Here is a 461,373-nt window from a genome sequence, read left to right on the forward strand (position 1 = left end):
TGATCACGTCGCGTGCCGCGGCGTCCACGGCGGCGAGGTCGACGCCGGGGCGCAGAGCGTGCCGACCCGCCCGCTGCGCCGTGCGCACCACGTCGTGGAGCTCCTGCTGCCAGGTCTGCGGCTCGGCACCCACGACGACCGTTCTGGTGCAGTCAGCGTGATATCCGGCGATCCGGGCACCGAAGTCGATCTTCAGGAAGTCACCGGGCGCGAGTGGCCGCTCGGTCGGCCGGTGGTGCGGGATCGCCGAGTGCTCACCACCGGCGACGATCGTGTCGAACGCCACCGCCTCCGCGCCCTCGTCGAACATCCGCGCCTCCAGGTCGCGGGCGATCCCGCGCTCCGTCCGCCCGACCAGCCGGGTCCCGAACAGACCCTCCAGCGCCCGGGTCGACACGGCGCAGGCCTCGCGCAGGTGGTCGAGCTCGGTGTCGTCCTTGTCGACGCGAAGGCCCTCCACGACCCGACCCACCGAGACAGGTGCGAGCGCGGCCTGGGCGGTCCGGACGGATTCGAGAGCATCGACGGTGAGTGAGTGGGTTTCGACCCCGAGGCGGGTGTTGCCCGTCTCGACCGCGCGCCGCGCGAGCACCGTCAGCAGCTGGCGGTCGATGACGCACTCCAGGTCGGGTGCCTGTGCGGCGGCCTGGTCGCCGTAGCGCCCGTCAGTGGCCAGGACCGCACTGCCGTGGGCACCCACCAGGAGGGCGCCGTTCGAACCGGTGAAACCGGACAGGTAGCGAACGTTGACGAGCCGGCTGATCAGGACGGCCGGGATGTCCCTCGCGGCGAGGACGGCGCGCAGGCGGTCTCTGCGGGCGGCGTGAATGTCGGGCACACCCGCAAGCCTTCCGTTCCGGAGTGCTCTCGGCAAGTCCGGCTGCCCGGGCCTGGTCAGGCGGGGTCGCCGGTGACTTCCCGGACGGCCTCGCTCGACCGGGGCGAGGGCGAAGAAAACGGGTGGTGCCGGTGCTGTGGACCTCAGCCGGTGGCGAGCGCCGCCACGGCCGACAACGCCAGCCGGTAGGAGTCCAGGCCGAAGCCCGCGACCGTCCCGGTCGCCACCCCTGCCACGACGCTGGTGTGCCGGAACGTCTCCCGACGGGCCGGATTGGTGAGGTGCACCTCGATCAGCGGGGCACCCACCTGCGCGCACGCGTCGCGAACGGCATAGGAGTAGTGGGTGAAGGCCGCGGGATTGAGCACCACCGGCGTCGCGCTGTCGGCCGCCTCGTGCAGCCAGCCGACGAGTTCGGCCTCCTGGTCGGTCTGCCGAACCTCCACCTCCAGGCCGAGCTCGGCGCCGTACTTGGCGCAGGCGGCAACCAGGTCGGCGAAGGACGTGGAGCCGTAGACGTCCGGCTCACGCGTACCCAGGCGAGCCAGGTTGGGGCCGTTCAGCACGAGAACACGCACAGGGTAAGCCTAGGGTCTGCCCTGCCGATCAGGGTCGAGGGGTGAGCGGGTCGCGAACCGGTACTCCATCGCTGGGGCGGTCCAGCAGGTCCGCCCCACTGATCGAGCGGCGACCATGGCCGACGCGGCTGCTGACGCGGTGACCACTCGCCATTACCATCGTGGCGTGGCCGACGTTATGTGGGTGGTTGTCGTGGGGATCGCCATCCTCGCCCTGCTCATGCTCTTCCGGCGCCGGGACCCCGACCAGCCGGTCGCGGCCGGCGTTCGCAAGCCGATCAAGACCGCCGCCGAACACCTGATGAACCACCCGGTCGACCCGATGGTGATGGCCGCGATCGTGACTCTGCTCGGGCAGAACAAGAAGATCCAGGCCATCAAGCAGCTCCGCGATGCCACCAACCTCGGGCTCGCCGACGCCAAGGCCCTCGTCGAGGCGATCCAGACGGGTCACCGTCCGCCGTCGGTGGTCCTGCGTGGCGAGGCCGTCGACGTCACCCGTCCCACCGCGCCGGCCGTCGCCCCCGGCGGGACCGACCTTGCCGACCGGGCCCGCTCCCTTCGCGCCCAGGGGCGCGAGGTCGACGCGATCCGCCTGGTCTGCGACGAGACGGGCATGGGGATCCTCGACGCCCAGAAGTTCGTCCGCGCTCTGGGCTGACGGGCCACCGGGCGCTGGCCGCGCCGTGACCTGCGCGGCAGTCCCGTGACGAGCACCGCGCCGACCACCAGGTGCATCAGGCCCAGCGTGAGGCGGGTGGCGATCGCCATCGGGCCGGTCAACAACCCGAACGACAGGGCGAGGACGGCCAGGGCGACGACCGTCCAGATCATTCGCGCCCGCCGCGTGATCCGCTCCAGCGCCGCGAGCAGGAGCCAGCCGCCCAGGCTGGGGATCAGTGCCACCACGACGACCACGGCCAGGCCGATCTCCAACGTCGGCTGACCCGGGCGGCCGGGCACGAGCAGTCGAACCCCGAGCAGCGGTACGGCGGCCAACCAGACGATCGCCGGTGCGGCCACGGCAATCAGGGTCACGAGGGCCCGGACGCGGATACGTGCGGCCGGTCCGGCCGCCGGAACAGGCGCCGCCGCCGCTCCCGCCCTCATCAGCGGCCCCCGGGCGCCTGGTCGCCGCCCGTGGCCGTGGTCGTGGTCGTCGCGGCACCCGTCCCATCGGCGAGCGCGCCGTACAGGAACACCTCGACGATGGCCTCCGTGCTCGGCTGCGGCGACGCACCGGAGCGCGGCCGCATGAAGAGCAGGCCGAGGAAGATCGCCGCTGCCTCCTCCGCCGGCAGCCTCAGCGTCTCCCGGTCGGGTTCGAAGAGGTCGGTGACGGCTTCCCGGATCGCGGTGATCGACGCCTCCCGACTCGCTCCCGGTGCTGACTCATCCGCACCTACCACGGGGCGTTCGCGACGGCGCTCCCCTGACCGATGCCCGGACGTGTGCAGGGCGCCGATGGTCGCACCCATCCGGTCCAGGTGCGCGCTGAGCGCCTGCGCCGCCTCCACCAGCCGGTCGGTGAGGGGCTGATCGAGGGGGATCGACGCGATCTCGGTGACGGCGTGATCCGGACGTACGGCTTCGGCCAGGCAGGCGTCCATGAGTTCTTCCTTGTCGCGGAAAGCGCGGAAGATCGTCGCTTCGCCGATCCCCGCGGCACGGGCGATCTGGCTGGTGGTCACGGCGGCACCGAACTCCGCGACCAGTGGCAGGGCCGCGGCGATGATCATCTCCCGGCGCCGCTCCGGGCTCATCCCGGGCGCTCGGCGCCGGGTAGGGGTGTCAGTCATGCCACGAGACTACGGAGTGAGTACTCACTCCGTCAATAAGAAGTGAGTGCTCACTCCGATGTTTCCGGGGCTACACAGCACCGCGGGAATTATGTGAGACCTGGCGCGCGTGTGTGCGTCCTCATCACCGGGAAGCCTTCGTGGCATGAGAGCCTGCGAGGTCTGCGGCAACGACTACTGGATGGCGTTCGAGGTGCACACCGCGACAGGTGCGGTGCACACGTTCGACTCGTTCGAGTGCGCCGTACAGCGGCTGGCACCGGTGTGCGAGCAGTGCAGGTGCCGGATCATCGGCCACGGTGTGGAGGTCGACGGCCGGTTCTTCTGCTGCGCCCACTGCGCGCGGGGCTCCGGCGCCGCGGCCGGCCGCGACATCAAGGACACGGCCGGCGTCCGTCCCGGCTGAGCTTCCGCCGGCCCGGGGAGACGGGGACCCGCCGTACTACGGCGTGACCGAGTCGTAGGCCGCCAGCAACAGGTCGGCATCGGGTCCTTCCAGCAACCCCGGCTTGGCCAGACCGTCGAGCACCACGAAACGCAGCAGGTCGCCACGCGCCTTCTTGTCCAGGCGCATCCCGGCCAGGAGAGTCGGCCAGTCGGCACCGGAGTAGGACGTCGGCAGCCCGAGCGACTCGAGCACGTCGCGATGACGACGGGCCGTGTGCTCGTCCAACCGGCCGGCTCGACGCGCCAGCTCCGCGACGTAGACGAGGCCCACCGACACGGCGGCCCCGTGCCGCCAGCGATAGTGCTCCGCCCGTTCCAGGGCGTGTGCGAAGGTGTGCCCGTAGTTGAGCACCTCGCGGCCGATGCCTCCCCCGCCGGTGGCCGAGGTCTCGGTGAGGTCGTCCGCGACGACGGCCGCCTTGATCCGGATCGACCGCTCGACGAGTTCGAGGGTACGGCCGCCCTCCGGCGTCCGGGCGGCGCCCGGATCGGACTCGATCAGGTCGAGAATCACCCGGTCGGCGATGAAACCGCACTTCACGACCTCGGCGAGACCGCTCACGTAGTCGGCGGCGGGAAGCGTGTGGAGCGTGGCCAGATCACACACGACGCCCGCCGGCTCGTGGAAGGCACCGACGAGGTTCTTGCCCTCCGCGGTGTTGATCCCGGTCTTGCCGCCCACGGCCGCGTCGACCATCCCCAACAGGGTGGTCGGCACCTGGACGACCCGGACACCGCGCAGCCAGGTCGCCGCCACGAAGCCGGCCAGGTCGGTGGTCGCTCCCCCACCGACGCCCACGACAGCGTCGGAACGGGTGAAGCCCCATCCGCCGAGCGCGGACCAACACCGGGCCGCGACCTCGGCCGTCTTGGACTGTTCGGCGTCGGGGACCTCGAGCAGGTGAGCCTCGTAGCCGTGCCCGGCGAGTTCCTTTCGGATGGCCTCGCCGGCGGCCGCCAGTGCGCTCTGGTGGACGATCGCGACGCGCTGGACCCCGGTGCCGAGCATCGGCGCGATCTCGTGCGCGAGGCCCGTGCCGATGACGACGTCGTAGGGTCGGCCGCTCGCGACGTGGATCCGGACCGGTGCCGTCACCGTAGGGCTCCCAGAACCTCGTCGGCGATGTCGGAGGGATCCCGGCCGTCGGTGGAGACGACCGTCGAGGCCACCTCGCCGTAGAGCGGGCGCCTCGCGTCCATGAGCTGCTTCAGCTGGCCCCGCACGTTGCCGAGCAGCAACGGCCTGGAGGTGTCCAGACCAACCCGGTGCGCGGCGTCGGCCAAGGAGACGTCGAGGAAGACGACCCGCTGGCTGCACAGGTCCTTGCGGGTCTCTGCGTCGAGGATCGCGCCGCCGCCGAGGGCGAGGACGCCGTCGTGCTCGGCGATCGCGCGGACCACCGCGGCTCGCTCCAGCTGCCGGAACGCGGCCTCGCCGCGTTCGACGAAGATGTCGGCGATCACGCTGCCGGCCTCGGTCTCGACGTCGGTGTCGGTGTCGCGGAACGTCACGCCGAGGCGCTGGGCCACGAGCTCGCCCACGGTGGTCTTACCCGCGCCCGGCGGGCCGATCAGGATCACCTTGGGTGCTGTCATCGGATCCTCAACTGGTCGAGGTAGGACTGCGCGTTGCGCCGCGTCTCGGCCACCGAGTCGCCGCCGAACTTCTCCAGCGCCACCTCCGCGAGGACCAGCGCGACCATCGCCTCGGCGACCACGCCGGCGGCGGGTACGGCGCAGACGTCGGAGCGTTGGTGGTGGGCACGCGCCTCCTCGCCGGTGGCGACGTCGACGGTGCGAAGCGCTCGCGGAACTGTCGAGATCGGCTTCATCGCCGCGCGGACCCGGAGCACCTCGCCGGTGCTCATGCCGCCTTCGGTGCCACCCGAACGGCCGGACGTACGGCGGATGCCTTCCGGTCCGCGCTCGATCTCGTCCTGCGCGGCGGAGCCGCGGGTACGGGCCAGCTCGAACCCGTCGCCCACCTCGACGCCCTTGATCGCCTGGATTCCCATCAGGGCCGCGGCGAGCTTCGCGTCGAGCCGGCGGTCCCAGTGGACGTGACTGCCAAGTCCGGGCGGGAGTCCCCAGACCACGACCTCGACGACGCCGCCGAGGGTGTCGCCCTCCTTGTGCGCGGTGTCGACCTCCGCGACCATCGCCTGGCTGGTCGCCGGGTCGAGGCAGCGCACCGGGTCGGCGTCGATGCGTTCGAGGTCAGCGGCCGTCGGCAGCGTGCCGGCGGGTGCCTGGACTGTGCCGAGCTCGACCACGTGGCTCAGCACGGCCACGCCCAGCGCCTGCCGGAGGAACGCGGACGCGATGGAACCCAGGGCGACCCGTGCCGCGGTCTCGCGAGCGCTGGCGCGTTCGAGCACCGGACGGGCCTCGTCGAAGTCGTACTTCTGCATGCCGACCAGGTCGGCGTGGCCGGGCCGCGGTCGGGTGAGTGGGGCGTTGCGGGCCAGGGACGCCAGCTCGTCCGGGTCGACCGGATCGGCCGCCATGACCTTCTCCCACTTCGGCCACTCGCTGTTGCCGACCCGAACCGCGATCGGGCTGCCGAGGGTGCGGCCGTGCCGGACACCGCCCGCGAACTCGAGCTCGTCCCGTTCGAACGACATGCGGGCACCACGGCCGTAGCCGAGTCGGCGCCGGGCCAACTGCTGGGCGACGTCCGCCGAGGTGATCTGGACGCCGGCGGGCAGTCCTTCGAGAATTGCGACGAGGGCGGGGCCATGCGACTCCCCCGCGGTGAGCCAGCGGAGCATGACCGAGAGTCTTTCACGGACGCCGGATCCTCAGCGCGCGAGGTACCAGCCCACCACCTGGTCGCCGTACATCACGGTGATCAGGAAACCGAGCAGCAGGAACGGCCCGAACGGGATCGCCGACTTGCGGTGCGCCCGACCGGCCAGCACCAGGATGAGGCTGACAAGTCCCCCTAGGACGAACGCGACAAAAGTGCCGAGGAGGACGTAGGGCAACCCGAACCAGCCCAGGCCGATACCGAGGACCCCCGCGAGCTTCACGTCTCCGAAGCCCATGCCGGACGGCGCGAGCAGGCCCAGGAAGGCGAGGAAGGCCCACAGAGCGGCCCCGCCGACCAGCGCCCAGGCCAACTGGGTCCAGGCACCCGCCACCAATGCGGCCGCGCCGAGCAGGACCACCACCACGGCGTAGGACGGGAGCACCACGGCGTTGGGCAGCAGCCGGACCCGCAGGTCGACGTAGCCCAGCAGGGTCCCGGCCAGGAGCAGATAGAGAACGGCGGGCAGCGCCACGTCGGCGCCGAGCCGCCAGGTCACAAGGCCCCAGCAGACCGCCGTCGTGACCGCCGCCACGGCCGGAAGCGCGGGCCAGCGGGCCAGCTCGGCGTAGGAGATCTCCTCCTCGCCCTCCTCGGCGACGGGGGGCGGCAGGCGTGCCACCCAGGCGGGAACCAGCAGGCCGGCCAGCCCTCCCAGCGCGACGCCGCCAAGCATCAGCGCGATCTCCGACCCCGTCACGAGCGGTGAGCCTAGCGGCCGGATCGCCTCCTCGCCTCCGCCTGTCATCGCCGTCCCACCCGTGGTCACGGTGGGAGGGAGACGCACCCTAGGCCCCTCTGGCCCGCAACGCCGTCTCGCCCGCCGTACGCATCGCGACCACCGGGGCGGGGGACTCCCCCGTCATCAGCTCCACCTGGACCGCGGCCTGGTGGACGAGGAGGTCGAGCCCGCCCACGACCGTCCTGCCCTGTGCCCGCGCGGCGGCGGCGAGTCGGGTCGGCCACGGGTGGTAGAGGACGTCGAACACCACCGCGGTCCGTTCGACCACGAGGTCCGCCACGGCTGCCGCCGCCTCCTCGGGAACCGTCGACACCAGCACGTCGACCGGCGGAACCGACTCCACCTGGTCCCACGAAACGACGGTGAGAGTGACTCCCACCTGGCCTGCCAGCGCTCGTAGCTCATCCGCCCGGGCGGGATTGCGAGCGATCGCGTACACCTCGACGATCCCCGTTTGGGCGAGAGCGGCCAGCGCCGAACGTGCCGTCGCCCCGACGCCGAGCAGCAGGCCGCTTCGTGCCCGCGTGACCCCGCGTTCGGCGAGCGCCGCCACCAGTCCGGGCACGTCGGTGTTGGTACCGAGACGCCGTCCGTCGGTGAAGAGCACGGTGTTGACCGCGCCGACCAGGCGGGCGACCTCCGACACCTCGTCGCACATCGGGATCACCACGCTCTTGAGCGGCATGGTGAGCGACAGGCCTCGCCAGGACGGGTCCAGGTCGGCGAGGAAGCCGGCCAGGGTGGCCTCGCCGACCTCGAAGGCGTCGTAGCTCCAGTCCAGGCCCAACTCGGCGTAGGCGGTCCGGTGGAGTACCGGTGAGAGCGAATGCGCGATCGGGGATCCGAGGACGGCGCAGCGGCGGGATCGGGTTCGGGCCGACCCGACCGCCTCCACCGCGCTCAGCATCGGTCCGAGTGAGCGCGACACCACTGCTGGAACTCGCCCACGTAGGCCTCGTGCTCGGCGTAGGTGCGGGCGAACTTCGTCGCGCCGGTGTCGGGGTTGACGGTCACGAAGTACATCCACTGCCCCGGCGCCGGGTGCAGTGCCGCCTGCAGAGCCCGCTCGCCGGGCGCGTTGATCGGCCCCGGCGGCAGCCCGGCGTGGACGTAGGTGTTGTACGGCGACTTGTTGGCCCGCTCGGCGGCCGTGGTCGACACCCGGGTGTAGCGGTTGATGGCGTAGTGGACCGTGGAGTCGAGCTGGAGCTGTTGCCCCTCCGCGAGCCGGTTGTAGATCACCCGCGCGACCTTCGGGAAGTCCTCCGGACGCCGCGCCTCCGCCTCCACCAGGCTGGCGACCGTCACGACCTCCAGTGGGCTCTGCCCGAGGTCGGCGGCGCCGTTCTCCAGGCCGATGTCGTCGGCCACGTCGCGGTAGCGCGCGGTCATGTCCTGGAGCAGGGTGGCCGCGGTGGTTCCGGGGTCGACGTCGTACGTCGCGGGGAAGAGCATGCCCTCCGGCTTGCCCTTGGCGTAGGACGGTAGCCCCAGCGACGCCGGGTCCTTCAACACCGCCATGAACTCCGACTCGGGGATGTTCGTCTTCTCCGACATGATCTTCACGGCCTGCGTCATCCGGCGGCCCTCAGGCACTGTGACCCGCTCGAGGATCCTGCTGTTCGGGTCGAGGATCAGGCTGAGGGCGCTCGAGGCCGCCATCTGCGCCCGCAGCCGGTAGTAGCCCGGCTGGATGGACAGCGCACGGGAGTCCTTGCGCGCGGCGCGGGTGAACGCCTCGGCGCTCTTCACCACGTCCTTCTCCTCCAGGGTCGCGGCGATGTCCCGGCTGGAGGCACCCTTCTCCACCTGGACGACGATCTCTCCCTCGCCGGTGCCGGAGTAGTCGGGCACCGTGAAGGCCTCGGTCAGGAACGTCCGGCCCTTGATGGCCACGAAGCCGAGGGCGCCACCGAGGACGACGAACGCCAGGAGGACCGCGATGCATCCTCGCCCTCTGCGGTGGCGCACGCGCCCGGAGGTGCGGAACCCTAGCTCACTCACTGGAGGCCCTTCCCCTTCGCTGTCGCTTGCGCTCGCGCCGCGCGGAGTCGCCGGTGGCGGCTGACCCCGGCGGGCTACCGGTCGAGCGTTCGGTGTCGAGTGCGCTCTGGAGGATGATGGCAGCAGCGGCCTGGTCGATCCGCGCACGCGTGCTCTTGGTGCGCAGCCCCTGGGCATGAAAGCCCTGCTGGGCACTGACCGTCGAGAGTCGCTCGTCGAAGAGCCGGACCGAGATGGTCCCGCCCAGGCGCTCCGCGAGCGCCCGGGCGAACTCCCGTGCCTTCTGGGCCGCCGGGCCCTCGCCTCCGGACAGCGAGACGGGCAGCCCTACGACGACCTCGACGGCCTCGGACTCAGCGACGAGCGCGGCGATCCGGTCGAGGTCACCTTCGCCTCGAGCGACGGTCTCCACAGGCACCGCCAGCAGACCGGAAGGGTCCGACCGAGCCACTCCGATCCGGACGTCGCCGACGTCGATACCCAGCCGAACCCCGCCGCGCATCGTCCGCCCGCCGTCAGCTACTCGTGACCCGGGTGCCGACGGCGTACTCGACTTGACGCAGAGCGTCTTCCGCCTTGGACGGGTCGGTGCCACCGCCCTGCGCGACGTCGTCCTTGCCGCCGCCACCGCCGCCGAGGACACCCGCGGCGATCCTGACCAGCTCACCGGCCGAGAGCCGCCAGGTGCGTGCCTCCTCGTTGATCGCGACCACCACCGACGGGCGACCGCCCGCGGTGCCGACCACCGCCACGACAGCGGGGCGTTCGCGAGGCATCCGGCCGCGTACGTCGAGGGCGAGCTTGCGCAGGTCGCCCGCCGACGCGCCGTCGGGCACCTGGTGCGCCACGAGTGCCACGCCGTAGACGTCCTTCGGGCTCGCCGCCAGCTGACCCGCCGCCGCGAGCACCTGCTCGACACGGACCCGCTCGAGTTCCTTCTCGGCCACCCGCAGCCGATCGAGGATCCCGGCCACGCGGTCGGGAAGCTCCTCCGGCCTGGCCTTGATCGCCTCGGCGAGCTGGCCGAGGATCACGTGCTCACGGGCGAGGAAGCGGTAAGCGTCGGCGCCCACCAGCGCCTCGACGCGCCGGACGCCGGCACCGATCGAGGACTCCGAGAGCAGCTTGACGACTCCGAGCTGCCCGGACCGGCTGGCGTGGGTACCGCCACACAGCTCCCGGGCCCAGTCACCGACCGAGATGACCCGGACCTCATCGCCGTACTTCTCACCGAACAGCGCCATCGCGCCCGAGGACCGCGCCTCGGCGATCGGCATCACCATCGCGCTGACCGGAAGGTCGGCGAGGAGGAGCTCGTTGACCCGCTCCTCCGACTCGGCGAGCACGCTCTCCGGCACGGGACCGGTCGCGGTGAAGTCGAACCGGAACCGGCCCGGCGCGTTCTCCGAGCCCGCCTGCGCGGCGGTCTCGCCGAGCGCCTCACGGAACGCCTTGTGCACCATGTGGGTGGCCGTGTGGGCGCGGGAGATGGCCCGCCGGCGTTCGATGTCGACGAGCGCCTGGGCGACGACGCCGGGAACGACCTCGCCCTCGAGCACCTTCGCCTGGTGGACGATCAGGCCGCTGAGCGGCGACTGCACGTCGTGGACGACCACGCGGGCACCGTTGGCGAGTTCGATCACGCCCTCGTCGGCGAGCTGGCCACCGCCCTCGGCGTAGAACGGCGTCCGGTCGAGGACCAGTTCGATGGTGTCGCCCTCGCGGGCCGAGCCGGCCGGCTCACCGCCGATCAGGAGGCCGGCGACCCGTGCCTCGGAGACCACCTCGTCGTAGCCGGTGAACTCGACCGAGCGACCCAGCTGGTCGGCGACCCCACGGTAGGCCGACAGGTCGGCGTGGGCCGACTTGCGGGCGGCCGCGTCCTCCTTGGCCCGTGTCCGCTGCTCCGCCATCAGCCGGCGGAAGCCCTCCTCATCGACGGACAGGCCACGCTCGGCCGCCATCTCCAGGGTGAGGTCGATCGGGAAGCCGTAGGTGTCGTGCAGCTGGAAGGCCTTGGCCCCGGCCAGCGTCGCGGCGCCGGACCGCTTCGTCTCCTCCGCGGCCAGGTCGAAGATCTGCGCGCCGGTCTTCAGGGTGCCGAGGAAGGTCTCCTCCTCGGCGTAGATCACCGAGCTGATCCGCTGCCAGTCCTGCTCCAGCTCGGGGTAAGACAGCTTCATCCGGGCCTGGCTCACCGGCAGCAGCGTCGGCATGGTGCTCTCGTCGACGCCGAGGAGCCGCATCTGGTTGACGGCGCGCCGGATGATCCGGCGGAGCACGTAGCCGCGGCCCTCGTTGCTCGGCGTGACGCCGTCGCTGACGATCATCATCGCCGAGCGCACGTGGTCGGCGACGACCCGCAGCCGTACGTCGCTGGCGTGGTCCGCGCCGTAGCGGCGGCCGCTGAGCTCGGTCGCCCGGTCCAGCACCGGCCGGATCTCGTCGTTCTCGTAGATGTTGTCGACGCCCTGCAACAGCGCCGCCATGCGCTCCAGGCCCATGCCGGTGTCGATGTTCTTCGCGGGCAGCTCGCCGAGGATCGGGTAGCCCTCCTTGGCGGGGCCCTCACCACGCTCGTACTGCATGAAGACGAGGTTCCAGAACTCGAGGTAGCGGTCCTCGTCGACCTCCGGACCACCTTCGGGGCCGTAGGCCGGGCCGCGGTCGATGTAGAGCTCGCTGCACGGTCCACAGGGTCCGGGCACGCCCATGGACCACAGGTTGTCGGCCATGCCGCGGCGCACGATGCGCTCGGCCGGCAGCCCGATCCGGTTCTGCCAGATCCCCGCCGCCTCGTCGTCCTCGTGGTAGACGGTCACCCAGATCCGGGACTCCGGCAGGCCGAAGCCACCCTCGGAGACCGGGCGGGTGATCAACTCCCACCCCAGCTCGATCGCGCGTTCCTTGAAATAGTCGCCGAAGGAGAAGTTGCCGTTCATCTGGAAGAACGTGCCGTGCCGGGTGGTCTTGCCGACCTCTTCGATGTCGCCGGTGCGTACGCACTTCTGCACGCTCGTGGCGCGCGGGTAGGGCGGCGTCTGCTGGCCCAGGAGGTAGGGCTTGAACGGCACCATCCCGGCGTTGACGAACAACAGGTTGGGGTCGTCGAGCAACAGCGACGCCGACGGCACGACCGTGTGGCCGCGCTCGCCGAAGAAACGTAGATACCGCCGACGAACTTCCGCCGTATCCATCAGCGACCGTCCCTCCAGGTCGAGTTGGGGTCCCGGGCCAGACGCGCGGCGGCGTCTGCGTCGAGGCCCGAGTGTCCGTTGGTCTGCGGTGAGTCGAGCGCAAGGGCGTCGCGCAACTCCTCCTCGCGTGCCTCCATGCCGGCGCGCACCTCCTCACCGAAGGCGCGAACGGCGTCACCGAGGCCGCTCAGCTGCTTGGCGATCCCCTGTGGGGTGAACTGGTCCGCCTTCTGTGAGAGCTTGCGGACCACGAGAACCCCGACGGTGGCACCCACGACCACCCAGAACACTCGCTTCATCAGGCGTCCGCACCCTTCCGGCGGCGGCCCGCCTTCATCTCGCTTCGGACCCTGCGCTCCACGTCACGCCGGTTGTGCGCGACCAGCGCACGGCGGACGCCGTAGGAGAACGCGGCCACCTTGACCAGCGGACCACCGAGGGTGGCCGCGAACAGCGAGGTCAGGCCGGCGACGTTGTCCGAGACGGTCTGGGCACGGGCAGTGATCGTGTCGACCCGCGCCAACTGGGCGTTGGTCGTCGTCACGGTCGTGGTCACCTCACCCAGCAACGGTACGCTCTCGTCGGACACTCCCCGCACCAGCAGGCGCGTCTCGTCGAGCACCTTGCCGAGCTTGAGGATCGGGTACGCGAGGAGCCCCACCAGCAGCAGCAGTGCCGCGGCCGCGATCAGCCCCGCGATTTCACCGGCAGTCATGGCGACCAAACCTATAACGGTCAGGCACAAGTCGTGCGCCGCCCCTACGGGCCGTGTCGTGGCGATGACCTGCGTCTGGTCGCCCAGGCGTGAACCATCCCTTTTGGCCGGGAAGGTGGGAGACGTGCCGCGGGCTCACTCCTCGCCGGCGAGGATGCGGCGGATGCGTTCCAGTCGCTGCGCCGCCGCCTGCTCGGCGCCACGGCTGGTGGGCGTGTAGTAGGTCCGGCCGGCCACCTCGTCAGGTGCGTACTGCTGGGCGACGATCCCGCGCGGGTCGTCGTGGGCGTAGCGGTAGGAAGCGCCGTGGCCGAGCTTCTTCGCCCCGCTGTAGTGGGCGTCGCGCAGGTGCGCCGGAACGGGGCCGATCTTCCCGGCCCGTACGTCTGACAGTGCCGCGCCTATCGCGGTGACCACGGCGTTGGACTTCGGCGCCAGGGTCAGGTGGATGGTCGCGTGGGCGAGGTTGATCGCCGCCTCGGGCAGGCCGACGAACTGCGCGGCCTGGTGGGCGGCGACGGCGACGCCGAGGGCCGTCGGGTCGGCCATGCCGATGTCCTCACTGGCCGAGATCACCAGCCGGCGGGCGATGAACCGGGGATCCTCGCCCGCCTCGATCATCCGGGCGAGGTAGTGCAGGGCGGCGTCGACGTCACTGCCGCGGATCGACTTGATCAACGCGCTGGCGACGTCGTAATGCTGGTCGCCGTCACGGTCGTAACGCACCGCGGCCCGGTCGACCGCCGTCTCCAGCGTCTCCAGGTCGATCTCGGCGGCGCCGTTGGCCATCGCGGCACCCGCGCCGGCCTCGAGGTAGGTGAGAGCACGCCGCGCGTCGCCGCCGGCCATCCGGACAAGGTGCTCCCGGGCCGGTCCGGCGAGTGTGACCGCACCGGCCAGGCCGCGCTCGTCGGCGAGTGCCCGGTCGATCAGCCCGGCGATGTCCTCGTCGGAGAGGGGCTCCAGACGCAGCAGCAGCGACCGGGACAGCAGCGGCGAGATGACCGAGAAGAAGGGGTTTTCGGTGGTTGCCGCGACGAGGGTGATCCAACGGTTTTCCACGCCCGGCAGGAGCGCGTCCTGCTGGGCCTTGCTGAACCGGTGCACCTCGTCGACGAAGAGCACCGTCTCCCGACCCCGGCCGAGGTCACGACGCGCGGAGTCGATCACCGCGCGGACCTCCTTGACCCCGGCCGCGACGGCGGAGACCTCGACGAACGTCCGGTTGGTCTGCCTGCTGACGATCGCGGCGATCGTGGTCTTGCCCGACCCGGGCGGTCCCCACAGCAGGAGCGACATCGGCTGATCGCCCTCGATCAACCGACGCAGCGGCGCGCCGGGGGCGAGGAGCTGGCGCTGCCCGACGAGATCGTCGAGGCTCTGCGGCCGCATCCGCACCGCGAGGGGCGCTGCCCGGTGGTCGGTGTCGGCCAGGCTGCCCGAACCCCGGGCTCCGGCCGGGGCACTCGGCTGCCCCGCCACCTCGAACAACGCCTCGTCGGTCACGGATCGAGACTATCCGGCTGCTCCCCCACCTCCGGCGCGGCCAGCGCCTGTGCCGGCCGCGCGGGTACGGGCCAGGTCAGCGGCCCAGCGGGACCTCGCCGTCACCGTCGACGGCGGCGGCCACGGCCGCCTGGCTCGCCTGCGCGTCCGCGGCCGAGGGCGGGGCCGCGAAGTGGCACGCCACCTGGTGGCCGCCCACCAGCGTCCGCAACGGCGGCTCCTGGGACGCGCAGATGTCCTGCGCCTTCCAGCAGCGGGTACGGAAGCGGCAGCCCGACGGCGGGTCGATCGGGCTCGGCACGTCGCCGAACAGCCGGATCCGCTCCCGGCGGCCGCCCACCGCCGCCTGCCCCACGTCGGGAACAGCCGACAGCAGCGCCTGGGTGTAGGGGTGGTGCGGCTGGGTGTAGAGCCGCTCCCGGTCGGCCACCTCCACGATCTTGCCGAGGTACATCACGGCGATCTTCGGGCAGAAGTGCCGGACGATGGCCAGGTCGTGGGCGATGAAGACGAAGGAGATGCCGAACTCCTTCTGCAGGTCCGCCAGCAGGTTGACGACCTGGGCCTGGATCGAGACGTCCAGGGCGCTGACCGGCTCGTCGGCCACGATCAGCTTGGGTCGCACCGCCAACGCCCGGGCGATACCGATCCGCTGCCGCTGGCCGCCGGAGAACTCCCCCGGATAGCGGTTGTAGTGCTCGGGGTTGAGCCCGACCACCTCGAGCAGCTCCTGGACGCGGGACAGAACGTCCTTCTTCGGCACGATGTTGTGCACCCGCAGCGGCGTACCGATGATCGAGCCGACCGTGTGCCGCGGGTTCAGCGAGGAGTACGGGTCCTGGAAGATGATCTGGATCTCGCGCCGGAAAGGCAACATCTTGCGCGGGGAGAGCGAGCCGATGTCGGTGCCCTCGAACCGCACCTCGCCACTGGTGGGGTCCAGCAGCCGGGTGATGAGCCGGCCGGTCGTCGACTTCCCGCACCCGGACTCCCCCACCAGCCCGAGCGACTCGCCCCGGCCCACGGAGAAGGACACCCCATCGACTGCCTGTACCTGGCCGACGACTCGGCGGATCACGCCGGTCGAACGGACCGGAAAGTGCTTGACGAGGTCCTTGACCTCCAGCAGCGGGGTCCCGGTGCCGCCACCCCACGTCCGCTCCGCGGTCGGTGTGGTCCCTGTCGTGGTCTCTGTCATGGCCTGTCTCCCTCAGCCGATCCGCGGCTGGACTTCTTCGACGAAGATCTCGTCCGGATTCGGCAGGTGGCACCGCACGAGATGGTCGCTACCGCGCCCGCCCGGACGCAGCTCCGGAAGGGTCTCGACGCAGCGGTCGTCCGGCAGCCGCGAGGCGTAGGGGCAACGCGGGTGGAACGAACATCCGCTCGGGAGGTTGATGAGGCTCGGTGGCATGCCCTTGATCGGGTTGAGGCGCTGCTCGGGGTCGCCGGTCAGGTGCGGGGCGCTGGAGAGCAGGCCCCAGGTGTAGGGGTGCTCAGGGTGGGTGAGGATCTGCTTGCAGGCGCCGTACTCGACGCACCGACCGCCGTACATCACCAGGACGTCGTCGGCGACCTCGGCGACGACGCCGAGGTCGTGGGTGATCAGGATGATCGCCGAACCGAACTCCCGCTGCAGATCCTGCAGCAGGTCGAGGATCTGGGCCTGGACGGTCACGTCCAGCGCCGTGGTCGGCTCGTCGGCGATCAGCAGCTGCGGGTCGTTGACCAACGCCATCGCGATCATCGCTCGCTGCCGCATACCGCCGGAGAACTGGTGGGGATAGTCGTCGATACGACGGCTCGCCTGCGGAATCCCAACCCGGTCGAGCATCTCGATGGCCCGCTTGCGGACCTGCGCCTTCGGCGCCTTGTGGTGGGCGAGATACGCCTCGGAGATCTGGTCGCCGATGCTGAAGAACGGGTGCAGCGCGGAGAGCGGGTCCTGGAAGATCATCGAGACCGCGTTGCCGCGGATCTTCCGCATGCGCTCGTCGTCGACGCCGACCAGGTCGGTGCCCTGCAGGCGGATGCTTCCGGAGATCTTCGTACGCCGCCGGTCGTGCAGGCCCATGATCGCCATGCTGGACACGCTCTTGCCGGAGCCGGACTCACCGACAATCCCGAGCGTGCGACCGAGTTGGACGTCGTAGGAAAGGCCGGTGACGGCGTTCACCACACCGTCGGGCGTGGGGAACTGGACCGTGAGGTCCTCCACGGACAGGAACGGCTGCTGGGGCCTGGAGGTTTCGTTCGTGCTCATCCGAGTCGCACCCGTGGGTCGAGGAAGCTGTAGACGATGTCGACGACGATGTTCAACGCCACCAGCAGGAACGACGCGTACATCACCGATCCCATGATGACGGGCAGGTCGCCGGTCCCGACGGCGTTGAGCGCGAGGAGGCCGAGCCCCTGAACGTTGAAGATCTGCTCGGTGAAGACCGTGCCGGTGAGGAGGCCCGCGAGGTCCAGGCCGAGGATCGTGACCACCGAGGTCAGTCCCGCGCGTAACGCGTGCCGGAAGTGGACTCGCCGGACGCTGAGTCCCTTGGCCCGCGCGGTGCGTACGAAGTCCTCGCCCAACGCCTCGACCATAGCCGCCCTGGTGTAGCGGGCGTAGGCCGTCGCGTAGACCGCGCCGAGGACCACCCAGGGAAGTAACAGCCCCTTGAACCACTCGAACGGATTCTCGGTCAGGGGCGTATAGCTACTGCGAGGAAATATCGAGTACTGGATGGTCAGATAGATGGCGGCGAGCAGGGCCACGAGGTAATAGGGGAACGACGTCAGCATCAGTGAACCACTGACGAGCGTCTTGTCCCAGATGGTTCCGCGATGAATGGCCGCGAAGGCACCTGTCGTCACACCCACGATGGAGAAGATGACCATCGCCCCGAGGGCCACCGAGATCGTGACGGGTATTCGCGTGATGATCATCTGGGTGACGGGTTCGTCGGCGACGAAGGAATAGCCAAGACACGGTGCCGGGCACGGCTTGACGAAGCCACCCGAATGGATCTCCCGCCCCGTCGCGATTCCCGTGAAGTACTCGATGAACTGTTCGGGTACGGGCTTGTCCAGCGAGAGGCTCGTACGAATGTCCGCGAGCCGGTCGGGAGTGCAGTTGCGGTCGCCACAGATGGCGTACTCGGGCCTGGACGGACCGAGGAAGAACAAGAAGAACGACAACACCATGACGACGAGCACCACCGCGAGACCCGCGACAATGCGCCGAACCACATATCCGAACATCGTTGACCAACCTCGGCAGCCAGAGTGGGTGACCGGACGCGGTGGGTGGGAAGAGCCAACGGCCCTTCCCACCCGCCGGGTGGCCTACTGCTTCACGAACAACTTGGTGAAGTCGGGACCGCCGGCGAAGGCGTCCAGAACGACACCGCCGACCTTGGAGCCGAACAGGAAGTTGGCCGTGCTGTAGCTGACCGGGATGACCGGGAGGTACTTCTCGGTCATCGTCTTGTCGAGCTTGGCCCACTCAGCCGGCTGCTGGTCCAGGGGCAGGGCCGAGATCCGGTCGATCTCAGTGTTGACGTCCTCCTCGTTGAGGAAGGACTTGTTCGGCGCGGCGTTCGGGTTCAGGGCGATCAGCCGGCCGTCGAAGATGGCCGGGAAGACCGTGGTCGCCGACGGCCAGTCCAGGCACCAACCGTTGGCCCGGATGTTGATCTGCGACTTGGGGTTGCCGAGTTCGGCGCGCACCTGGTCGCGCGGCATCGGGATGGCCTTGGTCTTGAAGCCCGCGGCCTTCAGCTTCTGCTCGCGCACCGCCGAGACCTGCGCGGCGATGTCGTCGTCGTTGGCGTAGACCCAGACGACCTCGAAGCCCAGCTTGCCCGCCGCTTCGAGCATCTTCTTCGCCTCGGCCGGGTCGCCGTCACCCTTCGCGCCGTTGCCGAACACGTCGTAGTTGACGAAGCCCGGGGTCACCTTCGGCAGGATCGTGGTCGCTGCCTTGTAGGTGAACGGGTTGTCGCCGGCCGCCTTGTGCAGCGAGTCGTACGGCCACGCCACCGCGAGCGCCTTGCGCACCTCGAGCGGCATCTTGCGGGTGTCGAGGTAGATGAAGTTGGTGCAGGTGCCGTCACCGGTCAGCATCCGCTCCTCGGGCTCCTTGCCCTGGATCTTGGGCAGCAGGGAGGAGTCGACGCTGTCGTAGGTGATCGCGGTCTGGTCCGGACCGTTGTCGTTGATCAGCTGCTCCTGCAGCTTGATCGGGTTCTGGCTGAACTTGAAGTCGTACTTGTCGACGTACTGGTGCCGACCGGCGTCGGTCGCGGGGTCCCACTGCTCGTTCTTGGTCAGGACGAGCCGCTTGCCCTTCTGGTACGTCTCGAACTTGTACGGCCCGGTCGCGAGCGGGTGGTTGCCGTAGTTGCCCTGGGTGTCCTTGGCCTGCGGGATCGGTGTGAACACCGGGAACGTCGTGTAGTAGGGCAGGTCCGGGAACGGCTTGGCCATCTTCAGGACCAGCGTCTTGTCGTCCGGCGTCTCCACACCGGCGTAGTCGAGACCGCCGTTCTGGGCCGCCGGCTTGAACGGGCCCTTGTAGGTGGTGCCGTCGACGAAGTAGCTCTGCTGGTAGGTCGGACCACCGGTGAGCTCTTCGGTCGCGAAGGACCGCTTCACCGAGTAGGCGAGGTCCTGCGCCGTGACCGGCGAGCCGTCCTCGTACTTGATCCCGTCCTTCAGCTTGAAGGTCCACTCGGTGAAGTCGTCGTTCGGCGTACCGAGGTCCGTCGCCAGGTCGGGGATCAGGTAGTACTTCCCGTCCTCACGCAGTTCGAGCGCCGTGAGCGTGCGGGCCGTCAACCGCAGCACCGCGAGGGTGTCGATGTAGTAGGCCCGGGTGGGGTCGAAGGTCTCCGGCGCGTTCACCGTCAAAACGGTGACCGTGCCGCCCTTCTGGGAACCCGCGATGTCCTTGGCCGGGCCGACCGCCGCCGCGTCCTGCACGACCTGGAAGCCGCCGCCCGTCGGCGCCGCCGACGGGGACTCCTTCTTCTGCTCCTGTGCCCGCTCGGAGGGCGATGCACCCCCACCGCAGGCGGCAGCGCCGAGGGCCAGCACGCCGGCCGCCGCTACCAACCTTCTCCAATGCATACGTTCTTACCTTGCCTTCCTTGAGGACTGGTCCCCGGCGGTTGCTACCGACGGGTTTTCGGGTCGAATGCGTCGCGAATCGCGTCCCCGAGAAGGTTGAGAGCCAGGACGAGCACGAGGATCGCCAGTGCCGGCTGCCAGAAATAGATCGGGTATGTCTCGTAGTAGGACAGCGCGGAGTTGATCGTGCGGCCCCACGAGGGTGTTGGTTCGGTCAGACCGATGCCGAGATAGGAGAGACCAGCTTCCGAAGCGATGTAGCTGGGCACCGCCAGGGAGAGAAAGACGATGATCTGGCCGGTCAGGTTGGGTAGCAGCTCGCGGAAGAGAATCTGCCGGGTCGGTACGCCGATCGCACGAGCGGCCTGCACGAACTCCCGTTCACGCAAGGACAGCACCTGGGCCCGGATCAGCCGGCCAAGACCGGTCCATCCGAACAGCGCGAAGATAGCCACCAGCGACCAGAGGCGAACTTGGGAGACCGTATTCCCATCCGTAGGAAACCAGCTCTGGACGACCGGGACGATGGCGAAGACGAAGAGAATGAGCGGCATCGACAACATCAGGTCGATCAGCCAGGAGATTGCCCGGTCGACACGTCCACCGAGGAAGCCCGAGAGCAGACCCATCGCGGTTCCGATCACCGTCGAGATGGCGGCGGCGCTGACCGCGACGATCAGCGAGGGACGGCTGCCCTGAATCCACCGGGCGAAGAGGTCCCGGCCGAGCCGCGGCTCCAACCCGAAGGGGTGGGCGGCGCTGGGATTGACGGTGGGAAAGCCGTATTCGTCGACGAGATCCTGGTGGAGCGTGTTGGGATCGGTGTTGGTTACCGCGGTGATGACGTCGGCGAATATCGCAATCAGGATGAAGAAGAGAACGACGACCGCGCAGATGATCGCGACCTTGTCTTTGCGCAGCCGCTCCAGCGCGATCTGGGTCGGAGACTTGCTCCTCACCGGAGCTGCGGGGGGCGCGACCGGCGTGCTGCTACCGGTCTCGAGCAGGGTCGGATCCGCCATAGATCGTCGTAAGCCTTCCAGAAGTAGGAACGCCACACAGAGCTTGTCCGCAACGCGCTGTGTTCGAAGATTGCAACGCCTGACGATAGACGACCGGATCGCCCGATCACACTGCCGTTGAGATCACGATTTGTAAACTCTTGACATTACACTGCGTATACATCAAGCCACTGTTCGCATAACACTCGGTGAAAACACAAAGTGCGGCCGGCCCTAGTGGGCCGGCCGCACGTGGTCGATTCAGGTGACGGAGGTGTCTACCGGGCCTCGCTCGGCCCGCCGGTGCTCGCGTTCGCGTCCGCTACCGGCCGCTCCTGCTTGGTCTGCTTGGTGTCGATCCCGGCCTCTCGGCGCTGCGCGGGCGTGATGGGGGTGGGCGCGCCGGTCAACGGATCGGATCCCGAAGCGGTCTTCGGGAAGGCGATGACGTCGCGGATCGACTCCACACCGGTCAGCAGCGCGACCAGCCGGTCCATGCCGAGAGCGATGCCGCCGTGCGGCGGAGGTCCGTAGCGGAATGCCTCCAGCAGGAAGCCGAACTGGCTCTCGGCCTCCGGCCTGCTGAGTCCGATCACGTCGAACACCCGCTGCTGCATTTCGGCGCGGTGAATACGGATGGAGCCGCCACCGATCTCGGTGCCGTTCAGCACGATGTCGTAGGCCTGGGAGAGCGCCTGACCGGGGTCCTCCTGGAACCGGTCTGCCCACTCCGGGGTCGGCGCGGTGAAGGGGTGGTGGATGGCGGTCCAGCCGCGACTTCCGTCGAAGTTCTCGACCGGCTCGAACATCGGCGCGTCGACCACCCAGCAGAACTCCCAACGGGAGTGGTCGATCAGGCCACAGCGCTCCCCCACCTCGAGGCGGACCGCGGCCAGGAGGCCGAGCGCCTCCGAACGCGGTCCGGCCGCGAAGAACACACAGTCGCCCGGTTTGGCGCCGGCGTGTGCCGCGAGGCCGGCCCGCTCCTCCTCGGAGAGGTTCTTCGCCACGGGGCCGGCGAGTTCGCCGTTCTCCCCCACCAGGACGTAGGCGAGACCCTTCGCGCCGCGCGAGCGCGCCCACTCCTGCCAGGCGTCGAGCTCCTTGCGGGCCTGCCCGGCCCCGCCGGGCATCACGACCGCGCCGACGTGGAAGTCGTCGCCCTTCGCCTGGAACACCCGGAACGGCGTGTGAGCGAAGTAGTCGGTGAAGTCGACGAGCTCGTTGCCGAACCGCAGGTCCGGTCGGTCGATCCCGAACCGGCGCATGGCCTCCGCGTAGGTCATCCGCGGGATCGGCTGGGGGATCTCGTAGCCGAGGACGTCCTTCCAGACCCGGGCGAGCACCTGCTCGGTGAGGGCGATGACGTCGTCGACGGAGCAGAACGACATCTCGACGTCGAGCTGGGTGAACTCCGGCTGCCGGTCGGCACGGAAGTCCTCGTCCCGGAAGCAGCGCGCGATCTGGTAGTAGCGCTCGAGGCCCGCCACCATCAGCAGCTGCTTGAACAGCTGCGGCGACTGCGGCAGGGCGTACCAGCTACCCGGCTGGAGCCGGACCGGCACGACGAAGTCGCGGGCGCCCTCCGGAGTCGAGCGGGTGAGGTAGGGCGTCTCGACGTCGACGAAGCCGCTCTGGTCCATCACGTCGCGGATCAGGTGGGTCACCCGGGAACGGGTGCGCAGCTTCTCCGCCATCTCCGGACGGCGCAGGTCGAGGTAGCGGTGACGCAACCGCACCTCCTCGTTGACCGGCGTCTGGTGGTGCTCCTCCACCGGGAACGGCAACGCCTCGGCGGTGCTCAGCACCTCCACCTCGGAGGTGACGACCTCGACCTCACCCGTCGGGAGGTTGGGGTTGGCGTTGCCCTCCGGCCGCGGGCGTACGTCGCCCACGATCCGGATGCAGTGCTCCTGGCGCAGGTCACGCGCCGCGGCCTCGTCACGGATCACCACCTGCACGGTGCCCGAGGCGTCCCGCAGGTCGATGAATGCCACGCCACCGTGGTCTCGTCGCCTGGCCACCCACCCGGCCAGGGTCACGGTCTGGTCGACGTGGTCGGCGCGTAGCGTGCCGGCCTCGTGCGTGCGGATCACCCGAACGTCTCCTTCGTCGTGTCGTGCGTGATGTCTCGCGTCATATCCTCGGCGCTGCCGGCCGTCACTGTCCGGTGCTCGCGACGATGGCGGCGACGAGGTCGTCGAGCGGAACCGACGTCTGCTCGCCGCTGCGCAGGTCCTTCAGCTGGACGACGTGCTGCTCGAGGTCCCGATCACCGAGAACGAGCGCGAACGCCGCCCCGGACCGGTCGGCGGCCTTCATCGCGCCCTTGAGGCCCTGCCCGCCGTAGGTCGTGTCGGAGCGGAGACCGGCACGCCGGAGGTCGCGCAGCAACGTGACCGTACGGCGCCGCGCCGCCGCCCCGAGCGGGACGACGAAGACGTCGCAGCGGCTCCGGTCGCCGACCTCGAGCCCTTCGGCGTCGACGGCCAGGATCGTGCGGTCGACGCCGAGCCCGAAGCCCACGCCGCCGAGGTCGGGGCCACCGATGGTCGCGAGGAGGCCGTCGTAGCGACCACCTCCGCCGAGCGCGGACTGCGCGCCGAGACCGCCGTGCACGATCTCGAACGTGGTCCGGACGTAGTAGTCCAGCCCACGGACGAGGCGGGGCGTGTCCTCGTACTCCACCCCGAGATCGGTGAGATAGGAGCGCACCTGCTCGTGGTGCTCCTTGCAGGCTCCGCAGAGGTGATCGGTGATCAGCGGCGCGTCGGTGAGCTGGGCCTGGACCTCCGCGCGCTTGTCGTCCAGCACCCGCATCGGGTTGATCTCCGCGCGCCGGCGGGTGTCGTCGTCGAGGTCGAGCCCGCGCAGGAAGTCCTGGAGCAGCTCGCGGTAGGCCGGCCGGCACTCTCGACACCCGAGGCTGTTGAGCAGCAGGCGGGTCCCGGTGAGCCCGAGCGAGCGCATGGCCTCCGCGGCCAGCCAGACGACCTCGGCGTCGAGCGCGGGGTCGTCACCGCCGATCGTCTCCACGCCCACCTGGGTGTGCTGGCGGTAGCGGCCGGACTGCGGCTGCTCGTAACGGAAGTTGGGTCCGACGTACCACACCTTCACCGGCAGTTGGCCGCGGTGCAGGCCGTGCTCGGCGATGGCACGCAGGACGCCGGCCGTCCCCTCCGGTCGCAACGTCAGCGAACGCCCGCCGCGGTCCTCGAAGGTGTACATCTCCTTGGTCACGACGTCGGTCGACTCACCGACCCCCCGGACGAAGAGCCCGGTGTCCTCGAACATCGGGGTCTCGACGTAGTCGTACCCGGCCAGCCTGGGTTGCCGGCTCAGTGCCTCCCGGACGGCGAGCCACGTCGCCGACCGCGGAGGAACGATGTCGTAGGTGCCCTTGGGCGCCTGGAAACTCATGAGGAATCTTCACCCGCTCCGTGCCGGGCCGGGCACGAGCCCCTTCAGGAAGGGATTGTTCTGGCGTTCCCGGCCGATGGTCGTCTGGTCACCGTGGCCGGGCAGAACGACGATCCGGTCGTCGAGCGGCAGCACCTTGTCGGCAAGGCTGCGCAGCATCGTCGGATGATCTCCGCCCGGCAGGTCGGTGCGTCCGATGGATCCGGCGAAGAGCAGGTCGCCCCCGAACATCAGCTCCGGTGCGTCTGCCGCCGGCTCCGTCCACGCCGTGCTGCCACGGCGCCCGGCCCCCGGACTGTACGGGGTCCGAAACGTCACCGACCCGCTGGTATGGCCTGGTGTGTGGTCGACTGTGAGGTTCAGCCCGGCGACCTCGACGGTGGCGCCGTCGGCGAGTTCCCGCACCTCGTCGGGCTCGGCGAAGGTCTCGCCCCCGCCGAGCAGGGCGCCGGCCCACTCCGGCGGAAGCCCGTTCAGCGGGTCGGCGAGCAGGCGCCGATCGGCTGGGTGGACCCAGCACACCGCGTCGTAGCTGCCGCAGACGGGCAGCACCGACCACATGTGGTCAAGGTGACCGTGGGTCAGGAGGACGGCGATCGGCCTGAGCCCGTGCTCGCGGACCACCTCGGCCACCGCCGGGGCGGCGTCCTGCCCGGGGTCGACGACCACGCACTCCGCGCCCGCCTCGGCTGCCACGACGTAGCAGTTCGCGGCGAACACTCCGGTGGGGAAGCCGGCGACGAACACTGCGTAGTCCTCTTGGGGTCGTACGGCGGGGAAAAGCTTCTCGACCTTCGAAGACTACCGGCGGCCCGGTCGGCCCCGCGAACCGCATGACCGGCGTTCCCGCGACGGGCGACCCCCGGCCGGATGCACCACCCGGCCAGCCGAAGCGCCCCGTTCGGTGGTGAAAGCTGGGGATTACCCGGGCGCGCGCGAGGGGTGTGCCATCTAGACTGACTCACCGGTCGTCGGACACCAGAGCGGAGAGACGGTCCTCGGTGGTCACGAAGAAGCAGCGTCAACGCCAGCTCGCCCGGCAGAAGTGGGAACGCCAGCGGACCCGCCAGGTCGAGCACCGCCATCGCGCGCGCCGCAACGGCATCATCATCGGCACGGTCGTCGCGGTGATCGCCGTGATCGCGGGCGGCGTCGGTCTCTTCCTCCTCCTGCGCGACGACCGGCCGGCCCATGCCGCCGCCGTCCTCACGCCGGCGGACCACGATCCGGGCGCGACGCCGGGCAGGATGGTCATGGCGGGTGCGCCGGGCAGGATGGTCGCGGCCGATGGTGAAAACCGTAATGACAGCGGATTTGTCATCACGTACGGTGACCCCTTCACGATCGATCACCCCGCGACGGCGTTCGGGAAGGTCAGCTACAGGCTCGACGGCGTATCAAGGGCGGCCAAGGCCGGCCTCGCTCCCGACTCCGGGACACAGGGGCTCGGCCGACCGGCAACATCGGTCATCATCGAAGATGTCAAGGTCACGACGACGTGATCACCGACCGGGAGCGTGCAGTGAACGGAACGGCAGAAGATCCCTGGGGCAGGGTGGCGGACGACGGCACGGTCTATGTCCGCACCGACACCGGCGAGCGCGCCATCGGGTCCTGGCAGGTGGGCGACCCCGAGGGAGCGCTCACGTTCTTCCGCCGCAAGTACGACGCGATCGCGCTGGAGGTCGACCTGCTCGCCTCGCGGGTCGAGAGCGGCATCCTCGCTCCCGACGAGGCGCAGAGCGCCCTCCGTCGTGAGCGGCGCAACCTCGAGAACGCGCAGGCGATCGGAGACCTGGCGGCCCTGGCCGCCCGCCTCGACGCCCTCGAGGCGGTGATCGCCGACCGGCGCGCGGAGCGTCGAGTCGAGCGCAAGCGCCAGGTGGAGGAGGCCCGCGAGGCCAAGGCCGCCATCGCGGCGGAGGCCGAGACCCTCTCGGCGGGCTCTGACTGGCGGCACGGCGTCGGCCGGTTCCGCGAGCTGCTCGACCAGTGGAAGGCGCTGCCCCGGCTCGACAAGGCGACCGACGACGAGCTGTGGCGCCGCTTCTCCAGCGCCCGGACCGCCTACACCCGCCGCCGCAAGCAGCACTTCTCCGAGCTCAACGTTCGCCGCGAGGACGCCCGGCAGGCGAAGGAGGAGATCGCCGCGGAGGCGGAGTCCCTCGCCGACTCGACCGACTGGGGCCGGGGGACCACGCAGTACCGCGAGCTCATGCAGCGCTGGAAGGCGGCCGGACCCGCGGCCCGTGACGTCGAGGACCAGCTCTGGAAGCGGTTCCGGGCCGCCCAGGACCGGTTCTTCAACGCCCGCAACGCGACCTACGCCGAGCAGGAGGCCGAGTTCCAGGTCAACCTGGAGCAGAAGGAAGCCTTGCTCGTCGAGGCGGAGGCACTGCTGCCCGTACGCGATCACCGGGTGGCGCGCGAGGCTTACCGCGGTCTGTTGCAGCGGTGGGACGAGATCGGCCGCGTGCCCCGCGCCTCCGTGCGCGCGGTGGAGGGCCGACTTCGCAAGGTCGAGGACGCCATCCGCTCCGCTGAGAGCAACGAGTGGCGGCGGACCAACCCCGAGACCCGGGCCCGCGCCAACGACACCTTGACGCAGCTGCGCAACTCGATCGCCGACCTCGAACGCGAGCTTGCCAAGCAGCAGGAGACGGGCAACGCGGCCGGAGTACGCCAGGCGGAGGAGGCCCTCAACGCCCGCCGTGCCTGGCTGGCCGAGGTCGAGAAGACGCTCGACGAGTTCTCCAGCTGAATCTGAGGGTCCCTGGAGTCCGGGTGAGGCGTACGCCCACCCGGACTCGTTCTGTCGCGATCAGTTGGTGACGCGGTAGGCGTCGAAGACGCCGTCGACGCTGCGTACGGCGCGAAGGACGTGCCCAAGATGCTTGGGGTCGCCCATCTCGAAGGTGAAGCGACTCTTCGCCACCCGGTCGCGGGTGGTCGTCACCGACGCCGACAGGATGTTGACGTGCTGGTCGGACAGGATCCGGGTGATGTCGCTGAGCAGCCGGGCCCGGTCGAGGGCCTCGACCTGGATCTGCACGAGGAAGAGGCTCTGCGCCGTCGGCGCCCACTCGACCTCGACCATCCGCTCGGGCTGGGTGGTCAGGTGGTGGATGTTGATGCAGTCTCCCCGGTGGACCGACACCCCCGCGCCGCGGGTGACGAAGCCGACGATCGCGTCTCCCGGCACGGGCGTACAGCACTTCGCCAGCTTCACCCAGACGTCGGTGACACCCTTGACGACGACACCGGAGTCGCCGCGGGGTAGCCGCTCCCGCCGCCCTGTGTCGGGCGAGATGACGATGGCCTCCGACGCGTCCTCGGCCTCCTCCTCGCCCGCGCCGACGGTCTGCATGAGACGCCGGACGACGGACTGTGCGGTGACGGTGCCCTCCCCCACCGCGGCGTAGAGCGAGGAGACGTCGGGGTAGCGGAGGTCCTGAGCGATCGCGGCGAGTGACTCGTGGGTGAGCATGCGCTGCAGCGACATGCCCTCCTTGCGGACCATGCGGGCCAGTTGGTCCTTGCCCTGGTCGATGGCCTCCTCGCGCCGCTCCTTGGTGAACCAGTGCCGGATCTTGTTGCGGGCACGCGGGCTGCGGACGAACGTCAGCCAGTCACGACTCGGTGCGGCGCCGTCGGCCTTGGAGGTGAAGACCTCCACCAGGTCGCCGTTCTCGAGTTGGCTCTCGAGCGGCACGAGCCGGCCGTTGACCCGGGCGCCGATACAGCGGTGCCCCACCTCGGTGTGGATCGCGTAGGCGAAGTCGACCGGTGTGGATCCGGCCGGCAGCGCGATGACGTCGCCGCGCGGGGTGAAGACGTAGACCTGGGTGGAGTTGATCTCGAACCGCAGCGACTCGAGGAACTCCCCCGGGTCCTCGGTCTCGCGCTGCCAGTCGAGAAGCTGGCGCAGCCACGCCATGTCGTTGGGGCCGCCGCCGCGGTCGGTCTCCCGACCGGCGTTGGGGTCCTCCTTGTACTTCCAGTGCGCGGCGACACCGTATTCGGCCCGCCGGTGCATGGAGAACGTGCGCAGCTGCAGCTCCACCGGCTTGCCCTCGGGCCCCATCACCGAGGTGTGCAGCGACTGGTACATGTTGAACTTCGGCATCGCGATGTAGTCCTTGAACCGCCCGGGTACGGGGTTCCATCGCGCGTGGATGACGCCGAGTGCGGCGTAACAGTCGCGTACGGAGTCGGTCAGGACCCGGATGCCGACCAGGTCGTAGATGTCGCCGAACTCCCGGCCGCGGACGATCATCTTCTGGTAGATCGAGTAGTAGTGCTTCGGGCGTCCGGTGACGGTGGCCTTGACCTTCGCGTCGCGCAGGTCGGACTGCACCCGGTCGATGACCTTCGCGAGGTATTCGTCGCGGGACGGCGCACGCTCGGCGACCAGCCGCACGATCTCGTCGTAGAGCTTCGGATGCAGGGTCGCGAAGGCGAGGTCCTCGATCTCCCACTTGAGGGTGTTCATCCCTAGCCGGTGGGCGAGCGAGGCGTAGATCTCGAGGGTCTCGCGTGCGGTGCGCTCCTGCGTCGCCTGCTTGACGTAACGCAGCGTGCGCATGTTGTGCAGCCGGTCCGCGAGCTTGATGACCAGGACCCGGATGTCCTTGGCCATCGCGATGACCATCTTGCGGATGGTCTCGGCCTGCGCGCTCTCGCCGTACTTGACCTTGTCGAGCTTGGTCACGCCGTCGACGAGGAGGGCGATCTCGTCGCCGAAGTCGTTGCGCAGCTCGGTCAGCGTGTAGGGCGTGTCCTCGACCGTGTCGTGCAGGAGCGCCGCGCAGAGGGTGGGCGGTGTCATGCCCAGCTCGGCGAGGATCGTCGCGACGGCGACGGGGTGGGTGATGAACGGGTCACCGCTCTTGCGGGACTGGCCCCGGTGGTAGCGCTCGGCGGTGTGGTAGGCCCGCTCGATGAGGGTCAGGTCGGCTTTGGGGTGAGTCGTCCGGACGATCCGGAAAAGCGGCTCCAGGACCGGGTTGCCCTGCGGCGAACGCCCCAGTCGGGCCAACCGCTGGCGCATCCGCCGGGAGGACCCGGAGAACGGCCCGCCGGGCCCCTGGCCGGCGCCTCGGCGACCCGACGCGCCACGCTCGGCGGGTGCGGGGGCCTTGACCGGCTCGGTGCTGGTCGGCGCCGCCAACGCGGCGGCGGCTGCCGCACGGACCGCGGACACGCTTACCGAACGTTGCGGCGCACGGGGCACATCACCGCGCGCCGGCGCAGTCGAAGCGATCTCCTCGGCCACAGCGGTCTCCTCTGGGGCGGCAAGGCACCAGTTTACGGGCAACGAGACGGGTTACCGTCGGCACTGTCCACCAGATGGTGCTTGGGTGTCCAGCTGGGTCCTTGCCGCCGACGGTCACCGTCCGCCGCGGATGCCCCTGACTGTCCTGCGACGTGGACTTCGCCAGACTGGTCGACTTTCACCGCGCTGGCGGCGGTCCGTCCGGATCGGTTCGGCACCATTCGTCCGAGATCGGAGCCGAGTCGTCTCAGGACCGCAGGCGAGGGTCGGATCAACTGGACCAATCTTCAGATCTGGGCGAGGGACCGCAGCGCGGCGAGTTCGGCCACCCGTTCGCGTCCCCTGAGGAAGCCGAGCTCGAGCAGAACGGACACGCCCACGATCTCCGCGCCACCGGCCCGGATGAGGCCGACGGTCGCCTCGACCGTCCCACCGGTCGCGAGAACGTCGTCGATGACCAGCACCCGCTCCCCCGCCGCGATCGCGTCCTGATGGATCTCGAGGGTCTCCTGGCCGTACTCGAGCGCGTAGGTCTGGGAGTGGGTCAGCCCGGGCAGCTTCCCCTGCTTGCGGACCGGTACGAAACCGGCACCCAGAGCCAGCGCCACCGGCGCGGCCAGGATGAAACCGCGCGCCTCGATGCCGACCACTTTGTCGACCCGCGGATCGGCGTCGATCCACGGTGCGCACAGCGCGTCGATCGTGCGGGCGAAGGCGCTCGCGTCGGCGAGAAGCGGGGTGATGTCCTTGAAGACGATGCCGGGCTTGGGGTAGTCGGGAACGTCTCGGACCAGGCCGTTGATCAGCTCGTCGATGCCGCGGACCTCGCTCATCGGCGCGGGCTCCTCATCGGCCCTGGCCCTTGGAGCGGCGGGACCTGGGCTTGCGTTGGGGTTGGGCACGCCCGGCGGCCTGGGTGCGTTCGACCGGACGGGCCTGCGTGCTGCCACGGGCCGATGTCGAGACGGACTCGCGTTGGGACGCCCCGGCGCCGGCATCGGCCTGATCCCCGGCCGTACCCTTCTCCGCGGCGGCACGCCGCTGCGCCACCCTTCGGGCCAGGGCCCGCATCGCGGGCTCGCGCTCCTTCAGGTCACACAGCAACGGGGTGGCGATGAAGATCGAGGAGTACGTACCGACCGCGATACCGATGAACAGCGCCAGCGACAGGTCCTTCAGCGTGCCGGCTCCGAGGAGTCCGGCGCCGACGAACAGGATGCCCGCGACCGGGAGCAGCGCGATGAGCGAGGTGTTGATCGAGCGCACCAGCGTCTGGTTGACGGCGAGGTTGGCGGCCTCGCTGTAGGTCCAGCGACTCGAGGCGGAGATGTTCCGGGTGTTTTCACGCACCTTGTCGAAGACGACCACGGTGTCGTACAGGGAGTATCCGAGGATCGTCAGCAGGCCGATGATCGTCGCCGGCGTGACGTCGAAGCCCACCAGTGCGTAGATGCCGACGGTGATGAACACGTCGTGCAACAGCGCGACGAGCCCGGACACCGACATTCGCCACTCGCGGAAGTAGAGCCAGATCACCACCATCACGAGGACGAGGAACACCCCGAGACTCAGGATGGCCTTGCTGGTGATCTGCTGGCCCCAGGTCGGCCCGATGCTGGAGTAGTCGATCTGGCTCTCGCTGATCCGGAGCTCGTTGGCGATCGCCTTGCGCGCGGTGGCGATCTGCTCGGGAGTCAGCGGCGGCGTCTCCGCGCGGATCTGGTCGGTTCCGATCGAGGTGACGGTGGGCTCCGCGCCCTTCAGCACCCCGGTGTCGACGACGGCGGACCGCACGTCCGGAATGGCCGCCTGCGCGGAGCCGGCCGAGACCGGTGCCTGGAAGTCCACACCGCCACGGAACTCGATGGAGAAGTTGAGTCCGCGCAGCAGGATGGCGCCGAGCGCGATCAGCACCACGATGGCCGACGCGGCGTACCAGACCCGTCGCCGACCGATGAAGTTGAGCGACAACTCACCGGTGTAGAGCCTGTGCCCGACGGAACCGAGGCGGGACATGTCAGGCTCCCTTCGTCGCGGAGCGCTTGACCGTGCGCGGCGCCAGCCGCTCTCGGGGCACGCCGAGCCGGGACGGATCGAGTCCGGAGAAACGATGCCCCTCACCGAAGAAGCGGGTGCGGGAGAGCAGCGTGAGCAATGGCTTGGTGAAGACGAACACGATGATGATGTCGACGACCGTCGTCAGTCCGAGCGCGTAGGCGAAGCCTCGGACGTTGCCCACGGACAACGTGTAGAGGACCACCGCGGCCAGGAGCGACACCGAGTCGGCGGCGAGGATCGTACGTCGGGCACGTACCCAGCCCGTCTCCACGGCGGTTCGCAGACTTCGCCCTTCGCGCACTTCGTCGCGGAGGCGTTCGAAGTAGACGACGAAGGAGTCGGCGGTGATACCGATCGCGACGATCAGGCCCGCGATGCCGGCGAGGGTGAGGGTGAAGCCCTGCGGGCCGAGCAGCGACACCGCCGCGTAGACGACCGCCGCGGCGGCGGCCAGGGACAGGACCACCACCAGGCCGAGGCCGCGGTAGTAGAAGAACGAGTACAGGACGACGAGGGCGAGACCGATGGCGCCGGCGATGAGGCCACCGCGGAGCTGGTCACTGCCGAGCGTCGGCGACACGGTGGAGACCTGGCTGGTCTCGAAGGTCAGCGGCAGCGCGCCGTACTTCAGCGTGTTGGCCAGGTCGGTGGCCTGCTGCTGGGAGAACTGACCAGTGATGCTCGCCTGGCCGTCAGTGATCGGCCCCTCGATCACGGGGAAGGAGACGACCTTCCCGTCGAGGACGATCGCGAACTGACTGAGCGGCTGCTGCAGCTGGTACATCTGCGTGCTCGCCTGCGCGAACTTGCTCTTGCCGGCACCCTTCAGCTGGAGGCCGACCTGCCAGGACAGCTGGTTCTGCGGCAGCTGGGCGCTCGCGTCGGAGATCTCCGAGCCGAGGATGAGGGCGGGGCCGAGGACGAACTTCGTGGCGCTCTCCCGGTCACAGGTGAGCAGGGGGTTGCGGGAGTTGTCCTTGGCCGGCGTGAACTGCTCGCACTTGAACTTGTCCAGTGCCGCGAGCTGCGCGGCGCTGGCGCCCGTGGTCGACACCTGGACCTTGCCGTTGTCGGGCGCGGGCGGGTTCGGCTGGTTCGTCGGCGAGGGCGTGCTCGTCGCCGACGGTGTGGGAGTCGGCGCGGCAGCCTTGAGGGACTGCGGAACGGCGCGACCACGGTCGTGCGGCGTGACGCTCGCGGACGGCGAACCCGTCGGCGTGGGTGTGGGAGTGGTGGACGGGCTGGGACTTCCCGACGGCGTGGGTGTCGGAGCCGGCGCCGCAGCGGCCGCGGGGGCCACCGCGAGGACCTGCCGGAACCTCAGCTCGGCGGTCGAACCCACCAACCGGACGATCTCGTCCTGCCCCACACCGGGGACCTCGACGACGATGTGGTCGTTGCCCTGAGTGGTCACCTCCGCCTCGGCGACGGAGCCGACGCGGTTACGGATGATGTCGACAGCCTCGGCAAGCTTCTCCGGGGTCACCGGTCCCTGGCCGGCCGACGGGCGGGCGGTCAGGGTGATGGAGGTGCCGCCACGCAGGTCGAGACCGAGCCGCGGCGTCAGCGTACCGATCGCGATCATCGTGCCGAAGCCCACGACCAGAACCAGGAGAAGCGCTCCCAGAGAGCGCCACGGGTGCGGCCTCTTCGTCGCCACGTCGTCTCACTCTCCCCGTGAACGGACCGTCATGCCACCGGTCCGTCTGGACCGTCGGTCGACTTCGTGGTGCTCTCGTCCTGCGGGAGCGCCGGCTGGTCGATGATCCGGACGATGGCCTGCCGGACGTGGCGGGCGTAGACGCCGGGGGCGATCTCGAGCAGAACGCTGTCGTCCTCCACCGCGTGGACGGTCGCCATCATGCCGGCGCCGGTCATGACCTGCTGTCCGGGATGAAGCTTGTTCTGCATCTCCGACGTCTCCCGCTGCCGGCGGCGCTGGGGTCGAATCGCGACGACCCAGAACAACACCAACAAAAGGATCGGAAGCAGCAGCGTCCAGAGATTGGCCCCGGTCGCAGCCTGGCTGAGGAGCATGGGGAGTCGTTTCCCTTCCCTGGGCGTCGTCGAGACAACGGCCGATCGTCGGCCACGGCCATGTCACGCACGGCCACCGGCGGATTCTAGCGGCGCCAGCCTGGGCAGACGCGTGCGGACCTTGTCCGTGGCGTGTCAGCCCGCGTTGCCCTCGCCCGCGCCGCAGTCGTCGTCGAACAGGCTCGGTGCTTGGCCGAACGCCACGTCGGTCGGCGGCGCCAACCCTAGTTGGCGCCACGCGGCCGGTGTAGCCACCCTCCCCCTGGGAGTCCGGGCGAGATACCCGCGGCGGACCAGGAAGGGCTCGGCCACCTCCTCAACGGTCTCGCGTTCCTCTCCGACCGCGACAGCCAGGGTCGACACACCGACCGGTCCGCCACCGAACCGGCGGCACAGCGCGTCCAGGACGGCCCGGTCGAGACGGTCCAGCCCCTCTTCGTCCACTTCGTACAGGTTGAGTGCCGCCTGGGCGATGTCCTGCCGTACGACACCATCGGCACGGACCTGTGCGTAGTCGCGGACCCGACGCAACAGCCGGTTGGCGATGCGAGGTGTCCCCCTCGACCGGCTCGCCACCTCCCGGGCGCCGGTGTCGGTGATCTGGACCTCGAGCAGCCGCGCCGACCGCCGAACGATCTCGTCGAGTTCGTCGACCTCGTAGTACTCCAGGTGCCCGGTGAACCCGAACCGGTCGCGCAACGGTCCCGGCAGCAGACCCGACCGCGTCGTCGCACCGACCAACGTGAACGGCGGAATCTCGAGCGGAATGGCGGTCGCGCCCGGCCCCTTGCCCACCACGACGTCGACCCGGAAGTCCTCCATCGCCATGTAGAGCATCTCTTCGGCGGGCCGGCTCATCCGGTGGATCTCGTCCAGGAACAGCACCTCACCCTCGGCGAGGGAGGAGAGGATCGCCGCCAGATCTCCGGCGTGCTGGATGGCGGGACCGCTCGTCACCCGGAGAGGGGCACTGAGCTCCGCCGCGATGATCATCGCCAAGGTGGTCTTGCCCAGCCCGGGTGGACCGGCGAGCAGCACGTGGTCGGGCGGCCGTCCACGACTGCGCGCGGCCTCGAGGACGAGACCCAGTTGGTCGCGCACCCGCGACTGCCCGATCAGCTCGTCGAGGGTGCGCGGTCGCAGGGCCCCCTCGACCGTCATCTCGTCGCCGGCTGCCTCCGCGGCCACCAGAGCACGGCCGGCGGGGTACGTGCCGCCGCTGTCGTCGTGGGACGTCATGCGGGCAACTCCTCGACGAGTGGGTCGTTGGGCAGATCAGGCATCAGGGCTCGCCACCTGGAAGTACGCGTACCCGACCACCGGCGCGAACCGGCACCGAACACGCGGAACCAGCCGAGATCAGGCCTTGGACAGCGTACGGAGGGCCGCGCGCAGCAGCGCCGCCACGTCGGGCACGGAGTCCTTCGCCTGCTCCTCCGCGACCGGGGCCACGGTGTCCAGCGCGGACTCGGCCTCCCTGGTGGACCAGCCCAGCCCGAGGAGCGCGCCCCGCACCTGCTCCCGCCACTCCGCTCCCGCGGCGACGCCCACCACCGGTGCCGCTCCCCCGACCGGCCGTCCGCCGGTCGGCGCGCCGAGCCGGTCCTTGAGCTCCAGCACGATCCGCTGGGCGCCCTTCTTGCCGATGCCCGGCACCTTCGTGAGGGCCACCAGGTCGTCGGTTGCGACGGCGCGCCGAAGGTCGTCGGGGCGGTGGACGGCGAGCATGGCCTGCGCGAGCCTGGGGCCGACGCCACTCGCGGTCTGCAGGAGTTCGAAGACAGTGCGTTCGTCGTCGTCGGCGAAGCCGTAGAGCGTCAGTGAGTCCTCCCGGACCACGAGACTGGTCGGCAGCGTCGCGGGCTCACCCACCCGCAGGTCGGCCAGCGTCCCGGGGGTCGCCCGGACCTCGAAACCGACGCCAGCGACCTCGACGACCGCGGTGTCGAGACCGACGGAGGCGACGTTGCCACGAACGAATGCGATCACTTCGAACTCCTCGGTGGGTCGGTAGCGCGCCGCGGGGGCTGCCAGCGGGTGGGTGCCGCCCGGCCGGCGACGGCGGCGGCCACCTTGAGCTTCGCCGCCTCGATCCTGGCCGCCGCTGGGCCCCGCCACAGATGGCAGATGGCGAGGGCGAGCGCGTCGGCGGCGTCGGCCGGCCTCGGCTTGCTGCTCAACGACAGGATCCGGGTGACCATGTTGGTCACCTGCTCCTTGTCGGCCCGGCCGCTGCCGGTGACAGCCGCCTTCACCTCACTCGGCGTGTGGAGGGCGACGGGGATGCCACGGCGGGCCGCGGCGGCGAGGATCACCCCGCTCACCTGGGCGGTGCCCATCACGGTGCGGACGTTGTGCTGGCTGAACACCCGCTCGAGCGCGACGGCATCAGGTGTGTGCTCGTCGAGCCAGCGGCTGACGGCCACGTCGACCGCGAGCAGCCGTTCACCCAGGTCGGTGTCGGGTCCGGTGCGGACGACGTCGACGGCGAGGAGCTCGAGCTGGCGTGGATGCCGGCCCTGCACCAGGCCGAGTCCGCACCGCGTGAGGCCGGGGTCGACTCCGAGCACGCGCACCCTGCCGACCCTCCGCTCCAGACCTCGGACCCACCCCTCGGGGCAGGGTCCTGGACTCGCCGTCCCGAACACCTGTTCGGAGCCTAGCGGTGAGGTGATCGTCGGACCGGTACGACGCGCCGACGGACGATCAGTCGCGGGTGAGTCAGCTGGCCCAGTCGAACCGGGGCAGCGGCTGCCCCTGGGAGGGCCACCAGTACACCGGCTCACCGGTCGCGATCGTCACCAGGAGCAGGAGGAAGACGGCGAGGGCGGCACCGGCGCCGACCGCGACCCAACGGCGCCGGCCGACCACGCGGTGCAGAACGCGCTCCGTCCCCTGCTGGACGGCCTGGCCCCGGACTCCCCACCAGGCCAGCAGGGCCATCGCGAGTCCTGCGGCGCCGCACATGATGTCCCAGCGAGGGCTGATCCCGCCGACGTAGAAGAACAGGGCGACGATCGCGACCAGGAGCCCGGCCCCGACAGCCGCGATCGGCAGGGTGAGCGCGGTGACGACGGTCGATCGCAGCAGGTGCCAGGGCAGCGCCAGGGTAGCGACCACGCCGTCCGTGCGGCGTCGTCCACGCTGGGCTCGGCGGCCCTCGACGAACTCCGCCGAACGGTCGACCGTACGGGCCAGGAGCAGCCACCCGACGAGCCCGATGGCGGCGCCTGCCGGCAGGACCGCTGCCAGCGTGCCGAGCACGCCGAACGCGAGCGCGGTCACCAGCCGATGGGAGGTACGGGGCGCGACGGCCGGCTGGGCCGGGACGGTCGCCTGCTCCTCCGGCGACTCCTCGACCCTCGTCGGCGCCGGGTCGACCGGGCCAGCGCGGTGATCCGCGTCGTACCTGCCGTCCGCGACGGTCTCGTCGTAGGCGTGCGCCGCGTGTTCGTAGGGGTAGGTCTCGGCGGCACGCCCGTAGGTCTCGGTCGGGTACGCGTCCTCGGCGGAACGCCCGTAGGTCTCGGTCGGGTACCCGTCCTCGGCGTCGTCGCGGACCTCCGTCGGATATGGGTCCGCGGCCGGCGGCCGGGACGCCGGCCGCGGTGCACCCGCCCCGAACCATCCGGTGGCCTCCTCCTCGGCTGGTTCGGCCGAGGCACCGCTCGGGCGCGTGCCGCCAGCGACCGGCGGCGGCTCCTCGCCGGTCTCCAGCCAGCGCAGCAGGTGGGGCGCGGTCGGGCGCGCGCCGGGATCCTTGGCGAAGCATCGGGCGAGCACCGGTGCGAGCCACGGCGGGCAGCCGGACAGGTCCGGCTCGTCGTGCAGGACGCGGTAGGCCACCGCCTCCAGCGGACCCTTGCCGAACGGCGCCCGACCGGTCGCCGCGTAGGTGACCGTCGCGGCCCACGCGTGGACGTCGGCGGCCGGGGTGATCTCCGCCCCGCTGAGGATCTCCGGCGCGACGTAGCCCGGGGTGCCGTAGACCATGCCCGGCATGGTCATCCGGGTGTCGTCGGCGATCTGGGCGATGCCGAAGTCGATCACGACGGCGATACCGTCCTCGATCAGCACGTTTCCGGGCTTGAGGTCGCGATGGACGACGCCCGCACCGTGGATCGAGCAGAGCGCGTCGGCGAGGTCGCCGGCCAGGTCGGCGAGGTCGGGGCCCTCCAGCGGTCCCTCGTCCTCGACGACCTCGTAGAGCGGTGGACCGTCGACGAACTCGGTGACGAGGTAGGGCATGGCCGCCGCCACGTCGGTGTCGAGCACCTGGGCGATGTGTCGCCCGCGGACCCGAGCGAGGACCCGGGCCTCCCGGGCGAAGCGCGCCCTGGACTCGGCGTCCCCGGCGACGTGCGGGCGAAGCACCTTCACCGCGACAACTCGACCGCGTACGTCGGTGGCGCGATGGACCACGCCCATGCCGCCTTCGCCGATCCGCTCCCGAAGCACATAACCGCCGAGTCTGGTCAACTCGACGGTCGCGGCGTTCTCGGCCAGGTCCCCCTGCACGTCAACACCGTAACCGGCGTACGCGAGGAATGTCGGTCACAAGCGTGCCACCGCCCGTGTCGGTGGCCCGGATGGACCGGGCGAAGGGGCGGATTCTGGTACAGCCGACCCGCGGGATCATGCGGTCGTGACCATGCCCGGACCGCTGCCCACACCAGGACGAACACGCCCTGAGAGCGCGACTGGTCGCCGGCTCTCCGGGCGCGTCGGGTGGGTCTCAGCCGACCTTCTCCATGATCTCGTCGGAGACGTCGAAGTTGGCGTAGACGTTCTGAACGTCGTCGCAGTCCTCGAGGGCCTCGACCAGGCGGAAGACCTTCGGAGCGGTCACCTCGTCGAGCGGGACGGTGACGCTCGGCACGAAGCTGGCGTCGGCCGACTCGTAGTCGATCCCTGCGTCCTGCAGCGCGGTCCGGACGGCGACCAGGTCGGTGGGCTCGGAGATCACCTCGAACGCCTCGCCGAGGTCGTTGACCTCCTCGGCTCCCGCGTCCAGAACCGCGCCGAGCACGTCGTCCTCGCCCAGCTCCCGGCCCTCCTGCTCGCGCGGGACCACGACCACTCCCCGACGGCTGAACAGGTAGGAGACGCTGCCCGCGTCGGCCATCGTGCCGCCGTTGCGGGTCGCCGCGGTGCGAACGTCGCCAGCCGCGCGGTTGCGGTTGTCGGTGAGGCACTCGATCAGGATCGCGACGCCGGCCGGGCCGTAGCCTTCATACATGATCGTCTGGTAATCGGCGCCGCCGGCTTCCAGGCCCGCACCGCGCTTCATGGCACGGTCGATGTTCTCGTTGGGAACCGAGGACTTCTTCGCCTTCTGGATGGCGTCGTAGAGCGTCGGGTTGCCCGCGGGGTCACCGCCGCCCACCCGGGCCGCGACCTCGACGTTCTTGATCAGCTTCGCGAAGAGCTTGCCGCGCTTGGCGTCGATGACGGCTTTCTTGTGCTTCGTGGTCGCCCACTTGGAGTGGCCGGACATGTCGGCTACGCCCCCTTCACGAGTTCGACGAAGTAGCGGTGGATACGGGTGTCGCCGGCGATCTCGGGATGGAAGGCCGTCGCGAGCAGGTCCCCCTGGCGAACGGCGACGATCCTACCGGCGGCGGGGCCCGAGGCGATCCGGGCGATGACCTCGGCGCTCTCCCCCACGCCCTCCACCCAGGGTGCCCGGATGAACACGGCATGGAAGGGAGGCGCGTCGGCCCTGGCGTCGATCCGGTCAAGCGACACGTCGGCCTCGAAGGAGTCCACCTGACGCCCGAACGCGTTACGGCGGACCGTCATGTCGATGCCGCCGATCGTCTGTTGCCCCTCGACACCGTCGCGGAGATGGTCGGCCAACATGATCATCCCGGCGCAGGTGCCGAACGTCGGCATCCCGGCGGCGACCTGCTTGCGAAGCGGCTCCAGCAGGTCGAACGCCGCGGCCAGCTTGAACATCGTGGTCGACTCACCGCCTGGGACGACGAGCGCGTCGACGGCCAGGAGCTCCTCGGGACGACGCACACTCACCGGCGTCGCGTCGCACTCGGCGAGCATCCGGTGGTGTTCGCGGACGTCGCCCTGCAGGGCGAGGATCCCGATCCTGGGGTTGGTCACAGAGTTTCCTTGCGGGTTCGGGGCAAAGCCCCAGTTTACGAGGGACAGACCACTGTCCTCGAAAGGCGAGCCTGTCCCTTCGGGACGGGCTGGTGACATTGTGTCCGGTGCGCCGGCATTCGGGCATCGTGGCGATGTGCCGGCGCTCCGGATCCGTCCGGAAGCTCAGGGGTGCTGGTGCCCGGAAGTCACCAGCCGCGGGTGGCGAGCCGCTGGCTCTCGGGGAGGTCGGTGACGTTGAGACCGACCATCGCCTCACCGAGGCCGCGGGACACCTTGGCGATCACGTCGGGGTCGTCGTAGAAGGTCGTCGCCTTGACGATCGCCTCGGCCCGCTTGGCGGGGTCGCCGGACTTGAAGATGCCGGACCCGACGAACACACCCTCGGCGCCGAGCTGCATCATCATGGCCGCGTCAGCGGGGGTCGCGAGGCCGCCCGCCGTGAAGAGGACGACGGGGAGCTTGCCGGCCTGGGCGACCTCCTTGACCAGGTCGTGGGGCGCGCGCAGCTCCTTGGCCGCGGCGTACAGCTCCTCCTCGCCCAGCGTGGACAGCCGCCGGATGTCGGCGCGGATCTGACGCATGTGGCGGGTGGCCTCCACGACGTTGCCGGTGCCGGCCTCGCCCTTGGAGCGGATCATCGCCGCGCCCTCGGAGATCCGTCGCAGCGCCTCGCCGAGGTTGGTGGCACCGCACACGAACGGCACCGTGAACGCCCACTTGTCGATGTGGTGCGCCTCGTCGGCCGGGGTGAGGACCTCGGACTCGTCGACGTAGTCGACACCGATCGCCTGGAGCACCTGGGCCTCGACGAAGTGCCCGATCCGGGCCTTGGCCATGACGGGGATCGAGACCGCCTCGATGATCCCGTCGATCATGTCGGGGTCACTCATCCGGGCCACGCCGCCCTGCACGCGGATGTCGGCCGGCACGCGTTCGAGGGCCATCACGGCGACCGCGCCGGCGTCCTCGGCGATCTTGGCCTGCTCGGGCGTGACCACGTCCATGATCACGCCGCCCTTGAGCATCTCCGCCATGCCGCGCTTCACCCGACCGGTGCCGGTGACGGGAGCGGCGGAGCCGCCGATGGGCGTGGCGTCGGGCGTGGGGGGCGTGGACTGCGGTGCGGTCACGGTCTACCTCGCGAGAAGGGGGGCTTGGGAAGGCACCTCCATGGTAGGCGTGAGGCCGGGCGTCGTGCTGGCGAGGTCCACCCATATCGGTCACCGCGTCGTCAACGGTCTGTCAACTCCGCGGGTCACGCACCTCGCTCACGCCCTCGCCCACACCCCTGGGGACCCGGAGGATCCTCGGTCAGGGGACGAGCCCCGCCGGAGGCACGACGTCCATCTCCACCGTCGTCGGCATCCTGGCCCGCCCGGCCAGCCGGAACCACCGCACCAGACGCCGCGTCCGCAGCGCACGCGTACTGGCCACAGTGTCGTTGTAGAACCGCCTGGCCATCTCCACCCGCCGGCAGGCGCCGCCGAGTTCGGCCAGCAGCTCCGCGGCGCCGGGTTGGCGGGCGAGCTCCTGACTCGTCTCCACGTCCGGGAAGACCACGGCGAGCGCCTTCGACAGGTCCGAACCAGCGATCTCGCGCTCCTCGTCCTCGGCCGACCGGGAACGCTGTGCCGCGTCCACCACGAGGAGCGAGGTGGCCGGGTCGAGAATCCCCGACGTCGCGAGTTCGAGCGCCACCGCCGCCCGGCGGAACAGTTGCGCCTCCAGCGCTGCCCGAGCGGCGTCGAGCCGGGTGTGCAGCCGGTCGATCCGGCCCGCGGTCCAGGACAGGTACACCCCCGCGACGGCGAGGACGACGAACGCGAGGATCAGCCAGCTCATGTGAGCCCGCCCGGGTGCGACAGACGCCCCTCCTCGGCGGCCTCGCCGACCCCCGGGACGCCCTCGGTGACCATCTCGTAGACCGACACGATCTCCTTCGCCACGCTCCCCCAGTCGTAGCGGCGGACCGCGATCCGCGCCGAGTCGCGCAGCCGGTCCCGAAGCTGCGGATCGGCCAGCAGTTCCAGCGCGCCCGCGGCGAGGTCGGCGCTGTCGCCCACCTCGAACAGTCGGCCGAGCTTTCCTCCGTCCACCACGAGGCGGAAGGCGTCCAGACCGCTCGCGAGGACCGGCGCTCCCGCCGCCATCGCCTCGACGAGCACGATGCCGAACGACTCACCGCCGGTCTGTGGGGCGACGTAGACGTCGGAGGTCGCGAACATGTCCGCCTTGCCCACGTCGTCGACCATGCCGAGGAAGGTCACGGCGGCACGGCACTCCTGCGGGAGCATGGCGCGGGCCTCCTCGACGTCACCCGGGCCGGCGACGAGCAGGCGAACGCCGGGATGTGCCGCCCAGATCGTGGGGAACGCCCGCAGGAGTACGGCGAGCCCCTTGCGAGGCTCGTCCAGCCGGCCCAGGAAGCAGAGCGTTCCGCCCTCGCCACGCCACTCCGGGCGCGGGACCGCCCGGGCTAGCCGGTCCACGAACAGGCCGTTCGGGATCACCACGGGCTCACCGCCCAGGTGCTGCACGAGGGTCGCGCGGGCGGGCTCACTCACCGCGATCCGGGCGCTGATCTTCTCCAGGGCGGGGCGCAGGATCGCCGACATCGCGCTCATCGCCCGGGAGCGCGGCATCGCGGAGTGGAACGTGCCGACGATCGGCCCGACGGCCGCCCACAGCGCCAGGAGCGAGAGGGAGGGGGTGGCCGGCTCGTGGATGTGCAGGACGTCGAACTGGCCGTCCCGGATCCAGCGGCGTACCCGTGTCGCCGACACCGGGCCGAACGCCAGCCGGGCGATGGAGCCGTTGTAGGGCACCGGGACGGCGCGGCCGGCGGAGACGACGTAGGGCGGGACCGGGGTGTCGTCGTCGGCTGGCGCGAGGACCGACACCGAGTGGCCCGCGGCCAGGAGCACCTCGGCCAGGTCGCGGACGTGGTTCTGTACCCCGCCGGGCGCGTCCATCGAGTAGGGGCAGACGATTCCGACCCTCATCAGATTCCGACCCCCATCAGACCGCGACCCCCATCAGGCGCCGACCCTCACCGCACCGGACCGGTGCGTTCGAGCGCGGCCCGGTGGCCGGCGTCGAGGTCGGCCACCCACAGCCGCTGCAGCATGTGCCAGTCCTGGGGATGCTCGGCGATGCCCTCCGCGAAGACGTCGGCGATCTGCTGGGTCAGGGCGCGAATGCCCTGCCGGGTCCCCTCGGGCCGCTCGACTGGATGGAACTGGATGTGCATCTGCGGACCGTCGTACCACAGCGTGACCGGCAGGAGGGTCGCGCCGGTGCGCAGAGCGAGCGCGGCCGGACCGGCCGGCATTCGGGTCGGCTCGCCGAAGAAGCTCACCTCGACGCCACGCGCGGACAGGTCGCGGTCGGAGACGAGGCAGACCAGGCCGCCGGCGTACAACCGGTCGGAGAGGATGCGCATGGGGTCCGGCCCTCCGGTCGCGGGCAGGATCTCGATCCCGAGGTCGGCGCGGTAGGTGACGAACCGGTCGTAGAGCCGCTCCGGCCGCAGGCGTTCGGCCACGCTCGTCACCGGCGCGCCGACGGCGGCCGCCCAGGCGCCCGCGAAGTCCCAGTTGCCCATGTGCGGCAGCGGGACGACGACTCCGTGCCCGGCCTTGAGCGCCTTCCAGAAGACGTCCTCGCCGTGGGTGACGACCCGGGACCTGATGTCGTCGGCGCGCAGGTCGGGCAGCCGGAACGCCTCGCACCAGTAGCGGAAGTACGACCGCATACCGGCCCGGCTGAGCACGCGGATCTCACCGGCACCCAGGTCGGGGCGGACCCGGGCCAGGTTGCGCTCCAGTTGGCGCACGCCCCGGGCCTCCCGCCGCCAGACCACGTCGGCGATGCGCTCGAGGGCCCCCAACGCCGCGTGTTCGGGCAGTTTGCGCAGGATCGCCCAAGCCGCGGAGTAGGCCGCGTAGATGGCGGCGTACTTCATCCGCTGGGTGATCGGTGGCCGTGTCGGCCGCGGCGCTCCGGCACCGCTCCGCGGGTCGGACGACCGTCCGTCCGGAGTCACCGCGACTCCTTCTCCGAGTTCCCCGCGACACGCGCGGATCCGCCGGGGCCGCCCGCGGCCGCATCGATCACCAGAGCCTGCTTACGGACGGCGAGGATCCGCTGGATCACCGTCACCGTGCTCGCCACGGCGAGCAGCCACAGCACCGCCGGCAGCAGGAACGGCACGCCAAGCCCGGCCAGGCCGGTCGCCACGAGCACCGCGACCAGCCGGTCGGCCCGCTCGGCGACCCCGACGTTGGCGGTCATGCCGAGGCTCTCCGCACGCGCCTTCGCGTAGGACGTCACACTGCCCATGACAAGGTCGTACAACGCGACGCAGGCCAGAAGGAAGCTGTTTCCGCCGCCGGCGAACCACAGGGCGAGGCCGCCGAAGACCGCCGCGTCACCGACCCGGTCGAGTGTGGAGTCCAGGAACGCGCCCCACTTCGAGGAGCGGTTGGACATCCGCGCCATCAGGCCGTCGACCATGTCGGAGAACACGAACGCGGTGATGACGATCGTGCCCCAGAAGAGCACTCCGCGCGGGTAGAACGCCAGCGCGCCGACGCAGACTCCGAGCGTCCCGACCAGCGTCACGATGTCGGGACCGATGCCGACACGCAGGAAGAAGCGCGCAACTGGGGTCAGCAGCCGTATCCAGAATTGGTGGAACCTTCGCAACATGTGGTCGTAGCCGCTCGCTCGGAGGCCGGGGTCGGGGCGTCACTTCAAAGACGCGCCGATGCTACTCAGCGCGTAGGGCTTGTGTGCCGGGCGGGCCGGGTGAAAGGTGGAAAACCACATGTCAGGGCGCCGCCACGGTCGGCGGCCACCGGCGACTTGGGCGCGTCCGGCTGGTCTGCACCGCGCGCGCAAGGAGGCGACGCCCATGACGGACAAACAGAGCAACCTCGGTGGAGCTGCGGTCAAGGCACCCACGGCCGACCGGCCCGCTGCCGTTCGCAACATCGCCCTGGTCGGCCCATCCGGATCCGGAAAGACGACGCTCGTCGAGGCACTCCTCGTCGCCACCGGCACGATCCCGCGCTCCGGCCGGGTGGAGGACGGGTCCACGGTGAGTGACTTCGACGAGGTGGAACACCGACAAGGGCGCTCGATCGGCCTGTCGCTCGCTCCGGTGGTCCACAACGGTGTCAAGGTCAACCTGCTCGACACACCCGGTTACGCCGATTTCGTGGGTGAGCTCCGCGCCGGCCTGCGAGCCGCCGACTGCGCGCTGTTCGTGATCGCCGCGAACGAGGGCGTCGACGGGCCCACCCAGGCCCTGTGGCAGGAGTGCGCCTCGGTCGGGATGCCCAGGGCGGTGGTGATCACCAAGCTGGACCACCACCGGGCCGACTACCCGAACGTGTTGGAGGAGGCGCGGGCGGTGTTCGGGGAGAAGACCCTGCCCGTCTACCTCCCGGTCGACGGGCAGCAGCAGGTGACGGGCCTGGTCGGCCTGCTGTCGGAGAAGCTGTTCGACTACTCCTCCGGGGCGCGGGCGGAGGGCACGCCGCCGCAGGCGTACGCCGACCAGGTGGCCGAGGCCCGCGGTGGACTCATCGAGGGCGTCATCGAGGAGTCCGAGGACGAGACCCTCATGGACCGCTACCTGAGCGGCGAGCGGATCGACGCGAAGGTGCTCATCGACGACCTCGAGAAGTCGGTCGCCCAGGCGTCCTTCTTCCCGGTCCTCCCGGTGTGCTCGGCGACCGGGATCGGGATGGTCGAACTCCTCGAACTGATGACCAGCGCGTTCCCCTCGCCACTCGAGCACCCGCAGCCCGAGGTCTACACCCCGATCGGCAAGTCGGTCGGTCGGATCAGCTGCGACCCGAACGGCCCGCTCCTCGCCGAGGTGGTGAAGACGTCCTCCGACCCCTACGTCGGCCGGATCAGCCTCGTACGGGTGTTCTCCGGGACGGTGCGTCCCGACTCGGCCCTGCACGTCTCGGGGCACCTGTCGGCGTTCTTCGGAGAGGCCCGCGGGCATGAGGACCACGACGAGGACGAGAAGGTCGGGTCCCTGTCCTCGCCGCTCGGCAAGCACCAGCGGACGCTGAACCACTGCGTGGCCGGGGACATCTGCGCCATCGGCAAGCTGACCCGGGCCGAGACCGGCGACACGCTGTCGGCGAAGGAAGAGCCCCTGCTGATGCGGCCCTGGTCGATGCCGGAGCCACTGCTGCCGATCGCGATCACGGCGCACGCCAAGGCCGACGAGGACAAGCTCTCCGTCGGACTCACCCGCCTCGGTGCCGAGGACCCGACCCTGCGGATCGAGCACAACGCCGAGACGCACCAGCTGGTCCTGTGGTGCATGGGCGAAGCGCACGCCGACGTCGTACTCGATCGGCTCGCCAACCGCTACGGCGTCCAGGTCGACCAGGTTCCGCTGCGCGTCCCGCTCCGGGAGACCTTCGCCGGCCGGGCGAGTGGCAGGGGCCGGCACGTGAAGCAGAGTGGCGGCCATGGCCAGTACGCCGTCTGCGAGATCGAGGTCGAGCCGCTCGCGCAGGGCGCGGGGTTCGAGTTCGTCGACAAGGTCGTCGGCGGGTCGGTCCCGCGGCAGTTCATCCCGAGCGTGGAGAAGGGGCTCCGCGCCCAGATGGAACGCGGGATCTCCGCGGGGTACCCCCTCGTCGACATCCGGGTGACGCTGCACGACGGGAAGTCACACAGCGTCGACTCCTCCGACATGGCGTTCCAGACGGCGGGGGCGCTCGCCCTGCGCGAGGCGGCCAAGGCGACGGCGGTGAACCTGCTCGAACCCGTCGACCTTCTGTCCGTGCTCGTCGACGACGACTATGTCGGCACCGTGATGGGAGACCTGTCCAGCCGGCGGGGCCGGGTCCTCGGCACCGAACCGGTCGGCCAGGGCCGCACCCTGGTCAAGGCGGAGGTGCCGCAGACCGAGGTGACGCGCTACGCCACCGACCTGCGCTCGATGTCGCACGGGTCGGGGACGTTCGCGCGGGAGTTCGTGAGGTACGAACCCATGCCCGCCCAGATCGCCTCGAAGCTGGTACAGGAACAGGCGGAGGAGTTCTGAGACCGGCTGAGCCCGTGCGTCCGATCCGAATCCAACCGGAACCCGAACCCGAACACGCCGCGGCCGTGCCCCCACCGGGCACGGCCGCGGCGTCGTCCCGCCTGAGTCAGGAGGCTCCGGCGTCCAGCGAGATCACCCGACACATCCCGCTACCGCGAGCACCTGGCTCGCGCGCCGGAGAATGTCTCTGGCCGGGTGAGGAATCCACCCGATGACCGCCGAGCCACGCTGGCTACGCTGCGGGGGTGCCGACGAGCGAGTGCGTCTTCTGCCGGATCCTGGCGGGTGAGCTGCCCAGCACCATGATCGCCGAGAACGACCGGGCCGTGGCGTTCATGGACGTCAACCCGGCCACCGACGGCCATCTGCTCGTCGTCCCCCGAAACCACACCCCTGACCTGCTCAGTGCCGAGCCGGCCGATCTCAGTGCCTGTGTCCTGCTCGCTCAGGCGATGGCGCGGCTCGTCCGCGAACGCCTGGGGGCGACCGGCGTCAACCTCGTCCAGAGTTCGGGCGCGGTCGCGTGGCAGACCGTGTTCCATCTGCACCTGCATGTGATCCCGCGTTACGACGGCGACCCGCTGCGGCTGCCCTGGGTTCCGGCCCAGGGTGACCCCGCGGCCATCGCCGCCGCCGCCGCCAAGCTCACCGCCGACTGAGCCGGGCCAACCGGACCGAGGTCGCCCCCAGGAAGGATCGTTCATGCCCCTGACGTTCGACATGTCGCGGGAGAAGCTCGACAGCTACGTGGGCACCAACCCCCGACCCGCGGACTTCGACGACTACTGGACCGCCGGACTCGCCGAACTCGACACCCTCGACCCTAAGGTCGAGATCGAGCCGGCCGACTTCCAGACCGCCTTCGCGGAGTGCTCCCACCTGTGGTTCACGGGCACCGGAGGCGCCCGGGTCCACGCCAAGCTGCTCCGCCCCAGGAACGCCACTGAGCCCCACCCCGGCGTCGTCCACTTCCACGGCTACTCCGGCCGCTCGGCCGACTGGTCGGACCTGCTCGGCCACGTCGCCCTCGGCTTCACCGTCGCGGCCCTGGACTGCCGTGGCCAGGGCGGGCTCTCCGAGGACGTCGGCGGGGTGACCGGATGGACCCTGCGGGGCCACATCGTCCGCGGACTCGGCGGTGACCCGGAGAAGCTCTACTACCGCCACGTCTTCCTGGACACCGCCCTGCTCGCCCGCATCGTCATGGGCATGGACGACGTCGACGAGTCGCGGGTCGGCGCGACCGGCGGAAGCCAGGGCGGTGGACTCACCCTCGCCTGCGCGGCGCTCGAGCCGCGGATCAAGCGGGCCGCCCCGGTCTACCCGTTCCTGACCGACTACCGCCGGGTGTGGGACCTCGACCTCGCCAAGGACGCCTACGCCGAACTGCAGGAGTGGTTCCGCCGCTTCGACCCGCTGCACGAGCGGGAGGACGAGATCTTCACCACCCTGGGCTACATCGACGTCCAGCACCTCGCGCCCCGGATCCAGGCAGACGTGCTGATGGGCGTCGGCCTGGGCGACACCGTGTGCCCGCCGTCCACGCAGTTCGCGGCGTACAACAAGATCACCAGCGCGAAGGCGCTGCGGATCTACCCGGACTACAAGCACGAGGGCCTGCCGGGCCACGGCGACACGATCTTCACGTACCTGTCCGAACTCTGACCGACGGTCCGAACCCCAGCCCCTGGACCGGAGGCGTCGACTCCCACGGTTGTCGGCGTCTCCGGTTCGATCCGGGGTCCGCGACTCCCAGGCCGGCCCGGCCCGGGTCGGCTCAGTCCTCCGGCCAGGCCTGCGCGAGCAGCCCTCGGGTGTCGCGCAACAGCGCGGGCAGCACCTTCGTCCGCCCGACGACCGGCATGAAGTTGGTGTCGCCACCCCACCGCGGCACCACGTGCTGGTGGAGGTGGGCGGCGATGCCGGCGCCGGCGACCGGACCCTGGTTCATCCCGATGTTGAAGCCCTGCGCTCCCGACGCCGCCCGCAGCGCCCGCATCGCCTGCTTCGTCAGGTCCGCGAGCTCCACCGTCTCCTCCGCCGTGAGGTCGGTGTAGTCGGCGACGTGGCGGAAGGGGCAGACCATCAGGTGGCCCGGGTTGTACGGATAGAGGTTGAGGAGGGCGTACGCGTACTTTCCCCGGGTCACGACCAGGCCTTCCTCGTCGGAACGCCGCGGTATGTCGCAGAACGGACAGCCGTCACCCGGACCGTCCCCGCTCGGCCTGCTCTCCCCGAGGATGTAGGCCATCCGGTGCGGGGTCCACAGGCGTTCGAACGCGTCGGGGGTTCCGACGCCTTCCTGGCGTACCGGCTCGTCCACCCGCCTGATCTTACGGACGGCGCGCGCGACACGGCGACGTGACCGGCGCCACCCTTCCTCGGCTGGCCAGGTGATCAGCCGAGGAACCGCTTGACCGCCCGCATCTTGTTGACCGCGTCGAGGGCCGCGACCTTGTACGACTCCGCGAGCGTGGGGTAGTTGAAGACGGCGTCCACGAGGTAGTCGACGGTGGCGCCGCAGCCCATGACGGTCTGCCCGATGTGGATCAGCTCGGTCGCCCCGGTGCCGAAGACGTGGACGCCGAGCAGGGTGCCGTTCTCGGCGTGCACCAGGAGCTTGAGCATGCCGTAGGAGTCGCCGAGGATCGCGCCGCGGGCGAGTTCGCGGTAGCGGGAGATGCCTACCTCGAACGGCACGTTGGCCTCGGTGAGCTCGTCCTCGGTACGCCCGACGTAGCTGACCTCGGGGATGGTGTAGATGCCGATCGGCTGGAGGGCGCCCAGTGACCCGCGCACCGGTTCACCGAACGCGTGGTAGGCGGCCCGACGACCCTGCTCCATCGACGTCGCCGCCAGCGCGGGGAAGCCGATGACGTCGCCGACCGCGTAGATGTGCGGCACCGTGGTCTGGTAGTCGTCGTTCACCTCGATCCGGCCTCGGGCGTCGGCGGTCAGGCCGGCGTTGGCGAGGTCGAGGTCGTCGGTCAGGCCCTGCCTGCCGGCGGAGTACATCACCGTGTCGGCGGGGATCCGCTTGCCGCTCGCCAGCACGGTGAGGGTGCCGCCGTCGTGGCGTTCGACCCGGGAAACGGACTCGCGGAAGCGGAAGGTGACGGCCAGGTCGCGCAGCTGGTACTTCAGCGCCTCGACGATCTCCACGTCGCAGAAGTCGAGCATCCGCTCGCGGCGTTCGACGACGGTCACCTTGGTGCCGAGCGCAGCGAACATCGAGGCGTACTCGATGCCGATCACGCCCGCTCCCACCACGACCATGGACGACGGGAGTTCCTCCAGCGCGAGAATCTGGTCGGAGTCGACGATGTTCCGCCCGTCGAAGGCCACCGACTCCGGTCGCGCCGGACGGGTACCGACCGCGATCACGATGTGCTCGGCCGTCACCGTCCGAACGCCGCCGTCCGGCTCGCTGACGCCGATCGTGTGGTCGTCGACGAAACGAGCCACCCCGACCAGCGTCTCGACCCGGTTGCGGGACAGTTGACTGCGGATCACGTCGATCTCGCGGCCGATCACGTGCTGGGTGCGGGCCGAGAGGTCGCCGACCGTGATGGTGTTCTTGAGCCGGTACGACGCGCCGTACATCTCCCGCTGGTTGATACCGGTGAGGTAGAGGATCGCCTCACGCAGCGTCTTGGACGGGATGGTTCCGGTGTTGATGCTGACCCCGCCGAGCATGTGCCGCTTCTCGACCACGGCCGTGCGCCGGCCGAGCTTCGCGCCGGCGATCGCTGCCTTCTGCCCGCCGGGCCCCGAGCCGATGACGAGTAGGTCGTAGTCGTACATGCGTGCTCCTGACACGAGCGGGCGCCGGCGTCCCCGTCCTGCTCCGTCAGTAGACCACGGTGTGGATCAACCCGGCCCGCCCGCATCCGGTGATCCCGGCCACGTCCCGGCCACAGCCGCCAGCCCCGCCCGGTCGAGCAGGCCGGCCGCTCCCCCGGACGCCCCGATCTTCCAGGACGCGAAGAAAGTCGCTCGTCGGAGCGCGTCGAGTGGCGCCATGCCGGCGACCCAGCCGTCGACGAACGCGCTGAAGAGCGCGTCACCGGCGCCGACGGTGCTGACGACAGGGCGGGTGCGGACCGCCGGGACGCAGGTGACGTCCTCGCCGCGAACGCCGAGCAGTGCCCCGTCGGCGCCCATCCCCACCACGACCACGGCGGCCCGATGCTCACGCAGAACCGTCCGGGCGAACATCGACGGTGCCACGTCGAGGCGTTCGTGGGAGGCGAAGAGTACGTCGGCGCAGGCGATCCAGTCGTGGTTGTAGGCGTCGTCCAGCCCGGTCACGGCATGGACGTCGCTCGCGATCGGGATGTGGCGCTCCCGGGCTCGGCGCAGCATCGGGCGTGCGTAGGCGATGTTGCACACGACCGCGACCGCGACGTCGTCGAGCAGGCACGGGGCCAGGTCGTCGGGGTAGGTGGCCCCCTGCACGTCCTTGAGATCGACGAGGTTGCGGCGCGACCCGTCGCTCGCGTGCCGGCTGAGGGACTGCGCGGTCGCCGGTGTGCCACGGACGAGGTAGGCCGGATCCAGTCCCCGTTCGGTGAGTTCCTGGACGCATACCCCGCCCAGGACGTCCCGCCCCACGACGGTGGCGAGACGTACGTCGGCGCCGAGACCCTTCAGCGCCAAGGCGACGTTGACACCGACGCCGGACACGCTCGTCGACAGTGCATACGCGGCGAACTCGTCGGAGTCGGTGCCCTCGAGGTGGTCGGCGTGGACCGCCGTCTCGATGTTGGTGTGACCGATCACGGCGATCCGCGCCATGGCATCCTCCGCCGCGTGACGCGTCGCCGGGCTAGACCTGCACCCGGCGGCGTACGGCGTCGACGATCTCGGCCACCGCGTCGTCGACCGGAACGCCGTTGTTCTGCTCACCGGAGCGGTAGCGGAACGACACCGCGCCCTCCTCGACGTCACGGTCGCCGGCCAGCAACATGTAGGGGATCTTGTGGGTCTGCGCGTTGCGGATCTTCTTCTGCATCCGGTCGTCGGAACGGTCGACCTCGACCCGGATGCCGTGCTCGCGCAGCTTGGCCGCCACCTGCTGGAGGTACTCCTCGTGCCGCTCCGCGATCGGGATGGCGACCACCTGCACCGGCGCCAGCCAGGGAGGGAACGCGCCGGCGTAGTGCTCGAGCAGGATGCCGAAGAAGCGTTCCTCCGAACCGAACAGCGCCCGGTGGATCATGTAGGGCCGCTGCCGGCTACCGTCGGCCGCCTGGTACTCGATGTCGAACCGCTGCGGCAGCTGGAAGTCGACCTGCAGCGTCGACAACTGCCACTTGCGGCCGATGGCGTCGCGTACGTGGACGTCGATCTTCGGCGCGTAGAACGCGCCCTCCCCCTCGGCGATCGTGTAGGGGATCTCGGCCCGCTTGAGCGCCTCCTCGAGGGCGGCCTCGGCGGTGTTCCACTCCTCGATCTCGCCGACGAACTTGTCCGGCCGGGTCGACAGGTCGGCGGTGAAGTCGCTGAGCCCGTAGTCACGCAGCAGCCCGACCACGAACGCCAGCAGCGAGGCGAGCTCGTCCTGGAGCTGGTCGGGGGTGACGAAGATGTGGGCGTCGTCCTGGGTGAAGCCGCGCGCCCGGGTGAGGCCGTGCACGACGCCGGACTTCTCGTACCGGTAGACGTTGCCGAACTCGAACATCCGCAACGGCAGCTCGCGGTAGGACCGACCGCGGGACTTGAAGATGGTGAGGTGCATGGGGCAGTTCATCGGCTTGAGGTAGTAGTTCTGCCCCTGGTCGAGCTCCATCGGGGGGTACATGCCGTCGGCGTACCAGTCGAGGTGCCCGGAGGTCTTGAAGAGGTTCTCCTTGGTGATGTGCGGGGTGTAGACGAACTCGTACCCCGCCTCCTCGTGCCGGCGGCGCGAGTAGTCCTCCATCACCCGGCGGATGGTTCCGCCCTTCGGATGCCAGACGGCGAGTCCGGGGCCGATCTCCTCCGGAAAGCTGAACAGGTCGAGCTCGACGCCGAGCCGGCGGTGGTCGCGGCGTTCGGCCTCGGCGAGCATGTCCAGGTGCGCCTTCAGCGCGTCCTTGGTCTCCCACGCGGTGCCGTAGATGCGCTGGAGCTGCGGGTTGTTCTCGCTGCCGCGCCAGTAGGCGGCCGCGACGCGCATCAGCTTGAACGCCGGGATGTGCCGGGTGGTGGGCAGATGCGGGCCGCGACAGAGGTCCTTCCAGGCCAGCTCCTCGCCGCGCAGGTTGTCATAGATCGTCAGCTCGCCGCCGCCGACCTCGACGTTGGCGCCCTCGGCGCCACCTCCGGCCGACCCCTTCAGCCCGATGAGTTCCAGTTTGTAGGGTTCGTCGGCGAGCTCGGCGCGGGCCTGCTCGTCGGTGACCGCCCGGCGGGAGAACCGCTGGCGTTCCTTCACGATCTGCCGCATCCGGGTCTCGATCCGCGACAGGTCGTCAGGAGTGAACGGCTGGGGGACGTCGAAGTCGTAGTAGAAGCCGTTCTCGATCGGCGGGCCGATGCCGAGCTTCGCCTCGGGGAACAGCTCCTGCACCGCCTGGGCCATGACGTGCGCGGTCGAGTGCCGCAGGATGGCCCGGCCGTCCTCGGTGTCGATCGCGATGGGCTCCACCCCGTCGCCCGCGGACAGGGGCCAGGCGAGGTCGCGGAGCTCACCGTTGACCCGCGCGGCGATCACCGCCCGGTCCTCCCCGAGCGCCTCGCCTGCCGTCGTGCCCGTCGTCACCTCGGCCTCGGCACGCTCGCCGGTGCGGACGACGGTGACGTTGATCTCGGACACTTCGGGCTCCTCAACGCGGATGTCGGGTCGGACTACCCGCCGATCCTATGCGGTCACCCGTGGCGCACCCGAGCGCCTCAGCACTCCGCTCCGTCGACCCACCCGAATGTCGCGCGGTGCTCCTCCTCCGAGGTCGCCGGAGCTGTGTCCACGGTGTAGTGGAACTGGACGGCCCGACGCCGGGTATCGGTGAAATTTGCCGGCGTGCCGTGCTGGAGTAGCCCGTCGAAGAACATCAGTCCACCGGCCGGCAGCGGCACGGCGACGCCGCGGTCGACCGGGACGTCACCGTCGCAGATCTGCAGGTCGCGCAGGAACGCGTGCCGGGTCGGCCCCTCCCGGTGGGAGCCCGGAACGACCCGCATGCAGCCGTTGTCGAGGGTCGCGTCGTCCAGTGCGAGCCAGACCCCGACGATCGGCGTGCCGGGTACGAGGTGGAAGTAGGCGTTGTCCTGGTGCCAGGGCTTCTCCCTGCCGCCGCCTGGCGGCTTGAGCAGCGCCATGTCCTGGAACATCCGCGGCGTGCCGCCGAGCAGTTCGGCCACCACCGCGAGGATGCCGGCGTCGTGGGCGAGGGCCGCGAGCCGGTCGTCGTGGCGCGCGAACGCCATGAACTTCCGGGTGGCGTCCATGCGCTCCTCCGGCGAGAGCCGGTCGATCCTGTCCTGCGCCCAGCTCTCGTACTGGATGTCGGCCGGCGAGTCCGGCCTGGCCAGCGAGGCCAGACCGGCGAGGGCGGCGTCCACCTGCGCCTTCGCCACCGCGCCGGCGACCGGGAGGAAGCCGTCGGCGCGATAGCGACGGACCTCCTCGGCACCGATCGTGGCCAGGCCGTCGAGGGCCTCCGCGATCCGGGCGGTGCGGTAGAGATCATCGGGGTACGCCGCACCACCGTGGTCGAACGTCGTCCGCGCCGCTGCCGGCATGGGGTCCTCCCGTTCGGCTCGTGTCCTGCTTTTCACCATAGGCCCGACTGGAGAGCGCTATCCAGAGCGCGACGAGCCGGCTGGGCAAGCCTGGCCAGCCGGGACCTACCGGACCGAGCCGTCGGCGGGCTCCTCCGCCCGGCTCTCGGCCAGGTAGCCGACACCCACCTGGGCGGGGCGCAGCAAGCGATCCTCCAGGGCGTAGCCGGGGCGGCGTACCTCCACGACCCGGCCCGCCTGATCGGCCCGCTCCACCGGCACCCGCGCGACCGCCTCGTGCACCCGCGGGTCGAACTCTCCGTCGGCCCCGACCTCGCGCAGGCCGCGCCGGTTGAGGACCTCCAGCAGCTCCTCGCGTACCGAGACCAGCGGTTCGGCGCTCTCCCCCGCCAGCTGGCCGGCGATCGCGTCGATCCGGTCCACCACGAGCAGGATCTCCCGTGCCATCGGCGCCACGAACTGCTCGGCGAGTCCCTGCTGGGCGAACCGGAGTTGACGGTAGAGCTCGTCGTACATCCGCTGTCGCGACTGGTCCTCGAGCAGCCGGCGCTGGAACAGGTCCCGCAGCGCGGCCACCTCCTGCGCCAACCTCGCGACCTCGACCGCGTCCTCCGCCATCCCTAGATCCCCTTCCGGAAGGTTTCGCCGAAGCTCGACGGCCTTCGGCCCCGCCCGAGCTCCCGGCGATGGTGTTTCCAGGCCGGTTGGCGATGCCGGAACACGTAGGTCGCGACGATCACCACGATCCAGAACGCGCCGACCACGCGCAGGCTCTCGACGTTGGGCAACGCGGTCACCAGAACGGCGCCGACGAGCGGAATGAAGTAGAAGCGCAGGTTGTGGCCGCGGCTCCAGATCGGCGCGCGCGCTTCGGCGACCAGGTCCTTGAGCTCCTCCACGTGCATCGAGACGTTCCAGTCGGAGAGCTCGAGGCGCTGGATCCGGCGGAGGTTCCTTTTGGCCAGCCCGAGCTGGCGGCGGGAGATGATCATCGGGCGTTCCCGGCCGGGCCCGTCACCGACGTCGGCCATGCCCGCGATCGCCACCTCGTAGAGCGCCGTCGCCAAGGCGATCTTGACGTGCTCGTCGTCGGGGTGCTCGACGGCGGCGCGTTCGAGGATCGCCAAGCCGTCCTTGACGCGGCCCGCGCCGACGTGCACGGCGCCGAGCCCGGTCAGGGCGCGAAGGTCCTCCGGCGCGCGTTCGCGGACGTACTCGAACTCCGCCTGGGCGAGCCGCCACCGGCCCTGCTGGAGGTAGCGGTCGCCTCGGGCCAGGTGACTGTCGAGGTCGGCGTCCTGACGTGGACCGGTGCGAGGCGCGGGGCTTCCGGTACTCGGGGGCGTTGGCACCTCCCGTCGACCCGGCCCGCCCCGGCCGCCCGCGCCGTTGGCGTTCGCGGAGCCGCCTCCGTTGGTGGCGCCGCCCGTGCCGCCACCACGGGTACGCAGGAGGCGTTCGCGTTCCTTGTTGTAGGCGAGGCGCGCCGCCGGGTCGAGCAGCGCCTTCTCCGCCGCGTCGATGTCGCGCACCCGCTGCTCGGCATGGGCTCGACGGTCCGGGTCGGGGCTGGACTGGCGGCGCACCCAGATCCGGCGCTGCGCGGTGATCGCCGCCCGGATCTGCTCCTCCTGCGCACCGGGCGAGACCTCGAGGATCTCGTAGTAGTCGACGCTCATGGCCGCGGCTCAGCTGATGTCGAGCAGACGCATCCGGTCGGTCGCCGTGGCGACCTCGCCTTCGTCCATGGTCGCGACGTTGTCGACCTGGAAGGTGCCGATCTGCGCACCCGAGGTCTTGTCGTGCACCTCGATGAAGACGGTCTGGTCGATGTCGTAGGCGTAGACGATCTCGAACGGTGCGCCCACGGGGTAGGCCGGGATGTCGAAGGTCTGCTCCCCGATCGCACGGACGTAGGCGGGATCGTCGTCGTCCCCCTGGGTCACCTCGACCTTGAGCTTCGTCTGGTCGGCGGCGATGGTCTGGAACACCTGACCGCGCTTGGCGGGGATCTTGGTGTTGGCGGGGATGATCACGACGTTCTCCACGTCGTCGGGCGAGGCGGCGCCGCGCCGGACCGCGAGCGCCCCGAGTCCCTGCGAGGTGACGTCGCGGACCCGCGGCATCGTGACCGCGGACGCGAGCACCGGCAGGTGGGCCGAGCCACCGTCGGTGGCGGACTCGACGTCGACCAGGTGCGCCTGGATGGCCGCGCCCAGGGCGACCACCTCGTCGGGATTGACCGAGCGGCTGGGCTCGGTGCCGGAGACCTTCGTGATCATGGCGCGCACCATCGGCATCCGGGTCGAGCCACCGGCGAGCAGGAGGTGGTCGATGCGGCCCCAGTCCAGCCCAGCGTCGCCGACCACGATCTCGGCGATGTCGCGGGTCCGGCTGAGCAGGCTCGACGTCACGTCCTCGAACTCCGCCCGGGTGAGCGGCAGCACCTTGGAGACCCCGCCGGCGGAGAGCACCACCCTGGTCTGTTCGACGGTGGTGAGGCTGCGCTTGGCGATCTCGGCCTTCTCCCGCAGGTCGGCCTCGGCCTCCGCGCCGTCGAGCAGGGACGGCCCGCCCGCGGCCTGGAAACGCTCGTCGAGCAGCCGCATCAGCAGGTTGTCGAAATCGAAGCCGCCGAGGTTGCGGTCACCATGGGTCGCGAGGACGTCGAAGTCGCCACCCTCGACCCGCATCACGGTCACGTCGAACGTCCCGCCGCCGAGGTCGTAGACGAGCACCGTCCCGTCGACCGCGGTCTCCACGCCATAGGCGAGCGCGGCCGCGGTCGGCTCGTTGAGGACGCGCGCGACGTTGAGACCTGCGATCCGGCCCGCGTCGATGGTGGCGCGCCTCGGTGCGTCGTCGAAGTAGGCCGGGACCGTGACGACCGCGTCGGTCACCGGCTCGCCGAGTGCGAGTTCGACGTCGTCCTTGATCCGGCGGAGGATGATCGCGGAGATCTCCTCCGGCCGGTACGACGTGCCGCCGGTGGTCTCGAACTTCCAGCTCGCGTCACCCATCGAGCGCTTCACGAACTGCACGACGTCGAGCGGTGCCGTCACCGCCGAGCGCTTCGCCATCGTCCCGACGATCGGGAGCTCGTCCTGGAAGAGCACGACGGAGGGCGTGAGGCGCTCGCCGTCCCGGTTGACGATGATCTCGGGCTTGCCGAGTTCGTTGACCCGCGCGGCGGCGGAGTAGGTCGTGCCGAGGTCGATCCCGATGGTGTGGCCCACGTGTCCGTCCTTCCGCGCACCTGCACCGACCCACACAACGTAGCCGAAGCCTCACCTTCGCGGCGTTTCGCCATCCCGACGGCTGGCTCGCCCGCCTCGACGACTGGCCGCCGGACGACGGTCGCCGTCCGGGCGAAGTCGGATCGGGCCGCACATGAACCCCACTCACCCCTCGCGTCCGACCGTCGAGGGAGGCCCTAGCCTGGGCCGAATGCTCGTCCTGTTGCCGCCGTCGGAGGGCAAGGCCGTCCCGAAGTCGGGTCGCCCGGTCGACCTCGACCGGCTCTCACTTCCGGAGCTGAATCCCACCCGCGCACGGGTTCTCGACGCACTCGTCGACCTGTGTGCGGGGGCCGACAGCGCGAACGCCCGGGCGGTGCTCGGCCTGAGCGAGGGTCAGGCCGCCGAGGTGGAACACAACGCCCGGCTGTGGGACGCGCCGACGTTGCCGGCCGGCCGGCTCTACACCGGCGTGCTGTACGACGCGCTGGACCTCGCGTCCCTGGATCCGGCCGCGCGCCGACGCGCCGACCGGGCGCTCCTCGTGTTCTCCGGACTGTGGGGAGCGGTGCGGCTCCGCGACCGGATCCCGGCGTACCGCTGCTCGATGGCGGTGCGGCTCCCGGGGATCGGCGGGCTCGGCGCCCACTGGCGCAGCGCACGACCATGCAGGACACGGTCACCACCGCCGCCGGAGCCGGTCTGGTGCTCGACCTGCGCTCCACGACGTACGCCGCCGCGTGGGTGCCGCAGGGTGACCTCGCCGCCCGGACCGCGACGGTCCGGGTCCTGCACGAGCGGGAGGTCGGCGGGGTCGTGTCCCGCACGGTCGTCAGCCACTTCAACAAGGCCACCAAGGGACGGCTGGTGCGCGACCTGCTGCGCGACGGGGCGCGGCCGCGCCGACCCGCCGACCTGGTGGACGTCCTGCGCGGCCTCGGCTACTCCGTCGAGACCGAGCCCCCCGCGGCTGCACGGCCGTGGCGCCTCGACGTCGTCGTCACCGAGACCTGAGTCGGCGGTCAGTCGCGGGTCAGTCGCGGCACCGCCGTGGCCGGGTGACCGGCCGACTCCGAAGCGCCGGCGCGCAGCGCAGGCCGCGCTCGACACCGCGGGGCTGGGCCGGGCAGCGCCGGGAGGGTGCGACGCTGCCCAGCTTCCCGGAGCACCGAAGGGCTCCGCCGACGGCGCCGGACTGGGCGACCCGCCGGCGCGGGCTGTGTGGACGGAGGTTCACAGGCCGACGTCCCGGCAACGCATGTCGACGTCGGTCTCGCGCCGGACGAGGAGCCGGGAGGTCTCGTCGCGGACCGCGACGACGGGCGGGCGCGGCACGAGGTTGTACGACGACGCCATGGAGTGGTGGTAGGCACCGGTGCAGGCGACGGCGAGCAGGTCGCCGGGGTGGATGTCCGCCGGCAGCAGGATGTCCTCCGCGAGCACGTCGCCGGCCTCGCAGTAGCGGCCGACGATGGTCACGATCTCGTGCCGCGAGGAGGCCGGACGGCCGACGGAGCGCACGGTGTAGCGCGCGCCGTACATCTCGGCGCGGGGGTTGTCGCCGAAGCCGCCGTCGACCGCCACGAAGGTGCGGCCACCGGCGCTCCGCTTCACGCTGACGACCCGGTAGAGCGTCACCCCGGCCCGCGCGGCGATGGCCCGGCCGGGCTCGATGGTGAGACGCGGGACGGGCAGCCGCAACCGCGCGCAGGTGTCCTGCACGGTACGTCGCAGCTGGTCGGCGAAGGGGGCGACGTCGAAGGCGATGTCGCCGACGACGTACGGGACGGGGTATCCCCCGCCCAGGTCGAGGTCGGTCGTCTCGACCCCGAGTTCGTCGCGTAGGGCCCGGGCGAGTTCCAGCACCCGCCGCGCCGCGAGAAGGAAGTCGCTGGGGTCACCGACCTGTGAGCCGATGTGGCAGTGCAGCCCGGCGTAGACGAGCTGGGGCTGTTCGAGCACGCGGCGTACGGCCTCGCGGACCCCGCCGGGGCGCAGGCCGAACTTCTGGTCCTCGGATCCGGTGGCGATGGCGGGGTGGGTGTGGGCGTCGACGCCCGGGATCACCCGGATGAGAACCCGCTGGGGTCGCTGGGCGAGCACCGACACCCGGGCCACCTCGCTGGCGGAGTCGAGCACGATCCGCCCGACGCCGTACGACAGGGCGACCTCCAGGTCGGCGACGGTCTTGGCGTTGCCGTGCAGGATCGTGCGTTCGGCCGGGAACCCGACCGACTCCGCCACGCCGACCTCGCCCGCCGAGCACAGGTCGAGTGACATGCCCTCCTCGGCCATCCAGGTCGCCATCGCCCGGGACAGGAACGCCTTCCCGGCGTAGGCGACCTCGACGTCGGGGAAGGCGCCGCGGAAGGTTCGGCATCGGGTGCGGACGTCGACCTCGTCCACGACGTAGGTGGGGGTGCCGTACCGGCCGGCCAGCTCGACCAGGCTCACCCCGCCGACGACGAGGTCGCCGCCGACGCCCTGCCGGGCCGTGAGGGGCCACGGGGAACCCAGCCGCCGAGGTGAGGGGCCGGTGATCCTGGCTTCGGGTGGAACGGTCGTCGTCATGCCGAGCTCCTTGGTCGCTGCCGGGACACAGAACGACGGTAGGAGCCGACCTGGTGGGCGCTGGTGACGCTTTGACGGACTCCCTACGTCCGCCGCGATCATCTTGACGGCCGCCTGACACCCATGCGGCGCCGTCCTCGACGCGGGTGTCTCGTCGTGTGGCTGTCCGCCAGGTATCGCGCGTGAGAGTGTCGGTGCCCGAATCCGCACGGATCGCCAGCACGCGGTGTACCCGTGCCGTGTCGTCGCTGTGAGGACTGTCAGCGGAACGTCAAGGTGGCCGGCCTCCCCGTCAAGGGGGCGACAACGGGAGCGGCACCGGTGGGTGACCGACTTAGCGTCGCCGTCATGAAGTCATCACAACGGCTGCTGGTGCCGGTTCGGACCAGCGCGTACGGAACCGTCACGCCCCTCGTCGCGAAGCTCCCGACCGGCGAGCGGGTCGGCCTGGCCTTCACCTGCGAGGAGACCATGGCGGAGCTCCTTGGCCCCGACCACGGCCGGATCATCGTGCACGAGAACTTCCTGCGGTGCCAGCTCGCCGAGATCGGCGTCACCGGGATCCAGGTCGACGCGACCATGCTCCTCGCGCCGGTCAGCGACGGCCAGCCACAGCACCACGACGTGGTTCCGGCACCCGCCGCCACGACGGTCACGACGGGTACGACGGTCACGACGGGTACGGCAGCCAGGACGGGGACGGCAGCCAGGACGGGGACGGCAGGGAGCCACGAACGGCAGCCGACCCGCACGCTGACAGCTTCCTGAGACTTCAGCACCGGGCACGCTGGTCCACCGCGACCAGGCCGCCCTTGTCGCAGCCTCGCCCTGTCCACGAGGATCGTCCGCATCTGTGGTGCGGCCGCGTTGTCGGCTCGTCGCGGACGTGCCACCCGGCGTACAGGCGTACGACGAAACGGGACCGGGAAGGAATCCACCCGTGATCACGGACTCAACGCTCCTGCGGATCGGCGAGGCGGTGCAGCGCAACCATCAGGGCGAGCGGGAAGCCGCTCGCCTCCTGTTCACAGATATCTGGGACGAGATCGGCGGCGAGCAAGGCGACCCCCTGCACCGTTGCACACTCGCGCACGCGATGGCCGATGCGCAGGACGACGTGCGCCAGGAGTTGGTCTGGGACCAGCGAGCGCTGGCGGCTGCCGACCTTCTCACCGACGCGCGGGTGGCTCAGGCCGGGGTGACGCTTCCGGTGGCGGGGTTGTACCCGTCGTTGCACCTGAACCTGAGCGAGTGCTACCGCAAACTGGGCGATCTCGACCGTGCTCGTGAACACCTTCAGCAGGCGCAGGTCAGGATCGGGGCGCTCGGCGATGACGAGTACGGGCAGCTGATCAGAGCGGGCCTGGAGCGCCTGGTCGAACTCCTGCGCTGACCCGGCAGCGGCGAGAGCAGGGACCTGGTTGGAGTTCGTCTGGAAGGGTCCTACGGCCCGGTCCTGCTCCGCGGCGCCAACGCCGAACGCGCCAGCATCGGCCTCGTCGGGCTCCCCGGTTTTGCTCCCCGGACGCACTGTCCTCGTCCGGGGATGGACCTGCTGTCTGGTGGGCGATACTGGGATCGAACCAGTGACCTCTTCGGTGTGAACGAAGCGCTCTCCCGCTGAGCTAATCGCCCCACTCAGCTCGCCCGAACCGGGCGACAGAAACCCTAGCGCATCCCGGATCAGCGCAAGGACCGCACCCACTCCCAGAACGACGCGACCGGCCCGGGCAGCCCGTACGCCGCTACCCACCACCAGCACACGGCGACCACGACGACGAGCACCGCGGCGCCGATCAGCAGGTTGCGCTTGCGGACCGCCGGGTCGAGTGCCTTGGCGCTCGCGGCCTGGGCCTTCTCCTTCGTCCAGTGGAGCAGCCGGTGCGCCCACTCGAACTCGGTGGACAGGATCGCGAGCCCGAGGATCACCGTCAGCCAGCCGGGTCCCGGTGCGACGAACATGACCAGGCCGGCGATGACGAAGAACGCGCCGACGACGAAGACGCCGACCCGCCAGGTCGCGTCGAGTGTGCGGTTTCGTCGGATGCGTCGGCGTACGCGACGTACCCGATGACGTAGACGGGGCTTGGAGTTCTCCGCGGCGCCGGGTCGCGCCTGTTGGCCCGGATCGTCAGGTCTGGGCATCGTGTCGGCGACCTCGCTGACGTCAGTGGCGCCGACCTCACGATCGGAACGTCGGTCGTCGGGCACAAATCCTCCTGAGACTTTCCCAACGCGACTTCGGATAACGTTTGTGCGCCGGGTCGGAGACAAGTCCCCGCTGCCGTTCGTTTCGCCGCAGAGCCTACTCCGACAGGTGGACCGTCCAGCGCATTCGAAAGCCGCGATCTTGTCTCGCATAGTGAGAAGTTTGGTGGGGCGAATCGACCAGACCGGGACGCACCAGCCGGTCGGGTTTGATGGTTGGGACTTTCGAGTAGCAGACTTCCGCGCTATGGCCCTACCGCCGGTCCCGCACCACCCACGGAAAGGCCCCCGCCCCCCGATGGATGCACTTCCCGCTTCGGTGACTCACGCCCTCCCGCTCCGCCTCATCGACGGAACGGGCGCCGCGCTGAGACTGACAGCCGAACTGAGATATGACGCCGCCGACCCCTACGCGGTCGACGCGGTGTTCCATACCGGTGAACCCCGCGGAGTCCGCTGGGTGTTCGCCCGAGAACTCCTGTCCGAGGGTCTGTTCAGGCCCACCGGTGAAGGTGACGTGCACGTCTCGCCCCTCGTGGACGAGAACGGCCGTGCCATCGTCCTCATCGAGCTGCGCTCCCCCGACGGGGAAGCGGTGCTCCATGCTCCGGCAGAGGGCCTGGCCACCTTCCTCCAGAGCACATATTCGATCATCTCCCCGGGTGAGGAGAGCGGTCACGTGGACCTCGACCTGCTGGTCGAGGAACTCCGCCGCAGCTCCGGCCCCGCCCTGTAGCCCAGTACCTCGCCAACAGGGACCGACCGCCCCGACAGGGACGATCAGGGATCGATCAGTTCAGCGGCCGACCGCGCGAACGCCGCCATCGTTCGCGCGGTCACCGGCCCTGGAGTCCTCCATGCCCGGCCATCGGCCGTGTGCACGGCCTGGACGTCACGCGTGGTCGAGGTGAGGAAGACCTCCTCGGCCTCGTCGAGCACGCTCATCGGCAGGTCCTTCTCCTGACCCCCGCACCACTCGAGGACAAGTGCGCGTGTCACCCCGGCCAGACAGCCGGCCGACAGCGGGGGCGTGTAGAGGTCGCCGCCGAGGACGACGAAGACGTTCGAGCCGGTGCCCTCGCACAGGTTGCCGACCGTGTTGGCGAACAGCGCCTCGGTCGAACCGCGTTCCTGCGCGTAGGCGAGCGCGAGGACGTTCTCGGCGTACGACGTCGTCTTCAGGCCGGCCAGCGCCCCGCGCTCGTTGCGCGGCCACGGGACCGTCGTGACAGCCGTCGACTCCAGTCGGCCGGCGAGCTCGGCGAGCGCGACCACCACCGTCAGTCCCTTGTCGCCCCGTTCCGAACCGAGCGGTGCCGGTCCACCGGTCACGGTGATCCGGAGCCGTCCGGTGGGCTGGTCCCACGCGCCGAGGACCGCGGTCACGCCGCGGCGCACGTCGTCGAGATCGGGCTCGGGGAGCCCGAGACCTCGAGCGGACCGAAGCAGCCGCTCCAGGTGCCGCGTGATTGCGAACGGACGGCCGTCGACGACCTTCACCGTCTCGAAGACACCGTCTCCGACCGTCACGCCGTGGTCGAGGGGCGCCAGGGCCGGCGCGTACGGATCCTCGACGATGTGGCCATTGACCCAGAGCCTCATGCTGGCGGCGTTCCTTCCCGTGACTGCGCGGAGGCGATTGCGGCCGTCCCGCACCGGTCTGGCCAGCCTATGGCGGCCGGTCACTCTCCCGAACGCACCCCGGCCGCACGCTCCCCCGGTCCGCCGCTCCACTCTTCACGTGGTGGCCGCGAGCCGGTCGCGGCGTCTTCGCCCAGTCTTCGCAGCGACGTCGGCACCGCGTCGCCGCGACGTCCCCTGGACGTCGGCCGCGCTTCGCCCGCGCGTCGGACGACCATCCGGCCAAGCGGGGCAAGCCGGGACAGACGCGTCGATGTAGTCCCGCCGACCCCAGAAGGGACCCCCAGTTTGAGGTGGCCGACGGATCGGATAATGTTCTCCACGCGTCGAGGAAACAGCTCGGGGCACATGCGGACGTAGCGCAGCTGGTAGCGCATCACCTTGCCAAGGTGAGGGTCGCGGGTTCGAATCCCGTCGTCCGCTCGGAGCGGGCCTGGGGCTTGGGTGTACACCCAGGTCAGCACGGCGGCGCGGGCCTGTCGTTGGTGGAGTGGCCGAGAGGCGAGGCAACGGCCTGCAAAGCCGTGTACACGGGTTCAAATCCCGTCTCCACCTCTCACCCTTTGTTGGTGCGGGCGATTAGCTCAGTGGGAGAGCGCTACCTTGACACGGTAGAGGTCACTGGTTCAATCCCAGTATCGCCCACCAGGTTTGTGCAGGTCAGGGACACCTTCCCTGGCCGGACGACCCGGTGACCCGGCCCCCGATCCTCGTGGGCCGGGTTTTTGTTTGCCCCGCCCCTGCCCACTGGTCCCAGCGCCGGCGTCGCTGCCGCGGCGCCCCCTCGGCCGGCGGGGTCTTCGCCGCCGCGGGCCGTTTCGCGGGCCAGCCGAGCCCGCCAGTTCGTCGGTCCCGTTGATTCGCCTGGACGACACGGCCGCGCCGTTGGATATCGCCGGAGCTCTGCTTGCGACGTGTCGCCCGGCAGCGGCGTCCACCGCCTCCTTCGCTGTCGTCCACCGCCTCCTTCGCTGTCGTCCACCGCCTCCTTCGCTGTCGTCCACCGCCTCCTTCGCTGTCGTCCACCGCCTCCTTCGCTGGGGCCGCCAGCGACACGCGACGTCTGGTGGCGGCCCAGCGGGCGCGCACCGATGCCGCGCCCAACCTGGGGCCGACTCCTCAGCGGTCACCCCCGGAATCCTCGGACACCCGTTCGCATTCGCGGGTTCGAAAAGGGATCGTGAAACGTTCATCCGAATCCCCTCGCGGCCGGTTCATCGCACAAATGGCGGAGCGACGGATGAGGATATCGTCACACCGGTGCGACGGATCGGCGATTCGCGACGTGCCCCAAAGTCCCGTGATAGCTTCACGGCAAACAATGCACCCAGGTTTCACAGACTCGATCTGCGCCTGCCGGTTTCCCACCCCGGGCGCATTTATTGTGCCGGCCGGCCCATCCGGACAGAGTCACAACCGACGGACTCGCAGGAAGCGGGATCCGCCATCGCACAGAAGGATCCAGGTATGGCAACCGGCACCGTGAAGTGGTTCAACTCAGACAAGGGCTTCGGCTTCATCGAGCAGGATGGCGGAGGGCCCGACGTCTTCGCCCACTTCTCCAACATCGTCGCTCAGGGATTCCGTGAGCTGCAGGAGGGCCAGAAGGTCCAGTTCGACATCACCCAGGGCCAGAAGGGCCCGCAGGCGGAAAACATCGTTCCTGCCTGAGCAAGGAAGAGGTGTGGCGCCTTATCTGACCGCACGGCCACACCCGGCAGGAACGTCTCGCGGTTTTCCACGCTGACGGCGGCCGCAGTTCGGGGCGCGGCCAGCGACGGTTTCCCGTCGCTCGGCCCCCTGGACGCGGCCGTCGTCGCACGTTCAGGGTGAGGCACGACACCAGGGCCGCCCAGAAGGGCCGCCCCGTACAGGAGATAGCGGCGGAAGGCCTCGTCGGGATCCGCCTCGGCGCTACCGGACCTCGGAGTCCGGTTGCAAGGTGCGAGCCCGTCCGCTAGACGACCGTGCGGCGCTGCGGCTTGCGTACGCCCGATAAGGTTAAGAAAAGGGTAAAGCGACCCGCGAGGAGGTGCGCACTCCGATGCGACCCTCCCCCGCCCCGCGGCACTGTGTCCCCGTTGTCACGGCGGTCCCCTGCTGGTCCTGCTCGCCGCGCTGTTCGCACGCGGGTCGGCGCTCTCCCATCCGTCGCCGCTCGGATCTGTCGACCCTGGTCGAAGTGCCGCCGCCTCCGCTCACACGGACACGGACGACGCCAGCGCTGTGCCGCGGGCCCGTCCCACGGCTCCGTCCGCGCCGTCCGGAGACGCGCCAGCCGTCGTCCCCGGCTCACCCGTCGGCACCACTCCGCTCGGACTGGCCGCGACGCCACCCGAACCCGCACCGCTGGTCCAGGCGAACCCGCCGACTCCACCCGAACCCAGCTTTTCCGCGGGCATCCACGCCGCCACCTCCGGCACCTGTGCGAGCCGCGCGCCACCGTCGCCCTCGCGTGCCTGAGTCGACAGCGCACACCTGAGCCGAGCGTTCAGGGCCAGTCGACCGACCCGTCCGCCTGCGTTCTCCGCGTGCCCAGCGCGCGAAACCTTCCGGAGGTCTGACCGTGAACCGCGTCCGCGCGGTCCACGGCACGGTGGCGCACCATCCCTGGTCCCATGTCGGGCCGCCCACGACCGCGTTCCGTACGGTCCACTCGAACGACGCCACCCTCGCCGTGACCGCCCCTCAGCGTCCCCCGAACCCCACGACGTCCCGCCCGCCGGTCCCGAGGAGGAACCCGCCCAACTCTGACCCCAACTGCCAGACGACGACACCGCCCTCCCGCCGCGCCCCGGCCCGCGCGCCGCGCGCCGCCCGCCCACGACCAAGGACGGAGCCGCGATGACCGCCGCCCTTGCCATCTCGATCTTCGTACTCGCCTACGTCCTCATCGCCACCGAGCGGATCCACCGGGTGGCGGCCGCGCTTGGTGGTGCCGCCCTGATGGCGGTCGCCGGGATCGTCGACGCCCACTCGGCGTTATTCGCCGAGGAGACCGGTGTCGAGTGGAACGTCATCTTCCTGCTGCTCGGCATGATGATCATCGTCAGCATCCTGAAACAGACCGGGCTGTTCCAGTACCTCGCCATCTGGGCGGCCAAGCGCGCCCGCGGCCGGCCCTACCGGCTGATGGTGCTGCTGATCCTGCTCACCGCGCTCCTGTCCCCGGTGCTGGACAACGTCACCACCGTGTTGTTGGTCGCCCCGGTGACGGTGCTGGTGTGTCGCCGGCTCGGCCTACCGGTCGCGCCGTACCTCATCGCGGAGGCACTGGCCTCCAACATCGGTGGCACCGCCACGCTCATCGGCGACCCGCCTAACATCATCATCGGGGCCCGGGCGAACCTGTCGTTCAACGACTTCCTGCTGAACCTCGCCCCCATCGTCGTCGTCCTGATGGCGGTGTTCATCCTGTTGTGCAGGTACCTCTTCCGCGACACCCTGCGGCTGCGGCCCGAGCATCCGGCCGACCTCATGGACCTCGACGAACGGGAGGCGATCACCGATCCGAAGCGGCTGGTCCGCTGTCTCGTCGTGCTCGGCATGGTCGTGGTGGCGTTCGGTCTGCACTCCGTCCTGCACCTCGAACCCTCGATCATCGCGCTGCTCGGCGCCGGGGCGATGGTGGTCGTCTCCGACGCGAGGCCGCAGGAGTTCCTGGAGGAGGTCGAGTGGCCGACGCTGGTGTTCTTCATGGGCCTGTTCATCCTGGTCGGCGGCCTGGTGCGGGCGGGGGTCATCGAGCGGTTGGGTGAGGCGGCGATCTCCGCCGTCGGCGGCGACTACGTCCTCGCGGCGGCCGGCCTGCTGTTCGGCTCGGCCGTCCTCGGCGCGTTCGTCGACAACATCCCGTACGTCGCGACGATGGCGCCGATCGTGCAAGACCTCGTCGAGGCGGCACCCGATGCCGAGCAGGGCGGCGCGCTGTGGTGGGCGTTCGCGCTCGGCGCCGACCTCGGAGGGAACGCCACGGCGGTCGCCGCGAGCGCCAACGTCGTCGTCATCGGCATCGCGGCCCGCAACGGCGAGCCGATCAGCTTCTGGAAGTTCACGAAGTACGGCGCCGTCGTCACCGCCGTGACGGTGTCGCTCGCCTGGCCATACGTCTGGCTGCGCTACTTCGCCTTCGGGTGACCACTGTGTCCTCTGGCTGGTCCGGGCGGTTCCGGCCGGCCCGGCCGGGGCAGGTGCGCGCGTACGCCGGATCCGCGCGGGGTCGTGACTGCCGGGTGTTCCGGCGTCGCCTCCCGTTCCTCCGGACGCGACCCGGATCCCGGTGACGGGGTGGTCCCCTCCGACGTCGGAGCCTGATCGGGTGGCGGACCCGGCCGGTCCGGCTCGGGTTCGGTGGCTCCCTCCGCCGTCCGCTCCGCGTCGTGGCTCTCGTCGGTGCCGGTCCCCTCGTCCGCGTCGTGGCTCTCGTCGGTGCCGGTTCGCTCGTCCGCCGCGGGTTCGGAGGCGGACTCGGAGGCTGGCCCGGAGACGGGCCCGGGGACGGGCTCGGAGGCAGGCTCGGAGTCCGTCCGCGCGGTGGCCTGGTCGCCGACGGCGGGTCCCTCCACCGGGTGCTTCGCCGCGGGTCCCTGCTCGCGCTCCGCTTCCGCACGCCGCTCGGCGCGCTGTTCGAGGTGACCGTGCAGGGTCGCGTTGAACGCCGCGCCGACGAGGAGCGAGATCACGATCACGTACAACCAGAGCAGCACCGCGATCGGCGCGGCGAGCGGGCCGTAGATCGAGGTGCTGCCGACCGTGTTGCTCAGGACCGTGCGCAACAGGAAACTGCCGAGCAACCACAGCAGCATCGCGAGCACCGCACCGCCGAGATCGTGCAGCCACGGCGTCCGCTCGGGAAGTGCCAGGTGGTAGAGCGTGGTGAGGAACGCCGTCGACACCACCATGACGATCGGCCAGTAGAGCGTGGCCAGGAAGTCCAGTCGGCTCGGCAGGAGGGCGTCGACCAGCGTCGGACCCGCGAGCACCAACGGGATGACCACGATGCCGATCGCGAGGGCGATGACGTACATCGTGAACGACAGGATCCGGGTCCGGACGATCCCGCGCCTGCCGCCCATGCCGTACATGATCGTGATGGTGTCGATGAAGACGTTGAGTGCGCGCGAACCCGACCACAGCGCGAGCACGAAGCCGATGGAGATGACCTCCGCCCGGCCGCGTTCGAGGACGGCGTCCACGGTCGGGACGATCACGCTCTGGACGCTCTGCTCGGTCAGTGCCCGCCGGGCGAGCTCGACGAGCTCCCGCTTGACGGTCTCGATCGCCTGGGGGCCGAAACCCCCGACGACGTACCCCACCGAACCGGCCAGACCGAACACCAGCGGTGGTAGGGAGAGGATGGCGAAGAATGCACCTTCGGCGGCGAGGCCGGTCACGCGGTAGCGCAGACAGACCCTGATCGTTCCGCGAGCCAGGCGCCAGGCCACGGAAGCGCGGATCTTCTGGTGTGTCCCGATTCCCGGTCGCGCCCCGGATGGCCCCGCTTCCATGAGGCATACGGTAACGACATGGAGTCCTCGCGCCCCGCGACCTACCTCCACAACGGCCAGCGCGCGTCGTCCGCGACCCATGTCGTGGTCAACCAACCACCGCCGCTGCAGCCGTACGACGCCTATGCCGCGGACGCGCCACTGCGAGAGGCGCTCGCGCGCTGGGCGCAACCCGCACTTGACGCCACGGCCGGCTCCCGGCTCGCCGAGATCGGGATCGCGGCCGGTTCGGCGGCCGTGCGCGACTGGGCCTTCGACGCGCACCGGCATCCGCCGCGGCTGCTCACCCACGACCGGTACGGCGCGCGGGTCGACGAGGTGGAGTTCCATCCGTCCTGGCACCGGTTGGTCGACCGGGCCGTCGGTTGGGGCCTGCACGCCACGCCGTGGTCCTCGCCGGAGCCCGCGCCCCACCTCACCCGGGCGGCGGGCTTCTACCTGTGGAGTCAGGCGGAGGCGGGGAACGGGTGCCCGATCTCGATGACGTACGCCGCGGTGCCGGCCCTGCGCGCCGACGGCGACCTGGCCGCCGCCTGGACGCCCGCGCTTTCGAGTACGTCGTACGACCCCGGGCTTCGTCCGGTCGGAGCCAAGCGCGGCGCGCTCGCCGGAATGGCGATGACGGAGAAGCAGGGCGGCTCCGACGTCCGTGCCAACACGACCCGGGCCGAGCCGGCCGGCCCGCCGGGCGAGTACGCCCTGACCGGCCACAAGTGGTTCTGCTCCGCTCCGATGTGTGACGTCTTCCTCGTCCTCGCGCAGGCACCGGGCGGCCTCACCTGCTTCGTCGTCCCGCGGGTCCTGCCCGACGGCACCCGCAACACCTTCCGGCTGATGCGGCTCAAGGACAAGCTCGGGAACCGGTCCAACGCCTCCGCGGAGGTGGAGTTCGACTCGACGTGGGGCCAGCGGCTCGGTGAGGAGGGACGCGGCGTACCGGCCATCATCGCGATGGTGGCCGCCACCCGGCTCGACTGCGTACTGACCTCGGCCGCCCTGATGCGGCGGGCGGTCACCGAGGCGGTCTGGCACGCCACCCATCGGGAGGCCTTCGGCCGGCTCCTCGCCGACCAGCCGGCGATGGTGAACGTCCTGGCCGACCTCGCGCTGGAGCAGGAGGCGGCCACGACGCTCGCGATGCGTCTCGCGGCGGCCGTGGACGCCTCCGCCGACCCGGCCGAACGCGCGTTGCTGCGGATCGCCCTGCCCGCCGCGAAGTACTTCGTCTGCAAGCGGGCGTCCGCGGTCGCCGCCGAGGCCCTCGAATGTCTCGGCGGGAACGGCTACGTCGAGGAGTCCGGCCTGCCGATGCTCTACCGCGAGGCGCCGCTCAACTCGATCTGGGAGGGGTCGGGTTCGGTTCAGGCGCTCGACGTCCTGCGCGCCCTCCAGCGCGAACCCGGCGCACTCGAGGCCTGGCTCGGTGAGGTCGCGCCGGCCCAGGGCGCCGATCCCCGCTTCGACCGCGCCGTCGAAGGACTGCTGAACTCCCTGGCCGACCTGACCGAACCCGAGTACGGCGCCCGGCGGCTGGCCGAACGCCTGACGCTGGTCCTGCAGGGCGCGCTCCTCCTTCGGTACGCGCCCGCCGAGGTCGCCGACGCCTTCTGCGCGTCCCGCCTCGGCCCGGACGGTTCCTCGACCCTCGGCACCCTGCCCGGCGGCCTCGACGCCGCGGCGATCCTCGCCCGCTCCGACCCCGGTCGCCGCGATCGGCCCTAGCTTCGCCCCAGGAGGAGATCATGACCGAACCCACCGGCCCGTTGGACCTGACCGCCCACCTCGCGCAGGCCGATCCGCGCGTCGCCGAACTCGTCGAGGCGGAGGGCCGCCGCCAGTTCGAGAAGATCCGGCTCATCCCGAGCGAGAACTACGTCTCCCGCGCGGTGCTGGAGGCCACGGCCACGGTGCTGACCAACAAGTACTCCGAGGGCTACGCGCACCGGCGCTACTACGAGGGTCAGCAACTCATCGACGAGGTGGAGGACCTCGCCGTCGCCCGGGCGCGGTCACTCTTCGGCGTCGACCACGCCAACGTCCAGCCGTACTCCGGCTCACCGGCCAATCTCGCCATCTACCTGGCGTTCCTGCGGCCCGGCGACACCTTCCTCTCCCTCGAACTGTCCCACGGAGGCCACCTCACCCACGGTTCACCGGTCTCCGCCACCGGCATCTGGTTCCGGCCGGTCCACTACGGCGTCGACCGGGAGACCGGCCGGGTCGACATGGACCAGGTGCGCGACATCGCCCTCCGCGAACGTCCGAAGCTGATCTTCTGTGGTGGGACCGCGATCCCCCGGCTGATCGACTTCGAGGCGTTCGCGCGGGTGGCGAACGAGGTGGGCGCGCTCCTCGTGGCCGACATCGCGCACATCGCGGGGCTCGTCGCGGGCGGCGTCCACCCCTCGCCGGTCGGGCACGCCGAGGTGATCTCGACGACCACCCACAAGACGCTCCGGGGCCCGCGCGGCGCGATGCTGATGAGCACCGAGGAGCACGCGAAGGCCATCGACAAGGCCGTCTTCCCCGGCCTGCAGGGCGGACCGCACAACCACACCACGGCCGCCATCGCGGTCGCGCTGCGTGAGGCCGCGACGGAGGAGTTCCGGCGCTACGCCGCCCAGATCGTCGCGAACGCGAAGGCGCTCGCCGAGGCGCTCACCGAGCGCGGCTTCTCACTCGTGTCCGGTGGTACGGACAACCACCTGATCCTGATCGACCTGGCGACCCGGGAGATCGCCGGCAAGCCGGCGGCGAAGGCGCTTGACCGGGCCGGGATCGAACTCAACTTCAACACGGTGCCCTTCGACCCGCGCAAGCCCTGGTCACCGTCGGGAATCCGGATCGGAACCCCCGCCGTCACGACCCGCGGGATGCGGCCCGAGCACATGGCCCAGATCGCGGCCTGGATGGACGACGCGATCGAGGCGGCGAAGAAGGACGACGGTGAGGCCCTGGACGCCATCGCCGGTCAGGTCCGCGACTTCACCCGAGCCTTCCCGATCCCCGGCTGGCCGAACTGACCCCGGCGCGCCGGCCCGCCGGCGTGGACACCGGGGAGGCGGTTCACTGGATGGTGACGGCGAATGGCACCGTCGCCTCGAACTTCTCACCCCGCTTCACCTCCGCGACGATGCCGTACCGCTCGGGTGCCACGAGCGCCTCCACGAAGAGGGTCCCTCCGACATCGACCCGCCAGTAGGCGGGAACTCCGGCCCGGGCGTACTTGATCGCCTTGCTCCCCCGGTCGAGGTCTCGGCTCTGGTCGGTCTCGACCTCCACCACCAGGCCGACGCCGGAGGTGGTCCATCCTGCGTCCGTCACCGCGCCGGGGGCGAACGCGGCGAGGTCGGGACGCAGACTCCCGCCAGGGACCCGCACACCCTCGCCCGCGCCGATTCGCCACCCGGTCGGCGTCGCGGCACGCAACGTCACCAGCAGTGCCTCGACGACACGTTGGTGCTCGCCGTGAGCCGGCGCGGTGGCGAGCAGGTTTCCGTCGAGGATCTCGTAGCGGTGGCCGTCGTCGGGGAGTTCCGCCAGGTCGGTCTCGGACCACTGCCGCGGCCGGATCGACGCGAACTCCTGCCTCGACGCGATCCCGTCCCCTGCCGGAGCCAAGGCCGACTCCGGCCGCGCGTGGGTCACGAGCAGTCGTAGGGCGTCGGCGAGATCCCGACCCGTCGGCGCGCGCTCGGGGTCGGCCAACCACTGCAGGAGCATCCCGCTCAGCAGCGCCTGGTGGAACCCGCCGGCCGCCTTCGCGGCGTGCCGGTCGGCGTCCGGGTCGAGGCCCTGCAGCATGGCCGCCAGCCCGAACCGGGCCCGCTCCAGCGCGTCGGCGAAGAACTGGCGCACCTCGGGATCGTGCTCCAGCTGGGCGAAGAGCTCGAACTGCGTGGCCCACAGCTGCCGGCGGGCGGTGAACGACTCGACGAGACGCGTCCAGGTCAGCTCGAAGCGCTCGATCGGATCGCGCGCCCCGGGATCGGCGTCCGCTTCGGAGTCGGCATCCGCTTCGGCGGCACCGGCCAGCGCGTGCTCCAGCTCGTCGCCCCACTCGTTGGTCGCCTCCAGGAGGGCAGCGCGCAGGAGCGCCTGGGTGGAGCCGAAGTGGTAGCCGATCGCGGCGAGGCTGACGCCGGACGCCGTGGCGATGTCACGCGCCGTCGTCCGCGCGTACCCCTTCGCGAACAGGCAGCGCTGAGCTCCGGCCAGCAGGGCCTCGCGATTTCCCATGGCAATGACCTTAGCTTCGCTTCCGCGTCAGCGCACGTTCGTCTTGGACAAATGTTGTAGACAAACGTATGAGACGCTCGTACAGTCAGCGTCAAACGCGAAGCAACTGCTGACCCGGACAGGGGGATCACCATGACCATCGCGACCGACACGGCGGGCCGCGGACCTGAGGAGACGAGCCGCGAACGACGCCCTGAGCGCCCCGGAGGGCGACCTGGCACCCGGCGGCAGTTGTTCTGGGTGGTCCCGCTGCTGATCGTCATGGTCGGGTTCCTGGCCTACTCGTTGCCGCCCTATCTGGGTCTGGACCCGACCCAGTCCCGACTGCCGGTCCACGAGAGCTTTCCGCCCTACTACGTCCTGTTGGTGACACACATCTTCTGCGGTTCGGTCGCACTTCTGACCGGCTGCCTGCAGATGTGGCCCTGGCTGCGGCAACGACACCCGCGGGTGCACCGCTGGAGCGGGCGGCTCTACTTCTTCGCCGGGTGCCTCCCGGCCGGCCTGGCGGTTCTCGTCGTCGCCCCGATGAGCAGCACCGGCCTGGTCGGCGCGGTGGGCAACACGATGCTCGCGGTGCTGTGGCTGCCGATCACGATCGCGGGTTACCGGGCCGCCCGGCAGCGCCGGTACGGCGAGCACCGTAAGTGGATGATCCGTAGCTTCGCGTTGACCACCTCGATCGTGCTGAACCGCGTGTGGATGGTGCTCTGGATCGTGATCCTCACGCCCAGCCTGGACACCACCTACGTCGGCGACATGGACGCCCTGATCCACGACGCGACCCTGGTCAGCATCTGGTTGAGCTGGGTCGTCAACCTGCTCGTGGCAGAGTGGTGGCTGCAGCGCGGCAACCGGGCGCGGCGGCGGGCCAGGGCGGTCGCGGCGCGCGCCTGATTCCCTACTCAGACGATCGGGATTCGAGACGCTCGTCTCGAATCCCGGTCATTCTGGTTGCCACACCACGTCCGAATACCGCAGGCTGATCCCATGAGTGCGCCTGTCTGCCCCTTACTCGTCGGGCGGCGCCATCTCGATTTTGGTCGCATGCGCAGCATGCTCTGTCTTCAGGCGCGCTGACGCGCCCTTCTCCGCCCGCAGGAAGATCCTGCCAGCGGGTCCAGGGCGCCCGGTCGCGCCGGCCCCGCTGAAGCTCGTTCACGCCCATGGTCGCAGCCGCGATCATGCTCTCTCAGCGAGGAATGCACTCCATGGCCATTGCGTCCCAGTCCTCCGACCGCGCGCAGCGTCCCGCCGCTCCCCGGAAGCCGCGACCCAAGCGCGGTGAGGGACAGTGGGCGCTCGGCTACCGCGAGCCGCTCAACAAGAACGAGCAGTTCAAGAAGGACGACGATGCCCTGAACGTCCGGGCCAGGATCGAGAACATCTACGCGCACCGCGGGTTCGACTCCATCGACCCGAGCGACCTGCGCGGACGCTTCCGCTGGTGGGGCCTCTACACCCAGCGCAAGCCGGGCATCGACGGCGGCCGCACCGCCACCTTGGAGCCGGAGGAGCTCGACGACACCCACTTCATGCTCCGGGTGCGCATCGACGGTGGCCAGCTCACGGTCGCCCAGCTCCGCGCCATCGCCGAGGTGTCCACGACCTACGCGCGCGACAGCGCCGACGTGACCGACCGACAGAACATCCAGCTGCACTGGATCCGGATCGAGGACGTTCCCGCCATCTGGGAGCGCCTCGAGGCGGTCGGGCTGCAGACCCAGGAGGCGTGCGGTGACTGCCCCCGGGTGATCATCGCCAGCCCGGTCGCCGGGATCGCCGCCGAGGAGATCATCGACCCGACACCGGCCCTGGAGGAGATCGCCCGGCGCTACATCGGCAGCCCGGACTTCTCCAACCTGCCGCGCAAGTACAAGACGGCGCTCACCGGTCACCCCAACCACGACGTCGCGCCGGAGGTCAACGACATCGCCTTCGTCGGTGTCGTGCACCCCGAACACGGGCCGGGCTTCGACGTCTGGGTCGGCGGCGGACTCTCCACCAACCCGATGCTCGCCAAGCGGCTCGGCGTGTGGGTGTCGCTCGAGGAGGCGCCGGACGTCTGGTGGGGCGTCACCAGCATCTTCCGCGACTACGGCTACCGGCGACTGCGGCACCGCGCCCGGATCAAGTTCTTGATGGCCGACTGGGGTCCGGAGAAGTTCCGCGACGTACTCGAGAACGAATACCTCAAGCGAAAGCTGGCCGACGGCCCCGCCCCGGAGATCCCGGCTGTTCCAGGTGACCACGTGGGCATCCACCAGCAGAAGGACGGTCGCTACTTCGTCGGCGTCGCGCCCGTGGTCGGCCGGGTGTCGGGCACCCTGCTCGGCAAGCTCGCCGACGCGGTCGAGGCGCACGGATCGGACCGGATCCGGACCACGGCGCACCAGAAGCTGCTCGTGCTCGACGTCGAACAGGACCAGGTCGAGCCGCTGGTGGCCACCCTGGCCGACCTCGGTCTGCACGCCCGGCCCTCGGGCTGGCGCCGGAACACGATGGCGTGCACCGGCCTGGAGTACTGCAAGCTCGCGATCGTCGAGACCAAGGCCAGGGCCCACTGGCTGATCGAGGAGATGGAGCGTCGCATCCCCGAACTCGACGTCCCGATCACCGTCAACCTCAACGGCTGCCCCAACTCCTGCGCCCGCATCCAGGTGGCCGACATCGGCCTGAAGGGCCAGATCGTCCTCGACACCGAGGGCCGACAGGTCGAGGGATACCAGGTCCACCTCGGCGGCGGCCTCGGCCTGGATGCCGGGTTCGGCCGCAAGCTTCGCGGCCTGAAGGTCACCGCGGAGGAGCTGCCCGACTACGTCGAACGCGTCGTACGCCACTATCTCGACCAGCGCGAGGCTGAGGAACGCTTCGCGCAGTGGGTCACCCGAGCCCCGGAGGAGGCCCTCTCATGACCGAGCGCGCCACACCCTTCTACTGCCCTTACTGCGCGGACGAGGACCTCCGTCCCGCGGCGGACCAGCACGGAGCCTGGGAGTGCCGCGGCTGCACCCGCGTGTTCTCGGTGAAGTTCATCGGCATGGTGGTGCACTCATGAGTCTCGCGATGGAGGCACCCGACCGCTGCCGCGACGAGCTCGAGGCGCTCGCCACGAAGGCCGGACATGAGCTGGCGGACGCGTCCGCGGCCGAGATCCTCGCCTGGGCGGCGGACACGTTCGGTGCGCGCTTCTGCGTGACGTCCTCCATGCAGGACACGGTGCTCTCCCACCTCGCCTCGAGCGTCGCACCGGGCGTCGACGTGGTGTTCCTCGACACCGGCTACCACTTCGCCGAGACCCTCGGGACGGCGGACGCGGCGTCGGTCGTCATCCCGATCAACCTCGTCACCGTGCGCCCACGCCAGACCGTGGCGGAGCAGGACGCGACCCTCGGGCCGGAGCTGTACCGGCGTAACCCCGAGCTGTGCTGCCAGCTCCGCAAGGTGGCACCGCTCGAGCGCGCGCTGACGTCCTACGACGCCTGGGCGACCGGCGTCCGCCGGGACGAGAGCCAGACCCGGGCCGACACCCCCGTCGTCAGCTGGAACGAGCGTCGGGGAAAGGTCAGGATCGCCCCACTCGCCTCCTGGAGACAGGAGGACGTCGACCGCTACATCACCGACAACGGGCTCCTCACCAACCCGCTGCTCGACGACGGCTACCCCTCGATCGGCTGCTGGCCGTGCACCCGACGGGTCGCCGAGGGCGAGGACCCGCGGGCGGGGCGTTGGGCCGGTCGCACGAAGACCGAGTGCGGCATCAATACATGAGCCCGACGTATCCGCTGGTCCTCGACCTGGACGGCCGGCGTGCGGTGGTCGTGGGCGGCGGCCCGGTCGGGGCTCGCCGCACGACCGGCCTGTTGGAGGCCGGCGCCATCGTCACGGTGGTCGCCCCCGCCCTGTGCGAGGACCTCGCCGTCCTGGTCGACGACGGCCGCCTCACCTGGCTCCCCCGCGAGTACGCGGAGGGCGATCTCGCCGGCGCCTGGCTTGTCCAGGCCGCCACCGCGGACGCGGAGGTCAACGCCACGGTGGCCGCCGACGCCGAGCGGGCCGGCATCTGGTGCGTACGCGCCGACGACGCCCGCACCTCGGCGGCCTGGACGCCGGCCACGGCGCGGGTCGACGACATCACGGTCGCCGTCTCGGCGAGCCGTGACCCGCGTCGCGCCCGAGCGGTGAAGGACCGGATCGCCGTCAAGCTGCAGACCGGGGAGTTGCCCCTGCGGCGGGTACGCCGCAAGCGCACCGGCCACGTCGCGCTGGTCGGCGGGGGCCCGGGCGACCCCGGGCTCATCACCACGCGAGGTCGCCGGCTGCTGGCCGACGCCGACGTCGTGGTCGTGGACCGGCTCGCTCCCCGCGCCCTGCTCGACGAACTCGACCCCGAGGTCGAGGTCATCGAGGCGGGCAAGGGACCACAGGCTCACACGCTGTCCCAGCTGGAGATCAACGACCTGCTCGTCGAGCGTGCCCGCGCCGGTCAACGGGTCGTCCGGCTCAAGGGTGGCGACCCCTTCGTGTTCGGCCGAGGCGCGGAGGAGGCCCTCGCGTGCGCTGAGGCCGGCATCCCCTGCGAGGTCGTTCCGGGCGTGACCAGCGCGGTGGCCGTACCCGCGGCCGCCGGCATCCCGGTGACCCATCGGGGCGTCACCCGGCAGTTCACCGTCATCTCGGCCCACTCCGCCCACCCCGGCGAGGGACCCGACTGGGCGTCCCTCGCGGCGGTCGAGGGCACACTGGTCTTCCTGATGGGAGTGAGCCAGCTTCCCCTCGTAGTCGAGGGACTCCGCGCTCATGGACGGTCTCCGGCGACGCCGGTGGCCGTCATCGAGCGGGGCACCCTCGCCGACCAGCGCACCACGACCGGAACGCTGGAGACGATCGTGGCCACCGCCACCGAGCGGGGGGTCCGCTCCCCCGCCGTGATCATCGTGGGCGAGGTGGTCACGGTGGCCGAGGAACTCGCCACCGTCGTACGGAGGCCATGACGTGAGCACCGGAGTGCTGGTGGTCGCACACGGGAGCCGGGACCCGCGTGCGGCACCGGTGGCTCGGCGCGTCGCGGCCGACGTGGCCGCCCAACTCCCAGGAGTGGCGACGGCGGCCGCGTTCCTCGAACTCTGCGCTCCCTCCCCGACGGAGGCACTCGACCAACTGGCGGACAGCGGGGTCGAGGACGTCGCCGTCGTGCCCTATCTGCTGAGCGACGCCTACCACTCCAGGGTGGACCTGCCGGCCGTCGCCGATCTCGCCCGCGCCCGCGGCTGGACCGCCCGGTTGGGTCAGGTGCTCGGGCCGGACCCAAGACTCCTCGACGCACTGGGTACGCGGCTGGAGGAGGCTCTGGGCGGAGCCGAGGTCGACGCGGTGGTGCTCGCCGCGGCCGGGTCGAGCGACGTCTCGGCCAACCGCACGGTCGGACGGGTCGCCACCGATCTGGGCGCCCGTCTTGGTTTACCCGCTCTGTGTGCTTTCGCGTCGGCGGCGACGCCCACGGTCGCCACGGCCGTCGAGCAGTTCCGCAGCTGCGGTTCGGCGCGTGTCGCGGTCGCGACCTACCTGCTCGCTCCCGGCTTCTTCGCCGACCAGATCCGGGACGCCGCCTTGGCCGCGGGAGCCGTCGCCGTCAGCGAGCCGCTGGGCGCCTGCCCCGAGGTCGCGCACATCGTCGTCGACCGCGCGCGACTGGCCTGTCCCGACCAGATCTGATCCGACCAGATCTGATCCGACCGGATCTGATCCGACCAGGTCCGCCCGGACCGGGACAGATCCGGCCCAACTGGTCCGGCCTGACCTGACCGGCCCGAAGGCGCGCCAGGCGTCGGATCTCGGTCGGAGTCGACGGCGCCGCTCCAGCGCGCCGGAGCGGCGTGGCGGGTTCCGCGAGACGCCGATATTTCCGGCCGTCCGGCCCGGTCGGGGGCCTCGAGGCGGGCAGCCGCCCTCGACGATCCGGATCCCGCCGACGCCCTCCCTCCGTTGGTGACCGCGTCGTTTCGCACCGGCACGCGGACGTTGCCGACGCCATCTGGGCGTCGCCCGAGCCAGACCGTAGGGTGTTTTCCTGGGCTCCTGGCACGATCGCCACGCGCCGGCGGGAGCGCTCGGGCGCGACGATCCCAGTCTCCCGGTCAGCGAGGTCCCAGCACGGCGGTGCACCCGCACCAAGAATGTCGGAAAACCCTGCCCTGATTGGACATTGCGTGCTCTGCTCTCCTATGGGTCCAGGGCCTTCCAGGACGGTGGAGCCACCGGCTGGAAGGGATCCCTCCAAACTGGACAGAGGCGACGTATCGCCCGCCAGCGGACCTGGCAGTATTCGCGCAAGAGGACGAGGAAAGGAACGCTGATGGTCGAGGTCTGGCCGGGAACGCCGTACCCCCTGGGCGCGACGTTCGACGGTGCGGGGACCAACTTCGCCCTGTTCAGCGAGGTGGCCGAGGCCGTCGAACTCTGTCTCTTCGACGCCGACGGCACAGAGACCCGGCTCTCGCTCAGCGAGCGAGAGGCCTCGGTCTGGCACGGCTACGTGGCCCGGGTCGGTCCGGGGCAGCGATACGGCTACCGCGTCCACGGTCCCTACGCACCCAGCAAGGGCCAACGCTGCAACCCGGCGAAACTGCTGCTCGACCCCTACGCGAAGGCCGTAGAGGGCGAGATCGACTGGGACGAGGCGCTCTTCTCCTACCGCTTCGAAAACCCCGAGACGCTCAACACCCTCGACTCCGGCCCGCACATGATGAAGTCGGTCGTGGTCAACCCGTACTTCGACTGGCAGGACGACCGGCCGCCCCGGCGGCCCTACCACGAGACGGTCATCTACGAGGCGCACGTACGCGGCCTCACCATCGACCACCCGGAGATCCCGGAGGAGATCCGCGGTACCTACGCGGGGCTCGCCTCACCCGCGATGATCGAGCACCTGCGCTCCCTCGGTGTCACCGCCGTCGAACTCATGCCCGTCCACCAGTTCGTGCATGACGACCTGTTGCTCCAGAAGGGCCTGCGCAACTACTGGGGCTACAACACGATCGGATACTTCGCGCCGCACAACGCCTACTCCTCGACCGGCCAGCTCGGCCAGCAGGTGCTGGAGTTCAAGGCGATGGTGCGGGCCCTGCACCGGGCGGAGATCGAGGTCATCCTCGACGTCGTCTACAACCACACGGCCGAGGGCAACCAGCAGGGACCGACGCTCGCGTTCCGGGGCATCGACAACGCCGCCTACTACCGCCTGGTCGACCACGACAAGCGCTACTACACCGACACGACGGGCACCGGCAACAGCCTGCTCATGCGCCACCCGCACGTCCTGCAGCTGATCATGGACTCGCTGCGCCACTGGGTGACCGAGATGCACGTCGACGGCTTCCGGTTCGACCTCGCGGCCACGCTCGCCCGGCAGTTCCACGAGGTCGACCGCCTCTCGGCGTTCTTCGACCTGGTCCAACAGGACCCGGTCGTCTCGCAGGTGAAGCTCATCGCCGAGCCCTGGGACGTGGGTCCCGGTGGTTACCAGGTCGGCAACTTCCCGCCGGTGTGGACCGAGTGGAACGGCAAGTACCGCGACTGCGTGCGCGACTTCTGGCGGGGCCAGCCCGCGACGCTGGGCGAGTTCGCCATGCGGCTCACCGGCTCCTCCGACCTCTACGAGGACGACGGCCGCAAGCCGTACGCCTCGATCAACTTCATCACCGCCCACGACGGCTTCACCCTGCGCGACCTCGTGTCGTACAACAACAAGCACAACGAGGCCAACGGCGAGAACAACGCCGACGGCACGAGCGACAACCGGTCCTGGAACTCCGGCGCGGAGGGCGAGACGGACGACCCGGGCGTCCTCGCTCTGCGGCGGCGCCAGCAGCGCAACTTCCTCGCCACGCTCTTCCTCTCCCAGGGCGTGCCGATGATCCTGCACGGCGACGAGTTCGGACGCACCCAGGGCGGCAACAACAACGCCTACTCCCAGGACAACGAGGTCTCCTGGGTCGACTGGGCCAACACCGACTCCGACCTGCTCGCCTTCACCCGTGCGGTGAGCGAGCTCCGCGCCGCGCACCCGGTGTTCCGGCGTCGCCGGTTCTTCGACGGCCTCGGCAGTGGCGAGCAACTCGGCGACGTCGCCTGGCTCAAGCCGGACGGCACCGACATGACCGGCCGGGACTGGACGGCGGGCTTCGCCAAGTCGCTGATGGTGTTCCTCAACGGCGAGGCGATCCAGGAGCCCGGCAGCCAGGGCGAGCGGATCGTCGACGACTGCTTCCTGCTCCTGTTCAACGCCTCCGAGGAGGACCTGGAGTTCTCGATCCCGTCGGAGAAGTACGGCTCGGCGTGGGAGCCGGTGCTCGACACCGCCGACGACGACCTACGGGAGCGCAGTGTCGCGATGGCCGGTGAGCAGCTCAAGCTGGTCTCCCGCTCCCTGCTGGTGCTGCGCAGAGCCTGACCGGAGGCTCGACCGGACCGGTACGGGCAATACGGCTCATACATACGGTCGTAGTCACGTCCCGCCCGACACGATGCGGGATCTCGCGGACGTTCCGCCATCGCAAGGGGGCACGGGAACACACCCAGCCGCGCGTTGGTTAAGGTTAGTTAGCTGAAGCAACTATCCATATGCCATCGCGGAGGTCTGATCCGTTGCCGGTGAGTGCGAACTCCCACGAGGCCGACCAACCCACGTCTTCCACCACGACTCGTCGATTCCGGTACGAGAAGGACCATCCTCGCTACCGCTGGGTGGCCTTGTCGAACACCACGCTCGGTGTTCTGATGGCCACGATCAACTCCTCGATCGTGATCATTTCGTTGCCGGCGATCTTCCGTGGGATCCACCTCAACCCACTGGCACCGGGCAACGTGAGCTACCTGCTCTGGATGATCATGGGGTTCCTGCTGGTCTCCGCGGTCCTCGTGGTCTCCCTCGGGCGACTCGGCGACATGTACGGCCGAGTGCGCATCTACAGCTTCGGCTTCGTCGTCTTCACCATCGCCTCGATCCTGCTCGCCATCGATCCGTTCCGACAAAGTTCCGGTGCTCTATGGCTGATCGGCTGGCGTCTCGTCCAAGGCGTGGGCGGCGCCATGCTCTTCGCGAACTCCACGGCGATCCTCACCGACGCCTTCCCCTCCAACCGAAGAGGCATGGCGCTCGGGATCAACCAGGTCGCGGCGATCGCCGGGTCCTTCCTCGGACTGCTCATCGGTGGCGTCCTCGCCGAGGTGGACTGGCGTGCGGTGTTCTGGGTGAGCGTGCCGATCGGCATCCTCGGAACCATCTGGTCCTATCGCTCCCTGCACGAACTCGGCCAGCGTCACCGCGGCAAGGTCGACATCGCCGGGAACGTGACGTTCGCGCTCGGCCTCACCGCCATCCTGGCGGCCATCACCTACGGCATCCAGCCCTACGGCGGACACACCATGGGCTGGACGAACCCGGCCGTTCTCGGCGGCCTGATCGGCGGCGCCGTCCTGCTCGTCGTGTTCTGCGTGGTCGAGTCGCGGGTGGCGGACCCGATGTTCCACCTCAGCCTGTTCCGCAACCGCGCGTTCGGTGCCGGCAACCTGGCCGGTCTGCTCGCCTCGATCGGTCGCGGCGGGATGCAGTTCATGCTGATCATCTGGCTGCAGGGGATCTGGCTACCGCTGCACGGATTCGACTACGCCCGAACACCGCTGTGGGCCGGCATCTACCTGGTCCCGTTGACCATCGGGTTCCTGCTGGCCGGACCGATCTCCGGTTACCTCTCCGACCGCCACGGCGCCCGGGCCTTCGCGACCGGCGGGCTTCTCGTGGTCGCCGCGACGTTCGTCGGCCTGCTGCTCCTGCCGGTGGACTTCCCCTACTGGGCCTTCGCCGCGCTGATCGCGGTGAACGGCATCGGCTCCGGGCTGTTCTCCTCGCCGAACACCTCCGCGATCATGAACAGCGTGCCGGCTCGCCAGCGCGGTTCGGCGTCCGGTATGCGAGCGACGTTCTTCAATTCCGGAACGTCCCTTTCGATTGGAATCTTCTTCTCGCTGATGATCATCGGCCTCGCGAACTCCCTGCCGGCCTCGCTCACCCGTGGTCTGGAGCAGCAGGGGGTCTCCCCCGGGGTCGCCAGCCAGGTTGGTCACCTGCCGCCGGTCGGGAGCCTGTTCGCGGCGTTCCTCGGCTACAACCCGATCGCCCAACTGCTCGGGCCGACCGGGGCGCTCAACCACCTGCCGGCGGCGAACGTCGCTACTCTCACCGGCAAGGAGTTCTTTCCCCAACTGATCTCCGCACCTTTCCACCATGGGTTGGTGATTGTCTTCCTGGCTGCTGCCATCATGACTGTCATCGGAGCGTTCGCCTCGCTGTTGCGTGGTCAGCGCTACGTTCATGGTGAAAGTCCGACCAGTGAGGAAGAGGGAGCCGCCACATGAACACACCGGCGACGACCCAAACCGGCGGCCCCATCCAGCGAGAGGACGCGACCCGGCTCTATCTCGCGATCGCCCGGTTATCCCGCTGGTTACGGCGCCAGGGCGCGTCGCAGCGCGGCGACCTCGGGCACGGCGGCATGTCGGCCTTGGCCACGCTGACGAACGCCGGACCGATGCGACTCGGTGACCTCGCCGTCCGCGAGCAGGTCGCGCCACCCACGCTGTCGCGGGTGGTGGCCTCACTGGAGCAGGCGGGCTATGCCGTGCGCAAGGCCGATCCGCAGGATCGGCGCGCGAGCATCGTCGCGGCGACCGAGGAGGGCCGGCAGGTCGCGCAGGGACTGCGTTCGGTGCGGTCCCAGGCACTGCAGACCCGACTCGAACGCCTCACACCCGAGCACTACGCCGCGCTGCTTGCTGCCCTGCCGGCGCTGGAGATCCTGGTCGAGGACGACACCTGAGCGGTTCGCGGCGGCGGTTTCTCAGGCGTACGCGGGACCGTCCCAGCTTCGGCGCGGCGGGTCCCAGGACCCGACCTAGCCCTGGCGCAACCGTGCCTTCTGCGCCTGTACGTCGAAGTCGCCCGCCGGCCAGCGCGGATCGAGATCCTCCAGCCACTCGACGAGCAACCGGGTGATCGCGAGGTTGCGATACCACTTGTGGTCACCCGGGACGACGTACCACGGTGCCTCGTCGGTGTTGGTCTTCTCCAGGGCGGCTTCGTAGGCGGCCTGGTAGTCGTCCCAGAGCGCGCGCTCGTCGATGTCGGCGGTGTTGAACTTCCAGTGCTTGGTCGGATCCTCCAACCTCGCGTTCAGCCGCTTGCGCTGCTCGTCCTTGGAGATGTGCAAGAAGCACTTGACGATGACGGTGCCGCGCTCGACGAGCTGCTGCTCGAACCGGTTGATCGTCGCGTACCGACGCATCCAGGTCGATCGCGGTACGAGGTTGTGCACCCGGGCGACGAGAACGTCCTCGTAGTGAGACCGGTCGAAGATGCCGATGTAGCCCGGCTCGGGAAGGCCGCGTCGGATCCGCCAGAGAAAGTCGTGCTTGCGCTCCTCCACGGTCGGCGCCTTGAACGACGTGATGCGAACGCCCTGCGGGTCCATGAGGCCCACCGAGTGGCGGAGCGTGCCGCCCTTGCCCGAGGTGTCCATTCCCTGCAGGACAAGCAGGAGGCTGCGGTTCCCGCCGGTGCGTCCCTCCGCGAAGAGGCGTTCCTGCAGATCGGACAGAGCGGGTGCGAGTTCGGTGAGCAGCTCCCTGCCCGCGGCCTTGTTGCTCTTGAAACCGGGTGTGCTGGCGGTCTCCAGGTCGGCCAGGCTTACCGGGCCCTGCCGAAGACGCAGCCTGTCCCCAAACCGCTTCGCCATCTCCGCTCCCATCGCGCGCTGTGGTGTGGTCCAGTCTCCCCCGGCCCGTCCGCGGGCGGGCGGTTGGTACCCAACGTGTCCGGCGCCGTACTGGTCTGATGGGATCACCACGTGCGCATCCTGACCTCGCAGCGGACCATGCCCTCCACGTCGGACTCCGTTGCCCACCTCGCCGAGGTCCCCCTGGGCGGCGACCTCGACGACGAAGCGCTGGCCGAGGTCTACGCCTACCCCGCGGAGGGTCGCTGGCTGCGGGTGAACTTCATCTCCTCCCTCGACGGCGCGGCCCAGGGACCCGACGGCCGATCCGGTTCCATTTCGGGTAGTCCCGACCGGCGGGTCCTCGCGCTGCTGCGAGCACTGGCCGACGTCGTCCTCGTCGGTGCCGGCACGGCGCGCGCGGAAAGCTATGGCCCCGCCGGAGTCCGGTCGGCGTTCGCGGGCATCCGGGAGCGCCTCGGCCTGCCACCCACCCCGCCGATCGCGGTGGTGACGGAGTCCCTCGACGTGCCCGAGAAGCTGCTCGGCGATCCCCGCACGATCGTGCTGACCTCAGGACGGGCGCCCGCGGACCGGCGGGAGCGCCTTGGCGGGCTCGTCGACGTCGCCGTCGTCGGGGAGGACGGAGTCGACATGGACGAGGTGGTGGCGGCTCTGGTCGCCCGCGGCCACCGGCGCATCCTGAGCGAGGGCGGGCCGACGCTGTTCGCGGGCCTGCTCGCCCGCGGCCTGGTCGACGAGCTGTGCCTCACGGTGTCGCCGACGCTGCTCGCCGGACCGGCGCTGCGGATCACGCACGGCCCCGAACTCGCCGAGCCCACCCGGCTCTCCCTCGCCTCTGTCCTGGAGGAGGACGGCTTCCTCTTCGAGCGCTGGCTCACCGGTCCCGCCACCGGTCCAGCCACCGGTCCCGCCACCGGTTCCTGAACTCTCCGAGGCGGCTCTCACAGATCCGGCGTGGGTCGGGGGGAGCATCTTGGCGCCGGGTCGGCCAGACTGGTCAGATGCAGCTCCCCGTCATGCCACCCGTCTCGCCGATGCTCGCCAAGCCGGTGAAGCACATCCCGCACGGCGAGCACAGCTACGAGCCCAAGTGGGACGGCTTCCGGTCGATCATCTTCCGTGACGGCGACGAGGTCGAGATCGGCAGCCGCAACGAGCGGCCGATGACCCGCTACTTCCCCGAGGTCGTCGAGGCCGTCAAGGCGCACCTGCCGCGGCGCTGTGTGGTCGACGGGGAGATCGTGATCCCGGACCCCGAGCAGGGCCGGCTGGACTTCGAGGCCCTCCAGCAGCGGATCCACCCGGCGGCGAGCCGCGTACGTCTGCTGTCGGAGCAGACGCCTGCCCATTTCGTGGCATTCGACCTGCTCGCCCTCGACGACCGGGATCTCACCGCTGAGCCGTTCTCCGTGCGCCGGGCCGCTCTCGTCGACGCCCTGGCCAAGGCCGCCGCTCCGATCCACCTGACCCCGGCGACCACCGACAAGAACCTCGCCGAGCGGTGGTTCCACCAGTTCGAGGGCGCCGGTCTCGACGGTGTGATCGCGAAGCCACTGGCCGAGGCGTACGTGCCGGACAAACGGGTGATGTTCAAGGTCAAGCACGAACGCACCGCCGACTGTGTGGTCGCGGGCTACCGCCTGCACAAGAGCGGACCGGACCGGATCGGCTCGCTGCTGCTCGGGCTCTACAACGACGACGGCGACCTCGCGAGCGTCGGCGTGATCGGCGCGTTCCCACTGGCCCGACGGCAAGAGCTGTTCGACGAACTCCAGCCGTTGGTCACGACGTTCGACGACCACCCCTGGGCCTGGGCCAGGCAGGAGGCCGGCAGCCGTACGCCGCGCAACGCCGAGCAGAGCAGATGGAGCGCCGGGAAGGACCTGTCCTTCGTCCCGCTGCGCCCCGAACGCGTGGTGGAGGTCCGCTACGACCACATGGAGGGCGTGCGGTTCCGCCACACGGCGCAGTTCGTGCGCTGGCGCCCCGACCGGGATCCGAGTTCGTGTGGCTATGCCCAGCTCGAGGAACCGGTACGCTTCGACCTCGCGGACATCCTGGGACTGAAGTGACCGCCAGTCATGCCATGCCGTTCCTCGGCGTCGACCACGCCGAAGGGCCGCCAGTTTTGCTCCATACCGTCCACGCGGGACGATGAACCTGAGCGAGGAGGAGGTGTCCGATGTATGAGGTCGTGCTACTGATCGAGCAGCCCCTGTCCAACACAGACGCAGGCCAGATCGCGGAACTCTACGCCGTGAAAGCGCACCCCGCGCACACCCACATCCATGTGCTTCTCCCTGTGGAGGACGCGTCCGCGCGGGTCGAGTCCGCGCTCGGATCGATCGCGGCGAGCGAGGTGCTCGCCACCTCCGCGCTGAACTTCCCCGACGTCGATCTCGCGAAGATCCAGGAGGAGATCGTCCAGCGCAGCCAGGCCGCTCTCGACCAGAGCCTGGCCGCCCTCGCCGCTCAGGGTTGCACGGCCGACGGCGAGATCACCTCCGCCGAGCCGGTCGAGGCACTCGCGGGCGCCGTCCGGCAGCGCCAGGCAGCCGAGGTGGTGATCCTCACCCGTCCACACCTGGTCGCGGAGTTCTTCCACGTCGACTGGACGTCCAAGGCCCGCCGCCGGCTCGGCGTACCCTGCCTGCACCTCATCGAGCACAAGGATCCGGCGGAGGTCGACCCGACCACCGTCGACCACCCGGTCGTCGACGGCGGGAAACACCAGGACGCCCCGTAGGGTCAGTCGGCGTCGAGCTCAGCGAGCCGCCGGGAGAGGAACGCCCGTTCGGCGTCGTTGCCGGCGAGGTCGCGAGCCCGGGCATACTCCAGCCGCGCCGCGGCGCGCTCCCCCATCCGGCGCAGGAAGTCCGCTCGGGCGAGCCGCAACGGCTGATAGTCGCCCAGGACTTCGTCGAGGCCGGCGAGGAGGGCGAAGCCGCGATCCGGGCCCTCCCTCTCGGCCACCGCGACAGCTCTGTTGAGTCGCACCACCGGTGAGCCGGTCAGCCGTTCGAGTCGCTCGTACAGCGCGACGATGGCGGCCCAGTCGGTCTCGGCGGCGCTCCGCGCGGAGGCGTGCTCGGCCGCGATCGCCGCCTGGAGCAGGTAGGCCGACACTCGCCGGAACGACGCGGCGTGCTCGACGAAGGCCACCCCCTCCTCGATCTCGGCGCGGTTCCACCGGGAGCGGTCCTGGTCGGCGAGGAGCACGAGCTGACCCTCGTCGTCGGTCCGCGCGTCGCGCCGGGAGTGGTGGAGCAGCATCAGGGCGAGCAGCGCGGCCGGCTCCGGCTCGGTCGGCAACAGGTCGCTGACCACGCGGGTGAGCCGGATCGCCTCCTCACACAAGGCCGCGCGCACCGGGCTCGCCCCCGACGTCGCCGAGTGGCCTTCGGTGAAGACGAGATACAGGACGGCGAGCACGCCGCCGAGCCGGTCGGGGAGGTCGGCGTCAGTGGGAACACGGTAGGGGATGCCGGCCGTCGCGACCTTCTTCTTGGCCCGGGTGATCCGGGCGGCCATGGTCGGCTCGGAGACGAGGAAGGCCCGGGCGATCTCCGCCGTCGTGAGTCCACCGACCATCCGAAGCGTCAACGCGACGCGGGCTTCCGACGCGAGCGCCGGGTGGCAGCAGGTGAAGAGCAACCGGAGCCGCTCGTCGGGAATCGCGGCCGCGTCGGCCTCCTCCCCGACCAGGGCGGCGTCCGCGCCCCGCTCCGGCTCGGTGTCGACGACGAGGAGCGGAAGCTTGCGCGCGAGGGTCGCCTCACGCCGGAGCCGATCCAGCCCGCGCCGCCTGGCCGTGGTGAGCAGCCACGCCTTCGGACGGTCGGGAACGCCGTCCCGCTCCCAGTGGCGGACAGCCTGCTCGAACGCGTCGGCCAGCGACTCCTCGGCGATCTCCAGGCTGCGCAGCTGACCCGTGAGCAGGGCGAGCAGGCGGCCCCAGTGTTCGGAGAACACCCGCTCGACCGCCTGCTTCGCGGCATCCGCCGCCACGTCGTTCACGCCACTGCCGCCACGTCGTTCACGCCACTGCCGCCACGTCGTTCACGCCACTGCCGCCAGGTCGTTCACGCTGTGTCGACGGGACGGATCTCGATCCGCAGGCCGGGACTGTCCGGAATCTCTCGCGCCAACGCGAGGGCGTCGTCCATGTCCGCGCAGTCCAGGACGTAGAAGCCGCCGAGTTGCTCCTTGGTCTCGGCGTACGGCCCGTCGGTGACGCAGCCGGACGTCCGGTCGAGGGTCGTCGCCGTCGTGCTTGCCTGGAGCACCTCACCGGACTGCACGCGGCCCTCCTGCGCGAGCCGCTCGGACAGGACCATGTGGTGTTCGACGATCATCCGGCGTTCGGCGGGGCTCAGGGCCGCCTCCGCCTGCTCGTCGCCGTAGAGCAGAAACAGGAATCGCACGTGGGACCTCCTCGGTTGGTTCGCGGACGCGGGTCATCCCGATGACGAACGGCGGACCCCCGGATCGACAGCTCCGGCCGTGAACGTTCGCTCAGACCTTCTTCGCCCGGCTGGGCTGGACCCGCATCGGCTCACCCGGCATCTTCGGATAGTCGGGCGGATACGGCATGTCGCCCAGCCCGTGGTCCCGATCGTCGCGTTCGGCCCATTCCAGCAGCGGCTCGATTCCGAAAGCTTGCTCGCTGACCGGGGCGTGCAGGTCGCCGACCTGGGCGAAGCGCTCCGGCATCGTCGCGACGTCGAAGTCCTGTGGCCGCACGCTCTCGAGCTCCTCCCAGCGCAGCGGCGCGGAGACCGTGGCCTGTGGGTTGGGCCGGACGGAGTAGGCCGAGGCGATGGTCCGGTCCCGGGCCACCTGGTTGAAGTCGATGAACACCCGCTGGCCACGCTCCTCCTTCCACCAGGACATCGTGACCTGGTCGGGCAGGCGGCGCTCCATCTCCCGCCCGAGCGCGATTACCGCGCGACGCGCCTCGACGAAGGTCCAGCGGGGCTCGATAGGGACGTAGATGTGCAGGCCACGGCCGCCGGAGGTCTTCGGCCAGCCCTCCATCCCGATCTCGTGCAGGAGGGCCCGCACCTCCGGCGCCACCCGGACGGCGTCGGTGAAGTCGGTGCCGGGCTGCGGGTCGAGGTCGATGCGGATCTGGTCGGGGTGGTCGACGTCCTTGCGGCGTACGGGCCACGGGTGGAAGGTCAGCGTGCCGAGGTTGGCGGCCCAGGCGACGACGGCCGGCTCGGTCGGGCACACCTCGTCGGCGTTCCGGCCACTCGGGAAGGTGATCTGGGCGGTCTCCACCCATTCCGGGGCGCCCTTGGGGACCCGCTTCTGGTAGAACGCGTCGCCACGGTTGTCGCCCCGCGTCGAGAGCTTGGCGCCCTCGAACACCCCACTGGGCCAGCGTTCGAGCGTGGTGGGGCGCTCGTGGAGCGCGCCCAGGATCCCGTCGCCGACGGAGAGGAAGTAGTGCACGACGTCTCGCTTGGTGAACCCCCGCTCAGGGAAGTACACCTTGTCGGGGTTGCTGAGGCGCACGGTGCGCTCACCGACCTGGATCTCTTCGTACGGCGTCGCCATGGGGGCACGGTAGCGCCTCACTCCCCCGCCGCGCTCCCAGGCGCCCGGGAAACGTTCACTCTGAGTAAAACTCCCGCGCCGCGGTGAGAGGGTCGGCGAAACGCCAGGCCCCGCCCCCGCTCAGTAGTCCACGGCCTTGACGGAGAACTCGTACGCCGCCACCCGCGGCGAACGTGCCGTTCCCTCGAACTCCGGGGTGCAGGTGAGCGTGCTGGCACCGGCCACGGTCCGCACCGTCGTCCTCGCGAAGCAGTTGCCCGCCCAGGCCCGCACCGGCATGTCACCCCCGAAGGTGCCGACCACGACTCCGGTGACGGCCTTCGCGGCGTCGACAAGCCCCTGCTCCGCCCTCCCGTCCGGGGCCTCTCCGCGCACGGTCACGCTGGTGATCGTGTGATCGGTGCCCTTCATGGTCGGGCGAGGGTAGGACGCCTGGAGCCGGACGGTGCCCTTCGTGCAGGTCATCGAGTCGGCCGCGCGATCGCAGCTGAGACCGGCCGCCTCGACCGCCGACTCGATCTGCGCCGGTGTGACCAGGCTGAGACCAGGCGAGTAGTCGAGCCTGGTCGCGTTGTCCTCGTCCCGCTCCAGGGCGAACGTCGAACTACCCGCCCTGCGGATCGCCACGGTCACCGTCCCGACGGAGGTCTCGACGTTCTCCGTGCTCTGTTCGATGCCGGAGGTTCGCATCGCCTTGTCGAGCGGCGGCCGCTCACCGTCGGGAATCGTCGCCAGTGCAACGATGCCGAACGCACGTGTCGCGGCCGCGCTGACGTCAGGCGCGTAACGGTCGAAGTTGTTGCCGGTGCCGGCGTCGAGCCTGGTCCAGGCCGGGTCCACGGCGACCTCCGCCTTGACGTCGACAACCTGGTCACCGCCGATCAGGGCGGTCACCGACGCGAGGGTGGGCACTGGTTTCTCGGTGGTCTGGAAGCAGGTGAGCACCGCCGACCTCTCACCGACCGTGCGGGTGCAGGAGTACCCCGAGGCCGTGAGGCTGGTGGCCAGGCCCACGCCCATGCTTCCGCCGGTTCCACCAGGCTCCTGGTAGGTCGGACTCGGCCGTGGCTTGTCGACCGACCTGCCGTAGTAGTCGCCCGACACCTCCGACGTCGAACTCCGGTTCCAGTTCGAGCCGAGCCACGCGGCTCCACCACCGACCGCGAGCACCAGGACGACGACGCCGACGATCGCGAGCACCAGGCGGGTTCGGGCGCCTCGTCGCTTGCCAGTCGGATCAGGCTGTTGCGAGCGGCTGTCGGGGCTTGGCCCACCAGGACCGTACGGGCCACCGGGACCGTACGGGCCACCAGGACCGTAGGACCGCCCCTCGCGTGGTGGGGGTCCCGATGGAACCCGACCCCGCGACTCTCCTGGTGGTGCTCCGTGGGGAGGCGGTGCGGCCCCGGGGGCCGGTGAACCTTGTCCCGCTGGAGTGCCCGGTCCCACCGGAGTGCCCGGTCGCGCCGGTCCTTCTCCCCGGTGCCCCTGTGCTGCGGACGGCGGGCGGACGGGACCTGCTGCCGCCGGTCTGCGCGACGGACGCGACTCATCGCGAGACCGTCCTGGTGGTTGCGACACTGGGTCCTGCCTTCCCCCGTGGTTCGTCGGACACGCGCCCGCGTGGGCTCGTCAGCTGCCCTGCGGCGGTCCACTCCACCCCTGCGGCGGGCCGCCCTGTCCCTGCGACGGACCACTCCACCCCTGCGGCGGTCCACCCTGCCCCTGCGGCGGTCCACCCTGTCCTTGCGGCGGGCTGTTCCAACCCTGGGGTTGATCACCCTGCCCCTGCGGCGGTCCACCCTGTCCTTGCGGCGGGCTGTTCCAACCCTGGGGTTGATCACCCTGCCCCTGCGGCGGGCCGTTCCAACCCTGCGGTGGACCAGCCTGCCCCTGCGACGGACGACCCCGGACCTGTGACGGGCCGCCCCAGCCCTGCTGCGGACCACGCGGGCCCGACTTGGAGCGGGTCACGAGGACGACTAAGGCGACGAGCCCCAGCACGACGAGCAGTACCAACACGCCGGCGAGGAGAAGCACGATTCCGGACATACCGATACCTTCTCCGGGCCGTCGTGCGGTTGTCAAAGACACGACCGCGGCAGCGGACCCGCGCTCGGTCCGGCGGGCATACTGATCGACCATGAGCCAACTGCCGCCCGGACCTCCGCCGCGACCTCCGCGAGGGCAGTCGAGCGGCGGACCGCCGAGGCCGTACGGGCCGCCCGTTCCCACTGGCGCTTCGACTCCGCCGCACCCGGCCACCGGACGACTCGGGCCGCACCCGCAGGGGCCACCGCCCGGTTGGGGATCCCCACCGGCACCGCCACCCACCCGCCCTCCGTCCCCCGGGAACCGGCGCGGAAAGGTCGTCCTCATCGTCGTGGGCGTCGTCGCCCTGGTCGCGGTCGTCGGCGTCGGAAGCTACCTGCTCAGCCTGGCTCGTAGTGACGGGGGCGTCGGCGGATCGGCACCTCATGAACCGCTGGTGGGTCCCACGGCCGCTCCGGTCCCCGCGGACACTCTGGTCACCGCGCTCAAGGACGAGCGGTTCAGTTGCTACGACACGCAGCCGGGGCCTCCTCGAGTGCGCTCCTGCTACCGGACCGAGTCCGACGGCACCCAGCTGACCGTACGCGTCGCCGCGGACGACCAGGACGCAGCCGCACTGGTCGAGTTGAACGCCGAGCCGCCCGCTGGCCTTCGCAGTACCGCCCTTCCGCCGGGCGACGCGATGACGCCGATGAAGGAACTCATCCCGGTCATCGGCCAGGCGCTCCTCGGCTCCGCCGCGGGTCAGATACCAAGTCTCGACAGCGGCCCCAACCAGTCCGTGCGGCTGAGCTGGGGAATCGTCTCGTTCACCGTGCACCCTGAGGCCGGGAACGCCGTGTTCACCAGGTCGGACGCGCCGACCATGCCGCGTGGCACCGACCTCCCGAAGGCACCCTCGGCCGTCTCGGCCGCGTTGGCCGGAGCCGGCTACGTCTGCGACGCCTCCAGCTGTGTGGGTGAGGGCTCGACCTACGACGTCAAGGCGAGACTGTCCACCGACGAGGTCAGCGTGAGCGCGGTCCGCTATGACGGCAAGCCGAAGGTGACGGACGCGAAGCTCAGGAAGCATTACTCCGCACTGCTCCGGTCGGTGGTGGACGCGAAGAACCTTCCGGCCGCGACACAGTGGATGCAAGCCCACCTTGCCCCGCCGAACGGCTTCGACCAGGCAGACGTCGGTGGTCTGCACCTTGCCGTGTTTCGTACGCCCGCGGGCGACGGTCAACTTGTGGTGAGGCCAGTCCTCGCTCGCTGAGTCATGGCACCGATGGGTTCCTGACCGCTGAGTCCCTCGACACCACCGAGTCGCTCGACAAAGCCGATTCAGTCGAACGCAGAGGGGCGAGGCCACCTGGCCTCGCCCCTCTCACAGTCTCGGGCGCGGTCGAACCTCAGACCACACCGTCAAGAACGATCAGAAGCCGCCACCGAGGACGGGCGGGGGTGCATCGTCGTCGTTGCCGCCCCAGACATCTTCGTCCTCGTCGAGCCAGGTGGTCCGCCCCTGCTCCTCGCCGTCCTGGGCAGCCATACCGCCACCGCCGCCCATGGGCGGCATCATGCCGCCCATGCCACCGCGCATGGCACCTGGACCGGCAGCCGCACCACCGATGCCGTTGACGCCACCTGTTCCGACCCCACCGGCGTTGATGGAGCCGGGCGGAAGGCCGAGTGGAACCGCGCCGCCGGCGAGTCCACCACCGCCTGGAATGCCACCACCGGCAGGAGGTCCTCCCCCCATTCCGCCCGGAAGGCTTCCGATACCTCCGCCACCGCCACCCGCGCGTGCGGTGCTGGTGCCGGTGTCGATGTCGCCGGGGAGCCCGCCGCTACCGCCTCCGCCGCGCGTCGGGTCGTCGGGGAAGGGGTCGCTGGTGTCCGGGATCCCGTCACCGTCAGAGTCACGAGTGGGCAGATCGGGGAAGCTGTTGCCGCCGTTGTCGGGGTCCTCGGGGTACTTGTCCTGGCTGTCAGGGATACCGTCGCCGTCGCGGTCGTTCGGCACCTTGGGAAGGTCGTTCGGGTCGTTCGGGTTCTCCGGCAGCTTGGGGTCGCCGCCGCCGCGCGTCGGGTCGTCGGGGTACTTGTCCTGGCTGTCAGGGATACCGTCGCCGTCGCGGTCGGGCAGGCCGCCGTCCGGCAGTTCGGGCTTCTTGGCGCCGTCACCGGTCGGCATGTCCGGCATCCCGGCGCCGCCACCGCCACCACCAAACGCCCCTTGGTCACCGCTCTGGAAGGTCAGCTTCAACCCGGTGGGAGGGGTCGGCATGTTCTGGTTGGCGTCGCCGTACTTCTCCAGCAGGGTCTTGGCCGACTCCCGACAGGTCGCCTCCTCGTCCTTGTTGAACTTCAAGAACGTCATCAGCTTGTTGTTCTCGGCGTCGTTCTTCGGCAGGAAGCCAAAGAATATGCCGTCCCAGTCCTTCTCGACCTGGACTTGCGCCTCGCCGTAGACGCCGCCCGTTCCACTGTCGCCGCCGGCGAACTCGTCGTAGTCCATCTCGGCACTTCGGCCGGGTGGGGTGATGACCGACCCATCGCCAGTCCCCTTGCGGATCTCGTAGCTGATGTTGTCGAAATCCCACCACCACTTCGGCCAGTACGGCGTCTCGTAGAAGGGCGGGGCGGGAAGCGCCTCTTCCTTCAGGGTGGCCGTCAACTGGTCGTCGACGTCGGTGAAGACCTGCGCGAAGCTCTTCGTCGACGTCCCCGACTGGAAGTTGCTGTCGCTCTCCTCGGCGCCACCCGTGGGCTTCGGGTACTTGCTGTCGGCCGTGTGGGCGATCTCGCGGGTGAAGCGGACGATCTGCTCGACCGTCTTGCGGAACTCCTCCGACGCGTCGCCCTCCCAGCTCCCGTCGCCGCCATCGAGAAGGGTCTTCAACCCGCTGGACAGGTCCTGGGCGAGTGTGTCGGCCTGGGTCCCGACGTTCTGCCAGAGAGTCTTGGTGGAGTAGGTGCTGCTCTGGCTGGGGGTGGTCTCGGTGTCGGTCTCGGTCTCGGGGACGTTGGACCACCAGTTCACGAGCTTCCCAAGGATCTTGGCGTGCTCGGTCTTCTCGAACTCATCGGTCGGAAAGTCGTTCATCGTGAACTCTCCCTAGTAGTCGACCTGGTGGATGTCTGTCACTGGCAGAGCTCACGCCGGCGGATTGGTCGGCGGGTTCGTGGGCGGGTTGGTCGGGTTGTTCGGATCACCCGGGGCGCCGGTCGGCTGGACGTTCTCGCTGAGGATCTTGTCGACCTCGGCGACGCTCGCGTGGTTGAGCGCTTCGTTCGACCGATACTTCTTCGCGATCTGCCGGGTCGCCTCCGCCAGGCCACGCAGCGCGTCGTACAGCTCGCCACACGAGGTGGCCGTGGCGCCGCGCTTCTGCTCGTACGTCGCCGTCAATGTCTTCGCGCCGCCGAAGTCGCCCAGGCGGGGGTAGTGGGCGTCGCCTTCCTTGGACTGGGACATCCTCACCGCATAGGAGGTCGACTTGTCGTTCCATCCGTCGGCGAGCTCGTCGACGTACTTCGCGAAGGAATCCAGCGCCCCCGGCTCGACGTTCGTCCCCATTACCGGCCACCGTCCTCGTGTGTGAGCCATCCGAAACCAACCTCGCCGCCGCCCGTCACCACGGCGAGAACACCGCGCAACACATGCGCCTGGACGACGTTACGCGAACCAGGTATCCGCGCGCACGCGCGTCCGCACCGGCTGTGGATAACCGACGAAGTCGAAGGTGTTCACCGTACGGACTCCCGCGATCCTTGTCGCGATGGTAGGAACTCACGAGAAGGTCCCTACGTCTCCAGGAGCCCTCCCGATGGCGCGTCATCGCCTCCGCACGATGCTGGCAGCGGGCTCCACGCTCGCACTCGGTCTCGGCGGCCTCACCTTCCTGACCGTCCCGGCGTCCGCGGCCTCCGTCGACCTCGTACTCAACGAGGTCTACGGCGGCGGAGGAAACACCGGAGCCACCTTCACCCACGACTTCGTCGAGCTCGCCAACCGCGGTGACGCCCCGGTCGAGCTGGCCGGGTTGTCCCTGCAGTACGGCTCCTCCACCGGCAACCTCGGCGGTGGCTCGACGCCTGGATCCGGCAACCTGAAGGTCGACCTGCACGGCACCGTCGCTCCTGGCGGCACCTTCCTGGTGCAGCTCGCGCCTGGTTCGGGCAATGGCGAGGCACTCCCCACGCCCGACCTCGCGAGCACCACGCTCAACCTGTCCGGCAGCACCGGAAAGGTCGCGCTGGTACGTGGCACCAACGTCCTGGCCTGTGGGTCGACCTGCGCGGCCGACCCGGCCATCGTCGACTTCCTCGGCTACGGCGCCGCCAACGACTTCGAGGGCCACCCCGCCCCCGCCACGGCCAACGCCACGTCCTCCACGCGCGGCACCGGCGCGGACACCGACGACAACGCGGCCGACTTCACGACCGGCGCCCCGACTCCGCGCAACGCTGCCGGCGAGACCGGCGGCGGCGGTCCCGAGCCCGAGCCGGAGAAGGCCCGGATCCCCGCCATCCAGGGCGGTGGCCACCGCTCACCCTTCGCCGGCAAGCGCGTCGAGACCACAGGTGTGGTCACCGCGTCGAAGTTCGACGGCTACTGGGTGCAGGACGCCACCGGCGATGGCGACGACGACACCTCCGACGGCATCTACGTGTTCGCGACCGCGACCGGCGCGAAGCCGACCGTCGGCCAGGCCGTGACGGTCACCGGCACGGTCACCGAATATCGCCCGAGCTCGGCGAGCGGTCCCAACCTCGCGCTCACCGAGATCGAGAACGCCAAGTTCGCCGTCCTGCCGGAGGCGCTGCCGATGCCGGCGCCCGTCCTGATCGGGCCTGGCGGCCGGGTGGCTCCCGCTCAGAACCCTGACAGCGGTGGCGCCGGCCGGGTCGACGTCGAGACTGCGGGCGAGTTCCGGCCCGACCGGGACGCCGTCGACTTCTACGAGGCGCTGGAGAGCATGCGCGTCGAGGTGCGCGACGCGGAAGTGGTCGGACCGACGAACAGCTACGGCGAGATGGTGGTGGTGCCGGGCGGCACCGACCTCCCCCGCACCCGCGCCGGCGGCGTGCGTTACGCGGCGTACGACACCCCCAACACCCAGCGCATCACCGTGGACGACGAGATCATCTACCAGCGGATGCCGAGCGCGAACGTCGGTGACACGCTGCCGGGCTTGGTGAGCGGGCCGCTGTCCTACGACTTCGGCATGTTCCGCATCTATCCCGCGCAGGTGCCGCAGGTGCGCTCGGGTGGCCTGGCCAAGGAGGTCACGGCCGCGCCGAACCACAACGAGCTGGCGATCGCGTCGTTCAACGTCGAGAACCTCGACCCGACCGACCCGGCGGAGAAGGTCGACCAGCTGGCCTCGACGATCGTGCACAACCTCGCCGCTCCCGACGTGCTCGCGCTGGAGGAGGTCCAGGACGACACCGGCGCCGAGTGCCCGGACGGACCGAGCCCGACCTGTACGCCGGACGGCGTGGTCACGGCCGACCAGACGCTGCGGATGCTGACCGAGGCGATCACCGCGGCCGGTGGCCCGGCGTACCAGTGGCGCGAGATCTCCCCGCAGAACCTCACCGACGGCGGCGAGCCGACCGGCAACATCCGGGTGGCCTTCCTCTTCCGCCCCGACCGTGGCGTCCAATTCGTCGACCGACCCGGTGGCGACGCGACGACGCCGACAGGCGTCCAGAACATCGACGGCAAGGCGGCCCTGACGCTCTCCCCCGGCCGGATCGCCCCGACCGACGATGCCTGGGCCAACTCCCGCAAGCCGCTCGCCGGTGAGTTCAGCTATCACGGCCGGACGGTCTTCGTGATCGCCAACCACTTCAACTCCAAGGGCGGCGACGAGCCCATCATGGGTCGCTGGCAGCCGCCGACCCGCTCCTCCGAGCAGCAGCGACACCAGCAGGCCGTGCTCGTCCACGACTTCGTGGCCGACATCCTCGCGGTGCAGAAGGACGCCAGGGTGATCGTCGCCGGCGACCTCAACGACTTCGAGTTCTCACAGACCAGCTCGCTGCTGCGCGAGGACGGGACGTTGGTGAGCCTGCCGACGCTGCTGCCGGAGCAGGAGCGCTACTCCTACGTGTTCGACGGCAACTCCCAGGTTCTCGACCAGATCCTGGTGAGCCCGGCGCTCGTGGGCAAGAGGTCGGCCGGGCTGTCCGGACGGGTGCGCGGCTACGACATCGTGCACGTCAACGCGGAGTTCGCCGACCAGGTGAGCGACCACGACCCCCAGGTGGTGCGGATCACCCCGTAGCCTCGCCGGTGGCGCGGAGGAACCTGGTGCCCCACTCCCGGATGTGCTCGACCAGCTCCGGCGGCTGGAGCACCTCGAACTCCGCGCCCACCCCGCCCAGAGCGAAGGCGGGCCAGTCGAGCTGGTCCGTCGTCATCAGGAACCGACAGCGTCCCTCGTCGATCTCCTCCACGGTCGCCCACTGACCGATCAGGGCGCGCACCTTCTCCGCGGGGGCATGGACGATCGCCTCGACGGTGTGCGACGCCGCGGAGGTGCCGTCCATGCCCGCCCGCACGTACGCCGCGGCGTCCTCGGCGGGTAACTTCCGCGGACGGAACCGAACGCCCGTGTTGTGCGGGTCGCTGAGCCGGTCGAGGCGGAAACTGCGCCAGTCGTGTCGGAGCAGGTCGTAGGCGACGAGGTACCAGCGGCGGCCGAGCGAGACCAGGCGGTGAGGCTCGACGTGTCGGTCCGTCTGCTCACCACGTGCCGCGGTGTAGGAGAAGCGCAACTGCTCCTCGTCGCGGCAGGCCTGCGCGAGCGTGGTCAGCACCTCGGCGTCGACCGTCGGCCCGTTGCCCCAGACGGCGGGAACGGTGGCGGTGCGCAGCGCGTCGACCCGGCGGCGCAGCCGAGGTGGCATGACCTGGACGACCTTGGCGAGTGCCCGCACCGAGGACTCCTCGATGCCCGCGATCGCCCCCTGGGCGGCCGTTCGCAGCCCGATGGCGAGGGCCACCGCCTCCTCGTCGTCGACCACGAGCGGTGGAAGTGCCGCGCCGGCGGCGAGCTGGTAACCGCCGTCGACACCGCGGTGGGCGTCGACCGGGTATCCCAGCTCACGCAGCCGGTCGACGTCGCGGCGCAGTGTGCGCACCGAGACCCCCAGGCGTTCGGCCAGCTCGCCGCCGGGCCAGAACCGGTGCGTCTGGAGCAGCGAAAGAAGCCGCAGCGTCCGGGAGCTCGTGTTGGCCATGCGCTCAGGATGCCGCGAATTCAGGTCAGAATGTGGCCGTTGTGAGCAGCATCGCGGGATCTTCCCCCGAACGTCCGGCCGCCCGGCGGGCGTAAGGTCGAGTCATGCCGCAGAAAGTGCAGAAGACCGACGAAGAATGGCGCGCCGAACTCTCGCCGCAGGAGTTCGCCGTGCTCCGGCAGGCCGGCACGGAGCGTCCCTGGAGCGGGGAGTACGTCGAGACCAAGACCACCGGCGTCTACCGCTGCCGGGCCTGTGGAGCCGAGCTGTTCCGCAGCGACACGAAGTTCGACAGCCACTGCGGCTGGCCCTCGTTCTGGTCGCCGTTGGCCGAGGACCGGATCCGTCTCCTCGAGGACAGGTCGTTCGGCACGGTCCGCACCGAGGTGCGCTGCGGGAGCTGCGATTCCCACCTCGGCCACGTCTTCGAGGGCGAGGGCTACGGTACGCCCACCGACCAGCGCTACTGCATCAACTCGATCTCGCTGACGCTCGAACCCGACGAGAGCTGATCGTCGGGTCGACGTCGCGACCGGCTCAGCCCCCGGGACGTTCGCCCGGCAGCACTCCCTGGATCTCGGCCGCCGCCTCGAGCAGCTGGGTCTGGAGGGGTTCGACGACGCGAACGTCCTCGGGCAGCTCACCACCGAACACCGGACGGATCTCGAACGCCAGGTCGAGCAGCTGCTCGCGGGTGAAGCCGCCCGCCCGCAGCCGGTAGGACTCCCCCGAGAGCCGGCGGTACTCCGCCATGCGCTCCTTCCAGGCGGGGTTGGCCATCCGCGTCTGGTTGTCCTTCATCACCTCGACGAGTCGGTCGAGCACACCCTCGAGCCGCAGCAGCTGCTCCTTGCGCTGCTCGACGTCGAGGTCCAGCGGCGCCGACGGTGCCAGATCGTCCTTCCCGCCGAAGACCTTCCGCAGCCAGCTCACACCCGGTCCTCCCTCACGTTCACCCTCATGTCGACAGGGTCGTCGAAGTTACGGCAGCAGCGCCACGATGTCGGCGATCGACCTGCGTCGCCCGGCGAAGAAGGGCACCTCCTCGCGGGTGTGCAGGCGGGCCTTGGCGCCACGCAGGTGGCGCATCAGGTCGGTGATGCGGTGCAGCTCGTCCGCCTCGAACGCCAGGATCCATTCGTAGTCGCCGAGCGCGAACGACGCCACCGTGTTGGCGCGTACGTCCGGATAGTCGCGGGCCATCTTTCCATGCTCCGCGAGCAAGGCCCGGCGTTCTTCGTCTGGCAGGAGATACCACTCGTAGGAACGCACAAAGGGATAGACGCTGACGTACCGCTTCGGCTCCTCCTCGGCGAGGAAGGCCGGAATGTGGCTCTTGTTGAACTCTGCCGGGCGGTGCAGCGCGAGCTGGGACCAGACCGGCTCGAGATGACGACCGAGGTCCGTACGCCGGAAGCGGTTGTAGGCGTCCTGCAGGTCGTCCGAACTCGGCGCGTGCCACCAGACGAGCAGGTCGGCGTCGGCCCGCAGCCCGGACACGTCGTAGGTGCCCCGCACCACGACGTCCTTCTCCGCGAGCTGGCCGAACAACTCCTCGACCTCGGTCGCGAGCCCGCGCCCACCCGAGCCGAGCGGGTCACGCAGCCGGAACACCGACCACATGGTGTAGCGGATCGTCTGGTTGAGGTCTCGCGCCTTCGGGCGGGCCGGGCGATCGTCCGACTGGTGTGGAGCGGTCATGCCGTCATTGTCCCCGGGGTCGGTAGCGCGGCGAGCACCTGGGTCGCAGCCTGCCGGGCGCTGGCGACGCAGGCGGGAATGCCGAGCCCGTCGTAGGCGGCGCCGGCGAGGGCCAGCCCGGGATGGGCGGCGACGCCCGCGCGGATCCGGGCCACGCGCTCACGGTGGCCGACGGCGTACTGCGGGAGCGCGCCGCCCCAGCGCTGTACGTGCGCGGCGATCGGCGGGCCGCTGACACCGACCGCGGCCGCGAGGTCGGCGCGGGCGGCCTGGACCAGTTCGTCGTCGTCGCGCTGCAGATCGGCCTCCTCGCGGTGACGGCCGACGGAGCAGCGCACGATCACGGTTCCGGCCCCGCGTTCGCCGAGCCAGCCCCACTTCTGGGAGGAGTACGTCGCCGCCTTGATCACCCGGCCCTCGACCGGCGGGACGAGGAAGCCCGACCCGGCCAGCCGCCCCGGGAACGCATCGGCGGGGAACGCCAGCGCGATCGTCGCCATGCTGGCGTACTCGATCCCGGCCAGGTCGGCCGCCACGGAGGGTGCGATCGACCCGAGGAGGCGTCCGGTGGGTCGCGCCGGGCAGGCGAGCACCACCGCGTCGGCCCGCACGAGTTCGGGGGCCCGCGTCGGGCCGGTGACCAGCTCCCACCCGGTGGTCGTCCGACGGAGTTCGCGGACGGTCGTGTCGGTGCGGATCCGGGCTCCGGAGGCTCGTGCCACCGCCGGGACGAGCTGGCCGACGCCACCGTCCAGGCCGGCGAACACCGGAACGTCGGAGCTGGGTGCCGCCGCCCGGGCCCTGACCGCGGCGTGCACCAGGGACGGGTCCTCGCGCAGGTAGGGCATCAGCTGCGGGACGGTCGCCTGCAGGGACAGGTCGTCGGCGTGGCCCGCGTACACCCCGCCGAGCAGGGGTTCGATCAGCCGGTCCACGATCTCCCGGCCGAGCCGCTGCGTCGCGTAGCGTCCGATCGACACGTCGTCGTCGAGTCCGCTGCCGGGCACCTCGGGTTCGGTGGCGATCCGGGCGAGCGCCTCGTCGCTCAGCACACCGCTCGGCTCGACCAGGGCGCGCTCGGCAGGGATGCCCATCACGGTGCCGCCGGGAAGTGGACGGATCGCTGCCCGCGACCAGACGGCGGCGGAGGTGGTGGCGGGATACCTGACCGCCTCGGCGAGACCCACCTCGCGGGCGAGCTCGACCGCTTCGGGCCGCCGGTTGAGCATCGCCTCCGCGCCGGTGTCGACGGGTATGCCGGCCAGCTCGACCGTTCGCAGCTTGCCGCCCAGGCTCGGCGCGCCCTCCAGGACCGTGACCTCGATGTCGGTCCGCCCGGCCCGAGTGAGGAACCACGCGGCCGACGCTCCCGCGATCCCACCGCCTACCACCACCACCTGACGCATGCGTCCACCTTCGCAGACGGACCTGCGGGCAACGTCCCCCACCCGTCGGGCGTCGTGACAGCACACGCCGGGTGATCATCGAACTCGTCGGGCGACACCCGGGTCATCCTTCGCGGAGGTCCGCCATGAACGGCCCAGTCCTACGCCGGTCCCTCTCCTGCCTCTCCCTGTTCCCCCTCGCCGGTCTGATGGTCGGCGCCCTCACCCTCGCCGGCTGCTCCGAATCGCCCACTGACGCGGCCGCTCGCTCGGCGGCGGGGGGCGGCGCCGTCAGCGCCCAGGACACCGGATCGAAGGGAGCCGCGGGCCAGGCACCACAGGAAGCCAAGCAAGGTGAGCAGAGGGCGGGTGGGCAGAAGGTACCCGCGCAGACAGATCGGCCCCGCGTCGAAGTCCGGACGCGGTCCATCGTGCGCACCGCGGACCTGAACGTCCGCACGAAGGACGTCCGCGGTGCCGCCGGACGGGCCACCTCGCTGGCGGAGGGCGCCGAGGGCTATGTCGCCAACCAGCAGTCGACGACGGACGGGAGTGTCCGCGCCGAGGAGGTGAGCGGTGTCAGCCTCGTGCTGCGGGTTCCGGTCGAGGAGTTCGACCGGGTGGTCCGGGAGCTCCGCCGGCTCGGCACCGTCTACGCCGACAAGCAGGAGGCGGTCGACGTCACCGACGAGGTGGTCGACGTGGAGAGCAGGCTCTCAAGCCAGCGCAAGAGCATCGAACGGCTGCGTTCCCTGCTGTCGCAGGCCGACACGGTCGGCGAGGTGATGCAGGTCGAGTCCGAGCTCGCCACGCGCGAGGCCGACCTCGAGGCGCTCCAGGCCCGGTCGGCGACGCTCGGCGCGCAGGCCGCCCTGTCCACCATCCGGGTGAGTTTCGAGGTACCGACCGCCGCCGTGGTCGAGGCGGCGGGCGAGCGCGGATTCCTGGCCGGTCTGAGCGCCGGATGGAACGCGTTCACGGCGGTCGGGATGGGACTGCTCACGGCCCTCGGTGCGATGGCGCCGTTCCTCGTCCTGCTCGCGCTCCTCGGCGTACCGGCCTGGCGGATCTACCGGGCCCGGACCCGCCGACGCCACGCACCGGCCGCGGGGCCTGCTCCCGAGGCGTGATCCCGACCGCTGCCGCCGAGGCGGGCGTTCGCGGTCAGCGGGCGGCGGTCAGCGGGCGGCGGTCAGCGGGTGGCGGTCAGCGGGCGGACTCGGCGTGCACGAAGTCGACCAGGCGGGTGAGCACGTCCGGATCGGTCGTCGGGAGAACGCCGTGCCCGAGGTTGAAGATGTGCCCGGGCGCCGACCGTCCGGCGGCCAGGATCGACCGGGACTTGTCCGCGATGATCTCCCAGGGCGCGAAGACCAGGGCCGGGTCGAGGTTTCCCTGGACCGCGCGACCGGCGACCCGTTCGATCCCGTCGCGCAGCGGCACCCGCCAGTCGACACCGACGACGTCCGCGCCGGCCGCGGCCATCGAACCGAGCAGCTCACCGGTGCCCACACCGAAGTGGATCCGGGGGACGCCGAGCGTGCCCACCTCCGCGAGCACGGCCTCGGAGTGGGGCCGGACGTACGCGTCGTAGTCGGCGGGGGCGAGGCTGCCCGCCCAGGAGTCGAACAGCTGGACGGCACTCGCGCCGGCCTCCACCTGGACGCGGAGGAAGTTCGCCGAGATCCTGGCGAGCCGGGCGAGTAGTTCGTGCCACACGTCCGGCGCGCCGTACATCAGCGCCTTCGTCGCCGTGTGGTCACGACTGGGACCGCCCTCGACGAGGTAGGAGGCCAGGGTGAACGGTGCGCCGGTGAAGCCGATCAGCGGGGTGCTGCCGAGCGTGCGCACCACCTCACCGACCGCGGCCGAGACGTAAGGGACGTCCGCGGCTTCGAGTGGTCGCAGTTGGTCGAGGTCGGAGAGCTCACGCACCCGGTGGGCGACGACCGGTCCGGTGCCCGGGACGATGTCGAGATCGACCCCGATCGCCTTGAGCGGGACCATGATGTCGGAGTAGAGGATGGCGGCGTCCACGCCATATCTCCGGACCGGCTGCATGGTGATCTCCACCACCTGCTCCGGACGGGTGCACGTCTCGAGCATCGGAGTGCCCTCGCGAAGCGCGCGGTACTCGGGGAGCGCACGTCCCGCCTGTCGCATGAACCACACCGGGGTGTACGGCACCGGCTCGCCTCGGCAGGCCCGTAGGAAGGCCGAGTCGTGCGCTGCCGCCGCGGCACCGCCGGGATGGTTCGCGTCGTTGGTCTGGATCGTCGTCTCCACAGCTTCGAGAGCCTAGGCTCCTGGTCCCGAGGTGAACGTCGCGGGGTTCGGGGCCGTCTGGTGTCCGCGACCGGCCACCGGTTGGACGGGTTTATGACATTTTTCCCAGGTTTAAACGTCAGACAAGCCGTTCTCGGCGCGTCGCAGCCCCGCACCTGGGGGTCGGCAGACGTATTCTCTCCCGCGTGGCCGCGCGCACGGATCCAAATGCCCCGCCCGAGATCTTCCAGCGGGCGCTGAGCGACATACGTGCCGCCCCCTTCCGGTCGGAGGTCATCGCCGAGGAGGTGCCGGCGCCTCAGCGGGTCGCGCCCTACTCCGCCGCGATCAGCGCTGACGTCGTGGTCGACGACGTCGAACTCGCCACCGGTCGGCTCGTCCTCCTCCACAACCCCGATGGCCACGAGGCGTGGAACGGCACGTTCCGCTGCGTCGCCTACGTCCGGGCCGAGATCGAGGCGGAGATGGTCACCGACGCTCTCCTCGGCGCCGTCGGCTGGTCCTGGCTGATCGAGGCACTCGACACCGAGGACGCCGCCTACACGGCACCGAGCGGTACGGTCACCCGGGTCGCTTCGGAGAGCTTCGGGGGCATGGACGAGGAACCCGCCCGCGCGGAGATCGAGATCCGTGCTTCCTGGACACCCACCGACGACGCGCTCGGTCGACATGCCCTGGCCTGGGGTCGGCTGCTGTGCACCTCGGCCGGCCTTCCCTCAGTGCCGGCCGGCGTCGTTCCTATCCCGGGCCGGCGAGTGAGGAGCCGGTGACCAAATCCGCCCCGTCGTCTGGACCCACGAAGGGTGCGTCTGTACCGCTGCTGGCCCCGAATGACGGCCTACCACCCGTCATCGAGACCCCTGAGGCGCTGGCGGCCGCGGTCGAGGCCTTCGCCGCCGGCACCGGCCCGGTCGCCGTCGACGCCGAACGAGCCTCCGGCTACCGCTACTCCCATCGGGCCTACCTCGTGCAGCTGCGGCGCGCGGGCTCCGGCACCGCGTTGATCGACCCCATCCGCTGCCCCGACCTGAGCGAGCTCGACGCCGCGCTGGCCGACACCGAGTGGGTGCTGCACGCGGCCACCCAGGATCTGCCCTGCCTCGCCGAACTCGGCTTCCGACCGCGCGCGCTGTTCGACACCGAGCTCGCCGGGCGACTGATGTCCTTCCCCAAGGTCGGGCTCGGCGCCCTGGTCGAGGAGCTGCTCGGCTTCACCCTGGAAAAGGGTCACTCGGCCGTCGACTGGTCGACTCGGCCACTGCCCGAACCCTGGCTCATCTACGCCGCACTCGACGTCGAGCTGCTCGTCGAGCTGCGCGACTCCCTGGCCGAGGGGCTCGACCAGGCCGGCAAGCGGGACTGGGCAGCCGAGGAGTTCGCCGCGCTGGTCCAACACCAGCCGCGAGAGTCCCGGCCCGACCCGTGGCGACGTACCTCCGGCATCCACCGGATCCGCAACCGGCGTGAGCTCGCCTACGTACGAGCCCTCTGGTCGGCGCGCGACAACACCGCCCGGCGTCGCGACCTGTCTCCCGGCCGGGTCCTCAGCGACCAGGCGATCATCGCGGCGGCGAGCGCCAAGCCCGCCGACCGTAGCCAGCTCGCCGCGCTCGGTCCCTACGACAACCGCACCGCGCGCCGCGACCTCGACCTGTGGTGGTCGGCGGTCCAGCACGCCCGGAGCCTGCCGGACAGCGAGCTACCCGACAACACCACGCCCTACGACGGGCCGCCGCCGGCCCGCGCCTGGGCCGATCGCGATCCGTCCGCGGCCGCCCGGCTCTCCAGTTGCCGGACCGCCCTGCACGAACTCGCCGAGGCCCACAACCTCCCGGTCGAGAACCTCCTCGCGCCCGACTCCGTACGCCGCCTCACCTGGGATCCGCCCGCGGAGCCGACACCCGAGGCGGTGGCCGAGGCCCTGCGGGCCCGAGGCGCCCGCGAGTGGCAGATCGGGCTGACCGCCACCGCGTTGGCCGAGGTACTCGTCACGCACCAGCCCGGCCGGTCCGGCGACGACTCCTCCCCGGAGGAGTCCTAGGGCGCACAGGGCCCGGCGTCACGCGGCGGTACGTTCGGCAGGTGTCCGAGGGCAAGCCGAACCACGAACTCCTCGTCGCCGTCCGCGTGGGGCTGGCGACGGTCGCGGATCCTGCTCGCGCCGAGCCGATGCGGGCCTACATGAAGTCGGCGATGCCCTTCCGCGGCGTACCGTCCCCGGAGCTCAAGAGTGTGTGCCGGCACCTGCTGCCCGCGCACCCGATCGCCCGGCGAGGTGACTGGGAGGCCACCGTCCTCGCGCTCTGGGACGACGCGGCCTACCGGGAGGAGCGCTACGCCGCACTCGCCCTCACCGGCCATCGCCTCTACCGAGCCTGGCAGGACGTGGCGGCCCTGTCGCTGTACGACCACCTGACGGTGACCGGGGCGTGGTGGGACTTCGTCGACGAGATCGCCGCGAACCGGGTCGGCCCGATCCTCGCGGCCGACCCGGGCGGGGTCGGTCCGCTGCTGCTGCGCTGGGCGTCCGACGACGACATCTGGCGGCGCCGGGTGGCGATCCTGGCCCAGCTCAAGGCCAAGAGCAGGACCGACACCGAACTCCTCCGGCTGTGCGTCGAACCAAGCCTTGGTCGCCCGGAGTTCTTCCTCCGCAAGGGCATCGGCTGGGCTTTGCGGGAGTACGCCAAGACCGACCCGGACTGGGTACGCACGTACGTCGCGACCCACTTCGACCGGCTTGCCCCGCTCTCTCGCAGGGAGGCCGTGAAGAATCTCCGGGGTGAAGCAGATGGTCCGGCCGGGGCAGGCGAAGCCTCCCACTGACTTGCCCCGGATCCGGCACGTTCTTGTTACCAGTGAGTAGCATTCGGAGTGTCAGCTCCGACGGATGAGGACGAGGAGGGCGACGTGCCCCGTGAGCTCCGCGACGTGGTCTTCGTAGACGGCGTTCGCACACCCTTCGGCAAGGCAGGCGGGATGTACACCGAGACCCGCGCCGACGACCTGGTGATCAAGTGCATCCGCGAGCTGCTCCGCCGCAACGCGAGCCTCCCCGCGGACCGGGTCGACGACGTCGCCATCGCCGCCACCACCCAGACCGGCGACCAGGGGCTGACCATCGGTCGCACCGCCGCGTTGCTCGCCGGCCTCCCCCGCACTGTTCCCGGCTTCGCCATCGACCGGATGTGTGCCGGCGCGATGACGGCCGTGACCACCACAGCTTCCGGGATCGCCTTCGGCGCCTACGACGTCGCGATCGCCGGCGGGGTCGAGCACATGGGTCACCACCCGATGGGCGAGGGCGTCGATCCCAACCCCAGGATCCTCTCCGAGAAGCTCGTCGACCCATCCGCCCTCGTGATGGGTCAGACGGCGGAGAACCTTCACGACCGCTTCCCCAACGTCACCAGGGAGCGTGCCGACGCCTACGCCGCCGCGAGCCAACGCAAGCTCGCCAAGGCCTACGCGGACAACGTCATCCAGCCCGACCTCGTCCCGGTCGCGACGCGCAGCGCCGAGGAGGGCTGGGGGCTCGCCACCTTCGACGAACCACCTCGCCCGGACACCACGGTCGAGGCCCTGGCCGGGCTGCGGACTCCGTTCCGACCGCACGGTCGGGTGACCGCAGGCAACTCCGCCGGGCTGAACGACGGCGCCACCGCGTGCCTGCTCGCCGCGGAGGACGTCGCGAAGGAGCTCGGACTCGCGCCCAAGATGCGACTGGTGGCCTACTCCTTCGTCGGGGTCGAGCCGGAGGTCATGGGCGTCGGGCCGATTCCGGCCACCGAGAAGGTCCTCGGCAAGGCGGGCCTGACGATGGACGACATCGGAGCGATCGAGATCAACGAGGCCTTCGCCGTTCAGGTTCTCGCGTTCTGCGACCACTTCGGTCTGCGCGACGACGACCCGCGGATCAACCCCTACGGCGGGGCCATCGCTCTTGGCCACCCGCTCGCCTCCAGCGGCGTGCGGCTGATGCTGCAGCTCGCCCGGGAGTTCGAAGACCGGCCCGAGGTGCGCTACGGCCTGACCACCTTGTGCGTCGGCATCGGCATGGGCGGCAGCGTGATCTGGGAGAACCCCCACTGGGAGGGCGCAAAGTGAGCCAGAACCTGACACACGACTTCGCCGAGATCTTCCCCGACGAGGTGGTGACGCACGCCCACGTGCGCGACGTCCCGCTGCCCTACAGCGCCGGCACCATGGCGCTGATCACGCTCGACAACGGGCTCGACCACACCCGGCCCAGCTCGTTCGGCCCGAAGGGGCTGGCCGAGCTCGACGCCGTTCTCGACACGGTGCTCGCCCGGGACGACATCGCCGCGGTCGGCATCACCGGCAAGCCGTTCATCCTCGCCGCCGGGGCTGACATCACCGGCATGCCGCGCATCACGATGCGCGAGCAGGCCAAGGAGATCGCCCGCTACGGCCACGAGGTCTTCGCCAAGCTGGACGACGGGCGGAAGCCGTCCTTCGGCTTCATCAACGGGCTCGCGATCGGTGGCGGCCTGGAGATCGCGCTCAACTGCACCTACCGCACCGTGATCGCGTCCGCGCCGGCGGTGGCGTTCAGTGAGTGTTTCCTCGGCATCCTGCCGGGGTGGGGCGGCACCTGGCTGCTGCCGAACCTGATCGGTGCCGACGGCGCCGTCAGGGTGATCGTGGAGAACGCCCTCAACAACAACCGCATGCTGCGCGGACCCGAGGTCCAGCCGCTCGGCATCGCCGACGCGACGTTCGAGGGCGCCGACTTCCTCGAGCGCTCCCTCGACTGGGCCGGGCAGGTGCTCAGCGGACGCGTGCGGGTCGATCGGCCCGAGATCGACCGCGGGGAGGCCTGGGACGCCGCGGTGGCGCGCGGGCGCGCCTTCGTCGAGGCGAAACTGCACGGCGCTGCACCCGCACCGAACCGCGCTCTCGACATCATCGCGGCGGCGCGGACGTGCTCGAAGGCGGAAGGCTTCGCCCTGGAGGACGACGCCCTGGCCGACCTGCTGATGACCGAGGAGTTCCGCGCCGGCCTCTACGCCTTCGATCTGGTGCAGCGCCGGGCCAAGCGGCCGGTCGGCGTCCCCGACAAGTCCCTCGCGCGTCCGGTCACCAAGGTCGGAATCGTCGGCGCCGGACTGATGGCGAGCCAACTGGCGTTGCTCTTCGCCCGGCGGCTCATGGTGCCGGTCGTGCTCACCGACATCGACGACGAACGGGTGGAGAAGGGACTTTCCTACGTCCGCTCCGAGGTCGACAAGCTCGCCGGCAAGGGCCGGATCAGTGCCGACCAGGCCAACCGGCTGAAGGCGTCGGTCACCGGTTCGACGGACAAGCAGATCTACGCCGACTGCGAGTTCGTCCTCGAGGCGGTCTTTGAGGAGATGAAGGTCAAGCAGCAGGTGTTCTCCGAACTGGAGCGCATCGTCTCACCCGAGTGTGTCCTCGCCACCAACACGTCCTCGCTGTCGGTGACCACGATGGCGTCCAAGCTCGCCCACCCCGAACGCGTGGTCGGGTTCCACTTCTTCAACCCGGTCGCGATCCTGCCGCTGCTGGAGGTCATCCGCGCCGAGCGTACGGACGACGCGAGCCTCGCCACGGCCTTCGCCATCGCCAAGGGCCTGCGCAAGAACGCGATCCTGGTGAAGGACGCACCTGCGTTCGTCGTCAACCGCATCCTGACGAGGTTCCTGAGCGAGGTCACCAAGTGCGTCGACGAAGGCACCCCTGTCGACGTCGCGGACCGGGCCGTGTTGCCACTCGGCCTGCCGATGTCGCCGTTCGTGCTGCTGCAACTCGTCGGCCCGGCCGTCGGACTGCACGTCACCGAGACACTGCACGAGGCCTTCCCGGACAGGTTCTACGTCTCCCCCAGCTTGCAGCGTCTCGTCGCCGCCAACAAGCCGGGCCTGTGGTCGTGGGACGCGCAGGGGCAGCCCTACCTTGACGAGGACACCAAAGCCCTGCTGGAGCAGGGCGACCGCCCCTCCACCGAGGAGGAGGTGCGGGAGCGGGCGATGGCCGCGGTCGCCGACGAGGCGCGGCGGGTGATCGACGAGGGTGTCGTCGCCGAGGCCCCGGACATCGACCTCGCCATGCTGCTCGGGACGGGCTGGCCCTTCCACCTCGGCGGGATCACGCCCTACCTCGACCGCAGCGGCGTCGCCGAGCGGGTCTGCGGCCGCCGTTTCCTACCGCGCGGAGTCGCCAGCCTGCCGGTCTGAGCCCCTGAGCCCCTGGGCACAGCGGGGGCTCGGCTGGGGGCTCTCAGCGTCGAGCCCGATCCCCCGCGCCGGGCAGGCCTCGTCGCCGCAGGACGCACCGTAGCTAGCCCTGGTCGCTCCGCGTGATGGCGGGTCGGGCGAGACGAGAGTGGCTGCGGCCGTAGAGGAGATAGATCACGAGGCCGATCGCCATCCAGACGACGAACCGGATCCAGGTCTCGATGGCCAGGTTGAGCATCAAGTAGAAGCAGACGACGGCGGACACGATCGGCAGCACCGGGACGAACGGCGTCCGGAAGCCGCGCTCGAGATCAGGTCGCGTCCGGCGCAGCACCAGCACACCGATGCTCACCAGGATGAAGGCCGCGAGGGTGCCGACGTTGACGAGTTCGGCCAGCACGTCGATGGAGGTGAACGCCGCGAGGAGGGCGGCGAGGACGCCGACCAGGATGGTCACGACGTAGGGCGTCCGATACCGCGGGTGGACCTTGGCGAACACCGGCGGCAACAACCCGTCGCGGGCCATCGCGAAGGCGACCCGGCTCTGCCCCAGCAGCAGGATCATCACCACGACGATGATGCCGACGGCCGCGCCGATGGCGATGATCCGGGCCAGCGCGGGGTGGCCCGCGTGCGCCATCGCGGTGGCGAGCGGCGCCGCGTCGGAAGGGTCGATCCGCCGGTAGTTCTGGATTCCGGTGACGACCAGGCTGACCGTGACGTAGAGCAGGGTGCAGACCGCCAACGAGCCCATGATCCCGATGGGCATGTCGCGTTGCGGCCGGCGGGTCTCCTCGGCCGTGGTCGCCACCACGTCGAATCCGATGAAGGCGAAGAAGACCACGGCGGCACCGCCGACCACGCCGCCCCACCCGAACATCGACGGCTCCAACCCGCCGACCGCCTGGATCAACGGCTGGGTCAGGCCGGTCGCCGCCTCGGTCGGCCGGCTTGGCGGTACGAACGGGACGAGGTTGGTCGCCTTGACGAAGAAGGACCCGGCGATGACGAACAGCAACGCCACGCCGACCTTGATCGCGACGGCGACCTGGTTGATCCGGCTGGAGAGCCGGATGCCGAGCACGAGGATGGCGGTCAACGCCAGGATGAGCAGGCCGGCGGGAAGGTTCATGAAGCCGTCGGTGGTGTTGGCGACCGCTGCGGGGATGGCGAGCGGCGTGCCCTCCAGCGCGGTGGCGAGATAGCCGGACCATCCGCTCGCGACCGCGGCCGCCCCGACGAAGAACTCCAGGATGAGGTCCCAGCCGATGATCCAGGCGATCAGCTCACCCAGCGTGGCGTAGGAGAAGGTGTACGCGGATCCCGCGACCGGCACGGTCGAGGCGAACTCCGCGTAGCAGAGCGCGGCGAGACCGCATGCGATCGCGGCGAAGGCGAACGACACGGCGACCGCCGGACCGGCGTAACTGGCCGCGGCGGTACCGGTGAGGACGAACAGCCCGCCACCGATGGTGACGCCGACCCCGAAGACCGTGAGGTCGAGCGGACCGAGGTTCTTCTTCAGCCGATGCTCTGGTTCGTCCGTCGCGGAGACGGCCGCTTCCACGTCCTTTGTCCGGAGCACACTCATGGCGCCCTTTCCCCAGCCCGGCCGGGGCACCGGGCTGGCAGGTCGGGACCCGCCGGACCGGGTCCGGCGGCGTCAGCTACGCGGCAGCGGGTCGTGGTCGCCGGTCACCAAGGGAGCATCGTCGATTCGGGCGACCCGCTCGACGATGTCGCGCGCGAGGTCCTGTGCACCGAGTCCCAACTCGGCGAGCAGTGCGGCTCGACTGTCGTGGTCGAGGAAACGCTGCTCGATTCCCTTGACCTGCAGAGGGACGGTGATGCCGGCATCGGCGAGCGCGACGCCCAGGGCCGCACCACAGCCGCCGACGCGGCCGCTGTCCTCGACGGAGACGACCAGCCGGTGGGTACGGGCGAGATCGAGCAGGACCGGGTTGACGGGCTTGACCCAGCGCGGGTCGACCACCGTCACGCCGATCCCCTGCTCGGTCAGCCGGGCCGCGACGTCGACGCCGGTCTGCGCCATCGCGCCGACGCAGACGAGGAGGACGTCATGCTCACCCTCACGGACGAGCACGTCAACGCCGTCCTGCCGCTCCACCGCCGGAAGGTCGGCCGGCACCGCGCCCTTCGGGAACCGGAGAACGGTCGGTCCGTCCTGAACCGCCACCGCCTCCCGCAGGAGCTCCCGCAGCCGCGCGCCGTCGCGTGGGGCCGCGATGCGCAGGCCGGGGACGACCTGGAGGATCGAAAGGTCCCACATGCCGTTGTGGCTGGGCCCGTCCTCGCCGGTGACACCTGCCCGGTCGAGCACGTACGTCCCCGCGCAGCGGTGCAGAGCGACGTCCATCAACATCTGGTCGAAGGCGCGGTTGAGGAACGTCGAGTAGATCGCGACCACCGGATGGAGCCCGCCCAACGCGAGCCCGGCGGCGGAGGTCACCGCGTGCTGTTCGGCGATCCCGACGTCGAAGAACCGGTCGGGGAACTCGTCGGCGAAGGCGTCGAGTCCGGTCGGATGCCGCATGGCGGCGGTGATCGCCACGACGTCCGAACGTTCCCGGCCGATCTCGACGAGCTCGTCCCGGAAGACGTTGGTCCACTTGAGGGCCGGCGCCGCGACGGGCGTTCCGGTGAGCGGGTCGAAGGCTCCGGAGGGGCTGTGGAAGCAGTCGGCCTCGTCCTGCTCGGCGATCTCGTAGCCGTTTCCCTTACGGGTGACGCAGTGCACGATGACCGGCCCGCCGAACCCCTTGGCCTGGTCGAGGGCCTGCTCGATCTGGGGGCGGTCGTGTCCGTCGATCGGGCCGACGTACTTGAGTCCGAGGTCCTCGAACAGGCCCTGGGGCGCCATCACGTCCTTCAGGCCGCGCTTGATGCCGTGCAGGACGTCGTACAGCGGGGAGCCGACCAGCGGCGCGCGGCTGAGCGAGCGCTTGACGAGATCGAGGACACGCTCGTAGCGGGGGTCGGTGCGCAGCGCGTTGAGGTGGTCGGCGATGCCGCCGACGGTGGGTGTGTAGGAGCGGCCGTTGTCGTTGACGACGATGATGAGCGGCCGATCCTTGACCGAGGCGATGTTGTTGAGGGCCTCCCAGGCCATCCCGCCGGTCAGGGCACCGTCACCGATGACGGCCACCACGTGGCGGTCCTCCCCCCGCAGCCGGTAGGCCTTCGCCAGCCCGTCGGCGTAGGACAGCGAGGTCGAGGCGTGGGAGTTCTCGATCAGGTCGTGCTCGGACTCCGCGCGGCTCGGGTAGCCCGACAGGCCGCCGCGCTGCCGCAGGACGTCGAAGCCGCCCTGCCGGCCGGTGAGGATCTTGTGGACGTAGGCCTGGTGCCCGACGTCGAAGAGGATCCGGTCGTGCGGCGAGTCGAACACCCGGTGCAGGGCGAGGGTGAGCTCCACGATCCCGAGGTTGGGACCCAGGTGGCCACCGGTGCGGGAGACCTTCGCCACGAGGAAGTCGCGGATCTCGCGGGCGAGGTCGGTGAGTTCCTGCTCCGACAGTGCGCGGAGGTGGGAAGGCTCCGTGACCTTCTCGAGCACACCCATACGTGATCCCTCCTCAGCTGCCGCCGCCTGTCGCCGGCTCGTCGAGTCTAGAGTGCACCGCAATCATCACCTCGGACGTCGATTCGCGCCGTAAGGTTCGCCACGTCACACCCGGCCGTTACTTGCGACACAACGGATACGGATCGCACCATAACGCGACCCTAACGCTACGAATCGGGTGATTGCGGCCGCGCCCTACGCCGGGGCGGCGCCGGCCAGCGTGTCGTGGACGGGCGTCTCGTTACGCCTGCGGAACTCCTCGACCGCGAGGACGAGGGCACCGAGAACCTCCGCGCGTTCCCCGGTCAGCGCCGCCACCACGGGCGTCGAGGCGACTGAGCACACAGCGTAACGGGGCATGGCCGCTCGCAACGGCTCCAGCAACAGGTCGCCGGCCGCCGCGAGATCGCCTCCGACCACCACGCGTTCCGGATTGACCACATTGCACAGGTTGGCCGCGACGAACCCGATGTGCCGGCCGGCGTCGGCGATCACCCGGCGGCACCCGCCGTCGCCCTCCAGCGCCCGGCTGACGAGCTCGTCCACCGTACGGAGCTCCGGGTGACTGTGGCGGATCAGTTCCAGCAGGTACGGCGCGCCCACCATGGTCTCCAGGCACCCCCGGTTGCCGCAGGAACACACCGGGCCCATCTCGTCGATGGTGAGGTGACCGATCTCCCCCGCGGAGCCGGCGAAGCCGCGGTAGACACAACCGTCGACCACCAGGCCGGCACCCAGGCCGGTCGCGGCCTTGATGTAGGCGAGGTCGGCCACCCCGCGCCCAGCCCCGAAGTACAGCTCGCCCCGCGCACCGAGGTTGGCGTCGTTGTCGGCGAAGACGGGGGTCTCGAGTCGCTCGGCGAGGTCGCGGGCCGGGTCGATCGTCTCCCAGCCGGGCAGGATCGGCCACGCCGCCACGGTGCCGCCGTTCGGCCCCATCGGCGCTGGCAGGCCCATCCCGACCGCCCGGACCGAGCAGCGGCGCTCACCGATCTGGTCGAGGAGCTCGTCGACGAGCTTCTCGGCACTGGCCAGGGCCGAGACGGCGGACGCGCCGACGTCGCACTCGTGCCGGCGTTCGGCCCGCACCGCGAAGCGCAGGTCGGCCACCGCCACCCGGATGTGCCGGTGCCCGAAGTCGAGGCCGACCACCAGGCCGTCGTCGGAGCGGACCCGGACCTCCTGCGCCCGCCGCCCACCCCGGATGCCCGGCGAGAGCTCGACCGCGTTGGAGTCGGCCAGCTGGTGCACGATGTTGGAGACCGACGCCGGAGAGAGTCCGGTGAGTCGGGCAATTTCGGCTTGACTGAGGACGCCGTGTGCTCGGACCGCTGCCAGCACTCGACGTACGTTGGCCGCACGTAGCGACGCCTGCGAACCAGGCCGGAGCGTCACGCGCCAAAGGAAACTCGCACGTCATCTGATCGTCAAGAGCTTGCCACCTCTGAAGGGTTGCCGTAACCGGCAACCGGCCGGGAGCGGCCTACGCTTCGACCATGCAGTCCTGCGGCTTCTGCGCGATCGTCGCCGGCGCGCCGGCGTTCGTCGTCCTGGACGAGCCGGACCTTCTGGCCTTCCTCGACGTACGGCCGGTCTTCAAGGGGCACACGCTGCTCGTCCCCCGCGAGCACGTCGAGACCCTCCCCGACCTACCGGCGGAGCTGCGGGACCCGTTCCTGGAGGCCCTCCAGCGCCTCGCCCAGGCAATGGAGGGGGCGCTGGGTGCGCAGGGCTCCTTCGTCGCCGTCAACAACCGAGTCAGCCAGAGCGTGCCGCACCTGCACGCCCACGTGATCCCACGGACGAAGGGGGACGGGCTGCGGGGGTTCCTCTGGCCGCGGCACCGCTACGCCGACGACGAGGAGGCCGAGGCGTACGCCGCCCGGCTGCGCGACGGCCTGGAGGCTCCCCCGACCAGCTGAGCGGCGGCACGGTAGACCTCCAAGACCTGGTCGCAGGTGCACACCGGCGACGCGCCCGGACAATCGGACCGGCGCGCGGAGGGAGCCGTTCGGGTAGGTTGCACGTCTGAGCGAGATCCAACGGGAGAAGCCCAGCGGGGGAAGTCACCGTCGGGAGGTCCGGTCATGACAGACATCCGTCCGCGGGCAGCCGTCCTCGCCACCATTGGCGCGCTCGGGGTCGCCAGCAGCGCCTACTTCGACTGGTTCGGAGACAACTCACCGCGCCAGATTCGCCTCGAACAACTCCTGATGCAACCAGACACCAACGGCCAGGCGACGTCCTACTGGCTGTCGATGGCAGCCCCGCTAGCGGTCGCGGGAGCGATCGGGGTTCTCGGGACCCTCCTGCTCGTCCGACTCCTCGTCTGGCTGTCGTTCCTGGTCGGCCTCGTGACGGTCGCCCTCTGGGCGACGGAGACGGCGTTCGACGTCGCCGAGATCCAGGTCAACGACATCCAACCCGGTGCCTGGGTCAGTCTCGGCGGCCTGCTGCTCCTCGTGATCGGCGCCTCCGCGCTGCGCCGTCGCAGGCCGGCCGACGCGGAGGAGTCGGCGGAGGAGGACGAGAGCGACGACTACCTCGCCCAGCTCAAGGGCAGCCAGTAGCCGCGCCGCCCAGACGCCGTCGCGGCCCGTCCCGTGGTGAGACCACCACGGGACGGGCCGCGACCAGCTGAAGCGGTGCTACTCCTGGACTCAGCGCGACAGCAGCGAACGCAGGACGTACTGCATGATCCCGCCGTGCCGGAAGTAGTCGGCCTCACCCGGGGTGTCGATCCGGACGACGGCCCGGAACTCCTTGCCGTCGGCCCGAACGGTCAGCTCCCGCGGCGTCGTGCCGTTGTTGAGCTCCTCGATCCCGACGATCTCGAAGGTCTCCTCGCCGCTGAGGCCGAGCGACTCCGCCGACTCGCCCTGGGCGTACTGCAGGGGCAGGACCCCCATGCCGATCAGGTTCGAGCGGTGGATCCGCTCGTAGGACTCCGCGACGACAGCCTTGACGCCGAGTAGCGCGGTTCCCTTGGCGGCCCAGTCGCGGGAGGATCCGGAGCCGTACTCCTTGCCGGCGAGGATCACCAGCGGCACACCCGCGGCCTGGTAGTTGACCGAGGCGTCGTAGATCGTGGTCACGTCGCCGCCGGCGGTGAAGTCGCGGGTGAAGCCGCCCTCGGTGCCCGGGGCGAGCTGGTTGCGCAGCCGGATGTTGGCGAACGTGCCCCGGATCATCACCTCGTGGTTGCCGCGCCGCGAGCCGTAGGAGTTGAAGTCGCGCTGGGCGACGCCGTGCTCCAGCAGGTACGCGCCGGCGGGGCTGTCCTTCTTGATCGAGCCGGCCGGGGAGATGTGGTCGGTCGTGACCGAGTCGCCGAGCTTGGCGAGGACGCGCGCGCCGGAGATGTCGGAGACCGGTGCGGGCTGCGCCGGCATCCCCTCGAAGTACGGCGGCTTACGGACGTAGGTCGAGGAGCTGTCCCACGCGAAGAGGTCGCCCTCGGGTGTGGGCAGCGCCCGCCACTGCTCGTCGCCCGCGAAGACGTCGGCGTAGTCGCGGGTGAACATCTCGCTGGCGATCGCGCTCGCGACGATCGTCTCGATCTCCTGCTCGGTCGGCCAGATGTCGGCGAGGAACACGTCGTTGCCCTCGCTGTCCTTGCCGAGCGGCTCGGTCGACAGGTCGAGATCCATGGTGCCCGCGAGCGCGTAGGCCACCACGAGGGGCGGCGAGGCGAGGTAGTTCATCTTCACGTCGGGGTTGATCCGGCCCTCGAAGTTTCGGTTGCCGGACAGGACCGAGACGACCGCGAGGTCGGCGTCGTTGACCGCCTGGCTCACCTCGGGGATGAGCGGGCCGGAGTTGCCGATGCAGGTGGTGCAGCCGTAACCGACCAGGTTGAAGCCGAGCTTGTCGAGGTAGGGCGTGAGGCCGGCACGCTCGTAGTAGTCCATGACGACCTTCGAGCCGGGTGCCAGCGTCGTCTTGACCCAGGGCTTGCGGGTGAGGCCACGCTCCACGGCCTTCTTGGCCACCAGGGCGGCGCCCACCATGACCGAGGGGTTGGAGGTGTTGGTGCAGGACGTGATCGCCGCGATCGCGACGGCACCGTGGTCGAGCTCGCAGGTGATGCCGTCCGACAGCGTGACGCGGGTGGGCGAACTCGGCCGTCCGTCGGCGCCGTGCGCCGCACTCGCGTAGCCGTGGGGCGCGTCGGCGTGGTTGTCACCGTGGAACGCCGGAGCGTCGCTCGCCGGGAAGGACTCGGCCGCCGCCTCGTCGTACCCCTTCTCCTCCTCGGGCGCGATCTCCTGCACGTAGTCGGAGAGGACGCCGCGGAAGACCTGCTTGGCGTCGCTCAGGCTCACCCGGTCCTGCGGCCGCTTCGGGCCGGCGATGGAGGGGACGACGGTCGCCAGGTCGAGCTCGAGGTACTCGGAGTAGTCGGACTCGCGGTTGGGGTCGTGCCAGAGGCCCTGCTCCTTGGCGTAGGCCTCGACCAGCGCGACCTGCTCGGCCGGACGGCCCGTCAGCTGGAGGTAGCGGACGGTCTCCTCGTCGATCGGGAAGACCGCGATGGTGGAGCCGTACTCCGGGGACATGTTGCCGATCGTCGCCCGGTTGGCCAGCGGCACCGCGCTCACGCCGGGGCCGTAGAACTCCACGAACTTCCCGACCACGCCGTGCTGGCGCAGCTTCTCGGTGATGGTGAGTACGAGGTCGGTCGCCGTCGCGCCCTCGGGGAGCTCGCCGGCGAGCTTGAAGCCCACGACCCGCGGGATGAGCATGCTGACCGGCTGACCGAGCATCGCCGCCTCGGCCTCGATGCCGCCCACGCCCCAGCCGACGACGCCGAGGCCGTTGACCATCGTGGTGTGGGAGTCGGTGCCGACACAGGTGTCCGGATAGGCCTGCGGCGCCCCGTCGACCTCGCGCTGGAAGACGACCCGCGCCAGGTGCTCGATGTTGACCTGGTGGACGATGCCGGTGCCCGGCGGCACCACGCGGAAGTCGTCGAACGCGCCCTGTCCCCAGCGCAGGAACTGGTAGCGCTCCTTGTTGCGGTCGTACTCGATCTCCACGTTGCGGGAGAAGGAGTCCGGCGTGCCGAAGACGTCGGCGATCACGGAGTGGTCGATGACCAGCTCGGCCGGCGAGAGCGGGTTGATGCTGGCCGGGTCGCCGCCGAGCGCACGCACGGCCTCGCGCATCGTGGCCAGGTCGACCACGGCCGGTACACCGGTGAAGTCCTGCATGATGACCCGCGCGGGGGTGAACTGTATTTCCTTGCTCGGCTCGGCCTTCGCGTCCCAGCCGGCGAGCGCGCGGATGTCGTCGGCCGTGATGTTGGCACCGTCCTCGGTGCGCAGAAGGTTCTCGAGCAGGATCTTCAGGCTGTACGGAAGGCGGTCGGCGCCCTCGACGGCGGCGAGCCGGAAGATCTCGTACGACGCCTCACCGACCTCGAGCTGCCCCTTGGCTCCGAAGCTGTCGACGCTCGCCATCGCCCTCTCCCCTTGTCCGTGGTCTGGGTGTCGGTCCGCCGCCATCCTGCCCGCGAGGCGCCCGGCCGCACCGGCCAGGGTGACCTAAGTGTGCGGGCAGCGCACCAGTCGTCGGTTTTGACGGTGCGGTCTCGTTTCCGGAGCGGCGCACCGGATTATCTCGATATCAAGATACACGCGGACGAGGGTGGGAGCCAAGCGACCCCGAGGGTGAAGATCGGCCAGCCCAGATGGGGCCTGGCCGCGTCAGCTCTTGCTCTCGTCGTGGGCGGCGAGCCGGGCGAGCATCGCGTTGTAGCTCGCGAGCTGGTCGTCCTTGCCCGCGTCGGCGCGTCGGTCGATCCGGCGGGCCTCACGGTGGTCCGCGCGTACCCACTGAGCGAAGACCACCCCCAACACGATGAGGACGGGGATCTCCGCGGTGGCCCAGGCGATGCCACCACCGACGTTCTGGTCGGCGAGCGGATCGATCCAGGGCAGCCTCAAAGCGGAGAACCAGTCGCCGCCGATCACGGTCGTGCTGGTCATGACGATGACGCCGAAGAACGCGTGGAACGGCATGGACGCGAACAGCATGAGCATCCGGCCGAGGGGCGGGAGCAGCCGTGGTATCGGGTCCAGTCCGATGATCGGCCAGAAGTACAGCGACCCGACCAGCAGGAAGTGGACGGACATCAGCAGATGGCCGGTGTGGTTGCGCATCGCGGCGCTGAGCAGCGGCGAGAAGTAGAACGCGTACAGGCTCACGACGTAGATCGCGAGCGCGACCACGGGGTGGGTCAGCACGCGGACGATCCGGCTGTGCAGGAGCACGAGGATCCACTCCCGCGCGCCACGGTCACCGGAGCGCTCCCCCGGACCGTCGGAGCCCTCCCGCCGGACGGCCGGCAGGGCCCGTAGGGCGAGCGTCACCGGCGCGCCCATGGCCAACAGGATCGGCGCAAGCATGCTCAGCGACATGTGCTGGACCATGTGGACGCTGAACATCGCCGGGGCGTACGTCGCGACGCCGGAGCAGAGGACGAACACCACGACGGCCACACCGCCGAGCCAGGCGAACGTACGGCCGACCGGCCAGTGCACGCCCTTCGAGCGCAACCGGAACACGCCGCGCAGGTAGAGGTAGACACCGGTCGCGGCGAACAGGACGACCAGCGTGTCCAGCCGCCAGCTCGACAACAGCGCGGAACCGGAGAACGGCGGAACCGGGTAGCCGATCAGGGCCTCCGCGGTCGAGGTCGTCTTCACCTCGTCGGGCACCGGGGTGGGCGTCCTGGACAGGGCGACGGCCAGCCCGACCGTGGCCAGCATGACGGCCGCCTCGACCGCCGCGAAGCGCCGGAAGACGCCCGGCGTTCCCTTGTCCAGCGCGGGCAGGGTGCGCTTCCGGTGCCACCAGCCGAGCCAACCGAGAACCACGATGGCGGCCAACTTCCCGAGCACCAGCCAGCCGTAGGAGGAGCTGACCAGCGGGGCGATGCCGCCGAGCCGGATCCAGGCGTTGACCAGCCCGGAGAACGCGGCGGCGACGTAGCACCACAATGCCAGCGTGCTGAAGCGCCGGGCGCTTCCGGCGAGCACCTTCGTCGTCGCCCGCCGTCCGTAGACCGCGAGCGCGAGCAGGCCGCCGATCCACAGCGTCACCACGACGACGTGCACCAGCAGGCTCGAGGTGGCCACGTCGTGGTCGGCGGCGCTCGCCGAGTGTCCGGTCAGCGCGGGGGGCAGCGTGGCGGTGACGCCGAGGACGAGGAGCAGGGCGGCGCCGTTGAGCGTACGGACCCCGCGGGCGGCCGCGGCGAGGATGACGGTGAGGAGGAGGACGAGGGCGAGCGAGCGGCCCTGGGACACCTCGGCGATGAAGCCGGCGAGGTTCTCCTGGTAGTCGAGCCTCATCGCCGGAACTCCGAGGAAGTCCGACAGGGTGAACACCAGCGTCAGGGCGGCGGCGACGGCCCACACCCAGGCGAAGGCGGCGGCACCGCGGACTGCGCGTTCGGCGGCCGGCTGCAACGCACCGCCCTTCGCGGGCGAGAGCACGCTGAAGAGCAACGAGCCGACGACGCCGACACCCGCGACGTCCATCGCCAGTTTGGCGACCGGGAGGCCCCAGCCGGTCAGCATGCCGGGATCGGGCAGGCCCGGCGGCGCCGGCTTCGGCCGGCCACCGCCCACGAGCAGGGCGATGACCAGCACCGCCACCGCGGCGAGAAGGCACCCGCCGACCGCGATCCACCACGAGGGGAGACCGCGCGAACGCATGCCGCTCTGCTGGCTCTCGGTCACCATCGCTTGTTCCTCACCTCGAGGTCTTTCGTCCGCGCCGCGCCATCACGCCGATCCCGGCGGCGAGCAGACCCACCAGGACGACGACCAGGACGATCGGTGTCCAGGGCAGGCCCGACCCGCCCGAGCCCGTATCGCCGCCCGCGGCCGGCGACGTGGCCGAAGCCGTCACCGACGGTGTCGAGTCGGAGGTCGTGCCGGGTGTCGTCGTGGGTGTCGCGCCCGCTCCGGCGCCGGCCGAGGCCAGCCGGAACGCCAGCGTGTCGGACACCGGGTGCCCGTCGGCGGACACCACCCGCCAGGCGATCCGGTAGGTGCCCGCCGGCCCGAGGGCCCGCAGGGCCTGCCGAACCGTGGAGCCGGACACCTGCACCTGGCCGTCCTGGTAGGTCGACCCGTCGGGTCCGCTCACCACGACCTGCCCGAACCTCCGGCCGACCGGTTGGTCGAACCGCAGGACGATGGCGGACGGTGCACGGTCGAGCACGGCACCGTCCTTGGGATCGCTGGCGACCAGGCTGTCGTGGGCCCACGCCGGAGCCGACGAGACGACCTGGGCACCGAGACATCCCATCAGGATGACGGCAGCGACGAGGAGAGGCGCGACCGGCCCCCGGCCGGCCCGCACCCGCGAGGGGGTCGAGCCGGCCGGCGCGGTGACGTACCGACGCCTCACCGGGACTCCCGGCGGCGCAGGACGAGAGCGGCATATCCGGCGCTGGCGAGCCCGAGGACACCGACGGCGAGCCCGGCGGCACCGAGCGCGCGGGCGGTCGAGTCGGACGCCGACGCGGCCGGCGTCACGCGGGCACCGGAACCGCCCTCGGCACTCGCCTGCTCCGCACCGACCGACGGGCTGGTCGGAGTCGGCGCCGCCGAGGTGGCCGGGTCGGTGCCGTGGTGTCCGCCCGCGGCGGCGGCCGCCAGCGTGAGCGTCGGGGCCGGGGACTCCGGCTCGGCGGCACCGGCCGTCGGGATCTGGTTCCAACGGACGACCTTGTTGTCGTCGTAGGTCTGGTCGGTGGGGAAGGACAGGGACGGCTTGTCCGGGAGCGGGCCGACGGACACGTCGAACTCGTCGAACTCTCCTGGTGCGATTCCCCCGCCCTCGGCCACGGTCCAGGTGATCGAGGTCACCGCCTCCTCGAGCGTGAAGTCGCCCACGTCGACGGGCTTGGGGAGTTTCGACTTCTGGACCGACACGGTCCACCCCGGGTGCGGCTTGACCCGCACCGAGGGGATCGGCGGGAACATCACCCGCACCCGGATGGTCGAGGCGGTGTCGGACTCGTCCGGAACGCGGAACGTGAGCTTGGCGTAGTCGCCCCGGTTGGCCTGCGACGGATCAACCGTGACGTGAGCGGAGGCGGCCCCGGCGAACAGGACCAGCGCCCCGGCGGTCGCGCCGACGACCAGGGTGGAACGGCGAAGGGATCGGCGAAGCATGGAACGACCTCTCGAGCCTGACGCGCCACACCGCCGCGACTGCGCCACACACGGGGCGCCCGACGCGGCGAGCGCGTGGGGATGACGGGCGAGCGGGTAGGACCACGACGTTCCTCGCCACGTCGTCCGGCGGCGGCCCGCACGGGCACGGCTCGCCGGGGAGAGACCGGTGGGAGAAAGGTCAGGCGTGGACCAGCCGCGGCGGTCCTCGCCGTGGGTGGGCTCGCCCGCCCAGCCACTCGGCGGCGGCCGGAAGGGCGGCGACGTCGTTCGGCGGCGGGCTCGACGGACCGGAGGGCAGGGGCTTCGCGAGGTCGGGCAGTCGGACCAGCCCGAGCAGGTGGTAGAGCGCCCAGACCAGCGCTTCGCCGGAGGCGGCGAGGACGGCGACCAGGACAGCGGCCACGAGGTGGCCCAGCAGCATCGGTATGCCGCTCTTCAGCCCGAAGAACAGCTCGGTCGATCCATGGGACACCGCGACACCCGAGACGTGATGGTGACCGGGCATGGACAGGGTGAACGCGGTGTGGAACGCCACCTGGGCCACGAGCGCGCCCACCAGGATCTGGCCGAAGGCGCGGCGCCGGTCGGCGAGGACCGCGAACGCGGAGCCGACAACCACGGTGACGGCGAGGAGCGCGGGCACCGGTGGCCGTCCACCGCCACTGGAGACGTGCCCGAGGAGCGCCAAGGCGGTGCAGCAGACGGCGAGCAGACCGCCGCGGCTGATCCGCAGCAGGCCACTACCGGGATTGCTCACAGCCGGTCCTCTTCGCTCAACGCCAGGTGGACAGATCGCAGTCTAGGCCATGTCCTACGGCCGGTCGTAGGACAGGCGTCCGCCTGCCGGGGCGAGGCTGGGATCGGCGCCCCAGCGCGGCCCCGCTCCCCCGACCACCGTGCCGGCCAGCAGGACGAGGAGATGGCCGCAGACACACCTGCGGTACTCCACGGTCCCTTCGGCGCTGTGATGCGTGGACAGGGTCTCACCGTGCGTGGTCGATGTCGGGACGTCGGGACGCCCATGCTCCCGGTCGCCGGGCGGGTCGACCGGCCAGCCGCAGGAGGGGCAGCCCGGGCGGCCCGGCTTGTTGTCAGGCATTCCGACAGTGTGGTGTCATGCGTTTGTGCATTTCAACCATTACGGCGGGTCCGCCGCGCAGCTCGCGACGGCGCTGGTCAACCTCTGCCGCGAGCCGAGCGGGCGGCAGGATCTCGCCCGACTGCGTGCCGTCCTCCACGAGCACGGCATCGTGTCCGGACCGCTGAGCGCGGAGCAGGGAGCCGACCTCGCCGGATGGGCGGACCAGCTCCGACCGGTCTACGGCGAGACCGACCCGGAACGCCAGATTCACACCGTCAACGTGCTCCTCGAGCGGGGGGCGAGCCGGCCGTTCGTGAGCCGGCACGGTGGACGCGCGCCGCACCTGCACTACTTCCCCGAGGACCCCGACGCGGTGACCCGGGTCCGGGCGCAGACGGCAGCGGGCCTCGCGCACGTCGTCTGTGAGGCGGGCGGAGGGCGGCTGGGCCGCTGCGATCGAGACGACTGCGAGACGGTGTTCCTCGACACCTCACGCAACGGCCGGCGGAGGTTCTGCTCCCTGCGCTGCGCGAACCGCGTTCGGGTCGCCGACCACCGCGCGCGCGGCGCCTGAGTACGGCGCTCAGCGCACCCGCGGCGGCGCCGGGAAGGGTGCCCAACCGGCGATCGTGAATCCGTCCGGCAGCGCCGCGGCCACGATCGACGCGGCTCCGGCGCCACCGAAGTGCCCGGGAAACACGGTGGCCCGCATCGACGCCGCCCGGTCGAGCACCCTGCGGCGCGAGACCCGGGCCTGGTCGGCGTCGAGGTCGAAGGTGCACGCGACCTCCGGGTGCAGGATCTGCACGGGGCTGTGCAGCAGGTCGCCGACGAACACCCCGCAGGAGTGAGCGGACTCCACCCACAGGACGGAAGAACCCGGAGTGTGACCCGGCGCGGCCTCCAGCCGGATCGTCTCGTCGACGCGGTGCTCGTTCTCCCACAACCTGAGCTGGCCGGACCGCTCGACCGGCTCGATGCTGTCCGCGAACACCAGCCGGATCCCCTCGAACCGGGCCCGCTCGTCGTCGGTTCGCGGAGGTCGCATCCGGTGCGCGTTCGCCGGGTGGAAGTAGTCGTAGTCGGCGCGGGGCACGAGGTAGGTGGCGTTCGGGAACGTCGGCGTCCAGGTCCCGCCGTCCAGGTGGGTGTTCCAGCCGACGTGGTCGTAGTGGATGTGGGTGTTGACCACGACGTCCACGTCGGACGGCCGGACCCCGGCGGCCGCGAGCCGGTCGAGGAAGTCCGTCGCCAGGTGGTCGAGCGCGGGGGCCTGCGGTCGGTCCCGGTCGTTGCCGACGCCGGTGTCGACCAGGATGGTGCGGCCCCCGCCGCGGAGCACCCAGGTCTGCACGGCCCCGTTGTAGCGGCCGGTGACGGGGTTCCAGAAGTCCGGGCTGAGCCAGTCCGCGTTGTCCCGCCACACGTCCTCGGGCGAGCCGGGGAACATGTCCCCGACCGTGCGAAGCGGGCCGTACCACTCCACCGCCCGATCCACCTCGACAGCGCCGATCCGCATCTGGCCCATGGCCTCCCCCGTACCCACGCTTCCCCGCTCGTGATCTAGGTGCGTCTCCCACATCCCGCCTGACTCGCGATACCCCGCATCCACGCTGGCCACGTTGTCCTCGCCACCGCGGCGCGGACCCACCGCTCGCTGCACCGGCTCGATTCGGGAGACGACCCCCTAGCCGAGCTGCGGCGCGACCTCCGCCGCGACGAGCTCCACCTGGTCGAAGTCGGCGATGTCCAGCAGCTGGAGGTAGATCCGGGAGACACCCAGGGCGGCGAACTCTCCGATCCGCGCCACGACCTCCGCGGGCGTACCCGCGAGCCCGCTCGACCGCAGATCCGCGGGGTCCCGACCGATCAGCTCCGCGCGGCGGGCGACCTCCGCGTCGTCCCGGCCGCAGCACACCGTCAGCGCGGCCGAGAGCCGCAGTGTGGTCGGATCGCGGCCGACCTCGGCGCACACCTCCCGGACCCGCTCGAACCTCGGCGCCAGCTCCGCCGGCCCGGCGAAGCCGGCGTTGAACTCCGCGGCGTACGTCGCGGCGAGGACCGGTGTCCGGCGCGGCCCTCCGCCGCCCACGATGATCGGCGGGTACGGCGACTGCACCGGCTTCGGCAGCGCCGGGGAGTCCTCGAGCTGGTAGTGCTCGCCGGTGAAACTGAACCGCTTCCCGACCGGGGTCGACCACAGGCCGGTGATGATCGCGAGCTGCTCCTCCAGCAGGTCGAACCGCCGCGGCGGGAACGGGATGCCGTAGGCACGGTGTTCGGCCTCGTACCAGCCGGCGCCGAGCCCCAGCTCCACCCGGCCACCCGACATCTGGTCGGCCTGCGCGACCTGGATGGCGAGCAGGCCCGGCGCACGGAACGTCACCGGGGACACCAGCGTGCCGAGCCGCACCCGGCTGGTCTCCCGTGCCAGCGCCGTCAGCTGGCTCCAGGCGTCCGTCGGACCGGGCACGCCCCCGGCCTGGTGCGTGTACATGCCCTCGGCGGCCATCAGGTGGTCGGACCGGAAGAACGCGTCGTACCCGCACTCCTCCGTCAGCTGCGCGAGGCGGAGCAGTTCGTCGTGGGAGGCACCCTGCTGGGGTTCGGTGAAAATGCGCAGATCCATACCCGCATCCTCCCGAATCCGGCTGGATCCAATCCTGGGGGCCTCCGCCGCTCGTGCGCTGCCGTGTACGGCGGGGTCGGCGCGACGCGGCCGGGCCGGACTCAGCGCCGGGTACCGGTGCGTTGTTCCTCGGTACGCCGGGGACCACCGCGCCGGATGGACCCGGGCGCCCGCCAGGGCCGCTCCGCGCGCCGGGCGGCGATCCGGGAGGAGCGGAGCTGGTAGGGAACGCTCGTGACCAGGACGCCCGGGGTGAACAGCAGGCGCCCCTTCAGCCGCAGCGCGCTGTGGTTGTGCAGCAACTGCTCCCACCAGCGCCCGACGACGTACTCCGGGATGTAGACCATGACGATGTCGCGCGGGCTCGCCCGGCGGATGCTGCGGACGTAGTCGAGGATCGGCCGGGTGATCTCGCGGTAGGGAGAGGCGAGCACCTTCAGCGGCACCGGGATGCCGTGCTGGTCCCACTCCTCGACGAGCCTCTTCGTCTCCTCCGAATCGACGTCGACGGTCACCGCTTCGAGCACGTTCGGGCGGGAGGCCCGGGCGAAGGAGAGGGCGCGCAGCGCGGGCCGGTGCAGCTTGGACACAAGGACCACGGCGTGCACCTTGGATGGCAACATGAAGTCGTCCTCGGAGTCCACCGCGATCTCGGCCGCCACCCGGTCGTAGTGCCCCCGGATCGCACGCATGAGGATGAAGAGCACCGCCATCGCCGCGATCGCGATCCACGCACCGTGGGTGAACTTCGTGATGAGCACGACGATCAGCACCAGCCCGGTCACGCACAGGCCGAACGCGTTGACCAGCCGGCTGCGGTGCATCCGGGCGCGGGCCGCCGGATCCTGCTCGGTGCGCAGCAGGCGGGTCCAGTGTCGGAGCATGCCGGTCTGGCTGACGGTGAAGGACACGAACACACCGACGATGTAGAGCTGGACCAGCCGGGTGACGTCGGCCTGGAACGCCACGATCAACACGATCGCGAAGCCGGCCAGCAAGATGATGCCGTTGGAGTAGGCGAGCCGGTCGCCGCGTGTGTGCAGCTGGCGAGGCAGGAACCCGTCCCGGCCGAGGATCGAGCCGAGAACGGGAAAACCGTTGAACGCGGTGTTGGCAGCGAGGACCAGGATGATGCCGGTGACCGCGGCGACGAGGTAGAAGCCGGCCGGGAAGTGGTCGAAGATCCCCGCGGCGAGCTGGCTGATCACCGGCGCCTGGTGGTAGGAGGGCCCCACCGGGGTGCCGTCCGGCCGGAGCAGCTGGGTGGCGGGAGACTCCGCCATCCGCACGTGCATCAGGTTGGCGAGAACGTTGACGGCGAGCCCCATGACGAGCGCGACGGCTCCGAGCAGGAGGAGCGTCGTCGCCGCGTTGCGCCCCTTCGGCTTGCGAAACGCCGGCACGCCGTTGCTGATCGCCTCGACACCGGTGAGGGCGGCACTACCGGAGGCGAAGGCACGCAGGATCAGGAACACCGCGGCGACGCCGGCGAGGCCACCACTGAAGGTGGGCTCGGAGGCGAGGTGCAGGTTGGCGGTCTCCGCCTGCGGTAGGTCGCCGAGGAAGTACCGCAGGAACCCCCAGGCGGCCATGCCCAGGATCGCGGCCATGAAGAGGTACGTCGGGATGGCGAAAGCCGTGCCGGACTCCCGGATGCCCCGGAGGTTCATGGTCATCACGAACAACGTCGCGAGCACAGCGACGATCGTCTGGTGTCCCTGCAGCGGAGCGATGGCGGTGGCGGCGTACTGGGTCGCGGAGGAGATCGACACAGCTACCGTGAGTACGTAGTCGACGAGCAGCGCGCTCGCGACCGTGAGTCCGGCGGGGCGGCCCAGGTTGACCGTCGCGACCTCGTAGTCGCCCCCACCCGACTGGTAGGCCTGGACCGTCTGGCGGTAGGACGCCACCACCGCGAGCATGACGATCGCGACCGCGATGCCGATCTTCCAGGAGAAGGCGTAGGCGGCGAGCCCGGCCGCCGAGAGGGTGATGAAGATTTCGTCCGGCGCGTAGCCGACCGACGAGAGCGCGTCGCTCGCGAAGACCGGTAGGGCGATGCGTTTCGGCAGGAGGGTCTCGTGCAGCTGGGTGCTGCGGAGCTTGCGTCCGACCAGCAGGCGTTTGCCCAGATCTCCGAATCCCACGGCAAGGATGCTAGAGGCACACGATCGAGCCGGCGCGGCGGGCGCACGGTCACCGGTCTCACACGTCCACCCAGGAGACCTGGATCCGCCCCTCGATCTGGTTGAGAATATGACCAAACGTATTGTCCAAGGTGCGGTCAGAACCCGAAGGCCGCCCGCGGGCCATCACCTGGCCACCCGGTGTAGCGTTCGGGATTGCCCTGACAAGGACCGTGCGGAGAAGACTGTGCACATCGTGATCATGGGCTGCGGCCGGGTCGGTTCCACCCTCGCACACAGCCTCGAGGACCGTGGCCACAGCATCGCCATCGTCGACCGGGCGGCCGAGGCCTTCCGTCGGCTCGGCCCCAACTTCGCCGGCCGTACCATCACCGGAGTCGGCTTTGACCGGGACGTCCTGATCGAGGCCGGTATCGAGGAGGCCGGCGCGTTCGCCGCGGTCTCGAGCGGTGACAACTCCAACGTCCTCGCGGCGCGGATCGCCCGGGAGATCTTCCGGATCGACAACGTCGTCGCACGCATCTACGACCCCGGCCGGGCCGAGGTCTACCAGCGGCTCGGCATCCCGACCGTCGCGACGATCCCGTGGACCACGCACCAGATCATCCGCCGGCTGCTCCCGGAGGGCTCCGAGCCCGAGTGGCGCGACGCGACCGGCACTGTCCGCCTGGCCGAGGTGCACATCAGCACCGACTGGGTGGGCCACCGGGTGCGCGATCTCGAGGCCGCCTCGGGCGCCCGGGTCGCCTTCCTCACCCGACTGGGTGAGGGAATCCTTCCAGAGCGAGAGACTGTGATCCAGGACGGTGACCTCGTCCACGTGATCATGCGCGAGGGCACGACCGAGAAGGTCGAGGCCGCCTTCGCCGCTGGACCGGAGGAAGTCTGATGCGTGTCGTGATCGCCGGCGCCGGCAACGTCGGCCGCTCCATCGCCGCCGAGCTTCTCGAGAACAACCACGAGGTGCTCCTCATCGACCGGGACCCTCGCGCCACCAAGGCCGAGTCGGTCCCCAACGCCGAATGGCTGCTTGCCGACGCCTGCGAACTCTCCACCCTCGACGAGGCCGCGCTGCACCGCTGCCAGGTCGCGATCGCCGCGACCGGTGACGACAAGGTCAACCTGGTCGTCTCGCTGCTTGCGAAGACGGAGTTCGGGGTTCCTCGGGTGGTCGCCCGGGTCAACCACCCGAAGAACGAGTGGATGTTCAACGAGTCGTGGGGTGTCGACGTCGCGGTGTCCACGCCACGGATCATGGCCGCCCTGGTCGAGGAGGCGGTGACCGTCGGCGATCTCGTCCGGCTGTTCACCTTCCGCCAGGGCGAGGCAAACCTCGTCGAGCTGACGCTCCCCGGCGAGTCGGCCTGCATCGGACACCGGGTCCAGGACGTTTCCTGGCCGCCCGACACGACCCTCGTGACGATCGTCCGGGAGGGGCGGGTCCTGGTGCCGACCGGCGACACGCCGCTCGAGGCGCACGACGAGCTGCTCTTCGTCGCGATCACCGAGCGCGAGAAGGAGCTTCAGGAACTGCTCTGCCCGCACGCCAAGAAGTGAGCGGGGTCCGCTCGAACCCCCTGAAGTGAACCCCAGCAAGTGAACCCCAGGAAGAGAACCCGGCATGTGAGCCGGTCCCCCGAATCTGGGGGGACCGGCTATTCGCGTTCGCTCTTGCCGTTCTGACGCGCGGCGAGCTGTTCGGCTGCCTGCTTGACCGCCGACCAGCGGTCGGCCGGAACGGATGCCTTCACCACCAGGTAGGTCAACCACATCAGCACCAGCCACAGCGGCCAACCCATGACGACCCGCGCCACACCGAGCGCGACCACCTGGTCGGCGAGGTAGAGCGGCAGCTGGACGAGGAGCTTGAGAACGAAGAAGCCCACCCAGAGCCAACCGGCTCGCTGGAAGGCACGCAGCAGCACGGGATCCTGACGCCATGCCGTGCCCCAGCCCGCGGCCAGTCCGACGACCAGGCCGATCAGGGGCCAGCGAAGGACGTTGGCGATGAGGTAGCCGAGCGCGTAGGCACCGTTGATGAAGAGGCCGGGCAGGTAGAAGTCGGCGGCGTTGCCGGTCGCGTTGGCGATGACGGCGGCGATCGCGATCCCGATGAAGCCACCGACGACGTTCTGCAGCGGGTCGCGGCGGACCAACCGGATGACCGCGAAGACCACGCCGAGTCCGATGGCGACCATCAGCGCGGGGCGCAACTGCTGGTCGAAGAGTGTGAAGACGAGGACGAACGCGAGGCCGGGAAGGCCCGCGTCCAGGAGCCCGCCCCAGCCGCCGAACGCCGAGAGCAGGGAGAAGCCCTCCTCCTTGGTGGCCTTCGACGGCGGCTCCGGTTGTGTCCCGGCCACGGTCGGGACGTCCTCCGGGCTTCGCGGTCCGTCAGTCACCACTACTCTCCTAGGGGGAGGAGCTCGTAACGCGGGTTGTACATGACCCGGCGATCGTCGTGGACGGCGATGCGCCCCCTGACGACGATGCCCCTACCTGGCTCGATTCCGGCGATCCGGCGCCGACCCAACCACACCAGTGCGACGGTTCCGGATCCGTCGTAGAGCTCCGCCTCCAGCGCGGGCGTGCCCGCCCGCGGCCGCAGCGTGACGGTCCGGATGGTGCCGCGGAGCTGGACCAGCTCGCGGTCGGCGCAGCCGTGGATCGGGTCGAAACCAGACTCGAGGACGTCTTCCTGTAGCTCCGCCGCCTCGATGTCGTGCTGGCTGCTGGTGAGCATGGAGAGCGCACGCCGCCACATACCGGGGCGTGTCGACCGGGTGGTGTCGCTGCTCATGCGTCGCAGCGTACTCGTCTGGCAGCAGCGCGGCGACGGCTCGGCGTAGGGGTGCCTTCGAGGCGGTGGATCACCGCAGGTCCGCGCCGTCGGAGCCGAGCTGGCGAGCCGCGTCGGGCAGTCGCAACGGGATCATGTCACGGGGCGCCATCGGGTTGCGGCCGCGGACGACGACCACCTGCGCCATCGCCGCGAGGAGCGGGCCGGCGGCCTCGGGCTCGTTCGCCGCGCGCCCGATCAGGGTGCCTCGCAGCAGCCACCGGGGGCCGTCCACGCCGACGATGCGGGAGGCCTGCGTCGCCTGCTGACCGTCGGGCAGCCTGGTCGGGACCATCACCTTGATCTCGTCGCCGAACGGCCCGGTCGCCTCTGTCACGATCCCGCCCCGGCGGGTGGTCTCGGAGGCGATCTCGCGCCGGATGTCGTCCCACAGGCCGCCGCTACGCGGTGCCGCGAAGGCCCGCAGCTCCAGCGCGGAGTCCTCCTGGACCAGCAGGGCCGCCACGACCGTCTGGGACGCCTCGTCGACCTGGAGCCGCAGTTCGATCCCTTCGACCGGGTGGACCTGCAGGCCGCCGAGGTCGATGCGACCCACCTCGAAGGGCTCGTCGACCGACTCCACCTCGCTGGCGTCGTAGGGGCCGTGCCCGCGCTCCGCGTCGGCGGATCCGGACGAGGGTGCTCTCGGCGCCTCCTCCGCGACGTCCTCCTGCGGCCAGGTGGGCACGTCGTCGTCCCGCCTGCGACCACGACGCCTACGGTCCCTCGAGTCGAGGTCTGAGTCGGTGTGCGACGGGTTCGCCTTTCGGAAGATCACGTCAGTTCCCTTCGCCGCGGGCCTCGCCCGCCTGGGTAAAGCCTCCGGTCGAGCCGTGCCCACCATCGCCTCGGATCGAACCCGGAAGGGTGTCGACCTCGACGAAACGAGCACGCTCCACCTTCTGGACCACCAACTGCGCGATCCGGTCGCCGCGCCGGAACCTGACCTGCTGGAACGGGTCGAGATTGACCAGTACGACGAGGATCTCCCCCCGGTAGCCCGCGTCCACTGTGCCCGGTGTGTTCACGATCGACACCCCGAGTCGGGCGGCGAGGCCGGAGCGGGGATGCACGAACGCCGCGTAGCCCGCTGGAAGTGCGATGGCCACACCGGTCGGAACCACCGCGCGCTCACCCGGCTCGAGGGTGACATCGACGGTGGTGGCGAGATCGGCGCCGGCGTCACCTGGATGAGCATAGGCCGGAATCCTGACGTCGGGGTCGAGACGTCGGATGAGTACCGGTATGTCGTCCGCGCTGGTCACGGTGCCCGACCCTACCGGCATCAAGACGCCGTCTCGGTGGGAGGCTTGCCCGCGTGAACGCGCAATCCGAACGCGAAGCCGGATCGGTGAGCGGGAACCGCCCCGCGCGCTACTCCGAGCGCTGGTGGGCCCCGGTGGGATGGTGGGCCTTCGTCCTCGTGATGGCCGGATCGTTCTGGATCGCGGTCGCCGCCGCGATCCGCGGCCCCGCCGGTCACCTCATCGGCCTGGCCGTGTCCGTCCTCTGCGTGATCGGCCTGCTCGTCTACAGCAGGCTCCGGGTGAGCGTCACCGAAGGCGGCCTCGACGTCGGCACCGCCCGGCTTCCGGTGGCCGCGATCGGTTCGGTACTCCCCCTGTCCGCCGGTCAGGCCGCCGCCCTTCGTGGCCCGGCCGCCGACGCGACCGCGCGGATGTTCCTGCGCCCCTACATCTCCCGTGGCGTGCGAGTCGAGGTCACCGACCCCCAGGACCCCACGCCGTACTGGTACGTCGCCAGCCGGCGCCCGGAAGTGCTCGCCGCCGCTCTCGACGCGGCCCGCGACCCCCGGCGTTCCTAGTCCGCCTCGATGGGTCCGCGTTCGTAGTCCGCGCGAGAAACCCACCGGACGTGCGAGACTCGGGAGAAAGAGGGAGGTTGTCCATGAACGGGTCGAAGCTTGGCTGGACTCTTGTCCGCGGAGCCACCACCTTCGCCGCCGTCGCGGTGACCCGAAAGGCTGTCGACACCGGCTGGCGATTCGTGACCGGCAACGAGCCGCCCACCGATCCTGAGGATCCGGATCTCACCTGGAAAGAAGCCGTCACGTGGGCGCTCGCGAGCGGGGTCGGCATCGCCATCGCCCGACTCTTCGCCACGCGACAGGCCGCCCAGCTGTGGCGCAAGTGGACCGGTGAACTACCCCCGAGTCGTGGCTGACTGACCTGTCCGCCCCGTCACCGTCGGCGACGAGGCACGGAGAGAATCGTCCCGGACACAGCAACGCGTCCGGAGGTTCATCACCGCACGTGGCGGTGACGCACCCCCGGACGCGTGTCTTGGCGACCATCCAAGCCCAGGCATCACGCGGGCCGAGGCCTCGCGCTCCGCACCGGCGGCCACCTTCAGACTGTCACCCGGTCGGATCTCCTCGATCCGTCAGGCGGCGCAGTCTCGGCAGACCGGCTGTCCGCTCTTCTCGAACGCGAGCTGGCTCCGGTGGTGGACCAGGAAGCAGTTCGAGCAGGTGAACTCGTCCGCCTGGCGGGGCAACACCCGCACGGAGAGTTCCTCGTTGGAAAGGTCTGCGCCGGGCAGCTCGAACGTCTCGGCCACTTCGGCCTCGTCGACGTCGACCTTCCCGGAGTTCTTGTCCATGCGCCGCGCCTTGAGCTCCTCGATACTGTCTTCAGAGAGCTCCTCGTCCGTCTTGCGTGGCGCGTCGTAGTCGGTGGCCATCGTCCCTCTTCCCCCTGGCTCAGCGGGTCATGCGGTACGCACGTCGTTGTGCGCGTTGTGTAGCTGGACCCCTTGGGTAACGCCGCCCCCAGCAGCAGGCCCATTCTGCTTTGTCGAGCACGTAACGCTCGACGGGCTGAACTTGTGCCCGATCCGGGGCGCAGATTCTGCCCTATCCGCTCCCGGAGTGGTTGTACCGGAAACGGGGTGTCGCGATGCGATCTCGGAGCTCGTCTCACCGGACTCCGACATGCGCGGCGCCCGGATCCTACCCCGGGTCGAGGTAAAACCGTTCCCGAGGATGACCTGGTTTACCACGAACGCCTGGAAGTCTGGGTTTCGTGCTGGAACTACGAGGCGTCACAAAGCGGTACGGCGATCGCGTCGCCGTCGACAATCTCTCCTTGTCGGTCGAACCGGGTCAGATGTTCGGATTTGTCGGGACCAACGGCGCCGGCAAGACCACCACGATGCGCATCCTCATGGGAGTACTCGAGCAGGACGCCGGGGTCGTCATGTGGAACGGCAGACCCGCCGACGCCGACGCGCGCCGAAGCTTCGGGTATATGCCCGAAGAGCGCGGGCTCTACCCCAAGATGCGGATCCGCGAACAACTCGTCTACCTGGCCCGCCTCCGCGGGACGCCGGCCGACGTCGCCGCGAACGCCGTTCGGGACCTGCTCGCCGAGTTCGGGCTGTCCGACCGGTCCGAGGACCGCGTCGAGGCGCTCTCACTCGGTAACCAGCAGCGGGTGCAGCTCGCCGCCGCGCTGGTGCACGATCCGGCTTTCCTGGTCCTGGACGAGCCCTTCTCCGGCTTGGACCCGGTGGGAGTCGACTCCCTGGCGGAGATCCTCGCCCAGCGCGTACGCCGCGGCGTGGGTGTCCTCTTCTCCAGCCACCAGCTGGACCTGGTCGAACGACTCTGTGACGCGATCGGCATCATCCGGGCCGGCCACATCGTCGCCGCCGGCACGGTCCAGGAGCTGCGCTCCCAGGACCGTCCACGCCGCTACGTGGTGGCGGTGACCGCTCCGACCGGATGGTCCGAGCAGGTCCCCGGTGTCCACGTGATCACCGAGGACACCGTCCAGGGCGTCACCCGGACCACGCTCGAGCTCGCCACCGACGCGGACGAGCAGCGACTCCTCGACTCGGCCCGCGCCGTCGGCGCGGTCCACGAGTTCCGGCCCCTCACCCCCACCTTGGTCGACCTGTTCCGCGAGGTCGTCTCCGAGACCGTGCCGGCATCCACCGGCGCCCACCAGCTGTCCCCCGAGGAGATCCCGGCATGAGTGCCGCCCTGTCCTTTCCCGAGGCGACCCGGACCGTCGCACGCCGCGAGCTGACCGAGCGGTTGCGCGACAAGTCGTTCTGGGTCTCGACCGTCATCACCCTCGTCATCCTCGGTGTCGTGCTGTTCCTGCCCAAGATCATCGGCGGTGACAGCACCTTCAAGGTCGCCTATGCCGGTACCAACGCCGACGCGGTGGCGACCGCCGTCCAGACGCGCGCGGACGAGCTTAACGTCAAGCTCGAGCGCACCAACTACTCCGACGAGGCCGCGGCCAGGGCCGCCGTCAGCGACGGCGACCTCGACGCCTACGTCACCGCCGACTCGGTCGTGGTCAAGGAGAAGCTCGACGACCAGCTCGCCGTGGCGGTGCAGGGGGCTCACCGCGACCTCACCGCCACCGAGCGACTGCAACAGGCGGGACTGGACCCGACGGCGGTGCAGGCCGCCCAGACCGTCGCACCGCTGCAGGTCGACGCACTCGACCCGGCCGACCCCCGAGCCGAGCAGCGCGGCCAGATCGCGTTCGTCGGCAGCATCGTCCTCTACGGGCAGCTCATCGGCTACTGCATGTGGGTCGCCTTCGGCGTCGTGGAGGAGAAGGCGAGCCGGGTGGTGGAGCTCATCCTGTCGGCCATCCCGACCAGAGCCCTGCTGGCCGGGAAGATCATCGGGATCGGCCTGCTGGGCTTCCTGCAGCTGTTGCTGATCGCGGCGTTCGGCCTCGCGGTGGGCAACACGACCGGGATGCTCGACGTGAACGCCGACCTGCTCGTGCCCGTGGCGTTCGTGTTCTTGTGGTTCATCCTCGGCTACGGGTTCTACAGCTCGGTCTTCGCCGCCAGCGCCGCCCGGGTCTCCCGCCAGGAGGAGCTGCAGAACGTCATCGGCCCGGCCAACATGCTGATCATGGTGTCCTTCTTCGCGACGTTCTACGTCAACAGCAACCCCGACACGCTCATCGCCCGGCTGCTCTCGATCATCCCGCCGTTCTCGGCGCTGTGCGCCCCCATCCGGATGGCGAGCGGCGACGCCCCGGCCTGGGAGATCGGCCTGGCGCTGGTCCTGATGCTCGCGGCCATCGGCGTGCTGATCATCATGGGGGCGCGGATCTACGAAGGCGCCATCCTCCGCATGGGCGCCAAGATCTCGCTGCTGGACGCCTGGCGCGGAACCCGGCGTCGGCCCGCGGTACCGGCCGAGGTGACCTCCTCCTGAGGGCGTTTCCCGGGCAGTCTCCTGGCTTCCCGCGGACTCCCCGAACCACGAAGGGCCCCGCTCCGATCGGAGCGGGGCCCTTCGTCGCGCTCAGGCGCTATCGCGGGTGTCGCGATGCTCAGGCCGGCTTCAGGTCACCGGACAGGATGAGCATGATGGTGAAGTTGTCGGCGTACGGCGAGTTCTGCAGCAGCGGGTCGGAGTCGGCCGGCCACTTGCCGACCCGGACGCCCTCGAGCGCCGGGTTGTTGCCGTACCGCTCGAAGAGCGGAACGACCGGCAGCAACTCGTTGAACGCCACCGCCACCTTGGCGACGTTGGCCTTCTGCTCGGCCTCGTCCAGACCCTGCGCGGAGGCGGTCACGAGCTCCTCGAGGTCGACCGGACCCAGCGCCTTGGTGGTCTGCTTCAGCTCGAACGCCATCCCCTTGCCACCCTGGTTGGCGGCGATCGGGATGTTGTGGGTGAACAGGTCCGCCACGAACGCGAAGTGCGGGTGCGGCTGGGTGGAGGTACCCCAACCCTGGATGGCCATCGAGAACGCACCCTTGTCCACGTCGATCGGCTGCTGGGTGAAGGTCACGCCGCGACCCTGCACCTGGATGCCGAACGCCGTGAGCTGCTTGGCGGCGTTGTCGCCGGACGCGGACCAGTCGGCGTACTCGGCGGGGAACGTGATCTCGTAGCTCGCCGGCTTGCCGTCGGGCTTGAGCCAGGAATTGCCCTGCTTCTTCCAGCCCGCCTCGGTGAGCAGCTGGGTCGCCTTCGCCGGGTCGAGCTCGTACTTGTCGAGCTTGGCCTGCTCCTCGTCGGTCAACCAGTCGGCGACCTGGTTGTCGGAGAAGCCGGTCATGAACTTCACGCCCTTGCCGGAGTCGGCGAGCGCGAACGTACCGTTGTCGTCACGGTTGATCGCGTGGGCGATGGCCTGGCGTACCCGTGCGTCCTTGAACTCCGGGTGCTTGGCCATGTTGAAGAAGATCGCCGGGCCGGAGTAGACCGGCGGACGGATGATCCGTAGACCCTTCTTGACCATCTCCTTCTCGGTCGCCACCGGGAAGCCGTGGGTGGCGTAGTCGACCTGCTTGCCGACGACGAGCGGAGTGATGGTCGGGACCTCGCCGTTGTAGAGGACGACGCGGTCGAAGGCGACCTTGTCCGCGGCGAAGCCCTTGTCGTTCTTCACCAGCGTGAGCTGCGCGTTGGTGATGCTGTTGAAGTCGAACCGGTAGGGACCGTTGGAGATGAAGTCGTTCTCGGGGTTCTTCGGACGGTAGGCCTGCAGCTCCTCGTTGAGCTTCTTGCCCTCGGGGCTGTCGAGGTCCTTGCCCGAACTGAACAGCTCCTGGCCGCGCTGGGCGAAGGTGCCGTACGTCGCGTCGCTGAAGATCGCCTGCCGGATGGCGTAGCGCTCGAGCACCGTCGACGGCGCCTTCATCGAGAAGACCACGGTCTGCTCGTCGGTGGCCTTCACGTCGTCGATGAGATCCCACTCCACCTGACGCATGATCCGCCGGCACCAGAACGTCGTCACGACGTCCTTGCTCGTGACGGGCTTACCGTCGGACCAGGTGACGCCCTGACGCACGTGGTAGGTGAAGGTCTTGGCGGCGGAGTCGAACTCCCACTTCTCCGCCAGCATGGGTTCCCACTTCTTCTCCTTCCAGCGGTACATACCGCCGGGAATGAGAACGAGGTCCTGGTAGGGCGTGCCGCCGAGAATCGAGTCGGTCACGCCGCTCATCAGGTTGAAGTGCCCCTTCGGTGGCACCTGGTACGGGTAGGCGCCGCGGAACTCGCCGCCGCCCTGGCCGCCTCCCCCTCCGCCCCCGCCCCCGCCGGCACCGTTCCCACCAGTACCGCTCCCGCCACCACAAGCGGCGAGAACAGCGGCCCCCGCGGCACCGAGGCCGAAGATCTCGAGCACCCGTCGCCGGGACAGCTCCGGCCCGAACGGGCCTGGTGTTGCATTCATCAGTTCCTCCCCATCGAGGGATCGTGCCGCGCTGGCAGAGATCTGCCTAGCGTTTCTTGATACGAACGAGAACGAAGACCGCGGCCGCGAACAGCGCGCCCACGACCATCATGAACAGCGTGATGACGAACTGCGGGGTGCCTGGATCGACCATCAGCAAGAGCAGGCCCGCGAAGATGACGATGGTGACCGCCCAGCGGAAGGCCACCTGCCCGGCGCCGGTGCTGATCATGCTGCTGGCACCCCGCTGGGCTGTCCCGCCCCCCTCGCCGCGTTACGAGCCGCGCGCTTGCGCTTGGCCAGGTCGGGGTCGGGTTCAGGAACCGCTTCGAGAAGCGCCTGTGTGTAGGCGTCCTCCGGGTTGGTGATGACCTGCAGGGTGGGACCGTACTCGACGATCCGCCCTTCGTGCATCACCGCGATGTCACCCTCTCGACCGAAGTACTTCGCCATCGCCAGGTCGTGGGTGATGAAGAGGAATCCGACGCCGAGCTCGGTCCGGAGCTTGGTCAGCATGCGGAGCAGGCCGATCCGGATCGACACGTCGAGCATCGAGGTCGCCTCGTCCGCGATGATCAACCGCGGTTCGAGGCTGAGAGCGCGTGCGACTGCCACGCGTTGCCGCTGTCCACCAGACATCTGGTGGGGGAACTTCGGGAGGAACGTGTCGGCCGGGGTGAGGCCGACCTGGGTCAGGAGCTCTGAGACTCGCTCACGCGCCTGAGAACGGGACTTCACCAACCCGTGCCGGCGCAGGGGCGCCGACAGGGTCGTGTAGACGTCCTGGATCGGGTTGAGGGAAGCATAGGGATCCTGGTGGACGTACTGCACGGCTCTGCGGAACTTCTTGAAGCTCGCCCGATGGCCACGGCCACGGCCGTTGATCGCCTCGCCCTCGAAGCGCACCGCGCCGTGCGTCGGATGCAGGAGGCCGGAGGCGATCTTCGCGGCCGTGCTCTTGCCGGAGCCGCTCTGCCCCACCAGGCAGACCACCTCGCCGACGCCGAGCTTCATGCTCACGTTGTCGACGGCTCTGACCTCGCCGCGTCGGGTCCGGAAGACCTGCGTGATGCCGTCGAGCTCCAGCAGCGGGCCGTTGGTGTGTTCGTCAGCCATGGGACGGCACCTCCGGGCGTTCCTCGGTCACCGTCGGGACGGCGTTGATGAGGCTCTTCGTGTATTCGTGTTGCGGGCGGTAGAAGATGTCGCGGACGTCGCCCATCTCGACGATCTTGCCGTCGTACATCGTCGCCACCCGGGTCGCGAGCTCGGCCGCCACCGCGAGGTCGTGGGAGACGAAGATCATCGCGAAGTCCAGGCGTTCGTGCAGGTCGTGGATCAGGTCGACGATCGCCCGCTGGGTCAGGATGTCCAGCGCCGTCGTCGGCTCGTCCAGGATCAGCATCTGCGGTCGCAACAGCATGCTCATGGCGATGAGCACCCGCTGCCGCATACCGCCGGACAGCTCGTGCGGATAGGACTTCAACACCCGGTCGGGGTCGAGCTCGACGTCGCGCAGCACCTCGGCACTGCGGTCGTGAACGTCGTGCTTGGACATGGACCGGTCGTGCGACCGCACGGTGTCGAGCATCTGGTCCCAGATCTTCAGGACCGGGTTGAAGGAGTTCATCGCGCCCTGGAAGACCATCGCGCACTCCGACCAGCGGAACCTCCGCAACTGTTGGTCGTCGAGTGCGAGCAGGTCGACCAACGAACCGTCCCGCTTGCGGTAGGTCACCTCCCCGGAGGGGATGAGACCAAGCTTGGGCAGCAGTCGCAACAGTGCGAGACCCAGGGTGGTCTTGCCGCATCCGCTCTCACCGATCAGCGCGATGCTCTCGCCGGGAAAGAGGTCGAAGCTGACCTCGTTCACGGCGCGGTGAGCCGCGTCGTTGAGACCCTGACCTGTCTTGTACTCGACCACGAGGTCGCGGACCGACAGGACGGGTTCGACACCCTCGAACCCGCTCGGCCCGGTGGTCGGCTTCGGAGTGGAATCCTCGACCACGCCTTCTCCTCCTGCGTCCGCAGCGTCCATAGCACCCACAGCGTCCTCCAAGTAATGCCGCTAGTTGTGCCGCAGTCGCGGGTTGAGGATCTCCTCGAACGACCTCGCCATCGTGACGAGAGACAGCTGGAGGATGCAGATCGCCAGCACCGGCCCGAGGATGTAGCCGAGGCTGCCGTCGAAGAAGATCGCACCCCGGGTCCAGGCGAAGTTGATCATGATGCCCCAGTTGCCGCCCTGCATGGGCGCGAGACCGAGGAGGTAGAGACCGGCCATCGCGTAGATGGCGTTGGTCATGCCGATGACGAAGTTCATCAGGATGAAGCTCGCCATGTTGGGCAGGATCTCGCGGATGACGATCCGGGTGGTGCCGAGATCGAGCAGCCGTGCCGCCTCGATGTATTCGCGTTGTCGTAGCGAGAAGACCTGCGCGCGAACCGCGCGGAGCAGGCCCGGCCAGCCGAGCACGCCGAGAATGATCGCGAGCGTGATAGCGCTTCCCACGCGGTAGAAAGCGGCGAGGACGGCCAACAGGATGATGCTCGGAACGGTCAGCACGATGTCGGTGGCCGCGACGATGATCGCGTCGACGCGACCGCCGAGGTAGGCGGCCAGCGCGCCGAAGACGACCGCGATGACGGTCGAGAGCAGCGCGGCGAGAAAGCCCACCAGGATGACCGCGCGGCCGCCGTCGATCAGCTGGATGAAGACGTCACGACCCTCGGAGTCGTACCCGAACGGGTGGGTCAGGCTCGCCGGACCATAGATGAGGCTCGTGTCGGTCGGCAGGTTGTCCGGCGTGAACAACGGGCCGATCAGGCAGACCAGCACCATGCCGACGAACACGAGGAAGCCGATGAAGCCTGTCCTGGAGCGCATCAGCGCGCGCATGAAGGTACGGAACGCGCCCGCGTCCTTGCCCTCGGGTGGCGGGAGCTGCTGGAGTTCCGTGGTGCCGGCGTCGACGATCTGGCTCACGGTTAGCCCTCCTCGCTGGTGATACGGATCCGCGGGTCGACCCGGCTGTAGAGCAGGTCTGCCACCAGGTTGGCCAGCACGACCGAGACGGTGACGATCAGCAGGATGCCCTGGAGCACGGGATAGTCACGGCGCTGGACGGCTTCGTAGAGCAGGAAGCCGATTCCCTGGTACTGCGTGACCTGCTCCACGAGGATGGATCCGCCGACCACGAAGCCCAACGAGAGAACGAAGCTCGTGAACAGCGGCAGCATCGCGTTGCGCCCGACGTACTGGAACTGGATACGCCGGTCCGTCAGGCCCCGGGCTCGCGCGACGGTCACGTAGTCCTCCCCCAGCGTCTCGACGGTGGAGGACTTCATCACCAACATCCAGCCGCCGAGTGAGGTGAGGACGTAGACGAACATCGGCAGCGCCGCGTGGTAGAGCGCGTCGGAGAGGAAGTAGATGCTGAACTCCGGCTTCACCCCTGGGGAGTAGGCGCCCCGCATCTCCGCGATGGGCAGCAGCTCCATCTGGACGCCGAAGAACACGATGATCATCATCGCGAGGAGGAAGTTGGGGATCGAGTGCGTCACCGACGCGAACAGCGTCATCGCGTGGTCGAAGATGCCGCCGCGACGGTAGGCCATCATCATGCCGATGCCGATGCCGAGCACGAAGCTGATGATGAGGGCGATGCCGACGCTGAACAGCGTCCACGGCAGATAGGCGCCGATCTGCTCCGCCACCGAGGAGCCCGGCGAGAGGAGCGACGTGCCGAGGTCGCCCTGCACGAGTCCGCCAAGGTAGTGGAGGTACTGCATGAGCTTGGACTCGTTCGGGTCGAACGCGAAGAGCCCGGCGGCCTGGTTGGCGGCCTCCGTGTAGCTCATGCCGTACTGCGCGATCTGCTGGTTGATGTAGACGTCGACCGGGTTACCGGGCAACAGCCTCACCAGGAAGAAGATCGCAGTGGCGACGACGTAGATGGTCAAGAGCGCCTTGACGATCCGACCAATGATGTATCTGGTCGTGGATCTCCGGCCGGACGTTTTCGAGCCCTTCTCCTGCTCGATCGGCGTGTCCAGGCGTTCTGTCGCAGCCACCTTCACCTCCCGGCCTTTCGTGCATACCGGACGGGCAGCGCTTTCCCCACGACTGCGCTACGCAGTCGCTTCGTCACTGTCCATGCGGCGATGCTCAGGTTCGTGGAATGCGCTCCCCGCACCATGCCGCACAGGGAACTTGACTGACCCGGAACGTATACCTTCGACCCCGGGGAATGGAACAGCATCAGTCAACTTGTAACCGGAATTTGTTGCTGAAAGCTGCACACTCACGGCCTTATGACGCCTGTTTTGCGCAGTTGACCACGATCGATGTCCGTTTTCGCCCCATATAGCCAGAGTCGGCGGGACGCACCTCCGGAGCGCCATGAGCGCTGCGTGACCGTGCGTGCTGGAATCGGTTCCACAACGCGCGACCAGCAGGTGGGGACGACGACTCCGCAGCAGCAACGTCTGGTCACGTGATGCGACGCCGGCGACCCGCGCCGGGGACGGCATCGGCCCCGGTCTCACGGCCGCGCCGGAGGGTAATCCGACGCCGGCCGTGATCAGGCATCCGGGACCCTAGCGCTCCGGCCGCACCGGCTCCCCAGCCACCACAGGGCTTTCGACCACTTCGATGCCATGCGTCAGCACCAGGTCACGCAGCGCGTCGAAAATGTCCGGTGCCGCCGTGACCGTCAGTCGGCGCTCGGGCGGCCGGCCGGGCAGGCCGCCGGCGCGGGCGCCCGCCTCCTCCGCCACGAGGATGCCGGCGGACCAGTCCCACGGATGCAGGCCCGTTTCGTAGAAGGCATCCAGGCGGCCGGTCGCCACGGCGCACAGGTCGAGCGAAGCCGAACCGATCCGGCGTACGTCGCGCACCCGCGGCAGGACGTGACGCAGCAACTCCGCCTGCCGCGCACGCAGCCCGGCGTCGTACCAGAAACCCGTTCCGACCAACGCCTGGTCGAGTTCACTCACCGGGTTGACCCGCAACGGCGTGCCGTCGAGCCACGCGCCCTTACCTCGCCGAGCGGTCCACATCTCCCCCGTCGGCGGGCAGGTCACCGCGCCGGCGACCACCTCGCCGTCCACCTCCGCGGCGATGCTGACGGCGTACGCGGGCAGGCCGTAGAGATAGTTGACGGTGCCGTCCAGCGGGTCGACGATCCAGCGGACGCCTGAGTCGCCGGGTACGCTTCCGCCTTCCTCGCCAAGGATCGTGTCGTCCGGCCGGGCGCTGGACAGGCGGTCACGGATGAGCTCCTCGGCCGCGGTGTCCATGGCCGTGACCACGTCGGTCGGAGTGGACTTCGTGTGGTCGACGGTGATGACGCTGGTTCGCCGCCCGGACAGCAGGAGCTCGGCCGCCTCCCGCGCCGTCCGCTCCGCCAGCGCCAACAACTCGTCCACGTCGACGTCCGGCCCCGATGGCGAACCCACGTCCATGCTCACACGTCCCACCGACTCACTCACTCACACTAGTTCCACGCGTCGCCGGACTGGCTCCGGGCGTACTCACACGAGCTCCGGGCGTTCCCACACCTGTCCCTCGACATGCCACGCGAGGAACGCGAACACCGTCTGGTACCAGACCTTCGCGTGGTTGGGCGTGAGCACCCAGTGGTTCTCGTCCGGGAAGTAGAGGAAGCGGTGCGGCAGATCCGCCGGATCGCCCTTGTGCAGGCGGTTGAGCTCCCACCACAGCCGCAGACCCTCACCGATCGGCACGCGGTAGTCACGGTCGCCGTGAATCACCAGCATGGGTGTGGTGATGCGGTCGGCCGACAGGTGCGGAGAGTTGGCGAGCGCGCGTTCGGGAGTGAGCTCCCGGAACCAGTAGGACGCCGCGTCCGTCGTCGGTCCGAACTGGTCGAGCGCCCACAGGCTCGCGTGCGTGACGATCGCTCTGAACCGGTCGGTGTGTCCCGCCACCCAGTTGGCCATGTAGCCGCCGAAGGAGCCGCCCATCGCGGCGACCCGTTCGGTGTCGATGTCGTCGCGCCGAAGCGCCTCGTCGGTGACCGCCATCAGGTCGGTGAAGGGCTCGGCTCCCCAGCGGCCCCAACCGCGCTGGATGAAGTCACGCCCGTAGCCGGTCGACAGGGCCGGGTCGGGAAGGAGCACGGCGTAGCCCTGGGCCACCATCAGCCACGGGTTCCATCGCCAGCTCCAGGCGTTCCACGAGGACAACGGGCCGCCATGGATCCACAACAGCAGTGGAGCCGGCGTGGTCGCGGAGGCACCCTCGGGCAGGACCAGCCAGGAACGCAGGGCGCTCCCGTCGGCCGCGGTCGTCGTCACCTCGGTGACCGTGCCGGGCACGGCCGGCGCCGCGTCCGGTCCGCGGAGGACGACCGGCTCCTGGTCGACGGCGTGGACCGCGAGCCGTACGGCCGCGAGCGGCGATTCGATCCCGGCCCGCAGGGCGTACAGGGAACGCCCGTCCGGTGCGGGTTGCAGCGCCGCGTAGGCGCCGCTCGCGGTGAGACGGCGCACGCCACCGGTCTCGACGTCGACCGCGAAGGCCGGGCTGTGGCCGAGCTCGTCCGCGGTGAAGTAGACGGTGCGAGCATCGGGCGCCCACCTCGGCTCGTGCGGCCACAGGTCGAGCCCGGACGTCAGGTCACGGCCCTGGCCTCCCTCGAGAGGTATCAGCCACAGGGTCGAGTCCGGGGGCTCCTCGGTGGTGCTCCGCAGGTCCCTGACGCAAACGACCCAACGCCCGTCGGGCGAGATGCGGGGTGCCGCGAAGTCGTAGGCCGGGTCGGAGGCGAGAGTACGGCGTTCGCCGGAGGCGGTGTCGATCGCGACGAGGTCCTCACGTGAGTCGCCACCACTCGTCGGTACCTGCCACGTGCTCACGACCGTCGTGCCGTCGGCACTCACGTCGTAGCCACCCTCGTCGAGTGCTCGGCCGGGTTCGGGTGTCAGGTCACGCAGCTCGAGCCTGCCGTCCTCGACCGCCGGGACGTCCGCCGCGAACAGGCGCAGCTCGTCCGGGCCGAGGTCGTGGTCCCAGTAACGGATCGGATAGCCCTCGTGCAGGATCGCCGAGACCGCACCGTCGGAACGTGCCTTGCGGAGTTCGGCGTCCTCCTCCGTGGTCTGCGCCGCCGGGAGGGTGGGCGCGAGCACGACGGTCGTACCGGCCGTCGCCGCGACCGCGACGCCGGCGATCCCGCCCGGGCGGGCGGCGACCTGGCGGGCCTCGCCGCCCGCGGCCGGCAACAGCCAGAGCGCCGGCTTGTCGTCCTTCTTGTCCTCGGCCTCGGCGTCGGGCCGACGGGAGACGAAGAGCAGCGAGCCGTCGGGCAGGAACGCGGGACCGGCCTCCCCGGTCGCACCCCGGGTCAGGCGCCGGGCCGGGTCGACGCCGGTGGGGTCGATCTCCCACAGGGATGTGACGTACTTCTTGCGGTCTGGTGCGAGCTGCTGGGCCGCTGCCACCAGCCGGCTTCCGTCGGGCGCCAGCCACAGGCCCGCCAGGCGGCGTAGCGCGACGTAGTGGTCCAGGTCGTAAAACGGCGTCGCCGGCTCGATGGAGCTGTCGTCGGCCGCGCGCTCGCCCGTCGTCTCCGATGTCATATGGATCAGCTTAGGGTCTGTCGCCGACCTGCCGGCCCTCGTCAGTCCGCGCCGCAGACCGCCGGCCGGTGACCGCGTGCGTTCGGGCAGCAACCGGCCGGACAGTCGGCCCACACCGGACCGAGCCGTCCGGTGCGGCTGGACTGGGCCGCCTCGCCCCGCTCGGCGGCCATGCGCTCGACGACGAGTTCGCGGACCGTGCCGACGAACCTCGGGTCGACTCCCGGCGTCGGCACCCGGGCGAACGCCAGGCCGAGTCGATCCGCCGTCGCCTTCGCCTCGGTGTCCAGGTCGTACAGAACTTCCATGTGGTCGGAGACGAAGCCGACGGGTACGACGGCGACGCCCGGAACTCCCTGCGCGGCGAGCGCCTCCAGGTGGTCGTTGACGTCGGGTTCCAACCAGGCCTGGCTGGGCGGCCCGGACCGGCTGCAGTAGACGAGGTCCCACGCGGTCGGCGTGCCCCGGCGTTCGGCCACCGTGTTCGCAGTGTTCGCCGTGTTCGCCGTGTTCGCAGTGTTCGCCGTGTTCGCCGTGTTCGCAGTGTTCGCCGTGTTCGCCGCGGCCGCCGCGACTCCGGCGGCGTCGAGGTGCTCGGCGACGTAGCGTCCGCCGCTCGGGCCGCTGGTGGCGTTCATCGCCTCGGGTACCGAGTGGGTCACGAAGACGATCCGCGACCCCTCGGGGAGCCCCTCGAGTGCCGCGACGGTCCCGTCGACGAAGGGCTCCACGAAGCCGGGCCGGTCGAAGTAGTGCGGGAGCCGGGTCAGCTCCGGAGCACCGGGGCCGACCTCCTCCAGCGCGGCCGCGAGGTTCTCGCGGTACTGACGGCAACCGGAGTACGACGCGTAGGCGCTCGTGAACAGACAGGCGGCCCGGCGTACTCCCGCGTCCCGCATCTCCCGCAACGCGTCGGCGAGGTAGGGGTCCCAGTTGCGGTTGCCCCAGTAGACCGGGAGATCCAGGTCGTGCGCGGCGAAGTCGTCCTCGATCGCCTTCTTCAGTGCCCGGCACTGGTCGTTGATCGGACTCCGCCCGCCGAACAGGTAGTAGTGCTGGCCGACCTCGGCCAGCCGCTCCCGTGGGATGCCCCGACCGCGCGTCACGTTTTCGAGGAAAGGCACCACATCGTCGGGTTTCTCCGGTCCGCCGAAGGAGACGAGCAGGAGGGCATCGATGGGCGCTGCGGGCATACGCCGATATTGACAGGTGTTACGTCGGCGCCGGTCGTTAGGGTGAGTGCGGTCGGCCCGACGATTTGACGCTCAGGCACCTCCCGGACGCCGACCGCCGACCTGTCCACACCCACACTCGTGAGCCGCGCTGCCAATGTTCACCCCGTATCGGACGATCCTCAGCCAGCCAGGAACCATGGCGTTCTCGGCGACGGGCTGGTTCGCCCGGCTGCCCATCTCGATGGTCGGCCTGGGCCTTGTTCTGCTCGTATCGTCCAGCACCGGCTCCTACGCCCTGGCCGGCTCGGTCTCGGCCGCCTCCGTCGTCGCGTCCGCCGTCACGGCACCGTTCCAGGCCCGGCTGGTCGAGCGGCGTGGACAGCACGTGATGCTGCCGATCCTCGCCGGTGTCAACGCGGCGACGCTCGGTGGTCTCGTGGTCGTCGTCCACGCCGGGATACCCACACCCGTGCCGCAGGTGCTCGCGGCCGTCGTCGGGGCGTCCAGCCCGCTCGTCGGCTCCTACGTGCGGGCCCGCTGGACCCACAGGCTCGAGGGCCGCCCGGAGCTGCAGACGGCGTTCGCCCTGGAGGCGCTGCTCGACGAGGTCGTCTTCATGGTCGGCCCACCGCTCGTGACGGTGCTCGCGACCACCGTGAGTCCCGTCGCCGGTCTGCTGACCGCGATGGTCGCCGGCCTCGTCGGGTCGCTGATGCTGGCCGCACAGCGCCGGACCCAGCCGCCCGTCCACGCCCACCGCGCGGGTTCTGGTACCAAACCCGCGCTCGGCTGGGCGACCCTCGGACCCGTCGTCGTCGCCTGCGCCGGACTCGGCGTCCTGTTCGGAAGCGCCGAGGTGGTCGTGGTCGCTGTCGCGTCCGAGGCGGGTCACCGCTCGGCCAGCGGGCTCCTGCTCGCCGGATGGGCGACCGGCAGCATGCTGTCGGCCCTGATCACCGGGGCGATGCGGCTGCGGATGCCACCCATGAACCGCTTCCGGATCGGCGCGGCGGTGATGGCCGCCACGATGCTGCCGCTGCCGTTCATCAGCGAGCTCGGCGTCCTCGGCCCGGTCCTCTTCCTCGCCGGCTTCGCCATCTCGCCGACGCTGGTCGCCAGCATGGCGGTGGTGCAGCGCACCGTGCCGCCGTCCCGGCTGACCGAGGGAATGGCCTGGACCACGACCGGCATGGCCGCCGGTGTGGCGGCGGGCGCGGCCGTGGCGGGTCAGGTCATCGATGCGGCCGGTGGACGGGCCGGCTTCTACGTCCCGCTCGCAGCGGGCCTGCTCACAGCGCTGGTCGCGTTCGCCGGCCGAGCCCCGTCCAGGCCGGACAGCGCCGTAGCGTCGCCGTCCGACGACGCGACCGAGCTGACCGGAGCGCACTGATCGACGATCCTGGCCGCAGCCGGGCGTACGCGTCCGTTTTCAACGACCTCCGGTGTCCCCGGCGCGGTGCCTGGCATCTGCGCACCTCGACAGGCGACACTGAACAGGCTCGAGATGTGGGGAGGCACACGGATGCGCGACGTCAAGCTGGTCAGTCTCAGCGATGACGGCACTCATCTCGTCCTGACGCATGAGGGCACGGGGGAGGAGTTCGCGCTACGCGTGGACGATCGGCTACGGGGAGCAGTGGTGAGTGACCGCGCGCGTCTTGGCTTGGCTCCGCTGGAGAAGCAGAGCCTGTTGCGTCCCAAGGAGATCCAGGCTCGACTGCGAGCGGGCGAGTCCTCGGAGTCCGTCGCCCTGGCGGCCGAAGTGCCGATCGAGAAGATCCTCCGCTACGCCGGCCCGGTGCTGGCCGAGCGCGAATACATCGCCGACCAGGCCCGCCGTTGCGCATTGCGCCGGAACGGGCGCGAAGGCCCGGCCCAGATCCTCGACGAGGCCGTGACCAGCCGACTCGACGACCTCGGCGTCGGTGGTGACAACGCGACCTGGGATGCCTGGCGCACTCCCGAGGGGCGCTGGTCCGTCGCTGCCACGTTCACCTTCGAGGATGAAGAGCACCGCGCGAGCTTCCACTACGACCCGCTCGGTCGTGTCGTCACGAGCGCCGACGACACCGCCCGAGCGTTGGTCGGCGAGGTCGTGACCTCGGCCACCGCCAACCTGCAGCCGGCACCGAAGGCTGTCGCCGAGTCAGAGGACGACCGCGGGGAGAACCAACCCCGCCCACTCCGCGACGCGCACCGACTCCGGCTCGCACCGCCGCCACTGGACACCGCGCCCGACACCGAGGACACGATCGACCTCTCGCACAGCGTTGGTCAGGTCGCTCAGCAGTACGCCCAGGTCGCGCAGGCCGGCGGTCAACGTCCGCGCCCGATGCGGCCGCCCGGACCCGAGGTCCCCGGACCGGCCGACCTCGCGCCGGACGAGGTGCCCGACCTGGACGAAGCGCCGGCGGACGAGCCCGCCGCGCCCCCGACTCCCGCGGCCTCCGCCGCCACTGCCTCCCCCACCGCCGGCACCGCTCCGGCAGACGCGCCCTCCGCAACCACCCGCGAGGCGGCGACCCCAGCCCCCGCCTCGGCGGCGGCTACCGCACCGGCCGCCGCCGAGGTCGAGGAGACGCCCGAGCAGGACGCCGAGGAGGAGTCCTACGCCTCCGAACGCGTCGAGCCCAAGCAGGCCCCGCGCCGTCCCCGGCCGCCCGCCGACGCCCGACGCAAGCGGGCCCGCTCCGGCAAGGGGCGAGGCAACGTCCCCAGCTGGGACGACATCCTCTTCGGCGGAAGTCGGGGCGGACAGGACTAGGGCCCGTTCCACACGAGGCGCCGCGCCGACCTGGAGCCTGGAGGCTCGAGACGCCGGGTCAGGCTCCCGTCGGAGTTCGGTGTGGGAGGTCGCCGGCCAGGACCCACTCGGGATAGGCCGGCGGGAGCGTGGACACAGCGTCGAGTTCGGCGAGGTCGTCCGGGGTGAGGGTCAGCTCGGAGGCGGCCAGGTTGCCGGCGAGCTGGTCCGGGCGGCGGGCGCCGACGATGACGCTGGTGACGCCGGGCTGAGCGAGCACCCAGGCCAGAGCGGTCTGGGCCACCGTCGCGTCGTTCCGTCCGGCGACGACACGCAGTGCGTCGATGACGGCGTAGCCACGATCCAGGTCGACGGGTGGGTTCTGCGCCCGCGCCCGCCGCGCGCCCGGTTCGGTGGTGCCGTCACGGTCGAACTTGCCGGACAGGAAGCCGCCGGCCAGCGGGCTGTAGACGAGCAGTCCAACTCCCTGGTCTCGGACGAGCGGCAGGATCTCGCGGTCGAGGTCACGCCCGACCAGCGAGTAGTACGACTGCAGCGACACGAATCGGGACAGGCCGAGCCGGTCGGAGACACCGAGAGCCTTGGCCAGTTGCCACGCCGCCAGGTTGGAGGCGCCGATATAGCGGACCTTGCCCGCGCGGACCGCATCGTCGAGCGCTCTCAGCGTCTCCTCGATCGGGGTCAGCGGGTCGAAGCTGTGGATCTGGTACAGGTCCACGTGGTCGGTACGCAGCCGACGCAGGCTGTCGTCCAGCGCGTCCATGATGTGGATGCGGGACTGTCCGACGTCGTTCGGGCCGCGCCCCATCCGTGCGTGCAGCTTGGTCGCCAGCATCACCTCCCGGCGGCGGCCGGCCAGGATGCGGCCGAGGAACTCCTCCGAATCTCCCGCCGCGTACATGTCGGCGGTGTCGATGAGGTTGACCCCGGCGTCCAGGGCCATGCCCACCAGTTCGTCGGCGGCCTTGAGGTCCAGCGCGCCGATCTGGTCCCACGGCGCGGTGCCCTTGCCACCGAACGTCATCGTGCCCAGCGCGATGCGCGACACGAAGGCGCCGGTCAACCCAAGTCGTTCGTACTGCACGTTTTGGTCCCTTCCGTCCTGCCCCCTGACTCTGCATCGACGCTATGCAGCCGATCCCTGGACGATCAATGCGACAGAGTCCGAAGAAGTTGCTGGATCGTCCACTCCGCCACGTGTCCGCATTCTGGACGGCGTGTTCACGTCCTGTACGTAGCTGGCAGACTCCCACCATGTCCTTCCGCGTCCTCTGTCGCTGTTGTTGCTGCTGACCCACCAGGTCACCGGCTCCTGTGAGCCACCGCATCAACCAGCTTCGAGGATTTCGCGATGGATTTCGCCGCCTGGACCCGTGCCCTCCATGTCCGAGGGTTCCGTGTCGTCCCACCCAGCCACGCCGCTCCGGTTCGGATCTGGGCGTTGCTTCCCGCCGGTGACCTGCTGCACTTCCGTTGCCAGGGAACGACGGTGCGGCTCGAGCGGTACGCCGAGGACGACGTCCTGTTCGCCAACCCGGTAGGGCACTGCGACTGCGGATGCGGCCGGCGGCTGGCGGCACCGCAGACACCGCCGCGTCTCGTGCTTCGTACCAGCGCGCGTCCCGTCGACGTCGCGTCCTTCGACGGTGCGCGGGTCAGCGGCTGGCGGGGACACGAGGCCGGGCTACTCAGCGTCGCCGAAGCGGCACCGATGTTCGACGACCTCCTCGCCGACCTCGGCGTCCCATCCAGGTCGGCTTCGGGTCACCCGCGGTCAGGTCCGGTGGCGACCGGGCGGTCCCGGTCGGACACCCAGTCGGACCAGGAACCGACGTACAGCGCGGCGGGAATACCGGCCAGCTCCAGCGCCAGCACCTCCTGAGCGGCGCTCACGCCGGATCCGCAGTAGGCGCCGACCTCCTGCCCGCCATCGACGCCGGCCGCCGCGAACCGGTCGCGAAGCTCCTCGGCCGGGCGGAACCTGCCGTTCTCGTCGAGGTTGGCCGCAGTCGGAAGGTTGTGGGCACCGGGGATGTGACCGGCCACCGGATCCATCGGCTCCACCTCGCCCCGGTAGCGCTCCCCCGCCCGGGCATCGAGCAGGACGCCGTCCCGGGCGAGCCGCGCCGCCTCCTCCACCTCGAGGCGCGGCATCCCGCCAGGCCGGGCGACGAAGTCGCCGGGAGCGGGTCGTGGCTGCGTGGTCTCGACCGGCAGGCCCGCCTCGACCCAGGCGGCGTAGCCGCCATCCAACACCCGCACCGCCTGATGCCCGAAGTAGCGCAGGCACCACCAGGCCCGAGCGGCGCCGAACCCGTCGGGAGCGCCGTAGACCACGACCTCGGAGTCGGCGTTCACCCCGGCACGCCGCATGGCCGCGGCGAACGCGTCCGGCTCCGGCAGGGGATGCCTGCCACCGCCGGTCGTGTGGGTCGGGTCGGCCAGCTCCGTGTCGAGGTCGACATAGCGGGCGTTCGGAACGTGGCCCGCGTCGTAGGCCTCGCGGCCTGGCGGCCCGGTCAACGTCCACCGGACGTCGAGCACGACCGGAGGCGTCGGCGAGTCGAGCAGCTGGACCAGGTCCTGGGCCGTGACGAGCGCACTCATGAGCGCAGTATCCCAGCCGAACGGGCCGCGTGGCCGAGGCAGGGCCGGGGCACCCCTGGTGTCGCGGAGGTGGCCCGTTCGGACCGGTCCCGATGATCGACCGGCACCGTCGATCTGAGAAGCTGCCCCGCGGACTTGGACGTTTCGGCCGACGACGGCCCGCCGACGACACTCGTCGTCAGGAAAGCCGTTGCCCAGCACGGTCCGTCCAGCGCAGTCTATCCCAAGCGGACGAGCCGAGGAGGAACGAACCCCGATGTCAGCGTCCCCGCTTCGGCCCACCGCAGCACGGCCACCGCGCCGGTTGCGCGCGGGCGACCGCGCCGTCATCGTCGCGCCGGCCGGACCTGCGGTCCCGGAGGTTCTCGACAAGGGCCTCGCCATCCTCACGTCGTGGGGCCTGGACGTCGCGGTGGCGCCGCACGCACAGGACCGGCACCCGACGTTCAGCTACCTCGCCGGGACCGACGCCGACCGGGCTCGCGACCTGCAGGACGCCTGGTGCGACCCGGAGGTCGCCGCGGTGTTCTGCGGCCGGGGCGGCTACGGGTCGCTGCGCCTGCTCGACCTGCTCGACTGGGACGCGATGGCCGCCGCCGAGCCGAAGGTGCTCACCGGATCCAGCGACGTCACCGCGCTCCACCAGGTGCTCGGCTCCCGGCTCGGCGTCCCCACGGTGTTCGGGGCGATGGTGGCGACCAGCCCCTTCGTCGACGACCCGGTCGCGCAGGAGAACCTGCGCCGCATGCTCTTCGAACCCGACGACGGCCTCGTGCTCACCAGCGCGGCGGCCGAACCGCTCGTACCCGGGCGGGCTCGCGGCCGGACGGTCGGCGGCAACCTCAGCCTGGTCGTCTCCGGTCGTGGTGTGCCCGACGTCCAACCGCCGGCTCCCGGCTCCATCGCGCTGCTCGAGGACGTCACCGAGGAGCCGTACCGCATCGACCACTTCGTGACGCACCTGCTTCGCGCCGGCTGGTTCGACCACGTGGCCGGCATCGCGCTCGGTTCGTGGTCGGAGTGTGGCGATCTCGCCGACGTCCGGGCCGTCCTGGTCGACCGGCTGGGCGGACTCGGTGTCCCGATCGTCTGGGAGCTCGGCTTCGGTCACTGCGCGGGCCAACTCGCCGTTCCCCTCGGAACCGAGGTCGAGCTGGTGTCCGACCCGACGACCGGCACCGCGGAGTTGGTTCTCACCGAGCCGGCGCTGGCCCCCTGACCCGATACCCCATGAGCCACGAACGACGCATCGTTCTTCGACAAGGGACTGTTGACACGTGAACGCTGATCGCGACGGCCGCCCCGAGGCGGGCGTGGAAGAGTTCTGTGCACGCCTGATCCAGTTCGACACCACCAACAACGGACCCGGTGACTCGGTCGGCGAGCGGGAGGCGGCGGACTACGTCGCCTCGGTGCTGACCGACGCGGGCTACTCCCCGACGATCCTGGAGTCCGCACCAGGGCGGGCGAACGTCGTCCTCCGGGTGCCGGGGACCGACCCGGAGGCCGAGGCGGTGCTGGTGCACGCTCACCTCGACGTCGTACCCGCCGAACCCTCCCAGTGGTCGGTGCCGCCGTTCTCCGGTGAGATCCGCGACGGCTACGTCTGGGGGCGCGGCGCGACCGACATGAAGGACATGTGCGCCATGGTGCTCGCCGTCCTGCGTTCCTGGACCGTGCGTGGCGAGCGCCCGAGGCGGGACATCGTCGTGGCGTTCGTCGCCGACGAGGAGGCGCACGGCGACTTCGGAGCCCAGTGGCTGGTCGACAACCATCCAGACTTCTTCGCCGGGTGCGCGATCGGGATCAGCGAGTCCGGTGGGCACACCTTCGAGGTCGACGACGTACGCCTGTATCCCATCGCCACCGCCGAACGCGGCACCATCCAGTTCCGGCTGACGGCGCACGGCCGATCCGGGCACGGTTCCCGGCCCAACCCCGACAACGCGGTGCTCAAGCTCGTCCACGCGGTCTCCCGGATCGCGGCGTACGAATGGCCGGTCCGCCTCACACCGACGGTGCAGGCCTTCCTCGAGCGCACCGGCGCGGCACTCGGCGTCGAGGTCGACCTCAACGACGTCGATGCCACGATCGAGCGGCTGGGTCGGGCCGGCGAGCTCGCGAGCCGAACGGTCCGGGCCACGGTGACGCCCACGATGCTCGAGGCCGGTTACAAGATCAACGTCATCCCGGGCGTCGCCCACGCGAACCTCGACGGGCGCGCGCTCCCAGGCACCGAACAGGAGTTCCTGGACACCATCGACTCCTTGCTCGGGCCCGACATCGAGCGGGAGAACCTCAGCTACACCGAGGCCGTCTCGTCGCCGATCGACTCACCCTGGTTCGAAGCGATGGCCGCCGCGCTGCGGGCCGAGGACCCCAAGGCCGTGGTGGTGCCGTTCTGCATGGGCGGTGGGACCGACGCGAAGGCCTTCGCCAGGTTGGGAATCGCCGGCTACGGCTTCTCGCCGCTGCGGTTGCCGGCTGACTTCCGCGGCAGGGCGCACGGCGTCGACGAGCGCGTACCGGTGGACGGCCTGCGCTTCGGCGCCCGCGTACTGGACAGGTTCCTCCGCGAGGTCTGAACGCCGTCGACCGCCGTCGACTCGGCGCCGGCCCCGTAGGCCGGTCAGGACACGGCGCCGAACGGCAGCACGTCCGGCGACAGGGAGCCGGCGTTGGCCACCCGGGCGGTCACCCGCCTGCGGTGATGGCGCCGGCACAGCACCTCGTACCCCACCTCGAGGGCGTGGTCCTCGGTGTCGCCGACGACCACCTGCTCCCCTTCGGTCACCATCACCCCGCCGACGGTGCGGGCGTTGTGGGTGGCGCGCTGCCCGCACCAGCACAACGCCTGCACCTGCAGGGTTTCCACCCGGTCCGCGAGTTCGACGAGACGACGGCTTCCTTCGAACAGGCGGGTCCGCAGGTCGGTGAGAATGCCGAACGCGTAGACCTCGACGCTCAACTCGTCGACGATCCGGCCCAGTTGCTCGATCTGTTCGGCGGAGTAGAACTGCGCCTCGTCACAGATCAGGTAGTCGATGCGCGCGCCGGAGGTCATCTCCGAGACCACGAACTGTTGCAGGTCGAGGTCCGGCCTGACCTCCAACGCCGGCACCGTCAGCCCCAACCGGCTGGACAGCGTCGCCGTCCCAGCCCGGTCGTGACAGGTCAAGATCCGCCCCGCAAGGCCACGTTGACGAGCGTTGTGGTCCATCTGGAGGGCGAGCGTGGATTTGCCGCAGTCCATGGTCCCGGTGAAGAAGACGAGTTCGGCCACGGCGCCCCATCTTTGCGCATCACGCCACGCGCACGCACCGTGCCCTCCGTCATCCGGGTGGTCCCCTCGCCGCCGAGTCGGGTCCCATGGACCGCGCCGGAGCCGCACGCCGGCAAGCTGAATCCCCAGTTCCGGGCCATGCTGGAGCGGGCGGCCGCCATGAACGTCATGCAGTACAAGCACGGGGAGTTCCTGGAGATCGCGGTCAACGACGCGGTCGAGGCCGTGTTCGCCCAGGGCTTCGACTACATCGTGTGCCCCACGGTGACCACGGTGTCCGTACCCAACGCCACCGACCGCAACACGATGGGCCCGGCGTCTGTCAACGGGGTGCCGACCGAGCGCACCATCAGATGGACCATGACGTACCCGTTCAACTTCACCGGGCACCTGGTGGTCAGCGTGCCCGCCGGGTTCGCCGGCAAGATGCCCGTCGGGATGCAGATCGTCGGACGCCGCTTTGCCGACGTCGACGTGCTCAACGCCGCACTGGCGGTCGAGAACCACCAGCCCTTGCACTCCCACTACCCCAGGGAGTTCTAGCACTCCAGGCTGGGTGGGTCCGGGCCCGCGCGTTCTCGCCGAGCCCGGGCCCACCGGCCCGCCATCCACCGCGAGGAACGCCGGGACTCAGTCGGCGACCAGGAGGGGAACGAGCATCTCGTCGGCGGTGAGCGACCCGTGCCAGCCGAGCATCGTCGACTCCATCGGGAACTCCCGCGCGCACTCGACGGCGAAGTCCTCCCGCGACGCGATGATCACATCGCCGAGCCGGGGAAGGACGCGATCCTCCACGGTTCCGAACCAGCCGCGCTCGACGGCGTCGTCACGGGGCACCACGATGGCGTCGTCACCGACCCGGTTCCGCCACGCGGCGACGACATCGTCGGTCGCGCCCGCTTCGGTGTAGAGGTAACGCAGCCGCGGGTCGCCACCGACGAGGTAGACCCCGGACCGAAGGGCTGGATCGGAGTCGACGTCGACACGGCGGCCAAGGGGCACGTCCACCATCCCGTGGTCACCGGTCAACACCAGAACGGCGTCGGCGGGCAGCGCGCCGCGAAGCCGTTGGGCGAGGTGGTCGATCGCCGCGAGTTGGTGCCGCCAGGCCGGCCCGTTCACGCCCTCACGATGGCCGGTCCAGTCGAGGTCGCCCTCGTACGCGTAGACCAGGCTGCGCGATCCCCGCTGGCTCGCTTCCACCGCACCCGCGGTCAACTGCCCGGCGGAGTCGGCGGGCACGTAGTCGCCGCCACGAAGCCCGGCGACGGTGACGCCTGATCCGCGGAAGGCCTTCCGTGCGACCATGCTGACCGCGACACCCGCGTTCTCGGCACGTTCGAAGGCAGTCGGATAGGGCTGCCACAGCAGGGGTTCGACGGTGGTGTCCCAACGAAGCGTGTTGAGCAGCCGGTCGGTGCCCGGTATGGCGATCGTGTAGCCGACCACACCGTGCACACCAGGTGGCAGCCCGGTGCCGAGGCTCACCAGACTGGTCGACGTGGTCGAGGGGACGCCCACCGTCACCGGATCGCGGGTGGCAGCCAGCGAGGAGAGGTAAGGCGCGTCGGCGGCGTGGCGATGCAGGAGGTTCCAGCCGAGCCCGTCGATCAGCAGAACGACGTACCTGTTGGCCTCCGGCAATCCCAGGACGTTGCGCTCGCCCTCCAGGCCCAGCGCTCCGAGGATCGACGGGACCACGTCGCACAGCGCACCCGAGCCGTAGCGGGGAAGCACCAACCCGTCTGGCACTGGTGTCTCCCCCGCCGGGCTCCGCGACGAGAGCGTCATCGAATCTGGGGTGGCCTTCGTGTCAGCACGGAGAGTTCCTGGGCGAACCCGAGCAGGCGGCCAACCGCGTCGCCGCCCTCCGCCGCGGAGCTCACCCGCAGGGTGAGGTCGTCGGAGGAGAAGGTGCCGGTATATCCGTGATCGGCCTCACAGTTGGGGTCCGAGCACGCGGCCGGCTCCAGGTCGAGCCGCCCCATCGCGCCCCAGCCGATGGTGAGGATGGCCTCGTGGACGGGACCGCCCGGCTCGTAGGCCGCCGGGTTGGCGACCACCCGGCTCACCACGATCGAACTCACCCGGTCGATCGGGACCGCCTCGGTCGAGGCCGTCGCGTAGGGCGTCGGCAACGTCTCGTCGGCGGGGTGCTCGTCGGTGTGGCCGAGGATGAGCCGGCTCGGCGTGAGCACCAGCACCGTGATGTGACGGCGTACTTCCTCGGAGTAGAAGGTCGGCTCGTGATGCACGAAGTAGGAGACGACCCGTTCACCGGCGAGACAGGTTTCCAACGCGTCAGCGACGACATCCGGGTAGTAGCCACTGCGGTCGATCGCCGCGCGGAGTTCCTGCGTCGCGCTCGCGGACTCACTCATGGCGGTTATCCTTCCACGCCGGCTGGAGCGGCCGGCTCCAAGCCGCGCCGGTTGGTCGCGCCGCCCCTTTCGGGCAGCCTCCTACATGCGGGACGGCGCGGCAATCCCCAGCAGGGACAGGCCGGTGGCGAGGACACGGGCGGTGACGTCGCACAGCACCAGGCGACTGGCCCTGGTCTCGGGGTTCTCCGCGCGCAGCACCGGACACCGCTCGTAGAACGCCGTGAACGCCTGGGCCAGGTCGAAGAGGTAGCCCGTGATGCGGTGCAGCTCCACACCTTCGGCGGCCTTGTACAGCAGCCCCTCGAACTCCGCGAGCCGCAGTGCGAGGGCGTGCTCGGCCGGATCGGCCAGGGCCAGCTTCGTGCCCCGCAGGGTGGCCGGGTCGACCTCACCGCGCCGGAAGACGGACTGGATGCGGGCGTGGGCGTACTGCAGGTAGGGCGCGGTGTTGCCGTCGAAGGACAGCATGCGGTCCCAGTCGAAGATGTAGTCCTTGACCCGGTCGTTGGACAGGTCGGCGTACTTCAGCGCACCGATCCCGACCATCCGGGCGACGTCGTTCTGCTCCTGCTCCGACAGGTGCGGCGCCTTCTCCGCGACCACCGCGGCGGCCCGCCGGACGGCCTCGTCGATCAGGTCGATGAGCTTGATCGAGTCGCCGGCCCGGGTGCGCAGCCGCTTCCGGTCGGCGCCGAGGACGATGCCGAACCCCTGGAACTCCGCCTGTGCCTCCGCTCCGAGCCAACCGGCCTCCCGGCCGACCTCGAAGACCATCTCGAAGTGGAGCCGCTGGCCGAGGTCGGTGATGTAGACCAGCCGCCGGGCCTTCAGGTCGCGGACGCGATGGCGCAACGCGGCCAGGTCGGTCGTGTCGTAACCGAACCCGCCGTCGCTCTTGCGCAGGATGAGCGGGAGTGGCCCGCCGTCGCGGCCGGTGAAGCCCTCCGGGAAGACGCACAGCGCGCCTTCGCTCTCCCGGGCGAGCCCGACTTCCAGGAGTTCCTCGATCACCGGGTTGAGCTGGTCGTTGTAGCTGGACTCGCCGGCGGTGTCCTCCGGCCGGAGCAGGACCTCCAGCCGTTCGTAGACGGTGTCGAAGTAGTGCGCGGACAGCTCGACCAGCTGCCGCCACAGGGCGAGGGTCTCCGAATCGCCGCCCTGCAGCGCAACCACCCGCCGCCGGGACCGCGTCGCGAAGTCCTCGTTGGCGTCGAAGGCCTTGCGGGCGTCCTGGTAGAACGCGCCGAGGTCGCCGACCGAGAGTTCGGCGTTCGTCTCGTCGGTTCCCAGGTCGATCATGTGCTCGATCAGCATGCCGAAGTTCGTGCCCCAGTCACCGATGTGGTTCTGGCGTACGACGTCGTTGCCGAGGTAGTCGAGGAGCCGGACGAGCGCGTCGCCGATGATCGTCGAGCGCAGGTGGCCGACGTGCATCTCCTTGGCGACGTTGGGACCGGAGTAGTCGACGAGGACGCGTTCGGGGTCGGGGGTCAGCCCGACGCCGAGCCGGGCCTGGTCCGCGGCCATCGCCTCCAGGAGTCCGGCGAGGGCGCTGTCGGCGACGGTGAGGTTGAGGAACCCCGGCCCGGCGATCTCCGCGTTCGCGACAAGATCACCGAGGTCCGCGCGCTCGAGGACCTCCGCGGCGACCTCCCTGGGCGGGCGTCGCAGCTGCTTCGCCAGACGCAGCGCACCGTCCGCCTGGTAGTCGGCACGGTCGGAGCGCCGCACGGCGGGATCGGTGGGTTCGCCCGCGACTTCGGCGAAGGCGCGGGCCAGTCTGTCGGAGAGCAGCTGGGGAAGGTCCGTCACAACAAGTAAGGATCTCACGGCCGGTCCAGTTGTTTGCGTCCGGCGGTCCGGTGGCGCGTGCGCTAGCGTGACGAACCATGGCGTACGACGGAAATGTGACGGTTGGTGGCGCTCCCGCGGTCCGCGAGCTGACGGGGCTGACGCTGACGAAGGTCGCGGTGGGCCCGATGGACAACAACGCCTACCTGCTGACCTGCCGCGACACCGGAGACCAGGTCCTCATCGACGCCGCGAACGACGCGTCGACCCTGCTCGGACTGCTGGACGAGGCCCCGCTCGCCCGCGTGGTCACCACCCACCGGCACGGTGATCACTGGCAGGCTCTCGCCGCGGTGGTCGAGCGGACCGGCGCGGTGACCGCCGCCCACGTCGACGACGTGGCCGGCATCGAGGTGCCCACCGCGCAGCCCCTGCGCGAAGGCGACCGGGTGGAGGTCGGCACCTGCACGCTGGAGGTGATCCACCTGGTCGGGCACACGCCGGGCTCGATCACCCTGCTGTACGACGAACCCGGTGGACGCCCGCACATCTTCACCGGCGACAGCCTCTTCCCCGGCGGTGTCGGCAACACCCACGGGTCGAAGAAGGACTTCACCAGCCTGATCAACGACGTCGAGCACAAGCTCTTCGACCGGCTGCCGGACGAGACCTGGGTCTATCCAGGCCACGGCGCCGACACCACGCTGGGTGCCGAGCGGCCGCACCTTGGGGAGTGGCGGGCCCGCGGCTGGTGACCGCGGAGCGACCGAGCGCTTGGTCGGCCCCGTTCAGCCAGGCGCCTTCCAGCCCTCACAGCCGCGCCTGGTGCGACGGGAGTCGGACGTGCCGGCCGGCGACCCGCATCAACTGCAGGAGCAGGTAACCGTCCCGGCGCTGGACGTAACCACCCGTGACCGCCTCGCCCACGAGGTCGGTCGTGTCACGCGTCGGGATGCCCGCGTGGCGCGCGAAACGCAGCGCCTCGCGGTCGTCGCTGAGCCAGAGCGACCCCTCGAACTCCGGCCAGCGCTGGATGACGTGGCAGGTCTGTGCCTCGCCGAGGTGTCGGAGGGGTTCGTCCGCCCGGCCGCCGAAGACCGCCCGGCGCACGCGTTCGATCTGCTCGACATCGTGCGGCTCGCTCACCTCGATCGGCTCGCCGAGCCATCCCTCCAGCGGGATCCGCGCGAGTGCGGGCAGGACGCGGGCCGACCGGTGTGCCTCGAAGGCGATCGCCTCGACCCAGCGCCCGCGTCCCTCGAGGACCTTCTCCAGCAGCGGAAGGGCGTCGACGGAGGCGAAGTTGCACAGGACCGTGTTGTCGGGGAAGAGGTAGATCGTCACGGCGCGAACTCGGGCTCGTCGCCTCCCGCGGCGGGTTCGGCGGAGGCGTCCAGAGCCCGTCGCAGGGACTCGACGTCCAGCCCGACCAGGTTGGCGAAGGGGCGCAGCGTGGACCTGCCCTCGACGTAGGCGGTGAAGGTGTCTCGCACCAGGGCACTCGGCAGGCGGGACTGACGGCTGGACTCGATCCATTCGGCGAACCGTCCGGTGGCGCCGGTGCGGGCCGCGCACGCGGCCGTGGTCAACTCGCGGAACTTCTCTCGTTGCTCGGCGGAGATCAGCCCGAGGCCGTCCAACCGGTAGGCGAGCGTGCTGGGCGACACCATGAAGCGCAGCACCAGGGCGGCGAACGCGTCGACGGTGAGGGATCGACCTTCGGAACCGACGGCTTCGCGCAGGTCGTCGGCCGGTAACAGGAACGCGGCGGCGAAGGCGTTGGCCCTCGTCTCCGACGGTTGGCGGCGGCGGTCGGGATCCATGACGTCCTCGTCCATGTGCAGGCCCTGGTCGTCGGCGGCGAGCAGGTGGCCGAGCTCGTGGGCGATGGTGAATCGCTGCCGGGTGGGGTATTCGGTGCTCCCCACGAGGATGAGGTGGGCGTGTTCGTCGCTCCAGGCCAGGCCGTCGCACCCGTCGGGCATCTCGACCACGGCGAGATCCACTCCGAAGTGTTCCTCGACGACGGGAGCGAGGTCGTGCGCCAGCGGATCGCCGCCCGCCTCGCGGAGCCCGGCCACCGCGGCCTCGGCGAGACGTATCCCCTGCTCGACGAGGGAGCCGTCGGTGGGCACCACCGGGGCCGGGCGGGGAGGCCGGGGATAGCCGAGGAACGCGAGGTCGGCGCGGGCCTGCGCGAACCGGGTCGCCTCTCGGACGGCGACCTCGACGGCGCTGGGCTCGGCGCCGAGGGCACGGGCGGCCACGGCCGGCGCCCCTTCCACGCCGAGGAGCCAGTCGACACTGACCCCTCCGAGCTCGGCGATCCGGGCGAGGTCGAGGGAGGTGAAACGACGGACGCCCTTCAGCGACTTGGAGATCTTCGACGCGTCCAGCCCGGCCTTGGCAGCGAAGTCCGCCTGCGTCAGCCCACTGGACTCGATCAGCGCCCGCACCCGGGCGGCGGTCACGTCTTCGGCCATGAGCTCGACGCTACGTCGAGGTTGCGAAAATCGCAAGCACCGGGACTGTCGCGGTCCGGTGACGTTTGCCGCGGACGCGGAGCATTCGGGACAGCGACGGCCATCGTGTCCTATGACTCCCCAGCCGCGGCCGGGCTGGCAAGATCGAGGCTCCAACGGCACGGCTGAGAGGGCTCGCGGTGAAGTACTTGATGCTGATCTACGGCAACGAGCAGGTATGGAACAGCGTCGACGCCGAGGAGTTCGCGAAGCTGGTCGGTGAGGTGGACGCGTTCAACGCGGCTCTGCGGGACTCCGGTGAGTTCGTCGACGCTCAGGGGCTGGTGTCGCGCCCACGGTCGGTGCGCTCCGTCGAGAACGCGCCGGTGGTCACCGACGGCCCGTACCTCGAGGCCAAGGAGTACGTCGGCTCCTACTTCGTGGTCGACGTCGAGACCGAACAGCGCGCGCTGGAGATCGCGCGGTCCTATCCGGCGCTGCGTTACAGCCGGGGCATCGGCGGCGGGATCGAGGTGTGGCCGTTGATGGACCACGGCGGCGGCGACCTTTGACCGTCGGCGAGGTCGAGGACCAGCTGCGCACCTTCGCGCCGCGGGTGCTGGGCATCCTGGTGCGACGTCACGGCGACTTCGCCCGCTGCGAGGACGCCGTCCAGGAGGCGCTGATCGATGCCGTGTACACGTGGTCGGACAGCGGCGTCCCGGAGCATCCGCTGGGGTGGCTCACCACGGTCGCCGCACGTCGCTACGTGGACCAGGTGCGCTCCGACGCCGCGCGGGAACGCCGGGAGCAGGCGCTGTTCGACGCCGTACCGCGCGACGAACTGCTCGCCGCGCCGCCGGACCTCGAACCGGGGCGCGACGACGTACTGGAACTGCTGTTCCTGTGTTGCCACCCCGCGCTGACGCCGTCTTCGCAGATGGCGCTCACGCTGCGGGCGGTCGCCGGTCTGACCACCACCGAGATCGCCGCGGCGTTCCTGGTGCCGGACAAGACGATGGGCCAGCGGATCTCCCGCGCCAAGCAACGGCTGCGGGAGGCGGGTGCCCGGTTCGAACTTCCGCCCGAGCCGGAACGCGGGCCTCGCCTGCGGGTCGTGCTGCACGTGCTGTACCTCCTCTTCAACGAGGGCTACAGCGCCAGCGCGGGACCGCGGCTGCGCCGCCCTGACCTCACCGCGCAGGCGGTCCAGCTGACCCGCCAACTGCACCTCCGGCTACCCGACTCCGGTGAGACCACCGGGCTGCTGGCGTTGATGCTGCTCACCGAGGCGCGCAGCGCTGCCCGCACCGGACCCGACGGCATCCTCGTGCCGTTGGCCGAGCAGGACCGGTCCCGGTGGGACCAGGCGGCGATCGCGGCGGGCGTCGAGCTGGTGACCCGCAGCCTGCGGACCCGCCCCATCGGCCCCTACCAGGTCCAGGCGGCGATCGCCGCCGTACACAGCGAGGCGACCACGGTCGCCGACACCGACTGGCCCCAGATCCTGGCGCTGTACGACGTGCTGGAGCAGCTGGCGCCCAGTCCGGTCAGCGCCCTGAACCGGGCTGTCGCCCTCGGGGAGGTCCATGGACCGCACGCCGCCCTGGATGTCGTGCGAGAGCTGGAACAGGGCGTGCTGGCCGGTAACCACCGGGTGCTCGCCGTGCGCGCCCACCTGCTCGAGAAGGCTGGGGACCGCGCCGCCGCGAGCGAGGCGTTCGGCCAGGCGGCCCGCCTGGCCGGCAGTGTGCCCGAGCAGCGGTTCCTGATGCTGCGCGCCAAGCGGTGCGCCGGGTGAGGTCGTAAGCGCAAGAAAAATCCTGTCGTGTCGAGGTAGAAATCTCGTCCTCGGTTCCGATCCCCTCCTGAGCGAGCCCGCCGGGCATCGCCGGGAGGAAGGAACACAGCACGATGACCAAGGTGACCGCGCAGATGTCGGTGTCCCTCGACGGCTTCTACGCCGGGCCGCGGCACGACGGTGACGGGGACTGGTTGCAGTCCGCGGAGTCCGCCAAGTTCTTCCGCGTCACCCGCTGGGTGATCAACGCGATGGCGTGGCGCGAGCGGCAGGGCTTCGCCGGCGGAGAGCAGGACGTCAACTCCGACATCATGGCCGAGACGTTCGAGGCCGCCGGAGCGTATGTGATGGGGCGGCGCATGGCCGACGGCGGTGAGGTGCCGTGGGGCGACGAACCGCCGTTCCGCGCCCCGGTGTTCGTCGTGACCCACCGGCCACGGCCGATCCTGGCGCGCCAGGGAGGAACGAGCTTCACCTATGTCACCGACGGCATCCACAGTGCCGTGGAGCAGGCGAAGGCCGCGGCCGGGGGCAAGAACGTCGCCGTCGCTGGTGGCGGCACCCTGCTGCGACAGGTGCTCGCCGCGGGTCTGCTCGACGAACTGGAACTACACATCGTGCCGGTTGTGCTCGGGACCGGGATGCGGCTCCTCGACGCCGACCTCGGCCTCGGCGACAAGGAGGGGATCGAACTGATCCCGACCCGGGTGGTCCACACCCCCGACGTCACGCACGTCCGCTACAGCGTCGACGGTCGCGCCCCGCTGCTGCTGGACGATCGCGGCAGCGGCGCGTGACGTCGCGCGCACCGGCGTCAACGCGGGTCGGAGCGCTGGGTCACCGGCGGTTGGGCGGACCAGGGGAACTCGATCCAACGGTCCGTCCGGCGCCAGACGAACTCGCATCGGACGGTGCTCCTCGCCTTCTCGTAGAGCACCGCGCACCGGACGTCGGCGACCTGACCGGCACAGAAGTCCCGGATCAGCTTCAGGGTCGCACCGGTGTCGGCGACGTCGTCGGCGACCAGGACCCGCGCGCCCGACAGGTCGACCATGTTCGGCACCGGCGGCAGCATGACCGGCAGGGGCAGGCGTTCGTCGACGCCGGTGTAGTAGACGACGTTCGCCAGGTGGAGGTTCTTCACGTCCAGCGCGTAGCCGAGGGCCCCGGCCGTGAAGAGCCCGCCGCGCGCGATCGCCAGGATGATGTCCGGCCGGTATCCGCTGGCCGCGACCTGTCCGGCGAGCTCACGCGACGCGACCCCGAACGTCTGCCAGGTCAGCACTTCGCGATCCGGAGCGGTCACGGGCGGCCTCCGCGGGTGCCGTGCCCCATGGGCGGGACGAACTGAGAGATCCCGCTCAGCCTAGGGCGTTTCCACGGATCGTGGTCGAGTGGTGAGCGGGTCGTCCGTCCACCGGAGGGGGTCACCGACCAGCTTGGTCGGTGACCCCCTCCGGTCTCCTGTCATTTCGCACCACCCCGACCGCGGAGGCTGTGAGCGGTCGGAGTCTCGGGGGTGGGCTCAGCGCCCACCGTTCTCCTGGCCGGCGCCGGGCTCGCGGCCGGGCTTGACGTGGCCGGGCTTGACGTGGCCGGGCCGCAGGTCCTTCCACGCGGCCTTCTGCCGGGAGACGTCCACCACCCGCACGGCGGTCGCCTTGTCCCCGCTCACGGTCGCGACCACCGCCACCGTGGAGCCTTCCTTGATCGAGCCGACGCCCGCACGGCCGCCGGCGACCATCGTCGTGTCGTCGATGGCGTAGGCCCGGTGGTAGCCGTCCTCGCTCCGCACCGTCACGGCGCTCGAACTGATCGACTCGACCGTGCCGCGCTGGCTCGCCACCGTCTGGTAGCCGCCGCCCTTCTTCGGTACGACGAACTCCCCGTGCAGAGCCCCGCCGGCAAGGCCGAGCCGGGCCGGACCACCCGGATGGCCAGGGCGGACACCCGCCCGCTTCTCCTTCGGCATGGCCTTGTCCTTCGGCATGGCCTTGTCCGTTGGCTTGCCTGTCGGCTCCGCCGTCGGCGTCGGGGCGGCCCCCGTTACCGCGGCGCCGTCCCCCTTCGAGAACTGGCTGTCGGCCAGGGCGATCCCCCCGACCGCCAGCGCCGAGACCGTCGCTGCGGCGGCCGCGACACCGACCACCGTCGTCCGTCCGACACCTCGCCCACCTGGGCGCATGGCGTTCTCCCTTCTGCCGTCCTCGGACGGCCTCTCGCGTCGTCCCCCGAGCCTCTTCGGCACGTGCCGGGAAAGCACCCGCTGGCGGCCTACTCTCAGACAACTTCCTGGGAATCGCCTGAACGGAGCCTGGGACTTCGCTGGGAAGGCAGACTGTGACGACTGCTCGGACGTCGAACGCACCCGCCGGGTCCGGCGCCACCCCGGATCGATCGCAGTTTGACCTCAACATTGCTTGAGGTTCTACGTTCGTCCCCAGGACGTTCGGGACGCTTCCCCGATCACCCTCCCCTAGTCCCTCTGCCCGACCTCGACCTCGACCCGACCTCGACGCTCCCGATTGGAAGAGTCACATGAGCATGGAGACCACCGCGTGGAACTCGCTGTACCACGCGATGAACGCCGAGGAGGAGCGCAGGCCGTTCTCCCGGGCGACCCTGCGGCGCATCGCGGGTTTCGCACGCCCGCATCGCGCCCTGCTGCTCAGGTTCCTGCTGCTCAGTGTCGTGACGGCGGTCCTCGCCGTGGCGACACCCGTTCTCGCCGGCCGGGTGGTGGACGCCATCGTGAGCCGCGACGATCTGCACGTCGTGGTCTGGCTCGCGGTCCTGATCGCGGCCATCGCAGTGGCTGAGACTGCTATCGGCGTCTGGAACCGGTGGCTGTCCGCACGCATCGGCGAAGGCCTCATCCTCGATCTGCGCACCGCGGTGTTCGACCACGTCCAGCGGATGCCGATCGCCTTCTTCACACGCACTCGGACCGGCGCCCTGGTGAGTCGCCTGAACAACGACGTCCTGGGCGCCCAACGGGCGTTCAGCGACACGCTCTCAGGCGTCGTCAGCAACCTCGTCATGCTGGTCCTGACGCTGGTCGTCATGATCCAGCTGTCCTGGCAGGTCACCGTGCTGGCGTTGGTCCTGCTGCCGATGTTCGTCCTGCCGGCGCGCCGGATGGGCAGCCGGCTGGCCCGGATGGAACGCGAGGCCGCCAACCACAACGCCGCCATGAGCACGCAGATGACCGAGCGGTTCTCCGCTCCCGGCGCGACGTTGGTCAAGCTGTTCGGGCGTCCCGCGCACGAGTCGGCGGAGTTCGCCCTCCGGGCCCGCCGGGTCCGAGACATCGGAGTCCGTGCGGCGATGGTGCAGTGGATCTTCATCGCCGCGCTGACCCTCGTCTCCGCGCTCGCCCTCTCCCTCGTCTACGGCCTCGGCGGCTTCTACGCCCTCGCCGGGCAGCTGGACCCGGGTGACGTCGTGGCGCTCGCCCTGCTCCTGACCCGCCTGTATGCGCCGCTCACCGCCCTCGCCAGCGCGCGGGTGGAGGTGATGAGCGCGCTGGTCAGCTTCGAGCGGGTCTTCGAGGTGCTCGACCTGCAGCCCCTGATCGCGGAGAAGGCGACGGCCACCGTCGTGCCGGCCGGGCCGGTCGCGGTGGAGTTCGACAACGTCCACTTCGGTTACCCGGCGGCGGACAAGGTGTCCCTCGCGTCGCTGGAGGAGGTGGCCAAGCTCGACACCCGGGGCGGCGTGGAGGTCCTGCACGGGGTGTCGTTCCGCGCCGAGCCGGGCCAGATGGTGGCGCTGGTGGGATCCTCTGGTGCGGGGAAGTCGACCATCGCGCAGCTGATCCCCCGGTTGTACGACGTGGACGAGGGCGCCGTACGGCTGTCCGGTGTCGACGTGCGCGACCTGTCCTTCGACTCGATCCGGGACGCGCTCGGCATGGTGACCCAGGACGGCCACCTCTTCCACGAGACGATCCGGGCCAACCTGACCCTGGCCCGGCCCGAGGCCGACGAGGACGACCTGTGGGAGGCGCTTCGGCGTGCCCGGCTGGACGAACTCGTGGCCTCCCTGCCGGACGGCCTGGACACCGTCGTCGGCGAGCGCGGCTACCGCCTCTCCGGTGGCGAACGCCAGCGACTGACGATCGCCCGCCTGCTGCTCGCGCAGCCCCGCGTGGTCATCCTGGACGAGGCGACCGCCCACCTGGACTCCACGTCCGAGGCGGCCGTGCAGGCCGCACTGGGGGAAGCCCTCGCGGACCGTACCGCGGTCGTCATCGCCCACCGCCTCTCCACCGTCCGCGCCGCCGACCTGATCCTCGTGGTCGAGGACGGCAGCGTCGTCGAACGCGGGACCCACCTCGACCTGCTCGCCCTCGAGGGGCGTTACGCCGAGCTCTACCGCACCCAGTTCGACCCCGGCTCGGCCGAGGACGCGCCCCTCACGGTGCCGGGCCTGGCCGGGCGGTAGCCGAGTCGCAGGGCCCCCGACGACCGCCTGGCCGCGGCGTCGAGGGCCGCTCGCAAGCGATGCTTGACGCCGGCGGGCCGGCCGTACCATCGCGCACCGCCCCCGCGTCGTCCGCCCCTGGCCGCACGGGTGCCAACCCACGCAGCCGCGACGGCGACGCGGGTAGTGTCGGCGACATGCCGACTGCACCGCGCACCGAGCAACGCCCGTTCGTCCATCGCCACCACGGCGACGAGCGGATCGACGAGTACGCCTGGCTGCGGGATCGCGAGGACCCCGCGGTCCGCACCCACCTGGAGGCGGAGAACGCCTTCACCGAGGAGTCCCTCGCCCACCTGGGCGGGCTGCGGACGGAACTCTTCGAGGAGTACCGCTCGCGGATCAAGGAAACCGACGAGGACGTCCCCGCGCGAGACGGCGCCTGGGAGTACTTCACCCGGACCCAGGAGGGCAAGCAGTATCCACTGTTCGTCCGCCACCCGGTCGGTGGCGGTGAGGAGCAGACCCTCCTCGACTGCAACCAGGCGGCCGAGGGCACCGACTACTTCGCGCTCGGTGCCTTCGCCGTCTCCCCGAGTGGTCGGCTGCTCGCCTACTCCGTCGACACCGACGGCAGCGAGGAGTTCCAGCTCCGGGTGAAGGATCTCCAGACCGGCGAGCACCTGCCCGACGTCATCTCCCCCACCGGCTACGGCGCGGTGTGGTCGGCCGACGAGCAGTTCGTCTTCTACACCACGCTCGACCCCGCCCATCGGCCGTGGAAGCTGTGGCGCCACCGGCTCGGCACCGACCCGGCCGCGGACGTGCTCCTGTTCACCGAGGAGGACGAGTCGTTCTATCTCGGGGTCGGGCGGACCCGCTCACGGGAGTGGCTGGTGCTCGGACTCCACGCAACGGAGTCCAGCGAGGTGCACGTCCTGCGCGCCGACGATCCCGAGGGCGACTGGCGGCTCGTCGCCGCGCGCCGGCCCGGCGTGGAGTACGGCATCGAGCATCACGGCGAGCGGTTCCTCTTCGTCACCAACGACCAGGGACCCGACTTCCGGCTCGCGCAAGCCCCGGTTGACGACCCGGGGCCGGAGCGATGGGTCGACGTCATCGCCCACCAGCAGGGCGTCCGGATCGTTTCCGTCGACGCGTTCACCCGGCACCTGGTCGTGTCGCTGCGCGAGGACGGTCGCACCGAGCTCGACGTGATCTCGGTCGACGACGACCAGCGGCGCCGACTCACCTTCGACGAACCCATCTACTCGGTCGACCTCGGCACCAACCGCGAGTTCGACACCGGCACCGTCCGTATCGGCTACACCTCGCTCACCACGCCCGAGTCCACCATCGACGTCGAGCTGGACACTGACAAGCGAGAGCTGCGCAAGCGTCAACCCGTGCTGAACGTCGACCTCGGCCGCTACCGGTCGGCACGGGAGTGGGCCACCGCACCCGACGGGACGAAGGTGCCGATCTCGATCGTCTGGCGCGAGGACCGACCCGCGGGTGCCCCACTGCTGCTCTACGGCTACGGCTCCTACGAACACTCGATGGACCCGTGGTTCTCCACCCTGCGGCTGTCCCTGCTCGACCGCGGTGTCGCCTTCGCCATCGCCCATGTCCGCGGTGGCGGCGAGATGGGCCGGGCCTGGTACGACCACGGAAAGAAGCTCGAGAAGGCCAACACCTTCACCGACTTCGTAGCGGTGGCCGACTACCTCGTCGACAACGGCTGGACGACTCGCGAGGGTCTGGCCATCCGTGGTGGTTCGGCCGGCGGCCTGCTCATCGGCGCGGTCCTCAACCTGCGTCCCGATCTGTGCGCGGCCGCGGTCGCCGAGGTGCCCTTCGTCGACGCGCTCACCACCATCCTCGACCCGTCGCTGCCCCTGACGGTGCGGGAGTGGGACGAATGGGGCAACCCGGTGGCCGACCCCGAGGTCTACGCCGCGATGAAGGCGTACGCCCCCTACGACAACGTGTCCCGGAGCCACTACCCCGCGATCTATGCCACCGCCGGACTGAACGACCCCCGGGTGAGCTACTGGGAGCCGGCGAAGTGGGTCGCGCGTCTGCGTGACCGGATGACAGGCGGCGGACCGGTGCTCCTGAAGACCGAACTCGGCGCCGGTCATGGCGGACCCTCCGGGCGCTACGACGCGTGGAAGGACGAGGCGCAGGTGCACGCGTTCATCCTCGACGCCGTGGGCGGTGTGGACCGTCCGGACGAAGGACACACCTCGAAATCGCAGCAGAACGAAGGGTGACGGAGCGAGCCCGGGAGCCGAAAGGACACGCTGCTCCCCCGTGCGAGCAGCGTGTCCGGTCCGGCTTCCGGCCCCGCCCTCCCACTGTGGGCCGGCAGGCGGGCGCAGCGACTCCGCCGAAGGGGCGTAGACACTTTGCTCCGTCCTGCTATCACCGCGATGACGTCTCGCTGACGCCCGCGGGCCCGGCCTCCGCGGCGGCCAGCGCGTCCCGGAGGCGTTGTTCATGTCGGGCCGCTCCGACGTCGGCGTACGCCGGCAAGGTGGCCTTGACGAGACCGATCACGTCGGCGACGCGGCCCACCTCGAGATAGGCCTCGGCGAGGCTGGCGAGCGCCGCGTGCGCCCGCCCGGCCAGCTCGACCGCCTCCGCACCCTCGCCGCGGGCCGAGGCAACCCGTGCGGCCATCGCGGTGACGTAGGCGCGGGCGCGCAGCTCGTGCACGCCCTCGATCACCGCCAGACTCGCCCGAGACGCCTCCGCCGCGCGGTCCAGGTCGCCGTTCTCCAGCGCGTAGCGGGTGATGCGGTGCAGGACGAGGGCCTCGTCCACCGGCCCACCGAGCTCACGTGCGAGATCAAGGGTCTCGTCGAACAACGGAATCGCCTCGGCGTAGCGCCCGTGCTGGGCGAGCAGGGAGGCGAACTCCCGTACGGCGGAGGCGTAGGCCGGCCGGTAGCCGCTGGCACGCGCCGCCGCTGCCGCCCGCTCGGCCAGCGCGAGCGCCTCACCGCCCTGTTGCCGCTCGTCCCGGAAATGTGCCAGGGCGGCCAGGGAGTAGGCGAGGTCGAGTGGGGCGTCGAGGCGTTCGAAGACCGCGGCGGACTCGGCGAGAGTCGTCAGGACGTCGTCGGTCAGACCACGAGTGGCGGCCTGCATCGCGTGTTGCCACGCCGACCGCCAGGCGACCCGCTCGTCCCCGGCCTCCGAAGCCGCGGCGCGGATGAGGACCCACAGTTCCAGTACCTCGGTGTGCGGGAGCTGGACGTCCAGACGGGCGAGGACCCGCTCGGCCAGGTGGGCGGCGTCGGCGTACCAGCCCACCTGCGCACAGCGCCGGATCACCCAGCCGAGCTGGAGCTGCTCGGCGAGCATCCAGGCCTCACCGTCGGCGGTGAGCCGGGTGACGTCGCGCTCGGGCAGGTACGGCGCCGGACGGATCGGGTCGACGGGCGCCTCGTCGAACGACACCGTCGCGAGGGAGCGGTGGGCCGCGTCGGCGAGCGCGAGGAAGGTGTCGACCAGTCGCCGCAACGCCGCCTCGTTGGCGGTCGGGTCGTCGGCGCGGGCGAGTTCGGCGGCGTAGACGGCAAGCAGGTCGTGGGCGCGGTAGCGGGGCTCGCCGGTCGGATCGCGCCCGGTCTCGGTGAGCAGGCTCGCCTCCACGAGTTCCTCGGCCAACCGCTCCCCGTCGGGTTGGTCGGCCAGGACGCCGAGGGTCCACGCCGCGACGCCGGTCGTACCGAGCAGGCCCAGGCGACGGAACGCGGTCGCGCCGACCGGGGACAGTGCGGAGTAGCTGAGGGCCAGGCCGGCCCGCACCTCCAGGTCGGTCGTCCGCAACTCGTCAAGGCGACGTTGCTCGTCGGCCAACCGCTCGGCGAGCCCGGCCAGACCGGTCGAGGGACGGGCGGCCAACCTGGCGCCGACGATGCGCAGCGCCAGAGGTAGGCCGCCGCAGGCCGCGACGATCGCCCGGGCCGCGGCCGGCTCGGCGTTCACCCGGTCGGTCCCGACCAGGGTCGCGAGCAGATCCAGGGAGTCCTCCTCCGTGAGAGAACCCAGCCGGAACGCGTGCCCGCCGGGCACCCCGCCCAGGAGCCGGCGCCCGGTGACCAGAACCACGCTGCCCGGTGTGCCCGGTACCAGCGGAAGGACCTGCCGGGCGCTCGCGGCGTCGTCCAGCAGCAGGAGTACGGCGCGGTCGGCCAGCCGGGCCCGGAACGCGGAGGCACGCGCGTCGACGCCGTCCGGGAGCGCGTCCCGACCGACACCGCTCGCGGTGAGCAGCTCACCGAGGACCTCCGCCGGGTCCCGGGGCACGCCGTTGGCACCGGTCAACCGGACGAAGAGCTGACCGTCCGGGAAGCGCGTCCGCAGTCGGTGGGCGGCCCGCACGGCGACCGTGCTCTTGCCGGTGCCCGGAGGGCCGGTCAGGCTGAGGACCAGCACCGTCGTTCTGTCCGAGCCGGTACGCAGCCGCTCCTCCAGCGCTTCGAGCAGGTCGGCGCGGCCGACGAAGTCGGCGATGTCCGGAGGGAGCTGGCACAGGGACACCCACGACGCCGGCGCCGCGCCGGGCGCGGTGCCCGCAGCGGCCTGATGCAGGGAGGGATCCTCGGCCAGGATCCGCTGGTGCAGCAGGCGGATCTCCGGGCTCGGCTCCAGTCCCATCTCGTCGACGAGGAGCGTACGCAACCGGCCGTAGGCATCGAGCGCGTCGGACTGTCGGTGGGAGGAGTAGAGCGCCAGCATCAGCTGGTACCAGAAGCGTTCCCGAAGCGGGTGCTCCATCGTCAACGCCGTGAGCTCTCCGACGAGTTCGGCATGCTCGCCGAGGATGAGTTCGGCGTCGATCCGGCGTTCGACGGTGAGCAGCCGCCGCTGCTCCTCCAGGCGTGGTACGAGATCGCGGTGCAGCGACTCCGACGGGATGTCCACCAGCGCCGGGCCACGCCACAACTCGAGCGCCTCGCGCAGGAGCGCGCGGGCCGTCGCCACGTCGCCGGGGTGGCGGTCGGCCTGCGCGAGCAGGTCGGTGAACCGGTCGAGGTCGATCCGCCCGGGCTCCACCTCGATGAGGTAGCCCTCGGGACGGGTCCGGATCGGAACGTCGGCACCGGGATCGATCCCCTGGCCGAGGTTGCGGCGCAGCCGCATGACGTAGGTCGCCAGGGTGGCGCGGGCCGTGGCGGGTGCGGCGTTCCCCCACAGCCGCTCGCACAACTCGTCGACGGAGACCAGCCGGTTGGCCGAGACCAGCAGGGAGACCAACAGGGTGCGCTGCTTACCGGCGCTGACGACCACATGCTGGTCGCCGCGGCGGACCTCCAGTGGTCCGAGCAGCCGGTAGCTCAGGGCAGGTTCCACCGATGCGCACCCCTCCGTGACACGTTCCACACCCAGGGGGGACTCAGCGTAGCGGTGCAACGGATCCGGGCCAGTCACGACCATCCCGGCCGGGACCTCCGCGGACGCGCTCGCGCGACGTGCCGGCGACCGAGGTAGGCCGCGACACCGCGAACCGGCCCACCACGAGGCACCGGCGGGGTACTCTCGCCGCGAGTTCCGGGAGGTTCCGGAGAGGACGAACGATGGACGCCGACGTACACCGGTCACTGGTCTGGTTGAAGGAGGCCGGCGCGGAGCTTGCCGAGGTCAAGCTCGCCCGCGGCCGCCTCTCCGCCACCGGCTCGGCCATCGGGGCCGACCCGCTGCCCTACCGCCTGGAGTACATCCTCGTCACCGGGGACGACTTCACGACCTCCTCCCTGCGGGTGCACACCGCCGGGGCGGGATGGGCCCGGACGCTGGAGCTTCGCCGCGACGGTGACGGAACCTGGCAGATCCTCGGCGACGCCGAAGGTCTCCTCGACGCGCCACCTCCCGGCGGGGACGCCACGCTCTACCGGGACGCGCTCGACTGCGACCTCGCGTTGTGCCCACTCACCAACACGATGCCCGTCCTGCGGCACGGCCTGCTCGACGCTGGCGACCCCGTCGACTTCCAGATGGTGTGGGTCTCGGTCCCCGACCTCGCCGTCCACCCGAGCGCCCAGCGCTACACGCCGGTCCGCAAGTCCGACGACGTGAGCGTGGTCCGCTACGAGGACGAGGACTTCCGGGCCGAGATCGTCTTCGACCGGGACGGCCTGGTGGTCGACTATCCCGGTCTGGCGCGACGGGTGGGCCGGCCGTCCGGAGTCAGGTGATCCCGATCGGTTGGTCCGGTGTTGGTCCACCCTGATCAGGCCGGCCGGCGGACGAACTTCCTCAACACGTCGTACGGATAGCGCAGGGGACGCTCGCTCGCCGCGTCGAGTCGGGCCATCTGGTCCGCGTCGAGACGCCAGCCCGCCGCACCGAGGTTGTCCTCGAAGTGCTGCAACGTGCGCGCGCCGATGATCGGTGCGGTCACCCCCGGCCGCTGGGCGACCCAGCGCAGCGCCACCTGTGCTGGTGACCTGCCGGCCTCCTCCGCGACCGCGTGCAGGGTGTCGATGACGCCCCACGTGTGTTCGTTGTCGTACGCGCCCCAGGCCTCGCTCCAGTCCTGCCGGCTGGCCTCGTCGATGCGGGTGCCGGGGATGGCACCGGTCGCGCCGCGGCGGTACTTGCCCGACAACCAACCGCCCCGCAACGGGCTCCAGGCGATCAGCCCGAGGCCCTCCCGCTCGCACACGGGGACGAGTTCCTGTTCGACGTCCCGGTCGAGCAGGTTGTACAGCGGCTGCAGGCAGGCGTAGGGCTCGAGCCCCAGGTGCCGGGCGACGTCGACCGACTTCTGCAGCTGCCATCCGGCGTAGTTGCTGGCACCGAGGTAGCGGACCTTGCCGGAGCTGACCAGCTTGTCGAGCGTGGCGAGCGTCTCCTCCAGCGGCGTGCCGTCGTCGAATACATGGACCTGGTAGAGGTCGATGTAGTCGGTGCCGAGCCGGCGCAGGCTGGCCTCGACCGCTGTCAAGATGTGCTTGCGGCTGGTGCCGCCGTCGTTGGGGCCGGGGCCCATGTCGCCGTACACCTTGGTGGCCACGACGAGGTCGTCGCGCCGCTGGGTTTTGAGCCAGCGGCCGAGGATCTCCTCCGACGCGCCGGCATTGTAGACGTCGGCGGTGTCGATGAAGGTGCCGCCGGCCTCGACGAAGCGGTCCAGCATCCGCACGCTGGTCTGCTCGTCGGAATCCCCGCCGAACGACATGGCTCCCAGGCAGAGCTCACTGACCCGCAGGCCGGTCCTGCCGAGGTAGAGGTACTCCATGGGTCTCCCTCACTGTCGGGACGGCACGCGTTCGGATGCCGTCGCCACGGACCCTATGGCCAGAACGGCCTGCCAAGGCGGACCACTGCGCGCCCGGCAGGACAGACCAATTGGCTGGTGACCTCCAGCCAGCGCGGGGCGGTGCCGGTTCACGCGTCAGCGCAGCCGGCGTGCCGCGGCCTGCCGGAACCGCTCGGACGCGCCGGAGCGGATCGGGCCGCCGTGCCCGAAGACGGCGTTGTCGAACTCGAGTTCGGCGAGGCGGCGGAAGCTCTCCCCAGCTGCCGTCACGTCCTCACCGACGATCTCCGCCATCCGCCCGGTGGCCGGGCGGATACCGGCGATGTTGAGCGCGGCGTCACCCACGATCAGGGTGCCGCCATCGCGCTCGAGCAAGAACGACACGTGTCCAAGGGTGTGGCCCGGCGTGTGCACGACCCGGATCCCGCCGGCCATCGGGAGTTGCGCTCCGTCGGCGAGCTCGACGTCGACGGTGGCCGGCTCGGGCGGCGTCGAGTTGGCGCGGGCCACGACCGGACCGAGGATGCGGGCCACCACGCTGTTCCAGCTCGGACGCATCCGCGCGCGTGCGCCGCTCACCGCCGCCGCGTCGACGGGGTGGACGTAGACGGGCGCGCCGGTGCGCCGAACCATCGCGGCCAGACCGCCCACGTGGTCGGGGTGATGGTGGGTGACGAGAATGTGCCGGATCTCCGCGGCCTGACGACCCATCCGCAGGAGTCCCGCGGCGATCTGCTCGTCGCCCTTCGGCTCACCGCAGTCGACCAGGACGAGCCCGTCGTCGGCCTCGACGACGTAGGCGCTGACGAAGCCCTGCAGGATCCGGTAGACACCCGGGACCACCATCGTCGCCTTCATACGGTCACGGTAGCCACGCACGGGCGGCGACGCGAGACACGTCCACGACCAGACGTCAGGTCGACGAACAACGTCCACGCGCGCGAACAATCGGCCGCTCATGGCAACGCGTGACCTGTTGACCACGACGTGATGCGGGACGACCCTGGGCGCGGAGGGGCACGCGAGCGGTGGGCGTGTGGTGCGGGGTGGAGCGGAGGTCTGCGATGCGTCGATCTCAGGTCAGGACGGTGCTGCTGCGCGGTGGGCTGGTCGTGGGTGTGACGGCCGCGCTCACGCTGGGTGCCGTTTCCGGTGCCGGTGCGCAGGCGGCACCACCGCCGTCGCGGGCCGATCCGGTCGCGAGTGCCGCGGCGCACCAACCGATTGCCCGGCAGCAGGTCTACGAACGAGCCGCACGCGAGTACGGCGTCCCCGTTCGGGTCCTGTTGGCCGTCTCCTACCTGCAGACCCGCTGGGACACGCATCGGGGCAAGCCCTCACGTGCCGGCGGTTACGGCCCGATGCACCTCACCGACCTCGCGACCGCGAACGCCCCGGAGGCCGGGGAACGCCGTGGAGACCCGGCGCGCCCGGGCGCCGGGACGGTCCCGCGCGGGCCGGCGTTCCAGACGGTCGATCTCGCCGCGCGACTCACCGGCCTTGACAAGGCAGCCTTGCGCAACGATCCGACCGTCAACATCCGTGGCGGCGCTGCCGTGCTCGCGGAGTACCAACGGCGCCTGGGCGGACCCGGCGCCACTCGGGTCGCCGACTGGTACGGCGCGGTCGCCCGCTACAGCGGGGCGGTCGACCAGGCGGGGGCGCGCTCGTTCGCCGACGAGGTGTACGCGCTGATCCGCACCGGTGCCAGCCGGACGACCGATGACGGTCAGACCGTCACGCTGGCGGCGAGCCCGGTGACCGGCAACCGCGCCTGGATCGGCAGGCTCGGGCTGCCCAAGCCGGCGGATGGGACCGCGGAGTGCCCGGCGAGCCTTGGGTGTGAGTGGATCCCCGCCCCCTACGAGGAGATCGGTGGCGGCGACTACGGCAACCACGACCTGGCCGACCGCCCGAACGACCAGCAGGTGAAGTACATCGTCATCCACTCCACCGAGGGCAGCTACGCCGGCACCGTCAACCTCGTCCAGGATCCGACCTACGTCAGTTGGCACTACACGCTCCGGGACAGCGACGGCCACATCGCCCAGCATGTTCCGACCAAGGACGTCGCCTGGCACGCCGGCAACTGGTACGTCAACGCGAAGTCGATCGGCCTCGAGCACGAGGGCTACGCCGCGCGCGGCACGTGGTACACCGAGGTGATGTACCGCAACTCGGCGACGCTGGTGCGTTACCTCGCGGACAGGTACGACATCCCGCTGGACCGGCAGCACGTCCTCGGCCACGACAACGTGCCGGGCGTCACTCCCGAACTCGTGTCGGGCATGCACTGGGACCCAGGGCCCTACTGGGACTGGGCGCACTACTTCGAACTCCTCGGTGCGCCGTTCACGGCGACGGGAACGGCCACGAGCGGCATGGTGACGATCCGGCCCACCTTCGCCACCAACCGTCCGGTCTTCCACGGCTGCGAGGACAACCCGGGACCGCCTGCGGAGGGCCGGCCGCGCCGCTGCCAGGCATGGCCGTCCTCGGCCATCATCCTGCACACCGAGCCTCGGGAGGACGCACCGCTGCTCCGCGACGTGGGCAGCAACCCGCCCACCGGCACCAGCACGACGCACGTGGCGGACATCGGCAGCCGCGTCTCCACCGGACAGCAGTACGCCGTCGCGGAGGTACGTGGTGACTGGACCGCACTCTGGTACCTCGGCCAGAAGGGCTGGTTCTACAACCCGCGGAGCGCGCCGAGAGCCCTCTGGTCGACCGGGATGGTCGCGAAACCCAAGCCAGGGAAGGCGTCTGTCCAGGTCTATGGCCGGGCCTACCCCGAGCCGGCGGCCTACCCGCCCGGCGTCCCGGTCCAGGCGCTGGCGCCGTTGCAGTACACCTGGCCGGCCGGACAGGCCTACGTCGTCGGATTGCCCGCGGCGGCGGAGTACTACCGGGCGGTGACGTTCGACCCGGCCGACCACCAGGTGGTCAAGGGCGCTCTGCGCTACTACCAGGTGCAGTTCGGCCACCGAGTTGCCTACGTCCTCGCCGACGACGTGGACGTGGTCGCATCCGGCGGGTGAGCAGGACCGGCCGACAATCTTGTCAACTATCGCTTGACAAGCCTTGATCATCGAACCACTCTGTGTTGCATGGCTGTCAACGACTTGGACCTTGACAAGATCATCGCCACCGTCGAGGCGGGGCAGGCGGAGGGCGGACCACTGGACCGGGTGAGCGCGGCACGGGAGACCGCGTCGCGCCTGGAGGCCCTTGCGCAGCACGTGGTCGCGCACTTCGTCGACCAAGCCCGTCACGACGGTGCTTCCTGGACCGACATCGGCACCGCACTGGGCGTCACCCGCCAGGCCGCGCAACAACGCTTCGTCCCGGCCGAGGGCGTCGACGTCGACGCGGCGGTGAACAAACCCGCACTCTCCTACACCTCGCGTGCTTCCGCGGCGTTGCTGGCCGCGCGGGAGCTCGCCACGGAGCATCACCACCGCAGCGTCGAGGACGTGCACCTGCTCCTCGTTCTCCTCGACAACCGCAGCGGTGGGGCGATCGGCGCGATGCGCGGTCTTGGCCGCAAGACCGCCGACGTACGCAAGGCTGCCCGCACCCACCTCGGGGCCGACGGTCCTCGTCGGTCGGCGAAGAACCCGCCGCTTGGCCGGTCGGCGGTGAAGGCACTCGACGTCGCCGCACGTGAGGCACTTCGCCTCGGACGCGGTGAGGTCGGGACCGAGCACGAACTCCTGGCGCTGGTGAGCGACCCTTCGTCCGCGGCGGGGCAGGCGCTCGCCGATGCTGGGGTCAGCTACGACGACCTACGCGCCGAGGTGGCCAAGCAGGCGGCCGTCGGTGCGGAGCGCACTGCCCAGAAGCGCATCACCCGACGCAAGCGCACGGGCACCGCATAATCACACTCGAGGGGGCACCGGTCGGAGACGGCCGGTCCGGAAGGAACGGGGAACGCCACCCGCGAGGAGTCACCAGCTGTCGGTGGACAGGAGTTCGGCCAGCCACCGCGGCACGTACTCCGCGTAGGTCGCACGCTCGGTGGCGTTCGCCCCGGTGAGTGCTCGCTGCCAGGCGAGCGCCCGACCGATCTTGGCCAGCTGGGTGGCCCACCGCATGGCGTCCAGCAGATCGGCGCGGTCGTACTCCGCGCTCCAGGGCTCGAGGTAGGCGTCGCGAAGCTTGAGGAGTTCGGGCGCGTCGGGTGCCAGATCGAGACGTTGGGCGACGTTGCGGAGCGTCCCGACCAGGGTGCCGAACGGATGCGCCACGGAGGCGTCGCCCCAGTCGAGAAAGACGTAGGCCGGTCCGCCGGCCGCCAGCCGGACGAACACGTTGCCGTCGTGGAAGTCGTCGTGTTGCAGCGAGGCACCGATTCCTACCGCGTCGAGGCACTGCGCCCAGACGACGACCTGGGGACCGAGTGCGCGCAGCCGGTGATAGTGCTCGACCGCGAGTCCGTCCCTGGCGCCGAGTCGTAGCCAGGCGGTGTCGGCGAGCAGTCGCGCGAAGTGGCCCGGGATCGTGGCCGGACGCAGGTCCGGAACGCCGAGGGCGATCAGTTCGTGCGCCCGCGGCGCCAGTGAGCGTTGGAGTTCGGCGTACGCCGGAAGCACGTCCAGCCAGCGGCTCACGTCAGGATCGACGTACAACAAGGAACGCAGCGACGTACCGGCGTCGGGTAGCAGGGTCCAGGCGCGGTCGACGTCGATCGCCAGCGGCATCAGGACGTGGGTGCTGGCCGAGCGCCGGAGCGCCGCCAGCAGCCGTGGCTCGTACGCCGTGCCGGGTCCGTTGGCCTTCATCCACACCGAGCCGTCGGTGGTGGGTAGCTCGAGGACCGTCGACCAGGGGCGCAGGTGGGTCTGTGCGAGCGGACCCGTCGGATGCAGGCCGAGATCGTGGAGCGCACGCGCCACCCAGTCCATGGCGCCCGAACGCCACGTCTCGCTGGCCCAGATCCGGGTGTGCGCCTGCGCCGGCCTCATCGTCGGATTCGACCTCCGGTGCGTGTGGTCCGACCGACCACCGCCGAAGCGGCGGCGGTCCGCTCCTGCACCGCAACTTAGCCGATCCCGGCGAGCAGGAACCCCTTCGTCGCCGAGGAGTTCCAGCATCTGAGCCTTCCTACCCGGCTTCGACCCGATGCGGGCGTTGTGCGAGGACAACGCGCTTCGCGGGGTTCGGGTGGAGTGGGCCGTGAAGGCTAGGGTGAAACCGGTTCGCGTGTCCTCACCGAAGGAGAGACCGTGGCAGGGACGGAGGCTGGCCGATGACAGGCCCGATGGCAGGTCCTGCGGCCGGCTCGGTGCGCACCCGCGTCTCGGCGTACGCGGTCGCGGTCGACTCGGAGCGCGTGTTGCTGACCCGACTGTCGGCCACCTCACCCATCTTCGAGCCGGGGTTGTGGCATCTGCCGGGCGGCGGGATCGACCCGGGTGAACAGCCGGTGGACGCGCTGGCCCGCGAACTCCTGGAGGAGACCGGCCTCGAACTCCGAGCGGCTCGGCTCGTCGACGCGCGGAGCTACGCCGCGCACCGACTGGGCGTGAGCTGGCATCTGGTGGCGCTCTTCTACGTCGCCACCCTGCGAGACGCCGGCGTACCGTTCGTCAGCGAGGTCGACGGGACGACGGCTGAGGTCGCCTGGCTGCCGTTGGCCATGCTGGACGACGCGACCCTCTCCCCCGCCGCGCTCGACGGCCTTGGACACGCCCGGGCGGACGGGTCCACGAGTTCGCGGCGCTGAAGCTGCCGACCGTGCTCGTCAGCCCTTGGTGGTGTGGCCGCCACGCCCCTCTTCGTCGTCGGGTGGGAGGAGAACGTCACCGCCCTCGGCCTCGGCGACCAGTCGCTCGGCGTCCCGAGCGAGCAGCAAGCGTTCCTTGACAAGGCGGGTGGCCACGTCGCGGACCGCGGCGACGTACCCCTCGTGGTCGCCGTAGCGTTCCTCCAGGGAGGGACGTGGATCCCCCCGCGTGAGACGTTGCGCCGTCGTCACAGGGAACGCCAGCCAGCTCCCGCGCAGTCCGGCGAGGTCGCCGGCTCCCGGGTCGGTCGCGCGGATGTTCCAGCCCGTGGTGGTCGCGAGGGGTACGGCGTGGTTGGTCGACCGGACGCCGGCGATCTCGTTCCCGTCGGCATCGATCCGGGGCACCAGGATCCGCGCCTCGGGCACCTCCGACGGTACCGGCGGCTCGACGGACACCACGCCGACCAGGTCGCGGCCGTGGAAGCCCGGGCCGGTCTCCAGACGCAAGGGACGGTTGACAAGACCGGAGTAGGTCGCGCCCGGGATGGAGGGCCAGCCGAAGGTGGCCGGGTCGGGCGGGACGAGTGTCTGGTCCGCGAGCCTCGGGAACGCCGACGGTGGCGGCGCCGTCCCGTCACAGACCCACTCGGCGAGGGCGACCAGCAACGCCCGCAGCGTCTCGAAGTACGGGGTCGGGTTGAGCGGGTGCCGGCCCACCTCGAGCAGCGGCTCCTCCGCCGGACCGTGCTGGGTGCCGGTGAGGAAGTAGACGCGGACGTCCGGCGGGATCGGCAGGTCGAACGTTCCAGCGAGGTCGGTGGTGGTGAGGGACATCCGGCCCTGCCAGTACTCCGTCGAGGACACGGTCTGGACGACCAGCGGACGCGTGTCGGTCTCGGTGCAGCGGTCGAGCAGGGAGCCGACCCGGCCGTCGTACCCCAACGCCGTCGCCCAGGTGGTGGGCGACTCGGCCTGCGGGAACAGGTGGTCCTCGTGCTGGCCGTATCCACGGCCCGGCTGGCCGAAGCGGAGGTTGATCGTGGAACGGCCGGTCGCGACGTGGGGAGCCACGCCGTCCCACACGCGACGTCCGCGCAGGTCGGCGTTGTACCCCAGGTGCAGGAAGCCGCGGATGAAGCGCCCGCTCTGCGAGGACCCGAAGGCGGCGGTGGAGGTGATCACGCCGGCGACCGGGTTGGGCGTGCCGCGCGCGTCGCTGTCGGCGTAGCGCAGGAACGACACGAGGTCGCGGGTGGCCACGTATCCGAGCCCCAGGACGAGCGGGTCCCGCGCGGTGTAGAGGAGCTCGTAGATGGCGCCGGGTTCGAACCCGTCCCGCACCGCGAGGTGGACGGGGCTCGGCCGACCCGGCCAGGGCGTGTCGGTGCAGTCCGCGAAGGCCCACTCGGTGGGCGGTAGTTCCACCCGGACGTCGGACTCCCGGGACCGCCGGGTCAGCTTCGCCGCCTGTGGGTCGAGGTCGACGGTGGCATAGCTGGCGTGCGTTCCGGAGTCGACGAAGGCCCCACTCGACAACGTCAGGCTCGGTGCCGGCTCGGACACGACGTACTCCGTCCGCACCAGCCCGGTGATCGGCGTCCCGTCGGCCCACCGTGCGACCGGCACCCGCAGCCGAAGACGGTCCTCACCGGGTAGCACGTCGCCCTGCCAGCCGTGGGCGAGGAGGGTGTATCCCTGCTCCATCGCGAACCCGTCGCCCACGTCGCGGGGGTCGTTCACGTCCTCGACGCCGTGGTTCAGCGTGTCGAGCAGGGTGCGGTTGCCCCGGTTGGGGATGTCGCAGAACAGCAGGCCGCTCGCGTGAGCCGGGTCGGTCGGGGTGAGCAGCACCACGTCGGAGGCGTACTCGACCCGGCCCCGCGCGTTGGTCGGGGCCAATGCGAGGTCGGTGACGAGCGCGCTGCCGGGATGGGCCGGGTCGACCTCACCGTGGGCGGTCGCCACGATCTTGCGGTAGGTGCCGCGCTCGCCGAAGGTCCGGCCGCCGAAGGCCACCGGCTCGACCCGGTGCACCTCGAACCTCGTGATGCCAGGTGGGGACGGTGTCCCCTCCCCCGTTGCCGACATCGTGCCTCCGAGGGTTCGGGACCGGCTGGGACGCTCAGAACAGCGTGTGGGCGACCTCGACGATGCGGTCGTCCTCGTCGACGACCGGGATCAGCCGCCACTTGTCGAACGCCGTACAGGGGTGGGAAATCCCCATGCGCACCAGATCGCCGACGGCGAGACCGGAATCGGCCGGGAGATCGAGGAAGGCGTGCTGGTCGTTGAGCATCGAGACGGTGACCGAACCAGGGTCCGCACGCCGGCTGCCGTCCGGGGCCACGATCTCCTCGACGATGGGCATGGCGACGTCGAAGGCGATGTCGCGCCGACCCGCGCCGACCAGGGCCCGGGTCGGCTCCGGCCGGGACAGCACGTAACCCCAGACCTCCAGGGCGGCACGCAGCTCGTACGGCTCGCCACCGGTGGGCAACGGGGTGGCGTGGCCGTAGAGGCCCTCGTCGTGGGTGACGTAGCCGCCGCTGCGGATGACCGCGGTCGAGCCCGGCACGCCGGCGAACTCCTGGGCGACGACGTCGAAGTAGGTGCTGCCGCCCGCGGACAGCAGGAGCTCACCGTCGGGCGACTGGAGCAGCCCTTCGTCGCGCAGCGCGAGTCCGAGTCCGCGGATCTGCCGGCAGAACTCCGCCGCCGCCTCGAGGTCGGCGTCGGTCCGGCCGTGGCCGAGCACTCCCTCGTAGCCGGTCGCGCCGACGACCATCAGGGTCTCCGCCGCGGCGGCCGCCCGCGCCACCTCCAGTGCCGCCTCGTGGCCGCGCGCACCGGTACGCCGGCCGGGAACGCCGATCTCCACCAGGACGGGCAGCTTCCTGGTGGCTCCGTGCGCCGCCAGCGCGCGGTCGAGCAGGTCGACGTTCTCCGGGCCGTCGACACACACCAGCACGGTGAGGTCCGGGTCGGCGTTCGTCGCGGCGGCCAGCCAGGCGATGCCGGCCGGGTCGACGAGCTGGTTGGCCAGCAGGATCCGGCGTACGCCGACCTCTGCATAGGCGCGGACCTGGCTGATCGTCGCCGCGGTGATCCCCCAGGCACCGGCGCGCAGCTGCCGGGCGGTGACCTCGGGCGACATGGACGTCTTGCCGTGGGGCGCGATGACGACACCCTGGTCGGCGCACCAGGCCGCCATGGTGGCGACGTTGCCCGCGAGCCTGCTCTCCCGCAGCACCATCAGGGGAAACGCCAGCTCGCCCCCGTGCAGGCTGGTCTTGCGGTCGACCAGTTCAGCGGAGGTGATCGGAGCGAGCATGGTGAAACCCTTGTCCGCGGGATCGACCGGGCGCTGGCGCAGCGCCTCCAGGGCGGACTCGAGGGCCTTCGCGTCGTACGCCGCAGTCATCGTCCAGGTTCTCCTCGTCGCAGGGCGCGACCGGGTGTCGCGCCGGTGAGTTCGCCGCGGGCCAGCACGATCTCGCCGGCCACGAGTACGTCACGTACCCCGTCGGCGAGCTGGCGCGGATCGTCGTAGGTCGCGCGGTCGGCGACGGTCTCGGGGTCGACGACCACGATGTCGGCGACGCCCCCCTCGACCAGCCGGCCCCGGTCGGCCAGCTGGAACCGCCGCGCCGGGTGCCCGGCGAGGTGCCAGGCGGCCTGGGACCAGGACCAGTCCCCGAGGTCGCGGGTGTGGTGGCCGAGGAAGCGCGCGAAGGCTCCCCATCCGCGTGGATGCGGGTGGCCGCCGAGGTAGATGGCGTCGGAGCAGGCCAGGTGCCGGTCGTCGCGGATCATCTCGCGCATGTCGGACTCGTCGCCGCCGGGCGCCGGGATGATGACGCCGACGGCGAGGTCGCTGTCGAGCAGCATGTCGCAGAGCAGGTCAGCGAAGCTGAGCTTGGACTTCTCGCAGGCCTGCGCGACCGTGGCCCCCTCGGCCCAGCGGAACTTCTCCCCCGCGACGTTGCCGAGGATCGCGGTCGCGACCTCGGCCTCGATCCTGGGAAACCAGTCGGCCTGCAGCTCCGCCCGCACCCGTGGGTCGGCGAGACGGCGCATCGTCGCGTCGACACCGCCGGCCTGGATCCGTGCCGGCAGCGCCTTCATCGCGAGGATCGTGTTGCCGTAGATGTGCGGGTAAGCGTCGAACGTCGCGTCCACCCCGTCGGCGGCGCAGTCCTCGAGGTGGGCGAGGAGGGGTTCGGCGCGGCCGCGCAGGTGGGACACGTGGATCGGCACGCCCGTCGCCCGGCCGAGCTCGCGGGCCTCCAGCATCCCCGGCGCGGTGCCGCCGTCGTAGCTGCGCAGGTGGCTGACGTAAGGGACGCCGGCCGCGGCGGCGACCCGGCACAGCGCGGCGAGTTCGTCGAAGTCGGCGAAGATCCCCGGGACGTACTCCAGCCCGGTGGACACGCCGACCGCTCCCTCCTCGATGGCCTGCTCGACCAGCCGGACCATCTCCGGCAGCCGGGCGGGACCCGCGTCGTGGTCGTCGGGGCCGAGCACCTCGTGCCGCACCGTGCCGAGCGGGACGAGGTAGGCGACGTTGATCGGCGTACGGCGGTCGTAGTAGGAGAGCAGGCCCGCCACGGTGCAGCCCTCGGCCAGCTCGGGAGGCGGCGGTCCGTCGACGGCGGCGAAGTAGCGCCCGACGTAGGCCGCGGTCGCCGCCGAGGACGGCGCGAAGGACAGCCCGTCCTGGCCGAGAACGACCGAGGTGATGCCCTGCCGCAGCATCGCCTCCTGGACGTCGGGGCGGACGAGGACGGTGTCGGCGTGCACGTGGGAGTCGACGAACCCCGGCATCACGAGGCGGCCGGTGACGTCCATGACGGTGCGGGCGGGTACGTCGTCGCCGAGCCGGCCCACAGCGGCGATCCGGCCGTTGCTGATCGCGAGGTCGGCGGGGTAGACCCCGGCTCCGGTGCCGTCCACGACCGTGCCGCCGGTCAGGAGGATGTCGTAGCCGCTCACTCGCACCTCGCTCCGTCAGCCTGGCCACGTCCGTCGGATGGCGGACTCGTCAGGAGGCTATCCGGTCCGCGCCGATTGAACGCCGATCAGGGGCCCGAGCCCGCGCGCGCGTCGCGGTTCACCCAGGGGGCTCGGGATGCAGCCGTACGGCCTGTCCGGTGGCGCCCGCGGCGTAGATCGCGCAGAGCAGGCGTACGGTCCGGACCCCCTCGGTCACGTCGATGGCCGGCGGCCGACCCTCGCGCAGCGCGTCGAGGACGTCGCGCCACTGCGCGACGTGCCCGTCCAGCCCGATCGCCGCGGGGTCCTGGGCACCGCTCGCCGGACCGGTCGCGGGAGGAGGTGGTGGTACGCCGGGCACGTCCCAGCGGGTCACCTCGACACCCTGGAGTTCGATCGAGCCGCGGCTCGTGAAGAGCGCGAGCCGGGCCGGATCGCCGGGCCGGATCGCCGTCGAGGAGGCCACCAGCGCGAGGGCGCCGGACGCGAAGCGCACCGTCGCCACCGCGGTGTCCTCGGCCCGCAGCAGGTCACGGTCGTGGCCGAGGGTGTCGTACTGCGCCGTCACCTCCACCGGCACGCCCAGGAACCATTGCAGCAGGTCGATGTTGTGGACCGCCTGGTTCATCACCGAGCCGCCGCCGGACTCCATCCGCGCCCGCCACGGCGACTCCGTGTAGTAGGCGTCGTCCCGGTGCCAGTGGACGAAGGTCTCCCCGAGGATCGGCCTGCCGAGCTTTCCGGCGTCGAGCAGCCGTTTGACGTGGCGGTGGTGGGGTTCGAGCCGCCGCTGCGCCATCACCGAGACCTGTCGGCCGGCTCTCGCCGCGGCCCAGGCGACCTCCTGCGCGGCGGCGACGTCCAGCGCGAGCGGCTTCTCCACGACGATGTTGCTGCCGGCCGCGAGGGCGGCGACGGTCTGCGGCGCGTGTGTGGGCGTCGGGCCACAGAGCACCACGATGTCGAGGTCGTCACGGCCGACGATCTCCTCGGGCCTCGCGCGTGCGGCCTCGGGCCAACCGAGTTCGGCGAGATCGACACCGGATCCCCCGCTCACGACGACGAGATCCACCTCGTCACGCAGGAGCGCGAGGACGCGGGCGTGGGTGACGCCGATGCTGCCCAGGCCGACCAACCCGACACGCCGTCTCAACTGGGCCTCCATGCAGGTTTCGCTCTGGTCCGGGCGCGTTGGCCGGGCTCCGGTCGGGGCGTGACCGTCCGGAGCCCGTGCACTGAGGGTATTACAGTCCGGACCGTAATGCTGGTAGTGCTGTCGCGCGTCGGCCGGACTCTCCCGCGCCTCCTCGCCATCCTCCCTGACGGCGTCCGCTCTCGGGCGCGGTTCGTCGGCGACGGCGAGCGCTCCACCGAGGAACTCTGGAGCTACCCCAGGTGTGAGGCATGGGATCAGATCATGCCCCGGAGGCCGCCGAGTAATCTTGCCGAACGCGATGAGTGCTGATCCGCGGCCGAACGGAACACCCCCACCGTCCGGCGCAACGCTGCAGTGGGTACGCGAGGTCATGGGTGCGGGCAGTCTGATCGCTTCCGTGCGTCTGATGAGCGTCGATTCGACGACCCTCCACGCGGTCGACGTCCTGGGACCCACCGGAGTGATCCACCAACTCACGCTGCGCCGTTTCCATCGAGCCGACCGGCTGCGCACCGACCCGTGGTACGTGCCCGCGAACGAAGCCACCGTGCTCGGACTGTTGGGCAGCACGGAGGTGCCCGCGCCACGACTCGTCGCCGCGGACACGGCGGCGACCATGTGTGACCTGCCGACGCTGCTCACCACCCGCCTACCCGGTACCCCGCCGACGTCGGCGGAGCCGGTCGTCCTGGCCGCGCTCGCGGAGACCCTCGCGGGCATCCACCGCGTCGACCTCCCCGTCGTCCGCGCGCTCCCGCCGTACCGGCCCTACTACGACCCGCAACTCGACGGCCACCGGCGACCGCCCACCTGGTCCTCCAACCCGGGGCTGTGGAACCGCGTCTTCGAGATCCTCCTGGCCGGGCCACCGACCGCCAACCTCGGCTTCATCCACCGCGACTACCACCCGGGCCAGACCCTCTGGGAGGGCGACCGCCTCATCGGCGTCGTCGACTGGACGACCGGCTGCCTCGGTCCGCGCGGGATCGACCTGGCCCGGATGCGGCTCAACCTGGCCGGCCGGTACGGCGCGGAGGTGGCCGACCACTTCCTCGCGCTCTACCGGGCCGCGGGCGCACCCGACGCGCACCACCCGTACTGGGACCTGCTCGACGCCTCGGACGGAATCGTCGACCTCCCCGAGCCCAGCACCCCCGCGTCCCGCCTCGAGTACGGCCGCTTCGAGGACTGGGTAGCGCGGACCGCGGCACAGCTGTAGCGCAGCCTGTAGCTCCGCCGGTAGCCCGGTCCGTCCGCGGTCGAGTAGCGGAGGAGCGCGCCGGCGGATAGCCTGCTCCGCCTGATCGGACGGCGGACCGCGGCGCCCTCTGGCCCGCCCCCGGCGGTGGCCAGGTCGGCGCGGCCGCCGGAAATGTCCCAACCGCGCCTCCGACGAGGAACGCCGGCAGCGTGGTGGACTGAATCCTCCCGGTGGACAACGGCTAGCGGACAGGCGGTACGCGCGGTGAGGACACAGCCGTGACAGCAGACCTGGCTCCCCAGGCCGGCGCGTTCGTCCGCGCCCACACCGAGCTGCGCCCGGTCCCCGGCGTACCGGAGATCTCGCTTCACTTGGCCGACGACGCGATCGAGCTGTGGCAGGAGGTCGAGGCGGCCTTCGGGCTGGACGACACACCACCGCCGTTCTGGGCCTTCGCGTGGGCCGGCGGTCAGGCGCTCGCCCGCTACGTCCTCGACCATCCGCAGCGCCTCGCGGGAGCGCGCGTGCTGGATCTCGCCGCGGGCTGTGGGCTGGTGGCGGTCGCGGCGGCCAAGGCGGGTGCGACGTCCGTCACGGCGAACGACCTCGAGCCGCTGGCCGCGGCGGCGATCGAGCTGAACGCCGAGGCGAACGCCGTCACGGTCAAGCCGTATCTCGGTGACCTGCTCGGGGAGACCAGCGTGGACGCCGACGTGGTGCTCGCCGGCGACATCTTCTACGAGCGGCACACGGCCGAACGCGTTCTGCCGTTCCTCCAGCGGGCGCATGCCGGCGGCGCGCTCGTCCTGGTCGGTGACCCCGGCCGCGCCTACCTTCCGCGCGAGCGGTTCGAGTCGGTGGCGACCTACACGATGCCCATGGCCGCCGCGCTCGAGGACGCCGACGTGAAGCAGACCACCGTGTGGAGCCTCACGGACTGAGCGCCTCCCGGCAAGCCCTCCGGCGACAACCCCGAACGAACGGCTCCGCAACTTCCCACCAGTTTTGGGCGACTCCGCGCAACTTCGTGGCAGCGGGCCCGACGGCCTGCCATGATCAACTCGCGCGTTCGACTCGCGCGGTCTTCTCGGCGATCGACACCCCGACACTCGAGGGACGGAGTGCCCGCATGCCCGCGCGACCTGATCCGTTGCCGCCAGCACCGCCAGGCCACCGGCGCCGATCGTTCCTCGCCCTGAGTGGGGTGAGTGCCGCGGCGTTCGCGCTCGGAACCGGGCGGGCGGTGGCGGACGACCGGACGACCGGCGTACCGGCCGACCCGTTCCAGCTCGGCGTCGCCTCCGGAGAGCCCGAGCCTGACGGCGTGGTGTTGTGGACCCGACTCGCTCCGGACCCCCTCGCCGAGGACGGCCACGGCGGGATGCCGCTCCGCCCGACGAGCGTGCAGTACGAAGTGGCCGAGGACGAACGCTTCACCCGGATCGCCGCCCGCGGAGCCGCCCTCGCGACACCGGAGCTCGGCCACTCGATCCACGTGGAGGTCCGGGGGCTCGCCCCCGCGCGGGAGTACTTCTACCGGTTCCGGGCCGGCCGCGACATCAGCCCGGTCGGGCGGACGAAGACCGCTCCCGCGGCCGACGCGTCGCCCGCGGCGTTCCGCTTCGCGGCCGCGTCCTGCCAGGCCTGGTACCACGGATACTTCACCGCCTACCGGCACATGGCGGAGGAGGACCTCGACGTGGTCTTCTTCCTCGGCGACTACATCTACGAGTACGCCATCAACGCGTCCAACCTGTGGCGGGAGGGTGTCAGCGTCGCCGCGGCCCACAACGCGGACGTGCTGACGCTGGAGCAGTACCGCCTGCGGTACGCCCTGTTCAAGTCCGACCCCGACCTGCAGCGGCTCCACGCTCGGGTGCCGTGGATCGTGACCAGCGACGACCACGAGGTCGTCAACAACTACGCCGCCGACTTCCCGCAGTACGACGTCTCCCCCGAGGACTTCCTGCGCCGCCGTTCGGTCGCCTACCGCGCCTACTACGAGAACCTCCCGCTGCGCGCGGCCCTGCTGCCCAGCGGACCGGCGATGCCGCTCTACCGTCGGCTGCGCTACGGCCGCCTCGCGGCACTGCACGTCCTCGACACCCGCCAGTACCGCGACGACTACCCCTGTGACGGCGCGGCGACCGGTACCTGCGACGAGGCGAACGACCCGAACCGCTCGATCCTCGGGCCGGACCAGGAGCGTTGGTTGTTCGACGGTCTCGGCGCCTCGGACACGACGTGGAACGTCCTCACCCAGCAGGTGGTGATGGCCTCGATCGACCGGACCATCGGGGCCGGAACGTCCTACAGCTTCGATCAGTGGGACGGCTTCACCGCCTGCCGAGACCGGCTCTTCGACGTGATCCAGCAACGTCGGGTCGCCAACCCGGTGGTCCTCACCGGCGACATCCACCGCAGTGTCGCCGCGGAGCTGAAGGCGGACTGGACCGACCCCGACTCGGCGACCGTCGGCACCGAGCTCATCGCCTCCTCGATCGGCTCCAACGGCGACGGCACCGACACCGACAGCCTGGGTCCGATCTGGCTGTCCAACCCGCACGTCAAGCTCTACAACGCCCGGCGCGGCTACGTGAGCTGCACGATGACACCGACGGAGCTGACCTCCGACTTCCGCGTCGTGCCGTACGTCCAGCGGCAGGGCGCGCCGATCAACTCCCTCGCCCGCTTCGTCACCGAAGCCGGTCGCCCCGGCCTGAACCCCGCGTGACCAGGAGGACGGACATGACCACCTTCACGAGGCGTTCCGCCCTCGGCCTGGGTGAGCAGCCGGCCCCGGTTCGCCGCCTCACCGCCTCCGGCGGTATCGGCCGGATCGAGGTCAGCTTCGAACACCCGCACTCCTACGACCCCCAGATCGACCACTACGCCGTCCACGCCTCGCGGACGCCGGGCTTCACTCCGAGCGCCGAGAACCTGCTCGCCAAGACCGTCTACACGACGTTCCGCCACGACAGGCTCGGCGGGCAGGCGCAGGCGTGGCACTACCGGGTCGTCGTGGTCGCCGCGTCCGGGAGAAGGAGTGGCCCCTCGACGGAGGTCGCCGGCAGTAGCATCGCGTCGGTGGCGTTCTCCGGCGAGCCGGTCGCCACCGTCGGCACGTTCGACCACCGGAGCCTGGAGTTCGCGCTCGCGCCGAACGGATCCGCGCAGTACCCCACGCGCTTCCCGAACGACGTGGACCTCACCGCCGGCGTCGACGACCCGAAGACCGACTGGTCCTACATCCACCCAGGGCCGGCCGACGCGTGGGCGGGCCGCAAGGAGCACCGGGCGACGTTCCGTTTCCCACTCTCGGCGGTCCCGACCGGTGAGCTGTGGCTCGCGATGTGGTTGATCGACACCCACGCGACGATTCCGGGACGGGCGAGGCTCGCCCTGAACGGCACCGCCGTGCGCGACATCGTCTTCGAGCCCGGCGCGACCCGCGGGTCGTTGGAGGGTGACGCCAACCTGCCCGGCAGCCCGCTGCGTCCGTCGTACGTCGAACTCGCCCTGCCCACCCAGGCGCTGGTGAGCGGGGAGAACGTGCTCACCCTCGACAAGTACGACGGCTCCTGGCACGTCTACGACGCGCTCGGGGTCTTCCTGCGCCGCTGACGCGACACGCCGGCACGGAACGGGACGGGAATAACGAGGCCAACACCGCCTCTTGCCACGGTTGTGACGATCAGCCTGCACGCCTTCCTCGGAATCGCCGCCGTCGCCATCGGCCTCGTGCTCACCCCCGGACCGAACATGATCTACCTCGTCTCCAGGTCGGTGACGCAGGGACGCCGCGCCGGCATGATCTCCCTGGCCGGTGTGGCGGCCGGGTTCCTGGTCTACCTCGTGGCCGCGACCGCCGGGATCGCGACGATCTTCTCCCTCGTCCCCGCCGTCTACACGGCCCTCAAGCTGGCCGGGGCGGCGTACCTGCTCTGGCTCGCCTGGAAGGCCGTGCGACCGGGTGGGGACTCGGCGTTCTCCCCCAAGGCGCTGCCGGCCGACCCGCCTCGCAAGCTGTTCGCCATGGGGCTGGTCACCAACCTGTTGAACCCCAAGATCGCGATCCTCTACGTCTCGCTGCTGCCGCAGTTCGTCGACCCGGCCCGCGGACACGTCGCGGCCCAGAGCCTGACCCTGGGTGTCACCCAGATCGTGGTCGCGCTGACCGTGAACGCCGTGATCGTGCTGACGGCGGGCTCCATCGCGGCCTTCCTCTCCCGGCGGCCCACCTGGCTGCGCGTGCAGCGGTACGTGATGGGCACGGTTCTCGCCGCGCTGGCGATCCGGATCGCCGCCGACCGCTCCCGCGCCGTCGTCGCGACGCCCTGACCCGTACTGGCCGGCCCGCTCGAAGGCCCGCGCCGCCGCCCGGTTCGGGCGCCGCCCGGCTCAGGCCGGTCCACCCGGGCGGGCCCGCCCGCTTGTTCAGGCCTTCTCGGTGCCGCCGGGCTGATCCTGCTGCCAGGCGGCCAGCACCTCGAGCACGCGGGCGCGCCCGGTCTCCCGGTCGAGCCCGAGCGCGGCGAGGATCTGCGCCGCAATCGATTCCGGGTCGCGGTACATCGCCAGCAGTAGATGCTCGGTGCCGATGTAGTTGTGCCCGAGCTTCAACGCCTCGCTCAGGGCGAGTGTCAGGACGGCCGCCGCCCGCGGTGTGAAGGACCGGTGGCTCTCGGCGGGCGCGGAACCCTGCCCGACCCGGGCGACCACCGCGGCCTCGACCAGGTCGCGGGTGGCCGACGCGGCGAGCAGAACCCCGGTCGCGACGCTCTCGGGCTCGGCGTAGAGGCCGAGCAGGAGGTGTTCGGTCCCGACGTAGTTGTGCCCGAGCGCGGCCGCCGCGGGCTTGGCGGCCTCGAGCGTGTGACGTGCCCGGTCGGTGAACCGCTGGAGGGTGGGCGCCTCCTCGCCGAGGGGGAAGTTGCCCGCGAAGCGCTTGTGAACGGCCTGTTTGGTGACGCCGAGAACGTTGCTGATCTCGGTCCAGGACCGGCCGCTGCCGCGGGCGCGGTCGACGTAGTGCCCGAGGAGGGCGTCGCCGGTGTCGTTGAGCTCGCTGACCATCGCGCGTGCGGTGGCCAACTGCTCGAGCACGTCGTCGGCGCCGGCATCCCGCCGGACGATCTCGATGAGGTCCTGAAGGCTGGGTGCGGGTGTCATGAGTCAACCCTAGGTTGACCCAAGATCAAGAGTCAACCCTAGGTTGATGGTCATCCGGGTTGCGTCGCCTCAGCGTCAGTGCAGCGAACAGGGCATACTTCCGGCGTGCCCGGTACGTCACAAAAACGTCACTACCCGTTCCTCGACCACGACGGTCCGCTCGCCTTCGCGCACCGAGGCGGCGCCCTCTACGAGCCCAACCTCGGCATCGAGAACTCCATGCGAGCCTTCGCGAACGCGATCGAGCTCGGCTACCAGTACCTCGAGACCGACGTGCACGCCACGTCCGACGGCGTCCTCGTGGCGTTCCACGACGAGGACCTCGACCGGGTGACCGACCGCACCGGACGCATCGCCGAGCTGCCCTACACCGAGGTCGCGCAGGCCCGTATCGGTGGCCGCGAGCCCATCCCGACGCTCGAGGAGATCCTCGGCACCTGGCCACAGGCGCGGGTCAACATCGACGTCAAGCACGAGAACGCCATCCGCCCGCTGGCCGAGACGATCGTCCGGACCGCCGCGCACGATCGGGTCTGCGTGTCGTCCTTCTCCAGCAGTCGGGTCCACGCCGTACGGCGGATCCTCGGCCCACGGGTCGCGACCGGCCTGTCCCCCGTGGGCATCGTCTTCGTCAAACTGCCGCTTCCCCGCGTGCTCGCCGGGCTCCTCACCAGCGACGCGCCCTGCGTCCAGGTCCCGGCCAGCTACCGCGGCTTCCGCCTGGTCACCCCGGGTTTCGTCGAGCGCGCGCACGGGCTCGGCAAGCAGGTCCACGTGTGGACGGTCGACGAGGCGGAGGTGATGGTCGACCTGCTCGACCAGGGCGTCGACGGCCTGATCAGTGACCGCATCGACACACTCCGCGAAGTGCTCGTCGCCCGTGCCCAATGGGCGTCATGATCGTCCCCATGACCGCGACAACGGCGTCGCATCCCGACTCGGCCGCACGGCTTCGGGAGCAACGCGCCTGGTACTTCTACGACTGGGCCAACTCGGCGTACGTCACCACCGTCCTCACGGTGCTGTTCAGTCCCTACCTCGCCTCCATCGCCGAGACCGCCGCCTGTGGCGCGCCGGGAACGCCGGAGAACCCGTGCACGACGAACCTCCGCGTCCTCGGCCTTCCGCTCTCGCCCGGCTCGCTGCCGCTGTACGTCATCACGGCGACCACCCTGCTGTCCGCGCTGTTCCTGCCGGTCGTCGGCGCGATCGCCGACCGCTCCCACCACAAGAAGCACGTCCTCGGCGGCTTCGCCTGGGTGGGGGCGGCCGCCGCGGCCTCGATGGTGTTCGTCGCGGGCACGAACTGGCAGCTCGGCGTCGCCCTGCTGTTCGTGGGCAACGTCTGTCTCGCGTCCTCGCTCGTGGTCTACGACGCGATCCTGTGTGAGATCGCCACCGCCGACGAGCGCGACCGCGTGTCCTCACGCGGCTGGGCGCTCGGCTACCTCGGCGGCGGCCTGCTGCTGGTCGTCAACCTCGGCCTCGTGCAGGGACATGCCGTGCTCGGCCTCTCCACCGACACCGCGGTCCGGATCAGCCTGCTCTCGGCCGGCCTGTGGTGGGGAGCCTTCACGCTCATCCCGTTCCTCGGGCTGCGCAACCGGCCACCCGTCGCGGTGGTTCCGGAGCATGGCCGGTTCGTCCGCCAGAGTGTGGGTCAGCTGCTCACGACGCTGCGAGAGGCCCGCGCCTACCCGATGACGCTGCTGTTCCTCGCGGCGTACCTCTTCTTCAACGACGGCGTGCAGACCGTCATCTACGCCTCCTCCGTCTACATCGCGAGCCAGTTGGGCCTCGGGCAGACCGTTCTCATCGCGACGATTCTGCTGGTCCAGTTCGTCGCCTTCGGAGGTGCGTTGCTCTTCGGCCGGATCGCCGGACGGTTCGGCAGCCGCCACACCATCCTGGTCGCGCTGTGGGTGTGGGTGGCGGTGGTGGTCGCCGCCTACTTCCTGCCCGCCCGCCAGGTGGCGCCGGTCCTCCTGCTCGGCGTCGCCATCGGCCTCGTCCTCGGCGGGACGCAGGCGCTGTCCCGGTCGCTCTACAGCCAGTTCGTCCCGCGCGGACGGGAGGCGGAGTACTTCAGCCTGTACCAGACCTGCGAACGCGGCACCAGCTGGCTCGGCACCCTCGTCTTCGGCGTGGTGCACCAGCTGACGCACTCCTATCGCCCGGCGATCATCGCGCTCATCGCGTTCTTCGTGGTGGGGTTCGTGCTCCTCGCCCGGGTCGATCCCCACCGCGCCATCCGCGACGCCGGCAACGAACCCCCCACAGTCATCTGACCGAGCCTCATCCGGCCTTGGTGCGGAGCGGGATGCTCCGCACCAGGCCCCAGGTCAGCCCGCCACCGAGCAGCAGGCTGCCGGCACAGATCCCCAGCGCCAGCAGGGCGATCAGGACCTCCTCGAACAACGGGCTCATCTCCTCGATCAGATGCGTGGAGATGACGACCGTGCGGGGACGGGCCATGAGGTCCTCGAGCAGTGCGTCGTGAAAGGCCGTCCGGGACGGCGCGTCCATGCCGAGGTGGGACTCATCGAACATCGTCACCGGTACTCTGCTGGCCAGGCCGACGACGATCCCGAACGCCGAACGCTGGCCGCGTGACAGGTCACCGATCCGCTTGTCCAGCGGAAGGCTGAAGCGGTCGAGCAGCGTGGCGGCGTAGTTCTCGTCCCAGTCCGGCCGCAGCCGGCGCGCGATCCGCAGCGCCTCGTTCACCTTCTCACTTCGATCCGCCGCGTCGCCGGTCTCCCGGACGAGACAGACCTGGCTGGTGATGGCCGCGTTCTCGAACACCGGCTGCCCGTCGATCAGCACGGTCCCGGCCGATGCCTTCCGGAACGCCGCGAGCACCGAGAGCAGGCTGGTCTTCCCGAACCGGTCCGTCCGAGCAGTCCGTAGATCCGGCCGCCGGGCAGGGAGAAGGTGACGTCGTCGAGTGCGGTGGTGTCGTCGTAGCTCAGGGGCAGTCTGTCCACGTCGATGCGCAGGGTCATTGGTGGTCCTTGTCGGTCGGGCCACCTGGGCCTGCCAGTTGCTGGAGCCTCGCGATGACGTCGGGCAGCGGAATTCCGATCGTCCGCGCCTCGGCCACCATCGGGTCGACGACGGTGGTGAAGAACGCTTCCCGGCGCTTCGCCCGCAGGACCTCGCGCGCGTCCGGGCTCACGAACATCCCGATCCCCCGTCTCTTGTAGAGGACGCCCTCGTCGACCAGTTGCGCGAAGGCTTTCCCCGCCGTCGCCGGATTGATCCGGTAGAACGCGGCGTACTGGTTGGTGGACATGACCTGCTCGTCGCCGCCGAGGACGCCGCGCACGACGTCGGACTTGATCCGGTCGGCGATCTGCCGATAGATCGGGCTCTGGTCGTCGAACATCGCGCCCCTGGGTGCCTTGGTTCATTACTTGGGTAACGAACCATACAGCCTCCCCACCCAGGTGGCCCCCGGATGGGGGAGGATGTTTGACTGAGGCCGGACCCGGGCGGATGAAGATTCACTTGTGCGCCCCTGGGGAATCCTGGGCGGGGGCCCAGACGTTAGGCCCATCGAGGTCCATACACGATGGAGGGGGATGGAGAGCTTTATGTCGGAGCGAGCACTACGAGGCTCCAGGCTTGGAGCGGCAAGCTACGAGGATGACCGGGAGATCGCTCCCGCGCCGCGCCAGCTGGTTGGATATGACTGCCCGCATTCCCACCACTTTGACCTACCCTTCGCCGCTGATGCCGAAGTACCGTCCGTTTGGGAATGCCCGCGCTGCGGGGGCGAGGCCGTCCGTGTCGACGGCGACCGTCCCGAGGCCAAGCACGTGAAGCCGCCGCGCACACACTGGGACATGCTGCTCGAACGACGCAGCATCGACGAGCTCGAGCAGCTCCTCTCGGAGCGTCTGGAGTTGCTCCGCTCGGGCCAGATCGGACCGGATCACCTGCACCGTGAGGGTAGTGATCCCAAGACGCCCAAACCGCCGCGTCAGCGCAAGAGCGCCTGACCGAAGCTACCTCGAACCGCGTCGCACCCCCCGGCGGCGCGGTTCGACGCTGTCCGGACACCGACACACACCCTGAGCGGCGTATCAACGCGCGACGACGACACGCCGCCAGCGTGGATGCGGGGGCCTGCGAGCCTAGGAGGAGGGGTGGTCGGTCTTCTGATCGGTCTTCTGAATGATCTCCCCCTGGATGACCGGGCCGGTGGGGCCGGATCCAGGTCCGCCGGGCCCGGGCAGGCCGCCATGGCGCTGCATCATCGCCATTCGGCGGGCGGCGTGCCGGGCCATCGCCCAGGTCAGCAGGCGCCGCGTGAGCCGCCGGGTGAAGGGCGCCGCCAGCAGCAGTCCCACCACGTCGGTGACGAAGCCGGGGACGACGACCAGGGCGCCACCCACGAAGACCAGGCTGGCGTCGACGACCTCGCGGTCGGGTGCACGTCCGCCTTCGACCGCTTCGCGTAGGGCGCGGAAGGTCCGCCGGCCCTCCCGCTTGATCAGCCAGTAACCGCTGGCGCTGACGGCGAGCAGCAGGCCGACCGTCAGCCAGCCACCGATGAGGTGGGCGACGGTGATGATGACGTAGATCTCCAGGGCCGGTACCGCGATCAACGCGAGGAGGAACGGCAACACGATCAGGGCCTCACCTTCGCCGGTCCGATGCCAGCCGTCTTCCCGCGGTCACTTCCCGGGCCTGGCGGAGACGGTGCTGCAGACCCCAGACCGTGACTCGCCGAAGGGACTCGGTCATGACCTGGAGGTTCATCTTGCTGGTTCCGTACTCGCGCTCGAGGAACACAATCGGCACCTCGGTGACCCGGTAGCCGGCCCGGTATGCCCGCCAGGCCAGGTCGATCTGGAAGCAGTAACCAAGGGACTCCACGTCGTGGAGCCCGATGCCCTCCAGGGTAGCTCGACGGAAGGCCCGGAATCCGGCCGTCGCGTCCCTCAGTGGGACACCCAGGGCGATCCGGGCATACAGGTTCGCGCCGCGGGAGAGGACCTCCCGTAGGTGGGACCAGTTCTCCACCCGACCGCCGGGGATCCAGCGCGAACCGATCACGAGGTCGGCTCCGAGCAGACCCTGCAGCAGTTTGACGAGTTCCTCGGGCTGGTGTGAGCCGTCGGCGTCCATCTCGCACAGGACGTCGTACCCGCGGTCGAGTCCCCAGTCGAAGCTTTCGCGGTAGGCGGTGCCGAGCCCGTCCTTGGCGGCACGGTGCAACACGTGGATGTGCGGGTCGGCGGCGGCCAGCCGGTCGGCGATCTGCCCGGTTCCGTCCGGTGAGGCGTCGTCGGTCACCAGCAGGTCAGCTCCGGGAACCGCCTTGCGCAGGCGGGTGACCGTGCGCTCGATGTTCTCGGCCTCGTTGTAGGTCGGCAGGACGACGAGGATCGAACCGAGTCCGGCGTAGGTGTTCTCTGCGGAATTGCTCACCCGGTCGCTCACTCGCTGCCCCCTCCTGTCGGCTGGGCCTTCGGCCCCGCTGGCCCGGCGCCGGCGGATGGCCGCCGGCGGCGGATGAGGGCGGCCACGATCGCGGCCAGCCCGGCGAGGGAGAGCACCCACTCGGGTACCGGACCGAGCCGAGCCGCCAGCGTCGGCGTCGTGCGGAGGGGGACGCGTTCGACGTAGACCTGGCGGGTGGCCTCCTTGGACTGCGCGACGATCTTTCCGTCGGGCGCGATGGCGCCGCTGATGCCGTTGGGTGAAGCCACGAGGGTGGCCTTGCCGTACTCGATCGATCGCAAACGGGTGATCGCGAACTGCTGCTGCGGTTGTCCGGTGTCGGTGTAGGTCGCGTTGTTGGTTTGGACGGTGAGGAACTGGGAGTTGTTGCCCGCGGCGACCTCCCGCACGATCCCGTCGTAGGCGACCTCGAAGCAGATCACCTCGCCGACCCGGTAGCCCGCGATCCGCATCTTGCCGGGCTCGGTGCCCGCGTAGGTGTCGCGCCCGACCAGCTGGAGCCGGTCGATGTAGGGCAGCAACTGCCGCCGGAACGGGATGTACTCGCCGAAGGGCACCGGGTGCTGCTTGGCGTAGATCTGACCGGGCCCGGTCGTCGGGTCCCAGACCACACCGGTGGTACGCCGGTAGTTGGGGCCGGGCCCGTCGAGAACCGCCCCCACCAACACCGGGACCCCGGCCGTCTGGACGGCCTGCTCGACGATGGACCGGGTCTGCGCGTCGGTGAACGGGTCGATGTCGGTGGAGTTCTCCGGCCAGAGGACGAAGTCGGGTTTCGGGAGTTTGCCGGCCCGGACCTCGCGCATGAGCTGCTCGGTCGCCTCGAGGTGGTTCCGCGTCACGGTGCGAGCCCGCCCGAGGAACTCCAGGCCCTTGGACGGCACGTTCCCCTGGACGATCGCGACGGTCGCGAACCCGATGCCCTCCGTCGGCAGCGGCACCAACAGCCCGCCGAACGCGAGGGCGCCGGCCACCGCGACCGCGAAGATCCGCGGCACCGGTCCGCGCCTGCTCGCGACGACCGCCCAGAGCAGGACGTTGCCCGCGAGCGCCACGACGAAGGTGACCAGGGGCACGCCACCCAGGCTGGCGAGAGCCGCCATGGGCGTGTCGTCGAGGGCATAGGCGAGCCGGCCCCACGGGAAGCCACCGAGGGGGAACGACGCGCGGGCGAACTCCACCCCCACCCAGAGCGCGGCGGCCCACAACGGCCACCACCGCAGGCGGGTGACGAGGGTGAGGGCGGCTCCGAGCACCGCGATGAACAGCGCCTCGATCAGGCTCAGCGCGAGCCACGCGTCGACCCCGATCACCCGGACCCACTGCAGGAGCAGGAGCAGGAAGCCCAGGCCGAAGACGAGCCCGAGAAGTGCACCCATCCGCGGCCGGGCGCCCCGGCAGGCGAGGGTGAGGGTGGCGACGGCGAGCGGAGTCGTCCACTCCCATCCGAACGGCGGGAATGCGAGCGCCAGCGCCACTCCGGACGCGACGGCCAGGACGAGCCGGAGCCAGCCCGGAGTGCCTTCTCCAGCCGGCTCCGCGATGGTGGTCGTGGGCGCCTCGGAGCGCACCACGGTGCCGTCCTCGAGCCTCAACGCCACCGTCCTTTGCGAGGTAAGCGGACTTCGCCGGCGGGGCGCCGGTCACGAGCGCCGAGGGCGCACGTGGACGGGCCGGCATCACTGGATGTCAGGACGGTACAACGCGTGGCCGGGTACGGGGGTGCCCGGGCTCACCCGGAACCAGCCCGGACGAGTGTGGACGTAGGCGACGAGATCCGGCGTAGCGAACCGGCGTACGGAAGCTGCGGAACCGGCGAAGAAGACGGAACGGTCCGCTCGCCCTTCGGACCGACCCGCGACACGCAGGCTGCGTGCCACGTGGCCGTTGTCTACTGGGCGGCGGACCGCTCCGTGGCCACCCCACCGCGCGGACCGAGAGCCGGCTGCCGCGTGACAAGAGAACTGGCTTCGGACTCCTCACGCTTCAGCCCGGACGACGGTCCGAACCGAGTCGGCCTGCGGTGGACAGAAGACGACGATGGCGATCCGGACACCGCGGTGTCAACCACCCACTGACCTGCGAAGACGACAAAAAGGCGCAGGTCAGCGCCATCTGCGGGCAACTCCTGCGATGCCGAGATTTTGTCTTGTGGACGGCGTGTCGACACCCCGGCGTGTCGTCTGGCGATCTTGGTAAGCGCGCCGGTCACGAAGGTTATCGCAGGTGAGGTGTCAGGAGTTGGCGGGTACCACCACGGTGGCGCGCCCGATCACCGCGACGAGCGGCGGCTCGAGCAGGCCCGCCGCCGACTCACCACGGCCCGACTCGCCACGTGCCACCACCCGGGCTTCCAACTCGAGGTCCCGACTCCGGTTGCCCACTCGGACGACGGTGGCGTGGACCTCGAGGACGTCGCCGGCGTGGACGGGCGCGAGGAAGCGCACTTCGGCGTAGGAGGCGAGCAGACCCTCGTCACCGTCGGTGCGGATGCACACCTCGGTGGCGACGTCGCCGAACAGGCCGAGTACGTAGCCGCCGGCCACGAGGTTGCCGGCGTAGTGCGCCTCGGCGTAGGAGACGTACCGGCGGTGGGTCACCGCGAGGCCGAGCCTGGCGTCCGTGACCTCCGTCGCCGTCGCGGCTCCCGGGGCCTGGTCGGTGGGGTCGCTCATGCTGTCCTCCCGGGGCTCACGCTGGTCACGGTCCGCGACGTCGCGGAGGTCGTGCGGGGCGCGGGCACCCTCGCGTGGACGAGATAGCTCGCGACCTCACCCGGCGTCGTCCCTCTGCCGAACACCCGGTCGACGCCGAGGTCCGTTGTCATCGACTCGTGGAAGCGCGGCCCGCCGACGACGAGCAACGGGCGGTGCTCCTCGTCGTAGGCCTCCCGGAACGCCGCGGCCATCTCCTTGGTGCCGTGGACGTGCGCGTCCCGCTGGGTCACGACCTGGGAGACCAGGATGGCATCGGCCCGCTCGGTGAGGGACCGGGAGACGAGGTCGGGCACCGCGACCTGTGCGCCGAGGTTGACCACCTTGATCTCGCGGTAGTACTCGAGCCCCTTCTCCCCCGCGAAACCCTTGACGTTGAGGATGGCGTCGATGCCGACCGTGTGCGCGTCGCTGCCGATGCAGGCACCGACCACCACCAGTCGCCGGCGCAGCCCCGAGCGGATGGCGAGGTTGACCTCCTTGGGACCGAGCAGCGGGTACTCGCGCTCGACGATCTCGACCGCGGCCAGGTCGACCAGGTGGCTGACCCGGCCGTAGACGATGAAGAAGGTGAAGTCGGGCCCCATCGCCTTGGCGTGCACCACCATGGCCGGGTCCAGGCCCATCTTTCCCGCGAGTTGGAGGGCCGCGCCCTCCGCCCGCCGGTCGTGCGCGACCGGCAACGTGAACGACACCTGGACCATGCCGTCCCCGGTGGTGTCGCCGTACGGCCGTACGACCGGACCACTCATGCCGGCACCTCCTCCAGCAGGTCGGTCGCGGGGTTGTAGTACAGCGACGACTTCCTCGCGACCCCGTCGAGCCCCTTGCCTCCGGCCGCGGGTCGGCGCATCAGCCCGAACGTGCCGTCGGCGATGGCGTCGAGCAGGCCGTCGTCCCCGATCCGGGTGAGCAGGTCGACCGCCTCGCCGAGCACCTGCCGGGCCCGCTGGGCGATGAAGCCGTCCGGTGCGGGCCGGAAGTCCTCGTGCAGGTTTCCGCACGCGGAACGGACGTAGCGCACGTTCCGTAGGGCGAGGTCGCGGTCGGACAGCCACGGGGTGACCACCGCCTCCGTCATCATCCCGACCAGCAGGATCTGTTGCCCGGTGAGCACGCCGGCCAGGTTGAAGAAGCCGTCCAGCAGGTAGCCGCGGAAGACGTCGCCGTCCATGTGTCTCGTCGGGGGCATCCACTTCAACGGCGCCTTCGGGAAGAGCTCCCGGGCGAGCAGTGCGTGGGCGAGTTCGAGCCGGAACGACTCCGGCCGCTCCGGGTCGATCTCGAACGCGTGGCCGAGCCCCAGTTGCCAGTCCCGCAGGCCGGCCTCCTTGCCGAAGTACTCGTTCAGCAGCTGGGAGACGGTGACCGTGTGCGCCGCGTCCACGGCGTCGGCGGTGGTGAGGTAGTTGTCCTCACCGGTGTTGATGATGATGCCGGCCCGGGCATGCACCTGCCGGCTGAACCGCTGGTCGACGAACGTGCGGATCGGGTTGATGTCGCGGAAGAGGATGCCGTACATCGAGTCGTTGAGCATCATGTCCAGGCGTTCTAGACCCGCGAGCGTGGCGATCTCGGGCATGCACAGGCCGGAGGCGTAGTTCGTGAGCCGTACGTAACGCCGAAGCTCCTTGCTCACGTCGTCGAGGGCCGCCCGCATCAGCCGGAAGTTCTCCTGCGTGGCGTAGGTGCCGGCATACCCCTCGCGCGTCGCGCCCTCGGGTACGAAGTCGAGCAGCGACTGCCCGGTCGAGCGGATCACGGCGATCACGTCGGCGCCCTCGCGAGCGGCCGCCTGCGCCTGCGGGATGTCCTCGTGGATGTCGCCGGTCGCCACGATGAGGTAGATCCAGGGCTGTTGCCTCGGGTCGCCCCACCGCCGGACCAGCCGCTCGCGTTCGCGCCGGCGGGCGTCGACGGCCTTCACGCCGGCACCGACCGCCCGGCGTGCCGACCGGGCCGCCTGGCGGGCCGCCGCCCCCTCGGGCAGGTGGAAACGGACGGAGCCGGCCGACGCCTTCTGCGCCAGCGCGGCGAGGTCCTCCGCGTCACCGCGCGCGAGTGCGGACCAGACGGGAAGGGCCACACCGTGCTCGAGTCCGACCTCCGCCCGGACCGCGTCGACGAGTCGGTTGACCCAGGGGGTGCCGTCCGGGTCGGCGCCGCGAAGTCCCGCGAGCCGCAGGACCGCGCGCTCGACGGAGACGGTGGTGTGCGCCCGGGCGAGTTTCACGATGGGCCGGCCCGCGCGGCGGGCGAGGGTACGTGCCTGGCGGACCGTCGCCGGGTCGAGGTCCAGGTGGCGCCGGAACGCCGTCGTACTCATGTGTGCTCCCGGTCGTTGTGCCGGTCGTCGCCCCGGTCATCGCCCCGGTCGAACAGAATCCGGCCGCCCGCGACGGTGCGGACGCAGGTCGGAGACGGCGTACCCGGCGCGAGGCTCGGGAGCCCCGGCAGTTCGGAACCCTCGAGATCCCACACCGCGTAGGTCGCCTCCGCGCCCGGCCGGAGGGCGCCGTCGTGGTCGTCCAGCGCGGCCCACCGACCGCCTCCGGTGTGCGCGGCGAACGCGTCGGCGACGCTGATCCGCTCGTCCGCGTTGTGGTGCCACGCGGCCGCACGGACACCGCCCCAGGGATCGAACGGCGTCACCGGCGTGTCCGAGCCGAACGCGAGCCGTACCCCGGCGCGACGCATCGTCGCCCAGGGGTTGGCCGCGAGGGCCCGCTCGACACCGAGCCGGGTGGCGTACATGCCGTCGGCACCACCCCAGGCGGCGTCGAACGCGGGCTGACCGCTGACCACGACGCCCCACCGGGCGAGATCGGCCACGTCCTCCGCTGCGATGAGTTCGACGTGTTCGAGCCGGTGCCGGGCCGCGGTCAGCCGGTCGGCGCCGAGCCGCTTCTCGGCCCGGCGGAAGCCGTCGACGACCGCCGCCGTGGCGGCGTCTCCGATGCAGTGGAAGCCCGCCTGCAGGCCGGCACGCGTACAGGCAACCACGTGCTCGGCCACCTCCTCCGCATCGAGGTAGGTCCGTCCCGCGTGGTCGGGGCGGTCGACGTAGTGCGCCGTCAGCGCGGCCGTGCGGGAGCCGAAGGCGCCGTCCGCGCAGAGGTCTCCCGCGGCGCCGCGGGCACCCAGGGCGCGGGCCCGCTCGACACCACCGGTCGTGGCGAGCTCGCCCCAGTAAGGCACCACCTCCACGACCGGGCGCTCCGCAGCGATCTCCGCGATGAGCGCGAGGTCGTCGGCCGGGTTGACGTGGGGTGCGGCCATCTCGTGCACCGAAGCGACGCCGTTCGCCGCGGCGGCCGCGAGCGCCACGGCAATGGCCGTCCGTCGCTGAGTGCGGGTGACCAGCGCGGACGCCGCGTCCCGGGCGACGTGATGGGCCTCCCGCTCGACCCGGGCGGTCCCGTCCCAGCCTGGCCGCGTCGCCATGGCCGGCGCCCGCTCGTACAGCGCGCCGGAGACCAATCCGGAGTGGACGTCCACCCGCGAGAGGTACACGGGTCGACCGGGTGCGGCCCGGTCGATCTCGGCCGCGGACGGGAGCCGTGGATCGGTCCAGCGCGTCTCGTCCCAGCCGAAGCCGAGGATCACGGCGTCGGGGTAGCCGCGGGCGTACCTCGCGAGCCGGTCGAGCAGGTCGTGCGCACTGGTGGCCGCGGCCAGGTCCAGCCCGCCGAGCCGCAGCCCGGTCTGCGAGGTGTGGACGTGCGCGTCGACGAACGCCGGGGTGACCAACCCGCCGGCGAGGTGGAGCACCTCGTCGGCTCCGTCGGCGTACGCGTCGGCCTCCCCCTCGTCCCCGATCCAGCTGATCACGTGACCCTCGACCGCCATCGCCGTCGAGGTCGGGCGCGAACGGGGTCCCGGCCCGTCCGGGTGGGCCAGGTGGTGCGTCGGGCCGTCGGCCCGGTCGTCGCCGGTGAGGATGGTGCCGCCCCGAAGGAGCACGCGGTGGGAGGAGGTCATGGCTCCATCCTGGCCTCGAAGAGCCGCCGTACGCCCTCCTCGGCGCGCACGAGATCGAGCGCGTACTCCGCGTGCCCCGGAACGTAACCGTTGCCGATCAACATCGTGACGTCCGCGGCCAGGCCCTCCGCGCCGAGGGCGGCCGCGCTGAAGGACGTCGCCATGGAGAAGAAGATCACCGTCCCGCCCGGCGCCGTGGCGAGAATCGCACCGCCCTCGCAGGCAGGTACGTCGACACAGACGACCGTCACGTCGGCCGGCCCGCCCGCCTTCTCCACCGCGTCGGCGAGCCCGACCGGGTTCCTGGCGTCGGCGAGCGCGACGACGTCGGCCAGCGCGGCGCGCTCCAACGCCCGCGCCTCGGTTTCGTTGGGTACCACGCCGATGGTGCGTCCGGCACCCGCCCGCCGGGCGGCGGCCAGGGCGAGCGAGCCCGACTTGCCGGCGCCGCCGAGGACACAGACGGTCGGGGCGGCACGGCCCGACACGACCCGGTGGGTCAGCGCCGGTGCTCCACAGACGTCCAGCACCGCGAGCGCGAGCGGTGACGGCACGTCGGTGGGAAGCCGGGCGGCGATCGAACGGCCGAACAGGATGGCGGATCCGCGACAGGGCACCTGCTCCGAGCGCCCGTCCCAGCCGGCCAACTCGTCCTCGATCACGAGCGGCGTCAGGGTGAGTGAGACGAGCGTGGCGACGCGGTCGCCCGGAACGAGGCCGAGCGGTGAGGCGGGGCCGACCTCCTCGACGGTGCCGACCAGCATGCCGCCGGACCCGGTGACCGGATTCTGCATCTTGCCCCGGCTCGCGATGATGTCCGCCACCGCGCGCCGTACGACGGCGCCGTCACCGCCATGGGCGGACCACAGCTGGCGGTAGGACGCGGCATCGAGGTTGAGCCGCTCGACCCGGACCCGCACCTCGTCGGGCCACAGCCCCTTCCGGGTGTCGAGGCGGGCCGCCGCCTGGGGCAGGGCGCCGGCGGGTTCGCACACACGATGCAGCCCGATCGGCGAACCGGGTAGGGGCGGGGTCTCGAGCACGGGAACCGTCTCCCCTCGGAGATCCTGCGGGCTACAGTCAATTCTGACAGAAATTATCCTGTGCGATTCGGACTCGACAGTACGACATCCGTGAAATGGCCGCTTGGTCGGAGGTGTTTTCGGTGCCGCTGGAAGTTCAGGAACAGCCGTACGACTACCGCGGTCGGGCACTGGTCGAGCCCGACTGGAGGCGTCTGCCCGGCTGGCGCGACATCGATGTGGCCGACTGGGAGTCTGCCCAGTGGCAACGCGCACACTGCGTGAAGAACCTCAAACAGCTCAGATCGGTCATGGGTGACCTACTCGACGAGGAGTTCTACGCCGACCTCGAGCGTGACCAGGCCGAACGCGCCACCATGTCGATGCTGCTGCCGCCGCAGATGCTCAACACGATGGTTCCGGACGAGGTGCCGACGACCGAGGCGTTCTATGCCGATCCGGTGCGGCGCTACATGCTGCCGGTGTTCTCCGACCGGCGCACCGACTGGCCGTCCCATCCACGCGCGACGCGCGACTCGCTGCACGAGCACGAGATGTGGGTCGCCGAGGGGCTGACCCACCGCTACCCCACCAAGGTGCTCGCCGAACTGTTGCCGACCTGTCCGCAGTACTGCGGACACTGCACCCGGATGGACCTCGTCGGAAACTCCACGCCCCAGGTCGACAAGCTGAAGTTCGCGCTCAAACCGCAAGGGCGCCTTGACGGCATGCTCGAATACCTGCGCACCCACCGAGGCGTCCGCGACGTGGTCGTCTCCGGCGGCGACGTGGCCAACCTGCCCTGGCCGCGCCTGGAGGCGTTCCTCTCGGCCCTGCTGGAGATCGACAACATCCGCGACATCCGGCTCGCGACCAAGGCGCTGATGGGCCTTCCCCAGCACTGGCTCCAGGACGACATCCAGGCCGGAATGGAGCGGCTCGCCCGGGTCGCGCGCGCCCGCGGCGTGATGATCGCCATCCACACCCACGTCAACGCCGCCCAGTCGGTCACACCGCTGGTGGCCAGGGCCGCGAAGGCGATGCTCGCCACCGGCATCCGCGACGTCCGCAACCAGGGCGTGCTGATGCGGGGCGTCAACGACTCCACGACGCAACTGCTCGACCTGTGCTTCGCCCTGCTCGACGGCGCGACGATCACGCCGTACTACTTCTACATGTGCGACATGATCCCGTTCAGCGAACACTGGCGGGTCTCCGTGCGCGAGGCACAGCAACTTCAGCACGGCATCCTCGGCTATCTGCCGGGATTCGCGACGCCGCGCATCGTCTGCGACGTGCCCTACGTCGGCAAGCGCTGGGTGCACCAGGTCGCGGAGTACGACGAGACCCTTGGCATCAGCTACTGGCGGAAGAACTACCGCACCGGCATCGAGCATCCAGGTGACGACGCCCTGGAGCGGACCTACGAGTACTACGACCCGATCGACAGCCTGCCCGAACGGGGCCAGGCCTGGTGGCGCGAACACGGCGGGGCGCACCTGGCCGTCGCCGAGCAGCGGGCCGCCGAGTCCCGGTCGGCGTCACGACGTCAACTGCTGATCGACACCCACTGATCAGACGCCCACTGATCAGACGCTCACTGATCCGACGCCGCTGGTCCGACCCACTGAGCCGCGAGCCGTCGCCACCTCCGCCGGGGAGGGGGCGACGGCTCGCGTCAGCGTCAGCGGTGGAGTGCCCGCGCGACCTCGGGAATCGCGTCGACGTAGCCTCGCAGCAGGGACCGGGCCACAGTCACCGAGTCGACCAGCGGATGGAGGGCGAACGCCTTGAGCGCGGCCTCCTCCGACCCTGTCGTGGCCGCCTCGATCGCGAGCCGGTCGACCGCCTTGACCTGTTGCATCAGGCCGAGCTGGTGCAGGTCGGGCGCCGACGTGGCGAGCGGGTGCGCGCCGTTCGCGTCGACCAGCGACGGGACCTCGATCACCGCGTCGGCGTCCAGGCCGGCCAGCGTGCCGCCGTTGCGGACGTTGAGGATGATCGTGGACTTCTCGTCCCTCGCGATCGCCGCCATCACCGCGAGCGCGACCAGTTCGTAGCCGCCCTCGCTCTCCAGGTCGAAGGGCTCGGCCTCCGGCGAGTCGTCGTGGCGCTTTCCCTTGGCCTCGGCCATGTAGAGCGCCTTGCGTTCGGCGATGGTGCGCTGCCACAGCTCGAACGCGCGGTCGGGGTCCTTTCCGGCCGCGGCGTAGAAGTCGCCCTGCTGCGCGACGAGGAACTCACCACGGGTGGTCGGCTGCTCCACGATGGAACGCACGGCGTCGCGGTTGAAGTAGTAGTAGTAGAGGTACTCGTTGGGGACCACGCCCATCGCCTGGATCCAGGACGGGCCGAAGATGGAGCCCTCCTCGAGGGTGGCGAGGGCCTGCTCGTCGGCCAGGAAGCGCGGCAGGTGGTCCTCACCGTCGCTGATCAGCCGACGTAGCCAGCCGAGGTGGTTGAGGCCCACGTAGTCGACCTGGATCCGCCCGGCGTCCAGCCCGAGGGAACCCGCGATCCGGCGGCCGAGGCCGCCCGGGGTGTCGCAGATGCCGATGACCCGGTTTCCGAGCACCTGCTGCAACGCCTCGGTGATCATGCCGGCCGGGTTGGTGAAGTTGATGAAGAACGCCTTGGGGGCAAGAGCCTTCACCCGCCTCGCGATGTCGAGCATCACGGGGATGGTCCGCAGGCCGTAGGCGATGCCGCCCGGTCCGGTCGTCTCCTGGCCGAGCACGCCGAGATCCAGGGCCACCCGCTCGTCGCGGGTGCGGCCTTCCAGTCCGCCGACGCGGATCGCGGAGAAGATGAAGTCGGCGCCTTCGAGTGCCTTGTCCAGGTCGAGGGTCGCCTCGACGCGCGGAGCGTGGTCCCTGCCCGCGGCCAGCTGGGAGAGGACCGCGGTGATGACCGAGAGCCGCTCCGGGGACTGGTCGTAGAGCGCCACCTTGTCGACCCGGGGCGAGCCGGTGTCCTGCAGGAGTGCCTTGTAGACCAGCGGAACGCGGAAGCCCCCACCGCCAAGAATTGCCAGTTTCACGATGTGAGTACCTCTCCACCTGCCTGCCGGCAGATCTCCAGTGTTTCGTTGTCGGCGTCCTCGGTGGTCACGAGAACGTCGATGTCCGCGAGGCCGCAGATGCGCAAGGAACCCTTGCCCGGGAACTTCGCGGGATGCGCGACGAGCACCACCGACTCGGCCGCGGCGAGCATCGCCCGCTTGGCGGACGCCTCGACCTGCATGTTGTCGAGCACCTGACCGTCACGCCGGATCCCAGTACAGGAAAGGAAGAGCCGGTCGGCATGCACCTGCCGCAGCGCCTCCTCGGTGAGGGATCCGACCAGCGAACGGTAGTGGCGCCGGACGACGCCACCCAGCAGGACCAGCTCGACCACCGGATCGTCGCGAAGCTCGTCGAAGACCGCGATGTTGCTGGTGATGACGGTGACCTCGCGACCGCGCAGGTGTCGCGCCACCCGCAGGGTGGTGGTTCCGATGTCGAGGAGCAGGACGTCACCGTCGTTGACGAGCTTGACCGCGCGTGCGGCGAGAGCGTCCTTCGTCTCGCCCTCCGCGTCGTCGGTGACGGCGAAGGGCATCTCGACGCTGCCTTCGTCGTCGAGGACGGCGCCGCCGTAGACCCTGGTGAGTTCGCCACCGCGGTCGAGGCGCTGGAGATCGCGACGGATCGTGGCCGTGCTGACACCGAGGTGTCTGGCCAGCTCCGCCGCTGAGGCCGTGCCCTTGGCGCGCAGAGCACGGACGATGCGTCGGTCCCTCTCGCGCTGCAGCACGCGGCGATGTTACAGAAAAATTCATGCAGGGTCATCCACTGCTTGTCAAAGTCGCTCAACTCTTGCAGACTCCGTGAACAGCAGTGAGCGATTGGGAGGACTATCGGTGTCGAGGCGCAGCGTTTCCGCGGCACCGGCGACGGAACGACCACAGGTCGACGTCTTCCTGGTCGGCACGTTGTTCTTCGACCTGGTGCTAGCCGGCCTTGACGCCATGCCCGAGGCGGGCGCCGAGGTCTGGGCCCGTCAACGCGCCGTTTCCCCTGGTGGTGTGGCCAACCGGGCCGTCGCCGCCGCCCGGTTGGGGCTGCACACCGGTCTCGCCGGCCAGGTCGGCACCGATCTCTTCGGCGACCACCTGTGGCAGACGCTGGGCGAGGTCGACAACCTGGACTTGCGGTGGGCGTCCCGCTCCCCCGATGTCCAGACCACCTTGACCGTGTCGGTCGCACACGGTGGCGATCGCCGTTTCCTCAGTCACGGCGAACCCACCTGGCCGGGCGAGGCCGCGCTCGACCTCGCGCGGCTGCCGCGGGCCAGGGCGGCCCAGGTCGGTCTCGAGGCGGGCGTTCCCGAGTGGGCCAAACACCTGCGCTCGGAGGGCACGAGGCTCTTCGGTGGCGTCGGGTGGGACCCGTCGGGCCGCTGGTCGACACAGGTGCTGGACGACCTGACGCACTTCGACGCCTTCGTGCTCAACACCGGCGAAGCGATGGCCTACACGCGCACCGACACCCCGGTCGCCGCGCTGCGCCAGCTCGGCGAACGCGTCGCCGTGGTGGCCATCACCGACGGTGACCATGGTGCCCTGGCGGTCGACGGCATGACCGGCGAGTTCGTCAACGTACCGGCCATTCCGGTCCGGGCCGTCGATCCGACCGGAGCCGGTGACGCCTTCTTCGCGGCCTTCCTGTTCGGCACCCTCGCCGAATGGCCGCTGCGAGAACGGCTACTCTTTGCGAACCTGTGTGCTGGCCAGTCGGTCCGCGGCCTGGGCGGCGCGGTCAGCGCACCGGGCTGGGACGACATTGCCGCCTGGCTCGAATCCAGGGAACAAGAAGCCGCTGCCTTCAGCTTTCTGGGACCCGAGTTGGCCCGGCGCCGCTCGAACCCGCGACAACAATCCAGCAAGAAGGTGTCTTGATGAGCAGTAGACGAAGGACGGTCCTCGCTCGGGTCGGCGTCGGCCTGGCCGCCGTACCGTTCGTTTTCGTGGCGGCCTGCGCGCCCGGCGGCACCAGCACCAGCGGGCCGACGAGCAAGCCCTCCAGCGAGATCGCGACCGATCCCGCCAAGGCTGGCAAGGTCAGCTTGACGGTGTGGGACATCAACACGTCCGGCGGCGCCAACGACGCGATGATCAAGCTCAACGACGAGTTCGAGAAGAAGTACCCGAACGTCAAGATCAACCGGGTCTCCCGGACGCTGAACGACACCAAGACCACACTGAAGCTGGCGCTCTCGGGCGACAACCCACCCGACGTCGTGCAGGCCAACCAGGGCTACCCGGACATGGGCGCCTTCGTCAAGGCCGGCCTGCTCACCCCGCTCGACCAGTACGACAAGGTCTACAAGTGGGACCAGAAGTTCCCCAAGCAGCTGCTCGACCTCAACAAGTTCTCGACGGACGGCAAGACCTGGCAGTCCGGCAGCCTCTACGGCGTCTCCCAGACCGGTGAGATCGTCGGCATCTTCTACAACAAGAAGCTGCTGCAGCAGGCCGGTCTGGAGCCGCCGAAGACCTTCGCGGAGTTCGAGTCCGACCTGCCCAAGATCAAGGCTGATGGCCTGCTGCCGATCCAGTTCGGCACCTCCGACAAGTCGCCGGCCATTCACCTGTTCGGCGTCGTCCAGGCGGCGACCGCGGGCAAGCAGGCCGTCCGTGACCTCGTGACCTCCAGCGGCGACGCCACCTGGAGCGATCCGGGCACCACGCAGGCGGCCCAGAAGGTCAAGGACTGGGCTGCCAAGGGCTACCTGACAGCCGGCGCCAACGGCCTCAGCGGTGACGGCGCCTCCTCGAACTTCACCAAGGGTCAGGGCGTCTTCCGGATCGACGGCACGTGGCGGCTCGCCGAACTCGAGAAGGCCATGGGCAAGAACGTCGGGTTCATGACTCCTCCCCCTGTCAGGGCCGGTGGACAGAGCGTCACCGAGGGCGGGGTCGGTCTTGCTTGGTCGATCACCTCCAAGAGCAAGAACCCCGACGTGGCCGGCGCCTACCTCAACTTCATCACGAACGCGCACGCCGACGACGTCCTCGCCCAGACGGGCAACGTTCCCGCGGTGGCTCCGAAGAACTACCAGCCCCCGGCCGGAACGCTGAGCGCCGACGTGTTCAGCGCCTGGAAGAGCATCAGCGAGAACGACGGACTGACGCCGTACCTCGACTACGCGACCCCGACGTTCTACGACACGCTGACGTCCAACCTTCAGCAGTTGATCGGCGGGAAGCTCCCGGTCAAGCAGTTCACCGGGAACCTCGACGCTGACCAAGACGCGTTCAAGACGTCGAAGTAAGGACCGCTTTTGTGTCGGTGTCCTCGCAGATGACTACCGCGGCGGAGGTGGGCGCCCGGACGGCGCCCACCTCCAAGAAGAAGAGGTCGAGGCGCGGCTCGGACCGGGTCGCCTACCTCTACCTCCTCCCGGCGTTCGTGGTGTTCGGGGCGTTCCTGCTCTACCCCCTGCTCCACGGGCTGTGGATCTCGCTGTACGACTGGGACGGCCTGACGCCCGCCACCTGGGTCGGGCTCGGCAACTACACCGACGCCCTCGGTGACCCGGCCCTGCGGACGGCGTTCGCGCACTCCGCCGTGCTCATCCTCTTCTACGCCGTCCTCCCGATCCTGCTCGCGCTGATGCTCACGGGCGTGATGACCCACGCGACGAAGTTGCGCCACCTGTCGTTCTTCCGGGTGGTCATCTTCCTGCCGCAGGTGGTCGCCTCGGTCGTGGTGGCGACCACCTGGACGGCGATCTACGCACCGGACGGCGTCCTCAACAACGTGCTGTCGGCCGTCGGGCTGGAGGTCATCGCCAGGCCGTGGCTCGGCGACTTCGGCCTGGCCCTCCCGGCCGTCGGCCTGATCGGCACCTGGCTCGAGATCGGTCTGTGCCTGGTGCTCTTCCTGGCCGGGGTGTCGCAGATCAACCCCGAGCTCTACGAGGCCGCCCGCCTCGACGGTGCTGGTCCGGTGCGGGAGTTCTTCGCCGTGACGCTGCCGGGCCTGCGTCCCCAGATCGCCGTGGCACTGACCCTCACCGTGATCGCGGGCCTGCGCAGCTTCGACCTGATCTTCGTCGCGACACGAGGTGGCCCGGGCACGTCCACCACCGTGCCCGGCTTCGAGGTCTACCACCGGGCCTTCGACCTCAACCAGGTCGGCTCGGCGTGCGCCGTCGGCATCCTGCTGACGGTGGTGATCCTCATCGTCACCACGCTGATCAACCGGATCGACCCTGGAGAGCAAGCATGATCTCCAAGCGGGAAGCCGCTCTCAACTACCTCATCCTCGGGGTCTTCGCGATCATCGCGCTCTTCCCGCTCCTCGGGGTGCTGTCCTCCGCGCTGACCGACCCGTCGCAGTCGGGCGCGTCGCTGTCGTTCCCCTCGTCTCCCCACTTCGCCAACTTCGCGACGGCGTGGAACGAGGGGCACTTCGGCACCTACATGCGCTCCAGCGTCATCGTGACGGTGAGCGTCGTCGTCATCGCCGGCGTGCTCGCGATCCTCGCCGGGTACGCCTTCGCCACCATGCGTTTTCCCGGTCGGTCGGTGCTCTTCTACATCCTGCTGCTCGGCCTGATGGTGCCGAGCGAGGCGCTGATCATCCCGCTGTACTACGACCTGCGCGGTGTCGGGCTCACCGACACCTACTGGTCGCTCATCTTCCCGCAGGTCGCGCAGTCGCTCGCGTTCTGCACGTTCTGGATGCGGTCGTTCTTCCGCGGTGTCCCGAACAGCCTCATCGAGGCGGCCAAGCTCGACGGCGCCACCCGCTGGTCGGTCCTGTGGCGGATCCTCGTCCCCATCAGCCGTCCCGCGTTGCTGACGATGGCGATGCTCATCTTCATGTGGACGTGGAACGAGTTCCTGATGCCGTTGGTGATGATCACCAACGAGAACCTCCGGACCGCACCGCTCGGCCTCGCGTTCTTCCAGGGACAGCACACCTCGCAGTTCGCGCTCCTCGCGGCCGGAGCGACCATCGTCGCCTTCCCTGTCGTGATCGTCTACCTCTTCCTGCAGCGACACTTCATCGCGGGAATGTTGGCCGGAGCGGTCAAGTAGGAGTCTCCACCGCACGCCGCGGGCGCGTTAGCGTGAGTTCTTCGGTGGTCGCGAAGGCGACACCAGTCGATCTTCGCGGGCGGTCCGATGACGACGTTGGCTCCGACAGTCGCCGGGCGCCGGAGCGCGCCGTCCACGCTCCGTGCGCCCGTCGACGACCAGTTCGGCCTGGCCTGCTGGAGCGGCCGGTCACGGTTGATGGAGTGCGCGCACCGGCATGACGACATCGAGGTCAACCTCGCCGAGGGCGGTGAGCTGACCTACCTCTTCGGAGGCGTCCCGGTCGAGATCGCGTCGGGGACCGCGGCGGCCTTCTGGGCCGCCATTCCGCACCAGCTCATCCGCGCGCCCGCGCACGCCCGGGTGCACTGGATCACGATCCCGCTCGGTCGCTTCCTGCGCTGGGGCCTCACCGGCGCCCTGGTCGGTCGGCTGCTCCAGGGGCAGCCGCTGCTGGCGCGTACGGAGTCGGGGAGCCTCGACGCGAGTCCCTTCGGGCGCTGGGCGGACGACCTCGCGACCGGTGACCCGGACCTGCGTGGGATCGCCTCGCTGGAGATCCAGGCCTGGATCCGGCGGCTGGGTCGGCACGCCGCACCGATGGACGACGTCTCCGCGGCCGGAGGCGGCACGACTTCCGACTCCGACGGTACGACCGTGGGTCGCGCCGCCGGGATGGCGCGGTTCATCGCCGTACGCTTCCGGGACCCGATCAGCGTCGGCGAGATCGCGGCGAGCGTCCATCTCCATCCGCACTACGCGATGGGCGTCTTTCGCGAGGTGGTCGGCACGACGCTCGGCGCCTACCTCACGCAGTGCCGTGTCGCCGAGGCCCAACGGCTCCTGCTCACCACGAGCGCGACGATGGGAGAGATCGCCCACGCATCCGGGTTCGGCTCACAGAGCAGGTTCTACTCCTGTTTCACCACGGCGTGCGGCGTTCCACCGGGCAGCTATCGCCGGATCCACTCCGGCCCTTTCTGAGCGTGGCGAGCGTGCCGTTCGGTCCGGTGCGCGCCAGCGGTTTGGCCGAAGGTGCCCCACAGCTGGCTCGCATAGCATGTGAGCGTGTGGTCCACGGTGCACGCACGTGACGTTGTGGCTGCGTGGGACGTCGCATCCCCCGAGCGACCCAGCCGGGTGGCCGGTGTCACCATGGCCGGGTTCGGCGTCCATAGCATCACGGCGCCCCTTCGGATGGTCCCCCACCCTGGCCTGACACTGGTTCTGGAGTTCGGCGCCGGTCAGCCCATCGTGGACGACGTCGCCGGGCCACGGCCGTGGGGAAGTCTCGTCGCCGGACTCGGGTTCGGGTTCGGGGGGGCGGTCCTGGTGCGGGGTGAGAACGTCGAGTGTGTGCAGGTGCGCCTCTCCCCGGCGATCGCACGTGCGGTTCTGGGTGTCTCCCCCGCCGACCTGGACGGCGCGGTGGTCTCCCTCGACGATCTGTGGGGCCGGGAGGCGGCGCGGATCCGGGAGCGACTGGGCGAGGTCTCCTCGTGGGAGGAGCGCTTCGCGTTGACCGACGCGTTGCTCGCCCGCCGGAACGAGGCGGCGTCGGCCATCGACGCGGAGGTGTCCTGGGCCTGGCACCGGATCCTCGCCGGCCGTGGCCTGGTCCGGATCGACGCCCTGGCGACCGAGCTCGGATGGAGCCGTAAGCGACTGTGGTCCCGGTTCCGTTCGCAGCTTGGTATGCAGCCCAAGCTCGCCGCGAAGCTGGTCCGCTTCGACCATGCCGTCCACCGCCTGGTCGCGGGTGAAGGCGCGGCCCGCGTCGCGGCCGACGGCGGTTATGCCGACCAGTCCCACCTGCATCGCGACGTCGTGGCGTTCACCGGAGTGACCCCCGGAACCGTGGTCGACGAGCCGTTCCTGGCAGTCGACGACACCGCATGGCCCACCCGCGCCGCTCGCTGAGCTTCATCCACGAGTCGCGCTCAGCCCACCACCGAGCGCGGCCAGTGGGTCGTCGGCGAGCCGGAACACCGTCCACTCGTCCATGGGGACCGCGCCGAGCGAGCGGTAGAAGCCGATGGAGGGCGCGTTCCAGTCCAGGACCGACCACTCCAGCCGGGAGTATCCGTGGCGTACGCACTCCTCGGCGAGTGCTGTCAACAGCGCCTTGCCCAGCCCGGCACCCCGGTGCTCGGGCTGGACGTAGAGGTCCTCGAGGTAGATGCCGTGCGTCCCCCGCCAGGTCGAGAAGTTGAGGAACCACAGTGCGCAGCCGACGACCTGCCCGCCCACCTCGGCGACGTGGCCGAACACCGCTGGTGATGGGCGAAACAGGGCGTCCCGGAGCTGGTCGGCGGTCAGCTCGCACTCCTGCGGCGCGCGTTCGTAGGCCGCGAGTTCGTGCACCAGCCCCACCACGGCGTCCACGTCGGACTCGCGGACGCGGCGGATGCGCTGGTCGGGGACGTCGGTCACGACTGCTCACCACTCCTTCGTCGGGTGCCCTCATGCTGGCACGCCGGAGTTCTGCCCACCCGGGTGCGTCGCGCGACGTGGGTTGCGTCGTATATGCCGTCGTGGTTATATGACGTCATGGCGACCCACTTCGAGGTGCTGGCCGAGCCCACCCGCCGGCGCATCCTGGACCTCCTGCTGGAGCGACCACGTTCGGTGGGAGAGCTCGTCGACCAACTCCAGCTCAGCCAGCCGGGCACGTCCAAGCACCTGCGGGTGCTCCGCGAGAGTGGCTTCGTCCGGGTGCGCCAGGACGCGCAGCGCCGCTGGTACGAGCTGCGCCCCGAGCCGCTCGCCGAGGTGGACGCCTGGCTCGCGCCCTACCGGCGGCTGTGGGAGAACCGGCTGGACGCCCTCGAACGTCACCTCGACACCATGCCCGACTCCCCCGACCTGCCCGACTCCCCCGACTCTCCGGCCGCGCACCGACGCCAACGAAGGACGGACTGACCAGATGGACGGCACCTTGCGCACGGCGGACGGCCGCTGCGTCCTGCGCTTCGAACGCCACCTCACCCACCCCGTGGAGAAGGTGTGGCGGGCGATCACCGAACCCGACGAACTCCGCCACTGGTTCCCGGCCGAGGTGGAGATCGAGTTCCACAGCGGCGGGAAGATCCGCTTCACCCAGGGCGCCGCGGCGACGACCGGAGAGATCCTCGAACTCACCCTCCACCGCGTCTTCGCGTTCAGCTGGGACGCCGACATGCTCCGGTTCGAGCTGCATCCGGAGCCGGGCGGCTGCAGCCTCGTCTTCACCCACGCCTTCGACGACAAGTACGGCGCGTCGAGCTTCGCCTCCGGCTGGCACCACTGCCTCGACGGGCTCGCGGCCCGGCTCGTGGGCCAGACCATGGACTGGCCCACGGGTCTCGGTGACCTGCACGAGAGGTACGTCGTCGACCTCGGCCTCGACGAGGGTGTCCTGCGCGAGACCGGCGGCGGGTACGAAGTGCGGTTCGAACGCCAGCTGATCCGCCCGGTCGAGCAGGTCTGGGACTTCCTGACCGGTGCGGCCGAGCCACCCGCGGCAGCCGACGCGTCGGCCACGTCCGCCACGTCGACTGATCGTCCGCCCGCCACACGACCCCAACGTGGCGCCCTACCGCCGGTCAGTTTCCGCAACGACCAGGCGCCCGCCGGGTCGGTCACCGTACTCGAGCCGCCGAACGTCCTGGAGTACGCCTGGCTGGCGGACGACGTGGAGGCCGGCAAAGTGCGCTGGGAACTCGCGCCCGGGCCGGGAGGGTCCCGGCTCCTCCTCACCCAGTCGGTGCCGACGGCGTTCGTCGACCGGGTGCCGGCGGTGTTGGCCGCCTGGCACACCCACGTGGAGCTGCTGGCCGGCTGGCTTCGAGGCGAGGGCCGGTGCTGGCCGGAGGGCCGGACCGAGGAACTCACCCGGCACTACGCGTCAACGAAACCCTGACGCGAGGCTGCCGAGGACAGCCGTGCGCCCGTAACCGTGGGCGCACGGCTGCGGCTCAGCGACCGCGCTTGGTGCTCGCCCGGAGGAACTCGCGGTTCATGTCGGCGATGCTCTGCAGGGGAATGCCCTTCGGGCAGGCCAGCGTGCACTCACCGGTGTTGGTGCAGCCGCCGAACCCCTCCTCGTCCATCGCGGAGACCATGTCCAGCACGCGGCTCTCGCGTTCGGGCGCTCCCTGCGGCAGGACGTTGAGGTGGTTGATCTTCGCGCTGGTGAACAGCATCGCCGAGCCGTTCGGGCAGGCCGCCACACAGGCGCCGCACCCGATGCACTCGGCGTGCTCGAAGGCGTAGTCCGCCGCGGCCTTGGGGACCGCGGTGGCGTGCGCGTCCGGGGCACTGCCCGTGGGTGCGGTGATGTAGCCGCCGGCCTGGATCACCCGGTCGAACGCCGAGCGGTCGACAACGAGGTCCTTCACGACAGGGAACGCCGAGGCCCGCCAGGGCTCGATGTCGATGGTGTCCCCGTCGGAGAAGTGCCGCATGTGCAGCTGACAGGTGGTGGTGCGTTCGGGTCCGTGTGCCTGGCCGTTGATGACCATGCCGCACGCCCCACAGATCCCCTCGCGGCAGTCGTGGTCGAACGCGACCGGCTCCTCCCCACGCAGGATGAGGTCCTCGTTCAGGACGTCGAGCATCTCGAGGAAGGACATCTCCGGACTGACGTCCTCGACCCGGTAGGTGACCATGGAGCCCTTGTCCTCGGGCGAGCGCTGGCGCCAGATGCGCAGGGTGAGGTTCATGCGTAGCTCCGCTGGGTGGGGTGGACGTACTCGAAGCTCAGATCTTCCTTGTGCAGAACGGGCGCCGAGCCCGCACTGGTGAACTCCCAGGCGGCGACGTAGGAGAAGTTCTCGTCGTCGCGAACGGCCTCGCCGTCGGCGCTCTGGCTCTCCTCACGGAAGTGACCACCGCAGGACTCCGCGCGGTGCAGAGCGTCGAGGCACATCAGTTCGGCGAGCTCCAGGAAGTCGGCGACCCGGTTCGCCTTCTCCAGCGACTGGTTGAGCTCCGCGCCGGTGCCGGGCACCTTCACCCGGCGCCAGAACTCCTCGCGCAGTTCGGGGATGCGACCGAGCGCCTTGCGCAGCCCGGCGTCGGTTCGGGCCATGCCGCACAGGTCCCACATCAGCTCACCGAGTTCGCGGTGGAAGGAGTCCGGCGTCCGGTCACCGTCGACGGCGAGCAGCCTGCGCAGTCGGTCGTCGACCTCGCTGACCGCGGCGTCGACCGCCGGGTGACTCCGCTCCACCGAAGCGAGCTTTGCCGTCGCGAGATAGTCGTTGATGGTCGCCGGGAGGACGAAGTAGCCGTCCGCGAGGCCCTGCATCAGCGCGCTCGCACCGAGCCGGTTGGCGCCGTGGTCGGAGAAGTTGGCCTCCCCGATGGCGAACAGACCCGGGACGGAGGTGGAGAGGTCGTAGTCGACCCAGAGTCCGCCCATCGTGTAGTGAACGGCGGGGTAGATGCGCATCGGCCGGGTGTAGGGGTCCTCGGCGGTGATGCGCTCGTACATCTCGAACAGGTTGCCGTACTTCTCCGCCACCTTGTCCCGCCCCATCCGGGCGATCGCGTCGGCGAAGTCGAGGTAGACGCCCTGGCCGCCGGGCCCGACACCGTGCCCGGAGTCGCAGACGTTTTTCGCGGCGCGGGAGGCGATGTCGCGCGGGACCAGGTTGCCGAACGCCGGGTAGATCCGCTCGAGGTAGTAGTCGCGCTCGTCCTCGGGAATCTCGTTCGGTGGCCTGGTGTCGCCCTTGGCCTTCGGCACCCAGATCCGGCCGTCGTTACGAAGCGACTCGCTCATCAGCGTGAGCTTGGACTGGTGGTCGCCCGAACGGGGGATGCAGGTCGGGTGGATCTGGGTGAAGCAGGGGTTGCCGAAGTACGCACCACGCCGGTGGGCCCGCCAGATCGCGGTGGCGTTGGAGCCCTTCGCGTTGGTGGAGAGGTAGAAGACGTTGCCGTACCCGCCGGAGGCAAGCACGACCGCGTCGGCGAGGTGGACCGAGATCTCACCCGTCACGAGGTCGCGCGCGACGATGCCGCGCGCACGTCCGTCGACCACGATCAGGTCGAGCATCTCCGTACGCGCATGCAACTCCACGTTGCCCGCGTCGATCTGCCGGGACAGCGCCTGGTAGGCGCCGAGCAGCAGCTGCTGACCCGTTTGGCCGCGGGCGTAGAACGTGCGGGAGACCTGGACCCCGCCGAAGGAGCGGGTGTCGAGCAGGCCGCCGTACTCCCGGGCGAACGGCACGCCCTGCGCCACGCACTGGTCGATGATCTCGACCGACGCCTCGGCGAGCCGGTGGACGTTGGACTCGCGGGAGCGGAAGTCGCCGCCCTTCACCGTGTCGTAGAAGAGCCGGTGCACCGAGTCGCCGTCGTTGCGGTAGTTCTTGGCGGCGTTGATGCCACCCTGCGCGGCGATCGAGTGGGCGCGGCGCGGCGAGTCCTGGTAGCAGAACTGCACGACCCGGTAGCCCTGCTCGGCGAGGGTCGCGCCGGCCGAGCCGCCCGCGAGACCTGTTCCCACGACGATCACCGTGTGCTTACGGCGGTTGGCGGGGTTGACCAGCTTCGCCTCGAACCTGCGGCGGTTCCACCGCTCGGCGATCGGCCCGTCGGGTGCCTTGCGGTCGACGACGGGTTCGCCGACCTCGTAGGAGAGATAGGAGGTCATGTCAGCTCACAACTCCGGTCATGACTGCGACCGGTACGACGATGAAACCGGCGGTGAGGGCGACCGCCAGGACGTTCGCCACGACCTTCAGGCTGCGGTCGCGACCACGGTTGTTGGCGCCGATTGTCTGTGCGGCACTCCAGAAGCCGTGCCGAATGTGCAGGCCCAGGGCGAGCATGGCGACGATGTAGATGATGTTGACCCACCAGACCCGGAAGTCCGCGACGACGTTCTCGTAGGGGTGGTGGGCCTGGCCGAGCGGATTCACGGTGAGCGTCGTCAGGTCGAGGATGTGCCAGATGATGAAGAGGCCGAGGATGACGCCACCCCAGCGCATGGTGTGAGTGGCGTAGCTCGCGCGCGCCGGCGGCCGGTGCTGGTAGCGCTGGGGACGGGCGGCGCGGTCACGCCGACTGAGCTGGTAGGCGGTGATCGCGTGAAGTACGACACACACCACCAGGACGAAACGCTGCACCCAGAGGTACCACGAATTGTGCAGGACCGGTTCACCGATCGTGCGCAACCAACCGGCGTAGGAGTTGAACTCGGCCGCACCGAAGAAGATCTTGAGATTGCCGAGCATGTGCACGACCAGGAAGAGCAGCATGATCACGCCGGTGCCGGCCATGACCGCTTTCTTGCCTAGAGTCGACGCCCACAGAGTGCGTACGGCGGACGGTCGAGCCGTCCCAGTCGCCAGTGCCATGATTCCTCACGGTAGGGCCCAGGCAGCCACAGGTCTAAGACATGATCCGCCTGGTTTCAATAGCTGCTCGCTATCCTGGGACGTGTGCAGTTGCAGCAGTTGGCCTACTTCGTAGCAGTCGCCGAACTCCGGCATTTCACCCGTGCCGCCGAGCGTGTGCACGTAGCGCAACCTTCGCTTTCGCAGCAGATCCGGGCGCTGGAGCGCGAACTCGGTGCGGAACTCTTCCGCCGGGCCAGGGGCAACATCGCCTTGACGGACGCCGGTGAGACGCTGCTTCCCCTTGCCCGCCGCATCCTCGCCGACACCGACACCGCCCGCCTCGAGGTGCAGGAGCTCGTCCAGCTCCGGCGCGGCCGGGTCCGCCTGGGCGCAACTCCGAGCCTGTGCACGGGCCTGCTCCCCGACGTACTCCGCGCCTATCACCTGCAGTACCCCGGGATCCAGCTGCAGGTGGAGGAGGCCGGGGCGCGGGATCTCATTCGTGAGCTCGCGACCGGCAACCTCGACCTGGCCCTGGTGATCCTGCCCCTACAGAGCCACGACCCCGCCCTCGCGACCACCGAGCTGCTCCGGGAGGACCTGGTGGTGGTCTCCTCCGCCGCCGAGCCGGCCCGATGGGAGGGAGGATCACTGCGGATCGAGGACCTGCGGGACCAGCCGCTGGTGATGTTCCGTCGCGGCTACGACCTTCGGGAGTTCACCCTCGGCGCCTGCCGCGCGGCCGGCTTCGAGCCGACGTTCGCCGTCGAGGGCGGTGAGATGGACGCCGTGCTCGGGTTCGTCGAGGCCGGGCTCGGCATCGCCGTGGTTCCCCGGATGGTGGCCGACCGGCGCGACACCGTACGCGTGACCTCGTTCGCCGGATCGGAGGTGCACCGGACGATCGGGCTGGCGCACCGCAACGACGTCGAGCCGCCGCGGGCGGCCCGCGAGCTGCGCCGGGTCCTGGTCGACTACCTCACCCGGGCGGCGGACGCGGGAGCGCTCCCCCCCGGCACGCGCCTGTTGCGGGAGGGCGCCGGTCGGTCCCGGCGTGGTCGCGCGGACACCGCGGGTCGGGAGGCCGGAGCTCAGAAATCTGGAGGTCAGGAAAGTGGAGGTCAGGAAACTGGAGCTAAGGAGACCGGGGCTAAGGAGACCGGGGCTAAGGAGACCGGGGCTAAGGAGACCGCCAGTTAGGTCGTGCCCCGGGCTCGTGGTCGAGCAGTGGTTCGGGGGCACGCGCACCCCTACGGCTCCCGCGTCACCTCGGCGGGGTCGCGGTCGGCCCGCAGGCCGCGCCAGGCGGGGTTGCGCAGCCGGCCCTCCCTGGTCCACTCGGTGAACGCGACCTCGCCCACCAGCACCGGGCGTACCCAGTGGGCGCCGCGGGCGTCCGGCCTCGGGAGGGGTTCGTCGAACGCCGAGACCGGCTGCTCCAGCGGGGCCAGCCGGGCCATCAGCTCGACCAGCCGCTCCTGCGTGAACCCCGTTCCGACCCGGCCCGCGTACCGGAGTCGCCCTCCCTCGTAGACACCGCACAGCAGCGCGCCGAACGTCCCGGCCCGGGAGCCCTCCCCGACCCGCCAGCCACCGAGGACGACGTCCTGCGTCCGCAGGTGCTTGACCTTGAGCCAGGTACCCGCGCGCCGGCCGGGTTCGTAGCTGGAGTCCAGCCGCTTCGCGACGACTCCCTCCAGGAGCTGGGCCGCGCTGGTCCGCAGGGCCGCCTCACCGGAGCCCTCGAACGCCGGCGGCACCTGGTACTGAGGGCCGGCGAGTCCGAGACCCTCCAGCGTCTGCCGACGGGCGGCGTAGGGCTCCCGCAGCAGCGATACGCCGTCCAGATGGAGGACGTCGAACACGAGGTAGACCACCCCGGGGGGCGCCACCGGCTCCCGCCCCGGCGGGCGGCGCCGACCCCGACCCGCGCCCAGACCGTGCATGCGTGACTGGAGCAGCTCGAAGCTCGGCCGGCCCTGCTCGTCCAGCGCCACCACCTCACCGTCCAGCACGCACGGGCGCCCCGGCAACGCGGCGCCCACGGCGGAGACCTCCGGATACGTACGCGTGAAGTCGCGCCCGGACCGGCCCAACAGGACGACCTCGCCGGACGCGACGTAGGCGACCGCCCGGACACCGTCCCACTTCATCTCGAAGGACCACCGGTCCTGCTCGCGCTCGGCCGGCATGCGACCTGCCGTCGCCAGCATGGGCGCGATGTGGGGCAGCCCGAGGACGTCGGTCATGCCCCGATCATCGTCGTTCGTAGGCCCAGATGGTGCTGGTCATCCCGAGCAGCCTGACCTGGTGCCGGTCCCGCAGCCGCAAGGTGGGCGGCACGGCCTCCTTCGGAAGCTCCGGAACGAGCAGGACGACCCGACCGCCGGGTCGGGTCACGCGGGCAAACTCGGCCATCACGTCCTTGATCCAGACCCGGGGGTCGCCCTGCACGGAGTACTGCCGGCCGAACGGGAGGTTGGACACGCACGCGTCGACGGACGCGTCGTCGAGGTCGAGGTCGCGAGCGTCCCCGTCGTGGACGTGGGAGGTGTCGGCGTTGCGGCGGCTGCTCGAGACGGCGCTCGAGTCGATGTCGCGCCCCTCGACCGCCCAGCCCATCGCCTTGGCCTCCACCAGGATCGTTCCCGATCCGCAGCACGGGTCCAGGAGCGTGCCGGGCGCGCCGCGCGGGCCGTCGACGTCGGGTCGACCGGCCAGCGCGACCATCGCCGCCGCGATCGGGGGACGCAGTGCGCCTGGTCGCTCAGTGCCTCGGCCACCGTGCTGGCGCATCTGGGCGGTGGTGAGGCGGAGTCCCGCGACGAACCGTCCCTTGGTGTACTCGAGCGCCCACACCTCGAGCTGGGCCGGATCGGCCGGGCGCCACCCGGGCTCGGCCGCCGCCACCCCGGCGTCCAGGGCACGGCGGAGCTCGGTGCGCTTCCAGGTGCGTTCCTGCAGGACGCGCACCACGGCCCGGTAGGTCAGCCGGGGCTGACGACCACCGCGCCGGCCCGAACCGGCCCTGTTCCCCCGCCACAGCTGGAGACCGGCGGCCAGTCGCCCTGGGCGCAACAACCTGCGGACGATCCATGGGGGCTTGTCCCCCTCGGAGCGGAAGGTCCGGCCCAGCTCGGCGAACACGTCCTCGACGCTGCGCAGACCGAGCAGGGCGCGTTCGCGCCCGGCGGCGACCTCGCAGAGGAGGACGTCGGCGCGGCCGTCGTTGCCGACGTCGCTGACCTCGACGCCGGGTAGGTCCGAGAGCTCCCGCCGGACCAGCGGAGCGAGGCCGGGAGCAGCGAGAACGAACATTCGGGTCGTCGAGCGGGCGGGACCAGAGCTCGGCCCGGAGCGCTCGACCGATCGCGTGCCTGACCGGTCTGCCATAAGTCGGCAAGCCTAGCGATCCAGCCGGGACCGTGCGGGCCCGCACCCGCCTGGGCCCGCACGCTCCCTCCGTCGGGGCTCCCCGTCAGGGCGCCCTCATCCCCCCGACGGGGGTCCGACCGGGACTTCGGCCAGGCCCGGGTCGGCGGCCACGACGGGTCGAAGCTCGTAGCGGACGGGAGTGTCGCGGTAGATCACCCGGTAGACGAACACCCAGAACCTGGCCTCGAACGATCGGGCCTCCCCACCGTCGAGTCGGTGGGCCGTGCACTCCACCCACGCGCCGGTCACGCGTCCCCGCCTCGTACACGGAGCCACCCGCACGCGCGGGCTTCGGGCCAGTCGGCGGACCTTCCAGGTCTTCGCGCGGGTGGTGAAGAACGCCTGGTCCCTGCCCACCTGAATGCCCACCGGCGTGTCCACACCGCGCCCGTCGCGGCGGTACGTCGTGAGCAGGGCGACGCGCGAGGTACGCAGGGGGTCCAGCGCCCTGGCCGCGTCGTTCGCGGGCGCCGGCGAGGGCGAGGTCATGGCCGCTCCCCCGCCCCCACGCCGACACCGTCGCCGACGCCGCCGAGGCCCGGAGGCGTCGAACGGCGGGTGTTCTGGAACGACGCGAAGCTCCACTCGCCGTCCTCGCGCACGGCGACGAAGGTCAGGATGGAGTCCCGGCTCGGATCCGGTGCTGACGCGCCCTGCAGGGTGGAGCCACCGGTCGCGACCACGAGGGCCACGTCCGGGCGGAGAAAGCGGATCTGGACGCCATCGTCACCTGTCGAACCACCGGTGAGACGGGAACCCTTCAGCGGACCGGCGAACAACGGCCGGTGGACCTCCTCGATGGCGGCACGGCCCTGGCTGTGCAGGCCGAAGAAGGTGATGTAGTCGGCGTCCTCGGTGAACACCTGCGCGAACGCGTGCGCGTCCCCGTCGTTCCACGCGTCGGCCAGTCGGCCCATGAGGGCGCGGACAGCGGTCTGGTCGGACATCTGCGTACTCCTGTCGGTCATGCCCGCTCGAGCGATCAAGCCCGGTCGAGCACCATCGGATGGTCAGGCGTCGTCGACGACGCCTGCTCCGCGAAGCCGCAGGTGGATATCCTCGTGGGTGCACTGCCCTGAACGAGGCCGCGCCCGCGGGTGCGGAGTCGGTTGGGTCGACTCGGCCGGGTGTTGACGCACCCGGCCGAGGTCGTGTCGGGCCATGCTCGGGCCGGCTCACGGTCGTGCCGGCCCGCTGTGTCACGTTGGGTCCTGCTGGTCCGCTCGCCCTGGGTGCGGACGCTCCCCCTTCCAGAAGGTCTCGTGATGTATCCCGAGATCGTCACCCTGGAGTGGTGCCGACCACCGCAACTCCCCCGACCGCACGTCGGCGAGGACGCCGCGGACCCAGTCGAGTTCGGCCGCCAGCAGGGCGCGCTCGTACTCGAGTTCCAGGACCAGCAGCCGTGGCAGGCCGCCCTCGCGCAGGCTCGCGGCAACACCGTCGAGCGTGGCGATGCCTCCCTCCAGCGAGGCGATGCGGGTGCCCAGGCTGCGTTGGACGTCCTCCGGAGGCAGGCAGCCGAGCATCGAGATGGCCGCGGTGAACGTCGGGTTCTCCCGCTCCGGCCGCTCCAGCAGTCGGCGCAGTCGGGCCGCGAGTTCGGCCCGGCCTTCCGGAGTGATCTCGTAGACCGTCCGCTCGGGTCGACGACCTTCCCGGCTCGTCTCGACCGGGGTGATCAGCTCGTCGCGGGCGAGCCGGTCGACGGCGTGGTAGAGGCTGCGCGGGAGCCCGGTGACGTAGTCCTTGTGGGTGTCGACGATGAACCGGTGGAGCTCGTAGGGATGGCGCGGGCCCTGTAGCAGCAGGGCGAGCACGGTGAGCCCGACCAGGTCGCCGGACGGCTTCCGAACCATGTCGAGCCTCTTCCTGTCCCCGCCACCGTCGTACGGCCGTCGACGCTCCTCGCGGATCGGGTCGACGAGCAGGTAGGATGGCGCAGCCTCCGAGTTGCAGAAGTCTTTATTGCAACTTGCACTATGGCGTGAGGCTAGTCGAGCGAGTGGGCGCTGGCAAGCGTTCCGACGTCGGAGGACCGGCGACGAGCGCCTACTGGCCCTACCTCGGGCCAGCACAGGAGACACCAGGAGCACGTGGGGCGCGCGCGCCCGTGGCCGGCCGAGGCCGCTGGGGCCCGGGCCGGCCCAGGCGGTGTGCTGGCGGGCCTCAGCGGCCCAGCGGCCGCCTCAGCGACCCAGCGGCCTCAGCGACCGGCGGGAACGATCGCCTCGATGGCCGGCAGGATCTCGCCGAGCGCCTCGAGCATCGCCTCACTCCACGGGCCGGACGGGGCCAGGATCACGTGCTCGAATCCGAGCGCGGCGAGTCGTCCGAACCGGTCGAGCAGCTGCTCCCTGCTCTCGGTGCCGCCCTTCCCTTCCCCGGACAGCGAGACGCTTCCGGTCACCGTCTTCTCGATCTCGTCATAGGACCGCCCCTGCTCCGCGCAGTGGTCACGCAGGACGGCGAGCTTGTGCTTCAGGACGGTCTCGCCATCCGGAGTGTGGAGGATGTCGAACAGGTTGCAGGCGTCGGCATACTTCGCGACGAACCGCAGCGTCTTCTTCTCCCCCATTCCACCGATCAGGATCGGCGGGCGCGGGTGCTGCAGCGCGTTCGGCGAGTTCAGCGGATCGCCCAGGTGGTAGTGGGTTCCCTCGAACGCCGAACGGTCACCCGCCCACATCTGGTGCGCGATCCGCAGGGTCTCCTCCAGCCGTTCGAACCGCTCGGCCATCGGGGGGAACGGGATGCCCAGACCGGCGGACTCGACCGCGTTCCAGGCCGCTCCGATCCCGAGCCAGGCCCGGCCGCCGGAGAGGACGTCGAGACTGGTCACGGTCTTGAGCAGGACGCCGGGATGGCGGTATGGCGCGCCGGTCACCAGGGTGCCGAGCCGGATCCGCTCGGTCTGGCCGGCCACGAACGCGAGCGCGGTGTAGCCCTCGAGCATCGGATCCTCCGGCGGGCCGTTCATCCCGATCTGGAAGAAGTGGTCCATGACCCACAGGGAGTGGAATCCGGCCTGGTCCGCGATCCGCGCGAGGCGACCGACGTGGGACCCGATGCGCTCTGGCCCGTCCGGCCAGGAGAAGTCGGCGATCGACATGCTCGTACGCAACGAAGCACTCCTTATTAGCTGGCTAACGTTGTCCGGCTCATCATAGCCGCGACGGCGGCTCCCTCAAGCCCCATGGCGATTGGCCACCGACCGCTCAGTCCGCCAACATCCCCTCTCCGACGTCGAGCTCGCCCGGGCGCGACTCGGCGCGCGACTCCGCGCCCGACTCAGCCGCCGAACCAACCGGCCACGTCGAGCCGGAACGCCTCCGCCGGTACGACGGTTCGCAGGTCGGCCTCGAGTTCGCCCAGCCTCCGCGCGCCGAGCGCGTCCGCCCAGCGCTCGCGCAGGTCCTCGAAGATCACCGCCGACCGGGCGAGGGAGTCCATCCCGCGCGGGGTGAGCCTGATCAGCTTGCGACGCGCGTCAGTCGGGTCGTCGACCCGCTCTGCGTAGCCGAGATGCTCGAGGCGATCGACAGTCTTGCCGGCGGCCTGCTTCGACACCCCGAGCCGACGACCCACCTCGGTGGCGGTTGCCCCGTCAAGGCCGATCGCCTGCATCGCGAAGCCGTACACCGGGCGTACCTCGGGATGCCCCTGCCGGGCCAACTCGGCGTGAAGTTCGTCGATGAGCGAGCGGAAGCCGGCGAGCAGCAACAGGGGCAACTCGAAGGCCGGACCGCCCTCTCGTCCGCGGGAGTCAGGCATTGCCAAACTCGACAACCCGGTTTACGGTTTCGTCAACCACGTTGTCAATTTTAGCGGGCGGGTTCCGCCCGCTGGCAACAGATCACCCATACGCAAGGATTCCTTGACAGGAGGACCAGCCGTGTCCGAAGGCACGTTCCCCGACCACACTCTCGAGTCCGCACCCCCCGCCGCCCGCCGCTCGATGGAGGCGATGGTCCGAAATCTCGGCTACCTGCCCGCGCCTGCCGGGCGGCTGGCCACCTCACCCGCGCTCCTGAACGGATTCCTGAAGCTCAGCGGACTCTTCGAGGCCACCACCTTGGAGCCACTCGCGCGTGAGGTCGTGATTCTGACCATGGCGACGCGCAATCGCTGCCACGTCTGCGTCGCCATGCACACCGCGAAGCTGACCGCGCTCGGCGCGGACGCCGACCTCATCGCGGCGCTGCGAACGCAGGAGCCCCTGGCGCAGGAGCGGTTGGAAGCCATCCGCTCCTTCACCCTCGACGTCCTCGCGAGCGCCGGCGCGGTCGGCACCAGCCGGATACGGGAGTTCATCGCCGCCGGCTACACCGCCCAGAACGCACTCGAGGTCGTCCTCGGTATCGGCGCCTACACCACCTCGACGCTTGCCAACCGGATGGTCGAGGCACCTTTGGACGAGCAGCTCGAACCCTTCGCCTGGACCGAGCCGGAGCGGGTGGCGAGCTGACCTGTGAGCCGGCCGGCGTCCAGGGTGTGGGAGAGGACTCAGATGGCCGGCGGGCGGTGCTCGTAGGGCGTGGACAGCACGATCAGTGAACGGGTGGAGACGTTGGCCTTGGACCGGATCCGGGCCAGCAACTCCTCCAGCGCGCCAGGGCTCGCGACGCGCACCTTGAGGAGGTAGTTCTCGTCGCCCGCGACCGAGTGGCAGTCCTCGATCTCGGGGACGTCCATCAGGAGGTCGGGTGAGTCGTCGGGCTGGCTCGGATCGATCGGCTTGATCGAGATGAACGCCGTGAGCGGGAGCTCGAGCGCCTCGTAGTCGACCACGGCGGCATAGCCCCGGATGATGCCGCGCTGCTCCAACCGGCGTACGCGCTGGTGCACGGCGGACGTCGAGAGGCCGGTCATCTTGCCGAGGTCGGTGTAGGACATCCGCCCGTTGGAGGCGAGCAACCGGACGATCTGGCGATCGATCTGCTCCACGCGGGTCACCGTACCGCGCCGGAACGGGGCAGGTCAGCCATCGATGAGCCGTAGATCGTGGGGCCGAAGGTTGAGGGCTTCGACCCCGGTCTCGGTGACCACCACGATGTCCTCGATCCGGGCGCCGTGACGTCCTTCGAAGTAGATGCCCGGCTCCACGGAAAAGGCCATGCCCGGCTCCAGCGGAAGGGCGTTGCCGGCCACGATGTAGGGATCTTCGTGGCCCTCCATGCCGATGCCGTGGCCGGTGCGGTGGATGAAGGCGTCGCCGTATCCGGCCTCGGTGATGATGTCGCGCGCGACGGCATCCACCGACTCGGCGGTGACGCCGGGCCGGACGTGGGCGCAGGCGGCCTCCTGGGCACGTTGGAGGACGTCGTAGAACCGGGTGAACTCCTCCGGCACGGGTCCGCCGACGGCGTAGGTGCGGGTCTCGTCGGAGCAGTAACCGGCCGCGTTGGTGCCGCCGATGTCGACGACGACCGGCTCGCCGGCCTGGATCACCCGGTCGGAGACCTCGTGGTGGGGCGAGGCGCTGTTGGGGCCCGAGCCGACGATCACGAAGTCGACCTGGACATGGCCCTCGGCAATGATCGCGTCGTAGATGTCGCGACCGACCTCGGCCTCGGTGCGGCCGGGCCGCAGCCACTCACCGATCCGTGCGTGGACCCGGTCGATCGCGGCGCCGGCGGCCCGCAGCGCCTCGATCTCGGCAGGCGTCTTGCGCATCCGCAGCTCACGCAGGATCTCTCCGGCGAGGGTCTGCTCGACCCCCGGCAGCGAGGCGCGGAACGCGAGGACCTTCTCCGCCCACATGTGGTTGTCGAGGGCGACCCGGCGTACGTCGGCCGGCAACAGCTTCGCGACGAGGGCGTAGGGGTCGTCGGTCTCCTGCCACGGGACGATCTCGAGCCCGAGGTCGCCGACACCCGAGGCCGTGGCCGCGGGGCGCTCGAGACCGGGTACGACCAGCGTCGGGACGCCCTCCGCCGGCAGGATCAGGCAGGTGAGCCGCTCGAGCGGCTTCGCGTCGTAGCCGGTGAGGTAGCGAAGATCGGATCCGGGCGATACCAGGAGGGCGTCGACGCCCGCGGCGGCGGCCGACGTCCGGGCACGGTCGAGCCGGTGCCTGAGGTCGGCCGAAGGCGGAGTGGAGGTCACCGGATCACTCTAGAGCGTGTCGAGGACATGGCGACGGCCCGGCTCGCGCGGGAAATCCCGGTGCCCTGGCTACCGGCGCTCGGTTAGGTTCACCAGTCATGAGTGCGCAAAGTGACCAGGTGGAGGCCGTCCTCCGCCGACTCGGTGCCGCCGGCACCGTCAGGACGTTCGATCAGGAGGTGCCCACCGCCGCGGCCGCCGCCGAGCGGCTTGGCTGCGACGTGGGCGCGATCGCCAACAGCCTGGTCTTCGTGGCCGGTGACGAGCCGCTCCTGGTCCTGACGAGTGGAGCACATCGGGTCGACACCGGACATCTCGCCCGGCTGCTCGGCGTCGCGAAGATCCGCCGAGCCTCCCCCGAGCGGGTACTCGAGGCCACCGGACAGCAGGTCGGAGGCGTCGCGCCGGTGGGTCACCCGGCCCCGCTGCGGACCGTCGTCGACGTCTGGCTGGAGAAGTACGACGTCGTCTGGGCCGGCGCCGGCGACCACCTGAGCATGTTCCCGACCAGCTTCGCCGAGTTGGTCCGGCTCACCGGCGGCCAGCCCGCCCATGTGAGCCCCTGAGCCCCCGAGCCCGGGAGGCTCGGGTGTCCCCGGCGGCTGGTAGAACCCTCGCTGTGAGACGCATCGGAGTCGACGAACGCCGGGCCCGGCTCGGGGTCCGCCACCGGTTGGCCCTTGCCGCACCCACGCCGGTCACGGCCGCCGCCTCGGTCGTCGCGCTGCACGCGACCGATCCCGCCACCGTGTTCCTGTCCGTTCGCGCGAGGGTCGCCTCGGTCGACGTGGAGGCCATCGAGCGCGCGCTCTACGACGAGCGCACGCTGCTGCGGATGCTCGCCATGCGCCGCACGATGTTCGTGGTGCCCACCGACTCGGCACCGGTGGTCCAGGCCGCCAGCTCCGACGCGATCGCCGCGACCCAGCGCCGCAAGTACACCCAGTTCATCGAGGGCGCGGGCCTGGGCGACGGCGCCTGGCTGAGGGACGTCGAGGACTCCACCGCCCGCGCCCTCGCCGCCCGGGGCGAGGCGACCGGCGCCGAGCTGTCCACCGACGAACCGCGGCTGCGTTCCCAGGTGTCGATGGCGGAGGGCAAGTCCTACGGCCGGTCGCAGAACATCACCACCTGGGTGCTGCTCCTGCTCGCCGCCGACGGGCGGATCGTGCGCGGGCGGCCGCGAGGTTCCTGGACGAGCACCCAGTGGCGCTGGTCGCCGATCGAGTCCTGGCTGCCCGCCGGGATGCCCCGGCTCGCGGCGGAGACGGCCCGGGTCGAGCTGGCGCGCCGCTGGCTCGCCGCCTACGGTCCCGCCACCGTGGAGGATCTGCGGTGGTGGACCGGGTGGACCGCCCGCCACGTCAAGCAGGCCCTGACAGAGCTCGACCCGGTGGAGGTCGACCTCGACGGCGAGCCCGGTCTGGTCCTGCCCGGCGACCACGAGCCCGTGCCCGAACCGGAGCCGTGGGTCGCCTTCCTGCCGGCCCTCGACCCGACGGCGATGGGCTGGTCGCGTCGGGAGTGGTACCTCGGCGACCACCGCGCCGCGCTCTTCGACCGTTCCGGCAACGTCGGACCGACGGTGTGGAGCGACGGCCGCATCATCGGCGGCTGGGCACAACGGGCCGACGGGGAGATCACCTACCGGTTGCTCGAGGACGTCGGCCGCGCGTGCGCCCAGGCGGTGGAGTCGAGCGCGGGCGAGGTCGCCAAGTGGATCGGAACGGCCCGCGTGATCCCGAGGTTCCGAACACCGCTGGAGAAGGAGCTGAGCGCCTGAGGCTCGCCGGCACGGGTCGCGCGACGCGGTGTCGTCGGGCGGTCGTCGGCACTCTCGTCTAGGTTGTTCGGCATGCCGAGCCCCACCGCTGGTGAGAAGACGCTGCTCCTCGACACCGCCTCGCTCTACTTCCGAGCCTTCTTCGGCGTGCCCGACTCCGTCCGCGCACCCGACGGCACGCCGGTCAACGCCGTGCGGGGCCTGCTGGACTTCATCGCCCGGCTGGTGAGCGACCACCGGCCGACCCACCTGGTCGCCTGCTGGGACGACGACTGGCGACCGCAGTGGCGGGTCGACCTGCTGCCGACCTACAAGTCGCACCGCGTCGCCGAGGAGGTGCCCGGCGGTCCCGACGTCGAGGAGGCGCCGGACGCCCTGGAGACCCAGGTGCCGATGATCCGTGCCGCCCTCGCCGCGCTCGGGATCGCCGTCGTGGGCGCGCCGGGCTGCGAGGCCGACGACGTCATCGGCACGCTGACCGCCCGCTCGCCGCGACCGGTCGACGTCGTGACGGGTGACCGCGACCTCTTCCAACTGGTCGACGACGCGCGTGTCGTCCGCGTCCTCTACACCGCCCGGGGCGTCGGCCGGCTCGACGTCGTGGACGAGGCGTGGGTCGAGAAGAAGTACGCCATCCCCGGCCGTTCCTACGCCGACTTCGCGGTGCTGCGCGGCGACCCCTCCGACGGCCTGCCCGGCGTCCCCGGCGTCGGCGACAAGACGGCGGCCGGACTGATCTCGAAGTACGCGAGCCTCGACGAAGTGATCGCCGCCGCCGCCGACGAGGGGAGCGGTCTCGCACCGGCGCTCCGCCTCAAGCTTCGGCAGGCGGCCGACTACCTCACCGCTGCCCGCGCCGTCGTGAGGGTCCTTCCCGACGCGGAGCTTCCCGAGGTCGACGCGACGGTCCCGAAGGCACCGGCCGACCCCGACCGCTGGGCCGAGCTGGTCCGGCGCCTCGGTCTCGGCGGGTCGGCCGAACGCGTCACCGCCGCTCTCGCCGCCAACGCGGGCAACGCGGGCAACGGCTGACCCGCGCGCCCGCGATCGCCGGCCTCGCTGTCGCCACCACGGGTCGCCGGCTGACCGGCGACGTCCTCACGGCTCCAGCAGGTCACGTTCCGGCAGCGTCGGGAAGGGCGCGTGGGGTTCGGTCTGGTACCAGAACGCGGTCGAGGCGATGTCGTCCTCCAGTGGCCGGAACCGCCCCTTCCCGTTCAGCGGGGACTTGAAGCCGAGCGCCTGGACCGTCACCTTCAGGTCGCTGGTGAAACGGATCGGATCCTGCACGTGCCAGCGGTAGAGGCCGAACCGCTGCTGGGTGCGCATGAAGCCGTCGGGGAGCAGGATCTGCGGCATCCCGAGGTACGGCGTGCTGAACTCGGCGTACGCACCCTTGGGGTGCTCGAACGCCCACGCACCGCCGAAGTAGTCCTCCGTGCCGGTGCCACAGATCGTCGGAAACTCCTGGTCGCCGTCGAGGTAGAACTTCAGCTCGCCCTCGCCCCACCAGCCGTCGTGGTGGACCTCCCAGGCGAGATAGGTGCCCACGTAGTGGCCCTGCCCACGAACACCGTCGAGCAGCGTGTGCACCTCGCCGTGCGGAAGGGGATCGTTACGCCGCCACTGCGCATGCAGGTAGGCGCGATCCTCCTCGACCTCGGTGAGCGCGTAGGTGATCTGGTAGAAGAAGCCCCGCACCGGCTCCGGGTCGAGGTTCTCGATGGTGACGCGAGCATGCTGGCGGAACGGCATCTCCCAGTAGGAGTTGAAGCCGCCCGTCGGGTTGACCGCCACGGGCAGCGAGTTGACCTGCGCGAAGCTCCCCCAGCCGTGGCAGAAGAAGTCGCCGAGCGGCACCTCGATCGACGGGCTCTCCTCGCCATCCCAGTAACACCGCAACACAAGACGCCGCCACGCCGCCGAGGTCACCGTGATCCACATGTGCTGGATCGCACCGGGACCCTCGATGTCCGCAAGGGTCACCACCGACTCCCCGTCGAGGTCGATGCACGGCCGCACCTTCCAGCCCTGGCCGAGTTCGCGGGCCGCGTCCAGGCCCTCCGTGGCACGCGCACCGCCGGCCCGTGCGCCGTCGGGGTTCTCCGCGCTGATCGAGCGTGTCTGTGCGGACGAGAGTCGACTCAGGTTGCCGAGGTGCAGCCCGAGGCCGTTGAAGTTGGACAACGTCCCTCCTACATGCGACGTATGTCAAGGTCTGCTTGCCTACGCCAGCCAAGCGAATCCGGAGGTCGGGCGCGAGCGGGCCGCGGGATCATGGCCAGGCTGGTCAGCGCGGGTACCGGCCACAGTCGGCTCAGTCGCGCGCCAGCGCCAGCGGGCCCAGTCGGCCCTCGGCCCCAGTCGGTCACCGCTGACAGCCTCGCCCCGCGGGTGCCGCGGATCGGGCCGGTTGGGATCATCGAGGTCATGTCCGACGACCTCGACTCGGTACTGGACAGTTGGCGGGTCCGGCCCATCGCTCCGATCGCGCGGGCCACCTCCGGCACCATGAACGAGACGTTCCTCGTTCCGACCGCGACGGGGCCTGTCGTACTCCGGCGCCATCAGCGCACCGACCGCCGCGAGATAGAGCACGAGCACCAGGTCATCGCGCACGCCATCGGGCGGGGCCTCCCCGTCCCTGCGATCCTCGTGACGGCGGCCGGGGAACGGCTCGTCGAGCACGGCGGACGGTTCTACTCGCTGTTCGCGCACGCTCCGGGGACCCAGGTCACCAAGGCCGAGCTCACTCCCCCGCACGCGCACGCCATGGGCACCATGCTGGCGCGACTCCATCTCGTGCTCGCCGACTTCGACAGCGGCGCCGCGGCCCACTCGGAACCGTCGGCTGCCTCACCGGCGACTGCGGCCAGGGTTCCGGTGCCCACCCGAGCCGCGACGCTTCGGCGACTGCGTGACCTGCTCGCCGAGGTCGAACGTCGCGAGCAGGGTCCGGACGAACGCCTGGCGGCCGGGCAACTGCGCGGGTGGGTGGCCTGGTGGGAGGCGAACGCGGGGCCACGGTTGCCCGACCCGCCGGGCGCCGACACCACGCAGCCGATCCACGGCGACTTCCAGGAGACCAACCTGTTCTTCGAGGGTGAGCGCATCGTCGCCGTCATCGACTGGGACCGGGCCCGCCACCACTGCCGGGCCGAGGAGGTCGTACGGACGTGGGACCTGTCCTTCCAGCTGCGGCCCGCGCTCTGTACGGCGTTCCTCGCCGGATATCGCACGCTGCTCGAGTTGACGTCGGAGCAACTCGACGCGGCGGCCGCGAGGTACGGATTCTCCCGGCTGCACGCGCCGTGGCTGCACGAGACCATCTACCTGCGTGGCGAGAACCGGCTGCGGGTGTTCCTGCGGGCGGCCGGGCCCGGCTTCACACCGTTCCCGGACAGCTGGGCCATCCTGCGCGGTCAGCTCGCCTGATCGTCTCGGACGCCTACTCGGCGGCGGGTTCGGGCGCGCCCCGGTAGGTGCCGAAGCTCCAGACGCCGCCCTCGGGGTCCCGGACGACGAAACCGCGCGAGCCGTAGTCCTCCTCCCGCATCTCGCGGGCGATCTCCGCTCCGGCGGCGACACAGCGTTCGTGGACCCGGTCGGGGTCGTCGGTGACGACGTACACCGAGCTCATCCCCGGCTTGGTCGGCATCAGCTCGTTGGCCTCGTCGTGGCTGCCGAGCATCACGCCGCCGCCCTCGGGCCAGCGCAGCTCGGCGTGGACGATCTCGCGTCCGTTCTCACCGGGCACCACCAGGGTCTCGGTGAAACCGAGCACGTCGACCAGGAACCGGATCGCGGCCGGCGCGTCGACGTAGCTCAGGCCAGCCCAGACGGTGGGTGTGGGTGTTGTCGTGGTCATGGCGGTCACGATTCCACGGCGCCGCCTGACCCGTCTTGGACAAATGGAAGCTCCTCCGCGATCCAGGTCGTCGGGGTGCAGCCGGCGAACGCGGTCCAGTCCCGGTGCAGATGGGCCTGGTCGGCATACCCGCAGCGGACCGCGACCTGCGCCAGGCTCATGCGTTCCGGCCCGGCCACGAGCCGCCGTGCCGCCTCGAACCGCATCAGCCGGGCGGCGACCTTCGGGGTCAGGCCGTACTCCGCCCGGAACGACGTCCGCAGGTGCTGGCGGCTCCACCCCACCTCGGCCGCGAGCGCCGCGACCTCGACCCCGCCCGCCGACTCGGCGAGCCGCCGCCACACCCAGCCAACCTCGGGCGCGGGCGCCGACTCCGGTGCCGACGCGGCGAGCCGCTCGAACGCCGTGTCGAGGTGGGCGAACCGCTGCCCCCAGGTGGTCGCGGTACGCACCCGGTCGACGAACTCACCCGTACGGCGACCGAGCAGGGTCTCCAGGTCGACGTCGGTGCCCGCCAGCTCGCCGGCGGGCAGCCCGAACAGGATCCGCGCACCGAGCGGCGTGAGGTCTGCCTGGATGCCGTACTGGTGGCCGTCGTGGGCGATCGAGACCGGTACGTCGCGCAGACCTCCCACGATCCGGTCGAACGACCGGACCGAGCCGGTGGGACCCACCAGGTCGACCGTGCCCTCGATCGTCACGACGAACGTCAGGTGCCGCGACGGCAGCCCGCGATGCGTCCCGGCCGCTGAGCGGGCGCGGTAGCCGTGGTAGCCGGCCACCAGCGACCGCAGCGGCGGCCGCGGCGCGGAGCGCACCAGCTCGGTCTGGACCTCCGTCACGGGAACCGCTCAGGTGGCGTCGGAACCGACGGAGGCGTAGGCGACGACACCGCGCCGCAGGGCCTCCACCGTCGCCCGGGCGGTGGTGCGCAACGGGCCCGCGCCCGCCGCGTCGGCCACCTGGTCGGCCAGGTCGAGGATCTGCTTGATCCAGCGTACGAAGTCGCCCGCGGCGAACCCGGTCTCGTCGAGCACGTTGGCCAACGACATCCCGGACGCCCAGCGGTAGGCCGCCCAGGCGAAGCCGAGATCGGGCTCCCGTAGGAAGTCGACGTGGAAGTCGCGTTCGAGCGCCTCCAGGTCGCCCCAGATCCGGACCAGGGAGCCGAGCGCCTCCTTGGCCGCGCCGCCGGGCAGCTTGGGTGGTCCGACGTCGTCCGGCGTACGGGACTCATACGCCAGCGCCGACAGCGACGCCGCCAGTTCGGGCGGGGTCAGCTTGTCCCAGGTCCCCTGCCGGAGGGCCTCGGCCGCCACGAGGTCCAGTTCGGTGTAGATCCGGGACAGTCGGTCGCCCGCCTCGGTGGTGCGGTCGCCCTTGAGATAACCGAGTTCGTCCAGCACCTCGCACACCCGGTCGAACTGGCGCGCGATCGTGTTGGACCGGGCGTCGACGCGGCGTTGCAGGCCTTCGGTCTCCCGCTCCAGCCGGAGGTACCGCTCCGACCAGCGGGCATGGTCCTCCCGCTCGTCGCACCCGTGGCAGGGATGCGCCCGCATCGCCGCGCGCAGATCCTGCAGGGTCTGGTCCTCCTCCGCCGGCGAGCCTCCGCGCCGCCGACGCATCGGTGGCAGCTCTTCGGGAGCCTTCTGGCGTAACGTCGAGGCCAGGTCACGCCGTTGCTGGGCGTTGCGTGGGTTGAACGAGCGCGGCAGCCGCATCCGGGTCAGGGCCTCCACCGGAAGCGGGAAGTCGACCAACGACAGCCGGCGTACCCGGTGGTCCTCCGTCAGGACGGTCGGTCGCGGACCGTCGCCACCCGCGGCGTGGCCCGGGTCGAGAACGACGGCGATGCCGGCCTGCCGACCTGCCGGGACCTGGATGACGTCACCCGAGCGGAGCCGTCCGAGCGAGTCCACGACCTCGGCCCGCCGGTCGGCCCGGTTGCGCCGGGACAGCTGGTTCTCCCGCTCCTTGATCTTCCGCCGGATCGTGGCGTACTCCAGGAAGTCGCCGAGATGGCACTGCATCGCCTCGCGATACCCCTCGAGCGCCTCCTCGCTACGCCGTACCTGACGAACGAGACCCACGACCGCACGGTCGGCCTGGAACTGGGCGAACGACGACTCGAGCAGTTCGCGGGCGCGTTCACGGCCGACCTGCCGGACCAGGTTGACGGCCATGTTGTACGAGGGCCGGAAGCTGGACCGGAGCGGATAGGTGCGGGTCGACGCCAGACCCGCCACCGACCCGGGGTCGAGCCCTGGCTGCCAGAGCACCACGCCATGTCCCTCGACGTCGATGCCGCGGCGGCCGGCGCGTCCGGTGAGCTGGGTGTACTCCCCCGGCGTGACGTCGGCGTGCGTCTGGCCGTTCCACTTGACGAGCTTCTCCAAAACCACCGAGCGCGCGGGCATGTTGATGCCGAGCGCGAGTGTCTCGGTGGCGAAGACCAGCTTGACCAGGCCTCGGGCGAAGAGCACCTCGACAACTTCCTTGAACGTCGGAAGCATGCCGGCGTGGTGCGCGGCGATCCCGCGTTCGAGGCCCTCCAGCCATTCGTAGTAACCGAGTACGGCGAGGTCGTCGGCTGGCAGGTCGGCGGTTCGGGACTCGACATAGGCCCGGATCTCGGCCGCCTGGTCGGGGCGGGTGAGCCGGATACCGGCGTACATGCACTGCAGGACCGCCGCGTCGCAGGCCTGTCGGCTGAAGATGAACACGATCGCCGGAAGCAGCCCTTCGCCTTCGAGCTTCTCAGCGACCTGGGCCCGGCTCGGAGTGAACGCGATCCGGTTGCCGCCCCGCGGCTGCCGCGTCCGACGCGGTCCACGGTCGTCGCGCTTGGCGAACCGCCAATGGTCGCGCACGATCCGCGCCAGCTCCGGGTTGACCTTCGCGGGCGCGTCCGGGCGACCGGTGTCGGCGAACAGGTCGTACATCCGCCGGCCCACCATCACGTGCTGGAAGAGCGGCACCGGGCGACGTTCCTCGACCACGATCTCGGTGTGACCGCGTACGGTCGCGAGCCACTCGCCGAACTCCTCGGCGTTGGAGACGGTGGCGGACAACGAGACGAGTTGCACCGACTCCGGGAGATGGATGATCACTTCCTCCCAGGTGGCACCGCGGAACGGGTCGGCGAGGTAGTGCACCTCGTCCATGACGACGTAGGACAGACCACGCAGGGTCGAGGAGCCGGCGTACAGCATGTTGCGCAGCACCTCGGTCGTCATCACGACGACCGGCGCCTCACCGTTGATCGTGTTGTCGCCGGTGAGCAGACCCACCTGGTCGGAGCCGTATCGCTGGGCGAGTTCGGCGAACTTCTGGTTGGACAGAGCCTTGATCGGGGTCGTGTAGAAACACTTACCGCCGGTTTCCAGCGCGCGGTGGACGGCGAACTCGCCCACCACGGTCTTTCCGGAGCCGGTCGGTGCGGCCACCAGAACGCCTCTGCCCTCCTCCAGAGCGCGACAGGCGGTGACCTGGAACGGATCGAAGTCGAAGTCGTAGAGCTGTCGAAACGCCTGGAGCGAGGTGCCGTTGCCGTCCTGGAACCGGGCGTACCGCTCCGCCGGGGAGCTCATGGCTACAGGCTACGGCCTGCGCGGGCCGGCGTCGGCGACGCGGGTGGCTTCCCGGGATGTCCGCGCGCGACGGCGTGTCCGCGATCGCCTAGCGGGGCGGCGGCGCGAAGACCCGGAGCGCTCCGGGCACACACTGCACCGTGACCGGCAGCGGGCCGACCCGCTCGCCGTCGGCGTAGGCGGTGAGCCCGGCCGAGGCGAGGCTCACGCGCTTCGCGCGGTACATCGTCACCGCGGGATGCCCCACATGCGTGCCTTTGGACAGTTTCGGGAAGAGTGGCACCAACTCGTGCAGGGGCAGTGCACCGATCACCGCGACCTCGAGCAGCCCGTCGGTCGGGTCGGCACCCTCACAGATGCGGAGTCCGCCGCCGTAGGAGTTCGTGATGCCGACCGCCACCAGGAGCGCCTCGGCATGCTCTTCCTCGTCGTCGAGCTCGATGACGAAGTGCTGCGGCTTGAACGACCTCAGCTCCGCCACGACCGCCATGTCGTAGCGCATCCGACCGCGCGGCCAGCTGATCTTCCCGACGCGTTCGGCGACCTTGGAGTCGAAGCCCGCACCGAGCACCGTCGCGAACCACTCGGAGCCGACCTTGCCGAGGTCCTGGGAACGCGTGAACCCCGCGACGACGACGTCGACGGCGGCGAGTGGATCGCGGAGTGGGAGGCCCAGAGCACGGGCGAGATCGTTGCCGGTGCCGGCCGGGATCACGGCCAACGGCGTCGTGGTCTCGGCGACGGCCTGCAGGGCGAGGTGCACCATGCCGTCACCGCCGATCACGACCAGTCCGTCGACTCCACGTGCCACGGCACGACGCGCCATGTCGAGGGCTTCGGAGGCGTCCCGTCCGGCTTCCCAGCGGGCACGCAGACCGGCTTCGCCCAACCGCTTGGTGACGGGATCGGCGAGCCGCGCGCCACGGCCACGGCCGGACGTGGGGTTGACGAGGACGGCGATCTCACGGGCCACGCGGCGAGCGTAGCGCCCTGGACGGCTGTCTGCTCACCGCGGTCTCAAACTCACAGCGGAGCGTCACCGATTCGTCCAGGCGGGGCGCCCGGGCATTCCGGGTGCACTGGTGCGCTGGCCGTGCCGGGAGATGGCGAAGGGGGCCGACCCATGGGCCGGCCCCCCTTCACAGGTCCTTGGCTCAGTCGTCGTCGAGGCGACCGGCGCGCTCGATGTCGTCCAGATCGATGCCCTGGGCGATCAGCCGTGCCCGGCGGCGCCGCTCGGTGAACCGCGCGATGAGTTCCGACAGGAGGAAGAGCACCGTCATCGGGGCGGCGAGCAGGAGCATCGTGATCGGGTCCGTCGAAGGCGTCGCGATCGCGGCGAAGACGAAGATGCCGAAGATGATCCAGGCACGCATCCGGCTCAGCCGCGCCACCGACAGGATGCCGACCAGGTTGAGCAGGACGACGAACACCGGAATCTCGAACGCGACGCCGAAGACCAGGAGCAGCCGCAGGACGAACGACAGATAGACGTCCACGCTGGCGTAGTTCGCCACCCCGATCGGGGTGAAGTCGATCAGGACGTTGAGGCCCTTGGGCAGCGCGAGGTAACCGACCAGGATGCCGCCGATGAACAGCGGCGCGGCCGAGCCCATGAACACCATCGTCCACTTGCGCTCGTTCCGGTGCAACCCAGGAACGATGAACGCCCACAGCTGGTACAGCCAGACCGGCGACGAGAGCACCAGTCCCGCGATCAGCGAGACTTTCAGCTGCATCATCAAGGGGCCGGCGACGTTGTTGAACGTCAGCTTGGCATCGAGAGCGCGCTTCGCGTTCAGGTTGGCGATCGCGTCATCGAGTGGGTGCTTGAGCAGGTCGAACAGCTGGCTGTAGAAAATCCAACCCAGGATCCCACCGATGACCATCGCGCCGACAGCCTTGAAAAGGCGCGAACGCAACTCGCGCAGGTGCTCGACGAGCGCCATCCGACCCTCAGGGTCCGGCGGCGGCTTCGGCGTGCGCCGGACCTTCATCCGGCCGAGGGACAGGCTCACGACACCCCCAAGTTCGCGCCACTCACGTCAGGGGGACCTGGTGGCAAGGACCTTCACGTCACCGGTAGATCGGACTTCACTGCATGGTGTTGCTCGCCATTGAGGCGGGCGTCACCGGTTGGTGTGCTCAGCGTCCTCAGCGGTCTGACGGACGACCGGGGTGCCGTTGACGCCGTTGACGTTCGGCTGGATCGCCGGCGACTGGACCGGCGCCTGCGCGGCGACGTCCTGAGGCTTGTCCTCGTCGCGGACTTCCTTCTTGAAGATCTTGAGCGCCTGGCCGAGGCCCTTGGCGGTCTGCGGGAGTCGCGTCGCACCGAAGAGCAACACGAGGACGACGCCGATGATGATCAGCTCGGTCGGTCCAAGAGATCCCATGATTAGCCTCTCAGTCAGCGATTCTCGCTTGATGGTACGCCCTGACGGCAAGTTTGCGGCGAGGGCTTGGTTCAGCTGTGATGACCGGCCCCGGCCTTCAGGTGGCGGCCTCGCTTGCCCGGATGAGTCGCGCGATCAGCCGACGCGTCCGGTTCGACCTCATGGTGACCCGCCGGGCCACCTGCCACCACCTGCAGCTTCCGCTCGGCTGCCTCGATCTCGGCGAAGAGTCCCTTCGCCCGACGCCACAGCCACGCGCCGAGCAGGGCGTACAGAACCACCGCGAAGACGGCGATTCCGCCGAAGATCAGGACCCACCTCACGGGCAGCACACTAGCGGCCCGAAGCTTCCGCCGCACCCGCCCGCAAGTGTCCTCAGGGTTGCCCCTTGGCGACATCCAGGATGACCAGGACCGGAGAACGGGGGTTGACGCCGGTCAGCCGGCCGCGCCGGTCGTCTCGTAGGCGGCCAACGCCTCTACCGCGTCCCGACGGACGGACTCCGCCATCTCGGCCGGTTCGACCACCCGGGCCGCTCCCCCGAGCCGGAGCGCGAGCCGGCGGAGCCACCGCGGATCGGCCACCCGCATGCGCACCCGCAGGGATCCGTCGGGCAACTCGGTGACCTGTTCGCAGGGGTAGTACTCCGCCACCCAGGCGACTGGTGGATCGAGCTCGAGGGTGACCACGGCGTGGTCGGGCGAAGGCTGGAACACGCCTTCGGTCAGGTCGCGTGGCCGCGCCTGCGGCGGAGGCGCGGAGGGCTCGTCGAGCACCCGCGCAGAGGTGACACGGTCGAGCCGGAACAGCCGGACGTCCTGGGCCCGGTGGCACCAACCCTCGAGATAGGTGAACCCGTCGGCCTGCACGAGTCGCATCGGGTCGACGTCGCGGTCGGTGGTCTCATCGCGCGAGGGCACCCAGTACCGCAGATGCAGCCGCCGGTCGTGGTCGAGGGCTTCCTTCACCGTGGCCCGAACCTCCGGGTCCTCGAAGGTGTCGACTCGGACGGCGACCTTGTCGACGCCGCTGTTGACCTGCCCGGCGGCCTCCTCCAACCGGCTGATCACCGGGTCGAGCAGGCATCGCTCCGCCTCGGCGCCGGTCTCGCGAAGGACGCGCAGCGCCACGAGCAGTCCCAGCGCCTCGTCGGCCGACAGGCGCAGGGGTCGGGCGAGGAAGTCGGCGTTGGACACGTGGATGACGCCTTCGCCCTCCACGGCGTCCATGTCGACCTCGATGTAGTCGCCCGGCATCATCCCGGGCAGACCGCAGAACCACAGCACCCCGAGGTCGGAGACGAGCTGTTTCTCGGTGATCCCGAAGACCCGCGCGACGTCGGCGACCCGGGCACCGGGATGGGCAAGGAGGTAGGGCAGCAGCGCGAGCAGGCGGCGTACCTGTTCCTTGGCACCGCCCGGGCCGGGCGTACGGGCGAACTCAGGTGCCACGTGCCACCTCCACAAGCAGGTCCTTCAGATGCCGGATGACCGCCTCACGCAGGTCGGGCGGCTCGAGAGCGACCGCGTCGGCCGCGTAACCGGCGACCTCCTCCGCGAGCGACATCGCGTCCTGGAAGGCGACGTCCACGATGTCCCAGCCCTCGCCGTCGGGTGTGACGGCGGCGGCGCGACGACGGAGTCCGTTGCCGGCGCCGGAGCGTACGCGGATGCGGGCCGTGCGTCCCGGGTCCTCCGGAGGCGACAGGCTCGCCGCCTCGGCGCGGATGTCGACCCCGTCGGGAACGGTGAACGCGCGCGGCCTGCTGACCAACTGGACCTGCCCGACGATCCGGGACAACCGGAACATTCGGGTCGCGTCCCGGTCACGGTCGTGGCCGACGACGTACCAGCGGCTGCGCCAGTTGAGGATGCCCCACGGCTCCAGCGTCCGGTGCTGGGGTCCCCCGGTGCCCGGCCGCCGGTAGTCGAAGGACACGACGCTCCGAGCCTGGACAGCACGCCACAGGGGCTCGAACGCCGGCTCGCTGGCCGGTAGCCGGGGTTCGAGGTCGGAGAGCGCACCGGGATCGGTCTCGACGCCTTCGGCTCCGAGTTTCAGAACCGCGCGGGAGGTGGCCTCGGCCAGGCCGGCGTTCTGCCAGACCCGGGCGGCGAGGCCGAGGACGGCAGTCTCCTGGGCGGTGAACGTCAGGGGCGGCAGCTCGAACTCACTGCGCCGGATGCGGTAGCCCACCTCGTCGTCGAAGCCGGTGGCAACGGCGCCGACCTCGATCGGGATGCCGAGATCGCGGAGCTCTTCCTTGTCGCGCTCGAACATCTTCTCGAAGGCGTCCGGAGTCTGCTCGCGGTAGTCCTCCACCAGCTGGCGCAGCTTGGCCTTGGGCACGAAGTGGCGGGAGACGAGCAGGCAGATCACGAGGTTCATCAGTCGCTCGGACTTGCGGGGCACCACGCGCGCTCACCCCCTTCCGCGCGGCGGGATCCACTCGAACAGAGTAGCGACCATCGGCGTGAGGCTACCGCACGCGGAGCGGCGACACGGCCGGAAAGCGCGGCCATGCCGGATATCCCAGGCAAACCAGGACCAGCCGGTAGCCTCGCGAGCTGTGATCCGATGGCGGGAAGGCGTGGCGGGCCAGATACGCCGGTCGTGGGCGGGGGCGGTCGAGCTCGACGTCCAGACCACGGAGGGCCTGGTCCCGGCCCTGGCCTACGTCGATCTCGTCGGCCGGCCCGAGCCCGGCGACCGGGTCCTGCTCAACACCACGGCCTACGCCCTCGGCCTCGGCACGGGCGGGTTCGCCCTGGTCGTGGCGCTTCCCGACCGGCTGCCGCCGGACCAGGACGGACCCGGACATCTCGTCAAGGCCCGCTACTCGCCGCTGCAGGCGACGGTGCTCGGCATCGACGAGCAGGACTCCCCCGCCCACGGGATTTTGCAGGACGCGGACGACCTGGCCGGGATGCCGGTCGTGATCGCCGACCTGCACTCGGCCCTCCCCGCCGTTCTCGCCGGCCTGTACGACGCCCGGCCCGGCACGACCGTCGCCTACGTGATGACCGACGGTGCCGCCCTCCCCCTGGCGCTGTCACGGACCGTCGCTGGGCTGGTGGACGCCGGCTGGCTGGGTGCCGGAACGGTCACGGTCGGGCAGGCCTTCGGCGGGGACCTGGAGGCCGCCACCCTGCACACGGGTCTGCTCGCGGCCCGGCTCGTGCTCGGGGCGGAGGTCGTGGTGGTGACGCAGGGGCCGGGCAACCTCGGCACCGGCACCCGGTGGGGCTTCACCGGTGTCGCGGCCGGCGAGGCGGTCAACGCGGTCGCGGTCCTGCGCGGCCGGCCCGTCGCTGCTCTGCGCGTCTCCGAGGCCGATCCGCGCACCAGGCACCAGGGCGTCTCGCACCACAGTCTGACGGCCTACGGCCGGGTCGCGCTGGCCGCCGCCGACGTGGTGGTCCCCGAACTTCCCGGAACGTTCGGCGAACGCGTACGCAAGGCGGTCGGGCCGCTGGGCGAACGCCACCGCCTCGTCGAGGTGCCGACCAGGGGCCTGGACGCGGCTCTGCGCCTGTGTCCCGTCACGCTCTCGTCCATGGGCCGAAACCTCGCGCGTGACCACGCCTACTTCGTCGGCTGTGCTGCGGCCGGACGCCACGCCGCCCGGCTCCTCGACCATCGGTGAGGGGCCGGGCGGCGTCGGTCTCGGTTCGGCGAGTCCGGGGTCGTCCCGTGTCGCTGAGCGGGCCCGCGGTGCGGCCCCGGTCAGCGACAGGTGAACTACTGCGCTCCGAGGACGTCCACCACGAAGACGACCGTGTCGGTCTTCTTCACGTCGGTGTTGGGGAGGTCCTGACCAAAGCCCTTGCTCGGCGGCACGATGAGCAGCACACGGCTACCGACGGGCTGGCCGGTGAGTCCCTCGGTCAGACCCTTCACGGTGGTCTGTCCGAGCGGGAGGTTCTCGAAGTTGCCGCGCTTCCAGGAGTTGTCGAACTCCTTGCCGGTCCGCCAGTTGACGGCGACGTAGTGGAAGTTGATGGTCTGGGTCGCCTTCACCTTGGCGCCCTCGCCCTTGATGAGCGGCTGGGTGACGAGCTCCTTGGGAGCGGCCGCGCCCTTCGGGATCGTGATGGTGGTCGGGACACCCTTCGCGTCGGTCTTGACCACCGGCAGGTTCGCGGGGGGCGTGACAGCTTCACCCTTGGCCTGGCTGAGGGGCTTGTAGGCGCTCTTCACGTCGATGACGAAGATGAGGCTGTCGGTGCCCTGGATGCCGGCCTGCGGCTGGCCGGCCGTTCCGTAGCCGTCCTTCGGCGGGATCGTGATGAGCACCCGGCTACCGACGGTCTTGCCGACCAGGCCGGTGACGAAACCGTTGATGAGCTGACCCTTGGCGAGGCCGAAGGTGGCGGGTTGGCCGCGCTGCCAGGAGGAGTCGAACTCCTTGCTGTCGCGTCCGTTGATGCCGACGTAGTCGACGACGACCTGCTGGCCCTCGGTGATCTTCTCCCCAGTGCCTGCCTTCAGCACCTTCGACTGGGTGTTGGTCGCCTTGAAGGGCTTCGGGAACGACACCGCGGGCTTCTTGCCCTGATCGCCGGTGACCTTGACCGCCTCGATGGAGCTGCTGGTCTTGGCCGTCGCGCTCGGTGAGGCGTTGGACGTCTTACTGCCGCTATCGGCGGACGACCCGCAGGCTGCCGCCACCAGGAGCAAGGACGTCAGGAGTACGGCTAGGAGTCCACGACGCACAAGAACACACCTCAAGAAGACGGCCGACAGGGAACAGTGGCTCACCCTAGACCTCGAACCTTAGACGTCCCTGAGCGACCCATCGATGCACAGAACGTAACCGTTTTCGAGGGAGCGCGCGGATTTACATGCTTTGAATGAGTTTTTCCACACGCTCGTCGACGCTGCGGAACGGGTCCTTGCACAGGACCGTGCGCTGGGCCTGGTCGTTGAGCTTCAGGTGCACCCAGTCGACGGTGAAGTCACGTCGACGCTCCTGCGCCCGCTTGATGAACTCTCCGCGCAGCCGGGCCCGGGTCGTCTGCGGAGGCACCGACTTCGCCTCGAAGACCTGCAGGTCGTTGGTCAGTCTGGTGACCGAGCCGCGGCGCTCGAGAAGGTAGTAGAGGCCACGATCGCGGTGGATGTCGTGGTAGGCGAGGTCGAGCTGGGCCACCCGCGGGCTGTTCAGCGACAGCCCGTGCTTGGTGCGGTAGCGGTTGATGAGGCGGTACTTCGCCACCCAGTCGATCTCGCGTTCGACCAGCGAGAGGTCGCCGGAGTCGACGGCCTTCAGGGTCCGCTCCCACAGATCGAGCACCTTGGTCACGATGGGCGTGGCGAGTTCGCGGCGTTCGACGAAGTCGCGTGCCTTCGTGAAGTACTCCTCCTGGATCTCCAGGGCGCTCGCCTCCCGGCCGTTGGCGAGGCGAACCTTGCGGCGACCGGTGATGTCGTGCGAGATCTCCCGGATGGCCCGGATCGGGTTCTCCAGCGTGAGGTCGCGCAGGACCAGGCCGGACTCGATCATCCGCAGCACCAGGTCGGTCGCGCCGACCTTGAGCAGCGTCGTCGCCTCGGACATGTTCGAGTCGCCGACGATCACGTGGAGGCGGCGGTAACGCTCGGCGTCGGCGTGTGGCTCGTCCCGCGTGTTGATGATGGGCCGGGAGCGGGTCGTCGCCGAGGAGACGCCCTCCCAGATGTGCTCGGCCCGCTGGCTCACGGCGTAGACGGCGCCCCGCGGTGTCTGCAGGACCTTGCCGGCACCGCAGATGATCTGCCGGGAGACCAGGAACGGGATGAGCACGTCAGCCAGCCGAGAGAACTCCCCATGCCGGCTGACGAGGTAGTTTTCGTGGCAGCCGTAGGAGTTTCCGGCCGAGTCCGTATTGTTCTTGAAGAGGTAGACATCGCCAGCGATGCCCTCCTCGCGCAGCCTCCGCTCGGCGTCGACGAGGAGCCCCTCGAGGATGCGTTCGCCCGCCTTGTCGTGCGTCACCAGGTCGGTGATCGAGTCGCACTCGGGCGTGGCGTATTCGGGGTGACTGCCCACGTCGAGGTAGAGCCGGGCGCCGTTGCGTAGAAAGACGTTGCTGCTCCGCCCCCAGGACACCACCCGCCGGAAGAGGTAGCGCGCCACCTCGTCCGGCGACAACCGCCGCTGACCGCGGAAGGTACAGGTGACGCCGTACTCGTTCTCGAGGCCAAAGATGCGGCGGTCCATGGTCACCACACTATGTCGTCGGAAGTGCCTGGGGGTGAAGCAAGCGAAGTCGATCTGGTCACGATGCGGCTACGCGGGGTCCGGGGGTGGGTTCGCGGTGCCGCCCTCGGGCGCGCCACCCGGCTCCGCGCTCGTAGCGATCGTCGACTCCCCTGACGCGAGGAGCCGCTCCAGCGCGGGGCCGACGAGACGACGGAACTTTCGCTTCTGCGTCCGAGTCCGGTCGAGGACGGCGACCTCGAGTTGGGTGGCCCCGAGCTGACGTGTCGCGTCGCCGTCCTGGCCGAGCGCCTCGACCGCGAGCGCCAGGGCGGCCGAGAGGGGCTGGCCGGGCTGGTAGCGCTGCTCGAGGTAGGCGTTGATCTGCTCGGTCGAACCACCCATCACGGCGAATCCGCGCTCGTCGGCGACGGAACCGTCGTAGGTGAGGCGGTAGATCTGGTCCTGGTCGGCGGTTGCGCCGACCTCGGCCACGAACAGCTCCACCTCGTAGGGCTTCTCGGTCACGCTGGAGAAGATCGTGCCGAGCACCTGGGCGTAGAAGTTGGCGAGCCCACGAGCGGTGACGTCGCGTCGGTCGTAGGAGTATCCCCGCATGTCGGCGCTGCGCACGCCGGCCACCCGGAGGTTCTCGAACTCGTTGTAGCGGCCGACCGCCGCGAACACGATCCGGTCGTAGACCTCGCTGATCTTGTGCAGGGCCGGGGAACGGTTTTCGGCAACCAGAACGATGCCGTTGTCGTACTGCAGCACGGCCACTCCGCGGCCGCGGGAGATGTTCTTCCGGGCGAAGTCGGCCCGGTCCTTCATCTGCTGCTCGGGTGAGACGTAGAACGGCATCGTCATGAGGCGGCACCGCTCTCAGGCTCGGGAAGGACGGGGGCGGTGGGTCCGTCGGGGCTATGCATCCGGCCCGTGAGAAGTCGCTCGACGAGCGCCGCGACCTCGCTCTCGGGCAGCCGGTGGAAGCCGGCCTCGCTCACCGTGGCGACCAGGGGGTAGATGCGACGGGTGACGTCGGGTCCGCCGGTGGCGGAGTCGTCGTCAGCCGCGTCGTACAGCGCCTGCAGGCAGGCGGCCACGGCGTCCTCCTGTGGAGCGCCGACGCGGAAGAGCTTCTTCAGCGCGCCCCGGGCGAACGGCGAGCCCGAGCCGATCGAGTGGAAGTCGCGCTCTTCGTAGCGCCCGCCGGTGACGTCGTAGGAATAGATGCGGCCGTGGTTGGTCTCGAGGTCGTAGCCGGCGAAGAGGGGTACGACGGCGAGCCCCTGCATCGCGAGCCCGAGGTTGGATCGCAGCAGCATTCCGAGCCGGTTGGCCTTGCCCTCGATCGAGAGCACGGTGCCCTCGAGCTTCTCGTAGTGCTCCAGCTCCACCTGGAACAACTTGATCAGCTCCGCGCCCATCCCCGCGCTGCCGGCGAAGCCGACGACGGAGTGCTCGTCGGCCTGGAAGACCTTCTCCACGTCGCGGACGGCGATGAGGTGGCCAGCGGTGGCCCGCCGGTCGCCCGCCATCACCACACCGTCGGCATAGGTGGTGGCGACGATGGTCGTTCCGTGCGGGGCCTCGTCGGTCACCGGGGTTCCAGGTGGCGTGAGGTTGCCGGGCAACAGCTGCGGGGCGTGTGCGCCCAGGAAGTCGGTGAACGACGAATTGCCCGGGACGAAGAGAGCATGAGGAAGACGTTCGGCTCCTGCTTGTTCGGTGCCCACGCATCTCCTTCCAGATCGTGCGCAGCCCAGCGGACTGTCAACGGATTCATCGTGAACTTACCGGGGCGCCGCCGAACGTGGAACGCAGGACGCCGGACATCGCCGACCTGTTGTCGTCGCGCGAACGAAGACCGCCTGGTCGGCGGCCTTCGTCCGGCGCGGCTTCCGCAGGTTCGCTCGCGCGTCCACACGGCGGATTCGGGGCACGGGGCCCCTACTCGCCGCCCTTCTGCACGAAGCTCCGCACGAAGTCCTCGGCGTTCTCCTCGAGCACCTCGTCGATTTCGTCGAGGATCGAGTCGACGTCCTCGTCCATCTGGTCCTTGCGTTCCTTCGTGGCCTCGTCAGCCTGGACGTCGGTCAGCTCCTCCTCTTCGGAGTCCTTGCGCGTCGTCCGGTGCTGCTGGCCGCCTCCGCTACCGTCTCGTGTCGCCATCTCCGCCCTCCCCGACTGCTCTCGCAGGGGTTGCCTTGGTAACGCCTACTTGGACCCTACAAGCGCATACCGACGTGGGGCAGGTACCCAGGGCACTCGACTCGACACACAACCGGGTTTGTCGGACACAAACCGCCGCTCAGATGGCGAAAACGGGAAGCTACCCTCCGGTAATGGTGCGAACCAGCTCCTCCGCCGTACGACACCGGTCGAGGAGGTCGCCGACGTGCTTCTTGGTTCCCCGGAGCGGCTCCAGCGTGGGGACCCGCTGCAGCGACTCGTTGCCGGGCAGGTCGAAGATCACGGAGTCCCAGGACGCCGCCGCGACGTGCTCGGCGTACTGCGCGAGGCACCGGCCACGGAAGTACGCCCGGGTGTCCTCGGGAGGCTGCTGGACGGCCCGGGCGATCTCCTCCTCGGTGAGGAGGCGTTCCATCCGGCCGCGCTCGGCGAAACGGGGGTAGAGGCCGCGCTCGGGACGCAGGTCGGCGTACTGCAGGTCGACCAGCTGCAGCTTCGGGTGGCTCCAGTCGAGGTTGTCGCGCTCGCGGTACTGGTTGAGGACCGACAGCTTCGCCACCCAGTCGAGCTCGCGGGACAGTGACATCGGGTTGGACTCGAGTCGGGTCAGGACCGACTCCCACTTGTCCAGGACGTCACGCGTCTGTGGGTCGGTGTCGGCTCCCGTGCGGTCCTCGACGTACTTCCGGGCGTTCTCGAGGTACTCCATCTGCAGCTGCACCGCCGTGAGCTTGCGCCCGCTCTTGAGGGTCAGCAGGTGCTTGAGGCCCGGGTCGTGGGAGACCTCGTGCAGGGAGGTGACGGGGTGCTCGACGCTGAGGTCGACGGTGAGGAAGTCGTCCTCGATCATCGCGAGCACCAGCGCCGTGGTGCCGGCCTTGAGGTAGGTCGCCATCTCCGAGAGGTTCGCGTCACCGATGATGACGTGCAGCCGCCGGTACTTGTCGGCGTCGGCGTGCGGCTCGTCGCGGGTGTTGATGATCGGGCGCTTGAGCGTCGTCTCCAGCCCGACCTCGACCTCGAAGAAGTCGGCGCGCTGGCTGATCTGGAAGCCGTGCCGGCTGCCGTCCTGGCCGAGCCCGACCCGACCGGCTCCGCACACGACCTGCCTGCTCACGAAGAAGGGCGTGAGGTTGCGCACGATGTCGGCGAACGGCGTCGAGCGCGCCATCAGGTAGTTTTCGTGGCAGCCGTAGGAGGCGCCCTTGTTGTCGGTGTTGTTCTTGTAGAGCAGGATCGACGTCGACAGCGGCGGTTCGCCGGCCCGACGCGAGGCCTCCAACATGACCCGCTCGCCCGCCTTGTCCCAGAGGACCAGATCGCGCGGGTTCGTCACCTCCGGGGAGGAGTACTCCGGGTGGGCGTGGTCGACGTAGAGGCGGGCACCGTTGGTGAGGATGGCGTTGGCGAGGCCGACCTCCTCGTCGGTGAGTTGGCTGTCATCGGCGACGTCCCGTGCCAGGTCGAACCCTCGGGCGTCGCGAAGCGGGTTCTCTTCCTCGAAGTCCCAGCGGGCCCGGCGGGCCCGAATCACTTTGCCCGCGTACGCGTTGACCACCTGGGATGACGAAAGCATCGGGTTGACGGTTGGTTGTCCGGCGACGGAGATGCCGTATTCGGTCTCCACGCCCATAACCCGGTGCACGCTCATGAGACTCCTCGTCGGCAGTGCTGGCCGTCGCCAGGGAGGTCCACCCGCGTCGGCGAGCCGATCGACTCAGGTGCCGTCCGACTCACTATCGAGCGTACGCGGACAGACCACCTGAGTAGCGCTGGGTTAGTCGATTATCGGGGAAGAGAGCAGGGTCGCGAGGCGGCCTCAGGACATCGGTCACCACCGCTTCCACCTCGCCGAGACCGGCCGGGTGTGGGCCCACCTGCGGTGAATGCCGGAAGCTCATGCTCTGACCCGAGCCTGACCTGGTTCGTGGCCGTCAGCGGCCATCGGCACGCTCGGGCGTGTTTCGTCGCCCCGCACCCGAACGGCACGGGCCGACGCACGCGGGTCGCACCGTGGGCCGGTCCCCTCGCAGATGTCGAAGGGGCCTCGACCCGCAGTGGAGTCGAGGCCCCTTCGAAGGGGGTGATGGGAGCGGCTCAGAGGTACTGACCGGTGTTGGCGACCGTGTCGATCGAACGTCCGGCCTCCGAACCCTCCTTGCCCTGGATGAGCGTGCGGATGAAGACGATCCGCTCGCCCTTCTTGCCCGAGATCCGCGCCCAGTCGTCCGGGTTGGTCGTGTTGGGCAGGTCCTCGTTCTCCTTGAACTCGTCGACGCAGGCCTGCAGCAGGTGCTGGATCCGGATGCCCTTCTGCTGCTGCTCGAGGAAGTCCTTGATCGCCATCTTCTTGGCCCGGTTGACGATGTTCTCGATCATCGCGCCGGAGTTGAAGTCCTTGAAGTAGAGGACTTCCTTGTCACCGTTGGCGTAGGTGACCTCCAGGAAGCGGTTTTCCTCCAGCTCGGCGTACATCCGCTCGACCGTGCGCTGGATCATTCCGCTGACGCAGGCGCTGGCGCTGCCGGCGAACTCGGTGAGGTCGTCGCCGTGCAGAGGCAGGCCGGCGGTGAGGTACTTCGCGAAGATGTCGCGAGCGGCCTCGGCGTCGGGACGCTCGATCTTGATCTTCACGTCGAGTCGGCCCGGACGCAGGATCGCCGGGTCGATCATGTCCTCGCGGTTGGAGGCGCCGATGACGATGACGTTCTCGAGGCCTTCCACGCCGTCGATCTCCGACAGCAACTGCGGGACGATGGTGTTCTCGACGTCGGAGGAGACACCGGAACCGCGGGTGCGGAACAGCGAGTCCATCTCGTCGAAGAACACGATGACGGGCGTGCCCTCGCTGGCCTTCTCCCGCGCACGCTGGAAGACCAGGCGGATGTGCCGCTCGGTCTCACCGACGTATTTGTTCAGCAGCTCGGGGCCCTTGATGTTGAGGAAGTAGCTCTTGCCCTCGGTCTTGGCGTCGCGCACCGCCACCTGCTTGGCGAGGGAGTTGGCGACGGCCTTGGCGATGAGGGTCTTTCCACAGCCGGGGGGACCGTAGAGCAGTACGCCCTTCGGAGCCTTCAGCTCGTGCTCACGGAACAGGTCGGCGTGCAGGTAGGGCAGCTCCACCGCGTCGCGGATCTGCTCGATCTGCCCGCGGAGCCCGCCGATGTCCTCGTAGCGGATGTCCGGGACCTCTTCGAGGATCAGCTCCTCGACCTCGGTCTTGGGGATGCGCTCGTAGACGTAACCGGAGCGGGGCTCGAACAGCAGCGAGTCACCGGCCCGGATGGGCGTGTCACGCAGGGGTTCGGCGAGCCGGGCGATGCGTTCGTCATCGGTGTGGCCGATCACCAACGCGCGATCGCCGTCCTCGAGGAGCTCCTTGAGCATGACGACTTCGCCGACCGTCTCGTAGGAGAGAGCGCGGACGACGTTGAACGACTCGTTGAGCATGACCTCCTGGCCAGGCCGCAACGTCTCGAGGTCGATGCTCGGACTCACCGTGACGCGAAGCTTGCGGCCGCCGGTGTAGACGTCCGCGCTGTCGTCGTCGTTACGGCTGATGAAGATCCCGAAGCTCGCCGGTGGCTGGGCCAGCCGGTCCACCTCTTCCTTCAAGGTGACGATCTGCTCCCGGGCCTCGCGCAGAGTCGCGGCCAGACGTTCGTTCTGGGCCGTGACATTGGCCAGCATCGCTTGCGCCTCGGCGAGTCGCTGCTCGAGTTGGCGGCTGTCTCTTGGCTGTTCCGCGAGGCGTCGCCTGAGCGCTGCGACCTCTTCCTCGAGGTAGGTGATCTGGCTGGCGAGCTCGTCCGGCGAGCGCGCCGCACGTCGGTCATCCTGTGCGGGCACGTCCCTCACCTCCCCAGTCCCTTCCATGGACTTCCATGGTTGAGTCCCGCTGGTGTCTCAACGCCGAGCCACTGCGCCGACGCCTCTGACCTTATATCTCCCCACCGCCGACAGGTCACGCCCACAAGTCAGAACGTCACATTGTGATGGCGAATTGTGGCCCTTTCTTACATGGCAGGGGCCTACGGCCTTCAACACTACGGTCCTTGGCCGCATGCGCCACCCTTCCAGCACGGGTCGTCCCGCCGGCTTGCGCGCTCCGACCTGGTCGGATCCGAACTTCGCGAATGCTCCGTATACGTGGCCGAGGAGAATTCGGGGGTCTGGGGTTGCCCCACGGTCGCCCGAACGAGGCACTTCCCCGCGTAGGCGTCGTCACTCTCGCGAAGAACGGTTTCGACGACAAACGCCGATCCGCGCCAGAAGGTTCCCGGCGTCCCGTTCCGGCGGACCACCCACCCGCGAACGGCACCCGGCCAACCCACCCGCGCAGGGTGGAGTGGCCGGGTGGAGTGGCCCGGGCGACTTCGGCGGAGGCGGTCCGGGGACGTGGACCTCGGCTTCGGGGTGGCGTGGGTTCGACTCGGTGGATCAGAAGATCTCGCCGGCGGGCCGCGGGCCGTCGTAGTTCTCGCCGTAGGCCCCCGGCGCCGGGCGGCGTTGCCGCCGAGGCGCGCTGACGCCCGGGGCCAGTCGACGGGTGGTCATCAGGAAGCCGGTGTGGCCGATCATCCGGTGGTCGGGCCGGATCGCGAGTCCCTCGACGTGCCAGGTGCGCAGCAGGGTCTCGGTCGCGATCGGCTCGGTGAAGCCACCGAAGGCGCGGGCGGTCTCCACGACCCGGCCGAGTTGGGTGGTGGTGGCGACGTAGCAACACAGGACGCCGCCGGGCACCAACGCCTCCGCCGCCCAGGTCACGCAGTCCCAGGGGGCGAGCATGTCGAGGACGACACGGTCGACCCGCGGGCGGGTCGGCGCGGTGACGACATCACCGACCGTGAGCTCCCAGTCGTCCCGCGGGCCGCCGAAGAACCGTTCGACGTTGCGGCGGGCGATCGCGGCGAAGTCCTCCCGGCGCTCGTAGGAGGAGACTCGTCCGTCCGGCCCGACCGCCCGCAGCAGGGCACAGGTCAGCGAGCCCGAGCCGGCGCCGGCCTCGATCACGTGGGCGCCCGGGAAGATGTCGGCGGCCACCAGGATCTGGGCGGCGTCCTTGGGGTAGACGACCGCCGCACCACGCGGCATGGACAGCACGTAGTCGGACAGGAGGGGACGAAGGGCGAGATAGGGTACGCCGCCGCTCGTCTTCACCACGATGCCCTCGGGCCGGCCGATCAGTTCGTCCAGCAGCAGGCCGCCGCGGTGCGTGTGGAAGGTCTTGCCCGGCTCGAGGGTGACCATGTGGCGGCGGCCCTTCGGGTCCTCCAGGCGTACCTGCTCACCGGCCCGCAGCGGACGGGCGTCCTCCTCGGCCAGCTCGCCGACCAGGTCGTCGGCCCGGTCCTCGGCCCGGTCCTCAGCTGGGCCATCGCCCGCCTCGGCCTCGGCCGAGGGGTCCCGTGCGGTGTCGGCGGGCGGCACGACCGGGCGTTCCCCGGCCGCGTCGTCGCGTTCCCCGGCGTCGTCGGCGGGCGGCGGGACAGGCGGCTGCTCCCCCTCGTAGGGGTCTGTCGGCGGCATGACCGGAAGCGTAACGAGAGGTGGTCCGGCGGGCTCAGGTGCGGTTCCGGGAACGCGCGCGGCGGGTCGCGGCGGCGGGCTCAGGAGCGGGCCAGCGCGCCGTCGACGTCGGCCGTGGCCAGCACGCCGAAGACCTGGCCGTTGGGCTCGACCAGGAGGTACTCGGTCGCCGGGGTCCCGCCCATCGCCCGCACCAGAGCTTCGCCGGTCAGATCGACGTTGAGGACCAGGCCGGGCTCGATCCGGCGGGCAACGTCGCCGACGGCGATCCAGGGCCGCCGGTGCTCCGGTGTCGCGAGCACCGCCGCCTCGCTGACCAGCCCGGTCGGCCGGCCGTCGGTGTCGACCACGACCAGCGAACCAGCATGGGTCTGCTGGGCCCGCCGGATGGCCTCCGACAGCGGAAGCTCCGACGGGACGGGCACGCCGCGCCGGGCGAGGGTGCGGGCCTGGACGGCGGGAAGCTTGCGGCGGATCCGCGCGGACATGAGCGCCTGGCTCGACCCTGCCCAGAGGAAGACCGCGAGGAAGACGCTCCAGACGACGTAGAGAAGGTTCGGCGAACCCACGCTGGTGGTGAGCAGCGTCCAGGGCAGGAGCACCACGAGGACGGCGACCCCACGGCCGGCCCAGCCCGCGACGGTCGTGCCGAGGTGCGGGCGCTTGCTGACCGCCCAGACGCCGGCGCGCAGGATCCGACCCCCGTCCAGGGGCAGTCCGGGCAGCAGGTTGAACGCGCCGACCAGCACGTTTGCGACGGCGAGCTGGTAGAGAAGAACCTCGAGCAGCGGTGGACCGGACACGGCGGTGTAGCCGACCCAGCCGATGGCGCCGAGCGCGATCGAGGTCAACGGGCCGACGACCGCGACGGCGAACTCCCGCCACGGCGTCTGGGGCTCCTCCTCGATCTCGGACAACCCGCCCAGGAACTGCAGCGTGATCGCGCGCACCGGCAGGCCGAACTTGCGGGCCACCACGACGTGCGCGATCTCGTGTACGAGGACCGAGGCGTAGAGCAGCACGGCGAAGACGAAGGCCACCACGAACGACCAGCCGCCGAGGCCGGGCACCTGGTTCTCGAACGTCCCCCGCAGATAGAAGGCGATCAGGAACGCGACGAGGATCCAGGACAGGTTGACGTAGACGGGAACCCCGGCAATACGGGCGATCTGGATCGAACCGGGTCGCCGCTGGGAAACCTGGCGTGGCCGGTTGTCGGAGGAAGGCTCGCTCACCGTGTGGCCCCGTTCGCTGTGCGGTCCGGTCTGGGCGCGGCACGGCGCCCGCGGGCGGGATGCCGTACGGCGGTGTGCTCCACGTCGTGCACCATCGCGTGCCTCATGCCTGCTTCCATCGCGGTTCGATCGCGGTTCCATCGCATACGTGGACTCGACGTTCGGCGAACGACCAGGTCACGCTTGGTGTTCCCGACCCCGGTCGCGCGTCCCGCCGAGGGCGTGCGGACGTATGGCCGAGAGCCCATGAGAAAGGGCACACGCTACCGCCCGAAGCGCCCGTGGCAGTCCGGGCATGCCCGGCAAGCCGGGCATCCCAGGCGGTGTCGGTGGCCAGGCCTAGGCTTGCACGTCATGGCGGCAATGAGGTTCGACGCGACGACGTTCGAGTCCGACTCCACCACCGACGGCGGCCGGACCGCTGACCGGGGAGCCACGGAGCCGGACGCGCGGTCTGACGCGGAGACCGACGTGCGCGGTGCGGAGACCGACGTGCGCCCCGGCGCGGAGACGGACCGCAAGACCGGCCCGGGACGACACCACCAGCGCGACGCCAGCGACACCGGCGGGCGGCCCACCATCCCCCTCCGAGTCCTGTCGCCCTCCCGGGCGAGCGACTTCCTCACCTGTCCGCTGCGTTACCGCTTCCGGGTCATCGACCGGATCCCCGAGCAGCCGAGCCGGGAGGCGGTGCGCGGCACGGTGGTGCACGCCGTTCTCGAGCGTCTCTACGACCTTCCCTCCGACGGCCGGACGATCGAGCAGGCGGTCACTCTGCTCGAGCCACGGTGGCAGGCACTCGTCGAGGCCGAGCCCGACCTGGCCACGTTGTTCGGTGCCGAGGACGGCACGTTCCAACCGGAGCGCCTCGAGGAGTTCCTCGCGGGTGCGCGGCTGCTGCTCGACCGCTACTTCACGCTGGAGGACCCGACCCGTCTGGAGCCGGCCGAGCGCGAGATGTACGTCGAGTGCGAGCTCGAGTCCGGACTCCGGCTGCGCGGCTACATCGACCGGCTCGACGTGGCACCCGACGGGGCCCTGCGGGTGGTCGACTACAAGACCGGCCGGGCCCCGGGGGCGGGATACGAACAGCGGGCGATGTTCCAGATGCGCTTCTACGCGCTGATGCTGTGGCGGCTGCGCGGCGTCGTCCCCCGGCTTCTCCAACTCGTCTATCTCGGCAGCGGCGACCTGCTGCGCTACGCGCCCGACGAGGCCGACCTACGGGCGACCGAACGCAAGCTCCAGGCCCTGTGGGCCGCGATCGAGCGCGCGTACGAGACCGGTGAGTGGCGGGCGAGCCCTGGCCCGCTCTGCGACTGGTGCGACCACAAGGTCCGGTGTCCCGCCTGGGGCGGCACCCCTCCCCCGCTGCCCACGACGACGAGCGACCCCGATCCGAGCGCTGCGGAGGCGGCGACCTCCGAGGCACCGTCGCCGCACAGCTCAGCCATCGACCTGTGAGCGGCGCCGGGCGAGAGTTGGGCCCGGTGCTCACAAGATCGGTAGGCGCCGAGGACGTGCTGGGCGGTGGCCAGGGCAGCGGCCTGGTTCCGGCCAACGCGCCGGGTTACGCAGGTCCCATGGTCACGGGAGGGCACCGGCCGCCTACCCTCAGACCGTGCGATTCGGCGTGAGCGTGAAGGCGTGGCTGCGATCCCACCTCGACCTGATCGATGGTGTCGTCGCCGCCCTGCTGACCGTGGCCAGCGTCGCAGGCCTGGAGTACCGCGACTTCGCCGGCGCGGTGTTCCGCGTGCCGAACGTCTGGGGCGTCATCCTCGCCGTGCTGTCCACGGCGCCCCTCGCCGTACGTCGCCGCTATCCGGTGACCGTCTCGGTGGTCGCCATCGGGGCCTTCATGGCCCTCGGCTTCTTCGACTTCAGCAGCGTCCTCGGCTCGTTGACGACCATGATCCTGGTCTACACCGTGGGCGTGCACAGCACGGTCGTGCGTGGCCTGCTCGTCACGCTCGCCACTCTGGCCGGATCGCTGGCCTACCTCGCCGTCAAGCAGGACATGTTCTCCGCCGTCGACGTGCGCTTCGACGCCTGGGGCGCCGGCTCGCAGGTGGTCCTCATCCTCGGGCTCTGGAGCTTCGCTCGCACGGTCCGCGCCCGCCGGCTCTACGTCGGCGATCTGGAGGACCGGGCGGCGCGACTGGAACGCGCGGCATCCGCCGAGGTCCGCGCCGCCCTCGCGGAGGAGCGTGCCCGGATGGCCCGCGAGCTCCACGACGTGGTCGCCCACCACGTAAGTGTGATGACCGTCCAGGCCGCCGCCGCCCGACGGATGCTCCCTCGGGCGCCCGAACGCAGCGTCGAGGCCATGCAGGCTGTCGAGGAGACCGGGCGGGCCGCACTCGACGAAATGCGCCGCATCGTCGGAGCCCTACGCAGCGTCGACCAGAGCGACGCCCAGTCGGCCGGGCAACTCTCACCCCAGGCCGGTGTCGCCGAACTCGCCCCACTGCTCGACCGCGCCCGCGAAGCCGGCCTGGAGGTGGAACTCACCGTGGTCGGCGAACCACGGCCACTGCCCTCCAGCCTCGACCTGGCCATCTACCGGGTCGTCCAGGAGTCACTGACCAACACCCTCAAACACGCCGGCCCCACCCGAGCCGCCGTCCTCCTGCGCTACGAACCCGAGGCAGTCGTCGTCGGCGTCACCGACGACGGCAACCGGAAACGATCCATGATCACAACACGGACCGTCATCCCCGACCGGCTGGGCCACGGCCTGGTCGGCATGCGCGAACGCGTCACATTGAACGGAGGAACCCTGCGCACCGGATCACGAGCGGTGGGCGGGTTCGAGGTACTCGCAACCCTGCCACTGAACGGAGCCGTCACATGAGCTCGACACCAGAGGCGCCTACCGCCGCCTGCCCTGTCCGGGTCCTGCTCGTCGACGACCAACCTCTGTTGCGGACCGGCTTCCGGATGATTCTCGAGTCTGAGCCCGACATCGCGGTCGTCGGTGAGGCAGGAGATGGCGAGAAGGCCGTCGCCGAGGCGCGGATCCTGCAACCGGACGTGGTGCTGATGGACATCCGGATGCCGCGGATGGACGGTGTGGAGGCCACCCGCCTCATCACCGGTTCGGTCCGGGCCGGGGGCGTGAAGGTGCTCGTCCTCACCACCTTCGACCTCGACGAGTACATCGTGGAGGCGTTGCGCGCGGGCGCGTCCGGCTTCTTGTTGAAGGACGTCCCGCCCGATGACCTGGTGGACGCCATCCGCATCGTGGCCCGCGGCGACGCCGTGGTCGCGCCCACCGTGACCCGGCGGCTGCTCGACCGGTTCGCGACCGACCTGCCGTCCGCGACCCGGGAGTCGGCGCAGGACTTGCAGCGACTGACCGACCGCGAGCGGGAGGTGCTTCGCCTGATGTCGCGGGGCATGTCCAACGCCGAGATCGCCGCCGAACTCTTCGTCTCGGAGACGACGGTCAAGACCCACGTCGGCAACGTGCTGGCCAAGCTCGGGCTCCGCGACCGGGTCCAGGCGGTCGTCTTCGCCTACGAGAGTGGCCTGATCCGTCCGGGCACCCAATGAGCGCACAGAGCTAGTCTCCGGTTCGGCGAGGACCGACAGCCGGCGACTACGCCGCGCCGCCGGGCTGGTCGCCGCCGGGCTGGCCGCCGTCGGACCGCGGGGACGCGTGCATCGGTGGGTAGAGGTGGCAGGCAGCCTGGACGCCCCCGGCCGCGCGAAGCAGTGGGTCCGCACCTTCGTGGAAATCCACGACGACGCCGTCGCCTTCCACCTCGAGTCGCCGGACGCCACGCCACAAGGGCTCGTTCGGGTCGGCGTCGCGCAACCGCGTCAACAGGCCGTTGACGTCCTCCGGGCCGCTCCCCCGAGCGGGCCGCAGAACCACGGAGTGCGCCGGCGTGTCCAGGACGTCGAGGTTGCCGATCGTCGCCTGCTCACCCGCGTAGCTCTCCTCGTCCAGGTCGAGCCACCGCTGCTCCAGCAGTGCCCGCAGGTCGCGGGACTCCCAGCCGCAGGACTCGAAGGCGACCGGGCAGCGGGGGTGGAACGAACACCCTAACGGCGGAGCGGCCGCGTCGGGGATCTCGCCGCGCGGGAGGTCGCGCGGGACCGTCCGGCTCGGGTCCGGCTCGGGCACGGCCCGCAACAGCGCCTTGGTGTAGGGGTGCTTGGGATCGGCGAAGATCTCCTCGGTGGGCCCGATCTCCACGATCCGGCCGAGGTACATGATCGCCACCCGGTCGCAGAAGAACTTCGCGGTCGCGAGGTCGTGGGTGATGTAGACGTAGGTCAGGTCAAGCCGCTGCTTGAGCTTCAGCATGAGTTCGAGGATCTTGGCCCGGACACTCATGTCGAGCATGGAGATGGGCTCGTCGGCGATGAGGAGTTCGGGGCCGAGGATGATCGCCCGCGCCATCACCGCACGCTGCTTCTGGCCACCGGACAGGTCGCTCGGGTACTTCGTGAGGAACCGCTCCACCGGTGTGAGCCCGACCTGCTCGAGCGCCTCGACCACGCGGTCGTGGCGCTCGGCCCGACCGACGGCGAGTTTGTGGATCCGCAGGGGATCGCCAACCGCCGTCTCGATGTCCATCGACGGGTTGAGCGCCGCGCTCGGGTCCTGGAACACCATCTGCAGGGCGCGACGCAGCGGGCGCAGGCGGCGCTCGGACAGCTGGGCGAGATCCTGTCCTCGGTAACGGATCTCCCCCGCCGTCGGCCGGACGAGACCGAGCAGCGCGCGACCGAGCGTGGTCTTGCCGCTGCCCGACTCCCCCACCAGGCCGAGCACCTCGCCCTTGCGCAAGGAGAAGTTGACGCCATCGACCGCACGGACGACCTCGCCTCCGCCGCCGAACATCCGGCCCAGCGAGCTGCCCCGGAGGGCGAAGTGGACCTCCAGGTCAGCTACGTCGAGGAGGACCTCCCGTTCACCGGCGGGCCGCGGCGTCGTGGCCCGTTCGTCCTGGTCGGTCACCGGGGGTGCGACACCGACCGGTGCCTCCGGCGACTCAGGCTTCGTCGGCAACGCTGATCTCCTCCCGCACCAGGGGCTTGGTCCCGTCCTCGGTCAGCAGCTCGGTCGGACCGTGCAGCCAGCACGCGACGCGCGTGTGCTGCGGCGTACGGACCTCCACCGGGTCCTGGCGCGCGCACGCGACCATCGCGTCCGGACAACGCGGGTGGAACGTGCAGCCCGTCGGCGGCTCGACCAGGTCCGGCGGCGCACCCGGGATGTAGTGGAGGCCGGTCGTCTCCAGGGAGATCGTGGAGCGCAGCAACTCCCGGGTGTAGGGATGGCGGGGCTCGCGGAAGACCTCGCGGGCGTCGCCCTCCTCCGCGATGTGCCCGGCGTACATCACCGCCACCCGATCACACGCCTCGGCCACGATGCCGAGATTGTGGGTGATGAGCAGCAGTGCCGTGTCGAAGTTGCGCCGCAGGTCGGCCAGGATGCCGATGATCTGCGCCTCGACGAGAACGTCGAGCGCGGTGGTCGGCTCGTCGGCGACCACGAACGCCGGCCGCAGCACCAGCGCCAGCGCGATCATGATGCGCTGCCGCATGCCGCCGGAGAACTCGTGCGGGTAGGCACGGTAGCGGGTCGGCGGGATGCCCATCCGGCGCAGTGTGTCGATCGAACGCCGGCGGATCTCCACCTTGCCGAGCCTGGGTTCGTGCGTGCGCAGCGTCTCCTCGAAGTGCTCGGAGATCCGCATCAGCGGGTTGAGCCGGGTGAGTGGCTCCTGGAAGATCATGCCGAGTTCGGGGCCACGCAACCGTTCCAGGTCGCGCCTCCCCGCGGTGAGCAGGTCGCGGCCGTCGAAGAGGATCTCACCGTCGGACTTCGCGCCCGCCGGGAGCAGGCCGAGCACCCCACGGCCCAGCGTGGACTTGCCGCAGCCGGACTCGCCGACCAGGCCGAGCGTCTCGCCGGGCCGCAGTTCGAAGGAGACACCGTCGACCGCACGGACGGACCCGCGGTCGGTGCCGTACCAGACCCGCAGATCGCGCACGGACAGCACCGGTGCTGGCATGGACGTCATCGGCCACCCTCCTCGGCTGCCTTCGCGTCGGGACTTTCGTGCCGGTCGGGCGAGGAGCGGGACGGGTCGCGGGGCGGAAGCACGACCGGAAGCAGCCTCCGGACGCGCAACGTCGGGTTGAGCGTCTCGTTCAGCCCTTCGCCCATGAAGGTCAGGCCCATCACCAGCAGGACGATCGCGAGGCCGGGGAAGATGCTGGTCCACCAGATCCCCGAGGTGGCGTCGTCCATCGCGCGGTTGAGGTCGTAGCCCCACTCGGCCGCCTCGGTCGGCTGGATGCCGTAGCCGAGGAACCCCAACGCCGCGAGGGTACCGACCGCGTCGGCGGCGTTGAGGGTCGCGATCACCGGAACGCTCTGGACCACGTTGGTGAACAGGTAACGGGACATGATCGTGCGCGGCGGCGCGCCCAGCGCGCGGGCGGCCTCGACGTAGGTGGCCTCCTTCGCGCTGACCGTGCTGTTGCGGACCACCCGGAAGTACTGCGGTATGTAGACCGCAGTGATCGCGGCGGCCGCTGTCGTCACGCCGCCGCCGAGGGTGTCGGAGAGCAGGAACGCGACGACGATCGCCAACAGCAGATAGGGAAACGCGAACAGCGCGTCCATGATCAGCACCAGCAGCCGGTCGAGCCAACCACCCACGAACCCCGCGACGAGTCCGAGCACGACCCCGATGACGATGCTGAGAAGCAGGGACAGGACGACGACCTTGAGCTCCGTGCGCGCTCCCCACACCACCCGGGAGAAGACGTCGAAGGTCTGGACGTTGGTCCCGAACCAGTGCTCGCCGGAAGGCCCCGCCTGCTTGGGGAAACGCGCACCGTCCGCGCTCACCTGGTCGAAGGAGTACGGCGCGATCAGCGGGGCGAAGAGCGCGACGAGCGCGACGAGAAGGGTGAGCGCCGTCCCGACGACGAGCATCACCCGGGCGATCCCGGTCGACTGCCGGTAGGGCGTCGCGACGAGCGCCAGGAAGCGGATCGGCAGGGCTCGGCGTCTGCCGGAGGTCTTCAGCGGGCCGCCCGTCCGGACGGTGGGGGTGATCGCCATCAGTACCTCACCCTCGGGTCGATGGCCGCGTTGACAAGGTCGATGAGCAGGCTGATCCCGACCACCACCAGCGCGAAGATGGTCATGATCCCCTGCACCGCCACGTAGTCACGGGCGTTGATGTACTGCACCAGCTGCGATCCGAGGCCGGGCCAGCTGAACGTCGTCTCGGTGAGGATCGCGCCGCCGAGCGAGAGCGCCACCTGCAGACCGAGCACCGTGACGAAGGGCACCATCGCGTTGCGGAACGCGTGCGAGAAGACGACCCGGCGCTCCGCGATACCCCGCGCCCGCGCCGCCTCGACGTAGTCGTCGCGGAGCGTCTGCGCGACGTTGACGCGGATGAGCCGGATGAAGACCCCCGTCACGAGCAGACCGAGCGTGACGGCCGGCATGATCAGGTGTTCGACCCCGTCGACGAACGACTTCGTGTCACCGGCGATGAGGGCGTCGAGCAGGAAGATGTGGGTGACGGGCTCGACCGTCAACTGGGCGATGGGGCTGGCCTGCTGCCCGGACGGGAGCCAGCCGAGCGCCCCGGTGAAGACGGTGATCGCCACGACGCCGACGAAGAACACCGGAGCGGCGTAGGTGAGCACGCCGAACACCCGGATGGCGACGTCGAGCGCGGAGTCGCGGTACCGCGCGGCGAGCAGGCCGAGCGGCACGCCGAGCACCAACGCCACGAGGAGCGCGCCGACGGTGAGGCTCAGGGTCGCCGAACCGTTGACCAACAAGATGCTGGACAGGGATCGGTTGTCACTGAGCGTCGTCCCGAGGTCGCCCCGGACGACGTGGCTCAGGTAGTTCCAGTACTGCACGATGATCGGGTCGTCGTAACCGCCCGCCGCTCTGCGCCGGGCCAGCTCCGCCGCTGGGAGCCGGCCGCCGAGCGCCGCCGAGACAGGGTCACCGGGGGCCACCCGCAACAGCAGGAACACGAGCGTCAAGAGGACGAACACGTTGGGGATCACCAGCAACAGGCGTACGGCGACGTAGCGCCGCAACGAGCCTGACCGGCCAGCCATGCCGAGCCACCTTCCTGATCCGCGCGCGGGCGGGACCGCTCCGCGCGTCGCGTACGACGGCGAACCCTGGCACACGGAGGGTGCTTCGCGAAAGGGGCCCGCGTGCCGGACAGACCTGAGCGGGCTCCGCGATCGTCCCTGGCGTCGGGACGGTCGCGGAGCCCGTGCACGGGTCGGGGCGCTACTGCGCCTTGCTCGTGTCGACCAGCCAGAACCGGAAGGTGTAGAGCGGGTCGAAGGTGTCCTCGACACCGGTCACGCCGTCACGAACAGCGGCGATCATGCTGTCCTGCCACAGCGGGATCACCGGGACGTCGTCGGCGGCGATCGTCTGGATCTCCTCGAACGCCTTCTGCCGCTCGTCCTTGGTGGTGGCGGACTTCTCCTGCGTCAGGAGCTCGTCCATCTTCGGGTTGGAGTAGCCGTAGCCCTCACCGATGAAGTTGTTCTTGGCGTAGAAGGGTGAGAGGTAGTTGTCGGTGTCAGGGAAGTCGGGGTACCACCCGAGCTGCCAGCCGTCGTAGGCGCCGACGGCGTAGTCCTTCTTGTACTGCTCCCACGACGCCGACTTGAGCTCGATCTTGAACAGTCCGCCGTCCTCGAGCTGCCGCTTGATCTCGGCGAACATGTCGGCGGACGCCTCGCCGTAGTGGTCGGGGCTGTACCACAGCTGGGCGCTGATCGGGGTGGTCACACCGGCCTGCTGCACCAGGCTCTTCGCCTTGGTGAGGTCGGGCTGCTCACCGAAGACCGTCTTGAAGTTCTCGACGTGGCCGGGCAGGCCCTTGGGGACCATGGTGTAGAGCGGGCTCACCGTGTCGTTGTAGACCTGGCTCGCGATGGTCTTGCGGTCGAGCAGGGCGGCCGCCGCCTGGCGTACTTCCTTCTTGGCGAACGGGCCCTTCTGGGTGTTGAAGGCGACGTACTGGATGCCGGTCCCGTCACCCCTGACGACCTTGACCTTCTTGCTGGCGCCGTTGTCCTCGAGGTCCTTCAGCAGGGTCGGGGTGAGCGTGCGGTAGGCGACCTGCACCTCTCCACTCTCGACCGCGGCCTTCAGGCTCTTCTCGTCCTTGTAGATCTGAACGAGGACCTGGCCGTTGGCGAGCTTCTTGTCGCCGGTGTAGTTCTCGTTGGGGTCGAGGACGATCTGCTGCGACGGGTCGTACTTCGTCACCTTGTAGGGGCCGGACCCGATGATGTTCTTGTCGCTCATCGGTTGCAGCTTGTCGGCCGGGTACTTCTCGTCCGGCACGATCGAGGCGGCCGCGGTGGTGAGGCGGTAGGGCCAGGTCGCGTCGGCGAACTTCAGGTGGAAGACGGCGGTGAGTTCGTCCTTCGCCTCGGTGGAGTCGAGCTGGTCGGCGAAGATGCTGGACGGCCCGTTCGGATCGGCGATCTTGAGCATCCGGTCGAACGAGAACTTCACGTCCTTGCTGGTGAGCGCGCTGCCGTCGGAGAAGGTCAGGTCCTTCCGCAACGTACAGGTGTAGGTCTTGGGGTCGGTGAACTCACATGTCTGCGCGGCGTCCGGCTTGGGCTCGCTGCCGCCTGGCGGGATCGACAGCAGCGTCTGCGCGGAGTTGTAGAGGACTTCCCAACCAGGGTTGTCGTAGGAGCCTGCCGGGTCGACCGTGCCGAACGCGTCGGTGGTCCCGAACACGAGAGGCGCCTTGCCGGCGTCCTGGTCGCCGCCGCTCTGGCCGGCATCGTCGGTCTGTCCGCCACACGCTGCGAGAGCAAGGGCCAACGTGCCGCCTGCCGCGAGCGCCAGAACCTTCCGGCTGGTGCTTGGTCGCATGTTCCACCTCAGTCGTCTGGGGAAGGCCGGTTGCGGCCCGTCCCGCACGATAGCCATCCGTGACCGGCTACGGAACGTCAGAACGCCCCGGTTGGCGTCGCGATTGCACAACAAATCGTGGAAACGCCCGAATGTACGGCGCCAGTCCTCCATGCGACGCCTCGGTTCGGCCGTTCTGACCGCATTTCTGACGGCGCGCACGCGGTGAGTCGCGTACGGTCAGCACGTCGCGGCACGACGTGACGGCGCCTTCCCGCGGGCGCGAAGGTGAGCGCGAACGCGAAGGCGGCGGGCCAGATGTCGGCCCGCCGCCCGTGCCCTCGATCAGCCGGCCGTGGGATCAGCCGGCCGAGACGACCCGGTCCAGCGCCGGGGGCGCCAGCGGGCTGTGCCGGGTGAGGTAACCGCGGAACGCCTCGTAGTCCCGGGTGCCGCGCACGGCGTCGGCGAAGCCGGCGAACGCCGTCGTACCGTCGCCCGCGATCAGCGTGTAGGCGAGCGCGGCGAGCCGGTAGGTGCGGGTCGGCTCCAGCGGCTGCCCGTCGATGAGGACGTCGGCCGGGTCGACGCGGTCGCCGACCGGCCTGCCGGCGTCGTAGGAGTAGTGGACGTTCTGGGAGACGCCGAACGGCGCGAAGCGGACCGAGCCGTCGGCCTGCGTACGCCACTGGTCCTCCAGCGCCTGGTGGATCTGGGCGCCGGTGACGCTGACCGTGAGGACCGGGTTCGCGTAGCCGTACGCTGCCCAGGCCTCGCCGAACAGGACCCGACCCGGCGCGTCCGCCGGGTTCGACCCGGGCGCGTAGGGCAGGTCGCCCCGCAGCGAGTTGGAGCCGGAGTGCGGCTTCGTCACGACGAGGGCGAGATCGGCCCGGCCCGCACCGGCGTTGGTCCGCTGGGAGTCCTCGTACGTCGCGTCCGCGATGGCGTTGCCGAGCGTGCTCTGGCCGGTGGGGTCGGCGACCCGGGTGAGGTCGCCGGTGATCTCGGCCACCGGGCGGGCCGCGGTCTCCCCGCCCCGCCGCTGCCAGTAGTCGACCAGGGCGGCCGCGTCCGGGTCGGGCGGCACGTCGCGGGTGACCGGGTGGACGACGGAATCCGTGTCGTCGCGGATCACGTCCCTCGTACGCCGATCCAGCCGCAGGTTGGTCTCGCTGATCAGCTTCCCGTGGAAGCCCGCCTCGACCACCGGGCGCGGGTTGCCGGCCGGGTCGTCGATCGTGCAGTTGAAGAGTGCGTGCCAGTGCCCGGTGATGATGACGTCGATGTCCGGGGTCGCCTGCCGCGCGAAGTCGACGACCGGGCCGGTCGGGTTGGAGCACCCGTTGAACTGGCCGCCCGCGGACCCGCCCTCGTGGACGTTGGCGACGATGGCGCGGACGCCCCTGCGCTTGAGTTCGGCGGCGTACCGGTTGGCGGTCTCGACCAGGGGCCGGTTGTCCAGGTCGGGCTGGTAGGACGTCGAGCCCGCGACGGTGGTCTCGGTGGTGAGGCTGATGAAGCCGATCGGGATCGAACCACCGCGACCGTCACTCACCCGCTTGATGACGTACGGCTCGAAGATCGGCGTCCGCGAGCCCTTCTCGGTGATGTTGGCGGAGGTGTAGGTGAAGTCCGATCCGTGGAAGCGCTTGCCCGTCGAGTCGGTGAAGCAGCTGTCCAGGTCGACCTCGCCGAAGCACTTCCCCTTCGCCATGTGGTCCTTCACGAAGCTCGGGGAGATGTCGAGTTCGTGGTTGCCGATCGCGCTGAACTCCACGCCGATCTGGTTGAAGAACTCCACCGTGGGTTCGTCGGCGTGGTAGGCCACCTCGGTGGGCCAGCCGCTGAACGCGTCGCCGGTGCTGAAGAGGATCGAGTTGCGGTGACCGGCGGCGAGTTGCTTCAGGTGGGTCGCGAGGTACGGCGCGCCGCCGACCACCAGGCTGGAGCCGTCGGGCAGCGGGACGGTGCCGTTGCTGGCGTCGTTCTGCGGGGTGATGTAGCCGTGGAAGTCGGTGATGTCGAGCAGTTGGACGTCGACGGGCGGCAGCGGTTGGGCCTGCACGGCGGGCGCCGAGAGGCCCACGGACAGCGCGGCCACACCGAGTGCTACACCGGCGGTGGCAACACGAAGCCTTGAGGTTGTCGCCAAGGCGTTCACTCCTTCGGGTGCTGACGGGACGTCAAAGGGTCACGTGCACGGATGACGAGACATGATCACCCGGATGAGGGGTGGTTGAACGTGCCAACACCGGACGTAGTCGAGGACAGCGGAGCGCGAAGGCGGGCCGAGCGACGTCGCCGAGCGCGGCCAGCCTCGGACGGGACCCGCGCAGGAACGACCTGAGGAGGCGCGGACCGCCCTCGTCAGGCGTTGAAGTACTTCGCGTCCGGGTGGTGGACGACGATGGCGTCGGTGGACTGCTCGGGATGCAGCTGGAACTCCTCCGACAGGGTGACCCCGATCCGGTCCGGCCGCAGCAGGTCGACGATCTTGGCGCGGTCCTCGAGGTCGGGGCAGGCGCCGTAGCCGAGGGAGAAGCGCGCGCCGCGGTAGCCGAGCTTGTGGATCATGTCCTGTACGTCGTCGTCCCGGTCATCACCACCGAAGCCGAGCTCCGCCCGGATCCGGGCGTGCCAGTACTCCGCGAGTGCCTCCGCCAACTGGACCGACAGGCCGTGCAGCTCGAGGTATTCGCGGTAGTGGTTGCCGGCGAACAGCTGCGCGGTCTCCTCGCCGATGCGGGAGCCGATCGTGACGACCGTGAAGCCCACGACGTCGGTCTCACCCGACTCCTCCGGCCGGAAGAAGTCGGCGAGGCAGAGGTGGCGGTCACGTCGCTGGCGGGGGAACGTGAAGCGGCAGCGCTCCGTCCCGGCGCCGTCGAGGACCACCAGGTCGTCGCCCTTCGCCACGCACGGGTAGTAGCCGTAGACCACCGCGGCCTCGAGAAGCCCGTCGGTCTGGACGCGCTCGAGCAGGGCACGCAGCCGCGGCCGCCCCTCGGTCTCCACGAGCTCGTCGTAGGACTGGCCGTCGCTTCCTCTGCCCGGCTTGAGTCCCCACTGGCCGAGGAAGAGCGCCCGCTCGTCGAGCATCGAGGAGTAGTCGGCGAGCTGGATGCCCTTCACCACCCGGTCGCCCCAGAACGGGGGCACCGGGACAGGGTTGTCGAAGGGGACGTCGGAGCGGCTCGGCATCTCCTCCGGTGGCGTCTCGCGCACCTTGACGTTGCTGACCCGCCGCTTGCGCAGCGCGGGAAGTTCTGCGCCGGGCACGCCGCGCTTGACGTTCATGACGGCGTCCATCAGCCGCAGCCCCTCGAAGGCGTCCCGGGCGTAGCGGACCTCTCCGTCGTAGATCTCGGCGAGATCCTGTTCGACGTAGGTGCGGGTCAACGCGGCGCCGCCAAGCAGTACCGGCCACTCCCCCGCCTTCCCGCGGGTGTTGATCTCCTGGAGGTTCTCCTTCATGATCACGGTGCTCTTGACGAGCAGACCAGACATGCCGATCGCGTCGGCGCGGTGCTGCTCGGCGGCCTCCAGAATGAGGTTGACCGGCTGCTTGATGCCGAGGTTGACGACGTTGTAGCCGTTGTTGGACAAGATGATGTCGACGAGGTTCTTGCCGATGTCGTGCACGTCGCCCTTGACGGTGGCGAGCACGATCGTGCCCCTGCCGTCGTCGTCGGTCTTTTCCATGTGGGGTTCGAGGAACGCGACCGCGGTCTTCATCACCTCGGCCGACTGGAGCACGAACGGCAGCTGCATCTCGCCGCTGCCGAAGAGTTCGCCGACCACCTTCATGCCTGCGAGCAGTTCGTCGTTGACGATCTCCAGTGCCGGGCGCCCGCCATCAAGCGCTTCTTGCAGGTCGGCCTCGAGCCCGTTGGCCTCGCCGTCGATGATCCGGCGGCGCAGCCGCTCGTCGAGTGGCAGGGCGGCGAGTTCCTCCGCGCGGCTCGCCCGGGTGTCGGACGTCTTCACGTCGGCGAACATCTCCAGCAGCCGCTGCAGGGGGTCGTAACCCTGCCGGCGCCGGTCGTGGACGAGGTCGAGGGCCACCTCACGCTGCTCGTCGGGGATACGGGAGACGGGCAGGATCTTGCTGGCGTGAACGATCGCGGAGTCCAGGCCCGCCTTGACGCACTCGTGCAGGAACACGGAGTTGAGTACCTGCCGGGCGGCGGGGTTGAGCCCGAAGGAGATGTTGGACAGGCCGAGCACGGTCTGCACGTCGGGGTGCGCCGCCTTGAGCCGCCGGATCGCCTCGATCGTCTCGATGCCGTCCCGACGACTGTCCTCCTGCCCGGTGGCGAGGGTGAAGGTCAGGCAGTCGATCAGGATGTCGGACTCCGCCATGCCCCACTCCCCTGTGAGGGTGGAGATCAGGCGTTCGGCGATGGCGAGCTTGTGGTCGGCGGTGCGGGCCTGGCCCTCCTCGTCGATGGTCAGGGCGACGACGGCGGCGCCGTACTCGCGCACCAGCGGCATGATCGCGGCGAACCTGCTCTCGGGTCCCTCGCCGTCCTCGAAGTTGACGGAGTTGATCACGCAGCGGCCGCCCAGCGCCTCGAGTCCGGCCCGCAGCACCGGCGGCTCGGTGGAGTCGAGCATGATCGGCAGCGTGGACGCCGTGGCGAGCCTGGACGCGATCTCCCGCATGTCGGCCACACCGTCGCGGCCGACGTAGTCGACGCACAGGTCGAGGATGTGCGACCCGTCCCTGATCTGGGCCCGGGCGATGTCGACGCAGTCGTCCCAGCGCCCTGCGATCATCGCCTCGCGGAACGCCTTGCTGCCGTTGGCGTTGGTGCGTTCGCCGATCGCGAGATAGGACGTGTCCTGCCGGAACGGCACGTGCTGGTAGAGGCTCGCGGCGCCCGGTTCCGGGCGCGGCCGGCGAGGCGTGACCTCCCGCCCACGTACCCGCTCGACGACCTGACGCAGATGCTCGGGCGTGGTGCCACAGCAGCCGCCGACCAGGGACAGGCCGTACTCCCCGGTGAAGCTGTCGTGGGCGTCGGCCAACTCGGCCGGCGTGAGCGGGTAGGACGCGCCGTCGGAGGTGAGCTCAGGGAGCCCGGCGTTGGGCATGCACGACAGGGGGACGCGGGCGTGCCGGGCGAGGTAGCGGAGGTGCTCACTCATCTCCGCCGGGCCGGTCGCGCAGTTGAGGCCGATCACGTCGATGCCGAGGGGTTCGAGCGCGGTGAGCGCGGCCCCGATCTCCGAGCCGAGCAACATCGCGCCCGTGGCCTCCACCGTCACCGACGCGATGATCGCAACATCGACACCGAGCGCGGCCATGGCTCGCTTGGCGCCCAGGATGGCGGCCTTGGCCTGCAGCAGGTCCTGGGCGGTCTCGACGATCAACGCGTCGACGCCGCCCTCGATCAGGCCGGCGGCGTTCTGCTCGTAGGCGTCGCGCACCACGGTGTAGGGCACGTGGCCCAGGGTCGGCAGCTTGGTGCCCGGCCCCATCGACCCCAACACCCAGCGGGGGTGGGCGGCGCTGGAGTGACCGTCGGCGACCTCACGGGCCAGCCGGGCGCTCACGAGGGAGATCTCGTGGACGCGGTCCGCGATGCCGTACTCGCTGAGAGCGGTGAAGTTGGCGCCGAACGTGTTGGTCTCGACGCAGTCGACACCGACCGCGAAGTATGCGTCGTGCACCGAGCTCACGATGTCGGGCCTGGTCAGGCTGAGGATCTCGTTGCAGCCCTCGTGCCCCTCGAAGTCGTCGAGGGTCGGGTCCTTGGCCTGGAGCATCGTGCCCATCGCACCGTCCGCCACGAGCACGCGCTCCCGGAGCGCCCGACGGAATGCGGCGGCAGTGCGAGTCACGATAGGCGCTCCTGTGTCCGATGACGGAAGCATTCAGCGTACTCAGGCGTTCCAACCACCGGACCGGGTTCTTGCGCACCGAGATCACGGCCACTGGCACCTACGGCACGTCGCGGGCGGCGTGGGGTACCAGGCACGTAGGCTAGCGGAGGTGGTGTCCGGCCGGCGTCCGGCAAAGTACACCGACGGGCATCAGACAAAGGGAGGACGATCTAGGTGATCGAGCTCGAAGGCTCGCTGGAACTGGAAGACCCGGTGCTCCTCGCAGCCTTCGAGGGATGGAACGACGCGGCCGACGCGGCGAGCGCGGCGCTCGACCATCTGGCGAAGGTCTGGAAGGCCCGGCCGGTAGGCCAAATGGACTCCGACGACTATTACGACTACCAGGTCAACCGACCCACGGTGACGACCGGTGACGAGGGTGTCCGCGACATCATCTGGCCGACGACGCGGGTCATGGTGGCCACGCCACCGGACGCGCCACGCGACATCATCCTGGTGCGCGGCATCGAGCCCAACATGCGCTGGCGGCCGTTCTGTGACGAGATCATGGGCGTGGCCGACGCGCTCGGCGCGGAGATGACCGTGCTGCTCGGCGCACTGCTCGCCGACAGCCCGCACACCCGACCGATCCCGGTCACCGCGAGCGCCACCGACCCCGACCTCGCCTCGGCGCTCGGGCTGGAGGCGCCGAAGTACGAAGGTCCGACCGGCATCGTCGGCATCCTCCAGGAAGCCTGCCAGCGGGCCAACCTGCCGGCCGTGTCGTTCTGGGCCGCCGTACCCCACTACGTCGCCTCGACCCCGTGTCCCAAGGCGACCCTCGCGTTGCTCCGCAAGGTCGAGGACCTGCTCGACCTCACGGTGCCGCTCGGCGACCTGCCGGAGGACGCGCGCGCCTGGGAGCGCGGCGTCGACGACCTGGCCCGCGACGACACCGAGGTCTCCGAATACGTCCAGTCCCTCGAACAGGCCCGCGACGCCGCGGACCTGCCCGAGGCGACCGGTGAGGCGATCGCGCGGGAGTTCGAGCGTTACCTGCGCCGGCGACCCGACCGGGGCGGCGAGTAGGACTGACCTGTCGAGGAGGGGCCCTGTCGTTGGACAGGGCCCCTCCTCACGTCCGGGTGCGGTCTCCAGGGCGCGAGCCGAGGTGACCGTGACGTCAGCCGCGAACGCGCCCCGCGGCGTCGGCGCAGCGATCGCGGTAGGCGCGCATCTTGTGCCGCGCCCCGCAGACGCTCATGCTGCACCACACTCCGTTGTTGCCCGGCGAACGGTCGTAGAAGACCCACCCGCACTCCGGCGCCTGGCAGACCTTGAGCCGCTCCCGGCGTCCGGCCAACTCCTCCACCGCGAGGGCCGCGAGCAAGCCGCCAACGAAGTCGCCGACCTCCGACGCCCCGGCCGGCGGGAGCTGGGGGCGGCCGGACGTCGTCCAGCGCGGGGATCCGAGGGTGACGCCGGCATGTGCGTTCAGCGTCGCCCGGGCCGCCGCCGACGCGTCGCCCCCGAGGTGGCTCCGGATGGCTTCCCGCAGGCCGAGGAGATCGGCCAGCCCTTCGTCGTCGAGCGCGCGGGCGGCACCACGCCGTCCACGCGTCCGTAACCAGGCGCGTGCATCCGGCAGGGTGGCGAGGTCGTCCTCTCCACGCAGGAAGCGCGCGGAGTTGCAGAAGTCCTCGATCAGCGCGAGTGCGCCGGGAGCCGGCAGGCGGGCGGGTTCCACCGGGCAGAGATTACCCCCGGCAGGCCGTTGCCGGTAACGCCGCCTGTTACCGTCGAAAGGCACATACCGGTAACACAGCCGAAGGATACGGGAGTGGCCATGCCCGGGTGGAACCTGACCGAACAGCACGACACGTCACACGGCCTGGTGCGGTGGCGGCGACTCGGACAGGGCTCCCCGGTCGTCCTGTCACACGGAACGCCGTTCTCCTCCTACGTCTGGCGCGACGTCGCCGCCGCACTCGCGGACCGGCACACCGTCTACGTCTGGGACATGCCGGGCTACGGACGCTCGCAGATGAAGGACGGACAGGACGTGTCACTCGCGGCGCAGACCACCGTCTTCGCCGAACTCCTCACGCACTGGGGACTGGACCGGCCCGCGGTGGTCGCACACGACTTCGGCGGCGCCGTGGCGCTGCGCACGGCACTGCTGACCGGCGTGCGGTTCGACCGGCTGGCTCTGGTGGACGCGGTGAGCCTGCGTCCGTGGGGCAGCGAGTTCTTCCGGCTCGTACGCCACCACAGCGAGGTGTTCGAGCAACTCCCCGGGCACCTGCACGAGGCACTGGTACGCGAGTACGTCTCCACCGCCAGCCATCGTGGGCTGCACCCGCGGGTGCTCGACGCCCTGGTGGAACCCTGGCTCGGCGAAACCGGCCAGGCGGCGTTCTACCGCCAGATCGCGCAGGCGGACGAACGCTTCACCGAGGAGATCGAGGACCGCCTCGGCGACCTCGACATGCCGGTCCTCGTCGTGTGGGGCAGGGACGACCAGTGGTTGCCGGCCACGCACGCGGACCGGCTCGCCGCACTGATCCCGCGGGCCCGGCTGGGGTGGGTCGAGGACGCCGGCCACCTGGTGCAGGAGGACGCGCCGGGCCGGCTCACCGGTCTCCTGGCCGACTTTCTCCAGGCGGACCGAGACGCCGGCGAGCCGGTCGGCCCGGCCTGCATGCCGGAGTCCTGAGGTCAGAGGCGGACGCCGAGCAGTGCGTCGACGACGTCGCGCACAAGCTCCGGACCACTGGAGTCAGGCCCGGTGTCGGCGAGAGTCGCGTCGGCCCACGCGTCGACCACGGCCAGCGCCGCCGGCGCGTCCAGGTCCCCGGCCAGCGCGTCACGGACACCGTCGAGAACCTTGCCGGCGTGGGCACCGGCCGGCCTCGCGACCGCCGTACGCCACCGGTCCAGGCGTGTCTGCGCGGCTCGCAACCCCTCGGTCGTCCACTCCCAGTCGTCGCGGTAGTGGTGAGCGAGCACGGCCAGCCGGATCGCTCCGGGGTCGACACCCTCGCCTCGAAGCCGTGAGGAGAAGACCAGGTTGCCCTTGGACTTCGACATCTTCTCGCCGTCGAGCGCGACCATGCCCTGGTAGACGTAGGAGTGGGCGAACGGCGCCTGCCCGGTCAGCACCTGGGCGCCGGAGGCACAGTGCTCGTGGTGCGGGAAGACGAGATCGGACCCGCCACCCTGGACGTCGATGCTCATGCCGAGGTGTTCCAGCGCGATCGCCGTGCACTCCACGTGCCAGCCGGGCCTGCCGCGGCCGAGGGTGGAGTCCCACGCGGGTTCGCCCGGACGCTCGTGCCGCCACATGAGGGAGTCCAGCGGGTCACCCTTGCCGGCCCGGTCAGGGTCGCCGCCACGCTCGGCGAACAGCGCCAGCATCTGCTCCGTGGGAAGGTTCGAGACCTGGCCGAACGCCGGGTCGGAGGCGACCGGGAAGTAGATGTCGCCGTCGACGTCGTAGGCCCCGCCCCGCTCACGCAGCTTCTCGATCACGGACACGACGAGCGGGATCGCCTCGACCGCGCCGATGAACTGCGCCGGCGGGATCACCCGCAAGGCGGCCATGTCGTCCCGGAACAGGTGGGTCTGGCGAACGGCCAGCTCCTCCCAGGACTCGCCGTTGGCCTCCGCCCGCTCCAGCAACGGATCGTCGACGTCGGTGACGTTCTGTACGTAGTGGACATCCAGCCCCGCATCCCGCCAGGCCCTGCCGAGCAGGTCGAACGCGACATAAGTCGCCGAATGGCCGATATGGGTCGCATCGTAGGGGGTGATGCCACAGACGTACATGCGCGCTGTCTCGCCCCGTGCGCTGACCCGGCGCTCGCCGCTCGCATGGTCATGGACGAGAGGGACCTGCCCGAGTCCGGGCAGTTGGGGAACCTCGGGAGCCGACCAGGCCTTCATGGTGTTCGAGCCTAGCGGTCGTCTTCGGCGAGCCGTAGCGAGGCGACGATCAAAAGACCGGCCATGGCACCGAGGGCCAGCCCTCACCGGGTTCGGGGAACGTCCGGCCGTGTCGGAGCCGCGCCAGCCGGATGCGCAGGGCGACGATCTCCTCCGACGACAGCAGGGTGGCCAGTGCTCGTCCGAACTCGGCGTCGAGGTCGTGGTGGAGGCGTTCGAGGACCTCGAGGTAGTCGTCGGGGAGAGGCTCACCGGCCCAGCCCCACAAGACGGTGCGGAGCTTGTCGTCCTCGTGGAAGCAGAGCCCGTGGTCGACGCCGAGTACCTGGCCGGAGGTGCTGACCAGGATGTGTCCGCCCTTGCGGTCGGCGTTGTTGACCACCGTGTCGAAGAGCGCCAGGCGGCGCAACTGCTCGTCGTCGGCGTGGACGAGACTCACCTCGTCGCCGTCACCGTCGTAGGCGTCCAGGACGATGCGCCAACCGTCGGGCACCTGCCGGCGCGGCACGATGTCGATCATGCCGTCGTCGGGGTCGTGGTCGACCCACAGCTGGAACATGCCCTCGCCGAAGGGACCCTCCCGCACCACGGTGGGAGGGACGAGATCCCAGCCCGTCGCGACGGAGAGGAGGTACGTCGCGGCCTCCCGGCTGGCGAGGCTGCCGTCCGGGAAGTCCCACAGGGGACGCTCACCCCGGACCGGCTTGTAGACCCCGGCCGCGCTGACGCCGTCGAGTTCGACCGAGCAGTAGAACGTCGCGTTCGAGGCCTGGACGAGGCGCCCCTCGACCTCCAGCCGGCCCTCCCGAAGGAGCTTGAGTGTCTCGACCCCCTGCTCCGGGGGCGGGACGTCGTGTCCGCGTGTGCGCTCCACGGCTCAGGCCGACCGCCGGTAGCCGTTGAGACGCGGGCAGAGGTGTCCGTCCGGGTCGAGCGGGTTTCCGCAGAACGGGCAGGGCGGACGTCCCTGCGAGACGACCGCGAGAGCTCGTTGGACGAACGCGCGTGCCTGCGCACCGGTGATCCGGACGACGAGTGTCTCCGGACCCTCCGCTTCGGGCTCCTCGTCGACCGGCGGCGGCGGGTCGGCCTCCTCCTCGGTCACCTCGTAGGCCTCGATGACCACCCGCTCCTGCTCGGTGTCCCAGGCGAGTCGCAGGGTGCCGACTCGGAACTCCTCCACGATCGGTTGCTCGAGGGGTTCGTCGTCGGAGAGTTCGCTCGGTGCGATGGCTGGGATGACGGCGGTGCCGCCGGAAAGGCGGAGCACCTCGTCGAGCATCGCGTCGACGCGTTCGGCCAGCACCGTGACCTGTTCCTTTTCCAGTGCCACGGTGGTGAGCAGGTCCGGCGAGCGGGCCTGAAGGAAGAAGCTTCGCTGGCCGGGCTGTCCGACCGTGCCAGCGACGAAGCGCTCAGGAGCGTCGTGAAGATGAACGACACGGGCCATAACCCCAGACCCTACGCGCTCACCGCGTCGCGGGTACTCACGGCTGCCCCACCGCCGGGCGGTCGGCCGGGATCCGCGCCGATCACGTGTAGGCCCGCCGTCCGGGCCGGTGCCGAGCGGCCCGCACCATCGGCGCCGATCGGGACAGATCCCCGCAGCTTTCCACCTGTCGTCCCGCCTCGCGCCTGGTCACTCGTGGTCACCGCTTGGCGTCGGTGCCCGCTCCGCCGCCGACGACCGCGTCGCTGTCGTCTCCCCGCCGTAGCCGGCGCCGGCGTCGTTTGGGTGGCACCAGGGACCCGAGATCACCTCCGGTGTCGTTGGCCCGGACCACGAACGAGCGCAACGGCGTGTATCGCACCACCGACACCGAGCAGGGGTCGACGATGATCCGCTGGAACTGGTCGAGGTGGAGGCTCAACGCGTCGGCCAGGATCGCCTTGATCACGTCGCCGTGACTCACCGCCACCCAGATGGCGTCGGGGCCGTGCTCCGCCTCGATCCGGGCGTCCCATTCCCGGATCGCTCCGACCGCGCGGTCGGCCATCGAGCGCAGGGACTCTCCGCCGTCACCAGGGAACAGGACGCCGCTCGGGTGCTGCTGGACGACCTTCCACAGCGCCTCCTTCGCGAGCTTCTTCAGCTCCTGTCCCTCCCAGTCGCCGTAGCGGACCTCGCCGAGACGCGGATCCACGACGGCCGCGGGAATGCCGTCCAGTGCGGTGACAGCGGCCGCGGTCTGCTGGCAGCGGTCCAGTGGGCTGGTCACCACCCCCGTCACCGGGATCCCCTCGAGCCGGGCGCCAAGCCGCTCGGCCTGCTGGCGACCCAGCTCGTCGAGGCCTACTCCCGGCGTCCAACCGGCGAGGATGCCGTCGACGTTGGCCTGGGTACGTCCGTGCCGGACCAGAAAGAGGGTCGCCATGGGGTCGAGCCTACGAGGTACCGCACGACACCTCTGGCGGGCGGGCACCGACTCGCCCGCCCCTTCGGTGGCCCTCTGGACCGGTGCCGGCGGAGGTAGGGGCGACAATGGAGGGCGATGATCGTCGACTGCGGAATCTACCGGGCGGGGCATCGGATCGGGAGCCCGTCCGACATCGACGCTGCCGTCGAGGAGCTCGGCACCCGTGAGGACACCTTCTGCTGGCTTGGCCTGAAGGAACCGAGCGAGGACGAACTCAACGACGCGGCGCAGGCGTTCGGCCTCCATCCGCTCGCCGTCGAGGACGCCTTCAAGGCGCACCAGCGTCCCAAGGTCGAGGTCTACGGCGAGGTCCTCTTCGTCGCCCTCAAGACCGTGACCTGGCCGTCTGTCTCCTCCGCGCTGCGGATCGGGGAGATCAACATCTTCGTCGGGCGCAGGTTCGTGGTCACGGTACGGCACGGCGAGAGCCTCGACCTGCAGGAGGCCCGACACAAGCTCGAGCACCGGACGAGCCTGCTCGGCCACGGCCCGGCCGCCGTCCTCTACGCGATCTGTGACCAGGTGGTCGACCGGTACGCCGATGTCGTCGACCAGCTCGACTCAGCGGTGGACGACATCGAGCAGTCCGTCTTCTCCTCCGAACGCACCAGCGACGCCGAGGCGACCTACCGGCTCAAGCGGCACGCCGTGGCGTTCCGCAAGGCGGTCCGTCCGCTCAGCGGCGAGCTGGCCCCGATCGCGGCGGGACGTGTCGAGGCGATCAAGGACGCCAAGGTCCGGCCGTTCTTCCGCAACGTCGCCGACCACGTGCTGCGGCTGTCGGAGCAGGTCGACTCGCTCGACGACCTGCTGAGCTCGGTGCTGAGCGCCCACCTCGCCCGGGTCGGCGTCCAACAGAACGACGACATGCGCCGGATCTCCGCGTGGGTGGCGATAGCCGCCGTGCCCACGCTGCTGGCCGGTATCTACGGCATGAACTTCCGCAACATGCCCGAGCTCAACTGGACCTGGGGCTACTTCGGCCTGCTCGGGATCATGGCGGTCTTCTGCCTCCTGCTCTATCGCGGCTTCAAGCGCGCGGGCTGGTTGTGACGACCCCGACGGGCGGCGAGCGGGTCATCGAGGTGAGCGACCTGCGGCGCGACTTCGGCGGCGTCCCCGCGATCGATCGGATCTCCCTGTCAGTCGGACCCGGCGAGGTGGTCGGGCTGCTCGGACACAACGGTGCCGGCAAGACCACTCTCGTCCGGCTGCTCGCGGGCCTGCTCGCCCCCACCGCTGGTCGGATCCGGGTCTGCGGCCTGGACCCGCTCACCGACGGGGTGACGGTCCGGCGTTCGCTCGGTGTCCTGCCGACCGTGTCGTTCGTCGACGGCCGGCTCACCGCGCGGCGCAACCTCGAGTTCGCCGCCGAGCTGTTCGACCTGCCGCGGGACGGGCTGGCGGACCTGGTCACCCGTTCGCTGGCGGAGTTCGAGCTGTCCGACCGCGCCGACGACCGGGTGGACGGTTTCAGCGCCGGTATGCGGCAGCGGCTCGCACTCGCTCGCGTCCTGCTCCCGTCGCCGCGGATCCTGTTGCTCGACGAACCGACCGCTCAGCTCGACCCGCTCGCCGTCCGGCTGGTGCGGAGCCTGATCGGTCGCCTGTCCCGCGAGGACGGGCGCACCGTCGTCCTCTGCACGCACGACCTGACCGAGGCGCAACTCCTGTGCGACCGCGTGATCGTGCTCGACCACGGCACGATCCTGGCCGAAGGAGCGCCCGCGCGGCTCGCCGCGGACCTCGCCGCCGGCGCCGTGGAGGTCGAGGTGGGCGGTCCTGGTGTGCCACGGGCGCGGGCGGTCCTGGACCGGTACGCCCCAGCGCCTCGCGACGCGGCGACGGCCGCGGACCGCCGTCCGGTGCTGCAGGAGCTTCCCGGCCCGGCCGGAGCCGGGACCGTCGTTCTCCGCACGACCGGTCTCACCCGCGCCCAACTGCCCGGCCTGGTGCGGGACCTCACCGGCGCCGGCGTGGAGGTCTACGGCATCCGGCCGCACGAGCCGAGCCTGGAGGACGTCTACGTCGCCCTCCTCGCCCATCGCGACCGCCCGCACACCCCCCGACCCGATCCGGCCGAGCGCCGGTCGCCCGCGCCTGACCTGTCGGTCCGCCGGTGAGCGGACGCGGCCGGATGCGCTGGCGGGCGATCCGGGCCATCATCCGGCGCGACCTCGGTGTCGCGCGGACCAACCGTGCCGTGGTGGCGCCGCTGGTGGTGCTCCCCACCGTCTTCGTCGTGATCCTGCCGGTGTTCGCGAGCCTGATCGCCCGCGTCGAGGTTCCCCGGGAGAACCTCGACGTTCTGCTGCGGATCGTCCCGGCGGGGGTCCTCGACCAACTGCCGGGCGGCTCGGGCAGCCGACTTGCCTCCGCCCTGCTCGGTTACCTGCTGCCACCGCTCACGCTGGTCGTACCGGTCGTCGTGGTGATGGTCCTCGCGACGGACGCCGTCGCGGGCGAACGTGAGCGCGGCACTCTGGAGGGCCTCCTGCTGGCCCCGATGAGCGACCGGGACCTGTTCGTCGCGAAGCTGGCCGGGCCGTTCCTCGCCGCGCTCGCGGTCGGCCTCACCGAGGCGCTCGTCTACGCCACCGTGGTGAACGCGACCATGTGGCCCGTGGTCGGCGGTCGTTGCTGCCGAACCTGACCTGGCTGCTGCTGGTCTGCTGGCTGGGTCCGGCGCTCTGCGCCGCCGGGCTCGCCCTCGCGGTCCTCGTCTCCGCCCTGTCACGCACGGTCCAGGGCGCCCAGCAGATCGCCGGCATCGCCGTACTCCCACTGATCTTCATGATCGCCGGACAGTTCTCGGGGCTGCTGTTCCTCGGTCCATGGCTGCTCCTCGGAGTCGGAGCCTGCCTGTGGGCGCTGTGTGCCGCACTCGCCCTGCTCGGCGCACGGGCACTACGCCGCGACCGGATCGGCCCACGGCTGCGGTGAGCTGCTGCTGCTCACGCCGTCGCCGCGCCGAACACCTGGGCCGCGGGCCGGCCGCTGCCCAGGAGGTGTCCTAGACGTAGGGCGTGAGGACGCCGAACGCCAGCAACACCAGGACCAGCGCGCCCAGCACCGCTCGGTAGACCACGAACGGCCGGAAGTCGTGCTGGGAGATGTAGCGCATGAAGTACACGATCACGACGTACCCGATCAAGAAACTCACCAGGGTCGCGAGGATCGTCGGGCCCCACGCGGGCGCACCGTCGTCCCCGATGTCGAGGAGTTCGAGGATGCCGGAGGCGAAGACGGCGGGGATGGCGAGGAGGAAGGAGTACTTAGCGGCCGCCTCACGGGTGTAGCCCATCAGGAGACCGGCGGTGATCGTGCCGCCGGACCGGGAGACGCCGGGAATCAGGGCGAGCGCCTGGGCGAACCCGAAGGCGACCGCCTCGGGGAGGTTGAGCCGGGTGAGCGACTTGCGGTTGCTCGCGAACGAGTCGGCCAGGCCCAGGATGACGCCGAACACGATCAGCGAGACGCCCACGAACACCAGGGAACGCAGAGCGGTCTCGATGGTGTTCTGGAAGAGGAAGCCGAGGATCGCGATCGGCAGCGTCCCGACGATGATGTACCACCCCATGCGGGCGTCGGGGTGCCGGCGCAGTCGGGGCTGGAAGAGCGCGAGTGTCCAGGTCTTGATGATCGCCCAGATCTCCTTGCGGAAGTAGAGGACGACCGCGCTCTCGGTGCCGAGCTGGATCACCGCCGTGAACGCCGCTCCTGGGTCGCCCCATCCGGGAACCAGCCCACCGACGATCCGGATGTGTGCGCTGGAGGAGATGGGCAGGAACTCCGTGAGTCCCTGCAGGACGCCGAAGACGAGGGCTGCGAGCCAACCGACACTGTGTTCCACGTGCTACTACTCCCCCGTACCTGAGGCGGCGAACGCGTCCGCCATCGTCTGCAAGGTCGCGATCCGGTCGTCGGTCGTGGTGCCGAAGGGCAGCACGGCCAGGGTGGTGACACCCGCGTCGGCATAGGCACGGATCCGCTCCGCGATCCGGTCGGCCGGACCGAGCAGCGACGTGGTGTCGACGAAGTCGAGGGGTACGGCGGCGGCCGCGTCGCGGTGCTGGCGGGCGAGGTAGAGGTCCTGCACCCGGGCCGCCTCCTCGGCGTACCCCATCCGCACCGCGAGGGCGTTGTAGAAGTTCATCCGCCGGCTGCCCATGCCGCCGAGGTAGAGAGCGGCGAAGCCACGCACCTGGTCCGCACACGCCTCGACGTCCGGTCCGACGACGACAGGCGCGCTGGCCACGACGTCGAAGCCGGTGAGGTCCGCGGACCCCGCGGCTCCCCCGGCTCCCCCGGCTCCCCCGGCTCTGGCACGCTCGCGCCCCTTTCGCAGGTGGGCGAGGGTGTCGGGCAGGAACTCCGGCGCCACGAAGACGCCCAGCCAGCCGTCGGCGATCTCACCGGTCAGCTCGAGGTTGCGCGGCCCCACGGCGGCGAGGTAGACGGGCAGGTCGGCACGGGGCGGTCGGGCGGCGAGCCGGAGCGCCTTGCCGGGTCCGTCGGGCAGCGGCAGCGTGTAGTGCTCGCCCGCGAACTCGAGCCGCTCCCGGCGCAGCACCGTCCGCACGATCTGGACGTACTCGCGGGTGCGGCCGAGCGGGTGGTCGAAGGGTGCGCCATACCACCCTTCGGAGACCTGTGGACCGGACACGCCGAGACCGAGCCGGAAGCGACCACCGGACAGGGCGTCCAGCGACGCGGCGGTCATCGCGGTCATCGCGGGCGCCCGGGCGGGGATCTGCATGATGGCCGAGCCGACGTCCATCCGGCTGGTCCGCGCGGCCACGGTCGCGAGGAGCGTGGGCGCGTCCAGGCCGTAGGCCTCCGGCACCCAGCACACGGAGTAACCGAGCCGCTCGGCCTCCTCGGCGAGAGCGATGGTGCCCGCGAGATCGCCGGCGTCCCAGGCACTGAGAGTGAGTCCCAGTCGCACGCGGCACCGCCCTTCCCGTCCGGCTGCTGACTGGTCCGCCGCCGCCGGAATCGGACCGACGGCCGTGCGAGCTTACTGGCCCGGGCCGGGGCGACACGCGGCAGGCGGGCGCGCTTCGACTAGGGTGTGGCCCGAAGTGTGGCGCCGGTGCAGGCCATCAGGGTCGGTCACCGGTTGGGACGGCGGCGGAGGCTCGTCCTCGGGGGAAGGATGGAAACCGTCGATGGAGCAGCGCCACCTCGGTCGAACCGGCCTGAAGGTCTCCCGACTGGCGCTCGGCACCATGACGTGGGGACGCGACACCGACGAACATGAGGCCCGTGACCAGCTGACCGCGTTCGTCGAGGCGGGTGGAACTCTCGTCGACACCGCCGCGGGCTACGCCGACGGCGACAGTGAGCGGGTGCTCGGCCGGTTGCTCGGCAAAGTCGTCCGCCGCGACGAACTCGTACTCGCCACCAAGGCCGGCGTCTCCCGGCATACCGGCCAGCGTGTCGTCGACGTCTCCCGGCGCACCCTCCTCGCGGAGCTGGACGCGTCCCTGCGACGTCTCGACGTCGACGCGATCGACCTGTGGCAGGTGCACACCTGGAGCGCCACGGTCCCCTTCGAGGAGACACTGTCCGCCCTCGACTTCGCGGTCACGAGTGGACGGGCGAGGTACGTCGGAGTCTCCAACTACACCAGCTGGCAGACCGCGATGGCGGCCACCCACCAGCGTGCCTGGCCAGGCCGGGCACCGGTCGCCTCCACCCAGGTGGAGTACTCCCTCCTGCAACGCGGCGTGGAGCGCGAGGTCCTGCCCGCCGCGGAGATGCTCGGTCTCGGCGTACTCCCCTGGTCTCCCCTCGGCCGGGGTGTGCTCACCGGCAAGTACCGTTTCGGCACACCCGCCGACTCCCGCGCCGCCTCCCCCCATTTCGAACGCTTCGTCGGCATCTATCTCGACAAGCGCAGCCAGCGGATCGTCGACGCCGTCTGCCGCGCCGCGGACGGACTCGGGTTGGCACCGCTGGAGGTCGCGCTGGCGTGGGTCCGCGACCGCCCTGGTGTGACCGCGCCGGTCGTCGGCGCCCGGACCTCGGCGCAGCTTCGTGGTTCGCTGACCGTCGAGGACGTCGAACTGCCACCGGAGATCACCCTCGCGCTGGACGACGTCTCCGCGCCGCCCCTCGGCCATCCCGAACAGGACTGAGACGGGTTCGGCACCGACGCCAGTTCGGCGCCGCGGACCGCGTCCCCTTCGGGGGTGGGCCATGTCACCATGGACTGATGGCGGAGTACGAAACCCACCAGGTGCAGCTGTCGCGCACCCTGTCCCGCAGGGTGGTGCGGCAGTTCCTTGTCGAGCGCGCCGAGTACGGCGGCTGGGAACTCTCACGGGTACGCGTCTACCCCGACGGCCGGCGTACGGTCACGCTCCGACGCCGGATCATCCGGGTCACGCGGACCGGTCCCGTGCCGGGAGGTCTCCCGCTCTGACGCCGCACCAGCGACCCGCAGCCCCGTGGTTCGCGACAGCCAGCGGATCATGCGACACCAGTCCCGAGACACCAGTCCTTCGGGTCAGGGCCGGCGACCGTACATCGTCGGCGCTGACCCGAAGGAGTGGTCGAAGCTCTCAGGCCTGGTCGAGGAAGTGGTCGAGCACCCGCGCGCCGAACTTCAGGGACTCCGTGGGGACCCGTTCGTCGATCCCGTGGAACATCCCCACGAAGTCGAGGTCTGGTGGCAGCCGCAGGGGCGCGAACCCGAAGCACGTGATGCCGAGCCTGTCCCAGGCCTTGGCGTCGGTGCCACCGAACATGAGGTAGGGCACCGCCCGGGCGCCCGGGTCCTCGGCCACCAGTGAGGACTTCATCGCCTCGACCAGTGCTCCGGCGAACTCCGTCTCCGGCGCCGCGTCGAAGTTGATCATCTCGCGGGTGATCTTGTCGCCGATCAGCTCGTCGATGGTGGCGAGGAACTCCTCCTCTCCACCTGGGACGAACCGCCCGTCGACCGCCGCGGTCGCCTCACCGGGGATGACGTTGACCTTGTAGCCCGCGTCGAGCATCGTCGGGTTGGCGGTATTGCGCAGCGTCGCACCGATCATCCGGGCGATCGTGCCGAGCCGGGCGAGGTTCTGCTCGATGTCGCCGGCGTTCGGGTCGAGGTCGACCCCGAGCGCCTCCGACGCCTCGTCGAGGAACGCCTGGACGCTCGGGGTGATGCGAAGCGGCCACTCGTGACGACCGATCCGGGACACCGCCTCGGCGAGCTCGGTCACGGCGTTGTCGGGGTTGCGCAGCGAGCCGTGGCCGGCGGTTCCCTTGGCCTTCAGACGCATCCAGGCCATGCCGCGCTCGGCGGTCTGGACGAGATAGAGCCGCAGGTCGTCGCGAACCGTGACGGAGTATCCGCCGACCTCGCCGATCGCCTCGGTGCAGCCCTCCAGCACCTCAGGGTGCTTCTCGACCAGCCAGTGAGCGCCCTTGCGGCCGCCCGCCTCCTCGTCGGCGGTGAACACCAGCACCACCGGGCGGCGCGGCGGCCGACCGCCCCGGGCACGTGCCCGCAGGACGGAAAGGACCATCGCGTCGAAGTCCTTCATGTCGACCGCGCCACGTCCCCAGACACAGCCGTCCTTGATCTCGCCACCGAAGGGGTCGACGCTCCAGTCGGCGGCGACCGCGGGCACGACATCGAGGTGGCCGTGCACGAGCAACGGCGGTGCGGAGGGGTCGGCGCCCTCCCAGCGGGCCACGACGCTGGTCCGCTGTGGCTCCGACTCGTAGAGCTGCGGCTCCAGGCCCGCCTCGGCCAGCAGCTGGGCGACGTATTCGGCGGCCCCGCGTTCGCCGGGGCCCTGCGCGTCGCCGTAGTTGGAGGTGTCGATCCGGATCAGGTCGCGACAGATCTCGACGACTTCGGCGTCCGGGCTGGTCCGGTCGGCGGCGGCTTCGGAGGCTTCGTTCCGCCGGGAGGTGGCGTCGCTCATTCCCTTATCCTGCCGGTTACGTGCCCGTTTTGCTCGAAGGGTGGTCCGGGACGACCACCCCCGGCCGGTTTGCTACAGTGAGCGCCGCGCACAACGGCAACGACGTGTGCACGTCCGGGTGGCGGAATAGGTAGACGCGCTAGCTTGAGGTGCTAGTGCCCGCAAGGGCTTGGGGGTTCGAGTCCCCCCTCGGACACACGGTTCACTGAACGGCGAGGGCCATCTCCGGCTCTCGCCGTTGTCGTTTCCACAGGCGCTCGACCGCGGTTGCCGGGCGCCGGTCCCCGCCGGATCCAGCCCCTGTCGGCTGCCCCCTGTTTCGGGACGAAGCGGTCGAAACGCTCCGGGGCTGGTCGCCGGGAGTCCTCGCGGCCAGGCGGTGGCCGCTGGCCGTCGCGGCCGCTGTTCGCACCGTGCCATCGCGTCCGCGCGTCGCCGTCGGATCGGCCGGGACGTACGCCGGAGCTGACTAAGGTACGTACTCTCCCCAGACGTGGCGGGAGCGCGGCTTGCCAGATCTCCGGGTCGTCACCGTCAGGCAGACGCACGAGAGGAACTCACGTGAGAGAACGCCCGACGACGGCGATCACCAATGTCGTGGCCTGGGAGGCCCTCGACTCCCGTGGACGGCCGACGGTGGCCTGTCGTGTCCAACTCAGTGGCGGTGCGGTCGGACGTGCCGTGGTGCCCTCCGGCGCCTCCACCGGTGCACACGAGGCGGTCGAACGCCGGGACGGCGGCGCACGCTACGACGGATGGGGCGTCCGCGACGCGGTCGCCGCGGTCGTCAACGAACTCGGGCCCGCGGTGTCGGGCCTGGACGCCACCAACCGGGCCCGGGTCGACGCCCGGCTCGAGGACGTCGACGGTACGCCCGATCTCGCGCGCACCGGCGCCAACGCCGTCCTCGCGGTCTCCCTCGCCGCCGCCCTCGCCGGTGCGGAGGCACTCGGCCGGCCCCTGTGGCAGGCCCTCGCCGACAGCGACGGGACCGCTGCTACCAGCCCGACGCCGCTGCTCCCCATGCCGATGGTCAACATCTTCTCCGGTGGCGCGCACGCCGCCGGGGCCATCGACATCCAGGACGTCCTCGCCGTTCCCCTCGGCGCGCGAAGCTTCGCCCACGCGCTGGAGCTCGTCGCCCGGGTCCGCGCCGCGACGGCCCGCCTGCTGGAGCAGCGACACGGGTGCTCCGCGCTGGTCGCCGACGAGGGCGGCCTGTCCGCGCCCCTTCCCAGCAACGAGGCCGCGGTGGCCCTGGTCACCGAAGGCATCGAGGTCGCGGGTCTCCGTCCCGGTGTCGACGTGTCGGTGGCCGTCGACCTGGCGGCCAGCCAGTTCGGCACCGCCGAGGGCCGGTACGACCTGCGGTCCGAGGACCGGGTCCTCGACCGGGACGCCTGGCTCGAGGAACTGCGCCGGTGGTGTGAGCGCTACCCGATCGCCTCGTTGGAGGACGTCCTGCACGAGGACGACTGGGACGGCTGGACGGCGGCCTCGGCGATCCTGCCCGCCGCGTGTCAACTCCTCGGCGACGACCTGTTCGCCACCGACCGCCACCGGGTCGGCGAGGGCATCCAGCGGCGGGCCGCGAACGCGGTCCTGGTCAAGCCCAACCAGGCCGGCACGCTCACTCGGGCCGAACGAGTGGTGCGGGTGGCGCATCGGGCGGGCCTCGCGACCGTGGTGAGCGCCCGTTCCGGCGACACCGAGGACACCTGGCTCGCCGATCTCGCGGTCGGCTGGCGGGCCGGTCAGATCAAGGTCGGTTCGACGATGCGCTCCGAGCGCACCGCCAAGTGGAACCGCCTCCTCGAACTCCAGCACGACTTCGGCTCCCAGGCCGTGCTCGCGGGACCCGAGGTGCTTGGCCGGACCCGGCCGGTGCGCGCGTCACAGCGGTAGCCCCAGACCTCCGGCGCGCGCACCGAGCGCGCGAACTCCGCGGACCAGCTCACCCGCCCTGGGCAGCGCGACCGACGCCGCCGTTCCCGCGGCCGCCGCGGTCAGCGCGGTGCCCCAACCGACCGGGCCGAGCGGCCGGCAGCCGAAGAACTGGCTCAGGCCGGGAACCTGTACGACGGTGCCCAACGCCAACCCGGACGCCGCACTCGCACCGACGACCAACGGACTCCGCCAGCCGGCCACCACCGTCTGGCCGAGCTGCGCACCGACCAGCGCGACCAGGGCGACGGTGCTCGCCCGCTCCGGCGTACCCGTCATACGTCCGACGACCCACGCGCCCGTGGCGGACGCGGCCGTCGCACCGGCGCGGACCAGCACGTCCCGGGTCAGGGAGACGCCGAGGGAGGCGTCGGGCCCCTCGTGCAGCAGATCCTCCGGTGTCACGCGCGCCGGCGGCCGGATCGCGAGGGCCATCGCCGGCAGGATGTCGGTGAAGAGGTTGACCAGCAGCAGTTGACGCGCGTTCAGGGGCGAGCCGCCCGGCGAGAGGAGTCCCGCCCCCAGCGTGAAGACGATCTCGCCCAGGTTTCCACCGACCAGCAGCGCCACCGCGTCGCGTACGGACGCCCACATCGCGCGTCCCTCGACCATGGCGTCGGTGATCGTCTCCAGCCGGTCGTCGGTCACCACCAGGTCGGATGCTTCGCGGGCGGCGTTCGTCCCGTGCCTGCCGAGCGCCACACCGACGTCCGCCACCCGGATCGCCGGTGCGTCGTTCGTGCCGTCACCGACCATCGCGACCGTACGGCCGGTCTCCTGGTAGCCCTGGACGACCCGCACCTTCTGGGCGGGTGTGACCCGGGCGAGGACGGAGACACCGGGGAGGGCGGCGCTGAGCGCGGCGTCGTCCATCTCGTCCATCTCCGCACCGGTCAGCACCCGCTGCCCGTCGAGGATCCCGAGTTCGTCGGCGATCGACTGGGCTGTCGTCGGGTGGTCACCGGTGAGCATCACCACCTCGACCCCGGCCCGGCGCAGCGTCGAGACCGCCTGCGCGGAGGTGGGCCGCACCTCGTCGGCGAAGGCCAGCAGCCCGAGGAACTCCAGCCGCTCCACCCGGTCCTCGGTCAGGTCCTGTCGGCTCGACGCCCCTCGCTCGGCGACGGCGAGAACGCGGTAGCCCTGCCCGGCCAGTCGCTGGATCTCGGTCTCCACCTTCGCGCGGTCCGGCTCGTCCAGTGTCTGGACGTCGTTGCCGCGCCGCCAGCCGATGCACTTCGGCAGCACGATCTCCGGCGCGCCCTTCACCACGAGCCGCTGCCCGTTCGAGGTCCGGCCAAGGGCCGCGTGGTAACCCCGACCGGACTCGAAGGGAACGTCGTCGACGAGCGCCCAGTCCGGTGCGCCGGTGGAGGAACGGACGCCGACCCGCTCCGCAGCGGCCACCACCGCCCGGTCGGTCGGGTGTGGCGGCACCTCACCGGCGACGTGCTCCGGACTGGCGCGCAGGCCGGCCGCGAGGACGGAGGCGCACGTCTCGCTCAACCGGTCCGTCGGCTCGTTGAACATCCCGTCGGAGATCCGCTTGAGATGAATGCTGCCCTCGGTGAGGGTGCCGGTCTTGTCGATCAGCAGCGTCGTCACCCGGCCGATGGTCTCCACCGTCGGCGGGTGGCGGACCAGTGCGTTCCGGTTGGACAGGCGGCGCGCCGAGGCCAGCTGGGCGACCGTCGCGACCACCGGCAACCCTTCCGGAACCGCGGCCACGGCGAGGCTCACCGCGGGTCCGAGTGTGTCGCGCAACGGAAGGCGGCGCAGCAGGCCGGCGGCGACGAGCGCCGCGCCGCTGCCGAGCGCCACCGGGATCGTCGCCCGCACCAGGCCGCCGAGCCGGGCCTCCACACCACCGGAGGGTGTGGGCCCCACCATCGCCCTCATGCCCCGACCCGCCTCGGTCTCCGGACCGGCCGCGACGACGACCGCCGAGACGCGGCCGGCCGCGACGTCGGTCCCGTCGTACACCATGCTCGTGCGGTCGGCGACGTGTGCGGCACCGCTCGGCTCGGCGCTCTTGCCGACCAACTGCGACTCGCCGGTGAGGCTCGACTCGTCGATCTCGAGGCCGCTCGCGTCCAGGATCCGAGCGTCGGCCGGAACGGCGTCGCCGGCCTGGAGCACGATCACGTCACCGGGCACCAGAGTGTCGGCGGTCACCTCGCCTTCGGTCCCGTCCCGGCGCACCCGCACCCGTGCCGCGCTCACGTCGGCGAGCCTGCGGACGGCCCGCTCGGTACCGATGCGTTGGGCACCGCCGATCACGGCGTTCAACGCCATCACCGTTCCGATCAGGACGGCGTCGGACGGCGATCCGCTGGCCGCCGCCACGCCTCCCCCCGCGGCCAGCGTCGGGGTGAGCGGGTTGGCGAGCTCGTCCACGACGGCGCGGACGAACCCTGGTGCCCGCTGCCTGCCGTCGGGTGGCATCGCGGCCAGCCGGGCGCGCGCCTCGGCCGCGGTGAGACCGTCCGGGTCGCTGCGCAGGCGTTCGAGGACGGTCTCGGCCTTCTGGGCGTGCCAGTGGTTGGCGTCGGTCCGGATCGGTTCGGGGCGCCGGGCCAACGCGTGCGCGGTCCAGGCACCGGTCGCCAGCCCGGCGCCCGCGGCCAGGTTGACGCCGACCAGCGCACGTGCGGTCGATCCGCGCGGCGGGCCCATCAGCGCGAGCAGCGCCGCGGTGACCGACCCGTACGCCGAGAGCAGGGCGCCGCGCCGCGACACGGCCTTCGCCGCGGCCGCGCCGTCGAGCAGGAAGCGCACCTCGGTGAGCTCCGGGCCACAGAGCAGATGCGCGGCCCAGGGCGTCCGTCGACCCGGCCGCAGGATGCCGATCCCGCAGTCCGCGGCGGCCAGTGCGGTGCCCGGACCCTCCGCCACGAGCGCGACCACCCGGCCCTCCGCCTGCAGCTCCCGGATCGCCGCGGGCAGGTGGCTGCCGCCGGGCAGCGTCCGCTCGGTCGCGATCCGGGCGGTGATCTCGCTGCCGCGCCCCGCGAGTACGACCTCACCGACTTCTGAGGCGGCCGTGACGAGCGCGTCGGTGAGCGGTGCGCGCTCGGGTTCGGCAGCGAGGACCGCCAGCAGCTGCCCCTGGCGGAGCAGGCCGAGCACCACCGTGCCGCGGCCCGCGAGTTCGCCGGCGGCGGCTCGTGCCTGGGGGGACGGCTCACCCACCACCTGCGTGAACGGGCCGAGGGTCCACTCGCGTTGCCGGCGTACCTCGTGGGGTTCCTCCGGGTCGAGCAGGCTGTCCGCCTTGAGCCGGAGCCGGCCTTCGTCCGCGACCATCGCCCTGCCCGTGCCACGTCCGGCCGGCTTCCCGTTCGACGTACCCACGCCGTTCAGGGTGGTCAGTCGTCCGATGACGAAGCGTCCCGTCAGCAGGACGCGGGCGTCGATCACCACCGTGTCCACCCGGTCCAGCCGACGCAGCGCACCGATGTCGAGCGCGACCACTCCCCTGGAGCTCAGCGTCCGCCCGAGTTCGGCGGCGAACCCCTCGCGGGCCATCCGGCCAGCCTTGGGCGTGCCCGCGGCGAGCATGGCGAAGGACCTGCGGATGTTGCGGGTCGCGGCGAGGGCGGCTCCGGTGGCGAGCACGGCCGATCCGCCGACCAGGTCGCCGTACTTCTCGATCGGGCCGGGTGGGAGCGGCGCGGGCCGCGGCGGCAGGTCCAGGGCAGGAACCCGGCCGTGGGCCGGACCCGAACACAGCTGCGTCTCCCGCTCCTTCCAGGCCCGTTCCCGCGCGGCGGCCTCGCGGGCCAGCAGCACCCGCGAGGAGGCGTCCACGAGCAGGCCGAGCTGTCCGTGCCCGAGTCCCTGGGCGGCGGCGTTGGCGACGCCCAGCGTGAGATCCGCGGCCGCTCGGCCGAGCAGCCGCTCCCCCGCCCGACGCAGCCGAGGCGTCGAATCGACCAGACCGACCACGGCGTTCACCTCGGCCGGCAGTCGTCCGAGGTGAAACACCCGGCCCACGGCGCTGAAGCCCAACGCCGCGACCCCCGCGCCCAACGCGACCAACTGGCGCTGGCGGGGTTCGGGATCTCCGGGATGGGACGGGCGGTCCACCGGGAAGGGTTGGTCCTCCAGGCCGTGCCGCTTCTCGATCGCGTCCACAACGAGGAGGAAATCGTCCGGTTCGAGCTCGTCCTCGTCGTACTCCACGAACACCCGCCCGAGGATGCCGTTCACCTCGGCGCGACGGACGCCGGACAGGGCGAGCAGCGCCGTCTCGACGTCGGCGACAAGTCGCCCGGCCCTGGGGCGGTCGGCGCCGCGCACCTCGATGTGGGCGTGCCCACGGCCGACCCACCAGCGCCGGGGCATCCGACCCCGACGCAGTGGCATCGACGGAAGGAAGCCGCCGGTCGGTACCACGCGCGTCACGAGAGAGGGCAGCGCACTGACCGCCCCGTTGATCCGTTCGGACGGAGACCTCACCCTTGCCGTCACCTCCTGGTCTGCTCCCGCACGCGGCCGGCTCCCACGTTTCCCGTGGTGCCGGCCTCGGTGCCGTGCGCCCCGTGCGCAACGGCCTCAGTGGTGGAAGGACTTCGTCTCGCGCACGTCGCGTGGGAGCGGAGCCTCGAGGTGGTTCAGGTAGTCGACCGCCTCCCGGACGTCGTCGAGCAGCAGGTGGGCCAGGTCGATGGAGAAGCCGTTGCGGACCACGATCCGCATCACCACCATGTCCTGGATGTCCTTCGGCATCGGGTACGCCGGCACCATCCAGCCCCGGTCACGGAGCCGGTTCGACAGGTCGTAGAGGTCCCAGTTCCTGCGCCGGCCGTCGGCCAGTCGCCAGCAGACCACCGGCAGATCGGTCCCGGCGGAGATGACCTCGAACGCGTCGCTCTTGTCGAGCTCCCCGGCTATGTGCACCGCGACGTCCTGGCACACCTGGTGGACGCGGGTGAAACCGCGCCTGCCGAGCCGGAGGAAGTTGAAGTACTGCAACAGCACCTGCGCCCCCGGACGGGAGAAGTTCAGACCGTACGTCGCGATGTCCCCACCGAGGTAGGAGACGTCGAACACCAGCTCGTCAGGCACATGTTCGCGCAGCCTCCACACCACCCAGCCGACGCCGGGATACACCAGGCCGTACTTGTGGCCGGAGGCGTTGATCGAATGGACGCGGTTCAACCGGAAGTCCCACCGCACCTCCGGATGCAGGAACGGTGCGAAGAACCCACCTGAGGCCGCGTCGACGTGGATCGGGATGTCGAGCCCCGTACGGTCTGAGAGGTCGTCCAGCGCCGAGGCGATCTCGGCCACCGGCTCGTAGCAACCGGTGAAGTTGAGACCGAGGACGGGCACCACCCCGATGGTGTTCTCGTCCACCGCGTCGAGCACGCCCGCGGCCGTGAGGTGCGGGTGCTCGGCGGTGACCGGCACTTGTCGCGCCTCCACACCCCAGTAGTTGGCGAACTTCTCCCACACCACCTGCACGGCGGAGCTGAGAACGATGTTCGGTCGGTCGCTGGGTTTGCCGGCCTCCCGACGCGCCCGCTGCCAGTGACGCTTGAGCGCGAGCCCGGCCAGCATGCAGGCCTCGGAGGAGCCCACGGTCGAGACACCCATCGCCTGCTGGGTGTCCGGTGCGTGCCACAGCCCGGCGATGATGTGGACGCACCGCTCCTCGACCGCCGCCGTGAGCGGATACTCGTCCCGGTCGACGAGGTTCTTGTCCGCCGCCTCGCGGTAGAGGTCGTCAGCCTCCCGCTCCATCCACGTCGTCACGAAGGACGCGAGGTTCTGCCGGGCGTTGCCGTCCAGGAGCAGCTCGTCGTGGATCAGTTGGTACGCCGTCTCCGGAAGCATCTCCTCCGTGGGCAGTGAGAAGCGGGGTACGCGCTCCTCGCCGCGCCGGGCGAAGAGCGGGTTGACCGCCACCTCGTCCGACTCAGCGCCCCGGTGGGCACGCTTATACCGCATCGAAACCCTCCCGCGCTCGGCACGACCTGCACCGTCAGGGTCAGCCTCCCGGGCGCGGGGCGGATAGGGCCGAATGTCTGTCGACTGGGGACCTATGGCGGGACGGGCCTACCACAGGCTCGACTTCGCGAACCTGCGGGCGAGCTGGTTGGCGAGTACCAGCAGGAGCAACCCGACCACCGACCGGAAGAGCCCGATCGCCGCGGCGTAGGAGAACTGCGGCACGTCGGAGGCGAGACCGACCTTGTAGACGTAGGTGTCGATCACTTCGGAGGTCGCGAGGTTGAGCGGGTTCTGCATCAGCAACGCCTTCTCGAAGCCGATGCTCAGGATGGAGCCGATGTTGAGGATCAGCAGGATCACCGCGATCGGCGCGATGCCGGGAAGGTCGATGTGCCAGATCCGCTTGATCTTGGTCGCACCGTCGACGATCGCCGCCTCGTGGAGTTCCGGGTCGATGCCGGCCAACGCGGCCAGGTAGATGATCGCGTTGAAGCCGAGACTCTGCCACACGCCCGACCAGACGTAGAGGTGGCGGAAGTAGTCGGGGTTGCCCATGAAGTCGATCGCATCGATGCCGACGAGCCCGAGCAGGTTGTTCAGCAGGCCCGTACGCGGGTCGAGGAGGACGAAGAGCATGCCGACGATCACGACGGTCGAGATGAAGTGCGGTGCATAGGTGATCATCTGCACCGATCGTTTGAACCATCGCAGCCGCACGTAGTTGAGGGCGAGCGCCAGGACGATCGGCAGTGGGAACGTCGCCACGAGCTCGTAGCCCTGCAGGACGATCGTGTTGCGGATGACGGGCCAGAACATGTACGAGTCGATGAACCGCTCGAAGTTCTGCAGGCCCACCCACGGGCTGCCGGTGATGCCCTGGACGACGTTGTAGTTGCGGAACGCGATCTGCACGCCGAACATCGGCCAGTACTGGAACACCAGAACGTACGCCACCGGCAGCAGCAGCATGAGGTAGAGCTGCCACCCGTGTCTGATCTGTCGACGCGCGTCAGACCAGCGGGACCGGCGCCGCCGTCGCGGAGCCTGCTCGGAGCTGATCGTCTCGGCTGCCTCGCCGCGTGCGAGCGTGTCCATCGCTTCGTTCTCCCGTCCGTGCCCTCGAACCGTTAGCCCTCGAACAGTTGGCTCTCGAATGCCTGCGAACCGGTCAGCCCTTGATCGAGCCGATCATCACGCCCTTCACGAAGTGACGTTGGACGAACGGGTACGCCAGGAGCGGCGGCACGCTCGCGATCACGATCAGCGAATACTTGAGCAGGTCCCGTAGCTCCTGCACGCGCAGCAGCTCCGAGGCGTCCGGTAGCTGGGCAGGGTCCAGGGAGTTCTGCACGAGGATGCTTCGCAGCACCAACTGCAGCGGGAAGAGCGACTCGTCGGTGAGATAGATCAGTGCGTTGAAGAACTGGTTCCAGTGGCCGACGGCGTAGAGCAACGCGTTGACGGCGATGATCGGCTTCGACAGCGGCAGCACGATCCGGGTGAAGAACTTGAAGTCGTCGCAGCCGTCGATGCGAGCCGCCTCCAGCAGTTCGTGCGGGATCGTCACCTGGTAGTAGGTCCGGGTGATGATCATGTTCCACACCGCCATCGCGGTGGGCAGGATCAGCGCCCAGCGCGTGTTGAGCAGGCCGAGCTGGTGCACCACCAGGTAGGTGGGAATCATTCCGCCGCTGAACAACATGGTGAAGACGAAGAGGAACATGAGGGGGTTGCGGCCGAACAGGTCCCGCCTGGACAACGGATACGCCGCCAGCAGGGTCAGTGTGACGTTGATGAGCGTGCCCGCCACGGCGTAGAAGACGGAGTTGAGGAAGCCGGAGACGATCGACTTGTACTCGAAGATCGCCTTGTAGCCCTCGAGGTTGAGCTCGACCGGCCACAACCAGACGCGTCCCGAACTCACGGCCTGCGCGGAGCTGAACGAGGCGCTGAAGATGTAGACGAGCGGATACAGCACCGCCAGCAGGAACACCGCGAGCACCGCGTAGTTGCAGACGTTGAAGATCCGGTCGGACCGGGTCTCCTTCAGGGTCGTCGCCGCCATCCCGATTGCCTCCCTGGTTCCTGATCGCGAAAGCTTGCCCGGGGACCGGACCGGGCGGCCCGCGTGGAGCCCTCGCCCGGCCCGGTCCCCTCACCGTGTGTCCGCGGACCGATCACTTGTACTTCGCGTCGTAGGCCTTCTGGTTGAGCTCGACGAGAGTGGAGGCGCCCATCTGGTCCAGGGTCTCGACGTAGGTCTTCCAGGCGCCCCCGTCGTTGGGGTCGAGCTGGCCGAGGGTGAACTTCGACAACGACTGCTTGACGTAGTTGGCGATGGTGAGGCTCAGCTCGCCGCTCTGCGCCGCCTGGTCCGCGTCGAGGTAGAGCGGCGGAACCTGGAGAGCCTTGTCGATCTTGTTCGGGAAGTACGCCGAACGACTCTGCTCATACAGCGGCTTCTCGAAGGTCGGGTGCTCCGGATCGGCGACCTCACCAAGGCGGAAGTCGCTGGATCGGTACCCGAGGCCGAGCTGGTTCCACCACTGCCCGTCCGGCGGGGGCCAGGTACCCAGCGTCGTCCACAGCGCCTGCTTGCCGTTGATGCCGACCTCGCCGTCCTTGGCCCAGCGCCAGCCCTTGTCGAAGTCGCCGCTGTAGGCGCGCAGGATCGTCTCCAGCTCGTACTGGCCGTCGCCCCACTGCACGGCGACGGCGGGGTTCTTGCACGCGTTGGTGACGACGAAGTTCCCGGTGCTGACGGCGCCGTAGTAGTTCCAGTTCGCGAAGCGCTTCCCGTCCGGGCCCGCCAGGGTGGGCACCGCGACGTAGTCGCGCCATCTGGCGTTCGGGTCGTCGTCGTTCAGGGTGAGGAACGTGCCCCAGTAGAAGACCCGCGCCGCGCCGAGGATAGGTTCGCCCTTCCGGTCACCAATGCGTCGGAGCTGGTCGCCGTCCTGGGTGAAGCTCTGCTTGGCGAGCAGCCCCTGCTGGTAGAGCCGGTTGAGGTAGCGCAGCCCCTCCCGCCATTCCGGCTTGTTGAATGCGACGTCGACCTTGTCGTTGTCGAGGACCAGCCACGGCTCGCCGGGGTTGTACATGAACGAGCTCATGAAGAAGGTGTCGAGTGGGTCGTCGATGGTGGACATCAACGGCACCTCGTCGGCCTTGCCGTTGCCGTTCGGGTCACCGGTCTTGAACGCCTTCAGCACCTCCTCGAGTTCGTCGAGGTTGGTGGGCATGTCCAGACCGAGCTTCTCCAGCCACGGCTGGTAGATCCACATCCGCTGGTTTCCGCAGGCACAGTGGAAGCAGTCGTTCACCGACGGCATCGAGTAGATGTTGCCGTCGGTCGCCGTCAAGGTCGACTTGGCGTCCGGGTAGTCCTTGAAGATCCGCTTGACCTCGACCCCGTAGTCGTCGATGAGCTTGTTGAGCGGGACGAACAGGCCCTGGGAGCCGTACAACAACTGCTGGGCGTTGCTGAACGCGATGTTCATGAAGACGTCGGGGATGTCCCCCGAGGCGATCATCGCGTTGACCTTCGTCATCGCGTCGTCCCCGCCCGCGACGACCTGCCAGTCGATGTGCACGTTGGTCGCCTGCTCGTACCAACCGGTGAAGGTGTTCTTGGCCCAGTCGCCGACCCGGACGTCCTGGGGCACCACCACACGCAGGGTGACCTTCTCCTTGACCAGCGTGGCCCGCTTCGCCGCGTGCGGTCCGACATATCCTTCCGGGTAGATGACACCCGCGGTCGGCGTCGTCTTCGGCCCGCCCTTGACCGCCAGCGGGTCGTTGACTGCGGCGCCTTCGGGGTCACCGCCTCCGCTACACCCGGCGAGGATGGAGCCGGCGGTGGTCGCGGTGAGTCCGATGCCGAGTGCCCTGGTGACGAACTGCCGCCGGGAGAGCGCCGACCACGGACCCCTGATGTCTGCCTGGGGAGTTTCTTCTACCGCCATTGCTCTTACTCCTCTACGCCAGGAAACGTTCGCGCGAAGCACCGAGACGGTGCCGGGCGCGCATGAAGCGGCTTTCCCGACTCGTCCGGAAAACCCGAGCCGGTGAGAAGCCCGAGGCGACACCTTGTCGGCCACCTCGGATTGGGTTGCGAGGCCCCCGTTGCGATGATGTCGGATGTACTTTGAGCAAAGAAGGAAAGCGGTTACCGTTCGCAAACTAAATGCTTGTCACAAAAGGTGCGGACCATGAGTCTTCGGCGAAAACCGGACGCGGGCACCATCGTCATACCGGCCCGCCCCCTTCGCCGTCGGCATGGTCATAGAGGGGACGCAGTCGTGCGCGCGACTCCTCGAGGTGCGCCCGCATCGCCCCGGCGGCCGCGTCGGGATCACCGCTCGCGATGGCCTCGACGACATGGTGGTGTTCGCGAAGAGCCGCCGAACCCATGTCGCCCCGATAGGTGAGCCGGATGATGTGCAGGTGGCAGTGCGTGCGCTGGAAAGCCATGCGCATGTGGGTGTTGCCGCCAAGGTGTTGCACGAGGTCGTGCAACCTGGTGTCGTGGGAGGCGAGCCGCTGGTAGTCCTGGTAGGTCGTACCGACAGGCGCGCTCGGAATGCTCTCCATCTCCTCGGTCAGAAGACGGATGCCCTCCGCCGTCACGCCGGCCGCGGCCCGACCGGCAGCCCACGGCTCGACCAGGAACCGGAACTCGAAGAGGTCCTCGAACTCCTCCTTGCCGAGCAGGGGCGCGGTGGAGTAACCGCGGAAAGGCTGTTTGATGACCAGCCCTTCGGATTCCAGCCGAACAAGCGCCTCCCGCAGCGGCGACTGCGAGACCTCGAGTTGCCGAGCGACCTCGTCGATGTTGATACGGGCACCTTCGGAGAAGACGCCGTCCATGATCATTTCTTTGAGGACGTCGTAGACACCGTCGGCGAGGTTTTGTCTGCGGGGCAGCGCGACACGTCCGTGTCGCCCATTCACCGAGACGTTCGCGCGTGTGCCCATGTGGCCTCTCTTGTCAGCAAGAGATCGAGCGCCGGGAGGAGATTTCCCTGATCGTCGATCCACGATCCTATAGGCGTGGTCGGCGCGCAACGGCTTCCGCGCACTTACCAGGCCTGGTACCGCTTTCGGTCAGCGGGTCACGTTCTTGGCGACTGCCCGGACCAGCACGTCCGGCGTCACGACCTTCACGTGCGGAGCGAGATTGTCGACGACCGCCTTGACGTTGGCGACGGTCTTGCTCCACGCGTGCCAGACGACGACGGAGTATCCGTCCGCGCTCGAGGGGTCGCGCCCTGCGTCGTTGAGGGTGGCCGTCACACTCGCCTCGTCAGCACCGGAGAGGCCTTCCCACAACATCGTGCGGGCGGAGATCACCGGCTTGTCGTTCGCCCACACGATCCGGCCCCGGCCGGCGTCGTAGCGGGAGTACTCGAGATAGATCAGCCCCTCGATCTGCCGCCGCTTCAGGTAGGTCGCCCACAGGTCGGTGTCGTCCAGGGAGTCGAAGTCGATGATCTGCGCGACGCCGAGGTCGGAGCGCCGCATCGAGTCGGCCAACCGTTCGGTGTGCAGGTCGAGTTCGGCACGGGGATACATGCTCGGATAGAGGTAGCCGCCACCGGAGGGACCGGCCACGAACCGGTCGCGATGGGCGCCGTGCGCGGCGTTGTCGTAGTACCACCGAAGGACCGACGGTGCGAGGTCGATCAGCGCGGGCGAGACGCCCCAGCCCAGGTCGAGTGATCCACGCAGCGGAGCGCCGAACCAGTTCGCGCTGCTCTGGAAGTCGCCGAGCATCCACTGCACGTTGTCGCCGTCGGTGATGAGGAAGGCGACGTGGTGCGTGCCGGCCTCCGGCCTGGGCGGGTGGGCCGCGGGCCGCTGGCGCACCCGGTTCAGCGTGATCCCGGACAACGGGGCGAGGTTTCGGGCGTGGTCGGCGGGAATCGTGCGGACGCCCGCTCGCGAGGACACCGACACGAAGGCGTTCTCGCCCTGGGCGGCGTCGCCCCAGCCGACCACCGCGGCGTCCGGGTCGAGAGCGCCCACGACCTCCGCCCGGAAGTCGGAGTTGCCGTCGAAGAACATGAACGCGCCGGCCATCGTGGCGTAGTCGCGGAGCCGGTTGTCGAAGTCCGGCTTCTGCTCGATCGCCACCCCGTGCCGCAGGTCGTCCCAGTAGTTCTCCATCACCCACCGGTCGTCCCGGCCACGGACGTCGAGGAGCCTGCGCAGTCCGTGCTGGAGCGCGACCGGCTCGAGCGTCTCCTCGACGGCGACCGCGCCGGTCAGCCCGGCGAGGGTGGTGGCGACGTTCGCCGAAGCCTCGTTCTGGCGGTAGACCACGAAGGAGTCGACGGGTTCGCCGTGCGCACCGTTCTGGCGGAACAGGTCGACGAGGTCCCACGCGCCGTCCGCCTCCACCAGGTCGATCCCGTAGCGGTCGGCGAGATCGGCCAGCCAGACCTCGTAGCCGACACCGGGCACGTCGACGTAGATGCCCGGGACCTCACCGCCGGTCGGCCTGCGCCGGGCGAGTTGACCCTGCAGGGTCGCGACCAGGATCCGCTCCGGCTGGCTCAGCGCGGACTCCGCGACCACGTGCAGGCGGGTCGGCCGAACACCCTTGGGGAACAGGCTCGTGGGCGCCGCGCTCGCGGCCCGCGGCATGGCGAGATCGGCGGCGGTCCAGCCGGCCGCACCCAGGCCGGCCGCCACCGCCAACCCACCAAGCGCCTGCCGCCTGGACATCGAAAAGTCCGCCCGGCCCATGGCACACGTCCCTTCGTCGCTGTCCGTCCCGAAGTTCGTCCGCACAGTAGTGAGCGGTCGAGAAGCCCCACCACTGTTCGTCCCATCTCGGTCGAGGCCAAGCCGCGACACACCGAATGTTGGGGTCCTTCTTCATCGCAGGCACAACATGTAGTCTCAACCGCGCTGGTGGTCGTAGCGGGCGCATCCAGCGCCCACTACCGGACGCCCGGTGCCGTTCCGGGATCCGCCGCAGCGGTGAACGGGAGCGAGCGCCGTCACCGCCGGTTCCGCACGGTCGCGAACGTGCCGGCTCCGGTGGTCAGGCAGCGGGGATGGACGCATCCCCGGCACGCGGGCCGACGGGCCCGCCCGGGAGCCCGACCAGCCATCACCGAAGACCTGCCATCCGGCGCACCGCCACCCCGGCGCGTGCCGACCCGGCGGCCCGAGGGTAGAGGTTCGCTCCACAGGGGTACGGGCGCTGTGAGCCCCGACGTCCCCCCGTGCACGTGACCTCTCCAAGGCCAGGGTGTCCGGCGCCGTACCCACCGGCGCCGATCCGACCCTGCCCACCTTCGCGGCCGACGGCCGACGTCACCCCGCTCGCGAGAAGAGAGAGCCCGTGTCAGCACACCCGCACGCCGAGTCCCCACACTCCGGCACCCCGCACGCCGAGTCTCCGCAGTCTCCACACTCCGGCGCCGATCTGTCGGCCCAGCCGCCGACGGGGCAGCCGAACCCACCCACCGGCGGCGAACGTCAGGTGGTCCGGCGGGACGGAAGTACGTCGCCCTTCGATCCGACCAAGATCGCCGTCGCCATGTCGAAGGCGTTCCTCGCGGTGGAGGGTCGCGGCGCCGGCGCCTCGTCCCGCGTCCACCAGACCGTGCAGGAGCTGACCCGTCAGGTCGTGGCGTCCCTCACCAGGCACCCCGACCTCGGCCGGATCTTCCACATCGAGGACATCCAGGACCAGGTGGAGCTCGCCCTGATGCGGGCGGGACATCACCGGGTCGCGCGGGCGTACGTCCTCTACCGGGAGGAGCACACCCGTGCCCGCCTGGAACGGGAACGCGCCACCCCGTCCGAGCAGCCGGAGTCCGCGCTGCAGGTGAAGGGGCCCGACGGCGAGCTACGCCCGCTCGACCTCGCCCGGCTCACCCGCGTGGTCGAGGAGTCCTGCGCCGGCCTGGCGGAGGTGTCGCCGGTGTCGGTGCTCGGCGAGGTGCACCACAACCTCTACGACGGGATGACCCAGCAGGAGCTGGAGCTCGCCCTGGTCATGTCCGCGCGTACGTTCGTGGAGACCGATCCCGCGTACTCGCTGGTCAGCGCCCGGCTGCTGCTGGACAAGCTGCGCCGGGAGTCGCTGTCGTTCGTCGGCGGACTCCCCGACGAGGCGAGCCAGGAGGAGATGGCGCTCCGCTACCCGCGCTACTTCCGGGAGTACATCGAGACCGCGGTCGGGCTCGAACTCCTCGACCCCGAGCTCGCGAGGTTCGACCTGTCCCGGCTGGGAGCCGCGCTGCGTCCCGAGCGCGACCTGGCGTTCCAGTTCGTCGGCCTGCAGACCCTCTACGACCGGTACTTCCTGCACAGCGACGGGACGAGGTTCGAGCTGCCGCAGGCCTTCTTCATGCGGGTCGCGATGGGACTGGCCCTGCGTGAGGACGACCGGGAGCGGCGGGCGATCGAGTTCTACGAACTGATGTCGTCCTTCGACTTCATGTGCTCGACGCCGACACTGTTCAACGCGGGTACGACGCGGCCACAGCTGTCGTCCTGCTTCCTCACCACCGTCGCCGACGACCTGGACGGCATCTTCTCCAGCATCCGGAACAACGCGCTGCTGTCGAAGTACGCGGGCGGGCTCGGCAACGACTGGACGCCCGTGCGCGGGATGGGCGCCTACATCAAGGGGACCAACGGGCAGTCCCAGGGCGTCGTGCCGTTCCTCAAGATCGCCAACGACACCGCGGTCGCGGTCAACCAGGGCGGCAAGCGCAAGGGCGCGGCATGTGCCTATCTCGAGACCTGGCACATCGACATCGAGGAGTTCCTCGACCTGCGCAAGAACACCGGCGACGACCGTCGGCGTACGCACGACATGAACACCGCGAACTGGATACCGGATTTGTTCCTGCAGCGGGTCGAGGCCGACGCGCAGTGGACGCTCTTCTCCCCCGACGAGGTGCCGGACCTGCACGACCTCTACGGCCGCGCGTTCGCCGAGCGCTACGAGGAGCACGAGGCGCGGGTCGAGCGCGGTGAGATCAAGGTGTTCCGGCGGCTCCGCGCGGTGGAGCTGTGGCGGCGGATGCTGACGATGCTCTTCGAGACCGGGCACCCCTGGATCACCTTCAAGGACCCGTGCAACCTGCGCTCGCCGCAGCAGCACGTGGGTGTGGTGCACTCCTCCAACCTGTGTACCGAGATCACGTTGAACACCACGATCGACGAGGTGGCGGTGTGCAACCTCGGGTCGATCAACCTGGTGAACCACGTCGACGAGAACGGCATCGACCACGACCACCTCGCCCGGACCGTGCGGACCGCGGTGCGGGTGCTCGACAACGTGATCGACGTCAACTTCTACACGATCGACTCGGCCGGCAGCTCCAACCGCCGGCACCGCCCGGTCGGGCTCGGTCTGATGGGTGTCCAGGACGCGCTGTTCACCCTGCGGATCCCGGTCGCCTCCGAGCGGGCCGTGGAGTTCGCCGACACCACGATGGAGGTGTTCAGCTACCACGCCATCGCCGCGTCGAGCGACCTCGCCGCCGAGCGCGGCAGCTACGAGACGTTCGAGGGATCGCTGTGGAGTCGCGGCATCCTTCCGATCGACTCACTCGCCCTGCTCGCGGAGGCCCGGGACGGCAAGCTCGACCTGGACCGCTCCAGCCGACTGGACTGGGACAGCCTGCGCCGACAGGTCCGCACGGTCGGGATGCGCAACTCCAACGTCATGGCGATCGCGCCCACGGCGACGATCTCCAACATCTGCGGGGTCGGCCAGTCCATCGAGCCGCTCTTCCGGAACCTGTTCGTGAAGTCGAACATGTCCGGCGACTTCACCGCGATCAACCCCCACCTCGTCCGTGACCTGAAGGCACGCGGGCTGTGGGACGAGGTGATGGTGAGCGACCTGAAGTACTTCGACGGGAGCGTCGCGCCGATCGACCGGGTGCCGGCGGACCTCAAGGCGCTGTACGCGACGGCGTTCGAGATCGACCCGTCCTGGCTGGTGGAGGCCGCCGCCCGGCGGCAGAAGTGGCTCGACCAGGCGCAGGCGCTGGACCTCTACGTCGCCACACCGAGCGGACTACAGCTGGACGCGCTCTACCGGCTGGCCTGGCGGCGCGGCCTGAAGACGACGTACTACCTGCGCTCCCAAAGCGCCACGCACGTGGAGAAGAGCACGCTGCGGGGTACGGACGGCAAGCTGAACGCGGTCTCACCGGTGGCGACGACCGGCCAACCCAACGGCCAACCCAACGGCCAACCTGGCAACGGACAGCCCGGCAACGGCCAACCCGGCAACGGCGGGTCGACGGCGGGACACGCGAGCGGGTACGCCCCGGTCGGGCAGCCCCTGACCACGGGTCCCGGAGCCGCGGGCCTGTCGGTGGCCCCGACCTCGACCGTCCCGCCGGCCTCCGACAGCTCGTTCTGCGTGATCAATGACCCCGACTGCGAAGCCTGCCAGTAGGCGTCCCGTGAGGACCGTGAGGTGGAGACCGAAACCATGAATCCCAACCACGATGGCGCCGACCCAGCCATGACCGGGCTCGGCCGGATCGACCGGCACGCCGCCCGGGTGCGCGTGGACGACAAGGCGATGATCAACTCGCGGGCCGATGTCAACCAGCTCCTGCCCCTGAAGTACCACTGGGCCTGGGAGAAGTACCTCGCGGGTTGCAACAACCACTGGATGCCGACCGAGGTGTCGATGCAGGCCGACATCGCGCTGTGGAAGGCGCCGGACGTCCTGACCGACGACGAACGCCGGATGATCAAGCGCAACCTCGGCTTCTTCGCCACGTCGGAGTCGCTCGTCGCCAACAACATCATCCTCGCGGTCTACCAGCACCTGACCAATCCCGAGTGTCGGCAGTACCTCCTGCGCCAGGCCTTCGAGGAGGCTGTGCACACCCACACCTTCGAGTACATCTGTGAGAGCCTCGGCCTGGACGAGGGCGAGCTGTTCAACATGTACCGCGAGGTGCCCTCGATCACCGACAAGGCCGCGTGGGCGCTGGAGTACACCCGGCATCTGGAGGACCCGTCGTTTCGGACCGGCACGCCGGAGCTGGACCAGGCGTTCCTGCGCGACCTGGTGGCGTTCTACGTCGTCTTCGAGGGGATGTGGTTCTACACCGGCTTCGCGCAGATCCTCTCCCTTGGACGCCGCAACAAGATGGTGGGCATCGCCGAGCAGTACCAGTACATCCTTCGCGACGAGTCGATCCACCTGAACTTCGGGATCGACGCCATCAACCAGATCAAGATCGAGAACCCGCACCTGTGGAACGAGGACTTCCAGGCGCAGGTACGCGGGATGCTGGCGGAGGCGTGCGAGCTCGAGGTGGCCTACGGGCGCGACACCCTGCCGCACGGGATGCTCGGCCTCAATGCCGGGCTGTGCGAGAAGTACATGCGGTTCATCACCAACCGGCGTTGTGTCCAGATCGGACTGGCCCCGGTGTTCGGTGACAACGAGAACCCGTTCCCGTGGATGTCGGAGCTGATGGACCTGAAGAAGGAGAAGAACTTCTTCGAGACCCGCGTGATCGAGTACCAGAGCGGCGGCGCTCTGACCTGGGACTGAGGCGCCTCGCCGACCCTCCCCACCGACCCCGGTCCGGGTCGGCGCGCCTGTCCCCGCCGCGAACTACGGCCGAGCGACGGCCGAGCGACGAGGGCCAACCTCAGGCACAATGCGCGCATGGCGACGTTCCAGGTCTGGGCGCCCTTCGCCCGGGAGCGGGTCGAGGTCGAGTTGACCCACTCGACGGTGCCGATGGAGCGCAGCGCGGGTGGGTGGTGGACCGCGCGAGTGCCCGGCGCCGGGCACGGCACGGCGTACTCCTTCCGCCTCGACGGCGGCGAGCCCCGCGCCGACCCGAGATCCCGCTGGCAGCCGGCCGGTGTCGCCGGTCCCAGCGCGGTCTACGACCATGACCGGTTCGAGTGGGGCGACGGGCACTGGCGAGGCACCCCACTCGCCGGCGCGGTCGGCTACGAGCTCCATGTCGGCACTTTCACGCCGGAAGGCACCTTCGCGGCCGCGATCCAGCGCCTCGACCATCTGGCCGCACTCGGCGTGACCTTCGTCGAGGTGATGCCGGTCGCCGCCTTCGGCGGGCAGCACGGCTGGGGCTACGACGGCGTTGGCCTGTACGCGGTCCACGAGGCCTACGGCGGGCCCGACGGGCTGAAGGCGTTCGTCGACGCCTGCCACTCCCGCGGTCTCGGTGTCTGCCTCGACGTCGTCTACAACCACCTTGGCCCGGCGCACAACTACCTGAGTGAGTTCGGGCCCTACTTCACCGACAAGTACGCGACCCCCTGGGGCAGGGCCGTCAACCTCGACGACGCCGGGTCGGATGAGGTGCGGCGGTTCGTGGTCGACAACGCGATCGGCTGGTTCCGCGACTTCCACCTCGACGCGCTCCGTGTCGACGCGGTGCACGCCCTGCACGACGAGCGCGCCGTCCACATTCTGGAGGTGCTCTCCGACGAGGTCGACGCGGCGAGCACGACGCTGGGCCGGCCCCTGTGGCTGATCGCCGAGAGCGACCGCAACGACCCGCGCACGGTGACGCCACGCGAGGCCGGCGGCTTCGGTGTCCACGCACAGTGGGACGACGACGTCCACCACGCCCTGCACGCCCTGCTGACCGGGGAGCGCGAAGGCTACTACGCCGACTTCGGCAGCCTGGCCGCCCTCGCGAAGACGCTCACCCGGGCCTTCTTCCACGACGGCACCTGGTCCTCGTTCCGCGGCCGGACCCATGGGCGCCAGGTCGACGTCGAACGCACCCCCGCCTGGCGGTTCGTCGTGGCCCTGCAGAACCACGACCAGGTGGGCAACCGGGCGGCCGGCGACCGCATCTCCGCGACCCTCTCCGACGACCTGCTCGCCGTCGGCGCGGGCCTGCTGCTGACGTCGCCGTTCACCCCGATGCTGTTCATGGGCGAGGAGTGGGGCGCCCGCACCCCCTGGCGGTTCTTCACCGACTTCGAGGAGCCCGCACTCGCCGACGCCGTACGCCAGGGTCGGCGGGCCGAGTTCGCCGCCTACGGGTGGAATCCGGCCGACGTACCCGATCCGCAGGATCCGGCGACCTTCGAGGCGTCCAAGCTCGACTGGGCGGAGCCGGAGAAGGAGGGCGCCGCCCGGCTGCTCCGCTGGTACACCGCGCTGGTCAGGCTGCGCCGCGAACTCCCCGATCTCGCCGACCCCCGGCTGTACCGTGTCGGGGTGAGCTACGACGAGGACGCGCGGTGGCTCTCGATCCGGCGCGGCGCGGTCGGTGTCGTCGCCAACCTCGCCGACCGGCCCGCGCAGGTCCCACTCGACGGCTCGATCGACCGCTCCGTCGGCCACAACGGTGTCCTGCTCGCCTGGCATCCACGAACGCCACCACCTGACACCGACCGGATCGAACTTCCCGCCCACTCCCTCGCGATTCTCGGGCTGGCGCGTTGAGCGGCCCGGCGAAGGACAACGAAGCGGACCGGGGCCACCGCCAGGTCGTCTCGACGTACCGGCTCCAGCTCCAGCCCGGGTTCGGCCTCGACGACGCGGCGGCGACGGTGCCCTACCTCGCCCGGCTCGGCGTCACCCACCTCTACCTCTCACCGATCCTGCAGGCGACTCCGGGCTCGACGCACGGCTACGACGTCGTCGACCACACCCGTGTCTCCGCCGACCTGGGCGGCCAGCCCGCGTTCGACCGGTTGGTCGACGCCGCACACGCGGCCGGGCTCGGGATCATCGTCGACGTCGTTCCCAACCACATGGCGGTGCCGACGCCGGCCCATCTCAACGCCAAGCTGTGGGCGGTGCTGCGCGACGGGCCGCACTCCCCCTACGCCCGGTGGTTCGACGTCGACTGGTCCATGCAGTCGGGCACGGGCCACGGTGCGCTGCTGATGCCAGTGCTCGGCGACCGGATCGGATGCTGCCTCGAACGCGGCGAGATCGAGGTCGACCACCATGCCGGCGCGCCGGTCCTGCGCTACCACGATCACCTCTACCCGATCCGCCCCGACACCCAGGACCTGCCACTGCCGGAGCTTCTCGACCACCAGTTCTACCGACTGGCGTACTGGCGGATCGCCGACGAGGAGCTCAACTACCGGCGCTTCTTCGACATCGACACCCTGGCCGCGATCCGGGTGGAGGACCCGGCGGTCTTCGCCGCCAGCCACGACCTGCTGATCCGCTTCCACCGCGACGGCAAGGTCGACGGCTTCCGGATCGACCACCCCGACGGGCTCGCCGACCCGCGTGGCTACTTCCGCCGGCTGGCCCGGGCGACCGACGGCGCGTGGGTGGCCGCGGAGAAGATCCTCGAGTCCGAGGAGGAGCTGCCGGGCGACTGGCCGTGCGCCGGAACGACGGGCTACGACGCGCTCTGGCGGATCCAGGGCCTGTTCGTCGATCCCGACGGCGCCGCTCCGCTGCTGCACGTGTGGACCTCCCGTACGGGCGAGCCGGATCACCTCGGGCCGGTAGTGGAGGAGGCGAAGCGCTACATCGTCGACGAGGTGCTCGCCGCCGAGGTGGTCCGGCTGGTGGAGCTGGTGACCACGATCGGCGAGCACGACATCTCGCTGCGAGACTTCACCCGCCGCCGGTTGACCCGCGCCCTGACCGAACTGCTGGTGGCCTTCGACGTCTACCGCGCCTACGTCCACCCGGGTGAGCCGCCGGACGCGACGGCCGTGGAGACGCTGCGGGCCGTGGCGGAGCGGGCCACCCACACCACGCCCGACCTGGCCGACGAGATCGCCTTCCTCACCGACGCGGCCCTCGGCGCGCACGGCTCGGAGGCACTGGACGACGAGTTCTGCGTACGTTTCCAGCAGACCACCGGACCAGTCATGGCCAAGGGCGTCGAGGACACCGCGTTCTACCGTTGGTTCCCGCTCGCGGCGCTGTGCGAGGTGGGCGCGCCGGCTGACCGGTTCGGACTGGCGCCGGAGGAGTTCCACGTCTGGGCGGCCCGCGCCGGCGCACGCCATCCCGCCGGCATGACAACGCTGTCCACCCACGACACCAAGCGCTCCGAGGACGTCCGCGCCCGGTTGTGCCTGCTCTCGGAGATGCCGCGGGCGTGGGAGCGGATGGTCGTCAGCCTGCACGACCTCACCGCCGCTCGCCGTCCCGAGCTGCTCGACCGCGCCACGGAGTACCTCCTGTGGCAGATCCTCCTCGGCGCCTGGCCGATCGAGGCGGAGCGGCTGGTGGAGTTCCTCACCAAGGCGACACGCGAGGCCAAACGCCACACCTCCTGGACCCAGCCGGACGCGGCCTACGACGAGGCGGTGACCGGGTTCGCGCGGGACGTGCTCGCCGATCCGGCCGTCGCCGAGGTCGTCGCGAGCTTCGTCGAGACCCTCGCGCCGTACGAACGTGCGAACGTCCTCGGTCAGAAGCTCGTCCAGCTCACCTGCGGCGGAGTACCCGACGTCTACCAGGGGACCGAACTCCGGCAACTCAGTCTCGTCGACCCTGACAACCGCCGCCTCGTCGACTACGCCGCGCGGCTCGACCTGCTGGACCGGCTGGACGCGGGTACGCAGCCGGCCGACCTCGACGCGGAGAAGTTGCTCGTCACCACGACCGCGCTGCGCTGCCGGGCCGCACATCCGCAGTGGTTCGTCGGCCCGGACGCGAGCTACGAGGCGCTGGAGACCACGAGCCCGCACGCGGTCGGCTTCCTGCGCTCGGGCTCGGTCGCGACGGTGGTGACCAGGTTGCCGGCCGGCCGGACTCGCGGCGAACGGCTGGGGAGCCGGCACGGTCGAGGTCCCACCCGGATCCTGGACCGACCTGCTCACCGGCGCGCGGGTGGACGGCGGCAAGGTCCGGCTGGACGCCCTGCTCGCCCGCCTTCCCGTCGCGCTCCTCGTGCGTTCGGACGCCACGTAGGCCGTCGACGACCCGACTTCGACGACCCTCGACTTCGACTTCGACCAGATCTGCTCGCCTCACCACGCTGGTTCGGTGAGCCACCGACCGTGCCGGATCGACTACGTTCCTGCACGCTAGACAAATTTCGTCAGATTGTCTAACGTGTCAACGGTGCGGAACCCAGAGATCGACGACGACCCGAAGCGGGCTGCCCTCCTCGCGGCAGCTCTGGGGGTGTTCAACCGCTACGGGTTCAAGAAGACGTCCATGGAGGAGGTCGCCCGAGCGGCCGGCATCTCCCGACCGGGCCTGTACCTGCAGTTCCCGAACAAGGAGGAGCTGTACCGCGTGACGATGCGCGCACTGATGGAGCGCGCCCAGCAGGGCCTGGAGGCCGCGTTCGCCGACGAGACGCGGAGCTTCGAGGACCGGGTCGTCGCCGGGCTCGACGCGCTGATGGGGCCCTACGTCGGCAGCGAGGTGGCCCGGGACCTGGGCGAACTGCTGGAGAACAGCGAGCCGCAGCTCGGCTCGATGTTCGGTGACTACCAGGAGAAGGCCAAGGCGACGCTCAGCGCGCAGATCGACCGACTTGCCCCGGCCAGCGTCCTCACCGAGGAGTTGAACGCGGACAGCGTCACCGACGTTCTCTTCTCCGCCACTCTCACCTGGAAGCAGTCGGCAGCCACCCGGTCGGAGTTCCGCGACCGGGTCCGACGCGCCGTCAGGCTTCTGACTCGTACCAGCGGCTGACCGCCGCGGGTTCACTCACGGCCGGCCCGGCACAAGCGGGCGGCCGATCCGACGGCCGGCCGTCCCAGAGCCGACCCCTTTTCGCCGTGGCCCACCCAAGACCCGGCGCCCGAACCAGAATCATGGAGTACCGCGATGTCTCGTATCACCACGCCCTTCGACGCCCGTTCGACCGCCGGGGAGGTGATCGCCGGGGTCGACCTCAGCGGCAGGCGTGCCCTCCTCACCGGCGGTTCCTCCGGCATCGGCCTGGTGACCGCCCAGACGCTGGCCCAGGCCGGCGCCCAGGTGACCCTCGCCGTCCGGGACACGGCCGCCGGCGAACGCGCCGCCGCCGCGATCGAAGCGGCGACCGGCCACGCGGTCGACGTCACCCACCTCGATCTGACCGACCGCTCCAGCATCGACGCCCTCGCGGGCGCGTGGACTGGCCCGCTGCACATCCTCGTCAACAACGCGGGCGTGATGGCCCTGCCCGAACGCACCCTCACCCCGCAGGGGTTCGAGGCACAGTTCGCCATCAACCACCTCGGCCACGCGGCCCTCACCCTGGGCCTGCACGGCGCCCTGGCCAGTGCCCGCGGCGCCCGCGTCGTCACCGTCGCCTCCTCCGCGCACCTGATGTCCCCCGTCGTCTTCGACGACATCCACTTCGCGAACCGGCCGTACGAAGCGTGGTCCGCCTACGGCCAGTCCAAGACCGCGACCATCCTGTTCACCGTGGCGCTGGCGACGAGGTGGGCCGCCGACAACATCACCGCCAACGCGCTGCACCCCGGCGGCATCATGACCAACCTCCAGCGGCACCTCGACGAGGAACAACTGCGGTTCGCCGGCGCCCTCAGTGACAGCGGCGAGCGCCTCGAGGTCCCGCCCGGCTGGAAGACTCCCGAACAGGGAGCGGCCACCTCGGTCCTGCTCGCCGCCTCCCCCCTCGTCGAGGGCGTCAGCGGTCACTACTTCGACGACTGCAACGAGGCCGTGGTCACCGAACCCGGCGCACACATGAGTGGTGTCGCTGCCTACGCCCTCGACCAGGAGCAGGCCGAGCGCCTGTGGGAGGAGACGATTCGCCTGCTCGGCGCCTGACCCGACCAGGGCTCCCGACCGGGGCTCTGACCGGGCCTCCTGACCGGCACCGGGCCGACCCTGGTCAGGAGTCCCCGGCCTCCGCCCTCGGTAGGTGCCGGGGATGCACCCGTGCCCGGGCGACCAACGCCTCGATGAACGCCGCGGTCAGTGGGTCGGGCTCGGCGCGGGTGTAGGCGGCCAACTCCCGGCGCACGGGAGGGTCGGGCCGCAGCACCCGACCGGCGAACCTCGGCGGGATGACGTTGGCCGGGACGAGGGTCGGACCGAGTCCGGCGGCCGCGAGCATCGGCGCGGCGGCGGTCTGCTCGGTCCGTACGGCGGCACGTGGCTGGAATCCCGCCTCCGCGCACGTCTGGTCGAGGATGTCGGCCAGCCCGTTGCCCGGCGCGTAGTGCACCCAGGCACGGTCGGCGAGCGATCGGAGGTTCACGTCGGTCCGATCGGCGAGGGGGTCGTCGGCGGCAAGGACCACGACGAACTCCTCCTGCCCGAGGGATCGGACCGTTCCGTACCAGTCGGCCGGCGGCGGTCCGACGGCGAGGTCGGCCTGACCGGCCGTCATCGCCGCGCGGAGTTCGTCGGCGTGCCGGTGCTCGAACAGCCGGATCTCGACGCCTCCGTGCGAGCGGCGCCAGGTCCGCAGCGCCGGCGGCAGGACTCCGAGGGTCACGGAGTACAGCGTGGCCAGCCTGATCTCGCCGGAGGCGAGGCCGCCGACCTGTCGTGCCGCCGTGACGGCACGGTCGGCGTCGGCGAGGGTGGCCCGCGCGTACGGCACCATCGCCCGCCCCATCGAGGTGAGCCGCACCGCCCGTGGGAGGCGCTCGAGGAGCGGACCGCCGACAGCGCGTTCGAGGGCGCGCACCTGATGGGAGAGCGCGGGCTGGGTGACGTGGAGGAGTTCGGCCGCGCGGGTGAACGAACCTTCGTCCACGATCGTCACGAGATACTCCAGCTGCCGCAGCGTCACCATGAGCAAAGCTTATGGGTGCGGATGAAAAGATGCCTTGGACTCATCCACGCCTGGTGGAGCACCATCGTCTCGACAACCCCTGCGAGGAGGAGATTCGGGATGAGCGGGCAGAACAGCGGCGAACGCAAGGTGGCGTTGGTCGTCGGGGCACACGGCGTGATCGGGTCCAACCTCATCGGCCACCTGAGCGAACTCGGCGAGTGGGACGTCATCGGCCTCTCCCGGCGCGGCGGCACCGACGTGGGCAGGGTGAGGTACGTCGCCGTCGACCTCCTCGACCCCGAGGACTGCCGCCGTCGGCTCGGCGACCTCCGCGAGGTGACCCACATCTTCTACGCGGCCTACCAGGACCGCCCGACCTGGGCCGAGCTGGTCCCGCCCAACCTCGCGATGCTGGTCAACGTCGTCGAGGCGGTCGAGCCGGTCGCGACCGGACTGCGACACGTCAGCCTGATGCAGGGATACAAGGTGTACGGCGCCCATCTCGGCCCGTTCAAGACCCCGGCGCGGGAGAGCGATCCACCCCACATGCCTCCGGAGTTCAACGTCGACCAGCAGGAGTTCCTGGAGCGGCGGCAGCGCGGCAAGGCGTGGAGCTGGTCGGCGTTGCGGCCGTCGGTGGTGTGCGGGTACGCGCTCGGCAACCCGATGAACCTCACGATGGTGATCGCGGTGTACGCCGCGATCAGCAAGGAGCTGGGGCTGCCCCTGCGCTTCCCCGGCCGACCGGGTGCCTACGACAGCCTGCTGGAGATGACGGACGCGGGGCTGCTCGCCCGCGCGACGGTGTGGGCGGCGACCGACGAACGCTGCGCCAACCAGGCGTTCAACATCAACAACGGCGACCTCTTCCGTTGGAGCGAGATGTGGCCGAAGATCGCCGCCTCGTTCGGCCTCGAGGTGGCTCCACCGCTGCCGATGTCGCTGGAGGTCGTGATGGCTGACAAGGAGCCGGTGTGGAACGCGATGGTGGAGAAGTACGACCTCGCGCCGCACAGCTACCAGGAGGTCTCCTCCTGGCGCTTCGGAGACTTCGTCTTCTCCTGGGACTACGACATGTTCGCCGACGGCAGCAAGGCCCGCAGGTTCGGGTTCCACGACTTCGTCGACACCGAGGCGATGTTCCGCGACATCTTCGACGGCTTCCGCCGGCGGCGGATCATCCCCTGACGGCGACGTTCGAGGCGGACCCTGCCGCGCGCTTCCTCAGGGGACGAGGACCGCTACGCCGTTGACCCGGTCGGCCGCGAGGTCGTCCAGGGCGTGGTCGGCCCGGTCCAGCGGATAGGGGGTCACCGCGATCCGGATCCGGTGCTCGGCGACGGTGTTCAGGAACGCCCGCCCGTCGTCGCGGGTGTTGGCGGTGACGCTGCGGACCGTCCGCTCCCGGAACAGATGCCGCTCGTAGTCGAGCGCGGGAATGGCGCTGAGGTAGATCCCGGCGATGCTGAGGGTGCCGCCACTGTCGAGCGCGGACAGCGCGACGGGGACGAGATCGCCGGCCGGGGCGAAGAGGATGGCCGAGTCGAGGGGTTCCGGTGGTGCGTCGTACCCGCCGGTGGCGGACGCGGCGCCGAGCTCGAGGGCGAGCTTCTGGGCGGCCAACGAACGCGTCATCACGTGCACGGTCGCGCCCTGGGCGATCGCGACCTGGGCGGTCAGGTGCGCCGAGCCGCCGAACCCGTAGATGCCCAGCCGGCCGCCGGGCGGGAGGTCGGCCCGACGCAGGGCGCGGTAACCGATGATCCCGGCGCACAGGAGCGGGGCCAACTCCTCCTCGGCGTAGGCGGCGAAGCGGTCCTCCGGCAGGGGGTAGGCGTAGGCCGCGGGCACCGTGAGGTACTCGGCGTAGCCGCCGTCGGCGTCCCACCCGGTGTAGCGGGAGTGCGGGCAGAGGTTCTCCTGACCGCGGGTGCAGTAGCGGCACACCTCGTCGGTGTGGCGCAGCCACGGAACGCCGACCCGAAGCCCGAGGGGAAGGTCGGCGGGCACCGCGTCCCCTCGCCCGACCACCTCTCCGACCACCTCGTGGCCGGGCACCACCGGTGACTTGTGCGGTGGCAGGTCGCCGTCGCGGACGTGCAGATCGGTACGACACACCCCGCAGGCGCGTACCCGGACGAGGAGCTCATCCGGTGCCGGCGTCGGGACCGGGAGCTCGACGGCTTCCAACCGGCCGCGGGAGGGGACGACCCAGGCACGCATGGTCGCGGGCAGCGTGGTCATGAGCCCAATTCTCCCCCGGCCGCCCCGGGATCGGGGGCGGGTGCGAGGCGGGGCTCCTGCGCGCCGACACGACCACGGCACCACGGATCCGATCCCGGCGGAGGTCAGCGTGGTGGAATCGGGGCATGCCCGTCCTCCCTGTCGCATACCGCCTCGATGTCCCTGTTGTGGACCGTGGGTCGAGATCCCGCCATGGCCGAGCGGTCTGAGGCCCGCGAGCTCCTCTCGGCGATCGCGGAGATCGGCCCCTACTTCGCTCTCACCGTCGAGAATCGCGACGAGTCGGAGGATCCCTCGCTCGCCCAGCTGTACGCGGGACATCCGGCCCTGCGCGCGCACCTCGCGCGGGTGGCCGAGCGGCTGGGAACCTCCGAGCTCCGCGTGGCCGGGTCGATCTTCTTCCAGGGCATGGCGGCGCGCCTGTGGTCACCGGCCCTCGCGGTGGCGCTCCTCGACCGACGGGTGCTCGTCCTCGACGCCGGCCTGACCTGGCCGGATCTGGCCGCCCCCGGTGTGCCCCTGCGGACGGCCGGCGCCTCCGCCGCCGAACGCGGCCGATCACCCGACATCGCGGCGCTCGCGCACGAGGTCGCCGACGCCACCGTCACGGCACACCTGGCGCCGCTGCTCGACGCCGTACGACGCGAGGTCCGGTTGCCCGACGCCCTCCTGTGGGGAAACGCCGCGTCCGCGCTCCTCGGGACGCTCGGCGTCCTTGGCCAGGCCCGACCCGCGCTCGCCGCGCCGGCCGCCGCGCTGGCGGCGGCGCTGCTCGGACTGCCCCCGCTCGCCGGGACGGGGACGCTCGACCCTGCCGGCGACGACGCACCGGCGCGATTCGTTCGGAGCACCTGCTGCCTCTACTACCGCGTTCCGGGTGGAGGTTTCTGCGGCGACTGTGCGCTCCTCCCGCGCTGAGCAGATCGCCGTGGGATGGCATGCTGCGGGAATCCAGGAGCTGCCCCGCACAGGATTCCAGAGCCTGTCCGACCTGCCCTAGGGGCGGGACCGACGTATTTGTCAGGGTTGCGTCCGGGTGGCCGGGACCGGCCCTCGGGAACTCCCCTTCCGGATGCCGCCAGGGTAGGGCTAACCCCCCTATGACCCCGGGGGAAGGCGGGATGTGCCTTCGAACGGGCGGCCCACAGACTCGACGGCGTGACCACCAACGGCGTACTCCTTCCAGCTCCACCGCCCGCACGGTCGACCGGCAGTGACTTCGCGACGCTGCGACGGCGGGTGACCGAGGCGGGCCTACTCGAACGTCGGCCCGGCTACTACGCCGCCCGGATCAGTGTCGTCGCCGCGGCGTTCGGCGGCGCCTGGGCGGCGTTCTTCCTGCTCGGCGACTCCTGGTGGCAGCTGGTCGTCGCGGTCGTCCTCGGCGTGGTCTTCGCCCAGGTCGCCCTGGTCGCGCACGACCTCGCGCACCGGCAGATCTTCCGGACCCGCCGGCCCAGCGAGATCGTCGGCCGGATCGTCGGCAACCTGGGCATCGGGATGAGCTACGGCTGGTGGATGGACAAGCACACCCGCCACCACGCCAACCCCAACCACGAGGACCTCGATCCGGACGTGTCACCCAACATCCTGGTGTGGTCGACCGAGCAGGCCGAGCGGAGCACGGGCCTGCCGCGCTTCCTCGGCCGTTGGCAGGCGTTCCTCTTCTTCCCGCTGCTCACCCTCGAAGGCTTCAACCTGCACGTCGCCGGCATCCGCGCCTTGGTCCGGCCCGGGCTGAAGGCCCGCAAGCTCGAAGCCGCGTTGTTCGCCGCGCACATCCTCGGCTACCTCGCGGGGCTCTTCCTCGTCCTCTCCCCCGGCAAGGCAGTGGTCTTCCTGCTGGTGCACCAGATGGTCTTCGGTCTCTACCTCGGCTCGACCTTCGCGCCGAACCACAAGGGCATGCCGACCCTGACCGAGGCGGACGAGCTCGACTTCCTGCGCCGCCAGGTCCTCACCTCGCGCAACGTGCGGGGCGGCTGGCTGGTCAATGCCGCGCTCGGCGGGCTCAACTTCCAGATCGAGCACCACCTCTTCCCGAACATGCCGTCGCCGCACCTGCGCCGGGCCCAACCGATCGTGCGTGGCTACTGCGCGGAACTGGGGATTCCCTACCTCGAGTCCGGGGTGATCGGCTCCTACACCCAGGCGCTCCGGCACCTGCACGACGTCGGCGCTCCCCTGCGCGCCAAGCCGGCCAGGTCCTCCTGACCCGCGACACCAGCCCTCAGCGCAGCTGGCGAAAGAACGCGCGAACGTCGTCGACCAGCAGGTCGGGCGCCTCCATGGCGGCGAAGTGACCGCCGCGCTCGAACTCCGACCAGTGCACGACGTGATGCTCGCGTTCGGCGAGGCGGCGGATGGCCGGATCGGTGGGAAAGACCGCGATCCCCGTCGGCACACCGGACGGCGCGTTCGCCGGCCTCGGCGCGATCCGGTTCTCGTAGTACAGGTGCCCGGATGAGGCACCCGCGCCGGTGAGCCAGTAGAGCATGACGTTGGTCAGCAGGTGGTCTCGGTCAACGGCCTCGTCGGGAAGTTCGCGGGCGGGGTCGGTCCACTCCCAGAACTTCTCGACGATCCAGGCGAGCTGCCCCACCGGAGAGTCGTGCAGGCCGTAGCCGACGCTCCGTGGTCGCGTCGACTGGAGGTCGGCGTATCCGGTGCCGACCGCCCGAAGCCGGCGGGCCGCGGCCAACCGGGTCTGCTCGGCCTCGGTGAGCCCGTCGAGTTCGTCGGCTCCGGTCGGGTAGGCGAGACCACCGTTGATGTGGACGCCGAGGACCTGACCGGGCGCGACACGCCCCAGCTCCGGTGAGACCTCGTGACCCGTGTCGCCGCCCTGCGCGCCGTAGCGCTGATAGCCGAGGCGGCGCATGAGCTCGGCCCAGGCTCGGGCGATGCGCGCGTGGTTCCAGCCGGGACCCGACAGCGGAACCGAGAACCCGAAGCCCGGCAGCGACGGTGCCACCACGTGGAAGGCGTCGGCGGGTTCGCCGCCGTGGCCGCGAGGGTCGGTCAGCGGCCCGATGACCTGCTGGAACTCCGCGACCGAGCCCGGCCACCCGTGCGTGAGGATCAGTGGGATCGCGGCCGGCTCGGGCGAGCGTACGTGCAGGAAGTGGACACGCTGCCCGTCGATACGCGTGACGTACTGCGGGAGGCGGTTCAGCTCCTCCTCGTGTGCCCGCCAGTCGTAGCGGTGAAGCCAGTGGTCGACCAGGCCCTTCAGGTAGTCGACCGGCACGCCCCGCTCCCACCCGATGCCCGGGATCTCCGTTGGCCAACGGGTGCGCTCCAGTCGGCGCCGCAGATCGTCGAGGTCCTCCTCGGGCACGTCGACGCGGAACTCGCTGATCCCGGACGAGCTGATCCTCGAGGCGTTGATGTCGGACGCGCTGATGTCGGTCATGTTCACCCGCTCCCGTCGGCTGGCCCACGTTGGCGTCCGGTCAGGGTGTCACCCGGGACCGACATAGGGCCGCCGTCGTTCGGGCATGCGCGCCACCCAAGGCCTGCCACCCACGGGTGCGCTAGGCGGCCGCGAGCTCGCGGGTGTTCGTGGAGGTTCCGATGGGCTTGCGGGTGAGCGTCAGGGCGACGCTCGTGCCGGCCAGCAGGAAGGCGCCGGCCACGACGAAGGCGGTCGTGTAGCTGTGGGTCAACTGGACGACGAACCCGGTCACGATCGGAGCGGCCAACCCGAACAGGTTGCCGCCCATCATCGCGATGCTGTTCGCGCGGCCCGCCAACCGCGGCGAGCGCAACAGGTCGCCCAGCAACGCGAGGTTCATCGACACGGCCGTGGACACGCACGTGAGTGAGACGCTCACGAGCACGAGGATCAACGCGACCGAGCCGACGAAGGGCGTGAGCAGGACCACCGAGGACACCAGCAGACACCCGGCCACCGTGACGCGCCGGCGACCGGAGGCACGCGCGTCGGCGTCGAGGGTGCGGTCGAACACCACGCCCAGGACGATCCCGAGAACCGTCGCGACGACGTAGGGAATCGCGGTGAACGTTCCCGACCGCAGGATGGACAGGCCGTGCGCCTGCTCGAGATAGCCGGGCAGCCAGGTGAGGAAGAGGTACTGCGTGTAGACCGCGGCCGACTGCACCAGCGCCACGCCCCACATGCTCCGGTACCGCAGCAGGGACAGGACACCCACCCCGGGCTCCCCGACCGGAGCGGGGCGTTCCTGGGCGAGCCCGCGTTCGCGCAGGATCTTCGCCCGCTCCTCCTCACTCAGCCATCTCGCCTGAGTGGGATCGCGGAACCAGATCAGCCACGCCACGAGCCAGACGAACCCGACGGCGCCGAGGACGACGAACATCGTGCGCCAGCTGAAGCTCGTGACCAGTGCCGCCGCGGCGACCGCCCCGATCGCGGGTCCGGCGTACGCACCGGAGTTGTAGGTCGCTGTGACGCGGCCGCGTTCGCCGGCCGGTGCCCACTCCTGCAGGACCTTCCCGGAGGCGGGGTACGACGGGGACTCACCGGCACCCATCAACAACCGCGCCGCCAGCAGTCCCCCGAACCCGCGCAGGACACCGACGAGCATGAGAGCCGCCGACCACACCACGATGCTGATGGCGTTGGTACGTCTGGAACCCAGCCGGTCGGCCATGATCCCGCTGGGGATCAGACAGACGATGTAGGACCAGAGGAAGACCGACAGCAGCAGGCCCACTTCGCCGGGCGAGAGCCCGAACTCGTGCGCGATCGGGTTGGCCGCGACCGACAGCGCCGACCGGTCCATGTAGTTGATCGTGACGAGCAGGAAGAGCAGTGCGTAGACCCACCACCGACGTCGCGGCGCCCTCATGAGGTGAGCGTCCCCGCGCCCGACAGGTCGACGATCGTCGGCCCGGCGCTCGTCGCTCGCCAGACCTTGATGCCGGCGTGGAGTTCGGATCGGGCGATCACCTTGTCGTCGCGCAGACTGAGCAACCGGTCGTGGCCGCAGACCAGGATCGTGGACGGGTCACTCGCCAGCAGGTCCCGGATCTTCTTGATGCTCAGGCTGCTCTGTGCCGGGTCGAGCGTCATGTCGGCCTGAGCGGTCAGGAGTTCGACCTCGTTCTTCACGGCGTCCCCACCGAAGACGAGCGGACCCTCGGTCCCGGCGACCTGGTAGGAGAAGTGCCCGGGCGTGTGCCCGGGCGTCGCGATCGCCCGTACCCGCGGAAGGGGCTCGTCACCGTCCTCGATCCTGGTGACGTTCGCGGCCCTGGCGAGTTCGGCGACGTGGAACTCGGGAAGCTCCCAGGTGCCGACCGGTTGCGCGGCCGCCCACTCCAGCTCCGGTCGTGGCACGACCACCCGTGCGTTGGGGAACAGGGGGAAGTTGGCGGCGTGGTCCCAGTGGCAGTGGGTGAGGAGGACGGTCGTGACGTCTTCGGGGGCGACGCCGTAGGCCTCGAAGGCCTCGAGCAGCGGGATGCGGTAGCCGTATCCCCCGGTGTCGACGAGCATCGTCTCGCCGTGCCCACGCAGCAGCGGGACGGTACTCCAGCCGAGGCCGCCGTGATGGGTGCTCCGGCCCGGAAATCCCTGGATCAGAATGCTGAACTCGTACCCGCCACTGCTGCCGGTCATTGGCACTCTCCTTTGTGCTCCTTCATGCCGAAGCGCCGGATCGTGCCCGAAAGACCAGGCGGGACAACCGTTCCAGCGTGTTTCACGCAATCCCTCGTTCAATTATTGCGCGGAACACGCAGTTGCGGTGGGCCCGCGAAATGCGCCGACACGTCAGCTTTCTCCTTTGCCTCGACCTGCCATTGCCGAAGAAGAACGCTTTGTCGGCTTTGCCGGAAACAAAGGAAAGAGTGGAATCATCGGGTCGGCGGCGGACCACCGGCCGTCCACGCGCCTGCCGGCCAGCCCAACGCCCCAGGCGTAGGACCATGGACGGAGCGGAGGTCGTCGGCTGGTCCGATCCCAGCCCCACCGACTGCTCCTAGAGTTCGGAGTGCCGAAGGGTTGGGCCGAGACCTCACCGGAAGGACGCCATGACGCTCTGGATCTGCAGCACCTGCGCGGTCGAGTACCCCGACACACCGCAGCCGCCCGATGTCTGCCACATCTGCGCCGACGAGCGGCAGTACGTGCCCGCGACCGGGCAGCGGTGGACGACCGTGCGAGACCTCGCCGCGGCCGGACACCGCACGCACGTGGCCGAGGTCGAAGCGGGCCTGTACGGCGTGACCGTCGAACCGGAGGTGGGCATCGGCCAGCGTGCGCTCCTCGCCCAGACCCCGGCCGGCAACCTGCTCTGGGACCCGACCGGATTCCTCGACCAGGCCGCTGTCGACCAGATCCGCGAACTCGGTGGCCTCGCCGCGATCGCCGCGAGCCACCCGCACATGTTCGGAGTCCAGGTCGAGTGGAGCCGCGCGTTCGGTGGCGTCCCCGTCTACGTCAACGAGGCGGACAAGGACTGGATCGGCCGCACCGACGAGGTGGTGCGCTTCTGGTCCGGCACGTTCGAACCCCTTCCGGGCCTGACGTTCGTCCAGGCGGGCGGGCACTTCCGCGGCAGCGCCGTCGCGCACTGGACGGGCGCGGACGACCGCGGAGTCATCCTCGCCGGCGACACGATCGCGCCGGTGGCCGACCAGGGCTGGGTGACGTTCATGCGGAGCTACCCGAACTCCATTCCACTCTCCCCGGCGGCTGTCGAGCAGGTCGTCGGCCGGCTCGAGCCCTACGCCTACGACCGGCTCTACGGAAACTTCGGACGCGTCGTGAGCGCGGACGCGAAGGCCGCCGTACGCCGCTCCGCCGACCGCTACATCGGCTGGATCCGCGGGGACTTCGACGCCGACACCTGAGTCGTCGCGTCTCGGCGACGACCGGACGGACGCTAGGCCGGCGACTGGTCCCGCGTGAGGACGTAGCAGGCGACCGCTGCCGCGGCCGCGACGTTCAGCGAGTCGACGGCCGGGCTGATCGGGATCCGGGCGCGCAGGTCGGCCTGGTCCTGCCAGCGGGCGGACAACCCGTCACCCTCGGTGCCGAGCAGGAGGGCGAGCCGGTCCGGTCCACCCGCGCAGGCGTCCAGGTCGACCGCGTCCGCCGCCGGGGTCAGGGCGAGCAGCCGGAAGCCGGCCGCCCGGAGTCCGGCGAGCCCGTCGTACCAGTTGTCCATCCGGGCGTACGGCACCGCGAACACCGTGCCCATCGACACCTTCACGGCGCGGCGGTACAGCGGGTCCGCGCACCGGGGCGCGAGGACCACCGCGTCCACCGCGAAGGCGGCCGCACTGCGAAAGATCGCCCCGACGTTCGTGTGGTCGACGATGTCCTCGAGGACGACGACGCGCCGGGCGCCGGCGACCACCTTCTCCACCGGCGGCAACGGCAACCGGAGCATCGAGGCGAGCGCACCCCGGTGGACGGCGAAGCCGGTGACCTCCTCCAGCCGCTCGGGCGCCATCACATAGCACGGCGCCCCGCTCGCGGCCACGACGTCGCGCAGCCCCTCCAGCCAGCGTTCGCTCATCAGGAAGGACCGGACCGGGTAGCCCGCCTCGACGGCCCGCCGGATCACCTTCTCCCCCTCGGCGAGGAAGAGGCCCTCCGCGGCCTCCAGGCTCCTGCGCAGGGTCACGTCCTTGAGATCGGCGTAGTCGCGCAGCCGTGGATCCGCTGGTGTTTCCACGCGCACGAACGACGACACGCCTTCAGTCTGCCCCTCGAAAACGACTTCCCTGTCAGCGGGTCCGGCGCGCATCATGGACTCGATGGGTGGGAGCTACTGGGAGACCGAGCCGTCCGGGCCGTCCAGGCCCGGCACCGTGCGCCTCACCCTGCCCGATCTCGACCTCGACCTCGCCACCGATCACGGTGTCTTCGCGCGTTCCGGTGTCGATCGCGGCACCCACCTCCTGCTGCGGCGGGCTCCCGTCCCGGCACCCCGGACCAGCGTCCTCGATCTCGGTACCGGTTACGGCCCGATCGCACTCGCGACCGCGCTCCGGCAACCTCATGCCGGCGTGTGGGCGGTCGACGTCAACCGCCGGGCGCTCGCCCTCACCCTGGCCAACGCCGCGCACCTCGGGCAGTCCGCGGGTCCGCTCCACCCCGGTTCCGTCCACCCCGGTTCCGTCCACCCCGCCGGTCTGGACAACCTGCTGGTCGCCGAACCCGCCGAGGTGCCGCCGGCGGTCAGGTTCGACGGGCTGTACAGCAATCCGCCCATCAAGATCGGCAAGCAGGCCCTGCACGACCTGCTGGTGAGTTGGCTCGCGCGGTTGCTGCCCGGCTCGCCCGCGTGGTTGGTGGTCAAGCAGGCGATGGGCGCCGACTCCCTGCAGACCTGGCTCGACTCCCACAGCTTCCCGACCAGGCGCGTGGCGTCCAAGCAGGGCTACCGCCTGCTGCGGGTCACCACGCCGGGTACGCCACCCGCCCCACTCGCCGAGGAGGACCTGGCCGCGGTCACCGCGCGAACCGGCGTCAGCTGGACCGTCCTCGGCCGGCTCGCCGGCGGGTTCTCCGACGACACGTTCCTGCTGGGCCGGGGGGCCGTTCGGGCCGTCCTCAAGATCAAGACCGGCGAGGGCTGGCCCGACCAGCTCGACCGCCTGCTGCCGGTCGTCACGAAACTCCGCGCGCTCGGCTACCCCACGCCGGAGGTGCTGGGCGCGGGACCGCTCACGGCTGAGCGTTCCTTCCTGATGACCGCGTGGTCCTCCGGCGCCTCCCCCGATCCCGCGAACCGTGCCCAACTGGACGCACTGCTCGCCGCGGCCGAGCTGCACCGGGAGGTGCATCCGCCGCCGGAGCGGGACTGGTCGGCGATGGTGACGCAGTTCCTCAACGGTGGGATCAGTGAGCACGAGTTCCATCCGTCGCTCGCGGCGTACACGAGGCGTGCTCTCGCGCTGGTGCCGAAGCCGGTACCCAGCCTGCCGACCGGCGACCTGGTGCACGGGGACCTCACCTTCCGTAACACCCTGTTCGACGGCTCCGACCTGCGCGCCGTCATCGACCTCGAAGGCTTCGGCGCCGGGACGGTCGCCATCGATCTGGTCTCGCTGCTGTCGGGGCTCACCGACCCGGCCGACCAGCGGGTGGTACTCGACCGGGCGGTCGAGCTCAGCGGCCCCGACGTCGTCGCGGCCTGCCTCGCGCACCGGGTGCTCGCCGGGCTCGCCTGGGCGAGCGAACACCCGGGGCTGCTGCCCGGTGCGGGTGAGCGCGCCGAGCGCCTCCTCGCGCTGGCCGACTGACCGGGCCCCGACTGCCGGGCCCCGACTGCCGGGCCCCGACTGCCGGGCCCGTCCGCCCCAGCCGGCGAGCACGATGAGAGTGTGAGAGGCATGAAGCCGGTGTTGTCACTGCCCGCACGGGTGCCACGGACGGACAGCCCGGAGGACGGTGATGACGACGACCGTTTCTCCGACCAGCTCGTCGAGGCGTTCCTCGAGGCCTACACCCGCCCCGGCGACCTGGTCCTGGACCCGTTCGCCGGATTCGGGACGACCCTCGTCGTGGCCGAACGGATGGGACGCCGAACGCTCGGCCTGGAGATCCTCCCCGAGCGGGTCGAGCACATCCGGGCTCGGGTCTCCGACCCGTCGACGGTGATCGAGGCCGACGCCCGCCGGCTGGCCACCCTCGACCTTCCGCCGATCGACTTCACCCTGACCTCGCCGCCGTACATGACGAGGACCGACCACCCGGAGAATCCCCTCACCGGATACCAGACCCTCGACGGCGACTACGGCCGCTACCTCGACGAGCTCACCGTGGTCTACGGCGCCATCGGCCAACTGCTCACGCCCGGGGCGAAGGCCGTCATCAACGTGTCGAACCTGCGAACCGGCGGGACCGTCTCGCCGCTCGCGTGGGACGTCGGCGCGGCGGTCTCCCGGGTGCTCCGCTTCGAGCAGGAGATCATCCTCGACTGGGACGACCCGGAGGACTGGTACACCAACGACTACTGCCTGGTCTTCAGCTCCTTCGACGACGAGTCGACGGGGGCCGCGGGCCGGGCCTGACGCGCACGGGGCGCGCCGGTCGACGCCGGTCGTTCCGCGTACGCAAGGCGTGGTTGACGCGGGCCCGGCCGCTGGATCAGTGGGCCCGCGCGGCGATGAGTCGCGCGCAGTCGGCCGGTGTGGAGGAGGTGGTGTCGACCTCGAGGTCGTACGTCACACCCTCGTGCACGATCCGCGCCTGCGACTCCGCCATGCCGACCACCCGGTCACGGCGCGCGGCCTCGCGTGCGGCGGCGACGGCCGGATCACACCGCACGCCCACCCACAGCACCGGGAGACCACGCAGCACCTTGTACCAGCGTTCCTGGGAGGCCGGGCCACCCAGGAACACCTCGTCGATGACCACCCGGGCCCCGGCCCGCACCATGGCCGCGATGCCGGCGCTCCAGGCGGCGTCCAGCAGACTGAACTCCGGTCCGGCGCTGACCTCGCCGTTCGGGCCGAACTCGATCCCGTCGGCGGAGTTCTGCAACGACAGCGGCATCGCCTCGACGAGCGTGTCGACTCCGAACGTCAGCCAGGCGCCCGGCAGCACCTCCTGCAGGCAGCGCGCGATCGAGGACTTCCCCGCGCTGGATCCGCCGTTCAACACGATCACCTCGACAGCCATGCCCGGCATCGTAGGCATACGGGCGATCCGGACGTCTCCGCAGGGGCCTTCGGCTCAGCGCGTCGGGGCCGCGTCGCCGTCCAGGCGGTCGATGCGGAACACCGCGCAGCGACCCGCCAGTGTCGCGAACTCCTCCGGCGTGCCGTCCTTCACCACACCGGCGCGCGCCATCATCGGCACACCGGTCGGAACCTCCACCGGAAAGGCCGCGAGCACCTTCCCGGCTTCCTCGACCGGCAGTTCCACGAACGCCACCCGCTCCCGCCTCCGACCGGTCGCGAGCGTGCCGTGACCAGCGGCCCGTACGTTCGCCACCCAGTCCGCACCCGGATAGCCACCGACGACGTAGCGGGCTCCCTCGAAGGTGAACGGGGTGACGGGCGTGGTGCGAGATCGGCCGCTTCGCCGGCCCGTCACGGTCAAGGTGTGCATCGCACCGAGGGAGAGGCCGAGCCGCTGCAACGCCACGATCACCTTGTTCATGGGTTTCAGCCAGCGCGGCAAAACGATCTTCGGCTGCTCGGCTGTCATCGGCCACCACCACCCGTCCGCGTTCCACCCGTATGAACGGCACCGTACAACGACAGAAGGCTCACCGGCGTGCGTCGCCGGTCGCGGCACGGAAGGCCCGCCGGTATGCCGACGGGGACGTCCGCATCTCCTTGGCGAAATGGTGGCGGTAGGTGACCGTGCTGGCGAAGCCGACCTTCGCCGCGATCTCCTCCACCGACGCGTTGCCGTTCTCCAGCAGCGGCAGGCTCGCCTGTATCCGTTGCGAGATCAGCCAGCGGATCGGGCTGGTACCGCTGGAGCGCGCGAAGTGCCGGAGGTAGCTGCGCCGTGACATGTGGGCCTGCGTGGCGAGGGATCCTACCGTGATCTCCTCGTCGAGGTGGGCCATCGCCCAGGTCATGCTCGCCACGATCCGGTCGTCGTCCAGGTCGGCGGGTACCGGAGTCTCGATGTACTGCGCCTGACCGCCGTCTCGGTGAGGTGGCACGACCAGCCGCCTCGCGACCGCGTTGGCGATGCTCGCTCCGAAGTCCTGCCGAACCAGGTGCAGGCACAGGTCCAGCCCGGCGGCGCTGCCCGCACTCGTGAGGACGTCGCCGTTGTCGACGTACAGCACGTCGGCGTCCACACGGACCGCGGGGAATCGTTGGCGCAACAGCGACGCGTACCGCCAGTGCGTGGTCGCCCGCTGGTCGTCGAGCAGGCCCGCGGCGGCAAGGGCGAAGGCACCGGAGCAGATGGACACCACCCGGGCGCCGCGGCTGTGGGCGGCGCGCAAGGCCGCGACGAGTTCGGCGGAACAGTCGGCGTGGACGTCGCTGACTCCCGGAACGATCACCGTCTCGGCGTCGGCCAGCGCCTCCAGGCCGAACGGAGTCGTCATCGACGCCCCGCCGACGAGCCGAATCGGGCCGCCACCCTCCACGCAGACGCGCAGGTCGTACCACTCCACGTCGAACTCCGGCCGCGGCAATCCGAAGACCTCGGTGACGATCCCCGTCTCGAACGCGGACATGCCGTCGTAGGCGACCACCGCGACGCGGTGTCCACCCGTCGTGACTCGGCCCTCCGACGTGATCCGGCCCTCCGACGTGATCCCGGCGGTTCCCGGCACGGACGGTGAGGCCACGGCGATCGGCGCTGTGGGGTGCGGCATGGCGTGATGTTAGCGGAGCGCGGCATTAGCGCCACTGTCCCGGACGGCCACCCCGGCGCAGGATCGACCCATGACCGCATCTTCGACACCGGCCGGACTCGTCACGGCCGGATCCGAAACCTCCCCCACAGCCAGCGCTCCGCCCACGGCTGCTGTGCACGCCCCGCTCGCGAGCGCCGTCCTGTCCACGCCACCCGCACCGCCCAGCGCCGCGCTCACCCACTTCGCGGGCAGACTCGCGTTCGAAGCCGACGTGAGCGACGTGCACGCCGACCTCGAGGCCGGTCTCGGGGGCTTCGTCCTCGTCGACTCCCGCTCGACGGAGTCATGGGAGCAGGGCCACATCCCCCACGCGCTCCACCTGCCGACGTCCAGGATCGAGGCCGAGGCCGCCGCGCTGGTTCCGCGGGGCCGCGTCGTGGTGACGTACTGCTGGGGCCCCGGCTGCAACGGCGCCACCCGGGCCGCGCTCGCCTTCGCTCGGCTCGGGTACCAGGTCAAGGAGATGATCGGCGGGTACGAGTACTGGGTCCGCGAAGGGTTCGGCGTCGAGACGGCGACCGGACGCTCGGCGAGGCCGGCCGATCCACTCACCGCACCCGTCGGCGCTGTCGCGTGCGGCTGCTGAGGCCCGCGACGAGCCCCCAACCAAGATCCAGAGATCGTACGAATCGGCGGAAAATGGGACGCTCAGGACGAAAGTCCTTGACCATGACCACCCTGGCGGTGCCATCCTCGGATCCGTGAACTCGTACTCCTCTGGCCAGGCCGCGGACAAGACCGGCTTCAGCATCGACACCCTCCGCTACTACGAGCGGATCGGGCTGCTCGATCCAGTTGGCCGCAGCGCGTCTGGTCAGCGCCGTTTCAACGACGACGACCTCAACTGGCTCCACCTCCTGCGCTGCCTGCGTGACACGGAGATGCCGCTCACGGACATGCTGAGGTTCGCCGAACTGTGTCGGCGCGGCGAGGAGAGCATTCCCGATCGGATCTCCTTGCTGGAAGTACACCACGAACGGGTCGGGCGGCAGATCGAACGGCTGCGGGAGCGGTGGTCGGAAATCCAGCAGGAGATAGGTTCCTACCGGTCCCGGCTGTAAGGTGGGCCCTTCTCAGCGGCTCTCTCGTCGGCACGCATGCCACACGGCCGACCGGGAGTCGATCGTCTGACCGGCAAGGACAGGTTGACAGCTGCCAGCCTGATGGCGCCTTCCGTTGTTGGTTCTGGTGTTCCGCGCCTCGTCACTGCCGAGTGGGGTCTCGTTCCTGACCAGGAACTGTTCTGAATATTCTTGGCTGGGTGGCTCGGATCGCCTTGTTTACAAGGTTGTTGTCGGTGGTCGGGTCTAGGGTTTGGTCATGGACACCGACACCACCTCCACCCATCCGCTTCGTGCGGTGGTCGATGGTGTCCGCGACTGTCTCGACGAGGTGGCGTCGTGTCCCGTGTGGTCGCTCCCGGATGCCGAGTTGGGCCCGATACTCGCCGCGCTCACAAAGGAGCGGGCGCGTCTGGACGCCCTGATCCTGGATCTCGTGCGACAGGCCGATGTGAACGCGGTCCACACCGGCACGGGTGCGGCGAGCTCGGCGGTGTGGGTCCGGCAGCAGACCCGGATGAGCCGGTCCGAAGCCGGTGGCGCGGTGAAGCTGGCCAAAGCCCTCGACACCACCCTGCACACCACGAAGAAGGCACTGGCTGAGGGAAGAGTCTCGCTACGGCACGCGCAGGAGATCCACCTCGCCATGGGGAAACTCCCCGCCGACATCGACCGAGATCAAGGCCCAGGGCGAGGCCGCCCTCGTCGACCAGGCACAGACCTTCGACCCCCAAGAGCTGCGAGCGTTGGGGGAACGGTTGTACCAGGTGGTGGCCCCTGACGACGCCGACCGGCGGATCGGTGAACAACTCGCACGGGAAGAAAAGAAGGCCGCGGCGAGCAGGACCGTCTACTTCGGCACCGCAGCGCCGGGCATCGGCACCGTCACCATGCGGTTCGAACGCGCGTACATGACCCAACTCCACGGCATGCTCGACGCCCTCGCCAAACCCCGCCCCGGACCCCACGGCAGGGACACCCGCCCCTACGACCGGCGCCTGGCCGACGCCGCCATCGAATGGATCGGGCTCGCCCAAGCCGCCGGCAACGCACCCACCCGGGGTGGGACGAGGCCGCGCCTCACCGCGACGATCCCCTTCCAATACCTGCGTGACCTGCACGGGCACGGCGTCATCCACACCACCCTCCAAGCCACCGCAACCCTCAACCCCACCAGCCCCGAGACCAGATGTGGGGACAGCGCGGGCGGCTGCGGCGAGCACGACTCCGGGTGCGGAGAGCACGCGGTCGGCTGCGAGGGCTGCGTCACCGGGTGCGGGGACGCAGAAGACGGTGACGGTCCGAAGGTCGGGACGTTCGGGAAGGTCCCGGGCGGGATCGCGGTCTCCGCGCGGTGGCTGCGCATGCTGGCCTGCGACGCCGAGATCCTCCCCGCCCATCACATCGTTCACTGGGCAGACGGAGGGCCCACCGATGTGAGAAACGGGGTACTTCTCTGCCCCACCCACCACGAAATGATCCACCACGACAACTGGCAGGTCAGGATGAGCACCCACGGCCACCCGAATACATCCCACCCCCATGGACCGACCCCACACAACACCCCCTCCGCCGCTAGACCGCACAGTCCCGGAGGGCCGCCCTGCTGCCGTGGTGAGCGCGGGCGCGCAACCACCTGCCCTGCCCTGCCACGCACAGCGGCCGACCGAGCCCTGCCGCCGCGCGCACGCACGGCATGATGGTGGGTATGCGTACCGACGTTCCGGACCTTCACGGTGCCCGGGTCACGGTCATGGGCCTCGGGCTCTTCGGAGCGGGTGTCGGGGTCACGAAGTTCCTCTGCCGGGCGGGTGCGCACGTCACGGTCACCGACCTGAACGACGCCGAGCGGCTTCGGGAGTCCGTGTCGGAGCTTTCCGGCTGGCCGGTGGAGTTTCAGCTCGGTCAGCATCGTGAGGAGGACTTCCAGTCCGCCGACCTCGTGGTGGTGAGCCCGGCGGTGCCCGAGGACTCCCCGTGGCTTGACTTCGCTCGCGAACTCGACACGGAGATGAACCTCTTCGCCAAGCTCTGTCCAGCTCGGACTGTCTACGGCATCACCGGCTCCAACGGCAAGACCACCACGACCACGCTCGTCGGGGAGATTCTGCGGCGAGGACCTCGGCGGGTGTGGGTCGGTGGCAACCTCGGCGTATCTCTGCTGGAGGTGATCGACGAGATCAGCCCCGACGACATCGTCGTTCTCGAACTCTCGAGCTTCCAACTGCAACACCTGGACTCCATCGGGTGGAGCCCTCAGGTGTCGGTCGTGCTGAACATCACCCCGAACCACCTCGACCGCCATGGTTCGGCCGAACGCTACGTCGAGGCGAAGCGGGCCATCGTGCGTCACCAGGGCGAGCACGACCTGCGGATCCTGAACGCCGACGACCCGACCGTCCGCACGTTCGCCGGCGCCCGGACGCGGTGGTTCGGCCACGACGCACTACGGGAGGGTACGAGGGTTCTTCCGGAGCGGCTCGAGCACGGCGGACGGGTCCTGGACGTACGTGGACGACGCCTGCCCGGAGTGTTCAACCTGCACAACATGGCCGCGGCCACTGCGGCCGTCGCGGAGGCGTTTCCCGGCTGGACGAAGGCGGCCGAGGACGTCCTCGTCTCCTTCGCCGGCGTCGAGCACCGACTGGAGTTGGTCGCCGAGTCAGGGGGTGTGGCGTACTACGACGACTCGATCGCGACAACGCCCGAACGCACGCTCGCGGCCCTCGACACGTTGAGTGGCCCGATCGTGCTGCTGCTCGGAGGTTACGACAAGGGACTGTCGTTCGCCGAGCTTGGCGCGAAGGTGCGGGAGCGGTGCCGGGAGGTCGTGCTGTTCGGACAGACGGCAGACGCCCTGGAGGAGGCGATCCGTCCCGGTGGTGCGGGAGGGGCTGACGCGAGCGTACGCCGGGCGACGTCCTTCGAGGAGGCCGTCGCGATGGCCCGTACGGCGGCCCGTCCGGGCGACAACGTGCTGCTCTCCCCCGCCTGCGCGAGCTACGGGATGTTCCGGAACTTCACCGAGCGTGGTCGACGGTTCAAAGAACTCGTGCGCGCGGCCTGAACGACTCCCGCTGCCGCGACTCCAGCACGCCGGCATTACCGTGTGCCCGGTGTCTGCCACTACCGCACCAGCCCCACGCATCCGTGCCCTCGTCTTCGACTTCGACGGCCTCATCATCGACACCGAGACACCGGAGTACCAAGCCTGGCAGGAGATCTTCACCGCGCACGGAACGACGTTGCCCCTGCAGACCTGGGTCCGCTGCATCGGAACGGCGGACCACGGCTGGGATCCGTACGCCGCACTGGAGGCCGGCTCCGGCCACCAGGTCGATCGCGCGGCGGTGCGAGCCGAACGCCGAGCGCGCATTCAGACGCTCATGCGGGAGCAGCCGGTCCGGCCCGGTGTCGAGAACGTCCTGCGTCAGGCCCAGCAACTCGGCCTACGGATCGGGCTCGCGTCGAGCTCCAACCTGGAGTGGGTGAGTGGACACCTGCGCGACTACGGGTTGCTGCAGCACTTCGACGTCCTGCGCACCTCCGACGACGTCGCACGCACCAAGCCCGATCCGGCCCTGTACCGACTGGCCGTGGAGGCGCTCGGCGTACGGCCGGACGAGGCGATCGCGTTCGAGGACTCGCCGAACGGTCTGGCCGCGGCGAAGGCTGCCGGTCTGTTCCGCGTCGCCGTACCGAATCCGATGACTCGTCAACTCAACCTTGACGATGCGGACGTCGTGTTGCCGTCCATCGACGCGATGCCCCTGCAGAAGTTGCTGGCGCTCGCCGGCGACCGGCTCGGTCGGGTCGGCTCTACTGAAGCCTCCTGAACCCGTGCTCCGTTCAAGCCAAGCTCCCCTGAGCCCCGAGGGTCCTTGACGCCAAGCTCCCGCCTAGCGGCGGCCGCGGAAGGTGCGACGCAGGTCCTCGACCCACTGGTCGGGAATCTCCCAGGGGATGAAGTGACCGCCCCGGTCGTGCACGGTGAGGTTGACGTGGTTGTACCAGCCGGCGCGGTCGCCGTCGAGGAAGCTCTGGACGCGCTGGTCGGTGGTCACGCCGGGTGGGTTCTCGTAACCGACGAAGGTGATTCCGGTCGGCGCCTCGACGACCGGCTGTCGGTCGTGGGACGGCGTCCACGGGTAGCGGTTGTTGTTGGCGTAGGTGCGGATCGAGGTGCCGATCGCGTTGTTCACCCAGAAGATCATGGCGTGGGTGAGCAGGTCGTCCCTGCTGAACACGCGCTCGATGTCCCCACCGTTGTCGCTCCAGCTCACCCAGCGTTGGAGGATCCAGGCGAGCATCCCGGCGGGTGAGTCGGACAGTCCGTAGGCGAGGGTGCTCGAGTCCAGCACGTGTGCTGCGAGGTGGACGGCGAACTTCCTGTCCAGGGCTACGACCTGGGCGTGGACGTCGGCGGGGAGGCCCTCGGGGATCGGACGGCCGCCACTGAAGTCCCAGCCGCGGTCGCCGTTGAACAAGGAGAGTTTCAGGCCGGAGCCGATGTGGATGGCATACAGTTCGTCGGCGTACTTGTGACCCAGTTGGCCGGTGACCAGCGCGCCGACGTCGCAGCCGGCGGCGGCGTACTTCGCGTGTCCGAGCGTCCGCGTCATCAGGGCGTGCCAGAGGTCGGCGACCTTCCAGAAGTTCATGTCCGGGTTGTTCGGCAACGGGGTGGAGAAACCGAACCCCGGGAACGACGGGACGATCACGTCGAAGGCTTCCTCGGGATCAGCGCCGTAGGCGCCCGGGTCGGCGGAGGGGGTCGACCACCTTGGCCCAGTGCCAGAACGTCCACGGCCACCCGTGGGTGAGGATCAACGGCGTCGGGTTCGGGCCGACTCCGGCCCTGCGCATGAAGTGCACGGGCACGCCGTCGACCTCGACGCGGTAGTGCTCATAGGCGTTGATCGCCGCCTCTGCCGCGCGCCAGTCGTAGTCGGTACGCCAGTAGTCGACGAGCTCGGCCAGGTAGTCGCGGTTGACGCCGTAGTGCCAGTCCTCGTTGCCCGCGTCGACCGGGAAGCGGGTCAGCTCCAGGCGTCGCCGCAGGTCGGTGAGGACGTCGTCGGCGACGTGGATCGGCGTCGGTTCCAGCGGGAACGGCCGAGCGGATGCACCGCCCCGTGACGGGAGCCCAGCTTGGGGCTTGCTTCCTGGTGTCTCGGTCACACTCGTGTCTCCTGCATCACCGTGTGTCATCGGCGAGCGGCCTACGTCGAGGCGGCCCGCTCCTTCCATTCGCGCGCGAGCATCGCGTAGACGACCTCGTCCGTCCAGACGCCCTTGACGCGCTCGTTCTCGACGAAGTGTGCCTCGCGGCGCATGCCGAGGCGCTCGAGCAACCGGGCCGAGGCGGCGTTGCGGCCGTCCAGTCGACCGATCATCCGGCGTAGGCCGAACGTCTCGAAACCGAGCCGCAGCATCCTTTCCGCCGCCTCGGTCGCGTAACCGCGGCCGCCCCACTTCGGGTTGAAGACGTAGCCGATCTCCCCGGTCCGGTGCTCGCGGCTGACCAGGATGAGGTTGACCTCGCCGACCACGAGGCCGGTCTCCCGGCACTCGACAGCGCACACGATGGCATGCCCGTCCTTGGTCAGGGCTGTCTCGTCCATCTTCCGCTCCAGCGACCTACGTGCCCCGTCGCGGTCGCGGACGTCCCACAGCAGGTAGCGAGTCACCTCCGGCTGGGACTGGAGCGCGTGCAGGGCGTCGAGGTCGTCGAGACGGTAGGGCCGCAGGGACAGCCGGGCGGTCTCCAGCGGATAGTCGGGGCGCACGTCAGGATCGTATGCCAACCCTCCCGACATCCCTGGACACCAGCACACCCGGCCACCCGGCCACCCGGCCACCCGGCCACCCGGTCGCCCGGTTCGCCCGGTCGCCCGGACAAAACCTGGTGACACCCCCGGGGCGCCGTCGATAGCGTCCCGGAGCTATGAACCCTGTGGGCCGGCCCGGCGAGGAGTTCTGCATGGAGTGCGGTCCCGACACCGGCCTCCACAGCGGAACGAACGACCGGGTCGCGTGCTGTCCGCGGTGTGGCTGGGAACGTCCTCTCGCCCGCCGTCCCGTCTTCGTCCTCACCGGCGCGAGCGGGGCGGGCAAGACCACGATCGCCGAGTCGCTCGCGGGGCGCCTCGAGGGCTGTGCGGTGTTCGACGTCGACCTCACCCTGCACGTGGCCGCGCTGGGCTGGGACGTGTGGCGCAACACCTGGTTGCAGCTCGCGCACGCCGTCGGCATGAACGGTCAGGCGACGTTGTTGTGCGGATCGGTGACCGCGGCACAGTTGGCCGGGCTGCCCGCTCGGATGCTGGTGGGCCCGGTCCACGAGGCCGTCCTCGACTGTCCCGACCACGAACTCGTCCGGCGGCTGTCCGCGCGGCCGACGTGGCGCGGCTCCACGACGGAGTGGATCGCCGAGCAGGTGCGCTGGGCCGCCGTGCTCCGCGCCGAGGCGGCGCACGGGTTCGACACCCACGGAATGGGACCGGATGCCGTGGCCGCCGGCGTCGCCGCCTGGGTGAACAGCGAACTCGCCACGGAGGCGGCCGCATGACCAGTCCCGAGACCGTCGACTGGGTGGGCCGCACCGCCGACGAGGTGATCGTCGAGGCCGACCGGCGCGCGCCGGGCCGGCCGATCGTCTGCGCGTCCGGGATCAGTCCTTCCGGACCGGTCCACCTCGGCAACCTGCGCGAGATCATGGTGCCGCACCTGGTCGCCGACGAGATCCGGCGGCGCGGCCGGGAGTGCGTCCACCTGCTGTCCTTCGACGACTACGACCGGCTGCGCCGGGTGCCGGCCGGCCTTCCGACGGCCTTCGCCGAGCACGTCGGCCGCCCGCTGTCCGCCGTACCCGACCCGTCCGGTGCGTACCCGAGTTGGGCCGAGCGGTTCAAGGCACCGCTACGGGCCGCCCTCGACGCGCTCGGTGTGGACGTACGCGAGGTCAGCCAGACCCAGATGTACACCTCCGGCGCGTACGCCGACCGGATCCTCGCGGCCCTGGACGCCCGGGCCCGCATCGACGCCATCCTCGCCCGCTACCGCACCCGTGAGCAGGCACCCGACCCGGACGCGCCGCTCACGACCGACCCGATCGCCGATCCGGCCGGACGCCTCTACTACCCCTACAAGCCCTACTGCGAGCGTTGCGGCCGCGACACCACCCAGGTCACGTCGTACGACGGACCGGCGGCCGAGGTCGACTACGCGTGCGCCGCCTGCGACCACCGCGGCCGCGTCCACCTGCGGGAGAGCAACAGCGGCAAGCTGGTCTGGAAGGTCGACTGGCCGATGCGGTGGGCCTACGAGGGCGTGACGTTCGAGCCGGCCGGGGCCGACCACTCCTCCCCCGGCTCGTCGTTCACCGTCGGCTCGGAGGTCGTGCGGGACGTCTTCCACGCGCAGCCTCCGGTCTACCTCGCGTACTCCTTCGTCGGGATCCGCGGCATGGCCAAGATGTCCAGCTCCGCGGGAGGCGTGCCGACCCCGGGCGACGGCCTGCGCATCCTCGAACCCGCCGTACTCCGCTGGCTCTACACCCGCCGGCTGCCCAGCCAGGCGTTCACCATCGACTTCGGCGCCGAGGTGGGCCGGCTCTACGACGAGTGGGACCGCCTGCACACGCGGGTACTCGAAGGCGAGGCCGAGCCGTGGGAGCAGATGGTGCTCGAACGCTCCACGACGACGAGGCGCGGCAAGCTGCCCGAGCCGCGGCGGCGGGTCTCGTTCCGGGTGCTCGCGTCGCTCCTCGACGTGACCGCCGGGGACGTCGGTCAGGTGCGGCGGATTCTCGGCACCCTCGACTCCGCCAGTGAGGGCGTGACCGTCGAGGACGTCGAGCCGCGCCTGTCCCTCGCGCGTACCTGGGTCGAGGAGCAGCTGCCGGCTCAGGAGCGGACCCAGGTACGGGTGGAGCCCGACGTCGAGCTGATCGCCGGTCTGTCCGACCTCGAACGCGCGTCCCTGCGGATGCTGGCGGACCGGCTGGACGCCGACTGGACGATGGAGGGCCTGACCCACCTCCTCTACGGCGTTCCCAAGCAGATACTCGGCCTGGCCGACGACGCGCCGCCGACACCGGAGCTGAAGCGGGCGCAGCGGGAGTTCTTCCGGCTGCTCTACCGCCTGCTGGTCGGCGCCGAACGCGGACCGAGACTGCCGACCCTGGTGCTGGCGCTCGGCCCGGACCGTGTTCGGCACCTGCTCGGCGATCCGCGGCCCTGACCGGCCCCATCGACCGACGAGGCTCGGCCGAGACGGTCCAACACCTGCGCCCTGACCTGCTGGGCGATCTCGGCGTAGCCAGGGGCGAGTTCGGCGTCGATGGCCCGCGACTCCGCGGCGCCGAGCACCACCCGGGCGCTCACGTGCCGTGGGCGCTCCGCGACCAGCTTCCACCGCAGATGCGTCGGCGGGTGCGTCTCGTCGATCCGCAGCTGGCGGTCTTCGGCCCGCCGGAGGTCGACCCGCTCCTGCGGGTCGAGGATGTTCCACAACGGCACACCGAGGGTGAGGACCGGGCGCCGGCGCAGACCGACGCGTCGCGCGCTCGCGTTGAACGCACCGTCCAGGACGATCCGGTCCAGCCGCGGGCCGCGCAGCTCGACCGTCACCGGTCGGGAACGCTTTCCGCTTCCTTCACGCGCGCGTCATCTGACCAATCCTGGCAAGTCGCTGGGCCTTGACGGGCAGGGTTCGTACCGTGGACTGGCGGGTTATCGAACGCTGCCAGGGAGGCACCGTGACCACCGTTGTAGACGTACCCCAGGTTCTGAGTGACGCAGAGATCACGCAGTTCTGGGAGCAGGGCTATGTCCTGGTGAAGGGGGCGATCTCCAAGGAGGAGGCCGCCTACTACCGGGACCACATTCTCGATCTCATCCCGCGCAGCCTCGAGATTCCTGAGCACTGGCACGCCTCCTCCGGGCGGATCAAGCCGATGCGGCCCGAGGGCGACCACACGTTCGACACGCCCGAGCTGCTGCCGCTGTGGGCGAACGAGAAGCTTTACCACGTCGCTGCCCAACTGCTGCAGTCCACCCGGTTGCGCGCCATGGACGGCTCGCTCGGGATCACCCTGCGCAACGACAGCGACCGAGACCGCGCGCTCAGCCAGACGCTGCACATCGACGCGTCGGTGCCGAGGGACGTCGACAACTTCCTCTTCACGCCGGAGGAGCTGCAGGTCGGCGGCTGCTACTACTTCACCGACGTTCTACCCGACGGTGGCGGCATCCACGTGGTCCCCGGCGGGCACAAGATCGTCGAGGAGGAGTCCCGCGCCCACCCACAGGGCCGGCACCTGCACCAGGACTGGAAGCGCATCACCCACCTGGAGAGCGTCGAGGTCACCGGTGAGGCCGGCGACTTCGCGCTGCTGCACCACCTGATGCCGCACGGGGCGTCCCACAACCGGCGGCCGATCCCGCGGGTGGCGCAGTTCCTGCGCTGGGTCCGCGAGGACCAGTCGCACGGTGCGGGCAAGGCGCCGGCGCCCGGGCGTTACGGCAAGCGCCAGCTCGACGCGGCCGGTCCGCTCGGCCGCAAGCTGCTCGGCGTCGACCCCTGGTAGGTCGACTTCGCGCCGCGCGACACCACGACGGGCCTGGTGCCGGCTCCTGCCGGCACCAGGCCCTTGTGCCCGTTCACCACATCGCCGTCCCTCGCACCCGCGTGAGAAGGGTTCGTGTACGTGAAGATCTCCCGTGCCTCCGTGATCGTGACCTCCCCCGGCCGCAACTTCGTCACCCTCAAGATCGAGACCGACGAGGGCATCCACGGCATCGGCGACGCCACCCTCAACGGCCGTGAACTCGCCGTCGCCGCCTACCTCGCCGAGCACGTCGTCCCGATGCTCGAGGGGCGCGACCCGGCCGACATCGAGGACACCTGGCAGCTGCTCTACAAGGGTGCCTACTGGCGGCGCGGTCCGGTGACGATGGCGGCCATCGCGGCCGTGGACATGGCCCTGTGGGACATCAAGGGCAAGGCGCTGGACACCCCCGTCTACAACCTGCTCGGCGGACGGTCCCGCACAGGAGTGCTCTGCTACGGCCACGCCTCCGGGCGCACCATCCCGGATGCCATCGAGAAGGTGCAGAGCCTGCAGGAGAAGGGGTACCGCGCGATCCGGGTCCAGTGTGTCGTCCCCGGCATCGACAACATGTATGGCACCCCGCGCGGTGAGACGGCCGGCCAGCGGCCCGACCTGCCCTTCGTGGAGGACGGCTGGGCCACCGAGAAGTACCTCCGCTTCGCTCCCCAGCTGTTCGCCGAGGTCCGCGACGCCATCGGCTACGACGTCCACCTGCTGCACGACGCGCACCACCGGCTGACCCCGATCGAGGCCGGCTGGCTCGGCAAGCGTCTCGAGGACTTCCAGCTGTTCTGGCTGGAGGACGCCGTACCCGCCGAACTCCAGGAGAGCTTCCGGCTGATCCGCCAGCACACCACGACACCGCTCGCCGTGGGTGAGGTCTTCAACTCCCTCATGGACTGCCACCAGCTGATCCGCGAGCAGCTCATCGACTACGTCCGGGCGACCGTCGTCCACGCCGGTGGCATCACGCACCTGCGCAAGCTCGCCAACTTCGCCGAGCCCTACCACGTGCGCACCGGCTGCCACGGCGCGGGCGACCTGTCCCCGGTGTCGATGGCGGCGGCGCTGCACTTCGGCATCTCGACCCACAACGCGGCGATCCAGGAGTACGGACACCACAGCGAGGAGACCCACGCGGTCTTCCCACACGCCTGGTCCTTCTCCGACGGCTACCTGCACCCCGGTGAGGCGCCGGGGCTCGGGGTCGACATCGACGAGGAGCTCGCGAGCCGCTACGAGTACAGCCGCAGCTACCTGCCGGTCAGCCGCAAGGTGGACGGCACGGTCGGCAGCTGGTGAGCCGCTCGCGCGCATGACGGTGGCCGTGTCGTGACCGTGACCGCGATCACGACACGGCCCTCGCGAGCAGGCGGGTCGGTACGTCGAAACCCCAGGCCGCGGCGAGCTCTCGCCACAGCTGTCCGCCCAGGTCCCACGCCGCCCGGTAGGCGGCCGTCAGCGCGGTCGGCTCGGACGGCACGCCGAGCGCACCGATCGCGGCGACCAGCTCAGCGGACAGGTCCGCCTCCGCGCACCGGGACGGCGTGAGCCAGCGTTCCGTCGCCCCCTCCCGCAGCCGGGCCATCCACAACAGGTACCGGCGTACGTGCGACAACGCGTCCTGCGCGCGTTCGTACTCACCGCGGCGGAGCACGTTGTGCCCGAGCACCCACCAGTTCGCGAACCGACCGCAGACCTCCGCCACCTCGGCGGCCGAGGTCGGCACCGGAGCGCGTTCTGGCAGCGCCGCGAGCGCCGGGACGAGCGTTCCGTCGTGGTCGAGCAGCACCATCCGCTCGAGCGGGGCGCCTCGGCTCGGCCACCCGCGTACGACGTCGACGTCGGAGGCGGGCCAGAAGTGCAGTTCGAGACGCACCAGGTCGTCATACACCGCGACCCAGGCGCCGAACTCGTTGTGGACCAGAAGGTCCGGCTCCGCCACCGCCGCGATCCAGGCGCGCGGGTCCAGTCCCGGTAGCGTGGCGTCGTCGACGAACGCCCAGTACTCCACGTCGGACCAGGCATCCCCCGCCCCCGCGGGCCGCGATCCGTACGTCAGCGCCGCCCGGATCCTCGGATCGGCGTCGAACGCCGAACGGAACGCACGGTCCAACCGGTCCTGGACGAGGTAGCCGTCGGCCGGGTCCTGGGGTGAGCTCATGGACCAAGTGTCGGCCCTCGGCACGACGCGACCTCAGCCCCGGGTCAGCCTCACCACGACGAAACCGCCGGCCGCCAGCCGGATCCGGCTGGGGTTGGAGACGGTGCGGGGCGGACGCCTCCCGGGCAGTTCCGTCAGCTCGATCCGGGTCACGTCGGCGCCGAACGTCAGGGTGGCGTGGGCGGGGGCGTCGTGGCTGTAGTTGGTGACGATCAGCGTGCGGGTCGCGGCGTCGGGCTCCGCCGCGAACTGGCCGATCACCACCGGCGCTCCGGTCGCCGCCTGGACCCAGGTGTCCGGCACGAACGCCGGCAGGCCGGCCGGTGGGCTCGGCACCGCGGTGACGCCGACGGACTGGCTGGTCAGGGGCAGGATCTGGGTGCCCGCCGCCTGCAGGGCGCGGTTGACGTCCTTCGCGGCGTACCACAGCGACGTCCGCTCGCCCTCGACCGTGACGAGCGCCGGCTCGAACGCCTCGCCTCGGGCCGGGTCGGGCGTCCAGTAGGTGAAGTACTGGATTCCCTTGTAGCCGTAGGCGAGACAGATCCCGACCTGCCAGCGCAACTCCGCCGCCGTCGGCATCCGGTGGCCGGCGTACTTGATGCTCTGGATGAAGACCCAGTACGGAATGCCGGCCTCCAGTCCTACCGTGCGGACGTCCTGGAGGTTGTCGAACCAGTTCGGGTCGTCGCCGCCCAGCAGCAGGGGGTAGCGGTCGAAGGACACCATGGACGGCGCGACGACGCGGACGAACTCCCGTGCGTAGGTGATGTCGTTGGACGGCAACAGGTTGACGTAGGGCAGTGCCTCCGGGGCAAGCTCCCGCATCGCCGCGACGTACTTCGCGAGCGTCGCGAACTTCGGGCTGCTCGGCTCGTCGAACAGGTTGATCCCGGCGAAGGCGGGGCCCGGGTAGCGCGGCAGTGCCCGGCGTACCCCCTCGCGCGCTTCGGCGTCGCTCAGCATGAACGGCGCGTCGGGTGCGCCGCCCGCGTCGAAGGTGTGGGTGAGGACGCTGAGTTCGGAGTCCACCGGGATGAAGTCGAGCCCGGCCCGCTCCGCCGCCGCCAGCGCCCACTGGCTGATGGGGACGTCGTTCAGGTAGTTGCCGCCGAGCACGAAGGTGAAGCCGGCCTCGGCGATCTCGCGGTAGCGGGCGTCGTTGGTGGCGAAGGGATGCGGCGGCCACCACATGCCGATCGGGTAGCGGTCCCCGGACAGGATCCGTGGCGTCACCGTCGACGCCCGGTCGGCACCGCTCGCGCCTCCAGACGTCCGCGGCATCGCCGCGCCCCCCTCGGACCTCGGCTGGGTGGCGGCCTGTGCGGTGCTCTCGCCGAGGGCGCCGAGGGCCATGCCAGCGCCGGCCAGGGTCATCAGGCCGCGCCGGGTCAGGCTGGAGTGGCCGAGTGACTCGCCGACGTCGTGGGTGGGCACACCGGGTGGACGAGGTTCCATGACGACCTCCTGGCAGCAGGGAAGTTTCCAAACCGCTCGGCGTCCGTGCCGCCTTGAAAACTAGTACCCCGTCCCTACCCGTTCCCGGATGTGACCTACACCGGCCCGATCCGGGCCGGCAGCGGAGGGCCCGGCGACCGCACCACTCACTCGGTCGACAGCACGCGCCGCTCTTCGGTGGTCCGTACGTCGGCGAGCAGGGCCTCGGCCTCCGCCAACCATTCGGACAACCCCAGGCTCGCGGCCTGACCGGCACACAGTGCCCCCGCCCGCACGGCGAAGTCCGGCGGAGCACCGGACAGCCGGGCGGCGCTCGCGACGAGCCCCTTCTCGTTGGTCACCCAGCGGCCGGCCCGGGCGTGCAGGGCGTGGGCCATGATTCCGACGGCGTGGACGACGCACATCGCGATGTACGCCGCGTCGCCTCGTGCCGCGGCCTTACGACCGACGGCGAGGCTGAAGCCCGCCTCCCACAGCCAGCGAAGGAAGGCCTCGCGCAGGGGTTCGGGATAGCTCGCGGCCGCGTCCTTGAGCCGGCCGATCTCCCCGCGCGGGTCGGCGAGGATCGTCCCCATCGCGACCTCACCGACGTAGGCCGTAGTGAGGAAGCCGAACGGATGGCCGGCCTGGTGGTGCAGGGAGAACTCGCCGCGGCGCGCCCGGTCCCACTCGTGCTCCACCCGCGTGAGGTCGCGCAGGATCCAGTCGACGGGACCGACCTCGGTGTCGAGCCACGCGCCACCGTTGACCCACGGGCCCCACCCACCTGGTTCGGCGACCTCGGTGGGCCGACCGGTCATCCGGGTGGCCAGGGTTCGGAGTGCCTCGACGTCGAGCGGCCCGCGGTAGTAGACGCCGAGGTCGAGGTCGGAGAGCGCGTCGGCCGTACCGCGGGCATGGCTCCCGCCCAGGACGACGCCGACCACACCCTCGACGGTGGAGAGTTCGCGCGCGTGGACCCGGGCTACGGCCAGCAGGTCCAGACGTTCACTCACCCGCGGGGACCTTCTCGTCCCTGCCCTGTCGGCCGCCGCCCTGCTCCTCGCGCACGTTGGCGATGATCCGGCGCTCGGCGAAGAACGCCGCGAAGGGGACCGTGCCGGCCAGCATCACCAGGACGATCCGCACCGGCCGCCACCGCAGGGAGAAGCCGAGAAGCAGGACAATCACGACGTATGCCATGTAGAGGTAGCCGTGCAGCTGCCCGACGATCATGGTCGGCCCCGGTGTGTCACCGAAGTACTTCAGCGGCATCGCGATGAGCACGAGCGTGAGGAGGACGACACCGGTGACGTACGACATGACCCGGTAGGCCTTCAGCAACGGCATGGGACGAACCTCGTGATCTGGCGCGACCGTCAGGGGACCCCGCCTGCATATCACGACTGTCACGGGCAACCCGTCCCCGGCCTCCCGTGGCGGGCCGTGTCCGCCGACCGTGTCGGCCTGCGGGTGGCGCGGAAAATCCCTTTCCCCGGTGCGGCGGCCGCGGTTACGATGGCGGGCTGACAAAACCCCCCGGATCCGCACCCGCCGGGGTCATATCCGTGACATCGACGCCGCCTACCCCCGGTCATCACTGACTTCGGGGGATCTTCGCGTGCCCGCACCAAGCGAGGGCCTTCGATGCCTTCGCTGCTCACTCGTGCCCAAGACGCGCACCCCCGCGCCTCTGCCCTCCCTCAGTTCCTCCCTCAGTTCCTGCCTCAGTTCCTGCCTCAGTCCCTGGCTCGGTCCCTGGCTCGGTCCCAGCCCTTGGCCCTGTCTTCGCCCTGGGCCCTGTCCGGCACGCCCGCACGAAAGGAGCCGACTCCACATGAGGGTCTATGCCGCGATCGCGTGGCGTACCTTCCGACGCTTCTCGACCTACCGTGCCGCCACCGTCGCGGGAGTCTTCACCAACACGGTCTTCGGCTTCATCATGGCGTTCACCTACATCGCCTTGTGGAAGGCCAGACCGAACCTCGGTGGCTACGACGTCCAGGACGCCGTCACCTACGTCTTCCTCGGCCAGTCGCTCGGGATGATCGGCGCGCTCTGGGGCGGCGGGTTCAAGGAGGAACTCGCCGAACGCATCCGCAGCGGCGACATCGCCGTCGACCTGTACCGGCCGGTCGACCTGCAGGCGTGGTGGCTGGCGAGCGATCTCGGCCGCGCGGCGTTCCACCTGCTCGGTCGGGGCATCCCGCCCACCCTGATCGGCGCGTTCGCCTTCTCGCTGCACCTGCCCGCGGATCCGCTGACCTGGGCGGCGTTCCTGCTCTCCGTCCTGCTCGGCGCGGTCGTCTGCTTCTCGATCAACTACCTCTTCACGCTCTGCGGCTTCTGGCTGATGGACACCCGCGGAGTGCACCAACTGGCCGGGGTGCTGGCCATGTTCATGTCCGGCATGCTGCTCCCGCTCAACATCTTTCCCGGCTGGCTCGGCGACATCGCGAGGGTGCTCCCCTGGTCGTCCGCGCTGCAGATCCCCGCCGACATCTTCCTCGGCAAGCACCGCGGGCTGGACCTCCTCCAGGCGTTCGCGTTCCAGGCGACGTGGGCCCTGGTGCTGTGGCTCGCCGGACGGCTGCTCACCAGGCTCGCGACCCGTCAGGTGGTGGTCCAGGGTGGCTGACGGCCTGCGCGCGTATCTCCTCATCGCCGCGATGTGGATCCGCTCCACGATGGTCTACCGCGCGTCGTTCCTCATGCTGACGGCCGGCCAGTTCGTCGTCACCGGGCTGGACTTCGTGGCCATCTTCATCATGTTCGCCCACACCAGCGAACTCGGCGGGTTCAGCCTCCCGGAGGTCGCGTTCCTCTACGCCACGTCCGGCATCTCCATGGGGCTCGCCGACCTCCTGGTCGGGACCACCGAGCGCCTGGGCCGCCGGATCCGGGACGGCTCCCTCGACGTGATGCTGATCCGCCCCGTACCCGCGTTCGTCCAGGCGGCCGCGGACGACTTCGCGCTCCGCCGGCTCGGGCGGATCACCCAGAGCGTCCTGGTCTTCGGCTGGGCGATCGCCGCGCTCGACCTGCACTGGACGTGGGACCGGGTGCTCCTCGTCCCGGTCATGCTCGCGTGCGGCACCGTCATCTTCTGCGCCATCTTCGTGCTCGGCGCGGCGTTCCAGTTCGTCGCCTCCGACGCGGCCGAGGTCACGAACGCCTTCACCTACGGCGGCAACTTCCTCACGCAGTTTCCGCCGACCATCTTCGCGAAGGACCTGGTGCGGGCGGCCACGTTCGTCGTGCCGCTCGCGTTCGTCAACTGGCTGCCGGCCCTGCACATCCTCGACCACGCCGACCCGCTCGGCCTGCCGAAGGCGTTCCAGTTCGCCTCGCCGGTCGCGGCTCTCCTCATCGCTCTCGCCGCCGGTCTCGCCTGGCGGCTCGGACTCCGCAGTTACCGCAGCACAGGGAGCTGACCATGACACCCATCGACCGCGACGCTGTCCATCCAGACGCTGTCCCGACGGACGCCTCCAACTCTGTCCGCCCCGCCGTTGCCAGCCCCGCCGTTGCCCACCCCGCCGTTGCCCACCCCGATGCTGCCCGCCCCGGCCCCTTCGGCTCCACCGACGGCGCGCCGGTGATCGAACTTCGGGACGTCGAGAAGACCTTCGTCGTACGTCGCCGGGTGGGTCGCTTCCGGCGCGCGCGCACGGAGGTCCGTGCCGTGGCGGGGCTGACGTTCCAGGTCGGCCACGGCGAGATGGTCGGCTACATCGGTCCGAACGGCGCCGGCAAGTCCACCACCATCAAGATGCTGACCGGCATCCTCGTTCCGAGCGGCGGCGTACTGCGGGTCGCCGGTGTCGAACCCGCCCGCGAGCGGCTCCGGCTCGCCCGCCGGATCGGTGTCGTCTTCGGCCAGCGGACGACGCTGTGGTGGGACCTTCCGCTGCGCGACAGTTTCGGGTTGCTGCGCCGTATCTACAAGATTCCCGACGCCCGCTTCCGCGAGAACCTCGACCGTTTCGTCGACCTGCTCGACCTCGGCCCGCTGCTCGAGGTACCGGTCCGGCAACTCTCGCTGGGCCAGCGGATGCGGGGCGACATCGCCGCCGCCCTCCTCCACGACCCGGACGTGCTCTACCTGGACGAGCCGACGATCGGTCTCGACATCGTGAGCAAGGTGAAGGTGCGGGAGTTCCTGCGTGACCTCAACCGGACACGGGGAACGACGATCCTGCTCACCACACACGACCTGACCGACATCGAACAGCTGTGCTCGCGGGTGATGGTCATCGACCACGGTCGCGTCATGTACGACGGGAGTCTCGACGGCCTGCACAGCATCGGCGAGAGCGAGCGCACGTTGGTCGTCGACCTCGCCGAACCACAGCCGGCGATCGAGGTCGCGGGCGCCACCGTCGTGCGGGTCGACGGTCCACGTCAGTGGCTCGCCTTCCCGGCGGCCGCGAGCGCGGCACCACTCGTCGCCGCCATCGCCGACCGCTATCCACTCGCCGACCTGTCCATTCAGGAACCCGCGATCGAGTCGGTGATCGCCCGGATGTACGCGTCAAGCTCCGTCTGACCGCGCATCCCGAAACCTCGTCGACGTGGCTGAGGCGCACGGAGGCTCCGAGCACGGGCGCACTGTCCGGAGCTGGTCGTCGGGTTTCGAGGACGTGCGTGCGCGCCCGCGAAACCCGAGGTGGACGGCCCGCCGCCGTCGTCAACACGCACTTGCGGCGGGTTGGGTGTCCGACAGTTGATCAAGCCGACTGCGCAGAGCGGGCGTTGTCCTACCATTCGTGACCATTGGTGAAAGGCGGACGGATCACGAACAACCGAACCCTGGCCCTGATGTATTCTCCGCTGCACTTGGGGGGTGGGGAGGAGCAGCAGAATGCCTGGACGTCATGCTGCCGCTGAGGCGCGTCCTCGTCGCCGCGGCCGTAGTCTCGTCATCCTCGCCGTCGTCTTGGCACTTCTCGTGCCTACGGCTGCCTACATCGGTATTCGGGAGTTCGGTCCCGCCGCGGCTGAGCAGGCCGCTTCCTGTCAAGGCTCCTTGCGCATCCACGTCTCGGCGGCGCCCGAGATCGCCGGTTCGCTGAAGAGCATCGTCGAACGCGTCGACCAGGCGAAGGTCTCGGTTGACGGAGCCTGCGTGGCGTTCGACGTCAGCGCGGAGAGCCCCCGTGACGTCTTCACCCGGTTGTCCGGTGGCGACTCCACCGACATCCCTGACCTGTGGGTGCCAGACACCTGGGAGTGGGTGTCCCGTACCGGCATCGCGCAGGACCGACTGCTCTCCCTGAGCCCGTCGGTCGCGAGCTCGCCGCTCGTCCTCGCGACGACCCAGAGCGACGCCGAGAACCTCGGCAAGAACGCCGACAACTGGTCCACGCTCGCCACCGCCGGCAACATGGCGCTCGCCGACGCGGAGAAGTCCGGCGTCGCGCTGAGCGCTCTTCTCGGCATTCGGCGATCGCTTTCCGGCACGCCCGAGGAGGCCCGGTCCACGCTCGGCACGATCCTGCTCCGGCTCAACAAGGACCGGGTCGACGACCTCGACGTCGAGCTCGACCAGGCCAGCCGCGAGAACGGTCTGCGGCATGGCGTGCCCGCGACCGAGCAGCAGGTACTCAGCTACACCAAGGAGAACGCCGGGGCCGACCTGGTTCCGGTGGCACCGAAGAACGGCACCGTCCTCCTCGACTATCCCCTGGTCGCGGTCGTACAGGACAAGGCTCGCGCACCGCGGATCATCGAGGCCGGCGCCACCCTCATGCGCTACGTCGACGACGCGAAGGGGCGCGCGGCGTTCCGCAAGGCCGGGTTCCGGGACTACCGCGACCTCGCGCCCGCGAGCCAGGGCGAGGGCGTCGGCGAGGTGAAGGCGCTCCCACCGGTCACCCTGCAGGACGCCGACGACGTACTCCGCAGCTGGGCGGCGATGAGCCTGGAGTCCAGGCTCCTGGCGGTGGTCGACGTCTCGGGCTCGATGGCCGCCGCGGCCGGAAGCCGCAACCGCATCGAACTCGCCCGCGACGCGGCCGGGACAGCGTTCTCCTACTTCCCTGACAAGGGAGAGGTCGGCCTGTGGGCGTTCTCGGAGAACCGCAACGGCAACCGTGACTACGTCCAGCTCTCTCCCACCGGGGCGCTCACGCCGAAGCACCGTGGGGAGCTGAAGAACGCGCTCGACAAGCTGCCCGGCCAGATCCGAGGCGGCACCGGCCTCTACGACACCTTCCTCGCCGCCTACCGGACCGCCCAGAGCGGCTTCGACTCCAGCCGGGTCAACAGCCTGGTGCTGCTGACCGACGGCCGGGACGAGGACAGTGCCGGCATCTCGATGAACCAGCTCATCAGCACGCTGAAGACGGAGGCCGACGCCGCCCGACCCATCGCGGTGATCCTGGTCGGTATCGGACCGGAGGCCGACCTCGCCGCTCTGCAGCAGATCGCCAACACCACCGGTGGCCGCGCCTACCGCGCGAAGAACGCCACCGACATGGAGGACATCATCATCGACGCGCTGCTGCGCCGGCAGTGCGGCAGCGCGTGTAGCTGACCGGGACTTCGGCGCCGAGCCGCACCGCGGTCGGCGCCGAAGCCACCCCTCTACCAACCGGCCTTGGCCGCGCGCGCCTCGTACAGCAGGATCGCCGCGGAGACCGAGACGTTGAGCGAGTCGGCGGTCCCGAGCATCGGGATCGAGACCGCGGTGACCTTCCGGTCGTACCACTGCGGCGGGAGGCCCTGGCCCTCCGAACCCACCACGACCGCCGTCGGCCCACGGCGAAATCCGCACGCCCGGTAGGTGAGTGTCGCCTGCGGATCGGCCAGGAAGATCTCGAAGCCGCGGCTCTCCAGCCACTCCGCGGCCTGTGCCGACCCGGGGAACTCCACGATCGGTGTGGTCAGCACGGTCCCCCGGCTCGCGACGAACACTCGCGGATGGGTCAACCGCACCTGCCGGCTGGTCACCAGCAGGCAGTCCGCGTGACACGCGTCGGCGGTGCGGATGAGGGTACCGAGGTTGCCGGCGTACTCGATCCCGTCGACCACCAGCACCAGCGAGGACTCGTCGACCGGCACGTCCGCCGCGTCCCACCGTGGCAGCCGGGCGACCGAGATCAGGCCGTCGGGCCTGGCGCGCGCGGTGAGCCTGGCGAGAACCTTCGGTGAGATCTCGTACGCCGTCTCGGCCATCGCCGACATCCGTTCGGCACAGTCCCGGACGCGGTCACTTCGGCAGATGTCCGGGCACCACAGGAAGGTCTCGACGAGGGTGCCGGCCCGGGCGAGCATCTCGTGCGCCCACACTCCTTCGGCGACGAGCAGGTGGTCGTCCGCGGCGCCGTTCCTGGCGAGGGAGAGGACCTGGCGGACCCGGGGATGATGCAGTCCGACACGTTGCGAGGCCATGACGGGACTCCCAGCGGGAGGGGTCGCTGCATGCGATGGGCACGGCGACCGGAGGACGCGAGGGTTGTGCACAGCACCGGCGGGCGCCAGTGCGCCGCCGGGCGTGGTGGTGTCGCACCTGACCTGCCAGGGTCAGGCAGCTACCCTCGCCGAAGCTCCATGCCGCAGACCCTAGAGCGCCTCCGCCGGTCGGGTCACCCGGTTTTCGACCGGTGAGGTCGGCGGTGAAGATAGGGACATGAGTCTCTCCGCCCGGCGACCGGGCAGCACCGTACGCGTGCGCGTGCAGGAGGTGGACGGCCGCTCCGTCCGCCACCGCGACGACGTGGTGGCGACCGAGGAGCCACTGGAGATCCGGGTCGGCTGGCCGGGTACGCCCCCTCGGTCGTTGGTCGTCACCATGCGGACCCCGGGTGCGGACTTCGAGCTCGCCGCGGGTTTCCTCAGCTCCGAGGGCCTGCTCCCTTCCGCGGACGACGTCGTACGCCTCGCCTACTGCTCCGACCCGACGTTGCGCGCCGAACAGCGCTACAACGTCGTGACCGTCGACCTGGCCCGTCCGCTCCGCGAGCACCCCACGGCGCGCTACGGCGCGGCGACCAGCGCGTGCGGCGTGTGTGGCAAGGAGAGCCTGGACGAGCTAGAGCTCCGCGGATGCCACCCGCTCCCGCCGGGCCCGGTTCTCGATCCGGCCACGTTGTGCGCCCTGCCCGACCGGCTTCGAGCCGCCCAGGACCTGTTCAGCCGTACCGGCGGGCTGCACGCGGCCGGTCTGTTCAGCGCGGACGGTCAGTTGCTGCGGGCGCGGGAGGACGTCGGACGCCACAACGCCGTCGACAAGGTGGTGGGCTGGGCGCTGCTGGAACGCAGGCTCCCCCTGACCGACCACGTGCTGGTGACGAGCGGTCGGGCGGGGTACGAGATCTGCCAGAAGGCGCTGGCCGCCGGGATCCCGTTCGTCGCTGCGGTCGGGGCGCCGTCGAGTCTCGCGGTCGACCTGGCGGCGACGTTCGGGATGACGCTGGTGGGCTTCCTCCGCGGCGAACGTTACGTCGTCTACACCCGACCCGACCGACTCTCCGACTGAGTCCCCACGGCCTCCAGGGGTACCGGTGGGCCGACCCGGAAGAGCAGCTGCGTGCACGTCTGGTCGACCTGCCGCGGGCGGAGCTGTCGAACCTCGACCGGCCCGGTGGCCACCTCCGCGACCACCTGCGGCCAGAACCGCCGTGCCGGCGCGTTCCGATCGAAGAACTCCAGCCGCCACGCGCCCGGGTAGCGCCGGAGCAGGGCGTGTGCGGCCGCGCGTCCGACTCCCCGGCGCCGGTGCGCGCGCAGGACGAAGAACTCCGCCACCTGGTTCATCCTGTCGTCGGCGTGGTGCCTCATCAGGGCGAAGCCAGCGATCTGCCCACCGGCCGTGACGAACAGCGGCTCGTGGCCGACCTCGACGAAGTAGTGGTCGAGGTAGTTGTAGGTGTAGGTGCCATGCGGGGAGAGCTCCAGCTCACAGAACTCGCTGAAGTCGTGGAGGTAGAACTGCAGCAGGTTCGCGAGCACGGGCTTGTGCCTGTCGGTGACCCGGACCAGCGCGACGACATCGCTCACTCAGCCACTTTAGGGCGAGCCGCGAGCGCAGACACCCGGGGCATGTCACCCCCGGATGGACCGCGAGTCAGGCGGGACCGGTGAAACGGACCCTAGATCCGGACGACGCGGGCACCGGGAACCGTGCCGACGTACCGGTCGGGTGCACAGGTCAGCAGGATCACCTGCCCGGTGGTCCCGGCCCGGGCGAGCAGCGCGCCCATCGCCTCGAGCCGGGCCGGGTCGGACCAGCCGAGCGCGTCGTCGAGCACCACCGGAACACCGCTGCCGTCCACCGCGGTCAGCCCGGCGATGGCGAGCCGGACGATCGTCGCGAGCTGTTCGCGCGCTCCCGTCGACAACGACGACACCGGAAGGCGTAGCCCGTCGATGACCCGGGCCTCGACCTCCAGGTCGTCCCCGAGTGCCACTCCGAAGGACGAACCGTGCACCACCCGACCCAGGGCGTCGATCCGCGCGCGCAGTGGAGCGGCGTAGCGACGGCGAGACTCTGCCCGGTGCCGCTCGAGTGTGTCCCGGAGGCGACTCGCGGCGGCCGCCCGGCGGGCCAGGGTGTCGTGGTGTTGCTGGGCGTGGGCGAGATCGGCGTTCGCCCGCTCCACGGCGGAGGCGAGACCCTGGGCACCGGCCATCTCCAGCCTGCCCTCGACCAGTCGGAGCTCGTCCTGGAGTTCCTCGACCTGGCCGGCGAGCTGTTCGCGCAGCCGCGTCGCCTCGATCAACCGTTCGTCGAGCAGGTCGACGCCGCTCGCGGACATGGCGTCGGCGGCCTGCGCGAGTTCGGTCGCGATTCCCTCGGCCTCGGCCGCGGCCTTGCGGACCGCCTCGGCGAGGGTGTCGTCGGCGCGCTCCTCGCGGGCGAGCAGCAGGCTCGTGCGAGCGTCGTCACAACGCTCGACCGCCTGCTCGGCACGGACCCGGGTCTCGGTCGCCTCCTCCCGCGCGGCTTCGAACTCCTTGCGAACGGCGGCCTCGGCGGTCTCGGCATCGGTCGACACCTGGGTCGCCGCGGACTCCTCCTCCTGGGCGCGGACGAGTGCGGTACGGGTGGCCTCGATGGTGTCGGGCACCGGCGGCTCGACCATCGCGTCCCCGGCCGCATCCTCCGCCGTGTCCTCGGCGGGGTCCCCCGCCGCGCTCACGGGTTCGACGGCCCCGGCGACGCGTGCCGCCAGGACGTCGCGTTCGGCGATCAGCTCCTCGAACGTGCGCCCGTCGAGGCGTCGGGTCAGCGTCTCGCGCGCACCGGCGAGGGCTCGTTCGGCCTCGACGCGGGCGCGACCGGCCCGGCGGACAGCCGCGATGTCGGCCTGGCCGAGTTCGGCGAGGAGCCGGCTCTCCGTGTGCTCGGCCCGCGCACACGCCGCGGCGAGTTCGGCGGCCCCCGCGCCAGGACGCACGGTCAGCTCCACCAGATCACCCACGCGTACGGTCGTGTCGCGTTCGACGACGACCTCGGCGGGAGACTCGGCGGACTCGGTGAGCCCGTCGAGTGGCTCGCCGGCCACCTCGATCTCACCGGGGCCGAGCCGGCGTACGACGAGCGTGGGCGATCCAGCGGTCAGCGCCGCCTGGGCCGCGAGGACCTCCAGGTGGGCGGCCTCCGCCGCCTCCACGGCCACCGCGTCGACCGGGGAGCGTTGCAACGCGGCCGCGGCCTGGTGTTCCTGGGACCGCGCGTCCTCGACAGCGGCGAGCCGCGCCTCGAGTTCGGTCAGGTCGGACCGGTCGCGCAGTCGGGTGAGGTGCACGTCGAGGCTGCGTACGACGGCCCGCTGGGTGGCGTGCTCCTGCCGCGCGGCGTGCAGCCGGGTCGTGGCTGCCTGCCATTCCCGCTCGGCGGTGTGCAGGGTGAGGCGGGCGCGGCGGGCCGCCTCGAGGGCGGTGGTGGCCGCCTCCTCCCGCTGGCGCACCTCCCCGACCAACGTCTCGCGGCGTTCGCGTTCGCCACCGGCCGCGTCGAGGTGCTGGGTCGCGAGCTCGGAGTCGCGGCGGAGGCGTTCGACCTGACCGATGAGCTCGTCCGCGGCGTGCCGCCGGCTCTCGAGTTCGGCGACGCGCAGCCGTTGCTCGGCGAGCCGGGTGGCCAGCGTGCCGCGGTCCCGACCGAGCCGCTCCGCCCGGGTGACGTCCTGTTCGACCTCGGCCAGCCCGGCCGTGGCCTCCTCGAGGCGGGCCTGCTGCTCGTCCCTGCGGGTCACGGCCTCCGCGTAGTCTCCGGTCGGCCGGCCGGTGCGGGTGAAGTAGCGGAGGTACTCGGTCTCGACCGCCGTCACGAGCGGGACGGACGCGCCATGGTCGACCTCTCCACCGGCGGCCTCGTCCAGGGCGGTGAGCACGGCCGCGACGGATCCGGCCGCGGGCACCGCGAGGGCATGCTCCTGGCCGACCACGAGGGCGGTCCACAGGGTCTGGTCGACGTGCTCGCGGAAGAGTCGGACGGCCTCGTCATGGGCCTCACGACCGGTCCAGGTGCGCCCGTCCGGCTCCGTCCGCAGCTCGGTGGCGCGCTGCCGGAACCACTGCTTGCGATAGTGGACCCTGGTCTCGCCGAGGGTGACCTCCGCCTCGACCTCACTGCCGACGTCACGCCCGACCGGCTGGACCGACCGCAGCTTCGCCGCCTTGGAGTCGTCCGGCAGCTCGAAGAGCAGGGCGAGCGCCTCCAGCAGGCTGGACTTGCCGGTCTCGTTGTCGCCCACCACGACGGTGACGCCGGTCTCGTCGAAGGTGAGCTCCCGCTCGACGACGCCACGGAAGTCGCGCATCGCCAGCCGGTGCAGTCTCACGCCGCTCCCCCGGCCAGCCGGTGCAGGAGCGCGAGCGCGTCGGCCGCGCTGGCGGCGTCGTCGGTGCCGCTCGCCACCGCGAGGCGAAGCTCCTCCATCGCCGCCCGGGCGGGACCGCTCACGGGTAGATGGTCGAGCGCCGCGTCATCGGGGGTCACCCCGACGTCCCAGTGCCGGTTCCAGCGCTGGATCGCGGCGTAGACCTCCTGCTGGGCGTCGACCAGCATCTCCAGCCGGGTCAGGCCGGAGACCGAGAGGGTGCCGCGGACGCCGAGGCGTACGACGGTCCGGGTCTTGTCGGGCTGCTCACCGAGCCAGGAGGCGAGGCTGTCGAGGGACTCGTCGCCGTCGACCTCGACGACGCGGGACAGCAGCCGCCAGGTGCCGACGCGTTCGGGGGTGACGGTGCGGGCCGAGGCGTCCGTGCCATGGCGAAGCTCCACCACCAGCACCTCGCCGGGATGGTCCTCCTCGGGCCGCGTGGGCTCCGGCGTCCCGGCGTACCAGATCCGGCCCGAGTCGCCCACGGAGGTGAGGGAGTGCCGGTCCCCGAGGGCGGCGTAGTGGATCCGCCCCTCGGCGATGGCCCGCTCCAGCGCCTCACGTCGGATCAGCGCGGGCTCGTCGAGGTCGGGCGCGAGCGAGTCGACCTGGCCGTGTCCGACGACAACCCGCAGCACACCCGGAGCCGGTGGGTCGGACGCGACCTCGGCCAGCGGGTCGGCCAGTGGCCTGCGGGTACGCCACGGAGCGCCCACCACCTCCACGCCGTCGACCGGTCGCCGCGGGGTGGTGTCGCGGAGCACGTCGACATGCTTGGGCAGGTGGGCGGCCAGGGTCGGGCTCGTCCACACCGATCCCGGCTCGAGCGAGTCGTGGTTGCCCGGTAACAGATAGACCGGGCACGCGATGCCTCGCAGCGCCTCACAGGCACGCAGGACGACCTGGCGGTCGACCTGGTTGGCGTCGAAAACGTCGCCGGCGACCACGACGAAGGCCGCTCCGGTCCGGGCAGCGACCGCGCCGATGCGTTCGATCGCGTCAAGCCGCGCCTGCCCGTAACGGGCCTGGGCCTCCGGGCCGAGAAAGCGACGCATCATCCCGAGCTGCCAGTCACCGGAATGCAGAAACCTGACCCCCGCACCTGCCGGCGGGTGGGGAACACTCGTGGTGGACGTCACGACCATGGTGATCAGCACGCTAGCGGGGGCCGCCGACACCCGACTCGCCGCCACGCCCACGACTGGTGATCTCGGTCCTGGGAAACTTGGGCCATGCCAGAGCCGGACGGTCCCACCACCCGCACACCGGACCGTGACGCGACGAACGGTCGCACCACGATCGCCGTCGTCGACCTCGACGGTGTGCTGGCCGACGTACGCCACCGCCTCCACCACCTCCAACGCCATCCCAAGGACTGGGCCGCGTTCTTCGCGCGGGCGGAGTCGGACCCACCGCTGGCGGAGGGCTTCGCGGTCGCCCGCGAACTCGCCGAACGCCACCAGGTGGTCTACCTGTCGGGGCGGCCCGAGCGCTGCCGCGCCGCCACCGAACGCTGGCTGACCAGGTACGACGCCCCCGTGGGCAAGCTGATCCTGCGACGTGACGGCGACCGTCGTCCGGCCCGCCGGACGAAGCTCGGTGAGCTGTCTCGGCTCGCCGACAGACACGACGTGGTCGTCATCGTCGACGACGATCCCGCGGTCTGCGCGGCGGCCAGGGAGGCCGGATTCCCCGTCTTCGAAGCCACCTGGGGCCGCGACGACGGAGCGGCAAACCAGGTGCGGACACGAACGCTGTTCGACGCGCAGGAGAACGACGGTCGCACATAAGTGCGGCCGCGGCTCGTCCACGGATCGAAACACCGGTAGGCCCTGCCACGGTCATCAAACGGCCATCGCGAGATTGACGAATCGTTGCGATCCAGTTGTTAACGAAACGATCACGTCGTACAGTCAGTCCCGGTCGCGCCGAGATGGGGGCGGCTACGACCCGCTTCGCCTAACTCCGCCCGGCGGTTGTCGTCACAGCCGAAAACTTCGTTCGGGCGGAGACGGAGGAACCACTTACGGATCCCCCTGCATGGGGTCCTGGGGTGAAGCCGCTACGGCGGCCGGGCAATCCTCTCGCCCGAATCCGACAGCTCACTCCGCAGGCGACGAGAGGGAACGGATCAGCATGCCCTACAAGGCAAAGCATCGAGGGAAGAGTCGATCCCGCGCTGTCGCCAAGCGAGTCACCCAGACCGCGGCGGTCACCGGTGTCGCGGCCGCGGTTCCCGTCGTCGGGCTCACCGCCACGGCCAACGCCGCCACAGTCGACACCTGGGAGCGTCTCGCCCAGTGTGAGAGCAGCGGCAACTGGAGCATCAACACCGGCAACGGCTTCTACGGCGGACTGCAGTTCACCCGGTCGACCTGGCGCGCGTTCGGCGGCCTGAAGTACGCCTCCCGCGCCGACTACGCCACCAAGTCCGAGCAGATCGCGATCGCCGAGAAGGTGCTCGACGGTCAGGGCTGGGGTGCCTGGCCGGCCTGCTCGAGCAAGCTCGGCCTCGGTTCGAACGACAAGGGCGGCGACCCCGGTTCGCCGCCGAGCCGCACGCAGGAGCGCCAGCGTGACGACTCGAGCTCACGCGCCACCCGCGGTTCGGAGCGGCCGAAGCTCAAGACCGTGAGCACCAAGACGACGAACCGGAAGGTCGCCGCGGGTGCGACCTACATCATCCGGGCCGGCGACTCGCTGTCCACGATCGCCCAGGCCCAGAACGTCGAGGGTGGCTGGCGAGCGCTGTGGAAGCTCAACCGCAGCCTGGTCGGCGGCAACCCCAACCTCATCTTCCCCAACGAGAAGATCCGTCTGAGCTGACCGTTCCCCCCCCCCGTCAGCGACGAGGAAGCGCCCCACCTGTGCGCACAGGTGGGGCGCTTTCGTGTCCACGGACGACCACGTCCGGATACGACTCCCCCACCGACTTCGCGGACCTGGGCCCGAGTCGCACGTCGACCTCTGCGCGGTCAGGTGTCCCGGCACGCAGAATGAGATGTCGACGTTTCGCCGTCCGTGTTTCGCGATCTCTCTGGCGTCGAGATCCGCGGCGTGCTGACATTGACAGTGGCGAAGCGACACAGTTCCGAACCGATGCCGAACCCGTCGAGTCCCGGCCCGGCTCAGTACGCGGGACAGATCCGGAAGGGTTGTTGATCCGTTGACGACGCAGGCCGGGACCTCCGTCCCCTACGCACTCACCCGGCTCGGCGTCATCATGTCGCCAGAGCCCGACAACGAGTTCGAGACCGAGGGCGTCCTCAATCCGGCCAGCGGACGCACCCAGGACGGCCGCCTGCACCTACTGCCCCGGCTGGTCGCACAGGGCAACGTCTCCCGCGTCGGGCTCGCCGAGGTCACCTACGCCGACGGCGTACCCCACGGTGTCGTCCGCCGGGGCATCGCGCTCTCCCCCGACGAGGGGTGGGAACGCGGCCTGAACAACGCCGGCGTGGAGGATCCGCGCGTCACCTGGGTACCGAGCCTCGGCCTGCACCTGATGACCTACGTCGCCTACGGCCCCCTCGGTCCCAAGCTCGCCCTCGCGGTGTCCGACGACCTGCTCACCTGGCACCGGATGGGGCCGCTGCACTTCGAGTACCAACCCGACCTCGACACCGACCTGAACCTCTTCCCCAACAAGGACGCGGTCTTCTTTCCCGAAGCCGTACCCGGTCCGGACGGTGAGCCGGCATACGCCATGCTGCACCGACCGATGTGGGACCTCGGTTGGTTCCGCCCCGGCGAGGGCGTCCACCTCCCCGCGGGTCTGGAGGACGAGCGGCCGGGTATCTGGGTCTCCTACGTGCCGGTGGCCTCGGTCGATCGCGACCTCCGGGCTCTCGTCCATCTGCACGACCATCAACTCGTCGCGCTGTCGGCGTACCCGTTCGAGGAGCTGAAGATCGGCGCGGGCCCTCCTCCCCTGCGGGTCGACGAGGGCTGGCTGCTGATCCACCACGGGGTGAGCGGCCACATCCCGCCGGGGTGGGACCCGCGAACCCAACAGGTGACCTACGGCGCGGGCGCGATGCTGCTCGACCCACTCGACGTCACCCGGGTGCTGGCCCGCACGTCCGAACCTGTCCTGGTGCCAGAGACCGACGACGAGCGCACCGGCACGGTCGCCAACGTCGTGTTCCCGACCGCGATCGAACGTGTCCACGGCCAGGCCTACGTGTTCTACGGCATGGCGGACGCGCGGATCGGTGTCGCCCGGCTGGACCCTACGACGTAGTGCCGGCCGCGGTGTGTTCTCCTTCGCCCCGGCGTTGGCAAAATACGCGACGTGTGCGGACCGGCGCCCGCTAGGCTCGGGCCCGTGCCGCAGAAGATCGATCAGGACTTCCTCAGCCTCCCGCTCCGCACACTTGCCGACGCCGCACTCGCCCGGGCGCGTGAGCTCGGTGCCGAGCACGCAGACTTCCGGCTCGAGCGCATCCGGGTGCAGAACCTCTCCCTCCGCGACGCCAGGTTGGAGGGCAGTCACGACGGCGAGGACACCGGCTTCGCCGTCCGGGTCATCCACGCCGGTACCTGGGGATTCGCCGCGAGCGTCGTCCTCACCCCGGAGGAGGCCGCGCGGGTCGCCGAGCGGGCCGTCGAGGTGGCGCGCGTCGCGGCCGGGATGAACGCCGAGCGCATCGAACTCGCCGACGAGCCGGTCTACGACAACGTGACGTGGGTGTCGCCCTACGAGGTGGACCCGTTTTCGGTCGGTGAGGCCGAGAAGGTCGAGCGCCTCGCCGAGTGGAGCCGGCGACTGCTCGCGGGCGACGGCGTTGCCCACGTCGGCGCCACGCTCCGTCAGGTCAAGGAGCAGAAGTTCTACGCCGACAGCCACGGCACGGTGACGACCCAGCAGCGGGTCCGGCTCAACCCCGACGTCGAGGCCTACGGCAGCGATCCCGAGTCGGGCCGGTTCGACTCGATGCGGGTCCTCGCTCCCCCGGTCGGTCGGGGTTGGGAATACCTCAGCGATCCCGGCTACGAGTGGGACAACAAGCTCGCCGAACTGCCCGAGCTCCTGGTCGCCAAGCTGAAGGCGCCGACGGTGGAGGCGGGCACCTACGACCTGGTCGTCGATCCGTCCAACCTCTGGCTCACCATCCACGAGTCGATCGGTCACGCGACCGAGCTCGACCGTGCGCTCGGCTACGAGGCCAACTACGCGGGTACGTCGTTCGCCACGCCCGACAAGCTCGGCACCCTGAAGTACGGCTCGGAGTGCATGCACATCACCGGTGACCGCACGGTCGAGCACGGCCTGGCCTCCATCGGCTGGGACGACGAGGGCGTCGCGAGCCAGTCGTGGGACATCGTGAAGGACGGCGTCCTCGTCGGCTACCAACTCGACCGCCGGATCGCCCGCTCCTTCGGCTACGAACACTCCAACGGCTGTGCGTTCGCCGACTCCTCCTCCCACATCCCGGTGCAGCGGATGGCGAACGTCTCGCTCGCCCCGGCGGAGAACGGCCCGTCGACGGAGGAGCTGATCGCGGGTGTCGAGCGCGGCATCTACGTCGTCGGCGACCGGTCCTGGTCCATCGACATGCAGCGCTACAACTTCCAGTTCACCGGCCAGCGCTTCTACCGGATCGAGAACGGCCGGCTCGCCGGACAGCTGCGAGACGTCGCCTACCAGGCGACCACGACCGACTTCTGGGGTTCGATGGAGGCGGTGGGCGGCCCGCAGACCTGGGTGCTCGGCGGCGCCTTCAACTGCGGCAAGGCCCAGCCCGGCCAGGTCGCACCGGTGAGTCACGGCTGCCCCTCGGCACTGTTTCGAGGTGTCCGCATTCTCAACACGACGCAGGAATCAGGACGGTGACCAGTCCCTTGAGCAGTGAGCTGACTCTTCAGGAGACCGTCGAGCGCGCGCTGGCCCGGTCCAAGGCCGACGGGTGCGTCGTCATCGCCACCGAGTCGTCCAGTGCCAACCTACGCTGGGCCAACAACACCCTCACCACCAACGGCGTCATGCTCACCCGGTCCCTGACCGTGGTCGCGAGCGTGGCGGGCGGCAGCGGTGTGTCCTCCGGCGTCATCACCCGCAGCGTGACCACGAGCGACGAGATCGACGCGGTGGTTCAGGCCGCGGAGGACGCCGCCCGCGACAACGTCTCGGCCGAGGACGCCCGCCCGCTCATCGAGGGAGACGCGGCCGCCGACTGGGCCGAGCCACCGGCACAGACCTCCATCCGGCTCTTCGACACGTTCGCGCCCGCGCTCGGCGACGTGTTCGGACGCGCCCGCGGCGACGGCACCCATCACTACGGGTTCGTCGAGCACAACCTCACCACCACCTACCTCGGCTCCTCGACCGGACTCCGGCTGCGGCACGTCCAGCCGACCGGTTACGTCACGATGACCGGGAAGTCCGCCGACCTGACCCGTTCGGCGTGGGTCGGTCAGGCGACCCGGGACTTCGCCGACGTCGATGCCACCGCCCTCGGCGCCGAACTCGACCGGCGGCTTGGATGGTCGAAGCGCAGGATCGAGCTCCCCGCCGGCCGTTACGAGACGCTCATGCCGCCCACGGCGGTCGCCGACCTGATGATCTACGCGTACTGGACCATGTCGGCTCGCGACGCCCAGGACGGGCAGACCGTCTTCTCCAAGCCCGGTGGCGGTGGTACGCGGGTCGGCGAGCGTCTGTCCCAGACCCCGCTGAACCTGCGTTCCGACCCCACCTACCCCGGCCTGGAGTGCGCGCCGTTCGTCGTGGCGCACGCGTCCTCGAGCGCGCAGAGCGTGTTCGACAACGGACTGTCACTCGGCACGACCGACTGGATTCGCGACGGCGAACTCTCCGCTCTCGCCACCACCCGCCACTCCGCCGGCCTCACCGGGCTACCGGTGACGCCCTACGTCGACAACCTCATCCTCGATGTTCCCGACGGGCCGGCCTCGATCGACGACCTGGTGGCGAACACCGAGCGCGGGCTGCTCCTGACCTGCCTGTGGTACATCCGCGAGGTCGACCCGCAGACGCTGCTCCTCACCGGGCTGACCCGGGACGGTGTCTACCTCGTCGAGGGCGGCGAGGTGGTCGGTGAGGTCAACAACTTCCGGTTCAACGAGAGTCCGGTCGACCTGCTCGGCCGCTTCGCCCAGACCGGTGCGACGGTGCCGGCCTTCTCCCGCGAGTGGGGCGACTACTTCCCGCGGGTCGCGATGCCGGCGCTGCGGGTGCCCGACTTCAACATGTCGAGCGTCAGCCAGGCGAGCTGAACGCCGCACCTCGACCCCTCGACCCCTACCCCCGACCAGACGACGACACCCCGACGCGGACTCCGCGTCGGGGTGTCGGTGGTTCGTGGCGGTGGCTCGTCCTGGGCGCGACGCCGCCGCGTCAGCGCAGGCCGAGCCGGCACACCGGCGACGTGCCGTACTTCTCCGCCGTGGCCTCCTTCAGCGCCCGCAGGCCGTGCTTGCGGACGGCGAGCATGATGTCGGTGAGTGAGCGCTGAGCCTTCGCGTCGCCATCCCACGCCTTGATGCAGGTCTCCGGCTCGACGTTGGCGAACGCCAACAGCGCGCCCGTCGCTCCCAGTGGCCCGGCCAGCGCGAGGAGCGCAGCCGACCCGACGTAGATCCGGCCGTCCCAGCTCGCGAGCTCCTGCAGCAACCGGACCGGGTCGGCGGAGGAGTCCTTGATCGCGCCGAACGGGAGCTTGGACAGCGAGTCCACCTCGATGCCGGGGACGCCGAGCGGACCAGGGTTGTGGTAGCCGATCAGCCGCTCCGCCCCTCCCACGGCCTCGCTGGCCGCGCCGAACACGTCGGCCTGGGGGATCCCGCCGCGGGACGGACTGACGAGCACCGCGTCGGCGCCGGCCTTGCGCGCGGCCGCGGCACGGACGGCCAACCCGCGCGGCCAGGAGCCGCTCGCGCCCGCGATCACGGTCACGTCGTCCGGCAGGCCCTCTCGTGCGGCGGCGATGAGCGCGACCCGCTCGTCGTCGTCGAGGGTCTCGGCCTCGCCCGTCGTGCCCGCGACCAGGATGGAGCGCGCGCCGGCGTCGGTCAGCCGCCGGGCGTGGTCGATGGTTCCGGCGACGTCGACGGCACCGTCTTGTGTGAACTGCGTGAGCAGCGCGATCCCGACGCCTTCGAACGTGGGTTCCGCCATCTGCGACCACTCCTTCTGTCGGTCATGGACCTGCCGCCAATTCTCCCTGACGCGGAGGCGAACCGGACCCGCAGTCTCGCCGGTTGGTCTGGTCTGGCCACCGTGCGCCGAGGCGATCACGACGCTGTTACGGTCTGTCCCATGCCCACTCCCGCCACGTCCATGAACGAGTTTCTGGTCTCCCTCCTGCGGGTCCCGGCGGTCGCCGCGCGCGACGTCGACGACGAAGGCCGAACCCTGGTCAGCAACGACGTCACCGGCTCGTCCCAGCTGCACGAAGTGGGACCGGACGGGACGTGGCGCCGGCTGACCGACCTGGACGGTGTCGCCGCCGGTCGTTACCTGCCGGGCCGCCGGGCGGTGATCGTCCAGCACGACGCCGGCGGCAACGAGCGCGGCCAGCTCTCCCTGATCGACATGTCGGAGGACGCCGGCCCCGACGTACTGCCGCCGTTGTCCCCCTTGGTCCACGATCCGGCTTTCGTCCACCGCCTCGCCGGCGTCCGCCAGGACCGCGTGCTGTACCTCACCAACCGACGCAACGGCGTCGACTTCGACCTGGTGAGCCGTGAGCTCGGCACCGGTGTGGAGACCGTGCTGTACGACGGTGGCGGTTACGTCGGCGAGGTCGAGGCCTCCCCCGACGGGCACTGGGTGGTGCTCACCCGACCCAACGCGCCGGCCAACTCGATGCAGTTGCTGCTGGTCTCCACCCTCGACGGGCAGGTGGAGGAGCTGACCGCCTGGGCGGAGCACACCCACCAGTCCACGCCGTCCTGGCTGCCCGACTCCTCGGGCTTCGTGGTGTCGAGCAACGCCGGGCGTGAGTTCACCGCCGTCGTCCGCTTCGACCTCGACAGCCGCGCCTGGACCTCGCTGGTCGCCGACGACGAACACGACCTGGTCGGCTGGGTGTCGCCCAGCGGCGAGCACCTCCTCGTCGCGACCAACGACGACGGCGCGGTCGGCGTCGCCGTCCACCCGCTGGACGGTGCCGGCGACCCGCGCCCGATCGACGTACCGCCCGGCGGCTGCGCGGCGCTGAACCGCCACCCCGACCCGGTCTGGTCGGCGAGCGGACGCGCCCTCGCCCTCACCTTCAGCTCCCCGGTCGAGCCGCTGTACGCCGTCCGCTACGACCTCGCGAGCGGCTCCCTGTCCGCCCTGCGTACGCCCGGCGCGCCGGCGTTTCCGCCCGGCCTGGTCCAGCCCGAGTCCCACCGGGTCCCCACGCCGGACGGCGAGCAGATCCCGACCTTCGTCTTCCGCCCGGCAGACGGTGGCGACGGCTCGGTCGTCCTGGTCGTCCACGGCGGGCCGGAGAGCCAGTCGCTACGGCAGTGGAACCCGATCGTCGCCGGCCTGGTGGCCCAGGGCCACACGGTGCTGGTCCCCAACGTCCGTGGGTCCACCGGATACGGCCGCCGGTGGTACTCCCTCGACGACGTACGCCTGCGCCTGGACTCGGTGGCCGACCTCGCGGCCCTGCACGACTGGCTGCCCTCGCTCGGACTCGATCCCGACCGGGCCGCGTTGTACGGCGGTTCCTACGGCGGCTACATGGTCCTCGCCGGTCTCGCCTTCCAGCCCGCACGCTGGGCGGCCGGCGTCGACATCGTGGGGATCGCCTCGCTCGTGACGTTCCTGGAGAACACCTCCGACTACCGCCGCTCCCACCGCGAACGCGAGTACGGCTCCCTCGCCGCCGACCGCGAGTTCCTGCACGAGGCCAGCCCGCTCACCCGGGTCGAGGCGATGCGGGCACCGCTGTTCGTCATCCACGGCGCCAACGACCCGCGGGTCCCCTTGTCGGAGGCCGAACAGATCGTCGCCGCGCTGACCGACCGGGGCGTGCCCTGTGAGCTGCGGGTCTACGCCGACGAGGGCCACGGCCTGGCCAAGAAGGCCAACCAGCTGGACGCCTACCCCGCCGCACTGGCCTTCCTGGCCCACCATCTCGCGAAGGGCGACGGCGTCACTGGCACCGTAACGAACATCAAGGAGGACACGGAATGAGCGAGCGGGTCGGTTTCGTCGGGCTCGGCATCATGGGCGCTGGCATGGCCGCCAACCTGCTGCGCGCCGGGTTCGACGTCGTGGTCCACAACCGGACCGCTGCCCGGGCCGAACCGCTGGTGGCCAAGGGAGCGCAGGCCGCGGCGTCTCCCCGTGAGCTCGCCGAGCGCTGCGACGTGGTCTTCACCTGTGTGAGCGACACACCCGACGTGGAGCAGGTGCTGTTCGGACCTGACGGGCTCGCCGAAGGCCTTCGGGCCGGCTCCCTCGTCGTCGACGCCAGCACCGTGAGCCCGCAGGCGACCCGGGAGTGGGCGGAGCGTCTGGCCGGCAGCGACGTGGCGTTCCTCGACGCACCGGTGTCCGGCGGCAGCGAGGGCGCCGCCAAGGGCACCTTGTCGATCATGGTCGGTGGCGAGGCCGCGACGGTCGAGCGCGCCCGCCCCTTCCTGGACGCGATGGGCGCCACCATCACCCATGTCGGCCCGGTCGGCGCCGGACAGACCTGCAAGCTCGTCAACCAGATCCTGGTCGTGGTGTCCATGCTCGGCGTCGCGGAGGCGCTGGTGTTCGCCAAGGCGGGCGGCCTCGACCTGGACAAGACGATCGCCGCGGTCAAGGGTGGCGCCGCGGGTTCGTGGATGCTCGCCAACCGCGGGCCGCAGGTGATCGCGGACGACTGGCGTCCCGGCTTCACGATCGACCTGCAGCAGAAGGACCTCCGACTGGTACTCGAGGCCGCGGACGAGCTCGGCGTGCCCGCCATCACCACGGCGACGATCTCCCACCTCTACCGCACCCTGCAGCGCGAGGGCCTCGGCGGCGAGGGCAACCACGCACTGGTCAAGGCGATCGAACACCTCGCCGGCATCCAGGCCCGACAGGACTGACTCGCTGACTCGCGGCGGCCCGCATCCACGCCGGCGGCGTTGTCGTCGTGCCACGTAGGACACCACTACGCGCTTCCTCCTCCGCCTTGCCGGCGCGGCACGGATCCACCGCGAGTCGGGGGGCCCGCATCCACGCCGGGGGCTGCGCACGCACCGTGAGTCGAGCGCGGCGGCGCATGCGAAAGAGCGGTGAAGGAGCTTGGGCTCCTTCACCGCTCTCGTGTGCTCACTCGGCGAACGCGTCCGGCGGCGGGCAGACGCAGACGAGGTTGCGGTCGCCGTAGGCCTGGTCGATTCGGCGGACCGGCGACCAGTACTTCCGCCGCCGCAGGGTCGCCATCGGGTACGCCGCGTCCTCGCGGGAGTACGGGTGCTCCCACGCACCGGCCAGCATCTCGATGGTGTGCGGCGCGTTGACCAGCGGGTTGTCATCGGCCGGCCACTCGCCTCCCGCGACCCGGCCGATCTCGCCCCTGATCGCGATCATGGCGTCGCAGAACCGGTCGAGCTCCTCCATGTTCTCCGACTCGGTCGGCTCGACCATGAAGGTCCCGGCCACCGGGAAGCTCATCGTCGGCGCGTGGAAGCCGTAGTCAATGAGCCGCTTGGCGACGTCGTCGACGCTGATGCCGGCCTCCTTCGCGATGGGGCGGAGGTCGACGATGCACTCGTGGGCGACCAGGGAGTTCCGGCCGCTGTAGAGCACCTGGTAGTGCGGCGCCAGCCGGGTCGCGACGTAGTTGGCGGCGAGGACGGCGGACTCGGTGGCGAGCCGGAGTCCGGGCTCACCCATCATCCGGACGTACGCCCACGAGATCGGCAGGATGCCGGCCGAACCGAACGGCGCCGCCGACACCGGCCCCACACCGGTCGCCGGGCCCGCCTCCGGAAGGAGCGGGTGGTTGGGGAGGTAGGGCGCGAGGTGTTCGCGCACCGCGATCGGCCCCACGCCAGGTCCGCCGCCACCGTGCGGGATGCAGAACGTCTTGTGCAGGTTGAGGTGGGAGACGTCGCCACCGAACTCACCGATCCGGGCGAGGCCGAGCAGGGCGTTGAGGTTCGCGCCGTCGACGTAGACCTGCCCGCCGGCCTCGTGCACCAGGGAGCAGAGCTCGGCGATGTCCTCTTCGTACACACCGTGGGTGGACGGGTAGGTCACCATGATGGCGGCGAGTCGCTCGCGGTGCGCGGCGATCTTCTCCCGCAGGTCGGCCAGGTCGACGGTGCCGTCCTCGGCCGCGCCCACCACCACGACCCGCATGCCGGCCATGACCGCGGACGCGGCGTTGGTGCCGTGCGCGGAGGACGGGATCAGGCAGACGTCGCGTTCGGCGTCGCCGAGCGCCCGGTGGTAGGCGCGGATCGCGAGCAGCCCGGCCAGCTCTCCCTGCGAACCGGCGTTGGGCTGGAGGGAGACGGCGGCGTAGCCGGTGACCTCGGCCAGCCAGGTCTCCAGCTGGTGGATCAGCTCGAGGTATCCCTGCGCGTCCTCGACCGGTGCGAACGGGTGGATGCCGGCGAACTCCGGCCAGCTGATCGGCTCCATCGCCGCGGTCGGATTGAGCTTCATCGTGCAGGAGCCGAGCGGGATCATGCCGCGGTCGAGCGCGAAGTCGTCGTCGGCGAGGCCGCGCAGGTAGCGGAGCATGGCCGTCTCGGAACGGTGCTGCTCGAACACCGGGTGCGTGAGGAACGCCGACGTGCGGACCAGTCCGGCCGGAATGGCGTCGGGGGTCTCCTCGTCCAGCGCGGCCTGGTCGTAGGGGCCGACCCCGAACGCCTCCCACACCAGGGCCAGGTGCTCGGGGGTGGTCACCTCGTCGCAGGCGATGCTCACGTGGTTGGCGTCGGCCAACCGGAGGTTGACTCCCCGCTCGCGGGCGGCCGCGACGACCTCCCGGGACCGGCCGGGCACGTGGGCCAGCACCGTGTCGAAGAAGTGCTCGTGCACGATCTCGACGCCACCGCGCCGCAGCCCCTCGGCGAGGACGACGCCACTGCGGTGGGTGCGGGCCGCGATGGCCCGCAGGCCGTCGGCACCGTGGTGGACGGCATACATTCCGGCGATGACGGCGAGGAGCACCTGGGCCGTGCAGATGTTGCTGGTCGCCTTCTCGCGCCGGATGTGCTGCTCCCGGGTCTGCAACGCCAGCCGGTAGGCGGGTCGTCCGGCGGCGTCGACCGAGACGCCCACCAGACGGCCCGGCAGCGAGCGCTCCAGACCCTTGCGGACCGCCATGTAGCCGGCGTGCGGTCCGCCGTACATCAGCGGCACGCCGAGACGCTGCGCGCTGCCGACCACGACGTCGGCGCCGATCTCTCCCGGCGGACGCACCAGTGTCAGTGCCAGCAGGTCGGCCGCGACGACCGCCTGCGCACCACGGTCGTGGACGGCCTCGATGAGCTGTCCGTGGTCACGAAGTGCACCGGTGACGCCTGGGTACTGCAGCAGCACCCCGAAGAACTCACCGTCCGGAAGCCCGGAGGTCAGGTCGACCACGTCCACCTCGATGCCGAGCGCCTCGGCCCGGGTCGACACGACGGCGATCGTCTGCGGAAGGCAGTCGGCGTCGACCAGGAACCGGGCGCTGGTGGCACGTCGGTTGGTGCGGCGTACGAGGGTCATCGCCTCGGCGGCCGCGGTCGCCTCGTCGAGGAGGGAGGCTCCCGAAACCGGCAGCCCGGTCAGGTCGCCCACCACGGTCTGGAAGTTCACCAGCGCCTCGAGGCGACCCTGGCTGATCTCCGGCTGGTACGGCGTGTAGGCGGTGTACCAGGCGGGGTCCTCGAGGACGTTCCTGCGGATGACGGGTGGGGTGAGGGTGTCGGAGTAACCGAGCCCGATCATCGACACCATCGGGCGGTTCTTCGCCGCGAGCTTCCGGAGTTCGGCCTGGGCCTGGGCCTCGGTCGCCGGCGCGGGCAACCGCAGTGCCGTGTCGGTGCGGATCGCGCCCGGGACGGCGGCGGTGACGAGTTCCTCGAGTGATCCGAAGCCGCAGGCGGCGAGCATCTTGGCGCGGTCCTCGGCGGATGGCCCGATGTGGCGGTCGGCGAAGACGCCTGCCGAACTGGCGAGAGTACTCAGGCGCGAAGCCTGAGAGGTACCGGCGGCTGCGGAGGTCCTGGCGTTCATGGTGGGGGCTCCCCGGTCGAGGCGGTGTCGCCTGTCGGTCGGTCCCCCTCTGTCACGTCGTTCTCGACGCTTCAGAGTCGCCTCGCCCGCGCGGTCCGTTGGCCTGAGAGGTTCCGGGGAGAACTTGCCCCTTCGGCGCCCACCGGCCAGCACCTGGAGCGGTGCCAGCTGCCGGCAGGACTCTCCCACGCGGGTTTGTCAGCTCCCCACACGGTACCAGCGCCGCGCCACGGAAGGCGTGACGCGGCGCCGAGGTGCCCGGGATGTCCGTTCGGAGGGCGGATGCCGGTTCGTCCGGACTCGCCGTCAGACGGGTGCCGTCAACCGGTCATCCGGGCCTGGCGGCGCAGCGCGAGCTCGTCGCCGGGGTGGTCGCCGGTCGTCATGCCGTCGATCCGCTCACCGGGGAGTTCGGCGAGAGTGCCCTCGACCTCGCGCGACACCCGGCCGAGCGCGATTCCGAAGACGCCCTGCCCACCCTGGAGCAGATCAATCACCTCGTCGGGCGAGGTGCATTCGTAGACGCTCGCACCGTCGCTCATCAAGGTGACCTCGGTGAGGTCGCTGGTGCCGCGTTCGCGCAGGTGGTTGACCGCGGTCCGGATCTGCTGGAGGGAGACGCCGGCGTCGAGGAGCCGCTTGATGACCTTGAGGAGCAGGATGTCCCGGAAGGAGTAGAGCCGCTGGGTGCCCGAACCGGACGCCGGGCGGATCGTCGGCTCGACCAAGCCGGTGCGAGCCCAGTAGTCGAGCTGCCGGTAGGTGATGCCCGCCGCGGCACATGCCGTGGGGCCCCGGTAGCCGAGATCGTCGCGTGGCGGCTCCGGAACACCGTCAGCCGGCCCGAACAACAAGCCCTGCTCGCCCGCGGAACGCCGAGCCTCCGCGCGTTCGCGACCTTCACTCGCGGCAGCGCTACCAGCAGCGCCGCCCCCCGGCTGGTCACCCGTGCTCGTCACGGCCGCCTCCACGTCTACGACGTCGCAGGACTACGACGCCCTCTTGACCCCGCCCATTCCCCGTCTGGTCGACGTCTATGGCCACGCGGACGAAACCGCGTGCTGGAACCTGCGGAAGATGGAGTTACATCAACGAGGTTTGGTCGTCACGGTAGGCCCGGGCAGGGTGGGGGTCAACGCGCCGCACGGCGTGTCGCACCGAAACCTCAACCTGAGGTAGAGAGCTTCCCAGGTGACCGGGTTTTCAGCCTGGTGTGTCGAAATCCTCCGGCGTGACCTGGTCCAGGAACTCCCTGAACTTCTGGACCTCCGCCTCCTGCTCGTCCGGAATCGCGATGCCTGCCTCCTCGAGGACCTCGTCCGCGCACACGATGCGAACGCCGAGCCGCAGGGCGAGCGCGATCGAGTCCGAGGGACGCGCACTCACCTCCACGCCACTGGCGAACGCGAGGATGCCGTAGAACACCCCGTCGCGCAGATCGGTGATACGAACCTCGCTCAACTCCTGACCAATCGCGATGAGAACATCGCGGAAGAGGTCATGAGTGAGGGGCCTGGCTGGGACGATGCCCTGCTGGGCATGGGCGATCGCACTGGCTTCCGCGGGGCCTACCCAGATGGGCAGGAAGCGTTCTCCGTCGACCTCCCGGAGCAGGACTATCGGCTGGTTCGAAGGCATCTCTACCCGGACACCAACGACGTCGAGCTCGCGCACTCGTCCACAGTACCCCGGTCCGCGCCCGGCCGGTCAGGTGACGCTCCATACCTGGACGCGACGGGACCCGGCAGGCCCTAGCGATGCAGCCCTGACTTCACCAGTAGCGCGTGCAGGCGTACGGAGAGTGCGGCCAGCTCCCGGGTCCGTTCCTCCGCCCGCGCACGGGAGTCGAGTCCGCGTTGCCGGATCAGTGGAGCGACCACCTGCTCGATCAGACCGACCTCGCGGTCGGCGGCCGTACGGAAGGCACGCAGGTGGCGGGGTTCGAGGCCAAACCCCGCGAGCTCCCCCGCGATCCTGGCGATCTCCAGCGCGTCCTCGTCGAAGTGGTCCCGGCCGTGTCGCGGAGTTATCAGGCCGTAGGACTCGAGCTGCTCCAGCAACTCGGCCTTGATGTCGCCGGCCTCGATGAGCTCGGCGCGGTTGAGTCGCAGGTCTGAGCCACTCTGCTGGAACGCCGAGGGGGCGAGTTGCCCGTCCTCGCCCACGATTTGAGGAGGCGGCGTCGACGCGTGGCCACCGCCGGGCAACGCGGGTGGCGGCAGGCCCTGGTCGATGGCGTCGAGGTGATCCTTGATGACCCGCAGCGGCAGGTAGTGGTCACGCTGAGCGGTCAGGACGAAACGCAGGCGTTCGACGTCCTCGTGCCCGAACTTCCGGTAACCGGAGGGGGCGCGCTGGGGCTCGATCAGTCCCTCGGCCTCGAGGAACCTGATCTTGGAGATGGTGACGTCGGGAAACTCAGGGCGCAGCCTGGCCAGCACTTCGCCGATGGAGAAACTGCCAGATCGCGCGGAGGCCGCACCGTTCACAGGGGGCGCCCTCGCTGGTCGAGCGCCCTACCTGCCCGGCGAACACCGGCGTTCACCCTGTCTCCTCCTCGGGCCCTCCGTCCACGCCAGCGGCACTGCGCTCGCCCAGGTCCTGGCGTCCGAAGCCGCGCTGGCTGGCGAAGTACACGAGGCGGAACTTGCCGATCTGCACCTCGTCACCGCCGACCAGCATCACCTCGTCGATACGGTCCCGGTTGACGTAGGTGCCGTTCAGGCTGCCCACGTCACGGACGGCGAAACCTTGTGGCTGACGGTAGAACTCCGCATGCCGGCGAGAAACGGTCACGTCGTCGAGGAAGATGTCGCTTTCGGGATGCCGTCCCACCGTCACGACGTCGGAGTCGAGCAGGAACCTGCTCCCCGCGCTCGGGCCGCGCTGGACGATGAGCAGCGCGCTGTCGTAGGGCAGCGCATCGACGGCCGCCTGCTCATGAGGCCGCAGCTCGGCTTCGGCGCGCTCCTCCGGCTCCAGTCCAGCGAGTGAGATCGTGGCGGTCTGTTCGACCGACCGCTCGCTCCCCAGCGCCTTGCCACACTGCGAACAGAACCTGCTGCCTTCGGCGTTTTCATGCCCGCACTGTGTGCAGAAAGGCATCGGCGACCCTCCCGTGGCGGAATTCGACGTAAATCTTGTTGGACACTTCCACCGCACACACCCTAACCCTTGATGTGGGGTCGAGGTGGGCAGGTCGGACGATAACCGGGCCAGAGTTGACCCGCGAGCGGTCCACCGGCCAGACGGTCCGGCGGACCGAGCTCACCCTCGGTTCAGGGGGCGAACGGCCAGGACGCCCCGGCCGGGGGGTCGTGGGCCCTCAGGACTGGTCGAGCTGGGCCTGGTAGCCGGCCGCGTCGAGGAGAGCGCCGAGGTCGGCGGGGTCGGCGGGACGGACCTCGATCATCCAGCCCTCGCCGTAGGGGTCGCTGTTGACCAGTTCGGGACGCTCGTCCAGCGCTTCGTTGCGCGCCACCACGGTGCCCTTGATCGGCGCGTAGAGGTCGCTCACGCTCTTGGTGGACTCGAGCTCACCGCACGCCGCGTTGGCGTCGAGCTCCGCACCGACGTCGGGGAGATTGACGTAGACGATGTCGCCGAGCGCGTCCTGGGCGTAGTCGGTGATGCCGATACGTACGCTCCCCTCGGTCTGGCCGGGGTTGCGAATCCACTCGTGCTCAGCGGTGTAACTGAGGTCGTCCGGGAACACCTGCTTCTCCTACTTTCCTCGGTGCCTCATTTGGTCGCTCCAGAGGTCTTCTCCGGAGCCGGGCGAGCGTAGCGGGGGGACGTGACGTTGTGCAAGGAATTGATCTGCACGGTCTGTCGCTCGAGAACGGTGACGAGACCGCCCTTCTGACTGACCTCGTCCACCACGCCGCCCGGGATGCGCATGGCGGTCGCCAGCGTCCGGGTGTCGCCGATCGCGTCGATGGTATAGGGCGGTGGGATGAGCTTGTTGTCGATGATGATCCCGCCCTGGCCGTTCAGGAAGTAGCTCGCCGCCACCACCCGGACGCGATCGTTGACCTCGATCGACTCCGCGCCCGCGTCGCGAAGCTCCTCGATCGTGTTGAGCACCAGCGACGCGTCGACCGCCGCCTGGTTGTCGGAGATCGTGAGCCGGATGCCCGGACCGGTCGCGGGGAGGGTGCCGGCGAGGATGCCGAGCGTCTGCGCCCTGGCCTGAGCCTGCTCCACCGCCGTACGGCTGCGGTCGGCGCCGGAGACCAGGTCCGACTTCGCCTGCTGCAGCTCACTGATGTCGGACTCCAGGCGACGGGTCCGTTGCTGCAGGCCGTCCAGGATCTGCACCAGCTGGGACTGGTCGGCGGTCGAGAACTCGTCGGTGGTGCGGAGGGCCTGCACCTGGATCGTCGCGGCGAAGCCGAGGACGGCGAGCAGGGTGGCGCCGGCGATCTGGGCGCGGGAGACATAGGGGCGGAAGGCGCCGCCCAGCCGACGCCACGCGATGTTGCGCTGCTTCGCGCCGGCAGCCTTCGGCCTGGGCTCGGCCGCGGGCGACTTCGCGCCGGACCCGGTGCCAGTGGACTCCTCGCGCGCCCCGGCCTGCTCGCGCCGTGCCGCTTCGAGCTTCTCCGACTTCTCGGCCATCGTCACGTCCGTCACGCCTTGAAGAGGCGCCGTCGAATCGCTGCCATGTTGGAGAAGATCCGGATGCCGAGCACCACGACCACGCCGGTCGACAGCTGCGCGCCGACCCCGAGCTGGTCGCCGAGGTAGACCATCACCGCGGCGACCAGGACGTTGCCGATGAACGACACCACGAAGACCCGGTCGTCGAAGATGCCGTCGACCAGCGCCCGGACTCCACCGAAGACGGCGTCGAGCGCCGCCACGACGGCGATCGGGAGATAGGGCTGCAGTGCCAGCGGCACCGAGGGCTGGAGGAGGAGCCCCGCGATGATGCCGACGAGGAGGCCGATCGTCGCGATCACTGGGCGCCTTCCGTCCGCGCGTAACGAAGATTGCTTCCTGAGTCGGCCGGCAAGGTCAACTTGTCGACCGCCTTGGTCTCAAGACGTATATGGTGCACTGCCTTGAGGTTGAAGAGCCACTCGCCACCCGGACTCTCGGTAAACCTCGCTTCGAGAGAGTCGGGATTCCCGATCGCCTCCACGACGTAGGGTCGCGCCAACGGACGGTAGTCGACGGTGATCGACTTGTCGGCGCCGCGGATCGCGGTGAGGGCGGTGAGCCGCTGGCCGTTGACGGTGATCGCCTCCGCACCCGCTGCCCACAGGCCGTTGACGACCTGCTGGAGGTCGATGTCGAGGATCCGGCCGTCCCCGCTCTGGGCGCCGGCCACGTCGTCGGTGGGCGCGTCGTCGATGAGGAGCCGCAGGCCGGGCCCCTCCACCCGGCCGGTGCCCGCCAGGACGTCGAGAGCGTCGAGCCGCTCGCGCAGATCCTGACCGCTCACAGTGCTCGCGAGCAGGTCGTTCTGCAGCCGGGTCACTTCCTCCTGCAGGCTGTTGGCCTGGGCACGGGTGGTGTCGTTGCGCTCGGCCTCGTTGCGGATGCGGACGACGAGCTCGGCCTTCTCCTTGGCGACCGCGGGAGCGGAGTGCCGGGTCTGGAGCGCGGCCATCGTGAGAAGCAGCCCGAGGACGAGGAGTACGAGCACCGTCGCGCCCATGCCTCGCCTGCTGCGGGTTCGGTTGGAGCCGCGCCGGGCGGCGGCCGCGGCGTAGCCGTCGTCGAGCGCGTGCGTCACCAGTTCGCGCATCAACGACATGGAGTCGTCGCGGCGATACTCCGGATAGGCACCAGGCCAGACGCCCTGCCGGACCGGCGGGCGCTTCGGTTTGGCGGCGGAACGCTCGCTGCGCGCGGTCGTCGTGTCCGACTCCCCTCGAGCCATGCGCACATCGTGTCATGCTCGCCCGAGTCTCAACCCGCGCGGTGATCAGTGGGGTACGGCGTGTCCGCCTTCCGGCCACACGCCGTGGTCACCGCTCCGGGCGGGTGAGGCGCCCGCGGACCGGATCAGCGCCCGGCGCGGGTCACCAGGTCGGCCCAGCGGTGGGCCAGCGCGGTCGCCCGCTCGGTGCTGGCGGCCTCGGCCCAGACCCTGGTCACCGCCTCGGTCGGGTCCGGGAGCACCAGCGCCCAGGAGCCGTCGTTCTCGACGACGCGTACGCCGTCGGTGGTGTCGAGCGACCGACCGTCGGCGGCCTCCACGGCCGCGCGCATGACCGCGCCCTTGCTCGCCCACGGTGTCGGCACCGCCAGGTGGACGACATGGGCACGCGGGATCCGGGCGTTGATCTCCGACAACCGCAGGCCGGTGCGGGCGACGACGCCGACCAGTCGGACGAACGCGGCGAAGCCGTCGACGGCGTTGGAGAACTCCGGCACGATGAAGCCGCCCCGGCCGTCGCCGGCGAGGAGCAGGCCATCAGCGGCCGACGCCGTGGCCAGCGCGTCCGGTGCCGTCGTGGTCCAGCGAATGCCCACACCGTGGTAGGCCGCCACCTGCTCGGCGACCCTGGTCGTGGTCACCGGGACCGCGACGTGGCCACCGCCGGGTGCCTCCGCGGCCACCAGGTCGACGAAGACGAGCAGCGCGCGTTCGTCGGCGATGACGTTGCCGGTCTCGTCGACCAGGGAGATGCGCTCACCGAGGGGGTCGAAGCGCACGCCGAGCGCGGCGCGGGACGACGCCACGAGTTCGGCGAGGTTGGCGACGGCGGCCGTCCGCTGCTCGGTCGTCTCGGTCGGGCTCCGGTCGTCGAGTCCGGCGTTGACCAGGAACGCGTCGATGTCGAGGCGACCGAGGAGGTTCGGCAGCAGTTGGCCGGCAGTGCCGCGGCCGGCGTCCACGACGACCTTGAGCCGGGCCTCCGCGACGTTGGACGTGTCGACGTTCTGCAGCAGGTCGTGGACGTAGTTCTCGGCGACCCGGGACGGGAAGCTCAGGTCGCCGATCTCGCCGGGGAAGGCCCGCCGGAACTCCTGCCGGCCGAGCACCCGCTCCACCTTGCGCTGGGCGACCAGGGAGAGGTCGGCGCCACGTTCGTCGAGGAAGATCAGGTCGACCGAGTCCGGGCGGTTGGGTGTGGTCCGGATGAGCAGCCCGCCGCCGACGCTGCTGCGGGCCGTCTCCAGCCTGGCGACCGGATTGGGCGCGACCTCGAGGTCGCAGACGTTGAGGGCGCTGGAGGTGAACGCCGCGATGGCCGCCCGCTTGAGCGCACGGGCGGAGCGCGACGTGTCCCGAGCGGTGAGCACGGTGGAGCCCTTGCGCAGGGTAGTGGCGAAGGCGCTGGCCAGCCGGACGACGAGTTCGGGGGTGATCTCGACGTTGACGATGCCACTCAGGCCGCGCGCCCCGAAGAGCGCCTGCCGGCCCTGCGACTCCCAGATGACGCTCTGGTTGACGACCGCGCCCGCCTCGATGGTCTTGCTCGGATAGACCTTGATCTCGGGGTGGAGGACGGCCTCCTCCTCGATCACGCAGTCGTCGCCGACCACCGCGCCGTCCTCGATCCGTGCGCCGCGCATGACGTCGGTGTTCTTGCCGACGACGCAGCCACGCAGGTTGGTGTGCCCGCCGATGTAGGCGTTGTCGTGAACGACCGCGCGGTGCAGGAACGCGCCACTGCGGACCACGACGTTGTCGCCGACGACCGTGTGGTCGCGGACCTCCGCACCGCCTTCGAGCTTGGCGTAGGCCCCGACGTAGGTCGGCCCCTTCAGGATGGCGTCCGGGTCGACGTCGGCGCCCTCACCGACCCAGACCCCGTTGGACACCTCGAAGCCGTCGATGTCGATCTGCAGCTGACCGTCGAGCGCGTCGTAGTTGGCCTTGAGGTAGCTGCGGTGGGTGCCGACGTCCTCCCAGTAGCCCTCCGCGACGTAGCCGTAGAGCGGGGCACCCTTCGCAAGCAACCGGGGAAACACGTCACTGGACCAGTCGACGTTCTCCGCCTCGCCCACGTGGTCGAGGATCTCCGGCTCCATCACGTAGATGCCGGTGTTGATGGTGTCGGAGAAGACCTGGCCCCAGGTCGGCTTCTCCAGGAAACGCTCGACGCGGCCGTCCTCCCCGAGGATGGTGATGCCGAACTCCAACGGGTCGGGGACCCGGGTCAAGCAGACCGTGGCGAGCGCACCGGTGCTCCGGTGGTGTTCGACCAGCGCGGTCAGGTCGATGTCGGTGAGGGCGTCACCGGAGATCACGACGAACGTGTCGTCGGACAGCGCGGCTGCGGCGTTCTTGACGCTTCCCGCCGTACCGAGCGGCTTCTCCTCGGTGGCGTAGGTGAGGTCCATGCCGAGGTCCTCACCGTCGCCGAAGTAGGACCGCACCATCGAGCCGAGGAAGTGGACGGTGACGACCGTCTCGTTCAGCTCGTGCCGGCGCAGCAGGCGAAGGACGTGCTCCATGATCGGGCGGTTGACGACCGGCAACAGCGGCTTCGGCATGCTCGTGGTCATCGGACGAAGGCGGGTGCCTTCGCCGCCGGCCATCACGACGGCTCTCACGTGGCTCCTCTCCGCCAGCCCGCACCGCGAGGGATCACCTCAGGTGTGGAGCCGAACCTTCTTCTCGTGCCGGTGGTGCCGTCCTCGTGCCCCGGAGGAGCTGACGAGCCTGGTAGGCGTAGAGAACTCCCGCCCACCAGTAAAGTCCGGTGCCCCACACCGCGAAGGCCCACCCGACGATCTGGGCGACCGAGGCCCACGTGCCGGAGCCCTCGCCGAGGAACAGCAGCGGGAAGGCGTAGAGCAGGCAGAACGTCGCCGCCTTGCCCAGGAAGTGCACGGGCAGCGGTCCGTGGCCACGCGAGCGGAGGAAGAGGAGCAGGATCGCGAGCAGGACGTCACGCGCGGGCAGCGCGACGGCGAGCGGGATCGGGATCACGTCGCGGGCGGCGAGCCCGAACAGGACCGCGAGGATGTAGAGACGGTCCGCGAACGGGTCGAGAAGCTTGCCGAGGGTGCTCGTCTGGTGCAGCCGACGGGCGAGCTGGCCGTCGAGCCAGTCGGTGAATCCGGAGACGGCGAGCACGATGATGGCCCAACCGTCGGCCCGGGGCCCGAGCACGAGCCAGAGGAACAACGGGACGCCCGCGAGTCTGGCGAAGCTCAGGACGTTGGGCAGGGTGAGTACCCGGGTGTCCTCACGCATATCGACCGGCTCCGCCACCAAAAGATCCCCCTCCGGGGCCCCACAAAAGGTCCTGCTGAAACAGTATTACCCGGGCAGCTCGCAGAGCCGTTCGCCGCGCGGCCGGCCATAGCGTCCGGCCGTCCGTGCGGACGTCAGTCCGTACGGTCACATCGATCAGCCCCTGCCCCCCACGTCGGTCAGCCGGCCGACGCGGCGACCCTCGAACGGTCACGCAGCCGGTCGAGCCAGCCGCTGTCAGTCCCGACTGTGACCAGCCGCTGGGTCGCACGGGTCAGAACGACGTACAACGTGCGGACACCGACGGGACTTTCCGCGGCGATCTCGGCGGGTTCGACCACGACGACCGCGTCGTACTCAAGGCCCTTGCTCGCCAACCCTGTGGTGACAACGACCCGCTGGCCCGCTTCGTCCCCGAATGGGGCGACCCAGTCGAGCGTCTCGCGGACACGTTCCCGCGGCACGATCACGCCGACCGTGCCCTCCACGACGTCGAGCAGCTCTCGCACGGCGGTCGTGACGGCCTCGGGTCGCTCAGCCTCCCCGGCCAGGCGGTGCTCGGGCAGCTGGCCCGTCTCCCGGACCGCGCGCGGCAGGGGTACGTCGGGAAGCTCCGCGCTGATGACGTCGGCGGCCAGGTCGAAGATCTCCGCCGAGTTGCGGTAGTTGGTGGCGAGATGGAACGTACGCCGGTTGCGGTTGCCGAGAGCCGAGTCGCGCGCCGACTCGGCCTCGGCGACGTCGGGCCAGGAGCTCTGCGCGGGATCGCCGACGATCGTCCAGCTCGCCTGGCGCCCGCGTCGGCCCAGCATCCGCCACTGCATCGGCGAGAGGTCCTGCGCCTCGTCGACCAGCACGTGGGCGTATCCGTCGTACTGCGGAGTGGTGTCTCCACGACGACCGGTGTAGTCCCGGTCGACCGACGTGGTGACCTCCTGCACGCCGTCGTAGTCGAACTCGTCGCGGGTCGGCGCCGGCATCGGTGGCTCTCCGAGCAGGGAGTCCAGCTCGTCCAACAGCGGAACGTCGTCGACGGAGTGGCCCGAGACGCCCACCCAGGACGCCGCGAGCTGGTCGACCTCGGCCGGGCCCAGCACTCCCCTGGCCGCGCCGGCGAGGTGGTCGCGGTCGGCGAGCCAGCTGAGTACCTGCGCGGGTGTGAGTGTCGACCACCACAGGTCCACGAAGTCGACGAACGCGTCGCGCTCGCGCACGTCCGCGTCGAACTCGGCGCGGGACATCCCTCCGCCCACCTTCTTGTGCAGGGCGCCGACCAACGTCCGGACGGCCTCGGCCCGGGCCCGGTTGCGCTGGGCTCCGCGACGGAGCACGTCCGTTCGGACCGCCGCGAGTTCGCGTGCGTCCAGGCTCAGCATCCGGCCCCCGGCGTACAGGCGAAGCTCCTGGGGCTCGCCTGGTACGGGGCCGCGGGCGGCGCGGGACAGCACCCTGCGCATCCGGTCCGACCCCTTGATCACCGCGACGGGGTACGGATCTGTGCGGTCGGCCACGACGCCGTCGACCACCTCACCGAGTGAACGCAGCGTCGCCTCGTGCTCGCCGAGCGCGGGCAGGACCCGCTCGATGTAGTTCATGAAGACGGGGGACGGTCCGACGACGAGAACGCCGCCACCCTGGATCCGTCGGCGTTCGGTGTAGAGCAGGTACGCCGCACGGTGCAGGGCGACCACGGTCTTCCCGGTGCCGGGACCACCGCTGATCAGGGTGACGCCGGGCGCGGGCGCCCGGATGACCCGGTCCTGCTCCTGCTGGATGGTCGCCACGATGTCGCGCATCCGGCCGCCGCGGGCCGCGGTCAACGCGGCCATCAGCGCACCGTCACCGACGACGTGGAGGTCGGCGGGCGCCGCCTCGGCGTCCAGCAGGTCGTCCTCGACACCGACCACGCGCTGGCCCTGGGACCGCAGGACGCGCCGGCGTACGACGCCCTGCGGCTCGGCCGCGGTGGCCTGGTAGAAGACGGCCGCCGCCGGCGCCCGCCAGTCGATCACCAGCGGCTCGTGCTCGGCGTCACGGACACCGATCCGCCCGACATAACGGACCACGCCACCGCGGTGGTCGAGGCGCCCGAACACGAGTCCCTCACGCTGGGCGTCGAGCACTGCGAGCCGGCGAACGGCGTGGTCGACCAGGACGTCCCGTTCGAAGAGGCTGCGGTAGTCCTCTTCCTTGATCTGGCCGGTGTAGTCGAGCAGACCACGCTCCCGACCCTCCTGGCGCACCGCGGTGGCGCTCTCGACCATGGCTGCGAGACGCGCGTAGACGCGGTCGACGTAGGCCTGTTCGCGGTTGATCTCGGCTTGCTCGATCGAGGTGGAAGGCTCCACCGACGCGTTCCCCCTGCCTGTGGAGCGGGCGTGACGCTGCCCGGCTGGACAACCGCACAAGTCTAGGCCGCGACATGGACGGGGCGCGACGAGGGAGCACCGGCCGGCCGCAAGCCGGACTTGACCATTCGTGGAATGATCGACGCCGTGATCCCCATCGTCGTACGCGTCGCCATCAACGCTCTCGCGCTCCTGGCCGCCACGCTGGTGCCCGGCATCGAGCTCGGTAGCAGCTCCACCGGAGGCAAGATCGGGACCCTGGTGGCGGTCGCCGTCATCTTCGGCATCGTCAACGCTGTCCTCAAGCCGATCATCAAGGTGATCGGCTGCGGCTTCTATCTCCTGACGCTCGGCCTGATCGCCGTCGTCGTCAACGCGCTGCTGTTCCTGCTGGTGGGCTGGCTCGCCCAGCAGGTCGGCCTGGCGTTCTCGGTGGACGGCTTCTGGGCCGGTTTCTGGGGCGCCATCATCGTCGCGGTGGTGAGCTTCTTCCTGAGCCTCGTCATTCCGGACAAGTACGACAAGCGCTGACCGGCGCGACGGTCGTCCGGCCGGGCGGGGCACTGTTCGGCCGGACGACCACGCCAGCGTTCCTATGCCAGCGCTCCCATGCCGGCAGTCCCATGCCGGCATGACGACGCCGGCCCGACGACGTCGGGCGCGAACGCCTAGGACCGCCGCCGGACGCTCTTCTCGCCGGCCGTGACGGCGAAGGGCAGTACGTTGCCCTCCGGTGGGAACGGGCACAGGTAGTGGTCGGTGAAGGCGCACGGCGGCAGGTAGGCGCGGTTGAAGTCGAGCACCGTGCTGCCGTCACCGCGCGGCGGCGGCAACTGGATGAACCGGAAGCCGAAGGTGTCCCGCCCGTTGGTCTGGTCGGAGAAGATCGCGTGCAGACCCGTCTCGCGGGCGCTCACCCGCAGCGTGTGTTCCTCGCCGTGCACGGTGAACGACACCACTCCGGACAGGGCGAGGTCACGGTCGTAGCCGTCGGCGTTCGGGACCTTCACCAGCCGGTCGGCGTCGTAACCGACGAACGTCGCGGGCCGCGACCACTCTTCGTCGGGACTGAAGGTGTCGATGCCGAGGAACGACTTACGGGCCTTCGCGTGCGGGTCGTAGACGCGGACGGCGTACTTGCCCGCACGCTGGATCAGAGCGAGCTTCCAGTCGCCGTGGGAGATCGTCGAGGGCCTGGGGTCGAGGTCGGAACGAGGATGCGCGACGCCGTCGACGATCTCACCGTCGACCACCAGGCCGTCGGCGGAGCGGCTCTTCACGGTGACGACGTCGTTCTCGACGCTCCAAGTACCGGGAACCTCGGGAACAGTGGTTGCGTCTGCAATCCAGAAGGTCCCGACGAGGGCGAGCACGGCATACGGCCCGCTCGCCGAGACCTGCCGCTGCTCGTGCCACTTCTTCCAGTCCTCCACAAAACCCAATGCAGTCAGCTCCTCAAGCCGGTCGCCCACGTGCCGGCCGATGGCGACCTTCGCAGCCAGGAGGCTGACACGGCGAGGGAAGTCGGCGGCGTCCGCGAGGATGCCGCCTCCCGAGGCGACATGATCTCGACGCGGAGATCGTAGTCGTGCCGTAAACCGGGAGCGAATCTCTCCCATCACTTCCAGCGGGCCTCCGGCGTTGCACCCCGGGTCGACGCCCCACTGTCGGGCCTACGATCCGCTCCGTCCCGGTGCCCGTTCCTGGCACTCGCGTTCCTGTGCTCGCGTTCCTGGTGCTCCGTCCTGGTGCTCCGTCCTGGTGCTCCGTCCTGGTGCTCCGTCCTGGTGCCCGTTCCTGGGCGTTCGGTGCGGCACCCGAGGCAGGACCGGCCTCTCGGCCCGCCGCGGCGCCGCTTTCCGACCATTGGTCCGGGTCTGCGAAAGCCTGCCGAGAGCGGCCACCATGATCGATTTCACGCGGTGGCGGCCATGGGTTATCGTTCGAACATCAGTTCGATCCCCTGCCCAGGTGACCGGACGGAGGACACAGATGACCGACCGCTTCGCGGTACGCACGACCCCTCAAGGCCACGGCGTTTGGGACGCGGCCGTCAACGGCTGGCACAGCAGGCAGGATCTCAGCGAACCCGCCGCCACGGAGCTGGCGAAGACCATGAACGTCGGCCATGCCGCGCAGCAGACAAGCACCGATACGACGTCCCGCAAGGTCGTACCCGCCAAGCCGGTTCTCGTGCTCGTCGACGGCCGCTGGTGGCCTGGGCACCTGGACTGGTGGGTGCACGAGACCGACGGGTGGTACGGCCGGGCCACTCTCGACGCCACTGGCGCGGCGAGCTGGTACCCCGCCGCCTCCCTGCGGCCGGCACCCGCGGCGGCCACCGCGTGACCGCCTCGCCCAGCGACAACCTTCGCCGACGAGACCCGCGCCCTCGAAGACATCACTCGCCCGGCCGGCGCGGGACGCCTCGATCCCGACCAGAACCGGTCCGCCCATCCCCTCCGCGCGTACCCCGATCCCGTGCCGGCGTCGGTGCGGCATGATCGTCCCCCGGAAGAAACCGTAGGTCTCGCCGTGCGCCCGGCCGGTCCACCACCCGGCCGGGCCCGCACAACGACAACCGGGCCCGCACCGGAACACCCCGGACGGGCCACACCACCCGCACCAGGCCACACCCAGGAGGGCCAGCATCCGCACCTCGGAGCGAGCCATCGCGACACGTTCCTTCGACGACCACGAACGCCGCATGTGGGCCGGTCGCGCAGACGCCTACGCACGAAGTTTCGCGAAACTGTGTGCTCACCCGGCCGGGGCGTTGCTCGACGCGGCCGGAGTCGCCCCCGAGGTCGACGCCGGGACGCGGGTGTTGGATGTCGGAACCGGAACGGGAACCGTCGCGGGCCTGGCCGTCGCCCGGGGTGCCCGCGTCACCGCCGTGGACGCGGACCCAAGCATGCTCGACCTCGCTCGTGGAAACGCCCCGGGTGCGGACCTCCACCTCGGCACCCTGCCCGATCTGGCGTTCGCCGCCGGGGCCTTCGACGCGACCGTGGCCAACTTCGTGGTCAACCATGTGGGTGATCCCCGCGCGGCCGTCACCGAACTCCGTCGCGTCACCCGCTCAGGTGGCCGGGTCGCGGTGACGATCTGGCCGCATCCAGCCTCACCCCTCCATCAGTTGTGGGGGCGTGTGCTCGAGGCTGCCGGAGCCGAACGCCCCGCGACCATGCCGTCCCTGCATCCAGAACTCGACTTCGAGCGGAACTCCGACGGACTGTCCAGCCTGCTCCGCGAGTCGGGGCTGGCCGACGTCACCTGCCGACGACTCGAGTGGAGTCATCGGGCCGACCCTGAAGACTGGTGGTCCGGCCCGGCCAACGGTGTCGCGTCCGTCGGGCTCGTCGTCGCCAGCCAGACCCCGGAGATGATCGTCCGTCTCAGGCAGCACTACGACCGCCTCATCGTGGACTACCGGGACGAGGACGGCCTGTTGAGTCTGCCGACCGCCGCTCTCCTCGCCGTTGGTCGAGTCGCCTGAGGTGAGGCCGGGAGCCGAGTGGCGGCGGCACGTGTCGCGGGCGTGAGCACCGGCCGCGGCCTCAGGCCGGCGCGGTCCAGGCCCGCCAGACCCGCTCGGCGACGCCGGGCGCGGCGACCAGGATGCCGCCGCTGGCGGGAAACAGGGTCGGCTCCCCGTCCTGTCCACGCACGTCGGCTCCGGCCTGGTCGGCGATGAACACCGCCGCCATCAGGTCGATCGTGTTGAACTCCCCGATCACTCCGGCCGCGGCGCGCCCCGCGGCGACGCTGACCAGGGACAACGCCGAGGAGCCCATGATCCTGGTGGTGCACAGGTCAGCGGCGAGCCGCTCCAGCAGGGTGGTCATGCCGGGCCAGGGACGGTAGGCGGCCCACTCGGTCACCACCACCTCACCGGCGAGGGTGTTCGCCTCCCGGCACTGGATCGGCGCGCCGTTGCAGAGGGCAGGACCGCCGCGTACGGCGCTGAACACCTCGCCCCGAAAGGGATCCGCGACCACGCCGAGAGCCGGACCGTCCGCGTCGACCAGGGCGAGGCTGAAACAGCACCACGGCAGCCCACTGGCGTAGTTGGTCGTCCCGTCGACCGGGTCGAGGTACCACGTCGGCGCGCCGTCGACGGCGGGCTCGCCGCCGTACTCCTCCCCGACCACGGCATGGTCCGGGAACCGATCGGCGAGGACGGCGCAAACGTGGCGTTCGATCTCACGATCGGTCTCGGTGACCAGATCGGCGGCGTTGGCCTTGGTCGTCACCGAGGTTGGCCGCACTGTCATCCGGTGGGTCGCCCACCGCGCCAACTCGAGGGTCGTGGCCAGTTCGTCGGCAAAGGTCACGCGGGAAACCTCCATGTGCGGTCAGGCACTGGCAGGACGGCGCTTCTTCGGCAGTCGGGCGACGACGTCGGCGTAGGAAGTGTCGACCAGCTCACGCACCTCATCGTCAGGGACGGCCCCGTCGAGGGGCACCCTGATCCAGCCGTACCGACCGATGTAGGCACTCGGCGTCACGACATTCGGATAGCGGGCGCACCGCTCTCCGGCCGCTTCCTCCGCGGTCCGGCCGGCCTTCACGCCGACGCTCCCGGAGGTCTCGCCGACGAACGCGAACGCCTTGCCACCGACCTTCACGACCAACTCACCCCACGGATAGGCCTCCTCCGCGCCGGGCTTGGCGAGGCAGTAGGAAACCAGGTCGTCGTCGACGCTCATCACTCCCCCGCTCCTGTGGCCTCGGACGTGTCCTCGCGACAACCGACGACCGGCGTCCGGGGGACGGCGCGGGGGCGCCACCCCCGCGCCCTGCCTCACTTGACGCCGGCCTCGTGCATCCCGCGAAGCTCGCGCTTCAACTCGCTGATCTCGTCGCGCAACCGCGCGGCGAGCTCGAACTGGAGCTGCTCGGCCGCGCTGTTCATCTGCTGGTTGAGCTCCTGGATCAGGTCGGCGAGGTCGGACGCGGGCAGCGCGGCGAGGTCCTTCGCGTGTCGGCCGCTCTCGCCCAGGCTGGACAGCTCCGGCACGGGCGCCTTTCCCCGGCTCTGCTGCCGACCCGCTCCACCGAGCAGCTTCTGGGTGTCAGCGTCTTCACGCGCCAGCATGTCGGTGATGTCGGCGATGCGCTTACGCAGCGGAGTCGGGTCGATGCCCTTCTCGCGGTTGTAGGCGACCTGCTTCTCCCGCCGACGGTTGGTCTCGTCGATCGCCATCTTCATGGACGGGGTGATCGAATCGGCGTACATGATCACCTGGCCGGAGACGTTACGGGCGGCCCGGCCGATCGTCTGGATCAGGCTGGTCCCCGACCGCAGGAAGCCTTCCTTGTCCGCGTCGAGGATGGCCACCAGGGAGACCTCGGGCAGGTCGAGTCCTTCTCGCAGAAGGTTGATGCCGACCAGGACGTCGTAGTCCCCCATCCGCAACTCGCGCAGCAGCTCGATTCGCCGCAGGGTGTCGACCTCGCTGTGGAGGTAGCGCACCTGGATGCCCTGCTCGAGGAGGTAGTCGGTGAGGTCCTCGGCCATCTTCTTGGTCAGCGTGGTGACGAGCACCCGCTCCTGCTTGACCTCGCGTTCGCGGATCTCGTGGATGAGGTCGTCGATCTGACCCTTGGTGTTCTTCACCACGATCTCGGGGTCGACCAGGCCGGTCGGTCGGATGATCTGCTCGACCACGCCCTTGGACTTGCTCAGCTCGTAGGGCCCCGGCGTCGCGGAGAGGTAGACGGTCTGCCCGATCCGCTCCAGGAACTCCTCCCAGCGCAGCGGACGGTTGTCCATCGCCGACGGCAGCCGGAAGCCGTGCTCGACCAGGGTCCGCTTCCGGGACATGTCGCCCTCGTACATCCCGCCGATCTGCGGGACCGTGACATGGGACTCGTCGATGACCAGTAGGAAGTCTTCGGGGAAGTAGTCGAGCAGGCAGTGCGGCGCCGTGCCCGGACCACGGCCGTCGATGTGCCGCGAGTAGTTTTCGATCCCCGAACAGGTGCCGATCTGCCGCATCATCTCGATGTCGTAGGTGGTGCGCATGCGCAGCCGCTGCTCCTCGAGCAGCTTGCCCTGGCGCTGGAGCTCAGCCAGTCGCTCCTCCAGCTCCGCCTCGATGTCGCCGATCGCCCGCTCCATGCGTTCGACGCCGGCCACGTAGTGCGACGCCGGGAAGATGTAGAGCTCCTGGTCTTCGGTGATGATCTCGCCGGTCACCGGGTGCAGGGTGGACAGCCGCTCGATCTCGTCGCCGAAGAACTCGATCCGGACGGCCATCTCCTCATAGACCGGGAACACCTCGAGGGTGTCGCCACGGACCCGGAAGGTGCCGCGGGTGCCGGCGGCGTCGTTGCGGGCGTACTGCATCTCGACCAGCTTGCGGAGCACCCGGTCGCGCTCGATCTCGTCGCCGACCCGCATCTTCACCATGCGGTCGACGTACTCCTGCGGAGTGCCCAGACCGTAGATGCTCGACACGCTGGCGACCACGATCGTGTCGCGTCGGGTCAGCAGCGAGTTGGTCGCCGAGTGCCGTAGCCGCTCGACCTCCTCGTTGATCGAGGAGTCCTTCTCGATGTAGGTGTCGGACTGCGGGACGTAGGCCTCGGGCTGGTAGTAGTCGTAGTAGGAGACGAAGTACTCGACGGCGTTGTCGGGGAAGAAGTGCCGCAGCTCGTTGGCGAACTGAGCGGCCAGGGTCTTGTTGGGTGCCATCACCAGCGTGGGCCGTTGGAGCTTCTCCACCGCCCAGGCGATGGTCGCCGTCTTGCCCGTGCCGGTCGCCCCCAACAGGACGATGTCGGGTTCGCCCGCCTCGATGCGGCGGGCGATGTCCTCGATAGCGTCCGGCTGGTCGCCGGACGGGGCGAAGTCCGAGACGACCTTGAACGGCGCGACCTTGCGGACGATGTCAGTAACCGGACGCATGACGCCAACCGTACGCCCGAGCACCGACAAGCCCCGAACGCATCGGCCCTGCCGTGGTCAGCACGGACGAACCCGCCCGAATCCTCACCATCCGTGACGCCTCAGCGGGCCTCACGTGGCGTCCGCCCGCAACCACTCCCACAGCCGCTTGACCTGCGCGTCGAGGGCCGTGAGGGCCCCGGAGTTGTCCAGGACGACGGTCGCCGCCGAACGCCGCTCGGCCCGGCTCACCTGGGCGGCGACCCGGGCCCTGGCGTCCTCGGGGCTGATCCCCCGGACCCGGGTGAGCCGGTCGATCTGGACCTCCTCGGGCACGTCGACGACGACCACCGCGTCGAAGCCCGCGGCCTGCCCCGTCTCCACCAGGAGGGGGATGTCGTGAACAACGATGACGTCCGGGTCGGCGGCCGCCGCGGCCTTCTCGAGCTCAGCGGCCCGGGCTCGTACCCGCGGATGGATGATCGCCTCCAGGCGCCGCCGCGCCGCCTCGTCCCCGAAGACGATGCGGCCGAGCGCCGGCCGGTCGAGCGAGCCGTCCGCGGCCACCACCTCCTCGCCGAAGGCGTCGACGACGGCGGCCAGGCCATCGGTGCCGGGTTCGACCACCTCGCGGGCGAGCCGGTCGGCGTCGATGATCATCGCGCCGTAGGAGGCGAGCCTGCGGGCGACCTCACTCTTGCCCGATCCGATTCCGCCCGTCAGTCCCACACGCAGCACACCGCGGACGATACCTCGCCACGGACGTCGGTACGGACAGAAGTATGGACAGACCAGCGCGAGCCTGGCCGAGCTGAGGTGGTTCGGCGACGCGCGATCGTTCCCGCGCGAGGTCGGTCGGCCCGGTCAGCCGTGTGCGACGACCTGTGCCATCGCCCGCCGGGCCCGCTCCAGGCTCGCGGCGAGCGGCTCGTCGAACCGGGCCGGGTTGAAGGGTGCCCTGGTGGAGACGTAGAGCCCGCCACTGACCTGCTCCATGTGGGCGCCGGTGTAGGCCTGAGCGATGCCGGAGTGCAGCCGGGTGAGGTCGAACCAGGCGTCCAGGAAAAGGTCGGGCTCCGGCGTGACGAGCAGGTCCTTCGGGGACAGGAACGGCGCTTCCAGCACCACCGACGCGTACAGCGGACGGAGGGTCACCGCGAGCGCCACGAGCAGCTCGCGGAGGCGGTCGCCGAGGAGGAAGGCCGCCTTCTCGTCGGTATAGGGACGTTCGAACGCCGAACCGTCCACGACGACCTCGATCGGGTCGGCGTCGAGGAGCGCGAGAGAGGTCATCGGCGAACAGCGGCGGACGACGGGGTCCTGCAGACCGTCGAGCCGCCTCACGACCTGGCGCACCTCGGTGACGAGCGCGTCGTCCCGCCGTCCCGGGACGAACAGCCCCACTCCCGCCGGTTGCCATCCGAGCTCGTGCACCACTCCAGTGTTGCCGACAGAAAGAGATCCGGACAGGGCCCGACCGAAGACGTGCCGTGGTCTCGTCGAGCCCAGGCGTGAGTCCCGCTCGAAGCCGGAGGGCGGTCCCGAGGGAGACCGATCACTTCTTGTCGGATATGTCCCGATGCCTCGAGGGCCCTGCAGGCATGATCCGACGGCCGCCGGGTCTGCCCGACTCGACCGATCTTGTCCAAGCTGGTCCGCCGGATCCGGACATGCCGTATAACGGAGAGGTGCCTGAGCCCAAGATCTCTCGCGAGGAGGCCGAGGCCACCCTCAACGCTCGAAAGCAGCTGGGTGAGGACTACGAGCCCGCGCTTGTCGAGTCTTTCGTCGAGCGCATCGACGCGACCATCGAGGCGCGGGTCGACGCGCGGGTCGAGCAGGCCCTGAAGGGCGTGAAGCCGGCCAAGCCCAAGAACGACGACCATGTCCTCGCGCTCGCCATCGTCTCCCTCGGTGTCGCGATCCCGATGACCGCGATCGCCGCGCATGAGGGCGGCATGGCCGGCATGTTGATCACCTGGATCGGGATCGTGCTGGTCAACTTCCTCTACGGCGCCGGCCGCTTCCGCCGCGACTAGGACGCGCCGCGGATCGCGTCCGGCGGATCGCGTCCGGCGGATCACGTCCGGTTCGCGTGCGACCGCATCCTGGCTCGCCGCGTTGTCGTCCCCGCCACCCCTGCTGCCAGAATTCGTGGGCGAGATGCCGTGACACGCACGAGGCCCCGTCCTGATGGACGGGGCCTCGGGTGCACTACCTGAGCGGGTGGATCACTCAGCCGTTGCCGGTCAGCTTCTCCCGCAGGGCCGCGAGCGCCTCGTCGGAGGCGAGGGTGCCCTCCGCCGGACGGGCGGTGTCGTTCGAGCTGTAGGACGAGGTGCCCGAGCTGGACACCGCGGTGTCGTCGGTCTCCTCGAGCTCAGCCGCCTGCGCCGCCTCGATCTGCTTCTTGTGAGCTTCCCAGCGCTGGTGGGCCTCGGCGTACTCCCGCTCCCACTGGTCACGCTGCTTCTCGAAGCCCTCGAGCCACTCGCCAGTCTCGGGGTCGAAGCCCTCGGGGTACTTGTAGTTCCCCTGCTCGTCGTACTCGGCCGCCATGCCGTAGAGCGTCGGGTCGAAGTGCTCCCCGATCCCCTCGGCGCCCTCGTTGGCCTGCTTGAGGGACAGCGAGATCCGCCGACGCTCGAGGTCGATGTCGATGATCTTGACCATCACATCGTTGCCGACCTGGACGACCTGCTCCGGAACCTCCACGTGGCGCTCGGCCAGCTCGGAGATGTGGACCAGGCCCTCGATGCCGTCGTCGACCCGCACGAACGCACCGAACGGCACCAGCTTGGTGACCTTGCCGGGCACGATCTGGCCGATCTGGTGGATCCGGGCGAACTGCTGCCACGGGTCCTCCTGCGTCGACTTGAGCGACAGCGAGACCCGCTCGCGGTCGAGGTCGACGTCGAGCACCTCGACGGTGACCTCCTGGCCCACCTCGACGACCTCGCTCGGGTGGTCGATGTGCTTCCAGGAGAGCTCGGAGACGTGCACGAGGCCGTCGACCCCACCGAGGTCGACGAACGCACCGAAGTTGACGATGCTCGAGACGACGCCCTTGCGGATCTGCCCCTTCTGCAGCTGGTGCAGGAAGTTCTGGCGAACCTCGGACTGGGTCTGCTCGAGCCAGGCACGGCGGGACAGGACCACGTTGTTGCGGTTCTTGTCCAGCTCGATGATCTTGGCCTCGAGCTCGCGCCCGACGTAAGGCTGCAGGTCGCGGACACGCCGCATCTCGACCAGGGAGGCCGGGAGGAAGCCGCGGAGGCCGATGTCGAGGATGAGACCACCCTTGACGACCTCGATGACGGTGCCGGTGACGACGCCGTCCTCCTCCTTGATCTGCTCGATCGTGCCCCAGGCGCGCTCGTACTGAGCCCGCTTCTTGGACAGGATCAGCCGGCCTTCCTTGTCCTCCTTCTGGAGGACGAGCGCCTCGACATGATCACCGACCTTGACCACTTCGCTGGGGTCGACGTCATGCTTGATCGACAGTTCGCGAGCGGGGATCACGCCTTCGGTCTTGTAACCGATGTCGAGCAGGACTTCATCCCTGTCGACCTTGACGACGGTGCCCTCGACGATGTCACCGTCATTGAAATACTTGATTGTCTCGTCGATCGCGGCGAGGAAGGCCTCCTCCGAGCCCACGTCGTTCACCGCTACCTGCGGCGTCTTCTGCTGGGCCGGTGCTGAATCAGTCAGCGGGGCCTCGATGCTGCTCGTCATCTGGTTGATGGCTCCGATATGGCGTGTTCGTCGTCACGTGCGCGTGTGGACCATTTGATCGCATTGCCGAGAAGTTCGGCCGCCGTCCAGGGCCGGAACCGGATGATTTCGACAAGAACGCGAGCGCAAGCCTGCTCCGTCCGAGGTCGCACAGGCCCACAACGCTCATGTCAGGATACGGGTGCGCCGCAAGCAGGGTCAACGCAACCCCGCATACTAGGGCCATCCCAAACGTGAGGATCCCGGCATGGGTTCCGCCTGGGTCCGGCTCAAGCCGCTCCACCGCTCACGTCGAGGCCGAAAGTTGGCCGGCCAGCGGACAGATTACGACATCGGGCCGTGTCCAGCAGGACCTGGTGGGCCCGGTCGGCGATCGGGTGATCCCCGGCGCGGGCGGCCAGGTCGACCAGGGCCACCAGGTCGGAGGCCCGGGCGAGGCCCAGGAGGTCGGCGGGCACGCCGGGTGCCTGCGCGGCGAAGGCGCTGGCAAGGGCGCCGCCGAAGACCTCGTCGGACTCGAACCTCAGCAGGTTGCCGATGTCGGTGTACGGCGAGCCCGCATGGGCGTACTCCCAGTCCAGGAGCCCGGTCACGGTGCCCGACTCGGGGTCCACCAGGAGGTTCTTCGGGTTGAAGTCGCTGTGGCACAGGCACACCCGGCGTACGCCGTCAACCAGGTCCTGCGCCTCGGCGGCGACCTCCAGAAGGGCGGCGAAGTCCTCGTCGGACCACCGGGCGAGGGCGCCTGAGCCACGGTGGGCCTGCACCCAGGACTCCACCCCGGCCGCCGACCCGGTCCAGGGCTCGACCCGAAGATCGGCACCCACGAACTGGCCCGGCCGCAGGAACGGCATGCCCGACAGCCGGGTGAGGACCGCCGCCACGCTCACGGCCGACGCCTGCCGCTCCTCCGCCCCGGCCTCGGCCAGCCACAGGTCCAGCCGGATTCCGGGCAGCCGCTCCATCAGGATGAACGCGGGCGTGTCCGGGGACGCCTGGGTGCGGGACTCGAGGACGCGCGGCACGGGCACCAGGTCACGGACCAGGGACAGCAGTGCGGCGTCGACCGCGGCGCGTTCCGGATCGCGCAGGTAGAGCCGGAGGACGGCCTCCTCCCCCGCCCCGCCGACCAGGAAGGTCTCCCCGCTGTAGCCGCCCGCCAGAGGTCGCGCCTCGGCGCCGAGCAACGCCCGGGCCGCCGAGGTCACCGGACCCCGAGCCGCTCCCGATCCGACCGGCTGGTCGCCGCCGTTGGTCATGCCGCCGGCGCGAGGAACGCGGCCAGTGCGGCGACGTACATGCCGGGGTCAGCGGCGCCGCAGAGCTCGCGGGCGGAGTGCATCGCCAACTGCGGCGCGCCCACGTCGGCCGTGGTCACTCCCACACCAGCCGCCGTGATCGGTCCGACCGTGGACCCGCACGGCAGGTCGGCCCGGTTGACGAACCGCTGCAGGGGGACCTCCGCCTGGTCACAGGCCTGCACGAAGGCACCGGTCCCCCGTGCGTCGGTGGCGTAGCGGAGATTGACGTTGATCTTGAGCACGGGCCCGCCGTTGACCGCGATCTGGTGGTGCGGCTCGTGTCGCTCGGCGTAGTTGGGGTGGGTCGCGTGCGCCATGTCGCCGGAGGCGCAGATGGAGCCGGCGAGTGCCCGCAGGAGGTCCTCCCGGTCACCGCCCGCCGCCAACACGATGCGCTCGAGTACGGCAGGGAGCAGGTTGGAGGCGGCACCGCGCTCGGACACGCTCCCGACCTCCTCGTGGTCGAAGAGCACCAGGACCGGCACCAGCGGCTCCGCTGCCGGTGCCTCCACCGCACGCAGGAGAGCACGGACCCCGGCGTAGGTGGTGCCGAGGTTGTCCAGGCGCGGCGCACTCACCAGGTCGCCGTCGCGGCCGATCCGGGCGGATGGGGCGAGGTCGTGGGTCATCAGCTCCCACGCGAGGACGTCACCGGACTCGACCTTGAGCTCCTCCGCCACGAAGTCGGTGAAGTCGCCGGTCGACGCACCCACGCCCCAGACCGGAAAGACGTGCTGCTGGGGGTTGAGCTTCACACCGGTCTCGCGAACCTCCCGGTCGAGGTGGATCGCGAGCTGCGGGACGCGCAGGATCGGCCGGTCGATCTTGAGCAGGCGTTCCTCGGCGCCGCCGGGCGTCCGGACGCTGACCCGCCCGGACAGGCCGAGGTCACGGTCGAGCCAGGAGTTGAGCAGCGGGCCGCCGTAGGGCTCGGCGGCGAGCACCTGCCAGCCGGCCCGCGCGGTGTCGGGATGCGGCTTGATCCGCAGGTTGGGGCTGTCGGTGTGGGCGCCCACGATCCGGAACGCGGTCGTCGGGCCCGCGGCGTTCTCGGTGCTCCAGGCGACCAGCGAACCGCCCCGCACCATGTAGTAGCGGCCCGGCTCCCGGGGCCACCGCGCCGTCTCCTCCACGGCCGCGAAACCCGCGGCCTCCAGGCGCGCGGCCGACTCCACACAGGCGTGGAACGGGGACGTCGCCGCGTCGATGAAGGTGCAGAGGCCGTCGGCCTCGGCGTAGTCCGCAGAACTCCGGTCGGTGTCGGCGATCGATGAGGCGCACATGCGGAGAATCCTAGGGGGTGCGCCACGGATCGTGGCCGACCAGTGAGCAGGTCATCCGCACCCTGGACGGCTCACGACGCACTCCCTCGGGCACCGTCGCGGGGAGCCGGTCCACGGACCCTAGGGTGGGCCCGAGTGTCCGGGCCGCCGCAGCCCTGCGAGCGTGGAGGGCGAGGCGTGTCCCCCCTTCCCGACGATCACGGAGGAACGCCCATGCCGGGTGCCACCGACCTCCCTCGCGCACACGCTGTCGCCGCGGCCAACCGCGGGTGGTGGGACAGTCAGGCAGACGAGTACCAGAGCGAACACGGTGAGTTCCTCCGCGACGTCGGTTTCGTCTGGGGACCGGAGGGGCTGGAGGAGTCCACGGCCCGGCTGCTCGGGGACGTCCGGGGGAGGCAGGTGCTCGAGGTGGGGTGCGGCGCCGGGCAGTGCGCGCGCTGGTTGCGGGCCGAGGGCGCACATGCCGTGGGGGTCGACCTGTCCTTCCGGCAGCTGCAGCACGCCCGCCGGATCGACCAGACGACGGGCGTCACGGTACCCGCCGCCACCGCCGACGCGGCGGCCCTGCCGTTTCGGACCGCGACGTTCGACGTGGCGTGCTCGGCCTATGGTGCGCTGCCGTTCGTCGCGGACGTCGACGCCGTGTTGGCCGAGGTGGCCCGGGTGCTGAGGGATGGCGGGCGGTGGGTTTTCAGCGTCAGCCATCCGATCCGTTGGGCCTTCCCCGACGATCCCGGTCCCGCCGGGCTGGTGGTGGAGCACTCCTACTTCGACCGGACGCCCTACGTCGAGACCGACCGGGCCGGGCGGGCGAAGTACGCGGAGTACCACCGGACGCTCGGGGACTGGGTGGGTGCACTCACCAGGGCCGGCTTCGTCCTCCGGGAGCTGGTCGAACCCGAGTGGCCGGCCGGACACGAGCGCAGCTGGGGCGGCTGGAGTCCTCGTCGGGGTCGGCTGCTGCCCGGCACGGCGATCTTTCGGTGTGAACGGGGCGGCGCGCTGAGTCCGCCGCACTCCGCCAGGAAGTAAGCCAAGAAGTAGGCCCGGACGTCAGCCGGGACTCGGCGGGCGGCGGGCGGCGGGCAGGAAACACGTTGCGTGCCCGTGGCGGCGACCTCGACACTGGCCCGCATGACCGCCGTACCGACGTTCGAAGAGCTGCTCGCCGAAGGTGCCGGGGTTCCGGTCGAGGGCTGGGACTTCTCCTGGTTCGAGGGCCGGGCCAGCGAGCAGCGCCCGTCCTGGGGCTACGCCCAACTGATGGTGGAACGGATGGCCAGGGCCACCGCCGCGCTCGACATCCAGACCGGCGGCGGCGAGGTGTTGGCGCAGGTCACCAGACCTCCGAAGGTGCTCGCCGCCACCGAGTCGTGGCCGCCGAACGTCGAGCTCGCCAGCCGGAGGCTCCAGGCGCTGGGCGCCACCGTGGCCGCCGTCGCCGACGACGCGGACTTGCCGTTTCCCGACGCGTCGTTCGACCTGGTGGTCAGCCGGCACCCGGTGATCACCCGCTGGGACGAGATCGCCCGGGTCCTCATGCCCGGCGGCACGTACTTCTCCCAACAGGTGGGCACGGGCTCGGTCCACGAGCTCACCGAGGCGCTGATGGGACCGCAGCCGGTCGGCCAGGCGCGCAGCACCGAGCGGGCCGTCGCGCAGGCGCGGTCGGCCGGGCTCGAGGTGGTCGACCTGCGCCACGAACGGCTCCGGACGGAGTTCAACGACGTCGCCGCGGTCGTGCACTTCCTGCGGAAGGTCATCTGGATCGTCCCGGGCTTCACCGTCGAGCGCTACCGCGACGAGCTGGCCGCGCTGCACCGGCGCATCCAGGCCGAAGGGCCGTTCGTCGCCTACGCCACGCGGTTCCTGATCGAGGCCCACAAGCCACGGTGACCGCCGTGGCGTAGTGCTCGCGCCTGGCCCGAAGCCTCAGTGGCCGGCTTCGTGCCAGGTGCGGCCCTCGCCCAGGGAGACGTCGAGTGGGACGGTCACCTCCGCGGCGCCGCCCATCTCCTGTCGTACGAGCTCGGCCACCTGCTCGCGCTCGCCGGAGGCGACCTCCAGCACGAGCTCGTCGTGGACCTGGAGCAGGACGCGGGAGCTGAGCCTGGCCTCCCGCAGCGCACGGTCGACACCGAGCATCGCGACCTTGATCAGGTCGGCCGCCGACCCCTGGATGGGTGCGTTGAGGGCCATCCGCTCGGCCATCTCACGGCGCTGCCGGTTGTCGCTGGTGAGGTCGGGGAGGTAGCGCCGGCGCCCCAGGATGGTCTCGGTGTAGCCGGTCTTGCGGGCCTCCTCCACCACCCCGCGGAGGTAGTCGCGCACCCCGCCGAAGCGCTCGAAGTACTCGTCCATCAGCCCGCGCGCCTCGGCGACGTCGATGCGCAGCTGCTGGGACAGGCCATAGGCCGACAGACCGTAGGCGAGGCCGTAGTTCATCGCCTTGATCTTGGCCCGCATCTCGGTGGTCACCTCGGCCGCCGGCACGGCGAACACCCTGGACGCGGTGGCGGCGTGGAAGTCCTCGCCGGAGTGGAACGCCTCGATCAGCCCGGAGTCGACCGACAGGTGCGCCATGATGCGCATCTCGATCTGGCTGTAGTCGGCGGTCAGGAGGCAGTCGTAGCTCGGCCCCACGACGAACGCCTCGCGGATCCGGCGGCCCTCCTCGGTGCGGATCGGGATGTTCTGCAGGTTGGGGTCGGTGGAGGACAGCCGGCCCGTCGCCGCGATCATCTGGTTGAACGTCGTGTGGATCCGACCGTCGTCGGCGACCGTCTTGAGCAGTCCTTCCACCGTCGACCGCAGCTTGGACGCGTCGCGGTGGGCCAGCAGGTGGGCGAGGAACGGGTGCTCGGTCTGCGCGAACAGTTGCTGCAGCGCCTCGGCGTCGGTGGTGTAGCCGGTCTTGGTGCGCTTGGTCTTGGGCATCCCGAGCTGCTCGAAGAGGACCACCTGCAGCTGCTTGGGCGATCCGAGGTTGATCTCCTCGCCGATCACGCGGTAGGCCTCGTCGGCGGCCTGCTTGACCTGGCCGGCGAAGTGCGCCTCCAGCTCGGAGAGCCGGTCGACGTCGACGGCGATACCCACCTGCTCCATCCGGGCGAGCACGCTCACGAGCGGCAACTCGACCTCGCCGAGCAGCCGGGCGCCACCGCGGGCGGACAGCTCCTCGTCGAGTTTGGCGGCGAGGTCGATGACGGCGCGCGCCGCCACCATCGCCCGGTCGGGGATCCCGCCGGTCTCGTCGATGCCCTCCAGGCTGAGCTGGCCGTCGCTCGGCTCCTCGGTGCGCAGCTCGCGCCGGAGGTAGCGCAACGTCAGGTCGGCGAGGTCGTAGGAGCGCTGGTCGGGGCGGACGAGGTAGGCCGACAGGGCGGTGTCGTTGGTGACGCCGCGCAGGGTCCAGCCACGCGCGGCGAGGGCGAGGATCGGGCCCTTGGCGTCGTGCAGCGCCTTCTCGTGGGTCGCGTCGCCCAGCCAGTCGGCCAGGACCTTCTCGTCTTCTGGCGACAGCTCCGTCGGGTCGACCCAGGCCGCGGCGCCGTCGGAGGACGCGAGTGCCACGCCGGCGACGTCGCCGGTGCCCCGGCCCCAACTGCCCTGGACGTGCAGGCCGGTACGAACGGCGCCGGCCTGCCCCTTCGCGTGCTCGTCGAGCCAGGACGCGAGCTCACCGGCGCCGAGCTTCACGCCGACGACCTCGAAGCCTTCCTCCGCCTCCGGCTCGGGCGCCTGCAGGGTGGCGAACAGCCGGTCGCGCAGGACCCGGAACTCCAGGGCGTCGAAGACCTGGTGGACGGCGTCGCGGTCCCACGGCTGCAGGGCGAGGTCGCCTGGCTGGAGCGGCACCGCGACGTCCCGGACCAGTTCGTTGAGCTGGCGGTTCTGCAGCACCTGGCCGAGGTGGGCCCGCAGGGACTCGCCCGCCTTGCCCTTCACCTGGTCGACCTGTGCCACCAGGTCGTCGAGGGAGCCGTACTGGTTGAGCCACTTCGCCGCCGTCTTCGGCCCGACTCCGGGCACACCCGGCAGGTTGTCGCTCGTCTCGCCGACGAGGGCCGCGAGGTCGGGGTAACGCTCCGGAGCGATGGCGTAGCGCTTCTCGACCTCGGCCGGGGTGATCCGGGTGACCTCGGAGACCCCACGGGTCGGGTAGATCACGGTGAGCTGGTCGGTGACGAGCTGGAAGGTGTCACGGTCGCCGGACACCACCAGGACCTCGTGCCCCAGCTCGGCCGCCTGCGTGGCGAGCGTCGCGATCACGTCGTCGGCCTCGAAGCCCTCGACCTCGGCGAAGGGGATCCGCAGCGCGTCGAGAACCTCCTTGATCAACGGCAGCTGGCTCCGGAACTCGTCCGGCGTCTTCGCCCGGCCGGCCTTGTATTCGGCGTATGTCTCGCTCCGGAAGGTTTGCCGGCCGACGTCGAACGCGACCGCGATGTGCGTCGGCTGCTCGTCGCGGAGCATGTTGATCAACATGGAGGTGAAGCCGTAGACCGCGTTGGTCGTCTGCCCGGTCTTGGTGGAGAAGTTTTCCGCCGGCAGGGCGAACCACGCCCGGTAGGCCAGTGAGTGGCCATCGAGGAGCAGCAGGCGGGGACGGTCGGTGTGAGGGGCGTCGGCTACCACGCACGTGACTTTAGCCGTCCGCACCGACATGCCGGACCGCCGCCGCGCTGGGCGGAAGGGCTCGTGATCCACTGGGGCGTATGCCCGACTTCGCCGCCGCCCCTCCTTCCGCGCCGATCCACGAGCGCCTCGGGATCACGATCGTCTCGGCCTCCGCCGACCGCTGCGTCGGGACGCTCCCGGTCGAGGGCAACACCCAGCCGTTCGGGCTGCTCCACGGAGGCGCCTCCTGCGTCCTCGCCGAGAGCCTCGCGTCGATCGCCGCGATGTTGTACGCCCAGCCGGACCGGGTGGCCGTGGGCGTCGACATCAACGCGACCCACCACCGCGGGGTCCGCTCCGGCATCGTCACCGGCGTGGCGACCCCCGTCCACCGCGGCCAGTCGACCGCGACGTACGACGTGGTCATCACCGACGAGCAGGAGCGGCGGGTGTGCACCGCCCGCCTCACCTGCTACCTGCGGCCGGCGACGTCGTAGCGCTCCCTACCCCCTTGGCCGGCGCCGCCCCCGCGCTCAGCCGACCTTCGCGACGGTCACCCGGACACTGCCACCGTCGCCGACCTCGACGGCCGCCGCCTCGCTCGTCACGCCGGTGACGGCGAGCTCGGCCGTGAGGGTCTCGCCGGTGACCAGCTCCCGGTGGGCCTCCACGGCGTTCCGTACGTCGCTGTCGTCGGACTCCACGCTCAGCCGGATCCGGTCGGAGACGTCCAGGCCGGCGTCGCGGCGGGCCTGCTGCACGGCCCGGATCACGTCGCGGGCGACGCCCTCGGCAGCGAGCTCCGGGGTCACCTCCGTGTCGAGGACCACCACACCGACGTCTCCGGGCAGCGCGGCCGAGGATTCCGCGTCGGTGGGGACGAGGCGCAGCTCGTACTCCCCCTCGGCGAGCACGACGCCGCCGGCGGCCACGCCGTCCTCCGACACTGACCAGTCCCCGGCCTTGACGGCTCGGATCACGCGCTGGACGTCCTTGCCGAGCCGCGGCCCGAGCGCGCGCGGGACCACCGAGAGGACCCGCTGGCAGTGCGCCGCGACGTCGGAGTCGAGCCGGACCTCCTTGACGTTGACCTCCTCGCGCACCAGGTCGGCGAACGGCGCCAGCCGTTCCGCGTCCGGCGCGGCGACCGTCAGCGACGCGAGCGGCAACCGCACCCGCAGCCCCTTCGCCTTGCGCAACGCGAGAGCGGCCGAGCACACGGACCGAACGCTGTCCATCGCCGCCACGAGATCCGGGTCCGCCGGCAGATCATCGGCGGCTGGCCAGTCGGCGAGGTGCACCGAACGCTCACCGGTGAGCCCGCGCCAGACCTCCTCGGTGACCAGCGGCAGCAGCGGCGCCGCGAGCCGGGAGAGCACCTCGAGCACGGTGTGGAGCGTGTCGAACGCGTCCTGGTCGCCGGACCAGAAGCGCTCGCGGGAACGCCGGACGTACCAGTTGGTCAGCACGTCGAGGAACGAACGGACCGCCGCACAGGCGCCGGAGATGTCGTAGGCGTCGAGAGCGTCGGTCGTGCTCGCCACCGTGTCGTGCAGCTTGGCGAGGACGTACCGGTCCAGAACGTGCGGAGAGTCGGTCCGCCAGCGCGCCACCGCCTGCTCGGCGTTGGTGTAGAGGGTGAAGAAGTAGTAGGCGTTCCACAGCGGGTGGAGTGCCTGCCGCACGCTGTCCCTGATCAGCGGCTCGCTGACGGCGAGATCGCCGCCTCGGACGACGGGCGAGGCCATCAGCGCCCACCGCATGGCGTCCGACCCGTAGGCGTCGAACATCGACACCGGGTCGGGGTAGTTGCGCAGGCTCTTGCTCATCTTGCGGCCGTCGTCGCCGAGGACCGTGCCGTGGACCACGCAGTTACGGAACGCCGGCCGGTCGAACAGCGCCGTCGCGAGCACGTGCAGGGTGTAGAACCACCCACGGGTCTGCGGGACGTACTCCACGATGAAGTCGCCCGGGTAGTGGTTCTCGAACCAGTCGGCGTTCTCGAAGGGGTAGTGCACCTGCGCGAACGGCATCGACCCCGACTCGAACCAGCAGTCCAGCACCTCCGGCACCCGGCGCATGGTCGAGCGGCCCGTCGGGTCGTCGGGGTTCGGCCGGGTCAGCTCGTCGACATAGGGCCGGTGCAGGTCGGTCGGACGGACGCCGAAGTCGCGCTCGATCTCCTCCAGCGAGCCGTAGACGTCGACCCGCGGGTAGGCGGGGTCGTCGGACTTCCACACCGGGATCGGCGACCCCCAGAAGCGGTTCCGGCTGATCGACCAGTCGCGGGCGTTCGCGAGCCACTTGCCGAACGAGCCGTCCTTGACGTGGTCGGGAACCCAGTCGATCTCCTGGTTCAGGGCGACCATCCGGTCCCGGAACTTCGTCACCTCGACGAACCAGCTCGACACCGCCTTGTAGACGAGCGGGGTGTCGCAACGCCAACAGTGGGGGTAGCTGTGGGTGTAGGTGTCGTGCCGGAGCAGGACGCCGCGCTGCTTGAGGTCGGCGATGATCGGCTTGTTGGACTCGAAGACCTGCAGCCCCTCGTACGCCGGCACCAGCGAGGTGAACCTGGTGTGCTCGTCCACCGTGACGACGGTCGGGATGCCGGCTGCCTCACAGGTGGTCTGGTCGTCCTCACCGAACGCCGGCGCCATGTGGACGATCCCGGTGCCGCCCTCGGTCGTGACGAACTCTCCGGGCAGCACCTGGAAGGCGTTCGGCGTCTCCGCGAGGAACGGGAACAGCGGCGTGTAGCGGCGCCCGAGCAGCTCGCTGCCCCGCAGGGTGCCGACGCGCTCGGCCTCGCCGAGTTCCTTCTCGTACGCCGCGAGCCGGGCCTCACCGATGACGTAGCGAACGCCGTCCTTCTCGACCACGGCGTAGTCGATGTCGGGACCGACCGCCACCGCGAGGTTGGACGGCAGCGTCCACGGCGTGGTCGTCCAGACGAGCAGCCGCTCCCCCGTCTCCAGCTCGAACGCGACCGTCACCGCCGGGTCGTGCCGGTCACGGTAGACGTCGTCCATGCGGGTCTCGGTGTTGGACAGCGGGGTCTCGCAGCGCCAGCAGTAGGGCAGCACGCGGAAGCCCTCGTAGACCAGGCCCTTGTCGTAGAGGGTCCGAAACGCCCACATCACACTCTCCATGTAGGTGATGTCGAGCGTCTTGTAGTCGTTGGCGAAGTCGACCCAGCGGGCCTGCCGGTTGACGTAGCGCTCCCACTCGCTGGTGTAGCGCAGCACGGACGTACGGCAGACCTCGTTGAAGCGGGCGAGCCCGAGTTCCATGATCTCCCGCTTGGCGGTGATGCCGAGCTCGCGTTCGGCCTCGACCTCCGCCGGCAGCCCGTGGCAGTCCCAGCCGAAGCGGCGTTCGACGCGGCGCCCGCGCATCGTCTGGTAGCGCGGGACCAGGTCCTTCACGTAGCCGGTCAGGAGGTGGCCGTAGTGCGGCAGGCCGTTGGCGAAGGGCGGGCCGTCGTAGAACACGAACTCGTTGGAGCCCCGCTCGCCGGCCTCGCGCTGGTCGATGCTCGCCTGGAAGGTCTTGTCGGCCTCCCAGTGGTCGAGCACCTCGCGTTCGAGATCGGGGAACGACGGGGAAGCGGGAACCTTCGCGTCGTCACGGTGGCGCGGATAGCTCATGTCGTGCTCGTCCTCGGGTCGCAACCTGCTGGTGCCGTGCGAGGACGAACGGCACGCCGTCGGCGGCGTGCGTCCGCGGTACCACCCCGCTTGGTCCGGGTTGCGACCGAAATGTCGCGGCTCGGACCCGCTCGTTGGCCGGCTGTGACGGGCCGAACCCGTCCGGTTCTACTGGGAACCCGGTGCGGGTTCTGTTCTTCCGGAGGCTCACCGGTGATGGCCGGGTCGAAGCCTGTACCGCTCAGCGTACCGGCGGGGGCCAACGTTTTACCGGCGTCCCCGGCGGTCGGGAGCGCTTGGGCTGGCGTCCGCGTGGGGTCCGCTAGTCTCCGGGCGTGTTTCGCGGGTTCGGCACCATCCTCAACGTCGTCACCGTCCTCGCCGGGACCGGACTCGGCGTCCTGCTCGGCCATCGGCTCCCCACCCGCACCCGCGACGTCGTCACCGACGCGATCGGCCTGGTGACCCTGCTGATCGCGGCGTTCTCCACGTTCGCCGTCCGGGACGAGGCGCTGGTCCGGGCGGTAGGTTCGAACGCGCCGATGCTGATCGTGCTGGGCTCCCTCGTGGTCGGGGGCGTGATCGGTTCGCTGCTGCGCCTCGAGTCCCGCCTGGAGGGGGTGGGCGACGGGCTGCAACGGCTGCTCGCCGGGGATTCGGCCTCGGCGGAGCGCCGTCGCTTCGTGGAGGGGTTCGTCTCGGCGTCCCTGCTCTTCTGCGTCGGGCCGCTCACCGTGTTGGGTTCGATCTCCGACGGGCTCGGGCGCGGGTCCGAACAGCTCGCCCTGAAGGCAACGCTGGACGGGATCGCGGCGGTGGCCTTCGCCGCGTCGTTCGGATGGGGGGTGGCCGCGGCCGCCCTGGCCGTCCTCGTGATCCAGGGAGCCCTCACCGTCGTCGGCGCCCTCGCCGGAACCTTCCTCTCCTCGGCTCAGGTCTCCGCGCTCACCGCCACCGGCGGCCTGCTCCTCGTCGGCGTCGCGCTGCGGCTGCTCCGGATCCGCCAACTGCCCGTGGGCGACCTGCTTCCCGCACTCGTCCTCGCGCCGATCCTCACCTTGGTGGTCGCAGCGTTTCGCTGACTGCCAGGACCTCCCGGCCGGCGCCCACACCGTGATGGTCGAAGACCGACCAGATCACCGGCATCCGCAGCGAGGCGGCGACGAGTCGGCCCAGCCGGGGCTCCGTCTCCGGTTCGGGCATGACGCGTTTTCCCGCGGCGTCGCGGAGCACCACGCGTCCCGCGCCCGGTCCCGGGACCGCTCCGATGACGAGTGTTCCGGTCAGGGGGTCGAGGCAGCCCAACGCGGCGGCCGCCCGGCTGGGGACATCGGGGTAGTCGTGCGTGGTGACGCACTCGACCCGGCCCCCGCTCCACGCGACCAGCGCGACCTTCCGGGTGCCCGCGCTTCGGACCTCCAGCATGGCGAGGCGGCCCTCCGGGTCCCGCTCGGAGGCGAGAAGGGCGACCTCGAGCCCCTGCCGGGCCGTCAGATCCGCCGAACTCGCGAGGACGGCCCGCCCGTCGTCGTAGGAGTCGAGGTCGAGTCGTCGCGGGCCCCACGTCGGGTCGGCCAGCCGGATCGGTGGTCGCACCGCGATCAACCGGTCCGGTGCGGCGGCGACCGTGCTCACCGACTCGGCGGCACCCTCCGAACGCGCGAAGACGACGATGCTGCCGTACGGCGACCGCTGGTCCTGGTGCGCCCAGGTCGTGGTGAGGCCGTCCTTCCCTGGTCGGAGCTCCTCCCACTCCGAGTCGGTGCCCAGCGGCGCCTCGTGGGTCCGCCGCCACAGCGTGAGGCGCCCCCGGTCGGCTCCGGAGCCGTCCGCCCGCGCCCGGTGGTCCGTGGAGGCCGCGTAGTCCGTGGGTGAGAGCACCAACTGAACACGTGCGGAGCGCGGTGTGGACCGGCTGGCCGCCGCCCCACGATCACCGGCGTAGGTGATGACCAGCGCCGCCGGGCGCGGCTCGAGCACCAGCGGCTGCTGTCGGTCGAACCGGAGCCTCGATGGGCTGCCGTGGTCGGAGACCTGTGCCAGCAACGCGTTACGGTCCGCGCCGATGCCCTGCAGGAGGGCGACCCGACCGCCGCCGACCGTCCCGGCCCACACGGCGTAGACCTTGGTGAGGCGTCCGGGCATGCCACCTCCGGTCCCGTGCCGCCAGACGGCGGTGGCCTCCGCGATGAACTTCTGGTCCTCCGCCAGGTCACCCCGCGGGGCCCAGGGCAGCAGCCGGGCGTCGGTGGGAGCCTCGGGCCGCTGTAACGCGTGCAGCAGTGTGTTGATCCCGAGCGGGAACGCGACGAGAGCGAGCAGCGTCAGGACGAGAGCCAGGCCGAGCCGGCGCCGGCCAGGTCGCCGCCACTCCTCGCGAAGGGCCATGTAGCGCACGCTGTGACCAAGTGCGGGGTCGGCCGAAAGGGCGGCGCCCGCGTGCTTCATGCCGGCCTTCTCCATCACCCGGGCCGACGCCGGGTTGGCGACGTAGCACTGGGCGGTGATCCGGCGCGCGCCGAGTTTGCCGAAGCCGAACGACAGGACCGCGATCAGCGCCTCGGTCATGTAGTTGTTGCCCCACGCCGACTGGTCCAGCGCGTACCCGATCACGAGGTCGCCACTGGCCGGGTCGAAGGACCTGCTGACCCCGATCCAGCCGATCACCTGGCCGGTCGAGCGGACCACGATCGCCGCGTCGTGGGAGGTGCGTGGGGTCTGCGCGTTGTAACGCAGGACCGCGTCGAACCAGCCGTCCGGGTTGGCCCCGAGCGGCTGGTCGAGATAGCGCGTGACGTCGGGATCTGATCGCCAGCCTCGCACCGCCTCGCGGTCGGTTTCGACGAAGTCCCGGATGAGCAGCCGCTTGGTCCGACACTCCATGCCCACCAGTCTCCAGCGTCCCGGGGCGCTCCCAGGTGCCTTTGCCTGGTTGGGCCAGACCGGCTCGACACGGCCGGCCCGCGGCTGGCGGGTTATCCGATGGTCGGGTGTGTTCCGGCCCGTCCCCGTCGGGATAGGCCATCCGGATTCTTTGCGGATCGTTCGGTCAGGCCATACCCAAGTACGCTTCCTTCACCGCCGGGTCGGCGAGCAGGTCACCGCCCGTGCTGGTCTTCGTCACCGAGCCGGTCTCGAGCACATAACCTCGATCCGCGCGGCTCAACGCCTGCTGGGCGTTCTGCTCGACCAGGAGCACGGTGGTGCCCTGCTTGTTGATCTCGGTGATGATGGCGAAGATCTGCTGGATGAACTGCGGTGCGAGGCCCATCGACGGCTCGTCCAGCAGGAGCAGACGCGGCCGGGCCATCAGCGCCCGCCCGATCGCGACCATCTGCTGCTCACCGCCGGAGAGCGTGCCGCCCGCCTGGGTCGCGCGCTCCTCGAGCCGCGGGAACAGCTGGAAGACCCGCTCGAAGTCCGCGGCGATGGCCTGGCGGTCCTTGCGGGTGTAGCAGCCCATCTCGAGGTTCTCCCGCACGGTCATGCCGGGAAAGACACCGCGACCCTCCGGCGACTGGCAGATCCCGCGCCGGACCCGAAGATCCGCCCTGAGCTTGGAGATGTCCTCGCCGTCGAAGTGGACGCTCCCGCTCGCGAGTGGGATCAGACCGGAGACCGCCTTCATGGTCGTGGTCTTGCCGGCGCCGTTCGCGCCGATCAGCGTGACGATCTCGCCTTCCTCGACGGTGAGGGAGACGTCGCGCAGCGCCTCGATCCGGCCGTACCGGACCGACACGTCCTTGAGCTCAAGCAGCGCCATCGTCGGGCACCCCCAGGTAGGCGGCGATGACCGCCGGGTCCTCACGCACGTGGGCCGGCGTCCCGTCCGCGATCTTCTTGCCGAACTCGAGGACGACGATCCGGTCGGTCACACCCATCACCACCCGCATGTCGTGCTCGATCAGCAGGACGGTGTACCCGTCGTCACGGATCTTGCGGATGAGGGACATCAGCCCGTCCTTCTCCGCGGGGTTGAAGCCGGCGGCGGGCTCGTCGAGGCAGAGCAGCTTCGGCTCCGTGGCCAGCGCCCGGGCGATCTCCAGCCGACGCTGGTAGCCGTAGGGAAGGTTCTTCGCGCGGTCGGCGGCCCGGTCGGCGATCCCGACGAACTCCAGCAACGCCATGGCGCGCTCCACGCCCTCGCGTTCCTCCCGCCAGTGCCGGGGAAGTCGACACAGCGCGCCGACCACGCTCGTGCGGTGCCGGGCGTCGGTGCCGACGACGACGTTCTCCAGGGCCGTCATCTCGTCGAACAACCGGATGTTCTGGAACGTCCGGGCGATGCCGTGGCGGGTGATCGCGTGCCGCTTCAGCCGGCCGAGGCCGCGCCCCTCCAGCCGGACCTCACCCGCGGTCGGCCGGTAGACGCCGGTGATCACGTTGAAGCAGGTGGTCTTGCCGGCGCCGTTCGGACCGATCAGGCCGAGGATCTCTCCCCGCTTGAGGTCGAACGACACGCTGTCGAGCGCCAGCAGACCACCGAACCGCAGGGAGACGTCGGCGACTTCGAGCAGCGTGTCGCCGACCGGGACGCCGATCTCCCGGTCGGGGGCGACCGCTTCGGTGACCTGGGCGAAGTGTTCGGCGCGTTCTTCCTCGGTCATGTCCCGCACTTCGGCGGCGAGACCCTCCTCGGGCTCGGGCCGGGTGTCGCTCATGAGTCCTTCCCCTTGCCCGAGTCGGTGAGAGCACTGTCAGCGGAGACCGGCTCCGGACCACCGACGAGACGCTGGTACGCCTGTCTCCCTCGCGCAAGGAGACGTTGACGGGCACCGAGCAGGCCCTGCGGACGGAAGATCATCAACACGATCAGCGCGACGCCGAAGGCCAGGAAGCGGAACTCCGGAGCGAGCTGGAACCGGTCGGGGATGTAGGAGATCACGAGGGCGCCCAGCACGACGCCCACCTTGTTCCCGGAACCGCCGAGCACCACCGCCGCGACGAACAGGATCGAGGTGACCACGTCGAAGCGCTGGTTGTTGACGAAGCCGACCTGCCCGGCGTACAGGACGCCGGAGAGTCCACCGATGCCGGCACCGATCACGAACGCCCAGATTTTGAAGCGGAACGTGGGAATGCCCATCAACTCCGCGACGTCCTCGTCCTCGCGGATCGCGACCCAGGCCCGGCCGACCCGGCTCCGCTCGAGGTTTCCGACCAGCAACAAGATGATGATGATGAACGTCACCGTGAGCCAGAACCACGGCTTCCCGTCGGTCTGGGTGAAGATCGGTGATCCGTCGGCATGGGTGCCCGGTGGCCGGCCGACGTCCTGGAACCCGCGGTTGCCGCGCAGGGGTTCGAGGTTGTCGGCGAGCAGCCGCACCATCTCGCCGAAGCCGAGGGTCACGATCGCGAGGTAGTCGCCTCGTAATCGCAGCGTGGGCGTACCGATCAACACGCCGGAGACCATCGTGATCAGCATCGCGACCGGGACGACGATGACCCAGGAGTAGGCCGGGTCGGTCAGAAAGGAGTCGCGGCTGGTCATGATCGCCGCCACGTAGGCGCCGATGGCGAAGAAGCCGACGTAGCCGAGGTCGAGCAGACCCGCCTGGCCCAGGACGACGTTCAGCCCGATCGCGATCAGGGCAATCCGCGCGGCGTTGAACAACGCGAGCTCGTAGTCGGTCCACGGCTCGGTGGAGAGTGGGAAGAAGTTCAGGAACGGCAGAAGATAGACGAACACGACGACCGGGATGATCATCATCCACTGCTCGACGCGGCTGCGGGAGTTCCACCAGTCGCGGATCCGCTGGCCGAACGGCGGCCGCCCCTTGCTGCTCGTCGGGCTGCTCGTGCGTACGTCGAGGCTCATACGCGCGCCCTCCCGAGGGACTCACCGAGGATTCCGGTCGGTCGGACCATCAGGATGCCGATGAGGAGGACGAACGCCACGACGTCACGCCACTCGCCGCCGAACAGCGACTGGCCGTAGTTTTCCACGACCCCCAACAGCAGGCCGCCCAGCAGGGCGCCGCGCAGGTTGCCGATGCCGCCGAGGACGGCGGCGGTGAAGGCCTTGATGCCGAGCAGGAATCCGCCGTTGTAGAGGACACCCTGCGGGATCTGCATGACGTAGAACAGCGCCGCCGCGCCCGCGAGCAGGCCGCCGATCACGAACGTCAACATGATCACGCGTTCCTTGTTGACGCCCATCAGCGCGGCGGTGTCAGGGTCCTGCGCGACGGCCCGGATCCCGCGACCGAGTCGGGTCCGACCGACGAAGAGGTCCGCGACGATCAGGAGCACGATCGAGGCCACGAAGACGGTGATCTGGATGTTGGTGATCCGGGTGTTTCCGAACTCGAACACCGGCTCGGGCCGGACCAGCCGGATGGCGGGCTCGGGGTTCGCGCCCCGCCACAGGTAGAGGCCCTGCTGGATCGCGAACGACGCCCCGATCGCGGTGATGAGGAAGACCAGGCGCGGGGCGTTTCGCTTGCGGAGCGGTCGATAGGCGACCCGTTCGAGGAGCAACGCGATCGCGCCCGAGGCGATCATCGCGACCGCCAACGCGAGCGCGAGGTTGGCGATCAGCGCGCCCAGTCCGGTCTGGGAGGTGGGCCCGGGCTGGTAGCCGAGCGCCACGAACGTGAAGTAGGCGCCGAAGGCGCCGACGACGAAGACCTCGGAGTGGGCGAAGTTGATCAGCCGCAGAACGCCATAGACGAGGGTGTAGCCGATGGCCACCAGGGCGTAGATGCTGCCGTACGCGAGTCCGTCGATGGTGTTCGCCCAGAACCTGTCCGCCAGTAGACCGACGTTGAAGTCGATCCAGTGGCTCCCGGACTGGGCGAGGCTGAGCACGAGATGAGACGTCAAGGAGTCGACCTGTCTTCCTTCGGCGCGTCCGGCGGGAGCGCGGCCCTTGTGGACTTCCGCGCGTTCTCCAGGCGCGCCGCCGGCGTTGTCGCCAACACCGACCGCGCGCCCGGAGTACGCACCAGCCGGATGGTCAGGACTTGCTCATGTCCTTCAGCTGCACGATCTTCCCGCCCTTGACCTGGTACATCCAGACGGGGGTCTGGGTGAGCTCGCCGTCGGCGTTCCACTGGAACTGCTTGGTGAGGCCCTGCCCCTTGTAGTTCTTCACCCAGTTGAGCAGCGCGGCCCTGGTGTTGAGGCCGCGGTCGATGCCGCTCAGCAGGATGGTGGTCGCGTCGTATCCCTCGGGCGAGTACGTCGAGGGATCACGGTCGGACTTCGCCTTGTAGGCCTTGGAGAACTCCGTGAAGCCCGCGGACGGCAGGCACGGGCAGCTGAGGTAGACGCCCTCGGCCGCGTCGCCGGCGTTCTTGACGAACTCGTCGTCACGGACACCGTCGGGGGCCACCACAGAACCCTCGAAACCGTTGTCCCGAAGCTGCTGGACGAACGGCGCGGCCTCCGGGTAGTAGCCGGCGTAGAAGACCGCGTCCGGGGAGGCCGAGTCGATCGCGCCGACGACCGCGGAGAACTCCTTCTGCCCGGTCTTGACCTGCTCGTCGCAGGCCACCTTGTCGCCCAGCGCCTTCGCCGTGAGATCAGCGAGCCCGATGCCGTACTCGGAGTCGTCGCGTACGACACAGACCTTCTTGGCCTTGAGCTCGTTCTCGATGAACGCCGACACGGCCGGTGCCTGCACCGCGTCGTTGCCCAGGCCGCGGAAGAAGGTCTTCCAGCCGTTCTTGGTGAGGTCGGGGTTGGTGGCCGACGGGGTGACGGTGACCAGCCCGGCGTCGTTGAACGACTTGCCGACCGCCTTCGACTCACCGGAAAACGCTAGCCCGACCACGCCGAGGATGGACTCGTCGCTGATGGCCTGGGTCACGACGGCGGGAGCCTTGTCGGGGCTTCCCTCGGAATCGAACTGCTTCAGCGTCACCTGGCAGCCCGGGTTGGCTTCGTTGTGCTCGTCCACCGCGAGCTTGACGCCGTTGAGGATGTTGAGGCCCAGCGCGGCGCTGGCGCCGGCGATGGTCCCGATGTAGGCGATCGAGACCTTGGCGCACTTGCCCTTGCCGTCACCTGCCGGGAGGGCGGCGTCGGGCGGCGGCGGCGGAGCGGGGTCGGCCTGGATGGATGGGGCCCCCGCCTGCCCGTCGTCGGAGTTGTTCTCGGTGTTCGGGTCGGTGTTCTGTGCACATCCGGCGACGCCAAGCGACAGTGCCGCCGTCAACGCCAGGACCCGCACGAGTCGTGCTCTGTACACGGATGTCCTCCATAGCCAAACCACGCGTCATGGTGTCGCGGCAGCCACGCCGAACTGGCCGTGTCCGCCAGTGCCGCAACCTGCTCGGATTCCGGACGGCCACAAGTGGCCGCGGTGCTCGGGGTTGGAACCGATCCGCCCGCGGACCCGCGGCTGGTCTGCGGTGTGCAGAGACTAGCCGTACCGTGACCCTTCGGTGAACCGACCACGCATGCCTCTTACCGTCTCGTAACTCAGAAGGCGGCTATGTCGGGTAAATCACCCCTGGGTGGAGTCGCCCTCCACGGGCGCGTCGCCACTTTGCGTGGCAACATCATCACTTTCGTCCACGACGAGTTGGGCGACCCGCCGCATCGGCACCCGCTTGTCCATGGCGGTCTTCTGGATCCACCGGAAGGCGTCGGGCTCACTCAGGCCGAACTTCTGCTGCAGGATCGACTTCGCGCGCTCCACCAGCTTGCGGGTTTCGAGGCGCTCGGTCAGGCCGGAGACCTCGCTCTCGAGCTGGGTGCGCTCGGCGAACCTGGACACGGCGATCTCGATGGCCGGCACCAGGTCGGCCTTCGTGAACGGCTTGACCAGGTAGGCCATCGCGCCGGCCTCGCTCGCGCGGGTGACCAGGTCGCGTTGACTGAACGCGGTCAGGATGATGACCGGGCAGATGCTCTCGTTGCCGATCACCTCGGCCACGCTGATGCCGTCCAGTCGGGGCATCTTGACGTCCAGGATCGCGAGATCGGGACGCAACTCCCGGACCATTTCGAGCGCGGTCTCACCATTGGCCGCCTGCCCCACGACGTCGTACCCCTCCTCACCAAGCATCTCGGCGAGGTCCAGTCGGATGAGCGCCTCGTCCTCGGCCACGACGACCCGGCGTTGCTGGCGCTCGGTGGGGTTGGTCACGGGGAGGTCCTCCTGCGGCGGATTGGGGCTGCGAGCGCCGCCAGCGTACTCGTCCCCGGGTGTCGCTGATGCTCCGGCGGGACCGGGTAAGATTCATGCCGCGACCCGCCGGGTTGATGGAATGGTAGACATGATGGCCTCAAAAGCCATTGTCCGAAAGGGCGTGTGGGTTCGAATCCCACACCCGGCACAAGCTGATGTTTTCGCGGACTTCACCCGCGACCTTGTTCTTCTTCGCCGTGAATTCTGTACGACGACACGGCCACGGCGTTCCGGCTGATTCCGCCCGACGCTCTCCCGCTCCGACCGACGGGTTGCCCGAAGGGGCCGTCTCGCGATGGCCGCGGACTCTCGGGCGGCGGCGATATCATCCCCGATATCGCCGCCCGTGCGTCGAGTCCGAAAGAGGTCAACGTGCCAAACGAGCCTTCCGACCCCACCGACCTTCCGCCGGCAGAGTCGCCAACCGAGTCCTCGACCCAGGCGCCGGCGAGGACCGATACCGCCGCCGTGCTCCTGTTGCGCGCCCTCGACAGCCTCCAGGAGGAGGAGCGACGGCAGGTCCTCGGGTGGCTACTCGAACGCGTCCCCCGAGCGCTCACCGGTTTGGCCTCCATCACCGGGATGGAAGGCCTACCGCCCTCCCCGACCGCCGCCACGTTGCGGGAAGGCGAGGAGGACGCCGTGCGCGCCGCGCTCGCCGGGGCCCAGTTGTCCGAGACCTCGCGCGGAGGCCTGCAGATGGTGCCGGTTCGGCTGCCCACCGACCAGCATGCCCGCCTTCGCGCCTGGTGCCAGGAGCACGGCTTCGCGATGGCGACCGTGATCCGCGGCCTCCTGGCGAGGTTCCTCGACGAACGGCAGCCGGGCCCCGTCGACGGCGATCCGGGTCAGACCCGGTAGGCCGGTGCGGCCTCCGCCACGGCGTCACCGATGCGGTGCACACGCAGGGCGTTGGTGGAGCCGGGGATTCCGGGCGGGCTGCCCGCCACGATCACCACGCTGTCGCCGCGACGGCAGTGACCGCCCGCGAGCAGGGCGCGGTCGACCTGCTTCACCATCTCGTCGGTGTGGGAGACGGTCGGGACCAGGAAGGTCTCGACGCCCCAGGTGAGCGCCAACTGGTGCCGGGTGTCCTCGACGGGGGTGAACGCGAGGAGCGGGACCCGCGAGCGGTAACGGGCCAGGCGGCGCGCGGTGTCACCGGAGTGGGTGAACGCCACGAGGTACTTCGCGCCCAGGCGCTCGGCCACCTCGGCCGCCGCCTTGGCGATCACGCCGCCCTTGGTGCGCGGCGTCCAGTCGATGCCGGCCATCCGGTCGAGGCCGTGTTCCTCGGTGGTCTCGACGATGCGGGCCATCGTGCGTACGGCCTCGATGGGGTAGATGCCGACGCTGGTCTCTCCCGAGAGCATCACCGCGTCGGTGCCGTCGAGCACCGCGTTGGCGACGTCGGAGGCCTCCGCGCGGGTCGGGCGGGCGGCGTTGACCATCGACTCGAGCATCTGGGTCGCGACGATCACCGGCTTGGCGTTGGTGCGCGCCAACTCGACGATGCGCTTCTGGACCAGCGGCACGTCCTCCAGCGGCATCTCCACGCCGAGGTCACCGCGGGCCACCATGAAGCCGTCGAAGGCGTCGATGATCTCCTCGAGGTTCTGGACCGCCTGCGGCTTCTCGATCTTGGCGATGACGGGCAGCCGGACGTGCTCCTCGGCCATCACGCGGCGCACGTCCTCGACGTCGCGCGCGCTGCGGACGAAGGACAACGCGATCATGTCGGCCCGCAGGTGGAGACCCCACCGCAGGTCCTCGTGGTCCTTCTCCGACATCGCCGGGACGGAAAGTCCCACGCCGGGGAGGTTCAGACCCTTGTGGTCGGACACCTTGCCGCCGATGACCACCCGGGTCACCACGTCGGTCTCGGTGACCTCCTCGACCTCGAGCGTGAGGCGGCCGTCGTCGACCAGGATGCGGTCACCCGGACCGACGTCGCCGGGCAGGCCGTCGTAGGTCGTGGAGGCCCGCGACGCGTCGCCGGGGCACTCCTGGGTGGTGATCGTGAAGCGGTCGCCGTAGACGAGGTTGGCCGACCCCTCGGCGAACTTTCCGAGCCGGATCTTGGGACCCTGAAGGTCGACCAGGACCCCGACGGCTCGACCGGCCTCTTCCGCAGCCTCCCGGATCATTCGATAGATCCGTTCGTGCTCGGTATAGGTGCCGTGGCTCAGATTGAGCCGGGCGACGTCGAGGCCGGCGTCGACCAGCTCTCGAATCCGCTCGGGTGTGGATGTAGCGGGACCGAAGGTGCAGACTATTTTTGCTCGACGCACGGGGGTGAGCTTATTCCCGCTTCATGAACGCCTATGCCTCAGGGCCGCGTACACCGCGATCAACACCCCGGCCCAGGCGAGCGCCTGCAGCGACACCACCGCCATCGCCCCCAGGTCGGCGGGGGGTTCCAGGTCCGCGGCGCCGAAGAGCGGCGGAACGAGTAACCGAGCGATCACAGCGTCGCGGGATCCCAGGACCAGCACCAGCACCGGGGCCGCCACGAGGATGAGGCTGGCCCACCCGGTCGGACGTACCAGCGCCCGGCTCGCGAGTGCGCCCACACCAACGCCGCACACGATGGCGAGCAGGTGGATCCACACTCCGAAGGCGAGCCACCCCCACACCGGTCCACGGAGGTCGAGCGCGCCGACCGCGAGCGGAACGAAGACGCCCAGCACCAGCGCGGGCAGCCCGGACACGGCCGCGGCCAGCAGCCCGGACACGAGTTCCCGCGCCGGTGAACCGACCGTCACCCGGCTCAGCATCCGCTGTTCGTCGGGCTCGGTGTCGAGCACGAGTTTCGCCTGCCAGCCGAACACCGCGAAGAGGATCGTCGCGGAGAACGCGTAGGCCTGGTTGGGGCGGGCCTGACCGCCCGCGTGCGCGATGAAGATCAGCGCCAGTGCGGTGAGCCAGGGCGCCCAGGCACGCTGCGCCGCGACGTACGACACCAGACGCATCCGGCTCAACGCGATCGTGCGGCTCATGCCTCACCACGCACCCGTCGTACGTCGTATCCCGCCGCGCGCAGCCGGGCCACCTCGGTCGCCGGATCGTGCGCGTCGACGACCACCTCGATCACGTGCCGCGTCCGTGGCGCCGGGGCCGGGGCGTCCTCCTCCTGGACCACGCCGTCCCGCATGCTCCAGTGTCGGACCGTCCCCAGGTCGCCGGAGCGGCCACGGTGATCGGTCAGGACGCAGATCCCGCCCTGGGCGGTCACCTCGTCGACGAGCACCGGAAGCTCCGCCTGACTCTGCGCGTCGAGGCCCTCCCACGGCTCGTCCATCACCAGGAGTCCCGGCGCTGTCAGGAGCGCCAGGACGAGCCCCACCTTGCGGCCGGTGCCCTGGGAGAGCTCCGCCAGCCGGGTGGACATGAACGGCGTGAGGTGGAGCCGGTCGGCCAGCGCGCCGGCCGCCGCGTCCGTCGTCGACTGGTCCAGGCCACGGACCCGGCCCATCGCACGAAGGTAGGACCGGACGGTGAACGGCTGAGCGGTCGGAAAACGGTCGGGCAGCCAACTGACCACCCGCGGCCGATCGCGCAGCTCTCCCCGCCCGACCGGGATCATGCCCGCGATCACCCGGAGCAGGGTCGACTTCCCGGCGCCGTTGCGGCCGGTGAGGACCACGACCTCACCGGCCTTGACCTCGGCGTTCACGCCACGTAGCACCCAGTCGGCGCGCCGCGCGTACCTTGCGTGCACATTGTCCAGTCGCACATCGGGTTTCTATCAGAACGGTCTGTGAACCTTGTCGCGCGTGAACCCGGCGGGAAGGATCCTGGCATGGAACCGGCCTCCCGTACCGGTGCGTCCCGCGACGAGCGGGTCGACCGGGCCAAGGAACTCGCCTCCCACCTCGCCCTCAACCACGTGACGGCCATCGCGTTGACCTGGGTCGACAACGCCGGCATCACCCGGGTCAAGACCGTCCCGACGATCCGCCTGCCCGACGTCACCGCGTGGGGGGTGGGCATGTCCCCCGTCTTCGACGTCTTCCTGGTGGACGACTCGATCACCACCAGCCCGGATGCGGGCGGACCTGTCGGTGATCTGCGTCTTTATCCGGACCTGGACCGGCTCACGGTGCTGTCCGCCCATCACGGTTGGGCGTGGGCTCCGGTCGACCGGTTGACCCAGGAGGGTGATCCCTATCCGGCCTGTCAGCGGGGCTTCGCGCGCCGGATGGCGGCGGCCGCGACCGAGCGCGGGCTGTCGTTCCAGTTCGCGTTCGAGGTGGAGTGGTTCGTGGGCGACGACGCCGTGGACGACCCGCTCGGCATCGAGCCCGCCACCACCGGTCCGGCGTACGGCATGAGCCGGATCACCGAGGTCGCCGACTACGCCCACGAGGTCCTCGAGGCGCTGCAGACCCAGGGCGTTCCGGTGGAGCAGTTCCACCCTGAGTACGCGCCGGGCCAGCTGGAGATCTCCGTCGCCGCCACAGATCCGGTGGCGGCCGCCGACCGGCTGGTCCTGGTCCGCGAAACGATCCGCGCGGTGTCGCACGCCTTCGGGCTGCGGGCGTCGTTCGCGCCCATGGTCCAGGCGGGTTCGGTCGGCAACGGACCGCACCTGCACTTCTCCGCGCGTGCGGAGGGGCGCAACCTCTTCGCGGGTGGCGACGGGCCGCACGGACTCACCGCACGCGGCCAGTCGATGCTCGCCGAGATTGTCGCCCGAATGCGCGCGCTGTGCGCGATCTCGGCGCCGAGCGTCGCCAGTTACCTGCGCCTGATGCCGCAGCGGTGGGCGGCGCCGTACCAGTGCTGGGGCCGGGAGAACCGCGAGGCGGGACTGCGACTCGTGACCGGAACCCGAGGTCTCGAGGACGCCGCGGCGAACGCGGAGATCAAGTGCGTGGACGGCAGCGCGAACCCCTACCTCGTCATCGGTGCCGTCCTCGCCCTCGCGTTGGAGGGCGTCGACGCCGGGCGGATTCTTCCGCCGGAGGTCACCGTCGACCCGGCGAGTTTGCCGGAGGACCGGCAGCCGCCGCGACTGCCGCTGTCGCTTCCGGAGTCGGTCGCCTGCCTGGAGGAGGACGAGGTTCTGCGGAACGCACTGGGCGAGGCGCTGTTCGGTGCGTTCGTCGCCGTACGCCGCGGGGAGGCCGCGCTGTTCTCCACCTCCACCGCGGAAGAGGTCGTGGCCGCGACCCGCTGGCGGTACTGATGCGACTCGACCTGCCCCTGGTCGACGCGCACTGCCACACCGTCGTCGCGGACTCCCCCGACCGGGCAGCGTTCGAGCTGATGCTGGGCGAGGCGGACCGGCCGGCCCCCGAGGGCGTGTCGTACGCCGACAGCCTGCTGGGGCTCGCTGTCAGACGTTGGTGCGCTCCGATCCTCGACCTCTCCCCCGGCACGGGACTGGACGACTATCTGGCCCGGCGGGAATCGCTCGGGCCGGAGGAGGTGGGGCGCAGACTGCTCGGGGCGGCCGGATTGTCCCATCTGCTCGTGGACACTGGCCTGGGGAACGACGCAGGTCGGGCAGGCCCGGGCGAGGGCGGTGGGTTCTGGTCGCTGGCCACACTCGCGGCGGCGTCCTCCGCGGACGTTCGGGAGGTCGTACGGCTCGAGTCCGTCGCGGAGCGGCTGGTGGACTCCGGTGTGGACGCGGACGACTTCGCTCAGGCCTACGTCGAGGCGTTGCGCGCGGCCACCCGTGAAGCGGTCGGGGTGAAGTCGATCCTGGCCTACCGGTACGGCTTCGAGATCGACCTGTCCCGCCCCTCCTCCGACGAGGTGACGCTCGCCGCCCGAGGTTGGCTCGACTCCCTGCGCAGCCCGGACGCGGCGGCCGACGCCGCTGCCGGAGCGGGGCGTCAGGTTCGGCTTGACGACCCTGTGCTCCTTCGATTCGTCCTGTGGTGTGGTGTCGACCGCGGCCTTCCGGTCCAGGTCCACACCGGGTTCGGAGACCGCGACCTCCGCCTCCCCCGCGTCAACCCCGCCCTACTCCAGCCCTTCCTCGAGGCGGTCGAGCCGACCGGCACGCCGATCGTCCTGCTGCACTGCTATCCGTACCAGCGACAGGCCGGCTGGCTCGCTGCCGTCTACCCGAACGTGTACGTCGACGTCGGCCTCACCGTCTCCCACGTCGGCGCGCGCGCCCAGGCCGTACTGGCGGAGTTCTGTGAGCTGGCGCCGTTCGGAAAACTGCTCTTCTCCACCGACGCCTACCGGCTGCCGGAGCTGTACGCCGTCGGGGTCGCGCAGTTCCGGCACGCCTTCGGCGCCCTGTTGTCGACCTGGCGGCACGAAGGCGCCATGTCGGCGAAGGACGCCGAGCGATTCGCTCGCCAGGTCGGATCGGAGAACGCCCGACGGCTCTACTCCCTGTGACGCGTACGACTGCTCTGCTGCGACACGGAGCATCATTCATCGATTTGCTGTGAGAAGACGAGCCATTTTCCTCCGCGCCGATGGAAAATGATCACGGCGTCGGCACTCCCGGTGGGGTAGGACACCACTGTCCTGCCAGTCGCGTCGACTTCCCTACCTCCCACCCCTTCAAGGGCGAAACGCACCTCAGCCTTCTCACCTGAGGCGTCGGGCGCCACCGTGAAGTCGCTGATCCTGAAGGTGGGAACGGGGATCACCGTGCGCTTCTCCTCCTCGAGCTCTTGAATGTCACTCACATAACCGCCGCCCGCAACGGTCCCCGGGACTGTCACAGACTTGATCAGGTCGGCGTCCATCACTCGGTAAGCCTCGGTGACAGCCGAGTAGAAGCCGAGCGTGGCCTTGTACAGCTGGTCCTCACGCGAGCCTGGCGGGAAGGTGAACGCATCAGCGGGACTCGGCGTCGGTGTTGGTGTGGGTGTTGGTGTTGGTGTTGGTCTCACTGCGGGAGAGTAGGTGTCGGTCGAAGCCCTGGGTTCTACTATCGACGCGGATTCGGCATTCGCACCACACGCCGCGATCGAAACCGTGGCCAACGCCATGACGGCAACCATGACCAACCAGTGCCGCCGCGTCGACGCGGCATCTCGGCCGCGCATAGTTCTCCAAGGTCGCGTTCAACGTGACCAAGCCAAGTCAGCGGCCCAGAACGGGTCCAGATTCGACAACCTGCAGATCCAGACGTTGCGGGCCCTGAGTAGCGGGATTCTCGATGTCATAGGGTCCAAAGCCGCCTACTCGGAATCGTCCCCACCAGGTCGTGGTCAACTCGACGACGCGAGGCCCGGCCGTCTCGTAGGTGTAGGCCACCTGTGGGTTCGGATCGTCGTACTTGCTTCCCGGGACGTCGAAGTTTCTCTTCACGCCGGGCTCGAACGTCCACTCCCACTCACCCTCAGCGGTAAGGATCACCTCAGTGTCAAAGACCCGCACGGACGTCGCCGGCATCCGTTGCGGTTGACCGGAGTCGAAGTACGTCGGCAGATCGACCAGTGTCTTCCCGTTGACCGGCTGCAGCGAGGCTCGCTGTTTCGGAACCCACACCTCCCAGTCTCGACGCAACTCCTCCCCTATGTCTGCCGTCGTGACCACGTCGCTGTCGTCACCGATGCAGACCAATTCCGCGCAATCCCCAGCCGGTTCCAGTGCGACGCAGGTAAACATCGTAGTAATAGCGCACAGTACCGTCGTCCGACGTTTCACAGCGTAAGGCCATCCGACATGTAGCCTTCCCACCGATTTCACAGGCCGGGCTTATGCGCCATTCGCAGTCCACGCAGGACGAGCCAGCACCGGAGTCGATCACTGACCCGTCCTTCGTGAATATCGCCGCCTGACCCGTGAAGCGGTTCCGGGTCACCCGTGGGAGGATCAGGTAGAGGTGATGGCGGGGTCGGATTGCATCCAAGGCACGCCCATGCAGCGGGCGAAGAGACTGTGCCACAGACAAGAACTATTGCAATCATCAAGATTAGTTGCTTGATTCTCCTACGGCCTGGCCAACAATTAGCCACTGACCGTCCTTCCCCGTGAACGTGATCCACGCATCCCTCCATGTCTCTGCCTCGTACGTTTCAACAGCTTTTCCGTTCGCATCGACTTCGCGGCCGCCTGAGATAGACAGAGTGAATTCGACGCGTCGGGTATTGCCATTCGATCCATCAAGCTTGACTCTGAAGTTCGTGACCTGGTACTCGCCGAGGCCTTCGAAATGGTGTCCCTGTGACCTAACCTTCTCGACATAGCTGGTATAACTGCTGGCGGCGTTGGATCCAGGCACCAGGTGATCTGCGACAGGCTCGGTGTCTAGCGTCCGATAGGACTGGTTGATAGCGGCGTAGAAGTTGACCGTGGCCTTGTAGAGCTGGTCCTCCAGCGAGCCCGGCGGGAAGGTCGATGTCGGTGCGCCTGTCGGGGTCGGGGTCGGCGTGAGTGCGGGCGTGGGCGTGGGTGTGGGTGTAGGCGACGGGGAAGCGCTACTCGGCGAAGCGGTCGACTCCACCAACGGCGGAGGCTCCGCGTTCTGGGTGCAGGCAGGGACCACCATCACAGCGACCGCGGCAGTAGCGGCCAGAACGAGACGACGCCGCCGAACCGGCGCAACACGCACATTCCTCATAGTTCGCATACGGTAGCGAAGGAGTCGCTCCCCGGGTCTGATCAATCCACAGGGTGGCCGACGGATACGCGTCCGGCGGCCGTTGACGGCCAGTTCCGGGCATGCGGACGGCTGATGCCGGCGACGCGATGAGGCGCCGCAGGAGGCGGGCACCGCAGGGCGACCGCAAGCTCCGCTTTCTCGGCCCCAGAACACGCCAAAGGGCCCCTGGCGCGGTGTCTGCCGTGCCAGGGGCCCTTCGAGTCGCTGCTACCTGCTCACACCACGAGCGGTCGCTCGGTCGGGAGGATCGGCGAGGGCAGCGCGGTCCGCCCGTCGCGGAGCCACGCGTCGACGCCGGCCGCGCAGGCCCGTCCTTCCGCGATGGCCCAGACGATCAGTGACTGGCCGCGTCCCGCGTCACCGGCGACGAAGACACCTTCGACGTTCGTGGCGTAGGACGCGTCGCGCTTGATGTTGCCGCGCTCGTCCAACTCCACGCCGAGCTGTTCCAGAAGCCCGCCGGGTTCGGGCCCGACGAACCCCATCGCGAACAGCACCAGGTCGGCCGGGATCTCCACCTCGGTGTCAGGGACGGGCTCGAACCTGCCGTCCTTGAAGATCACCTCGACGAGCTTCAGGGCCCGCACGTGTCCCTGCTCGTCTCCGAGGAACTCCGTGGTGGAGACGGCGTACTTCCGCTCGCCGCCCTCCTCGTGCGCGCTCGAGACGCGGAACAGCATCGGGTACGTCGGCCACGGCTGGTGCAGCGGCCGGCTCTCCGTTGGCTGCGGCATGATCTCCAGCTGGACGACACTGGCCGCACCCTGCCGGTGCGCCGTACCCAGGCAGTCGGCCCCGGTGTCGCCACCGCCGATGATGACGACATGCTTGCCCCCGGCGGTGATCTGCCCCGGCACCTCCTCACCGTGAGCGGTCCGGTTGGCCTGCGGGAGGTAGTCCATCGCCTGGTGGATCCCGGCCAGCTCGCGCCCCGGCATCTTCAGGTCACGCGGGATGGTCGAACCCGTGGCCAGCACGACCGCGTCGTAGCGGGCCCGCAGGTCATGCCCCGTCACCTCGACGCCGACGTTGACGCCGGCGCGGAAGATGGTCCCTTCGCGCGACATCTGGTCGAGTCGGCGGTCGAGGATCCGCTTCTCCATCTTGAACTCGGGAATGCCGTAGCGCAGCAGGCCACCGATCTTGTCCGCGCGCTCGTAGACCGCGACGGTGTGCCCGGCCCGGGTGAGCTGCTGGGCGGCGGCGAGTCCGGACGGGCCCGAGCCGACGACGGCGATCCGGTGACCGGTCAGCCAGTCCGGCGGCTGGGGCCGGACCCAACCCTCCGACCAGGCGCGGTCGATGATCGAGACCTCGACGTTCTTGATCGTGACCGCTCCGCCGGAGACGTTCTCGTTGATCGCGAGGACGCAGGCGGTCTCACACGGCGCCGGACAGAGCCGCCCGGTGAACTCCGGGAAGTTGTTCGTCGCGTGCAGTCGTTCGATCGCGGCGCGCCAGTCGTCGCGCCACACCAGGTCGTTCCACTCCGGGATGAGGTTGCCGAGCGGGCAACCCTGGTGGCAGAACGGGATGCCGCAGTCCATGCATCGTCCGGCCTGCTTGGTGATGATGGGCAGCAGAGCGCGTCCGATGCCGTCGCCTGGGTAGACCTCGCTCCAGTCGCCCAGGCGCTCTTCGACGGGGCGACGCTGCGCACCCTCGCGCGGCGTGGTCAGGAAGCCCTTCGGGTCAGCCATGTGCGGCCTCCATGATCGCGTCGTCGACATCACGCCCGTCGGCCATGGCACGGGCCCGGGCCTTGAGGACGCGTTTGTAGTCAGTCGGCATGACCTTCACGAACCGTTCGAGCGCGGCGTTCCAGTCGGCCAGCAGTGCCTCGGCGACCGAGGATCCGGTCTCCTCGACATGCGCGGTCACCAGTGTGTGCAGGAGAGTGCGGTCCTCCTCGGTGAGCGGCTCGAGCTCGACCATCTCCTTGTTGATCCGGCGCTCGTCGGCGTCGAGGAGGAAGGCGATCCCGCCCGACATCCCGGCCGCGAAGTTGCGGCCGGTCGCGCCGAGGACGACGACCGTCCCGCCGGTCATGTACTCGCATCCGTGGTCGCCGACACCCTCGACGACCGCGCTCACGCCGGAGTTACGGACGCAGAACCGCTCACCCACCTTGCCGCGGATGAACAGGTGCCCGCTCGTGGCGCCGTAGGCGATCACGTTGCCGGCGATGATGTTGTCCTCGGCCACCAGCGTCGCCGAGCGGTCGGGGCGTACGACGATCCGCCCGCCCGACAGCCCCTTGGCGAGGTAGTCGTTGGCGTCGCCCTCCAGCCGCAACGTGATCCCGCGCGGCAGGAACGCGCCCATGGACTGGCCGGCCGAACCCATCAGGGTCAGGTCGATCGTCCCGTCGGGCAGGCCCTGTCCGCCGTACCGCTTGGTCAGCTCGTGGCCGAGCATCGTCCCCACGGTGCGGTTGACGTTGCGGATCGGCAGCTGTGCGCGGACCGGCTCCTGCTTGTCCAGGGCGTCCCGAGCCAGTTCGATCAGGTGGTTGTCGAGTGCCTTCTGCAGACCGTGGTCCTGCGTCGTCACGCTACGCCGGGCCACGTCGTCGGGCAGGTCGGGAACCATGAGGATCGGGCTGAGGTCCAGCCCGGCGGCCTTCCAGTGCTCGACGGCATCGGTGACGTCCAGCATCTCGGCGTGCCCGATCGCTTCCTCGATGCTCGCGAACCCCAGTTCGGCGAGGTACTCGCGCACCTCCTGGGCGATGTACTCGAAGAAGGTGACGACGAACTCCGGCTTGCCGCTGAACCGCTTGCGCAGCTCGGGGTTCTGCGTGGCGACACCCACCGGACAGGTGTCCAGGTGGCAGACGCGCATCATCACGCAGCCGGACACCACGAGCGGAGCGGTCGCGAAACCGAACTCCTCCGCGCCGAGCAGGGCCGCGATCACGACGTCGCGGCCCGTCTTGAGCTGCCCGTCGGCCTGGACGACGATCCGGTCGCGCAGACCGTTGAGCAGCAGCGTCTGCTGGGTCTCGGCGAGGCCGAGCTCCCACGGAGCGCCCGCGTGCTTCAGCGAGGTCAGCGGAGCCGCGCCGGTGCCTCCGTCGTGGCCCGAGATGAGGACCACGTCGGCGTGCGCCTTCGACACCCCGGCTGCCACCGTGCCGACCCCGACCTCCGCGACCAGCTTCACGTGGACACGCGAAGCGGGGTTGGAGTTCTTCAGGTCGTGGATGAGCTGCGCGAGGTCCTCGATGGAGTAGATGTCGTGGTGCGGCGGCGGTGAGATCAGCCCGACGCCCGGCGTGGAGTGCCGGGTCCGCGCGATCCACGGGTAGACCTTGTTGCCGGGAAGCTGGCCACCCTCACCGGGCTTGGCACCCTGCGCCATCTTGATCTGCAGGTCGGTGGCGTGCGTGAGGTACTCCGACGTCACACCGAACCGCCCGCTCGCGACCTGCTTGATCGCACTGCGGCGCTCGGGGTCGTAGAGCCGGTCGGAGTCCTCGCCGCCCTCGCCGGTGTTGGACCGCGCACCCAGCCGGTTCATCGCGATGGCGAGCGTCTCGTGCGCTTCCGCCGAGATGGAGCCGTACGACATGGCACCTGTCGAGAAGCGCTTGACGATGCTCTCGACCGGCTCGACGTCCTCGATCGGAATCGGGGGACGCTGGCCGTGCTTCATGGTGAACAGGCCACGCAGGGTCATCAGCCGCTTCGACTGTTGGTCGACCCGGTCGGTGTACTGCTTGAAGATGTCGTAGCGCTGGCCCCGGGTGGAGTGCTGCAGCCGGAAGACGGTCTCGGGGTCGAACAGGTGCGGCTCACCCTCGCGCCGCCACTGGTACTCGCCCCCGATCGGCAGCCTGCGGTGCGCCGGCGCGATGCCGTCTCGCGGGTATGCCGTCTCGTGCCGGCGGCGAACCTCCGCGGCGATGACGTTGAGGCCGACACCGCCGAGCCGCGACGTCGTACCCGCGAAGTACTTGTCAATGACGTCTTGCCCGAGGCCGACCGCTTCGAAGATCTGCGCGCCGGTGTAGGAGGCGACGGTGGAGACGCCCATCTTGCTCATGACCTTGAGGACGCCCTTGCCGAGCGCCTTGACCAACTGGCGTACGGCCTTCTCAGGCTCGATCCCCTCGAGGAAGATGCCCTCGCGGGCGAGGTCCTCGACGCTCTCCATCGCCAAGTACGGGTTGACGGCAGCCGCGCCGTACCCGATCAGCAGGGCGACGTGGTGCACCTCGCGAACGTCGCCGGCCTCGACCACGAGCCCCACCTGCGAGCGGATCTTCTCCCGGATCAGGTGGTGGTGGACCGCACCGGTGAGCAGTAGCGACGGGATCGGCGCGAGCTCGGCGTTGGAGTGGCGGTCGGAGAGCACGATGATGCGCGCTCCCTCGGCGATCGCCGCCGACACCTCCGCGCAGATCTCGTCGAGCCGGCGGGCGAGCTCGGGGCCGCCACCGTCGACGCGGTAGAGCCCCTGGACCGAGTGCGTCGCGTAACCGGGGAAGTCACCGTCGCGGTTGACGTGCTGGATCTTCGCCAGCTCGTCGTTGTCGAGCACGGGGAACGGCAGCACGATCTGTCGACACGACGCCGCACCCGGCTCCAGCAGGTTTCCCTCCGGGCCGATGGTCCCGGCCAGCGAGGTGACGAGCTCCTCGCGGATGGCGTCCAGCGGTGGGTTGGTCACCTGGGCGAACAGCTGGGAGAAGTAGTCGAAGAGCAGTCGCGACCGGTCGGAGAGGACCGCGACGGGGGTGTCGCTGCCCATCGAGCCGATCGGCTCCGTACCGGCGCGGGCCATCGGCGCGAGGATGACGCGGAGCTCCTCCTCGGTGTAGCCGAACGTCTGCTGCCGACGAGTCACCGACTTGTGCGTGTGGACGACGTGCTCACGCGGCGGGAGGTTCTCCAGCCGGATCAGCCCGGCGTGCAGCCACTCCTCGTACGGGTGCTCCGCGGCGAGGCGACCCTTGATCTCCTCGTCCTCGATGATGCGGTGCTCCTCGGTGTCGACGAGGAACATCCGGCCCGGCTCCAGCCGGCCCTTGCGGACAACGGACTTCGGGTCGATGTCGAGGACGCCGACTTCCGAGGCCAGGACGACCAGACCGTCGTCGGTGACCCAGTAACGGCTGGGGCGCAGACCGTTACGGTCCAGCACGGCGCCGACCTGGGTGCCGTCGGTGAAGGTGACGCAGGCAGGGCCGTCCCACGGCTCCATCAGGCAGGAGTGGAACTCATAGAACGCCCGACGGGCGGGGTCCATCTCGGCGTGGTTCTCCCACGCCTCCGGAATCATCATCAAGACCGCGTGCGGCAGCGACCGGCCGCCCATCTGCAGCAGCTCGAGCACCTCGTCGAACCGGGCCGAGTCGCTCGCTCCAGGCGTGCAGATCGGGTAGAGCCGGTCCAACCTGCCCTCGAGATCAGCCACCCCGCCAACTCCGGGCGGGGCGAGCAGGGCGCTGCGCAGCAACGCCTCGCGGGCTCGCATCCAGTTCTCGTTGCCCATGACGGTGTTGATCTCACCGTTGTGGGCGACGTAGCGGTACGGGTGCGCCAACGGCCAGCTCGGGAACGTGTTGGTCGAGAAGCGCGAGTGCACCAGGGCGATGGCGCTCGCCATCCGGCGGTCGGAGAGGTCCGGGAAGAACGGCTCCAACTGCTCGGTCGTGAGCATGCCCTTGTAGACCAGGGTCCGCGAGGACAGGGAGGGGAAGTAGACGTCGGCCTCGCGCTCGGCCCGCTTGCGCAGGGCGAAGGCGCGCCGGTCCAGGGCAAGGCCGTTCAGCTGGTTGCCCGCGGCGTCCTGTCCGGCGACGAAGAGCTGGCGGAAGCGCGGCATGACCGCGCGGGACGTCTTGCCCAGCAGGTCGGGCACCACCGGAACCTCACGCCAACCCAGGACGTCGAGTCCCTCTTCCGCGGCGATCTCCGCGGTTCGGCGTATGGCAGCGGCCTCAGCCTCGTCGTCGTCGGCCAGGAACGCCGTACCGACGGCGTACTCGCCCGGACCGGGGAGGCTGATGTCGACAACCGCGCGCAGGAAGGCATCGGGAACCTGGAGCAACATGCCGGCACCGTCGCCGGAGTCTGGCTCGCTCCCGGAGGCGCCGCGGTGGTCGAGGTTGCGGAGGGCCGTGAGGGCGTGCTCGACGATCTGGTGGCTGGGCTCGCCGCTCAGGGTGGCCACGAACGCCACACCGCACGCGTCGTGCTCGAACCGAGGGTCGTACAGGCCGTGCGGCGGCGGGGGCGTTCCGAGCATGTGGATACTCCCGTCGTCAATTTTCGCGTTGGGACACGCTCAAGGGACGACGTTGGCCCCGGCGGTTGCATGCAGGGTAGCGGACAGATCCGGACTCACCCCAGGGACGATGGTCCCTGGCGCGAGGCCACACCCACCCGCCTCTGGCGCGATGTGTCGGGCGGCCACCAGATCCGCCACTGGTCGCGACAGGATACGGCGAGGCCCAAGTTTTCGCGCGAGGACCTGTCTCAGCCGGCCAGTGCGCTTCGCGTCCCCTCCGTCATTGTGCATCCTCGCGCAAATTTGCGGCCTGGGCGTTCGCCCCTCGGACAGCGCCGGGCTGCTCCGACCGCTTCGAAGGCCAGGCGAACCGCCCTTTCCGAGCGGCGTCACACGGCTGATCTGCGAGATATCTCTCCTTCGAGACACTCACTGTTGGTCTGCCGGATATCACCCGAGCCAGAACTTCTCGTCCACTGGTCACCGGCCGTCCCCGGAGCGCCGCTCCTGCGTCGGCGAGTCTTCTCCCACTGGTTGCCCGGACGTCGACCGGGTGTCGGAGCCGTTCGGCTTCGCCGACCCGGACTCCTCCGAACGGCCGCTTGCGCCGTGATCCGTCTCACTCTCAGCCGAGGTCACGACATCCACCCTGGCCGCGCCCGACGCACCGGCCTCAGCCTTGCCGGCGTCCGCACTGGCCGCGGCCGCATCGGAGCCTCCCGCATCGGTCGGTGTCGCCCCGGTCGGTGTCGCCCCGGTCGGGGTCGCACCGGTCGCGGTCGCCTCGGTCCGCCCCTGCCCGACCTCGCCCTGGTCGCTCGCTGAGGACGCTCCCGCGGGCACGGGCTCGACGACCTCCTCGCGTCCGGGGCGGAGCTTGGCCGAGATGACGAAGTAGAGCGCCGCCAGCAGGAAGACGAGGACGGAGGTCCACACGTTGAGCCGCAGGCCGAGGACGTGGTTGACCGGGTCGATGCGGAGATACTCGATCCACGCCCGCCCGAGGGTGTAGCCCATCACGTAGACCGCGAACGCCCGGCCGTGGCCGAGCTTGAACCGCCGGTCGGCCCAGATGACGAGCCCCGCCACTCCGAAGTCCCAGATGAACTCGTAGAGGAAGGTCGGGTGGAACGTGGCGTACTGCTCGTACCCGACCGGACGGTGCGCGGAGTCGATCTGCAGGCCCCACGCGACCGTGGTCGGGCCACCGAAGAGCTCCTGGTTGAACCAGTTGCCCAACCGACCGATCGCCTGGGCGATCACGATGGCCGGCGCCGCCGCGTCGGCCATCGCCGGGAGCGGAATCCCCCGCCGCCGGCACGCGATCCAGGCGCCGAGCGCGCCGAAGGCGATGGCTCCCCAGATGCCGAGGCCGCCCTCCCACACCGCGAACGCCCGCCACGGATCGCGGCCAGGACCGAAGTAGAGCTGGTAGTCGGTGATGACGTGGTAGAGCCGTGCACCGACCAGACCGAACGGTGTGGCCCACACGACGACATCCGCGACCGTGCCGGGCTGGCCGCCGCGGGCGATCCAGCGGCGGCTGCCCAACCAGGCAGCGACGATCACGCCCAGGATGATGCACAGGGCGTATGCCCTGATCGGCACGGGTCCGAGATGCCACACGCCCTGGGACGGGCTGGGGATGGACGCCAGGATCTGCATGGGCGGGTGGGCTCCTCCGGACTATGGGTTACCGGACGGACTCTATCGGGTCACGACTTGTTGTTCTGGGCCGCGGCGGAGTCGATCGCGAGCTTGAGGCCCGTCGCACTCGTGTCCTGCGGGTCGAGCTGCTTGCCGTTCACGAAGATCGTCGGCGTTCCCTGCACACCTCGCTTGTTTCCGGTCTCGCCGATCGACTGCACCCAGCTGCTGAAACTGTCCCCGTTGACACAGGACCTGAACGTGCCGGAGTTGAGCCCGATCGACTTGCCCAGGTCGACGAGCTGGGCGTTGGTCCAGGTCTGGCTGTAGTTGGCGTACAGCGCGTCGTGCATCTCACGTGCCTTGCCGTCGTTGGCGGCACAGGCGAACGCGTTGGCGGCGAGCTGCGTGGGCCGGCCGAACTCCGTGAGGGTGAGCGGGTAGTAGATGACCCGGGCCTTGCCCGCGTCCACCTGCTGGTTCAGCGTCTGCTCGGCGTCGTTCTCGAACTCCTTGCAGTGCGGGCAGGCGAAGTCCTCGAACATCTCGACGACGACCGGTGCGTTGGCCTTGCCGACCCCGACCCCACTGCCCACGCCGCCGGCCTTGGTCTGCACCGGTGCGGGGTTGCTCTTCGAGGTCGCGGTGTAGGGCTGGACGACGCCGGCCGGGAAGGCCGCGTCGGTGTCCACCTGCGAGCGCTGCCACTGGACGACGCCCGCGATGGCGACGATGACGACGGCGACGACAACGGCGATGCCGATCCGCATCATATTCTCGCGTCGCTTGGCCGCCGCGGCCTCCCGAGCACGCTGCGCGCGCAGCTCCTCCCGGGCCGACTTCTTGCTCATCCCGCTCTCCGCATCGTGTGGTCTCCCGCCGCCACCACGGCGGTCGGGACAACTGGTCGAGGGCGTGCCGACCGTGGCCCGCGACGGCCGGTCCGGCCAGCGCGATCATCGGTTCGACGTCGCTTCGGATCTCGTGAGGTACGTCGAGGGTCCGGCGCGAGCCGGGTACCCGGTCCGGTACCGCCGTGTTCCGGCGCCGGCCCTGCGGGGGACGGGCATCCGGAGTCGTCGGAGGTCCCATGCCCGGCAGCCTCGCGCCACCGTGGACAGACACCAGCATGAGGGCCGTAGCTGAGAGGCACATCACCCGGGTCCCCGCCGGCGGTCCGTGCCCGGTCCGGACCCGGCGGCACCACGGGGGTCATCCCGGCTCCGGAGCGCGGGAGAGGCCGCCGCGAGCGACTTCGCCGGCGACGCAACGGATGTCACGGATGTCCGCAGTGACCGTCACGGCGAACAGCGAGATTCTCCGGATCACGGAAGGTGAACCCACCCCGACATCGCGGGAGTTCCCGGTCGGGAGGATCGGGCGGCGGAGATCGAACGCGAACGTCAAGGCGTGGGCCCTAACGCACCGACCGGCGTACCCCCGCCGCGAGGTCACGGGCGAGTTCACCGACCGCGGCCACACCGGCGCGCTCGTCGGGCGCGTCCAGCAGGCGACGGACGAAGGCGGATCCCACGATCACGGCGTCGGCGGACTCCACGACCTCGGCGGCCTGGTCGCCGTTGGACACCCCGAGCCCGACGCCGACCGGCAGGTCGGTGACCTCACGGAGCCTGGTGACGAGCTTCGGAGCCTGCGAGTTGATCTGGTCCCGCGCACCGGTCACGCCCATGATCGACGCCGCGTAGACAAAGCCACGGCAGACCTGGGTGGTCAGCCGCAGCCGCTCCTTCGTGGAGGACAGCGCGACGAGGAAGATCCGGTCGAGGCCGGTGGCGTCGCTCGCGGCGATCCACTCCTCGGCCTCCTCGGGGATGAGGTCGGGGGTGATGAGCCCAGCGCCGCCGGCCGAGGCGAGGTCTCGGGCGAACCGGTCGACGCCGTAGCGCTCGACCGGGTTCCAGTACGTCATCACAAGGGGCGTGATCCCGTGCGAGGCGGCCGCCTCGACGGTGCGCAGGACGTCCTTGGTGCGGGTACCACCCCGCAGCGCGTGTTCGGCCGCGGCCTGGATCGTCGGGCCGTCCATCGTGGGGTCGGAGTACGGGAGGCCGACCTCGATGATGTCGACGCCAGCCTCGGCCATCGCGTCGAACGCGGCCAGCGCGCCGTCGTGGCTCGGAAAGCCGGCCGGGAGGTAGGCGATGAGCACGCCCCTGCCTTCGCCCTTCGCCTTCGCGAAGATCGGGCCGACGCCCGTGGACGCGTTCACGCGGGTTCCTCCTCGCCGCCTTCGGCCCCGTCGAGCAGGCCGAACCAGTGCGCGGCGGTGTCGACGTCCTTGTCACCCCGGCCGGACAGGCAGACCACGATGGTCGCGTCCGGGCCGAGTTCCTTCGCCACTCGTAGAGCGCCCGCGACCGCATGCGCCGACTCGATCGCCGGGATGATCCCCTCGGTCCTGGTGAGCAGCCGGAGCGCGGACATCGCCTCCGCGTCGGTGACGGGCTGGTAGTTCGCCCGTCCGGTGTCGTGCAGCCAGGCGTGCTCGGGGCCGACGCCCGGGTAGTCCAGGCCGGCGGAGATGGAGTGGCTTTCGATGGTCTGTCCGTCTTCGTCCTGAAGCAGGTAGGACCGGGTACCGTGCAGGACGCCGACCTGGCCGGAGGTGATCGTCGCGGCGTGCCGGCCGGTCTCCACGCCGTCTCCCCCGGCCTCGAAGCCGTAGAGGCGTACGCCGTCGTCGGGCACGAACGCGGTGAAGATCCCGATCGCGTTGGAGCCGCCACCGACGCATGCGCACACCGCGTCGGGCAGGGCGCCGGTGAGTTCGAGGACCTGCGCCCGCGCCTCGTCGCCGATGCCGCGGCAGAAGTCGCGCACCATCGCCGGGAACGGGTGCGGCCCCGCGGCCGTGCCGAGCAGGTAGTGCGTCGTCTCGACGGTGGCCACCCAGTCGCGCAGCGCCTCGTTGATCGCGTCCTTGAGCGTGCGGCTCCCGGAGCGGACCGGGATCACCTCCGCGCCCAGAAGATCCATCCGGGCGACGTTGAGCGCCTGCCGCCGGGTGTCCTCCTCGCCCATGTAGATCACGCAGCCCAGGCCGAGGTAGGCGCAGGCGGTCGCGGTGGCCACACCATGCTGACCGGCGCCGGTCTCCGCGATCACCCGCGTCTTGCCCATCCGGGCGGCCAGGAGCGCCTGCCCGAGGACGTTGCGGATCTTGTGGGCGCCGGTGTGGTTGAGATCCTCGCGCTTCAGCAGGATCCGGGCGCCCGCGACCTCCGAGAGCCGGGTGGCGTCGTAGAGGAGGCTCGGCAGGCCGGCGTACTCCCGGAACATCCGCTGCAGCTCACTCGTGAACTCCCGGTCGGCCAGCGCGTCGGTGTAGGCGACGGTGAGCTCGTCGAGAGCGGCGCTGAGCGCCTCCGGGGTGAACCGGCCCCCGAACCGCCCGAAGTGGCCTCGCGGGTCCGGGCGGGTGGCCGAGGGATCGGTCTGGGCGGCAAGGTCAGTCATCAGGTCACTCAGTCGTGGTGGAGGGCGGGGTGGGCGCCTGCGGCCACCAGGTCGGCGACCGCCGACCTGGGATCCTTGCCGGTCACGAGACTCTCGCCGACCAGCACCGCGTGCGCACCGGCGCGGGCGTACTCGATCACGTCGTGCGGTCCGCGTACGCCGGATTCGGCGACCTTGACGATGCCGTCGGGAATCGTCGGAGACAGGCGGGCGAAGGCGCTCCGGTCGACCTCGAGGGTCCGGAGGTCACGTGCGTTGACCCCGATGAGCTTCGCGCCGGCGTCGACCGCCCGGGCGGCCTCCTCCTCGGTGTGGCACTCCACCAGCGGGGTGAGCCCGATCGACTCGGCCCGCTCGATCAGGGAGACGAGGGCGTTCTGCTCCAGGGCGGCGACGATGAGCAGGATCAGGTCGGCACCGTGTGCGCGGGCCTCCCACAGCTGGTAGCTGGTGAGCACGAAGTCCTTGCGGAGAAGCGGAACCTCCACCGCGGACCGCACCGCGCGCAGGTCGTCGATCGTCCCACCGAACCGCCGACGCTCGGTCAGCACGCTGATCACGGTGGCGCCACCGGCTTGGTACTCGACAGCGAGTCCAGCGGGATCGGCGATCGCGGCGAGCGCACCCTTGCTCGGGCTCGAGCGCTTCACCTCGGCGATGACGGCGACGCCATCACCGCGGAGGGCCGGAATCGGGTCGATCGCGTACGGCAGCTGTGCGACCCGCGCCTTGAGATCGTCGATCGAGACTCTCGCCTGCCGCTCCGCAAGGTCGGCACGGACCCCGTCGAGGATCTCGTCGAGAACACTCACGCAGTCGATCCTTCCTGAGCGGCTTAAGCGCAGGCGCGAACCGTCGGGACGACGCGCTCTCGCTTCCAGGGACCTGCTCAGAGTAACGACGGCCCCAACCCACCCTGACACCGGCCGGTATGTGGACAGCGGGCCGCGGGGTTCAACCAGGTGGCGTGCGGGGGCACCGACCCTGTGAACAGGGTCCGTTACCTCCCGGCTCGAGGGACGCTCCCCTGGGCGATTCCGGTCGAACCCGCGTGCGTTCCGGCCGATCTCAGCAGGCTTTCACGGCATTCCCGCGGGCGATCCCGACCAGCCCGGTAGGCGATCGCGGTCGGGCCTCGGCGACCACCATGTCGCCGAGGCCGTGGACCGCCAGGTCACGCCTTGATAACCAGGCTGGACATGAGCTTGTCGGCAAAGGTCTGACGCTTCTGGTCCCACAGGGGCCAGAGAAAGCCCACGTAGCAGGCCACGCCATCGAGGACGTGGGCGAACTGCCGGACGAACGTCATACCCGGACCCAGCGGCTGCCCGTCGGATTCTCGGACCAGCCGGATGTTGAGTACCTGCTTGCCGAGGGACTGGCCGCTGCGCCCCTGCCGGAAGACGATGTTCCAGATCGAGACGCCGAGCCCGACGAGGTAGAGCAGGCTCGCGATGCTGAGCAACGCGGGGTTCGGGGCGCCGTCGGCGAGCGACGGCAGGAGGAGGGCGTACCCGACGCCGACCGGGACCATGACGAGCAGGATGTCGATGAGGGTCGCGCCCACGCGGTGGAGCCAGGGCGCGAACTGGTCCTGGCCGACCGGCGCCGCGTCGTAGCCGTACTGCCCCTGGGTGTACTGGCCCTGGGCGTACTGCGCGTAGTCCTGGCCGCCCTGCGGGTAGGACTGGCCGTACTGGCCCTGGCCATACTGCTGGCCGCCCTGCTGACCCTGGCCGTACTGCTGACCCTGGCCGTACTGGCCCTGGCCGTACTGCTGGCCGTAGTCCTGACCATCTTGGGGGTAGGACTGGCCGTACTGCTGGCCGTAGGACTGCCCGTACTGCTGGCCATACTGCTGGCCCTGTCCCTGGCTGTACTGCTGCTGCCCATACTGCTGGCCCTGGCCGTACTGCTGCTGGCCGTACTGCTGGCCCTGACCCGGGCCATACGACTGGCCGCCCTGCTGACCCTGCCCATACTGCTGGCCCTGGCCGCCCTGCTGGCCCTGGCCGTACTGCTGCTGGCCCGGCTGCTGCCCGCCGTAGTGCTGCCCCTGGTCGTACTGACCGTGCTGACCGCCCTGGCCGTACGGACCGCGCTGACCGTGCTGACCACGTTGGGCCTGGCCGTAGTGTTGCTCGCCGTACTGGCCCTCGTCGTGAGGTTGCTCCCGCGGGTCCGAGCCCGAAGGCGGGGTCGGCGTACTCACAACCGTCTCCGTTCTGGAGGTCGAATGAACGGGAGCAGGGTAGCGATCGCGGCTGCGAGTGGGAACCAGTCGCGGCGAGCCGATGGGACGGCACGCCGAAAACCGCCCCGATCCGAGCGTCCGGCCGGGCGTGAGCGCTCCGCGAAGTGGTGCCGTCCAGCTACCTTGGAGGCGTGGCGAACCACTCCCCCGTCCGTGCACGCCCGCTCGTCCGGTCGACCCACCTACCGTCCGACGGCACCCTCGCCGGCATCGCCGCACTCGGTGTCGGCGGCCTGCTGCTCGGCGCGGTCAACACCCTGTCCGGCGGCAGGCTCGGAGTGCCCTGCCTGCTGCACGCCACGACGGGGTTGGACTGTCCTCTGTGCGGCACCACCCGGATGGTCGCCGCCCTCCTGCACGGCGACCTGACCGGCGCACTGCGCTACAACGCGCCGGTCCTCCTCGGCGGCGTGGTCGTCGGTTACCTCTGGCTGAGCTGGGTGCTCGAGAGGTTCGGCGTACGCCTCCTACCGCGCCCCTCGCTGAGCGCCCGGTCGAGGGCCGCCCTGATACCGGTCCTGGTGACGCTGGGCCTGGTCTTCATGGTGGTGCGCAATCTGCCCTGGTCGCCGTTCGCCGCCCTCTACGCCTGACGTCCCACCGGTCGGTTCCAGAGCGCCTGACGCGGTTGCGGTGCCGTTCCCCCTTCCCCACAACGCGATTCGCCCCTCCCCGTACCGTCAAGGAAGCCTTGCACCGGTAGCCGCGGAGATCATCACGGAACACCGGTCGTCACCCCAACGCGCGCCGCACGAGGTCGAAGTACTGGTCGCCTCGCACCACCCGATAGTCCGGGCCGAGCGACGCGGTGACCTCGGCGAGGTCCTGCGGCGTCATCGCCCAAGCGTTCACCCCGATGGACACGAAGCGCGGCGACGCGTGGTCCCAGCTCGCCGCCATCCGGGTGATCGCCTGCCGCGTCTCCTCCACCCCCGCCACGCCCAGGATCGTCGACAGCGGCGTCTGGTCCCGCACGAGCGACGTCTCGCTGGTACCACCCCAGTTGAGGAACACTCCGCGCGGCTCGACGTCCTCGACGTAGGCCGCTGCCTTCGCGTCCGGCAGGTCCACGTCCCTGCCGTCGACGCGGTTGAGGACGTAGATGATGTCCATGCCGGTGGCCCGCATGTACCGCCCGGTCTGGCGGGTGAAGACCTCGAAGGTCTCCTGCGGCCACGGTGTCGGGTAGATGTACCCCGCGCCGGAGGGGCCCGCCACCAGCAGGTCGTTGGCGGTGGCGGTGCGCTGGAAGTGGCTGAGGAAGTTCGGTGCCGCGTCCTTCAACAACGGGCTGGTCGTCCAGTTGACGGGCACGCTGCCCCGACCGGGGTTGTCCCAGAGGACCCGGAGGCGGTGCTCGTTGTACTGCAGGTTGTCGCCCTCCGACATGGTGAAGGTGACGTAGATCCTGTCCTCCAGCGGCAGGTCCGGCGCGGACGGCTGCCGGTCCGAGATCGGCGCCCGGGCACCGGAGTGGACGGTGAGGTTCTCGAACCAGTCCGCCGCGAGCACGTACACACCGTGGCGGGAGGCGAGTTCGGTACCGCCGAACTCGCCGGCGATGTCCTGCGCGAACCAGCCGAGGTAGGGCGTGTTCGGGCGTACGTCGGACATGATCTGCTCGAACAACGCCCGCTCGGCGTCGATGTTGGGGTCCAGCCAGAAGGTCATCGCACGGTTGGCGACCGCGTAGTCGCGCAGGTAGGCGTAGCCCACCTTGCTCGGGCGGTCCGGCTCGGTCGCGCTCACCGAGATGGTGTATTCGTTCCACATCTCGACCGACAGGGTGAGCTTCGTCGTACCCGAGGGCGGCGTGAACCCGTAGACGAAGTAGTTGCCGCCGTCGGCGAAGCGGTGCTGCGGCGGTCCGAGACTGGTTTGGGAGTTGCCGCTGTCGAAGAGGTAGGGCTCCTCCGCGTCCGTCCCCGGGACGAAGTCCACGACGGTCTGGTCGTCGGCGTGCAGGCTGACCTGGTGGACGGCCGGACCCCAACCGTCGTTGGTGAAGGAGTCGTCGAAGCGGACCCAGACGCCATCCCCGCCGAGATGGTCGGACAGGTCGAACTCGAGAACCTCCCGGTTCGAGGCGTCGTGCAGGTGGGTGTCGACCTTCGCGAGCGTGGTGTAGATGGCGGGGACCCCGGGCGGCAGGGTGACGTCGCGCTGCGGTGGCAGTCCGACCAACATGCGGTGCGTGGTCTTCGCCCAGAGTTGGTCGTACTGCCACTGGTAGGCGTGGATCCGGTCGGTGAACCGCCCGCGCAGGTCGTCGAGCACCGGAATCCGGTAGGTCGTGGCGAGCCGGTCGGCCAACGCCGGGCTCGCCACGACGAGGTTCCGCAGCCCAGACAGGGTGGTGGCGACGTTGATGGAGTCAGGGACGTCGGGATCGAAGACGACGCTGCCGTGGACAGCGGACCGGTACTTCGTCACGAGGTCCCAGGCATCGTCGTGCGTGGTGGTGGGGACACCGAGTTCGTCCAGCCAGGTCCGACGACCCTCCCCGCTCGTCGCGTCGTCACCGATCAGGTAGATCCGCGGGCGGTTGCGGTTGACCACGCCCTGCAGCGTGCCGAGCAGCAACTTCTCATCGCCGGAGAGTCCGGTGATGTCCACCACGTCGAGCGACTGGATCTGGGCGAACGTCGGCAGTGCCTGGTTCTTCGGCCAACTGATCCCCGGAGCGTCACTCGCGGTGGAAGCGGCATCCGCCCCTGGCGCTGCCGCCGCGGTGGCGGCGGTGGCCACGGACATCGCGTTCGGGACCGCCGCTACACCGATCCCGGCCGCGACGAACCGCCCGAACGTACGACGTGAGAAGTCCCTGCTCCGTGTCATGGCCTGGCACCGCCCGTTCGGGTAGGCGCGCGGTAAGCGCTCTCCGCGCACTGGGGAAAGGGAACGCGCACCCGATTGTGACCGGTGGGACATGCTCGAACAAGATCGCTGGCCAGTGCAGGCCGTGAGGCGCTACCTGCTCGCGAGAACGTCGGCGAGCTGGTCGACCGCCCACTCGAGGTCGGCCTGCTCGATCACCAGTGGCGGAGCGATCCGGATCGTCGACCCGTGGGTGTCCTTCGCCAGGACGCCGCGATCGGCCAGCGCGGCACAGATGTCGCGCCCGGAGCCGAGCGCCGGATCCACGTCGATGCCGGCCCAGAGTCCGACACAACGCACCGACACGAGCCCCTTCCCGACGAGCTGGTCGAGCCGGCGGCGGAGCACGAGTCCCAGGTCGCGGGCCCGCTCCTGGTAGCTGCCGTCGCGGAGCAGGGCGACCACGGACCGCCCGACCGCGCAGGCGAGCGGGTTGCCGCCGAAGGTGCTCCCGTGCTGGCCGGGCCTGACGACACCGAGGACGTCGACCGAGCCGACGACGGCGGACACCGGAACCACCCCGCCGCCGAGCGCCTTGCCGAGGATGTACAGGTCGGGCACGACGCCCTCGCGGTCGCAGGCGAACGTCGTCCCGGTCCGACCGAGACCGGACTGGATCTCGTCGGCCAGGAGAAGGACGTCGTTCTCGCCGCACACGCGGCGGACGTCGCGCAGGTAGCCGTCCGGTGGCACGATCACACCGGCCTCGCCCTGGACGGGTTCGATGAGCACCGCCACGGTCGTCTCGTCGATCGCCGCCGCGATCGCGTCGGCGTCGCCGTAGGGCACGGTCACGAAGCCGGGCGTGTAGGGACCGTAGTGGTCGTGCGCGTCCGGGTCGTCAGAGAAGCTCACGATGCTGATCGTGCGGCCGTGGAAGTTGCCGCTCGCCACCACGATGGTGGCCCGACCGTCGGGCACTCCCTTGACCTCGTAGCCCCACTTGCGGGCCACCTTCAGGGCGGTCTCGACCGCCTCGGCGCCGGTGTTCATCGGCAGCACCATCGTCTCGGTGGAGCGGCCGTCCCGGTCGCCGAGGCGCCCCAGCGTCGGGTCCGCCGGCCGCGAGGCGGCCACCAAGGCCGCCAGCTCCGCGCAGAACGCACCGAACTGGTCGTGGTGGAAGGCCCGGCTGATCAGGGTGAGCCGGTCGAGTTGTTCCCGCGCCGCCTGGATGACGGCGGGGTGCCGGTGGCCGAAGTTCAGGGCCGAGTAGCCGGCCAGGCAGTCGAGGTAACGCCGCCCGTCGACACCGGTCACCCAGGCGCCTTCGGCCTCGGCGACGACCACGGGCAGTGGGTGGTAGTTGTGGGCCGCGTACCGCTCGGCGAGCGCGATCTGGGCGGCGGCCGGTGAGGTCACGTCACCGAGCATCGGAGGACCTCCCCGCTCCTGAGCGGACCTCCGGCCGGATCTCGGGCCGGATCTCCAGGGTGCAGCACTTCGGGCCGCCGCCGGACTTGCGCAGCTCGGACAGGTCGACCGTGACCGGCTCGAATCCGCGTTCGGCGAGCTGCCGGGCGAGCCCGGTCGCCTGCACGGGCAGGACGACGTGGCGACCGTCGGAAACGGCGTTCAGGCCGAGGACGACCGCATCGGCGTCCTCGGCGAGGAGCGCGTCGGGGTAGAGCTCCCCCAGGACCTGTCGGCTCCCCGCGGAGAATGCCGCCGGGTAGTAGACGATCGTCTCGTCGTCCAGGACCGCGAGCGCGGTGTCCAGGTGGTAGAACCGCGGGTCGACGAGTTCCAGCGAGACGACCTCCCGTCCGACGTACTCCTCCAGCTCTCGGTGCGCCGCCGGGTCGGTCCGGAAGCCGGTGCCGGCGAGGATCCGTGCCGGTGTGGTGAGGAGGTCGCCCTCCCCCTCGGCGACCGCGAGCGGGAGGTAGGCGTCGCGGACGCCGACCTCGACGCCGTGGGTCTTGAACCACTCGAGGTAGCGGGTGGACTCCGGCATCCGCTCCAGGTGCCGGAACCGCGCGCCGAACGCCAGGCCGTCGACGACGACCGCGCCGTTGGCCGCGAACACCATGTCGGGCAGTCCGGGCACCGGGTCGATCAGGCTCACCTCGTGGCCGAGGTCGAGGTAGATCCGGCGCAGGTTCTCCCACTGGGCGACCGCGAGGTCGGTGTCGACCGCCACGTCCGGATGCATCCAGGGGTTGATAGCGTACGAAACGGTGAAGTACGTGGGGCGGCACATCAGGTAGTGCCGGCGGGTGGCGGCCGTGGCCATCGAGACCTCCGAGGACGATCAACGCGAGAGATGACGCGAAAGGTGCTGACAGCACCGCGCTCACCATCGAGCCTAGGAAACGGCCTACCCACCAACCATGCGTCGAAGATGCGCTCTCGCGGCAGTTCGTTGCGTAGTTCGTGGGCTGTCCGGCGAATCGTTGCGCGAGCACCCCCGAACGTTTCCGGGTGTGGCCGGGGTCACCCCAGGCAGGTGAGTCCGGGACGCTCCAGCAGTCGGGAGAGCACCAGCGAACTCTTCGTCCGGACGACGTACGGCTCGGCGTTCATCCGTTCCAGGACGCGCTCGAAATGCCCGATGTCGGCGGCGAGGACGTGGACGAGCGCGTCCGCCTCGCCGGTCAGCGTGCACGCCGACACGACCTCGGGAAACCGGGCGATTCCGTCCCGGATCGTCGCCGGGGACGTCTTGCCCTGGCAGTACAGCTCCACGTAGGCCTCGGTGGTCCAGCCGAGCGCGCGCGGGTCGACCTTGGCGGTGAACCCGGTGATCGCTCCTGCCTGGCGCAGCCGGTCGACGCGACGCTTGACCGCGGGTGCGGACAGGCCGACCTGGGCACCGATGTCGGCGAAGCTCGCCCGACCGTCGTCGAGCAACCGGGCCACGATCTGTTCGTCGAGTGGGTCCAGGCGCACCGTCGCACTTCCCTTCCGCAGGTCGTGGGACCAGCCTCGTCCGTCCCGGTCGGATCATCGAGCCGTACCGTCCGAACCATCTCGATCATGCCTACCCGGACCACCGCGACCGGCGGGGTGTCCGCCCTAGACTCCACGGCCGTGAACGATGCTCGCACCACCATCCTCGTCAACGGTCTCCCCGCGGCCGGAAAGTCGACACTAGCCCCGCCGCTGGCGCGCACCCTCGGCCTGCCGCTCCTCAGCAAGGACATCATCAAGGAGACGCACGCCGACCTGCTCGGCCCGCTGGCACCCGACGGCCGGTCGCAGCGGGACTGGAACAGGGCGCTCGGCGCGGCGGCGAGTGAGACGATGTGGGCGCTCCTGGCGCACGCGCCGCTTGGTGCGGTGCTGGAGAGCTCCTGGCGCTCCGACGTACGCCCGTTGGTCGCGGAGGGGCTCGCCCGGGCCGGGGTGGAGCACGTGGCGGAGGTGTGGTGCGAGGTCCCCGCCGGTGTGGCCCGTGCCCGGGACCACGCACGACACCAGGGCCGCCATGGGATTCACGGCGCCCTCATGACCGATGCGGAGTGGACCCGGATGGTCGAGACCGCGGAGCCGCTCGGCCTGGGGCCCGTGTGCCGGGTCGACACGACCGCGGCCGTCGACGTGGAGGCGCTCGCCGCATGGTGCCGGGCCGCGGCCAACGGCACGCTTCCCCCTTACCGCCAATAAACCAGCCCGGGCGGGTCCAGAACAAGACTGCAGTTTCGGCGAACGAGACCGCAGAATCGACCACCATGAGGACCTCGAGCACGACCCGCACGGCCTCGGCCGAAGCAACCTGGGATCGTTCGGCACGATCGCGAACGCGCTGTGGATCGGTGGGGCGCAGTGGGCCGGAAAGTCCACGGTGGCACGTATCCTCGCCCGCCGCTTCGGCGTCACCGCCTACCACTACGACTACCACGACGCCCGCGGCCACAACGACCGCCGCGTCGCGCGCCGGGCGGAGGTGGGTGAGCCGATCGCTGGTCCCGACCCCGAGGAGATGTGGGTACGCCACTCGCCGCCCTGGATGGCGCAACACGCCCTTGACGACTTCTCGGTGCGCTTCGAGTGGGCACTGGACGACCTGCGCGCCCTCGTCGCCGGCCGGCCGATCCTCGCCGAGGGCTGGGGTCTGCGACCCGACCTGGTCGCGCCGCTGCTCGACTCGCCACGCCGGATGATCGTGATGGTGCCGACCGAGGAGTTCCGGCAGCGGCAACTACGCGACCTGCCGCGGGCGAGGGCGCACCACTATCAGGTGAGCGACCCTGAACACGGCCAGCGCAACCGCGTCGAGCGGGATCGGCTGATCGCGGCCGACGTGGAGGCAGCGGCAAGACGACACAGCATCCGGGTGTTGTGGGTGGACGGCTCGCGGGACGCCGAACAGGTCGCGACCCTGGTCGCCGACCACTTCGCGGCGTACCTCGCCACGACGACGGCCGGATGAGGCGACGGCCGGCCCGCCGGACCCGCCGCGTCAGGACGTCTTGACGCCCTGCTCGCGCGCCTCCAGAGCGGCCCGCTCCTCGGCCTCGGCCTGCGTGTGCCGACGGGCGGGAGTGCTGCCAAGGCCCTGGCTGGCCATGATCTTGGCGATGATGAGGCCGACGAGTGGCAGCCCGATGGCGCTGATGAAGAACAGCACCCACGCTCCCATGACCACGGAGAGACCGGCGATGACGGAGGCGATCAGGATGATCCCGACCGCGGTCCACGCCGCTGGGCTGTTTCCGTGATGATCGGTGTGAATGCGCTCCTGGCCCTGCTTGTCCGCCATGTGCAGGCCTCTCCTTCCGTCCCGACGCCCATTGTGTCGTGATACCGGACCGGCCAGACACCTGGGTCGGTCCTGGCCTCGTGCCGCTCAGTCCCGTGTCGTCGGGTCCTCGCCCCGGTCGAGTGCCGCCCAGGGGTCTGTGTCCGACTTTCGCCGGGTGGTCGGTGCGTCGTACTTCGCTCCCATCGACGGCCAGCGATGGCTCCCGGCGGCGGCGAGCAGGCCACCCACGGTGACCAGAACACCACCCGCGAGGGCGAGCACCGGCCAGCTGGTGCTCGCGACCTCCGTCGCGTGCGTGCCGCCGCCGACCCCGGCCGCCGCGCGGCGGAGGGCGTCGTCGGCGACCGAGCCGGTCCGGGACCAGAAGAGGACGACCGCGACGACGGAGGCCAGTCCGGCGAGTCCGACGAGGGCCCCCGCGATCCGGCGACCGATCCCCCGGGTGGCGACCAGCGCGAGGACGCCCGCGAGGCCGACGAAGCCGGCGGCCCGAGCCAGGGGTGCCGCGTCCCCACCGCTGACCGCCACGCTCACCGACGGGTAGTCGGGGATGGACAGGGCGGCGGTGACCCAGGTGCGACTCGCGGCGAGGAGCACGAGGGCCGCACCGACCAGCACCAGGGCCAGGGTGAGGAACATCTGCCTGCGGGACGTCACGGTTGCCTGAACGTCTCGGCAACCGCAACGGCACGTAGCGCGGCGGCCGCCTTGTTGCGGGTCTCGGCGTCCTCGGCGACCGGGTCGGAGTCGGCCACGATGCCACCGCCCGCCTGGACGTAGGCCACGCCGTCGCGCAGCAGGGCGGTCCGGATGGCGATCGCGGCGTCGAGGTCGCCGGCGAAGTCGAGGTAACCGACAACGCCGCCGTACAGCCCGCGCCGAGTGGGTTCGAGCTTCTCGATGATCTCCATCGCGCGCGGTTTCGGGGCCCCGGAGAGCGTTCCGGCCGGGAAACAGGCGCACAGCGCGTCGAACGCCGACCGTTCCGGGGCCAGCCGGCCGACCACCGTCGACTCCAGGTGCATGACGTGGCTGTAGCGGCGCACGGTCATGAAGTCGACGACCTCGACGGTGCCCGGCGCGCACACCCTGCCGAGGTCGTTGCGACCGAGGTCGACCAGCATCAGGTGTTCGGCGCGCTCCTTCTCGTCGGAGAGGAGTTCGCGCTCGAGTTCGTGGTCCTCCTCCGGGGTGGCGCCACGCGGCCGGGTACCCGCGATCGGGTGGGTCAGCGCGCGGTCACCCGTCACCGTGACGAGCGCCTCCGGGCTGGATCCCACGATGTCGAAGTCGCCGTAGCGCAGGAGGTACATGTACGGCGAGGGGTTGGAGAAGCGCAGCACCCGGTAGATGTCGAAGGCGCGCGCGGTGGTCCGGCGCTCGAACCGCTGCGACACGACGACCTGGAACGCCTCGCCGGCGTGGATCTCCTCCTTGGCCTGCTCCACCGCGGCCATGTGTTCTTCCGCGCTGCGCCGGCGTTCGTACTCCGGCGCGGCGCGCAGGTCGGCCGCCGCCACGAAGGACGGCGTCGGCTCGGCGAGCGCCTTCGTCATCGTGTCCAGGCGTTCGACCGCGTCCGCCCAGGCCTGGTCGACGCGTTCGCCCGAGTCGTCCCAGTTGACGGCGTTGGCGATCAGCAGGAGGGTGCCGTCCACGTGGTCGAGGACCGCGAGGTCGGTGGCCAGCATGAGAGCGAGCTCAGGCAACCGGAGGTCGTCCTCGGTCAGGTCGGGCAACCGCTCGAGTCGGCGTACGGCGTCGTAACCGATGTAGCCGACCAGGCCCCCGGTGAGTGGTGGGAGTCCCGGCAGCCGCGGCGTGCGCAGCCGCGCCACCGTCTCCTGGACGGCGGCCAGCGGGTCGCCCCCGGAGGGCAGACCGACCGGGGGCGTGCCGAGCCAGTGCGCCTGCCCGCCGCGTTCGGTGAGCACCGCGGCCGAGCGCACGCCGACGAAGGAGTACCTTCCCCACACCCCGCCGTGTTCGGCGGACTCGAACAGGAAGGTGCCTGGTTCGTCGCGGGCGAGCTTGGCGTAGACACCGAGCGGTGTCTCCGCGTCGGCGAGCAACTTGCGGGTCACCGGGATCACCCGGCGGCCGGGGGCCAGCCGCCGGAACTCCTCGAGGTCGGGGGCCGTGGCCCCGATGGGGTTGGTGTCCAGGATCGTCACCGGCCGGCCTCCTCGTTCTCCGGGGCCCCGACAGCCGCCGGCAGCAGGCCCGCGTCGAAGCAGGTCCGGTCACCGGTGTGGCAGGCCGCGCCTTCCTGGTCGACCTGGACCAGGAGGGTGTCGCCGTCGCAGTCCAGGCGTACTTCCTTGACCCACTGCCGGTTTCCCGACGTCTCGCCCTTGACCCAGTAGGAGCGCCGGCTCCGGCTCCAGAACGTCGAACGCCCCGTGGTGAGCGTCCGGTGGAGCGCCTCGTCGTCCATCCAGCCGACCATGAGGACCTCGCCGGTGTCGTACTGCTGGATCACCGCGGTCACCAGCCCATGGTCGTCCCGCTTCAGGCGCGCGGCGATCTCGGGGGCGAGTGCGGTCTCGGCACTGGGCATGCGCGCCATTCTTCCCGGTCGGGTGAGCCCTCCGTCCGGTCGGGTGCGCGCTCCCGGATCGAGGTCCGTCATCCGGGACCGCTGGCCGGGGACAAAACCCCCATCTTCGTCGTGCCGCCACGGCGATCATGGCCGTGGCGGGGAAAATGGAAGGCGTGACCGTCGAGTCGACGCCGAGCGGCCGGGCTGTCCTGACCCTGCGGCGGGCCGCCATCGGGGTGTGCGTTCTCGCCGTCGCGTGGATCGGGTCCGGGCTCGAGGACCAGACCTGGCCACCCACCCTCATCGTGCTCGCGGTGGTGATCCCCGTGGGCCTGCTCTCCTTCCGGCGACCGGTCGGCCCGGTCCCCGGCATGGTCGAGACCGAGCACCCGCTCCGCCGCAGCGTGGTGTTCTGGAGCGTCCTGCTCACGGCCGGACTGATCTGGGAGGCCTACGCCTTCTTCCACCAGCCCAGCATCCTCGTCGGCAGCTGGGAGCACCCCACCCTCTCCGAGCTTCTCCACCCGGTCTTCGAGTTCCGCAGCGCCAAGTTCGTCGGCTGGGTGTTGTGGATCTGGGCGGGACTCCGGATGGCCCGACCATGACCAGCCGCATCGTCACGATCGTCGGCTTCGTCCTGCTGTTCGGGATCGGTGGCGTCGCGATTTTCTGGTCGTGGCTGCGGCCCGAACGCTTCGCACGCTTCCACGACGCGCTCACCCACGTGACCGGACCGGCGCGATACCGCGTCCTGGTTCTGCTGATCTGGGCCTGGCTGGGCTGGCACTTCCTCGCCCGCTAGCTCCGGTTCGCGTCCTTCTGGTCGGCGCACAGGGGGCCCCTGGCCGCGCGGGAGGCGGCGTGGCAGTGTGCGCGTCATGGCGAATTCCTTCACCGCGCACGCCGGACCTGGAAACGGGTCCGCTCCGGGTGCTCCGGCAGCCGCTTCTGTGGCCGCTCCGGCCGGGATCGTTCCTGGCGGCTCGGACGGGACCACGGTCCACTTCTTCTCGTCGTTCGAGCCGGGCGATCCGCGTCCGCGAAGCGACGGCCAGGACGGGACCGGCTCCGGCGTGACGACCAGTGTCGGCGCCGGACCGGACCACGCTCCGGCCGCCAAGGCGCAGGTCGGGTTCAGTGGAGGATCAGCGCTCGCCTACGCCGGCCGGGCGGCGGACGCGGGTTCGGCCCACGCGCGGGTCCGGCTCTTCGACGTGCGGATCGAGGTGAACGCCGACACCGAACTCTCCTACGTCCTCTTCCCGGAGTTCACCGCCGGCGACCTCGGCTACCCCGCGACCTACGCGGCGATCGACCTGGAGTTCGCCGACGGCAGCCACCTGAGTGAGCTCGGCGTCCGCGACCAGCACGGCTTCCCCCTCACCCCGTCCGGGCAGGGCGCGTCCCGCTCGCTGTCGGCCGACCAGTGGAACCTCCGGCGGGCGGCGCTCGGCGAGGTCGCCGCCGGTCGGACGATCACCGGCATCCGGCTCGGCTACGACAATCCGAACGGTCCGGCCGACTTCCGCGGGTGGATCGACGACGTCGCGATCCTCGACCGGCCCGCACCGGCGGGTCCGACCCGACTGTCCGACCTCGTGATCACCACCCGCGGCACCCACTCCAGTGGCGCCTTCTCACGGGGCAACAACATCCCCGCGACCGCGTTGCCGCTCGGGTTCAACTTCTGGATCCCCGTCACCGACGCCGGGTCCACCAGTTGGGTGTACGAGTACCACCGCGCGAACAACGCCGACAACCTGGCGGAGCTCCAGGCCTTCGCGGTCAGCCACCAGACCAGCCCGTGGATGGGCGACCGGCAGACGTTCCAGGTGCTGCCGAGCGACGCGACGGGTACGCCCGACGCCGACCGAGCCACCCGGGCCCTGCCGTTCCGGCACGAGAACGAGACCGCCCGGCCCCACTACTACGCGGTGACCTTCGAGAACGGCATCAGCACCGAGATCGCACCGACGGACCACGCGGCGATCTTCCGCTTCACCTTCACCGGCCCGAGTTCCACGCTGCTCTTCGACAACGTCAATGCCAACGCGTCCTTGACAGTCGACCCGGACACCGGCGTGGTGACCGGATTCTCCGACGTACGCAGCCGGCTCTCCAACGGCGCCACCCGGATGTTCGTGTACGCGGAGTTCGACCAGCCGGTGGTCGAAGCCGGTCGTCCCGAGGGCGCCGAGGACCGGACCGAGGCCGCGGCGTACGTCCGGTTCGACCCGACCACGGCCCACCGCACCGTCACGATGCGGATCGCGACCTCCCTGCTCGGCGTCGAGCAGGCCGAACGCAACCTGCGGCTGGAGATCGCCGCCGAGGACAGCTTCGAGGACGTCCGGGAGCGCGCCCAGCAGCGCTGGGACGAGACACTCGGGGTGATCGAGGTCGAGGGCGCCGGCGAGGACCAGCTGCGGACGTTCTACTCCAACCTCTACCGGCTGTTCCTGTATCCGAACGCGGCCCACGAGAACACCGGGACCGTCGCGGAGCCGGTGCACGTCCACGCCGTCCAGTCCGCCACGACGACTCCCCCGAGCTCGCCGACCCGGACGGGCGCCGCCATCGTCCCCGGCAAGGTCTACGTCAACAACGGCTTCTGGGACACCTATCGCACCACCTGGCCGGCGTACGCCCTGCTGACCCCGCGACTCGCCGGCGAGCTCGTGGACGGCTTCCTGCAGCAGTACCGCGACGGCGGCTGGGTGGCCCGCTGGTCCTCGCCGGGGTACACCAACCTGATGGTCGGCACCAGCTCCGACGTCGCGTTCGCCGACGCGTTCCTGAAGGACGTCGAGGGGTTCGACCCGGAGACGGCCTACCGCGCGGCGGTGAAGAACGCGACCGTACGACCGCCCGACGACCATGTGGGCCGGAAGGGCTTCGACACGGCCGTCTTCCTCGGCTACACCGCGGCCGAGGCGACCGAGGAGGCGATGTCGTGGGCGCTGGACGGCTACATCAACGACTTCGGGATCGCCATGATGGCCGGCCGGCTCGCCGAGATCGTCGGACCGGAGGACCAGCGCTACGCCCGCTACCGCGAGGAGCAGGAGTACTTCCTGCGTCGTTCGCTGGGCTACGTCCACCTCTTCGACCCGTCGGTCGGTTTCTTCCAGGGACGGCACGCCGACGGGAGCCGGCGGCTGCCGCCGAGTGAGTTCGACCCGCGGGTCTGGGGCCACGACTACACCGAGACCAACGCCTGGAACATGGCGTTCCACGTACCTCACGACGGAGCGGGACTCGCCGCGCTGTACGGCGGCCGGGCGGGGCTCGCGGCCAAGCTCGACGAGTTCTTCGCGACGCCGGAGACCGGCGAGGAGGCGTTCAGGGGCTCCTACTCCTCCGTCATCCACGAGATGACCGAGGCGCGCGACGTCCGGATGGGGATGTACGGCCACAGCAACCAGCCGTCCCACCACATCCTCTACATGTACAACTACGTCGGCCAGCCGGCGAAGACGCAGGAGAAGGTGCGCGACGTCCTCGCCCGGCTCTACCTCGGCAGCGAGATCGGGCAGGGCTACCCGGGCGACGAGGACAACGGCGAAATGTCGGCCTGGCAGGTGTTCAGCGCGCTCGGCTACTATCCGCTGCAGATGGGCAGCCCGCGCTACGCCGTCGGCTCGCCGCTGTTCACCCGTGCCACCATCCACCTCGAGTCCGGCGCCGACCTGGTGATCAACGCACCGGACAACAGCCCCGAGAACGTCTACGTCCAGGGGCTCACGGTGAACGGCGCGGCCTACGACCGGACCTGGCTCCCGCACGGCCTGCTCGCCGCGGGTGGCGTGCTGGAGTTCGCGATGGGTCCGCGTCCGTCGACCTGGGGCACCGCTCCCGGCAGTGAGCCGCCCTCGGTCACCCCGGCCGGCACCGCTCCCGCGCCGCTGGTCGACGTCACCGGGCCCGGGCTCGGGACGCCGCACGCCTCGGGCGATGTCGACGCGGCGGTGCTGTTCGACGACACCTCGGCGACCTCGGTGACGTTCGCGGGTACCGAACGCTGGGTGCAATTCGACCTTGACGGCCCGGCGCGGGTGGAGTTCTACACCCTCACCTCCGCCGCGCAGGGATCCGCCGCCACCTCCTGGGTGCTGTCGGGATCGAACGACGGGACGGACTGGACCGTCCTCGACCCCCGAACCGGCGAGGAGTTCGAGTGGCCACGCCAGACCCGGCCCTTCCGGGTCGCCACGCCGGGCAGCTACGGGCGGTACCGGCTCGACCTCGGTTCCGGCTCGGGTGAGATCGCCGCGCTCGCGCAGGTCGAACTCCTGGCTCTTCGGCTTACGATCAGGGAATGACAGATCAGCTGGAGGTCACCGCCCGCACCGAACGCCGAGCACTCGCCGACCTGCTCGACAGCGTGGGCCCAGACGCACCCACGCTGTGCGCCGGCTGGTCGACTGCTGACCTCGCGGCCCACCTGGTGATCCGCGAGAGTGACCCGTTGGGTGCGGCGGGGATCATGATCACGCCACTGGCCGGACGGACCCGGGCCCGGATGGACGCCCTGATCGAGCGACTGGGCTACGACCGGCTGGTCGATCGGTTCCGGCAGGGTCCGCCGAGCTGGTCGCCGGTCCGGTTCGGTGCCGTCGACCGGGCGGCCAACACCGGCGAGTTCTTCGTCCACCACGAGGACGTCCGCCGGGCGCAGCCCGACTGGGAGCGCCGCCAGCTCCCCGCCGCGCTCGAGGACTTCTTCTGGCGGCGGGTCACCAGCGGTGGCCGCTTCCTGTTCCGTCGGGCCGCGGTCGGCGTGCTGGTCAGCCGCCCCGAGGGTGAGACGGTCCGGGTACGCCGGGGCGAGCCGACCGCGGTGCTCGAGGGGCCACCGAGTGAGCTGATGCTCTACATGTTCGGACGAAAGGGCGTCGCGCAGGTCGATCTCCGCGGGCCGGCGGCGGCCGTGGAGTCACTCGTCCACGCGCCGCTCGGGGTCTAGGGTCCCCTCACGCCGGACGCCCGTCGCACGGGACGCCCGGCGTGTTAGCCTCGGCGATGGCCCGGACGCGTGTTCGCGCGTGGTCCGGTGCCGACGCGACACAGACAAGCACCACCACAGTCAGCGAAGACTCGACAGACAACAGCAGACGACAGGGGAGCGCGCGAGCGCTGAGAGTGCGGGGCTGCCACACGTTGGCACAGCCCGCAGACCCTCGAACCTGATCTGGGTAATTCCAGCGCAGGAAGTCGGTCTGACCGTCACGTCACCGTGCGGCGCACCTGTACCGATCCGACATCGGGCACAGGTGCGTCGTCATGGTCGGCCTGCCGGCACATGACGCTCGGCCCTCGGCTGCCCTCGTCCCGCAGGGAGGCCATCCGATGACCCAGGACGTCACCTCGTCCGCCAGGAAGGGCGGCAAGAGCTCGGCCCGCTGGCGTACGGTCGACATCGTCGTGGCGGCCGTGGTGGCCGTGGCGTTCGGCGTCGTCTTCGCCGCATGGGGCGCGCTCTGGAACTTCACCCTGCCCGCCTTCGCGGCGTTCCCACCCGCGCAGGCCTTCATGTACGGCATGTGGCTGGTCCCCGGCGTGGTCGGCGGCCTGCTCATCCGTAAGCCGGGTGCCGCCACCTTCGTCGAGATCGTGGCCGCGACCGTCTCGGTGTTCCTCGGTATCCCGAACCCCGTCGCGATCATCTTCTACGGCCTGGTGCAGGGCCTCGGCGCGGAGGTGATCTTCGCGGCCTACCGGTACCGCTCCTGGCGGCTGCCGGTGGCACTGCTCGCCGGCGCCGTCGCCGGGCTGGTGCCCGCCGTTCTGGACAACATCCTCTACAACGCCGCGTGGGCGCCGGCCTGGATGGTCTCCTACGGCGTCCTCGTCGTGATCAGCTCGATCGTGATGGCCGGGGCCGGCGGATACGCGTTGATCCGCGCCCTCGCCCAGACCGGGGTGCTGGCGCCGTTCGCCTCCGGTCGCGAGCAGTCCCGCACGTGAGCGGCTCGGCACTGTCGATCCGCGCCCGCGGCTTCGGGTTCCGGTATGCCGGACGCCTGGCGTGGGCGGTGCGCGGCCTCGACCTCGCGATCGAACCCGGCGAACGGGTGCTGCTCGCCGGCCCGTCCGGTGGGGGCAAGAGCACCTTGCTCACCGGCCTGGCCGGACTGCTCGACACCGACCAGGCCGGTGAGTCCGAAGGGGCGCTGGAGGTGGGCGGCCTGCCCCCGGTAGAGGTCCGGGACCGGATCGGCATGGCGTTCCAGGATCCCGAGACCCAGCTGGTGATGGCGCGGGCAGGTGACGACGTGGCGTTCGGCCTGGAGAACCGTGCCGTACCCACCGAAGCGATCTGGTCGCGGGTCGACGAAGCGCTGGCGCTCGCGGGTTTCCCGTACGACCGGGAGCATCCGACCGGTCGGCTCTCCGGCGGAGAGAAGCAGCGCCTGGTCCTGGCCGGCGTGGTCGCCCTGCGGCCCGACCTGCTGCTCCTCGACGAACCGACCGCGAACCTCGACCCCGAGGGCGCGGCTCTCGTTCGCGGGGCTGTCGGCCAGGTCGTCGAGGCCACCGGCGCCACCCTCGTGGTGGTCGACCACCGGGTGGAGGACTGGCTGCCCCAGGTCGACCGGGTCGTGGTCGTCGGCGCCGGCGGCGGCGGCGTCCTCGCCGACGGAACCCCGGAGAAGGTGTTCACGACCGAGCAGGACGCCCTGGCCGCGGCCGGTGTGTGGATACCGGGAGGCGAGCTGCCGAACCGTTCACGACCCGCGACCACCCGCTCCGAGCCTTGGCTCACCGCCGAGACCCTGGCCTACCGCTATCCCGGCACCGACCGGCCGGCCCTCGCCGACGCCTCGCTCGTCCTGCGGGAAGGCGAGGCGGTCGCGATCACCGGCACGAACGGTTCCGGCAAGTCGACCCTCGCGATGCTCCTCGCCGGCCTGCTCGCGCCGTCCTCGGGCCAGGTCAGCGTGGCCGACGGCGCGGACCCCGATGTCACGGACCTCCCGCGCCGACGCCGCCGACGCAGGACCGCCGCCCGGCCGCTGCACCGCTGGCGGGCGAACGAGCTCGTCCGGGCCGTCGGCACCGTCTTCCAGGACCCCGAGCACCAGTTCCTCACCTCGAGCGTCCGCGCCGAACTCGCGCTCGGTCCCCGTCTCGCCGGTCTGTCCGCCGAGCAGACGAAACGCCGGGTCGAGGAGCTCCTGCAGCGACTCGCCCTGGAGAAGCTGGCCGAAGCGAACCCGTTCACCCTGTCCGGCGGAGAGAAACGCCGCCTGTCGGTGGCCACCGCCCTCGCGACCGGGCCGCGCGTACTCGTGCTCGACGAACCGACCTTCGGGCAGGACCGGCGCACCTGGCAGGAGCTGCTGGACCTGCTCGCCGAGCTCCGCTCGGCCGGGCACGCCCTGTGCTACGTGAGCCACGACCGGGAGTTCATCTCCGCGCTGGCCGACCGGGAGCTTCCCGTCCGCTCGGGACGGCTGGCCGCATGAGTTTCCTGAGTCAACCCCTATGTCGCGAGAGGCTTATCCGCGGGCGTGTTGATCTTCCTGTTGGCCTGGTGGGTGGCGGGGTCGTAGCAGGTGCCGTCGCGCCAGCAGGCCCACATCACCCGCAGCCAGGTGCGGGCCAGGATGCGGATCGCGTGGGGGTGTCGCTTCTTGCGGGCTCTGGCGTCGTTGTAGATCTTCGCTGCCCAGGTACTGCCGTGGCGGCTGTTGTCGGCGAAGGTGGTCAGCGCGACGCGGGCTCGGCGGTTCGTCGCGAAGCGGAAGGCGACCGTGCGGGACTTGCCCGAGGCGCGGGTGAGGGGGACGACACCGGCCTCGGCGATGAGCTGTTCGCAGGTCTGAGCGCGTTCCAGGATCGGGCCGATCTCCCCGATGACCTGCCCGAGGCTGACCTTGCCGATGCGCGGCATGGTGGCGAACAGCGGCGCGTAGGGGTGGGCTTTGGTGGCCTCGGCGATGGTCTTGTCCAGTGTGCGGATGGTTCCGCGGATGCCCTGCACGAGCTGGACCTGAACGCGGACCAGCTGCCCGGTTATCGCCTCGCTGAGACGCGAGGCCGCCTTCGGCGTGGCGCGCAGACGTTCGATCAGGACGCTTCCGGGCTTCTTGCCGGAGTAGCCGCGGCGCTTGCACCAGGCTTCCAGGCGCCCCGCGGTGAGCGTGGCGGCCGAGGCCGGGGTGGGGTACCGCTCCAGGAAGGCCATGGCGATGTCGCTGTCCAGGCTGGCGAAGACCGTCTTGCCGCCGGGCCAATGCTCGTCCAGCAGCGCGGCGAGCTGGTTGACGGCGGCGACCTTGGCCTCGACGTGGTCGGCCCGCTGACGCGCGAGGGCCTGCAGGTCGAGGGTGGCCTGCTCGGTGGGCTCCAGCCTCGGCAGCAGGTGGCCGTCGGTGCGCAGGTAATCGGCGAGCTTCATGCTGTCGCCGGCATCTGTCTTGGCCTTCGAAGCGCCCCAGCGCGCCCGCATCGCGTGGAAGGCGTTCGGGTGGACCGGCACGACCGGGTGCCCGGCGGCCAGCAGCCGGTCGACGGCCAGGCCCCGGGTGGTCTCAATGGCCACGGGCAGGCCGGCCGGGTTGCCGTGCTTGCGCAGTCGGGCCAGGGTCTTGGCGAACCCTTCCTCGGTGTGGGCCAGTTCCCACCGGTCGATGCGCTTGCCGGTGTCGTCCATGACGGTCACGTCATGGGTTTCGCTCGCCCAATCCCATCCGATGAACACGTGCGTCGTACTCCAAGGCGGTTCGAGGAGCACCTGCCCGGTGGTGAGGTCGTCTGCCGGGAGCTCATTAATCGGCCCTCTGCGGGGCGTGTCCCTGAAGCCGATCAGACGACCTCGGCCCGGCGGGGCTGGCGGAACTCATGCTGGCCGTCGAACAGCTCGCATTACTGGCCATGCACCCACCGGGACCGAGAGGTCACAACCCTACCCGTGAGGGCTGCAGAAGGGATGGTCCTCTAATGAGCATCCTCGCCGAGCCCATCGTCGGGAATCCCCACGCTCCGGTCGCCCGACTGAACCCGGTGACGAAGCTCGTCGCGGCGTTCGCGGTGATGATCGGGCTGCTTCTCACCGGGGACGCGGTGACCCCCGCCCTGGTCCTTGCGATCGAACTCGTCGCGATCTCGATGGCCGGCCTGCGGTGGGGCGTGTTCCTCCGCCGCATCTGGTTGCTGTTCCTCACCACCGCGGGGATCGGCCTGTCGACGCTGCTCTTCACCGACCGCGACACCGGCACCCTGTGGCTTTCCGCCGGACCGGTCCACGTCACGACCGGCAGCCTGCTGGCCGCGACCGCGATCGTGCTGCGCGTACTCGCGATCAGCCTTCCCGGTGTCGTGGCGTTCGCCTCGACCGACCCGACGGAGTTCGCGGACGCACTGGTGGAGCACCTCCACGCTCCCCCACGCTTCACGTTCGGCGCGCTCGCGGCGTTCCGGCTCCTCCCGGTGCTCGGTGACGAGTGGCGGACGTTGCTGCTCGCCCGCCGGGCGCGTGGCATCGACGCCGGCCGCTCGCCGCTACGACGGGTGCGGCTGTTCGCCTCCGGGGTGTTCGCCCTCCTGGTCGGTGCCATCCGGCGCGGCGTACGGCTGGCGACGGCGATGGAGTCGCGCGGCTTCACCGACCGTCCCGACCGGACCCTCGCCCGACCGCGGCCGCTGAGGCGTTCGGACTGGCTCTTCCTCGTCGGGACGTGTGCCGCGGTCGTCGGCGCCACCCTGGCGAGCCTCGCGCTCGGTACCTGGCGCTTCCTGTTCTGGTGAGCGGCGGGATCAGGTGGCGGCGGTGCTCGCAGCGCCTGTTCCGGGAGTGGACGGCACGACTTTCGTCGCGGAATCCTCGGGCGCGCACCCACGTTCGTGGCATGGTCCCCTGACATTTGTCATCGACGGGTCCGACGATCCCCCATGGCGACGTCGTCGCGGCTTCGGGACACTGGGGCGGTGACTTCGCAGCAGATCCCGCAGAAGCACCCAGAGCACCCCGAAACGGGCGAGCTCCCCCTAGAGCTTCGGCCACCGCGCCACCGCGTCTCCTCCGCCGCCATCAGGTACTGGACGACTCGGGCCCTCCTCGGTTGGCTCGTCCTGACCGCAGTCCAGGTGGTGTGGCTAGTCCTCGGCCGGGACCACCTGGGCTGGCGCATCCCGATCCTGGTGGCCACCCTGGTCCTCGGCGCCGCGCACGTCATGGTGATGCCGCGCTGGCGCTACGCCGTGCACCGCTGGGAGTCGACGGCGGAGGCCGTCTACACGCAGTCAGGCTGGTTCGACCAGGAGCGCAGGATCGCCCCGATCTCCCGGATCCAGACGGTCGACAGCGAACGCGGACCGCTGGAGCAGATCTTCGGCCTCTCCAACGTCACGGTCACGACGGCGTCGGCGGCCGGGCCGTTGAAGATCAACGGACTCGACCGGGACACCGCACAGCGCCTGGTCGACGACCTCACGAGCACCACCCAGGCCACGCACGGTGACGCGACATGAGCCGGTCCGACCCCACCCACTCCGACCCGACCCACTCCGCCGACCCGACCCCCGCCGCCGACCCGACCCCCGCGGCCGACTCCGCACCGCCTCACACAGACGCCGGGAACGAGCCGACGACCGACACCCACGGCTGGCGGCGGCTCAGTGGCCGGATGCTCGCCGTCCACCCCGTCCAGGAACTGGTCCGGACCTTCCCCGCCCTGATCGGCCTCCTCATCGCCGGCAGCAGCAGCGGCCACGGATCGCTGTGGAGCCTGATCGGCCTGGCGGCGGTGATCGTCCTCGGCACGCTGCGGTGGTTCACCACGACCTACCGGATCACTCCGGACCAGGTGCAGGTACGCCGCGGCCTGCTACGTCGCCGCGTCCTCACCGTCCCACGGGACCGCGTCCGCACGGTCGACGTCACCGCGAACGCCATGCACCGGCTCGTCGGGCTCGCCCGCGTCGTGATCGGCACCGGCCGCTCCGACCGCAAGGGCGAGGACGGCCTGAAGCTCGACGCTCTGGCCGCACCCGACGCCCACCGGCTGCGCGAGGAACTCCTGCATCGCGCCCTCCACGTGGACACCGCGCCCGTCGCCACCCACGTCACAGCCCAATCCACCGGCACAGGCACAGGCACCACGGTGGCCGGGCCGCTCCCCTCGCGCGCCCACGCAGACCCACGTCCGGCCGGCACGTCGCCGGAGACCCGACTGGCCACTCTCCGACCGAGTTGGATCAGGTACGGCCCGTTCACGCTGTCCGGCCTGATCACCATCGGCGTCCTCGTCGGCTTCGGCGGCCGAGCCCTGTCGGAAGCGCGGATCGACCCGCAGGAGTTCGGCCCCGTGCACCTTCTGCTGACCCACCTGCAGCGGGTCGGCTGGGTCGTCGCGGGCCTGGAGGTCCTGGCTGTCCTCGTCGTCCTCACGGCGGTCGCCTCGACCCTCGCCTACGTCCTGGCGTTCTGGAACTTCCGGCTCTCCCGGCACGTCGGCGGCAGCCTGCACGTCAACCGCGGCCTCATCACGACCCGCGCGACGAGCATCGAGGAACGCCGGATGCGCGGGGTGGAGTTGAGCGAGCCGTTGCTGCTGCGCGCCGCCGGTGGCGCGCGCTGCATCGCGATCGCGACCGGCCTACGGGTCGGGCGTGGCGCCGAACGCGGTGGCTCGCTGCTGCTTCCGCCGGCTCCCCGCGGGGTCGCCGTCAAGGTCGCCGGTGACGTGTTCGGCCGGACCGAACCCTTCACCCGAGCGCTCACGCCACACGGGAGCGTTGCCCGACGCCGGCGCTACACCCGTGCCCTCGGCGGAACCGCGGTGTTCGTCGCGGTGCTGGCGGTGCTCCACTCGCTGGTCGGACTGCCCTCGTGGGCGTGGGAGACGTCCCTGCTGCTCCTCCCCTGCGCCGCTCTCGTCGCCGGTGACCGGTCCCGCAGTCTCGGCCACGCGCTGGCCGACGGGGCGCTCGTGTGCCGGTTGGGTTCGCTCATCCGCCGCCGCAGCGTGCTCGCCTGCGACGGCGTCATCGGGTGGAACATGCATCGCTCGTACTTCCAGCGCCGGGCCGGGTTGATGACGCTCACCGCGACCACCGCCGCGGGACGCCAGCACTACGACATCCAGGACGTGGAGATGGCGACCGGCCTGCGGCTCGCCGACCAGGCCGTACCCGGCCTGCTCACACCGTTCCTCGTGGGCGCCGACGCGACCAAGAACGCCACGGCCGGATAGCACCAGCAGGAGAAACGAACGGAAAGGGTGGCGGCGCGACCCGTGCGTTGGCAGTAGGTCATCGCCAGGTCGCGCCGCCACCCACCATTGGAATCAGTTCAGTTCGAACTCGCCGGCCCGGACACCGCCGACGAAGTTCTTCCAGGCTCCGGCGCTGAACGCCAGGACCGGCCCGCCGCGGTCCTTGGAGTCGCGGACCGCGACGCGCCCGAGCGCGCCGCGCTCGATCCGCCTGTCACCACCACGGTCGTGGGCACGCCAGGCGGCGACCTCCACACAACTCGAGCCGTTGCCGCAGTAGCTGCTCGTCCGCCACGCCAGGCCCGCCGGGCCCATTTCGAGCGTCCGCATCTATCTCTCCTCGGATCTACTCATGATCTTTTCCGCCGCCTGCGTGAGAAAGTCGACCGAATCAGCTGGACTCAGCGCCATGGCCCGCAGGTGGTCGAAAGCCAACGTATACCGGTAGATCTCGGCATGGCTTTCGACATACCGATTGGCGGTCATGGTCTCGACATAAACCGCATCCGGTTCATGAGGATTAGGAAATTCCAAGATGTCGAACGAGCCGGCGCTCGCCGGATGGGCGCCGGCGGACGCGGGAAGGACCTGGACGGTCACATTGTCGCGCTCGGCGTACTCCCGGAGCTTGTCGTACTGCTCGGCCATGATCTTGGGAGATCCGACGACCCAGCTCAACGCCGGCTCGGCGATCACCAACCAGAACCGAAGTGGGTCCCGCTCGCGGGTGAGCAGCCGCTGCCGGGTCATGCGGACCTCGACCCGCCGGTCGATCTCGGCCGGCGAGGAAAGTCCCATCGTGGCGCCGCGGATGATGTCGCGCGCGTAGCTCTCGGTCTGCATCAAACCGTGGATCACGTGGGCGTTGTAGGAACGCATCCCGGCAAGTTGCGCTTCGAGTTCGATGTAGTCGATGTAGTCGCTCGGCACGAACTCCGCATAGGCGTCCCACCAACCCTTGGTCCGGGCGGTGCGGGTCTTGCTCAGGATCGCGGTGCGGCGTTCGCCTTCGACGCCGTACAGGTCGAGCAGGAGATTGAGGTCCTTGGAGTTGACGCCGACGATCGCGGTCTCGATCCGGCTGATCTTGGCGACCGACCAGCCGAGGCGCGCGGCGACCTCTTCCAGGGTGACCTGTGCCCGCTCGCGGAACAGCCGTAGCTCCGCCGCGAGTCGACGGCGTTGAATCGTTGGGGGTTTGGTACTCGGCATGCTTCTTCCACGTCCGAAGATGTTTGGACCTCTGATCTTGGGGGAAGTGAGCGCTTCTCGCACCAAGATTGACTGAACCGGGTACTGCACGACACAAGTGCAAATTTACGCATTCGTGTTGTAGAAGGACTTGCTCAGGATTACGGTCGGCTCAGGATCGCGCAGCACGCCATCACATTGACGGGGAGGTTCGTGCGATGGCAACCATGACACCCACAGTTGCGTGGGTTACGGGGAGAAGGGCGGCATTGCCCACCGATGCCAGGTTCTTCATACCCCACCATGACCGGCCCGCGTGGCCGGAAACCGAACTCGATCGTCGCGCACAGGACCTGGCGACAATTCACCGGCCGGACCAAGACCCGCTCCGCTGGCGCCGTCGTTGGGGGGTGCTGCCCTGGCCCGGCCTCGAAGAACCGCGTTGCGTGTTCTGCGGCCGCGCCTGGCTGTGCC

General features: G+C 70.2%; 408 protein-coding genes, 6 tRNA genes, 2 pseudogenes and 3 riboswitches (1 of these 419 only partly in view). Of the genes and pseudogenes, 160 read left to right on the forward strand and 256 right to left on the reverse strand.

What is annotated here, in order from left to right; genetic code table 11:
* Both HEB94_RS34650 and aroQ read right to left on the reverse strand, forming a co-directional pair.
* Positions 1-838, reverse strand: the 5' portion of a protein-coding gene (locus HEB94_RS34650) for a M24 family metallopeptidase (RefSeq protein ID WP_192753746.1). The gene continues 248 nt to the left of window position 1, outside the view; the window shows 838 of its 1,086 coding nt (coding positions 1-838); it begins with the start codon at positions 836-838; its stop codon lies beyond the left edge, outside the window.
* A 143-nt stretch (positions 839-981) separates the two neighbouring features.
* Entirely contained in the window at positions 982-1,416 is a 435-nt protein-coding gene (aroQ, locus tag HEB94_RS34655) for a type II 3-dehydroquinate dehydratase (RefSeq protein WP_192753747.1), read from the reverse strand.
* A gap of 166 nt (positions 1,417-1,582) precedes the next feature.
* Between aroQ and HEB94_RS49735 the strand changes: the two genes are divergently transcribed.
* On the forward strand, positions 1,583-2,077 hold the full coding sequence (locus HEB94_RS49735) for a ribosomal protein L7/L12 (RefSeq protein WP_202896730.1): 495 nt from the start codon (positions 1,583-1,585) through the stop codon (positions 2,075-2,077).
* Between the two features lie 80 nt (positions 2,078-2,157).
* On the opposite strand, the pseudogene HEB94_RS54945 reads toward HEB94_RS49735, so the two are convergent.
* Both HEB94_RS54945 and HEB94_RS34670 read right to left on the reverse strand, forming a co-directional pair.
* Positions 2,158-2,526: pseudogene (locus HEB94_RS54945) on the reverse strand (DUF6069 family protein); the annotation flags it as partial.
* Entirely contained in the window at positions 2,526-3,215 is a 690-nt protein-coding gene (locus tag HEB94_RS34670) for a TetR/AcrR family transcriptional regulator (RefSeq protein ID WP_202896731.1), read from the reverse strand. The gene HEB94_RS34670 and the pseudogene HEB94_RS54945, both read right to left, overlap by 1 nt.
* A 145-nt stretch (positions 3,216-3,360) precedes the next feature.
* Between HEB94_RS34670 and HEB94_RS34675 the strand changes: the two genes are divergently transcribed.
* Positions 3,361-3,621: a Prokaryotic metallothionein gene (locus tag HEB94_RS34675; RefSeq protein WP_192753749.1), complete on the forward strand. Its 261-nt coding sequence runs from the start codon at positions 3,361-3,363 to the stop codon at positions 3,619-3,621.
* Positions 3,622-3,657: 36 nt separating this feature from the next.
* Here HEB94_RS34675 and aroB read toward each other — a convergent pair whose 3' ends face one another.
* The 19 genes from aroB to HEB94_RS34770 form a co-directional block, all read right to left on the reverse strand.
* Positions 3,658-4,758 (reverse strand): 3-dehydroquinate synthase, encoded by a 1,101-nt coding sequence (gene aroB / locus HEB94_RS34680; RefSeq protein WP_192753750.1) that lies wholly within the window; start codon positions 4,756-4,758, stop codon positions 3,658-3,660.
* Positions 4,755-5,258 (reverse strand): shikimate kinase, encoded by a 504-nt coding sequence (locus tag HEB94_RS34685; RefSeq protein WP_192753751.1) that lies wholly within the window; start codon positions 5,256-5,258, stop codon positions 4,755-4,757. The genes aroB and HEB94_RS34685 overlap by 4 nt, the downstream gene beginning before the upstream one ends.
* The gene (gene aroC / locus HEB94_RS34690; RefSeq protein ID WP_192753752.1) at positions 5,255-6,433 is read right to left on the reverse strand and encodes a chorismate synthase; all 1,179 of its coding nucleotides are present in this window, start codon (positions 6,431-6,433) and stop codon (positions 5,255-5,257) included. The genes HEB94_RS34685 and aroC overlap by 4 nt, the downstream gene beginning before the upstream one ends.
* 30 nt (positions 6,434-6,463) lie before the next feature.
* A complete protein-coding gene (locus HEB94_RS34695) occupies positions 6,464-7,240 on the reverse strand; it encodes a prepilin peptidase (protein WP_202896732.1) in 777 nt (258 codons plus the stop codon).
* Positions 7,241-7,259: 19 nt separating this feature from the next.
* A complete protein-coding gene (locus HEB94_RS34700; RefSeq protein ID WP_192753753.1) occupies positions 7,260-8,120 on the reverse strand; it encodes a shikimate dehydrogenase in 861 nt (286 codons plus the stop codon).
* Positions 8,114-9,217 (reverse strand): endolytic transglycosylase MltG, encoded by a 1,104-nt coding sequence (gene mltG / locus HEB94_RS34705; RefSeq protein ID WP_192753754.1) that lies wholly within the window; start codon positions 9,215-9,217, stop codon positions 8,114-8,116. Before mltG ends, HEB94_RS34700 begins: the two co-directional genes overlap by 7 nt.
* Complete coding sequence (gene ruvX, locus HEB94_RS34710) at positions 9,210-9,719, reverse strand: Holliday junction resolvase RuvX (protein WP_192753755.1); 510 nt, start codon at positions 9,717-9,719, stop codon at positions 9,210-9,212. Before ruvX ends, mltG begins: the two co-directional genes overlap by 8 nt.
* A 13-nt stretch (positions 9,720-9,732) precedes the next feature.
* The gene (gene alaS, locus HEB94_RS34715; RefSeq protein ID WP_192753756.1) at positions 9,733-12,414 is read right to left on the reverse strand and encodes an alanine--tRNA ligase; all 2,682 of its coding nucleotides are present in this window, start codon (positions 12,412-12,414) and stop codon (positions 9,733-9,735) included.
* Positions 12,414-12,713, reverse strand: a complete 300-nt coding sequence (locus tag HEB94_RS34720; RefSeq protein WP_192753757.1) for a DUF6167 family protein — start codon at positions 12,711-12,713, stop codon at positions 12,414-12,416. The genes alaS and HEB94_RS34720 overlap by 1 nt, the downstream gene beginning before the upstream one ends.
* On the reverse strand, positions 12,713-13,129 hold the full coding sequence (locus HEB94_RS34725; RefSeq protein ID WP_192753758.1) for a DUF948 domain-containing protein: 417 nt from the start codon (positions 13,127-13,129) through the stop codon (positions 12,713-12,715). The genes HEB94_RS34720 and HEB94_RS34725 overlap by 1 nt, the downstream gene beginning before the upstream one ends.
* Positions 13,130-13,264: 135 nt before the next feature.
* Complete coding sequence (locus HEB94_RS34730) at positions 13,265-14,635, reverse strand: replication-associated recombination protein A (protein WP_337918111.1); 1,371 nt, start codon at positions 14,633-14,635, stop codon at positions 13,265-13,267.
* 76 nt (positions 14,636-14,711) lie between these two features.
* Entirely contained in the window at positions 14,712-15,833 is a 1,122-nt protein-coding gene (locus tag HEB94_RS34735; RefSeq protein ID WP_192753759.1) for an ABC transporter ATP-binding protein, read from the reverse strand.
* Positions 15,834-15,845: 12 nt separating this feature from the next.
* Positions 15,846-16,898, reverse strand: coding sequence for an ABC transporter ATP-binding protein (locus HEB94_RS34740; protein ID WP_192753760.1), 1,053 nt, complete (start codon positions 16,896-16,898; stop codon positions 15,846-15,848).
* Positions 16,895-17,887 (reverse strand): ABC transporter permease, encoded by a 993-nt coding sequence (locus HEB94_RS34745; protein ID WP_192753761.1) that lies wholly within the window; start codon positions 17,885-17,887, stop codon positions 16,895-16,897. Before HEB94_RS34745 ends, HEB94_RS34740 begins: the two co-directional genes overlap by 4 nt.
* An 84-nt stretch (positions 17,888-17,971) precedes the next feature.
* A complete protein-coding gene (locus HEB94_RS34750) occupies positions 17,972-19,756 on the reverse strand; it encodes an ABC transporter substrate-binding protein (RefSeq protein WP_192753762.1) in 1,785 nt (594 codons plus the stop codon).
* Between the two features lie 44 nt (positions 19,757-19,800).
* Positions 19,801-20,778, reverse strand: a complete 978-nt coding sequence (locus tag HEB94_RS34755) for an ABC transporter permease (RefSeq protein WP_192753763.1) — start codon at positions 20,776-20,778, stop codon at positions 19,801-19,803.
* A 257-nt stretch (positions 20,779-21,035) separates the two neighbouring features.
* On the reverse strand, positions 21,036-22,853 hold the full coding sequence (gene aspS / locus HEB94_RS34760; RefSeq protein ID WP_192753764.1) for an aspartate--tRNA ligase: 1,818 nt from the start codon (positions 22,851-22,853) through the stop codon (positions 21,036-21,038).
* Positions 22,854-22,917: 64 nt separating this feature from the next.
* On the reverse strand, positions 22,918-24,177 hold the full coding sequence (gene hisS / locus HEB94_RS34765; protein WP_192753765.1) for a histidine--tRNA ligase: 1,260 nt from the start codon (positions 24,175-24,177) through the stop codon (positions 22,918-22,920).
* A gap of 9 nt (positions 24,178-24,186) precedes the next feature.
* Positions 24,187-24,924 (reverse strand): MBL fold metallo-hydrolase, encoded by a 738-nt coding sequence (locus HEB94_RS34770; RefSeq protein WP_192753766.1) that lies wholly within the window; start codon positions 24,922-24,924, stop codon positions 24,187-24,189.
* A gap of 380 nt (positions 24,925-25,304) precedes the next feature.
* Between HEB94_RS34770 and HEB94_RS34775 the strand changes: the two genes are divergently transcribed.
* A complete protein-coding gene (locus HEB94_RS34775; protein ID WP_192753767.1) occupies positions 25,305-25,679 on the forward strand; it encodes a hypothetical protein in 375 nt (124 codons plus the stop codon).
* A 20-nt stretch (positions 25,680-25,699) separates the two neighbouring features.
* Positions 25,700-26,938 carry a DUF349 domain-containing protein gene (locus HEB94_RS34780; protein WP_337918112.1) on the forward strand — a complete coding sequence of 413 codons (1,239 nt, stop codon included), beginning with the start codon at positions 25,700-25,702 and terminating at the stop codon, positions 26,936-26,938.
* A 60-nt stretch (positions 26,939-26,998) separates the two neighbouring features.
* Here the strand turns inward: HEB94_RS34780 and HEB94_RS34785 are convergent, their stop codons facing one another.
* The 16 genes from HEB94_RS34785 to pgsA all read right to left on the reverse strand — a co-directional run bounded on the left by HEB94_RS34785 (position 26,999) and on the right by pgsA (position 44,377).
* The gene (locus tag HEB94_RS34785; protein ID WP_238362861.1) at positions 26,999-29,227 is read right to left on the reverse strand and encodes a RelA/SpoT family protein; all 2,229 of its coding nucleotides are present in this window, start codon (positions 29,225-29,227) and stop codon (positions 26,999-27,001) included.
* Between the two features lie 512 nt (positions 29,228-29,739).
* Complete coding sequence (locus HEB94_RS34790) at positions 29,740-30,285, reverse strand: adenine phosphoribosyltransferase (RefSeq protein WP_192753770.1); 546 nt, start codon at positions 30,283-30,285, stop codon at positions 29,740-29,742.
* A gap of 13 nt (positions 30,286-30,298) precedes the next feature.
* Entirely contained in the window at positions 30,299-31,468 is a 1,170-nt protein-coding gene (secF, locus tag HEB94_RS34795) for a protein translocase subunit SecF (protein WP_192753771.1), read from the reverse strand.
* Position 31,469: 1 nt separating this feature from the next.
* Positions 31,470-33,170 carry a protein translocase subunit SecD gene (gene secD, locus HEB94_RS34800; protein WP_192753772.1) on the reverse strand — a complete coding sequence of 567 codons (1,701 nt, stop codon included), beginning with the start codon at positions 33,168-33,170 and terminating at the stop codon, positions 31,470-31,472.
* 29 nt (positions 33,171-33,199) lie between these two features.
* Positions 33,200-33,547 (reverse strand): preprotein translocase subunit YajC, encoded by a 348-nt coding sequence (gene yajC / locus HEB94_RS34805; protein WP_192753773.1) that lies wholly within the window; start codon positions 33,545-33,547, stop codon positions 33,200-33,202.
* A 135-nt stretch (positions 33,548-33,682) separates the two neighbouring features.
* On the reverse strand, positions 33,683-34,786 hold the full coding sequence (gene ruvB / locus HEB94_RS34810; protein ID WP_192753774.1) for a Holliday junction branch migration DNA helicase RuvB: 1,104 nt from the start codon (positions 34,784-34,786) through the stop codon (positions 33,683-33,685).
* A gap of 120 nt (positions 34,787-34,906) precedes the next feature.
* Positions 34,907-35,536 carry a Holliday junction branch migration protein RuvA gene (ruvA, locus tag HEB94_RS34815; RefSeq protein ID WP_192753775.1) on the reverse strand — a complete coding sequence of 210 codons (630 nt, stop codon included), beginning with the start codon at positions 35,534-35,536 and terminating at the stop codon, positions 34,907-34,909.
* Positions 35,533-36,123, reverse strand: coding sequence for a crossover junction endodeoxyribonuclease RuvC (ruvC, locus tag HEB94_RS34820; protein ID WP_192753776.1), 591 nt, complete (start codon positions 36,121-36,123; stop codon positions 35,533-35,535). The genes ruvA and ruvC overlap by 4 nt, the downstream gene beginning before the upstream one ends.
* Positions 36,124-36,268: 145 nt before the next feature.
* Entirely contained in the window at positions 36,269-38,065 is a 1,797-nt protein-coding gene (locus HEB94_RS34825; RefSeq protein ID WP_192753777.1) for a protein kinase domain-containing protein, read from the reverse strand.
* A gap of 217 nt (positions 38,066-38,282) precedes the next feature.
* Positions 38,283-39,044, reverse strand: a complete 762-nt coding sequence (locus tag HEB94_RS34830) for a YebC/PmpR family DNA-binding transcriptional regulator (protein WP_192753778.1) — start codon at positions 39,042-39,044, stop codon at positions 38,283-38,285.
* Positions 39,045-39,049: 5 nt separating this feature from the next.
* Entirely contained in the window at positions 39,050-39,664 is a 615-nt protein-coding gene (gene pdxT / locus HEB94_RS34835; RefSeq protein ID WP_337918113.1) for a pyridoxal 5'-phosphate synthase glutaminase subunit PdxT, read from the reverse strand.
* A gap of 188 nt (positions 39,665-39,852) precedes the next feature.
* Positions 39,853-40,752 carry a pyridoxal 5'-phosphate synthase lyase subunit PdxS gene (gene pdxS / locus HEB94_RS34840; RefSeq protein ID WP_192756848.1) on the reverse strand — a complete coding sequence of 300 codons (900 nt, stop codon included), beginning with the start codon at positions 40,750-40,752 and terminating at the stop codon, positions 39,853-39,855.
* Positions 40,753-40,978: 226 nt separating this feature from the next.
* Positions 40,979-41,509: a LemA family protein gene (locus tag HEB94_RS34845; RefSeq protein ID WP_192753780.1), complete on the reverse strand. Its 531-nt coding sequence runs from the start codon at positions 41,507-41,509 to the stop codon at positions 40,979-40,981.
* Entirely contained in the window at positions 41,506-42,669 is a 1,164-nt protein-coding gene (locus HEB94_RS34850; RefSeq protein WP_192753781.1) for a glycosyltransferase family 4 protein, read from the reverse strand. The genes HEB94_RS34845 and HEB94_RS34850 overlap by 4 nt, the downstream gene beginning before the upstream one ends.
* 47 nt (positions 42,670-42,716) lie before the next feature.
* Positions 42,717-43,712, reverse strand: coding sequence for a phosphatidylinositol mannoside acyltransferase (locus HEB94_RS34855; protein WP_337918114.1), 996 nt, complete (start codon positions 43,710-43,712; stop codon positions 42,717-42,719).
* Positions 43,709-44,377 (reverse strand): phosphatidylinositol phosphate synthase, encoded by a 669-nt coding sequence (pgsA, locus tag HEB94_RS34860; RefSeq protein WP_192753782.1) that lies wholly within the window; start codon positions 44,375-44,377, stop codon positions 43,709-43,711. Before pgsA ends, HEB94_RS34855 begins: the two co-directional genes overlap by 4 nt.
* A 205-nt stretch (positions 44,378-44,582) precedes the next feature.
* On the opposite strand from pgsA, the gene HEB94_RS34865 reads away from it, so the two are divergent.
* The 3 genes from HEB94_RS34865 (at position 44,583) to HEB94_RS34875 (ending at position 48,413) form a co-directional block, all read left to right on the forward strand.
* Positions 44,583-46,748 carry an elongation factor G-like protein EF-G2 gene (locus tag HEB94_RS34865; protein ID WP_192753783.1) on the forward strand — a complete coding sequence of 722 codons (2,166 nt, stop codon included), beginning with the start codon at positions 44,583-44,585 and terminating at the stop codon, positions 46,746-46,748.
* 245 nt (positions 46,749-46,993) lie between these two features.
* On the forward strand, positions 46,994-47,407 hold the full coding sequence (locus HEB94_RS34870) for an HIT domain-containing protein (RefSeq protein ID WP_192753784.1): 414 nt from the start codon (positions 46,994-46,996) through the stop codon (positions 47,405-47,407).
* Positions 47,408-47,450: 43 nt separating this feature from the next.
* The gene (locus tag HEB94_RS34875; RefSeq protein ID WP_192753785.1) at positions 47,451-48,413 is read left to right on the forward strand and encodes an acetylxylan esterase; all 963 of its coding nucleotides are present in this window, start codon (positions 47,451-47,453) and stop codon (positions 48,411-48,413) included.
* Between the two features lie 112 nt (positions 48,414-48,525).
* On the opposite strand, the gene HEB94_RS34880 is transcribed toward HEB94_RS34875, so the two are convergent.
* From HEB94_RS34880 to HEB94_RS34915, 8 genes are all read right to left on the reverse strand, one after another.
* Complete coding sequence (locus HEB94_RS34880) at positions 48,526-49,071, reverse strand: HIT family protein (RefSeq protein ID WP_337918115.1); 546 nt, start codon at positions 49,069-49,071, stop codon at positions 48,526-48,528.
* Positions 49,072-49,145: 74 nt separating this feature from the next.
* Complete coding sequence (sthA, locus tag HEB94_RS34885; protein WP_192753786.1) at positions 49,146-50,552, reverse strand: Si-specific NAD(P)(+) transhydrogenase; 1,407 nt, start codon at positions 50,550-50,552, stop codon at positions 49,146-49,148.
* A 66-nt stretch (positions 50,553-50,618) separates the two neighbouring features.
* Positions 50,619-51,545, reverse strand: coding sequence for a carbohydrate kinase family protein (locus HEB94_RS34890; RefSeq protein WP_192753787.1), 927 nt, complete (start codon positions 51,543-51,545; stop codon positions 50,619-50,621).
* 31 nt (positions 51,546-51,576) lie between these two features.
* The gene (gene thrS, locus HEB94_RS34895; RefSeq protein WP_192753788.1) at positions 51,577-53,547 is read right to left on the reverse strand and encodes a threonine--tRNA ligase; all 1,971 of its coding nucleotides are present in this window, start codon (positions 53,545-53,547) and stop codon (positions 51,577-51,579) included.
* A 77-nt stretch (positions 53,548-53,624) separates the two neighbouring features.
* Positions 53,625-54,473 carry a phytanoyl-CoA dioxygenase family protein gene (locus HEB94_RS34900; RefSeq protein ID WP_192753789.1) on the reverse strand — a complete coding sequence of 283 codons (849 nt, stop codon included), beginning with the start codon at positions 54,471-54,473 and terminating at the stop codon, positions 53,625-53,627.
* Between the two features lie 105 nt (positions 54,474-54,578).
* Complete coding sequence (locus HEB94_RS34905; RefSeq protein ID WP_192753790.1) at positions 54,579-55,091, reverse strand: nucleotide exchange factor GrpE; 513 nt, start codon at positions 55,089-55,091, stop codon at positions 54,579-54,581.
* 2 nt (positions 55,092-55,093) lie between these two features.
* Positions 55,094-56,152, reverse strand: coding sequence for a J domain-containing protein (locus HEB94_RS34910; protein WP_192753791.1), 1,059 nt, complete (start codon positions 56,150-56,152; stop codon positions 55,094-55,096).
* A gap of 9 nt (positions 56,153-56,161) precedes the next feature.
* Positions 56,162-57,709 (reverse strand): Hsp70 family protein, encoded by a 1,548-nt coding sequence (locus HEB94_RS34915; protein WP_192753792.1) that lies wholly within the window; start codon positions 57,707-57,709, stop codon positions 56,162-56,164.
* A gap of 211 nt (positions 57,710-57,920) precedes the next feature.
* Here HEB94_RS34915 and yaaA (HEB94_RS52895) point away from each other — a divergent pair.
* Together yaaA (HEB94_RS52895) and yaaA (HEB94_RS52900) are read left to right on the forward strand one after the other, a co-directional pair.
* A pseudogene (yaaA, locus tag HEB94_RS52895) lies at positions 57,921-58,307 on the forward strand (peroxide stress protein YaaA); the annotation flags it as partial.
* A gap of 68 nt (positions 58,308-58,375) precedes the next feature.
* A complete protein-coding gene (yaaA, locus tag HEB94_RS52900; RefSeq protein WP_273377029.1) occupies positions 58,376-58,723 on the forward strand; it encodes a peroxide stress protein YaaA in 348 nt (115 codons plus the stop codon).
* A gap of 219 nt (positions 58,724-58,942) precedes the next feature.
* On the opposite strand, the gene lysA is transcribed toward yaaA (HEB94_RS52900), so the two are convergent.
* Entirely contained in the window at positions 58,943-60,280 is a 1,338-nt protein-coding gene (lysA, locus tag HEB94_RS34925) for a diaminopimelate decarboxylase (protein ID WP_192753793.1), read from the reverse strand.
* 348 nt (positions 60,281-60,628) lie between these two features.
* Between lysA and HEB94_RS34930 the strand changes: the two genes are divergently transcribed.
* Entirely contained in the window at positions 60,629-61,048 is a 420-nt protein-coding gene (locus tag HEB94_RS34930) for an SAV_915 family protein (RefSeq protein ID WP_192753794.1), read from the forward strand.
* A 172-nt stretch (positions 61,049-61,220) separates the two neighbouring features.
* Complete coding sequence (locus HEB94_RS34935; RefSeq protein ID WP_192753795.1) at positions 61,221-61,673, forward strand: hypothetical protein; 453 nt, start codon at positions 61,221-61,223, stop codon at positions 61,671-61,673.
* A 167-nt stretch (positions 61,674-61,840) separates the two neighbouring features.
* Here the strand turns inward: HEB94_RS34935 and HEB94_RS34940 are convergent.
* A tRNA-Val gene (locus tag HEB94_RS34940) sits at positions 61,841-61,915 on the reverse strand.
* A 48-nt stretch (positions 61,916-61,963) separates the two neighbouring features.
* Entirely contained in the window at positions 61,964-62,491 is a 528-nt protein-coding gene (locus HEB94_RS34945) for a TIGR02611 family protein (protein ID WP_192753796.1), read from the reverse strand.
* A 316-nt stretch (positions 62,492-62,807) separates the two neighbouring features.
* On the opposite strand from HEB94_RS34945, the gene HEB94_RS34950 reads away from it, so the two are divergent.
* Positions 62,808-63,224: an SsgA family sporulation/cell division regulator gene (locus HEB94_RS34950; RefSeq protein WP_337918116.1), complete on the forward strand. Its 417-nt coding sequence runs from the start codon at positions 62,808-62,810 to the stop codon at positions 63,222-63,224.
* A 44-nt stretch (positions 63,225-63,268) separates the two neighbouring features.
* Here the strand turns inward: HEB94_RS34950 and HEB94_RS34955 are convergent, their stop codons facing one another.
* Positions 63,269-64,090 (reverse strand): aminotransferase class IV, encoded by an 822-nt coding sequence (locus HEB94_RS34955; protein WP_192753798.1) that lies wholly within the window; start codon positions 64,088-64,090, stop codon positions 63,269-63,271.
* 389 nt (positions 64,091-64,479) lie between these two features.
* Between HEB94_RS34955 and HEB94_RS34960 the strand changes: the two genes are divergently transcribed.
* From HEB94_RS34960 to HEB94_RS34975, 4 genes are all read left to right on the forward strand, one after another.
* Positions 64,480-64,552, forward strand: a tRNA-Gly gene (locus tag HEB94_RS34960).
* A 61-nt stretch (positions 64,553-64,613) separates the two neighbouring features.
* Positions 64,614-64,684 (forward strand) — tRNA-Cys (locus tag HEB94_RS34965).
* Between the two features lie 18 nt (positions 64,685-64,702).
* Positions 64,703-64,777 (forward strand) — tRNA-Val (locus HEB94_RS34970).
* A gap of 819 nt (positions 64,778-65,596) precedes the next feature.
* Positions 65,597-65,800: a cold-shock protein gene (locus HEB94_RS34975; RefSeq protein WP_192753799.1), complete on the forward strand. Its 204-nt coding sequence runs from the start codon at positions 65,597-65,599 to the stop codon at positions 65,798-65,800.
* 527 nt (positions 65,801-66,327) lie between these two features.
* Here HEB94_RS34975 and HEB94_RS34980 read toward each other — a convergent pair.
* Positions 66,328-66,531 carry a hypothetical protein gene (locus HEB94_RS34980; RefSeq protein WP_192753800.1) on the reverse strand — a complete coding sequence of 68 codons (204 nt, stop codon included), beginning with the start codon at positions 66,529-66,531 and terminating at the stop codon, positions 66,328-66,330.
* Positions 66,532-66,973: 442 nt separating this feature from the next.
* Here HEB94_RS34980 and HEB94_RS34985 point away from each other — a divergent pair, with 442 nt between their 5' ends.
* Positions 66,974-68,266, forward strand: coding sequence for an ArsB/NhaD family transporter (locus HEB94_RS34985; protein WP_192753801.1), 1,293 nt, complete (start codon positions 66,974-66,976; stop codon positions 68,264-68,266).
* On the opposite strand, the gene HEB94_RS51530 is transcribed toward HEB94_RS34985, so the two are convergent.
* Positions 68,248-69,636 (reverse strand): YhjD/YihY/BrkB family envelope integrity protein, encoded by a 1,389-nt coding sequence (locus HEB94_RS51530; RefSeq protein ID WP_238361714.1) that lies wholly within the window; start codon positions 69,634-69,636, stop codon positions 68,248-68,250. The two genes, HEB94_RS34985 and HEB94_RS51530, sit on opposite strands and share 19 nt — an antisense overlap.
* 18 nt (positions 69,637-69,654) lie before the next feature.
* Between HEB94_RS51530 and HEB94_RS34995 the strand changes: the two genes are divergently transcribed.
* On the forward strand, positions 69,655-71,358 hold the full coding sequence (locus HEB94_RS34995) for an acyl-CoA dehydrogenase family protein (protein WP_192753802.1): 1,704 nt from the start codon (positions 69,655-69,657) through the stop codon (positions 71,356-71,358).
* 20 nt (positions 71,359-71,378) lie between these two features.
* Positions 71,379-72,659, forward strand: coding sequence for a serine hydroxymethyltransferase (locus HEB94_RS35000; protein WP_192753803.1), 1,281 nt, complete (start codon positions 71,379-71,381; stop codon positions 72,657-72,659).
* 43 nt (positions 72,660-72,702) lie between these two features.
* Here HEB94_RS35000 and HEB94_RS35005 read toward each other — a convergent pair whose 3' ends face one another.
* Entirely contained in the window at positions 72,703-73,875 is a 1,173-nt protein-coding gene (locus HEB94_RS35005; protein ID WP_192753804.1) for a Uma2 family endonuclease, read from the reverse strand.
* Positions 73,876-74,007: 132 nt separating this feature from the next.
* On the opposite strand from HEB94_RS35005, the gene HEB94_RS35010 reads away from it, so the two are divergent.
* From HEB94_RS35010 to HEB94_RS35050, 9 genes are all read left to right on the forward strand, one after another.
* Entirely contained in the window at positions 74,008-74,772 is a 765-nt protein-coding gene (locus HEB94_RS35010; protein ID WP_192753805.1) for a DUF2306 domain-containing protein, read from the forward strand.
* 314 nt (positions 74,773-75,086) lie between these two features.
* Positions 75,087-76,790, forward strand: coding sequence for a nitrite/sulfite reductase (locus HEB94_RS35015; RefSeq protein WP_192753806.1), 1,704 nt, complete (start codon positions 75,087-75,089; stop codon positions 76,788-76,790).
* Positions 76,787-76,933 (forward strand): hypothetical protein, encoded by a 147-nt coding sequence (locus HEB94_RS35020; RefSeq protein ID WP_192753807.1) that lies wholly within the window; start codon positions 76,787-76,789, stop codon positions 76,931-76,933. Before HEB94_RS35015 ends, HEB94_RS35020 begins: the two co-directional genes overlap by 4 nt.
* Positions 76,930-77,646 (forward strand): phosphoadenylyl-sulfate reductase, encoded by a 717-nt coding sequence (locus tag HEB94_RS35025; RefSeq protein WP_238361715.1) that lies wholly within the window; start codon positions 76,930-76,932, stop codon positions 77,644-77,646. Before HEB94_RS35020 ends, HEB94_RS35025 begins: the two co-directional genes overlap by 4 nt.
* A complete protein-coding gene (gene cobA / locus HEB94_RS35030) occupies positions 77,643-78,869 on the forward strand; it encodes a uroporphyrinogen-III C-methyltransferase (protein ID WP_192753808.1) in 1,227 nt (408 codons plus the stop codon). The genes HEB94_RS35025 and cobA overlap by 4 nt, the downstream gene beginning before the upstream one ends.
* 1 nt (position 78,870) lies before the next feature.
* Entirely contained in the window at positions 78,871-79,590 is a 720-nt protein-coding gene (locus HEB94_RS35035) for a CbiX/SirB N-terminal domain-containing protein (RefSeq protein WP_192753809.1), read from the forward strand.
* A 640-nt stretch (positions 79,591-80,230) separates the two neighbouring features.
* A complete protein-coding gene (gene glgX, locus HEB94_RS35040) occupies positions 80,231-82,327 on the forward strand; it encodes a glycogen debranching protein GlgX (protein ID WP_192753810.1) in 2,097 nt (698 codons plus the stop codon).
* 200 nt (positions 82,328-82,527) lie between these two features.
* Positions 82,528-84,291, forward strand: a complete 1,764-nt coding sequence (locus HEB94_RS35045) for an MFS transporter (RefSeq protein ID WP_337918117.1) — start codon at positions 82,528-82,530, stop codon at positions 84,289-84,291.
* Positions 84,288-84,752 (forward strand): MarR family winged helix-turn-helix transcriptional regulator, encoded by a 465-nt coding sequence (locus HEB94_RS35050; protein ID WP_192753812.1) that lies wholly within the window; start codon positions 84,288-84,290, stop codon positions 84,750-84,752. The genes HEB94_RS35045 and HEB94_RS35050 overlap by 4 nt, the downstream gene beginning before the upstream one ends.
* A 75-nt stretch (positions 84,753-84,827) precedes the next feature.
* Here HEB94_RS35050 and HEB94_RS35055 read toward each other — a convergent pair whose 3' ends face one another.
* Positions 84,828-85,667, reverse strand: a complete 840-nt coding sequence (locus HEB94_RS35055; protein ID WP_192753813.1) for a polyphosphate kinase 2 family protein — start codon at positions 85,665-85,667, stop codon at positions 84,828-84,830.
* A 111-nt stretch (positions 85,668-85,778) separates the two neighbouring features.
* Here HEB94_RS35055 and HEB94_RS35060 point away from each other — a divergent pair, with 111 nt between their 5' ends.
* The 3 genes from HEB94_RS35060 (at position 85,779) to HEB94_RS35070 (ending at position 88,416) form a co-directional block, all read left to right on the forward strand.
* Positions 85,779-86,594: a dihydrofolate reductase family protein gene (locus tag HEB94_RS35060; RefSeq protein ID WP_202896734.1), complete on the forward strand. Its 816-nt coding sequence runs from the start codon at positions 85,779-85,781 to the stop codon at positions 86,592-86,594.
* Positions 86,595-86,671: 77 nt separating this feature from the next.
* Positions 86,672-87,742 (forward strand): ATP-dependent DNA ligase, encoded by a 1,071-nt coding sequence (locus HEB94_RS35065; protein ID WP_192753814.1) that lies wholly within the window; start codon positions 86,672-86,674, stop codon positions 87,740-87,742.
* A 110-nt stretch (positions 87,743-87,852) separates the two neighbouring features.
* Entirely contained in the window at positions 87,853-88,416 is a 564-nt protein-coding gene (locus HEB94_RS35070) for a hypothetical protein (RefSeq protein WP_192753815.1), read from the forward strand.
* A gap of 2 nt (positions 88,417-88,418) precedes the next feature.
* Here HEB94_RS35070 and HEB94_RS35075 read toward each other — a convergent pair whose 3' ends face one another.
* The 4 genes from HEB94_RS35075 to HEB94_RS35090 all read right to left on the reverse strand — a co-directional run bounded on the left by HEB94_RS35075 (position 88,419) and on the right by HEB94_RS35090 (position 92,432).
* Complete coding sequence (locus tag HEB94_RS35075; protein ID WP_337918118.1) at positions 88,419-89,687, reverse strand: RNA polymerase sigma factor; 1,269 nt, start codon at positions 89,685-89,687, stop codon at positions 88,419-88,421.
* Between the two features lie 65 nt (positions 89,688-89,752).
* Positions 89,753-90,094 (reverse strand): YciI family protein, encoded by a 342-nt coding sequence (locus HEB94_RS35080; protein ID WP_192753816.1) that lies wholly within the window; start codon positions 90,092-90,094, stop codon positions 89,753-89,755.
* A 91-nt stretch (positions 90,095-90,185) separates the two neighbouring features.
* On the reverse strand, positions 90,186-91,232 hold the full coding sequence (gene ligD, locus HEB94_RS35085; protein ID WP_192753817.1) for a non-homologous end-joining DNA ligase: 1,047 nt from the start codon (positions 91,230-91,232) through the stop codon (positions 90,186-90,188).
* 120 nt (positions 91,233-91,352) lie between these two features.
* Positions 91,353-92,432, reverse strand: coding sequence for a hypothetical protein (locus tag HEB94_RS35090; protein ID WP_192753818.1), 1,080 nt, complete (start codon positions 92,430-92,432; stop codon positions 91,353-91,355).
* Positions 92,433-93,615: 1,183 nt separating this feature from the next.
* On the opposite strand from HEB94_RS35090, the gene HEB94_RS35095 reads away from it, so the two are divergent.
* A complete protein-coding gene (locus tag HEB94_RS35095) occupies positions 93,616-94,542 on the forward strand; it encodes a hypothetical protein (protein ID WP_192753819.1) in 927 nt (308 codons plus the stop codon).
* A gap of 159 nt (positions 94,543-94,701) precedes the next feature.
* On the opposite strand, the gene HEB94_RS35100 is transcribed toward HEB94_RS35095, so the two are convergent.
* Together HEB94_RS35100 and HEB94_RS35105 are read right to left on the reverse strand one after the other, a co-directional pair.
* Positions 94,702-96,375, reverse strand: coding sequence for a WXG100 family type VII secretion target (locus tag HEB94_RS35100; RefSeq protein ID WP_192753820.1), 1,674 nt, complete (start codon positions 96,373-96,375; stop codon positions 94,702-94,704).
* A gap of 51 nt (positions 96,376-96,426) precedes the next feature.
* Positions 96,427-96,849 carry a hypothetical protein gene (locus HEB94_RS35105; protein ID WP_192753821.1) on the reverse strand — a complete coding sequence of 141 codons (423 nt, stop codon included), beginning with the start codon at positions 96,847-96,849 and terminating at the stop codon, positions 96,427-96,429.
* Positions 96,850-97,099: 250 nt separating this feature from the next.
* Between HEB94_RS35105 and HEB94_RS35110 the strand changes: the two genes are divergently transcribed.
* Entirely contained in the window at positions 97,100-99,565 is a 2,466-nt protein-coding gene (locus HEB94_RS35110) for an endonuclease/exonuclease/phosphatase family protein (RefSeq protein WP_192753822.1), read from the forward strand.
* On the opposite strand, the gene HEB94_RS35115 is transcribed toward HEB94_RS35110, so the two are convergent.
* Positions 99,555-100,523 carry a helix-turn-helix transcriptional regulator gene (locus HEB94_RS35115; RefSeq protein ID WP_192753823.1) on the reverse strand — a complete coding sequence of 323 codons (969 nt, stop codon included), beginning with the start codon at positions 100,521-100,523 and terminating at the stop codon, positions 99,555-99,557. The two genes, HEB94_RS35110 and HEB94_RS35115, sit on opposite strands and share 11 nt — an antisense overlap.
* Positions 100,524-100,627: 104 nt before the next feature.
* Between HEB94_RS35115 and msrB the strand changes: the two genes are divergently transcribed.
* Positions 100,628-101,035, forward strand: a complete 408-nt coding sequence (gene msrB / locus HEB94_RS35120) for a peptide-methionine (R)-S-oxide reductase MsrB (RefSeq protein WP_192753824.1) — start codon at positions 100,628-100,630, stop codon at positions 101,033-101,035.
* Between the two features lie 25 nt (positions 101,036-101,060).
* Here the strand turns inward: msrB and HEB94_RS35125 are convergent, their stop codons facing one another.
* The 3 genes from HEB94_RS35125 to hemG are packed head-to-tail and all read right to left on the reverse strand — an operon-like array spanning position 101,061 to position 103,630.
* On the reverse strand, positions 101,061-101,456 hold the full coding sequence (locus tag HEB94_RS35125; RefSeq protein ID WP_192753825.1) for a hypothetical protein: 396 nt from the start codon (positions 101,454-101,456) through the stop codon (positions 101,061-101,063).
* 48 nt (positions 101,457-101,504) lie between these two features.
* Positions 101,505-102,224, reverse strand: coding sequence for a hydrogen peroxide-dependent heme synthase (gene hemQ / locus HEB94_RS35130; protein ID WP_192753826.1), 720 nt, complete (start codon positions 102,222-102,224; stop codon positions 101,505-101,507).
* Positions 102,221-103,630, reverse strand: a complete 1,410-nt coding sequence (hemG, locus tag HEB94_RS35135) for a protoporphyrinogen oxidase (RefSeq protein ID WP_192753827.1) — start codon at positions 103,628-103,630, stop codon at positions 102,221-102,223. Before hemG ends, hemQ begins: the two co-directional genes overlap by 4 nt.
* A 125-nt stretch (positions 103,631-103,755) precedes the next feature.
* Here hemG and HEB94_RS35140 point away from each other — a divergent pair, with 125 nt between their 5' ends.
* Positions 103,756-104,739, forward strand: a complete 984-nt coding sequence (locus tag HEB94_RS35140; protein ID WP_192753828.1) for a DUF4349 domain-containing protein — start codon at positions 103,756-103,758, stop codon at positions 104,737-104,739.
* Between the two features lie 76 nt (positions 104,740-104,815).
* Here the strand turns inward: HEB94_RS35140 and hemE are convergent, their stop codons facing one another.
* A complete protein-coding gene (gene hemE / locus HEB94_RS35145) occupies positions 104,816-105,883 on the reverse strand; it encodes a uroporphyrinogen decarboxylase (protein WP_337918577.1) in 1,068 nt (355 codons plus the stop codon).
* Between the two features lie 197 nt (positions 105,884-106,080).
* Between hemE and HEB94_RS35150 the strand changes: the two genes are divergently transcribed.
* The 5 genes from HEB94_RS35150 (at position 106,081) to HEB94_RS35170 (ending at position 112,113) form a co-directional block, all read left to right on the forward strand.
* A complete protein-coding gene (locus tag HEB94_RS35150) occupies positions 106,081-106,665 on the forward strand; it encodes a DUF3000 family protein (RefSeq protein WP_192753830.1) in 585 nt (194 codons plus the stop codon).
* Entirely contained in the window at positions 106,662-107,936 is a 1,275-nt protein-coding gene (locus HEB94_RS35155) for an HRDC domain-containing protein (protein WP_192753831.1), read from the forward strand. The genes HEB94_RS35150 and HEB94_RS35155 overlap by 4 nt, the downstream gene beginning before the upstream one ends.
* Positions 107,937-107,977: 41 nt before the next feature.
* Complete coding sequence (locus HEB94_RS35160) at positions 107,978-108,721, forward strand: DNA alkylation repair protein (protein WP_337918120.1); 744 nt, start codon at positions 107,978-107,980, stop codon at positions 108,719-108,721.
* 84 nt (positions 108,722-108,805) lie between these two features.
* Positions 108,806-110,002 carry an acetyl-CoA C-acyltransferase gene (locus tag HEB94_RS35165; protein ID WP_192753832.1) on the forward strand — a complete coding sequence of 399 codons (1,197 nt, stop codon included), beginning with the start codon at positions 108,806-108,808 and terminating at the stop codon, positions 110,000-110,002.
* Positions 109,999-112,113 carry a 3-hydroxyacyl-CoA dehydrogenase NAD-binding domain-containing protein gene (locus tag HEB94_RS35170; protein WP_337918121.1) on the forward strand — a complete coding sequence of 705 codons (2,115 nt, stop codon included), beginning with the start codon at positions 109,999-110,001 and terminating at the stop codon, positions 112,111-112,113. Before HEB94_RS35165 ends, HEB94_RS35170 begins: the two co-directional genes overlap by 4 nt.
* A 103-nt stretch (positions 112,114-112,216) precedes the next feature.
* Here HEB94_RS35170 and HEB94_RS35175 read toward each other — a convergent pair whose 3' ends face one another.
* The 3 genes from HEB94_RS35175 to HEB94_RS35185 form a co-directional block, all read right to left on the reverse strand.
* Complete coding sequence (locus HEB94_RS35175) at positions 112,217-113,704, reverse strand: amino acid permease (protein WP_192753833.1); 1,488 nt, start codon at positions 113,702-113,704, stop codon at positions 112,217-112,219.
* A gap of 72 nt (positions 113,705-113,776) precedes the next feature.
* A complete protein-coding gene (gene dxs, locus HEB94_RS35180; protein WP_192753834.1) occupies positions 113,777-115,696 on the reverse strand; it encodes a 1-deoxy-D-xylulose-5-phosphate synthase in 1,920 nt (639 codons plus the stop codon).
* A 195-nt stretch (positions 115,697-115,891) separates the two neighbouring features.
* Positions 115,892-117,091 carry an ROK family transcriptional regulator gene (locus HEB94_RS35185; RefSeq protein ID WP_337918122.1) on the reverse strand — a complete coding sequence of 400 codons (1,200 nt, stop codon included), beginning with the start codon at positions 117,089-117,091 and terminating at the stop codon, positions 115,892-115,894.
* A 101-nt stretch (positions 117,092-117,192) separates the two neighbouring features.
* On the opposite strand from HEB94_RS35185, the gene HEB94_RS35190 reads away from it, so the two are divergent.
* Positions 117,193-117,618, forward strand: coding sequence for an HIT family protein (locus HEB94_RS35190; protein WP_192753835.1), 426 nt, complete (start codon positions 117,193-117,195; stop codon positions 117,616-117,618).
* Between the two features lie 165 nt (positions 117,619-117,783).
* Positions 117,784-118,266, forward strand: coding sequence for a hypothetical protein (locus HEB94_RS35195; RefSeq protein ID WP_192753836.1), 483 nt, complete (start codon positions 117,784-117,786; stop codon positions 118,264-118,266).
* Positions 118,267-118,356: 90 nt separating this feature from the next.
* Here the strand turns inward: HEB94_RS35195 and HEB94_RS35200 are convergent, their stop codons facing one another.
* The 6 genes from HEB94_RS35200 to HEB94_RS35225 all read right to left on the reverse strand — a co-directional run bounded on the left by HEB94_RS35200 (position 118,357) and on the right by HEB94_RS35225 (position 125,992).
* Positions 118,357-121,158, reverse strand: coding sequence for an aconitate hydratase (locus HEB94_RS35200; RefSeq protein ID WP_192753837.1), 2,802 nt, complete (start codon positions 121,156-121,158; stop codon positions 118,357-118,359).
* Positions 121,159-121,404: 246 nt separating this feature from the next.
* The gene (locus HEB94_RS35205) at positions 121,405-123,447 is read right to left on the reverse strand and encodes a bifunctional copper resistance protein CopD/cytochrome c oxidase assembly protein (protein WP_202896735.1); all 2,043 of its coding nucleotides are present in this window, start codon (positions 123,445-123,447) and stop codon (positions 121,405-121,407) included.
* 10 nt (positions 123,448-123,457) lie between these two features.
* Entirely contained in the window at positions 123,458-124,120 is a 663-nt protein-coding gene (locus HEB94_RS35210; protein WP_202896736.1) for a copper resistance protein CopC, read from the reverse strand.
* Positions 124,117-124,890 carry a YcnI family copper-binding membrane protein gene (locus tag HEB94_RS35215; RefSeq protein WP_192753838.1) on the reverse strand — a complete coding sequence of 258 codons (774 nt, stop codon included), beginning with the start codon at positions 124,888-124,890 and terminating at the stop codon, positions 124,117-124,119. Before HEB94_RS35215 ends, HEB94_RS35210 begins: the two co-directional genes overlap by 4 nt.
* Before the next feature lie 181 nt (positions 124,891-125,071).
* Complete coding sequence (locus HEB94_RS35220) at positions 125,072-125,650, reverse strand: hypothetical protein (RefSeq protein WP_192753839.1); 579 nt, start codon at positions 125,648-125,650, stop codon at positions 125,072-125,074.
* A gap of 54 nt (positions 125,651-125,704) precedes the next feature.
* The gene (locus HEB94_RS35225; protein WP_192753840.1) at positions 125,705-125,992 is read right to left on the reverse strand and encodes a hypothetical protein; all 288 of its coding nucleotides are present in this window, start codon (positions 125,990-125,992) and stop codon (positions 125,705-125,707) included.
* Positions 125,993-126,017: 25 nt separating this feature from the next.
* Between HEB94_RS35225 and HEB94_RS35230 the strand changes: the two genes are divergently transcribed.
* Positions 126,018-126,548 (forward strand): CGNR zinc finger domain-containing protein, encoded by a 531-nt coding sequence (locus HEB94_RS35230; protein ID WP_192753841.1) that lies wholly within the window; start codon positions 126,018-126,020, stop codon positions 126,546-126,548.
* A 9-nt stretch (positions 126,549-126,557) separates the two neighbouring features.
* On the opposite strand, the gene HEB94_RS35235 is transcribed toward HEB94_RS35230, so the two are convergent.
* The 3 genes from HEB94_RS35235 to HEB94_RS35245 all read right to left on the reverse strand — a co-directional run bounded on the left by HEB94_RS35235 (position 126,558) and on the right by HEB94_RS35245 (position 130,750).
* Positions 126,558-127,637: an MBL fold metallo-hydrolase gene (locus HEB94_RS35235; protein ID WP_337918123.1), complete on the reverse strand. Its 1,080-nt coding sequence runs from the start codon at positions 127,635-127,637 to the stop codon at positions 126,558-126,560.
* Between the two features lie 24 nt (positions 127,638-127,661).
* The gene (locus HEB94_RS35240) at positions 127,662-128,603 is read right to left on the reverse strand and encodes an LLM class F420-dependent oxidoreductase (RefSeq protein ID WP_192753842.1); all 942 of its coding nucleotides are present in this window, start codon (positions 128,601-128,603) and stop codon (positions 127,662-127,664) included.
* 101 nt (positions 128,604-128,704) lie between these two features.
* Positions 128,705-130,750: an amino acid permease gene (locus tag HEB94_RS35245; protein ID WP_192753843.1), complete on the reverse strand. Its 2,046-nt coding sequence runs from the start codon at positions 130,748-130,750 to the stop codon at positions 128,705-128,707.
* 226 nt (positions 130,751-130,976) lie between these two features.
* On the opposite strand from HEB94_RS35245, the gene HEB94_RS35250 reads away from it, so the two are divergent.
* Both HEB94_RS35250 and HEB94_RS35255 read left to right on the forward strand, forming a co-directional pair.
* Positions 130,977-131,639, forward strand: coding sequence for an NAD-binding protein (locus HEB94_RS35250; protein WP_192753844.1), 663 nt, complete (start codon positions 130,977-130,979; stop codon positions 131,637-131,639).
* Positions 131,639-132,307 carry a potassium channel family protein gene (locus tag HEB94_RS35255; RefSeq protein WP_192753845.1) on the forward strand — a complete coding sequence of 223 codons (669 nt, stop codon included), beginning with the start codon at positions 131,639-131,641 and terminating at the stop codon, positions 132,305-132,307. Before HEB94_RS35250 ends, HEB94_RS35255 begins: the two co-directional genes overlap by 1 nt.
* Before the next feature lie 98 nt (positions 132,308-132,405).
* Here HEB94_RS35255 and HEB94_RS35260 read toward each other — a convergent pair whose 3' ends face one another.
* From HEB94_RS35260 to dut, 4 genes are all read right to left on the reverse strand, one after another.
* On the reverse strand, positions 132,406-133,152 hold the full coding sequence (locus tag HEB94_RS35260; protein ID WP_202896738.1) for a DUF3159 domain-containing protein: 747 nt from the start codon (positions 133,150-133,152) through the stop codon (positions 132,406-132,408).
* Positions 133,153-133,154: 2 nt separating this feature from the next.
* Positions 133,155-133,550 carry an OB-fold nucleic acid binding domain-containing protein gene (locus HEB94_RS35265; RefSeq protein ID WP_192753847.1) on the reverse strand — a complete coding sequence of 132 codons (396 nt, stop codon included), beginning with the start codon at positions 133,548-133,550 and terminating at the stop codon, positions 133,155-133,157.
* A gap of 70 nt (positions 133,551-133,620) precedes the next feature.
* Positions 133,621-134,367: a DUF3710 domain-containing protein gene (locus tag HEB94_RS35270; RefSeq protein ID WP_192753848.1), complete on the reverse strand. Its 747-nt coding sequence runs from the start codon at positions 134,365-134,367 to the stop codon at positions 133,621-133,623.
* A gap of 1 nt (position 134,368) precedes the next feature.
* Complete coding sequence (dut, locus tag HEB94_RS35275) at positions 134,369-134,854, reverse strand: dUTP diphosphatase (RefSeq protein ID WP_337918124.1); 486 nt, start codon at positions 134,852-134,854, stop codon at positions 134,369-134,371.
* 53 nt (positions 134,855-134,907) lie between these two features.
* Here dut and HEB94_RS51535 point away from each other — a divergent pair, with 53 nt between their 5' ends.
* Positions 134,908-135,414 (forward strand): DUF3093 family protein, encoded by a 507-nt coding sequence (locus HEB94_RS51535; protein WP_192753850.1) that lies wholly within the window; start codon positions 134,908-134,910, stop codon positions 135,412-135,414.
* Between the two features lie 83 nt (positions 135,415-135,497).
* Positions 135,498-135,773: a DUF4235 domain-containing protein gene (locus HEB94_RS35285; protein WP_192753851.1), complete on the forward strand. Its 276-nt coding sequence runs from the start codon at positions 135,498-135,500 to the stop codon at positions 135,771-135,773.
* A 219-nt stretch (positions 135,774-135,992) separates the two neighbouring features.
* Here HEB94_RS35285 and HEB94_RS35290 read toward each other — a convergent pair whose 3' ends face one another.
* Entirely contained in the window at positions 135,993-136,292 is a 300-nt protein-coding gene (locus HEB94_RS35290) for a DUF4193 domain-containing protein (protein ID WP_192753852.1), read from the reverse strand.
* 404 nt (positions 136,293-136,696) lie between these two features.
* Here HEB94_RS35290 and HEB94_RS35295 point away from each other — a divergent pair, with 404 nt between their 5' ends.
* Positions 136,697-137,587: an ABC transporter ATP-binding protein gene (locus HEB94_RS35295; RefSeq protein WP_192753853.1), complete on the forward strand. Its 891-nt coding sequence runs from the start codon at positions 136,697-136,699 to the stop codon at positions 137,585-137,587.
* Positions 137,584-138,804: an ABC transporter permease gene (locus HEB94_RS35300; protein WP_192753854.1), complete on the forward strand. Its 1,221-nt coding sequence runs from the start codon at positions 137,584-137,586 to the stop codon at positions 138,802-138,804. Before HEB94_RS35295 ends, HEB94_RS35300 begins: the two co-directional genes overlap by 4 nt.
* A 118-nt stretch (positions 138,805-138,922) precedes the next feature.
* Here HEB94_RS35300 and HEB94_RS35305 read toward each other — a convergent pair whose 3' ends face one another.
* The 9 genes from HEB94_RS35305 to HEB94_RS35345 all read right to left on the reverse strand — a co-directional run bounded on the left by HEB94_RS35305 (position 138,923) and on the right by HEB94_RS35345 (position 149,577).
* The gene (locus tag HEB94_RS35305; RefSeq protein ID WP_192753855.1) at positions 138,923-140,779 is read right to left on the reverse strand and encodes an ABC transporter substrate-binding protein; all 1,857 of its coding nucleotides are present in this window, start codon (positions 140,777-140,779) and stop codon (positions 138,923-138,925) included.
* 46 nt (positions 140,780-140,825) lie between these two features.
* The gene (locus HEB94_RS35310) at positions 140,826-141,011 is read right to left on the reverse strand and encodes a hypothetical protein (RefSeq protein WP_192753856.1); all 186 of its coding nucleotides are present in this window, start codon (positions 141,009-141,011) and stop codon (positions 140,826-140,828) included.
* On the reverse strand, positions 141,008-141,895 hold the full coding sequence (locus HEB94_RS35315) for an ABC transporter ATP-binding protein (RefSeq protein WP_192753857.1): 888 nt from the start codon (positions 141,893-141,895) through the stop codon (positions 141,008-141,010). Before HEB94_RS35315 ends, HEB94_RS35310 begins: the two co-directional genes overlap by 4 nt.
* Positions 141,888-142,787, reverse strand: coding sequence for an ABC transporter ATP-binding protein (locus HEB94_RS35320; RefSeq protein WP_337918127.1), 900 nt, complete (start codon positions 142,785-142,787; stop codon positions 141,888-141,890). The genes HEB94_RS35315 and HEB94_RS35320 overlap by 8 nt, the downstream gene beginning before the upstream one ends.
* Positions 142,788-142,847: 60 nt before the next feature.
* The gene (locus HEB94_RS35325) at positions 142,848-143,765 is read right to left on the reverse strand and encodes an ABC transporter permease subunit (protein WP_192753859.1); all 918 of its coding nucleotides are present in this window, start codon (positions 143,763-143,765) and stop codon (positions 142,848-142,850) included.
* A gap of 2 nt (positions 143,766-143,767) precedes the next feature.
* Positions 143,768-144,853: an ABC transporter permease subunit gene (locus tag HEB94_RS35330; protein WP_192753860.1), complete on the reverse strand. Its 1,086-nt coding sequence runs from the start codon at positions 144,851-144,853 to the stop codon at positions 143,768-143,770.
* Positions 144,854-145,378: 525 nt separating this feature from the next.
* The gene (locus HEB94_RS35335) at positions 145,379-146,245 is read right to left on the reverse strand and encodes an inositol monophosphatase family protein (RefSeq protein ID WP_192753861.1); all 867 of its coding nucleotides are present in this window, start codon (positions 146,243-146,245) and stop codon (positions 145,379-145,381) included.
* A 69-nt stretch (positions 146,246-146,314) separates the two neighbouring features.
* Positions 146,315-148,384, reverse strand: a complete 2,070-nt coding sequence (locus tag HEB94_RS35340; RefSeq protein WP_192753862.1) for a S9 family peptidase — start codon at positions 148,382-148,384, stop codon at positions 146,315-146,317.
* A 41-nt stretch (positions 148,385-148,425) separates the two neighbouring features.
* Positions 148,426-149,577 carry a ferrochelatase gene (locus HEB94_RS35345; RefSeq protein WP_192753863.1) on the reverse strand — a complete coding sequence of 384 codons (1,152 nt, stop codon included), beginning with the start codon at positions 149,575-149,577 and terminating at the stop codon, positions 148,426-148,428.
* Between the two features lie 178 nt (positions 149,578-149,755).
* Here HEB94_RS35345 and HEB94_RS35350 point away from each other — a divergent pair, with 178 nt between their 5' ends.
* Together HEB94_RS35350 and sepH are read left to right on the forward strand one after the other, a co-directional pair.
* Positions 149,756-150,949 (forward strand): MFS transporter, encoded by a 1,194-nt coding sequence (locus HEB94_RS35350; RefSeq protein ID WP_238361717.1) that lies wholly within the window; start codon positions 149,756-149,758, stop codon positions 150,947-150,949.
* Positions 150,950-151,081: 132 nt separating this feature from the next.
* Positions 151,082-152,323, forward strand: coding sequence for a septation protein SepH (gene sepH / locus HEB94_RS35355; protein WP_192753865.1), 1,242 nt, complete (start codon positions 151,082-151,084; stop codon positions 152,321-152,323).
* 58 nt (positions 152,324-152,381) lie between these two features.
* Here the strand turns inward: sepH and HEB94_RS35360 are convergent, their stop codons facing one another.
* The gene (locus HEB94_RS35360; RefSeq protein WP_192753866.1) at positions 152,382-153,407 is read right to left on the reverse strand and encodes an aldo/keto reductase; all 1,026 of its coding nucleotides are present in this window, start codon (positions 153,405-153,407) and stop codon (positions 152,382-152,384) included.
* 267 nt (positions 153,408-153,674) lie between these two features.
* Between HEB94_RS35360 and HEB94_RS35365 the strand changes: the two genes are divergently transcribed.
* Complete coding sequence (locus HEB94_RS35365) at positions 153,675-154,205, forward strand: hypothetical protein (protein ID WP_192753867.1); 531 nt, start codon at positions 153,675-153,677, stop codon at positions 154,203-154,205.
* On the opposite strand, the gene HEB94_RS35370 is transcribed toward HEB94_RS35365, so the two are convergent.
* Positions 154,088-154,930, reverse strand: a complete 843-nt coding sequence (locus HEB94_RS35370) for a sulfurtransferase (protein WP_192753868.1) — start codon at positions 154,928-154,930, stop codon at positions 154,088-154,090. The genes HEB94_RS35365 and HEB94_RS35370 overlap by 118 nt on opposite strands.
* 256 nt (positions 154,931-155,186) lie before the next feature.
* On the opposite strand from HEB94_RS35370, the gene HEB94_RS35375 reads away from it, so the two are divergent.
* The gene (locus tag HEB94_RS35375) at positions 155,187-156,149 is read left to right on the forward strand and encodes a S66 peptidase family protein (RefSeq protein ID WP_192753869.1); all 963 of its coding nucleotides are present in this window, start codon (positions 155,187-155,189) and stop codon (positions 156,147-156,149) included.
* Positions 156,150-156,207: 58 nt separating this feature from the next.
* Positions 156,208-157,515, forward strand: a complete 1,308-nt coding sequence (locus HEB94_RS35380) for a M20/M25/M40 family metallo-hydrolase (protein WP_192753870.1) — start codon at positions 156,208-156,210, stop codon at positions 157,513-157,515.
* A 44-nt stretch (positions 157,516-157,559) separates the two neighbouring features.
* Here HEB94_RS35380 and HEB94_RS35385 read toward each other — a convergent pair whose 3' ends face one another.
* On the reverse strand, positions 157,560-158,213 hold the full coding sequence (locus tag HEB94_RS35385) for a thymidine kinase (protein WP_192753871.1): 654 nt from the start codon (positions 158,211-158,213) through the stop codon (positions 157,560-157,562).
* A 39-nt stretch (positions 158,214-158,252) separates the two neighbouring features.
* Between HEB94_RS35385 and HEB94_RS35390 the strand changes: the two genes are divergently transcribed.
* Positions 158,253-158,756, forward strand: coding sequence for an amidase family protein (locus HEB94_RS35390; protein WP_192753872.1), 504 nt, complete (start codon positions 158,253-158,255; stop codon positions 158,754-158,756).
* An 87-nt stretch (positions 158,757-158,843) separates the two neighbouring features.
* Here the strand turns inward: HEB94_RS35390 and HEB94_RS35395 are convergent, their stop codons facing one another.
* The 3 genes from HEB94_RS35395 to argS all read right to left on the reverse strand — a co-directional run bounded on the left by HEB94_RS35395 (position 158,844) and on the right by argS (position 162,409).
* A complete protein-coding gene (locus HEB94_RS35395; protein WP_337918128.1) occupies positions 158,844-159,965 on the reverse strand; it encodes an alkaline phosphatase family protein in 1,122 nt (373 codons plus the stop codon).
* A 35-nt stretch (positions 159,966-160,000) separates the two neighbouring features.
* Positions 160,001-160,594 (reverse strand): DUF5998 family protein, encoded by a 594-nt coding sequence (locus HEB94_RS35400; RefSeq protein WP_192753874.1) that lies wholly within the window; start codon positions 160,592-160,594, stop codon positions 160,001-160,003.
* 81 nt (positions 160,595-160,675) lie between these two features.
* Positions 160,676-162,409: an arginine--tRNA ligase gene (gene argS, locus HEB94_RS35405; RefSeq protein WP_192753875.1), complete on the reverse strand. Its 1,734-nt coding sequence runs from the start codon at positions 162,407-162,409 to the stop codon at positions 160,676-160,678.
* Positions 162,410-162,486: 77 nt separating this feature from the next.
* On the opposite strand from argS, the gene HEB94_RS35410 reads away from it, so the two are divergent.
* The gene (locus tag HEB94_RS35410) at positions 162,487-163,143 is read left to right on the forward strand and encodes an MBL fold metallo-hydrolase (RefSeq protein ID WP_192753876.1); all 657 of its coding nucleotides are present in this window, start codon (positions 162,487-162,489) and stop codon (positions 163,141-163,143) included.
* Between the two features lie 55 nt (positions 163,144-163,198).
* Here HEB94_RS35410 and HEB94_RS35415 read toward each other — a convergent pair whose 3' ends face one another.
* Positions 163,199-163,732, reverse strand: coding sequence for a hypothetical protein (locus tag HEB94_RS35415; protein ID WP_192753877.1), 534 nt, complete (start codon positions 163,730-163,732; stop codon positions 163,199-163,201).
* Positions 163,729-164,871, reverse strand: a complete 1,143-nt coding sequence (locus HEB94_RS35420; RefSeq protein ID WP_192753878.1) for a helix-turn-helix domain-containing protein — start codon at positions 164,869-164,871, stop codon at positions 163,729-163,731. The genes HEB94_RS35415 and HEB94_RS35420 overlap by 4 nt, the downstream gene beginning before the upstream one ends.
* A 179-nt stretch (positions 164,872-165,050) precedes the next feature.
* Here HEB94_RS35420 and HEB94_RS35425 point away from each other — a divergent pair, with 179 nt between their 5' ends.
* From HEB94_RS35425 to HEB94_RS35435, 3 genes are all read left to right on the forward strand, one after another.
* Positions 165,051-165,422: a YciI family protein gene (locus HEB94_RS35425; protein WP_192753879.1), complete on the forward strand. Its 372-nt coding sequence runs from the start codon at positions 165,051-165,053 to the stop codon at positions 165,420-165,422.
* Positions 165,419-166,651 (forward strand): RNA polymerase sigma factor, encoded by a 1,233-nt coding sequence (locus HEB94_RS35430; protein ID WP_192753880.1) that lies wholly within the window; start codon positions 165,419-165,421, stop codon positions 166,649-166,651. The genes HEB94_RS35425 and HEB94_RS35430 overlap by 4 nt, the downstream gene beginning before the upstream one ends.
* Before the next feature lie 113 nt (positions 166,652-166,764).
* Entirely contained in the window at positions 166,765-167,448 is a 684-nt protein-coding gene (locus HEB94_RS35435; protein ID WP_192753881.1) for a dihydrofolate reductase family protein, read from the forward strand.
* A gap of 17 nt (positions 167,449-167,465) precedes the next feature.
* On the opposite strand, the gene HEB94_RS35440 is transcribed toward HEB94_RS35435, so the two are convergent.
* Positions 167,466-167,957 carry a phosphoribosyltransferase family protein gene (locus tag HEB94_RS35440; RefSeq protein ID WP_192753882.1) on the reverse strand — a complete coding sequence of 164 codons (492 nt, stop codon included), beginning with the start codon at positions 167,955-167,957 and terminating at the stop codon, positions 167,466-167,468.
* A 219-nt stretch (positions 167,958-168,176) separates the two neighbouring features.
* Positions 168,177-168,836, reverse strand: a complete 660-nt coding sequence (locus HEB94_RS35445; protein WP_192753883.1) for a hypothetical protein — start codon at positions 168,834-168,836, stop codon at positions 168,177-168,179.
* 353 nt (positions 168,837-169,189) lie between these two features.
* Between HEB94_RS35445 and HEB94_RS35450 the strand changes: the two genes are divergently transcribed.
* Together HEB94_RS35450 and HEB94_RS35455 are read left to right on the forward strand one after the other, a co-directional pair.
* Positions 169,190-171,097 (forward strand): ABC transporter ATP-binding protein, encoded by a 1,908-nt coding sequence (locus HEB94_RS35450; protein WP_192753884.1) that lies wholly within the window; start codon positions 169,190-169,192, stop codon positions 171,095-171,097.
* A gap of 176 nt (positions 171,098-171,273) precedes the next feature.
* Positions 171,274-173,352, forward strand: a complete 2,079-nt coding sequence (locus HEB94_RS35455) for a S9 family peptidase (protein WP_192753885.1) — start codon at positions 171,274-171,276, stop codon at positions 173,350-173,352.
* Between the two features lie 151 nt (positions 173,353-173,503).
* Here the strand turns inward: HEB94_RS35455 and HEB94_RS35460 are convergent, their stop codons facing one another.
* Positions 173,504-176,443: a BTAD domain-containing putative transcriptional regulator gene (locus tag HEB94_RS35460; protein ID WP_192753886.1), complete on the reverse strand. Its 2,940-nt coding sequence runs from the start codon at positions 176,441-176,443 to the stop codon at positions 173,504-173,506.
* 224 nt (positions 176,444-176,667) lie between these two features.
* Here HEB94_RS35460 and HEB94_RS35465 point away from each other — a divergent pair, with 224 nt between their 5' ends.
* Positions 176,668-177,285 carry a putative glycolipid-binding domain-containing protein gene (locus tag HEB94_RS35465; protein WP_192753887.1) on the forward strand — a complete coding sequence of 206 codons (618 nt, stop codon included), beginning with the start codon at positions 176,668-176,670 and terminating at the stop codon, positions 177,283-177,285.
* Positions 177,286-177,320: 35 nt separating this feature from the next.
* Here the strand turns inward: HEB94_RS35465 and HEB94_RS35470 are convergent, their stop codons facing one another.
* Both HEB94_RS35470 and HEB94_RS35475 read right to left on the reverse strand, forming a co-directional pair.
* Positions 177,321-178,331, reverse strand: coding sequence for an aldo/keto reductase (locus tag HEB94_RS35470; protein ID WP_192753888.1), 1,011 nt, complete (start codon positions 178,329-178,331; stop codon positions 177,321-177,323).
* A gap of 156 nt (positions 178,332-178,487) precedes the next feature.
* A complete protein-coding gene (locus HEB94_RS35475) occupies positions 178,488-179,210 on the reverse strand; it encodes an MBL fold metallo-hydrolase (RefSeq protein WP_192753889.1) in 723 nt (240 codons plus the stop codon).
* A 206-nt stretch (positions 179,211-179,416) separates the two neighbouring features.
* Here HEB94_RS35475 and HEB94_RS35480 point away from each other — a divergent pair, with 206 nt between their 5' ends.
* Both HEB94_RS35480 and HEB94_RS35485 read left to right on the forward strand, forming a co-directional pair.
* A complete protein-coding gene (locus tag HEB94_RS35480) occupies positions 179,417-181,393 on the forward strand; it encodes an N-acetylmuramoyl-L-alanine amidase (protein WP_192753890.1) in 1,977 nt (658 codons plus the stop codon).
* Positions 181,394-181,462: 69 nt separating this feature from the next.
* On the forward strand, positions 181,463-182,233 hold the full coding sequence (locus tag HEB94_RS35485; RefSeq protein WP_192753891.1) for a Clp protease N-terminal domain-containing protein: 771 nt from the start codon (positions 181,463-181,465) through the stop codon (positions 182,231-182,233).
* Positions 182,234-182,302: 69 nt separating this feature from the next.
* Here HEB94_RS35485 and HEB94_RS35490 read toward each other — a convergent pair whose 3' ends face one another.
* Complete coding sequence (locus HEB94_RS35490) at positions 182,303-183,319, reverse strand: phosphotransferase family protein (RefSeq protein ID WP_192753892.1); 1,017 nt, start codon at positions 183,317-183,319, stop codon at positions 182,303-182,305.
* A 296-nt stretch (positions 183,320-183,615) separates the two neighbouring features.
* Between HEB94_RS35490 and HEB94_RS35495 the strand changes: the two genes are divergently transcribed.
* Positions 183,616-184,080, forward strand: a complete 465-nt coding sequence (locus HEB94_RS35495) for an NUDIX domain-containing protein (RefSeq protein WP_192753893.1) — start codon at positions 183,616-183,618, stop codon at positions 184,078-184,080.
* Between the two features lie 18 nt (positions 184,081-184,098).
* On the opposite strand, the gene HEB94_RS35500 is transcribed toward HEB94_RS35495, so the two are convergent.
* From HEB94_RS35500 to HEB94_RS35515, 4 genes are all read right to left on the reverse strand, one after another.
* Positions 184,099-186,171, reverse strand: a complete 2,073-nt coding sequence (locus HEB94_RS35500) for an alpha/beta hydrolase domain-containing protein (RefSeq protein ID WP_192753894.1) — start codon at positions 186,169-186,171, stop codon at positions 184,099-184,101.
* A 34-nt stretch (positions 186,172-186,205) separates the two neighbouring features.
* Positions 186,206-187,504, reverse strand: a complete 1,299-nt coding sequence (locus tag HEB94_RS35505; protein ID WP_192753895.1) for a type III PLP-dependent enzyme domain-containing protein — start codon at positions 187,502-187,504, stop codon at positions 186,206-186,208.
* Positions 187,501-189,075 (reverse strand): amidohydrolase family protein, encoded by a 1,575-nt coding sequence (locus tag HEB94_RS35510; RefSeq protein WP_192753896.1) that lies wholly within the window; start codon positions 189,073-189,075, stop codon positions 187,501-187,503. Before HEB94_RS35510 ends, HEB94_RS35505 begins: the two co-directional genes overlap by 4 nt.
* Positions 189,076-189,193: 118 nt before the next feature.
* Positions 189,194-190,228, reverse strand: coding sequence for a Gfo/Idh/MocA family protein (locus HEB94_RS35515; protein ID WP_202896739.1), 1,035 nt, complete (start codon positions 190,226-190,228; stop codon positions 189,194-189,196).
* A 409-nt stretch (positions 190,229-190,637) separates the two neighbouring features.
* On the opposite strand from HEB94_RS35515, the gene HEB94_RS35520 reads away from it, so the two are divergent.
* The 5 genes from HEB94_RS35520 to HEB94_RS35540 all read left to right on the forward strand — a co-directional run bounded on the left by HEB94_RS35520 (position 190,638) and on the right by HEB94_RS35540 (position 195,773).
* On the forward strand, positions 190,638-191,450 hold the full coding sequence (locus HEB94_RS35520) for a phosphotransferase family protein (RefSeq protein ID WP_192753898.1): 813 nt from the start codon (positions 190,638-190,640) through the stop codon (positions 191,448-191,450).
* A gap of 260 nt (positions 191,451-191,710) precedes the next feature.
* Positions 191,711-192,373: a class I SAM-dependent methyltransferase gene (locus HEB94_RS35525; RefSeq protein ID WP_337918129.1), complete on the forward strand. Its 663-nt coding sequence runs from the start codon at positions 191,711-191,713 to the stop codon at positions 192,371-192,373.
* Between the two features lie 188 nt (positions 192,374-192,561).
* On the forward strand, positions 192,562-194,166 hold the full coding sequence (locus HEB94_RS35530; RefSeq protein WP_192753899.1) for an alkaline phosphatase D family protein: 1,605 nt from the start codon (positions 192,562-192,564) through the stop codon (positions 194,164-194,166).
* A 14-nt stretch (positions 194,167-194,180) separates the two neighbouring features.
* Positions 194,181-195,056, forward strand: a complete 876-nt coding sequence (locus HEB94_RS35535; protein WP_192753900.1) for a polysaccharide lyase family protein — start codon at positions 194,181-194,183, stop codon at positions 195,054-195,056.
* 63 nt (positions 195,057-195,119) lie between these two features.
* Entirely contained in the window at positions 195,120-195,773 is a 654-nt protein-coding gene (locus HEB94_RS35540; RefSeq protein ID WP_337918130.1) for a LysE family translocator, read from the forward strand.
* Positions 195,774-195,869: 96 nt separating this feature from the next.
* Here HEB94_RS35540 and HEB94_RS35545 read toward each other — a convergent pair whose 3' ends face one another.
* Positions 195,870-196,604 carry a Clp protease N-terminal domain-containing protein gene (locus HEB94_RS35545; protein WP_192753901.1) on the reverse strand — a complete coding sequence of 245 codons (735 nt, stop codon included), beginning with the start codon at positions 196,602-196,604 and terminating at the stop codon, positions 195,870-195,872.
* Positions 196,605-196,709: 105 nt separating this feature from the next.
* Between HEB94_RS35545 and HEB94_RS35550 the strand changes: the two genes are divergently transcribed.
* Both HEB94_RS35550 and HEB94_RS35555 read left to right on the forward strand, forming a co-directional pair.
* Entirely contained in the window at positions 196,710-197,504 is a 795-nt protein-coding gene (locus HEB94_RS35550; protein WP_192753902.1) for a glycerophosphodiester phosphodiesterase, read from the forward strand.
* An 8-nt stretch (positions 197,505-197,512) separates the two neighbouring features.
* Positions 197,513-198,892 (forward strand): MFS transporter, encoded by a 1,380-nt coding sequence (locus tag HEB94_RS35555; RefSeq protein WP_192753903.1) that lies wholly within the window; start codon positions 197,513-197,515, stop codon positions 198,890-198,892.
* 7 nt (positions 198,893-198,899) lie between these two features.
* Here the strand turns inward: HEB94_RS35555 and HEB94_RS35560 are convergent, their stop codons facing one another.
* The 3 genes from HEB94_RS35560 to HEB94_RS35565 are packed head-to-tail and all read right to left on the reverse strand — an operon-like array spanning position 198,900 to position 199,992.
* The gene (locus HEB94_RS35560) at positions 198,900-199,466 is read right to left on the reverse strand and encodes an ATP-binding cassette domain-containing protein (RefSeq protein WP_202896740.1); all 567 of its coding nucleotides are present in this window, start codon (positions 199,464-199,466) and stop codon (positions 198,900-198,902) included.
* Positions 199,424-199,609 (reverse strand): hypothetical protein, encoded by a 186-nt coding sequence (locus HEB94_RS49745; RefSeq protein ID WP_202896741.1) that lies wholly within the window; start codon positions 199,607-199,609, stop codon positions 199,424-199,426. The genes HEB94_RS35560 and HEB94_RS49745 overlap by 43 nt, the downstream gene beginning before the upstream one ends.
* Entirely contained in the window at positions 199,606-199,992 is a 387-nt protein-coding gene (locus HEB94_RS35565) for a GntR family transcriptional regulator (RefSeq protein ID WP_192753904.1), read from the reverse strand. Before HEB94_RS35565 ends, HEB94_RS49745 begins: the two co-directional genes overlap by 4 nt.
* A 208-nt stretch (positions 199,993-200,200) precedes the next feature.
* Here HEB94_RS35565 and HEB94_RS35570 point away from each other — a divergent pair, with 208 nt between their 5' ends.
* Positions 200,201-200,608, forward strand: coding sequence for an RNA polymerase-binding protein RbpA (locus tag HEB94_RS35570; protein ID WP_192756862.1), 408 nt, complete (start codon positions 200,201-200,203; stop codon positions 200,606-200,608).
* 135 nt (positions 200,609-200,743) lie between these two features.
* Here HEB94_RS35570 and HEB94_RS35575 read toward each other — a convergent pair whose 3' ends face one another.
* The 9 genes from HEB94_RS35575 to kdd all read right to left on the reverse strand — a co-directional run bounded on the left by HEB94_RS35575 (position 200,744) and on the right by kdd (position 209,814).
* Positions 200,744-201,238, reverse strand: a complete 495-nt coding sequence (locus HEB94_RS35575; RefSeq protein WP_337918131.1) for an FxsA family protein — start codon at positions 201,236-201,238, stop codon at positions 200,744-200,746.
* A 10-nt stretch (positions 201,239-201,248) separates the two neighbouring features.
* A complete protein-coding gene (locus HEB94_RS35580) occupies positions 201,249-202,043 on the reverse strand; it encodes a glycosyltransferase (protein WP_192753905.1) in 795 nt (264 codons plus the stop codon).
* 8 nt (positions 202,044-202,051) lie between these two features.
* On the reverse strand, positions 202,052-203,671 hold the full coding sequence (gene lnt / locus HEB94_RS35585) for an apolipoprotein N-acyltransferase (RefSeq protein ID WP_192753906.1): 1,620 nt from the start codon (positions 203,669-203,671) through the stop codon (positions 202,052-202,054).
* 84 nt (positions 203,672-203,755) lie between these two features.
* Positions 203,756-203,956, reverse strand: coding sequence for a hypothetical protein (locus HEB94_RS35590; protein ID WP_192753907.1), 201 nt, complete (start codon positions 203,954-203,956; stop codon positions 203,756-203,758).
* A 354-nt stretch (positions 203,957-204,310) separates the two neighbouring features.
* The gene (gene kal, locus HEB94_RS35595) at positions 204,311-204,751 is read right to left on the reverse strand and encodes a 3-aminobutyryl-CoA ammonia lyase (RefSeq protein WP_192753908.1); all 441 of its coding nucleotides are present in this window, start codon (positions 204,749-204,751) and stop codon (positions 204,311-204,313) included.
* On the reverse strand, positions 204,748-205,542 hold the full coding sequence (kamE, locus tag HEB94_RS35600; protein WP_192753909.1) for a lysine 5,6-aminomutase subunit beta: 795 nt from the start codon (positions 205,540-205,542) through the stop codon (positions 204,748-204,750). Before kamE ends, kal begins: the two co-directional genes overlap by 4 nt.
* Positions 205,539-207,116: a lysine 5,6-aminomutase subunit alpha gene (kamD, locus tag HEB94_RS35605; protein ID WP_192753910.1), complete on the reverse strand. Its 1,578-nt coding sequence runs from the start codon at positions 207,114-207,116 to the stop codon at positions 205,539-205,541. The genes kamE and kamD overlap by 4 nt, the downstream gene beginning before the upstream one ends.
* Positions 207,113-208,771 carry an amidohydrolase gene (locus tag HEB94_RS35610; protein WP_192753911.1) on the reverse strand — a complete coding sequence of 553 codons (1,659 nt, stop codon included), beginning with the start codon at positions 208,769-208,771 and terminating at the stop codon, positions 207,113-207,115. The genes kamD and HEB94_RS35610 overlap by 4 nt, the downstream gene beginning before the upstream one ends.
* Positions 208,768-209,814: an L-erythro-3,5-diaminohexanoate dehydrogenase gene (kdd, locus tag HEB94_RS35615; RefSeq protein ID WP_192753912.1), complete on the reverse strand. Its 1,047-nt coding sequence runs from the start codon at positions 209,812-209,814 to the stop codon at positions 208,768-208,770. Before kdd ends, HEB94_RS35610 begins: the two co-directional genes overlap by 4 nt.
* 122 nt (positions 209,815-209,936) lie before the next feature.
* Here kdd and HEB94_RS35620 point away from each other — a divergent pair, with 122 nt between their 5' ends.
* On the forward strand, positions 209,937-211,367 hold the full coding sequence (locus HEB94_RS35620) for a KamA family radical SAM protein (RefSeq protein WP_337918132.1): 1,431 nt from the start codon (positions 209,937-209,939) through the stop codon (positions 211,365-211,367).
* A 110-nt stretch (positions 211,368-211,477) separates the two neighbouring features.
* Here the strand turns inward: HEB94_RS35620 and HEB94_RS35625 are convergent, their stop codons facing one another.
* The gene (locus tag HEB94_RS35625) at positions 211,478-212,833 is read right to left on the reverse strand and encodes a 6-phospho-beta-glucosidase (RefSeq protein WP_192753914.1); all 1,356 of its coding nucleotides are present in this window, start codon (positions 212,831-212,833) and stop codon (positions 211,478-211,480) included.
* Positions 212,830-213,588, reverse strand: coding sequence for a DeoR family transcriptional regulator (locus HEB94_RS35630; protein ID WP_192753915.1), 759 nt, complete (start codon positions 213,586-213,588; stop codon positions 212,830-212,832). Before HEB94_RS35630 ends, HEB94_RS35625 begins: the two co-directional genes overlap by 4 nt.
* Before the next feature lie 106 nt (positions 213,589-213,694).
* On the opposite strand from HEB94_RS35630, the gene HEB94_RS35635 reads away from it, so the two are divergent.
* The 6 genes from HEB94_RS35635 (at position 213,695) to HEB94_RS35660 (ending at position 219,802) form a co-directional block, all read left to right on the forward strand.
* Positions 213,695-214,732 carry a PfkB family carbohydrate kinase gene (locus HEB94_RS35635; RefSeq protein ID WP_192753916.1) on the forward strand — a complete coding sequence of 346 codons (1,038 nt, stop codon included), beginning with the start codon at positions 213,695-213,697 and terminating at the stop codon, positions 214,730-214,732.
* Positions 214,732-216,108 (forward strand): extracellular solute-binding protein, encoded by a 1,377-nt coding sequence (locus tag HEB94_RS35640; RefSeq protein WP_192753917.1) that lies wholly within the window; start codon positions 214,732-214,734, stop codon positions 216,106-216,108. The genes HEB94_RS35635 and HEB94_RS35640 overlap by 1 nt, the downstream gene beginning before the upstream one ends.
* A gap of 29 nt (positions 216,109-216,137) precedes the next feature.
* Positions 216,138-217,067, forward strand: coding sequence for a carbohydrate ABC transporter permease (locus HEB94_RS35645; protein WP_192753918.1), 930 nt, complete (start codon positions 216,138-216,140; stop codon positions 217,065-217,067).
* A complete protein-coding gene (locus tag HEB94_RS35650; RefSeq protein WP_192753919.1) occupies positions 217,064-217,882 on the forward strand; it encodes a carbohydrate ABC transporter permease in 819 nt (272 codons plus the stop codon). Before HEB94_RS35645 ends, HEB94_RS35650 begins: the two co-directional genes overlap by 4 nt.
* 96 nt (positions 217,883-217,978) lie before the next feature.
* On the forward strand, positions 217,979-218,866 hold the full coding sequence (locus HEB94_RS35655) for a helix-turn-helix domain-containing protein (protein ID WP_192753920.1): 888 nt from the start codon (positions 217,979-217,981) through the stop codon (positions 218,864-218,866).
* An 84-nt stretch (positions 218,867-218,950) separates the two neighbouring features.
* Positions 218,951-219,802 carry an AraC family transcriptional regulator gene (locus tag HEB94_RS35660; protein ID WP_337918133.1) on the forward strand — a complete coding sequence of 284 codons (852 nt, stop codon included), beginning with the start codon at positions 218,951-218,953 and terminating at the stop codon, positions 219,800-219,802.
* A 3-nt stretch (positions 219,803-219,805) separates the two neighbouring features.
* Here HEB94_RS35660 and HEB94_RS35665 read toward each other — a convergent pair whose 3' ends face one another.
* On the reverse strand, positions 219,806-220,315 hold the full coding sequence (locus tag HEB94_RS35665; protein WP_337918134.1) for a GNAT family N-acetyltransferase: 510 nt from the start codon (positions 220,313-220,315) through the stop codon (positions 219,806-219,808).
* 117 nt (positions 220,316-220,432) lie between these two features.
* Between HEB94_RS35665 and HEB94_RS35670 the strand changes: the two genes are divergently transcribed.
* Both HEB94_RS35670 and HEB94_RS35675 read left to right on the forward strand, forming a co-directional pair.
* The gene (locus HEB94_RS35670) at positions 220,433-220,804 is read left to right on the forward strand and encodes an ArsR/SmtB family transcription factor (RefSeq protein ID WP_192753921.1); all 372 of its coding nucleotides are present in this window, start codon (positions 220,433-220,435) and stop codon (positions 220,802-220,804) included.
* Positions 220,805-220,808: 4 nt separating this feature from the next.
* The gene (locus HEB94_RS35675; protein WP_192753922.1) at positions 220,809-221,783 is read left to right on the forward strand and encodes an SRPBCC family protein; all 975 of its coding nucleotides are present in this window, start codon (positions 220,809-220,811) and stop codon (positions 221,781-221,783) included.
* A gap of 55 nt (positions 221,784-221,838) precedes the next feature.
* Here HEB94_RS35675 and HEB94_RS35680 read toward each other — a convergent pair whose 3' ends face one another.
* The 3 genes from HEB94_RS35680 to HEB94_RS35690 are packed head-to-tail and all read right to left on the reverse strand — an operon-like array spanning position 221,839 to position 225,234.
* Positions 221,839-222,585, reverse strand: a complete 747-nt coding sequence (locus HEB94_RS35680) for a succinate dehydrogenase/fumarate reductase iron-sulfur subunit (RefSeq protein WP_192753923.1) — start codon at positions 222,583-222,585, stop codon at positions 221,839-221,841.
* Positions 222,582-224,528: a fumarate reductase/succinate dehydrogenase flavoprotein subunit gene (locus tag HEB94_RS35685; RefSeq protein ID WP_192753924.1), complete on the reverse strand. Its 1,947-nt coding sequence runs from the start codon at positions 224,526-224,528 to the stop codon at positions 222,582-222,584. The genes HEB94_RS35680 and HEB94_RS35685 overlap by 4 nt, the downstream gene beginning before the upstream one ends.
* A gap of 1 nt (position 224,529) precedes the next feature.
* Complete coding sequence (locus tag HEB94_RS35690) at positions 224,530-225,234, reverse strand: succinate dehydrogenase cytochrome b subunit (RefSeq protein WP_192753925.1); 705 nt, start codon at positions 225,232-225,234, stop codon at positions 224,530-224,532.
* An 84-nt stretch (positions 225,235-225,318) separates the two neighbouring features.
* Between HEB94_RS35690 and HEB94_RS35695 the strand changes: the two genes are divergently transcribed.
* Positions 225,319-226,416: a LysR substrate-binding domain-containing protein gene (locus HEB94_RS35695; protein WP_192753926.1), complete on the forward strand. Its 1,098-nt coding sequence runs from the start codon at positions 225,319-225,321 to the stop codon at positions 226,414-226,416.
* Positions 226,417-226,466: 50 nt separating this feature from the next.
* Here HEB94_RS35695 and ligD (HEB94_RS35700) read toward each other — a convergent pair whose 3' ends face one another.
* From ligD (HEB94_RS35700) to HEB94_RS35730, 7 genes are all read right to left on the reverse strand, one after another.
* Positions 226,467-227,465, reverse strand: a complete 999-nt coding sequence (ligD, locus tag HEB94_RS35700; protein WP_192753927.1) for a non-homologous end-joining DNA ligase — start codon at positions 227,463-227,465, stop codon at positions 226,467-226,469.
* A gap of 7 nt (positions 227,466-227,472) precedes the next feature.
* Complete coding sequence (locus tag HEB94_RS35705) at positions 227,473-228,534, reverse strand: TRM11 family SAM-dependent methyltransferase (RefSeq protein ID WP_192753928.1); 1,062 nt, start codon at positions 228,532-228,534, stop codon at positions 227,473-227,475.
* 171 nt (positions 228,535-228,705) lie between these two features.
* Positions 228,706-229,140: a PPOX class F420-dependent oxidoreductase gene (locus HEB94_RS35710; protein WP_192753929.1), complete on the reverse strand. Its 435-nt coding sequence runs from the start codon at positions 229,138-229,140 to the stop codon at positions 228,706-228,708.
* Positions 229,137-229,598, reverse strand: coding sequence for an SgcJ/EcaC family oxidoreductase (locus HEB94_RS35715; protein ID WP_192753930.1), 462 nt, complete (start codon positions 229,596-229,598; stop codon positions 229,137-229,139). Before HEB94_RS35715 ends, HEB94_RS35710 begins: the two co-directional genes overlap by 4 nt.
* 252 nt (positions 229,599-229,850) lie before the next feature.
* Positions 229,851-230,510 (reverse strand): PadR family transcriptional regulator, encoded by a 660-nt coding sequence (locus tag HEB94_RS35720; RefSeq protein ID WP_192753931.1) that lies wholly within the window; start codon positions 230,508-230,510, stop codon positions 229,851-229,853.
* 347 nt (positions 230,511-230,857) lie between these two features.
* On the reverse strand, positions 230,858-231,775 hold the full coding sequence (locus HEB94_RS35725) for an LLM class F420-dependent oxidoreductase (protein WP_192753932.1): 918 nt from the start codon (positions 231,773-231,775) through the stop codon (positions 230,858-230,860).
* A gap of 167 nt (positions 231,776-231,942) precedes the next feature.
* Positions 231,943-232,425: a MarR family winged helix-turn-helix transcriptional regulator gene (locus HEB94_RS35730; RefSeq protein WP_192753933.1), complete on the reverse strand. Its 483-nt coding sequence runs from the start codon at positions 232,423-232,425 to the stop codon at positions 231,943-231,945.
* A 121-nt stretch (positions 232,426-232,546) separates the two neighbouring features.
* Here HEB94_RS35730 and HEB94_RS35735 point away from each other — a divergent pair, with 121 nt between their 5' ends.
* Entirely contained in the window at positions 232,547-233,119 is a 573-nt protein-coding gene (locus HEB94_RS35735) for a carboxymuconolactone decarboxylase family protein (RefSeq protein WP_337918139.1), read from the forward strand.
* 38 nt (positions 233,120-233,157) lie between these two features.
* On the opposite strand, the gene HEB94_RS35740 is transcribed toward HEB94_RS35735, so the two are convergent.
* Together HEB94_RS35740 and HEB94_RS53850 are read right to left on the reverse strand one after the other, a co-directional pair.
* Positions 233,158-233,598, reverse strand: a complete 441-nt coding sequence (locus HEB94_RS35740; RefSeq protein ID WP_192753934.1) for an AsnC family transcriptional regulator — start codon at positions 233,596-233,598, stop codon at positions 233,158-233,160.
* A 33-nt stretch (positions 233,599-233,631) separates the two neighbouring features.
* On the reverse strand, positions 233,632-234,759 hold the full coding sequence (locus tag HEB94_RS53850) for a M24 family metallopeptidase (RefSeq protein WP_192753935.1): 1,128 nt from the start codon (positions 234,757-234,759) through the stop codon (positions 233,632-233,634).
* 98 nt (positions 234,760-234,857) lie between these two features.
* Between HEB94_RS53850 and HEB94_RS35750 the strand changes: the two genes are divergently transcribed.
* From HEB94_RS35750 to HEB94_RS35760, 3 genes are all read left to right on the forward strand, one after another.
* On the forward strand, positions 234,858-235,325 hold the full coding sequence (locus tag HEB94_RS35750; protein WP_192753936.1) for a YbaK/EbsC family protein: 468 nt from the start codon (positions 234,858-234,860) through the stop codon (positions 235,323-235,325).
* A 53-nt stretch (positions 235,326-235,378) separates the two neighbouring features.
* Entirely contained in the window at positions 235,379-236,542 is a 1,164-nt protein-coding gene (locus HEB94_RS35755) for a DNA glycosylase AlkZ-like family protein (RefSeq protein ID WP_192753937.1), read from the forward strand.
* A gap of 72 nt (positions 236,543-236,614) precedes the next feature.
* Entirely contained in the window at positions 236,615-237,574 is a 960-nt protein-coding gene (locus HEB94_RS35760; RefSeq protein ID WP_192753938.1) for a 5'-3' exonuclease, read from the forward strand.
* Between the two features lie 66 nt (positions 237,575-237,640).
* Here HEB94_RS35760 and HEB94_RS35765 read toward each other — a convergent pair whose 3' ends face one another.
* Positions 237,641-238,729 (reverse strand): glycoside hydrolase family 172 protein, encoded by a 1,089-nt coding sequence (locus HEB94_RS35765; RefSeq protein ID WP_192753939.1) that lies wholly within the window; start codon positions 238,727-238,729, stop codon positions 237,641-237,643.
* A 243-nt stretch (positions 238,730-238,972) separates the two neighbouring features.
* Between HEB94_RS35765 and HEB94_RS35770 the strand changes: the two genes are divergently transcribed.
* On the forward strand, positions 238,973-239,977 hold the full coding sequence (locus HEB94_RS35770; RefSeq protein WP_192753940.1) for a phosphotransferase: 1,005 nt from the start codon (positions 238,973-238,975) through the stop codon (positions 239,975-239,977).
* A gap of 13 nt (positions 239,978-239,990) precedes the next feature.
* Here the strand turns inward: HEB94_RS35770 and HEB94_RS35775 are convergent, their stop codons facing one another.
* The 9 genes from HEB94_RS35775 to HEB94_RS35815 all read right to left on the reverse strand — a co-directional run bounded on the left by HEB94_RS35775 (position 239,991) and on the right by HEB94_RS35815 (position 248,814).
* On the reverse strand, positions 239,991-240,410 hold the full coding sequence (locus HEB94_RS35775) for a VOC family protein (RefSeq protein WP_192753941.1): 420 nt from the start codon (positions 240,408-240,410) through the stop codon (positions 239,991-239,993).
* A 5-nt stretch (positions 240,411-240,415) separates the two neighbouring features.
* A complete protein-coding gene (locus tag HEB94_RS53855) occupies positions 240,416-241,252 on the reverse strand; it encodes a helix-turn-helix domain-containing protein (protein ID WP_202896742.1) in 837 nt (278 codons plus the stop codon).
* A 9-nt stretch (positions 241,253-241,261) separates the two neighbouring features.
* Entirely contained in the window at positions 241,262-244,003 is a 2,742-nt protein-coding gene (locus HEB94_RS35785; RefSeq protein ID WP_192753942.1) for a DEAD/DEAH box helicase, read from the reverse strand.
* An 88-nt stretch (positions 244,004-244,091) separates the two neighbouring features.
* Positions 244,092-244,976, reverse strand: a complete 885-nt coding sequence (locus HEB94_RS35790; protein ID WP_192753943.1) for a diacylglycerol kinase — start codon at positions 244,974-244,976, stop codon at positions 244,092-244,094.
* A 181-nt stretch (positions 244,977-245,157) separates the two neighbouring features.
* The gene (gene tatC / locus HEB94_RS35795) at positions 245,158-246,021 is read right to left on the reverse strand and encodes a twin-arginine translocase subunit TatC (RefSeq protein WP_337918140.1); all 864 of its coding nucleotides are present in this window, start codon (positions 246,019-246,021) and stop codon (positions 245,158-245,160) included.
* Between the two features lie 111 nt (positions 246,022-246,132).
* Complete coding sequence (locus tag HEB94_RS35800; protein ID WP_192753944.1) at positions 246,133-246,399, reverse strand: Sec-independent protein translocase subunit TatA; 267 nt, start codon at positions 246,397-246,399, stop codon at positions 246,133-246,135.
* A 71-nt stretch (positions 246,400-246,470) separates the two neighbouring features.
* Positions 246,471-246,722, reverse strand: a complete 252-nt coding sequence (locus tag HEB94_RS35805; RefSeq protein ID WP_192753945.1) for a hypothetical protein — start codon at positions 246,720-246,722, stop codon at positions 246,471-246,473.
* Between the two features lie 114 nt (positions 246,723-246,836).
* On the reverse strand, positions 246,837-247,850 hold the full coding sequence (locus tag HEB94_RS35810; protein ID WP_192753946.1) for a WYL domain-containing protein: 1,014 nt from the start codon (positions 247,848-247,850) through the stop codon (positions 246,837-246,839).
* Entirely contained in the window at positions 247,840-248,814 is a 975-nt protein-coding gene (locus HEB94_RS35815; protein WP_192753947.1) for a WYL domain-containing protein, read from the reverse strand. Before HEB94_RS35815 ends, HEB94_RS35810 begins: the two co-directional genes overlap by 11 nt.
* A 154-nt stretch (positions 248,815-248,968) precedes the next feature.
* Here HEB94_RS35815 and HEB94_RS35820 point away from each other — a divergent pair, with 154 nt between their 5' ends.
* Positions 248,969-250,045, forward strand: coding sequence for a DUF3866 family protein (locus HEB94_RS35820; protein WP_192753948.1), 1,077 nt, complete (start codon positions 248,969-248,971; stop codon positions 250,043-250,045).
* A gap of 95 nt (positions 250,046-250,140) precedes the next feature.
* Here the strand turns inward: HEB94_RS35820 and HEB94_RS35825 are convergent, their stop codons facing one another.
* From HEB94_RS35825 to HEB94_RS35865, 9 genes are all read right to left on the reverse strand, one after another.
* Positions 250,141-251,115 carry an FKBP-type peptidyl-prolyl cis-trans isomerase gene (locus HEB94_RS35825; protein ID WP_192753949.1) on the reverse strand — a complete coding sequence of 325 codons (975 nt, stop codon included), beginning with the start codon at positions 251,113-251,115 and terminating at the stop codon, positions 250,141-250,143.
* 124 nt (positions 251,116-251,239) lie between these two features.
* Complete coding sequence (pafA, locus tag HEB94_RS35830) at positions 251,240-252,601, reverse strand: Pup--protein ligase (protein ID WP_192753950.1); 1,362 nt, start codon at positions 252,599-252,601, stop codon at positions 251,240-251,242.
* A 69-nt stretch (positions 252,602-252,670) separates the two neighbouring features.
* Positions 252,671-253,447 carry a proteasome subunit alpha gene (gene prcA / locus HEB94_RS35835; protein WP_192753951.1) on the reverse strand — a complete coding sequence of 259 codons (777 nt, stop codon included), beginning with the start codon at positions 253,445-253,447 and terminating at the stop codon, positions 252,671-252,673.
* Positions 253,444-254,316, reverse strand: coding sequence for a proteasome subunit beta (gene prcB / locus HEB94_RS35840; RefSeq protein ID WP_192753952.1), 873 nt, complete (start codon positions 254,314-254,316; stop codon positions 253,444-253,446). Before prcB ends, prcA begins: the two co-directional genes overlap by 4 nt.
* 214 nt (positions 254,317-254,530) lie before the next feature.
* Positions 254,531-254,752, reverse strand: coding sequence for a ubiquitin-like protein Pup (locus HEB94_RS35845; RefSeq protein WP_192753953.1), 222 nt, complete (start codon positions 254,750-254,752; stop codon positions 254,531-254,533).
* Between the two features lie 160 nt (positions 254,753-254,912).
* Positions 254,913-256,424: a depupylase/deamidase Dop gene (gene dop / locus HEB94_RS35850; protein ID WP_202896744.1), complete on the reverse strand. Its 1,512-nt coding sequence runs from the start codon at positions 256,422-256,424 to the stop codon at positions 254,913-254,915.
* Positions 256,425-256,870: 446 nt separating this feature from the next.
* A complete protein-coding gene (gene arc / locus HEB94_RS35855) occupies positions 256,871-258,622 on the reverse strand; it encodes a proteasome ATPase (protein WP_337918141.1) in 1,752 nt (583 codons plus the stop codon).
* A 591-nt stretch (positions 258,623-259,213) separates the two neighbouring features.
* Entirely contained in the window at positions 259,214-260,302 is a 1,089-nt protein-coding gene (locus tag HEB94_RS35860; protein WP_238361721.1) for a tRNA (adenine-N1)-methyltransferase, read from the reverse strand.
* Between the two features lie 80 nt (positions 260,303-260,382).
* Entirely contained in the window at positions 260,383-261,537 is a 1,155-nt protein-coding gene (locus HEB94_RS35865; RefSeq protein WP_337918142.1) for a site-2 protease family protein, read from the reverse strand.
* Between the two features lie 354 nt (positions 261,538-261,891).
* Between HEB94_RS35865 and HEB94_RS35870 the strand changes: the two genes are divergently transcribed.
* The 3 genes from HEB94_RS35870 (at position 261,892) to HEB94_RS35880 (ending at position 265,095) form a co-directional block, all read left to right on the forward strand.
* The gene (locus tag HEB94_RS35870; RefSeq protein ID WP_238361722.1) at positions 261,892-263,001 is read left to right on the forward strand and encodes a RecB family exonuclease; all 1,110 of its coding nucleotides are present in this window, start codon (positions 261,892-261,894) and stop codon (positions 262,999-263,001) included.
* A 157-nt stretch (positions 263,002-263,158) separates the two neighbouring features.
* Positions 263,159-264,394, forward strand: a complete 1,236-nt coding sequence (locus HEB94_RS53860; protein WP_192753955.1) for a histidine kinase — start codon at positions 263,159-263,161, stop codon at positions 264,392-264,394.
* Positions 264,391-265,095 (forward strand): response regulator, encoded by a 705-nt coding sequence (locus tag HEB94_RS35880; RefSeq protein ID WP_192753956.1) that lies wholly within the window; start codon positions 264,391-264,393, stop codon positions 265,093-265,095. Before HEB94_RS53860 ends, HEB94_RS35880 begins: the two co-directional genes overlap by 4 nt.
* Before the next feature lie 46 nt (positions 265,096-265,141).
* On the opposite strand, the gene HEB94_RS35885 is transcribed toward HEB94_RS35880, so the two are convergent.
* The 7 genes from HEB94_RS35885 to metH form a co-directional block, all read right to left on the reverse strand.
* A complete protein-coding gene (locus tag HEB94_RS35885; RefSeq protein WP_238361723.1) occupies positions 265,142-266,563 on the reverse strand; it encodes an ABC transporter ATP-binding protein in 1,422 nt (473 codons plus the stop codon).
* Entirely contained in the window at positions 266,547-267,581 is a 1,035-nt protein-coding gene (locus tag HEB94_RS35890; protein ID WP_192753957.1) for an ABC transporter ATP-binding protein, read from the reverse strand. Before HEB94_RS35890 ends, HEB94_RS35885 begins: the two co-directional genes overlap by 17 nt.
* On the reverse strand, positions 267,578-268,633 hold the full coding sequence (locus HEB94_RS35895; RefSeq protein WP_192753958.1) for an ABC transporter permease: 1,056 nt from the start codon (positions 268,631-268,633) through the stop codon (positions 267,578-267,580). Before HEB94_RS35895 ends, HEB94_RS35890 begins: the two co-directional genes overlap by 4 nt.
* Positions 268,633-269,661, reverse strand: a complete 1,029-nt coding sequence (locus HEB94_RS35900) for an ABC transporter permease (protein WP_192753959.1) — start codon at positions 269,659-269,661, stop codon at positions 268,633-268,635. Before HEB94_RS35900 ends, HEB94_RS35895 begins: the two co-directional genes overlap by 1 nt.
* 181 nt (positions 269,662-269,842) lie before the next feature.
* Positions 269,843-271,462 carry an ABC transporter substrate-binding protein gene (locus HEB94_RS35905; RefSeq protein ID WP_192753960.1) on the reverse strand — a complete coding sequence of 540 codons (1,620 nt, stop codon included), beginning with the start codon at positions 271,460-271,462 and terminating at the stop codon, positions 269,843-269,845.
* A 340-nt stretch (positions 271,463-271,802) separates the two neighbouring features.
* The gene (locus HEB94_RS35910) at positions 271,803-273,596 is read right to left on the reverse strand and encodes a bifunctional metallophosphatase/5'-nucleotidase (protein WP_192753961.1); all 1,794 of its coding nucleotides are present in this window, start codon (positions 273,594-273,596) and stop codon (positions 271,803-271,805) included.
* Positions 273,597-273,811: 215 nt separating this feature from the next.
* Positions 273,812-277,291, reverse strand: a complete 3,480-nt coding sequence (gene metH / locus HEB94_RS35915) for a methionine synthase (protein WP_337918143.1) — start codon at positions 277,289-277,291, stop codon at positions 273,812-273,814.
* A gap of 216 nt (positions 277,292-277,507) precedes the next feature.
* Between metH and HEB94_RS35920 the strand changes: the two genes are divergently transcribed.
* Complete coding sequence (locus HEB94_RS35920) at positions 277,508-278,362, forward strand: PAC2 family protein (RefSeq protein WP_192753963.1); 855 nt, start codon at positions 277,508-277,510, stop codon at positions 278,360-278,362.
* A 94-nt stretch (positions 278,363-278,456) separates the two neighbouring features.
* Here HEB94_RS35920 and HEB94_RS35925 read toward each other — a convergent pair whose 3' ends face one another.
* Complete coding sequence (locus tag HEB94_RS35925; RefSeq protein ID WP_192753964.1) at positions 278,457-279,020, reverse strand: CGNR zinc finger domain-containing protein; 564 nt, start codon at positions 279,018-279,020, stop codon at positions 278,457-278,459.
* A 99-nt stretch (positions 279,021-279,119) separates the two neighbouring features.
* Here HEB94_RS35925 and HEB94_RS35930 point away from each other — a divergent pair, with 99 nt between their 5' ends.
* Positions 279,120-279,989, forward strand: a complete 870-nt coding sequence (locus HEB94_RS35930) for an alpha/beta fold hydrolase (protein ID WP_192756874.1) — start codon at positions 279,120-279,122, stop codon at positions 279,987-279,989.
* 2 nt (positions 279,990-279,991) lie between these two features.
* On the opposite strand, the gene mshC is transcribed toward HEB94_RS35930, so the two are convergent.
* The 4 genes from mshC to HEB94_RS35950 all read right to left on the reverse strand — a co-directional run bounded on the left by mshC (position 279,992) and on the right by HEB94_RS35950 (position 283,593).
* Positions 279,992-281,218: a cysteine--1-D-myo-inosityl 2-amino-2-deoxy-alpha-D-glucopyranoside ligase gene (gene mshC, locus HEB94_RS35935; RefSeq protein ID WP_192753965.1), complete on the reverse strand. Its 1,227-nt coding sequence runs from the start codon at positions 281,216-281,218 to the stop codon at positions 279,992-279,994.
* Between the two features lie 49 nt (positions 281,219-281,267).
* Positions 281,268-282,092, reverse strand: coding sequence for an SCO1664 family protein (locus HEB94_RS35940; RefSeq protein ID WP_192753966.1), 825 nt, complete (start codon positions 282,090-282,092; stop codon positions 281,268-281,270).
* 3 nt (positions 282,093-282,095) lie between these two features.
* On the reverse strand, positions 282,096-282,668 hold the full coding sequence (locus HEB94_RS35945; RefSeq protein WP_192753967.1) for a DUF3090 family protein: 573 nt from the start codon (positions 282,666-282,668) through the stop codon (positions 282,096-282,098).
* Between the two features lie 199 nt (positions 282,669-282,867).
* Positions 282,868-283,593 carry a histidine phosphatase family protein gene (locus HEB94_RS35950; RefSeq protein ID WP_192753968.1) on the reverse strand — a complete coding sequence of 242 codons (726 nt, stop codon included), beginning with the start codon at positions 283,591-283,593 and terminating at the stop codon, positions 282,868-282,870.
* A gap of 117 nt (positions 283,594-283,710) precedes the next feature.
* On the opposite strand from HEB94_RS35950, the gene HEB94_RS35955 reads away from it, so the two are divergent.
* The 4 genes from HEB94_RS35955 to HEB94_RS35970 are packed head-to-tail and all read left to right on the forward strand — an operon-like array spanning position 283,711 to position 286,578.
* On the forward strand, positions 283,711-284,688 hold the full coding sequence (locus HEB94_RS35955) for a magnesium and cobalt transport protein CorA (RefSeq protein WP_192753969.1): 978 nt from the start codon (positions 283,711-283,713) through the stop codon (positions 284,686-284,688).
* Positions 284,685-285,758, forward strand: a complete 1,074-nt coding sequence (locus tag HEB94_RS35960; protein ID WP_192753970.1) for an ATP-binding cassette domain-containing protein — start codon at positions 284,685-284,687, stop codon at positions 285,756-285,758. The genes HEB94_RS35955 and HEB94_RS35960 overlap by 4 nt, the downstream gene beginning before the upstream one ends.
* Positions 285,755-286,288: an ABC transporter permease subunit gene (locus HEB94_RS35965; protein ID WP_192753971.1), complete on the forward strand. Its 534-nt coding sequence runs from the start codon at positions 285,755-285,757 to the stop codon at positions 286,286-286,288. The genes HEB94_RS35960 and HEB94_RS35965 overlap by 4 nt, the downstream gene beginning before the upstream one ends.
* Positions 286,273-286,578 carry a hypothetical protein gene (locus HEB94_RS35970; RefSeq protein ID WP_192753972.1) on the forward strand — a complete coding sequence of 102 codons (306 nt, stop codon included), beginning with the start codon at positions 286,273-286,275 and terminating at the stop codon, positions 286,576-286,578. Before HEB94_RS35965 ends, HEB94_RS35970 begins: the two co-directional genes overlap by 16 nt.
* A gap of 70 nt (positions 286,579-286,648) precedes the next feature.
* Here the strand turns inward: HEB94_RS35970 and HEB94_RS35975 are convergent, their stop codons facing one another.
* Both HEB94_RS35975 and HEB94_RS35980 read right to left on the reverse strand, forming a co-directional pair.
* On the reverse strand, positions 286,649-287,488 hold the full coding sequence (locus HEB94_RS35975; RefSeq protein WP_192753973.1) for an undecaprenyl-diphosphate phosphatase: 840 nt from the start codon (positions 287,486-287,488) through the stop codon (positions 286,649-286,651).
* 6 nt (positions 287,489-287,494) lie between these two features.
* Positions 287,495-288,583: an LLM class F420-dependent oxidoreductase gene (locus HEB94_RS35980; RefSeq protein WP_192753974.1), complete on the reverse strand. Its 1,089-nt coding sequence runs from the start codon at positions 288,581-288,583 to the stop codon at positions 287,495-287,497.
* A 223-nt stretch (positions 288,584-288,806) separates the two neighbouring features.
* On the opposite strand from HEB94_RS35980, the gene HEB94_RS35985 reads away from it, so the two are divergent.
* Complete coding sequence (locus tag HEB94_RS35985) at positions 288,807-289,778, forward strand: aldo/keto reductase (protein WP_192753975.1); 972 nt, start codon at positions 288,807-288,809, stop codon at positions 289,776-289,778.
* Positions 289,779-289,855: 77 nt separating this feature from the next.
* On the forward strand, positions 289,856-290,065 hold the full coding sequence (locus HEB94_RS35990) for a DUF5703 family protein (RefSeq protein WP_192753976.1): 210 nt from the start codon (positions 289,856-289,858) through the stop codon (positions 290,063-290,065).
* Between the two features lie 139 nt (positions 290,066-290,204).
* Here HEB94_RS35990 and HEB94_RS35995 read toward each other — a convergent pair whose 3' ends face one another.
* The gene (locus HEB94_RS35995; protein WP_192753977.1) at positions 290,205-291,563 is read right to left on the reverse strand and encodes a M20/M25/M40 family metallo-hydrolase; all 1,359 of its coding nucleotides are present in this window, start codon (positions 291,561-291,563) and stop codon (positions 290,205-290,207) included.
* A gap of 112 nt (positions 291,564-291,675) precedes the next feature.
* Here HEB94_RS35995 and HEB94_RS36000 point away from each other — a divergent pair.
* Positions 291,676-291,759, forward strand: a tRNA-Leu gene (locus HEB94_RS36000).
* Positions 291,760-292,124: 365 nt separating this feature from the next.
* Positions 292,125-293,468: a phosphopyruvate hydratase gene (gene eno, locus HEB94_RS36005; RefSeq protein ID WP_192753978.1), complete on the forward strand. Its 1,344-nt coding sequence runs from the start codon at positions 292,125-292,127 to the stop codon at positions 293,466-293,468.
* On the opposite strand, the gene HEB94_RS36010 is transcribed toward eno, so the two are convergent.
* From HEB94_RS36010 to HEB94_RS36040, 7 genes are all read right to left on the reverse strand, one after another.
* Positions 293,457-297,875 (reverse strand): cation-translocating P-type ATPase, encoded by a 4,419-nt coding sequence (locus HEB94_RS36010; protein WP_192753979.1) that lies wholly within the window; start codon positions 297,873-297,875, stop codon positions 293,457-293,459. The genes eno and HEB94_RS36010 overlap by 12 nt on opposite strands.
* A gap of 189 nt (positions 297,876-298,064) precedes the next feature.
* Entirely contained in the window at positions 298,065-299,462 is a 1,398-nt protein-coding gene (gene gad, locus HEB94_RS36015) for a glutamate decarboxylase (RefSeq protein WP_192753980.1), read from the reverse strand.
* 108 nt (positions 299,463-299,570) lie between these two features.
* Positions 299,571-300,560 carry an ABC transporter permease gene (locus HEB94_RS36020; protein ID WP_192753981.1) on the reverse strand — a complete coding sequence of 330 codons (990 nt, stop codon included), beginning with the start codon at positions 300,558-300,560 and terminating at the stop codon, positions 299,571-299,573.
* Between the two features lie 73 nt (positions 300,561-300,633).
* Entirely contained in the window at positions 300,634-301,530 is an 897-nt protein-coding gene (locus tag HEB94_RS36025) for a carbohydrate ABC transporter permease (protein WP_192753982.1), read from the reverse strand.
* Positions 301,531-301,642: 112 nt separating this feature from the next.
* A complete protein-coding gene (locus HEB94_RS36030) occupies positions 301,643-303,430 on the reverse strand; it encodes a type 2 periplasmic-binding domain-containing protein (RefSeq protein WP_192753983.1) in 1,788 nt (595 codons plus the stop codon).
* Between the two features lie 283 nt (positions 303,431-303,713).
* The gene (locus HEB94_RS36035) at positions 303,714-304,442 is read right to left on the reverse strand and encodes a GntR family transcriptional regulator (RefSeq protein WP_192753984.1); all 729 of its coding nucleotides are present in this window, start codon (positions 304,440-304,442) and stop codon (positions 303,714-303,716) included.
* A 129-nt stretch (positions 304,443-304,571) separates the two neighbouring features.
* Positions 304,572-306,194, reverse strand: a complete 1,623-nt coding sequence (locus tag HEB94_RS36040; RefSeq protein ID WP_192753985.1) for a GxGYxYP domain-containing protein — start codon at positions 306,192-306,194, stop codon at positions 304,572-304,574.
* 625 nt (positions 306,195-306,819) lie between these two features.
* Here HEB94_RS36040 and HEB94_RS36045 point away from each other — a divergent pair.
* The 6 genes from HEB94_RS36045 to HEB94_RS36070 all read left to right on the forward strand — a co-directional run bounded on the left by HEB94_RS36045 (position 306,820) and on the right by HEB94_RS36070 (position 317,184).
* Positions 306,820-309,906, forward strand: a complete 3,087-nt coding sequence (locus HEB94_RS36045) for a ribonucleoside-diphosphate reductase subunit alpha (RefSeq protein ID WP_337918145.1) — start codon at positions 306,820-306,822, stop codon at positions 309,904-309,906.
* A 21-nt stretch (positions 309,907-309,927) separates the two neighbouring features.
* Complete coding sequence (locus HEB94_RS36050; RefSeq protein WP_337918146.1) at positions 309,928-311,025, forward strand: ribonucleotide-diphosphate reductase subunit beta; 1,098 nt, start codon at positions 309,928-309,930, stop codon at positions 311,023-311,025.
* A 117-nt stretch (positions 311,026-311,142) separates the two neighbouring features.
* Complete coding sequence (gene treZ, locus HEB94_RS36055; RefSeq protein ID WP_192753986.1) at positions 311,143-312,909, forward strand: malto-oligosyltrehalose trehalohydrolase; 1,767 nt, start codon at positions 311,143-311,145, stop codon at positions 312,907-312,909.
* Positions 312,906-315,503 carry a malto-oligosyltrehalose synthase gene (treY, locus tag HEB94_RS36060; RefSeq protein ID WP_238361725.1) on the forward strand — a complete coding sequence of 866 codons (2,598 nt, stop codon included), beginning with the start codon at positions 312,906-312,908 and terminating at the stop codon, positions 315,501-315,503. The genes treZ and treY overlap by 4 nt, the downstream gene beginning before the upstream one ends.
* Before the next feature lie 10 nt (positions 315,504-315,513).
* A complete protein-coding gene (locus HEB94_RS36065) occupies positions 315,514-316,095 on the forward strand; it encodes a TetR family transcriptional regulator (protein WP_192753987.1) in 582 nt (193 codons plus the stop codon).
* 135 nt (positions 316,096-316,230) lie between these two features.
* Positions 316,231-317,184, forward strand: a complete 954-nt coding sequence (locus tag HEB94_RS36070) for an SDR family NAD(P)-dependent oxidoreductase (RefSeq protein WP_192753988.1) — start codon at positions 316,231-316,233, stop codon at positions 317,182-317,184.
* A gap of 64 nt (positions 317,185-317,248) precedes the next feature.
* Here HEB94_RS36070 and HEB94_RS36075 read toward each other — a convergent pair whose 3' ends face one another.
* Complete coding sequence (locus HEB94_RS36075) at positions 317,249-318,160, reverse strand: LysR family transcriptional regulator (RefSeq protein WP_192753989.1); 912 nt, start codon at positions 318,158-318,160, stop codon at positions 317,249-317,251.
* Between the two features lie 99 nt (positions 318,161-318,259).
* Between HEB94_RS36075 and HEB94_RS36080 the strand changes: the two genes are divergently transcribed.
* Entirely contained in the window at positions 318,260-319,330 is a 1,071-nt protein-coding gene (locus HEB94_RS36080; RefSeq protein ID WP_192753990.1) for an SDR family oxidoreductase, read from the forward strand.
* Positions 319,331-319,366: 36 nt separating this feature from the next.
* On the opposite strand, the gene HEB94_RS36085 is transcribed toward HEB94_RS36080, so the two are convergent.
* The gene (locus HEB94_RS36085) at positions 319,367-320,386 is read right to left on the reverse strand and encodes a zinc-binding alcohol dehydrogenase family protein (protein WP_238361726.1); all 1,020 of its coding nucleotides are present in this window, start codon (positions 320,384-320,386) and stop codon (positions 319,367-319,369) included.
* Between the two features lie 192 nt (positions 320,387-320,578).
* Here HEB94_RS36085 and HEB94_RS36090 point away from each other — a divergent pair, with 192 nt between their 5' ends.
* Together HEB94_RS36090 and HEB94_RS36095 are read left to right on the forward strand one after the other, a co-directional pair.
* Entirely contained in the window at positions 320,579-321,304 is a 726-nt protein-coding gene (locus HEB94_RS36090) for a (2Fe-2S)-binding protein (RefSeq protein ID WP_192753991.1), read from the forward strand.
* Positions 321,305-321,544: 240 nt separating this feature from the next.
* Positions 321,545-322,600, forward strand: a complete 1,056-nt coding sequence (locus HEB94_RS36095; protein ID WP_192753992.1) for a fatty acid desaturase — start codon at positions 321,545-321,547, stop codon at positions 322,598-322,600.
* Positions 322,601-322,616: 16 nt separating this feature from the next.
* Here the strand turns inward: HEB94_RS36095 and HEB94_RS36100 are convergent, their stop codons facing one another.
* The 3 genes from HEB94_RS36100 to HEB94_RS36110 form a co-directional block, all read right to left on the reverse strand.
* Positions 322,617-323,801 (reverse strand): epoxide hydrolase family protein, encoded by a 1,185-nt coding sequence (locus HEB94_RS36100; protein WP_192753993.1) that lies wholly within the window; start codon positions 323,799-323,801, stop codon positions 322,617-322,619.
* A gap of 121 nt (positions 323,802-323,922) precedes the next feature.
* A complete protein-coding gene (locus HEB94_RS36105) occupies positions 323,923-325,218 on the reverse strand; it encodes an MFS transporter (RefSeq protein WP_192753994.1) in 1,296 nt (431 codons plus the stop codon).
* A complete protein-coding gene (locus HEB94_RS36110) occupies positions 325,215-325,991 on the reverse strand; it encodes an MBL fold metallo-hydrolase (RefSeq protein ID WP_192753995.1) in 777 nt (258 codons plus the stop codon). Before HEB94_RS36110 ends, HEB94_RS36105 begins: the two co-directional genes overlap by 4 nt.
* Positions 325,992-326,404: 413 nt before the next feature.
* Between HEB94_RS36110 and HEB94_RS36115 the strand changes: the two genes are divergently transcribed.
* Positions 326,405-327,226 carry an MBL fold metallo-hydrolase gene (locus tag HEB94_RS36115; protein WP_192753996.1) on the forward strand — a complete coding sequence of 274 codons (822 nt, stop codon included), beginning with the start codon at positions 326,405-326,407 and terminating at the stop codon, positions 327,224-327,226.
* 32 nt (positions 327,227-327,258) lie between these two features.
* Here HEB94_RS36115 and HEB94_RS36120 read toward each other — a convergent pair whose 3' ends face one another.
* On the reverse strand, positions 327,259-328,074 hold the full coding sequence (locus HEB94_RS36120; protein WP_337918147.1) for a TrmH family RNA methyltransferase: 816 nt from the start codon (positions 328,072-328,074) through the stop codon (positions 327,259-327,261).
* A 64-nt stretch (positions 328,075-328,138) separates the two neighbouring features.
* On the opposite strand from HEB94_RS36120, the gene HEB94_RS36125 reads away from it, so the two are divergent.
* Complete coding sequence (locus HEB94_RS36125; protein ID WP_192753997.1) at positions 328,139-329,629, forward strand: methyltransferase; 1,491 nt, start codon at positions 328,139-328,141, stop codon at positions 329,627-329,629.
* A 90-nt stretch (positions 329,630-329,719) separates the two neighbouring features.
* Complete coding sequence (locus HEB94_RS36130) at positions 329,720-330,400, forward strand: DNA methyltransferase (RefSeq protein ID WP_238362906.1); 681 nt, start codon at positions 329,720-329,722, stop codon at positions 330,398-330,400.
* A 76-nt stretch (positions 330,401-330,476) separates the two neighbouring features.
* On the opposite strand, the gene cpt is transcribed toward HEB94_RS36130, so the two are convergent.
* The 3 genes from cpt to ftrA form a co-directional block, all read right to left on the reverse strand.
* Positions 330,477-331,010: a chloramphenicol phosphotransferase CPT gene (gene cpt / locus HEB94_RS36135; RefSeq protein WP_192753999.1), complete on the reverse strand. Its 534-nt coding sequence runs from the start codon at positions 331,008-331,010 to the stop codon at positions 330,477-330,479.
* A 54-nt stretch (positions 331,011-331,064) separates the two neighbouring features.
* On the reverse strand, positions 331,065-331,541 hold the full coding sequence (locus HEB94_RS36140) for a nitroreductase family deazaflavin-dependent oxidoreductase (protein ID WP_192754000.1): 477 nt from the start codon (positions 331,539-331,541) through the stop codon (positions 331,065-331,067).
* 61 nt (positions 331,542-331,602) lie between these two features.
* Positions 331,603-332,679 (reverse strand): transcriptional regulator FtrA, encoded by a 1,077-nt coding sequence (gene ftrA / locus HEB94_RS36145; RefSeq protein WP_192754001.1) that lies wholly within the window; start codon positions 332,677-332,679, stop codon positions 331,603-331,605.
* Positions 332,680-332,749: 70 nt separating this feature from the next.
* On the opposite strand from ftrA, the gene HEB94_RS36150 reads away from it, so the two are divergent.
* The 6 genes from HEB94_RS36150 (at position 332,750) to HEB94_RS36175 (ending at position 337,618) form a co-directional block, all read left to right on the forward strand.
* Positions 332,750-333,307, forward strand: coding sequence for a rhodanese-like domain-containing protein (locus HEB94_RS36150; RefSeq protein ID WP_192754002.1), 558 nt, complete (start codon positions 332,750-332,752; stop codon positions 333,305-333,307).
* A gap of 115 nt (positions 333,308-333,422) precedes the next feature.
* Positions 333,423-333,782, forward strand: a complete 360-nt coding sequence (locus tag HEB94_RS36155; protein WP_192754003.1) for a MerR family transcriptional regulator — start codon at positions 333,423-333,425, stop codon at positions 333,780-333,782.
* A gap of 259 nt (positions 333,783-334,041) precedes the next feature.
* The gene (locus HEB94_RS51550; protein ID WP_273377068.1) at positions 334,042-334,563 is read left to right on the forward strand and encodes a DUF222 domain-containing protein; all 522 of its coding nucleotides are present in this window, start codon (positions 334,042-334,044) and stop codon (positions 334,561-334,563) included.
* Complete coding sequence (locus HEB94_RS52930; protein WP_273377069.1) at positions 334,529-335,482, forward strand: HNH endonuclease signature motif containing protein; 954 nt, start codon at positions 334,529-334,531, stop codon at positions 335,480-335,482. Before HEB94_RS51550 ends, HEB94_RS52930 begins: the two co-directional genes overlap by 35 nt.
* Before the next feature lie 8 nt (positions 335,483-335,490).
* Positions 335,491-336,849 (forward strand): UDP-N-acetylmuramoyl-L-alanine--D-glutamate ligase, encoded by a 1,359-nt coding sequence (gene murD, locus HEB94_RS36170; RefSeq protein WP_192754004.1) that lies wholly within the window; start codon positions 335,491-335,493, stop codon positions 336,847-336,849.
* Between the two features lie 49 nt (positions 336,850-336,898).
* Entirely contained in the window at positions 336,899-337,618 is a 720-nt protein-coding gene (locus HEB94_RS36175) for an HAD-IA family hydrolase (protein ID WP_337918149.1), read from the forward strand.
* 63 nt (positions 337,619-337,681) lie between these two features.
* Here the strand turns inward: HEB94_RS36175 and HEB94_RS51560 are convergent, their stop codons facing one another.
* Genes HEB94_RS51560 through HEB94_RS36185 form a run of 3 tightly spaced genes read right to left on the reverse strand, consistent with a single transcriptional unit; the run spans position 337,682 to position 339,571 of the window.
* Positions 337,682-338,503, reverse strand: a complete 822-nt coding sequence (locus tag HEB94_RS51560) for an alpha/beta hydrolase family protein (RefSeq protein ID WP_337918151.1) — start codon at positions 338,501-338,503, stop codon at positions 337,682-337,684.
* Between the two features lie 19 nt (positions 338,504-338,522).
* Entirely contained in the window at positions 338,523-338,963 is a 441-nt protein-coding gene (locus tag HEB94_RS51565; protein WP_337918152.1) for an epoxide hydrolase N-terminal domain-containing protein, read from the reverse strand.
* 41 nt (positions 338,964-339,004) lie between these two features.
* On the reverse strand, positions 339,005-339,571 hold the full coding sequence (locus tag HEB94_RS36185) for a GNAT family N-acetyltransferase (protein ID WP_337918153.1): 567 nt from the start codon (positions 339,569-339,571) through the stop codon (positions 339,005-339,007).
* A gap of 158 nt (positions 339,572-339,729) precedes the next feature.
* Between HEB94_RS36185 and HEB94_RS36190 the strand changes: the two genes are divergently transcribed.
* A complete protein-coding gene (locus tag HEB94_RS36190; protein WP_192754006.1) occupies positions 339,730-340,353 on the forward strand; it encodes a DEAD/DEAH box helicase family protein in 624 nt (207 codons plus the stop codon).
* Positions 340,350-342,026 carry a lysine--tRNA ligase gene (lysS, locus tag HEB94_RS36195; protein WP_192754007.1) on the forward strand — a complete coding sequence of 559 codons (1,677 nt, stop codon included), beginning with the start codon at positions 340,350-340,352 and terminating at the stop codon, positions 342,024-342,026. Before HEB94_RS36190 ends, lysS begins: the two co-directional genes overlap by 4 nt.
* Here the strand turns inward: lysS and HEB94_RS36200 are convergent.
* Positions 341,921-342,415, reverse strand: a complete 495-nt coding sequence (locus HEB94_RS36200; RefSeq protein ID WP_192754008.1) for a M48 family metalloprotease — start codon at positions 342,413-342,415, stop codon at positions 341,921-341,923. The two genes, lysS and HEB94_RS36200, sit on opposite strands and share 106 nt — an antisense overlap.
* A gap of 128 nt (positions 342,416-342,543) precedes the next feature.
* Between HEB94_RS36200 and HEB94_RS36205 the strand changes: the two genes are divergently transcribed.
* Complete coding sequence (locus HEB94_RS36205; protein WP_192754009.1) at positions 342,544-343,374, forward strand: phytanoyl-CoA dioxygenase family protein; 831 nt, start codon at positions 342,544-342,546, stop codon at positions 343,372-343,374.
* Between the two features lie 120 nt (positions 343,375-343,494).
* Positions 343,495-344,700 (forward strand): D-mannonate dehydratase ManD, encoded by a 1,206-nt coding sequence (gene manD / locus HEB94_RS36210; protein WP_192754010.1) that lies wholly within the window; start codon positions 343,495-343,497, stop codon positions 344,698-344,700.
* Positions 344,701-344,746: 46 nt separating this feature from the next.
* Here the strand turns inward: manD and HEB94_RS36215 are convergent, their stop codons facing one another.
* The 4 genes from HEB94_RS36215 to HEB94_RS36230 form a co-directional block, all read right to left on the reverse strand.
* Complete coding sequence (locus tag HEB94_RS36215) at positions 344,747-345,562, reverse strand: hypothetical protein (RefSeq protein ID WP_192754011.1); 816 nt, start codon at positions 345,560-345,562, stop codon at positions 344,747-344,749.
* Positions 345,563-345,595: 33 nt separating this feature from the next.
* Positions 345,596-347,020 carry a hypothetical protein gene (locus tag HEB94_RS36220; RefSeq protein WP_192754012.1) on the reverse strand — a complete coding sequence of 475 codons (1,425 nt, stop codon included), beginning with the start codon at positions 347,018-347,020 and terminating at the stop codon, positions 345,596-345,598.
* Positions 347,021-347,166: 146 nt separating this feature from the next.
* The gene (locus tag HEB94_RS36225) at positions 347,167-348,015 is read right to left on the reverse strand and encodes a nucleotidyltransferase domain-containing protein (protein ID WP_192754013.1); all 849 of its coding nucleotides are present in this window, start codon (positions 348,013-348,015) and stop codon (positions 347,167-347,169) included.
* Positions 348,008-348,349, reverse strand: coding sequence for a DUF3817 domain-containing protein (locus tag HEB94_RS36230; protein ID WP_192754014.1), 342 nt, complete (start codon positions 348,347-348,349; stop codon positions 348,008-348,010). The genes HEB94_RS36225 and HEB94_RS36230 overlap by 8 nt, the downstream gene beginning before the upstream one ends.
* Positions 348,350-348,836: 487 nt before the next feature.
* Here HEB94_RS36230 and HEB94_RS36235 point away from each other — a divergent pair, with 487 nt between their 5' ends.
* The 4 genes from HEB94_RS36235 (at position 348,837) to HEB94_RS36250 (ending at position 353,537) form a co-directional block, all read left to right on the forward strand.
* On the forward strand, positions 348,837-349,637 hold the full coding sequence (locus tag HEB94_RS36235) for an ABC transporter permease (RefSeq protein ID WP_192754015.1): 801 nt from the start codon (positions 348,837-348,839) through the stop codon (positions 349,635-349,637).
* Positions 349,630-350,433 carry an ABC transporter permease gene (locus HEB94_RS36240; RefSeq protein WP_337918155.1) on the forward strand — a complete coding sequence of 268 codons (804 nt, stop codon included), beginning with the start codon at positions 349,630-349,632 and terminating at the stop codon, positions 350,431-350,433. The genes HEB94_RS36235 and HEB94_RS36240 overlap by 8 nt, the downstream gene beginning before the upstream one ends.
* Positions 350,434-350,435: 2 nt before the next feature.
* On the forward strand, positions 350,436-351,548 hold the full coding sequence (locus tag HEB94_RS36245) for an ABC transporter ATP-binding protein (RefSeq protein WP_192754016.1): 1,113 nt from the start codon (positions 350,436-350,438) through the stop codon (positions 351,546-351,548).
* A 315-nt stretch (positions 351,549-351,863) separates the two neighbouring features.
* On the forward strand, positions 351,864-353,537 hold the full coding sequence (locus tag HEB94_RS36250; RefSeq protein WP_192754017.1) for a VWA domain-containing protein: 1,674 nt from the start codon (positions 351,864-351,866) through the stop codon (positions 353,535-353,537).
* Between the two features lie 50 nt (positions 353,538-353,587).
* Here HEB94_RS36250 and HEB94_RS36255 read toward each other — a convergent pair whose 3' ends face one another.
* A complete protein-coding gene (locus tag HEB94_RS36255) occupies positions 353,588-354,394 on the reverse strand; it encodes a TrmH family RNA methyltransferase (RefSeq protein ID WP_192754018.1) in 807 nt (268 codons plus the stop codon).
* Positions 354,395-354,632: 238 nt separating this feature from the next.
* On the opposite strand from HEB94_RS36255, the gene fdhD reads away from it, so the two are divergent.
* Positions 354,633-355,481 (forward strand): formate dehydrogenase accessory sulfurtransferase FdhD, encoded by an 849-nt coding sequence (gene fdhD / locus HEB94_RS36260; RefSeq protein ID WP_192754019.1) that lies wholly within the window; start codon positions 354,633-354,635, stop codon positions 355,479-355,481.
* On the opposite strand, the gene HEB94_RS36265 is transcribed toward fdhD, so the two are convergent.
* The 3 genes from HEB94_RS36265 to HEB94_RS36275 form a co-directional block, all read right to left on the reverse strand.
* Positions 355,451-356,002: a GNAT family N-acetyltransferase gene (locus HEB94_RS36265; RefSeq protein ID WP_192754020.1), complete on the reverse strand. Its 552-nt coding sequence runs from the start codon at positions 356,000-356,002 to the stop codon at positions 355,451-355,453. The two genes, fdhD and HEB94_RS36265, sit on opposite strands and share 31 nt — an antisense overlap.
* Before the next feature lie 92 nt (positions 356,003-356,094).
* Positions 356,095-358,791, reverse strand: a complete 2,697-nt coding sequence (locus tag HEB94_RS52935) for an AAA family ATPase (RefSeq protein ID WP_192754021.1) — start codon at positions 358,789-358,791, stop codon at positions 356,095-356,097.
* Positions 358,788-359,972, reverse strand: a complete 1,185-nt coding sequence (locus HEB94_RS36275; protein ID WP_337918156.1) for a metallophosphoesterase family protein — start codon at positions 359,970-359,972, stop codon at positions 358,788-358,790. The genes HEB94_RS52935 and HEB94_RS36275 overlap by 4 nt, the downstream gene beginning before the upstream one ends.
* Before the next feature lie 93 nt (positions 359,973-360,065).
* On the opposite strand from HEB94_RS36275, the gene HEB94_RS36280 reads away from it, so the two are divergent.
* From HEB94_RS36280 to HEB94_RS36300, 5 genes are all read left to right on the forward strand, one after another.
* Positions 360,066-360,623 (forward strand): phosphatase domain-containing protein, encoded by a 558-nt coding sequence (locus HEB94_RS36280; RefSeq protein WP_238361728.1) that lies wholly within the window; start codon positions 360,066-360,068, stop codon positions 360,621-360,623.
* Between the two features lie 186 nt (positions 360,624-360,809).
* Positions 360,810-360,963: riboswitch (cyclic di-AMP (ydaO/yuaA leader) on the forward strand.
* Positions 360,964-360,969: 6 nt separating this feature from the next.
* Positions 360,970-361,659, forward strand: a complete 690-nt coding sequence (locus HEB94_RS52940) for a LysM peptidoglycan-binding domain-containing protein (protein ID WP_273377077.1) — start codon at positions 360,970-360,972, stop codon at positions 361,657-361,659.
* 340 nt (positions 361,660-361,999) lie between these two features.
* Positions 362,000-363,076 carry a glycoside hydrolase family 130 protein gene (locus tag HEB94_RS36290; protein ID WP_238361729.1) on the forward strand — a complete coding sequence of 359 codons (1,077 nt, stop codon included), beginning with the start codon at positions 362,000-362,002 and terminating at the stop codon, positions 363,074-363,076.
* Between the two features lie 84 nt (positions 363,077-363,160).
* Positions 363,161-364,669 carry a metallopeptidase TldD-related protein gene (locus HEB94_RS53865; RefSeq protein WP_192754024.1) on the forward strand — a complete coding sequence of 503 codons (1,509 nt, stop codon included), beginning with the start codon at positions 363,161-363,163 and terminating at the stop codon, positions 364,667-364,669.
* On the forward strand, positions 364,666-366,072 hold the full coding sequence (locus HEB94_RS36300) for a metallopeptidase TldD-related protein (RefSeq protein ID WP_192754025.1): 1,407 nt from the start codon (positions 364,666-364,668) through the stop codon (positions 366,070-366,072). The genes HEB94_RS53865 and HEB94_RS36300 overlap by 4 nt, the downstream gene beginning before the upstream one ends.
* A 121-nt stretch (positions 366,073-366,193) precedes the next feature.
* On the opposite strand, the gene HEB94_RS36305 is transcribed toward HEB94_RS36300, so the two are convergent.
* The gene (locus tag HEB94_RS36305; RefSeq protein WP_192754026.1) at positions 366,194-366,973 is read right to left on the reverse strand and encodes a dihydrodipicolinate synthase family protein; all 780 of its coding nucleotides are present in this window, start codon (positions 366,971-366,973) and stop codon (positions 366,194-366,196) included.
* A 141-nt stretch (positions 366,974-367,114) separates the two neighbouring features.
* Here HEB94_RS36305 and HEB94_RS36310 point away from each other — a divergent pair, with 141 nt between their 5' ends.
* Complete coding sequence (locus HEB94_RS36310) at positions 367,115-368,989, forward strand: S9 family peptidase (protein ID WP_202896748.1); 1,875 nt, start codon at positions 367,115-367,117, stop codon at positions 368,987-368,989.
* Entirely contained in the window at positions 368,986-369,879 is an 894-nt protein-coding gene (locus tag HEB94_RS36315) for an NAD(P)-dependent oxidoreductase (protein ID WP_192754027.1), read from the forward strand. Before HEB94_RS36310 ends, HEB94_RS36315 begins: the two co-directional genes overlap by 4 nt.
* A gap of 226 nt (positions 369,880-370,105) precedes the next feature.
* Here HEB94_RS36315 and gcvP read toward each other — a convergent pair whose 3' ends face one another.
* From gcvP to HEB94_RS36375, 12 genes are all read right to left on the reverse strand, one after another.
* On the reverse strand, positions 370,106-373,015 hold the full coding sequence (gene gcvP / locus HEB94_RS36320; protein WP_192754028.1) for an aminomethyl-transferring glycine dehydrogenase: 2,910 nt from the start codon (positions 373,013-373,015) through the stop codon (positions 370,106-370,108).
* 81 nt (positions 373,016-373,096) lie between these two features.
* Positions 373,097-373,213: riboswitch (glycine riboswitch) on the reverse strand.
* Between the two features lie 122 nt (positions 373,214-373,335).
* Positions 373,336-373,974, reverse strand: coding sequence for a MerR family transcriptional regulator (locus tag HEB94_RS36325; protein ID WP_192754029.1), 639 nt, complete (start codon positions 373,972-373,974; stop codon positions 373,336-373,338).
* A gap of 244 nt (positions 373,975-374,218) precedes the next feature.
* A complete protein-coding gene (locus HEB94_RS36330) occupies positions 374,219-374,689 on the reverse strand; it encodes a bifunctional nuclease domain-containing protein (protein WP_192754030.1) in 471 nt (156 codons plus the stop codon).
* A 77-nt stretch (positions 374,690-374,766) separates the two neighbouring features.
* A complete protein-coding gene (gene ftsR, locus HEB94_RS36335; RefSeq protein WP_192754031.1) occupies positions 374,767-375,504 on the reverse strand; it encodes a transcriptional regulator FtsR in 738 nt (245 codons plus the stop codon).
* A gap of 52 nt (positions 375,505-375,556) precedes the next feature.
* A complete protein-coding gene (locus tag HEB94_RS36340; protein ID WP_192754032.1) occupies positions 375,557-376,120 on the reverse strand; it encodes an FHA domain-containing protein in 564 nt (187 codons plus the stop codon).
* Positions 376,121-376,340: 220 nt separating this feature from the next.
* The gene (gcvH, locus tag HEB94_RS36345; protein WP_192754033.1) at positions 376,341-376,730 is read right to left on the reverse strand and encodes a glycine cleavage system protein GcvH; all 390 of its coding nucleotides are present in this window, start codon (positions 376,728-376,730) and stop codon (positions 376,341-376,343) included.
* A 26-nt stretch (positions 376,731-376,756) separates the two neighbouring features.
* On the reverse strand, positions 376,757-377,650 hold the full coding sequence (locus HEB94_RS36350; protein ID WP_192754034.1) for a DUF881 domain-containing protein: 894 nt from the start codon (positions 377,648-377,650) through the stop codon (positions 376,757-376,759).
* On the reverse strand, positions 377,647-377,979 hold the full coding sequence (locus HEB94_RS36355; RefSeq protein ID WP_192754035.1) for a DUF1290 domain-containing protein: 333 nt from the start codon (positions 377,977-377,979) through the stop codon (positions 377,647-377,649). The genes HEB94_RS36350 and HEB94_RS36355 overlap by 4 nt, the downstream gene beginning before the upstream one ends.
* On the reverse strand, positions 377,976-378,905 hold the full coding sequence (locus HEB94_RS36360) for a DUF881 domain-containing protein (protein ID WP_192754036.1): 930 nt from the start codon (positions 378,903-378,905) through the stop codon (positions 377,976-377,978). The genes HEB94_RS36355 and HEB94_RS36360 overlap by 4 nt, the downstream gene beginning before the upstream one ends.
* A 125-nt stretch (positions 378,906-379,030) precedes the next feature.
* Positions 379,031-381,532 (reverse strand): sugar phosphate nucleotidyltransferase, encoded by a 2,502-nt coding sequence (locus HEB94_RS36365; protein ID WP_192754037.1) that lies wholly within the window; start codon positions 381,530-381,532, stop codon positions 379,031-379,033.
* 34 nt (positions 381,533-381,566) lie between these two features.
* Positions 381,567-382,178 (reverse strand): cardiolipin synthase ClsA, encoded by a 612-nt coding sequence (gene clsA, locus HEB94_RS36370; protein ID WP_192754038.1) that lies wholly within the window; start codon positions 382,176-382,178, stop codon positions 381,567-381,569.
* Positions 382,179-382,357: 179 nt separating this feature from the next.
* Positions 382,358-384,526: a HelD family protein gene (locus HEB94_RS36375; protein ID WP_337918158.1), complete on the reverse strand. Its 2,169-nt coding sequence runs from the start codon at positions 384,524-384,526 to the stop codon at positions 382,358-382,360.
* Between the two features lie 135 nt (positions 384,527-384,661).
* Here HEB94_RS36375 and HEB94_RS36380 point away from each other — a divergent pair, with 135 nt between their 5' ends.
* Positions 384,662-385,057 carry a phage holin family protein gene (locus HEB94_RS36380; protein WP_202896749.1) on the forward strand — a complete coding sequence of 132 codons (396 nt, stop codon included), beginning with the start codon at positions 384,662-384,664 and terminating at the stop codon, positions 385,055-385,057.
* A gap of 137 nt (positions 385,058-385,194) precedes the next feature.
* Here HEB94_RS36380 and HEB94_RS36385 read toward each other — a convergent pair whose 3' ends face one another.
* Complete coding sequence (locus HEB94_RS36385) at positions 385,195-386,145, reverse strand: DUF1684 domain-containing protein (RefSeq protein WP_192754039.1); 951 nt, start codon at positions 386,143-386,145, stop codon at positions 385,195-385,197.
* 373 nt (positions 386,146-386,518) lie between these two features.
* Between HEB94_RS36385 and HEB94_RS36390 the strand changes: the two genes are divergently transcribed.
* Together HEB94_RS36390 and HEB94_RS36395 are read left to right on the forward strand one after the other, a co-directional pair.
* The gene (locus HEB94_RS36390) at positions 386,519-386,875 is read left to right on the forward strand and encodes a hypothetical protein (protein WP_192754040.1); all 357 of its coding nucleotides are present in this window, start codon (positions 386,519-386,521) and stop codon (positions 386,873-386,875) included.
* A gap of 358 nt (positions 386,876-387,233) precedes the next feature.
* Positions 387,234-388,025, forward strand: coding sequence for a class I SAM-dependent methyltransferase (locus tag HEB94_RS36395; protein WP_192754041.1), 792 nt, complete (start codon positions 387,234-387,236; stop codon positions 388,023-388,025).
* Positions 388,026-388,086: 61 nt separating this feature from the next.
* On the opposite strand, the gene HEB94_RS36400 is transcribed toward HEB94_RS36395, so the two are convergent.
* From HEB94_RS36400 to HEB94_RS36420, 5 genes are all read right to left on the reverse strand, one after another.
* Positions 388,087-388,863: an inositol monophosphatase family protein gene (locus HEB94_RS36400; RefSeq protein ID WP_337918159.1), complete on the reverse strand. Its 777-nt coding sequence runs from the start codon at positions 388,861-388,863 to the stop codon at positions 388,087-388,089.
* Positions 388,864-388,884: 21 nt separating this feature from the next.
* Positions 388,885-389,238: an MmcQ/YjbR family DNA-binding protein gene (locus HEB94_RS36405; RefSeq protein WP_192754043.1), complete on the reverse strand. Its 354-nt coding sequence runs from the start codon at positions 389,236-389,238 to the stop codon at positions 388,885-388,887.
* Positions 389,239-389,333: 95 nt separating this feature from the next.
* Positions 389,334-391,442 carry an excinuclease ABC subunit UvrB gene (uvrB, locus tag HEB94_RS36410; protein WP_192754044.1) on the reverse strand — a complete coding sequence of 703 codons (2,109 nt, stop codon included), beginning with the start codon at positions 391,440-391,442 and terminating at the stop codon, positions 389,334-389,336.
* A 111-nt stretch (positions 391,443-391,553) separates the two neighbouring features.
* A complete protein-coding gene (coaE, locus tag HEB94_RS36415; protein WP_192754045.1) occupies positions 391,554-392,159 on the reverse strand; it encodes a dephospho-CoA kinase in 606 nt (201 codons plus the stop codon).
* Between the two features lie 126 nt (positions 392,160-392,285).
* Positions 392,286-392,855, reverse strand: a complete 570-nt coding sequence (locus tag HEB94_RS36420; protein ID WP_192754046.1) for a hypothetical protein — start codon at positions 392,853-392,855, stop codon at positions 392,286-392,288.
* Between the two features lie 254 nt (positions 392,856-393,109).
* Here HEB94_RS36420 and HEB94_RS36425 point away from each other — a divergent pair, with 254 nt between their 5' ends.
* On the forward strand, positions 393,110-393,460 hold the full coding sequence (locus HEB94_RS36425; RefSeq protein ID WP_192754047.1) for a hypothetical protein: 351 nt from the start codon (positions 393,110-393,112) through the stop codon (positions 393,458-393,460).
* A gap of 196 nt (positions 393,461-393,656) precedes the next feature.
* Here HEB94_RS36425 and rpsA read toward each other — a convergent pair whose 3' ends face one another.
* The 3 genes from rpsA to HEB94_RS36440 form a co-directional block, all read right to left on the reverse strand.
* Positions 393,657-395,159 (reverse strand): 30S ribosomal protein S1, encoded by a 1,503-nt coding sequence (gene rpsA / locus HEB94_RS36430; RefSeq protein WP_192754048.1) that lies wholly within the window; start codon positions 395,157-395,159, stop codon positions 393,657-393,659.
* A 269-nt stretch (positions 395,160-395,428) separates the two neighbouring features.
* Positions 395,429-396,418: a phosphotransferase family protein gene (locus HEB94_RS36435; protein ID WP_192754049.1), complete on the reverse strand. Its 990-nt coding sequence runs from the start codon at positions 396,416-396,418 to the stop codon at positions 395,429-395,431.
* Positions 396,415-397,743, reverse strand: coding sequence for a M18 family aminopeptidase (locus HEB94_RS36440; RefSeq protein ID WP_192754050.1), 1,329 nt, complete (start codon positions 397,741-397,743; stop codon positions 396,415-396,417). The genes HEB94_RS36435 and HEB94_RS36440 overlap by 4 nt, the downstream gene beginning before the upstream one ends.
* Positions 397,744-397,956: 213 nt before the next feature.
* On the opposite strand from HEB94_RS36440, the gene HEB94_RS36445 reads away from it, so the two are divergent.
* Together HEB94_RS36445 and HEB94_RS36450 are read left to right on the forward strand one after the other, a co-directional pair.
* Positions 397,957-398,778, forward strand: coding sequence for a class I SAM-dependent methyltransferase (locus tag HEB94_RS36445; RefSeq protein ID WP_192754051.1), 822 nt, complete (start codon positions 397,957-397,959; stop codon positions 398,776-398,778).
* 102 nt (positions 398,779-398,880) lie between these two features.
* On the forward strand, positions 398,881-399,642 hold the full coding sequence (locus tag HEB94_RS36450; protein ID WP_192754052.1) for a methyltransferase domain-containing protein: 762 nt from the start codon (positions 398,881-398,883) through the stop codon (positions 399,640-399,642).
* A 36-nt stretch (positions 399,643-399,678) separates the two neighbouring features.
* Here HEB94_RS36450 and polA read toward each other — a convergent pair whose 3' ends face one another.
* Positions 399,679-402,384, reverse strand: a complete 2,706-nt coding sequence (gene polA / locus HEB94_RS36455) for a DNA polymerase I (RefSeq protein WP_337918163.1) — start codon at positions 402,382-402,384, stop codon at positions 399,679-399,681.
* Positions 402,385-402,464: 80 nt separating this feature from the next.
* Between polA and HEB94_RS36460 the strand changes: the two genes are divergently transcribed.
* Entirely contained in the window at positions 402,465-402,863 is a 399-nt protein-coding gene (locus HEB94_RS36460) for a PaaI family thioesterase (RefSeq protein ID WP_192754054.1), read from the forward strand.
* A 36-nt stretch (positions 402,864-402,899) separates the two neighbouring features.
* On the opposite strand, the gene ileS is transcribed toward HEB94_RS36460, so the two are convergent.
* Positions 402,900-406,016, reverse strand: coding sequence for an isoleucine--tRNA ligase (gene ileS, locus HEB94_RS36465; RefSeq protein WP_192754055.1), 3,117 nt, complete (start codon positions 406,014-406,016; stop codon positions 402,900-402,902).
* Positions 406,017-406,351: 335 nt separating this feature from the next.
* On the opposite strand from ileS, the gene HEB94_RS36470 reads away from it, so the two are divergent.
* A complete protein-coding gene (locus HEB94_RS36470; RefSeq protein WP_192754056.1) occupies positions 406,352-407,098 on the forward strand; it encodes a DUF554 family protein in 747 nt (248 codons plus the stop codon).
* Here the strand turns inward: HEB94_RS36470 and HEB94_RS36475 are convergent.
* The 7 genes from HEB94_RS36475 to HEB94_RS36505 all read right to left on the reverse strand — a co-directional run bounded on the left by HEB94_RS36475 (position 407,070) and on the right by HEB94_RS36505 (position 415,116).
* A complete protein-coding gene (locus tag HEB94_RS36475) occupies positions 407,070-408,899 on the reverse strand; it encodes a GNAT family N-acetyltransferase (RefSeq protein ID WP_192754057.1) in 1,830 nt (609 codons plus the stop codon). The genes HEB94_RS36470 and HEB94_RS36475 overlap by 29 nt on opposite strands.
* 166 nt (positions 408,900-409,065) lie before the next feature.
* On the reverse strand, positions 409,066-409,779 hold the full coding sequence (locus HEB94_RS36480) for an ABC transporter ATP-binding protein (protein ID WP_192754058.1): 714 nt from the start codon (positions 409,777-409,779) through the stop codon (positions 409,066-409,068).
* Positions 409,766-410,677 carry an ABC transporter ATP-binding protein gene (locus HEB94_RS36485; RefSeq protein ID WP_192754059.1) on the reverse strand — a complete coding sequence of 304 codons (912 nt, stop codon included), beginning with the start codon at positions 410,675-410,677 and terminating at the stop codon, positions 409,766-409,768. The genes HEB94_RS36480 and HEB94_RS36485 overlap by 14 nt, the downstream gene beginning before the upstream one ends.
* The gene (locus HEB94_RS36490) at positions 410,674-411,837 is read right to left on the reverse strand and encodes a branched-chain amino acid ABC transporter permease (protein ID WP_192754060.1); all 1,164 of its coding nucleotides are present in this window, start codon (positions 411,835-411,837) and stop codon (positions 410,674-410,676) included. Before HEB94_RS36490 ends, HEB94_RS36485 begins: the two co-directional genes overlap by 4 nt.
* Positions 411,834-412,844 carry a branched-chain amino acid ABC transporter permease gene (locus HEB94_RS36495; RefSeq protein ID WP_192754061.1) on the reverse strand — a complete coding sequence of 337 codons (1,011 nt, stop codon included), beginning with the start codon at positions 412,842-412,844 and terminating at the stop codon, positions 411,834-411,836. Before HEB94_RS36495 ends, HEB94_RS36490 begins: the two co-directional genes overlap by 4 nt.
* Before the next feature lie 133 nt (positions 412,845-412,977).
* Entirely contained in the window at positions 412,978-414,213 is a 1,236-nt protein-coding gene (locus HEB94_RS36500; RefSeq protein WP_192754062.1) for an ABC transporter substrate-binding protein, read from the reverse strand.
* A gap of 258 nt (positions 414,214-414,471) precedes the next feature.
* Complete coding sequence (locus HEB94_RS36505) at positions 414,472-415,116, reverse strand: response regulator (protein ID WP_192754063.1); 645 nt, start codon at positions 415,114-415,116, stop codon at positions 414,472-414,474.
* Between the two features lie 107 nt (positions 415,117-415,223).
* On the opposite strand from HEB94_RS36505, the gene HEB94_RS36510 reads away from it, so the two are divergent.
* A tRNA-Leu gene (locus HEB94_RS36510) sits at positions 415,224-415,306 on the forward strand.
* A 224-nt stretch (positions 415,307-415,530) separates the two neighbouring features.
* Positions 415,531-416,019, forward strand: coding sequence for a hypothetical protein (locus tag HEB94_RS36515; protein ID WP_192754064.1), 489 nt, complete (start codon positions 415,531-415,533; stop codon positions 416,017-416,019).
* On the opposite strand, the gene pyk is transcribed toward HEB94_RS36515, so the two are convergent.
* Genes pyk through HEB94_RS36530 form a run of 3 tightly spaced genes read right to left on the reverse strand, consistent with a single transcriptional unit; the run spans position 416,007 to position 418,894 of the window.
* The gene (pyk, locus tag HEB94_RS36520; protein ID WP_192754065.1) at positions 416,007-417,449 is read right to left on the reverse strand and encodes a pyruvate kinase; all 1,443 of its coding nucleotides are present in this window, start codon (positions 417,447-417,449) and stop codon (positions 416,007-416,009) included. The two genes, HEB94_RS36515 and pyk, sit on opposite strands and share 13 nt — an antisense overlap.
* A gap of 21 nt (positions 417,450-417,470) precedes the next feature.
* Positions 417,471-418,157: a hypothetical protein gene (locus HEB94_RS36525; RefSeq protein ID WP_192754066.1), complete on the reverse strand. Its 687-nt coding sequence runs from the start codon at positions 418,155-418,157 to the stop codon at positions 417,471-417,473.
* Complete coding sequence (locus tag HEB94_RS36530; protein WP_192754067.1) at positions 418,154-418,894, reverse strand: ATP-binding cassette domain-containing protein; 741 nt, start codon at positions 418,892-418,894, stop codon at positions 418,154-418,156. Before HEB94_RS36530 ends, HEB94_RS36525 begins: the two co-directional genes overlap by 4 nt.
* 66 nt (positions 418,895-418,960) lie before the next feature.
* Here HEB94_RS36530 and HEB94_RS36535 point away from each other — a divergent pair, with 66 nt between their 5' ends.
* The gene (locus HEB94_RS36535; RefSeq protein WP_192754068.1) at positions 418,961-420,349 is read left to right on the forward strand and encodes a type I glutamate--ammonia ligase; all 1,389 of its coding nucleotides are present in this window, start codon (positions 418,961-418,963) and stop codon (positions 420,347-420,349) included.
* Entirely contained in the window at positions 420,349-421,524 is a 1,176-nt protein-coding gene (locus HEB94_RS36540; RefSeq protein ID WP_192754069.1) for an amidohydrolase family protein, read from the forward strand. Before HEB94_RS36535 ends, HEB94_RS36540 begins: the two co-directional genes overlap by 1 nt.
* Positions 421,525-421,556: 32 nt before the next feature.
* Here the strand turns inward: HEB94_RS36540 and HEB94_RS36545 are convergent, their stop codons facing one another.
* From HEB94_RS36545 to HEB94_RS52950, 11 genes are all read right to left on the reverse strand, one after another.
* On the reverse strand, positions 421,557-422,126 hold the full coding sequence (locus HEB94_RS36545) for a hypothetical protein (protein WP_192754070.1): 570 nt from the start codon (positions 422,124-422,126) through the stop codon (positions 421,557-421,559).
* 94 nt (positions 422,127-422,220) lie between these two features.
* Positions 422,221-422,787: a hypothetical protein gene (locus tag HEB94_RS36550; protein ID WP_192754071.1), complete on the reverse strand. Its 567-nt coding sequence runs from the start codon at positions 422,785-422,787 to the stop codon at positions 422,221-422,223.
* A gap of 268 nt (positions 422,788-423,055) precedes the next feature.
* Positions 423,056-423,589 carry a hypothetical protein gene (locus HEB94_RS36555; RefSeq protein ID WP_192754072.1) on the reverse strand — a complete coding sequence of 178 codons (534 nt, stop codon included), beginning with the start codon at positions 423,587-423,589 and terminating at the stop codon, positions 423,056-423,058.
* A gap of 371 nt (positions 423,590-423,960) precedes the next feature.
* Entirely contained in the window at positions 423,961-425,445 is a 1,485-nt protein-coding gene (locus tag HEB94_RS36560) for a glutamate synthase subunit beta (protein ID WP_192754073.1), read from the reverse strand.
* On the reverse strand, positions 425,438-430,000 hold the full coding sequence (gene gltB, locus HEB94_RS36565; protein ID WP_192754074.1) for a glutamate synthase large subunit: 4,563 nt from the start codon (positions 429,998-430,000) through the stop codon (positions 425,438-425,440). The genes HEB94_RS36560 and gltB overlap by 8 nt, the downstream gene beginning before the upstream one ends.
* Before the next feature lie 462 nt (positions 430,001-430,462).
* Positions 430,463-431,647 (reverse strand): prolipoprotein diacylglyceryl transferase, encoded by a 1,185-nt coding sequence (gene lgt / locus HEB94_RS36570; RefSeq protein WP_192754075.1) that lies wholly within the window; start codon positions 431,645-431,647, stop codon positions 430,463-430,465.
* A 50-nt stretch (positions 431,648-431,697) separates the two neighbouring features.
* Positions 431,698-432,480: a DsbA family protein gene (locus HEB94_RS36575; RefSeq protein WP_192754076.1), complete on the reverse strand. Its 783-nt coding sequence runs from the start codon at positions 432,478-432,480 to the stop codon at positions 431,698-431,700.
* 566 nt (positions 432,481-433,046) lie between these two features.
* Complete coding sequence (gene trpA / locus HEB94_RS36580; RefSeq protein ID WP_192754077.1) at positions 433,047-433,859, reverse strand: tryptophan synthase subunit alpha; 813 nt, start codon at positions 433,857-433,859, stop codon at positions 433,047-433,049.
* Positions 433,856-435,106 (reverse strand): tryptophan synthase subunit beta, encoded by a 1,251-nt coding sequence (gene trpB, locus HEB94_RS36585; protein ID WP_192754078.1) that lies wholly within the window; start codon positions 435,104-435,106, stop codon positions 433,856-433,858. Before trpB ends, trpA begins: the two co-directional genes overlap by 4 nt.
* Before the next feature lie 8 nt (positions 435,107-435,114).
* Complete coding sequence (gene trpC / locus HEB94_RS36590; RefSeq protein WP_192754079.1) at positions 435,115-435,918, reverse strand: indole-3-glycerol phosphate synthase TrpC; 804 nt, start codon at positions 435,916-435,918, stop codon at positions 435,115-435,117.
* Between the two features lie 362 nt (positions 435,919-436,280).
* Complete coding sequence (locus HEB94_RS52950; RefSeq protein ID WP_192754080.1) at positions 436,281-437,318, reverse strand: RDD family protein; 1,038 nt, start codon at positions 437,316-437,318, stop codon at positions 436,281-436,283.
* 173 nt (positions 437,319-437,491) lie between these two features.
* Between HEB94_RS52950 and HEB94_RS36600 the strand changes: the two genes are divergently transcribed.
* On the forward strand, positions 437,492-437,953 hold the full coding sequence (locus tag HEB94_RS36600) for a DUF2752 domain-containing protein (RefSeq protein WP_192754081.1): 462 nt from the start codon (positions 437,492-437,494) through the stop codon (positions 437,951-437,953).
* 139 nt (positions 437,954-438,092) lie between these two features.
* Here HEB94_RS36600 and HEB94_RS36605 read toward each other — a convergent pair whose 3' ends face one another.
* The 4 genes from HEB94_RS36605 to HEB94_RS36620 all read right to left on the reverse strand — a co-directional run bounded on the left by HEB94_RS36605 (position 438,093) and on the right by HEB94_RS36620 (position 443,129).
* Positions 438,093-440,198 (reverse strand): GxGYxYP domain-containing protein, encoded by a 2,106-nt coding sequence (locus HEB94_RS36605; protein WP_238361731.1) that lies wholly within the window; start codon positions 440,196-440,198, stop codon positions 438,093-438,095.
* A gap of 132 nt (positions 440,199-440,330) precedes the next feature.
* Positions 440,331-441,611: an aminotransferase class III-fold pyridoxal phosphate-dependent enzyme gene (locus HEB94_RS36610; RefSeq protein ID WP_192754082.1), complete on the reverse strand. Its 1,281-nt coding sequence runs from the start codon at positions 441,609-441,611 to the stop codon at positions 440,331-440,333.
* Positions 441,601-442,473 (reverse strand): dimethylargininase, encoded by an 873-nt coding sequence (gene ddaH / locus HEB94_RS36615; protein WP_192754083.1) that lies wholly within the window; start codon positions 442,471-442,473, stop codon positions 441,601-441,603. The genes HEB94_RS36610 and ddaH overlap by 11 nt, the downstream gene beginning before the upstream one ends.
* A gap of 200 nt (positions 442,474-442,673) precedes the next feature.
* The gene (locus tag HEB94_RS36620) at positions 442,674-443,129 is read right to left on the reverse strand and encodes an Lrp/AsnC ligand binding domain-containing protein (protein WP_192754084.1); all 456 of its coding nucleotides are present in this window, start codon (positions 443,127-443,129) and stop codon (positions 442,674-442,676) included.
* 87 nt (positions 443,130-443,216) lie between these two features.
* Here HEB94_RS36620 and HEB94_RS36625 point away from each other — a divergent pair, with 87 nt between their 5' ends.
* Positions 443,217-443,846 (forward strand): P-loop nucleotide/nucleoside kinase family protein, encoded by a 630-nt coding sequence (locus tag HEB94_RS36625; RefSeq protein WP_202896750.1) that lies wholly within the window; start codon positions 443,217-443,219, stop codon positions 443,844-443,846.
* Between the two features lie 178 nt (positions 443,847-444,024).
* Positions 444,025-444,612 (forward strand): hypothetical protein, encoded by a 588-nt coding sequence (locus HEB94_RS36630; RefSeq protein ID WP_337918164.1) that lies wholly within the window; start codon positions 444,025-444,027, stop codon positions 444,610-444,612.
* 30 nt (positions 444,613-444,642) lie between these two features.
* Here the strand turns inward: HEB94_RS36630 and HEB94_RS36635 are convergent, their stop codons facing one another.
* From HEB94_RS36635 to hisI, 4 genes are all read right to left on the reverse strand, one after another.
* Positions 444,643-444,942 (reverse strand): HGxxPAAW family protein, encoded by a 300-nt coding sequence (locus HEB94_RS36635; RefSeq protein WP_192754085.1) that lies wholly within the window; start codon positions 444,940-444,942, stop codon positions 444,643-444,645.
* Positions 444,943-445,029: 87 nt separating this feature from the next.
* Positions 445,030-445,602, reverse strand: coding sequence for a Trp biosynthesis-associated membrane protein (locus HEB94_RS36640; protein ID WP_192754086.1), 573 nt, complete (start codon positions 445,600-445,602; stop codon positions 445,030-445,032).
* A complete protein-coding gene (locus tag HEB94_RS36645) occupies positions 445,599-447,119 on the reverse strand; it encodes an anthranilate synthase component I (RefSeq protein WP_337918165.1) in 1,521 nt (506 codons plus the stop codon). The genes HEB94_RS36640 and HEB94_RS36645 overlap by 4 nt, the downstream gene beginning before the upstream one ends.
* On the reverse strand, positions 447,116-447,505 hold the full coding sequence (hisI, locus tag HEB94_RS36650; protein WP_192754087.1) for a phosphoribosyl-AMP cyclohydrolase: 390 nt from the start codon (positions 447,503-447,505) through the stop codon (positions 447,116-447,118). The genes HEB94_RS36645 and hisI overlap by 4 nt, the downstream gene beginning before the upstream one ends.
* A 155-nt stretch (positions 447,506-447,660) precedes the next feature.
* On the opposite strand from hisI, the gene HEB94_RS36655 reads away from it, so the two are divergent.
* The 6 genes from HEB94_RS36655 to HEB94_RS36680 all read left to right on the forward strand — a co-directional run bounded on the left by HEB94_RS36655 (position 447,661) and on the right by HEB94_RS36680 (position 454,956).
* Positions 447,661-448,092, forward strand: a complete 432-nt coding sequence (locus HEB94_RS36655; RefSeq protein WP_192754088.1) for a hypothetical protein — start codon at positions 447,661-447,663, stop codon at positions 448,090-448,092.
* Positions 448,089-448,289 (forward strand): DUF6186 family protein, encoded by a 201-nt coding sequence (locus HEB94_RS36660; RefSeq protein ID WP_192754089.1) that lies wholly within the window; start codon positions 448,089-448,091, stop codon positions 448,287-448,289. The genes HEB94_RS36655 and HEB94_RS36660 overlap by 4 nt, the downstream gene beginning before the upstream one ends.
* 76 nt (positions 448,290-448,365) lie before the next feature.
* Positions 448,366-451,809 carry a GH92 family glycosyl hydrolase gene (locus HEB94_RS36665; protein ID WP_192754090.1) on the forward strand — a complete coding sequence of 1,148 codons (3,444 nt, stop codon included), beginning with the start codon at positions 448,366-448,368 and terminating at the stop codon, positions 451,807-451,809.
* Complete coding sequence (locus HEB94_RS36670; protein WP_202896751.1) at positions 451,806-452,453, forward strand: TIGR03085 family metal-binding protein; 648 nt, start codon at positions 451,806-451,808, stop codon at positions 452,451-452,453. The genes HEB94_RS36665 and HEB94_RS36670 overlap by 4 nt, the downstream gene beginning before the upstream one ends.
* A 143-nt stretch (positions 452,454-452,596) precedes the next feature.
* Positions 452,597-452,717: riboswitch (TPP riboswitch) on the forward strand.
* 119 nt (positions 452,718-452,836) lie between these two features.
* The gene (locus tag HEB94_RS36675) at positions 452,837-453,454 is read left to right on the forward strand and encodes an ECF transporter S component (protein WP_192754091.1); all 618 of its coding nucleotides are present in this window, start codon (positions 452,837-452,839) and stop codon (positions 453,452-453,454) included.
* Entirely contained in the window at positions 453,451-454,956 is a 1,506-nt protein-coding gene (locus HEB94_RS36680; RefSeq protein WP_337918166.1) for an ABC transporter ATP-binding protein, read from the forward strand. The genes HEB94_RS36675 and HEB94_RS36680 overlap by 4 nt, the downstream gene beginning before the upstream one ends.
* 17 nt (positions 454,957-454,973) lie before the next feature.
* Here HEB94_RS36680 and HEB94_RS36685 read toward each other — a convergent pair whose 3' ends face one another.
* Complete coding sequence (locus HEB94_RS36685) at positions 454,974-456,227, reverse strand: IS110 family RNA-guided transposase (protein WP_337918167.1); 1,254 nt, start codon at positions 456,225-456,227, stop codon at positions 454,974-454,976.
* A 206-nt stretch (positions 456,228-456,433) separates the two neighbouring features.
* Here HEB94_RS36685 and HEB94_RS36690 point away from each other — a divergent pair, with 206 nt between their 5' ends.
* The 3 genes from HEB94_RS36690 to HEB94_RS36700 all read left to right on the forward strand — a co-directional run bounded on the left by HEB94_RS36690 (position 456,434) and on the right by HEB94_RS36700 (position 459,687).
* Complete coding sequence (locus HEB94_RS36690) at positions 456,434-457,240, forward strand: energy-coupling factor transporter transmembrane component T family protein (RefSeq protein WP_192754092.1); 807 nt, start codon at positions 456,434-456,436, stop codon at positions 457,238-457,240.
* 180 nt (positions 457,241-457,420) lie between these two features.
* The gene (locus HEB94_RS53870) at positions 457,421-457,963 is read left to right on the forward strand and encodes a PH domain-containing protein (protein WP_337918168.1); all 543 of its coding nucleotides are present in this window, start codon (positions 457,421-457,423) and stop codon (positions 457,961-457,963) included.
* Positions 457,960-459,687, forward strand: a complete 1,728-nt coding sequence (locus tag HEB94_RS36700) for a PH domain-containing protein (RefSeq protein ID WP_192754094.1) — start codon at positions 457,960-457,962, stop codon at positions 459,685-459,687. The genes HEB94_RS53870 and HEB94_RS36700 overlap by 4 nt, the downstream gene beginning before the upstream one ends.
* Before the next feature lie 93 nt (positions 459,688-459,780).
* Here HEB94_RS36700 and HEB94_RS36705 read toward each other — a convergent pair whose 3' ends face one another.
* Complete coding sequence (locus HEB94_RS36705) at positions 459,781-460,038, reverse strand: DUF397 domain-containing protein (RefSeq protein WP_192754095.1); 258 nt, start codon at positions 460,036-460,038, stop codon at positions 459,781-459,783.
* Entirely contained in the window at positions 460,039-460,920 is an 882-nt protein-coding gene (locus tag HEB94_RS36710; protein WP_192754096.1) for a helix-turn-helix domain-containing protein, read from the reverse strand.
* Positions 460,921-461,373: the final 453 nt, after the last annotated feature.

The organism is Actinopolymorpha pittospori (assembly GCF_014873875.1).
GTDB lineage: Bacteria > Actinomycetota > Actinomycetes > Propionibacteriales > Actinopolymorphaceae > Actinopolymorpha > Actinopolymorpha pittospori.

What these genes read in the sequence shown, in the direction of transcription:
- HEB94_RS35785 (WP_192753942.1), bottom strand. Translation starts at nt 244,003, where the DNA reads ATGAGCTCCCCGGCGGAGCGGTACGCCCGGTTCCAGGACGGCAACGGC.
- HEB94_RS34875 (WP_192753785.1), top strand. Translation starts at nt 47,451, where the DNA reads ATGCCCCTGACGTTCGACATGTCGCGGGAGAAGCTCGACAGCTACGTG.
- HEB94_RS35455 (WP_192753885.1), top strand. Translation starts at nt 171,274, where the DNA reads ATGCCGACTGCACCGCGCACCGAGCAACGCCCGTTCGTCCATCGCCAC.
- HEB94_RS35685 (WP_192753924.1), bottom strand. Translation starts at nt 224,528, where the DNA reads ATGACCTCCTATCTCTCCTACGAGGTCGGCGAACCCGTCGTCGACCGC.
- HEB94_RS36030 (WP_192753983.1), bottom strand. Translation starts at nt 303,430, where the DNA reads ATGGCGGTAGAAGAAACTCCCCAGGCAGACATCAGGGGTCCGTGGTCG.
- hemQ (WP_192753826.1), bottom strand. Translation starts at nt 102,224, where the DNA reads ATGACCGCTCCACACCAGTCGGACGATCGCCCGGCCCGCCCGAAGGCG.
- HEB94_RS35215 (WP_192753838.1), bottom strand. Translation starts at nt 124,890, where the DNA reads ATGCTTCGCCGATCCCTTCGCCGTTCCACCCTGGTCGTCGGCGCGACC.
- HEB94_RS36090 (WP_192753991.1), top strand. Translation starts at nt 320,579, where the DNA reads ATGGCCGAGCGGTCTGAGGCCCGCGAGCTCCTCTCGGCGATCGCGGAG.
- HEB94_RS36700 (WP_192754094.1), top strand. Translation starts at nt 457,960, where the DNA reads ATGAGCCGGTCCGACCCCACCCACTCCGACCCGACCCACTCCGCCGAC.
- HEB94_RS36280 (WP_238361728.1), top strand. Translation starts at nt 360,066, where the DNA reads ATGCCAGAGCCGGACGGTCCCACCACCCGCACACCGGACCGTGACGCG.
- HEB94_RS36485 (WP_192754059.1), bottom strand. Translation starts at nt 410,677, where the DNA reads ATGAGCGACACCCGGCCCGAGCCCGAGGAGGGTCTCGCCGCCGAAGTG.
- HEB94_RS36150 (WP_192754002.1), top strand. Translation starts at nt 332,750, where the DNA reads ATGACCGCATCTTCGACACCGGCCGGACTCGTCACGGCCGGATCCGAA.
- HEB94_RS34930 (WP_192753794.1), top strand. Translation starts at nt 60,629, where the DNA reads ATGAAGTCATCACAACGGCTGCTGGTGCCGGTTCGGACCAGCGCGTAC.
- HEB94_RS35115 (WP_192753823.1), bottom strand. Translation starts at nt 100,523, where the DNA reads ATGGCCAACACGAGCTCCCGGACGCTGCGGCTTCTTTCGCTGCTCCAG.
- HEB94_RS35400 (WP_192753874.1), bottom strand. Translation starts at nt 160,594, where the DNA reads ATGAGTGAGTCCGCGAGCGCGACGCAGGAACTCCGCGCGGCGATCGAC.
- HEB94_RS36215 (WP_192754011.1), bottom strand. Translation starts at nt 345,562, where the DNA reads ATGAGCTCACCCCAGGACCCGGCCGACGGCTACCTCGTCCAGGACCGG.
- HEB94_RS34790 (WP_192753770.1), bottom strand. Translation starts at nt 30,285, where the DNA reads ATGAGCGAGGTCCGCGGCATCGACGAGCTGATCAACGGCCTGGTCCGA.
- HEB94_RS36405 (WP_192754043.1), bottom strand. Translation starts at nt 389,238, where the DNA reads ATGAGCGTCGACGACGACCTGGTTTCCTACTGCCTCGCCAAGCCCGGC.
- HEB94_RS35715 (WP_192753930.1), bottom strand. Translation starts at nt 229,598, where the DNA reads ATGTCCGACCAGACCGCTGTCCGCGCCCTCATGGGCCGACTGGCCGAC.
- HEB94_RS52940 (WP_273377077.1), top strand. Translation starts at nt 360,970, where the DNA reads ATGCCCTACAAGGCAAAGCATCGAGGGAAGAGTCGATCCCGCGCTGTC.
- HEB94_RS36395 (WP_192754041.1), top strand. Translation starts at nt 387,234, where the DNA reads ATGTGGGCCGGTCGCGCAGACGCCTACGCACGAAGTTTCGCGAAACTG.
- sepH (WP_192753865.1), top strand. Translation starts at nt 151,082, where the DNA reads ATGCGCGACGTCAAGCTGGTCAGTCTCAGCGATGACGGCACTCATCTC.
- HEB94_RS36385 (WP_192754039.1), bottom strand. Translation starts at nt 386,145, where the DNA reads ATGGGAGAGATTCGCTCCCGGTTTACGGCACGACTACGATCTCCGCGT.
- HEB94_RS36040 (WP_192753985.1), bottom strand. Translation starts at nt 306,194, where the DNA reads ATGTCCAGGCGGCAGGCGCTTGGTGGGTTGGCGGTGGCGGCCGGCCTG.
- HEB94_RS36140 (WP_192754000.1), bottom strand. Translation starts at nt 331,541, where the DNA reads ATGACAGCCGAGCAGCCGAAGATCGTTTTGCCGCGCTGGCTGAAACCC.
- HEB94_RS35310 (WP_192753856.1), bottom strand. Translation starts at nt 141,011, where the DNA reads ATGATCAGCACCGGCGCCGGGCAGGTGGCCTTCCGCTGGGCGGTCACC.
- ruvB (WP_192753774.1), bottom strand. Translation starts at nt 34,786, where the DNA reads ATGACGTCCCACGACGACAGCGGCGGCACGTACCCCGCCGGCCGTGCT.
- HEB94_RS36190 (WP_192754006.1), top strand. Translation starts at nt 339,730, where the DNA reads ATGAACCCTGTGGGCCGGCCCGGCGAGGAGTTCTGCATGGAGTGCGGT.
- HEB94_RS36230 (WP_192754014.1), bottom strand. Translation starts at nt 348,349, where the DNA reads ATGCCGTTGCTGAAGGCCTACCGGGTCATGTCGTACGTCACCGGTGTC.
- gcvP (WP_192754028.1), bottom strand. Translation starts at nt 373,015, where the DNA reads ATGAACGCCAGGACCTCCGCAGCCGCCGGTACCTCTCAGGCTTCGCGC.
- HEB94_RS35475 (WP_192753889.1), bottom strand. Translation starts at nt 179,210, where the DNA reads ATGAAGGCGACGATGGTGGTCCCGGGTGTCTACCGGATCCTGCAGGGC.
- HEB94_RS36445 (WP_192754051.1), top strand. Translation starts at nt 397,957, where the DNA reads ATGCCGGGTGCCACCGACCTCCCTCGCGCACACGCTGTCGCCGCGGCC.
- treZ (WP_192753986.1), top strand. Translation starts at nt 311,143, where the DNA reads ATGGCGACGTTCCAGGTCTGGGCGCCCTTCGCCCGGGAGCGGGTCGAG.
- sthA (WP_192753786.1), bottom strand. Translation starts at nt 50,552, where the DNA reads ATGTACGACTACGACCTACTCGTCATCGGCTCGGGGCCCGGCGGGCAG.
- HEB94_RS35710 (WP_192753929.1), bottom strand. Translation starts at nt 229,140, where the DNA reads ATGACCTCGCCCTCGCCGGCGCCCGCGAACGACGCGGCCAGGGCGCTG.
- HEB94_RS35760 (WP_192753938.1), top strand. Translation starts at nt 236,615, where the DNA reads ATGCCGAGCCCCACCGCTGGTGAGAAGACGCTGCTCCTCGACACCGCC.
- HEB94_RS34750 (WP_192753762.1), bottom strand. Translation starts at nt 19,756, where the DNA reads ATGCATTGGAGAAGGTTGGTAGCGGCGGCCGGCGTGCTGGCCCTCGGC.
- HEB94_RS36545 (WP_192754070.1), bottom strand. Translation starts at nt 422,126, where the DNA reads ATGGCGTTGGCCACGGTTTCGATCGCGGCGTGTGGTGCGAATGCCGAA.
- HEB94_RS36675 (WP_192754091.1), top strand. Translation starts at nt 452,837, where the DNA reads ATGACCCAGGACGTCACCTCGTCCGCCAGGAAGGGCGGCAAGAGCTCG.
- HEB94_RS35175 (WP_192753833.1), bottom strand. Translation starts at nt 113,704, where the DNA reads ATGAGTGTGCTCCGGACAAAGGACGTGGAAGCGGCCGTCTCCGCGACG.
- HEB94_RS34755 (WP_192753763.1), bottom strand. Translation starts at nt 20,778, where the DNA reads ATGGCGGATCCGACCCTGCTCGAGACCGGTAGCAGCACGCCGGTCGCG.
- uvrB (WP_192754044.1), bottom strand. Translation starts at nt 391,442, where the DNA reads ATGCGTCCGGTTACTGACATCGTCCGCAAGGTCGCGCCGTTCAAGGTC.
- HEB94_RS34995 (WP_192753802.1), top strand. Translation starts at nt 69,655, where the DNA reads ATGGAGTCCTCGCGCCCCGCGACCTACCTCCACAACGGCCAGCGCGCG.
- HEB94_RS35265 (WP_192753847.1), bottom strand. Translation starts at nt 133,550, where the DNA reads ATGAGCAGCGACACCACCCGGTCGACACGCCCCGGTATGTGGCGGCGT.
- HEB94_RS36440 (WP_192754050.1), bottom strand. Translation starts at nt 397,743, where the DNA reads ATGTGCGCCTCATCGATCGCCGACACCGACCGGAGTTCTGCGGACTAC.
- HEB94_RS36310 (WP_202896748.1), top strand. Translation starts at nt 367,115, where the DNA reads ATGCCCACTCCCGCCACGTCCATGAACGAGTTTCTGGTCTCCCTCCTG.
- HEB94_RS34725 (WP_192753758.1), bottom strand. Translation starts at nt 13,129, where the DNA reads ATGACTGCCGGTGAAATCGCGGGGCTGATCGCGGCCGCGGCACTGCTG.
- HEB94_RS35495 (WP_192753893.1), top strand. Translation starts at nt 183,616, where the DNA reads ATGGCAGGTCCTGCGGCCGGCTCGGTGCGCACCCGCGTCTCGGCGTAC.
- HEB94_RS36435 (WP_192754049.1), bottom strand. Translation starts at nt 396,418, where the DNA reads ATGACCAACGGCGGCGACCAGCCGGTCGGATCGGGAGCGGCTCGGGGT.
- HEB94_RS36575 (WP_192754076.1), bottom strand. Translation starts at nt 432,480, where the DNA reads ATGAGCAAGAAGTCGGCCCGGGAGGAGCTGCGCGCGCAGCGTGCTCGG.
- HEB94_RS35240 (WP_192753842.1), bottom strand. Translation starts at nt 128,603, where the DNA reads ATGGATCTGCGCATTTTCACCGAACCCCAGCAGGGTGCCTCCCACGAC.
- HEB94_RS36525 (WP_192754066.1), bottom strand. Translation starts at nt 418,157, where the DNA reads ATGAGCCGCACGATCGCGTTGAGCCGGATGCGTCTGGTGTCGTACGTC.
- HEB94_RS36075 (WP_192753989.1), bottom strand. Translation starts at nt 318,160, where the DNA reads ATGGTGACGCTGCGGCAGCTGGAGTATCTCGTGACGATCGTGGACGAA.
- HEB94_RS35285 (WP_192753851.1), top strand. Translation starts at nt 135,498, where the DNA reads ATGAACGGGTCGAAGCTTGGCTGGACTCTTGTCCGCGGAGCCACCACC.
- aroC (WP_192753752.1), bottom strand. Translation starts at nt 6,433, where the DNA reads ATGCTCCGCTGGCTCACCGCGGGGGAGTCGCATGGCCCCGCCCTCGTC.
- HEB94_RS35420 (WP_192753878.1), bottom strand. Translation starts at nt 164,871, where the DNA reads ATGGCCGAAGACGTGACCGCCGCCCGGGTGCGGGCGCTGATCGAGTCC.
- HEB94_RS35315 (WP_192753857.1), bottom strand. Translation starts at nt 141,895, where the DNA reads ATGGCTGACGAACACACCAACGGCCCGCTGCTGGAGCTCGACGGCATC.
- HEB94_RS36070 (WP_192753988.1), top strand. Translation starts at nt 316,231, where the DNA reads ATGTCTCGTATCACCACGCCCTTCGACGCCCGTTCGACCGCCGGGGAG.
- HEB94_RS36010 (WP_192753979.1), bottom strand. Translation starts at nt 297,875, where the DNA reads ATGCCACTGCGTCGGGGTCGGATGCCCCGGCGCTGGTGGGTCGGCCGT.
- HEB94_RS36020 (WP_192753981.1), bottom strand. Translation starts at nt 300,560, where the DNA reads ATGGACACGCTCGCACGCGGCGAGGCAGCCGAGACGATCAGCTCCGAG.
- HEB94_RS36340 (WP_192754032.1), bottom strand. Translation starts at nt 376,120, where the DNA reads ATGCCTTTCTGCACACAGTGCGGGCATGAAAACGCCGAAGGCAGCAGG.
- HEB94_RS35200 (WP_192753837.1), bottom strand. Translation starts at nt 121,158, where the DNA reads ATGGCGAGCGTCGACAGCTTCGGAGCCAAGGGGCAGCTCGAGGTCGGT.
- HEB94_RS35905 (WP_192753960.1), bottom strand. Translation starts at nt 271,462, where the DNA reads ATGCGACCAAGCACCAGCCGGAAGGTTCTGGCGCTCGCGGCAGGCGGC.
- HEB94_RS36475 (WP_192754057.1), bottom strand. Translation starts at nt 408,899, where the DNA reads ATGGAGTGTCGGACCAAGCGGCTGCTCATCCGGGACTTCGTCGAAACC.
- HEB94_RS36660 (WP_192754089.1), top strand. Translation starts at nt 448,089, where the DNA reads ATGACCAGCCGCATCGTCACGATCGTCGGCTTCGTCCTGCTGTTCGGG.
- HEB94_RS35675 (WP_192753922.1), top strand. Translation starts at nt 220,809, where the DNA reads ATGGACGGCACCTTGCGCACGGCGGACGGCCGCTGCGTCCTGCGCTTC.
- HEB94_RS35520 (WP_192753898.1), top strand. Translation starts at nt 190,638, where the DNA reads ATGAGCGTCGATTCGACGACCCTCCACGCGGTCGACGTCCTGGGACCC.
- HEB94_RS35410 (WP_192753876.1), top strand. Translation starts at nt 162,487, where the DNA reads ATGGCGTACGACGGAAATGTGACGGTTGGTGGCGCTCCCGCGGTCCGC.
- alaS (WP_192753756.1), bottom strand. Translation starts at nt 12,414, where the DNA reads ATGGATACGGCGGAAGTTCGTCGGCGGTATCTACGTTTCTTCGGCGAG.
- HEB94_RS34745 (WP_192753761.1), bottom strand. Translation starts at nt 17,887, where the DNA reads ATGTTCGGATATGTGGTTCGGCGCATTGTCGCGGGTCTCGCGGTGGTG.
- HEB94_RS35530 (WP_192753899.1), top strand. Translation starts at nt 192,562, where the DNA reads ATGCCCGCGCGACCTGATCCGTTGCCGCCAGCACCGCCAGGCCACCGG.
- HEB94_RS35140 (WP_192753828.1), top strand. Translation starts at nt 103,756, where the DNA reads ATGAACGGCCCAGTCCTACGCCGGTCCCTCTCCTGCCTCTCCCTGTTC.
- HEB94_RS35070 (WP_192753815.1), top strand. Translation starts at nt 87,853, where the DNA reads ATGTATGAGGTCGTGCTACTGATCGAGCAGCCCCTGTCCAACACAGAC.
- HEB94_RS34735 (WP_192753759.1), bottom strand. Translation starts at nt 15,833, where the DNA reads ATGACAGAGACCACGACAGGGACCACACCGACCGCGGAGCGGACGTGG.
- dxs (WP_192753834.1), bottom strand. Translation starts at nt 115,696, where the DNA reads ATGGGTGTGCTCGAGAAGGTCACGGAGCCTTCCCACCTCCGCGCACTG.
- HEB94_RS35445 (WP_192753883.1), bottom strand. Translation starts at nt 168,836, where the DNA reads ATGCGCCCAGGTGGGCGAGGTGTCGGACGGACGACGGTGGTCGGTGTC.
- HEB94_RS35545 (WP_192753901.1), bottom strand. Translation starts at nt 196,604, where the DNA reads ATGACACCCGCACCCAGCCTTCAGGACCTCATCGAGATCGTCCGGCGG.
- HEB94_RS35880 (WP_192753956.1), top strand. Translation starts at nt 264,391, where the DNA reads ATGAGCTCGACACCAGAGGCGCCTACCGCCGCCTGCCCTGTCCGGGTC.
- HEB94_RS35750 (WP_192753936.1), top strand. Translation starts at nt 234,858, where the DNA reads ATGAGTGCGCAAAGTGACCAGGTGGAGGCCGTCCTCCGCCGACTCGGT.
- msrB (WP_192753824.1), top strand. Translation starts at nt 100,628, where the DNA reads ATGCCGCAGAAAGTGCAGAAGACCGACGAAGAATGGCGCGCCGAACTC.
- HEB94_RS35845 (WP_192753953.1), bottom strand. Translation starts at nt 254,752, where the DNA reads ATGGCGACACGAGACGGTAGCGGAGGCGGCCAGCAGCACCGGACGACG.
- HEB94_RS34865 (WP_192753783.1), top strand. Translation starts at nt 44,583, where the DNA reads ATGACGGACAAACAGAGCAACCTCGGTGGAGCTGCGGTCAAGGCACCC.
- HEB94_RS35065 (WP_192753814.1), top strand. Translation starts at nt 86,672, where the DNA reads ATGCAGCTCCCCGTCATGCCACCCGTCTCGCCGATGCTCGCCAAGCCG.
- HEB94_RS35705 (WP_192753928.1), bottom strand. Translation starts at nt 228,534, where the DNA reads ATGTTCGTTCTCGCTGCTCCCGGCCTCGCTCCGCTGGTCCGGCGGGAG.
- HEB94_RS34700 (WP_192753753.1), bottom strand. Translation starts at nt 8,120, where the DNA reads ATGCTGAGCGCGGTGGAGGCGGTCGGGTCGGCCCGAACCCGATCCCGC.
- hemG (WP_192753827.1), bottom strand. Translation starts at nt 103,630, where the DNA reads ATGCGTCAGGTGGTGGTGGTAGGCGGTGGGATCGCGGGAGCGTCGGCC.
- HEB94_RS36460 (WP_192754054.1), top strand. Translation starts at nt 402,465, where the DNA reads ATGCCCGACTTCGCCGCCGCCCCTCCTTCCGCGCCGATCCACGAGCGC.
- HEB94_RS36605 (WP_238361731.1), bottom strand. Translation starts at nt 440,198, where the DNA reads ATGACACGGAGCAGGGACTTCTCACGTCGTACGTTCGGGCGGTTCGTC.
- hisS (WP_192753765.1), bottom strand. Translation starts at nt 24,177, where the DNA reads ATGAGTTTCCAGGCGCCCAAGGGCACCTACGACATCGTTCCTCCGCGG.
- HEB94_RS36315 (WP_192754027.1), top strand. Translation starts at nt 368,986, where the DNA reads ATGAGCGAGCGGGTCGGTTTCGTCGGGCTCGGCATCATGGGCGCTGGC.
- cobA (WP_192753808.1), top strand. Translation starts at nt 77,643, where the DNA reads ATGAGCCCGACGTATCCGCTGGTCCTCGACCTGGACGGCCGGCGTGCG.
- yajC (WP_192753773.1), bottom strand. Translation starts at nt 33,547, where the DNA reads ATGCTCCTCAGCCAGGCTGCGACCGGGGCCAATCTCTGGACGCTGCTG.
- HEB94_RS35100 (WP_192753820.1), bottom strand. Translation starts at nt 96,375, where the DNA reads ATGAACGACTTTCCGACCGATGAGTTCGAGAAGACCGAGCACGCCAAG.
- pafA (WP_192753950.1), bottom strand. Translation starts at nt 252,601, where the DNA reads ATGGACCGCCGCATCTTTGGCCTCGAGAACGAGTACGGCGTCACCTGT.
- HEB94_RS36360 (WP_192754036.1), bottom strand. Translation starts at nt 378,905, where the DNA reads ATGGCTCGAGGGGAGTCGGACACGACGACCGCGCGCAGCGAGCGTTCC.
- hisI (WP_192754087.1), bottom strand. Translation starts at nt 447,505, where the DNA reads ATGCCCAGTGCCGAGACCGCACTCGCCCCCGAGATCGCCGCGCGCCTG.
- HEB94_RS35650 (WP_192753919.1), top strand. Translation starts at nt 217,064, where the DNA reads ATGATCTCCAAGCGGGAAGCCGCTCTCAACTACCTCATCCTCGGGGTC.
- trpB (WP_192754078.1), bottom strand. Translation starts at nt 435,106, where the DNA reads ATGACTGACCTTGCCGCCCAGACCGATCCCTCGGCCACCCGCCCGGAC.
- HEB94_RS35435 (WP_192753881.1), top strand. Translation starts at nt 166,765, where the DNA reads ATGACCAAGGTGACCGCGCAGATGTCGGTGTCCCTCGACGGCTTCTAC.
- HEB94_RS36490 (WP_192754060.1), bottom strand. Translation starts at nt 411,837, where the DNA reads ATGAGCCTCGACGTACGCACGAGCAGCCCGACGAGCAGCAAGGGGCGG.
- HEB94_RS35955 (WP_192753969.1), top strand. Translation starts at nt 283,711, where the DNA reads ATGATCGTCGACTGCGGAATCTACCGGGCGGGGCATCGGATCGGGAGC.
- ligD (WP_192753927.1), bottom strand. Translation starts at nt 227,465, where the DNA reads ATGACCGACGTCCTCGGGCTGCCCCACATCGCGCCCATGCTGGCGACG.
- HEB94_RS35670 (WP_192753921.1), top strand. Translation starts at nt 220,433, where the DNA reads ATGGCGACCCACTTCGAGGTGCTGGCCGAGCCCACCCGCCGGCGCATC.
- HEB94_RS34850 (WP_192753781.1), bottom strand. Translation starts at nt 42,669, where the DNA reads ATGAGGGTCGGAATCGTCTGCCCCTACTCGATGGACGCGCCCGGCGGG.
- HEB94_RS34975 (WP_192753799.1), top strand. Translation starts at nt 65,597, where the DNA reads ATGGCAACCGGCACCGTGAAGTGGTTCAACTCAGACAAGGGCTTCGGC.
- gltB (WP_192754074.1), bottom strand. Translation starts at nt 430,000, where the DNA reads ATGCTCGGAACGCCCCCGCCGCCGCACGGCCTGTACGACCCTCGGTTC.
- clsA (WP_192754038.1), bottom strand. Translation starts at nt 382,178, where the DNA reads ATGCGTGAGGACACCCGGGTACTCACCCTGCCCAACGTCCTGAGCTTC.
- HEB94_RS35195 (WP_192753836.1), top strand. Translation starts at nt 117,784, where the DNA reads ATGACAGACATCCGTCCGCGGGCAGCCGTCCTCGCCACCATTGGCGCG.
- ruvX (WP_192753755.1), bottom strand. Translation starts at nt 9,719, where the DNA reads ATGCGCGGCGGGGTTCGGCTGGGTATCGACGTCGGCGACGTCCGGATC.
- HEB94_RS35645 (WP_192753918.1), top strand. Translation starts at nt 216,138, where the DNA reads ATGACTACCGCGGCGGAGGTGGGCGCCCGGACGGCGCCCACCTCCAAG.
- ddaH (WP_192754083.1), bottom strand. Translation starts at nt 442,473, where the DNA reads ATGGCCACGGCCGCCACCCGCCGGCACTACCTGATGTGCCGCCCCACG.
- HEB94_RS36665 (WP_192754090.1), top strand. Translation starts at nt 448,366, where the DNA reads ATGGCGAATTCCTTCACCGCGCACGCCGGACCTGGAAACGGGTCCGCT.
- HEB94_RS35900 (WP_192753959.1), bottom strand. Translation starts at nt 269,661, where the DNA reads ATGGCTGGCCGGTCAGGCTCGTTGCGGCGCTACGTCGCCGTACGCCTG.
- HEB94_RS36390 (WP_192754040.1), top strand. Translation starts at nt 386,519, where the DNA reads ATGACCGACCGCTTCGCGGTACGCACGACCCCTCAAGGCCACGGCGTT.
- HEB94_RS36250 (WP_192754017.1), top strand. Translation starts at nt 351,864, where the DNA reads ATGCCTGGACGTCATGCTGCCGCTGAGGCGCGTCCTCGTCGCCGCGGC.
- HEB94_RS35015 (WP_192753806.1), top strand. Translation starts at nt 75,087, where the DNA reads ATGGCCATTGCGTCCCAGTCCTCCGACCGCGCGCAGCGTCCCGCCGCT.
- HEB94_RS35860 (WP_238361721.1), bottom strand. Translation starts at nt 260,302, where the DNA reads ATGCCGCCGACAGACCCCTACGAGGGGGAGCAGCCGCCTGTCCCGCCG.
- cpt (WP_192753999.1), bottom strand. Translation starts at nt 331,010, where the DNA reads ATGGCTGTCGAGGTGATCGTGTTGAACGGCGGATCCAGCGCGGGGAAG.
- HEB94_RS36450 (WP_192754052.1), top strand. Translation starts at nt 398,881, where the DNA reads ATGACCGCCGTACCGACGTTCGAAGAGCTGCTCGCCGAAGGTGCCGGG.
- HEB94_RS35640 (WP_192753917.1), top strand. Translation starts at nt 214,732, where the DNA reads ATGAGCAGTAGACGAAGGACGGTCCTCGCTCGGGTCGGCGTCGGCCTG.
- HEB94_RS35480 (WP_192753890.1), top strand. Translation starts at nt 179,417, where the DNA reads ATGCGTCGATCTCAGGTCAGGACGGTGCTGCTGCGCGGTGGGCTGGTC.
- lgt (WP_192754075.1), bottom strand. Translation starts at nt 431,647, where the DNA reads ATGCAGATCCTGGCGTCCATCCCCAGCCCGTCCCAGGGCGTGTGGCAT.
- kamD (WP_192753910.1), bottom strand. Translation starts at nt 207,116, where the DNA reads ATGAGTACGACGGCGTTCCGGCGCCACCTGGACCTCGACCCGGCGACG.
- HEB94_RS36540 (WP_192754069.1), top strand. Translation starts at nt 420,349, where the DNA reads ATGCGACTCGACCTGCCCCTGGTCGACGCGCACTGCCACACCGTCGTC.
- rpsA (WP_192754048.1), bottom strand. Translation starts at nt 395,159, where the DNA reads ATGACGAGCAGCATCGAGGCCCCGCTGACTGATTCAGCACCGGCCCAG.
- glgX (WP_192753810.1), top strand. Translation starts at nt 80,231, where the DNA reads ATGGTCGAGGTCTGGCCGGGAACGCCGTACCCCCTGGGCGCGACGTTC.
- lysA (WP_192753793.1), bottom strand. Translation starts at nt 60,280, where the DNA reads ATGACGACGACCGTTCCACCCGAAGCCAGGATCACCGGCCCCTCACCT.
- HEB94_RS34685 (WP_192753751.1), bottom strand. Translation starts at nt 5,258, where the DNA reads ATGACAGCACCCAAGGTGATCCTGATCGGCCCGCCGGGCGCGGGTAAG.
- HEB94_RS34985 (WP_192753801.1), top strand. Translation starts at nt 66,974, where the DNA reads ATGACCGCCGCCCTTGCCATCTCGATCTTCGTACTCGCCTACGTCCTC.
- HEB94_RS35610 (WP_192753911.1), bottom strand. Translation starts at nt 208,771, where the DNA reads ATGACCTCCTCCCACCGCGTGCTCCTTCGGGGCGGCACCATCCTCACC.
- HEB94_RS36110 (WP_192753995.1), bottom strand. Translation starts at nt 325,991, where the DNA reads ATGACCGGCAGCAGTGGCGGGTACGAGTTCAGCATTCTGATCCAGGGA.
- HEB94_RS35050 (WP_192753812.1), top strand. Translation starts at nt 84,288, where the DNA reads ATGAACACACCGGCGACGACCCAAACCGGCGGCCCCATCCAGCGAGAG.
- HEB94_RS35775 (WP_192753941.1), bottom strand. Translation starts at nt 240,410, where the DNA reads ATGACCACGACAACACCCACACCCACCGTCTGGGCTGGCCTGAGCTAC.
- HEB94_RS34890 (WP_192753787.1), bottom strand. Translation starts at nt 51,545, where the DNA reads ATGGCGCGGATCGCCGTGATCGGTCACACCAACATCGAGACGGCGGTC.
- HEB94_RS35490 (WP_192753892.1), bottom strand. Translation starts at nt 183,319, where the DNA reads ATGAGGCCGGCGCAGGCGCACACCCGGATCTGGGCCAGCGAGACGTGG.
- prcA (WP_192753951.1), bottom strand. Translation starts at nt 253,447, where the DNA reads ATGACGATGCCGTTCTACGTCTCACCCGAGCAGCAGATGAAGGACCGG.
- dop (WP_202896744.1), bottom strand. Translation starts at nt 256,424, where the DNA reads ATGAGCGTGCACCGGGTTATGGGCGTGGAGACCGAATACGGCATCTCC.
- HEB94_RS34785 (WP_238362861.1), bottom strand. Translation starts at nt 29,227, where the DNA reads ATGCGCCAGCGGTTGGCCCGACTGGGGCGTTCGCCGCAGGGCAACCCG.
- HEB94_RS35345 (WP_192753863.1), bottom strand. Translation starts at nt 149,577, where the DNA reads ATGCCCGCAGCGCCCATCGATGCCCTCCTGCTCGTCTCCTTCGGCGGA.
- HEB94_RS36535 (WP_192754068.1), top strand. Translation starts at nt 418,961, where the DNA reads ATGGAACCGGCCTCCCGTACCGGTGCGTCCCGCGACGAGCGGGTCGAC.
- HEB94_RS51530 (WP_238361714.1), bottom strand. Translation starts at nt 69,636, where the DNA reads ATGGAAGCGGGGCCATCCGGGGCGCGACCGGGAATCGGGACACACCAG.
- HEB94_RS35990 (WP_192753976.1), top strand. Translation starts at nt 289,856, where the DNA reads ATGGCGGAGTACGAAACCCACCAGGTGCAGCTGTCGCGCACCCTGTCC.
- HEB94_RS35680 (WP_192753923.1), bottom strand. Translation starts at nt 222,585, where the DNA reads ATGAACCTCACCCTGCGCATCTGGCGCCAGCGCTCGCCCGAGGACAAG.
- HEB94_RS49745 (WP_202896741.1), bottom strand. Translation starts at nt 199,609, where the DNA reads ATGACCCTGCGCATCGACGTGGACAGACTGCCCCTGAGCTACGACGAC.
- HEB94_RS35800 (WP_192753944.1), bottom strand. Translation starts at nt 246,399, where the DNA reads ATGGGATCTCTTGGACCGACCGAGCTGATCATCATCGGCGTCGTCCTC.
- HEB94_RS35055 (WP_192753813.1), bottom strand. Translation starts at nt 85,667, where the DNA reads ATGGCGAAGCGGTTTGGGGACAGGCTGCGTCTTCGGCAGGGCCCGGTA.
- HEB94_RS36035 (WP_192753984.1), bottom strand. Translation starts at nt 304,442, where the DNA reads ATGGGCACACGCGCGAACGTCTCGGTGAATGGGCGACACGGACGTGTC.
- HEB94_RS34830 (WP_192753778.1), bottom strand. Translation starts at nt 39,044, where the DNA reads ATGTCCGGCCACTCCAAGTGGGCGACCACGAAGCACAAGAAAGCCGTC.
- HEB94_RS36255 (WP_192754018.1), bottom strand. Translation starts at nt 354,394, where the DNA reads ATGGCCTCGCAACGTGTCGGACTGCATCATCCCCGGGTCCGCCAGGTC.
- HEB94_RS35290 (WP_192753852.1), bottom strand. Translation starts at nt 136,292, where the DNA reads ATGGCCACCGACTACGACGCGCCACGCAAGACGGACGAGGAGCTCTCT.
- HEB94_RS35500 (WP_192753894.1), bottom strand. Translation starts at nt 186,171, where the DNA reads ATGTCGGCAACGGGGGAGGGGACACCGTCCCCACCTGGCATCACGAGG.
- HEB94_RS36115 (WP_192753996.1), top strand. Translation starts at nt 326,405, where the DNA reads ATGACGCTCTGGATCTGCAGCACCTGCGCGGTCGAGTACCCCGACACA.
- HEB94_RS35365 (WP_192753867.1), top strand. Translation starts at nt 153,675, where the DNA reads ATGGATTTCGCCGCCTGGACCCGTGCCCTCCATGTCCGAGGGTTCCGT.
- yaaA (WP_273377029.1), top strand. Translation starts at nt 58,376, where the DNA reads ATGCAGGACACGGTCACCACCGCCGCCGGAGCCGGTCTGGTGCTCGAC.
- HEB94_RS35105 (WP_192753821.1), bottom strand. Translation starts at nt 96,849, where the DNA reads ATGGGGACGAACGTCGAGCCGGGGGCGCTGGATTCCTTCGCGAAGTAC.
- HEB94_RS36705 (WP_192754095.1), bottom strand. Translation starts at nt 460,038, where the DNA reads ATGCGGACGCTCGAAATGGGCCCGGCGGGCCTGGCGTGGCGGACGAGC.
- HEB94_RS35730 (WP_192753933.1), bottom strand. Translation starts at nt 232,425, where the DNA reads ATGCCTGACTCCCGCGGACGAGAGGGCGGTCCGGCCTTCGAGTTGCCC.
- HEB94_RS35000 (WP_192753803.1), top strand. Translation starts at nt 71,379, where the DNA reads ATGACCGAACCCACCGGCCCGTTGGACCTGACCGCCCACCTCGCGCAG.
- HEB94_RS35470 (WP_192753888.1), bottom strand. Translation starts at nt 178,331, where the DNA reads ATGGAGTACCTCTACCTCGGCAGGACCGGCCTGCGGGTCAGTGAGCTC.
- HEB94_RS35450 (WP_192753884.1), top strand. Translation starts at nt 169,190, where the DNA reads ATGAGCATGGAGACCACCGCGTGGAACTCGCTGTACCACGCGATGAAC.
- HEB94_RS35930 (WP_192756874.1), top strand. Translation starts at nt 279,120, where the DNA reads ATGCCCGGGTGGAACCTGACCGAACAGCACGACACGTCACACGGCCTG.
- kal (WP_192753908.1), bottom strand. Translation starts at nt 204,751, where the DNA reads ATGAGCGACCCCACCGACCAGGCCCCGGGAGCCGCGACGGCGACGGAG.
- HEB94_RS36125 (WP_192753997.1), top strand. Translation starts at nt 328,139, where the DNA reads ATGGGTGGGAGCTACTGGGAGACCGAGCCGTCCGGGCCGTCCAGGCCC.
- HEB94_RS35995 (WP_192753977.1), bottom strand. Translation starts at nt 291,563, where the DNA reads ATGAGCGACGCCACCTCCCGGCGGAACGAAGCCTCCGAAGCCGCCGCC.
- HEB94_RS35305 (WP_192753855.1), bottom strand. Translation starts at nt 140,779, where the DNA reads ATGAATGCAACACCAGGCCCGTTCGGGCCGGAGCTGTCCCGGCGACGG.
- HEB94_RS36380 (WP_202896749.1), top strand. Translation starts at nt 384,662, where the DNA reads ATGATCGACGCCGTGATCCCCATCGTCGTACGCGTCGCCATCAACGCT.
- HEB94_RS51550 (WP_273377068.1), top strand. Translation starts at nt 334,042, where the DNA reads ATGGACACCGACACCACCTCCACCCATCCGCTTCGTGCGGTGGTCGAT.
- HEB94_RS35005 (WP_192753804.1), bottom strand. Translation starts at nt 73,875, where the DNA reads ATGGGAAATCGCGAGGCCCTGCTGGCCGGAGCTCAGCGCTGCCTGTTC.
- HEB94_RS36025 (WP_192753982.1), bottom strand. Translation starts at nt 301,530, where the DNA reads ATGGCGGCGACGACCCTGAAGGAGACCCGGTCCGACCGGATCTTCAAC.
- HEB94_RS34955 (WP_192753798.1), bottom strand. Translation starts at nt 64,090, where the DNA reads ATGAGGCTCTGGGTCAATGGCCACATCGTCGAGGATCCGTACGCGCCG.
- HEB94_RS36625 (WP_202896750.1), top strand. Translation starts at nt 443,217, where the DNA reads ATGCCTACCCGGACCACCGCGACCGGCGGGGTGTCCGCCCTAGACTCC.
- fdhD (WP_192754019.1), top strand. Translation starts at nt 354,633, where the DNA reads ATGAGTCTCTCCGCCCGGCGACCGGGCAGCACCGTACGCGTGCGCGTG.
- HEB94_RS36690 (WP_192754092.1), top strand. Translation starts at nt 456,434, where the DNA reads ATGAGCATCCTCGCCGAGCCCATCGTCGGGAATCCCCACGCTCCGGTC.
- HEB94_RS35690 (WP_192753925.1), bottom strand. Translation starts at nt 225,234, where the DNA reads ATGGCACTGGCGACTGGGACGGCTCGACCGTCCGCCGTACGCACTCTG.
- HEB94_RS35770 (WP_192753940.1), top strand. Translation starts at nt 238,973, where the DNA reads ATGTCCGACGACCTCGACTCGGTACTGGACAGTTGGCGGGTCCGGCCC.
- HEB94_RS34670 (WP_202896731.1), bottom strand. Translation starts at nt 3,215, where the DNA reads ATGACTGACACCCCTACCCGGCGCCGAGCGCCCGGGATGAGCCCGGAG.
- HEB94_RS34905 (WP_192753790.1), bottom strand. Translation starts at nt 55,091, where the DNA reads ATGGCGGAGGACGCGGTCGAGGTCGCGAGGTTGGCGCAGGAGGTGGCC.
- gad (WP_192753980.1), bottom strand. Translation starts at nt 299,462, where the DNA reads ATGCGGTATAAGCGTGCCCACCGGGGCGCTGAGTCGGACGAGGTGGCG.
- HEB94_RS36610 (WP_192754082.1), bottom strand. Translation starts at nt 441,611, where the DNA reads ATGCTCGGTGACGTGACCTCACCGGCCGCCGCCCAGATCGCGCTCGCC.
- HEB94_RS36480 (WP_192754058.1), bottom strand. Translation starts at nt 409,779, where the DNA reads ATGGCGCTGCTTGAGCTCAAGGACGTGTCGGTCCGGTACGGCCGGATC.
- HEB94_RS35535 (WP_192753900.1), top strand. Translation starts at nt 194,181, where the DNA reads ATGACCACCTTCACGAGGCGTTCCGCCCTCGGCCTGGGTGAGCAGCCG.
- HEB94_RS35565 (WP_192753904.1), bottom strand. Translation starts at nt 199,992, where the DNA reads ATGTTCGACGACCAGAGCCCGATCTATCGGCAGATCGCCGACCGGATC.
- HEB94_RS35340 (WP_192753862.1), bottom strand. Translation starts at nt 148,384, where the DNA reads ATGACATCGGAGACGACGGGCGAGCGCGCGGCCGACGACAGCTCCATC.
- HEB94_RS34900 (WP_192753789.1), bottom strand. Translation starts at nt 54,473, where the DNA reads ATGCCGGCAGCGGCGCGGACGACGTTCGACCACGGTGGTGCGGCGTAC.
- HEB94_RS35335 (WP_192753861.1), bottom strand. Translation starts at nt 146,245, where the DNA reads ATGGACGTGGGTTCGCCATCGGGGCCGGACGTCGACGTGGACGAGTTG.
- HEB94_RS36085 (WP_238361726.1), bottom strand. Translation starts at nt 320,386, where the DNA reads ATGACCACGCTGCCCGCGACCATGCGTGCCTGGGTCGTCCCCTCCCGC.
- HEB94_RS35225 (WP_192753840.1), bottom strand. Translation starts at nt 125,992, where the DNA reads ATGCCTGACAACAAGCCGGGCCGCCCGGGCTGCCCCTCCTGCGGCTGG.
- HEB94_RS35205 (WP_202896735.1), bottom strand. Translation starts at nt 123,447, where the DNA reads ATGGTGACCGAGAGCCAGCAGAGCGGCATGCGTTCGCGCGGTCTCCCC.
- HEB94_RS35110 (WP_192753822.1), top strand. Translation starts at nt 97,100, where the DNA reads ATGGCGCGTCATCGCCTCCGCACGATGCTGGCAGCGGGCTCCACGCTC.
- mshC (WP_192753965.1), bottom strand. Translation starts at nt 281,218, where the DNA reads ATGAAGGCCTGGTCGGCTCCCGAGGTTCCCCAACTGCCCGGACTCGGG.
- HEB94_RS36105 (WP_192753994.1), bottom strand. Translation starts at nt 325,218, where the DNA reads ATGAGGGCGCCGCGACGTCGGTGGTGGGTCTACGCACTGCTCTTCCTG.
- HEB94_RS36220 (WP_192754012.1), bottom strand. Translation starts at nt 347,020, where the DNA reads ATGGAACCTCGTCCACCCGGTGTGCCCACCCACGACGTCGGCGAGTCA.
- HEB94_RS35890 (WP_192753957.1), bottom strand. Translation starts at nt 267,581, where the DNA reads ATGACGTCCATGCCAGCACCGGTGCTGTCCGTGCGCGATCTGCGGGTC.
- HEB94_RS35555 (WP_192753903.1), top strand. Translation starts at nt 197,513, where the DNA reads ATGACCGCGACAACGGCGTCGCATCCCGACTCGGCCGCACGGCTTCGG.
- HEB94_RS35985 (WP_192753975.1), top strand. Translation starts at nt 288,807, where the DNA reads ATGGAGCAGCGCCACCTCGGTCGAACCGGCCTGAAGGTCTCCCGACTG.
- HEB94_RS35190 (WP_192753835.1), top strand. Translation starts at nt 117,193, where the DNA reads ATGCAGTCCTGCGGCTTCTGCGCGATCGTCGCCGGCGCGCCGGCGTTC.
- HEB94_RS35870 (WP_238361722.1), top strand. Translation starts at nt 261,892, where the DNA reads ATGGCGGCAATGAGGTTCGACGCGACGACGTTCGAGTCCGACTCCACC.
- HEB94_RS35020 (WP_192753807.1), top strand. Translation starts at nt 76,787, where the DNA reads ATGACCGAGCGCGCCACACCCTTCTACTGCCCTTACTGCGCGGACGAG.
- HEB94_RS35570 (WP_192756862.1), top strand. Translation starts at nt 200,201, where the DNA reads ATGTCGGAGCGAGCACTACGAGGCTCCAGGCTTGGAGCGGCAAGCTAC.
- lysS (WP_192754007.1), top strand. Translation starts at nt 340,350, where the DNA reads ATGACCAGTCCCGAGACCGTCGACTGGGTGGGCCGCACCGCCGACGAG.
- secF (WP_192753771.1), bottom strand. Translation starts at nt 31,468, where the DNA reads ATGTCCCGCCTCGGTTCCGTCGGGCACAGGCTCTACACCGGTGAGTTG.
- HEB94_RS34910 (WP_192753791.1), bottom strand. Translation starts at nt 56,152, where the DNA reads ATGAGCGTCGACTACTACGAGATCCTCGAGGTCTCGCCCGGTGCGCAG.
- HEB94_RS35350 (WP_238361717.1), top strand. Translation starts at nt 149,756, where the DNA reads ATGGCGTTCTCGGCGACGGGCTGGTTCGCCCGGCTGCCCATCTCGATG.
- HEB94_RS36710 (WP_192754096.1), bottom strand. Translation starts at nt 460,920, where the DNA reads ATGCCGAGTACCAAACCCCCAACGATTCAACGCCGTCGACTCGCGGCG.
- HEB94_RS35465 (WP_192753887.1), top strand. Translation starts at nt 176,668, where the DNA reads ATGGACGCCGACGTACACCGGTCACTGGTCTGGTTGAAGGAGGCCGGC.
- HEB94_RS35950 (WP_192753968.1), bottom strand. Translation starts at nt 283,593, where the DNA reads ATGGCGACCCTCTTTCTGGTCCGGCACGGACGTACCCAGGCCAACGTC.
- HEB94_RS34740 (WP_192753760.1), bottom strand. Translation starts at nt 16,898, where the DNA reads ATGAGCACGAACGAAACCTCCAGGCCCCAGCAGCCGTTCCTGTCCGTG.
- HEB94_RS35010 (WP_192753805.1), top strand. Translation starts at nt 74,008, where the DNA reads ATGACCATCGCGACCGACACGGCGGGCCGCGGACCTGAGGAGACGAGC.
- HEB94_RS36245 (WP_192754016.1), top strand. Translation starts at nt 350,436, where the DNA reads ATGACACCCATCGACCGCGACGCTGTCCATCCAGACGCTGTCCCGACG.
- HEB94_RS36305 (WP_192754026.1), bottom strand. Translation starts at nt 366,973, where the DNA reads ATGGCGGAACCCACGTTCGAAGGCGTCGGGATCGCGCTGCTCACGCAG.
- pgsA (WP_192753782.1), bottom strand. Translation starts at nt 44,377, where the DNA reads ATGTTGCGAAGGTTCCACCAATTCTGGATACGGCTGCTGACCCCAGTT.
- HEB94_RS35485 (WP_192753891.1), top strand. Translation starts at nt 181,463, where the DNA reads ATGGCTGTCAACGACTTGGACCTTGACAAGATCATCGCCACCGTCGAG.
- HEB94_RS34845 (WP_192753780.1), bottom strand. Translation starts at nt 41,509, where the DNA reads ATGAGCTGGCTGATCCTCGCGTTCGTCGTCCTCGCCGTCGCGGGGGTG.
- HEB94_RS36635 (WP_192754085.1), bottom strand. Translation starts at nt 444,942, where the DNA reads ATGGCGGACAAGCAGGGCCAGGAGCGCATTCACACCGATCATCACGGA.
- HEB94_RS34980 (WP_192753800.1), bottom strand. Translation starts at nt 66,531, where the DNA reads ATGCCCGCGGAAAAGCTGGGTTCGGGTGGAGTCGGCGGGTTCGCCTGG.
- HEB94_RS34675 (WP_192753749.1), top strand. Translation starts at nt 3,361, where the DNA reads ATGAGAGCCTGCGAGGTCTGCGGCAACGACTACTGGATGGCGTTCGAG.
- HEB94_RS36130 (WP_238362906.1), top strand. Translation starts at nt 329,720, where the DNA reads ATGAAGCCGGTGTTGTCACTGCCCGCACGGGTGCCACGGACGGACAGC.
- HEB94_RS35370 (WP_192753868.1), bottom strand. Translation starts at nt 154,930, where the DNA reads ATGAGTGCGCTCGTCACGGCCCAGGACCTGGTCCAGCTGCTCGACTCG.
- ileS (WP_192754055.1), bottom strand. Translation starts at nt 406,016, where the DNA reads ATGAGCTATCCGCGCCACCGTGACGACGCGAAGGTTCCCGCTTCCCCG.
- HEB94_RS36670 (WP_202896751.1), top strand. Translation starts at nt 451,806, where the DNA reads ATGACAGATCAGCTGGAGGTCACCGCCCGCACCGAACGCCGAGCACTC.
- HEB94_RS36235 (WP_192754015.1), top strand. Translation starts at nt 348,837, where the DNA reads ATGAGGGTCTATGCCGCGATCGCGTGGCGTACCTTCCGACGCTTCTCG.
- HEB94_RS35945 (WP_192753967.1), bottom strand. Translation starts at nt 282,668, where the DNA reads ATGGCCCGTGTCGTTCATCTTCACGACGCTCCTGAGCGCTTCGTCGCT.
- HEB94_RS34720 (WP_192753757.1), bottom strand. Translation starts at nt 12,713, where the DNA reads ATGAAGCGAGTGTTCTGGGTGGTCGTGGGTGCCACCGTCGGGGTTCTC.
- HEB94_RS35025 (WP_238361715.1), top strand. Translation starts at nt 76,930, where the DNA reads ATGAGTCTCGCGATGGAGGCACCCGACCGCTGCCGCGACGAGCTCGAG.
- murD (WP_192754004.1), top strand. Translation starts at nt 335,491, where the DNA reads ATGCGTACCGACGTTCCGGACCTTCACGGTGCCCGGGTCACGGTCATG.
- ftrA (WP_192754001.1), bottom strand. Translation starts at nt 332,679, where the DNA reads ATGCCGCACCCCACAGCGCCGATCGCCGTGGCCTCACCGTCCGTGCCG.
- kamE (WP_192753909.1), bottom strand. Translation starts at nt 205,542, where the DNA reads ATGAGTGGTCCGGTCGTACGGCCGTACGGCGACACCACCGGGGACGGC.
- HEB94_RS35720 (WP_192753931.1), bottom strand. Translation starts at nt 230,510, where the DNA reads ATGGTTCGGAAGCCGTCCGGCGACCTGGTCGGGCTCACCGTGCTCGCC.
- HEB94_RS36080 (WP_192753990.1), top strand. Translation starts at nt 318,260, where the DNA reads ATGAGCGGGCAGAACAGCGGCGAACGCAAGGTGGCGTTGGTCGTCGGG.
- HEB94_RS35300 (WP_192753854.1), top strand. Translation starts at nt 137,584, where the DNA reads ATGAGTGCCGCCCTGTCCTTTCCCGAGGCGACCCGGACCGTCGCACGC.
- HEB94_RS35375 (WP_192753869.1), top strand. Translation starts at nt 155,187, where the DNA reads ATGTCAGCGTCCCCGCTTCGGCCCACCGCAGCACGGCCACCGCGCCGG.
- HEB94_RS36100 (WP_192753993.1), bottom strand. Translation starts at nt 323,801, where the DNA reads ATGACCGACATCAGCGCGTCCGACATCAACGCCTCGAGGATCAGCTCG.
- HEB94_RS35255 (WP_192753845.1), top strand. Translation starts at nt 131,639, where the DNA reads ATGCGTGTCGTGATCGCCGGCGCCGGCAACGTCGGCCGCTCCATCGCC.
- ligD (WP_192753817.1), bottom strand. Translation starts at nt 91,232, where the DNA reads ATGGCGACGCCGTACGAAGAGATCCAGGTCGGTGAGCGCACCGTGCGC.
- HEB94_RS35505 (WP_192753895.1), bottom strand. Translation starts at nt 187,504, where the DNA reads ATGACTGCGGCGTACGACGCGAAGGCCCTCGAGTCCGCCCTGGAGGCG.
- HEB94_RS35895 (WP_192753958.1), bottom strand. Translation starts at nt 268,633, where the DNA reads ATGGCGATCACCCCCACCGTCCGGACGGGCGGCCCGCTGAAGACCTCC.
- HEB94_RS36560 (WP_192754073.1), bottom strand. Translation starts at nt 425,445, where the DNA reads ATGGCTGACCCGAAGGGCTTCCTGACCACGCCGCGCGAGGGTGCGCAG.